The sequence below is a fragment of the Saccharopolyspora hordei genome (assembly GCF_013410345.1).
Taxonomy (GTDB): Bacteria; Actinomycetota; Actinomycetes; order Mycobacteriales; family Pseudonocardiaceae; genus Saccharopolyspora; species Saccharopolyspora hordei.
Window position 1 is genome coordinate 3,867,389 of the sequence record NZ_JACCFJ010000001.1, and the last position, 457,528, is coordinate 4,324,916.

417 protein-coding genes, 4 pseudogenes and 1 riboswitch (2 of these 422 cut by a window edge) are annotated in these 457,528 nt (G+C 72.9%); of the genes and pseudogenes, 187 read left to right on the top strand and 234 right to left on the bottom strand.

Annotated features, from left to right (window positions below):
• The 7 genes in view from HNR68_RS17730 to HNR68_RS17760 are tightly spaced (at most 20 nt apart) and all read left to right on the top strand, a layout consistent with a single transcriptional unit that may run on beyond the window.
• Positions 1-816: the 3' portion of a molybdopterin-dependent oxidoreductase gene (locus HNR68_RS17730; RefSeq protein WP_179722574.1), read on the top strand. 1,260 nt of this gene lie to the left of the window's left edge; the window shows 816 of its 2,076 coding nt (coding positions 1,261-2,076); its start codon lies off the left edge, out of view; its stop codon occupies positions 814-816.
• Positions 813-2,198 carry an FAD-dependent oxidoreductase gene (locus HNR68_RS17735; RefSeq protein ID WP_179722576.1) on the top strand — a complete coding sequence of 462 codons (1,386 nt, stop codon included), beginning with the start codon at positions 813-815 and terminating at the stop codon, positions 2,196-2,198. Before HNR68_RS17730 ends, HNR68_RS17735 begins: the two co-directional genes overlap by 4 nt.
• The gene (gene nirB / locus HNR68_RS17740; RefSeq protein WP_179722578.1) at positions 2,195-4,708 is read left to right on the top strand and encodes a nitrite reductase large subunit NirB; all 2,514 of its coding nucleotides are present in this window, start codon (positions 2,195-2,197) and stop codon (positions 4,706-4,708) included. Before HNR68_RS17735 ends, nirB begins: the two co-directional genes overlap by 4 nt.
• Complete coding sequence (gene nirD, locus HNR68_RS17745) at positions 4,705-5,031, top strand: nitrite reductase small subunit NirD (RefSeq protein WP_179722580.1); 327 nt, start codon at positions 4,705-4,707, stop codon at positions 5,029-5,031. The genes nirB and nirD overlap by 4 nt, the downstream gene beginning before the upstream one ends.
• On the top strand, positions 5,028-6,164 hold the full coding sequence (locus tag HNR68_RS17750) for a uroporphyrinogen-III synthase (protein WP_179722582.1): 1,137 nt from the start codon (positions 5,028-5,030) through the stop codon (positions 6,162-6,164). Before nirD ends, HNR68_RS17750 begins: the two co-directional genes overlap by 4 nt.
• The gene (locus HNR68_RS17755) at positions 6,161-6,886 is read left to right on the top strand and encodes a sirohydrochlorin chelatase (protein WP_179722585.1); all 726 of its coding nucleotides are present in this window, start codon (positions 6,161-6,163) and stop codon (positions 6,884-6,886) included. Before HNR68_RS17750 ends, HNR68_RS17755 begins: the two co-directional genes overlap by 4 nt.
• A gap of 20 nt (positions 6,887-6,906) precedes the next feature.
• On the top strand, positions 6,907-8,811 hold the full coding sequence (locus HNR68_RS17760) for a cation-translocating P-type ATPase (protein ID WP_343050216.1): 1,905 nt from the start codon (positions 6,907-6,909) through the stop codon (positions 8,809-8,811).
• Between the two features lie 54 nt (positions 8,812-8,865).
• Here HNR68_RS17760 and HNR68_RS17765 read toward each other — a convergent pair whose 3' ends face one another.
• On the bottom strand, positions 8,866-9,828 hold the full coding sequence (locus HNR68_RS17765; protein WP_179722587.1) for an EamA family transporter: 963 nt from the start codon (positions 9,826-9,828) through the stop codon (positions 8,866-8,868).
• 248 nt (positions 9,829-10,076) lie between these two features.
• On the opposite strand from HNR68_RS17765, the gene acnA reads away from it, so the two are divergent.
• The gene (gene acnA, locus HNR68_RS17770) at positions 10,077-12,893 is read left to right on the top strand and encodes an aconitate hydratase AcnA (protein ID WP_179722589.1); all 2,817 of its coding nucleotides are present in this window, start codon (positions 10,077-10,079) and stop codon (positions 12,891-12,893) included.
• 174 nt (positions 12,894-13,067) lie between these two features.
• Here acnA and htpG read toward each other — a convergent pair whose 3' ends face one another.
• From htpG to HNR68_RS17785, 3 genes are all read right to left on the bottom strand, one after another.
• The gene (htpG, locus tag HNR68_RS17775) at positions 13,068-14,978 is read right to left on the bottom strand and encodes a molecular chaperone HtpG (protein ID WP_179722591.1); all 1,911 of its coding nucleotides are present in this window, start codon (positions 14,976-14,978) and stop codon (positions 13,068-13,070) included.
• Positions 14,979-15,106: 128 nt separating this feature from the next.
• Positions 15,107-15,772, bottom strand: coding sequence for a class I SAM-dependent methyltransferase (locus HNR68_RS17780; RefSeq protein WP_380574947.1), 666 nt, complete (start codon positions 15,770-15,772; stop codon positions 15,107-15,109).
• Positions 15,773-16,070: 298 nt separating this feature from the next.
• Positions 16,071-16,220, bottom strand: coding sequence for a hypothetical protein (locus HNR68_RS17785; RefSeq protein ID WP_179716377.1), 150 nt, complete (start codon positions 16,218-16,220; stop codon positions 16,071-16,073).
• Positions 16,221-16,487: 267 nt separating this feature from the next.
• Here HNR68_RS17785 and HNR68_RS17790 point away from each other — a divergent pair, with 267 nt between their 5' ends.
• Positions 16,488-17,537 (top strand): FAD-dependent oxidoreductase, encoded by a 1,050-nt coding sequence (locus HNR68_RS17790; RefSeq protein ID WP_179722593.1) that lies wholly within the window; start codon positions 16,488-16,490, stop codon positions 17,535-17,537.
• 133 nt (positions 17,538-17,670) lie between these two features.
• Here HNR68_RS17790 and HNR68_RS17795 read toward each other — a convergent pair whose 3' ends face one another.
• Positions 17,671-18,474 (bottom strand): SAM-dependent methyltransferase, encoded by an 804-nt coding sequence (locus HNR68_RS17795; RefSeq protein WP_343050218.1) that lies wholly within the window; start codon positions 18,472-18,474, stop codon positions 17,671-17,673.
• 100 nt (positions 18,475-18,574) lie between these two features.
• Positions 18,575-19,786 carry a cytochrome P450 gene (locus tag HNR68_RS17800; RefSeq protein ID WP_179722595.1) on the bottom strand — a complete coding sequence of 404 codons (1,212 nt, stop codon included), beginning with the start codon at positions 19,784-19,786 and terminating at the stop codon, positions 18,575-18,577.
• A gap of 131 nt (positions 19,787-19,917) precedes the next feature.
• On the opposite strand from HNR68_RS17800, the gene HNR68_RS17805 reads away from it, so the two are divergent.
• Positions 19,918-20,574 carry a TetR/AcrR family transcriptional regulator gene (locus HNR68_RS17805; protein WP_179722597.1) on the top strand — a complete coding sequence of 219 codons (657 nt, stop codon included), beginning with the start codon at positions 19,918-19,920 and terminating at the stop codon, positions 20,572-20,574.
• Here the strand turns inward: HNR68_RS17805 and HNR68_RS17810 are convergent.
• The 6 genes from HNR68_RS17810 to HNR68_RS17835 form a co-directional block, all read right to left on the bottom strand.
• Positions 20,559-21,914 carry a uracil-xanthine permease family protein gene (locus HNR68_RS17810; RefSeq protein ID WP_179722598.1) on the bottom strand — a complete coding sequence of 452 codons (1,356 nt, stop codon included), beginning with the start codon at positions 21,912-21,914 and terminating at the stop codon, positions 20,559-20,561. The genes HNR68_RS17805 and HNR68_RS17810 overlap by 16 nt on opposite strands.
• A gap of 138 nt (positions 21,915-22,052) precedes the next feature.
• The gene (locus tag HNR68_RS17815; RefSeq protein WP_179722600.1) at positions 22,053-23,051 is read right to left on the bottom strand and encodes a TIGR03842 family LLM class F420-dependent oxidoreductase; all 999 of its coding nucleotides are present in this window, start codon (positions 23,049-23,051) and stop codon (positions 22,053-22,055) included.
• A 46-nt stretch (positions 23,052-23,097) separates the two neighbouring features.
• A complete protein-coding gene (gene hydA, locus HNR68_RS17820) occupies positions 23,098-24,498 on the bottom strand; it encodes a dihydropyrimidinase (protein ID WP_179722602.1) in 1,401 nt (466 codons plus the stop codon).
• Entirely contained in the window at positions 24,495-25,793 is a 1,299-nt protein-coding gene (locus tag HNR68_RS17825) for an aspartate aminotransferase family protein (RefSeq protein WP_179722603.1), read from the bottom strand. Before HNR68_RS17825 ends, hydA begins: the two co-directional genes overlap by 4 nt.
• A gap of 137 nt (positions 25,794-25,930) precedes the next feature.
• A complete protein-coding gene (locus tag HNR68_RS17830) occupies positions 25,931-26,773 on the bottom strand; it encodes a nitrilase-related carbon-nitrogen hydrolase (RefSeq protein WP_179722605.1) in 843 nt (280 codons plus the stop codon).
• Positions 26,774-27,040: 267 nt separating this feature from the next.
• The gene (locus HNR68_RS17835; RefSeq protein WP_179722607.1) at positions 27,041-28,150 is read right to left on the bottom strand and encodes an FAD-dependent oxidoreductase; all 1,110 of its coding nucleotides are present in this window, start codon (positions 28,148-28,150) and stop codon (positions 27,041-27,043) included.
• A gap of 117 nt (positions 28,151-28,267) precedes the next feature.
• Between HNR68_RS17835 and HNR68_RS17840 the strand changes: the two genes are divergently transcribed.
• A complete protein-coding gene (locus HNR68_RS17840) occupies positions 28,268-28,858 on the top strand; it encodes a TetR/AcrR family transcriptional regulator (RefSeq protein ID WP_179722609.1) in 591 nt (196 codons plus the stop codon).
• Positions 28,859-28,910: 52 nt separating this feature from the next.
• Here HNR68_RS17840 and HNR68_RS17845 read toward each other — a convergent pair whose 3' ends face one another.
• The 3 genes from HNR68_RS17845 to HNR68_RS17855 are packed head-to-tail and all read right to left on the bottom strand — an operon-like array spanning position 28,911 to position 32,220.
• Positions 28,911-30,392, bottom strand: a complete 1,482-nt coding sequence (locus tag HNR68_RS17845; RefSeq protein ID WP_179722611.1) for an amidase — start codon at positions 30,390-30,392, stop codon at positions 28,911-28,913.
• 40 nt (positions 30,393-30,432) lie between these two features.
• Entirely contained in the window at positions 30,433-31,830 is a 1,398-nt protein-coding gene (locus tag HNR68_RS17850) for an NAD(P)/FAD-dependent oxidoreductase (RefSeq protein ID WP_179722614.1), read from the bottom strand.
• Positions 31,831-31,836: 6 nt separating this feature from the next.
• Complete coding sequence (locus HNR68_RS17855; RefSeq protein WP_179722616.1) at positions 31,837-32,220, bottom strand: DUF5313 family protein; 384 nt, start codon at positions 32,218-32,220, stop codon at positions 31,837-31,839.
• A gap of 164 nt (positions 32,221-32,384) precedes the next feature.
• Between HNR68_RS17855 and HNR68_RS17860 the strand changes: the two genes are divergently transcribed.
• The 3 genes from HNR68_RS17860 (at position 32,385) to HNR68_RS17870 (ending at position 34,480) form a co-directional block, all read left to right on the top strand.
• Positions 32,385-32,567, top strand: a complete 183-nt coding sequence (locus HNR68_RS17860) for a hypothetical protein (RefSeq protein WP_218888344.1) — start codon at positions 32,385-32,387, stop codon at positions 32,565-32,567.
• 443 nt (positions 32,568-33,010) lie between these two features.
• Positions 33,011-33,625, top strand: a complete 615-nt coding sequence (locus HNR68_RS17865; RefSeq protein WP_179722620.1) for a hypothetical protein — start codon at positions 33,011-33,013, stop codon at positions 33,623-33,625.
• A gap of 54 nt (positions 33,626-33,679) precedes the next feature.
• Positions 33,680-34,480, top strand: coding sequence for an SDR family oxidoreductase (locus HNR68_RS17870; RefSeq protein WP_179722622.1), 801 nt, complete (start codon positions 33,680-33,682; stop codon positions 34,478-34,480).
• Between the two features lie 52 nt (positions 34,481-34,532).
• Here HNR68_RS17870 and HNR68_RS17875 read toward each other — a convergent pair whose 3' ends face one another.
• The gene (locus HNR68_RS17875) at positions 34,533-35,537 is read right to left on the bottom strand and encodes an NADP-dependent oxidoreductase (RefSeq protein WP_179722624.1); all 1,005 of its coding nucleotides are present in this window, start codon (positions 35,535-35,537) and stop codon (positions 34,533-34,535) included.
• A 113-nt stretch (positions 35,538-35,650) separates the two neighbouring features.
• On the opposite strand from HNR68_RS17875, the gene HNR68_RS17880 reads away from it, so the two are divergent.
• The gene (locus HNR68_RS17880; RefSeq protein WP_246330477.1) at positions 35,651-36,295 is read left to right on the top strand and encodes a TetR family transcriptional regulator; all 645 of its coding nucleotides are present in this window, start codon (positions 35,651-35,653) and stop codon (positions 36,293-36,295) included.
• A gap of 42 nt (positions 36,296-36,337) precedes the next feature.
• Positions 36,338-37,285, top strand: coding sequence for a threo-3-hydroxy-L-aspartate ammonia-lyase (locus HNR68_RS17885; RefSeq protein ID WP_343050471.1), 948 nt, complete (start codon positions 36,338-36,340; stop codon positions 37,283-37,285).
• A 3-nt stretch (positions 37,286-37,288) separates the two neighbouring features.
• Here the strand turns inward: HNR68_RS17885 and HNR68_RS17890 are convergent, their stop codons facing one another.
• From HNR68_RS17890 to HNR68_RS17905, 4 genes are all read right to left on the bottom strand, one after another.
• On the bottom strand, positions 37,289-38,674 hold the full coding sequence (locus tag HNR68_RS17890) for an amidase (protein ID WP_179722630.1): 1,386 nt from the start codon (positions 38,672-38,674) through the stop codon (positions 37,289-37,291).
• A 205-nt stretch (positions 38,675-38,879) separates the two neighbouring features.
• Complete coding sequence (locus tag HNR68_RS17895) at positions 38,880-39,959, bottom strand: VIT1/CCC1 transporter family protein (protein WP_179722632.1); 1,080 nt, start codon at positions 39,957-39,959, stop codon at positions 38,880-38,882.
• A 63-nt stretch (positions 39,960-40,022) separates the two neighbouring features.
• Positions 40,023-40,802, bottom strand: a complete 780-nt coding sequence (locus HNR68_RS17900) for an enoyl-CoA hydratase-related protein (RefSeq protein WP_179722634.1) — start codon at positions 40,800-40,802, stop codon at positions 40,023-40,025.
• An 89-nt stretch (positions 40,803-40,891) separates the two neighbouring features.
• A complete protein-coding gene (locus HNR68_RS17905; protein ID WP_179722636.1) occupies positions 40,892-41,842 on the bottom strand; it encodes a DUF1177 domain-containing protein in 951 nt (316 codons plus the stop codon).
• Between the two features lie 263 nt (positions 41,843-42,105).
• On the opposite strand from HNR68_RS17905, the gene HNR68_RS17910 reads away from it, so the two are divergent.
• The 3 genes from HNR68_RS17910 to HNR68_RS17920 all read left to right on the top strand — a co-directional run bounded on the left by HNR68_RS17910 (position 42,106) and on the right by HNR68_RS17920 (position 44,974).
• Positions 42,106-42,291, top strand: coding sequence for a hypothetical protein (locus HNR68_RS17910; RefSeq protein WP_179722638.1), 186 nt, complete (start codon positions 42,106-42,108; stop codon positions 42,289-42,291).
• Between the two features lie 555 nt (positions 42,292-42,846).
• Entirely contained in the window at positions 42,847-43,002 is a 156-nt protein-coding gene (locus tag HNR68_RS17915) for a hypothetical protein (protein ID WP_179722640.1), read from the top strand.
• Between the two features lie 85 nt (positions 43,003-43,087).
• A complete protein-coding gene (locus tag HNR68_RS17920; RefSeq protein ID WP_179722642.1) occupies positions 43,088-44,974 on the top strand; it encodes an ABC transporter transmembrane domain-containing protein in 1,887 nt (628 codons plus the stop codon).
• Here HNR68_RS17920 and HNR68_RS17925 read toward each other — a convergent pair whose 3' ends face one another.
• A complete protein-coding gene (locus HNR68_RS17925; RefSeq protein ID WP_179722644.1) occupies positions 44,975-46,174 on the bottom strand; it encodes an FAD-dependent monooxygenase in 1,200 nt (399 codons plus the stop codon).
• Positions 46,175-46,441: 267 nt separating this feature from the next.
• Here HNR68_RS17925 and qcrB point away from each other — a divergent pair, with 267 nt between their 5' ends.
• The 7 genes from qcrB (at position 46,442) to HNR68_RS17960 (ending at position 52,286) form a co-directional block, all read left to right on the top strand.
• A complete protein-coding gene (gene qcrB, locus HNR68_RS17930) occupies positions 46,442-48,103 on the top strand; it encodes a cytochrome bc1 complex cytochrome b subunit (RefSeq protein ID WP_179722646.1) in 1,662 nt (553 codons plus the stop codon).
• 23 nt (positions 48,104-48,126) lie between these two features.
• A complete protein-coding gene (locus HNR68_RS17935; protein WP_179722648.1) occupies positions 48,127-49,041 on the top strand; it encodes a ribonuclease Z in 915 nt (304 codons plus the stop codon).
• Between the two features lie 37 nt (positions 49,042-49,078).
• Positions 49,079-50,101 (top strand): GTP-binding protein, encoded by a 1,023-nt coding sequence (locus HNR68_RS17940; protein WP_179722650.1) that lies wholly within the window; start codon positions 49,079-49,081, stop codon positions 50,099-50,101.
• 76 nt (positions 50,102-50,177) lie between these two features.
• A complete protein-coding gene (locus tag HNR68_RS17945; protein ID WP_179722652.1) occupies positions 50,178-50,690 on the top strand; it encodes a mycothiol transferase in 513 nt (170 codons plus the stop codon).
• A gap of 45 nt (positions 50,691-50,735) precedes the next feature.
• Positions 50,736-51,221 (top strand): DnaJ family domain-containing protein, encoded by a 486-nt coding sequence (locus HNR68_RS17950; RefSeq protein WP_179722654.1) that lies wholly within the window; start codon positions 50,736-50,738, stop codon positions 51,219-51,221.
• Positions 51,222-51,421: 200 nt separating this feature from the next.
• Positions 51,422-51,958, top strand: a complete 537-nt coding sequence (locus HNR68_RS17955) for a winged helix-turn-helix domain-containing protein (protein ID WP_179722656.1) — start codon at positions 51,422-51,424, stop codon at positions 51,956-51,958.
• A gap of 46 nt (positions 51,959-52,004) precedes the next feature.
• Positions 52,005-52,286: a DUF6343 family protein gene (locus HNR68_RS17960; protein ID WP_179722658.1), complete on the top strand. Its 282-nt coding sequence runs from the start codon at positions 52,005-52,007 to the stop codon at positions 52,284-52,286.
• Here HNR68_RS17960 and HNR68_RS17965 read toward each other — a convergent pair.
• Genes HNR68_RS17965 through HNR68_RS18010 form a run of 10 tightly spaced genes read right to left on the bottom strand, consistent with a single transcriptional unit; the run spans position 52,283 to position 57,778 of the window.
• Positions 52,283-52,606: a gas vesicle protein K gene (locus tag HNR68_RS17965; protein WP_179722660.1), complete on the bottom strand. Its 324-nt coding sequence runs from the start codon at positions 52,604-52,606 to the stop codon at positions 52,283-52,285. The genes HNR68_RS17960 and HNR68_RS17965 overlap by 4 nt on opposite strands.
• Entirely contained in the window at positions 52,575-52,829 is a 255-nt protein-coding gene (locus HNR68_RS17970; protein ID WP_246330478.1) for a gas vesicle protein, read from the bottom strand. Before HNR68_RS17970 ends, HNR68_RS17965 begins: the two co-directional genes overlap by 32 nt.
• Positions 52,826-53,602, bottom strand: coding sequence for a GvpL/GvpF family gas vesicle protein (locus HNR68_RS17975; RefSeq protein WP_179722662.1), 777 nt, complete (start codon positions 53,600-53,602; stop codon positions 52,826-52,828). The genes HNR68_RS17970 and HNR68_RS17975 overlap by 4 nt, the downstream gene beginning before the upstream one ends.
• On the bottom strand, positions 53,595-54,044 hold the full coding sequence (locus tag HNR68_RS17980; protein WP_179722664.1) for a gas vesicle protein: 450 nt from the start codon (positions 54,042-54,044) through the stop codon (positions 53,595-53,597). Before HNR68_RS17980 ends, HNR68_RS17975 begins: the two co-directional genes overlap by 8 nt.
• A complete protein-coding gene (locus HNR68_RS27250) occupies positions 54,041-54,487 on the bottom strand; it encodes a gas vesicle protein GvpO (RefSeq protein WP_179722666.1) in 447 nt (148 codons plus the stop codon). The genes HNR68_RS17980 and HNR68_RS27250 overlap by 4 nt, the downstream gene beginning before the upstream one ends.
• Positions 54,488-54,493: 6 nt before the next feature.
• Positions 54,494-54,745, bottom strand: a complete 252-nt coding sequence (locus tag HNR68_RS17990) for a gas vesicle protein GvpG (RefSeq protein ID WP_179722668.1) — start codon at positions 54,743-54,745, stop codon at positions 54,494-54,496.
• A gap of 1 nt (position 54,746) precedes the next feature.
• Positions 54,747-55,538, bottom strand: coding sequence for a GvpL/GvpF family gas vesicle protein (locus HNR68_RS17995; protein WP_246330479.1), 792 nt, complete (start codon positions 55,536-55,538; stop codon positions 54,747-54,749).
• A complete protein-coding gene (gvpJ, locus tag HNR68_RS18000) occupies positions 55,535-55,951 on the bottom strand; it encodes a gas vesicle protein GvpJ (protein WP_179722670.1) in 417 nt (138 codons plus the stop codon). Before gvpJ ends, HNR68_RS17995 begins: the two co-directional genes overlap by 4 nt.
• Positions 55,952-55,955: 4 nt before the next feature.
• Entirely contained in the window at positions 55,956-57,095 is a 1,140-nt protein-coding gene (locus HNR68_RS18005) for an SRPBCC family protein (RefSeq protein WP_246330480.1), read from the bottom strand.
• Positions 57,096-57,115: 20 nt separating this feature from the next.
• Complete coding sequence (locus HNR68_RS18010; protein WP_246330481.1) at positions 57,116-57,778, bottom strand: hypothetical protein; 663 nt, start codon at positions 57,776-57,778, stop codon at positions 57,116-57,118.
• 298 nt (positions 57,779-58,076) lie between these two features.
• Here HNR68_RS18010 and HNR68_RS18015 point away from each other — a divergent pair, with 298 nt between their 5' ends.
• Together HNR68_RS18015 and HNR68_RS18020 are read left to right on the top strand one after the other, a co-directional pair.
• Positions 58,077-59,483 carry an RtcB family protein gene (locus HNR68_RS18015; protein ID WP_179722672.1) on the top strand — a complete coding sequence of 469 codons (1,407 nt, stop codon included), beginning with the start codon at positions 58,077-58,079 and terminating at the stop codon, positions 59,481-59,483.
• Positions 59,480-59,890, top strand: coding sequence for an archease (locus HNR68_RS18020; RefSeq protein WP_179722674.1), 411 nt, complete (start codon positions 59,480-59,482; stop codon positions 59,888-59,890). The genes HNR68_RS18015 and HNR68_RS18020 overlap by 4 nt, the downstream gene beginning before the upstream one ends.
• Here the strand turns inward: HNR68_RS18020 and HNR68_RS18025 are convergent, their stop codons facing one another.
• Together HNR68_RS18025 and HNR68_RS18030 are read right to left on the bottom strand one after the other, a co-directional pair.
• A complete protein-coding gene (locus HNR68_RS18025) occupies positions 59,891-60,694 on the bottom strand; it encodes an MBL fold metallo-hydrolase (RefSeq protein WP_179725190.1) in 804 nt (267 codons plus the stop codon).
• 117 nt (positions 60,695-60,811) lie between these two features.
• Complete coding sequence (locus HNR68_RS18030) at positions 60,812-61,258, bottom strand: universal stress protein (protein WP_179722676.1); 447 nt, start codon at positions 61,256-61,258, stop codon at positions 60,812-60,814.
• 165 nt (positions 61,259-61,423) lie between these two features.
• Between HNR68_RS18030 and HNR68_RS18035 the strand changes: the two genes are divergently transcribed.
• The 3 genes from HNR68_RS18035 (at position 61,424) to HNR68_RS18045 (ending at position 63,422) form a co-directional block, all read left to right on the top strand.
• On the top strand, positions 61,424-62,257 hold the full coding sequence (locus tag HNR68_RS18035; protein WP_179722678.1) for a universal stress protein: 834 nt from the start codon (positions 61,424-61,426) through the stop codon (positions 62,255-62,257).
• 111 nt (positions 62,258-62,368) lie between these two features.
• Complete coding sequence (locus HNR68_RS18040) at positions 62,369-62,590, top strand: DUF2277 domain-containing protein (protein WP_179722680.1); 222 nt, start codon at positions 62,369-62,371, stop codon at positions 62,588-62,590.
• A gap of 49 nt (positions 62,591-62,639) precedes the next feature.
• Complete coding sequence (locus tag HNR68_RS18045) at positions 62,640-63,422, top strand: alpha/beta fold hydrolase (RefSeq protein WP_179722682.1); 783 nt, start codon at positions 62,640-62,642, stop codon at positions 63,420-63,422.
• A gap of 77 nt (positions 63,423-63,499) precedes the next feature.
• Here HNR68_RS18045 and HNR68_RS18050 read toward each other — a convergent pair whose 3' ends face one another.
• From HNR68_RS18050 to HNR68_RS18060, 3 genes are read right to left on the bottom strand one after another with little or no spacing between them, the layout of a single operon-like run.
• Entirely contained in the window at positions 63,500-65,011 is a 1,512-nt protein-coding gene (locus HNR68_RS18050; RefSeq protein ID WP_179722684.1) for a tripartite tricarboxylate transporter permease, read from the bottom strand.
• A gap of 3 nt (positions 65,012-65,014) precedes the next feature.
• Positions 65,015-65,554: a tripartite tricarboxylate transporter TctB family protein gene (locus HNR68_RS18055; protein WP_179722686.1), complete on the bottom strand. Its 540-nt coding sequence runs from the start codon at positions 65,552-65,554 to the stop codon at positions 65,015-65,017.
• Positions 65,551-66,540 carry a Bug family tripartite tricarboxylate transporter substrate binding protein gene (locus tag HNR68_RS18060; RefSeq protein WP_179722688.1) on the bottom strand — a complete coding sequence of 330 codons (990 nt, stop codon included), beginning with the start codon at positions 66,538-66,540 and terminating at the stop codon, positions 65,551-65,553. The genes HNR68_RS18055 and HNR68_RS18060 overlap by 4 nt, the downstream gene beginning before the upstream one ends.
• Before the next feature lie 291 nt (positions 66,541-66,831).
• Between HNR68_RS18060 and tatA the strand changes: the two genes are divergently transcribed.
• On the top strand, positions 66,832-67,023 hold the full coding sequence (gene tatA, locus HNR68_RS18065; protein WP_179722690.1) for a Sec-independent protein translocase subunit TatA: 192 nt from the start codon (positions 66,832-66,834) through the stop codon (positions 67,021-67,023).
• A 4-nt stretch (positions 67,024-67,027) separates the two neighbouring features.
• On the opposite strand, the gene HNR68_RS18070 is transcribed toward tatA, so the two are convergent.
• Entirely contained in the window at positions 67,028-68,026 is a 999-nt protein-coding gene (locus HNR68_RS18070) for an ABC transporter substrate-binding protein (protein ID WP_179722692.1), read from the bottom strand.
• Between the two features lie 62 nt (positions 68,027-68,088).
• Here HNR68_RS18070 and HNR68_RS18075 point away from each other — a divergent pair, with 62 nt between their 5' ends.
• Positions 68,089-69,006 (top strand): siderophore-interacting protein, encoded by a 918-nt coding sequence (locus HNR68_RS18075; RefSeq protein WP_179722694.1) that lies wholly within the window; start codon positions 68,089-68,091, stop codon positions 69,004-69,006.
• Between the two features lie 113 nt (positions 69,007-69,119).
• Complete coding sequence (locus HNR68_RS18080; protein ID WP_179722696.1) at positions 69,120-70,100, top strand: sigma-70 family RNA polymerase sigma factor; 981 nt, start codon at positions 69,120-69,122, stop codon at positions 70,098-70,100.
• Here the strand turns inward: HNR68_RS18080 and HNR68_RS18085 are convergent.
• A complete protein-coding gene (locus tag HNR68_RS18085) occupies positions 70,097-70,885 on the bottom strand; it encodes an alpha/beta fold hydrolase (protein ID WP_179722698.1) in 789 nt (262 codons plus the stop codon). The genes HNR68_RS18080 and HNR68_RS18085 overlap by 4 nt on opposite strands.
• A 60-nt stretch (positions 70,886-70,945) precedes the next feature.
• Between HNR68_RS18085 and selD the strand changes: the two genes are divergently transcribed.
• The 4 genes from selD (at position 70,946) to HNR68_RS18105 (ending at position 75,915) form a co-directional block, all read left to right on the top strand.
• Positions 70,946-71,947, top strand: coding sequence for a selenide, water dikinase SelD (selD, locus tag HNR68_RS18090; RefSeq protein ID WP_179722700.1), 1,002 nt, complete (start codon positions 70,946-70,948; stop codon positions 71,945-71,947).
• Between the two features lie 236 nt (positions 71,948-72,183).
• Positions 72,184-73,344 carry an LLM class flavin-dependent oxidoreductase gene (locus HNR68_RS18095; RefSeq protein WP_179722702.1) on the top strand — a complete coding sequence of 387 codons (1,161 nt, stop codon included), beginning with the start codon at positions 72,184-72,186 and terminating at the stop codon, positions 73,342-73,344.
• Entirely contained in the window at positions 73,341-74,708 is a 1,368-nt protein-coding gene (locus HNR68_RS18100; protein ID WP_179722704.1) for an NtaA/DmoA family FMN-dependent monooxygenase, read from the top strand. The genes HNR68_RS18095 and HNR68_RS18100 overlap by 4 nt, the downstream gene beginning before the upstream one ends.
• A gap of 16 nt (positions 74,709-74,724) precedes the next feature.
• Positions 74,725-75,915 (top strand): MsnO8 family LLM class oxidoreductase, encoded by a 1,191-nt coding sequence (locus HNR68_RS18105; RefSeq protein ID WP_179722706.1) that lies wholly within the window; start codon positions 74,725-74,727, stop codon positions 75,913-75,915.
• Here the strand turns inward: HNR68_RS18105 and HNR68_RS18110 are convergent.
• Positions 75,844-76,350 (bottom strand): annotated as a pseudogene (locus HNR68_RS18110) (SDR family oxidoreductase); the annotation flags it as partial. The gene HNR68_RS18105 and the pseudogene HNR68_RS18110 sit on opposite strands and share 72 nt — an antisense overlap.
• Before the next feature lie 49 nt (positions 76,351-76,399).
• Between HNR68_RS18110 and HNR68_RS18115 the strand changes: the two are divergent.
• A complete protein-coding gene (locus HNR68_RS18115) occupies positions 76,400-77,626 on the top strand; it encodes an IS30 family transposase (RefSeq protein ID WP_425502848.1) in 1,227 nt (408 codons plus the stop codon).
• Between the two features lie 32 nt (positions 77,627-77,658).
• Here the strand turns inward: HNR68_RS18115 and HNR68_RS18120 are convergent.
• From HNR68_RS18120 to HNR68_RS18130, 3 genes and pseudogenes are all read right to left on the bottom strand, one after another.
• A pseudogene (locus HNR68_RS18120) lies at positions 77,659-77,898 on the bottom strand (SDR family oxidoreductase); the annotation flags it as partial.
• Between the two features lie 66 nt (positions 77,899-77,964).
• Positions 77,965-78,790: pseudogene (locus tag HNR68_RS18125) on the bottom strand (M14 family metallopeptidase); the annotation flags it as partial.
• 224 nt (positions 78,791-79,014) lie between these two features.
• Entirely contained in the window at positions 79,015-80,343 is a 1,329-nt protein-coding gene (locus HNR68_RS18130; protein WP_218888345.1) for a carboxypeptidase regulatory-like domain-containing protein, read from the bottom strand.
• 208 nt (positions 80,344-80,551) lie between these two features.
• On the opposite strand from HNR68_RS18130, the gene HNR68_RS18135 reads away from it, so the two are divergent.
• The 13 genes from HNR68_RS18135 (at position 80,552) to HNR68_RS18195 (ending at position 91,167) form a co-directional block, all read left to right on the top strand.
• Complete coding sequence (locus HNR68_RS18135; protein ID WP_179722710.1) at positions 80,552-81,154, top strand: TetR/AcrR family transcriptional regulator; 603 nt, start codon at positions 80,552-80,554, stop codon at positions 81,152-81,154.
• Between the two features lie 22 nt (positions 81,155-81,176).
• Positions 81,177-81,800 (top strand): NUDIX hydrolase, encoded by a 624-nt coding sequence (locus tag HNR68_RS18140; protein ID WP_179722712.1) that lies wholly within the window; start codon positions 81,177-81,179, stop codon positions 81,798-81,800.
• Positions 81,801-81,845: 45 nt separating this feature from the next.
• Positions 81,846-82,817, top strand: coding sequence for a DUF3048 domain-containing protein (locus HNR68_RS18145; RefSeq protein WP_179722714.1), 972 nt, complete (start codon positions 81,846-81,848; stop codon positions 82,815-82,817).
• Positions 82,814-83,902, top strand: coding sequence for a CapA family protein (locus HNR68_RS18150; RefSeq protein ID WP_179722716.1), 1,089 nt, complete (start codon positions 82,814-82,816; stop codon positions 83,900-83,902). The genes HNR68_RS18145 and HNR68_RS18150 overlap by 4 nt, the downstream gene beginning before the upstream one ends.
• Before the next feature lie 212 nt (positions 83,903-84,114).
• Positions 84,115-84,600, top strand: coding sequence for an NUDIX domain-containing protein (locus HNR68_RS18155; RefSeq protein ID WP_179722718.1), 486 nt, complete (start codon positions 84,115-84,117; stop codon positions 84,598-84,600).
• A 331-nt stretch (positions 84,601-84,931) separates the two neighbouring features.
• Positions 84,932-85,750, top strand: coding sequence for a CoA-transferase (locus tag HNR68_RS18160; RefSeq protein WP_179722720.1), 819 nt, complete (start codon positions 84,932-84,934; stop codon positions 85,748-85,750).
• Positions 85,747-86,514 (top strand): CoA-transferase subunit beta, encoded by a 768-nt coding sequence (locus HNR68_RS18165; protein WP_179722722.1) that lies wholly within the window; start codon positions 85,747-85,749, stop codon positions 86,512-86,514. Before HNR68_RS18160 ends, HNR68_RS18165 begins: the two co-directional genes overlap by 4 nt.
• A 35-nt stretch (positions 86,515-86,549) precedes the next feature.
• Entirely contained in the window at positions 86,550-87,302 is a 753-nt protein-coding gene (gene pcaH, locus HNR68_RS18170; RefSeq protein ID WP_179722724.1) for a protocatechuate 3,4-dioxygenase subunit beta, read from the top strand.
• Positions 87,302-87,874, top strand: coding sequence for a protocatechuate 3,4-dioxygenase subunit alpha (gene pcaG / locus HNR68_RS18175; RefSeq protein WP_179722726.1), 573 nt, complete (start codon positions 87,302-87,304; stop codon positions 87,872-87,874). The genes pcaH and pcaG overlap by 1 nt, the downstream gene beginning before the upstream one ends.
• Positions 87,846-89,204 carry a 3-carboxy-cis,cis-muconate cycloisomerase gene (gene pcaB, locus HNR68_RS18180; RefSeq protein ID WP_246330482.1) on the top strand — a complete coding sequence of 453 codons (1,359 nt, stop codon included), beginning with the start codon at positions 87,846-87,848 and terminating at the stop codon, positions 89,202-89,204. Before pcaG ends, pcaB begins: the two co-directional genes overlap by 29 nt.
• Positions 89,201-89,962, top strand: coding sequence for a 3-oxoadipate enol-lactonase (gene pcaD / locus HNR68_RS18185; RefSeq protein ID WP_179722728.1), 762 nt, complete (start codon positions 89,201-89,203; stop codon positions 89,960-89,962). The genes pcaB and pcaD overlap by 4 nt, the downstream gene beginning before the upstream one ends.
• Complete coding sequence (gene pcaC / locus HNR68_RS18190; RefSeq protein ID WP_179722730.1) at positions 89,962-90,351, top strand: 4-carboxymuconolactone decarboxylase; 390 nt, start codon at positions 89,962-89,964, stop codon at positions 90,349-90,351. Before pcaD ends, pcaC begins: the two co-directional genes overlap by 1 nt.
• Before the next feature lie 15 nt (positions 90,352-90,366).
• Entirely contained in the window at positions 90,367-91,167 is an 801-nt protein-coding gene (locus tag HNR68_RS18195; RefSeq protein WP_179722732.1) for an IclR family transcriptional regulator, read from the top strand.
• A 3-nt stretch (positions 91,168-91,170) separates the two neighbouring features.
• On the opposite strand, the gene HNR68_RS18200 is transcribed toward HNR68_RS18195, so the two are convergent.
• On the bottom strand, positions 91,171-91,908 hold the full coding sequence (locus HNR68_RS18200) for a FadR/GntR family transcriptional regulator (protein WP_179722734.1): 738 nt from the start codon (positions 91,906-91,908) through the stop codon (positions 91,171-91,173).
• 111 nt (positions 91,909-92,019) lie between these two features.
• Between HNR68_RS18200 and HNR68_RS18205 the strand changes: the two genes are divergently transcribed.
• The 6 genes from HNR68_RS18205 (at position 92,020) to HNR68_RS18230 (ending at position 98,048) form a co-directional block, all read left to right on the top strand.
• Entirely contained in the window at positions 92,020-93,648 is a 1,629-nt protein-coding gene (locus HNR68_RS18205; protein WP_179722736.1) for a lactate permease LctP family transporter, read from the top strand.
• 26 nt (positions 93,649-93,674) lie between these two features.
• On the top strand, positions 93,675-94,409 hold the full coding sequence (locus HNR68_RS18210) for a (Fe-S)-binding protein (protein ID WP_179725194.1): 735 nt from the start codon (positions 93,675-93,677) through the stop codon (positions 94,407-94,409).
• Positions 94,410-94,426: 17 nt separating this feature from the next.
• On the top strand, positions 94,427-95,857 hold the full coding sequence (locus HNR68_RS18215; RefSeq protein WP_218889393.1) for a LutB/LldF family L-lactate oxidation iron-sulfur protein: 1,431 nt from the start codon (positions 94,427-94,429) through the stop codon (positions 95,855-95,857).
• Positions 95,854-96,495 (top strand): LutC/YkgG family protein, encoded by a 642-nt coding sequence (locus HNR68_RS18220; protein ID WP_179722740.1) that lies wholly within the window; start codon positions 95,854-95,856, stop codon positions 96,493-96,495. Before HNR68_RS18215 ends, HNR68_RS18220 begins: the two co-directional genes overlap by 4 nt.
• Positions 96,496-96,555: 60 nt before the next feature.
• The gene (locus tag HNR68_RS18225) at positions 96,556-97,740 is read left to right on the top strand and encodes an acyl-CoA dehydrogenase family protein (RefSeq protein WP_246330483.1); all 1,185 of its coding nucleotides are present in this window, start codon (positions 96,556-96,558) and stop codon (positions 97,738-97,740) included.
• Between the two features lie 95 nt (positions 97,741-97,835).
• The gene (locus tag HNR68_RS18230; RefSeq protein ID WP_179722742.1) at positions 97,836-98,048 is read left to right on the top strand and encodes a hypothetical protein; all 213 of its coding nucleotides are present in this window, start codon (positions 97,836-97,838) and stop codon (positions 98,046-98,048) included.
• Between the two features lie 44 nt (positions 98,049-98,092).
• Here HNR68_RS18230 and HNR68_RS18235 read toward each other — a convergent pair whose 3' ends face one another.
• The 3 genes from HNR68_RS18235 to HNR68_RS18245 are packed head-to-tail and all read right to left on the bottom strand — an operon-like array spanning position 98,093 to position 100,859.
• The gene (locus tag HNR68_RS18235) at positions 98,093-98,662 is read right to left on the bottom strand and encodes a GNAT family N-acetyltransferase (RefSeq protein WP_179722744.1); all 570 of its coding nucleotides are present in this window, start codon (positions 98,660-98,662) and stop codon (positions 98,093-98,095) included.
• The gene (locus HNR68_RS18240) at positions 98,652-100,130 is read right to left on the bottom strand and encodes an APC family permease (RefSeq protein ID WP_179722746.1); all 1,479 of its coding nucleotides are present in this window, start codon (positions 100,128-100,130) and stop codon (positions 98,652-98,654) included. Before HNR68_RS18240 ends, HNR68_RS18235 begins: the two co-directional genes overlap by 11 nt.
• Positions 100,131-100,160: 30 nt before the next feature.
• Positions 100,161-100,859 (bottom strand): GPP34 family phosphoprotein, encoded by a 699-nt coding sequence (locus tag HNR68_RS18245; RefSeq protein WP_343050219.1) that lies wholly within the window; start codon positions 100,857-100,859, stop codon positions 100,161-100,163.
• Between the two features lie 278 nt (positions 100,860-101,137).
• On the opposite strand from HNR68_RS18245, the gene HNR68_RS18250 reads away from it, so the two are divergent.
• Entirely contained in the window at positions 101,138-103,015 is a 1,878-nt protein-coding gene (locus HNR68_RS18250) for an ABC transporter ATP-binding protein (protein ID WP_179722748.1), read from the top strand.
• Between the two features lie 7 nt (positions 103,016-103,022).
• On the opposite strand, the gene HNR68_RS18255 is transcribed toward HNR68_RS18250, so the two are convergent.
• On the bottom strand, positions 103,023-103,514 hold the full coding sequence (locus HNR68_RS18255) for a MarR family transcriptional regulator (RefSeq protein ID WP_179722750.1): 492 nt from the start codon (positions 103,512-103,514) through the stop codon (positions 103,023-103,025).
• Positions 103,515-103,572: 58 nt separating this feature from the next.
• A complete protein-coding gene (locus tag HNR68_RS18260; protein WP_179722752.1) occupies positions 103,573-104,562 on the bottom strand; it encodes a PHP domain-containing protein in 990 nt (329 codons plus the stop codon).
• A 124-nt stretch (positions 104,563-104,686) separates the two neighbouring features.
• Here HNR68_RS18260 and HNR68_RS18265 point away from each other — a divergent pair, with 124 nt between their 5' ends.
• Positions 104,687-105,754, top strand: coding sequence for a tartrate dehydrogenase (locus HNR68_RS18265; RefSeq protein ID WP_380574786.1), 1,068 nt, complete (start codon positions 104,687-104,689; stop codon positions 105,752-105,754).
• Between the two features lie 34 nt (positions 105,755-105,788).
• On the opposite strand, the gene HNR68_RS18270 is transcribed toward HNR68_RS18265, so the two are convergent.
• The 9 genes from HNR68_RS18270 to HNR68_RS18310 form a co-directional block, all read right to left on the bottom strand.
• A complete protein-coding gene (locus tag HNR68_RS18270) occupies positions 105,789-107,126 on the bottom strand; it encodes an amidase (RefSeq protein ID WP_179722756.1) in 1,338 nt (445 codons plus the stop codon).
• On the bottom strand, positions 107,050-108,825 hold the full coding sequence (cydC, locus tag HNR68_RS26900) for a thiol reductant ABC exporter subunit CydC (protein WP_179722758.1): 1,776 nt from the start codon (positions 108,823-108,825) through the stop codon (positions 107,050-107,052). The genes HNR68_RS18270 and cydC overlap by 77 nt, the downstream gene beginning before the upstream one ends.
• Entirely contained in the window at positions 108,822-110,411 is a 1,590-nt protein-coding gene (gene cydD, locus HNR68_RS18280) for a thiol reductant ABC exporter subunit CydD (RefSeq protein WP_218888347.1), read from the bottom strand. The genes cydC and cydD overlap by 4 nt, the downstream gene beginning before the upstream one ends.
• Positions 110,408-111,184, bottom strand: a complete 777-nt coding sequence (locus HNR68_RS18285) for a cytochrome d ubiquinol oxidase subunit II (RefSeq protein WP_179722762.1) — start codon at positions 111,182-111,184, stop codon at positions 110,408-110,410. Before HNR68_RS18285 ends, cydD begins: the two co-directional genes overlap by 4 nt.
• A gap of 10 nt (positions 111,185-111,194) precedes the next feature.
• Positions 111,195-112,451, bottom strand: coding sequence for a cytochrome ubiquinol oxidase subunit I (locus HNR68_RS18290; protein ID WP_179722763.1), 1,257 nt, complete (start codon positions 112,449-112,451; stop codon positions 111,195-111,197).
• A gap of 109 nt (positions 112,452-112,560) precedes the next feature.
• Positions 112,561-113,226: a response regulator gene (locus HNR68_RS18295; protein WP_179722765.1), complete on the bottom strand. Its 666-nt coding sequence runs from the start codon at positions 113,224-113,226 to the stop codon at positions 112,561-112,563.
• Positions 113,223-114,377, bottom strand: coding sequence for a sensor histidine kinase (locus tag HNR68_RS18300; RefSeq protein ID WP_179722767.1), 1,155 nt, complete (start codon positions 114,375-114,377; stop codon positions 113,223-113,225). Before HNR68_RS18300 ends, HNR68_RS18295 begins: the two co-directional genes overlap by 4 nt.
• A 25-nt stretch (positions 114,378-114,402) precedes the next feature.
• Complete coding sequence (locus HNR68_RS18305; RefSeq protein WP_179722769.1) at positions 114,403-115,356, bottom strand: S1C family serine protease; 954 nt, start codon at positions 115,354-115,356, stop codon at positions 114,403-114,405.
• 78 nt (positions 115,357-115,434) lie between these two features.
• A complete protein-coding gene (locus HNR68_RS18310; RefSeq protein ID WP_179722771.1) occupies positions 115,435-115,815 on the bottom strand; it encodes a hypothetical protein in 381 nt (126 codons plus the stop codon).
• Here HNR68_RS18310 and HNR68_RS18315 point away from each other — a divergent pair.
• Positions 115,798-116,103 (top strand): MFS transporter, encoded by a 306-nt coding sequence (locus tag HNR68_RS18315; RefSeq protein WP_179722773.1) that lies wholly within the window; start codon positions 115,798-115,800, stop codon positions 116,101-116,103. The genes HNR68_RS18310 and HNR68_RS18315 overlap by 18 nt on opposite strands.
• A 234-nt stretch (positions 116,104-116,337) precedes the next feature.
• Complete coding sequence (locus HNR68_RS18320; protein WP_179722775.1) at positions 116,338-116,631, top strand: hypothetical protein; 294 nt, start codon at positions 116,338-116,340, stop codon at positions 116,629-116,631.
• A gap of 551 nt (positions 116,632-117,182) precedes the next feature.
• On the opposite strand, the gene HNR68_RS18325 is transcribed toward HNR68_RS18320, so the two are convergent.
• Positions 117,183-118,070 carry an oxygenase MpaB family protein gene (locus HNR68_RS18325; protein ID WP_179722777.1) on the bottom strand — a complete coding sequence of 296 codons (888 nt, stop codon included), beginning with the start codon at positions 118,068-118,070 and terminating at the stop codon, positions 117,183-117,185.
• A 139-nt stretch (positions 118,071-118,209) separates the two neighbouring features.
• Positions 118,210-119,412 (bottom strand): dipeptidase, encoded by a 1,203-nt coding sequence (locus HNR68_RS18330; RefSeq protein WP_179722779.1) that lies wholly within the window; start codon positions 119,410-119,412, stop codon positions 118,210-118,212.
• Positions 119,413-119,515: 103 nt separating this feature from the next.
• Here HNR68_RS18330 and HNR68_RS18335 point away from each other — a divergent pair, with 103 nt between their 5' ends.
• Positions 119,516-119,722: a hypothetical protein gene (locus tag HNR68_RS18335; protein ID WP_179722781.1), complete on the top strand. Its 207-nt coding sequence runs from the start codon at positions 119,516-119,518 to the stop codon at positions 119,720-119,722.
• On the opposite strand, the gene HNR68_RS18340 is transcribed toward HNR68_RS18335, so the two are convergent.
• A complete protein-coding gene (locus HNR68_RS18340; protein WP_179725200.1) occupies positions 119,709-120,191 on the bottom strand; it encodes a transcriptional regulator, SarA/Rot family in 483 nt (160 codons plus the stop codon). The two genes, HNR68_RS18335 and HNR68_RS18340, sit on opposite strands and share 14 nt — an antisense overlap.
• Positions 120,192-120,296: 105 nt before the next feature.
• Here HNR68_RS18340 and HNR68_RS18345 point away from each other — a divergent pair, with 105 nt between their 5' ends.
• A complete protein-coding gene (locus tag HNR68_RS18345) occupies positions 120,297-120,701 on the top strand; it encodes a DUF5313 family protein (RefSeq protein ID WP_343050223.1) in 405 nt (134 codons plus the stop codon).
• Between the two features lie 83 nt (positions 120,702-120,784).
• Here HNR68_RS18345 and HNR68_RS18350 read toward each other — a convergent pair whose 3' ends face one another.
• The 6 genes from HNR68_RS18350 to HNR68_RS18375 form a co-directional block, all read right to left on the bottom strand.
• Positions 120,785-121,522 carry a dienelactone hydrolase family protein gene (locus HNR68_RS18350; RefSeq protein WP_179722783.1) on the bottom strand — a complete coding sequence of 246 codons (738 nt, stop codon included), beginning with the start codon at positions 121,520-121,522 and terminating at the stop codon, positions 120,785-120,787.
• 60 nt (positions 121,523-121,582) lie between these two features.
• A complete protein-coding gene (locus HNR68_RS18355) occupies positions 121,583-123,526 on the bottom strand; it encodes a glycoside hydrolase 5 family protein (protein WP_179722785.1) in 1,944 nt (647 codons plus the stop codon).
• A gap of 147 nt (positions 123,527-123,673) precedes the next feature.
• Complete coding sequence (locus tag HNR68_RS18360) at positions 123,674-124,513, bottom strand: carbohydrate ABC transporter permease (protein WP_179722787.1); 840 nt, start codon at positions 124,511-124,513, stop codon at positions 123,674-123,676.
• Positions 124,506-125,441 (bottom strand): carbohydrate ABC transporter permease, encoded by a 936-nt coding sequence (locus tag HNR68_RS18365; RefSeq protein WP_179722789.1) that lies wholly within the window; start codon positions 125,439-125,441, stop codon positions 124,506-124,508. The genes HNR68_RS18360 and HNR68_RS18365 overlap by 8 nt, the downstream gene beginning before the upstream one ends.
• Positions 125,438-126,748 carry an ABC transporter substrate-binding protein gene (locus tag HNR68_RS18370; protein ID WP_343050224.1) on the bottom strand — a complete coding sequence of 437 codons (1,311 nt, stop codon included), beginning with the start codon at positions 126,746-126,748 and terminating at the stop codon, positions 125,438-125,440. The genes HNR68_RS18365 and HNR68_RS18370 overlap by 4 nt, the downstream gene beginning before the upstream one ends.
• Positions 126,749-126,828: 80 nt before the next feature.
• A complete protein-coding gene (locus HNR68_RS18375; RefSeq protein WP_179722791.1) occupies positions 126,829-127,869 on the bottom strand; it encodes a substrate-binding domain-containing protein in 1,041 nt (346 codons plus the stop codon).
• A 376-nt stretch (positions 127,870-128,245) separates the two neighbouring features.
• On the opposite strand from HNR68_RS18375, the gene HNR68_RS18380 reads away from it, so the two are divergent.
• The gene (locus HNR68_RS18380; protein WP_343050225.1) at positions 128,246-130,156 is read left to right on the top strand and encodes a glycoside hydrolase family 84 protein; all 1,911 of its coding nucleotides are present in this window, start codon (positions 128,246-128,248) and stop codon (positions 130,154-130,156) included.
• 4 nt (positions 130,157-130,160) lie between these two features.
• Here HNR68_RS18380 and metX read toward each other — a convergent pair whose 3' ends face one another.
• The 3 genes from metX to HNR68_RS18395 all read right to left on the bottom strand — a co-directional run bounded on the left by metX (position 130,161) and on the right by HNR68_RS18395 (position 133,317).
• On the bottom strand, positions 130,161-131,306 hold the full coding sequence (gene metX / locus HNR68_RS18385; RefSeq protein WP_179722793.1) for a homoserine O-acetyltransferase MetX: 1,146 nt from the start codon (positions 131,304-131,306) through the stop codon (positions 130,161-130,163).
• A complete protein-coding gene (locus HNR68_RS18390; RefSeq protein WP_179722795.1) occupies positions 131,303-132,628 on the bottom strand; it encodes a bifunctional o-acetylhomoserine/o-acetylserine sulfhydrylase in 1,326 nt (441 codons plus the stop codon). Before HNR68_RS18390 ends, metX begins: the two co-directional genes overlap by 4 nt.
• A 314-nt stretch (positions 132,629-132,942) precedes the next feature.
• Positions 132,943-133,317, bottom strand: coding sequence for an MmcQ/YjbR family DNA-binding protein (locus tag HNR68_RS18395; protein WP_179722797.1), 375 nt, complete (start codon positions 133,315-133,317; stop codon positions 132,943-132,945).
• A gap of 452 nt (positions 133,318-133,769) precedes the next feature.
• On the opposite strand from HNR68_RS18395, the gene HNR68_RS18400 reads away from it, so the two are divergent.
• Positions 133,770-133,994: a hypothetical protein gene (locus tag HNR68_RS18400; RefSeq protein ID WP_179722799.1), complete on the top strand. Its 225-nt coding sequence runs from the start codon at positions 133,770-133,772 to the stop codon at positions 133,992-133,994.
• A gap of 148 nt (positions 133,995-134,142) precedes the next feature.
• Here HNR68_RS18400 and HNR68_RS18405 read toward each other — a convergent pair whose 3' ends face one another.
• The 5 genes from HNR68_RS18405 to egtA all read right to left on the bottom strand — a co-directional run bounded on the left by HNR68_RS18405 (position 134,143) and on the right by egtA (position 138,911).
• A complete protein-coding gene (locus tag HNR68_RS18405) occupies positions 134,143-134,481 on the bottom strand; it encodes a hypothetical protein (protein WP_179722801.1) in 339 nt (112 codons plus the stop codon).
• A 130-nt stretch (positions 134,482-134,611) separates the two neighbouring features.
• Entirely contained in the window at positions 134,612-135,583 is a 972-nt protein-coding gene (gene egtD, locus HNR68_RS18410) for an L-histidine N(alpha)-methyltransferase (RefSeq protein WP_179722803.1), read from the bottom strand.
• The gene (gene egtC, locus HNR68_RS18415; protein WP_179722805.1) at positions 135,583-136,335 is read right to left on the bottom strand and encodes an ergothioneine biosynthesis protein EgtC; all 753 of its coding nucleotides are present in this window, start codon (positions 136,333-136,335) and stop codon (positions 135,583-135,585) included. Before egtC ends, egtD begins: the two co-directional genes overlap by 1 nt.
• A 3-nt stretch (positions 136,336-136,338) precedes the next feature.
• Complete coding sequence (gene egtB, locus HNR68_RS18420; RefSeq protein WP_343050226.1) at positions 136,339-137,664, bottom strand: ergothioneine biosynthesis protein EgtB; 1,326 nt, start codon at positions 137,662-137,664, stop codon at positions 136,339-136,341.
• 14 nt (positions 137,665-137,678) lie between these two features.
• On the bottom strand, positions 137,679-138,911 hold the full coding sequence (gene egtA / locus HNR68_RS18425; RefSeq protein WP_179722807.1) for an ergothioneine biosynthesis glutamate--cysteine ligase EgtA: 1,233 nt from the start codon (positions 138,909-138,911) through the stop codon (positions 137,679-137,681).
• A 196-nt stretch (positions 138,912-139,107) separates the two neighbouring features.
• On the opposite strand from egtA, the gene HNR68_RS18430 reads away from it, so the two are divergent.
• Together HNR68_RS18430 and HNR68_RS18435 are read left to right on the top strand one after the other, a co-directional pair.
• On the top strand, positions 139,108-139,692 hold the full coding sequence (locus tag HNR68_RS18430; protein WP_179722809.1) for a TetR/AcrR family transcriptional regulator: 585 nt from the start codon (positions 139,108-139,110) through the stop codon (positions 139,690-139,692).
• A 145-nt stretch (positions 139,693-139,837) separates the two neighbouring features.
• On the top strand, positions 139,838-141,874 hold the full coding sequence (locus HNR68_RS18435; RefSeq protein ID WP_246330485.1) for an FUSC family protein: 2,037 nt from the start codon (positions 139,838-139,840) through the stop codon (positions 141,872-141,874).
• A gap of 79 nt (positions 141,875-141,953) precedes the next feature.
• Here HNR68_RS18435 and HNR68_RS18440 read toward each other — a convergent pair whose 3' ends face one another.
• Positions 141,954-143,429 (bottom strand): peptide MFS transporter, encoded by a 1,476-nt coding sequence (locus tag HNR68_RS18440; protein WP_343050227.1) that lies wholly within the window; start codon positions 143,427-143,429, stop codon positions 141,954-141,956.
• Positions 143,430-143,678: 249 nt separating this feature from the next.
• Here HNR68_RS18440 and HNR68_RS18445 point away from each other — a divergent pair, with 249 nt between their 5' ends.
• The 6 genes from HNR68_RS18445 to HNR68_RS18465 all read left to right on the top strand — a co-directional run bounded on the left by HNR68_RS18445 (position 143,679) and on the right by HNR68_RS18465 (position 149,295).
• Entirely contained in the window at positions 143,679-144,239 is a 561-nt protein-coding gene (locus tag HNR68_RS18445; protein WP_179722813.1) for a TIGR03086 family metal-binding protein, read from the top strand.
• A gap of 181 nt (positions 144,240-144,420) precedes the next feature.
• Positions 144,421-145,755: a hemolysin family protein gene (locus HNR68_RS18450; RefSeq protein ID WP_179722815.1), complete on the top strand. Its 1,335-nt coding sequence runs from the start codon at positions 144,421-144,423 to the stop codon at positions 145,753-145,755.
• Complete coding sequence (locus tag HNR68_RS18455) at positions 145,755-146,795, top strand: hemolysin family protein (RefSeq protein ID WP_179722817.1); 1,041 nt, start codon at positions 145,755-145,757, stop codon at positions 146,793-146,795. The genes HNR68_RS18450 and HNR68_RS18455 overlap by 1 nt, the downstream gene beginning before the upstream one ends.
• A gap of 68 nt (positions 146,796-146,863) precedes the next feature.
• Complete coding sequence (locus HNR68_RS26905; RefSeq protein ID WP_343050229.1) at positions 146,864-147,736, top strand: serine/threonine-protein kinase; 873 nt, start codon at positions 146,864-146,866, stop codon at positions 147,734-147,736.
• The gene (locus HNR68_RS26910) at positions 147,654-148,370 is read left to right on the top strand and encodes a carbohydrate-binding protein (RefSeq protein WP_246330486.1); all 717 of its coding nucleotides are present in this window, start codon (positions 147,654-147,656) and stop codon (positions 148,368-148,370) included. Before HNR68_RS26905 ends, HNR68_RS26910 begins: the two co-directional genes overlap by 83 nt.
• 22 nt (positions 148,371-148,392) lie before the next feature.
• Positions 148,393-149,295, top strand: a complete 903-nt coding sequence (locus tag HNR68_RS18465; protein ID WP_179722819.1) for a 3-methyladenine DNA glycosylase — start codon at positions 148,393-148,395, stop codon at positions 149,293-149,295.
• 10 nt (positions 149,296-149,305) lie between these two features.
• Here HNR68_RS18465 and HNR68_RS18470 read toward each other — a convergent pair whose 3' ends face one another.
• Positions 149,306-150,475, bottom strand: a complete 1,170-nt coding sequence (locus HNR68_RS18470) for a GDSL-type esterase/lipase family protein (protein ID WP_179725211.1) — start codon at positions 150,473-150,475, stop codon at positions 149,306-149,308.
• A 43-nt stretch (positions 150,476-150,518) separates the two neighbouring features.
• Positions 150,519-151,700, bottom strand: a complete 1,182-nt coding sequence (locus HNR68_RS18475) for a Bcr/CflA family multidrug efflux MFS transporter (protein ID WP_179722821.1) — start codon at positions 151,698-151,700, stop codon at positions 150,519-150,521.
• Positions 151,701-152,228: 528 nt separating this feature from the next.
• Here HNR68_RS18475 and HNR68_RS18480 point away from each other — a divergent pair.
• Positions 152,229-152,780, top strand: a complete 552-nt coding sequence (locus HNR68_RS18480; RefSeq protein WP_179722823.1) for a hypothetical protein — start codon at positions 152,229-152,231, stop codon at positions 152,778-152,780.
• A gap of 64 nt (positions 152,781-152,844) precedes the next feature.
• On the opposite strand, the gene HNR68_RS18485 is transcribed toward HNR68_RS18480, so the two are convergent.
• The 8 genes from HNR68_RS18485 to HNR68_RS18520 form a co-directional block, all read right to left on the bottom strand.
• On the bottom strand, positions 152,845-153,114 hold the full coding sequence (locus tag HNR68_RS18485) for a HesB/IscA family protein (RefSeq protein ID WP_179722825.1): 270 nt from the start codon (positions 153,112-153,114) through the stop codon (positions 152,845-152,847).
• Positions 153,115-153,234: 120 nt separating this feature from the next.
• Complete coding sequence (gene gcvP, locus HNR68_RS18490) at positions 153,235-156,120, bottom strand: aminomethyl-transferring glycine dehydrogenase (protein WP_179722827.1); 2,886 nt, start codon at positions 156,118-156,120, stop codon at positions 153,235-153,237.
• Positions 156,121-156,293: 173 nt separating this feature from the next.
• A riboswitch (glycine riboswitch) is annotated at positions 156,294-156,396 on the bottom strand.
• Positions 156,397-156,482: 86 nt separating this feature from the next.
• Positions 156,483-157,052: a MerR family transcriptional regulator gene (locus HNR68_RS18495; protein ID WP_179722828.1), complete on the bottom strand. Its 570-nt coding sequence runs from the start codon at positions 157,050-157,052 to the stop codon at positions 156,483-156,485.
• A 270-nt stretch (positions 157,053-157,322) separates the two neighbouring features.
• The gene (locus HNR68_RS18500) at positions 157,323-157,799 is read right to left on the bottom strand and encodes a bifunctional nuclease family protein (protein WP_179722830.1); all 477 of its coding nucleotides are present in this window, start codon (positions 157,797-157,799) and stop codon (positions 157,323-157,325) included.
• 399 nt (positions 157,800-158,198) lie between these two features.
• Positions 158,199-158,657 (bottom strand): glycogen accumulation regulator GarA, encoded by a 459-nt coding sequence (garA, locus tag HNR68_RS18505; RefSeq protein WP_179722832.1) that lies wholly within the window; start codon positions 158,655-158,657, stop codon positions 158,199-158,201.
• 132 nt (positions 158,658-158,789) lie between these two features.
• A complete protein-coding gene (gene gcvH / locus HNR68_RS18510; protein ID WP_179722834.1) occupies positions 158,790-159,173 on the bottom strand; it encodes a glycine cleavage system protein GcvH in 384 nt (127 codons plus the stop codon).
• 141 nt (positions 159,174-159,314) lie between these two features.
• Positions 159,315-160,007 (bottom strand): cardiolipin synthase ClsA, encoded by a 693-nt coding sequence (gene clsA / locus HNR68_RS18515; RefSeq protein ID WP_380574102.1) that lies wholly within the window; start codon positions 160,005-160,007, stop codon positions 159,315-159,317.
• A 163-nt stretch (positions 160,008-160,170) separates the two neighbouring features.
• Positions 160,171-160,407: a hypothetical protein gene (locus HNR68_RS18520; RefSeq protein ID WP_179722836.1), complete on the bottom strand. Its 237-nt coding sequence runs from the start codon at positions 160,405-160,407 to the stop codon at positions 160,171-160,173.
• A gap of 311 nt (positions 160,408-160,718) precedes the next feature.
• On the opposite strand from HNR68_RS18520, the gene HNR68_RS18525 reads away from it, so the two are divergent.
• Positions 160,719-162,599 carry a propionyl-CoA synthetase gene (locus HNR68_RS18525; protein WP_179722838.1) on the top strand — a complete coding sequence of 627 codons (1,881 nt, stop codon included), beginning with the start codon at positions 160,719-160,721 and terminating at the stop codon, positions 162,597-162,599.
• Between the two features lie 130 nt (positions 162,600-162,729).
• A complete protein-coding gene (locus HNR68_RS18530) occupies positions 162,730-164,307 on the top strand; it encodes a beta-N-acetylhexosaminidase (protein WP_179722840.1) in 1,578 nt (525 codons plus the stop codon).
• 215 nt (positions 164,308-164,522) lie between these two features.
• On the opposite strand, the gene HNR68_RS26915 is transcribed toward HNR68_RS18530, so the two are convergent.
• From HNR68_RS26915 to HNR68_RS18560, 7 genes are all read right to left on the bottom strand, one after another.
• Complete coding sequence (locus tag HNR68_RS26915; protein ID WP_246330487.1) at positions 164,523-164,759, bottom strand: phosphopantetheine-binding protein; 237 nt, start codon at positions 164,757-164,759, stop codon at positions 164,523-164,525.
• A 27-nt stretch (positions 164,760-164,786) separates the two neighbouring features.
• Positions 164,787-165,440, bottom strand: a complete 654-nt coding sequence (locus HNR68_RS18535; RefSeq protein ID WP_343050230.1) for an isochorismatase family protein — start codon at positions 165,438-165,440, stop codon at positions 164,787-164,789.
• Positions 165,441-165,477: 37 nt separating this feature from the next.
• Positions 165,478-167,103 (bottom strand): (2,3-dihydroxybenzoyl)adenylate synthase, encoded by a 1,626-nt coding sequence (locus tag HNR68_RS18540; RefSeq protein ID WP_179722842.1) that lies wholly within the window; start codon positions 167,101-167,103, stop codon positions 165,478-165,480.
• An 11-nt stretch (positions 167,104-167,114) separates the two neighbouring features.
• On the bottom strand, positions 167,115-168,359 hold the full coding sequence (gene dhbC / locus HNR68_RS18545) for an isochorismate synthase DhbC (protein WP_179722844.1): 1,245 nt from the start codon (positions 168,357-168,359) through the stop codon (positions 167,115-167,117).
• Positions 168,360-168,388: 29 nt separating this feature from the next.
• On the bottom strand, positions 168,389-169,165 hold the full coding sequence (locus tag HNR68_RS18550) for a 2,3-dihydro-2,3-dihydroxybenzoate dehydrogenase (protein ID WP_179722846.1): 777 nt from the start codon (positions 169,163-169,165) through the stop codon (positions 168,389-168,391).
• Between the two features lie 185 nt (positions 169,166-169,350).
• On the bottom strand, positions 169,351-170,682 hold the full coding sequence (locus HNR68_RS18555; RefSeq protein WP_179722848.1) for a carboxyl transferase domain-containing protein: 1,332 nt from the start codon (positions 170,680-170,682) through the stop codon (positions 169,351-169,353).
• Positions 170,675-172,126, bottom strand: a complete 1,452-nt coding sequence (locus HNR68_RS18560) for an acyl-CoA synthetase (protein WP_179722850.1) — start codon at positions 172,124-172,126, stop codon at positions 170,675-170,677. The genes HNR68_RS18555 and HNR68_RS18560 overlap by 8 nt, the downstream gene beginning before the upstream one ends.
• 136 nt (positions 172,127-172,262) lie before the next feature.
• On the opposite strand from HNR68_RS18560, the gene HNR68_RS18565 reads away from it, so the two are divergent.
• From HNR68_RS18565 to HNR68_RS18575, 3 genes are all read left to right on the top strand, one after another.
• Positions 172,263-172,988: an FCD domain-containing protein gene (locus HNR68_RS18565; protein WP_179722852.1), complete on the top strand. Its 726-nt coding sequence runs from the start codon at positions 172,263-172,265 to the stop codon at positions 172,986-172,988.
• A 136-nt stretch (positions 172,989-173,124) separates the two neighbouring features.
• A complete protein-coding gene (locus HNR68_RS18570; protein ID WP_179722854.1) occupies positions 173,125-173,610 on the top strand; it encodes a VTT domain-containing protein in 486 nt (161 codons plus the stop codon).
• A 194-nt stretch (positions 173,611-173,804) separates the two neighbouring features.
• Positions 173,805-175,244, top strand: a complete 1,440-nt coding sequence (locus tag HNR68_RS18575; RefSeq protein ID WP_179725215.1) for an APC family permease — start codon at positions 173,805-173,807, stop codon at positions 175,242-175,244.
• A 67-nt stretch (positions 175,245-175,311) separates the two neighbouring features.
• On the opposite strand, the gene HNR68_RS18580 is transcribed toward HNR68_RS18575, so the two are convergent.
• The 3 genes from HNR68_RS18580 to HNR68_RS18590 all read right to left on the bottom strand — a co-directional run bounded on the left by HNR68_RS18580 (position 175,312) and on the right by HNR68_RS18590 (position 177,963).
• Entirely contained in the window at positions 175,312-175,500 is a 189-nt protein-coding gene (locus HNR68_RS18580; protein ID WP_179722856.1) for a hypothetical protein, read from the bottom strand.
• Between the two features lie 324 nt (positions 175,501-175,824).
• The gene (locus HNR68_RS18585) at positions 175,825-176,451 is read right to left on the bottom strand and encodes a GyrI-like domain-containing protein (RefSeq protein WP_179722858.1); all 627 of its coding nucleotides are present in this window, start codon (positions 176,449-176,451) and stop codon (positions 175,825-175,827) included.
• 78 nt (positions 176,452-176,529) lie between these two features.
• A complete protein-coding gene (locus HNR68_RS18590) occupies positions 176,530-177,963 on the bottom strand; it encodes an MFS transporter (RefSeq protein ID WP_343050237.1) in 1,434 nt (477 codons plus the stop codon).
• Positions 177,964-178,185: 222 nt separating this feature from the next.
• Here HNR68_RS18590 and HNR68_RS18595 point away from each other — a divergent pair, with 222 nt between their 5' ends.
• The 4 genes from HNR68_RS18595 to HNR68_RS18610 all read left to right on the top strand — a co-directional run bounded on the left by HNR68_RS18595 (position 178,186) and on the right by HNR68_RS18610 (position 181,405).
• Entirely contained in the window at positions 178,186-179,046 is an 861-nt protein-coding gene (locus HNR68_RS18595; protein ID WP_179722859.1) for a TetR family transcriptional regulator C-terminal domain-containing protein, read from the top strand.
• A gap of 72 nt (positions 179,047-179,118) precedes the next feature.
• Positions 179,119-180,003 (top strand): beta-keto acid cleavage family enzyme, encoded by an 885-nt coding sequence (locus tag HNR68_RS18600; RefSeq protein WP_179722861.1) that lies wholly within the window; start codon positions 179,119-179,121, stop codon positions 180,001-180,003.
• Complete coding sequence (locus HNR68_RS18605; protein WP_179722863.1) at positions 180,000-180,968, top strand: 3-hydroxyacyl-CoA dehydrogenase NAD-binding domain-containing protein; 969 nt, start codon at positions 180,000-180,002, stop codon at positions 180,966-180,968. The genes HNR68_RS18600 and HNR68_RS18605 overlap by 4 nt, the downstream gene beginning before the upstream one ends.
• Complete coding sequence (locus HNR68_RS18610; protein ID WP_179722865.1) at positions 180,965-181,405, top strand: thioesterase family protein; 441 nt, start codon at positions 180,965-180,967, stop codon at positions 181,403-181,405. The genes HNR68_RS18605 and HNR68_RS18610 overlap by 4 nt, the downstream gene beginning before the upstream one ends.
• Before the next feature lie 44 nt (positions 181,406-181,449).
• Here HNR68_RS18610 and HNR68_RS18615 read toward each other — a convergent pair whose 3' ends face one another.
• Positions 181,450-182,310, bottom strand: coding sequence for a hypothetical protein (locus tag HNR68_RS18615; protein WP_179722867.1), 861 nt, complete (start codon positions 182,308-182,310; stop codon positions 181,450-181,452).
• Positions 182,311-182,559: 249 nt separating this feature from the next.
• Here HNR68_RS18615 and HNR68_RS18620 point away from each other — a divergent pair, with 249 nt between their 5' ends.
• Entirely contained in the window at positions 182,560-182,727 is a 168-nt protein-coding gene (locus HNR68_RS18620) for a hypothetical protein (protein WP_179722869.1), read from the top strand.
• A gap of 45 nt (positions 182,728-182,772) precedes the next feature.
• On the opposite strand, the gene HNR68_RS18625 is transcribed toward HNR68_RS18620, so the two are convergent.
• From HNR68_RS18625 to HNR68_RS18640, 4 genes are all read right to left on the bottom strand, one after another.
• The gene (locus HNR68_RS18625; RefSeq protein WP_179722871.1) at positions 182,773-184,158 is read right to left on the bottom strand and encodes an FAD-binding oxidoreductase; all 1,386 of its coding nucleotides are present in this window, start codon (positions 184,156-184,158) and stop codon (positions 182,773-182,775) included.
• A gap of 107 nt (positions 184,159-184,265) precedes the next feature.
• Complete coding sequence (locus HNR68_RS18630) at positions 184,266-185,201, bottom strand: NAD-dependent epimerase/dehydratase family protein (RefSeq protein ID WP_343050238.1); 936 nt, start codon at positions 185,199-185,201, stop codon at positions 184,266-184,268.
• A gap of 191 nt (positions 185,202-185,392) precedes the next feature.
• Positions 185,393-185,596, bottom strand: a complete 204-nt coding sequence (locus tag HNR68_RS18635) for a cold-shock protein (RefSeq protein WP_179722873.1) — start codon at positions 185,594-185,596, stop codon at positions 185,393-185,395.
• Positions 185,597-185,838: 242 nt separating this feature from the next.
• Positions 185,839-187,008: a Glu/Leu/Phe/Val family dehydrogenase gene (locus HNR68_RS18640; RefSeq protein ID WP_179725220.1), complete on the bottom strand. Its 1,170-nt coding sequence runs from the start codon at positions 187,006-187,008 to the stop codon at positions 185,839-185,841.
• 504 nt (positions 187,009-187,512) lie between these two features.
• Between HNR68_RS18640 and HNR68_RS18645 the strand changes: the two genes are divergently transcribed.
• Together HNR68_RS18645 and HNR68_RS18650 are read left to right on the top strand one after the other, a co-directional pair.
• Positions 187,513-188,328, top strand: a complete 816-nt coding sequence (locus tag HNR68_RS18645; RefSeq protein ID WP_179722875.1) for a hypothetical protein — start codon at positions 187,513-187,515, stop codon at positions 188,326-188,328.
• Between the two features lie 86 nt (positions 188,329-188,414).
• Positions 188,415-190,022, top strand: coding sequence for an amidohydrolase (locus HNR68_RS18650; RefSeq protein WP_179722877.1), 1,608 nt, complete (start codon positions 188,415-188,417; stop codon positions 190,020-190,022).
• A 149-nt stretch (positions 190,023-190,171) separates the two neighbouring features.
• Here the strand turns inward: HNR68_RS18650 and HNR68_RS18655 are convergent, their stop codons facing one another.
• Positions 190,172-191,392, bottom strand: a complete 1,221-nt coding sequence (locus tag HNR68_RS18655) for an amidohydrolase family protein (protein ID WP_179722879.1) — start codon at positions 191,390-191,392, stop codon at positions 190,172-190,174.
• 49 nt (positions 191,393-191,441) lie between these two features.
• On the bottom strand, positions 191,442-192,821 hold the full coding sequence (locus tag HNR68_RS18660; RefSeq protein WP_179722881.1) for an MFS transporter: 1,380 nt from the start codon (positions 192,819-192,821) through the stop codon (positions 191,442-191,444).
• Between the two features lie 125 nt (positions 192,822-192,946).
• Here HNR68_RS18660 and HNR68_RS18665 point away from each other — a divergent pair, with 125 nt between their 5' ends.
• Positions 192,947-193,831, top strand: a complete 885-nt coding sequence (locus tag HNR68_RS18665) for a MurR/RpiR family transcriptional regulator (RefSeq protein WP_179722883.1) — start codon at positions 192,947-192,949, stop codon at positions 193,829-193,831.
• A 27-nt stretch (positions 193,832-193,858) separates the two neighbouring features.
• On the opposite strand, the gene HNR68_RS18670 is transcribed toward HNR68_RS18665, so the two are convergent.
• Positions 193,859-194,500, bottom strand: coding sequence for a hypothetical protein (locus HNR68_RS18670; RefSeq protein ID WP_179722885.1), 642 nt, complete (start codon positions 194,498-194,500; stop codon positions 193,859-193,861).
• A 287-nt stretch (positions 194,501-194,787) separates the two neighbouring features.
• On the opposite strand from HNR68_RS18670, the gene HNR68_RS18675 reads away from it, so the two are divergent.
• Positions 194,788-195,177 carry a VOC family protein gene (locus HNR68_RS18675; RefSeq protein WP_179722887.1) on the top strand — a complete coding sequence of 130 codons (390 nt, stop codon included), beginning with the start codon at positions 194,788-194,790 and terminating at the stop codon, positions 195,175-195,177.
• A gap of 4 nt (positions 195,178-195,181) precedes the next feature.
• On the opposite strand, the gene HNR68_RS18680 is transcribed toward HNR68_RS18675, so the two are convergent.
• The 3 genes from HNR68_RS18680 to HNR68_RS18690 form a co-directional block, all read right to left on the bottom strand.
• Complete coding sequence (locus tag HNR68_RS18680) at positions 195,182-195,973, bottom strand: serine hydrolase (RefSeq protein WP_343050240.1); 792 nt, start codon at positions 195,971-195,973, stop codon at positions 195,182-195,184.
• A gap of 88 nt (positions 195,974-196,061) precedes the next feature.
• Complete coding sequence (locus HNR68_RS18685; protein WP_179722891.1) at positions 196,062-197,534, bottom strand: amino acid permease; 1,473 nt, start codon at positions 197,532-197,534, stop codon at positions 196,062-196,064.
• Positions 197,535-197,746: 212 nt separating this feature from the next.
• Positions 197,747-198,685, bottom strand: coding sequence for an ornithine cyclodeaminase family protein (locus tag HNR68_RS18690; RefSeq protein WP_246330488.1), 939 nt, complete (start codon positions 198,683-198,685; stop codon positions 197,747-197,749).
• A gap of 257 nt (positions 198,686-198,942) precedes the next feature.
• On the opposite strand from HNR68_RS18690, the gene HNR68_RS18695 reads away from it, so the two are divergent.
• From HNR68_RS18695 to HNR68_RS18715, 5 genes are all read left to right on the top strand, one after another.
• Complete coding sequence (locus HNR68_RS18695; protein WP_179722893.1) at positions 198,943-200,526, top strand: aldehyde dehydrogenase family protein; 1,584 nt, start codon at positions 198,943-198,945, stop codon at positions 200,524-200,526.
• Positions 200,523-201,671, top strand: coding sequence for an NAD(P)/FAD-dependent oxidoreductase (locus HNR68_RS18700; protein ID WP_179722895.1), 1,149 nt, complete (start codon positions 200,523-200,525; stop codon positions 201,669-201,671). Before HNR68_RS18695 ends, HNR68_RS18700 begins: the two co-directional genes overlap by 4 nt.
• A gap of 92 nt (positions 201,672-201,763) precedes the next feature.
• The gene (locus HNR68_RS18705) at positions 201,764-202,915 is read left to right on the top strand and encodes a Glu/Leu/Phe/Val dehydrogenase (protein WP_179722897.1); all 1,152 of its coding nucleotides are present in this window, start codon (positions 201,764-201,766) and stop codon (positions 202,913-202,915) included.
• A gap of 102 nt (positions 202,916-203,017) precedes the next feature.
• Complete coding sequence (locus HNR68_RS18710) at positions 203,018-203,953, top strand: LysR family transcriptional regulator (protein ID WP_179722899.1); 936 nt, start codon at positions 203,018-203,020, stop codon at positions 203,951-203,953.
• Between the two features lie 65 nt (positions 203,954-204,018).
• Positions 204,019-206,190 (top strand): thiamine pyrophosphate-dependent enzyme, encoded by a 2,172-nt coding sequence (locus HNR68_RS18715; RefSeq protein WP_179722901.1) that lies wholly within the window; start codon positions 204,019-204,021, stop codon positions 206,188-206,190.
• A 3-nt stretch (positions 206,191-206,193) separates the two neighbouring features.
• Here the strand turns inward: HNR68_RS18715 and HNR68_RS18720 are convergent, their stop codons facing one another.
• The 10 genes from HNR68_RS18720 to HNR68_RS18765 form a co-directional block, all read right to left on the bottom strand.
• Positions 206,194-207,588 carry an FAD-binding oxidoreductase gene (locus tag HNR68_RS18720; RefSeq protein ID WP_179722903.1) on the bottom strand — a complete coding sequence of 465 codons (1,395 nt, stop codon included), beginning with the start codon at positions 207,586-207,588 and terminating at the stop codon, positions 206,194-206,196.
• 110 nt (positions 207,589-207,698) lie between these two features.
• A complete protein-coding gene (locus tag HNR68_RS18725) occupies positions 207,699-208,679 on the bottom strand; it encodes a phosphatidylinositol-specific phospholipase C (RefSeq protein ID WP_179722905.1) in 981 nt (326 codons plus the stop codon).
• A gap of 62 nt (positions 208,680-208,741) precedes the next feature.
• The gene (locus tag HNR68_RS18730) at positions 208,742-210,175 is read right to left on the bottom strand and encodes a carboxylesterase/lipase family protein (protein WP_343050242.1); all 1,434 of its coding nucleotides are present in this window, start codon (positions 210,173-210,175) and stop codon (positions 208,742-208,744) included.
• 181 nt (positions 210,176-210,356) lie between these two features.
• A complete protein-coding gene (locus HNR68_RS18735) occupies positions 210,357-211,253 on the bottom strand; it encodes a methylenetetrahydrofolate reductase (RefSeq protein WP_179722909.1) in 897 nt (298 codons plus the stop codon).
• A gap of 168 nt (positions 211,254-211,421) precedes the next feature.
• Positions 211,422-212,879, bottom strand: a complete 1,458-nt coding sequence (gene ahcY, locus HNR68_RS18740) for an adenosylhomocysteinase (RefSeq protein WP_179725224.1) — start codon at positions 212,877-212,879, stop codon at positions 211,422-211,424.
• A 204-nt stretch (positions 212,880-213,083) separates the two neighbouring features.
• Positions 213,084-216,650 (bottom strand): methionine synthase, encoded by a 3,567-nt coding sequence (metH, locus tag HNR68_RS18745; RefSeq protein ID WP_179722911.1) that lies wholly within the window; start codon positions 216,648-216,650, stop codon positions 213,084-213,086.
• A 21-nt stretch (positions 216,651-216,671) separates the two neighbouring features.
• Entirely contained in the window at positions 216,672-217,646 is a 975-nt protein-coding gene (locus HNR68_RS18750; protein WP_179722913.1) for a PfkB family carbohydrate kinase, read from the bottom strand.
• A gap of 123 nt (positions 217,647-217,769) precedes the next feature.
• Positions 217,770-218,972: a methionine adenosyltransferase gene (gene metK / locus HNR68_RS18755; RefSeq protein WP_179722915.1), complete on the bottom strand. Its 1,203-nt coding sequence runs from the start codon at positions 218,970-218,972 to the stop codon at positions 217,770-217,772.
• Positions 218,973-219,068: 96 nt separating this feature from the next.
• Positions 219,069-220,772: a glycine/sarcosine N-methyltransferase gene (locus HNR68_RS18760; RefSeq protein WP_179722917.1), complete on the bottom strand. Its 1,704-nt coding sequence runs from the start codon at positions 220,770-220,772 to the stop codon at positions 219,069-219,071.
• Between the two features lie 664 nt (positions 220,773-221,436).
• A complete protein-coding gene (locus HNR68_RS18765) occupies positions 221,437-223,113 on the bottom strand; it encodes an AMP-binding protein (RefSeq protein WP_246331240.1) in 1,677 nt (558 codons plus the stop codon).
• Positions 223,114-223,363: 250 nt separating this feature from the next.
• On the opposite strand from HNR68_RS18765, the gene HNR68_RS18770 reads away from it, so the two are divergent.
• The 3 genes from HNR68_RS18770 to HNR68_RS18780 all read left to right on the top strand — a co-directional run bounded on the left by HNR68_RS18770 (position 223,364) and on the right by HNR68_RS18780 (position 227,185).
• On the top strand, positions 223,364-225,166 hold the full coding sequence (locus HNR68_RS18770; RefSeq protein WP_179722921.1) for a glycoside hydrolase family 2 protein: 1,803 nt from the start codon (positions 223,364-223,366) through the stop codon (positions 225,164-225,166).
• Between the two features lie 145 nt (positions 225,167-225,311).
• Positions 225,312-226,325 (top strand): aldose 1-epimerase family protein, encoded by a 1,014-nt coding sequence (locus HNR68_RS18775; protein ID WP_179722923.1) that lies wholly within the window; start codon positions 225,312-225,314, stop codon positions 226,323-226,325.
• A gap of 20 nt (positions 226,326-226,345) precedes the next feature.
• Positions 226,346-227,185 (top strand): alpha/beta fold hydrolase, encoded by an 840-nt coding sequence (locus tag HNR68_RS18780; RefSeq protein ID WP_179722925.1) that lies wholly within the window; start codon positions 226,346-226,348, stop codon positions 227,183-227,185.
• Between the two features lie 9 nt (positions 227,186-227,194).
• Here the strand turns inward: HNR68_RS18780 and HNR68_RS18785 are convergent, their stop codons facing one another.
• Positions 227,195-228,088, bottom strand: a complete 894-nt coding sequence (locus tag HNR68_RS18785; protein WP_343050244.1) for an alpha/beta hydrolase — start codon at positions 228,086-228,088, stop codon at positions 227,195-227,197.
• 133 nt (positions 228,089-228,221) lie between these two features.
• Between HNR68_RS18785 and HNR68_RS18790 the strand changes: the two genes are divergently transcribed.
• Entirely contained in the window at positions 228,222-229,766 is a 1,545-nt protein-coding gene (locus HNR68_RS18790; RefSeq protein WP_179722927.1) for an acetolactate synthase large subunit, read from the top strand.
• A 7-nt stretch (positions 229,767-229,773) separates the two neighbouring features.
• On the opposite strand, the gene HNR68_RS18795 is transcribed toward HNR68_RS18790, so the two are convergent.
• The 17 genes from HNR68_RS18795 to HNR68_RS18875 all read right to left on the bottom strand — a co-directional run bounded on the left by HNR68_RS18795 (position 229,774) and on the right by HNR68_RS18875 (position 247,126).
• Entirely contained in the window at positions 229,774-230,187 is a 414-nt protein-coding gene (locus HNR68_RS18795; protein ID WP_179722929.1) for a hypothetical protein, read from the bottom strand.
• A complete protein-coding gene (locus HNR68_RS18800; protein ID WP_179722931.1) occupies positions 230,184-230,474 on the bottom strand; it encodes a ferredoxin reductase domain-containing protein in 291 nt (96 codons plus the stop codon). Before HNR68_RS18800 ends, HNR68_RS18795 begins: the two co-directional genes overlap by 4 nt.
• A gap of 28 nt (positions 230,475-230,502) precedes the next feature.
• Positions 230,503-230,955, bottom strand: a complete 453-nt coding sequence (locus tag HNR68_RS18805; protein WP_343050245.1) for an RrF2 family transcriptional regulator — start codon at positions 230,953-230,955, stop codon at positions 230,503-230,505.
• Between the two features lie 119 nt (positions 230,956-231,074).
• Positions 231,075-231,719 carry a LuxR C-terminal-related transcriptional regulator gene (locus HNR68_RS18810; RefSeq protein ID WP_179722935.1) on the bottom strand — a complete coding sequence of 215 codons (645 nt, stop codon included), beginning with the start codon at positions 231,717-231,719 and terminating at the stop codon, positions 231,075-231,077.
• A gap of 5 nt (positions 231,720-231,724) precedes the next feature.
• Positions 231,725-232,303: a sensor histidine kinase gene (locus HNR68_RS18815; protein WP_179722937.1), complete on the bottom strand. Its 579-nt coding sequence runs from the start codon at positions 232,301-232,303 to the stop codon at positions 231,725-231,727.
• Between the two features lie 240 nt (positions 232,304-232,543).
• Positions 232,544-233,653: a glycosyltransferase gene (locus tag HNR68_RS18820; protein WP_179722939.1), complete on the bottom strand. Its 1,110-nt coding sequence runs from the start codon at positions 233,651-233,653 to the stop codon at positions 232,544-232,546.
• The gene (locus tag HNR68_RS18825; RefSeq protein ID WP_179722940.1) at positions 233,650-234,330 is read right to left on the bottom strand and encodes a LuxR C-terminal-related transcriptional regulator; all 681 of its coding nucleotides are present in this window, start codon (positions 234,328-234,330) and stop codon (positions 233,650-233,652) included. The genes HNR68_RS18820 and HNR68_RS18825 overlap by 4 nt, the downstream gene beginning before the upstream one ends.
• 67 nt (positions 234,331-234,397) lie before the next feature.
• On the bottom strand, positions 234,398-235,702 hold the full coding sequence (locus HNR68_RS18830) for a glycosyltransferase family 2 protein (protein WP_179722942.1): 1,305 nt from the start codon (positions 235,700-235,702) through the stop codon (positions 234,398-234,400).
• 24 nt (positions 235,703-235,726) lie between these two features.
• Positions 235,727-236,893, bottom strand: a complete 1,167-nt coding sequence (locus HNR68_RS18835) for a glycosyl hydrolase family 18 protein (protein WP_179722944.1) — start codon at positions 236,891-236,893, stop codon at positions 235,727-235,729.
• A gap of 11 nt (positions 236,894-236,904) precedes the next feature.
• Positions 236,905-237,879: an NAD-dependent epimerase/dehydratase family protein gene (locus HNR68_RS18840; protein ID WP_179722946.1), complete on the bottom strand. Its 975-nt coding sequence runs from the start codon at positions 237,877-237,879 to the stop codon at positions 236,905-236,907.
• The gene (locus tag HNR68_RS18845) at positions 237,879-238,991 is read right to left on the bottom strand and encodes a glycosyltransferase (protein WP_179722948.1); all 1,113 of its coding nucleotides are present in this window, start codon (positions 238,989-238,991) and stop codon (positions 237,879-237,881) included. Before HNR68_RS18845 ends, HNR68_RS18840 begins: the two co-directional genes overlap by 1 nt.
• A gap of 38 nt (positions 238,992-239,029) precedes the next feature.
• Positions 239,030-240,466 (bottom strand): sugar transferase, encoded by a 1,437-nt coding sequence (locus HNR68_RS18850; protein ID WP_179722950.1) that lies wholly within the window; start codon positions 240,464-240,466, stop codon positions 239,030-239,032.
• Entirely contained in the window at positions 240,463-241,686 is a 1,224-nt protein-coding gene (locus HNR68_RS18855; RefSeq protein WP_179722952.1) for an NAD(P)-binding domain-containing protein, read from the bottom strand. Before HNR68_RS18855 ends, HNR68_RS18850 begins: the two co-directional genes overlap by 4 nt.
• A gap of 61 nt (positions 241,687-241,747) precedes the next feature.
• Positions 241,748-243,019: a carboxylate--amine ligase gene (locus HNR68_RS18860; protein WP_179722954.1), complete on the bottom strand. Its 1,272-nt coding sequence runs from the start codon at positions 243,017-243,019 to the stop codon at positions 241,748-241,750.
• A gap of 10 nt (positions 243,020-243,029) precedes the next feature.
• On the bottom strand, positions 243,030-244,376 hold the full coding sequence (locus HNR68_RS18865; protein WP_179722963.1) for a nucleotide sugar dehydrogenase: 1,347 nt from the start codon (positions 244,374-244,376) through the stop codon (positions 243,030-243,032).
• An 87-nt stretch (positions 244,377-244,463) separates the two neighbouring features.
• Positions 244,464-245,270 (bottom strand): polysaccharide deacetylase family protein, encoded by an 807-nt coding sequence (locus HNR68_RS18870; protein WP_179722965.1) that lies wholly within the window; start codon positions 245,268-245,270, stop codon positions 244,464-244,466.
• Between the two features lie 131 nt (positions 245,271-245,401).
• On the bottom strand, positions 245,402-247,126 hold the full coding sequence (locus HNR68_RS18875) for an amidohydrolase (protein ID WP_179722967.1): 1,725 nt from the start codon (positions 247,124-247,126) through the stop codon (positions 245,402-245,404).
• Positions 247,127-247,661: 535 nt separating this feature from the next.
• On the opposite strand from HNR68_RS18875, the gene HNR68_RS18880 reads away from it, so the two are divergent.
• Positions 247,662-248,543, top strand: a complete 882-nt coding sequence (locus HNR68_RS18880; protein ID WP_179722969.1) for a helix-turn-helix domain-containing protein — start codon at positions 247,662-247,664, stop codon at positions 248,541-248,543.
• Positions 248,544-248,768, top strand: a complete 225-nt coding sequence (locus tag HNR68_RS18885; protein WP_343050246.1) for a DUF397 domain-containing protein — start codon at positions 248,544-248,546, stop codon at positions 248,766-248,768.
• A 77-nt stretch (positions 248,769-248,845) separates the two neighbouring features.
• On the opposite strand, the gene HNR68_RS18890 is transcribed toward HNR68_RS18885, so the two are convergent.
• Both HNR68_RS18890 and HNR68_RS18895 read right to left on the bottom strand, forming a co-directional pair.
• The gene (locus tag HNR68_RS18890; protein ID WP_179722971.1) at positions 248,846-249,907 is read right to left on the bottom strand and encodes a thiamine pyrophosphate-dependent enzyme; all 1,062 of its coding nucleotides are present in this window, start codon (positions 249,905-249,907) and stop codon (positions 248,846-248,848) included.
• Entirely contained in the window at positions 249,904-251,781 is a 1,878-nt protein-coding gene (locus HNR68_RS18895; RefSeq protein WP_179722973.1) for a 2-oxoacid:acceptor oxidoreductase subunit alpha, read from the bottom strand. Before HNR68_RS18895 ends, HNR68_RS18890 begins: the two co-directional genes overlap by 4 nt.
• 646 nt (positions 251,782-252,427) lie before the next feature.
• Here HNR68_RS18895 and HNR68_RS18900 point away from each other — a divergent pair.
• Entirely contained in the window at positions 252,428-253,795 is a 1,368-nt protein-coding gene (locus HNR68_RS18900; protein WP_343050247.1) for a dihydrolipoyl dehydrogenase family protein, read from the top strand.
• Positions 253,796-253,804: 9 nt separating this feature from the next.
• On the opposite strand, the gene HNR68_RS18905 is transcribed toward HNR68_RS18900, so the two are convergent.
• From HNR68_RS18905 to HNR68_RS18920, 4 genes are all read right to left on the bottom strand, one after another.
• Positions 253,805-255,034: a sensor domain-containing diguanylate cyclase gene (locus HNR68_RS18905; RefSeq protein ID WP_179722975.1), complete on the bottom strand. Its 1,230-nt coding sequence runs from the start codon at positions 255,032-255,034 to the stop codon at positions 253,805-253,807.
• 53 nt (positions 255,035-255,087) lie between these two features.
• Positions 255,088-256,359, bottom strand: coding sequence for an alpha/beta fold hydrolase (locus HNR68_RS18910; RefSeq protein ID WP_179722978.1), 1,272 nt, complete (start codon positions 256,357-256,359; stop codon positions 255,088-255,090).
• A gap of 111 nt (positions 256,360-256,470) precedes the next feature.
• Positions 256,471-257,535: a 2,5-dihydroxypyridine 5,6-dioxygenase NicX family protein gene (locus tag HNR68_RS18915; RefSeq protein WP_179722980.1), complete on the bottom strand. Its 1,065-nt coding sequence runs from the start codon at positions 257,533-257,535 to the stop codon at positions 256,471-256,473.
• 79 nt (positions 257,536-257,614) lie between these two features.
• Positions 257,615-259,228 carry an OPT/YSL family transporter gene (locus HNR68_RS18920; RefSeq protein ID WP_179722982.1) on the bottom strand — a complete coding sequence of 538 codons (1,614 nt, stop codon included), beginning with the start codon at positions 259,226-259,228 and terminating at the stop codon, positions 257,615-257,617.
• Between the two features lie 555 nt (positions 259,229-259,783).
• On the opposite strand from HNR68_RS18920, the gene HNR68_RS18925 reads away from it, so the two are divergent.
• The 7 genes from HNR68_RS18925 (at position 259,784) to HNR68_RS27470 (ending at position 267,537) form a co-directional block, all read left to right on the top strand.
• A complete protein-coding gene (locus HNR68_RS18925) occupies positions 259,784-260,437 on the top strand; it encodes a GntR family transcriptional regulator (protein ID WP_179722984.1) in 654 nt (217 codons plus the stop codon).
• Between the two features lie 188 nt (positions 260,438-260,625).
• Positions 260,626-261,408 carry an enoyl-CoA hydratase/isomerase family protein gene (locus tag HNR68_RS18930; RefSeq protein WP_179722986.1) on the top strand — a complete coding sequence of 261 codons (783 nt, stop codon included), beginning with the start codon at positions 260,626-260,628 and terminating at the stop codon, positions 261,406-261,408.
• The gene (locus HNR68_RS18935; protein WP_218888350.1) at positions 261,405-263,480 is read left to right on the top strand and encodes an acetate--CoA ligase family protein; all 2,076 of its coding nucleotides are present in this window, start codon (positions 261,405-261,407) and stop codon (positions 263,478-263,480) included. Before HNR68_RS18930 ends, HNR68_RS18935 begins: the two co-directional genes overlap by 4 nt.
• A 2-nt stretch (positions 263,481-263,482) precedes the next feature.
• Complete coding sequence (locus HNR68_RS18940) at positions 263,483-264,811, top strand: MFS transporter (RefSeq protein WP_179722988.1); 1,329 nt, start codon at positions 263,483-263,485, stop codon at positions 264,809-264,811.
• Positions 264,808-265,899 (top strand): acyl-CoA dehydrogenase family protein, encoded by a 1,092-nt coding sequence (locus HNR68_RS18945; protein ID WP_343050248.1) that lies wholly within the window; start codon positions 264,808-264,810, stop codon positions 265,897-265,899. Before HNR68_RS18940 ends, HNR68_RS18945 begins: the two co-directional genes overlap by 4 nt.
• The gene (locus HNR68_RS18950) at positions 265,896-266,852 is read left to right on the top strand and encodes an acyl-CoA dehydrogenase family protein (RefSeq protein WP_179722992.1); all 957 of its coding nucleotides are present in this window, start codon (positions 265,896-265,898) and stop codon (positions 266,850-266,852) included. Before HNR68_RS18945 ends, HNR68_RS18950 begins: the two co-directional genes overlap by 4 nt.
• A 67-nt stretch (positions 266,853-266,919) precedes the next feature.
• On the top strand, positions 266,920-267,537 hold the full coding sequence (locus tag HNR68_RS27470) for a TetR-type transcription factor C-terminal domain-containing protein (protein WP_179722993.1): 618 nt from the start codon (positions 266,920-266,922) through the stop codon (positions 267,535-267,537).
• Positions 267,538-267,545: 8 nt separating this feature from the next.
• Here HNR68_RS27470 and HNR68_RS18960 read toward each other — a convergent pair whose 3' ends face one another.
• From HNR68_RS18960 to HNR68_RS18975, 4 genes are read right to left on the bottom strand one after another with little or no spacing between them, the layout of a single operon-like run.
• Positions 267,546-269,321, bottom strand: coding sequence for an acyclic terpene utilization AtuA family protein (locus tag HNR68_RS18960; protein ID WP_179722995.1), 1,776 nt, complete (start codon positions 269,319-269,321; stop codon positions 267,546-267,548).
• A 32-nt stretch (positions 269,322-269,353) separates the two neighbouring features.
• Positions 269,354-270,382, bottom strand: a complete 1,029-nt coding sequence (locus HNR68_RS18965) for a phosphotransferase (protein WP_179722997.1) — start codon at positions 270,380-270,382, stop codon at positions 269,354-269,356.
• Between the two features lies 1 nt (position 270,383).
• Positions 270,384-272,054, bottom strand: coding sequence for a class I adenylate-forming enzyme family protein (locus tag HNR68_RS18970; RefSeq protein WP_179722999.1), 1,671 nt, complete (start codon positions 272,052-272,054; stop codon positions 270,384-270,386).
• Positions 272,055-272,068: 14 nt separating this feature from the next.
• The gene (locus HNR68_RS18975; protein ID WP_246330489.1) at positions 272,069-272,992 is read right to left on the bottom strand and encodes an SMP-30/gluconolactonase/LRE family protein; all 924 of its coding nucleotides are present in this window, start codon (positions 272,990-272,992) and stop codon (positions 272,069-272,071) included.
• A 206-nt stretch (positions 272,993-273,198) separates the two neighbouring features.
• On the opposite strand from HNR68_RS18975, the gene HNR68_RS18980 reads away from it, so the two are divergent.
• On the top strand, positions 273,199-274,020 hold the full coding sequence (locus tag HNR68_RS18980) for a crotonase/enoyl-CoA hydratase family protein (protein WP_179723001.1): 822 nt from the start codon (positions 273,199-273,201) through the stop codon (positions 274,018-274,020).
• Between the two features lie 50 nt (positions 274,021-274,070).
• On the opposite strand, the gene HNR68_RS18985 is transcribed toward HNR68_RS18980, so the two are convergent.
• Positions 274,071-274,961 carry a crotonase/enoyl-CoA hydratase family protein gene (locus HNR68_RS18985; protein WP_179723003.1) on the bottom strand — a complete coding sequence of 297 codons (891 nt, stop codon included), beginning with the start codon at positions 274,959-274,961 and terminating at the stop codon, positions 274,071-274,073.
• Positions 274,958-275,749, bottom strand: coding sequence for an enoyl-CoA hydratase/isomerase family protein (locus HNR68_RS18990; RefSeq protein ID WP_343050249.1), 792 nt, complete (start codon positions 275,747-275,749; stop codon positions 274,958-274,960). Before HNR68_RS18990 ends, HNR68_RS18985 begins: the two co-directional genes overlap by 4 nt.
• A gap of 110 nt (positions 275,750-275,859) precedes the next feature.
• On the opposite strand from HNR68_RS18990, the gene HNR68_RS18995 reads away from it, so the two are divergent.
• Complete coding sequence (locus HNR68_RS18995; RefSeq protein ID WP_179723005.1) at positions 275,860-276,552, top strand: histidine phosphatase family protein; 693 nt, start codon at positions 275,860-275,862, stop codon at positions 276,550-276,552.
• Positions 276,553-276,602: 50 nt separating this feature from the next.
• On the opposite strand, the gene HNR68_RS19000 is transcribed toward HNR68_RS18995, so the two are convergent.
• Genes HNR68_RS19000 through HNR68_RS19015 form a run of 4 tightly spaced genes read right to left on the bottom strand, consistent with a single transcriptional unit; the run spans position 276,603 to position 280,569 of the window.
• Complete coding sequence (locus HNR68_RS19000) at positions 276,603-277,568, bottom strand: LLM class F420-dependent oxidoreductase (protein ID WP_179723007.1); 966 nt, start codon at positions 277,566-277,568, stop codon at positions 276,603-276,605.
• 15 nt (positions 277,569-277,583) lie between these two features.
• Positions 277,584-279,119 carry an acyl-CoA synthetase gene (locus HNR68_RS19005; protein WP_179723009.1) on the bottom strand — a complete coding sequence of 512 codons (1,536 nt, stop codon included), beginning with the start codon at positions 279,117-279,119 and terminating at the stop codon, positions 277,584-277,586.
• 33 nt (positions 279,120-279,152) lie between these two features.
• Complete coding sequence (locus HNR68_RS19010; protein WP_179723011.1) at positions 279,153-279,800, bottom strand: PaaI family thioesterase; 648 nt, start codon at positions 279,798-279,800, stop codon at positions 279,153-279,155.
• A gap of 4 nt (positions 279,801-279,804) precedes the next feature.
• Entirely contained in the window at positions 279,805-280,569 is a 765-nt protein-coding gene (locus HNR68_RS19015) for a crotonase/enoyl-CoA hydratase family protein (protein ID WP_179723013.1), read from the bottom strand.
• A gap of 193 nt (positions 280,570-280,762) precedes the next feature.
• Between HNR68_RS19015 and HNR68_RS19020 the strand changes: the two genes are divergently transcribed.
• The gene (locus HNR68_RS19020; RefSeq protein ID WP_343050250.1) at positions 280,763-281,716 is read left to right on the top strand and encodes a LysR family transcriptional regulator; all 954 of its coding nucleotides are present in this window, start codon (positions 280,763-280,765) and stop codon (positions 281,714-281,716) included.
• Here the strand turns inward: HNR68_RS19020 and HNR68_RS19025 are convergent.
• The 12 genes from HNR68_RS19025 to HNR68_RS19080 form a co-directional block, all read right to left on the bottom strand.
• Positions 281,628-282,500 carry a LysR substrate-binding domain-containing protein gene (locus HNR68_RS19025; RefSeq protein WP_179723015.1) on the bottom strand — a complete coding sequence of 291 codons (873 nt, stop codon included), beginning with the start codon at positions 282,498-282,500 and terminating at the stop codon, positions 281,628-281,630. The two genes, HNR68_RS19020 and HNR68_RS19025, sit on opposite strands and share 89 nt — an antisense overlap.
• Before the next feature lie 19 nt (positions 282,501-282,519).
• Positions 282,520-283,665: an acyl-CoA dehydrogenase family protein gene (locus tag HNR68_RS19030; protein ID WP_179723017.1), complete on the bottom strand. Its 1,146-nt coding sequence runs from the start codon at positions 283,663-283,665 to the stop codon at positions 282,520-282,522.
• 41 nt (positions 283,666-283,706) lie between these two features.
• Positions 283,707-284,840 carry a thiolase family protein gene (locus HNR68_RS19035; RefSeq protein WP_179723019.1) on the bottom strand — a complete coding sequence of 378 codons (1,134 nt, stop codon included), beginning with the start codon at positions 284,838-284,840 and terminating at the stop codon, positions 283,707-283,709.
• Positions 284,841-285,139: 299 nt separating this feature from the next.
• Positions 285,140-286,462: an MFS transporter gene (locus HNR68_RS19040; protein WP_218888351.1), complete on the bottom strand. Its 1,323-nt coding sequence runs from the start codon at positions 286,460-286,462 to the stop codon at positions 285,140-285,142.
• 211 nt (positions 286,463-286,673) lie between these two features.
• Complete coding sequence (locus tag HNR68_RS19045) at positions 286,674-288,125, bottom strand: glutamate synthase subunit beta (RefSeq protein ID WP_179723021.1); 1,452 nt, start codon at positions 288,123-288,125, stop codon at positions 286,674-286,676.
• Positions 288,118-292,671 (bottom strand): glutamate synthase large subunit, encoded by a 4,554-nt coding sequence (gene gltB / locus HNR68_RS19050; protein WP_179723023.1) that lies wholly within the window; start codon positions 292,669-292,671, stop codon positions 288,118-288,120. The genes HNR68_RS19045 and gltB overlap by 8 nt, the downstream gene beginning before the upstream one ends.
• Positions 292,672-293,099: 428 nt before the next feature.
• Complete coding sequence (locus HNR68_RS19055; RefSeq protein WP_343050252.1) at positions 293,100-294,383, bottom strand: glycosyltransferase family 87 protein; 1,284 nt, start codon at positions 294,381-294,383, stop codon at positions 293,100-293,102.
• Positions 294,384-294,540: 157 nt separating this feature from the next.
• Positions 294,541-295,038 carry a MarR family transcriptional regulator gene (locus HNR68_RS19060; RefSeq protein WP_179723025.1) on the bottom strand — a complete coding sequence of 166 codons (498 nt, stop codon included), beginning with the start codon at positions 295,036-295,038 and terminating at the stop codon, positions 294,541-294,543.
• Positions 295,039-295,583: 545 nt separating this feature from the next.
• A complete protein-coding gene (locus HNR68_RS19065) occupies positions 295,584-296,015 on the bottom strand; it encodes a nitroreductase family deazaflavin-dependent oxidoreductase (RefSeq protein WP_179723027.1) in 432 nt (143 codons plus the stop codon).
• A 73-nt stretch (positions 296,016-296,088) separates the two neighbouring features.
• Complete coding sequence (locus HNR68_RS19070; protein WP_179723029.1) at positions 296,089-297,138, bottom strand: LacI family DNA-binding transcriptional regulator; 1,050 nt, start codon at positions 297,136-297,138, stop codon at positions 296,089-296,091.
• Positions 297,139-297,169: 31 nt separating this feature from the next.
• Entirely contained in the window at positions 297,170-297,505 is a 336-nt protein-coding gene (locus HNR68_RS19075) for a hypothetical protein (RefSeq protein ID WP_179723031.1), read from the bottom strand.
• Positions 297,506-297,515: 10 nt separating this feature from the next.
• A complete protein-coding gene (locus HNR68_RS19080; protein ID WP_179723033.1) occupies positions 297,516-298,472 on the bottom strand; it encodes a DUF6772 family protein in 957 nt (318 codons plus the stop codon).
• A 156-nt stretch (positions 298,473-298,628) separates the two neighbouring features.
• Here HNR68_RS19080 and HNR68_RS19085 point away from each other — a divergent pair, with 156 nt between their 5' ends.
• Both HNR68_RS19085 and HNR68_RS19090 read left to right on the top strand, forming a co-directional pair.
• The gene (locus tag HNR68_RS19085) at positions 298,629-299,933 is read left to right on the top strand and encodes an MFS transporter (protein WP_179723034.1); all 1,305 of its coding nucleotides are present in this window, start codon (positions 298,629-298,631) and stop codon (positions 299,931-299,933) included.
• Positions 299,934-299,978: 45 nt separating this feature from the next.
• The gene (locus tag HNR68_RS19090) at positions 299,979-301,157 is read left to right on the top strand and encodes a phospholipase D-like domain-containing protein (RefSeq protein WP_246330490.1); all 1,179 of its coding nucleotides are present in this window, start codon (positions 299,979-299,981) and stop codon (positions 301,155-301,157) included.
• Positions 301,158-301,212: 55 nt separating this feature from the next.
• On the opposite strand, the gene HNR68_RS19095 is transcribed toward HNR68_RS19090, so the two are convergent.
• Complete coding sequence (locus tag HNR68_RS19095; RefSeq protein ID WP_179723036.1) at positions 301,213-301,833, bottom strand: TetR family transcriptional regulator; 621 nt, start codon at positions 301,831-301,833, stop codon at positions 301,213-301,215.
• 261 nt (positions 301,834-302,094) lie between these two features.
• On the opposite strand from HNR68_RS19095, the gene HNR68_RS19100 reads away from it, so the two are divergent.
• From HNR68_RS19100 to HNR68_RS19115, 4 genes are read left to right on the top strand one after another with little or no spacing between them, the layout of a single operon-like run.
• Positions 302,095-303,627 (top strand): carboxyl transferase domain-containing protein, encoded by a 1,533-nt coding sequence (locus tag HNR68_RS19100; protein ID WP_179723038.1) that lies wholly within the window; start codon positions 302,095-302,097, stop codon positions 303,625-303,627.
• A gap of 5 nt (positions 303,628-303,632) precedes the next feature.
• On the top strand, positions 303,633-304,820 hold the full coding sequence (locus HNR68_RS19105) for a CaiB/BaiF CoA transferase family protein (RefSeq protein WP_179723040.1): 1,188 nt from the start codon (positions 303,633-303,635) through the stop codon (positions 304,818-304,820).
• Positions 304,817-306,148, top strand: coding sequence for an ATP-binding protein (locus HNR68_RS19110; protein WP_179723042.1), 1,332 nt, complete (start codon positions 304,817-304,819; stop codon positions 306,146-306,148). The genes HNR68_RS19105 and HNR68_RS19110 overlap by 4 nt, the downstream gene beginning before the upstream one ends.
• A complete protein-coding gene (locus tag HNR68_RS19115; RefSeq protein ID WP_179723044.1) occupies positions 306,148-306,363 on the top strand; it encodes a biotin/lipoyl-binding carrier protein in 216 nt (71 codons plus the stop codon). The genes HNR68_RS19110 and HNR68_RS19115 overlap by 1 nt, the downstream gene beginning before the upstream one ends.
• Positions 306,364-306,402: 39 nt before the next feature.
• Here HNR68_RS19115 and HNR68_RS19120 read toward each other — a convergent pair whose 3' ends face one another.
• From HNR68_RS19120 to HNR68_RS19145, 6 genes are read right to left on the bottom strand one after another with little or no spacing between them, the layout of a single operon-like run.
• Complete coding sequence (locus HNR68_RS19120; RefSeq protein ID WP_179723046.1) at positions 306,403-306,882, bottom strand: cupin domain-containing protein; 480 nt, start codon at positions 306,880-306,882, stop codon at positions 306,403-306,405.
• Entirely contained in the window at positions 306,879-307,916 is a 1,038-nt protein-coding gene (locus HNR68_RS19125; RefSeq protein WP_179723048.1) for an Rrf2 family transcriptional regulator, read from the bottom strand. The genes HNR68_RS19120 and HNR68_RS19125 overlap by 4 nt, the downstream gene beginning before the upstream one ends.
• A gap of 7 nt (positions 307,917-307,923) precedes the next feature.
• On the bottom strand, positions 307,924-308,889 hold the full coding sequence (locus HNR68_RS19130) for an ABC transporter substrate-binding protein (RefSeq protein ID WP_179723050.1): 966 nt from the start codon (positions 308,887-308,889) through the stop codon (positions 307,924-307,926).
• Positions 308,890-308,911: 22 nt separating this feature from the next.
• Positions 308,912-310,012, bottom strand: coding sequence for an LLM class flavin-dependent oxidoreductase (locus HNR68_RS19135; RefSeq protein WP_179723052.1), 1,101 nt, complete (start codon positions 310,010-310,012; stop codon positions 308,912-308,914).
• Positions 310,009-310,740: an ABC transporter ATP-binding protein gene (locus HNR68_RS19140; RefSeq protein WP_179723054.1), complete on the bottom strand. Its 732-nt coding sequence runs from the start codon at positions 310,738-310,740 to the stop codon at positions 310,009-310,011. The genes HNR68_RS19135 and HNR68_RS19140 overlap by 4 nt, the downstream gene beginning before the upstream one ends.
• Complete coding sequence (locus HNR68_RS19145; RefSeq protein ID WP_179723056.1) at positions 310,713-311,561, bottom strand: ABC transporter permease; 849 nt, start codon at positions 311,559-311,561, stop codon at positions 310,713-310,715. The genes HNR68_RS19140 and HNR68_RS19145 overlap by 28 nt, the downstream gene beginning before the upstream one ends.
• A gap of 364 nt (positions 311,562-311,925) precedes the next feature.
• On the opposite strand from HNR68_RS19145, the gene HNR68_RS19150 reads away from it, so the two are divergent.
• The 3 genes from HNR68_RS19150 (at position 311,926) to HNR68_RS19160 (ending at position 314,234) form a co-directional block, all read left to right on the top strand.
• Entirely contained in the window at positions 311,926-312,582 is a 657-nt protein-coding gene (locus HNR68_RS19150; protein ID WP_179723058.1) for a 4'-phosphopantetheinyl transferase family protein, read from the top strand.
• A 150-nt stretch (positions 312,583-312,732) separates the two neighbouring features.
• Positions 312,733-313,197 carry a MarR family winged helix-turn-helix transcriptional regulator gene (locus tag HNR68_RS19155; protein ID WP_343050254.1) on the top strand — a complete coding sequence of 155 codons (465 nt, stop codon included), beginning with the start codon at positions 312,733-312,735 and terminating at the stop codon, positions 313,195-313,197.
• A gap of 230 nt (positions 313,198-313,427) precedes the next feature.
• A complete protein-coding gene (locus tag HNR68_RS19160; RefSeq protein ID WP_179723062.1) occupies positions 313,428-314,234 on the top strand; it encodes an NAD-dependent epimerase/dehydratase family protein in 807 nt (268 codons plus the stop codon).
• A gap of 233 nt (positions 314,235-314,467) precedes the next feature.
• Here HNR68_RS19160 and HNR68_RS19165 read toward each other — a convergent pair whose 3' ends face one another.
• A complete protein-coding gene (locus HNR68_RS19165) occupies positions 314,468-315,628 on the bottom strand; it encodes an acyl-CoA dehydrogenase family protein (RefSeq protein ID WP_179723064.1) in 1,161 nt (386 codons plus the stop codon).
• 49 nt (positions 315,629-315,677) lie between these two features.
• Complete coding sequence (locus tag HNR68_RS19170) at positions 315,678-317,198, bottom strand: 3-hydroxyacyl-CoA dehydrogenase (RefSeq protein ID WP_179723066.1); 1,521 nt, start codon at positions 317,196-317,198, stop codon at positions 315,678-315,680.
• A 188-nt stretch (positions 317,199-317,386) separates the two neighbouring features.
• On the opposite strand from HNR68_RS19170, the gene HNR68_RS19175 reads away from it, so the two are divergent.
• A complete protein-coding gene (locus tag HNR68_RS19175) occupies positions 317,387-318,595 on the top strand; it encodes an acetyl-CoA C-acetyltransferase (protein ID WP_179723068.1) in 1,209 nt (402 codons plus the stop codon).
• 39 nt (positions 318,596-318,634) lie between these two features.
• Here HNR68_RS19175 and HNR68_RS19180 read toward each other — a convergent pair whose 3' ends face one another.
• From HNR68_RS19180 to HNR68_RS19200, 5 genes are all read right to left on the bottom strand, one after another.
• The gene (locus HNR68_RS19180) at positions 318,635-319,168 is read right to left on the bottom strand and encodes a COG4315 family predicted lipoprotein (protein WP_179723070.1); all 534 of its coding nucleotides are present in this window, start codon (positions 319,166-319,168) and stop codon (positions 318,635-318,637) included.
• 183 nt (positions 319,169-319,351) lie between these two features.
• On the bottom strand, positions 319,352-319,765 hold the full coding sequence (locus HNR68_RS19185; protein WP_218888354.1) for a VOC family protein: 414 nt from the start codon (positions 319,763-319,765) through the stop codon (positions 319,352-319,354).
• Complete coding sequence (locus tag HNR68_RS19190) at positions 319,732-320,019, bottom strand: ArsR/SmtB family transcription factor (RefSeq protein WP_343050256.1); 288 nt, start codon at positions 320,017-320,019, stop codon at positions 319,732-319,734. Before HNR68_RS19190 ends, HNR68_RS19185 begins: the two co-directional genes overlap by 34 nt.
• A 47-nt stretch (positions 320,020-320,066) precedes the next feature.
• Positions 320,067-321,074, bottom strand: coding sequence for a cation diffusion facilitator family transporter (locus tag HNR68_RS19195; protein ID WP_179723074.1), 1,008 nt, complete (start codon positions 321,072-321,074; stop codon positions 320,067-320,069).
• 250 nt (positions 321,075-321,324) lie between these two features.
• The gene (locus HNR68_RS19200) at positions 321,325-321,576 is read right to left on the bottom strand and encodes a helix-turn-helix domain-containing protein (protein ID WP_179723076.1); all 252 of its coding nucleotides are present in this window, start codon (positions 321,574-321,576) and stop codon (positions 321,325-321,327) included.
• Positions 321,577-322,614: 1,038 nt separating this feature from the next.
• On the opposite strand from HNR68_RS19200, the gene HNR68_RS19205 reads away from it, so the two are divergent.
• Positions 322,615-323,658 (top strand): family 2 encapsulin nanocompartment cargo protein polyprenyl transferase, encoded by a 1,044-nt coding sequence (locus tag HNR68_RS19205; protein ID WP_179723078.1) that lies wholly within the window; start codon positions 322,615-322,617, stop codon positions 323,656-323,658.
• Positions 323,659-323,682: 24 nt separating this feature from the next.
• On the opposite strand, the gene HNR68_RS19210 is transcribed toward HNR68_RS19205, so the two are convergent.
• Positions 323,683-325,197 carry a helicase HerA-like domain-containing protein gene (locus HNR68_RS19210; RefSeq protein ID WP_179725249.1) on the bottom strand — a complete coding sequence of 505 codons (1,515 nt, stop codon included), beginning with the start codon at positions 325,195-325,197 and terminating at the stop codon, positions 323,683-323,685.
• A gap of 233 nt (positions 325,198-325,430) precedes the next feature.
• Between HNR68_RS19210 and HNR68_RS19215 the strand changes: the two genes are divergently transcribed.
• The 5 genes from HNR68_RS19215 (at position 325,431) to HNR68_RS19235 (ending at position 329,404) form a co-directional block, all read left to right on the top strand.
• Positions 325,431-326,186: an SDR family NAD(P)-dependent oxidoreductase gene (locus HNR68_RS19215; RefSeq protein WP_179723080.1), complete on the top strand. Its 756-nt coding sequence runs from the start codon at positions 325,431-325,433 to the stop codon at positions 326,184-326,186.
• A gap of 83 nt (positions 326,187-326,269) precedes the next feature.
• Positions 326,270-327,094, top strand: a complete 825-nt coding sequence (gene larE, locus HNR68_RS19220; protein WP_179723083.1) for an ATP-dependent sacrificial sulfur transferase LarE — start codon at positions 326,270-326,272, stop codon at positions 327,092-327,094.
• Entirely contained in the window at positions 327,091-327,759 is a 669-nt protein-coding gene (gene larB / locus HNR68_RS19225; protein ID WP_179723092.1) for a nickel pincer cofactor biosynthesis protein LarB, read from the top strand. The genes larE and larB overlap by 4 nt, the downstream gene beginning before the upstream one ends.
• On the top strand, positions 327,756-328,898 hold the full coding sequence (gene larC / locus HNR68_RS19230; RefSeq protein ID WP_179723101.1) for a nickel pincer cofactor biosynthesis protein LarC: 1,143 nt from the start codon (positions 327,756-327,758) through the stop codon (positions 328,896-328,898). Before larB ends, larC begins: the two co-directional genes overlap by 4 nt.
• Positions 328,899-329,023: 125 nt before the next feature.
• Positions 329,024-329,404: a nuclear transport factor 2 family protein gene (locus HNR68_RS19235; RefSeq protein WP_179723103.1), complete on the top strand. Its 381-nt coding sequence runs from the start codon at positions 329,024-329,026 to the stop codon at positions 329,402-329,404.
• Here the strand turns inward: HNR68_RS19235 and HNR68_RS19240 are convergent.
• The 5 genes from HNR68_RS19240 to ligD form a co-directional block, all read right to left on the bottom strand.
• A complete protein-coding gene (locus HNR68_RS19240; RefSeq protein ID WP_179723105.1) occupies positions 329,389-331,533 on the bottom strand; it encodes a xanthine dehydrogenase family protein molybdopterin-binding subunit in 2,145 nt (714 codons plus the stop codon). The genes HNR68_RS19235 and HNR68_RS19240 overlap by 16 nt on opposite strands.
• Complete coding sequence (locus tag HNR68_RS19245) at positions 331,530-332,516, bottom strand: FAD binding domain-containing protein (RefSeq protein ID WP_179723107.1); 987 nt, start codon at positions 332,514-332,516, stop codon at positions 331,530-331,532. The genes HNR68_RS19240 and HNR68_RS19245 overlap by 4 nt, the downstream gene beginning before the upstream one ends.
• Positions 332,513-333,004: a 2Fe-2S iron-sulfur cluster-binding protein gene (locus tag HNR68_RS19250; RefSeq protein WP_179723109.1), complete on the bottom strand. Its 492-nt coding sequence runs from the start codon at positions 333,002-333,004 to the stop codon at positions 332,513-332,515. Before HNR68_RS19250 ends, HNR68_RS19245 begins: the two co-directional genes overlap by 4 nt.
• A 78-nt stretch (positions 333,005-333,082) precedes the next feature.
• Positions 333,083-333,295, bottom strand: coding sequence for a hypothetical protein (locus tag HNR68_RS19255; RefSeq protein ID WP_179723111.1), 213 nt, complete (start codon positions 333,293-333,295; stop codon positions 333,083-333,085).
• A 5-nt stretch (positions 333,296-333,300) separates the two neighbouring features.
• A complete protein-coding gene (gene ligD / locus HNR68_RS19260; RefSeq protein ID WP_179723113.1) occupies positions 333,301-334,173 on the bottom strand; it encodes a non-homologous end-joining DNA ligase in 873 nt (290 codons plus the stop codon).
• Between the two features lie 366 nt (positions 334,174-334,539).
• Between ligD and HNR68_RS19265 the strand changes: the two genes are divergently transcribed.
• The 3 genes from HNR68_RS19265 (at position 334,540) to HNR68_RS19275 (ending at position 337,296) form a co-directional block, all read left to right on the top strand.
• Positions 334,540-334,755 (top strand): hypothetical protein, encoded by a 216-nt coding sequence (locus HNR68_RS19265; protein WP_179723115.1) that lies wholly within the window; start codon positions 334,540-334,542, stop codon positions 334,753-334,755.
• A 79-nt stretch (positions 334,756-334,834) separates the two neighbouring features.
• Positions 334,835-336,319 carry a CoA transferase gene (locus tag HNR68_RS19270; RefSeq protein ID WP_179723117.1) on the top strand — a complete coding sequence of 495 codons (1,485 nt, stop codon included), beginning with the start codon at positions 334,835-334,837 and terminating at the stop codon, positions 336,317-336,319.
• 179 nt (positions 336,320-336,498) lie between these two features.
• Positions 336,499-337,296 carry an exodeoxyribonuclease III gene (locus tag HNR68_RS19275; RefSeq protein ID WP_179723119.1) on the top strand — a complete coding sequence of 266 codons (798 nt, stop codon included), beginning with the start codon at positions 336,499-336,501 and terminating at the stop codon, positions 337,294-337,296.
• Between the two features lie 25 nt (positions 337,297-337,321).
• Here the strand turns inward: HNR68_RS19275 and HNR68_RS19280 are convergent, their stop codons facing one another.
• Positions 337,322-337,822, bottom strand: coding sequence for an Lrp/AsnC family transcriptional regulator (locus HNR68_RS19280; protein WP_179723121.1), 501 nt, complete (start codon positions 337,820-337,822; stop codon positions 337,322-337,324).
• 104 nt (positions 337,823-337,926) lie between these two features.
• Here HNR68_RS19280 and pdhA point away from each other — a divergent pair, with 104 nt between their 5' ends.
• Genes pdhA through HNR68_RS19295 form a run of 3 tightly spaced genes read left to right on the top strand, consistent with a single transcriptional unit; the run spans position 337,927 to position 341,263 of the window.
• Positions 337,927-338,979, top strand: a complete 1,053-nt coding sequence (pdhA, locus tag HNR68_RS19285) for a pyruvate dehydrogenase (acetyl-transferring) E1 component subunit alpha (protein ID WP_380573444.1) — start codon at positions 337,927-337,929, stop codon at positions 338,977-338,979.
• Positions 338,979-339,998, top strand: a complete 1,020-nt coding sequence (locus tag HNR68_RS19290; RefSeq protein ID WP_179723123.1) for an alpha-ketoacid dehydrogenase subunit beta — start codon at positions 338,979-338,981, stop codon at positions 339,996-339,998. The genes pdhA and HNR68_RS19290 overlap by 1 nt, the downstream gene beginning before the upstream one ends.
• Positions 339,995-341,263: a dihydrolipoamide acetyltransferase family protein gene (locus tag HNR68_RS19295; protein WP_343050257.1), complete on the top strand. Its 1,269-nt coding sequence runs from the start codon at positions 339,995-339,997 to the stop codon at positions 341,261-341,263. Before HNR68_RS19290 ends, HNR68_RS19295 begins: the two co-directional genes overlap by 4 nt.
• A gap of 89 nt (positions 341,264-341,352) precedes the next feature.
• On the opposite strand, the gene HNR68_RS19300 is transcribed toward HNR68_RS19295, so the two are convergent.
• Complete coding sequence (locus tag HNR68_RS19300) at positions 341,353-342,012, bottom strand: hypothetical protein (protein WP_179723125.1); 660 nt, start codon at positions 342,010-342,012, stop codon at positions 341,353-341,355.
• Positions 342,013-342,178: 166 nt separating this feature from the next.
• Between HNR68_RS19300 and HNR68_RS19305 the strand changes: the two genes are divergently transcribed.
• Positions 342,179-342,838, top strand: coding sequence for an FCD domain-containing protein (locus HNR68_RS19305; RefSeq protein ID WP_179723127.1), 660 nt, complete (start codon positions 342,179-342,181; stop codon positions 342,836-342,838).
• 6 nt (positions 342,839-342,844) lie between these two features.
• On the opposite strand, the gene HNR68_RS19310 is transcribed toward HNR68_RS19305, so the two are convergent.
• Complete coding sequence (locus HNR68_RS19310) at positions 342,845-344,050, bottom strand: NsdA family TPR-like regulatory protein (protein WP_484592938.1); 1,206 nt, start codon at positions 344,048-344,050, stop codon at positions 342,845-342,847.
• On the opposite strand from HNR68_RS19310, the gene HNR68_RS19315 reads away from it, so the two are divergent.
• Both HNR68_RS19315 and HNR68_RS19320 read left to right on the top strand, forming a co-directional pair.
• Positions 344,020-345,474, top strand: coding sequence for an MFS transporter (locus HNR68_RS19315; protein ID WP_179723129.1), 1,455 nt, complete (start codon positions 344,020-344,022; stop codon positions 345,472-345,474). The genes HNR68_RS19310 and HNR68_RS19315 overlap by 31 nt on opposite strands.
• A gap of 10 nt (positions 345,475-345,484) precedes the next feature.
• Positions 345,485-346,072 carry a TetR/AcrR family transcriptional regulator gene (locus HNR68_RS19320; RefSeq protein WP_179723131.1) on the top strand — a complete coding sequence of 196 codons (588 nt, stop codon included), beginning with the start codon at positions 345,485-345,487 and terminating at the stop codon, positions 346,070-346,072.
• 100 nt (positions 346,073-346,172) lie between these two features.
• Here the strand turns inward: HNR68_RS19320 and ssuE are convergent, their stop codons facing one another.
• Complete coding sequence (ssuE, locus tag HNR68_RS19325) at positions 346,173-346,733, bottom strand: NADPH-dependent FMN reductase (protein WP_179723133.1); 561 nt, start codon at positions 346,731-346,733, stop codon at positions 346,173-346,175.
• A gap of 364 nt (positions 346,734-347,097) precedes the next feature.
• Between ssuE and HNR68_RS19330 the strand changes: the two genes are divergently transcribed.
• Both HNR68_RS19330 and HNR68_RS19335 read left to right on the top strand, forming a co-directional pair.
• On the top strand, positions 347,098-348,360 hold the full coding sequence (locus tag HNR68_RS19330) for an aminotransferase family protein (RefSeq protein WP_179723137.1): 1,263 nt from the start codon (positions 347,098-347,100) through the stop codon (positions 348,358-348,360).
• 512 nt (positions 348,361-348,872) lie between these two features.
• Positions 348,873-349,385 carry an ATP-binding protein gene (locus HNR68_RS19335; RefSeq protein WP_179725257.1) on the top strand — a complete coding sequence of 171 codons (513 nt, stop codon included), beginning with the start codon at positions 348,873-348,875 and terminating at the stop codon, positions 349,383-349,385.
• A gap of 110 nt (positions 349,386-349,495) precedes the next feature.
• Here HNR68_RS19335 and HNR68_RS19340 read toward each other — a convergent pair whose 3' ends face one another.
• Positions 349,496-350,722, bottom strand: a complete 1,227-nt coding sequence (locus tag HNR68_RS19340) for an IS30 family transposase (protein WP_425502848.1) — start codon at positions 350,720-350,722, stop codon at positions 349,496-349,498.
• 229 nt (positions 350,723-350,951) lie between these two features.
• On the opposite strand from HNR68_RS19340, the gene HNR68_RS19345 reads away from it, so the two are divergent.
• Positions 350,952-352,781, top strand: a complete 1,830-nt coding sequence (locus HNR68_RS19345; protein WP_179725259.1) for a transketolase — start codon at positions 350,952-350,954, stop codon at positions 352,779-352,781.
• A 58-nt stretch (positions 352,782-352,839) separates the two neighbouring features.
• Complete coding sequence (locus HNR68_RS19350; protein ID WP_179723138.1) at positions 352,840-353,034, top strand: DUF2795 domain-containing protein; 195 nt, start codon at positions 352,840-352,842, stop codon at positions 353,032-353,034.
• Between the two features lie 16 nt (positions 353,035-353,050).
• Here HNR68_RS19350 and HNR68_RS19355 read toward each other — a convergent pair whose 3' ends face one another.
• Positions 353,051-353,329, bottom strand: a complete 279-nt coding sequence (locus HNR68_RS19355; RefSeq protein WP_179723139.1) for a DUF3040 domain-containing protein — start codon at positions 353,327-353,329, stop codon at positions 353,051-353,053.
• Between the two features lie 452 nt (positions 353,330-353,781).
• Between HNR68_RS19355 and HNR68_RS19360 the strand changes: the two genes are divergently transcribed.
• The 6 genes from HNR68_RS19360 to HNR68_RS19385 all read left to right on the top strand — a co-directional run bounded on the left by HNR68_RS19360 (position 353,782) and on the right by HNR68_RS19385 (position 360,159).
• Entirely contained in the window at positions 353,782-354,732 is a 951-nt protein-coding gene (locus HNR68_RS19360; RefSeq protein WP_179723140.1) for a LysR family transcriptional regulator, read from the top strand.
• 110 nt (positions 354,733-354,842) lie between these two features.
• On the top strand, positions 354,843-355,865 hold the full coding sequence (locus HNR68_RS19365) for an MBL fold metallo-hydrolase (RefSeq protein ID WP_179723141.1): 1,023 nt from the start codon (positions 354,843-354,845) through the stop codon (positions 355,863-355,865).
• Between the two features lie 100 nt (positions 355,866-355,965).
• Positions 355,966-357,096: an amidohydrolase family protein gene (locus tag HNR68_RS19370; protein WP_179723142.1), complete on the top strand. Its 1,131-nt coding sequence runs from the start codon at positions 355,966-355,968 to the stop codon at positions 357,094-357,096.
• Positions 357,097-357,167: 71 nt separating this feature from the next.
• A complete protein-coding gene (locus HNR68_RS19375) occupies positions 357,168-357,866 on the top strand; it encodes a FadR/GntR family transcriptional regulator (RefSeq protein ID WP_179725261.1) in 699 nt (232 codons plus the stop codon).
• The gene (locus HNR68_RS19380; RefSeq protein WP_179723143.1) at positions 357,863-359,257 is read left to right on the top strand and encodes a four-carbon acid sugar kinase family protein; all 1,395 of its coding nucleotides are present in this window, start codon (positions 357,863-357,865) and stop codon (positions 359,255-359,257) included. Before HNR68_RS19375 ends, HNR68_RS19380 begins: the two co-directional genes overlap by 4 nt.
• 23 nt (positions 359,258-359,280) lie before the next feature.
• Positions 359,281-360,159 (top strand): NAD(P)-dependent oxidoreductase, encoded by an 879-nt coding sequence (locus HNR68_RS19385; protein ID WP_179723144.1) that lies wholly within the window; start codon positions 359,281-359,283, stop codon positions 360,157-360,159.
• Positions 360,160-360,162: 3 nt separating this feature from the next.
• Here the strand turns inward: HNR68_RS19385 and HNR68_RS19390 are convergent, their stop codons facing one another.
• Genes HNR68_RS19390 through HNR68_RS19405 form a run of 4 tightly spaced genes read right to left on the bottom strand, consistent with a single transcriptional unit; the run spans position 360,163 to position 364,082 of the window.
• Complete coding sequence (locus HNR68_RS19390; RefSeq protein ID WP_179723145.1) at positions 360,163-360,801, bottom strand: GTP-binding protein; 639 nt, start codon at positions 360,799-360,801, stop codon at positions 360,163-360,165.
• Positions 360,776-361,168 (bottom strand): DUF742 domain-containing protein, encoded by a 393-nt coding sequence (locus tag HNR68_RS19395; RefSeq protein WP_179723146.1) that lies wholly within the window; start codon positions 361,166-361,168, stop codon positions 360,776-360,778. The genes HNR68_RS19390 and HNR68_RS19395 overlap by 26 nt, the downstream gene beginning before the upstream one ends.
• Complete coding sequence (locus tag HNR68_RS19400) at positions 361,165-361,593, bottom strand: roadblock/LC7 domain-containing protein (RefSeq protein ID WP_179723147.1); 429 nt, start codon at positions 361,591-361,593, stop codon at positions 361,165-361,167. The genes HNR68_RS19395 and HNR68_RS19400 overlap by 4 nt, the downstream gene beginning before the upstream one ends.
• Positions 361,590-364,082, bottom strand: a complete 2,493-nt coding sequence (locus HNR68_RS19405) for a nitrate- and nitrite sensing domain-containing protein (RefSeq protein ID WP_179723148.1) — start codon at positions 364,080-364,082, stop codon at positions 361,590-361,592. The genes HNR68_RS19400 and HNR68_RS19405 overlap by 4 nt, the downstream gene beginning before the upstream one ends.
• A gap of 562 nt (positions 364,083-364,644) precedes the next feature.
• Between HNR68_RS19405 and HNR68_RS19410 the strand changes: the two genes are divergently transcribed.
• Positions 364,645-365,886 (top strand): styrene monooxygenase/indole monooxygenase family protein, encoded by a 1,242-nt coding sequence (locus HNR68_RS19410; protein ID WP_179723149.1) that lies wholly within the window; start codon positions 364,645-364,647, stop codon positions 365,884-365,886.
• Between the two features lie 324 nt (positions 365,887-366,210).
• Positions 366,211-368,034 carry a CocE/NonD family hydrolase gene (locus HNR68_RS19415; protein WP_179723150.1) on the top strand — a complete coding sequence of 608 codons (1,824 nt, stop codon included), beginning with the start codon at positions 366,211-366,213 and terminating at the stop codon, positions 368,032-368,034.
• A gap of 65 nt (positions 368,035-368,099) precedes the next feature.
• Here the strand turns inward: HNR68_RS19415 and HNR68_RS19420 are convergent, their stop codons facing one another.
• The 3 genes from HNR68_RS19420 to HNR68_RS19430 are packed head-to-tail and all read right to left on the bottom strand — an operon-like array spanning position 368,100 to position 369,936.
• Positions 368,100-368,507: an arsenate reductase/protein-tyrosine-phosphatase family protein gene (locus HNR68_RS19420; RefSeq protein WP_179723151.1), complete on the bottom strand. Its 408-nt coding sequence runs from the start codon at positions 368,505-368,507 to the stop codon at positions 368,100-368,102.
• Positions 368,508-368,509: 2 nt separating this feature from the next.
• The gene (gene arsB / locus HNR68_RS19425) at positions 368,510-369,586 is read right to left on the bottom strand and encodes an ACR3 family arsenite efflux transporter (RefSeq protein ID WP_179723152.1); all 1,077 of its coding nucleotides are present in this window, start codon (positions 369,584-369,586) and stop codon (positions 368,510-368,512) included.
• Complete coding sequence (locus HNR68_RS19430) at positions 369,583-369,936, bottom strand: ArsR/SmtB family transcription factor (RefSeq protein ID WP_179723153.1); 354 nt, start codon at positions 369,934-369,936, stop codon at positions 369,583-369,585. Before HNR68_RS19430 ends, arsB begins: the two co-directional genes overlap by 4 nt.
• Positions 369,937-370,018: 82 nt before the next feature.
• Between HNR68_RS19430 and HNR68_RS19435 the strand changes: the two genes are divergently transcribed.
• Positions 370,019-370,444: an ArsI/CadI family heavy metal resistance metalloenzyme gene (locus tag HNR68_RS19435; RefSeq protein ID WP_179723154.1), complete on the top strand. Its 426-nt coding sequence runs from the start codon at positions 370,019-370,021 to the stop codon at positions 370,442-370,444.
• Here the strand turns inward: HNR68_RS19435 and HNR68_RS19440 are convergent.
• The 7 genes from HNR68_RS19440 to HNR68_RS19470 all read right to left on the bottom strand — a co-directional run bounded on the left by HNR68_RS19440 (position 370,371) and on the right by HNR68_RS19470 (position 380,133).
• Positions 370,371-372,068: a DUF885 domain-containing protein gene (locus tag HNR68_RS19440; protein WP_179723155.1), complete on the bottom strand. Its 1,698-nt coding sequence runs from the start codon at positions 372,066-372,068 to the stop codon at positions 370,371-370,373. The genes HNR68_RS19435 and HNR68_RS19440 overlap by 74 nt on opposite strands.
• Positions 372,069-372,157: 89 nt before the next feature.
• Positions 372,158-373,921, bottom strand: coding sequence for an ATP-binding protein (locus tag HNR68_RS19445; RefSeq protein WP_179725262.1), 1,764 nt, complete (start codon positions 373,919-373,921; stop codon positions 372,158-372,160).
• Positions 373,922-373,985: 64 nt separating this feature from the next.
• Complete coding sequence (locus tag HNR68_RS19450; RefSeq protein WP_179723157.1) at positions 373,986-374,240, bottom strand: acyl-CoA carboxylase epsilon subunit; 255 nt, start codon at positions 374,238-374,240, stop codon at positions 373,986-373,988.
• A 22-nt stretch (positions 374,241-374,262) separates the two neighbouring features.
• Complete coding sequence (locus tag HNR68_RS19455; protein WP_179723159.1) at positions 374,263-375,900, bottom strand: acyl-CoA carboxylase subunit beta; 1,638 nt, start codon at positions 375,898-375,900, stop codon at positions 374,263-374,265.
• Between the two features lie 196 nt (positions 375,901-376,096).
• On the bottom strand, positions 376,097-377,293 hold the full coding sequence (locus tag HNR68_RS19460; protein ID WP_179723161.1) for a TetR/AcrR family transcriptional regulator: 1,197 nt from the start codon (positions 377,291-377,293) through the stop codon (positions 376,097-376,099).
• Between the two features lie 289 nt (positions 377,294-377,582).
• On the bottom strand, positions 377,583-378,959 hold the full coding sequence (locus tag HNR68_RS19465; RefSeq protein WP_179723163.1) for a type I glutamate--ammonia ligase: 1,377 nt from the start codon (positions 378,957-378,959) through the stop codon (positions 377,583-377,585).
• A gap of 73 nt (positions 378,960-379,032) precedes the next feature.
• Positions 379,033-380,133 (bottom strand): LLM class flavin-dependent oxidoreductase, encoded by a 1,101-nt coding sequence (locus HNR68_RS19470; protein ID WP_179723165.1) that lies wholly within the window; start codon positions 380,131-380,133, stop codon positions 379,033-379,035.
• A gap of 326 nt (positions 380,134-380,459) precedes the next feature.
• Between HNR68_RS19470 and recQ the strand changes: the two genes are divergently transcribed.
• Positions 380,460-382,307, top strand: coding sequence for a DNA helicase RecQ (recQ, locus tag HNR68_RS19475; RefSeq protein ID WP_179723167.1), 1,848 nt, complete (start codon positions 380,460-380,462; stop codon positions 382,305-382,307).
• Between the two features lie 35 nt (positions 382,308-382,342).
• Here recQ and HNR68_RS19480 read toward each other — a convergent pair whose 3' ends face one another.
• Both HNR68_RS19480 and HNR68_RS19485 read right to left on the bottom strand, forming a co-directional pair.
• Complete coding sequence (locus HNR68_RS19480; protein WP_179723169.1) at positions 382,343-382,840, bottom strand: XdhC family protein; 498 nt, start codon at positions 382,838-382,840, stop codon at positions 382,343-382,345.
• Between the two features lie 56 nt (positions 382,841-382,896).
• Positions 382,897-383,526: a class I SAM-dependent methyltransferase gene (locus tag HNR68_RS19485; protein WP_179723171.1), complete on the bottom strand. Its 630-nt coding sequence runs from the start codon at positions 383,524-383,526 to the stop codon at positions 382,897-382,899.
• Between the two features lie 198 nt (positions 383,527-383,724).
• On the opposite strand from HNR68_RS19485, the gene HNR68_RS19490 reads away from it, so the two are divergent.
• Positions 383,725-386,208 (top strand): ATP-dependent Clp protease ATP-binding subunit, encoded by a 2,484-nt coding sequence (locus tag HNR68_RS19490; protein ID WP_179723173.1) that lies wholly within the window; start codon positions 383,725-383,727, stop codon positions 386,206-386,208.
• A gap of 52 nt (positions 386,209-386,260) precedes the next feature.
• On the opposite strand, the gene HNR68_RS19495 is transcribed toward HNR68_RS19490, so the two are convergent.
• Positions 386,261-386,617 carry an arsenate reductase family protein gene (locus tag HNR68_RS19495; RefSeq protein ID WP_179723175.1) on the bottom strand — a complete coding sequence of 119 codons (357 nt, stop codon included), beginning with the start codon at positions 386,615-386,617 and terminating at the stop codon, positions 386,261-386,263.
• A 142-nt stretch (positions 386,618-386,759) separates the two neighbouring features.
• Here HNR68_RS19495 and HNR68_RS19500 point away from each other — a divergent pair, with 142 nt between their 5' ends.
• The 3 genes from HNR68_RS19500 (at position 386,760) to HNR68_RS19510 (ending at position 389,491) form a co-directional block, all read left to right on the top strand.
• Complete coding sequence (locus tag HNR68_RS19500) at positions 386,760-387,026, top strand: DUF3040 domain-containing protein (protein ID WP_179723177.1); 267 nt, start codon at positions 386,760-386,762, stop codon at positions 387,024-387,026.
• Between the two features lie 345 nt (positions 387,027-387,371).
• On the top strand, positions 387,372-388,376 hold the full coding sequence (locus tag HNR68_RS19505) for an ABC transporter substrate-binding protein (protein WP_343050260.1): 1,005 nt from the start codon (positions 387,372-387,374) through the stop codon (positions 388,374-388,376).
• A gap of 17 nt (positions 388,377-388,393) precedes the next feature.
• A complete protein-coding gene (locus HNR68_RS19510; protein WP_179723179.1) occupies positions 388,394-389,491 on the top strand; it encodes an LLM class flavin-dependent oxidoreductase in 1,098 nt (365 codons plus the stop codon).
• Positions 389,492-389,602: 111 nt separating this feature from the next.
• On the opposite strand, the gene HNR68_RS19515 is transcribed toward HNR68_RS19510, so the two are convergent.
• Both HNR68_RS19515 and HNR68_RS19520 read right to left on the bottom strand, forming a co-directional pair.
• Complete coding sequence (locus HNR68_RS19515; RefSeq protein WP_179723181.1) at positions 389,603-390,463, bottom strand: MauE/DoxX family redox-associated membrane protein; 861 nt, start codon at positions 390,461-390,463, stop codon at positions 389,603-389,605.
• Positions 390,460-392,379 carry an ABC transporter ATP-binding protein gene (locus HNR68_RS19520; protein WP_246330492.1) on the bottom strand — a complete coding sequence of 640 codons (1,920 nt, stop codon included), beginning with the start codon at positions 392,377-392,379 and terminating at the stop codon, positions 390,460-390,462. The genes HNR68_RS19515 and HNR68_RS19520 overlap by 4 nt, the downstream gene beginning before the upstream one ends.
• Before the next feature lie 255 nt (positions 392,380-392,634).
• Between HNR68_RS19520 and HNR68_RS19525 the strand changes: the two genes are divergently transcribed.
• Positions 392,635-392,805 (top strand): SflA family class IV lanthipeptide, encoded by a 171-nt coding sequence (locus HNR68_RS19525; protein ID WP_179723183.1) that lies wholly within the window; start codon positions 392,635-392,637, stop codon positions 392,803-392,805.
• Between the two features lie 76 nt (positions 392,806-392,881).
• A complete protein-coding gene (gene lanL / locus HNR68_RS19530) occupies positions 392,882-395,413 on the top strand; it encodes a class IV lanthionine synthetase LanL (protein ID WP_179723185.1) in 2,532 nt (843 codons plus the stop codon).
• On the opposite strand, the gene HNR68_RS19535 is transcribed toward lanL, so the two are convergent.
• From HNR68_RS19535 to HNR68_RS19545, 3 genes are all read right to left on the bottom strand, one after another.
• Positions 395,410-397,569: a glycoside hydrolase family 3 C-terminal domain-containing protein gene (locus HNR68_RS19535; protein WP_179723187.1), complete on the bottom strand. Its 2,160-nt coding sequence runs from the start codon at positions 397,567-397,569 to the stop codon at positions 395,410-395,412. The genes lanL and HNR68_RS19535 overlap by 4 nt on opposite strands.
• 98 nt (positions 397,570-397,667) lie before the next feature.
• On the bottom strand, positions 397,668-399,485 hold the full coding sequence (locus HNR68_RS19540) for a bifunctional sugar phosphate isomerase/epimerase/4-hydroxyphenylpyruvate dioxygenase family protein (RefSeq protein ID WP_179723189.1): 1,818 nt from the start codon (positions 399,483-399,485) through the stop codon (positions 397,668-397,670).
• Positions 399,472-400,353 (bottom strand): shikimate dehydrogenase, encoded by an 882-nt coding sequence (locus tag HNR68_RS19545; protein WP_179723191.1) that lies wholly within the window; start codon positions 400,351-400,353, stop codon positions 399,472-399,474. The genes HNR68_RS19540 and HNR68_RS19545 overlap by 14 nt, the downstream gene beginning before the upstream one ends.
• Before the next feature lie 112 nt (positions 400,354-400,465).
• On the opposite strand from HNR68_RS19545, the gene HNR68_RS19550 reads away from it, so the two are divergent.
• Positions 400,466-401,116, top strand: a complete 651-nt coding sequence (locus HNR68_RS19550) for a TetR family transcriptional regulator (RefSeq protein ID WP_179723193.1) — start codon at positions 400,466-400,468, stop codon at positions 401,114-401,116.
• 129 nt (positions 401,117-401,245) lie between these two features.
• Complete coding sequence (locus HNR68_RS19555; protein ID WP_179723195.1) at positions 401,246-402,580, top strand: MFS transporter; 1,335 nt, start codon at positions 401,246-401,248, stop codon at positions 402,578-402,580.
• Positions 402,581-403,309: 729 nt separating this feature from the next.
• Here HNR68_RS19555 and HNR68_RS19560 read toward each other — a convergent pair.
• The 10 genes from HNR68_RS19560 to HNR68_RS19605 all read right to left on the bottom strand — a co-directional run bounded on the left by HNR68_RS19560 (position 403,310) and on the right by HNR68_RS19605 (position 413,127).
• Positions 403,310-403,936 (bottom strand): response regulator, encoded by a 627-nt coding sequence (locus HNR68_RS19560; RefSeq protein ID WP_343050262.1) that lies wholly within the window; start codon positions 403,934-403,936, stop codon positions 403,310-403,312.
• A complete protein-coding gene (locus HNR68_RS19565) occupies positions 403,933-405,078 on the bottom strand; it encodes a GAF domain-containing protein (RefSeq protein ID WP_179723197.1) in 1,146 nt (381 codons plus the stop codon). Before HNR68_RS19565 ends, HNR68_RS19560 begins: the two co-directional genes overlap by 4 nt.
• A gap of 124 nt (positions 405,079-405,202) precedes the next feature.
• Positions 405,203-406,027 carry an ESX secretion-associated protein EspG gene (locus HNR68_RS19570; protein WP_179723199.1) on the bottom strand — a complete coding sequence of 275 codons (825 nt, stop codon included), beginning with the start codon at positions 406,025-406,027 and terminating at the stop codon, positions 405,203-405,205.
• Positions 406,028-406,084: 57 nt separating this feature from the next.
• Positions 406,085-407,608, bottom strand: a complete 1,524-nt coding sequence (locus tag HNR68_RS27260) for a PPE domain-containing protein (protein ID WP_179723201.1) — start codon at positions 407,606-407,608, stop codon at positions 406,085-406,087.
• 11 nt (positions 407,609-407,619) lie between these two features.
• The gene (locus tag HNR68_RS19580) at positions 407,620-408,138 is read right to left on the bottom strand and encodes a DUF3558 family protein (RefSeq protein ID WP_179723203.1); all 519 of its coding nucleotides are present in this window, start codon (positions 408,136-408,138) and stop codon (positions 407,620-407,622) included.
• On the bottom strand, positions 408,135-408,569 hold the full coding sequence (locus HNR68_RS19585; protein WP_246330493.1) for a hypothetical protein: 435 nt from the start codon (positions 408,567-408,569) through the stop codon (positions 408,135-408,137). Before HNR68_RS19585 ends, HNR68_RS19580 begins: the two co-directional genes overlap by 4 nt.
• A 331-nt stretch (positions 408,570-408,900) precedes the next feature.
• The gene (locus HNR68_RS19590; RefSeq protein WP_179723207.1) at positions 408,901-410,562 is read right to left on the bottom strand and encodes an FAD-binding dehydrogenase; all 1,662 of its coding nucleotides are present in this window, start codon (positions 410,560-410,562) and stop codon (positions 408,901-408,903) included.
• Complete coding sequence (locus HNR68_RS19595; protein WP_343050263.1) at positions 410,559-411,185, bottom strand: TetR/AcrR family transcriptional regulator; 627 nt, start codon at positions 411,183-411,185, stop codon at positions 410,559-410,561. The genes HNR68_RS19590 and HNR68_RS19595 overlap by 4 nt, the downstream gene beginning before the upstream one ends.
• Positions 411,186-411,271: 86 nt before the next feature.
• Entirely contained in the window at positions 411,272-411,622 is a 351-nt protein-coding gene (locus tag HNR68_RS19600; RefSeq protein ID WP_179723209.1) for a VOC family protein, read from the bottom strand.
• A gap of 242 nt (positions 411,623-411,864) precedes the next feature.
• Positions 411,865-413,127, bottom strand: coding sequence for a cytochrome P450 (locus HNR68_RS19605; protein WP_179723211.1), 1,263 nt, complete (start codon positions 413,125-413,127; stop codon positions 411,865-411,867).
• A gap of 284 nt (positions 413,128-413,411) precedes the next feature.
• Between HNR68_RS19605 and HNR68_RS19610 the strand changes: the two genes are divergently transcribed.
• Entirely contained in the window at positions 413,412-413,921 is a 510-nt protein-coding gene (locus HNR68_RS19610) for a MarR family winged helix-turn-helix transcriptional regulator (RefSeq protein WP_179723213.1), read from the top strand.
• Between the two features lie 375 nt (positions 413,922-414,296).
• On the opposite strand, the gene HNR68_RS19615 is transcribed toward HNR68_RS19610, so the two are convergent.
• Positions 414,297-415,313: an Lrp/AsnC ligand binding domain-containing protein gene (locus HNR68_RS19615; RefSeq protein WP_179723215.1), complete on the bottom strand. Its 1,017-nt coding sequence runs from the start codon at positions 415,311-415,313 to the stop codon at positions 414,297-414,299.
• Positions 415,314-415,491: 178 nt separating this feature from the next.
• On the opposite strand from HNR68_RS19615, the gene HNR68_RS19620 reads away from it, so the two are divergent.
• The 10 genes from HNR68_RS19620 to HNR68_RS19665 all read left to right on the top strand — a co-directional run bounded on the left by HNR68_RS19620 (position 415,492) and on the right by HNR68_RS19665 (position 429,152).
• The gene (locus HNR68_RS19620) at positions 415,492-417,000 is read left to right on the top strand and encodes an AbgT family transporter (protein WP_179725272.1); all 1,509 of its coding nucleotides are present in this window, start codon (positions 415,492-415,494) and stop codon (positions 416,998-417,000) included.
• A 63-nt stretch (positions 417,001-417,063) separates the two neighbouring features.
• Positions 417,064-418,209: a M20 family metallopeptidase gene (locus HNR68_RS19625; RefSeq protein WP_343050267.1), complete on the top strand. Its 1,146-nt coding sequence runs from the start codon at positions 417,064-417,066 to the stop codon at positions 418,207-418,209.
• Between the two features lie 429 nt (positions 418,210-418,638).
• A complete protein-coding gene (locus HNR68_RS19630; RefSeq protein ID WP_179723217.1) occupies positions 418,639-420,219 on the top strand; it encodes an FUSC family protein in 1,581 nt (526 codons plus the stop codon).
• 181 nt (positions 420,220-420,400) lie between these two features.
• The gene (locus HNR68_RS19635; RefSeq protein ID WP_179723219.1) at positions 420,401-421,432 is read left to right on the top strand and encodes a LacI family DNA-binding transcriptional regulator; all 1,032 of its coding nucleotides are present in this window, start codon (positions 420,401-420,403) and stop codon (positions 421,430-421,432) included.
• 56 nt (positions 421,433-421,488) lie between these two features.
• Complete coding sequence (locus HNR68_RS19640) at positions 421,489-422,373, top strand: carbohydrate ABC transporter permease (RefSeq protein WP_246330495.1); 885 nt, start codon at positions 421,489-421,491, stop codon at positions 422,371-422,373.
• A 3-nt stretch (positions 422,374-422,376) separates the two neighbouring features.
• Positions 422,377-423,204, top strand: a complete 828-nt coding sequence (locus tag HNR68_RS19645) for a carbohydrate ABC transporter permease (RefSeq protein ID WP_179723223.1) — start codon at positions 422,377-422,379, stop codon at positions 423,202-423,204.
• Positions 423,205-423,232: 28 nt separating this feature from the next.
• Positions 423,233-424,507, top strand: coding sequence for an ABC transporter substrate-binding protein (locus HNR68_RS19650; RefSeq protein WP_179723225.1), 1,275 nt, complete (start codon positions 423,233-423,235; stop codon positions 424,505-424,507).
• Positions 424,508-424,598: 91 nt separating this feature from the next.
• Entirely contained in the window at positions 424,599-425,789 is a 1,191-nt protein-coding gene (locus HNR68_RS19655) for an ADP-ribosylglycohydrolase family protein (RefSeq protein ID WP_179723227.1), read from the top strand.
• A complete protein-coding gene (locus HNR68_RS19660) occupies positions 425,786-427,126 on the top strand; it encodes an ADP-ribosylglycohydrolase family protein (RefSeq protein WP_179723229.1) in 1,341 nt (446 codons plus the stop codon). The genes HNR68_RS19655 and HNR68_RS19660 overlap by 4 nt, the downstream gene beginning before the upstream one ends.
• Before the next feature lie 58 nt (positions 427,127-427,184).
• Positions 427,185-429,152 (top strand): SUMF1/EgtB/PvdO family nonheme iron enzyme, encoded by a 1,968-nt coding sequence (locus HNR68_RS19665; protein WP_179723236.1) that lies wholly within the window; start codon positions 427,185-427,187, stop codon positions 429,150-429,152.
• Between the two features lie 8 nt (positions 429,153-429,160).
• On the opposite strand, the gene HNR68_RS19670 is transcribed toward HNR68_RS19665, so the two are convergent.
• The 4 genes from HNR68_RS19670 to HNR68_RS19685 all read right to left on the bottom strand — a co-directional run bounded on the left by HNR68_RS19670 (position 429,161) and on the right by HNR68_RS19685 (position 432,849).
• On the bottom strand, positions 429,161-429,409 hold the full coding sequence (locus HNR68_RS19670; protein ID WP_179723238.1) for a hypothetical protein: 249 nt from the start codon (positions 429,407-429,409) through the stop codon (positions 429,161-429,163).
• 14 nt (positions 429,410-429,423) lie between these two features.
• Positions 429,424-430,767 carry a TRAP transporter large permease subunit gene (locus tag HNR68_RS19675; RefSeq protein WP_218888359.1) on the bottom strand — a complete coding sequence of 448 codons (1,344 nt, stop codon included), beginning with the start codon at positions 430,765-430,767 and terminating at the stop codon, positions 429,424-429,426.
• A gap of 67 nt (positions 430,768-430,834) precedes the next feature.
• Positions 430,835-431,665, bottom strand: a complete 831-nt coding sequence (locus tag HNR68_RS19680) for an aldolase/citrate lyase family protein (RefSeq protein ID WP_179723240.1) — start codon at positions 431,663-431,665, stop codon at positions 430,835-430,837.
• The gene (locus HNR68_RS19685; RefSeq protein ID WP_179723242.1) at positions 431,662-432,849 is read right to left on the bottom strand and encodes a CaiB/BaiF CoA transferase family protein; all 1,188 of its coding nucleotides are present in this window, start codon (positions 432,847-432,849) and stop codon (positions 431,662-431,664) included. The genes HNR68_RS19680 and HNR68_RS19685 overlap by 4 nt, the downstream gene beginning before the upstream one ends.
• 133 nt (positions 432,850-432,982) lie before the next feature.
• Here HNR68_RS19685 and HNR68_RS19690 point away from each other — a divergent pair, with 133 nt between their 5' ends.
• Entirely contained in the window at positions 432,983-433,630 is a 648-nt protein-coding gene (locus HNR68_RS19690) for a GntR family transcriptional regulator (RefSeq protein ID WP_179723244.1), read from the top strand.
• A gap of 378 nt (positions 433,631-434,008) precedes the next feature.
• Here HNR68_RS19690 and HNR68_RS19695 read toward each other — a convergent pair whose 3' ends face one another.
• Positions 434,009-434,974, bottom strand: a complete 966-nt coding sequence (locus HNR68_RS19695) for an NAD(P)-dependent alcohol dehydrogenase (RefSeq protein WP_179723246.1) — start codon at positions 434,972-434,974, stop codon at positions 434,009-434,011.
• A 92-nt stretch (positions 434,975-435,066) separates the two neighbouring features.
• Here HNR68_RS19695 and HNR68_RS19700 point away from each other — a divergent pair, with 92 nt between their 5' ends.
• Positions 435,067-435,732: a TetR/AcrR family transcriptional regulator gene (locus HNR68_RS19700; protein WP_179723248.1), complete on the top strand. Its 666-nt coding sequence runs from the start codon at positions 435,067-435,069 to the stop codon at positions 435,730-435,732.
• Between the two features lie 6 nt (positions 435,733-435,738).
• Here the strand turns inward: HNR68_RS19700 and HNR68_RS19705 are convergent, their stop codons facing one another.
• A complete protein-coding gene (locus HNR68_RS19705; protein ID WP_179723250.1) occupies positions 435,739-436,716 on the bottom strand; it encodes a zinc-binding dehydrogenase in 978 nt (325 codons plus the stop codon).
• Positions 436,717-437,006: 290 nt separating this feature from the next.
• On the opposite strand from HNR68_RS19705, the gene HNR68_RS19710 reads away from it, so the two are divergent.
• The 6 genes from HNR68_RS19710 to HNR68_RS19735 are packed head-to-tail and all read left to right on the top strand — an operon-like array spanning position 437,007 to position 441,918.
• Complete coding sequence (locus HNR68_RS19710; RefSeq protein ID WP_179723252.1) at positions 437,007-437,972, top strand: phytoene/squalene synthase family protein; 966 nt, start codon at positions 437,007-437,009, stop codon at positions 437,970-437,972.
• Positions 437,972-438,307: a lycopene cyclase domain-containing protein gene (locus HNR68_RS19715; protein WP_179723254.1), complete on the top strand. Its 336-nt coding sequence runs from the start codon at positions 437,972-437,974 to the stop codon at positions 438,305-438,307. Before HNR68_RS19710 ends, HNR68_RS19715 begins: the two co-directional genes overlap by 1 nt.
• Entirely contained in the window at positions 438,304-438,615 is a 312-nt protein-coding gene (locus HNR68_RS19720) for a lycopene cyclase domain-containing protein (RefSeq protein ID WP_179723256.1), read from the top strand. The genes HNR68_RS19715 and HNR68_RS19720 overlap by 4 nt, the downstream gene beginning before the upstream one ends.
• Entirely contained in the window at positions 438,612-439,343 is a 732-nt protein-coding gene (locus HNR68_RS19725; RefSeq protein WP_179723257.1) for a class I SAM-dependent methyltransferase, read from the top strand. Before HNR68_RS19720 ends, HNR68_RS19725 begins: the two co-directional genes overlap by 4 nt.
• On the top strand, positions 439,340-440,899 hold the full coding sequence (locus HNR68_RS19730) for an FAD-dependent oxidoreductase (RefSeq protein ID WP_179723258.1): 1,560 nt from the start codon (positions 439,340-439,342) through the stop codon (positions 440,897-440,899). Before HNR68_RS19725 ends, HNR68_RS19730 begins: the two co-directional genes overlap by 4 nt.
• Positions 440,899-441,918, top strand: coding sequence for a DUF5914 domain-containing protein (locus HNR68_RS19735; RefSeq protein WP_179723259.1), 1,020 nt, complete (start codon positions 440,899-440,901; stop codon positions 441,916-441,918). The genes HNR68_RS19730 and HNR68_RS19735 overlap by 1 nt, the downstream gene beginning before the upstream one ends.
• Here the strand turns inward: HNR68_RS19735 and HNR68_RS19740 are convergent.
• Positions 441,915-442,454 carry a DUF2231 domain-containing protein gene (locus tag HNR68_RS19740; RefSeq protein ID WP_179723260.1) on the bottom strand — a complete coding sequence of 180 codons (540 nt, stop codon included), beginning with the start codon at positions 442,452-442,454 and terminating at the stop codon, positions 441,915-441,917. The two genes, HNR68_RS19735 and HNR68_RS19740, sit on opposite strands and share 4 nt — an antisense overlap.
• A 168-nt stretch (positions 442,455-442,622) precedes the next feature.
• Here HNR68_RS19740 and HNR68_RS19745 point away from each other — a divergent pair, with 168 nt between their 5' ends.
• Entirely contained in the window at positions 442,623-443,909 is a 1,287-nt protein-coding gene (locus tag HNR68_RS19745) for an ArgE/DapE family deacylase (RefSeq protein WP_179723261.1), read from the top strand.
• A gap of 3 nt (positions 443,910-443,912) precedes the next feature.
• Here the strand turns inward: HNR68_RS19745 and HNR68_RS19750 are convergent, their stop codons facing one another.
• On the bottom strand, positions 443,913-444,296 hold the full coding sequence (locus HNR68_RS19750) for a cupin domain-containing protein (protein ID WP_343050268.1): 384 nt from the start codon (positions 444,294-444,296) through the stop codon (positions 443,913-443,915).
• A gap of 52 nt (positions 444,297-444,348) precedes the next feature.
• On the opposite strand from HNR68_RS19750, the gene HNR68_RS19755 reads away from it, so the two are divergent.
• Both HNR68_RS19755 and HNR68_RS19760 read left to right on the top strand, forming a co-directional pair.
• Positions 444,349-445,314: a helix-turn-helix domain-containing protein gene (locus tag HNR68_RS19755; protein WP_179716379.1), complete on the top strand. Its 966-nt coding sequence runs from the start codon at positions 444,349-444,351 to the stop codon at positions 445,312-445,314.
• Between the two features lie 46 nt (positions 445,315-445,360).
• Positions 445,361-446,599: a helix-turn-helix domain-containing protein gene (locus HNR68_RS19760; protein WP_179723263.1), complete on the top strand. Its 1,239-nt coding sequence runs from the start codon at positions 445,361-445,363 to the stop codon at positions 446,597-446,599.
• 4 nt (positions 446,600-446,603) lie between these two features.
• On the opposite strand, the gene HNR68_RS19765 is transcribed toward HNR68_RS19760, so the two are convergent.
• The gene (locus tag HNR68_RS19765; protein ID WP_179723264.1) at positions 446,604-447,941 is read right to left on the bottom strand and encodes an MFS transporter; all 1,338 of its coding nucleotides are present in this window, start codon (positions 447,939-447,941) and stop codon (positions 446,604-446,606) included.
• 234 nt (positions 447,942-448,175) lie between these two features.
• Here HNR68_RS19765 and HNR68_RS19770 point away from each other — a divergent pair, with 234 nt between their 5' ends.
• On the top strand, positions 448,176-449,798 hold the full coding sequence (locus tag HNR68_RS19770; RefSeq protein ID WP_218888360.1) for a thiamine pyrophosphate-dependent enzyme: 1,623 nt from the start codon (positions 448,176-448,178) through the stop codon (positions 449,796-449,798).
• Between the two features lie 36 nt (positions 449,799-449,834).
• On the opposite strand, the gene HNR68_RS19775 is transcribed toward HNR68_RS19770, so the two are convergent.
• From HNR68_RS19775 to HNR68_RS27685, 3 genes and pseudogenes are all read right to left on the bottom strand, one after another.
• Entirely contained in the window at positions 449,835-450,809 is a 975-nt protein-coding gene (locus HNR68_RS19775) for a hypothetical protein (RefSeq protein WP_179723266.1), read from the bottom strand.
• A gap of 49 nt (positions 450,810-450,858) precedes the next feature.
• Positions 450,859-451,318, bottom strand: a pseudogene (locus tag HNR68_RS27680) (transposase).
• Positions 451,315-451,674, bottom strand: coding sequence for a transposase (locus HNR68_RS27685; RefSeq protein ID WP_029723004.1), 360 nt, complete (start codon positions 451,672-451,674; stop codon positions 451,315-451,317). The pseudogene HNR68_RS27680 and the gene HNR68_RS27685 overlap by 4 nt, the downstream one beginning before the upstream one ends.
• Before the next feature lie 130 nt (positions 451,675-451,804).
• On the opposite strand from HNR68_RS27685, the gene HNR68_RS27265 reads away from it, so the two are divergent.
• From HNR68_RS27265 to HNR68_RS26935, 3 genes are all read left to right on the top strand, one after another.
• Positions 451,805-452,044, top strand: coding sequence for an FAD-dependent oxidoreductase (locus HNR68_RS27265; RefSeq protein ID WP_343050475.1), 240 nt, complete (start codon positions 451,805-451,807; stop codon positions 452,042-452,044).
• 931 nt (positions 452,045-452,975) lie between these two features.
• Positions 452,976-453,710, top strand: coding sequence for an SDR family NAD(P)-dependent oxidoreductase (locus HNR68_RS19790; RefSeq protein WP_179723267.1), 735 nt, complete (start codon positions 452,976-452,978; stop codon positions 453,708-453,710).
• A 66-nt stretch (positions 453,711-453,776) separates the two neighbouring features.
• Positions 453,777-454,052 (top strand): hypothetical protein, encoded by a 276-nt coding sequence (locus HNR68_RS26935; protein WP_246330496.1) that lies wholly within the window; start codon positions 453,777-453,779, stop codon positions 454,050-454,052.
• 87 nt (positions 454,053-454,139) lie between these two features.
• On the opposite strand, the gene HNR68_RS19800 is transcribed toward HNR68_RS26935, so the two are convergent.
• Positions 454,140-454,856, bottom strand: coding sequence for a FadR/GntR family transcriptional regulator (locus tag HNR68_RS19800; RefSeq protein ID WP_246330497.1), 717 nt, complete (start codon positions 454,854-454,856; stop codon positions 454,140-454,142).
• Between the two features lie 233 nt (positions 454,857-455,089).
• On the opposite strand from HNR68_RS19800, the gene HNR68_RS19805 reads away from it, so the two are divergent.
• The 3 genes from HNR68_RS19805 to HNR68_RS19815 all read left to right on the top strand — a co-directional run.
• Positions 455,090-455,956, top strand: coding sequence for an HpcH/HpaI aldolase/citrate lyase family protein (locus HNR68_RS19805; RefSeq protein ID WP_179723270.1), 867 nt, complete (start codon positions 455,090-455,092; stop codon positions 455,954-455,956).
• 94 nt (positions 455,957-456,050) lie between these two features.
• Positions 456,051-457,448, top strand: a complete 1,398-nt coding sequence (locus HNR68_RS19810; protein WP_179723271.1) for an MFS transporter — start codon at positions 456,051-456,053, stop codon at positions 457,446-457,448.
• Between the two features lie 61 nt (positions 457,449-457,509).
• Positions 457,510-457,528, top strand: the start of a protein-coding gene (locus HNR68_RS19815) for a MaoC/PaaZ C-terminal domain-containing protein (protein ID WP_179723272.1). Its footprint extends 506 nt past the window's final position; the window shows 19 of its 525 coding nt (coding positions 1-19); the start codon lies at positions 457,510-457,512; the stop codon falls past the right edge of the window.

Consider the following 457,528-nt stretch of genomic DNA (forward strand, 5'->3'; position numbering starts at 1 on the left):
GCCGACTTCGTGCCGTCGGAGACCGCGCAGCTGGCGGACGTGGTGCTGCCGGTCACGCAGTGGGCCGAGGAGGACGGCACCATGACCAACCTCGAGGGCCGGGTGCTGCGGCGACGGCGGTTGCGGGTGCCGCCCGGGCACGCGCGCAGCGACCTCGAGGTCCTGCACGGCCTGGCGGTGCGGCTCGGCCAGCCCGGCCACCGCTTCCCCACCGGGCCGCGGGAGGTGTTCGACGAGCTGCGCCGGGCGTCGGCCGGCGGCCGGGCCGACTACGCCGGGATCAGCTACGAGCGGCTCGACGCCGGCGAGGCCCTGCACTGGCCCTGCCCGGACGCCGCGCACCCCGGCACGCCGCGGTTGTTCCTGGACTCCTTCGCGCACCCCGACGGGCGCGCCCGGTTCGCCCCGGTGGAGCACCGCGAGCCCGCCGAGGTCCCGCAGGGGGTGTTCCCGCTGACCGCCACCACCGGCCGCGTGCTGGCGCAGTACCAGTCCGGGGCGCAGACCAGGCGGGTCGACGAGCTCACCGCGGCCGCCTCCGAGGCGTTCGTCGAGATCCACCCGGACACCGCCGTCCGCGCCGGGCTCACCGACGGCGCGCTGGCCCGGGTGACCTCGCCGCGCGGGAGCGCGCTGGCGCGGGTGCGGGTGGTCGCCACCATGCGCACCGACACGGTGTTCCTGCCGTTCCACTTCCCCGGCGCGGGCCGGGCGAACCTGCTCACCGGCGACGCGCTCGACCCGCGCAGCCGGATGCCCGAGTTCAAGGTCAGCGCGGTGCGGGTCGAACCCGCGCGGGAGGAGGTGCCCCGGTGAAGCGCGTCGTCATCGTCGGCAACGGCCCCGCGGCTCACCGGCTGGTCGAGCGGCTGCGAGCGCGCGGCCACACCGGCCCCGTCGTGGTGCTGGGCGACGAACCGCGCCCGGCCTACAACCGGGTGCTGCTGGGGTCGGTGCTGTCGCGGGCGCTGCCCGCCGAGGCGCTGCGACTGCCCGACGTGGACGCCGAGGTCCGGCTGGGGGTCGCCGCCACTGGGATCGACCGCGACCGGCGGGTGGTGCGCACCAGCACCGGCGAGGAGGTCGGCTACGACGTCCTGGTGCTGGCCACCGGGTCCCGCGCGCGGCTTCCCGAGATCACCGGCCTGCCGGACGACCGCCTCCACCCGCTGCGCACGGTGGCCGACTGCGAGCGCATCGACGACGTCCCCGGCCCGGTGGCCGTGCTGGGCGGCGGGGTGCTCGGGGTGGAAGCGGCGCTGGCGCTGCTGGCGCGCGGCCGCGAGGTGGCGGTGGTGCACCCGCGACCGCACCCGATGGACCGCCAGCTGGACCCCACCGGCGGGCGGCTGCTGGCCGAACGGCTCACCGAGCTCGGCATCGCGCTGCACCAGGGGCGCAGCGCGGTCGCCCACCGGCCGGGGACGCTGGTGCTGGACGACGGCACGGAGGTCCCGGCGCAGCTGGTGGTCGCCTGCACCGGCGTGGTGCCGGAGACCGCGCTGGCGGAGCGGGCCGGGCTGCGGGTGCGGCGCGGGATCGTGGTCGACGACCGGCTGCGCACCAGCGACCCGCGCATCCACGCGATCGGCGACTGCGCCGAGCACCGCGGCCGCACGCCGGGGCTGGTCGCGCCCGCCTGGGAGCAGGCCGACGCCCTCGCCGGCCTGCTCTGCGGGGCCGACACCCGCTACCCCGGCGTCCGGACCGTCACCCGGCTCAAGGCGCGCGGCATCGAGCTGGTCTCGATCGGCGCACCGGACGACCTGGACAGCACCGACGCCGAGGTCGTCACGCTGTCCGACCCGGCGCGGGGCCGCTACGCGAAGGTCGCGCTGCGGGACGAGCGGATCGCCGGCGCGGTGCTGTTCGGGCTCCCGGAGGCCACCGCCTCGGTCACCCAGCTCTACGACGGCGACCGACCGCTGCCCGGTGACCGCCTCGCGCTGCTGCTGGGCACCCCGGCGGCCGTGCCCGGCGCACCGGTCGAGCTGCCGGACGACGCGGTGGTCTGCCGCTGCAACACCGTCACGAAGGAGTCCCTGCGCACCGCTTGGGAGGGCGGTGCCCGCTCGGTCCCCGAACTGGCCCGGGCAACGCGGGCAACCACGGGCTGCGGTGGCTGCGCCGACGACGTGGCGCGCCTCTGCGCGGCCCTGGCCGAGCGAACCGAACACCAGGAGGAGGGAGCGGCATGACCCGCACGCTCATCGTCATCGGCCACGGCATGGTCGGACACCGGTTGGTCGAGGCGGTCCGGCAGCGCGACGCGACCGACGCGTGGCGCGTCGTCGTGTTCGGCGAGGAACCCCGGCCCGCCTACGACCGGGTGGCGCTGTCGTCCTACTTGGACGGCAAGAGCGCCGAGGACCTGAGCCTGACCGGCCAGGACGTCTGGGACGACCCGATGGTCGAGCTGCGACTGGGCACCGCGGTGACCGGCGTCGACCGCGCCGCCCGCACGGTGTCCACAGCGGACGGTTCCGTGGTGGGCTACGACGCGCTGGTGCTGGCCACCGGGTCGCGGCCGTTCGTGCCGCCGGTGCCGGGCCGCGACCTCGACGGCTGCTTCGTCTACCGCACCATCGAGGACCTCGACGCCATCCGCGCCGCCGCCACCGAGGGCGCGCCGGGCGTGGTCATCGGCGGCGGGCTGCTCGGTCTGGAGGCGGCCGGGGCGCTGCGGCGGCTGGGGATGCGCACCCACGTCGTGGAGATGGCACCGCGGCTGATGCCGCTGCAGGTCGACGAGGGCGGCGGACAGGTGCTCGGCCGGCTGGTCACCGACCTCGGGCTGACCGTGCACTGCGGCGCGGCGATCGAATCCATCGACGGCGACGACCGGGTCCGCTCGATCGCGCTGGCCGACGGCACCGTCCTCGACGCCGAGCTGGTGGTGTTCTCCGCGGGCGTGCGGCCACGCGACGAGCTGGCCGAGGTCGCCGGGCTGGAGCGCGGCGAGCGCGGCGGGTTCCTGGTCGACGAGTTCTGCCGCACCAGCGACGAGCGCGTCTGGGCCGTCGGCGAGTGCGCCGCGGTGCAGGGGCGCTGCTACGGGCTGGTCGCCCCCGGCTACAGCATGGCCGAGGGGGTCGCCGAGCAGCTGCTCGAGCTCGGCGACGGCACCTTCCCCGGCGCCGACCTGTCCACCAAGCTCAAGCTGCTCGGCGTCGACGTGGCCAGCTTCGGTGACGCGCACGGCCAGACCCCGGGCGCGCTGGAGGTCGTCTACGCCAACAACGCGGCGGGCACCTACGCCAAGCTGGTGCTCAGCGACGACGCGCGGGTGCTGCTCGGCGGTGTCCTCGTCGGCGACGCCGGTGCGTACTCGGTGCTGCGGCCGCTGGTGGGCCGCGAGCTGCCCGCGCCGCCCGAGCAGCTGCTGCTGCCCGCCGGGTCCGGTGTGGACGCCGGGGCGCTGCCCGCCGACGCCACGGTGTGCTCCTGCAACAACGTGACCAAGCAGGACATCACCACCGCGATCACCGAGCAGCAGCTCACCGACGTGCCGGGGGTCAAGGCCTGCACGCGGGCCGGCACCAGCTGCGGTTCCTGCGTGCCGATGCTGAAGACGCTGCTCGGCGAGTGCGGGGTGGTCACCTCCACGGCGCTGTGCGAGCACTTCCCGCAGTCGCGCAGCGAGCTCTTCGAGATCGTGCGGGCCACCGGTACCCGCTCGTTCTCCGAGCTGATCGGCAAGCACGGCACCGGGCGCGGCTGCGACATCTGCAAGCCCGTCGTCGCCTCGATCCTGGCCAGCCTCGGCCACGGGCACGTCCTGGACGGCGAGCAGGCCGGGCTGCAGGACACCAACGACCGGTTCCTGGCCAACCTGCAGCGCAACGGCACCTACTCGGTGGTGCCCCGGGTGCCCGGCGGTGAGATCACCCCGGACAAGCTCATCGTGCTGGGCGAGGTGGCCAAGGAGTTCGGCCTCTACACCAAGATCACCGGCGGCCAGCGCATCGACCTGTTCGGCGCGCGGGTGGAGCAGCTGCCGCGGATCTGGCGGCGGCTGGTCGACGCCGGGTTCGAGTCGGGCCACGCCTACGGCAAGGCGCTGCGCACCGTGAAGTCCTGCGTCGGCAACGACTGGTGCCGCTACGGCGTGCAGGACTCGGTCAGCATGGCCATCCGCCTGGAGCTGCGCTACCGGGGGCTGCGGGCGCCGCACAAGGTCAAGGCCGGGGTGTCCGGGTGCGCCCGCGAGTGCGCCGAGGCGCGCGGCAAGGACTTCGGCGTGATCGCCACCGAGAAGGGCTGGAACCTCTACGTCGGCGGCAACGGCGGGTTCACCCCGCGGCACGCCGAGCTGCTGGCCGCCGACCTCGACGACGAGCGGCTGGTGCAGCTCATCGACCGGTTCCTGATGTTCTACGTGCGCACCGCGGACCGGCTGCAGCGCACCTCGGCGTGGCTGGAGTCGCTGGACGGCGGCCTGGACCACCTGCGCGAGGTCGTCGTCGAGGACTCGCTCGGCATCGCCGCGGAGCTGGAAGAGGCCATGCAGCGCCACGTCGACAGCTACACCGACGAGTGGGCCGGGGTGCTGGCCGACCCCGACAAGCTGGCCCGCTTCGTCTCCTTCGTCAACGCCCCCGAGGCACCGGACCCGACCATCCGCTTCGTCGAGGAGCGCGGCCAGATCCGGCCCGGCCCGGTGGCGCTGCCGATGCCCGCCTTCGCGACCCAGGAGGTGTCCTCGTGACCTGGCAACCGATCTGCGCGCTGGAGATGCTGCCGCCCGAGTACGGGGTGCCCGCGCTGGTCCAAGACCGGCCGGTGGCGGTGTTCCGGACCCACGACGACGAGCTGTACGCGGTGGGCAACGTCGACCCGTTCTGCGGGGCGGGCGTGATCAGCCGCGGCATCGTCGGCGACCGCGGCGGGGAACCCACCGTCGCCTCGCCGATGCTCAAGCAGGTCTTCTCGCTGCGCACCGGGCAGTGCCTGGACGACCCGTCGGCGCGGCTGCCGGTCTACCCGGTCCGCCGCCGCCCGGACGGCGTGGTGGAGGTCGCCCTCCCGTGACCGACGCACTCGCTGGGTACACCGTCGCGGTGACCGCGGCACGGCGGGCCGACGAGCTCGGGTCGCTGCTGGCCCACCGCGGCGCGCGGGTCGTGCACGGCCCGGCGCTGCGGATCCTGCCGCTGGCCGACGACGCCGAGCTGCACCGGGTCAGCCGCGGCTTCCTGGCGGAGCCGCCCGACGTGGTGGTGGCCACCACCGGCATCGGCTTCCGCGGCTGGGTCGACGCGGCCGACGGGTGGGGCATCAGCGCGGACCTGCTGGACGCGCTGCGCGGAGCCCAGCTGCTCGCGCGCGGGCCGAAGGCACGCGGGGCGGTGCGCGCCGCCGGGCTGCCCGACCCGTGGTCGCCCGAGTCGGAGTCCTCCGCGGAACTGCTGGAGCACCTGCTCGAGCGGGACCTGACCGGGGTCCGGGTCGCGGTGCAGCTGCACGGCCGGCCGCTGCCGGACTTCGTCGAGGCGCTGCGCTGCGCCGGCGCGGAGGTCGTCGAGGTGCCGGTCTACCGCTGGACCGCGCCCGCCGACGTCGGTGCCCTGGAGGACCTGCTGCGGTCGGTGTGCGCGCGGGAGGTCGACGCGGTGACCTTCACCAGCGCGCCCGCCGCGGTCGGCCTGCTGTCGCTGGCCGCGGAGCTGCGGTGCCGGGAAGAGCTGCTGGCGGCGCTGCGCGGTCCGGTGCTGGCCGCCTGCGTCGGGCCGGTGGCGCACGCGCCGCTGGCCGACCACGACGTGCCCGCGGTGGTGCCCCGGCGGTTCCGCCTCGGCGCGCTGGTGCACTCGCTGTGCGACGAACTGCCCCGCCGCGCCCCGGTCCTGCCGGTGGCCGGCCGGGAGCTGCAGGTGCGGGGGCACGCCGCGGTCGTGGACGGGGTGCTCAAGCCGCTCTCCCCGCAGGGCCGGACGCTGCTGGGCGTGCTGGCCGAGCGGCCGGGGCGGGTGGTGTCGCGGCGGGAGCTGGGCCAGGCGCTCCGCGGCGCCGGTGGCTCGGCGGACGAGCACGCGGTGGAGCAGGCGGTGGCCCGCCTGCGGGCGGCGCTGGGGGCTCCCGAGCTGGTGCAGACCGTGATCAAGCGCGGCTACCGGCTCCCGTTCGAACCGGTCGCCGACGCTCCCCGGTGCGCGCGGTCATGAGCCCGTCGCTGCTGCTGGTCGCGCACGGCACCCGCGACCCGGCCGGTCCCCGGGTCGTCGAGCGGCTCGCCGCCGCGACCGCCGACCGGCTCGACGTGCCGGTGCGCGTGGCCTACGTCGACGTCATCGGGCCGACCGTGGTCGAGGCGCTGCGCGGGCTCGACGGCCCGGTGGTCGCGGTGCCTGCGTTCCTGGCCGCCGGGTACCACGTGCGCACCGACCTCCCGGCGCAGGTCGCCGCCAGCGGGCGGCGGGACGTCGTGCTCGGCCGGTCCCTGGGGCCGGCGCCGCAGCTCGCCGCGGTGATGCTGGAGCGGTTGCGCGCCGCCGGGTGGCGGCCCGGTGCGCGGGTGGTGTTCGCCGCCGCCGGGTCCTCCGACGAGCGCGCGCTGGCCGACGTGCGCACGGCGGCCCGGCTGCTGGGCCTGCGCTGCGGGCAGCGGCTGGTCCCGAGCTACGTCAGCACCGCGCGCCCGGCCACCGCCGAGGTCTGCCGTCCCGGCGACGTCGTCGCGCCGTACCTACTGGCACCCGGGCTGTTCCACCGGCGGCTGGCGGGGCTGCCGGTGGCCGGGGTCGCGGACCCGATCGGCGACCACCCGGCCGTCGTGGAGCTGCTCGCCCGCCGCTACCAGGCCGCCTGGGCCGAGGCCGGCACCCGGGCGGGCCGCGTGGTTCCCCTGGGCACGGCCGGGTACCCCCACTGGGACGGGATCGCGTAGCGAGCTGCGCCGCAGCTGCCGTGGAGGGGGTCCACGACGTCCAGCACGACGAGTTCCAGCGCTGCGCACCGCACCCGCCGGCGGTCCGCGCGCAGGCCCCAGCGGTCGGGCCCGGAGATCACCAGGTCCTGCCGCAGTCCCTCGGTGCCGGCGGGCTGCTGCTGGTCGCCGACCTGCTGCGCGGCGTGCCGCTGGGCCGCACGGTCGCGCGGTCCGTGGGGCTGGCGGTGGCCGCCGTCCCGGAGGGCGTGCCGTTCGTCGCGACGCTCGCCGAGCTCGCCGAGCTCGCCGCGGCCCGCCGGCTCGCCCGGCGCGGGGTGCTGGTGCGCAGCCCGGCGACGGTGGAGGCGCTGGGCCGGGTCGACACGCTGTGCTTCGACAAGACCGGGACCCTCACCCAGGGCCGCATCGCGCTCAGCCGGGTCTCCGACGGCCGCACCTGCCGAGCCGTCCCGGACCTCGACGCCGACCTCCGCCAGGTCGTGGCCGCCGGGGTGCGGGCCACCCCGCGGCAGGACGACGCGCACCCGCTGCCCCACCTGACCGACCGCGCGGTGCTCGACGGGGCGCGCGCCGCGGGTGTCGAGGCCGACGGACCGGTGATCGCCGAGCTGCCCTTCGAGCCGTCGCGGGGCTTCCACGCGGTGCACACCGCCCGGCTGCTGTCGGTCAAGGGCGCCCCGGAGGTGGTGCTCGACCGCTGCACCCGCTGGCGGGCCGGCGGCGTGCTGGACGACGAGGCGCGGGCCGGGTTCGAGCGCGAGGTGGAGCGGCTGGCGGTGGGCGGCTACCGGCTGCTGGCGGTGGCCGAGCGGGCGGTGCCCGGGTCGTTCGCGCTCACCGAGTCCAGTGTGGACGACCTGGAGCTGGTCGGGCTGCTGTGCCTGTCCGACCCGGTGCACCCGGCCGCCACCGAGGCGGTCTCGGAGCTGAGCCGCTCCGGCGTCGACGTGGTCATGATCACCGGCGACCACCCCAGCACCGCCGAGGCGATCGCGGCCGAGCTCGGCGTGCTCAACGGCGGGCGGGTGCTCACCGGTGCGGAGCTGGACCGCTTCGACGACGAGCAGCTGGACGCCGCGCTGCCCGGCACCTCGGTGTTCGCACGGGTCAGCCCGGCGCAGAAGGCCCGCGCGGTGGGGCGGATGCGCGCGGGCGGCCGGGTGGTGGCGATGACCGGTGACGGCGCCAACGACGTCCCGGCGATCACCCTGGCGCAGGTGGGCATCGCGTTCGGTTCCCGCGCCACCCCAGCTGCGCGGGAGGCGGCCGACCTCGTCGTCACCGAGGACCGCATCGAGACGCTGACCGACGGCATCGTCAAGGGGCGCGGGACGTGGACGTCGGTGCGCGACGCGCTGTCGCTCCTGCTGGGCGGCAACCTGGGCGAGATCGGCCACGCGCTGGGCACCGGCCTGGTCAGCCCCACCGCCGGGCTCACCGCGCGCCAGCTGCTGGCGGTCAACCTGCTCACCGACGTCCTGCCGGCCATCGCGATCGCGGTGCGGCCGCCCCCGGACGCCACGCCGGCGAAGCTGCTGGCGGAAGGGCCGGAGGCCTCGCTCGGCGCGGCGCTGGCCCGCGACGTCCGCGCCCGCGCCGCGGCCACCGCGGGCGGCGCCGGGCTCGCGTGGCTGCTGGCCCGCCCGCTGTCCACCGCCGCGCAGGCCCGCACCACCGGTCTGGTCGCGCTCGTCGCGGCGCAGCTGGCACAGACCCTGGCGGTGCGGGGCCGGACCCCGCTGGTGCTCGCCGCGGGCGCGGGCTCGCTGGTGCTGCTCGCCGTCGTCGTGCAGGTGCCCGGCGTCAGCCGGTTCTTCGGCTCCAGCCCCCTGCTGCCGCACCAGTGGGGCATCGCGCTGGCCACCTCGCTCGCCGCGACGCTGGCGGTGCGGGGCTGGCAGTCCTGGGGCGGCACCACCTGACCTGCGCTGTCCCGGACGGGTTCACCTCGTCGCCACCCCGGGCTCGCCCCCGTCTCACCCGCGCGAGGACCCTGCGGAGACCCCGGCCAGTTCCGCGGCCTGCGTGGTCGCCGGGGCGGAGCGCTGGGCGGTGTAGGCGCCGGCGAGGATCAACGCACCGCCGAGCAGCTGGACCGGGCCGAGCGCCTCGGCCAGCAGCGCCCAGGCCAGCAGGGTGGCCACCACCGGTTCGAGGAACGCGACCGCGCCCGCCACCTGCGGCGACAGCCGGCGGACCGCCACGATGCCGGTCAGGTACGCCAGCACTGTGCTGACCACGACGATCCACGCCACGGCCACCAGCGCCGGCAGCGCGTGGCCGGCCAGCTCGACCTCGCCGAGCAGCAGCGTCCAGTCCCTCTCCCAGGGCTGCGCGACCGCGGTCACCACCGCCGCGCCGAGCAGCAGCCCGAACCCGGCGAGCGCGAGCGGGTCGACCTCGGGTCCGCTGTCGGACAGCAGGAAGTACGCCGCCTGGCAGCCGGCGGCGCCCAGCGCGAGCAGCAGGCCGACCGGGTCGAAGCTCAGTCCCGCCCACAGCTCCACGACGCACGCCAGGCCGACCACCGCGATCGCCACCCCGATGGCGGCCGAGGGGCTCACCGGGCGCCGGCGGACGAACCGGATCCAGCCCAGCACCAGCACCGGCCCGAGGAACTCGATGAGCAGCGCCACCCCGACCGGCACGCGGGCGATCGCCGCGAAGTAGCAGACCTGGACCCCGGCGATGGCGAACAGCCCGTACCCGACGAGGAGCTTGGGCGCCTTGCGCACGGCCGCGGCGTGCCGGAGCGCGAAGGGCAGCATGAGCAGCGCGCCGCCGACCAACCGCAGCCACGCCACGTCGAGCGAGCTGAACCCCGCGGCGATCAGCGGCTTGGCGAACGGCCCCGAGCCGCCGAAGCAGAACGCGGAGGCGATCGCGACGGCCACGCCCGCGGACTTGGTGCTGGTGGTCGGACTGCGCACGCCTCCCATCGAAGCACGCGCGTGGCGTCCGCCCGGCAAGCCGTTCCGGTACCGGCGTGCCACCCCGCGCCGAGCCGTGGGAAAAACGACGGTTTTGCACGGGCTGGCACACGCGGCCCCAACTTTGCCGACCCTCAGTTGAGCGCCATTGCAGGACAAGCGTACTGTTAAGGGTGACGTGAGAGCGGGTTCTGCGCGCATGCTCGGCCGACGTGCGCGAGACTCGCAATCGTTCCCGAACTTGCGCCCGTCGCGAGATGGAGTTGAACGTGACTGCACCTGCGAGCAAGGACAGCTTCGGCGCCCGCGGCACGCTGAACGTCGGCGACGCCTCCTACGAGGTGTTCCGGCTCAGCGCGGTCGACGGGGCGCAGCGGCTGCCCTACAGCCTCAAGATCCTCCTGGAGAACTTGCTGCGCACCGAGGACGGCGCGAACATCACCGCCGACCACGTGCGCGCGCTGGCCAACTGGGACGCCAAGGCCGAGCCGTCCACCGAGATCCAGTTCACCCCGGCGCGGGTGATCATGCAGGACTTCACCGGTGTGCCCTGCGTGGTCGACCTGGCCACCATGCGCGAGGCCGTCGCCGAGCTCGGCGGTGACACCTCCAAGGTCAACCCGCTGGCCCCGGCCGAGCTGGTCATCGACCACTCGGTGATCATCGACGTGTTCGGCAAGCCGGACGCCTTCGAGCGCAACGTCGAGTTCGAGTACGGCCGCAACAAGGAGCGCTACCAGTTCCTGCGCTGGGGCCAGGGCGCCTTCGACGAGTTCAAGGTCGTCCCGCCGGGCACCGGCATCGTGCACCAGGTCAACATCGAGCACCTGGCCCGCACCGTGATGGCCCGCAACGGCCAGGCCTACCCGGACAGCTGCGTCGGCACCGACTCGCACACCACCATGGTCAACGGCCTGGGCGTGCTGGGCTGGGGCGTCGGCGGCATCGAGGCCGAGGCCGCGATGCTCGGCCAGCCCGTGTCGATGCTCATCCCGCGCGTGGTCGGCTTCAAGCTGACCGGTGAGATCCCGGCCGGCGCCACCGCCACCGACGTGGTGCTCACGATCACCGAGATGCTGCGCAAGCACGGCGTGGTCGGCAAGTTCGTCGAGTTCTACGGCTCCGGTGTGGCCTCGGTGCCGCTGGCCAACCGCGCCACCATCGGCAACATGAGCCCGGAGTTCGGCTCCACCGCGGCGATCTTCCCGATCGACGACGAGACCATCCGCTACCTCAAGCTCACCGGCCGCCCGGCCGAGCAGGTCGCGCTGGTCGAGGCCTACGCCAAGGAGCAGGGCCTGTGGCACGACCCGAGCCACGAGCCGGAGTACTCCGAGTACCTCGAGCTGGACCTGTCCACCGTGGTCCCGTCCATCGCCGGCCCGAAGCGCCCGCAGGACCGCATCGAGCTGGCCGCGGCCAAGCAGGCGTTCCGCACCGCGCTGACCGACTACGTCAAGGTCGAGAACGCCGACGACGCCGCGCTGGACGAGGCCGGTGAGGAGTCCTTCCCGGCCAGCGACGCCCCGGCGGTGACCCACAGCGAGGCCCCGCCGAAGATCTTCTCGGCCGCCAACGGCGCCAACGGCCGCGTCTCCAAGCCGGTCAAGGTGTCCTCCGAGGAGCTCGGTGAGTTCGAGCTCGACCACGGTGCCGTGGTGATCGCCTCGATCACCTCCTGCACCAACACCTCCAACCCCTCGGTGATGCTGGGCGCGGCGCTGCTGGCCCGCAACGCCGTGGAGAAGGGCCTGACCCGCAAGCCGTGGGTCAAGACCTCGATGGCCCCCGGCTCGCAGGTCGTCACCGACTACTACGAGAAGGCCGGGCTCTGGCCGTACCTGGAGAAGCTGGGCTTCCACCTGGTCGGCTACGGCTGCACCACCTGCATCGGCAACTCCGGTCCGCTGCCGGAGGAGATCTCCGCCGCGGTGCAGGAGAACGACCTGTCGGTGGTCTCGGTGCTGTCGGGCAACCGGAACTTCGAGGGCCGGATCAACCCCGACGTCAAGATGAACTACCTGGCCTCGCCGCCGCTGGTCATCGCCTACGCGCTCGCGGGCTCGATGGACTTCGACTTCGAGAACGACCCGCTGGGCACCGACACCGAGGGCAAGCCGGTCTACCTGCGCGACATCTGGCCGTCGCCGCAGGAGGTCCAGAACGTCATCGACTCGGCGATCACCAACGAGATGTTCACCAAGTCCTACGAGGACGTCTTCAAGGGTGACGAGCGTTGGCAGTCGCTGCCCACCCCGGAGGGCGAGACCTTCGAGTGGGACCCGAACTCCACCTACGTGCGCAAGCCCCCGTACTTCGAGGGCATGGAGCTGGAGCCCAAGCCGGTCACCGACATCGAGGGCGCTCGCGTGCTGGCGCTGCTCGGTGACTCGGTCACCACCGACCACATCTCGCCGGCCGGTGCGATCAAGCCGGACTCGCCGGCGGGCCGGTACCTCACCGAGCACGGCATCGAGCGCAAGGACTTCAACTCCTACGGCTCCCGCCGCGGCAACCACGAGGTGATGATCCGGGGCACCTTCGCCAACATCCGGCTGCGCAACCTGCTGCTGGACGACGTGCAGGGTGGCTACACCCGGGACTTCACGCAGGAAGGCGGCCCGCAGACCTCCATCTACGACGCCGCGCAGAACTACGCCGCCAAGAACATCCCGCTGGTGGTGCTCGGCGGCAAGGAGTACGGCTCCGGTTCCTCGCGCGACTGGGCCGCGAAGGGCACCCGCCTGCTCGGGGTCCGCGCCGTCATCGCCGAGTCCTTCGAGCGCATCCACCGCTCGAACCTGATCGGCATGGGCGTCATCCCGCTGCAGTTCCCGGAGGGCCAGTCCGCGAAGTCGCTGGGCCTGGACGGCACGGAGACCTACGACATCGCGGGCATCACCAAGCTCAACGAGGGTGAGACCCCGCGGACCGTGAAGGTGACCGCGACCAAGGCCGACGGCTCCAAGGTCGAGTTCGACGCCACGGTCCGCATCGACACCCCCGGTGAGGCGGACTACTACCGCAACGGCGGCATCCTGCAGTACGTGCTGCGGAAGATGATCCGCTCCTGATCCCCTGCCCCATCCGGCAGGTGCAGTGACCGGGCCCGGTGCGCCACAAGCGCGCCGGGCCCGTCTGCGTCGGCCCGCTGGGTGAGTCCCGCGCCGCGGCGCTCCGGGATGGCGAACACCGCGGATCGCGACCGGGCCGTGCGCGCTCGCCGGACGCGCACGACCCGGCGGGGATCACAGCGTGCTCGCCAGGCGGTCGGCCAGCAGGCGGCTGAAGCGGGCCGGGTCGGCGACCTCGCCGCCCTCGGCGAGCAAGGCCATGCCGTGCAGCAGCTCGACCACCTCGGACAGCTCCGGGGCGTCGCCGCGTTCCGCGTGGGCCTTGCGCAGCCCCACCACCAGCGGGTGCGACGGGTTGAGCTCCAGGACCCGCTTGGTGCGCGGGACCTCGTGGCCCATCGCGCGGTAGACCTTCTCCATCGTCGGCGTCAGGTCCCCGGCCTCGCCCACCAGGCACGCCGGGGAGGTGGTCAGCCGGGAGGACAACCGCACCTGCCGGACCTGCTCGCCGAGCTCGCCGGTCATCCACTCCAGCAGCGCGGCGAACTCCTCCCGCTGCTCGTCCCGCTCGCCCTCGGCTTCCTCCGCCCCCTCCTCGGCGTCGAGGTCGACCTCGCCCCGGGCGATGGACTTCAGCGGCTTGCCGTCGAACTCCGGCACCGCGTCGACCCACATCTCGTCGATCGGGTCGGTGAGCACGAGCACCTCGTAGCCCTTGGCCCGGAACGCCTCCATGTGCGGCGAGCTCTCCACGACCTGCCGCGACGCGCCGGTCAGGTAGTAGATGTGGTTCTGCCCGTCCTTCATCCGCTCCACGTACTCGCGCAGCGTGGTCAGCTGCTCGGGGTCGTGGGTGGAGGCGAAGGAGGCGATGTCCAGCAGCGCGTCGCGGTTCTCCGGATCGCTGAGCAGGCCCTCCTTGACCGCTTGGCCGAACTCGGTCCAGAAGGTCCGGTAGCGGTCGGCGTCGTTGGCCCGCATGTCCTTCACCGCCGACAGCACCTTCTTGGTCAGGCGCCGCCGCATCAGGCTGATGTGGCGGTCCTGCTGGAGGATCTCCCGCGACACGTTCAGCGACAGGTCCTGGGCGTCCACGACACCCCTGACGAAGCGCAGGTAGTCGGGCAGCAGCGCCTCGCAGTCGTCCATGATGAACACGCGCTTGACGTAGAGGTGCACACCGCGGGTGCGCTCGCGCGCGAACAGGTCGGCGGGCGCGTGCGAGGGCAGGAACAGCAGCGCCTGGTACTCGAAGGTGCCCTCGGCCTTGACGTGGACGGTCTCCAGCGGGTCGCGCCAGTCGTGGCTGAGGTGCTTGTAGAACTCGCGGTACTCGTCCTCGCCGACCTCGTCCTTGCCGCGCGCCCAGAGCGCCTTCATCGAGTTGATGGTCTGGATCTCGCGCTTGGTCCCACCGTCGCCGTCCCGGGTCTCGACCTCCATCCGGATCGGCCAGGTGATGAAGTCGGAGTAGCGCTGCACGATATGGCGGATACGCCACTCGTCGGTGTAGTCGTGGAGGTGGTCCTCGGCGTCCTCGGGCTTGAGGCGCAGGGTCACCGACGTGCCCTGGGGAGCCTCCTCCACGGTCTCGATGGTGTAGGTGCCCTGCCCGGTGGAGCTCCACCGGGTCGCGGTGCTCTCCCCCGCGCGCCGGGTCACCAGCGTCACCTCGTCGGCGACCATGAAGGTGGAGTAGAAGCCGACGCCGAACTGCCCGATGAGCTCGTTGGCCGCCGCGTCGCTGGCTTCCTTGAGCTTGCGCAGCAGCTCGCCGGTGCCCGACTTGGCGATGGTGCCGATCAGCGACACGACGTCGTCGCGGGACATGCCGATGCCGTTGTCCCGCACGGTGAGCGTGCGCTGCTCGCGGTCGACCTCGATGGCGATGTGCAGATCGGAGGTGTCGACCTCGAGGTCCTTGTCGCGGAACGCCTCCAGCCGCAGCTTGTCCAGGGCGTCCGAGGCGTTGGCGATCAACTCGCGGAGGAAGACGTCCTTGTTCGAGTAGATCGAGTGCACCATCAGCTGCAGGAGCTGCTGGGCCTCGGCCTGGAACTCGAGGGTTTCCGCCTGCGTACTCACTTCAGCTGCTTCCCCTTTCGCTTCGGACCGCACTGCGGGCGCGGGTCGAGCGGCCGCGCACCACGATGATTATCGGCAGCGCGCGGCAGGGCCCGGCGGCACCGGGCACGGGGTGAGCTGCGGGGGCCTCAGCCGCGGCGGGGTCGCCGGCAGACGTAGATCCGGGCCGGCGGGACGTTGCGCCACACCGTGCGCGAGGTGAGGACCTCGTCGAAGGTCAGGTCCAGGCGGCGGCGGAACAGGCGGGCGCCGGACATGCCCAGGGCGTGCACGTAGGCGAAGGTCGTGAAGGCGCCGCCGGGCGCGAGCACCGCGCCGACCTGGTCCAGGATCGCCTGCTGCAGCTCGCCCGGGAAGATCGACCACGGCAGCCCGCTGACCACCGCGTCGACCCGCTCGATCCCGAGCCCGCTGAGCAGGTCGCCGAGCCGGGCCGCGTCGCCCTGGACGACCTCCAGCCACGGCAGCTCGGCGCGCAGGTACTCGACCATGCCGCCGTCCAGCTCGATGGCCACGTGCCGACCGCCCGACGGCAGGCGCTCGGCGATCGCGCCGCTGAGCGCCCCCGTCCCGGGCCCGAGCTCCACCACGACCGGCCTGCCGGAGGTCGGCACCACCGCGGCCATCTCGCGCGCCAGGCTCGGCGAGCTGGGCGCGACCGCGCCGACCTGGCCGGGCTTGCGGACAGCGCGTTCGATGAAGGCGCGGTAGCCGGCCAGCGTCGATCCGGCACCGGGCCGGGACGGCGAGACGGTGCCCCGCTGCCGACCGCGGGTCTGTTCGGCTGGAGTCACGGATGCCCTTCCCGAGTTGTGCTTCGGCCTCGCTCGCCCACCCTATCGGGCAGCGCGGCGCACGGGGGCATCACGTGTCGATCAGCGTGACCACGGTGCGCGACCGCGCGACCGCGGAGCGGAATGGGACCGTTTCGCGCAAAGGGCTGGAGAACCGCCGCGCCGAATCGCGGGAAAAGGATGTCGGGAAATGTGTAACGAAATCAGTTCCGCCGACGATCAGATGAATTCCACGACCGTCGGCTCAGGGGGTACGGGCTCGGACAGCACCGGCCGCCGAGCCCGCGCGCGCGTCTGCTCAGGCGATGCGCTCGGTCATCGGACCGACCTGGTCAACCGCCTGGTCAGGGGTGCCCGACTGGGGACGGCTCACCCACTTGACCAACGAGCCCGCCACCGTCAGCAGGACAACCGCCTCAGCCGCCAGGGCCACCCACACCGTTGCCACTTCCTTGCCTCCCTTCTGCGAACCGCCCCGTCTTCCGCACGCGCGCGCGAGAGCGCCCGACCACAACTGCAGCCAGGACGAACGGAAGAAGGTTTGGGGGAACCGTGCTTGCACCAACAATCGTAGGACTTCAGTCCCGGAATTTCGAAGGCACCCCGGGGTGTCGTGCGTCTCCCCCTAGTGGCCGTGTTCCAGTGCGGGCTCCCACGGTGGCACAGACCACTCGGCGGGCGGGAAGAAACCGGTCCGCGAGTCGTTCTGCTGGGTGTGCGGCGCATCGACGTGGTGGTGATCGGGGCCGGTCAGGCCGGCTTGAGCACTGCCCACCACCTGCAGCGGGCCGGTGTCGACCACGTCGTGCTCGACCGCGGGGCCGGGCCGGGCGGCGCCTGGCGGAACCGCTGGCCGTCCCTGCGGCTCGGCGGGGTGCACGGGATCCACCCGCTGCCGGGCAGCGCCCCGCCGGAGGCCGGTGACGCACGACCCGCCGCCGAGGTCGTCGCGGAGTACTTCGGGCGGTACGAGCGGGAGTTCGCGCTGCCGGTGCTGCGCCCGGTGCGGGTGGAGGCGGTCCGTGACGGCGGCGAGCGGCTGCTGGTGGAGAGCTCCGCCGGGACGTGGGCGGCGCGGGCGGTCGTCAACGCGACCGGCACGTGGGACAACCCGTTCTGGCCGCACTACCCCGGCCGGCACCTGTTCACCGGGCGCCAGCTGCACACCGCCGACTACCGCGGGCCGGCAGAGTTCCGCGGGCAGCGGGTGGTCGTGGTCGGCGGCGGGATCTCGGCGGTGGAGCACCTGCTGGAGATCTCCGAGGTCGCCACGACGACGTGGGTGACCCGGCGGCCGCCCCGCTTCACCGGGGCGGTGTTCGGCCCGCAGGACGGGCGCGCCGCGGTCGCCGAGGTCGAGCGCCGGGTCCGGGCGGGCCTGCCGCCGGGGAGCGTGGTGAGCGCGACCGGGCTGCCGGACAGCCCCGCGGTGGTCGCGGCGCGCGAGCGCGGGGTGCTCCGCAGGGTGCCGATGTTCCAGCGGATCACCGCCGACGGTGTCGCCTGGGCCGACGGCAGCGCGCAGCGCGCCGACGTGATCCTGTGGGCCACCGGGTTCCGGCCGGCGATCGCGCACCTCGCACCGCTGGGACTGCGCGGGCCGGGAGGCGGCATCCAGCTGGACGGCACCCGCGTGGTCGCCGAACCCCGGCTGCACCTGGTCGGGTACGGGCCGTCGGCGAGCACCCTCGGCGCCAACCGGGCGGGCCGGGCCGCGGCCCGCGAGGTGCGCGCCCTGCTCGAAGCTCAAGCGAGCCTCAAGTGATCCTCTCCAGGGGCGGAAGACCCTGTCCTCCGCGCGGACCGACCGGCACGCTGCGCGGTGGCGGTACGCCCACGCGGAGGCGGCGCCACCTCCAGGAGAGGGGGAGGTGGCGCCGCCTCGCACCGTGCGCCGGTCAGGGCTTGCGGGCCACCCCCGCCGGCCCGGCGACGCGGGGAGCGCCTTCCCACACCTCCCCCGGGTCGGGTCGCCACTGGAGCAGGTCCACCAGCCCCGGCTCGATCAGCTCCAGGTCGCCGAACATCTTCGCGACCTCGGCTCGGGACCGCATGAAGAACCCGCCGATGCGCTCGCTGTAGAGCGCGGAGGCCCGCCTGGTGGACTCGTCGACGTCGTCGCTGCCCGCGTGCGAGATCGCCACGTAGCTGCCCGGGCAGAGCGCGTCGGCGTAGCGCGCCACGATGCCCGCCGGGTCGTCGCTGTCCGGCACGAAGTGCAGCACGGCGAAGAACAGCACCGCGATCGGCGCGTCGAAGTCGAGCGTCGCCCGGACCTGCTCGTCGCCGAGCACCGCGTCCACGTCCCGGAAGTCGGCCCGGATCGCCACCGCCCGGTCGTTGTCGCGCAGCAGCGCCTGGCTGTGCGCGACCGCGACCAGGTCGTTGTCGACGTAGACGACGCGGCAGCTCGGGTCGACGCCCTGGGCGACCTCGTGCACGTTGCCGACGGTCGGGATCCCCGAGCCCAGGTCGAGGAACTGGCGCACCCCGGTCTCGGCGAGGTGGTGCACCACCCGGCGCAGGAACGAGCGGTTGGCCCGCAGCACCGCGGGCAGCGACGGCATCATCGCGGCCGCCTGCTCGGCCAGCTCCCGGTCCACCTGGAAGTTGTGCGACCCGCCCAGGTGCACGTCGTAGACGCGGGCGGAACTGGGCCGCTTGACGTCCACACCCCGGGCCCACCACGCTTGCGCGTCCACTGGCGCTCCTCCGGACTCGACGACGGTTCACCCCCCATGATCGACCATCGGCGGCGGTCCGTCACGGACTTCGCGAACGGAGGCCGACGGCCTCCGCCGCTCACCAGGTCACCGGCAGCTCGTAGAGGCCGAAGACGGTCGCCTCGCTCTTCACCGGCACCTCCGCGACCGGGACGGCCGGCCGCAGGTCCGGGATCCGGCGCACCAGGGTGTCGAAGACGATCTGCAGCTCCGCCCGCGCCAGGTTCTGGCCGAGGCACTGGTGCGGGCCGAAGCCGAAGGCCACGTGGTGGCGGGCGCCGCGGTCGATGTCCAGCTCGTCGGGCCGCTCGAACACCTCCGGGTCGTGGTTGGCCGCCGACACCAGCGCCATGACCCCCTCGCCTTCCCGGACCAGGACGCCGCCGAGCTCCACGTCCTCCAGCGCCACCCGCGAGGTCGCGCCCTCGACGATGCTGAAGTAGCGCAGCAGCTCCTCGATCGCGGGCAGCGTCTTGGCCGGGTCCGCGGCGATCGCCGCCCAGTGCTCGGGGTTCTCCAGCAGGGCGAGGGTGCCCAGGGAGATCATGTTCGCGGTCGTCTCGTGGCCGGCGAGGAGCAGCAGCACGGCCGTGCTGACCAGGGTTTCGTGGTCGGCCTCGCCGGCGTCGCGCTGCTTGCGGGCCTGCCGGCCGAGCAGGTCGTCGGGCAGCTCGCGCTCCTTCACCGACACCAGCTCGTCCAGGTAGGAGCGCAGCTCCCGGGACGCGCGCAGCCGCTCGTCGAACGGCGTGGAGCGGTGCACCAGCTTCGAGCTGCGGGTCTGGAAGAACTCGTGGTCGTCGTAGGGCACGCCGAGCAGTTCGCAGATCACCAGCGACGGCACCGGCAGCGCCAGCGCCGACACCAGGTCGACCGGGCGGGGACCGGCGAGCATCGCGTCGATGCAGTCGTCGACGATCTGCTGGATCCGCGGGCGCAGCGAGTCGATGCGCCGCACCGTGAACTCGCCGAGCACCGCGCGCCGGGCCCGGGTGTGCTCCGGCGGGTTCATCCCGATCAGCGACGGCGGCAGGCCCTGGAGCACGCTCTGCTGGTTCTCCGCCAGGCGCGGGAACCCGGGCGAGCGGCGGTCCGAGCTGAACCGGGGGTCGCTGAGCACCTGGCGGACCAGGTCGTGGCGGGTGACCAGCCACGCGGTGCTCCCGCCGGGGGTCTGGACCTGCACGACCGGCTGTTCCGCCCGGAGCTGGGCGTACTCCGGGTCGACGGAGAACGGGCAGGTCCGGGGCTTCGGGTAGGTGGTCGTCGCGCTGGCAGCCTGGTGGGCCATCGTCACTCCCTGGTCGCGGACACAAGCGGAAGGTTCGTCTCCCAGTTGTACCCAAGCGGAAGGAAGTCGTCCAGTTCCGGCGGACATGCGACAATTCGCCCGAACAGCTGCCGGGAGCACGAGCGAGGACCATGAGCACCGAGACCACGCCGCCCCTGCGGGCCGACGCGCGCCGCAACCGCGACCGGATCATCAACGCTGCTCGGACCGCGTTCGCCGAGCGGGGCCCCGAGGTGCCGATGGAGGAGATCGCGCGGTGCGCGGGTGTCGGCACCGGGACGCTCTACCGGCGCTTCCCCGACCGCGAGTCGCTGGTCCGGGCCGTCGGACTGGACTCCTTCGGCCGGGTGCTCGACGAGGTGCGGGAGATCGCCGACCGCGAGCCCGACCCGTGGCGCGCGCTCACCGAGTTCATGCTCACCGCCACGGACATCGGCGTCGTGATCCGGCTGTCGCTGCACTCCCCGCGCGCCCGGGCCGTCCTGGCCGGCGACCCGGAGCTCAACCGGGTCCGCGACGAACTGCTGTCCATCATGGACAGGCTGGTGCGGTCGGCGCAGGAGTCCGGCGCGCTGCGGGCGGACGTCGGCAGCGGCGACATCGCCATGGTCCTGTCGATCGTGATGCAGGGCGTGCGCAACGTCTCCGACGACGTCCGCCGCGACGCCCCGGCCCGCTACCTGACCCTCATCCTCGACGGGCTGCAGGCGAAGCCGGGGACACCGCTGCCCGGGCGACCGGTGGGGCCCGAGGACATCGCGCTGGCGAAGGACTACACCGAGGGCTGACCGCGCCGGCCCGGCACCAGCGCGCGCAGCACGTGGTAGCCGACCAGCGTCACCAGGGTGCCCAGGGCGATGCCGTTGAGGCTGAACTGCGGGGTGATCTCCAGCGAGACGCCCCCGATGCCCATCACCAGGCCGGCGGCCAGCGGCAGCAGGTTGACCGGGTCGCCGAAGTCCACCCGGTTCTCCACCCAGATCTTCGCGCCGAGCAGGCCGATCATGCCGTAGAGCACGACGGTGATGCCGCCGAGCACACCGCCCGGGGTCGCCGCGATCACCGCGCCGAACTTGGGGCACAGCCCGAACAGGACCGCCACCACCGCGGCGACCCAGTAGGCCGCGGTGGAGTACACGCGGGTGGCCGCCATGACGCCGATGTTCTCCGCGTAGGTGGTGGTGGGCGGGCCGCCCACCGCGGTGGACAGCGTGCTGGCGAAGCCGTCGGCGAAGATCGCGCGGCCCATGTGGGAGTCCAGCCGCGTGCCGGTCATCTCCTCGACCGCCTTGACGTGCCCGGCGTTCTCGGCGATCAGCGCGATCACCACCGGCAGCACCACGACCACCGCGGAGAGCTCGAAGGACGGCGCGTGCAACGCGGGCAGTCCGAACCAGGGCGCGTCGGCGACCGCGCTGAGGTCGACCCGCGGGTGCGTGCCGACCACCCCGTTGGCGTCCGGCGCGGTGATCGGGCCGAAGCCCAGGTCGAACAGCCAGGACAGGCCGTAGCCGACGACCAGGCCGAGGAACACCGCGATGCGCGACCAGAACCCGCGCAGCAGCGCGCTGCACCCGAGCACCACGAGCATGGTGATGAGCGCGATCCACTGGTCCTGCGGCCAGTAGGTGGAGGCCACCACCGGAGCGAGGTTGAACCCGATCAGCATCACCACGGCCCCGGAGACCGCGGGCGGCAGGACCCGGTGCACCACCTGTGCGCCGACGACGTGGATGAGCAGGCCGACGGCGGAGAGCACCAGGGCGCACACCAGCAGCGCGCCGGTCACCGTCGAGGTGTCCCCTCCCCCGGCGCGGACCACCGCCACCACGCCCACGAACGAGGCGCTGCTGCCGAGGTAGCTGGGGATCTTGCCCTGCACGATGAGCAGGAACAGGATCGTCGCGACCCCGGAGACCATGATCGCCAGGTTGGGGTCGAGCCCCATCAGCACCGGGAAGACGAACGTCGCCCCGAACATCGCGACCACGTGCTGCGCGCCGAGGCCGACGGTGCGCCCCCAGGACAGGCGTTCGTCCGGGGCGACCGCCTCCCCGGGCCGCGGGGTGCTGCCGTCACCGTGCACCCGCCAGCCGATGCCGAGCCTGGCGCCGAGTCCCTGCCGCATGGCGTGCCTTCCTGCTCCGCCCGCCGCGCGGGCCGGTGTCGTGTCGCGCGGAACTCTACAAAGCAGGGGCGGTGTGACCGGCGCCGCAACGCGATCGTCACCCGGTGTTCACCGGTGGTCGCGGACCGCAGCGCGGCCTCAGCGCAAGGCCGGGACGATCCGCTCGCCGTAGGCGTCCACAGTGGCGTCGATGGCGTCGTGCATGGCGTAGATCGCGAACTGGTCGACTCCCGCCTCGCGGAGCTCGTGCAGCTTGGCCACGTGCTGCTCGGGCGGCCCGAGCAGGCAGAACCGGTCCACGATCTCGTCGGGCACGAAGTCCGTGCTGCGGTTGCCTGCCCGGCCGTGGTGGGAGTAGTCGTAGCCCTGGCGGCCCTTGATGTAGTCGGTGAGCGCGGAGGGCACCGCTTCCGCGGAGTCGCCGTAGCGGGCGACCAGGTCGGCGACGTGGTTGCCGACCATGCCGCCGAACCAGCGGCACTGCTCGCGGGCGTGCGCGAGGTCGTCGCCGACGTAAGCCGGGGCGGCCACGCACACGGTGATCGACTCCGGGTCGCGGCCGGCGTCGCGGGCGGCCTGGCGCACGTGGTCGACCATCCAGCGCGTCAGGTACGGGTCGGCGAGCTGCAGGATGAACCCGTCCGCCTGGCGCCCCACCAGCTCCAGCGCCTTCGGGCCGTAGGCGCCCATCCAGACCGGCAGCTGCCCGTCGCGCACCCACGGCAGCCGCACCGCGGTGCCGTTCAGCTGCACCTCCCGCCCCTCGGCGAGGTCCTTGATGACCTGCATGGCGTGTTCCAGGTTGGCCAGCGTGGTCGGGTGCCCGCCGGTCACCCGCACCGCCGAGTCGCCGCGGCCGATGCCGCACACCGTGCGCGGCCCGAACATGTCGTTGAGCGTGGCGAAGGCGGAGGCGGTGACGGTCCAGTCCCGGGTGACCGGGTTGGTCACCATGGTGCCGACCCGCAGCCGCTCCGTGGCGGACAGGACCTGGCTGTGGATGACGAACGGTTCCTGCCACAGCACGCAGGAGTCGAACGTCCAGCCGTGGCTGAAGCCCAGCTCCTCGGCGCGACGCATCCGCTCCACCACCGACCAGGCCGGGGGATCGGTCTGCAGGACGAGCCCGAAGTCCATCGTGGACCCCTTTCGACGAGATCAGGTCGGGTTGCTCCGTCGCCGGTCAGGTCAGGTACTGGCAGGTGTCGCGACGCAGGAAGCGGCCGTGGCCGGCGCGCCCCAGGTAGGCGCCGTCGTCGACGATCACCTGGCCGCGGGACAGCACGGTGCGCACCGCGCCGGTGACCGTCCGGCCCTCGTAGGCGTTGTAGTCGACGTTCATGTGGTGGGTCTGCGCGGAGAGGACGTGCTCCCGGTGCGGGTCGTAGACCACGATGTCGGCGTCCGAGCCGGGCGCGATGGTGCCCTTGCGCGGGTGCAGGCCGAACATCCGCGCCGGGGTGGTGCAGGCCAGCTCGACCCACCGGCGGCGGCTGATGTGCCCGTCGACGACCGCCTGGTGCAGCAGGTCGACCCGGTTCTCCACGCCCGGGATCCCGTTGGGGATCTTGGAGAAGTCCCCGAGCCCCAGCTCCTTCTGGTCCTTGAAGCAGAACGGGCAGTGGTCGGTGGAGACCACCGACAGGTCGTTGGTGCGCAGCGCCCGCCACAGGTGGGCCTGGTGCGCGACGGGGCGCAGCGGGGTCGAGCAGACGTACTTGGCGCCCTCGAACTCCGGCCGGGCCAGGTCGTCGGCGCTGAGGAACAGGTACTGCGGGCAGGTCTCGCCGAAGACGGCGAGCCCGTCGTCGCGGGCCCGGGCGAGTTCGGCGACCGCTTCGCCGGCCGACACGTGCACCACGTACAGCGGCGCCCCGGCCACCCGGGCGAGCTGGATCGCCCGGTGGGTCGCCTCCGCCTCCAGCAGCGGGTGCCGCACCTGCCCGTGGTAGCGGGGGTCGGTGCGGCCCGCGGCCAGGGCCTGCTGCACCAGCACGTCGATGGCGATGCCGTTCTCGGCGTGCACCATCGTCAGCGCGCCGTTGTCCGCGGCCTGCTGCATGGCGCGCAGGATCTGCCCGTCGTCGCTGTAGAACACGCCGGGGTAGGCCATGAACATCTTGAAGCTGGTGATCCCCTCGGCGACCAGGGCGTCCACCTCCTTGAGCGCGTCGTCACCGACGTCGGAGAGGATCATGTGGAAGCCGTAGTCGACGGCGCACCGCCCGTCCGCCTCGGCGTGCCAGGCGTCCAGGCCCTCGCGCAGCGAGCCGCCCACCGGCTGGATCGCGAAGTCCACGATCGTGGTGGTGCCGCCCCACGCCGCCGCCCGGGTCCCGGTCTCGAAGGTGTCCGAGGCGTAGGTGCCGCCGAAGGGCATCTGCATGTGGGTGTGCCCGTCCACGGCGCCGGGGATGACGTAGTGGCCCGCGGCGTCGACGACGGTGTCGGCGCCGTCCACCCACTGCTCGGCGACCTCCGGCGCGGCGATCGCGGCGACCTGCTCGCCCTCGACGAGGACGTCCGCGCGGACCTCCTCGGTCGCGGTGATCACCAGGCCACCGCGGATGACCGTGCGGCTCATCGTGTCCCCACCTCCTCCAGTGCCGACAACAGGATCCGAGCGCCGTCGCGCGCCTCCTCCTCGGTGAGGCTCAGCGGGGGCGCGATGCGCAGCACGTTGCCGTCCAGCCCGCCCTTGCCGACGAGCAGACCGGCCGACTTGGTCGCCTCGAGCACCGCGGTGGCCAGCTCCGGGGCCGGGGACCCGTCGGGGCGCACCAGCTCGACGCCGAGCATCAGGCCCTTCCCGCGCACCTCCGCGACCGCGGGGACCCGGCCGACCGCGGCGTCGAGCTGCCCGCGCAGGACCGCGCCAACGCGCGCGGCGTTGCCCTGCAGGTCGTGCGCGACGAGGTGGTCGAGGTTGGCCAGCGCCCCGGCCGCGGTGATCGGGCTGCCGCCGAAGGTGGAGATCGAGTTGGCGCCGAGGCAGTTCATCACCTCGGCGCGGGCGATGACCCCACCGATGGACAGCCCGTTGCCGATGCCCTTGGCGAAGGTGACGACGTCCGGCGCACCGCAGGCGTCGTGCGCCTGCCAGCCCCAGAAGTGCTCGCCGGTGCGGCCCCACCCGGTCTGCACCTCGTCGCTGATCCAGAGGATGCCGCTGCGGTCGAGCACCTCCTTGAACCGCGCGAACAGCCCGTCGGGCGGCAGCGTGAACCCGCCGACGCCCTGGACCGGCTCGGCGATCAGGCACGCCACGGTGCCGTGCAGCTGGCCGAGCACGTCCTCCAGGTCGGCGACGCAGGCCTCGGTGAAGTCCTCGTCGGACAGGTCGGCCAGCGGGGTCCCGCGCCGCCGGCTGCCGTGCACGTAGGAGGTCTGCACCGGCGACAGGCTCGTCGGCGACCAGCCGCGGTTGCCGGTCACGGCCAGCGCCGAGAAGGAGCGACCGTGGTAGCTGTTGCGCAGCGCCAGCACCTGGTTGGAGCCGCGGTAGGTGGTGGCCAGCAGCAGCGCGGCGTCGTTGGCCTCGGTCCCGCTGGTCGTGAAGAACACCCGCGGGTCGTCGATGCCGGACAGCTCCGCGACGCGCTCGGCCAGCTCGACCATCGGGCGGTTGAGGTAGAGCGTCGAGGTGTGCAGGACCTTGCCGGCCTGCTCGCGGACCGCGGCGGTGACCTCCGGGAGGGCGTGCGCGGTCATCGTGGTGAGGATGCCGCCGAAGAAGTCCAGGTACCGGTTCCCCTCGGCGTCCCAGACGTACCGCCCCTCGCCGCGTTCGACGTCGATGGGCTCGTCGTAGTACAGCGCCAGCCACTCCGGCAGCACCGCGCGGTGCCGCTTGGCCAGCTCGGCGTGCGTGCTCGTCATCGTCTCCCCAATCGGCGGTGCTGACGGCGCACCGCGGTGCGGGTCTCCGTGCGCCGCTGCGCCGAGCTCGGCGGGCCCGGCCGGCGGTCAGGTGGTCATCGCGAGCGACTCCTCGCTCCCGCCGCGTGTCCCGGTGCTCACGGGGCGGTCAGCGGCTGGTAGGCGTCGGGGCGCCGGTCGCGGTAGAAGGCCCACTTCTGGCGGACCTCCTCGATCAGGTCGAAGTCCAGGTCGCGCACCACCAGCTCCTCGTCGGTGTCGCTGGCCGGGTCGCCGACGAACTGGCCGTAGGGGTCGACGAAGTAGCTGGTGCCGTAGAAGTCGTTGTCGCCGTACTCCTCCACGCCGACGCGGTTGATCGCCGCGATGAAGTACTCGTTGGCCACCGCCGCGGCGGGCTGCTCGAGCTTCCACAGGTAGGACGACAGCCCGCGGCTGGTCGCCGACGGGTTGTACACCAGCTGCGCCCCGGCCAGGCCGAGCGCCCGCCAGCCCTCCGGGAAGTGCCGGTCGTAGCAGATGTAGACGCCGATCCGGCCGACGGCGGTGTCGAACACCGGCCAGCCGAGGTTGCCGGGGCGGAAGTAGTACTTCTCCCAGAACCCCGGCAGGTGCGGCAGGTGGTGCTTGCGGTACTTGCCGAGGTAGGTGCCGTCGGCGTCGATCACCGCGGCGGTGTTGTAGTAGAAGCCCGGGCCGTCGACCTCGTAGAGCGGCACCACCAGCACCATGCCGGTCTCCCGCGCCAGCGCGCACATCCGCTGCACGGTGGGCCCGTCCGGGACCGGCTCGGCCCAGCGGTGGTGCTCGGCTTCCTGCACCTGGCAGAAGTACGGGGCGTTGAACACCTCCTGGAAGCCGATGACCTGCGCGCCCTGCGCGGCGGCGGCGCGGACGTGGGCCTCGTGCTGGTCGACCATCGACGCGGTGTCCCCGGTCCACTTCGCCTGGACCAGCGCGGCTCGAACGGTGTTGGACATGGTTGCGCTGCACCTCCGGTCGGTGGAGCAGGACGAGCCGATCGGCCCGCTCACCGACGGTATGGCCACCCATCGCCACGCGCAATGATCAACCGGTTACGCATTGTTCCCATTCAGCCGGGCGCCGACCGCGCCACGCCCCGGGCGTGGGCCGATGCCGCGGGTGCCCCGGTGCCCCGCCGCTCGAATTCCTACGAACAGGCGAAGCACCGGTGCGTCGTGCCGACGGCGGTCCACAGAGGTCGCACCGGGGACGGGTGAGCGCGGTCAGTCGGTGGAGAGCAGGTCCGCGGCGCGGCCTTCGAGCGCCCGGGCCATCTCGGTGGCGCGCGGGAACATGCTCCGCTCGTAGCAGCGGACCGCGTCGGCGACGGTGGGGGCGGTCGCGAGCGCGAGGGCGAGCTCGCCGGCGTCGAGCATGGCGAGGTTGACGCCGACGCCGAGCGGCGGCATCAGGTGGGCGGCGTCGCCGAGCAGCGTCACCGTCGGGTCGTGCGGCCAGGTGTGCGGGACGGGGAGCGCGAAGATCGGGCGGTCGACGTAGGCGCCGTCGTTGTCGGTGATCATCCGGAGCAGGCGCGGTGACCAGTGGCCGTACTCCTCCAGCAGCAGGGCGCGGATGCCGTCGGTGTCGTCCGCGCGCAGACCGCTGCGGCTCAGCCAGTCGACCGGGACCCGCCGGACGAGGTGGACGCGGAGGCGGCCCCCGCTGCCCCGCTGGGCGAACAGGGCGCGCTCGCCGTCGGCGGCGTGCGCGCTGCCCTGGCCGACGAGCGCGGCGATCTCGGGGTGCCGCTCGTCGACGTCGGAGAACCACGCCTCCAGAAGACTGATGCCGGTGTGCTCCGGGACGGCGCGGGACACTGCCGCGCGCACCCGGGAGAAGGCGCCGTCGGCGCCGATGACCAGGTCGGCCTCGGTGGTCGTGCCGTCGGCGAAGCGCAGCCGCCGCGGGCCGCCGGCGGGCCCGCTGATCGTGTCGAGCGCGTGTCCCCAGCGCACGGTGCCCGGCTGCAGGGAGTCCAGCAGCAGGTCGCGCAGCTGTCCGCGGTCGATCTCCGGCCGGAACAGCTCGTCGGGCTCGGGCAGGTGGTGGTCGGTGATGCGGCCGGTCACGTCCATCCGGCGCATCTCCTGCCCTTCCGGGCGGGCCAGGGCCAGGAACTCGTCGAGCAGACCGGCGGCCTTGAGGGCGACCTGCCCGCTGTCGGCGTGCAGGTCGAGGCTGCCGCCCTGGTCGCGCGCCTCCGGCCCGAGGTCGCGGTCGTGGACCGTGACCGCCAGGCCGTGCTGCTGGAGGACCCGCGCGCAGGTCAGCCCGGCGGGCCCGGCCCCGATGACGCTGATCCTGGCGCGGGTGGCTTCCGGAGGGTTCATCGCGGTGACCTTCCCATCGGTGAGAGCCCGGGCGGGCGCCCGAGCGAACGCGGAACGAGTATAAAAGTGAAACGAGTCAACTTTTCAACCGAGTTCACCGATGGTTACGATCGGCGCATGACCGAGCCCCCCGTCGGCCGCCGCGAGCGCAAGAAGGCGGCCACCCGGCGAGCGATCGCCGACGCCGCGCTGCGCCTGTTCCTGGAGCGCGGGTTCGAGCAGGTGAGCATCCGCGAGATCGCCGACGCGGCCGACGTGTCGACCACGACGGTGTTCAAGCACTTCCCGTGCAAGGAAGCGCTCGTCTTCGACCAGGACGAGGAACGGGAGGCGGCCCTGGTCGCCGCGGTGCGGCAGCGGCCCGCCGGGCAGAGCATCCCCGAGGCCCTCCGCCGGCACGTCCTCGACGCCTGGCTGCCGTTCGTCGAGCACCCGCAGCAGGCCGAGTTCACCGAGCTCGTGCACTCCACGCCGGCGCTGCGCGCCTACGCCGACCAGATGTGGACCCGGCACACCGACAGCCTCAGCGCCGCCATCGCCGCCGAGTGCGGCGTCGCGCACGACGACCTCGCGTGCGTCGCCCTGGCCCGGTTCGCGCTCCAGGTCCCCACGCTCGCCCACGGGCAGCGGGACCGCCGCGCCGCGGTCGAGACCCTCTTCGACCTGCTCGTCCACGGCTGGACTCCCCCGAGCCCCGCGAACGACTAGCACCGCGGGGCGGCCCGCGAGCGTGCCGGGCGCTCGCGGGCCGACCGGGGTGTCACAGCGGCGGTTCCAGGTGCGCCCAGGGGCGTTCGGCCTCCAGCTGGGCTGCCAGGGACAGCAGCGTCGGTTCGGCGCCGAGGCCGCCGACGAACTGCACGCCCAGCGGGAGCCCGTCCGGCGTCCGGTAGGTCGGCACGCTCATGGCCGGACGACCGGTGACGTTCGCCAGCTGGGTGAACGGCACCTTCTCCAGGTTCTTCAGCACCAGGTCGTTGACCGGCCGGGTGCGCGCCACCTTGCCCGCCAGCCCGACCGCGAGCAGCAGCTGCACCGCCTTCTGCAGGGCCGGGGGTGTGTCGAGCTCCCCGATCCGGCCCGGCGGGTGCGCCAGCGCCGGCGTCAGGAGGAGGTCGTAGCGGCTGTGGAAGTCGGCGAGCGCGCGGTTGTGGTCGTTCCAGCGGTCGAGCACCGCGACGTACTCGACGGCCTTCGTCTCCCGGCCCGCGGCCGCGAGCAACCGGGTGTCGAGCTCGAAGTCGTCCGGAGCCGCACCGAAGGCCCGCCGCGCGTCCTCCACCGCTCGGGCCAGCTGGACGAACCACACGGTGAGGAAGTCGCGGGACAGCTGGCGGCCGTCGATGTCCGGCTCGGCCTCCTCGACGTCGTGGCCCAGCCCGGCGAGCAGGGCGGCCGCGTCCTTGACCGCCGACACCGCGTGCGGGCTCACCGCGGATCCCAGTGGTGAGCGGCAGGTGAACCCGATCCGCAGCCTCCCCGGCTCACGGCGGGCGTGCTCGGCGTAGGGCAGCTCCGGGCGGGCCGCCAGGTAGGGCCCACCCGGGTCCGGGCGGGCGGTGAGCACGTCCAGCATCACGGCCGAGTCCCGCACCGTCCGGGAGATCACCCCGTCGGTGGCGCCGCCGTGCATCTGCTCGGCGCGGTCCGGCCCCGCAGGCACCAGACCGCGTCCCGGCTTCAGTCCGAACAGGCCGCAGCACGCCGCCGGGATGCGGATCGACCCGCCGCCGTCGCTGGCCCCGGCCACCGGCACGATCCCGGCGGCGACCGCGGCGGCGGAACCGCCGGACGAACCGCCGGGCGTGCGGTCGGTGTCCCACGGGTTGCGGGACGGGCCGTGGGCCACCGGTTCGGTGATCCCCTTGGCACCGAACTCCGGCGTGTTGGTCCGGCCGAAGATCACCAGCCCGGCGTCGAGCCACCGCTCGACGCTGGCGCTGTGCCGGGTCGCCACGGCTGTGCGCGTGGACCGGGACCCGCTGCCGGTGCGCACCCCGGCGTAGTCCTGGTGCAGGTCCTTGACCAGGAACGGCACGCCGGCCAGTGCCCCGGTCAGCGGCTGCGCCGCCCGCTCGCGCGCGATCCCGACCATCGGCCGCACGATCGCGTTGATCCGGTCGTTGACCTGCTCCGCCCGTTCGATCGCCGTCTCGAGCAGCTCCGGCGGCGCGACCTCACCGGTGCGCACGAGCTCGGCCAGGCCCACGGCGTCATGACGCCGGTACTCCGCGTAGTCCATTCGAACACGTTGGCACGCCGACGATGTCCGGGTGAACCCCTCAACTGCCCAGACCGACGCCGTGCCGGTCGAGGAAGGACAGCCAGCGGCCGCGGCGGCCGGCGTTCTGGTCGGCCCGGGCCAGTGCGCGGCGGGTCAGCTGGACCAGCGGCCAGCGCAGCGGCTCCGGTGGGAAGGGCAGCGGCGGACGGCGCACCAGCTCCAGGCGGGTCCGCTCGGTGTCCTCGCCCCACAGCAGGTCCAGCGCGGTGCGGGCGCCGAACCGGGACGCGGCGACGCCCAGACCGGTGTAGCCGACCGCGTAGGCGATGCGGCCGGTGCGGCCGATCAGCGGGGTGAACCGGGTCGTGGAGTCGATCGGGCCGCCCCAGCGGTGGGTGAACCGCACGCCCTCCAGCTGCGGGAAGGTGCGGAAGAAGCCGCGCGCCAGCTGGCGGTGCGACGCGTCGTGGCGGGCCAGCTCCGGGTCGGTGCGCCCGCCGAAGTAGTACACCGGCTCGTAGCCGCCCCACAGGACCCGGCCGTCCGGGGTCGGGCGGTAGTAGTGGAAGCGGTTGGCGCTGTCGGTGATGCCCTGGCGGTCCCGCCAGCCCAGCTCCGCCCACTGCCGGTCGGACAGCGGTTCGGTCACCAGCACGTAGTCCCAGACCGGCAGCACGCGGCGGCGGACGGTGCGCAGCGGGGCGCGGAACGCGTTGGTGCCCAGCAGGACCTCGCCGGCGCGCACCCGTGCGCGGGGCGTGCGCACCAGGACCTGCCCGCCGCGCTCGCGCAGTCCGCGCACCGGGCTGGCCTCGTGGACCCGCACGCCCAGGCGCTCCGCCGCGTCGGCCAGGCCCCAGGTCAACCGGGCGGGGTCGACCAGGCCCCCGGCGTCGGGCAACCGCAGTCCCGCCCGGTAGGTCGGCGATCCCACGTCCGCACGGATGCCCCCGGCGCCCAGGAAGCGGGCCGCCATCCCGTGCTCCCGGTGCAGCTCGGCCTCGTCGCTGAGCTCGGCGACCTCGTGCGGCTCGGTGGCCACGGCGGTCCTGCCGCACCACCGCAGGTCCGCGTCGATGCCGTGCTCCCGGACGAACTCGTCGATCTCGCGCAGGTTCTGCCGCCCGAGCTCGACCAGCCGCGGGAGCTCGGCGGGCCAGTGCAGCGCGCCGTGCACCAGGCCGTGCGTCAGGGACTCGGAGAGGAACCCGCCGTTGCGGCCGCTCCCGCCGTGCCCGAGGCGGTGCGCTTCGAGCAGCAGCACGTCGAGCTCGGGCCGCCGCCGCTTGGCCTCGACCGCCGCCCACAGCCCGGTGAACCCGCCGCCGACCACCACCAGGTCCGCCTCGTGCACCCCGGTCAGGGGGGCACGCGGTTCCGGCCGGTCGGCGCGGTCGGTCCAGAACACGGTCACCGCGGCGTCGGCCAACGCGACGTCGAGCTGCGCTGCGTCCATCCAGCGCTATCCCCACCAGGGGCGGTAGCCGGCACCGTGCTTGGCGACCCGTTGGACGTCCCGGCGGATCTCGCGGGTCTCGCGCGCCACGCCCGGCGGGAACCCGTGCTTGATCGCGCGGTGCTCGGCCGTCTCCCCCATGTAGCAGATCGAGTAGAACAAGCCCACCAGCAGCCCGAGCAGGATCGCGCTCAGCCGGACCTCCAGCGGGCCGGGCAGCAGCACCAGCAAGCAGAACGGCGCCAGCTGGGTCAGCGCGCGCAGGACGTGCCGCAGCACCCAGGTGCGGCAGGTGACGTCGTGCAGCACCCACTCGGCGCAGCGGTCCGGGAGCTTGCCGCCGAAGGCGTACCAGACCCATTGCGCGAGATTGGGTCGGTCGGTCGCCATGGTCTCCAGGCTAGCCTCCGCGGGGTCGTACCGGATCCGCTCATCGGCCGGTGCTGCTTTCGCAGTCGGATCCTAGGACGCCCCTCCGCGCCGACCGGCGACCGGTTCGCGCCCGTCGCGTCACACCGTGGCGACCGCTCGGTAACGGAACCGGCGGTGCGCCGATGTTCCTGGCAGAAGGGGTGAGTGCAGTGTTCGTGGTTGTCGTGGCGATGTTGTTGGTCGTGATCTTGGGTGCGGTGATGTTCACCGACGTGCTCGACGGGAAGGGTGCTGCGGACGACCGGTCGTTCAAGCACCTGGTGGCGGAGTTCATGCGAGGGGTCCGGACTCCCAGCCACCGCTGAACCGTCCGAAGTGGAGGAAGGCCCGGTCGCCGAGGCGGCCGGGCCTCCGTCGTCACAGGGGCCCCGCGGCGGTGAGGTCGGCGGCCAGCACCCGGGGGCCCACTGCGGGCAGTCCTCGGACCGGGCCACCGGCCGGCCGTGGAGCCGGCCGATCGGGGAGGCCGCGGCGGACGGTGCCGCCGAGCAGGTCCACGCGCTCCTCTGCGGCTCGGTGGCATCGGCCCGGAGACCGCCGTCCGAGCCCCTGACCAGTGACGATCTTGCCCCGGGACTGGAACCGGCGATCACCGGTCGCGTAGGGTGCAGCCGACCCGCTTCATCCATTCGAGTGAGGACGAGCGGACGATCGGACCGACCAGGTGAGGTGACAACCAGTGGGCAGTTCGTCGTTGCCTCGGACCCGCGGCCGGCACCGGCTCGTGCGGCCCCAGAGGTGGCGCCGTGTGACTCCCCCGCGCCTGCTCGGCTACGCCGTCGCGGTGTTCGTCACCGCGGTCGCGGTGGGCAGCGCGCACCACGGCACGGCGACGGATCCGGTCGCGAGCCCGCAGGGCCCCGCCCCGGCACCGGCCGCCCGGCTCCTGCCGCCGCAGGTGGCCCCGACCGTGCCGGACCTCTCCGAATCCGTCGCCGTCGTCGCACCGCCGCCCGCCCCGGAGACCACGGCCGCGCCTGCGGCCGCCGCCGAGCCGGAGCCGGTGCGCGCGACCGGGACCGCCGAGGCCGCGGCGCAGCCGACGGCCCCGCGCGCGGTGACCACGCCCCCGTCCGAGCCCGCCGAACAGCCGACGGAGTCGGTGCCCCCGGCGCAGGAACCGCCGACGGAGACGCAGCCGCCGACGGAGACGCAGCCGCCGACGGAGTCCGCGCCGCCCTCGGAAACCCCGCCGCCGTCGGAAATGCCGCCGCCGTCGGGAACGCGGCCCCCGTCGGAGACGGAGCCGCCCGAGGAGACCCCGCCGCCGTCGGAGCCGCCGACCGGGCCGGAGCGCCCGCGGCTGCTGCCGCCCCTCGGTGACGTCATCGAGGGCATCACCGGACCGCTGCTCGGCCGCTAGCCGTCGCGATCCTCGGCACCCGGTGGGACAGTCGCTCCCGAGGGGGTTGCCGCCATGGACGTCATCGCGATCACCGGTGGGACCGGGCACCTGGGGCGCGACCTGGTGCGCCGGCTCACGCCCGCGCACCAGGTCCGGGTGCTCTCCCGCCGTCCGGGCACCGATCCCGCGGTGGAGTGGGTGCCGGGTGACCTGAGCACCGGCGAGGGCGTGGCCGAGCTCGTCGCCGGGGCGACCACCGTGGTGCACGCGGCCACCCACTCCCCCGCGGCGCAGCGCGGGTACCTGCACCCGAAGGACTTCTGGCGCAGCCCGCCCGACGTGGACGTCGACGGCACCAGCCGGCTGCTGGAGGACGCGACCGCGGCCGAGGTGCAGCACTTCCTCTACGTGTCCGTCGTGGGCGTGGACCGCCCCGCGCTGCCCTACCTGCAGCTCAAGCACACCGCCGAGGAGCTGGTGAGCGTCTCCGAACTGCCGTGGTCGGTGGTGCGCGCCACCCAGTTCCACTGGTTGCTGGACCGGATGTTCAGCCGGGCCGCGCGGCTGCCGGTCCTGCCGCTGCCCGGGAAGCTGCCCACCCAGCCGGTGGACGCCGGGGACTTCGCGGAGTACCTCGTCGAGTGCGTCGACGACGGCCCCGGCGGCCGGCGGGAGGACTTCGGCGGGCCCGAGGTGCTCACCCTCGGCGACGCGGTGCGCACCTGGCAGGAGGCCCGCCACGAGCGGCAGAAGGTCATCGACGTGCCCGCACCGCACAAGCTGCGGCGCGTCGCCGAGGACCTGACCTGCCCGAGCGCGCGGCGCGGCCGCACCACGTGGGCGGACTGGCTGCGCAGCCACCCCGCCGAGTGAGCGTCCACCCCGGACCGCCGCAGCAGCGCGGTGCTGCGGCGGCCCCGGGAGGTCAGGCGATCTTCACCAGCATCTTGCCGGTGTTCTCGCCGCGGAGCATGCCCAGGAAGGCCTCCGGGGCGTTGCGCAGCCCCTCCACCACGGTCTCCCGGTAACGGATCTTGCCGTCGCGCAGGTAGCCGCCGACCTCGGTGAAGAACTGCTCCTTCAGGTGCGCGCGGTCGGAGACGATGAAGCCCTCCAGCCGCAGCCGCTTGGAAACGATCTTGAACAGGTTGCTCGGGCCGGGCTGTGGCTCGGCGTTGTTGTACTGCGAGATCATGCCGCACTCGGCGACCCGGCCGAAGTCGTTGAGCACGTCGATCGCCGCTTCCAGGTGCTCGCCGCCGACGTTGTCGAAGTAGACGTCGATGCCGTCCGGCGCGGCGGCGCGCAGCTGCTCGACGACCGGGCCGTCGTGGTAGTTGAAGGCCGCGTCGAAGCCGGCCTCCTCGGTGAGGAAGCGGACCTTCTCCGCCGACCCCGCGCTGCCGATCACCTTCGCCGCGCCGCGCAGCTTGGCGAGCTGCCCGACCAGCGAGCCGACCGCCCCCGCGGCCCCGGAGACGAACACGACGTCCCCTTCCTCCTGCTTCGCCACGTCGACCAGACCGACGTAGGCGGTCATGCCGGGCATGCCCAGCACGTAGAGGTAGGCGTTCAGCGGGGCCGCCTGCGGGTCGACCTTGACCGCGCGCGTGGCGTCGACGACCGCGTAGTCGCGCCAGCCGAGGTCGTGCAGCACGAAGTCGCCCGTGCTGATGCCCTCGGCCTCACCGGCGACGACCTCGCCCACCGCGCCGCCCTGCAGCGCCTTGCCGACCTCGAAGGGCGGCACGTAGGACTTGCCCGCGTTCATCCGGCCCCGCATGTAGGGGTCCACGCTCATCACGACGTTGCGCACCAGCAGCTGGCCGTCGCCGGGCTCCGGCGCGTCGACCTCGACGACGTCGAAGTTGTCCAGGGTCGGCCAGCCCTTCGGGCGGGACGCGAGGCGGATTTCCAGGCCCTTGCTCATCGGTTCTCCTCCACGGAACGGGATCGGCACCGACCCTACCGAAAGTGTCAGTGACTGCCAATTGTCGTTAGATGACTCATGTCTCCGGCTGCCGTGGTGGCAGAATGGTCGGCATGAGCGCCCCGACGGACCAGGGTGGCCTACGGGCCCGCAAGAAGCAGCGCACCCGCGCGGCGCTGATCGACGCGGGCCTCGACCTGTTCCTGGCCCACGGCTACGAGGCGACCACCATCGACGAGATCGCCGCCGCGGTGGAGGTCTCCCCGCGCACCTTCTTCCGCTACTTCGCGAGCAAGGAGGACATCGCGCTGGCCAAGGGCGCCGAGTTCGACGAGCTGATGCTGGACGCCCTGGCCGCGCGGCCCGCCGCCGAGCCCCCGCTGGACGCGCTGCGGCACGCGGTGCTCGAGATGCTCCGCGCCGCCGCCACCGACTCCGGTGTCCAGCGGTTCCTGAGCACCCAGCACCTCATCACCAAGACCCCCGCGCTGCTGGCCGGCAACCTGCGCCGAGCAGCGGGCACCGAGGAGCGGCTGACGGCCGAGATCGCCAAGCGGCAGCGCCTGGACCCCGCCGAGGACATGCGCCCCCGGGTGCTCGTCGGCGCGGTCTGCAGCGCGCTGCGCATCGGCCTGGAGGCCACCTGCGCCGACCCCAGCCGCGAGCTGGACCGGATGGTCGAGCTCGTGGCGCAGGCCATCGGGCTGGCCACCGCAGGCATCCCACAGCGCTGGGGCGAGGACCCGCACCGCTGGTGACCGCACCGGCGGGCGATCGAGGAGAGGAGCGCTGTGGGCACGATCGTGACCGTGGACGACGTCCGGGACGCCGCCGACCGGCTGGCGGGTGTCGCGCACCGGACGCCGGTGATCACCTCACGCACGCTGGACGAGCTGGTCGGCGCCGAGGTCTTCCTCAAGTGCGAGAACTTCCAGCGGATGGGGGCGTTCAAGTTCCGCGGCGCCTACAACGCGATCTCCCGGCTGAGCCCGGAGGAGCTCGGGCGCGGGGTCGTGGCGTACTCGTCCGGCAACCACGCGCAGGCCGTCGCGCTGGCCTGCCGGCTGCTCGGCACCAAGGCGGTGATCCTCATGCCCGAGGACGCCCCGGAGGCGAAGCTGGCCGCCACCCGCGGCTACGGCGCCGAGGTCATCACCTTCGACCGCTACACCCAGGACCGCGACCAGCTCGGCCGGCAGCTGGCCGCCGAGCGCGGGCTCACGCTGGTCCCGCCGTACGAGCACCCGCACATCATGGCCGGCCAGGGCACGGTGGCACTGGAGCTGCTGGAGGAGACCGGGCCGCTGGACGCGGTGGTGGCGCCGGTCGGTGGCGGCGGGCTGATGGCCGGGTGCTCGACGGTGGCCAAGGCGCTGCACCCCGGCATCCGGGTGGTCGGGGTCGAACCCGAGGCCGCCGACGACACCCGGCGGTCGCTCGCGGCGGGCGAGCGGGTGTCGGTCCCGGTGCCGCGCACCATCGCCGACGGGCTGGCCGTGGCCACCCCGGGCGAGCTGACCTTCTCGGTGAACCGGCGGCTGGTCGACGAGGTCGCGGTGGTCTCCGAGGACGACATCCGCACGGCGATGCGCCTGCTGTTCGAGCGGCTCAAGCTGGTGGTCGAGCCCAGCGGCGCCGTGGGCGTCGCCGCGCTGCTGGCCGGGCGGACCACCCCGCCGCCGCGGGTGGGCGTGGTGGTCTCCGGCGGCAACGTCGGCGTCGACCGCTTCGCCGAGCTGCTGGGCTGAGCGCTACGGCTGCGGCCACGGCCGCTGCGCTGGGCGCAGCCGCTCGTAGCACCGGGCCAGGCGGAGCACCCCGACGTCGTCGAAGCGACGGCCTGCGATCTGCAACCCGATCGGCAGGCCCTCCGGGGTCCAGCCGCAGTTGACCGACACCGCGGGCTGCCCGGACATGTTGTAGGGTAGCGTGAAGGCGATGTGCTCCATGCCGCGCAGCGGGTCGCCGGTCGGGTAGGCCTGGTCGGCCGGGAACGCGGGGATCGGCGCGACCGGGGACAGCACGTAGTCGAAGTCGCGGACCACCCGGTTGGCCGCCTTCGAGATCGCGTCCATCTGGCTGAAGCCGTGGAACACCTGCGCCGCCGTGGCGTCCCGCGCGCTGCCGGCCCACTGCGCGATGCCCGGCAGCACCCGCTCGCGCCGCTCCGCGGGCAGCGCCGAGATGTCGGTCCAGGACCGGAAGCGCCAGAACAGGTCCATGCCGTCGAGCATCTCGCGGGACAGGAACGGGTCGATCGGCTCCACCGACGCCCCGGCCGACTGCAGCGCCTGGGCCGCCGCGGCGACCGCGGCGGTGACCGCGGGCTCGACGGGCAGGCCCACCCGGTGGTCCAGCAGCAGGGCGATGCGCAGGCCGCGCGGCTCGCCGTCGAGCGCCTGCCAGTCGAGGTCGGCCGGCGGCAGCGCGGTGTGGTCGCGGGGGTCCGGGGCCGCCAGCACCGAGGCCAGCAGCGCGGTGTCGGTGACCGTGCGGGTCAGCGGCCCGACCACTCGCCCCGGGTAGGGCGGGTCCACCGGGATCCGGCCGAAGCTCGGCTTGAAGCCGACCACCCCGCACCACCCGGCGGGCAGCCGGACGGACCCACCGATGTCGGTGCCCACGTGCAGCGGCCCGTACCCGGCCGCGGCCGCCGCGCCCGCCCCGGCGCTCGACCCGCCCGGCGTGCGGTCGAGGTCCCACGGGTTCCGGGCCAGGCGGTGGAAGCTGGACACGCCCGAGGAGAGCATGCCGTAGTCGGGCATGGTCGTCTTGGCGAAGATCACCGCACCGCTCTCGCGCAGGCGGGCGGCCGCCGGCGCGTCCTCCCGCGCCGGGACGAGCTCGGTGGCCGCGGTGCCCAGTGGCACCGGGGTGCCCTTGGTGGCGATGTTCTCCTTCACCGTCACCGGCACGCCGTCCAGCGGACCGGCCGGTGCGCCGCTGCGCCAGCGCTGCTCGGCAGCCCGGGCCGCGGCACGCGCTCCGTCCGGGTCCAGCGCGTAGGTCGCGCACAGCTTCGGCTCGCAGTCCTCGACCCGGTCCAGCACGGCGTCGAGGGCCTCCATCGGCGAGGCCTCCCCCGCCCGGAAGGCCGCCACCAGGTCCACCGCCGAGAGGTCCGCCAACTCCGCCATACCGGTTCCTCCCTCGCTCGCGACCGCGAACCAGTCGAGTCTCGACGACCGGACGCCGCGGGAACAGTTGGCACAGTGCGCGCACTGGGCGGCAACACCGAGCAGATCGTCGGTTGACACTCCGCCAGGTGGGTGACACGCCAGTCCCCCTGACGGGGTGGTCCGTCCGGTGTGGACGCGCCCGGGACCGTCCACTGCGGACCGATCAGCTCACGGTCGCCCCGAAGGCCAGACCGAGCGCGTAGGTGACCGCGGACGCCCCCGCACCGATGCCCAGCTGGCGCAGCGCGCGGGGCAGCGGCGCGGCGCCGGAGAGCACCCCGACGGTCGCGCCGGTGAGCATCAGGGCGAGCCCCACCAGCACCACCGCCACCAGCACCGCCGGCCAGCCGGACATGCCGACCAGGAACGGCAGCACCGGCACCAGCGCGCCGGACGCGAAGAACACGAAGCTGGAGACCGCCGCCTTGATCCCGGTGCCGACGACCTCGTGGTCGTCGGCGGGCGACTCCGCCGGCGGCACCGGGGGCCGCGGGTCGCGCAGCAGGGCGTCGGCGCGGCGGTGCGCCTCCTCCTCCGACATGCCCCGGGCCCGGTAGACCAGCGCCAGCTCGTTGGCGTCGACGTCGAGGTAGGGCACCACGGCGCGCGCCTCCGGGTTCGGCGAGGCCGCGGCCAGCAGCTCCCGCTGGGAGCGCACCGAGATGTACTCCCCGGCGCCCATGGACAGCGCGCCCGCGAGCAGCCCGGCCAGGCCCGTCAGCAGCACCGTCTGCGGCGGCACGTTCCCGCCGATCACGCCCAGCACGAGCGCCAGGTTGCTCACCAGGCCGTCGTTGGCGCCGAACACCGCGGCGCGGAAGGTGCCGGACACGCGCGCCCGGCCGCGCGCGGCGAGCGCGCGCACCACCTCCTCGTGGATCCGCTCGTCCGCGGCCATCGCCGCGGAGGCGTCGCGGTCCGAGCGGTACGGCGAGCGGCTCTCGGCGCGCTGGGCCAGGGCGAGCACGAAGACCGAGCCGAAGCGGCGGGCCAGGAACACCAGCAGCCGCATCCGGAACTGGCCGCGGCGCTGCGGCCCGGCCTCGTCCCCGAGCAGCTCCTCCCAGTGCGCGGCGTGCCGCTCCTCGGCCTCGGCGAGGCCGAGCAGGATCTCGCGCTCCTCGCCGGTCCGGCGCGCGGCCAGCTCGCGGTAGACCGCGGCCTCCTCGCGCTCGTCGGCGAGGCGACGCCGCCACCGGCGCACCGCCCGCGGACCGGACTCCGGCGCGCTCCTCCTGCTCACGGCCCCAGCCTCCTCACGGGCACAGCCTCGCAGCCGATCACCCCGGGCACCAGTCGGCCGGGTCTACTCGCCGAAGGCCGGTCGGCGCTTCTCCAGGAAGGCGCGCATCTGCTCGCGCGCGTCCGCGGACTGCGAGGTCGCGGCCATCACCTCGGTGGCGATCGCGTAGGCGTCGGCCTCGGGCCGGTCCAGCTGGGCGTAGAGGGTCTGCTTGCCCACCGCCTTCGCCAGCCTGCTCCCCCGCGTGGCGCGCGCCAGCAGGTCGTCCACCGCGGCGTCCAGCTCGTCGTCGGGCACCACGCGGTTGACCAGGCCCCAGCGCTCGGCCGTGACCGCGTCGATCGGGTCTCCGGTGAGCGCCATCTCCATGAGCCGCTTGCGCCCGATCGACCGCGCCACCGGCACCGCCGGGGTGTGGCAGAACCAGCCGCCCTTGCCGCCGGGCAGCGCGAACGCGGCGGACTCGGCCGCCACCGCCAGGTCGCAGGAGGCGACCAGCTGGCACCCGGCGGCCATCGCCAGCGCGTGCACGCGGGCGACCACCACCTGCGGGACGGCGTGGATGGTGCGCATCAGCGACTCGCACAGCCGCAGCATCTCGCGCATCCCGGTCAGGTCCCGGTCGGCCATGTCGCCGAAGTCGTGGCCGGAGCTGAACACCGGCCCGGCCCCGGCCAGCACGATCCCGGTCGCCTTCGTCTCGCCGGCCTCCTCGAACGCGCGCTTGAGCTCCGCCAGGTGCGCCACCGACAGCGAGTTGCGCCGGTCCGGGCGGTTCATGGTGATGCGGACGGTCGCACCGTCCTGCTCGGTCAGCAGGTGCTCGTACTGCGGACTGCTCATCCTGCCCTCCCCGGGAGTTCGACCACGTGCACCGAGCCTCGCACGAGCGGAGCCGCCGGGTCACCGTCCGCGGCCCCGGGACACCGCGCTCACCACTCGGCGGGCAGGGCGCCCATCGTCTGCAGGTGGGCCATCGATCCGTAGCGCGCGACGAGGTGCTCGAACTCCGCCTGGTCGTGGAAGGTCAGCCGCCCGGCGCCGAACTCCTTGGCCACCTCGACGGCGTAGCGGGCGGCCGCGGCGATGTCGGGCTCGTGGCTGACCCCCGTGGCGCAGCCGGGCACCACGGTCGCCGCGACGATCGCCAGGCCGACCACGGGCGCGTCCGTGGCGGTCGCGGGCTGCATGATCGAGTTGAGGTGGTGCACGCCGTTGCCGTAGGGCGTGATGTCCTGCATAGTCACCGGGTAGGTCACCAGGGGTTCGCCGGTGACCTCCTCCAGCAGGGTGCCGAGCCGGTCGGACACGCGCAGCACCCAGCCCTGCTTGACCGTCGGCGACAGCGCCAGGCCCCGGTGGCTGATGAGCCGGTTGCCCTTGGTGGTGTCGATGGACAGCACGGCGTCCATGTCGGCGGTGATCTCGTGGGCGTTCATGGTGGCGATGTCCACCGGCGAGCCCATGAACGGCACCGGCTCGTGCGGCAGGGTGGGGGCGTGCGGGCACACGTGGGTGCTGAGCACGACGTCCCCCGGCAGCCGGTCGCCGCGGGCCCGCATGGTCAGCAGCTTGGCCGCGGCCGAGATCGCCGCCGCCGCACCGTCGCCGTCGGAGACGAAGCCGGTCGCCTCCGGGCGGGCGCCGATGCCGCCCAGCCGGCCCACCACGCCGAGCGTCGGGGCGTCACCGCCCGCGGTCCGGCCACGGGTGCCGGGCACCCGGACCTGGACGAAGTCGGTGGTGCCGCGGTCGCCGTGGACGGTCGTGCTGGTGGCCAGGCCGCGCTCGCCCGCGGCGGCGTCCAGGTGGGCGACCACGTCGGAGCCGGTGACCCGCGGCGAGTCGAGGAGGTCCACCACCTCCAGGACGAACTTGAGCATCCGCCGTTCCTCCTCGGGAGCACCGCACGGGAGGGGCTGCCCGGGCGGTGCGCCCGTGTTCGCTGGCCGCCGCCGGGGAGGGGCGGTCCACTCGTCGACCACGGTGCTCGACCGGATCCCGCCGGGCAAGGGCCATGCGGATGATCACACCGCCACCTCGGGCGCGACGCGCCGTGGCCGACGCTGGTGGGGTCCCGCAGGCGCCGCCGGGTAGGGTTTCCGCGTCACGGCGCGGGAGTGTCCGACGACGGGAGGGTGGTCTGATGAACCGCAGGCCGGTGATCGTGGTCGTGGTGCTGGTGGTCATCGTGTGCGGTTTCCTGCTCGTCCGCGATCCGGTGGGCGCCGCCACCGCCGTGCAGACGGCGTGGGACCTGCTCGTCACCGCGATCGGCACGGTGATCGAATCGCTGACGACGTTCTTCCAGCACCTGTTCCACCGCAGCTGAGCGCTTCGAGGAATTCCTCCACCGGCGGCCGTGCGCGACAATCACCAACAACGCGCGCGGCGCCGTTCCCACCGTTCTCCCCATTCCGGAGATCGGCAGGGACAGTTACCCGCTTTCGGCCGCGAGAAACGCGGAGAACACAAGACCAGGGACCAAGTACCTGGATTCGTGCACAACGCGTCAGCCCAGTGCCGCCGGGCGAAAAAAACCAGACGACGCAGTGCCCGAGTCAGCTTGTCCTGCACCACACAACGCTTTAGTGTGGGTGACGGTCACGTCGAGGAAAGCGAATGAACCGGCGCCGACTGCGACGCCGGGAACTGGGGAAGTCCGGTTCGCCCCGCGAAGTGACCCGACGCGAGGGGCAATTCCGGAACGGGCCGCGAACCTGAAAGCTCCCATCGGGCGGCAGTTCGATCCACGGGCCCAGATCGAAATCGTCCGGAACGGATCGCGGTTCTTGTCGTGTTCGAACCTCGCGTTGCGTGCAAGTGCACGCCGGGCAGCGCGACGGCCCGGTGTGCGACGTGCATCGACCGGGAGAGAGTGATCGGAATGCAGATCAAGGACACCTTCAAGAGCGGCTTCAACCGCAACCGCTGGGGCTGCGGCTGGGGCTGGGGCTCTGGCTGGGGCTGGGGCGGCCACTGGGGCTGGGGCCGCTGGGGCCACGGCTGGGGCTGGGGTCGCTGGGGCGGCTGGGGCTGCTGAGCGGCCTTGACGTTCCATCCCATCCGATTCGCGTAGCTCCCGCTCCCCGGAGCGGGAGCTACGCCTCTGTGCGGGGGTGAGGCGGGTGCCGGGGTTGGTCAACTGGCTGTTCCGGCCTGCGGAGCGGGACACCGAGGGCCTGGTCGAGCACGCACCGGTGATGCGGGTGCGGGCGGTCATCAAGCGGTTCTGGCCGGACGCCCGGCCGTTCCGCGGCTGGCTGCTGCTCAGCCTGGTGCTGGTGCTGGTGTCGCCGGTGCTGGACACCGCGGCGATCTGGCTGTTCAAGGTGCTCATCGACGAGGTGCTCACCCCGCGCAACTTCGCGGTGTTCCCGATGGTGGCGGCCGCCTACGCGCTGCTGACGCTGGCGTCCGGGGTGATCGACTTCTGCGGGCAGTACCTCGCGGTGTGGATCGGGGAGAACTTCCTGCACCAGATGCGCGTGCGGGTCTTCCGCCACCTGCACACCCTCTCGGTCGGCTTCTTCGACCGCAGGCGGATCGGCGACACGCTGTCCCGGCTCACCGGTGACGTGGGCGCCATCGAGGCCCTGGTGCTCTCCGGCGTCACCCAGACCTTCTCCTCGCTGGTCAAGATCCTGATGTTCGCCGGCGTGCTGTTCTACCTGGACTGGCAGCTGGCCCTGGTGTCGCTGGTCGCCGTGCCGCTGTTCTGGACGGTCGCCCGGTTCTTCGCCCGCCGGCTCAAGGCGGCCTCCCGCGAGGAGCGCGGGCGCAGCGGCTCGATCAGCACCGTCGCCGAGGAGAGCCTCGGCAACGCGCCGCTGATCCAGGCCTACGGCCGGGAGGCGGCCGAGGTCGAGCGCTTCGCCCGGCAGAGCCGCGGCAACATCGTCGCCGAGCTGGCCTCGGCCCGCATCGGGGCGCTGTTCGGCCCGCTCACCGACCTGCTGCAGGTCTTCGGCGTGCTGGCGATCGTCGGGGTCGGGATCCTGGAGCTGTCCGCCGGGCGGATCAGCCTCGGCGGGCTGCTGGCGTTCCTGGTCTACCTCTCCCAGCTCTACACCCCGGTGCAGAGCCTGGGGCAGCTGTCCAACACGGTGTTCTCCGCGGCGGCCAGCGCCGAACGCATCATCGAACTGCTCGACCAGAAGCCGATGGTGCAGAGCCCGCCGAACCCGGTGCCGCTGCGGCGGGTCACCGGCCGGATCGACGTCGACCGCGTCGACTTCCGCTACCCCGGCACCAGCCACGACGTCCTGCACAGCGTGAGCTTCTGCGCCCCGCCCGGCCAGACCACGGCGATCGTCGGCGCCAGCGGTGCGGGCAAGTCGACGCTGACCAAGCTGCTGCTGCGCTTCTACGACCCGACGCGGGGCCGCATCCTGCTGGACGGCGTCGACCTGCGGCAGCTGGACATCACCGAGCTGCGCGCCAACGTCGCGATCGTGCTCCAGGAGACGCTGCTGCTGGACGGCACCATCGCGGACAACATCCGGGCCGGTCGCCCGGACGCCGACGACCGGCAGCTCGTCGAGGCCGCCGAGGCCGCCGACGCCCACGAGTTCATCCAGGCCCTGCCCGAGGGCTACGACACCCGGGTCGGGCAGCGCGGCCGGTTGCTCTCCGGCGGCCAGCGGCAGCGCATCGCCATCGCCCGCGCGATGATCCGCGACGCGCCGATCCTGCTGCTCGACGAACCGACCACGAGCCTGGACGCCGACGCCACGCGCCGCATCCTCGCGCCGCTGCGCCGGTTGATGGCCGGGCGCACCACCATCGTGATCTCGCACAACCTGCTCACGGTCCGCGACGCCCAGCAGATCGTCTACCTGGAGCAGGGCCGGATCACCGAGGTGGGCACGCACGAGGACCTGCTCGCCAACGGCAACGGCTACGCCCACCTCTACCGGCTGCACCACCCGGAGCGCGGCCCGGTGGTGCCCGAACAGCAGCAGGCCGGGTCGGTTCCCCCGACCCGGCCCATCGACGGGCAGCTGCCGAACTGATCAGCGGGAGCGCCAGGGCTCGCCGCGGCGGCGGGCCCGGTACCACCGCTGCCCGGTCCCGGCCCACCGCAGCGCTCTGCGCACCAGCAGGTTCTGCTGGGCCAGGAACATCTGGTACTGCCAGGGCCGCTGGACGCCGTGGCGGCCAGCCATCGCGTAGCAGAACTCCACGGCACCGCGGTCGGTGTAGCGGTCGGCCCGCTCGAACCAGGCCATGCTGCTGCGCGCGGCGATCTGCGCCTCCCGCAGCGCCGCGTGACCCGCTTCGTCGAACTCCTTGACCGCGAGCGCCGTCTCCGGGTGGTCGTAGAGCTCCTGCGCGAGCACGATGGCGTCCATCATGGCCAGGCGGGTGCCGGACCCCAGCGTGAAGTGCGTGGTGTGCGCGGCGTCCCCGAGCAGCACGGCGTTGTCGTGGCGCCAGGTCTGGTTGAACACCTGGGTGAACCGCTGCCAGGTCGCCGGTTTCCCGCGCGACCTGCTGATCAGCGGACGGCCGCGCAGCGGCCTGGCGAAGACCTCCTCCAGCAGCCGCAGGGTCTCGGCGTGGCCGAGGCGGTCCAGGCCCAGTTCCCGCCACGTCGGTTCGGTGCACTCCACGATGAACGTGCTGACGCCCTCCGCGGAGGGGTAGGCGTGGAACCAGACCCAGCCGGCCGGCGTGGGCTCGAAGTCGAAGGTGAACTCCTTGAACACCCGCTCCGTGCCCAGCCAGATGTAGGGGTTCTTGCCGTGGTCCACGCGAGTGCCGAACTGGTCCTGGTAGCGCTGCCGGGTGCGGCTGTTGGCCCCGTCGGCGACCACCACCAGGTCGGCGTCGGCGAACTCGGCGAGGTCCTCGACCACGGTCTCGTACTGGATCCGCACGCCCAGCTCGGTGGCCCGGTCGGCCAGGACCTGCAGCAGCGGCGCACGGTTGACGCTGTAGCCGTAGCCACCGAGGTAGGCCTTGTCGGTGCCGCGCAGCGAGACGACCTGCTCCTGCCAGAGCGTGGACTCGGCGCGGATGCGGCGTGCGCTCTCCCGGTCGTTGCGGTAGAGCGTGTCCAGCAGGTCCTCCCAGTAGACGACGCCCCAGCCGTAGGTGGCTCCGGGAGGGTCCCGCTCGATCACGGTGATGTCGTGGCCGGCGTCGCGCAGCTTCGCCGAGATGGCGAAGTACAACCCCCCAGGCCCGGCCCCGATGCACACGATCTTCACAGCAGCACCTCCTGGACGACAGGCGGGCAGCTGCGCAGGCGGTCCAGGCGGACCGCCAATGTCCGCGTCAGAGTCGATACGAACCCCGTTGTACCCGGCACCCCGCAAGGTCGCACCCGGTGCCGCTGCCGAGCCCGCGCGAGCGCTGCTGTCACCCGGCCGAGGCAGTACTCTCGGACTCGCGCATCGTCGTTCCGCCCAGCCACGCGCGGGGGTTCGGCAGGGAGCGTTCCCCGTGTCGTCGGGGCGCGGCAGCCGGGAGTCGACATGAGCAGGCTGACTCAGCCCACGAAGTCCGAGAGCAAGGTCGCCGCCTCGCTGCGCCGCCAGGCCGAGGAGGTGGACCTGCGGTTCCGGCTGGCCTCCGGGATGCGGCGGCAGATCAGCAAGGTCTTCCCGTCGAACTGGTCGTTCCTGCTCGGCGAGATCGCGCTGTACAGCTTCATCCTGCTGCTGGTGACCGGGACCTACCTCGCCTGGTTCTTCGACCCGTCGATGACCGAGGTGGTCTACGACGGCAAGTTCACCAACATGCAGGGGATCTCCATGTCCCGGGCGTTCGAGAGCACCCTGGACATCTCGTTCGACGTCCGTGGCGGGCTGTTCACCCGGCAGTTGCACCACTGGGCCGCGCTGATCTTCATGGCCGCCATCGTGGTGCACATGCTGCGGATCTTCTTCACCGGCGCGTTCCGGCGTCCGCGCGAGGTGAACTGGTCGATCGGGATCCTGCTGTTCATCACCGGCATGTTCGAGGGCTTCGTCGGGTACTCGCTGCCCGACGACCTGCTGTCCGGCACGGGCGTGCGGATCGCCTCCGGGATCCTGCTGTCGATCCCGGTGATCGGCACCTGGTTGCAGTGGCTGCTGTTCGGCGCGGAGTTCCCGGGCGACGAGATCATCCCGCGCTTCTACATGATCCACATCTTCCTGTTGCCCGGCATCATCCTGGGGCTCATCGCGGTGCACCTGGCCATCGTCTGGTACCAGAAGCACACCCAGTACCCCGGTCGCGGCCGCACCGAGTCCAACGTGGAGGGTGTGCGGATCATGCCGTCGTTCGCGGTGAAGAGCAGCGGGTTGTTCTTCGTCGTCACCGGCGTGCTGGGCATCATGGCCGGCATCTTCCAGATCAACCCGGTGTGGAACCTGGGGCCGTACAACGCCGGCCAGGTCTCGGCGGCGTCGCAACCCGACTGGTACATGATCTGGACCGACGGGATGGGCCGGTTGTGGCCGCCGTGGGAGCTCTACCTCGGCCCGTACACCGTCCCCGCGGTGTTCTTCCCGCTCGTCGTGGGCCTCGCCCTGGTGTTCACCGTCGCCGCGCTCTACCCGCTGCTGGAGCGCAAGCTCAGCGGGGACGACGCCCACCACAACCTGCTGCAGCGGCCGCGGGACGCGCCGGTGCGCACCTCGCTGGGCGCGATGGCGCTGGCGTTCTTCCTGGTGGTGCTGGCCTCCGGGGCCAACGACATCATCGCGTACCAGTTCGACTTGTCGCTGAACATGACCACCTGGGCCGGCCGGCTCGGGGTGCTGCTCGCCCCGCCCATCGCCTACTACGTGACCTACCGGATCTGCCTGTGGTTGCAGCGGTCGGACCGCGAGGTGCTGGAGCACGGGGTGGAGACCGGCATCGTCAAGCGGCTGCCGCACGGCGAGTTCGTCGAGGTGCACCAACCGCTCGGGCCGGTGGACGAGCACGGTCACCCGGAACCGCTGCCCTACCAGGGCACGCCGGTGCCCAAGAAGATGAACCAGCTCGGCGCCGCCGGGCACTCGGTGCCGGGCAGCCTGCTGGTCCCGGACCCGAGGGAGGAGACCGAGGCGCTGGAGCAGGCGCGGCGGGAACAGGTGGAGCAGGAGCGGGAGGAGCGGTCCCGCGAGCCCGAGGTGCGCGCCCGCGCGCAGGAACCCGAGCGGTGATCGGGGTCGGATAGGCTCGGGGGGTGGCCAACCGGGAACTGGTGGTGCTCGGCACCGCGAGCCAAGTGCCCACCCGCACCCGCAACCACAACGGCTACCTGCTGCGGTGGGACGGGGTCGGGTTCCTGTTCGACCCCGGCGAGGGGACGCAGCGGCAGATGACCCACGCGGGCGTCAGCGCGCACGACGTCGACCACGTCTGCATCACCCACTTCCACGGCGACCACTGCCTCGGGCTGCCGGGCGTGCTGCAGCGGCTGTCGCTGGACCGCGTGCCGCGGCCGGTGCCGGTGCACTTCCCCGCCGCGGGCACCGACTTCTTCCGCCGGCTGCACCACGCCTCGGCCTTCGAGGAGGTCGCGGAGGTGCGGGAGCAGCCGGTCGAGCGCGCTGGCCCGGTGTGCACCGGGGCGTTCGGCACCCTGGAGGCGGTGCCGCTGGACCACCGGATCGAGACGTTCGGCTACCGGCTCGTGGAACCGGACGGGCGTCGGATGCTGCCCGAGCGGCTGGCTCGCGTGGGCGTGCGCGGCCCGGACGTCGGCCGCCTCCAGCGGGCCGGTTCGCTGCGGGTCGGCGACCGCACCGTGACCGTGGAGGAGGTCAGCGTGCACCGGCCCGGGCAGCGCTTCGCCTTCGTGATGGACACGCGGCTGTGCGACGGGGTGTTCGAGCTCGCCGACGGGGCCGACCTGCTGGTGATCGAGTCGACGTTCCTGGACCGGGACGCGCGGCTCGCCGACGCCTACGGCCACCTCACCGCGGCGCAGGCCGCGCGGGTCGCCGCCGAGTGCGGGGTGCGCTGCCTGGTGCTCACCCACTTCTCCCAGCGCTACCCCGACCCGCGGCTGTTCCACGACGAGGCGGCGGCGGTGTTCGACGGGCAGCTGGTGGTCGCCGACGACCTGGTGCGGGTGCCGGTGCCGCCGCGGCGGTGACTACGCTCCCAGGCGGCCAGCGATCGTCGGAGGAGGTGTGGTGCGGCGGACCGTCCCGGTGATCATCGTCGCCGGTTTCCTCGGCTCCGGGAAGACGAGCCTGCTCAACCACCTGCTGCGCGACCCGCAGGGGGCGCGGATCGGCGTGGTGGTCAACGACTTCGGCACGATCAACGTCGACGCGCTGAGCGTGGCCGGTCAGGTCGACTCGACGGTCTCGCTGGGCAACGGCTGCCTGTGCTGCGCCGTCGACGCCAGCGGCCTGGACGACCTGCTGGCGCAGCTGGCCCGCCCGAGCAGCGACATCGACGTGATCGTCATCGAGGCCAGCGGGCTGGCCGACCCGCGCGTCATGGTGCGGCTGCTGCTGAACAGCACCAACCCCCGGCTCAGCTACGGCGGGCTGGTGGAGGTGGTCGACGCCGCCGAGTTCGAGGCCACCCGGCAGCGCCACCCCGAGATCGACCAGCACCTGCGCTTCGCGGACCTGGTGCTGCTGAACAAGACCGACCGGGTCGCCGAGGACGAGCGCGACCGGCTGCTGGGGCTGGTGCGCGAGCTCGCCGGCGGCAGGCCGGTGCTGCCGACCGCGCACGGCCGGGTCGACCCGGCACTGCTGTTCGACCGCGAGGCCGTGCGGCAGCGGCGGGAGACCGTCCGGCAGCTGTCCTTCGACGACCTGCTCGCCGAGGACCGCTGCCACGAGCACCTGCACGCCGCGTACCAGAGCGTGGCGTTCACCGCGGACGAGCCGGTCGACCCGCGGGCGCTGATGCGGTTCCTGGACGACCGCCCGGCCGGGGTGTACCGGATGAAGGGGCAGCTCCACTTCGCGGTGCCCGGTCACGAGCAGAAGTTCACCCTGCACACCGTGGGCGCTTTCGTGCGCTTCCACCGCTCGCGCTGGGCCCGCGGCGAGCCGCGCCGCACCCAGCTGGTGGTGATCGGCTCCGGCCTGGACGCCGACCGCGTCCGCGCCGGGCTCGGCGCGTGCCTGGGCGTCCCGGACGCCGCCGACGAGCACAGCATGCTCGACGTGCTCAAGCACACCCGCTCCTGAACACCTGCCGGGTGCCGGTCACCGTCGTACGGTGGCGCGGACCGGTTCTCGCCCGCGTGGAGAGGGGTGTGCCCGAATGACCAGCGCTGATGTGCTCGCCGACGCGTTCGGCCGGATCCAGGAGGTGGTGCACGACGCCGTCGGCGGGCTGGACGCCGAGCAGCTGGCGGTCCGCCTCGACCCGGAGGCGAACTCGATCGCGTGGCTGGTCTGGCACCTGACCCGGGTGCAGGACGACCACGTCTCCGACGTCGCGGGCCTCGAGCAGGTGTGGACCGCGCAGGGCTGGGCCGACCGCTTCGGGTTGCCGTTCCCCGCCGGGGACATCGGCTACGGCCACGACTCCGAGGACGTCGCGGCGGTGCGCGTGGAGTCCGCCGACCTGCTCACCGGCTACCACGACGCGGTGCACGCCCAGACCCTCGAGTTCGTGCGGAGGCTGAGCGACGAGGACCTCGACCAGGTCGTCGACGAGTCGTGGCAACCCCCGGTGACGCTCGGTGTCCGACTGGTCAGCGTGATCGGCGACGACCTCCAGCACGCCGGGCAGGCGGCCTTCGTGCGCGGCATCGTCGAACGCGCCGACTAGCTCGGGAGGTGGCACCGCGGGGCCGGTGTGCGGGACGATCGGGGCATGTCCGAGCGGAAACCACCCGGTACCACCTTCGAGTCGTGGGTGGATCGGCAGATCCGCATGGCGCAGGAGCGCGGCGACTTCGACGACCTGCCCGGCGCGGGCAAGCCGTTGCCCGGCGCGGGCCAGCCCGTCGAGGAGCAGTGGTGGCTCAAGCAGCGCCTGCGCGAGGAGGGCCTGTCCGCCGAGGCGCTGCTGCCGACGTCGCTGCGGTTGCGCAAGGAGGTCGAGCGGCTGCCCGAGACCGTGCGCGACCTGCCCACCGAGCGGGACGTGCGGGAGACCGCCGCTGAGCTGAACCGCCGCATCGTCGAGCACCTGCGCAACCCGTGCGGACCTCAGGTGGCGGTCCGGCCGGTCGACGTCGACGAGCTGGTGGCCGGCTGGCGGTCCGCGCGCCGGCAGCGGGCAGCGCGGCCCGCTCCCGAGCCGGCGGACCCCGAACCGCCGCGCCGGCGCCGCTGGTGGCGCCGCTGGCGGCGGTGACCCCCGTCTCACTGTGTGAGCGGCTTTGACGCCGCCCCGCGGTGATGCTTTGATCCGATCATGGCACTGGGACCGCTGCTCGTGCAGCGCGCGCACATCGACCTGCTGTGGGTCGCGTCGGCGGCCTGTTCGCGCGGCTGAGCGATTCCGCGCACCCCTCCCCCGATCCGCATCGCGATGTGAGACGGAGACCTGTGCCCATGACACCGGAAGCTGCCCGGCCGCTGGCGGCGAACTCCTTCGAGACCCGGCCCCTGCAGGACGGCGCCGTGGTCGAGGTGACCGCTCGGTTCATCGTCACCCGCCAGGACTTGGCCGCGCTGGAGCGGGTCTTCACCCCGCACGTCACCAGATCGTCCACAGTGGACGAACGGACCGCCCTGGAGGTGCCGCGGCTGCGGTCGCTGCCCTCCCCGGCCGAGCCGGTGGAACCGAAGCTGCGGATCCAGGTCGCCGCCCGGCGCGTCCTGCGCGCTGACGGCACCCCCGTGGACCTGACCCGCCTGGAGTTCGACCTGCTGCTGCACCTGTGCGAGAACCCCGGCCGGGTGCACCGGCGCACCTCGCTGCTCACCGCGGTGTGGCGCTGCACCAGCCCGCCGAGCACCCGGACCGTGGACGTGCACGTCCGCCGGATCCGCCGCAAGCTCGGGCCCGACCTGGACCTGATCACCACGGTGCGCGGGGTCGGCTACCGGGTGGACCGGGCCGACGAGGTGCACATCGTCCGGGAGTAGTGACCGCGCGGGGCATGCCCGCGGGCCCGGTGGGTAGCCGAAGGGCATGCGCAAGCGGAGTCGCGAGGAGTACCAGCGGGGACTGCCCGGCTACCACGACCCGATGGCCGGGGTCGGCGGTGCGCCCTACGCGCGCAGCGCGCTGACCCTGCGGTTGTGGCTGGCCGGGTTCGGGCTGGTGTTCTGCGCCGTCGCGGCGGTGCTGCTGTTCGTGGCCGGGCCGGGAGAGCTGGCCTGGCTGGGCTGGGTGCTCGTGGTGCTGGCGGTGGTCGCCGCCGTGGACCTCGCGTGGGTCGCGCACCGCAAGCTCCGCGGCGAACCCGGCTAGTCGTCCCGGGGCAGCAGCGGGCCGAGCGGTCCGAGGTCCAGGTTGAGGTCGTCGGTGGTGAAGCCGAACCGGTCACGGAGCTCGCCCATGGCCTCCTCCAGCTTCATCAGCGCCAGCCCCAGGTCCTCGACCTGGTCGTCGTCGAGCGTGCCCTGGTCGACCCGGCGCAGCGCCTGGCGTTCCATGAGCTGCCGCAACAGCTCGACGATGGTCAGCACGAGCCGCACCAGGTCGCGCTGCACCGACTCGGCGTCCGTCTCGATGCGGTGCGGCAGTCCCCGCGACCGGTCAGCGCGGTGGTCGTCCGGTGGTCCAGTCATCTCCGGCCGGCTCCCCGTCGTCGATGTGCATCGTGGCCTGGTTGATCGAGGTGATGATGGCCCGCAGCGACACGCGCACCAGGTCGACGCCCGCCAGGGAGATGGTGATGTCGCCGGTGAGCACCACCCCGCCGGCGAGCAACCGGTCGAGCAGGTCGACGAGCGCGATCTCCCGGGCGTCCCGGACCGACCGCGGGCCGGCCTCCGTGACCACGCCGCTCATCGCCGCTCCTCGACGTCGACCACCGCGAAGGAGTACGGGGCCCACGGCCCGGTGAGCTCCACCCGCAGGGAGCTGTCGCGCACGGCCTCGTCGACCGCGGCCCGGAACTCCTCCGTCCGCGCGTCGTCCACCAGGTACGCGCCGTTCAACACCATCATGCCCTGGTAGCCCGCCAGGTCCTTGTTCTGCGGCGGGTGCACCCGCACCGCGTCGGCGATCGCGGCCAGCGCTTCGTGCACCTCACCCGCACGCTCCACGGCCTCGCCCTCCGCACGGGCACGGCCCTCCTTGCGCTTGCGGAGCTTGCCGAGGTAGGCCCGCCCCGGGCTCTCCGCCTGCGCGTCCTCGCCGGAGTCCTCGGCCCCCTCCGGAGCGCTGAGCTCGGCGTAGGCCTTGACGCCCCACTCCGTGCGGCCGGTGATCAGGTCGAGGACGCCGAGGAACTCCTCCGCCCGCTCCTGGAGGGCCGCCCGGACGCGGTCGTCGTCGTAGTAGACCGTGGCCAGCGCCAGCGGCGCGACCGTCGCGACGGCGGCGGCCGCGTCGACGACGCTGTTGTGCTCCCACACCGTCCGCTCCAGCCACCGCAGGTCCTCGAGGTGCTCGCGGAGCCCCTGCTCGCCGAACTCCTCGGCGCTGACCGTGCTGACCAGGGCGGCCAGCTCCCCGGCGGCGACCTTGCGCACCTCCGCGCCCGCGATGCCCTTCACCTCGGACGGCGGGGCGGCGTCGTGCCGCAGGATGGCGTAGACGTAGGACAGCGTCTCAGTCACGGTCCTCCTCCTCGGGGATGGGTCGAGGCGACAGCCGGCGCGGCTCCGCGGTGCGCTCGTCCGCGCCGGGGAGGGACTCGGCGTCCGAGGTCTCGCCTTCCAGCTCACGCACCCGGGATCGCAGCTGCCGGTTCTCCTCGGCCAGGTTCCGGCTGCCGGAGGACAGGGTCGGGTCGTGCTCCCACCAGTCGATCCCCATCTCGCGGGCGCGCTCCACCGAGGCGACCACGAGGCGGAGCTTGATGGTGAGCAGCTCGATGTCGAGCAGGTTCACCTGGATGTCGCCGACGATGACGATGCCCTTGTCCAGCACGCGCTCGAGGATGTCGGCGAGGTTGGCGCCCTCCTGCTGCCGCGCGGGGGGCGCCGAGCGCTGCTGGCCGTACCAGGCGGGCGCCCGCCCGGCACCGCCTCGGGAGTCGTCGCGGTCGTGGCCGGTCATCGTCCGTCGCCTCGCCCTCTGGCATAGCGGTCAACCCGGCGGTAGGAGAGCAGGTCACCGTCGTGGTCCAGTTCCGCCTGGTACACCGCGAGGATGTCCGCGGTGTCCGGGACCCGGCGGCTCTCCACGACCTCGACCCCCACCAGCCATCCCTCGTCCCCGCGCTCGATGGACGTCACTCCCTCGATCTGCCTGCCCGTCAGCTCGTACACGTGGCGGACCGCCAAGTGCGCCGCTTCGGCCGCCTTCAGCGATCGCCTCCTCTCCGCGGGAGCTCGCTCCCGCTCCGCACCGCTCGCTTCCGCCTGGGTGCGCTGCGGTGCGTCCGCACCGCGGCCGCCGGCCCGTTCCGCGGGCTGCTCCTCCGATCGCGGTGGCCTCCTGCCGCGCCGCTCCGCCGGTGGCTCGCGGCCCCGGGCACCATCGCTGCGCGGCGTGGCCATCGCCGATCACGCTTCCCCTGCGTCACGCCGCCGCTGCGCTTCGAAGAGCCGGGCGAGCAGGTGGTCGTGCAGGTCGTCCCGCTCCTGCTCGGTCAGCTCCCCGGCCTCGTAGGCGTCGTCGACGTCGGCCATCTGGCTCTGGATGATGGCCGGGTCGTAGTACTGCTTCTCCGCGTGCTGCTTGACCTGTTCGACCACCCACGCCGCACCGCGGACCGGGGCCAGCGGGAGCGTGAGCAGACCGGTGATGAGCCCCATGTCAGCTCTCCGGCATGAAGTCGTAGGGAGCGAGCGGACCGAGCAGTCGCAGGTTGATCCGCCCGGCCCACCGCTGTCCGAGGTCTTCCACGGCCTGCTCGAAGTCGCCCGTCACCTCGCGGCCGACGAGGAAGGCCACGTGCACGGCGTCGTCCTCGCCCGCGACGTCGTGCCGGTTGGAGGCGACGGCCACCGCTTCCAGCGCCCGGACCATCTCCTCCGCGTCGGCTTCGCGCTTCTGCACCACCGCGTTGTTGACCAGTTCTCCCAGCCGCATCCGCTCCGCGTAGCCCGCCTCCTCGGGCAGGCCGCGAACGGTCTCGCGCAGCTGCTGGATCTCCGGGTCCTCGGCCACGATCTCGCGGATGTGCGCGCTCTCGGCGTACTTGCCCCGGATCGTGAACTGCACCAGGCCAGCCAGCTCGGCGAGCATCTCCTCGAAGCGGTCGTGGTGCGGGGCCAGGAGCTCGTCCACGACGGCTTCCTTGGTCTTGAGCACGGACCCGAAGCGGATGGGGATCACGGTCGCGTCCGCTGCGAGGGTGTCGAGCACCTGTTGGTGCGCCATCAGGTCCTGGCGCTTGCCGAGCGGGCGGGCGAGCGGCAGTTCGCTGATCACGGCCGAGACGTTCCCGTGGGTGGCGAGCTCGACCTTCACGTCGTCGTCACCGACCGCGGGCAGGCCGTCCGGGAGCTCCTCCTGGTGGCCCAGGATCCCGTAGACGTAGAACCCGCGGTCCACCTGACCCTCGTCCGCGACCTGGTCACCTCGTACTGCGTTCGTGGACATCATTCACGCTCCCGACTGCGCGAGGACTCCCGTCTGCGGGCCGTCTGCTTCTCCCGCCGCTCCTCCGCCTCGTCGCGGAACTCGTCGAACTTGTCCTTGGCGGCGTCGATCATCCCCTTGGTCTTGCCCTCCGCACCGCTCTGCGTGGTGCCCTCCACCAGCTCCGTGAGGTCCTTGCCGCCCTTGGCTTCCAGGTCCAGCCGGTTGGTCGCCTCGGCGAACCTCAGGTAGGTGTCCACACTGGCCACGACGACGCGCGCGTCGATCGTGAGGATCTCGATGCCGACCAGGGAGACGCGCACGAACACGTCGATCACCAGGCCCTTGTCGAGGATCAGCTCCACCACGTCCGCGAGGCTGCCGCCTCCCTTCTGGACAGCCCCACCGCCACCTTGCTGCATGCCCGCGACGGTCATGCGATCACCTTCTCCGGCTCGCCGTCACGGGTTCACGGCGGCGCCGCCCGCGACTTCCCTCGACGTCGGGTTCCTCGTCCGCGTCGCTGTCCTCGTGGTCCTCCTCGCCGTACTCGTCCTCGTCCCCGTACTCGTCCTCGTCCCCGTACTCGTCTTCCTCGTAGCCCTCGTCCTCGCGGGGTTCCTCGTCGTACTCGCCGTGCTCCTCGTCGCCCTCGGCCTGGCCGCGCTCGTCCGCGTAGCCTTCCTCCTCGGCGCGGCCGCGCTGCTCCTCTTCCTCTTGCACGGCTTCTTCGTGGGTCCGGACGACCTCCCGGTCCCGGATCTCCCCGCGCCAGCCCTCGATCTGGTCCTGCTCCAAGATGGTCCGCGTCATCATGTGCCGCTTGATGTACTTGAAGTCCGCGCGGACCCGGCGCCCCTGCGCGCGCCACATGTACGCGGTCTTCTCGAAGAACCCCTGCGGGTAGTACTCGAGGACCAGCAGGACCCTGGTCATGTCGGGCGTGATCTCGTGGAACGTGACCGTCCCGTCCACCGTGCCCTTGGCGCCCTTGGAGGTCCAGACGATCCGCTCGTCCGGGACCTGCTCGACGATGGTGGCCTCCCAGCTGCGCTTGGACAGGAAGATCTGCGCCTGCCAGTTGAGCTTCTCGTCGGACTCCTGGTCCACGCTGAGGACCTTCTTGGTCATGCTCGGGAAGTCCTCGAACCGGGTCCACTGGTCGTACACGACGCGGCGCGGCAGACCGAAGTCGTTCTCCTCGATGATGTTGACGACCTTGGCCTTGCCCTTCTTGCCGCCCTTGCTACCGCCGCCGCCTCCACCGCCCATGCCCAGGGCCTCCTTGGTCTTCTCCTTCGCCCCTGCCAGGCCGGCCTTGAGCATCGATCCCATCGGAGAACCCCCCTTGGCCAGTTCCTTGCCCCCGGTCAACGCGGCCGCCAGGCCCGCGCCTCCGTTGCCCGCCGACTCCGTGAGCCGTTCGGTGATCTCCTCGGCCTTCTCGCTGAGGAGGCCCACCGCCCGTTCCCCGACCGCGGCCAGCAGGTCCTGCAGGCCCGCCTTGAGAGGTTCCAGCGGGAGTTCGCTCATCAACCCACCGGAACCGGTGGACCGGCCGGCTTCGGATCGTTCCGTCATGGTCATCACCCCAGCCACGCTCACGACTTCCTGGTGGACGAGGACCGGGGACCGGGCCTCGTCCGGCGCGGGTTCGCCGTCGACGACGAGCTCTTGCGCCGACCGGCCGCACGCCGGGGGGTCTCGGCCGGCTCCTGGTCCGCGTCCCTCGGCTGCGGCACGGACTCCCGCTCCGAGCTGCCGCGCCGCTCCTTCGCCCCCGTCCGGCGCGCGCTCGACGACCGCTCCGGCCGCCGTTGCTCAGCACGCTCCTCCTCGGCTTCGCCGCGCTCCTCCTCGGGCGCCTCCTCAGGTTCTTCCTCGGTCGACCGTCCCGCGAGACCGGAGGCGCGCTCGCCCAGACCGGACGCGCGCTCCCCCACGTCCTCGACGTGGGGAGTCCGCAGACCCGCAGCACGTTCGGTCAAGCTCTCACCGAGCGACTCGATCTTGTTGGTGGCAGCGGCGATCGCGGCGGACTTCGCCGCGTCCAGCAGGCGTTCCCGCGCCTCTCCCGTCAACTTCTTCACCTCGGGAGACGACGCGAGCAGCTCGCCCCCCTTGGTGAGCAGCTCCCTCGGGTTCGGCGTCAGGCGCTTGCCCGCCATCATCCCCGCGGCCGCGATGGCGAGCTTCATCTTCCGACTGCGCCCGAGGACGTAGCCGATCGCCACGGCCAAGGCGATGTGAGGTCCAGATCCCATGGTCAACCCCCTGCCGGTTGCTCCGGCGGGTCGCTCGCCCGCGACTCGACCACCGTCACGTCGCTGCGGCGATTGTCATAGTGCGAGGCTACCCGCTCGCCCGCGCCTCAACACCCGTTGACAGCGTGCCGGTCCACTTCGGGCAAAGATCTCCGGAAACCGTGATCACGTGGGGAAGTTCGGAGTTCGGGACCGCCCCAGCACGCGGGGTCCGGGACGTCGTGCGACCGGCCGCGCGGTCGGTCCCGGACCTCGGGCGGAGCGTGTCGGTCCGGGCGGTGCCGGGTACTGCCGGAGCGTGCAGCTCGTCGAGGAGACGCCGTACCGGTTCCGGATCGACCCGCGCGGTCCGATGCGGGTGCCCGGTGTGGTGTTCACGTCGCGGGCGCTGGCGACGGACGACGGCGCGCTGGAACAGGTCGCCAACGTCGCGACGCTGCCGGGCATCGTCCGCGCCTCCTACGCGATGCCCGACGTGCACTGGGGCTACGGCTTCCCGATCGGCGGGGTCGCCGCCACCGACGTGCGGGCCGGTGGCGTGGTGTCCCCGGGCGGGGTCGGGTTCGACATCTCGTGCGGGGTGCGGCTGCTCGCCGCCGACCTCGAGCGTTCGGACTTCCACCGCGTGGCCGAGCGGATCATGGACGGGCTCAGCCGGGAGACCCCGCGTGGCGCGGGCCGGGGCGCGGTGTGGCAGCTGCCGGGCGACGGCCTGCTGCGGTTGCTCACCGAGGGCGCCCGCTACGCGGTCGAGCGGGGCTGGGGCGGGCAGCGCGACCTCGACCGCTGTGAGGACGGCGGCGCGGTCCCCGACGCCGATCCCGACCGGGTCAGCACCCGTGCCCGGGACCGCGGGCTCGGCCAGGTCGGCAGTCTCGGGTCGGGCAACCACTTCCTGGAGGTGCAGGCCGTCGACGCGGTCTACGACGAGCGCACCGCCACCGCGTTCGGTCTGCACCTCGACCAGGTGTGCGTGATGATCCACTGTGGATCACGCGGGCTCGGGCACCAGATCTGCACCGACCACGTGCGGCGGATGGACGAGACCATGGCCGACCGCGGGATCACGGTGCCGGACCGCCAGCTGGCGTGCGCGCCCGCGGACTCCCCGGACGGACGCGCCTACCTGGCGGCGATGGCCGCGGCGGCGAACTACGCCCGTGCGAACCGCCACGTGCTCGGCGTCGCGGCCGGCGAGGTCCTGCGCGAGGTGACCGGGCGCGGTCTGGACCTGGTGTACGACACCTCGCACAACCTCGCCAGGATCGAGCAGCACGACGTCGACGGTGACCGCCGCACGCTGTGCGTGCACCGCAAGGGCGCCACCCGCGCGCTCCCGCCCGGGCACCCCGAGCTGCCGCCGGACCTGCGGGAGGTCGGGCAGCCCGTGCTCATCCCGGGGTCGATGGGCACCGCGTCCTACGTGCTGGCCGGGGTGCCCGAGGGGGACGCGTTCCACTCGACCTGCCACGGCGCCGGGCGCACGCGCAGCCGCCACCAGGCCGCGCGCACCACCGACGCGCGGCAGCTGCGGCGGGACCTGGAGCGCCACGGCGTCGTGGTGCGCGGGAACTCGGCGCGCGGCCTGGCCGAGGAGGCCCCGACCGCCTACAAGGACGTCGACGCCGTGGTGTCCGTGGCCGAGGGCGCCGGGCTGTGCCGCAAGGTCGCCCGGCTCGTGCCGCTGGGCGTGGTGAAGGGGTGAGCGGCGGGTTCGAGCACCTGCCGCACACCGCCGACATCCGGTTCCAGGCGTGGGGCGGCACCCGCGAGGAGTGCCTGGAGCAGGCCGCGCGGGCGCTGGTCGCCGCGTTCGCCGACGTCGCCGAGGACGCCCCGGCGCGCACCAGCGAGGTGGTGCTCGGCGGCGACGACGAGCAGGTGCTGCTGGCCGTGCTGGACGAGATCGTCTACCGGCTCGACGTCGAGGGCACCGTGCCGCGGGACGTCGGCGTCCGGACCACGTCCTCGGGGACCGTCCTCCGCCTGTCCGAAGTGGACGCCGACCGGGTGCGGTTCACCGGGGCCGCGCCGAAGGCGATCTCGCTGCACGGGTTCTCCTTCACCCACGACCAGCGCGGGTGGCGGTGCGAGATCACAGTGGACGTCTGATCACGGTTCGTCCCGGACGAAGCGGAGGTAGCGCTCGGCGGAGCGCTGCACGACGCGGTCCGCCCCGCTGAGGATCACCGCGTCCCACCACGCGCCGTAGAGCGCCTCGAAGCGGTACTGCGCGAGCGTGCGGGCGGCCCGCTCGACCACGCTGGGCCGCTCCGGGACGAGGTTCGGGTAGCTGTACATGAACGCCACGTGCGTGCGGTCCGGGATGACCTGCACGATGTCGCCGCTGAACAGCGCACCGTCCCCGCGGTCCCAGTGCAGCACCGTGCCGCCGGTGAAGTGCACCCCCAGGTTGATCAGCGTCAGGCCGGGCGCGAGCTGCGTCGAGGTGCCCTCCCACAGCTGGATCGCCGGGTCCGGGCGGCCGATCCACTGCGCGTCGCCGGCGTGCAGGTGCACCGGGGCGTCGAAGGCGTGGGCCCACTCCACCATCGTGGTGTAGTAGTGCGGGTGGCTGATCGCGATGCCGTCCAGCCCGCCGAGCTCGCCGATGGTCCGGACGATCTCGTCGTCGAGGTAGGCCACGCAGTCCCACAGGAAGTTGCCGGCCTCGGTGCGCAGCAGCAGGGCCCGCTGCCCGATCGCGAACCGCGGCTCGCAGCCGATGCCCAGCACCTCGCCCTGCTCCCGGATGAGCGCCGTGCGCTCACCGGAGCGCAGCTCCTCCAGGTCGGTCCACTGCTGCCCGTCGGCCGGCACGTACTGGCGCTCGTCCTCGCAGACCGGGCAGTCCGGTCGCGGGTGGGCGTACTGCGTGCCGCAGGTGGCGCAGATCGGCAGCGGAGTGGTGGGCATGGCGGGCGTCCTCTCCGTCGTCACGAGCCGCAGCGTAACGCCGTCGGGACGGCGTGCGGTGGGCTTCCCGTGGAGGAGCGCCCGCAGCCGCGGCGCCCGGGTCCGGCGCGCTCCGGCTCAGCGCGCGGCCGGGCGGACGACGACGACCGGGCAGCGCGCGTGGGTCACGCAGTGCTGGCTCACCGACCCCAGGAGCGCGCCGACGAACCCACCGTGGCCCCGGCTGCCCACCACGAGGAGGTCGGCGTCCCGGGCCCGCTCCAGCAGCGACCCCGCCGCCGGACCGCACACCGCGTCCTGGTGGACGGGAACGGACGTCGCCAGCTCCGCCGCGGTCTCCTCGACGACCCGCCGGAGCACCTGCTCCGCCCGCGTCCGCACCTCCTCGTCCGAGATCACCGGCGGCACGGGCGCGGCCTCGACGAGCACCGGCGGCGCCCACGCGATCAGCGCCGTGACGGTGCCCCCGCACCGTTCGGCGTAGCGCAGCGCCCACCGGAGCGCGTCCCGCGACCCCGGCGAGCCGTCCACCCCGACGACGATCCGCGGCTCGTCCTCGCTCATCTCCCCCACGCTCCGAACCTCGCCCACCGTCCGGTTACCCGCGCGGGCCCGAGCTCGCACCTCGCCGGGTCCCCTGTGGACACCACGGGCGGGCGCCCGCGGGTCGCGCGCCCGCGTCCGGGGTATCCGACGGACGTCGGCGACGAGCGCATGACGGAGGGCGCCATGGGGACACCGGAGCAGCCCGTCGTGGCCGCTGTGGACGGGTCGGAGGGTTCGGCGCGGGCCGCGCGCTGGGCGGCCGAGGAGGCCGGCCGGCGGCACGCGGGACTCCGGCTCGTGATCGTCAACGACGATCCGGTGCGAGCGGAGTTCGCGGAACGGGCGGTGGAGAAGGTCGCGGCGGCGTGCCGCACCCGGACACCGGAGGTCGAGGTCGGCACCGAGGTCGCCGACGGGCATCCCGTCGAGGAGCTGGTGCGCCGCAGCGCCCAGGCGCAGCTGCTGGTGCTCGGCGCTCGCGGGCTCGGCGGCTTCACCGAAGCACTGCTGGGCGGGGTGAGCACGACGGTGGCCACGCACGCGTCGTGCCCGGTGGTCGTCGTGCGCGAGAACGTCCCCACCACCGTGGGGCCGGTGGTCGTCGGGGTGGACGGCTCCCCGAGCAGCCAGCGGGCCCTGCTGTTCGCCCACGACGCGGCCGCCCGGTTGCACGCCGAGCTGGTCGTCGTGCAGGTCTGGCACGAGGTGGGGCTGCTCGCGGGCCTGCTCGCACCGCAGGACCGGGACCGCGTGCAGCAGGAGGTCGAGCGGTCGCTGGCGGAGCAGACCGCCACGGTGCGCGACCTGCGGCCGGAGGTCCGCACCCGCGAGGTGGTCGAGCGCGGCCACCCGGTGGCGGCGCTGATCGACGCCTCCCGCGACGCGCGGCTGCTCGTCGTGGGGCACCGAGGGGTCGGGGGCTTCGACGGGGTGTTCCTGGGCTCGGTGGCGGCCGGGGTGCTGCACCACGCCGTGTGCCCGGTGGCCGTGGTCCGCGACACCGGGGGGACGCGCTGACCGGTCCCGCCCGCGGGGCGCCGCGGCTAGCATGGCCGCGGCGGCCCCGGCCGTCGCGTCCACGGCCACCGAACCCCGGCAAGCGCCGGGAAGACCCGCTCGGGGGTGCTCATGTGCCGCAGCATCAAGACGCTCCGCCCGCCCTACGCCGAGGAGGTCACCGAGGGTGACGTGCGCGCGGCGGCGTTGCAGTACGTCCGCAAGGTCTCCGGCTTCCGGCAGCCCGCCGCGCACAACGCCGCGGCGTTCGAGCAGGCCGTCGACGAGGTCGAGCGCGCCACCGCGAAGCTGCTCGCGTCGTTGCAGGTGCGTGGCGGCCGGACCCGCACCTGACACCTCCACCGCCTCCCGCACCTGCCCCCGACCCTGGAGTTGATCGCCCTTGCAGACCGCGACGGCCGCGTTGCAGGACGTCCAGACGCACTACTGCGCCGGCGGGTCCGGACCGGCCGTGGTGTTCGTGCACGGCTTGGCCGAGGACCACCGCAGCTGGCGGCGCCAGCAGGAGGAGTTCACCGACCACCGCACCTACGCCTACGACGTCCGCGGCCACGGGTCGAGCACGCTCGGAGCCGCCGACGGCACCGTGGCGCAGCTGCGCGATGACCTGGTGGCGTTCCTGGCCGAGGTCTCCGGGCCCGCGGTGTGCGTCGGGTTCTCCCTGGGCGGCACCGTCGTGCTCTCCGCCGCTGCGCACCGCCCCGACCTGGTCACCGGGGTGGTCGTGCTCGGCACGTCCTCGGTGGTGGGCCGGCGGGCGGCCGAGGCCAACCGCGAGCGCGCGGCGGAGGCCGGCGATCCCACCGCGCTGCTCGACGCACTGCGCGCGGACACCCGGACGATGCTGCACAACCCTTCGGTGGACGTCGAGGAGGTGGTCGCGCGCCGGGCCGCGGCGGTCGGCGACGGCGCGGGCTACGCCAACGCGCTCACCGCGATGGCCGGGATCCACGACGACCCGCTGACGCCCGCGCTCGCGGCGATCACCTGCCCGGTCACCGTGATCGGCGCGGAGCACGACGCGCTCTGCCCGCGCAAGGCGGCCGACCTCCTCCTCGAAGGCCTTCCCCACGCGAGCTACGTGGAGATCCCGGACGCGGGCCACCTGATGAACGTCGACAACCCGGACGCCGTCACGGCCGCGCTGCGCACCGCGCTGGGCTGAACCGAGCGCCCGCCGGAACGCCGGGAGGGCGGCTGCGGACGAACCGCAACCGCCCTCCCGGACAGGCCGCCGACGGGTCAGGCGTCCACGCGCTCCGGCTCGGAGCGCCCCTTCGCGGGGCGGACCAGCTTCGCCCACAGCGGCCAGGTCAGCAGCACCGCGATCACCACGTAGACCGCGATGGCCAACGGCGAGTTCACCAGTCCGGTCAGCGACCCGTCGCTGATCTGCAACGCGCGCCGCATCTGCAGCTCGGCGGCCGGGCCGAGGATGACGCCGACGATCGCCGGGAGCACCGGCAACCCGTAGCGGCGCATCACGAACCCGATGACACCGATGAGGAACAGCAGCACCAGGTCCATCACCTCACCGCCGATGGCGTACGCGCCGACGCTGGCGAAGAACAGGATCCCGGCGTAGAGGTACGGGCGCGGGATCTGCAGCAGCTTGGCCCACACCGGCGCCAGCGGCAGGTTGATGACCAGCAGCAGCACCAGGCCGACGAACATGCTCGCGATGAGCGCCCACACCAGGTCGGCCTCGCGCTCGAACAGCAACGGCCCGGGCTGGATGCCGTACTGCTGGAACGCCGCCAGCATCACCGCGGCCACCGACGTGGTCGGCAGGCCCAGGGTGAGCATGGTGACCATCGTGCCCGCGGCGCTGGAGGTCGAGGTCGACTCGGGTCCGGCGACCCCCTCGATCGCGCCCGTGCCCCAGTCGCCCTTCTTCCGCGCGAGCTGCTTCTCCAGCGTGTAGGACAGGAACGTGGGCATTTCCGCACCGCCCGCGGGGATCGCGCCGAACGGGAACCCGATCAGCGGTCCGCGCAGCCACGGCTTCCACGCCCGCCTCAGGTCCTGCTTGCCCAGCCAAGGACGCCCGACCGACAGCGGCTTCTCCTGGGTGTGCCGCAGGTGCGCGGCGACCCACAGCGACTCGCCGACGGCGAACAGCCCGACCGCCACGACCACGATGTCGATGCCGTCGGCCAGCTGCAGCCAGCCGAAGGTCAACCGGGCCTGGCCGCTCATCTGGTCCAGCCCGACCAGCCCCATCGTCAGGCCGATCAGCAGCGAGGCGAACCCGCGGACCCGCGAGCTGCCCAGCACGGTCGCGGTCGCGGCGAAGGCGAGCACCATGAACGCGAAGTAGTCCGGCGCGCCGATGTTGACCGCGTAGCCCGCGATGACCGGCGCCAGCAGCACCAGCAGGACCAGGCCGACCAGGCCGCCGACGAAGTGGCCGATCGCCGCCGCGGCCAGGGCCTGCGAGCCGCGGCCCCGCTTGGCCATCTTGTTGCCTTCGATCGCCACCACCACCGCCGCGCTCTCGCCGGGGGTGTTGAGCAGGATCGAGGTCGTCGAGCCGCCGAACATGCCGCCGAAGTAGATGCCGGCGAACATGATGAACGCGCCGGTGGGGTCCAGCGCGTAGGTCACCGGCAGCAGCAGCGCCACCGCCATCGCCGGGCCGATGCCGGGCAGCACGCCCACCGCGGTGCCCAGCAGCACGCCGATCGCGGCGAACAGCAGGTGCTCCGGGGTCAGCGCGGTGCCGAAACCCGCCAGGAGGTTGGACAGGTCCATCGGTCAGATCACCCCCATCAGCGGGCCACCGGGCAGCGGGACGCCGAGCAGGTTGTTGAACGCCAGCCAGGTGAGCACCGCGACGACCGCCGAGACCAGCGGGTCGCGCACGAAGTTCCGGCTGCCCAGCGAGTAGGCCGCGCCCCAGAACAGGACCGCCGACGACGCCGGGAAGCCGATCACGTTGATCAGCGCCGCGTTGAGCAGGAAGAACCCGGACAGCAGCAACAGCGTCCGCCAGTCGGTCGGCGCCTCCAGGTCGACGTCCTCGCCGCCCTCGGCCTCACCGCGCCCGCCGCGCAGCACGTCGACGGCCAGCAGGACCGAGACCACGACCAGCAGCGTGCCCACGAGGAGCGGCACCGCGGTCGGGCCCACCGGGCCGCGCTGGGCGAAGTCGGTGGACATGGTCATCGCGTCCACCAGCACCAGCACGCCCACCGCGAGCAGCAGCACGCACAGGCCCAGCTCGGAGTGCGCCTTCCACCAGCTCTGGCGCGACGGTTCGGCCTCCGGGCGTTCGGTGTCCACAGCAGTGCTCATGCCACCCCCAGTTCCGCGAGGACCGAGGCCACCCGGTCGTTCTCCGACTCGAGGAAGGTCCCGAAGTCGTCACCGGTCTGGAACGCGTCCGACCAGCCGTTGACCCGCATCGCCTCGCGCCACTGCTCGGTGTCGTGCAGGCGGGTGAACAGCCCGATCAGCTTCTCCCGCTCGGTGTCGGTGAGCCCCGGGGGCGCGACGATGCCGCGCCAGTTGGTGAAGGTGACGTCCACCCCGGACTCCTGCAGGGTCGGGGCGTCGATGCCGGGCACCCGCTCGGGGCTGGTCACCGCCAGCGCCCGCAGCTCGCCCGCGGCGATCTGGTCGCGGGTCTCGCCGATCCCGGACACGCCGAAGGCGACCTTGCTGCCCAGCACCGAGGCCATCAGCTCGCCACCGCCGTCGAACGGCACGTAGTTGACGTCCTTGGCCGGCAGGCCGATCCCGCGCGCGGTCAGCATCGTCGCCAGGTGGTCCGGGCCGCCCGGCGAGGAACCGCCGCCCACCGGGACCGCTCCGGGGTTTGCCTTCCACGCCCCGACCAGGTCGCCGATCGTGCGGTACGGCGAGTCCTTGGCCACCACGATCACGTCGGCTTCCTCGGTCAGCTTCGCGATCGGCGTGGTGTCCTGCAGCGACACCGGCGAGTGGTTCGTGTACACCGAGCCCACCACGCCCAGCCCCATGGACATCACCAGCGCGCCGTTGCCCGACTCGCCGACCAGCCGGCCCAGGCCGACGGTGCCGCCGGCGCCGGGCAGGTTGAAGACCTCGGTCGGCCCGTTCAGCCCGGTGTCCTCGACGGCCTTCACCGCGGTGCGCGCGGTGATGTCGTACCCGCCGCCGGGGGTGTTGGGCACCATGACCCGCAGACCGCGGACCTGGGACCCCGCCGCGTCATCCCGCCCCGAGCCGAGCAGGGGCGGCACCAGGAGCACCAGCAGTGCTGCCCCCAGCACCGCCAGCGCGACTTGGATCTTGCGCATCATCACCTCACTGTGACCCCGATCTCGTACCGACCGGGTGGTAGGTGATCCTGCCCCCGCGCACCGCGCGCCGTCTCGCTTCCGGAACTGTCGGAAGTACTGGAACTTGTGTAACCGCGGGGGACCGCCCCGGCCGACTGGCGGCCGGGCCCACTCGCACCGCCTGGTCGCAGTCCGCGTACCGACGGTCGGGCGACGGTCGGTGACCGCACGGCGAGTAGGATCCGGGCGGCGCAACCAGGAGCCACCCGGTGCCGCACCCCGGTGGCGGAACAGCGAGGAGTGGAAGTCATGGGTTCGCTCAGTGCCTGGCACTGGCTGGTCGTGCTCATCGCGGCCGTGCTGCTGTTCGGCTCGTCGAAGCTGCCCCAGATGGCCCGCTCGCTGGGCCAGTCCGCCCGCGTGCTCAAGGCCGAGGTGCGCGGCATGAAGGCCGACGAGGAAGCGGCTGCGCGGCCCGCCGAGGGCGAGCCGCGCAGCTGACCGGTCAGGACCGGGCCAGGCCCGCCTCCAGCTGGTCGGCGAGCCTGCCCATGATCCGCGCGTAGCTGGCGTAGCTCATCGGCGCGACCGCGTCCCACTCGGCGAAGCGGTCCGCCGCGACCTCCGGACGCGCGGCGAAGACCGGGTTCTGCTTCATCTGCTCGGGCGTCATCGACGCCGACCGGGCGTCCCAGAGCAGGATGTCGGCCGGGTAGGCGCCGGCGTTCTCCCAGGACAGCCGCTCGAAGTAGCCGCCGCTCGCGGCGTCCGGGTTCCTCGGCGCGGTGATCGGCAGGCCCAGCTCGCGGACGTAGAAGTCCAGGTCGGGGTTGCGCTCGGGCACCACCACGAAGAACTCCTCCTTGGTGCCGCCCACGGCCAGGATCGACTTCCCCTCGCCGCGCATCCGGGCCCCGATGTCGCGCAGCCGCTGCGCGGCGGCGTGGAAGGCCGCTTCGTCGGCCTGCACCTGCGGCGAGTCGACGTCGGCGCCGAGCGCGCGGGCCAGCTCCTCGTACTTGCCGATCGCGTCGAGCAGCGAGAGACCGGACTGCTGCACGCCGACCGTCGGCACGATCCGCTTGACCGCCTCCTCCTGGTCCTGCACCAGGTGCCACAGACCGGGGTACTCCGCGTACTTGCCGCTGACCACCAGGTCGGGCGCCAGCCCGGCCAGGCGCTCCAGGTTGACCTCGCCGTACCCGGGACCGGTGACGTCGACGACCTGGCGCGGGTCGACGCTGCCGGCCTCGGGCTCGGTGGAACCGTCGTCGCGCACCAGCGGGCCGAACGTGCCCACGACCGGCACGCCGAAGTCCTCCAGGGCACCGGCCGCCGAGACCTGGGCGACGACCCGCTCCGGGCGGTGGTCGAGCTGCACGGTGACGCCGCGGTCGTCGGTCCAGGACCAGCCGCCGCCCTGCTCGGTCGGCGCGGGCGCACCGCAGCCCGCGAGGACGCCGACGGCGAGCAACCCGGCCGCGGCTCGGATGGTGTGACGCACTCCAACCTCCCTGTGCTTGTGAGGGTAGGCTAACCTAGCACGTGATCACGGGAGGTTCGTGGATGGCAGCGAGGCAGACCGAGCGGCCCGACTACCGGCTGTTCCCCGTCGAGGTCGCACGGGTCCGGCGGCTCGGCCCCAGTTTCGTCCGGGTCACCTTCACCGCCGAGTGCCTGCGCGGCTTCGGCGCCGGTGGTGACGACCAGCGGATCAAGCTGGTGCTGCCGCAGCCCGGGCGCACCCTCGCCGACTTCCCGGACGGCCCGGACTGGTACCGGCGCTGGCTGGCGCTGCCCGAGGAGGTCCGCCCCACGCTGCGCACCTACACGGTCCGCGCGTTCCGCCCCGACGGCTGCGAGCTCGACGTCGACTTCGTGCTGCACGGCACCGCGGACGGGCACGGCGGGCCCGCCTCCCGGTGGGCCGCCGCCGCCCGCCCCGGCCAGCGGATCGGGCTGCTCGGTCCGGACCGCCCGGGACGCGGGCGGATGTGGGGCTGCGAGTGGGCCCCGCCGGAGTCGGCCGACCACCTGGTGCTGGCTGGCGACGAGACCGCGGTGCCCGCCGTCGCGGCCATCGTCGAGAACCTGCCGCCGTCCGCCCGCGGTGTCGTCTGCCTCGAAGTGCCCGAGGAGGCCGACCGGCAGGACTGGCCGGTGCCCGCCGGGATCGAGGTGCGGTGGTTCCCCCGCGGCGCGGGCGCACCGCACGGCAAGCTGCTGGAGGAGGGCGTCGCCACCGCGCTCGCCGAGCTGCACCCGCGGTCCGCCCCCGGCAGCGCGGAGCTCGACGACATCGACGTGGACACCGAGACGCTGTGGGAGGTGCCCGCCGAGGGCACCGCGCCGAGCCGCCTCTACGGCTGGCTGGCCGGGGAGGCGGGGGTCATCAAGCGGTTGCGCCGCACGCTGGTCACCGACCACGGCATCCCCACGCAGTCCGTGGCGTTCATGGGCTACTGGCGCCAGGGCCGGAGCTGACCCGTCCCTGTCGGTGCCTCCCGCTACGGTCCCCGGCACGGGCGCGCCGGTGCCCCGGCACTCCCGGCTGCGTCGTCCTAGAGTCGCAGCAGGAGAGCAGGGAGGGGGACGCCATGGGCGGCACCATGGTCGTCGAGGACTTCGCCACCGCAGCTGATCCCTACCGGCGCGAGCTGCTGGCGCACTGCTACCGGATGCTCGGGTCGCACCACGACGCCGAGGACCTGGTGCAGGAGACCTACCTGCGCGCGTGGCGCGCCTACGACCGGTTCGAGGGCCGCTCGTCGCTGCGCACCTGGCTGTACAAGATCGCCACGACCGCGTGCCTGACCGCGCTGGAGAACCGCAAGCGCCGCCCGCTGCCGACCGGGCTCGGCGGCCCCAGCGAGATCCCCCGCGACGAGCTGGTGGAACGACCCGAGATCCCGTGGCTGGAGCCGGTCCCGGACTCCGCCGTCACCGACGACCCGTCCGATCCGGCGGTCATCGTCAGCGGCCGCGAGAGCACCCGGTTGGCGTTCATCGCCGCCCTCCAGCACCTGCCCGCCCGGCAGCGCGCGGTGCTGGTCCTGCGCGACGTGCTCGGGTGGAGGGCCTCCGAGGTCGCCGAGGTCATCGGCGTCAGCACGGCGGCGGTGAACAGCGTCCTGCAGCGCGCGCGGGCGCAGCTCGCCGAGGTCCGGCCCTCCGAGGACGACCCGCCCGCCCCGCTCACCGCAGGGCAGCGGCGGCTGCTGGAGCGCTACGTGGCGGCGTTCGAGGCGAAGGACGTCCCCGCCATCGTGCGGCTGTTCACCGCCGAGGCGGTCTGGGAGATGCCGCCGTTCACCACCTGGGTGCGCGGTCCGGAGCAGATCGGGCGGCTGGTGGAGCTGAAGTGCCCGGCCGGGCCGGGCGAGCTGCGGCTGCTGCCCGCGCGGGCCAACGGCCAGGTCGCCTTCGGCGTCTACCGGCTGGGGCCCGACGGGGTGTTCCGCCCGTTCCACCTGCAGGTGCTCGAGCTGCGCGGCGAGGCGGTGCAGCACACCGTCGCCTTCTTCGACGTCAGCGCCTTCCCCGCCTTCGGGCTGCCGGACACCCGCCCGCGCGACTAGTCGAGCGGGTGCTCGGCGAGGAAGCTGAGCACCGTGCTGGAGGCCTCCTCCCGGCGCTCCTCGAAGTAGGCGTGCCGGGCGCCGTCGAAGTAGTGCACCTCGGCGCCGGGGATGCGGTTGGCCAGGATCACCGCGTTGTCCACCGGGCTGAAGGCGTCGTCGGTGCCGTGCAGCACCAGCGTCGGCGCGGTGATCTGGTCCAGCACCGCCCAGCTGTCGTGGGCGTTGCTGGCGCGCAGGTGCCCGCGGCGGGCGTGGTCGGGCATCGGGCTGCCGAGGGTCACGTACGGCCCGGGGTGCTCGCGCACGTACTCCGGGGTGTACATGAGGTCGACGAGGACCTCGCGCACGGCGTCCTCCGACGGCTGCGTGAGCGCGCGGATGATCTCCGGGTCGGCGCGCAGCCCGTGCACGCCGCCGGCCGAGGTGCAGCCCAGGACCAGCGCGCCGATGCGGTCCGGGTAGTCGATCGCCAGCCACTGGGCGACCTTGCCGCCCATCGAGGTGCCGTAGACGTGCGCGCGGGCGATGCCGAGCTCGTCGAGGACGCAGACGACGTCGGTGGCGAAGCGGCGGACGCCGTACTCGGCGTCGACGGGCTTGTCGCTCTGCCCGGTGCCCAGGTAGTCGAGCACGATCACCTGGTGGTCGGCCTCGAAGTCGCCGCGCACGGTGTCCCACCAGTGGTGCGTGTTGGCCTGCCCGCTGAGCAGCACCAGCGGTTCCCCGCTCCCGTGCACCTCGTAGTAGATCTCGGCTTGGTCAGCAGTCTTGGCGAACGGCACACCACAATCCTAAGATCCGCGTCCGCTGTGGGAGACGCCCGGAGATGCTCCAATGTCGGTATGACGGACACGGAGCCGATCCGCCTGACCCAGTACGCGCACGGTGGCGGGTGCGCGTGCAAGATCCCGCCCGGTGAACTGGAATCCGTGCTCGGCGGGTTGGCGACCGACGTGGCCGACCCCCGGGCGCAGCTGCTGGTCGGCCTGGCCACCGGCGACGACGCGGCCGTGGTGCGCGCCGACGGCGGGCCCGGGATCGTGGCCACCACGGACTTCTTCACCCCGGTGGTGGACGACCCGTACGACTGGGGCCGCATCGCGGCGGCCAACGCCCTGTCCGACGTCTACGCGATGGGCGGCACCCCGGTGGTCGCGGTGAACCTGCTCGGCTGGCCCCGCGACGTCCTGCCGTTCGAGCTGGCCGCGGAGGTGTTGCGGGGCGGCTGCGAGGTCGCCGCGGCGGCCGGGTGCCACGTCGGCGGCGGGCACAGCATCGACGACCCCGAACCCAAGTACGGCCTGGCGGTGACCGGGCTGGTGGACCCGGACCGGTTGCTGCGCAACGACACCGCGCGGCCCGGGCAGCCGCTGTCGCTGACGAAACCGCTCGGCGTCGGCGTGCTCAACACCCGGCACAAGCGCACGGGAGAGCGCTTCCCGCAGGCGATCGAGGCGATGACGACGCTCAACCGGGACGCCGCCGCGGCAGCGCTGCGGGCGGGCGCGGTGTGCGCCACCGACGTCACCGGGTTCGGGTTGCTCGGGCACCTGTTCAAGATGATGCGCGCCTCCGGGACCTCCGCCGAGGTCGACGTCGCCGCGGTGCCCTACCTCGACGGGGCGCGGGAGGCGGTGCGCGCGGGGTTCGTCAGCGGCGGGACGCGGCGGAACCTGGACTGGGTGCGCCCGCACCTCGACCCCGGTCCGGCTCCGGAGGAGGACCAGCTGCTGCTCGCCGACGCGCAGACCTCCGGCGGTCTGCTGGTGGTGGGCGAGGTCCCCGGCGCTCCGGTGATCGGCCGGGTGCTGCCCGCCGGGGACGCGGTGGTCGCGCTGCGCTGAGGTCGCGCCCACATCGTGGGCAGCGGCGGGTTTCCGTTGACGCTGCGGTGATCCGGTCCTAGCGTTCCACTCATGGCGCATCCGGTGCAGCTGGTCACCAGGGACCACGTCGACCTCCTCCGGATCATCGCCGCCGCGTGTCCGCGGCGCTGACCTCGCGCACCCACCTCCCCTTCATCCACTGTGGACGAATCGTGTCCGCGGTGTCCCATGCCCGCAGGAAGGACGACCTGCACATGGCTCCACCCCACCTCCACCTGGCGGTCGCGCTCGACGGCGCGGGCTGGCACCCGGCAGCCTGGCGACGCCCGGACGCCCGCCCCGCCGACCTGTTCACCGCCCGCTACTGGGTCGACCTCGCGCAGGAAGCCGAACGCGGACTGCTCGACCTCATCACCTTCGAAGACGCCCTGGGACCGCAGTCCAGCCGCGACGACGGCCCCGACGACCGCACCGACCAGGTGCGCGGACGGCTGGACGCCAACCTCGTCGCCGCACGCGTGGCGCCGCTGACCGAGCGCGTCGGGCTGGTGCCGAGCGTCGTGGTCACGCACACCGAGCCGTTCCACGTCTCCAAGGCCATCGCCACCCTCGACCACATCAGCACCGGACGCGCCGGGTGGCAACCGCGGGTGTCCGCCCTCCCGAGCGAGGCGGCGCACTTCGGCCGCCGCGAGGTGCAGCCCGACGAACTGCTCGACGAGGCGGCCGACCACGTCGAGGTGGTGCGCCGGTTGTGGGACAGCTGGGAGGACGACGCGGAGATCCGCGACGTCGCCACCGGCCGGTTCATCGACCGCGACAAGCTGCACCACGTCGACTTCGCCGGGAAGTGGTTCTCCGTCAAGGGACCGTCCATCACGCCCCGCCCACCGCAGGGGCAACCGCTGGTCGCCGTGCTGGCCACCGACGCGGACGAGCACCGCTTCGCCGCCCAGGCCGCGGACCTCGTGTTCACCACGCCCCACGACGTCGAGCAGGCGCGACTGGTCGAGGCCCGCATCCGCGACGAGCAGGTGCTGGCCGGCCGCGCGCACGAGGACGTCCACGTCTTCGGTGACCTCGTGGTGCACCTCGGCGCGGACGCGGCCAGCCGCAAGGCGCAGCTGGACGAGCTCGACGGCGCCGAGCACGTCCCGGACGCCCCGGTGTTCACCGGGAGCGCCGCCGAACTCGCCGACCGGTTGCAGGTCCTGGCCACCGCGGGACTCTCGGGGTTCCGGTTGCGGCCGGGGGCGGTCCCGGAAGACCTCACCGCGATCACCCGGGACCTGGTGCCGGAACTGCAACGGCGCGGGCTGTTCCGCACCTCCTACGACACCGGGTCGCTGCGCGCGCGGTTCGGCCTGCCCCGACCGGCCAGCCGCTACGCCACCACAGCGGGAGGACGACCGTGACCAAGCAGATCCACCTCGCCGCGCACTTCCCCGGCGTCAACAACACCACCGTGTGGAGCGATCCCCGGTCGCAGAGCCAGATCGCGTTCTCCTCGTTCGTGCACCTGGCCCGCACCGCCGAGCGCGCCGGGTTCGACTTCCTGTTCCTGGCCGAGGGACTGCGGTTGCGCGAACAGGGCGGCAAGATCTACGACCTGGACGTGGTGGGCCGCCCGGACACCTTCACCGTGCTGGCCGCCTTGGCCGCCGTCACCGAGCACCTGGGGCTGGCCGGCACCATCAGCTCGACGTTCAACGAACCCTACGAGGTGGCGCGGCAGTTCGCCAGCCTCGACCACCTCTCCGGTGGCCGGGCCGCCTGGAACGTGGTGACCTCGTGGGACACCTTCACCGGGGAGAACTTCCGGCGCGGCGGCTTCCTGCCCGAGGAGCAGCGCTACGAGCGCGCCGAGCGGTTCCTGCGCACCGCGTGCGAGCTGTTCGACTCCTGGCGCGGCGACGAGGTCGTCACCGACAAGGAGACCGGCACGTTCCTCACCGACCCGCGCGCCGGGTCGTTCGCGCACCGGGACGCGCACTTCGACATCAGCGGCCGGTTCACCGTCCCCCGCAGCCCGCAGGGCCGACCGGTGATCTTCCAGGCCGGCGATTCCGACGCGGGCCGGGAGTTCGCCGCCTCCGCCGCCGACGCGATCTTCACCAGGCACGGGACCTTCCGCGCCGGCAAGGAGTTCTACGCCGACGTCAAGCGGCGGCTGCCCAAGCACGGGCGCTCCCGCGACGAGCTGCTGGTGTTCCCGGCGACGACCGTGGTGCTCGGGGACACCGACGCCGAAGCGCACGAGCACGCCGCGCACATCCGGCGCCAGCAGGTCAGCGGGCAGACCGCGGTCCGGTTCCTGGAGCAGGTCTGGAACCGCGACCTCAGCGACCTCGACCCGGACGGCCCGCTGCCGGAGTTCGACCCGGTCCCGGGCGAGAACACCATCGCGAAGGGGCGCGCCAGCACGCGACAGCACCGCGACCCGATCGCCGTCGCCCGCCAGTGGCGGGAGCTGGCCCAGGCCAAGGGGTTGTCGGTGCGGGAGCTGGTCATCGAGGTGACCGCCCGCCAGTCGTTCATCGGCACCCCGGAGACCGTGGCGGCGGAGATGGACCGGTTCGTGCAGGAGGACGCCTGCGACGGCTTCATCCTCGTCCCGCACCTCACCCCGGGCGGCCTCGACGACTTCGCCGAGACCGTGGTGCCGCTGCTGCAGGAGCGCGGCGTGCACCGCACCGAGTACACCGGCGGCACGCTGCGCGAGAACCTCGGTCTGCCGCCGCTGCCCGCCCCGCGGCACCGCGAGAGGACCGCGTCATGACCCGGAGGTCGCGCTGATGCCCACCCCGCTCTCGGTCCTCGACCTCGCACCGATCCCCTCGGGCGGGACGGCGTCGGACGCGCTGCGCAACACCCTGGACCTCGCGCGGCGCGCCGAGCAGCTCGGCTACCGGCGCTACTGGGTCGCCGAGCACCACCTCACGCCGGGCGTCGCCTCGGCGGCGCCTGCCGTGCTCATCGCGCTCATCTCCGGGGCCACCAGCCGGATCCGGGTCGGCTCGGCAGCCGTGCTGCTGGGCCACCACTCACCGCTGGTGGTGGCCGAGGAGTTCGGCACCATCGCCCACCTGCACCCGGGCCGGGTGGACCTGGGCCTGGGCCGGGTCGCCTCGAACCGCGCCGCCGACCTGGCGCGCCGCTTCGCCGAGGGCGTCGGCGCGCCGTCGCGGGTCGTCGACGGCCTGCTGGTCCCGGCGAAGCCGAAGGGCCTGGCCAGGTCGGAGGCGCAGCTGGCGCGCATCGCCGAGCAGCAGCGGCTGGTCGGCAGGCCGGTGGAGGGGCTGGACTACCGCACCCAGGTCGGCCAGGTCCTGCAGTACGTCACCGGCGGGCTCCGCGACAGCGCGGGCGAGCCGCTGCACGCCCAGCCGGCGGAGGGCGCGGACCTCGACGTCTGGGTGCTGGGCTCCAGCGCCGGGGAGAGCTCGGCGACCGCGGGAGCGCTGGGCCTGCCGTACGCGGCCAACTACCACGTCAGCCCGTCCACCGTGCTGGAGTCGGTGTCGTCCTACCGGGACGGTTTCACCGCCTCGACCCGGTTGGCGCGGCCGTACGTGGCGGTCTCGGCGGACGTGGTGGTCGCCGGCACCGACGAGGCGGCCCGCGAGCTGGCCGCCCCCCACGCGCGGTGGGTGCACAGCATCCGCGCCGGGGCGGGCGCGATCCCGTACCCCAGCCCGGCGGAGGCGGCCGCGTTCCCGTGGACCGACCAGGACCGGGAGCTGGTGGCCGACCGGGTGGCCACCCAGTTCGTGGGCGCGCCGGAGACGGTGGTGCGCGGGCTGGCGACGCTGCGCGACGTCACCGGGGCCGACGAGCTGGTGGTCACCACGATCACCCACGACCACGCCGACCGGGTGCGGTCCTACGAGCTGCTCGCCGAGGCCTGGCAGGCGTCAGCCGCGGCCGATGAAGGGCATGGCGGTGGCGGTGATGGTGAGGAACTGGACGTTCGCCGACAGCGGTAGCCCGGCCATGTAGAGCACGGCCTCGGCGACGTGCCGCGCGTCGAAGGTGGGTTCCGGGCGGACCGTGCCGTCCGCCTGGGCCGCGCCGGTGGCGATGCCCGCGGTCATCTCGGTGGCGGCGTTGCCGATGTCGATCTGCCCGCAGGCGATGTCGTACGGGCGGCCGTCCAGCGAGATCGACTTGGTCAGGCCGGTGATCGCGTGCTTGGTCGCGGTGTAGGCGACGCTGCGTGGCCGCGGGCTGTGCGCGGAGATCGAACCGTTGTTGATGATCCGCCCGCCCTGCGGGCGCTGCTCCTTCATGACGCGGAAGGCCTGCTGCGCGCAGAGGAACGAGCCGGTGAGGTTGACCTGCACGGCGGCCTGCCAGTCCGCGGGCGACAGCTCGCCGACGTCCCCGGCCGTGCCGAAGGTGCCCGCGTTGTTCACCAGCAGGCTCGGGTTCTAGCGGTGGTTGCAACGCCTGATTTGTTCAGGGGTTGCGGTGTTCGAGATCCGTCAGGACAGGTCGCCTCAGGGGTGTAAGAAGTTGCTTGCTGAGCGCGAGGTCTATTTTGATCTTGTGGCGCGGGGTGTGGGCACGGTTGAGGCATGCCGGATCGTGGGGGTCAGCCGCACGACCGGGTATCGGTGGCGATTCGGCCGACGGGCGGGGCGTGGGACCACGTGTTCTTGCGCCCCGCCGTCACCTCCGGCTCGTGCCCGGCCCGAGGTGTCGTCCCGGTTTTTGTCTCAGGACGAGCGGCTGGTGATCGCTGACCTGCGTCGGGCCGGCCTGGGTGTGCGGGCCATCGCAGGCGAGCTGGGGCGTGATCCTGGCACGATCAGCCGGGAGCTGCGGCGCAACAGTCATCCCGGTAGCGGTGACTACCGGCCCTATGCCGCTCAGGCTCGCGCCGAGGCGCGCCGCGCCCGGCCGAAGACCGGCAAGATCGCCGCCCATCCCGAATTGCGTGAACGGGTGCAGGGCATGCTCGACGACCGGTACAGCCCGGAGCAGATCAGCCATCGGCTGCGCCGGGACCATCCCGACCGCCCGGAGCTGCACGTGACCCACGAGACGATCTACCAGGCCCTTTATGTCCAAGGTCGCGGCGGACTGCGTCGTGAACTGGCCCGGGCGCTGCGCACCGGCCGTACGGTGCGCCGACCCCGCCGGACCACCGAGCAACGCCAGTCCCGCTTCACCGCACCGATGCTGATGATCAGCGACCGCCCGGCCGAGGTCGCGGACCGGGCCGTGCCCGGCCACTGGGAAGGTGACCTGATCCTCGGTGCCGGCGGGGCATCCGCGATCGGCACACTGGTCGAGCGCACCACCCGCTACGTGCTGCTGGTCCACCTGCCAGAACGACACGACGCCGAAACCGTCCGCGACGGCCTCATCACCACCATCCAGACACTGCCCACCCACCTGAAACGGTCCCTGACCTGGGACCAAGGCGCTGAGATGAGCCGCCACCACGAGTTCACCCTCGCCACCAACATCCCGGTCTACTTCTGCGACCCTCACTCGCCCTGGCAACGCGGCAGCAACGAAAACACCAACGGCCTGCTCCGCCAGTACTTCCCCAAAGGCAGCGACCTCTCTGTCCACACCCCCGACGACCTCGCCGCCGTCGCCGCCCAACTCAACCGCCGACCACGCAAAACGCTCGGCTGGGACACCCCAGCCGAGCGCCTGACTAAACTCCTGACCCAAACCAATTGATCAACCGCGTTGCAACGACCCCCCGAAACCGCCAGGTCGAGGCGGCCCCACTCGTCGCGCACGCGGTCGAACAGCGCGGCGACCGAGTCGGGGTCGCCGACGTCGGTGGGCACCGCGAGCGCGGTCGCGGCTCCCCGCGCGGTCTCCTGCAGCGGTTCGGGGCGTCGCCCGGCCAGCGCCACCCGGTAGCCGGCGTCGAGCAGCGCCCGTGCGATCTCCCGGCCCAGCCCGGAACCCGCACCGGTCACCACCGCGGTCCGCTCCTCGCCCATCTGCCCTCCCGTCGTGGATGTCGGCGGCCCGCCCATTGATACCTGAGCGGGCCGCCGGCGTCCGCGTCAGGCCCCGGCTTCGCGCAGCAGGACGTCCACCGCCGCGCCGTTGCGGGCGGTCTCGCGCTCGATCACCTCGTCCGGCGGGGAGAAGCCGTCGATGCCGCCGCTGGACGGGTACGTCTCGGCGGGGAACGACAGGATCTCGTGCTCGGCCCACATCCCGTCGTTGACGCTGCCGTCGGTGATGCACAGGTCGCTGGACTGCTGCGGGGTGCAGCCGTTGGTCTCGGCCATCTCGGTGCCGACCCGCACGAAGCGGTCGTGCTCCTGCTGCGTCATGCCCTCGGCGGGGTCGTCGTGGGTGCAGCCGTAGGGCCACAGCACGAGCTCGGAGAAGGTGTGGAAGTCGATGTGCGCGGTGATCTGCTGCCTGCCGTCGACCACCCGGGAGTCGGTGAACTCCGCCAGCGCCGTCGACTCCGGCGCGGAGAACGGCGCGCTGCCGCGGTAGGTCTCGGAGCCCGGGTCACCGCTGGAGCCGCCGCAGCAGCCCCACCAGTAATCCCAGTTGCGGTTGACGTCGGTGCCGGTGTCCTGCCGGTCCTTCCGCCAGCCCCGGTACTGCCCGGACTCCACGCCGAAGACGGAGCCGTCCGGGTTGACCACCGGCACGACCCAGATCTCGCGACTGTCGACCACCTCCCGGATGGCCGGGTCGGAGGCGTCGCCGTCGGTGAACCGGCCGATGGTGTGCAGGCACACCTCAGTGGTCAGGTGCTCCCGGGCGTGCTGGTTGCAGCGGAACAGCACCTCGGGCTCAACCTTCGTCCTGGGCGACGTCGCCGCTGATCTTCAGCACCGGGATGTCCCGGCCCCCGAAGGACTTCCCGCTTCGCCGCGGCTGCGGGCCGGCGGGTTCGCGCTGCAGCTCCGGCAGAACGCCACCGGGGCGCTCGACGCGCTCGACCGCGACCGGCACGACGGCCTTCGCGCCGGACGACCAAGGCTACCACGACTGCGACGAGGTCGACCAGGGACTCGACCAGGCCGTCGCCGACCACCCCGACACCTACCGCCGGAAGTGGGCGATCGCGAGGCCGCCGTCCGCCCGTCCTACCGCCGCGCCCGGGCGCGTTCTTCCCGCGCCAGCACGAAGTCGCACTCGTCGACCCGCCCGCTGCGCACCGACACCCGGTCCACCGCGGGCCGCATCCGAGGCGCCGACGCGACGACGGTGACGTACTGCCGCGGCAGGTCGTGCACCTCGTACCGCCCGTCGCTGCTGGTCAGCAGGTGCGCCAGCTGCATCCCGCCGGAGTCGGTCACGGTGACGACGGCCCCGGGCACCGGACGCCCGTCGGCGTCGCGGACCGTGCCGGTGAGCGTGTGGTGGTGCTTCGGCTTCGGCGCCTCCAGCACCGGGTCGACGACGACGTCGCTGTCGTCCTCGTGCTCGTAGGTCCCGGCGGTGGTCGCCGCCTCCGGGTCGTCGGCCTGCTTCCGCGAGGCCCGCACCTGGTTGAACACCACCAGCGCCACGCCGAGCGCGCACCACACGCACAACCCGAGGACGCCGGGCAGGGCACCCGCCCCGTCGAAGTACAGGACCCCGCGCATGGAGTCGACGGCCTGCCCGAGCGGCAGGAACCGGTGCAGCGACTGGAAGAACGGCGGCACCAGCTCCTTCGGGATGGCCCCGCTGCTGGACGGCATGCTCAGCAGCACGAAGAGCCCCATCGCCACCCCGGGGATGAACTGCTTGAAGTACGGCACCAGACCGAAGGTCACCCAGCCCACCGCCTGGGTGAGCAGGAACCCGATGAGCATGAGCACCGGCTGGTTGTGGATGACGTCCATGGACAGCGCGGCGACGTAGCACACGACCGAGTCGAACGCGCCCACACCGACGAGGGCCAGCAGCTTCTGCCGGGTGCTCAGCTCGGCCCGCAGCAGCATCATCACCGTGATGTAGGGCGGGATGTTCATCGCGAGCAAGCAGTAGAACAGCCCGGTGCCCATCACGTCGCCGGGCGCCGACGGGGCCAGGTCGGTCAGCACCAGCTGGTGCCCGGCCGCCGACGCGACCGGGGTGAACAGCTGCTGCAGCACCATCAGCAGCGCCGAGCCGTTCGCCTTGGCGTAGAACAGCTCGCCGTGCGCGGGGTCGTAGGCGGCGACGGCCTCGCGCTCGGTGATCGACTCCCGCGCCGCCTGGGCGTCCGGGACGGCGGTGACGTCGACGCCGCCGGGCAGCTGCTGCTCGAAGGCCGCCCCGAGCTGGTGCGCGGCCTGCTCCCCGACCACCGCGACCGGCATGTCGTGCGGTGCCGGGGCGTGGAACGGCAGCAGGTAGCAGACCATGAACCCGACGATGAAGAACATCGGGAACCACAGCGCCGATGCCAGGGTGCGCACCAGCGAGCTCGGTTGTGCCTCGGTCAAGGAACCTCCTCGCGAGCAGGACGGGAACGGGGCGCGACGTCGCGCGCGGTTCGCACCGTCCAGGGCCATCCGGACGGGAACCCTCCGGTTGATGTTAGCGAGGCTAACGTATTCCTTGCAGTCCGTGCAAAAATGCACGTGTGCAACGTCGATTCGTCGCCCGTGCCCGGTTCCGGGCCGGGCGGCCGGACGGGAACGGACGATCCGGATGAGCGAGGCCGCCACCGCGGAGACCTGCGGGCTGCGCGAGCGCAAGAAGCGCGCCACCCGGCAGGCGTTGCAGCGCGCCGCCGTCGGCCTGTTCCTGGAGCGCGGGGTCGAGGCGGTCACCGTCGAGGACATCTGCGCCCGCGCCGAGGTCTCCCCGCGCACGTTCTTCAACTACTTCACCGCCAAGGAAGAAGTGCTGGTGCCGTGGAGCGCCGAGGTCGTGGAGCGCACCGCCCAGCACGTCGTGGAGCAGCCGGCCGAGCGCCCGCCGCTGCAGGTGGCCCACACCGTGCTCGCCACCGCGATCGACACCGCCATGACCGCCCCGACCTGGCGCGACCAGGCACGGGTGCTGCGCGACCACCCCGAGCTGCTGCCCCGGGTCGTGGCCGCCTCGCGCGCGCTGGAGGCGGCGCTGGCCGAGGGGCTGGCGCGGCGCCTCGGTCGCGAGGACCTCTACGTGCGACTGCTGGCGAGCACCGCCATCACCGCGATGCGCACCGCCATCCAGTCCTGGCACCAGGCCGGCCCGGACGCCGACCCGCACGAGTTCCTGGACCGGGCGTTCGACCTGCTCGGCCGCGGCCTGCCGCCCTCCTGACCCGCCGACCGAGAGGACCGCGATGTCCGACCCGCTGCCCACCGACCCCGGAGAGGCCCGCCGCCGCGTCGCCGACCGGCTGGGCCGGTTCCCGGCCGTGGAGATCCCGCCGCAGGACCGCCGCCCGGCCTCGGTGGTGGTCGCGCTGGCCAGCGAGGACGGCACGCTCGGGGTCTGGGTGACCCGGCGGGCCGCCACGCTGCGCGCGCACGCGGGGCAGTTCGCGCTGCCCGGCGGCCGGGTGGACCCGGGCGAGGACGTGCGGAGCGCCGGGCTGCGCGAGCTGCGGGAGGAGCTGGGCGTGACCACCGCCGAGAGCGACGTGCTCGGGCGACTGGACGACTACGCGACCCGGTCCGGCTACGTGATCACGCCGATCGTGGTGTGGGTGGGCGAGGCACCCCGGCTGGCCCCGAACCCCGCCGAGGTGGCCGGGGTGGACCTGGTGCCGCTGGCCGACCTGGACGTCGAGCCGCGGTTCGTGCGGATCCCCGAGTCCGACCGGCCGGTGATCCAGCTGCCGCTGCTGGACACCCTCATCCACGCGCCCACCGCGGCCGTGCTGCACCAGTTCCGCGAGGTCGTGCTGCGCGACCGGCACACCAGGGTGGCGGACCTGGAGCAGCCGGTCTTCGCCTGGCGCTGAGCGACCGGCGTAGCCTGGGGACGAGTGGAGCCCAGGGAGCCTCTGATGCCGCGCGGACTGCTGCGCGCGTTGTTCGCCGCAGCCGTGGTCGTGCTCGCGGTGCTCGGTGGGGTTGCGTGCAGCCCGTCCGAGCCGCCGCGCGCGCCGGTCCCCCCGCGCGCCCCGCCGCCACCGGCGAGCGGTGCCGCAGGGGGCGGCGCTACCGCGACCGGCCCCCAGCCGGTGCTCGCCGTGAAGATCGACAACGTGCCGGACGCGCGGCCACCGGTCGGCATCGCCGCGGCGGACTTGGTCTACGTCGAGCCGGTCGAGGGCGGCTTCAGTCGGCTGCTGACCATCTTCGCCGGGGACCTGCCACCGCTGGTGGGGCCGGTGCGCAGCGCCCGCGAGACCGATGCCGAGCTGCTCCCCCAGTTCGGCCACCCGACCTTGGCCTACTCCGGTGCCGCACCCGAGCTGCTCCCGCGGATCGACGCGGCCCCGCTGACCGACGCCTCCGATTCCCACCAGCCCGCCGCCTACTCGCGCGACGGGGCGCGCCCGGTGCCGCACAACCTGTTCCTGCACCCGGCCGAGCTGCCGCCCGGCGCGGACTGGCCCGCGCAGAACCGGCCCGTCGTCGGGCCGACCCCGGCCGGTGGGACGCCGACCGACCACTACGAGGTCCGCTACCCCTCCGCCACCGTGGCGTTCCACTGGTCGCCGGAGCAGCAGCGCTGGCAGGTGTCGATGGACGGGGACCCGTACGCGGCGGTGGACACCGGCCGGCTCGGCACCTCGACCGTGGTGGTCCAGCGGGTGCGGGAGCGCGAGTCGGCCATCCGCGACACGAAGGGCAACCCGTCGCCGATCGCGGAGACCGTCGGCAGCGGCCCGGTCGAGGTGCTGCGCGACGGGCGTGCCTTCGAGGGCACCTGGTCCCGCCCGGCACCGGACGCCGCGGCGGCCTACACCGGCCCCTCGGGCGAGCCGCTGCCGGTCGGACCGGGTCAGGTGTGGATCGTCCTCGCGCCATGAAGCTGTTCCTGTGCGGCGACGTGATGCTGGGTCGCGGGGTGGACCAGATCCTGCCGCACCCCGGCGATCCTGAGCTCCGCGAGTCCCACGTGCGGGACGCGCGCCACTACGTCGCCGCCGCCGAGGCCCGCAACGGCCCGATCCGCAGCCCGGTGGGCCACGCCTGGCCGTGGGGCAGCGCGCTGCGCGTCGTCGAGGAGGCCGCGCCGGACGTGCGGGTGGTCAACCTCGAGACCAGCATCACGCACGACGGGCGCTTCGCCGCGGACAAGGGTGTGCACTACCGGATGAGCCCGTCCAACGTGGACTGCGTGCGCGCGGGACGGCCGGACGTGTGCACCCTGGCGAACAACCACGTGCTGGACTTCGGCCGCCGGGGCCTGGTCGACACGCTCGAGGCGCTGTCCGCCGCCGGGCTGCGGTGGGCGGGTGCCGGGCGCGACGCGGCCGAAGCGCACCGACCGGCGCTGGTGGAGACCCCGCGCGGGCGCGTCGCGGTGTTCGGCTGCGGGGCCGAGTCCAGCGGGATCCCGCCCAGCTGGGCGGCGACCGCGCACCGGCCGGGCGTGCGCTTCCTGCCGGACCTGTCCGACCGGTGCGCGGACGAGCTCGTCGCGGAGGTCCGCGAGCACACCCGGCCCGGCGACGTCGTGGTGGTCTCGGTGCACTGGGGCAGCAACTGGCAGTACCGCGTGCCCCCGGAGCAGGTCCGCTTCGCGCACCGGCTGGTCGACGGCGGGGTGCACGTGGTGCACGGCCACTCCTCGCACCACCCGCGACCGATCGAGGTCCACCACGGCCGGCTGGTGCTCTACGGGTGCGGCGACTTCATCGACGACTACGAGGGCATCCCCGGCTACGAGCGCTACCGTGACGACCTGCGCCTGCTGCACTTCGCCTCGCTGACGCCGACCGGCGAGCTGGCCGACCTGCGCATGGTCCCGATGCAGGCCCGACGCATGCGCCTGCACCCGGCCTCCCCCACCGACACCCGGTGGCTGCACGACACCCTCTCCCGGATCAGCGCCGGCTTCGGCACCGAGATCACCCTCACCAACGGCGACCTGCACGCCCACCACCGGTAGGTCGTGAGTGCGCAGACCGGCTGGAGGCGGCTCACGCACTCACGACCGGTCCCGGACAGCCCCGGCGGACCCGCAGTGAACTGAACCGGTTCCGGGTCGTGATCTGCGGTCTCGGCCCGGAACCCCCCGCGGTGAGCGCGCGGCGATACCGCCTTCCTGAGGTTCGCTCGGTTAAGGTGATCTTCCGCAGCGCCGTGGGGAGGGGTGCACCGATGCCCAAGTTCAGCTGGCACACCTGTGCCGTGCCCGAGGGCCTGCCGGTGCGGCAGGTGTACGGGTTCCTGTTCGTGACCGACGGGCGGGTGCTGCTGCGGGTGGACGGCAAGAAGCACACCCTGCCCGGTGGGCGTCCCGAGCCCGGCGAGGTCGAGTACCGCGACATCCTGCGGCGGGAGTCCATGGAAGAGGTCACCGTCGACATCGACGAGCCGCACTACCTGGGCTACCAGTGCGTCGACGACGGGATCTCGCCGTACGCGCAGGTGCGGATGGCCGCCGTCATCAGCAAGGTGCACCCGCCCGCACCGGACCCGGACAGCGGCCGCACCTACCGCCGCCTGCTGGTGCACCCGGGCAAGGTCGGCGACCTGCTGGCCTGGGGCGAGACCGGGTACCTGCAGGCGACCGCCGCCGCCGAAGCCGCGGTCGAGGTCTTCGGCTTGCCCTCCGACGGACTGCCCGACACCGGCGACCTCTGACGACCCCGCCCCCGGGACTGAGCGACTGATGCCGGACCGCGACGGCACCGCGCCGTTCGCGGCGACCCCGCGCGCCCACGACACCCGGCTCCCCGAGCGCGCACCGCGTCGACCACGGCCTGCACGCGGGCGCTGCAGCGCTCCGGCGTGCCCGCGACACGAGCTCGCCTGACGCTCCGAGCAGCCCCCACCAGACCCCGGGCACAAGAGCGCGCCCGCGGGCCTGGGCACGCTCCTCCGGCTCTCCCTTGACCACCTCCGGCACACCCGCATATCGTTCGCAGACAGCACAGCTGTTCACTATGCGCACAAGACACGAGGAGTGTTCGGGGTGGCACGCATCCTGCAGCTCGACGAGGCGATCGCGGAGCTCGTCCACGACGGCGACTCGATCGCCCTGGAGGGCTTCACCCACCTGATCCCGGTCGCCGCCGGGCACGAGATCATCCGGCAGGGGCGCAAGGACCTCACCCTGATCCGGATGACCCCCGACATCGTCTACGACCAGCTCATCGGCGCCGGGTGCGCGCGCAAGCTGGTCTTCTCCTGGGGCGGCAACCCGGGGGTCGGCTCGCTGCACCGGTTCCGCGACGCCATCCAGAACTCCTGGCCGGTCCCGCTGGAGATCGAGGAGCACAGCCACGCCGGGATGGCCAACCGCTACGCCGCCGGGGCCGCCGGGCTGCCGTTCGCGGTGCTGCGCGGCTACCGTGGCACCGACCTGCCCGCGCAGACCGACACGATCAAGCCGATCGAGTGCCCGTTCACCGGTGAGCAGCTCACCGCCGTGCCCGCGCTCAACCCGGACGTGGGCATCATCCACGCCCAGCAGGCCGACCGGGCGGGCAACGTGCAGATGTGGGGCATCACCGGCGTGCAGAAGGAGACCGTGCTCGCGTCGAAGCGCTCGCTGGTCACCGTCGAGGAGGTCGTCGACGAGCTGACCCCGCGCCCGGGCTCGGTGGTGCTGCCGCAGTGGGTGGTCACCGCGGTCGCCGAGGTCCCGGGAGGCGCGCGCCCGTCCTACGCACAGGGCTACTACGACCGCGACAACGCCTACTACCAGCAGTGGGACCCGATCAGCCGGGACCGCGGAAAGTTCGCGCAGTGGCTGGAGACCGAGGTGCAGCGGGAGAGGAGCGCTCGATGACCACCGAGTACACCGCGGACGAGATGATGACCGTCGGGGCGGCCCGCTCGCTGCGCGACGAGGCGGTCTGCTTCGTCGGCATCGGCCTGCCCAGCACCGCGGCCAACCTGGCGCGGCGCACGCACGCCCCCGGCCTGGTGCTGGTCTACGAGTCCGGCACGCTGGGCGCCAAGCCCGACCGGCTGCCGCTGTCCATCGGCGACGGCGTGCTGGCCGACACCGCCGACTCGGTGGTCAGCGTGCCGGAGATCTTCAACTACTGGTTGCAGCCCGGCCGCATCGACATCGGCTTCCTCGGTGGTGCGCAGGTCGACCGGTTCGGCAACATCAACACCACCGTGATCGGCGGCGACTACGCCAACCCGAAGGTCCGGCTGCCCGGCGCCGGCGGCGCTCCGGAGATCGCCGCGTCCTGCCGGGAGGTGCTCATCGTGATGCGGATGAGCCCGCGCAGCTTCGTCGACCGGCTCGACTTCGTCACCTCCCTCGGCTACGGCACCGGCAAGGGCGACCGGGAGGCGCTCGGCCTGCGCGGGCGGGGCCCGGTCAAGGTGATCACCGACCTGGGCGTGCTGGAACCCGACCCCGACACCTGCGAACTCACCCTCACCCAGCTCGCCCCGGGCGCGACGGTCGAGCAAGCCCGGGACGCCGTCGGGTGGCCGCTCGAGGTCGCCGACTCCCCCGGTGAGCTGGAGCCGCCGACCGAGACCGAACTGGCGGTGCTGAGGGAGCTGAAGGCCACCGTCGGAGGCGCGAAGTGAGCGGCCCCGGCCGCTCGGAGCACGAGGAGCTTGCCATGACCACGCACGAAACCCGGTCACCCTCAGGGCTGATCCTGCCCCGCTACCAGACCGACGAGCAGTCCCACCCGGCGCTGGACACCCCGGAGTACCGCTCGTCGGCGCTGCGCCACCCCAAGAAGCCGCTGCAGTACCTGCCGCAGTACCTCACCGAGGTCACCGGCCCGCTGCTGGGCCAGGACCGCTGCGGCGAGCACGACCACGACCTGACCGTCCAGCACGACGGCGAGCCGCTGGGCGAGCGGATCATCGTCAGCGGCCGGGTGCTGGACTCCGACGGCCGGCCGGTGCCCAACACGCTGGTGGAGATCTGGCAGGCCAACGCCGCGGGCCGCTACCGGCACCAGGGCGACCGGCACCCGGCGCCGCTGGACCCGAACTTCTCCGGCACCGGCCGGTGCATGACCGACTCCGAGGGCAACTACGAGTTCATCACCATCAAGCCCGGCGCCTACCCGTGGCGCAACCACGACAACGCCTGGCGCCCGGCGCACATCCACTTCTCGCTGTTCGGGCAGGCGTTCACCCAGCGGCTGATCACCCAGATGTACTTCCCGGGCGACCCGCTGTTCCACCAGGACCCGATCTTCAACTCGGTGCGCGACGAGAAGGCGCGCGAGCGCATGATCGCCCGCTTCGACCTCGACACCACGGTGCCGGAGTGGGCGTTGAGCTACAAGTGGGACATCGTGCTGCGCGGGCCGCAGGCCACCGTGTTCGAGGACGACGACGAGGAGGACGACGACTGATGGGCGCTCCCACTCCCCCGGCCACGACGCCGTCGCAGACCGTGGGGCCGTTCTTCGGCCTGCCGGGCGGGATCCTCTGGGACGACGGCCCGGAGGTCGTCGCCGAGGGCACCCCCGGATCGTTCGTGCTGCGCGGCCGGCTCCTCGACGGTGCCGGCGAGCCCGTCCCGGACGGCGTGGTCGAGATCTGGCAGGCCGACGAGCAGGGTCGCTTCGACCACCCCAACGACCCGCGCCCGGAGTCGGCCTCCTGGCAGGGCTTCGGCCGCTGCCCCACCAGCCCCGACGGCGAGTTCTGGTTCCGCACCGTCAAGCCCGGCCCGCTGCCCACCCCGACCGGGGAGGCCGAGGCGCCGCACATCGACGTGACGGTGCTGGCCCGCGGCATGCTCAACCGGGTGGTGACCCGCATCTACTTCCCGGACGAGGAACAGGCGAACGCGGCCGACCCAGTGCTGTCCGCAGTGGACCCCGAGCGGCGGCACACGCTGATCGCCACCCCGGAGCAGGAGGGCTACCGCTTCGACATCAGGATCCAGGGCGATGACGAAACCGTCTTCTTCGCGGTCTGACAGCCCGTTCGGGTCGATGTTCAGCACCCCGGAGGCCACCGAGCGGACCTCCGCCGCGGCGTGGGTGCAGGCGATGCTGGACTTCGAGTCGGCGCTGGCGGTCGCGCAGGCGGTGGCGGGCGTCGTCCCGCCCGCGGCCGCCCGGGAGATCGCCCGGCACTGCCGCGCCGAGCTGTTCGACGCCGACTCGATCGCCGAGCGCGCGGTGTCCTCGGCCACGCCGGTGATCGCGCTGGTGCGCGACCTCACCGCGCTGGTGGGCGAGGACGCGCGGCCGCACGTGCACCGCGGTGCCACCAGCCAGGACGTGGTGGACACCGCCGCGATGCTCATCGCGCGCGACGTGCTCGACCTGGTCCTGGCCGACCTGCGCGCGGCGGCCGATGAGTGCGCGCGGCTGGCTGAGGAGCACCGCGGCACCGTGATGATCGGCCGCTCGCTGCTGCAGCAGGCGCTGCCCACCACCTTCGGCAGCCGCTGCGCCACCTGGCTGACCTCGCTCGACGCGGCCACCACCGCGCTGGAGCGGATCCGCCACGAGCGGTTGGCCGTGCAGTTCGGCGGTGCGGCGGGCACGCTCGCCGCGCTCGGCGCCGACGGCGTCCGGGTGGTCCGGCTGCTCGCCGCCGAGCTCGGCTTGCCCGAACCGGTGGTGCCGTGGCACACCGACCGCACCCGCGTCGCCGAGCTGGCCGGGGCGCTCGGGACAGCCGCCGGAGCCCTCGGCAAGATCGCCCTGGACGTCGAGCTGCACGCGCAGACCGAGGTCGGCGAGCTCTCCGACGCCGAAGCCGGGGGCTCCTCGGCCATGCCGCACAAGCGGAACCCGGTGTCGGCCGTCCTGGTCACCGCCGCCGCCCGGCGCGCGCCCGGCCTGGTCGCGACGCTGCTGTCGGCGATGCCCCAGGAGCACGAACGCGCCGCCGGCGCCTGGCAGTCCGAGTGGGAGCCGCTGACCGAGCTGCTGCGCCTGGTCGCCGCGGCGGCCGCGCGGACCCGGCGGCTGCTCGCCGGGCTCCAGGTGCACCCGGAGCGGATGGCCGCCAACCTCGACCTGACCCGCGGGCTGGTGATGGCCGAGAGCGCCTCGGGAGCGCTGCTGGAGGCGCTCGGCCGCACCGAGGCACAGGACCTGGTCGCGCAGGTGTGCCGCCGCGCGGTGCAGCAGGGCACGACGCTGCGCGCCGAACTGCTGGCCGACGCGCGGGTCCGCCAGGTGCTGTCCGAGGAGCAGGTCATCGCGGCCACCGAACCGGGCGACTACCTCGGCTCCGCGCCCGCCTTCGTCGACCGAGCACTGACCGCACACGCCGAACTGGAGAAGCGGTGAACGTCCACTACGAACTGACCGGGCCCGACGGCGCCCCGGTCGTGGTGCTGTCCAACTCGCTGGGCACCGACCTGGCGCTGTGGGACGCGCAGGTCCCGGCACTGGCGCAGCAGTTCCAGGTGCTGCGCTACGACCAGCGCGGCCACGGGCGCACCCCGGGCCGACCCGGCCCCTACACCCTCGAGCAGCTCGGCCGCGACGTGCTCGCGCTGCTGGACACCCTGGGCGTCCGTCGGGCGCACTTCGCCGGGGTGTCGCTGGGCGGCATGACCGGCATGTGGCTGGCCGAGCACGCACCCGAGCGCATCGACCGGCTCGCGCTGATCTGCACCTCGGCCGCCCTCGGCCCAGCGTCGATGTGGCGGGACCGCGCCGCCCTGGTGCGCCAGCAGGGCACCGCGGCGATGGTCGAGCCGTCGCTGCCGAAGTGGTTCACCCCGCGGCTGGCCGAGCGGGAGGACGTCGTCGCGAAGTTCGGCGGCATGCTCACCGCCGCCGACGACGAGGGCTACGCGGGGTGCTGCGAGGCCATCGCGGAGATGGACCTGCTGGACGGGCTGGGCGGGATCAGCGCGCCGACGCTGGTCATCGCCGGTGCCGAGGACCCGGCCACGCCCCCGTCGCACGCCGAGCAGATCGTCGCCGGCGTCCCGGGCGCCCGCCTGGAGGTGCTGTCGCCCGCCGCGCACCTGGCCAACGCGGAGCAGCCCGAGGCGGTCAACCGGCTGCTGCTGGACCACTTCACGAGGAGCCTGTGATGTCCCTGGACGACGACACCCGCCGCGAGCAGGGGATGGGCGTGCGCCGGCAGGTGCTCGGCGACGAGCACGTGGACCGCGCGATCGCCCGCACCACCCCCTTCACCGAGGGCTTCCAGGACTTCATCACCCGCTACGCGTGGGGCGAGCTGTGGAGCGGCGACGGCGTGGACCGGCGCACCCGCAGCATGCTGACGCTGGCGATCCTGGCCGCGGTGGGCTGCGAGGAGGAGTTCGCCATGCACGTCAAGGCCGCGCGCCGCAACGGGGTCCCGCCGGAGCACATCCGCGAGGTGCTCATGCACGTGGCCGTCTACGCCGGGGTACCCCGCGCCAACCGCGCCTTCGCGATCGCCAATACGATCCTGGGTGACGAGCAGTCCGACTGAGCAGGAGAGATCGCCATGGAGCCGGTGTCCGACCCGAGCGGCGGCTACGTGCAGTCGCTGGCCCGCGGGCTCATGGTGATCCGCGCCTTCGACGAGTCGAACCCCGAGATGACGCTGTCCGAGGTCGCCCGCGCGACCGACCTGTCGCGCGCGGCGGCCCGGCGCTTCCTGCACACCCTGGTGCACCTCGGCTACGTGTGGACCGACGGCCGGGTGTTCGCGCTGACACCGCGGGTGCTGGAGCTGGGGTTCGCCTACCTGTCCAGCATCTCGCTGCCGGAGATCGCCCAGCCCTACCTGGAGCGGCTGGTCGCCGAGGTGCACGAGTCGGCGTCGGTGTCGGTGCTGGACGGCCCGGACATCGTCTACGTGGCCCGCGTGCCCACCTCGCGGATCATGACCGTGTCGATCAACATCGGCACCCGCTTCCCCGCCTACGCCACCTCGATGGGCCGGGTCCTGCTGGCCGACCTGCCGACGTCCGAGCTGGACGCCTACCTGTCCGACGTGGACCTGGAGCCGCTCGGACCGCACACCATCACCACCCCGGTGGAACTGCGGGAGGAGCTGGCGCGCATCCGCGAGCAGGGCTGGGCGCTGGTGGACCAGGAGCTGGAAGCGGGGCTGCGGTCGATCGCGGCACCGATCCGCGACCGGTCCGGCAAGGTGGTGGCGGCGGTGAACATCTCCTCGCACGCCTCCCGCACCAGCCCGGAGGACGCCCGCCGCGACCTGCTGCCCCCGCTGCTGGAGACGGCGCAGCGCATCGCCGCCGACCTGGCGGTGGCCCCGGCCTCCCGCGCGGTCTCGCGCTGAGCCTCAGTCGACGTCCTGGCGCCATGCGCTGCGGTAGAAGCTGCGGATGTGCCGCTCGACCTGGGCCTCGGCGTCCGCTGCGTCACCGGCGAGGAGGGCCTTGTGGATCTGCCGGTGGTCGTGGCGCAGGCCCTCGGCGATCGGGTACCACTCGTCGCCGAGCTCGTCGAAGGCGGCCAGCAGCGGCCGGCGCAGCGACTCCCGGATGGCGATCGTCATGTCCGCCACCAGCCGGTTGCCGCCGGCCTCGGCGATGGCGACGTGGAACCGGGTGTCGAGGTCGTTGAACCGCTCCCGGTCGCAGTCCGGCGCGTCCATCTCGTCCAGCAGCGCCCGCATCTCGTCGAGCTCCGCCTCGGTGGCGCGCTGCGCGGCGTTGCGCGCGCTCTCCCGCTCCAGCATGATCCGCGCCCGCACCACGTCGGCGATCGGGAAGTTCGCCAGCGCCACGTGCAGCCGGAGCAGCCGGTTCAGGGCCTGGCTGGGCAGCGCGGCGACCGTCGTGCCGGAGTCCGGGCCGGTGCCCACCGCCATCCGCAGCACGCCCTGGGCCTCCAGCGCGCGGAAGGCCTCGCGCACCGCCGCGCGGCTCACCCCGAGCATCTGCGCCAGGTCCCGCTCCGGCGGCAGCCGGTCCCCCACACCGAGCTGACCGCTGACGATCTGCTCCTCGACCCGATCGATGACCAGCTCGTAGGTGCGCGCTCGGGTGACCGGGCGCCAACCTGCGCGTTCGTCCATCCCGGAACCGGTCACCAAGCCCCCTTTACAAACCCCACGAGCGATCTCTATGGTACCGCCAGCTTTTGGTCTGACCAAACAAAGGTCAACGACACAGAGAGGTGTCGCCTCGTGTACCAGCCGCTCACCGCGCCCATCGCGGACAGCCTCGGCCTCTCGGCGCTGGTGGCCGCGATCCCGCTGCTCGTCGTGTTCGTGCTGCTCGGCGTCCTGCGCGTCAAGGCGCACTGGGCCGGGCTCTCCGGTCTCGCCGCCGCCCTGCTCATCGCCGTGCTCGGCTACGGGATGCCCACCGGGTACGCGCTGCTCTCCGCGGGGCAGGGCGCCGCGTTCGGCCTGCTGCCGATCGTGTGGATCGTCCTCACCGCGATCTGGCTCTACCAGCTGACCGTGCGCAGCGGTCGCTTCGAGGACCTGCGGGCCGCCTTCGCGCTGCTCTCCCCGGACCCGCGGATCCAGGCCATGGTCATCGCCTTCTGCTTCGGCGGCCTGCTCGAGGCCCTCGCCGGCTTCGGCGCCCCGGTCGCGATCACCGGCATGATGCTCGTGGCCATCGGCTTCCCGCCGCTGCGCGCCGCCGTGACGGTGCTGCTGGCCAAAACCGCCCCGGTCGCCTTCGGCGCGCTGAGCACGCCGATCATCGCCGCCGGCGAGCTCACCGGCATCCCCTACGAGCACATCGGCGCCGTCGTCGGGCGGCAGACCCCGCTCCTGGCGCTGCTGGTCCCGGTTCTGCTGGTGCTGGTGGTCGACGGCTGGCGCGGCGTGCGGCAGACCTGGCCCGCGGCGCTGGTCACCGGGCTGGCCTTCGCGCTCGCGCAGTTCGCCTGCGCCAACTACGTCTCGGTACCGCTGACCGACATCATCTCGGCGCTGGTGGGCGCGGTGGCGCTGCTCGTGCTGCTGCGGTTCTGGCAGCCCGCGGGCAGCGCCGAGGCGCGTGCCGAGCTCACCGGCGCCACCACCGACGACACCCGTGAGGCCCGGTTGAGCGCCGGCCGCATCCTCCTCTCGCTGTTCCCCTACCTGCTGGTCATCGCGGTGTTCTCGGTCGTCAAGCTGTGGGGCGCGGCCGAGGACGCGCTGGCCGCCACCGACGTCGAGATCCCCTGGCCCGGCCTGGACGGGCACCTGCTCACCGCGTCCGGCGAGCCGTCCGACAGCACGGTGTTCACGCTGAGCTGGCTGTCCACCCCCGGCAGCCTGCTGCTGCTGTGCGGTGTCGGGGTCGCGCTGGTCTACCGGATCAAGCCCGCGGAGGCGCTGGCCGAGTTCGGCCGCACCGTGGTGACGATGCGCTGGTCCGGCCTGACGATCATCAGCGTGCTGGCCCTGGCGTACGTCATGAACCAGTCCGGGCAGACCACCACGATCGGCACCGCCATCGCCGGCATCGGTCCCGCGTTCGCGTTCCTCTCCCCCGTGCTGGGGTGGCTCGGCGTCGCGATCACCGGCTCGGACACCAGCGCCAACGCCCTGTTCTCGAGCCTGCAGCAGGTTGCCGCCGAGAAGGTCGGCGTCGACCCGTCGCTGCTGGTCGCGGCCAACACCTCGGGCGGGGTCATGGGCAAGATGATCAGCCCGCAGAACCTGGCCATCGTGGCCACCGCGGTCGGCCTGGCCGGCGGCGAGGCCACGATCCTGCGCAGTGTGCTGAAGTGGAGCGTCGGACTGCTGCTCGTCCTGTGCGCACTGGTCTTCCTGCAGTCCAACGTCCTGTCGTGGATGCTCCCACGGTGAACCGGTACGAACGGGGTGATGTGGCGATGAGGGTGGCGCTGTTCGCGACCTGTCTCGGGGACACCATGTTCCCAGCGGCGCCGAAGGCGACCGTGCAGGTCCTGGAGCGGCTCGGCTGCGAGGTGGAGTTCCCCGCCGCGCAGACCTGTTGCGGGCAGATGCACACCAACACGGGGTACCGCAAGCAGGCGAAGTCGTCGGTGCGGACCTTCGTGGACGCCTTCGCCGACTACGACGCCGTCGTCGCCCCGTCCGGGTCCTGCGTGGCCTCGGTGCGCCACCAGCACGCCATGGTGGCCGACGGCGACCGCACGCTCAGCCGCGCGGTCGAGCGCATCGCCCCGCACGTGCACGAGCTGTCGGAGTTCCTGGTGGACGTGCTCGGGGTGACCGACGTCGGGGCCTACTTCCCGCACCGGGTCACCTACCACCCGACCTGCCACTCCGCCCGGCTGCTCCGGGTCGGCGACCGCCCGCTGCGGCTGCTGCGGGCGGTGCGCTCGCTGGAGCTGGTCGAGCTGCCCGCCGCCGAGCAGTGCTGCGGGTTCGGCGGCACGTTCGCGCTGAAGAACCCGGACGTGTCGGTGGCGATGGGCGCCGACAAGGCGCGGCACGTCCGGGAGACCGGTGCCGAGGTGCTCTGCGCCGGGGACAGCTCGTGCCTGATGCACATCGGCGGGTTGCTCTCCCGGCAGCGCTCCGGGGTCCGGGTGATGCACCTCGCCGAGATCCTGGCCGCCACGGAAGGAGCCGACCGGTGAGCAACACCTACCTGGGCATGCCCGCGTTCCCGCAGGCCGCCAAGCAGCAGCTGGCCAACGCGCAGCTGCGGCACAACCTCGCCGACGCGACCTCCACGATCCGCCGCAAGCGGGCGGACGTGGTCGGCGAGCTGGACGACTGGGCCCAGCTGCGCGAGGCCGGTGCCGCGATCAAGACCCACACCCTGTCCAACCTGGACACCTACCTGGAGCAGTTCGAGGCGGCGGTCACCGCCGCCGGCGGCACGGTGCACTGGGCGCGCGACGCCGAGGAGGCCAACCGCATCGTGGTGGACCTGGTGCGCGCCACCGGAGAACGCGAGGTGGTCAAGGTCAAGTCGATGGCCACCCAGGAGATCGAGCTCAACGACGCGCTCCGGGCGGCAGGCATCGACGCCTGGGAGACCGACCTGGCGGAGCTGATCGTCCAGCTCGGACACGACGCGCCCAGCCACATCCTGGTGCCCGCGATCCACCGCAACCGCGCGGAGATCAGGGACATCTTCCGGCGGGAGATGGGCGAGGTCGGCACCCCCGCCCCGGACGACCTCACCGACGATCCCGCCCGGCTGGCCGAGGCGGCCCGCCGCCACCTGCGGGAGAAGTTCCTGCGCGCCAAGGTCGCCGTCTCCGGCGCGAACTTCGCGGTCGCTGAGACCGGCACCCTGGTCGTGGTGGAGTCCGAGGGCAACGGCCGGATGTGCCTGACGCTGCCGGAGACGCTGATCAGCGTGGTCGGCATCGAGAAGCTGGTGCCGCGATGGGAGGACCTGGAGGTCTTCCTGCAGCTGCTGCCGCGGTCCAGCACCGGTGAGCGGATGAACCCCTACACCTCGACCTGGACCGGCGTGACGCCCGGCGACGGGCCGCAGTCGTTCCACGTGGTGCTGCTGGACAACGGGCGCACCAACGCCCTCGCCGACGAGGTCGGCCGCCAGGCGCTGCGCTGCATCCGCTGCTCGGCCTGCCTCAACGTGTGCCCGGTGTACGAGCGGACCGGCGGGCACGCCTACGGCTCGGTCTACCCCGGACCGATCGGGGCGGTGCTGACGCCCCAGCTGCGCGGGACCACGTCCGAAGTGGACAAGGCGCTGCCCTACGCCTCCTCGCTGTGCGGGGCCTGCTACGACGTGTGCCCGGTCGCGATCAACATCCCGGACCTGCTGGTGCACCTGCGCACCCGCGTGGTCGAGCAGGACCGCGGCTGGCGGTCCACGCCGGTGGACGTGCTGATGTCCCTGGCGTCCTGGGTGTTCGGGGACGCCAAGCGGCTGGCCGCCGCGCAGCGGGTGGCGTCGTGGAGCCGGAAGGTGATCGGGCGGAAGGGCACCATCGGCCGGCTGCCTCCGCCGCTGTCCCGGTGGACCGACGCGCGCGACGCGCCGGCCCCGGCCGAGGAGAGTTTCCGGACCTGGTGGGAGCGCAACCGAGGAGGAGGGGCGCGATGAGCGCGGGCAGTTCGGCGCGCGAGGTGGTCCTGGGCCGGGTGCGCTCGGCCCTCAGGGGCGCCGAGCGCACGTCCTGGGAGGACGTGCCGAGGCACTACCGGCGGCACCGGCCGGCTCCCGACGTCGTGGAGCTGTTCTGCGAGCGGGTCGCCGACTACCGGGCCACTGTGGACCGGGTCCCGGCCGACGGGGTGGGCGCGGCGGTCGTGGCCGCCGCGCGCCGCACTGGCGCGCGCCGGGTGCTCGCCCCGGCTGGGGTACCACAGCAGTGGTGCGAGCTGCTGCGCGCGGAGTTCGAGCTCGTGTCCGACGAGGACGGCATCGGCACGGCCGAGCTGGAGCAGGTCGACGCGGTGGTCACCACGGCCGTGGTGGGCATCGCGTCCACCGGCACGATCGTGCTCGACCACGGGCCCGGGCAGGGGCACCGGGCGGTGACCCTGGTCCCGGACGTGCACGTCTGCGTGGTCACCGAGTCGCAGGTCGCCGACGACGTCCCGGACGCGCTGCGGCGGCTCGACCCCGCGCGGCCGATGACCTTCATCAGCGGCCCGTCCGCGACCAGCGACATCGAGCTCAAGCGCGTCGAGGGCGTGCACGGGCCGCGCACCCTGCACGTCCTGGTCGTCCCCGACTGAGAAGCTCGATCAGCACACCTCCCGCCCGGCGAGCAGGCACACTGATCACCAGGAGGGGCGATGGTGGAGGTGCCGATGGTCGAGGCCCACGCGCCGGGGCCGGACGTCGTCGCGCGCGCGGCGGCGCTGCGCGACGAGCTGGCGTCACACCGCGACGAGGGCGAGCGGGAGCGTCGGCTGCCCGACGCCGCGGTCGCGGCGCTGGAGGGGGCGGGGTTGTTCCACGCGTGGGTGCCGCGCCGCTTCGGCGGCGCGGAGCTCAGCTTGCGCACGATGGTGGACGCCACCGTCGAGGTCACCAAGGGCGACGCCTCGGCCGGCTGGCTGGTCATGATCCTCGGCTGCGGCGACTGGCTGACCGGGCTGTTCCCGGACAAGGCGCAGCAAGAGGTCTTCGGCCCCGACCCGGACACCAAGGTCTGCCAGGTCCTCGCGCCGAAGGGCACCGCCCGGCGGGTCGAGGGCGGCTGGCTGGTCAGCGGGCGGTGGGCACCGGCCTCCGGCTGCCTGCACGCGGAGTGGGCGATGGTGGGCGTGTCGCTGCCGGCGGAGGGCGCCGCGTTCGTCCTGGTGCCGATGCGCGACCTGACCGTCGAGGACACCTGGTTCACCCTCGGCATGCGCGCGACCGGCAGCAACATGCTCGTCGGCGAGGACGTGTTCGTCCCGGACCACCGGGTGGTGCTGCGCGGTCCGGCGACGCGCGGGGAGTTCCCCACCACCGAGAACGACTCCCCGCGGTTCCGGGCCGCGCTGGTGCCCACGCTGGCCACCTTCCTCATCGCGCCGATGCTGGGGATGGCCGAGCGCGCGCTGGAGCACGTCGTCGGGCAGGCCGGCCGCCGGGGCATCGCGTTCACCAGCTACCAGCACCAGCTCGACTCGACCGGCTTCCAGGTGGCGGTGGCCGAGGCGGCCACCAAGGTGGACGTGGCGCGGCTGGTCGCGCACGGGTCGGCCGACGCCGTCGACGGGCACGCGCACGCCGGGACGCACCCGGGCCTGCTGGAGCGCGCCCGGCTCCGGCAGCGCTCCAGCCACGCCGTGCAGCAGTGCCGGGAGGCCGTCGACCTGCTGGTCAACGCCTACGGTGCCGCGGCCCTGTCGGAGCGGGACCCGCTGCACGCCGTGGTGCGCGACATCCAGACGGCGTCCCGGCACGCCCTCGCCCACCCGCCGTCCAACGCCGAGGTGTTCGGCCGCGCGCTGCTCGGCGTCGACCCGGGCATCACCGAGATGGTCTGACCTCCCCGCGCGCCACCCGATCAAGTGACCTGCGGAACCGCGGCCCGCCCGCACCGGTCGAAGTGGTGTCGATCACCATCGGGAGGGAGTTCTCGTTGCCAGACATCAGGGTTCGGTTGCGGGGCGGACCGCGGGACGGGGCCGAGATCACCGTGCCCGCGGACGGTTCGGGAAAACCGGTCCCGCGGATCACGCTCCCCGCGCGCGCCCGCAACGCCCACGCCGTGCCGCCCCAGCTGGCCTACGAACGCGGCCGGCGCGGCCCGGACGGCACGTGGGAGTTCCACTACGTCGGGGCCGAGACGTGACGCCCCGGCCCCGTCGCCTGGTCCCCGACCGTCGTCGGCGGGGATCAGGCGGCGGGGTCGCGCCACATCGGGTACATGGTGGGACCGTCGTGCGGCAGCACCATCGGGCTGCCGATGTCGCGGAACCCCAGGCGCAGGTACAGGTTCCGGCTGCGGGCGGTGCTGGCCTCCAAGTAGGACGGCAGGCCCTCGGCGTCCCACTTCCGCAGCGCCGCGCCCAGCTCGCGGCCACCGACCCCGGTGGACTGCACCGACGGGTCGACCGCGATCATCGCGAGGTACTGGTGCGGTTCCGCGGGGTGGTGCTCGGCGCAGAGCTCGCCGAACTCCCGGAAGCGCTCCACCCGCGGTCCGGCGAGCTCGGCCAGCCGCCGCTCGCCCGCCTCGTCGAGCAGGCTCGGCGGCCCGTCGCGACCGGACAGCCAGACCTGCACCGCGAGCCCGTCGGCGCCGACGATCACCTCGCCGAGCCGCTCCGCGCGCGGCACCACCATGCCGAACCACTCGCGGTACACCCGGTGGCGGTGCTCCCGGTCGGGCAGCAGCCAGCGGGCGAACTCGTCGTCGCCGAAGGCCCGCAGCAGGGTGCGGACGCGCACGTCGTCACCGGACACCGACCGTCTCCTTCCCCGGTTGCAGCTCCGTGGCCCGCGCTCCCAGGCCGATGCGCGCGTACGCCCAGGGCCGGACGCGCTTGAGGGCCGCTCCCCAGACCAGGCCGAGCACGAACACCGCGAGGAAGCCCAGCGGGATCGCCCAGGCCGCCGGATCGCCCTCCGCCACGCCGAGCACCGTGCCGAACGAGCTCACGGTCAGCAGCAGGACCACGGCCAGCACCGCCGCCGCGACCGCGGGCGCGACCACGGTCCGCCAGCGGCTGTGCCCGTGGTCGCGGTGGTGCAGGAAGTAGCCGACGACCGCCACCGAGGTCAGCAGCACCAGCGACAGCACCCCGAGCGCCCCGGCCGAGGCGCCCCAGAAGAACAGGTAGGTGATCGGGTCGATCCCGGTCACCGCCACCAGCGCCACCACGAGGAACGACACGACGGTGGTGGTCAGCGACCCCGCCGCGGGCGCGGCGGTGCGCGGGCTCGTGGTGCCCCACCAGCCCAGGCCGACGCCCTCACGCCCCAGCGCGAACAGGTAGCGGGAGCAGACGTGGTGGAACGACAGCATCGCGGCGAACAGGCTCGTGACGTACAGCGCCGACCCGATGGTCACCAGCACGCCCGGCAACCGCTGCCCGGCGAGCACGAAGAGCAGCTCGGTGGAGTGGGTCTGGGCCTGCTCCACGATGTGGTCCGGGCCGGTGGCCACGGTCATCGCCCAGGTCGACAGCGAGTAGAGGCCGCCGATGACCACCAGCGAGACGTAGGTCGCGTAGATGACGGTGCGCGGGTTCTTCGCCTCCTCGGCCAGGACCGTGGAGTTTTCGAAGCCGATGAACCCGGTGAAGGAGATCACCAGGAACACCCCGGCCGCCCCGGTCATCAGCTGCGCCGGGTTGAGCGTGTCGAACACCACGCCGACCGGGGACGGCTGGGAGACGAACGACGCGTCGAAGGTGAGGATGACCGCCACCTCGGCCAGCAGGAGCACGCCGAGCACCCGGCCGTTGACGTCGATGCGCAGCACGCCGAGGACCGCGACCACGGCCAGGCCGAGGCCGGAGAACACCCACCACGGCACGGTCGCGCCGCTGACCTGCCGCACGAAGTCGGCGGCCCCGACGCCGAGACCACCGGCGAGGCTGACCAGGATCAGCACGTAGGAGACCAGCGCGACCGCGCCGGCCCCGGTGCCGGTCGCCCGCCCCAGCCCCTTGGCGATGTAGGCGTAGAAGGCACCGGCGTTCTCCACGTGCCGCGACATCGTGACGTAGCCGATCGCGAACAGCCCGAGGACCACCGCGATCGCCAGGTAGCCGAGCGGGATGCCGGTCACCCCGGAGACCGCGAAACCGCTGACCGCTCCGCCACCGACGACCGTTTCCGGTGCCGCGGCGGCGACCGTGAAGAAGACGATCGACGTGACGCCCAGCCGAGCGCGGGCGAGAGCGGCGGACACTTTGGACGGTGGCAACTGCTCGCTCCTTCGCAGGTCGTGCGGTGGTCAGCGTCTCGGGGTGATGGCCGACTGACCGCGCGCGGCGGCGACCTCGGCGATGAGGTTGCGCAGCGGGCCCGGGATGCGCTTCTGCCAGGACTTCATCCGGAACTCCCCCTGCCGCGCGACGTTCTTGGCCAGCCGCACCTGGCGGACCACCCCGGTCTCCCGCGCCAGCAGCGCGCAGGTGATCTCGGCGAGCCGCTCCGGCACCGTGATCATGCCGTTGCCGGTGGCGGTCTCGGCACTGGTGAACAGCAGCTCCAACGTGGTTTCCGGGCTGGTCACGCTGGTGTCGGCCAACCGCCACGCGGCGGCCGCCCCGCCGCGCCAGCCGGCCGAGACCGGCACTTCGCGCAGCACGTCGATGATGACCAGCCGGGCGCGGACCTTCTCGGTGGCGGCCTGGCCCAGGTAGTCCAGCCAGGTGCGCAGGTCGTGGCCGGGCTCCTCGCGGATCTCCCGCAGGATCGCCCAGGACAGGAAGTCCGGGCAGCGTCCCCGTCCACTGGGCCGGACGCTGGGTGTGACCGCGATCTCCTCCTCGAGGATCAGCTCCGCCAGCAGGCCCGCGGCGCACCCCAGCGACACCAGCTCGCTGTCCACCCGGGGTGAGAGCCGCTGTCCCCCGGTGTGCGCTGCCAGGAAGAACCGATCCGCCACCCGCAGCGGGATGCGCGAGGCACCCAGCTCGGAAACCGTCACCGGCCACCCCCGGCCGACGTGCCGATCAACACCCAGTCGCTCCCATCCGAGCCGTTGCCGTACCCGAACCGATCACCCGCCGAGTTCGGAAAGTGCCCGAGACAGCGCACAGAGTAACGTACGCGAAGGTTTCTTCAAGTTCTGCTGCCGCGCGCCGCTGCGACGGCCGGGTGATCTCCGCTCGGGAAGCGGGGCGCGGCCGGGGGTGTTGACTTCGAGCGAGGACGAGGTCCGAGGATGACGACGTCCGTTCGGCGCACATCCGGAGGAGCGTGGACATGACGGTGACCTGGGAGACGATGCGCTCCTTCACCCGTGACGGATCGGTGACCCGGCAACGGCTCTCCCCCGGGCTGGCCCGGCGCATCGCGCGCTACGCCCGGCCGTACCTGCGCGACATCGTGCCGTTCCTGCTCCTGGTGGTGCTCGCCGCAGTCCTCGGCATCGTCAACCCGCTGCTGTTCAAGGCCATCATCGACGACGGGATCGTGCCGCGGGACGTCTCCGTGGTGGTCTGGCTGTCGGTCGCCGTCGCCGGGGTCGCGGTGCTGGACGCCGCGCTGTCGCTGCTGCAGCGCTGGTACTCCGCCCGCCTCGGCGAGGGGCTGATCTACGACCTGCGCGCGGAGGTCTTCGACCACGTGCAGCGGATGCCGATCGCGTTCTTCGTGCGCGCCCAGACCGGGGCCCTGGTCAGCCGGCTCAACAACGACGTCATCGGCGCCCAGCGGGCGCTGACCAGCACGCTGTCCTCGGTGGTGTCCAACGCGCTGAGCCTGGTGCTGGTGCTGGCCACCATGTTCACGCTGTCCTGGCAGATCACCCTCATCGCGCTGGCGCTGCTGCCGCTGTTCCTGCTGCCCGTGCGCTGGATCGGGCGGCGGCTGCAGCGGATCACCCGGGAGCAGATGACGGTCGACGCCGAGATGAGCTCGCTGATGACCGAGCGGTTCGGGGTGGCCGGGGCGATGCTGGCCAAGCTGTACGGCCGCGCCGACGAGGAGTCCGCGCGGTTCTCCGAGCGGGCCGCGCGGGTGCGCGACATGGGCGTGGTCTCGGCGATGTACAGCCGGGTCTTCTTCGTCGCGCTCACCCTGCTGGCCGCGCTGGCCACCGCGGTGGTGTACGGGCTGGGCGGCACCCTGGTGGTGACCGGCGCGTTCGAGCTCGGCACCCTGGTCGCGCTGGCCACGCTGCTCACCCGGCTCTACGGCCCGCTGACCGCGCTGTCCAACGTGCACGTGGACGTGATGACCGCGCTGGTCAGCTTCGACCGGGTCTTCGAGGTGCTGGACCTGCACCCGATGGTGCGGGAGGAGCCGGACGCCGCGGAGCTGCCCGCGGGCGCTGCCGACATCGAGTTCGACCACGTGTCGTTCCGCTACCCGGCCTCCAGCGAGGTGTCGCTGGCGTCACTGGAGTCGGTCGCCCGGCAGGACAACGCGCCCGCGCACCAGGTGCTGCACGACATCTCCTTCCGCGCCGAGCCGGGGCAGACCGTCGCGCTGGTCGGGCACTCGGGCGCGGGCAAGACGACCATCACCCACCTGGCCGGGCGGCTCTACGACGTCGACTCCGGCGCGGTGCGCATCGGGGGCGTCGACGTCCGGGACGTCACGCTGGCCTCGCTGTACCGCACCGTCGGCGTGGTCACCCAGGAAGCGCACATGTTCCACGACACGATCCGCGCCAACCTGGCCTTCGCCCGGCCCGACGCCACCGACGCCGAGCTCGTGGACGCGCTGCGCACCGCGCAGCTGGGCCACCTCCTGGAGGCGTTGCCGGAGGGGCTGGACACCGTGGTCGGCGACCGCGGCTACCGGCTCTCCGGCGGCGAGAAGCAGCGGCTGGCGATCGCGCAGCTGCTGCTCAAGGCGCCGCCGATCGTGGTGCTGGACGAGGCGACCGCGCACCTGGACTCGGAGTCCGAGGCGGCGGTGCAGGAAGCGCTGCGCACCGCGCTGTCCGGGCGGACCGCGCTGGTCATCGCGCACCGGCTGGCCACCATCCGCGAGGCGGACCGGATCCTGGTCATCTCCGACGGGCGCATCGCCGAGGAGGGCACGCACACCGAGCTGCTGGACCGCGACGGCCTTTACGCCGAGCTCTACCGGACCCAGTTCGCGCCGCAGCGCGACACCGAGCACGCCGCGTGAGCGACGCTCACTGCCGGCGGGGCGGGGCGGTGGTGAGCGTGCCCTCGGGGTCGAGGTGCGCCAGCATCGCGGTGCAGAGCTCGTCGAGCTGGCGCACCTGGTCCGGGGTGAGCCCGTCGAAGACCAGGTCGCGGACCTTCGCCACGTGGCCCGGGGCGCTGCGCACCACCTTCTCGTACCCGGCGTCGGTGAGCTCGGCGACGTTGCCCCGGCCGTCGCTGCTGGCCCGCTGCCTGCGCACCCAGCCCTGCTCCTCCAGCCGGGCCACCACGTGCGAGACCCGCGACGGCGAGGCGTTGGCCCGCGCGGCCAGGTCGCTCATCCGCAGCGCGCGGTCGGGGTCCTCGGAGAGCATCGCCAGCACCCAGTAGCCGAAGTGGGTCAGCCCGGCGTCCCGCTGCAGCTGCGCGTCGAGCGCGGCGGGGACGACCGTCAGCAGCGCGGCGAACTTGCGCCAGGCGCACTGCTCCTCGTCGCTGAGCCATCGGGGTTCGGTCACCGCCCCAGCATACGCCCGTTGCTTGAAGCTTCAGTCACCTTGGCTGATCAGGCCGCCGTCACCGGCGGGCCAGCAGCTCCTCGGCGGTGCGGGTGTTGACCACCTGCTCCGGCGTCACCCCGCACTCCTCGGCGCGGGCGCAGCCGTGCGCCAGCCAGTCCAGCTGGCCGGGAGCGTGCGCGTCGGAGTCGATGCTGAACAGGCAGCCGGTGTCGCGGGCCAGGCGGATCAGCTCGCGCGGCGGGTCCAGCCGGTCCGGCCGCGAGTTGATCTCGACGGCGACGCCGTGGTCCCGGCACGCCTGGAAGACCGCGGTCGCGTCGAACGTCGACTGCGGGCGCTTCTTCGCCCCGATCAGCCGGCCGGTGCAGTGCCCGAGCACGTCCACGTGCGGGTTGGCCACCGCCGCGCACAGCCGGCGGGTCATCTGCGCGGCGGGCATCCGCAGCTCGGAGTGCGCGCTGGCCACCACCACGTCGAGCTGCGCCAGCAGCTCCTCCTCCTGGTCCAGCGAGCCGTCCGCGAGGATGTCGACCTCGATGCCGGTGAGCACGCGGAACGGCGCGAGCCGCCGGTTGAGCTCGGCGACGACCTCCAGCTGCTCGCGCAGGCGCTGCGCTGACAGGCCGCGGGCCACCTTCAGCCGTGGCGAGTGGTCGGTGAGCGCCACCCACTCGTGGCCGAGGTCGCGGGCGGTGGTGGCCATCTCGACGACCGGGCTGCCGCCGTCGGACCAGTCCGAGTGGGTGTGGCAGTCGCCGCGCAGCGCGGCCCGCAGCTGCGCACCGTGCTCCGGGACGTCCGCTTCGGAGCGGAGCCGGGCCAGGTACTCGGGAGTGCGGCCCCGGTGCGCGGCGTCGATGACGGCCGCGGTGGTCCTCCCGATGCCGTCCAGCTCGGTCAGCCGCCCCGCGCGCACCCGTTCGTCGAGGTCGGGCAGCTCGTCGACGACCGCGGCGGCCCGCCGGAACGCCCGGACCCGGTAGGTCGGCGCACCGGCCCGCTCCAGCCAGAAGGCGATCTCGCGCAGCGCCCGTGCCGCATCCACGGGGTCCTTCGTAGTCGCTGCGGGCCCGCGGCGCCACCGCGATCGTCACCCGGGCCTTGGCCGCGGCCCGGGGCAGGGCGTTAGATGGCCAGCGGGAACGCGACCCCGAAGGATGAGGTGGAGAGTGCAGCAGTACGAACTCGCGGTGCTGCCCGGTGACGGGATCGGCAACGAGGTCATGCCCGAGGCGTTGCGCGTGCTCGACGTGGTCGGCGCGAAGCACGGCGTGCGGTTCGAGTACCGGCACTTCGACTGGAGCTGCGAGACCTACAAGCGCACCGGGGCGATGATGCCCGCCGACGGGCTGGCGCGGTTGCGCGACCACGACGCGATCCTGCTCGGCGCGGTGGGCTGGCCCGGCGTGCCCGACCACATCTCGCTGTGGGGGCTGCTGCTGCCCATCCGGCGCGAGTTCGACCAGTACGTCAACCTCCGCCCGGTGCGGCTGCTGCCGGGCGTGACGCCCCCGGTGCGGGACAAGCAGCCGGGCGACATCGACTTCTGGGTGGTCCGGGAGAACACCGAGGGCGAGTACTCCCAGCTGGGCGGCAGGCAGGGCGAGGGCACCCCGACGGAGATGGTGCTGCAGACCGCGGCCTTCACCCGGCGCGGCACCGACCGGATCATGCGCTACGCCTTCGAGCTGGCCCGCAAGCTGGGCAAGCCGCACGTGACCTCGGCGACCAAGTCCAACGGCATCTACCACTCGATGCCGTACTGGGACGAGCGGTTCGCCGCGATCGCCGCCGAGTACCCGGACGTCACCGTCGACCAGGACCACATCGACATCCTGTGCGCCCGGTTCGTGATGTCCCCGGAGCGCTTCGACGTGGTGGTGGCCAGCAACCTCTTCGGCGACATCCTCTCCGACCTGGGCCCGGGCGTGACCGGCACGATCGGGGTGGCGCCGTCGGGCAACATCAACCCCGAGCGCGAGTGCCCGTCGACGTTCGAGCCGGTGCACGGGTCGGCGCCGGACATCGCCGGGCGCGGCATCGCCAACCCGATCGGCCAGATCTGGTCGGCGGCGATGATGCTGGACCACCTCGGGCTCGCGGAGGCGGGTGCGGACGTGGTCGGCGCGATCGAGCGGGTGCTCGCCGACCCGTCGGCGCCGCGCACCCCGGACCTCGGTGGCCGGGCGACCACCGCGGACCTGGGCGGGGCGATCGCCGACGCGGTCAAGGGCTGAGGCGGCGGGGGCGCGGTGACCGCCGCGCCCCCGCTCAGCCGACGATCCGGTCGGCGACGGCCAGCAGGAGGTCCTCCCGGCCGGGTCGGCCGATGAGCTGGAGGCCGACCGGCAGCCCGCCGAGGTGTCCCGCGGGCACGGACACGGCGGGAACGCCCGCGAGGTTCCACGGTTTGGTCAGCGCGATGAGCGCGCCGCGGACGTTGGCGTCGGTCCCGGCCACGGTGACCTCGCGCCGGCCGAGTTCGGTGGCGACGACGCAGGTGGTCGGCATGGCCAGCAGGTCGACCTCGGACAGCAGCTCGTGGACCTCGCGCCGCCACCGGTCGCGGGCGGCCAGCGCGCGCACGTGCTGCCACCCGGCGGTCCGCCCGGCCTCGCGCAGCCGCTCCAGGACGTCGTCGGTGTACCGCTCCGGGTGCTCCGCGACGCGCTCGGCGTGGTTGGCGTAGGCCTCGCTGAACTGGATGCCGAGGAAACCCCGGTGCACGTCCTTCGGGTCCCGCAGGGCGATGTCGCGGACGGCGAGCCCGTCGACCTCCAGGGCGGCGCGGGCGGTCCGGGTGAGCTCCGGGTCCGTCGGGTGCAGCGACTCCGGCGCCACCCACCCGACGGTCGCGGTCTCCCCGGTCTCGCCGCTGGGCTCGGGGTCCAGCCCGGCCAGCACGCGGTAGGCGGCGCGGCAGTCCTGCGCGCTGCGGGCGAGCACCCCGACGTGGTCCAGCGACTGCGACAGCGGGAACACCCCGTCGGTCGGGACCGCGCCGAAGGCCGGTTTGAACCCCACCACGCCGCACAGCGCCGCCGGGATGCGCACCGAGCCCCCGGTGTCGGTGCCCAGCGCCAGCGGCACCATGCCGGCCGCGACCGCCGCACCGCTGCCGCCGCTGGACCCACCGGTGATCCGCGTGGGGTCGTGCGGGTTGCGGGACGGACCGCGGTGCGCGCTGTCCCCGGTGGGGCCGAAGGCGAACTCGTGCGTGGTGGTCTTGCCGACCAGCACCGCGCCGCCGGCGCGCAGCCGCCGCACGCACTCGGCGTCCGAAGTGGACACGTGGCCGGCGAAGTGCGCCGAGCCCATCTCGCAGGGCAGCCCGGCGACGTCGATGATGTCCTTGACCGCGACCGGGATCCCGTGCAGCGGCCCGCGGTCCGTCCCTCCCGCCAGCTCGGCGTCGGCCTTCTCCGCCGCCTGCAGCGCGCCGTCGCGGTCGACCGCGGTGAAGGCGTTCAGCCCGGCGTCGAACTCCTCGACGGCGCTCAACGCGGCTCGGGTGAGCGCGACGGCGCTGGTCTCACCGGCGCGCAGTCGCTGTGCGAGTTCGGTCGTCGTGCGGTCGTGGAAGAACCCCGCGGGGCTGTGCCGGGTCAACGTTCGCGCACCCCTCTCCCGGTGATCGCCGCGGCGCGGCTGTGCGATCATCCTGGGCTCGCACCGCGGGATCCGTCAACGCTTCCGCCTCCCACAGGTCCCGGAACGGTCCCGGCGTCGCGACGAGCGCGCGGTGCGGTCCGCGCTGCACGATCCGGCCCTCGTCCAGCACCACGACCTCGTCGAACCGCGGGAGGCAGGCCAGGCGGTGGGTCACCACGAGCGTGGTCCGCCCGGCCCGGGCGCGCAGGACGCGGGTGAGGACCTCGTCGGCCAGCCGGGGCTCCAGCGCTTCGGTCGGCTCGTCGAGCAGCAGCACGTCCGGGTCGGCCAGCAGCGCCCGCGCCAGCACCAGCCGTTGCCGCTGGCCGCCGGAGAGGGGCCGGCCGGCGGCGCCGACGGCGGTGTCGAGGCCCGCGGGCTGGCGGCGGACCCAGTCCAGCAGCCCGGCCTGCTCGAGGGCCCGCTCCAGGCGTGCCTCGTCGGCGTCAGGCGCGGCCAGCAGCAGGTTGTCGCGGACGGTGGCGCTGAAGACGTGCGCGTCCTGCGTCACCGCGCGGGTCTCCGGTCGGTCCACGCGCCCCGCGGTGGGAGTCACGAGGCCGGCCAGCACGTCGAGCAGGGTGCTCTTGCCCGCTCCGCTGGCACCGACGACGGCGACCGCCCGGCCCGGCTCGACGGTCAGGTCGACGCCGTCGAGCGCCGGCCGGTCGTAGCGCACCGAGACGTCGTGGAGCGCGAGGACGTCGGAGCCCGCGCGCGGCGGCGCGGGGACCGGGGCGGCCAGCAGCTCGGTGACCCGGCGCAGCGCCGGCAGCTGCTCGGTCCAGCGGCGCGCGGCGTCGGTCAGCGGCAGGACCGCCTCGAACGCCGCGAGCGCGAGGAAGCCCGCCACCGCAGCGCCCGTCTGCGCCTCCCCGGCGCGCAGCGCCGACCACGTCACCGCCGCGGCGGTGAGGCCCTGCACCGCGATGCCGCACGCCAGCAGCGCACGGGCGGTGCGGGCGGAGGCGTCGTCGCTGCGCCGCAGCCGTGCCGCGTGCTGCTCGGCGCGCGCCACCGCGGCGGGGAGCGCGCCGAACGCGGCGAGTTCCCGGGCGCCGTCCACGAGCTCGGCGGCGGCGACGGCCAGGTCGGCCCGGTCGGCCGCGGTCCGGTCCCGGCGGTGGGTCAGGGCTGCGCACGCCGGCAGCACCACCGCGGCGGCCAGCAGGCCCCCGGCCAGCACCGGCCCGGCGGCCGGGACCACCGCGGCGCAGGCGAGGGTCGACGCGGTGGCGACGACGAGCGCGATCGCGGCCGGGAACAGCCCGCGCAGCAGCAGCTCCTGCACGCTGTCGACGTCGGAGACCAAGCGGGACAAGGCGTCTCCGTCGCGCAGCGCCGGTCGTCCCGACCTCGCCCGGAACACCACCGGCCGCAGCTCCGCCACCACCCGCAGCGCGGCGTCGTGCCCGGCCAAGCGCTCCAGGTAGCGGAACGCGCCGCGGGCCAGCGCGCACGCGCGCACACCGACGATGGCGAGGCTCAACGCCGACAGCGCGGGCTGGTCCGCTGCGCGGGTGAGGAGCCAGGCCGCCAGCGCCATGAGCCCCACCGCGCACAGCTCGGCCAGCACCCCGGCGGACACCGCGGCCAGCAGCCGGGGCCAGCGGAACAGCGCCAGCAGCCTCCGCGTCCCGCCGCCCGTGGCGCTCATGCCGCCACCTCCACGGAACCGCTGCGCAGTCCGACGACGCGGTCCACCGCCCGCAGCAGCGCCGGTCGGTGCGCGACCACGATGGCGGTCCGCCCGCGCAGCACCTCGGCGGCCGAGGCGGTCAACGCCGCTTCGGAGTGCAGGTCCAGCCGCGCCGTCGGCTCGTCGAGCAGCACGACCGGTGCGTCCTTGAGGTAGGCGCGGGCGAGCGCGACGCGTTGCCGCTGCCCGGCGGAGAGCCCGGCACCGCGGTCGCCGAGCCGGGCCTGGTAGCCGCCGGGGCGCTGCTCGATGAACTCCGCGGCGTGCGCCGCGCGGGCCGCGCGCCGGACGTCGATCGTGGACGCCCCGGCCGCGCCGAGGCGGACGTTGTCCGCGATCGTCCCGGCGAACAGGTGCGGGTGCTGCGGCACCCACGCGACCTGGCGGCGCCAGTCCTCGAGGTCCACCTCCCGCAGGTCGACGCCGTCGACGAGCACCCGGCCGGACGTCGGCTCGACGAACCCGAGCAGCAGGTGCAGGACCGTGGACTTGCCCGCACCGCTGGGGCCCACCAGCGCGACCCGTTCCCCCGGGCGGACCACGAAGGACACGCGGTCCAGCACCGGCTCCTCCTGGCCCGGGAAGTGCACGGTGACGTCGTCGAAGCGGAGCTCGCCCGCGCGGGCCCGCCGCCTCCCGCCCGTCCCGGGGGCCGGGACGTCCAGGACCTCGAAGACCTGCTCGGCGGCCGCCATCCCCTCGGCGGCGGCGTGGAACCGGGTGCCCAGCGCCCGCAGCGGCAGCAGCGCCTCCGGCGTCAGCAGCAGCACCACCAGCGCCGTGGTCAGGTCCATCCCGCCGGCCAGCAGGCGCAGTCCCACCGGCACCGCGACCAGCGCGACCACCAGCGACGACACCAGCTCCAGCGCGAAGCCGGACAGGAAGGCCACCCGCAGCGCCCGCATCGTCGCCGACCGGTGCTCGTCGGCCATCCGCCCGATCACCGCTTCCTGGTGCTCGACGCGGCCGAACACGCGGAGCGTGCTCAACCCCGCCAGCACGTCCCGGAAGTGCCCGCCGAGCCGCTGCAGGTGCGCCCACTGCCGCGCGGTCACCTCCCGGGTCCGCATCCCGATCAGCGCCCCGAACAACGGGACGAGCGGAGCGGTCAGCACGACGACCAGCGCCGACGGCCAGTCGGCCAGCCCCAACCGCACGAGCACGACCGGCGGCACCAGCACCGCGAGCGCCACCTGCGGCACGACCCCGGTGATCGCCGGCACCAGGGCGTCGACGCCCTTGGTCACCAGCGTGCTGAACGCCCCGCTCGACCGCTGTGCCGCCGCGCGGGCGAACAGCGCGCTGCGCAGGTCCGCCGCGACGTCCGCCGCCGCGCGGTGCGCGACCGCCTCGCTGCACCACGCGGCGCCCGCCCGCAGCAGCACCGCACCGGCGAGCCACGGCAGGGGCCGGGCGTCGAGCAGCGCGATGGCGCGGGCGAGCAGGTCCGCCTGCACGACCACCAGCCCGGCCCGCACCAGCGCGAGCACCGCGAGCGCGGCCCGGGCTCGCCGCGGAACCCTGCTCAGCAGCCGCCGGTTCACAGGTACAGCGGCCCTTCCGCGCGTGCCCGGAAGACCCACCACACGCAGGCCTGGGCGGCGACCAGGACCGGGGTGAGCACCAGCGCCGCGGGCAGCAGCAGACCGAGCGTGCCCGGGTCGGCGGCGTGCTCGCGCAGCGGCAGCTGGAACCCGACGGCCAGGCACAACAACGCCATCGCACCGGAGGTGAGCGCCAGCCCCGGCCACTCGCCGAAGCGCCCGAACAGCGCGGCCGCGCGCTGGTGCAGCGTCCCGGCCAGCCGGAGCCGGGCGAAGGCGAGGCCGTGCACGGCGAACAGCGTCGCCACCGCGGCCGCGGCCGGCAGCGCTCCCGGACCCGTGGCCACCGCGTCGACCTGGCCCGCGAGCAGCCCGGCGAACATCCAGCCCCAGCTCAACGCCACGCCCCAGCTGCCCGCGGTGGTCGCCGCGTCGCACACCGCCCACCAGGCGCGCGCCTCCGCCCGCCCGCGCAGCCACAGGCCCATGTCGCGCACCACCCAGGAGGCCAGCAGCGCCACCACGGCGGGCAGCAGTCCGGTCAGCAACCGGCCTTCCAGCTCGGGGAACGCACCGACCAGGAACGCCGCGGTGGCCACCAGCCACACCTCGTTGCCGAGGAAGAACGGCGCGATGGAGGTGACCACCAGGTGGCGCTGGTGGGCGTCGCGTCCCAGTGCGGGCAGCAGCATGCCCACGCCGATGTCGGCTCCGCCCAGCAGGAAGTAGCCGAGGGCGAACACGCCCAGCACCGCGATCGCCAGCAGTTCCACGACTCGCTCCTCAGAAGGTGGGGGACAGCGGACGGGTCTCCTCGGGCATCCGGCCCAGCGCGACGGCACCTGGCCCGCGGAGCGCCTGGCGGAGCAGCAGCCACCAGTTCACCACCAGCAACAGTCCGAAGAGGACGGTGAAGACCAGCAGGGAGGTGCGCATGGCGGCCGCCGACACGTCGGAGACCGCGTCCTCGACGCGCAGCACCCCGTCGATCACCCACGGCTGGCGGCCCATCTCGCGGAACACCCATCCTGCGAGCATCGCGACGTAGGGCAGCGGCACCGCGGCCACCAACACCAGGTGCCACAACCGGAAACGCCGCACCACCGGGGTGATCAGCGCCAGCAGCGCGCTCGGGAGCAGCAGGTAGAGCAGCAGCGCGAAGGCCAGCAGCATCACGATCGCGCCCCCGCGGGTCCAGGCGTCCGGGGGCACGTAGTCACCGGGCCCGAAGCGGGCCGTCTGCGCCGCCTGCAACGCGGCGACCTCGGCGTCGTCCTGGCCGAAGACCGCCGCCTTCATCGGCTGGAGCTGGCTGAACTGGATCCCGCCGGCCACCACCGTCACGAACAGCGCGGGCAGCGCGGTGAGCACGCCGAGGCGCAGCGACGCGGTGAACAGCTTCACCTCGGGGGTCCGGCGGAACAGGTGCAGCGCGCTGACGCCCGCCACGAAGACCCCCGCGGTGACCAGGGATCCGCCCAGGACGTGCCAGAACGCGGTCGTCGCGGTGGGGTTGGTCAGCACCGCCCAGGCGTCGGTGAGCCGCAGCTGCCCGCCGGACCGCTCGAAACCCACCGGGTGCTGCAGGAACCCGTTGGACACCAGGATCCAGTACGCCGAGGCGTAGGCGGTGAGCACGACGACCCAGATCAGCCCCAGGTGCACCCAGCGGTTCAGCCGTCCCCAGCCGAAGATCCACAGTCCCAGGAACGTCGCCTCGACGACGAACGCGACCAGCGCCTCCATCGCCAGCGACGCGCCGATGACGTTCCCGGCGGCGTGCATCAGCCCGCTCCACGCCAGCCCGAACTGGAACTCCATCACCAGCCCGGTGACGATGCCCACCGCGTAGTTGATCACGTAGAGCTGGCCCCAGAACCGGGTCATCCGCTCGTGCACCGGGTTCCCGGTCAGCGTCGCCGCGGTCTGCACGCAGGCGACCAACGTCGCGAGCCCGATGGTGAGGGCGACGAACAGGAAGTGACCACCGGCGGTCAGCGCGAACTGCAGGCGCGCCAACTCGAGGGTGTCCGGATCCATGCCCACCAGCCTGGCGCCGCGGGGCGCGGCGGTCGTCGGGCTGCGGTGGGCACTTCGCGTACCCCGGCGGTCGTCCCCTAGGGGCGCTCCCCTACACCCGCAGTCGCGGTCACGCCATCCAGCCCGGGGTGATCAGCGCGGACTCGTAGGCCAGCACCACCAGTTGCGCCCGGTCGCGCACGCCGAGCTTGGTCATGATCCGGCTGACGTGGGTCTTGGCCGTCGCCGGGCTGAGCACCAGCCGCTGGGCGATCTCGTGGTTGGACAGACCGTGCGCCACCAGCACCAGCACCTCGCGCTCGCGGTCGGTGAGCGCGGCCAGCCGCGGGCTGGGCTCCGGCCGGTCGCTGCGCGCGGCGAACTCCGCGATGAGCCGCCGGGTGATCGACGGCGCCAGCAGCGCGTCCCCGCGCGCCACCACCCGGACCGCGTGGATCAGCTCGGTCGGCTCGGTGTCCTTGACCAGGAACCCGCTCGCCCCGGCGCGCAGCGCCGCGTAGACGTGGTCGTCCACGTCGAAGGTGGTCAGGATGACGACCTTGACCGCGGACAACCCCGGGTCGCCGCAGATCCGCCGGGTCGCCTCCAGCCCGTCCAGCTCCGGCATCCGGATGTCCATGAGCACGACGTCCGGCTGCAGCGCGGCGGCGCGGTGCACCGCCTCCGCGCCGTCGGCGGCCTCCCCCACCACCTCGACGTCGTCCTCACCCTCCAAGATGGACCGGAACCCAGCGCGCACCAGCGTCTGGTCGTCGGCCAGCAGCACCCGGATCACGGCACCTCCCGCAGCGGCAGGCGGGCCCGCACCTGGAAGCCGCCGCTCTCCCGCGGGCCGGCGGAGAACTCGCCGCCCAGCGCCCGAGCGCGCTCCTCCATGCCGCGGATCCCGTTGCCCCGACCGGCTTCGCGCCCCGGCGCGCCGGTCCCGTCGTCGTCGATCTGCACCCCCACATCGTGGCCGGTGTAGCTGATGCGCACGCACGCGGTGCGCGCCCCGGCGTGCCGGGTCACGTTGGTCAGCGCCTCCTGCACGATCCGGTACCCGGCGAGGTCCACCTCCGGCGGCAGCGGCCGGGCCTCGCCGTCGGTCTGGACGTGCACCGCCAGCCCGGTGGCGCGGGCCTGCGCGACGAGGTCGTCGACCCGGGCCAGCCCCGGCGCGGGGGCGGTGGGTGCCGCCTCGTCGACCTGGCGCAGCACGCCGATGGTGGCGCGCAGGTCCTGCAGCGCTTCCTTGCTGGCCTGCTTGATGGAGCTCAGCGCCGAGCGGGCCTGCGCGGGGTCGGCGTCGATCCGGTGCAGCGCGGCACCGGCCTGCACGTTGATGAGCGAGAGGTGGTGGCCGAGCACGTCGTGCAGCTCCCGCGCGATGCGCAGCCGCTCCTCCCCGGCGCGCGAGCGCGCTTCCTCCTCCTTCTCCCGCGCCACCGCCCGCATCCGTTGCTCCGCCTCGTTCAGGTAGGCGCGCCGGTTGCGCACGAGACCGCCGATGGCCACCGCCGCGACCAGCCAGCCGGCGAACAGGTAGAGCGAGGTGTCGTCCAGGTGCCGCTGCCCGCTGCCGACCTCGCCGTAGCCGACGAGCAGCATCGCCACCACCGCGAGCAGCACCGCGACGGCCGTGCGCCCCTCGGCCGCCACCGTGCACAGCGCCACTGCGAACGCCAGCAGCAGCGGACCGTCCGCCGCGCTGAGCGGGTAGTAGACGGCGCAGCCCAGCAGCGCCAGCAGCGCGACGGGAACCGGGAACCGCCGGCGCAGCACCAGCACCGCGCAGGTGCCGAGGACCACCAGCACGTCGAACGGGCGCAGGGCGTGCTGCTCGACCGCGGAGCTGAGCAGCACCGACAGCAGCACCGCGGCCGCGACCAGCACGGCCAGCGCCACGTCGACCGCAGCGCTGGGCAACCGCCGCAGAACCGTCATGCCGCCGAGGATAGGCGGCACCGGATCAGCGCGGGCTGTCCAGCAGCTCCTCGGGCTCGGTGATCACGTCCACCAGCGCCCCGTTGCGGGTCACCGTGATCTGCAGCGGGCGGCCGATGGCCTCGGCGAACATCAGCCGCTGCAGCCCCTGGGCGTCGCGCACCGGGGTGCCGCCCGCGGTGAGCACCAGGTCGCCGCGGTGCAGGCCGGCGCGCGCGGCCGGACTCCCGCGGACCACGTCCACCACGCGCAGCCCGGTCTGCTGCCCGGTGCGCTCGACCAGGTCGTCGGGCAGCGGCGCCGGGGTGGTCACCAGGCCCAGGTAGGCGCGGCGGACCCGGCCGTCGCGGACGAGCGTCGCGATGATGCGGCGGGTGGTGGCGTTGATCGGGATCGCCAGCCCGAGCCCCACCCCGGCGACCGCGGTGTTGATCCCCACCACCACGCCGCGCGCGTCGGCCAACGCGCCCCCGGAGTTGCCGGGGTTGAGCGCCGCGTCGGTCTGGATGACGTCCTCGATGATCCGGGCGGCCTGTCCGCTGCGCGCGGGCAACGACCGGCCGAGCCCGCTGACCACGCCCGCGGTGACCGACCCGGCCAAGCCGAGCGGGGTGCCGACCGCGACCACGAGCTGGCCGACCACCAACCGGTCGCTGTCGCCGAGCCGCACCGGGGGCGGCGTCTCCCCCACCGTGCGCACCACCGCCAGGTCGGACAGCGGGTCGGCGCCGACCACGGCGAACGGCGCGTCGGAGCCGTCGGCGAAGCGCGCGGTGCCGCCGTCGGAGCGGCCGACGACGTGCGCGTTGGTGAGCAGGTACCCGTCGTCGGTGAACACCACCGCCGAACCGGTCCCCTCGCCCCGCTCCCCCGTCGTCTGCAGGCTCGCCACGCTGGGCGTGAGCGTGCGGGCGACCTGGGCGACGGTGCGCGAGTAACCGTCCAGGGCGTCGAACGGGTCGTGCGGGTCCTCGACCATCACAGCCTCCCAGCGTCGCGTGCCTGCTCGAACGTCGCGGCACGACGCGGGATTCCTGGCGTTCGCCCTGGGCGTAGCTCACGGCCGGCGCACGGCGGTGACGGTGCCCAGCACGGCCACCGCCGCGAGCACGCCGAGCGCCAGCACCACGACCTGCGGGTCGTGCACCGGTCCGGCTCCGGCCGGCCCGGCCAGCACCGACCGCACGCCGAGGAACACCAGCACCACGGCCAGCCCGACCGAGGCGTCCGGCACGCGGGCGAGCAGGTCGGGCAGCAGCCCGAACACGTGGCGGACACCGACCAGCGCGAGCACGCCCGCCAGCAGGGACAGCGACGGGGAGCCGGTCGTGCCCCGCGTGGCCGAGGCGGACAGCACGGCGACCGCGAGCGCGGCGAGCACGGCGGGCGCCGGTGGCCAGCTGCGGGGGAAGCGAGCGGGGTGCTGTGCCTGGCGCACGCACCTGCCGCACCCGGCCTGCTCGTCGGCTACGCGGTGCTGGGCGGGACCGGCGCCCGGCTGGTCTACGCCGCGTGCACCTCGACCACGGGCACGTGGTTCCCGGAGCGCGCCGCGGCGCGGATCGGCTTCCTCACCGGCGCCTTCGCCTACGGTTCCGCGCCGCTGGTGCTGGCGCTGCTCGTCGCTCCGGTGGACCTCGTCGCGTTGGACGTCTTCGCGGTGGTGCTGTGCGCGGCGGTGCTCGGGTGCGGTCTGCTGCTGGCCGACCCGCCGCAGCACTGGTGACCGGCGCACGTGGCCCCGCGCCGGTGGGCGCTGACCCGGCCGGACCCGCCCGCCGCGCGGGAGTTCTCGGTGCTCGAGGGCGCTGCGCACGCCCACGCTGGTGATGGCCACGTGCTTGTCGTGCGCCGCGACCGTGTCGCTGTTCGACGCCGCGTTCCTCGCGCTGTTCGCGGGCGCGCCGGCCGCGGTGGTCTTCCTCGCCACCAACGGAGCGGGCCGGGCACGCTGCGGTGGGTGGTGGCGGTCCAGGCGGTCGGGCAGGTCGTGCTGCTGGTCGCGGTCGGGCATGGTTCCCCCGCGCTGCTGTTCCTCGGGGCCGCCGTGGCGGGGGTCGGTGGCGGTGCCTTCTACCCGCTGTTCGCGGCGTTGGCCCGCGCGTACTTCGGTGAGCAGAGCGTCGAGGTGCACGGGCTGGTCTACAGCGCGAAGGCGGTCAGCGGGGTGGCCGCGGTGCTCACCACGCGGCGGGGCTTCCCCGTCGCGCTGCTGGCGGCAGCCGCGCTGTCCCTGTTCGCCGCGGCCCTCTGAAGGGCGTTGCGCCGACCGGGACTGCCGAAGACGCTGCCCTCCCCCGACCGGCGAGCCGGTGCCGGCGGCGTGTAGCCGCTCGGCCGGTGGCCCGTCGTCGACAGTGGACGCTCACGGAGCTCCGCAGCGGTGCGAGCACGTCAGCGGATCCACTGCTGTAGAAGGGTTTTCGCGTTCGCGCCCGCATTGATCACCGGATCGTGCGACCGATGTTCGCTCGAAATCTTGTTCGAGCGCTGGGAAGATGTGTGGCATGGGATCGACGACCACCGCCACGCACGAACACCGCCTCCGCTACCCGACCGAGCACGGCGACCTCCACCGGCGTCACGCCCCGAGCCCACCCTGCACCGGACCGCGGAGCGGACCGCCCGGTCGCCGGCGCACCGACGCAGGCACGGGGCTGCCACGACCACCGTGATCCGCGCGCCCCACCAGGCAGGGCCGACGCCCCCCAGACGGCCCCGCACCGCGACCCGACACGTGACGCACCTTGACAACTCCACAGTGGACACGGCTCCGCGACCGCCCCGCTGGGCGCGACCGGTCGCTCAGGTCGCGGCCGGGCAGCCCCGGGCCTGCCGCCGGGCCCGGGACCGGTGGAAGGACTCCGGGCCGAGCTCGGCGATCCGGTAACCGTCGGGGTAGCTCCTCGGCTCCGGCACGGCGGGCCGGGAACCGGGTCGGACCGGACCGACCCGGACCAGCTGGGCCCGCAGCTTGAGCGCGGCCTCGGCGACCTTCCGCCCGAGGTCGGAGACCTGCGGGAACCCGAAGGCGGCCAGCAGGTGCGGCTCCATCAGGAACCGCGCGGCCCGGACCACGGCCGACGACAGCAGCGACGGGTACCAGCTGCCGAACAGCTCCAGCGTGGCGTCGGCGACGCGGCGACCACCCGGGTCGAAGGCGAAGCGCTCGCGCTCGTAGTCGTCGAGGAACCGCTCGAACTCGGCGTAGGTCTCGGGGATGCCGGAGAACCGCATCCCCGCTCCCATGCGGCGCATGGTGTTCGTCAGCGCCGCGACCTCGTGCGGGTGCAACCGGCGCCAGCCGAACCGCTCGATCCACCGCACCGGCGTCACCACGAACGTCGACAGGGTGTAGAGGTGGTCGTCGTTGCTGATCCGGTACCGGCCGTGGATGGCGTTGAGCTGGTCCAGCGCCTCCCGGCCCCGCTCGCTGCCGGTCCCCCAGTGGAAGATCTCGTACAAGATCACCACGGTGTCGTCGTAGCGCTTCTGCGGGCGTTCGGCGAACTCGCCGGTCCGGTCCAGCAGGCGACCGATGCTCGGCACCGCGTAGGTGCGGAAGAGCGCGAACTCCAGCGCCTTCGTGATGTCCCAGGGGAACTCGTGCTCGGCGAGCAGCCGGTAGATCTCCTCGCAGCCCCGCTCCGCGTCCAGGGCGAGGATCCGCGCCAAGCGGTCGAAACGCCTCATCGCTCACCTCGTCTCGGGCAGCGGGGACCCGGTGCCATGGACAGGGCCTACACCACCGGGGGGATCGACCAGCGGACCGACAGACCGTGTCGGCGGTGGAACACCTGGTCGGCACGCGCCCCACCGGCCGACCCGGGTGTCACCTCGCCGGCCCGTCCAACTGTTCGATCGTGGCGATCGACGGGCTCTCGGTGCGCTGCAGGTCGCGGGCCACGGCCTCCGCGTCCCGGAGCACCCGGACCGCGTTGCGCCAGGTCAGCTTGGCCAGGTCGGTCTCCGACCAGCCGCGGTCCAGCAGCTCGGCGACCAGGTTCGGGTAGCCCGCGACGTCCTCCAGCCCCTCCGGGGTGAAGGCGACGCCGTCGAAGTCGCCCCCGATGCCGATGTGGTCGATGCCCGCGACCTCGCGCATGTGGTCGAGGTGGTCCGCCACCGTCGCCACCGTCGCGGTCGGCCTCGGGTGTGCCTCCTCGTGGGCCTGCAGCACCGCTTTCGCCTCCGGCGCGCTGGACAGCGGGTCGAAGCCGCGGTCGCGGAGCGCCGCCTCGGCCCCGCGCGCCCACTCGACCGCCTCCGGCAGGACGAACTTGGGCACGAAGGTCGCCATCGCCACCCCGCCGTTGGCGGGCAGCGCGGCCAGCACGTCGTCCGGGACGTTGCGCGGGTGGTCGCAGACCGCCCGCGCGGAGGAGTGCGAGAAGATCACCGGGGCGCGGGTGGCCCGCAGCGCGTCGCGCATCGTGCTCGGCGCCACGTGCGACAGGTCCACCAGCATGCCCATCCGGTTCATCTCGCGCACCACCTCGACCCCGAAGGCGGTCAGGCCGTCCGCGGCCGGCTCGTCGGTCGCCGAGTCCGCCCACGGCACGTTGTCGTTGTGGGTGAGCGTCAGGTACCGGACACCCAGCCGGTGCAGCGCGCGCAGCGTCGCCAGCGAGCAGTTGATCGAGTGACCGCCCTCCGCCCCCAGCAGCGAAGCGATCCGGCCGTTCGCCCGGGCCGCCTCCACCTCGTCGGCGGTGCGCGCGAGCTGCAGCTCGTCCGGGTAGCGCGCGATGAGGGTGTGCACGCAGTCGACCTGCTCGAGGGTGGCGCTGACCGCGTCGTCCCCCTGGTGCTCGGTCGAGACGTACACCGACCAGAACTGGCCGCCGACCCCGCCGGCGCGCAACCGGGCCAGGTCGGTGTGCAACCGCGCGCTCTGGTCCTGCGCGATGTCGCAGCGCTCCAGGTCGTAGCCGACCTTCTCCCGCAGCGCCCACGGCAGGTCGTTGTGCCCGTCGAGCACCGGGTTCTCGGCGAGCAGCTTCCGGGCCCGTTCCACGGCGGCCGCGTCGGTCATCAGAACACCCCAATCGGCGAGATCAGCACCTGTCCGAGCATATCCGGCCACGTCAGGCGCTGATCGAATCGACGAATCCGGCCACCGGCCGCACCATCGGAGAATGGACGACATCCCCAGGCAGCAGGTCGGCAGCGACCTGCCCAGCGTGCTCGCCGAGTACGGCCACCTGGCAGCGCAGCTGCCGGGCGCCTCCCGACGGGGCGCCGAGGCGCTGCGCGCGCGCCTGGCCGAACTGGACGAGCTCATCGACCAGCACATCGCCCGCCTGTCCGAGACCCAGGAGTCCGACGAGATCAACCGGTCGTAGCGGACGCGCCCGGCCCGTCCAGTGCCCTCTTCGTCGCCGCGATGACCTGGCCGAGGGCGGTGTTCAACCGCTCCAGGTCGGCCAGCTCCATGCCCAGCAGCTCGACCACCCGGTAGGGGATCTTCTCGGCCTCCGCGCGCAGCGCGCGCCCGGCGTCGGTCAGGTCGACGGCCAGTTGGCGCTCGTCGGTGCGGCTGCGCGGGCGCACCACGTAGCCGATCGCCTCCAGCCGCTTGAGCAGCGGGGACAGCGTCGCCGCCTCGGCGTGCAGGGTCGCGCACAGGTCCTTCACCGACCGCGGCGACCGCTCCCACAGCGCGAGCATCACCAGGTACTGGGGGTGGGTCAGCCCCATCGGCGCGAGCAACGGCCGGTAGAGGGCGATGACGTTCCGCGACGCCACCGACAGCGCGAAGCACACCTGGCGGTCGAGGGCCAGCGGGTCCTCTCCCAGGTCCACCGCTCCCACCAGGACCACCCACCTCCTCGACAGCGAAGTACAGGCGTTAACAATTAGGGTACTAAGTGTTGTGCGGCGGTCGACGACGCGCCCCGAGAGAAAGGTGAGGTTGCTGTGACCGGCACCACGCCACCGCGCCCGAACCCGCTGCAGTGGATCTGGTACGCCTTCGGCGGGCGGCTCCCCGAGCGGTACCGCGAGTGGGTGCTGCACGACGTCACCTGCCGGACCTGGGCGCTGCGGCACGTCAGCCGCACGCTGGTGCAGCTCTCCCCCGGCCTGCTGTTCCTGCTGCTGCCCGGGCCGCTGTGGATCCGCGGCATGGCGGTGCTCGGCGGGTACATCCTGGGCGTCTGGTACTCGATCTCCTACATGGAGCACACCACCGAGTACCGGCTCCACAAGCACGGCTACCCGATCGGCGCGGGCAAGGCCACGCGGGAGGAGGCCAAGGCCGAGCAGCGCGCCGCCGCGGCCTCCCGCTACGAGGAGATCTACCGCGACTCCGGGGAGAGCTGACCGCCCCGGGGCCTGCGCCGTGGTGCGCCCTCCAGGGCGCGGCAGGACCCGGGCGCGGACCTCAGCCGTCCGGCCGAGCCGGGCTAGGACGTCGCCAGGTGCTCGGCGAAGAACGCCTCGATCCGCCGCCAGGCGTCGGCCGCGGCCTCCGGGTGCGGCCCCATGCCGGCGATCCGGGCCAGCGGCCGCAGCACCCGCGGTCCGGTCTCCGCGTCGTTGAGGAACGAGTGCCCCGCTTCCGGGTACTCCTTGACGTCGTGCGGCACGCCCGCCCGCTCCAGCGCCGCTTCGAGCTTCGCCGCGGCTCCCGTGAGCATGCGGTCGCGGCCACCGTAGCTGCCCACGACCGGGCAGGCCTCGGCCAGCGCGCGGTCGATGTCCTTCGGCAACTGCCCGTAGTTGGCCGAGGCCGCGTCAAACCTGCCCATCCCGGCGGCGACCAGGGCGAACGCGCCGCCCATGCAGAACCCGATGAGCCCGACCTTGCCGGTGCAGTCGGGCCGGTCCACCAGCGCGCCCCGCGCGGCTTCCAGGTCGGCGTAGGCGCGCCCGCGACCGGACAGCGCGGCGCGCATGGTGGGCACCAAGCAGCGCCGCGCACCACCGTCGGTGTAGAGGTCGGGCAGCAGTGCCAGGTACCCCGCCTCGGCGAGGCGTTCGGCCTGGCGCAGCATGACCTCGTCCACCCCGAAGGCCTCGTGGACGACCACGACGCCGGGCCACGGCCCGGAGCCCTCGGGGACCGCGAGGTGACCGATCAGTTCGCGGGAACCACCGAGGGCGCTGCTGCGTGCGGTGAGCTTGACCGGGGTGGTGGGCATGGACTACCTCCGCGTCGGGTGATCACGACCCGACCAGCATGCCCCATGCCCCAACCCGGCTCAGCTCGTGCGCAGCTCGACCACGCGCACGCCGTAGGCGGGCAGCACCACCTCGGCGAGCTCCTCGCCGGTGTGCAGGTCGTGCACCGCACGCCCCGGCGCGGTGGGGGTGACCGTGACCTCGTGGTCGTGCTGGCTGACCAGCCAGGCGAAGGTGCGCCCGTCCTCGTGCACCAGCGCGTCGGCGAACACCCGCGGGTCGTCGACGGTGACCAGCCGGTCGATCCCGGCGATGCGGGCCAGCGCCGAGTACAGGCGGTGGGTGTCCTCCGGGTTGACCCGCGCGGTGCGGGCCGCGAAGTGCTCGATCGGGTAGGTGCACAGGACCGCCTCCCCCTTGCCGGTCGGGTACCGGAGCAGGGCCGGGCGCCCGTGCGCGTCGGTGGCCACGACCTCGGCACCGCGCGGTCGCACCGGCAGGTAGGAGCGGCTGTGCTCGTTGCCGGCGACCGGGAAGCGCAGCACCTCGCCGGCGGCGATGTCACCGAAGTCCGCGGCGAAGGTCATCTCCACGACCTCGTCCACCACCTGGTCGACCACGCCGTAGGTGATCTGCTTCTCCACCCCGAACGTCTCGTCGAGGTACGGGATCCACGGCTGCCGGTGGTGGTCGACCTCGCCCGCGGTGTAGGACAGGTACAGCACCGCGCCGTCCGCGACCCGCTCGCGCAGCCGCTGCCAGGTGGGCCCCTGGATCTGCTTGACGCAGGGCAGCAGGTAGAGCGAGCAGTCGGGGTCGACGCCGTCACGTTCCCGGGTGAAGCCGACGGGCAGGTCCGCCTCGCGCGCCGCCACGTGCGCCTGCTCCAGGGAGGTGAAGATGAGCGGGCGGTCGTCGTCCTGGCTGAACGGGTAGCCCCGCTCCAGGTACTCGGTCACCACCAGCGCCGCCTGCGCGTCGGGCCGCTCGCAGCGGGCGAAGTCCACCGCGGACAGCGTGCGGGCGAACTCGTCGAGCTCGTGCAGCGGGGGCTTGGGGTTCCCGGCGCTGTCGGTGATGCCGAAGTGCATCTCGAACGGGTGGTGCGAGTACGGGCCCTGGGCGATCAGGTCGTCGTAGTCGGTGTTGTTCCAGGCGATCCACCCGGTGGCCCCGGCCAGCAGCGAGTTGTTCAGGGTCTGCCGGTAGTAGTGCGCGGCGTTCTCGGGCGAGACCTGGTCGCTGGACAGCCCGAACTCCTCCAGCACCACCGGTTTGCCCGCCACGGCGGACAGCTCGCAGAGGAACGCCGCCTTGAGGTGCTGGCGCACCGGGTCGCTGTCGATCCGGTACACGTGCGGTCCGACGAAGTCCACCAGGGCGCCGGTGTCGCGCACGGAGAAGCCGTTGTCGGAGCCGGTGACCTCGATGCCCCAGGCACCGTCGCCCAGCGACACCGGCTGGTGCCCGCCGCCGGCGCGCACCGCCTGCACCATGAGCTGCGCCCAGGCGGTGACCTGCTCGGTCGGAGCCTTCGGCTCGTGCCGCAGCCGGCCGTAGATCGGCATCTCGTTGCTGATCAGCCAGCCGGCGACCGCCGGGTGCGCGGCGAACCGCTCGGTCATGCGCTGCACGAACCAGGCCTGCCGGGACACCAGCCACACGTCGGCGTAGAGGTCGCGGCCGTCGCGCCAAGCCGGGTCCCAGTTGTCCCCGGACATGTGGCCGACGATGAAGGTCGGGATGGAGGTCATCCCGACCTCGTGGTGCGCGTCCAGGAAGTCGGCGAAGTGCTCGACCTTCTCCTCGTCGACGCGGTCCGGCTCGGGCATGAAGTCGGGCCAGTAGAAGAACGAGCGGGTCTGCCGCAGGCCGTGGTCGTGCAGCACCCGCAACTCGTCGCGCACCACCTGCGGGGAGTAGTTCCGCCACATCAGCGGCCCGCCGGTGCGGGACCAGAAGTTCGCCCCGAGCCAGACCTGCGGTTCCCCGTCGACCAGCACCTTGGCCGAGTTGCGTCGCATCGGATTCCTCTCGTCGCACCAGTGTTTCCAGGTCGGCCCGCGCACGGGTGCCGGTGGCCGGGCCACCGTTTCCGCGCCCCGTGCACGCCACTGCACCACGCCGGGGCGGTCCTCGCGCCAGGACGTCGCGCACGTCCTCCGGAGCGGTCACTTCACCGCACCGGCGGTGAGCCCCTGCGCCAGGTACCGCTGCATGAACAGGAAGCCGATCACCACCGGGATGCTGACCACCAGGGAGGCGGCCATGACCTCGTTCCAGTACACCGACGTCTGGGTGGAGTACTCCCGCAGGCCGACCGCGAGAGTCCGCGACCCCGAGTCGGTCATGATCGAGGCGAACAGCGTCTCCCCCCACGCGGTCATGAACGAGTAGATGGCCACCGCCGCGATGCCGGGGCGGGCGGCGGGCAGCACCACCCGCACCAGCGCGCGCACCGGGCCCGCACCGTCGATGAGCGCCGCCTCGTCGAGGTCGCGCGGGATGGAGTCGAAGTAACCGACCAGCATCCAGATGGAGAACGGCAGCGAGAACGTCAGGTAGGTGATGATCAGCCCGATCTGGCTGCCGTGCAGCGCGATCCCGGTCACCTGCCCGATCGTGGCGTAGAGCAGGTACAGCGGCAGCAGGAACAGGATGCCGGGGAACATCTGGGTGGACAGCACGACGATCCGGAAGGTGTCGCGTCCCCGGAACCGGTACCGGCTGATCGCGTAGGCGGCGAACACCGCGATCGCCACGGACAGCACCGCCGCACCGGTGGCCACCACGACGCTGTTGCGGAAGTAGGTCGCCAGCGACACGGTGGACCACATGTCCACGAACGGCTGGAGGGTGATCTCATCGGGGAACCACTCGAACCGGTCCTGGACGGCGGCGAGCGGTTTGATCGACGAGGTCACCATGACGTAGAGCGGGACCAGCACGAACAGCGCCAGGCCGGTCAGCCCGACCACTCGCAGGACCCGGAACCAGCGCGGCTCAGACATCCTTCACCTTCCGCGACGTGAACGCGAGGTACCCCGCGGTGACCAGCAGCAGGAACAGCAGCAGCAACGCGGACATCGCCGAGCCCAGGCCGAAGTTCCAGGTGAGGAACGAGCTGTTGTAGATGTGGATGGACAACAGGTTCGCCGCGCCCGGAACCGACTGGTCGAACAGCAGGTAGGGCACGTTGAAGTCGTTGAACGTCCACAGGAACAGCACCAGGACCAGCACCTGGTTCACCGGGCGCAGCATCGGCAACGTGATCGAGCGGAACTGCTGCCACGGCCCGGCCCCGTCCACTGTGGCCGATTCGTGCACGTCGGCCGGGATGGACTGCATGCCGGCCATCAGCGCCAGGAACGCGAAGGGCCACAGCCGCCACACCGCGGTGACCACCAGGCTGAGGAACGCGTTGTCACCCAGCAACCAGAACGTGCCGCCGCCGACACCGAGGTCGTCGAGGACGGTGTTCACCATCCCGTCACTGCGGTCCAGCATGAACTTCCAGATCAGCACCGCGGTGTAGACCGGCAGCGCGTAGGGCACCAGGAACAGCGCGCGCAGCAGTGCCCGGCCCGGGAAGGTCCGTTGCAGCAGCACGGCGGCGAACATGCCCAGCGCCCAGGACAGCGCCACGGTCAGCACCGCGAAGGCGCAGGTCACCAGGAAGGAGCGCAGCAGCTCGGCGCCGACCGCCCCGTTGAAGTCGATCGCGAACCGGTAGTTGTCCAGCCCGGCGAACGGCGCCTGCAGCCACGTGCGCAGGTGGAACTGCGTCAGCTCCAGCAGGCTCATCCACAGCCCGCCGAGCATCGGGACCAGGTGCACCAGCAGTTCGAAGAACAGCGCCGGAGCGAGCAGCAGGTACGGCAGCTTCCGGCTGTTGACCGTCCACCTGCGACGGCCGGCGCTCGTCGGTGTCGTGCTCATCCGCCGCTCCCCCGCATCTTCAGCTCGGCGTCCGCCAACGCCTCGAGCACGTCCGCGTCCCCGATCCGCCGACCGGTGGCGACCTCGGCGAACAGGTCGCGCATCGCCGCGCCCACGGTGGTCTCGAACTGCGCTTCGTTGGGGATCATGGGCACCGTCTCCGCCCCGGTGGCCAGCACGTCGCGGAACACCTGGTTCTTCGGCGTGTGGAACGCGGGGTGCCCGTAGGCGTCCTCGACGACCGGCAGCGTGCCGTACGCGTCGTTGAGGATCGCCTGCTCCTCGGCGCTGGTCAGGAACTTCACCAGCTCCAGGGCCTGCTCGCGGCGCGGGCTGTCGGCGAAGACCGCGATGTTCGACCCGGCGACGTGGCTGCGCACCGCACGGCCGCCGGGCGGCAACGGCTCCGGCACCGGCAGCGGGACGACGCCGTAGGCCTCGTCGGGCATGCCGTTCTCCTCCAGCGTCGGGATGACGCTGTTCTGCGCGACCAGCATCGCCGCCTTGCCGTTGGTGAAGTCGGCGGCGGCGCCGGAGGAGTTGCCCTCCTCGGCGGCGTCGGGACTCACCACGCCGTCCACACCCATCAGGTCGATGTACTGCCGCACCGCGGCCACGGCCTCCGGCGAGGTGAACGTGGCGGTGCCGTGCTCGTCGATGAGGTGGGTGCCGTGCTGGCGGCTGAACATGAACGCGAAGTGCGCGTTCTCGGTGTAGCTCGCCCCGGCGATCGTCAGTCCCCAGCGGTCGCGCGCCGGGTCGGTCAACCGCTTGGCGACGTCGACGAACTCCTGCCAGGTCCGCGGGGGCTCGACACCGGCTTCGGCGAACCGCTGCTTGTCGTAGAACAGCCCGTAGGACAACCCGTACAGCGGCAGCGAGGACGGCGGTCGGCCGGGCATCCCGGTGGAGCTCATGCTGCTGTCCAGGAAGCGGTCCCGGCCGCCGAAGCGTTCCATCATCGCGTCGTCGAAGTCGACGAAGGCGCCGGTCGCCTGCAGCGAGGCGGCCCAGGTGTTGCCGAGGTTGACCACGTCCGGGGCCACACCCGAGGTCGCCGCGCCGAGGATCCGGTTGAGCAGGTCGGACCAGCCGATGACCTCGACGTCGACCTCGATCCCGGTGCGTTGGGTGAACTTCTCCAGTTCCGCGCCGAGGATCCGCAGGTCCTGTTCCGCGCTCTTGCCCTGGTTGCTGGCCCAGTACGTGATGCGGTGGGGGTCCTCGGCCGGACGTGAGCATCCGGTGAGCATGGCGGTGAGCAGCGTCGCGATCAACGACACCGCCGCGAGTGAGCGTTTGTCCACGAAAACGACTCCTCGTGCTTCTCGGGCCCGTCGTTGGACCCGCCGCTCAAGCTAGGGACTTAACCGGTTAACCAGAAGAGTCAGTTCTCGCCGTTATCGTTTTGTTGACTTCCGGGGGCGGCGGTGCTGGCCCGCGAGACGAGGCGCCGAGGGGAGAGTTCCCGGTCCTCCACCGCGCCGGTCTCGACGAGTTCCAGCAGCATGAGCGCCGCGGTCGCGGCGTCCTGCGCCACCCCGTGCGCGAAGGCGGTCACCGCGGGCCGCACCACCCGGCACAGCATGGAGTCGTCCCACGCCACCACGGACAGGTCCGCAGGCACCCGGACCCCGAGGTCGTCGGCACTCGCCACGGCGGCCACCGCCATGACGTCGTTGTCGTAGACGATCGCGGTCGGCCGGTCGCGGGCGGCGAGCAGCTGCCGGGTGGCCCGCACCCCGCCTTCCTCGGTGTAGCCGCCGGAGGCCTGGCTGAGCACGACGCCGTCGAACTCCTCGGCCGCTTCGCGCAACGCCTCCTCCCGCCGCACCGTGTGCTGCAGGTCGCGCGGTCCTTGCACGTGCCCGATCCGCCGGTGCCCGAGCTGCGCGAGGTGCGCGAGCGCGGTCCGCGCGACGTCGTGCTCGTTGCCGCGCAGCACCGAACTGCCGGGCATCGGGTGCGCGATCCCGAAGTAGACCGTGGGCGTGCCCAGTTCGCGCAGCAGCCGCGGGCGCGGGTCGGAGACCCGCAGGTCGGTGACCACCACGCCGTCCACCCGGCGCTCCGCCCACCAGTGCTGGTAGGTGGCCAGTTCGGTCGCGGTGTCGGTGGCCAGCGCGAGCTGCAGCGAGACCCCGTGCTCGGACAGGGTCCGCTCCAGTCCGGCGACCATCTGCATGAAGAACGGCTCGGTGTGCAGCACCTCGGGCGAGCGCGCCAGCACGATGCCCACGCTGGCCGCCCGGTCGCTGGAGAGCGCACGCGCGGCGCTGCTGGCCCGCCACCCCATCTCGGCGGCGACCTCGAGGATCCGCTGCCGGGTCCGCGCGGACACCCCGCCGCGCCCGTTGAGCGCGTAGGACACGGCGGCCTTGGACACCCCGACCTCGCGGGCGATGTCGATGATCGTGGGCCGCTTCACGCCGGTCTCCTCCCCCGGCCACCTCGTCGGCAGCGCGGCACTTCCCGGCGCGCACGGGTCCCGAGCGGCGGCCTTGACCGACGCGATGATAACCACCCCGGTGACCGCAGAAGACCGGTCGACCGCCGGTGGCCGCGCGCCACCGACCAGCGGCCGAGGACACGCGCCCCTGCCACGAGGCCGGGGCAGCGGGTCGTCGTGGCCCGCCGGGAGAACCGCTCGGCGCGGCGGAGACCTGGTGCGTCGCACCGAAGTTGGACCATCCGGCGGATTGTCCAGACCAGTCCGGCCCAGGTTGGGTGGTGTTCCGCGAGTGTGTCGCATACGTCCACACTGGACGCTCGCGCGCGACGCCCGGAACCCTGGAGGAGGCGACGTGATCCGCTCCGTTCTCGGCCTGGCCAGCGCCGCGCTGCTCGCCGCCGGTGCGGCCGCACCGGCGACCGCTGCCCCGGAGGCGCCACCGCCCCAGATCACCCCGCAGCCGCAGCAGGTCGAGCAGCTCGGTGCCGACGTCCCCGTGCCGGAGCGGGTGGCCGTGGTGGTGGATCCCGAGGTCGACCGGCCGACCCGCGACCTGCTCGTCGCGGTGCTGCGCAGCGCCGGCGCGCAGCAGGTGGACGTCGTCGAAGCCGGTCAGCAGCCGGACGCCCCGCTCGCGGTGCGGGTCGGCGGCCTCGCCACCGAGGACGTCGCCCGCGGACTGCGCGACGCGGGCGTCGAGGTGCCGCCCGACCTGCCCGCCGAAGGCTACGCACTGGCCGTCCAGGACGGCTCGGTGGTGCTCGGCGGGGTCGACTCCGACGGGACCTACTACGCCGCGCAGACGCTGCGCCAACTGGTGCGCGGGCACGCGATCGCCGCTGCGGGGATCGTCGACCACCCGCTGATGCCGCTGCGCGGCGCGATCGAAGGCTTCTACGGCAGCCCCTGGACCCACCAGGAACGCCTGGACCAGCTCGCCTTCTACGGCGACGTCAAGCTCAACACCTATGTCTACGCGCCCAAGGACGACCCCTACCACCGGGAGCAGTGGCGTGACCCCTACCCGGCGGACAAGCTGGCCGAGCTCGGCGAGCTGGTCGAGCAGGGCACCGCGCACCACGTCAGGTTCACCTTCGCCCTCTCCCCCGGGCTGTCCATCTGCTACAGCAGCGAGCAGGACTGGCAGGCGCTGGTCGCGAAGCTGCAGGCGATGTACGACCTCGGGGTGCGCGCGTTCTCGCTGCCGCTGGACGACATCGACCACACCACGTGGAACTGCGCCGAGGACGAGGCGAAGTACGGCGCACCCTCCCCGGGTTCGGCGGGGCAGGCGCAGGTGGACCTGCTCAACCGGGTGCAGCGCGAGTTCATCGCCACCCACGAGGGCGCGAAGCCGCTGCAGACCGTGCCCACCGAGTACTCCGACACCGAGGACAGCCCGTACAAGAAGACCATCCGGGAGCAGCTCGCCCCGGCGGTGGTGATGATGTGGACCGGGGTCGGCGTGGTCCCGCCGGAGATCACCGTGCCGCAGGCCGAAGAGGCCGCCGCGGTGTGGGGCCGCAAGGTCTTCGTGTGGGACAACTACCCGGTCAACGACTACGACGCGACCGAGGGCCGGCTGCTGCTCGCGCCCTACGCCGAGCGGGAGCCCGGGTTGCACGACCAGCTGTCCGGGATCGTGCTCAACCCGATGAACCAGGCCTCGGCGAGCAAGGTCGCCGAGTTCGGCGCCGCCGACTTCACCTGGAACGACACCGCGTACGACCCGCAGCGGGCCTGGCAGGAGGCCGCCCGCTACCTCGCCGGCGGGGACCCGGCCACCACCGAGGCGCTGCTGGCGTTCTTCGACCTGGAGCACCTCGCCCCGACCTCGAACGGACAGGTGTGGCAACCGCAGGCGCCGGAGCTGGCACGGCGGCTCGACGAGTTCCGCGCGACGTGGGCCGACGACAAGGGCGCGGCGATCGCGGCGCTGCGGCCCTACGCGGAGCTGATCGCCGCTGCGCCCCAGCGGATCCGCGACGGGGTGGCCGATCCGGCGTTCGCCGCCGACGCCGCGCCGTGGCTGGACGCCACCGACCTGTGGGGCGCCGCGCTGCTGGCCAGCCTGGACGGCCTGCAGGCCCGGGCGGACGGCGACGAGGGCGCCGCCGAGCGGGAGTTCGCCGAGGCCGCCGACCTGGCGCGCCGGGCGGGCGAGATCCAGACGATCCCCGGCGAGACGCGGCCGCAGGGACCGGTGCGGGTCGGCGACGGCGTCCTCGACACCTTCATCGCCGACGCGCCTGGCCTGCGCTGAGGCCTCACCCGCGGTCGGCCAGCAGGTCGGTGACCAGCTGGCTGACCTGGTCGGTCTCGATCAGGAAGCCGTCGTGCCCGTGCGGCGAGGTGATGGTGGCGACCGGACCGGCTCCCGGGATCAGCTCGGCGAGCTGCCGCTGCTGCTCCAGCGGGAACAACCGGTCGCTGTCCACCCCGGCGACCCGGGTGCGGGCCGTGACCCGGCGCAGCGCGGCCGCCACCCCGCCCCGGCCGCGACCCACGTCGTGCCCCGACATGGCCTGTGCGAGCACCACGTAGCTGGCCGCGTCGAACCGGCGGGCGAGCTTGTCCGCGTGGTGGTCCAGGTAGGACTCGACCGCGTACCTGCCGCCGTACCAGGGGTGCTCGCCGTCCTGGTGCGCGGTGCCGAACCGCTGCTCCAGCTCGTGCGGGCTCCGGTAGGTGATGTGCGCGATCCGCCGCGCCACCCCCAGGCCCGCGTGCGGGCCGCGCCCGTCCGGCAGGTCGTGGTAGTGGCCGCCGAGCCAGTCCGGGTCGCTGCGGATCGCCTCGATCTGGGCCGCCGACCAGGCGATCTGCTCCGCGGAGGACACCGCGCAGCAGCACAGCAGCAGCGCGGCGGAGACCCGCTCCGGGTGTCCCGCCGCCCACTCCAGCGCCCGCATCCCGCCGAACGAGCCGCCCATCACCGCCGCCCAGCGCCGGATGCCGAGCGCGTCGGCGAGCCGCACCTCCGCCTGCACCGCGTCCCGCACCGTCACCGCTGGGAACCGCCCGCCCCACGGCCTGCCGTCGGGCGCGGTGCTCGCCGGGCCGGTGCTGCCCTGGCACCCGCCGAGGACGTTCGGGGCGACCACGAACCAGCGGTCGGTGTCCAGCGCCCGTCCGGGCCCGACGAGCCCGTCCCACCAGCCGGGGCTGGGGTGCCCCTCGTCCGCCGGGCCCGCCACGTGGCTGTCCCCGGTCAGGGCGTGCAGCACCAGCACGGCGTTGGACGCGTCCGCGTTGAGCTCGCCCCAGGTCTCGTAGGCCAGCTCGACCTGCGGGAGCACACCACCGGCTTCCAGCACCAGCGGTTCGGGCAGCCGGAACCAGCGCCGGCGACCGGCGGGGTTCCCCTCCCGCCACGCGCCGGTGGCGGGAGGGGAACCGTGCGTCCGGGTCATCGCTCCAGCTCGGCCTTTGCCGCTCGGAAACCGGCTTCGAGGTCGGCCTTGAGGTCCTCCACCGCCTCGATGCCCACCGACAGCCGCACCAGGCCGGGGGTCACGCCGGCCAGCCGCTGGTCGTGCTCGCTGAGCTGGCTGTGCGTGGTGCTCGCCGGGTGCGCGATGAGGCTGCGCACGTCACCGATGTTGACCAGGTGGCTGAACAGCTCCACGCCGTCGACGAACGCCCGCCCGGCGTCGACGCCCCCGCGCAGCTCGAAGGAGACGATCGCACCGGCCCCGCCCGGCAGGTACTTCTGCGCGAGCCCGTGCCACGGGCTGCTGGGAAGCCCCGCGTAGTGCACGGATTCGACCTCGTCGCGGGTGCTCAGCCACTCGGCGAGCTGCTGGGCGTTGCGCACGTGCCGCTCGATGCGCAGCGACAGCGTCTCCAGGCCCTGCAGCAGCAGGAAGGCGTTGAACGGCGAGATCGCCGGTCCGATGTCGCGCAGGCCCTGCACCCGCAGCTTCGCGGCGAACGCGCCGTGGCCCAGGGCCGGCCAGTACTGCAGACCGTGGTAGCTGGGGTCGGGCTCGACGAAGCCCGGGAACCGCTCGCTGTGCGCGCCGAAGTCGAAGGTCCCGCCGTCCACGACGATCCCGCCGATGGCGGTGCCGTGCCCGCCGAGGTACTTGGTGGCCGAGTGCACCACGATGTCGGCACCGTGCTCGATCGGCCGCAGCAGGTACGGGGTCGTCACCGTGTTGTCCACGACCAGCGGCACCCCGACCTCGTGCGCGAGGTCGGCGACGGCCCGCACGTCGAGCACGTTCGAGCGCGGGTTGCCCAGCGCTTCGCCGAAGAACAGCTTGGTGTTGGGCCGCACGGCCGCCCGCCACTGCTCGAGGTCGTCGGGGTCCTCGACGAAGCTGACCTCGATGCCGAGCTTCGGCAGCGTGTGGTGGAACAGGTTGTGCGTGCCGCCGTACAGCGACGAGCTGGACACCACGTGGTCACCGGCCTGCGCGAGGGTCAGCACGGTGAGCGTCTCGGCGGCCTGCCCGGAGGCCAGGGCCACCGCCGCCACGCCGCCTTCCAGCGCCGCCACCCGGTTCTCCAGCACCTCCTGGGTGGGGTTGTTGATCCGGGTGTAGATGTTGCCGGTCTCGCTGAGGTTGAACAGGTTGGCCGCGTGCTCGGTGTCCCGGAAGACGTAGGAGGTGGTCTGGTAGATCGGCACCGCCCGCGCCCCGGTGGTGGGGTCGGGCACGGCACCGGCGTGCACCTGGAGGGTGTCGAACGACCACGCGGAACGGTCGTTGGCAGCGTCAGCGCTCACAGCTTCTCTCTCCTGGAGTGGGTACGGTCGTGCGGTGCGACCACGCGCTCGCACCTGTGGCGGTGTGCCGCAGGTCGCGGGAACGTGCGGTCAGACCGCCACGGGGAGGTCACGGCCGCTGCGCTCCGCGCGCGGCAGAGGTGGATCAACACGCCGAGGCGGTCACACGCACGAGGTCGACGTGCCGACGGGCAACCAAACGGATCACGCTCCGCAGCGTAACGACACGCGTGCTCTGCGCAACCCTTCCCATGATTCGGGAACCGCGCGGTCGGCAGGTCGCCGCGACTGTCCGCAGTGGAGCGCCGGACGGTTCAGCCGCGTTCCCCGAGGGAGCGCCAGCGCAGCTTCTCCCGCTCGCGCTTGGGGAGTCCGGCGACGACCAGGTCGTAGGAGTCCTCGACCAGCTCGAGGACCAGCTCGTCCGGCACCGAACCGTCGAGCACGACGGTGTTCCAGTGCCGCTTGTTCAGGTGGTAGCCGGGGGTGATGGCCGGGTAGCTCAGGCGCAGCTGCACGGCCAGGTCCGGATCGCACTTGAGCGAGACCCGCAGCGGCTCGGCGTCCAGCCGGCTGATCGCGAAGATCCTCCCGCCGACCTTGAACACGCTGTTGTGCTCGTCGAACGGGAACTCCTCGCGCGCGCCGGTCAGCGCCAGGCACGCGGCCTTGAGCTCGTGCGGTGTCATGCCGAGAACCTAACCCGGACCACCGACACCGACGCGCCGGTGACCCGCGCGCGGGCGGGTGTAGCCTGGCCCCGCTGGCCGCGTGCCGAGGCACCTCCCCCCAGTGGCCGACGCACGCGGCCGGCTCTGACTGGGGGGCTCCTCGTGGCGATCACGCATCGTGCACCCGACCCCGCCGGTCGCTCCTCCCCGCGATGATCGACCGGCGCGATCAGCCCACCGCGTTGGGCCGAACGGGTCAACGTCGTCGGTCGCGCGTCACCGCCCCCGCACGAAGCAGTCCCAGCTGCGGAGGTGGGGAGGATGGGCCAACTCGGTCACCACGTGCGACCGGCCAGGCAGTGCCGGCCCGAGGCGCACCACGTGGACGCGCTGACCGCGACGCCGCGCCGGCGGTGGGTGGTCGCCGGGGCGGCTGCGCTGGTCCGCTCGCGCAGTCCGGAGCACACGTCATGAGCCGCACCGTGGCGGTCCGGTTCGCCTCCGGGGTCACCAGCGAATCCCGCCGCGAGGCGCACCTGGCGACCTGGCCGGGCACGGGCGTCCCGGCCACCTGGCTGACGTTCTGCGGGATGGAGATCCCCGCGCACCAGGCCGAGGTCTTCGACAGACCGGCCGGCATGCCGTGCATGCGGTGCCTGACCGACGCCACCCCCTCGATCACGGGAGGGCCCTGACGCTCCCGCCGCTCCCGGGATCGCCGACCGGCCCCGCACAGCGCGAGGGTCTGGACCCGGTGCACCACCAGACCCAGACCCTCGCCACTGGATTCCCGATCAAGGGTTCCCAGACCCCGTCATCCCGGGGTGCCCTCCGGCAGCCGCGTCAGTCCACGAACAGCACGGAGCGCACCAGCACCCCGGGCGGCGCGGTCTCCCCCGCCCGCAGGACGAAGTAGGCGTCCGAGGCACAATCCGCGTCCGCGAAGGCGACCGCCGTCTCGGTCGTCCCGTTGTGCACCCGGTACGCCGAGGCGTCCACCGCGTCCAGCAGGTCCAGCCGGTGGCAGACGCGCCCCTCCGGGTCGTGGAGCGCGGTCCGGAACACCTGGCCCTCGCGCTGGAACGAGTAGGCGAAGTCGCCCTCCGCGGCCAGCGCGGAACCCGGCAGGGACAGCAGCACGCCGACCGCACCGAGAGCGGCGGCAGTAGCGCGAAGACGCATGGATCGTCCTTTCACCAGGAGGATTGCGGCACGTGCAGGACAGATCCTCCGGCGCGCGGCACCCGCCGCCAGCCCGATCACCCTCCGGTGGGGTGGCCGAGCGCGAAGTTCACCGGTCAGCCGGACCCGTTCACCGCGCCACCGCCAGTGACACCGCGAAGTCGCCCGCGTCGTCGAGCCACCACTGCTGCAGCTCGAAACCGGCGGCGGCGAGCTCGTCGTCGACCCGCGCCCGCCGGAACTTCGCCGACACCTCGGTGCGGACCTCCTCGCCCTCGGCGAGCTCCGCGGTCAGCGCCAGCCCTGCCAACCGCACCCGCATCGGCCGCTCGGCGCGCAACCGCATCTCGATCCACTCCTGCTCGGCGTTCCACAGCGCCACGTGCTGGAACGCCTCGGGGACGAAGTCGGCCCCCAGCTCGCGGTTGAGCACGCGCAGCACGTTGCGGTTGAACTCCGCGGTCACCCCCAGCGCGTCGTCGTAGGCGCGGACCAGCCGATCCGGGTCCTTCACCAGGTCGGTGCCCAGCAGCAGCCACTCCCCGGGCCGCAGCGCCGCGCGGACCGAGGCGAAGAAGCCCGCCCGTTCCGCGGGCAGCAGGTTGCCGATGGTGCCGCCGAGGAACGCCACCAACCGGTCGGGACCCGCGTCGAGGGCGGCCATCCCGCTGGTGAAGTCGTCGACCACCCCGCGCACCAGCAGCTCCGGGTAGTCCAGTGCGATGGCGTCCACCGCCGCGCGCAACGCCGATCCGGAGACGTCCAGCGGCACGAACCGGCGCAGCGTCCCGTGCTTGTGCAACGCGTCGAGCAGCAACCGGGTCTTCTCCGACGACCCCGAGCCGAGCTCCACCAGGGTGGCCGCCCCGGTGGTCTCGGCGACGTCCATCGCGTGGCGCTGCAGGACCTGCTGCTCGGCCCGGGTCTGGTAGTACTCCGGCAAGGTGGTGATCCGCTCGAACAGCTCGCTGCCGGTCGCGTCGTAGAACCACTTGGGCGACAACCACTTCGGCCGCTCGGTCAGCCCCGCGCGGGCGTCGGCGCGCAGCTCGCGAGCCGCGTCCTCGTCGGTGAACCGCACGATCAGTTCCGGTTCGCTCATCACTCCCCCCTCTCGGCCAACGGCCGCACCTGGACGTCGTGGACGGACGCCACGACCACGCTCCGGTCTGGCACGGCGCGCCATCCCTCCCGCGCGCCGAACGGTTCGGACGCCACCGTCACCGCGGCGGGCTCCTGGCGCACCCACAACGAGTGCGTCCACGTGGTGGCCACCAGCCGTGCGCCGTCGCTGTAGAGCAGGTTCAGCCGCGATCCCGGGGCGGCGTCGGCCACCTCGCCCACCAGCTCCGGCACCGCCACCTCCGGGTCGGCCCCGGCCAGCAGCCGCTGCCGCAGCAGCGCCCACAGCAGCGCCGAGTCGGTCACCGCCTCCAGGGACAGCAGGTCGACCACGTCCAACCGGGCGGCCGGCTTGGCCACCGAGTCCGGCCAGCCGGCGACCCGCCCGTTGTGGCTGAACAGCCGGGTGCCGTCGGTGAACGGCGCGCACGCCTCGGCCACCACCGGCATGCCGACCGTCGCCGAGCGCACCGCGGCGACCACCGCACCGCTGTGCACCTCACGTGCGACGTCGCGGAAGGAGGTGTCGGTCCACATCGGAACGGCCGCCCGGTACCGGGCCGTGGTGCCGTCCGCGCGGTGCCAGCCGACGCCGAACCCGTCGGCGTTGACGGTGCCGCCGCCGCGCATGTCGGTGGGCGCCCACGTCTGCTCCAGCAGCGCGTGGTCGGGTTCCAGCAGCAGGTCGGCGAGCGCGACCTCCGGGCCCAGGTACCCCAGGTGTCGGCACATGGGTCAGCCGAGCTCCTCGGCCCGCGGGGTGCGGGCGCAGCGGAACCCGGCGAAGATCTGCCTGCGGATCGGGAAGTCCCAGTTGCGGAAGGTGCCCCGGCAGGCGGCCCGGTCGGTGCCGAACGAGCCCCCGCGCAGCACCTTGTACTCGGACCCGAAGAACACCTCCGAGTACTCGCGGTACGGGAAGGCCGCGAACCCCGGGTACGGCAGGAAGTCGCTGGAGGTCCACTCCCACACGTCGCCGATGAGCTGCCGGGCGCCGCAGGGCGCGGCACCTGCCCGGTAGGCCCCGGCGGGTGCCGGCTGCAGGTGCCGCTGGCCGAGGTTGGCGTGCTCCGGGCGCGGGTCGTCGTCGCCCCACGGGTAGCGGCGGGAGCGGCCGGTGGCCGGGTCGAAGCGGGCGGCCTTCTCCCACTCCTGCTCGGTGGGCAGCCGCTTGCCCGCCCACGCGGCGTAGGCCTCGGCCTCGAAGAAGCTGACGTGCACCACCGGTTCGGCTTCCGGCACCGGTTCGAGGTGGCCGAAGCGGCGGCGCAGCCACCGGTCCCCGTCGCGCTGCCAGAACCGGGGCGCCCGCAGGTCGGCGCGCTGGCGGTAGGCCCAGCCGGCCTCGCTCCACCAGCGCGGGTCGTCGTAGCCGCCGGCGTCGATGAACGCCAGGTACTGGCCGTTGGTGACCGGCGTGGTGTCCAGGTAGAAGTCGGCGACGTGCACCTGGTGCGCGGGGCGTTCGTTGTCCAGCGCCCAGGGTTCGGTGGAGGTGCCCATGGTGAAGGGGCCGCCGGGCACGAACACCTCGGGCGGCAGGACGTCGACGTCGGACGGGGGCGGCTCGGCGGCCAGCGCGGGCGGCCCCTTGCGCAGCTGGTGGGTGGCCAGCATCGTCTCGTCGTGCTGCTGCTCGTGCTGCACGATCATGCCGAAGGCAAAGCCCTGGTCGACCAGCCGACGCCCCTCCAGCGGGGTCCGCTCCAGCACGTCGAAGACCTTCTCGCGCACCGTGCCGACGTACTCGCGCGCCTCGGTCGGCCCGAGCAGCGGCAGCTGGGGACGGTCGGCGCGGGCGTGCTGGAAGGCGTCGTAGAGGTCGTCGATGTCCGGCCGGATCGCCTCGGCGCCACCGACGTCGCGCACCAGCCACAGCTCCTCCTGGCTGCCCACGTGCGCCAGGTCCCACACCAGCGGGGACATCAGCGGCGAGTGCTGCGTGACCAAGTCCTCGTCGTCGACGGCGTCGGTCAGCTCGGCGCTGCGCCGCCGGGTGCGCGCCAGCTCCGCCGCCACGTGCGCGCGCAGGTCGTCGTCGCTCAGCTCTGCCAGGTCCACCGCTACCTCCACGATCAACGATCACCGGCCGCGGCGATCCGCCGCGCCACGAAGTCGGCCAGCTGCCCGGACAGTCCTGGCGGGACGTCCGGGCCCTGGAGCAGTTGGCACGCCAGGTCGAAGACGGACACGGCGACCCGCGCCAAGGTCCGGTCGAGCAGACCGTGCCGCGCCGCCTGCACCCAGCGGCCGACCGCCGGGGCCGTCAGCGTCAGCACCTCGTCCACGACGGACTCCTCGCGGAACAGGGCGATCAGGGCCGCGGCGGGCAGCATCCAGCCGTCGCCTGGCTGCGCGTCGAGGTAGCGGACCTCGAAGTAGCCGCGCGGCCGGACCGGGGGGAACACGGTGGTCAAGTGGTAGTCGAGGTCGTCGCGGGTGGGCGGGTCCGGCAGCGCCCCGCCGATCCACTCCGCGAAGCTGACGCCGCTGGGCGCGGTCCAGTCGTCGCCGTCGCGCCGCAGGCACACCACGGGGGTGTCCAGCACGCGCCGGGCCCAGCTCGTGGCCGGGTCGGCGGTGATCGAGCTCGGCCGGGTGCGCGGCGGGTCGGTGCGCAGCAGGACCCGGCTGCGGGTGGACGCCCAGCCGGTGCGCGCACCGAACAGCTGCGGCGAGTTGGCGAAGGCCGCCAGCATGACCGGTCCGAGCGCGTGCAGGGCGGCCCAGCGGGCCGCCACCCGGTGCGACTCCCCCGCGTCCAGGCACACCTGCACCCCGGCGGTGCTGCACATCATCAACCGGCCGTCCAGGCCGATGCGGTCGAAGGCGGTCTCCATCGCCGCGTAGCGCGGCACGCGCAGGATCCGGCGGGGGTGCCGCCACGGGTCGGTGCCGTGCTCGCCGAGCACCAGGCCCTCGCGGTCCAGGCGGCGCGCGACGTGCGCGGCGTCCGCGGCCACCACGGTGAACAGCGAGCGCATGGACGTGGTGGGGCGGCTGGACACCTCGACCTGGCCGCCGGGTTCGACGGTGAGCACCGAGCCGTTCGGCAGCGGCCGGTGCGGGCTGTCGGGGACCAGGGAGCGGGGGGCGTGCTCGCCGAGCGCGGTGATCAGCGCCGCGGTGTCGATCGGTCGCGTGGGGTCGTCCCGGTGGTGCACGGTCCATTCGAGCTCGATGCCCATCAGCTCCGGAGGGCCGTGCTTGAAGCACACCGACGCCACGTACGCCTCGGCCTCCGCCCGGGTCCGGACGCGGGAGGTCGGGAAGTTCGCGGCAGCAGGATCGGTCGACACCGGCAACATGATCACCGCCCGTGATTGGCCGGTTACCGACGCTACCGCGCGCCCCCGATGGTCGCGACCCTTGTTCTCGCGCCCCGCAGCTGCTACCGGCGTGCGGGCTCCCGCGGTGCGGGCGGGACGTCCAGCAGGCGGGACGTGCGCAGCAAAACGTACGTACGGATTGCACTCCCCCGGTGCGACCTGGGACGATCAGAGCATGCCTCGGGTCAGCCAGGACCACCTCGACGCCCGGCGCCGTCAGATCCTCGACGGCTCCCGGTCGTGCTTCGCGCGCTACGGCTACGAAGGTGCCACCGTTCGCCGCTTGGAGGAAGCGACCGGGCTCTCCCGCGGTGCCATCTTCCACCACTTCAAGGACAAGGAGTCGCTGTTCCTCGCCCTCGCCGAGGACGACGCGACCCGGATGGCGGACGTGGTCGCCGAGCAGGGCCTGGTGCAGGTCATGCGCAACCTGCTCGACGCGTCGAGCTCCCCCGCCCTCGGCGCGGACTGGCTCGGCACCCGGCTCGAGGTGTCCCGCCGGCTGCGCACCGACGAGGAGTTCCGGCAGCGCTGGGCGCAGCGGTCCGAGCAGCTGACCGCCGCCACCCGGGCGCGCCTGCAGCGCCAGGCCGAGGCGGGCAACCTCCGCGACGACATCGACATCGACGTGCTCACCGCCTACCTGGAACTGGTGCTCGAGGGCCTGCTGTCGCACCTGGCGATGGGCCTGCCCGCCCAGCACCTGCGCCCGGTGCTGGACCTGGTCGAGGAGAGCGTCCGCCGCCACCGGCACTGCTGACGGCCCCCGCACGCCGGCGCGTTCGGAGGCGCACCCGCGCCCCGACGCGACGTACGATCGCAGCCTCCGATCGGCCGAGCGCGAAGGAGCCCGCGGGGGAATGTGGAGCGAGTGGTGGAATCGCTTCCTCGCCTCGGACCCGGCCATGCGCAGGCTGCGGACCGCGACGCGGGTCGTGCTCGCCGTCGCGCTCACCATCGCGGTCGTGGTGCCGGTGCTGTCCTGGTGGGGGCAGCCGCTGCCGCTGGCCCTGATCGGCGCCGTGGTGGCGATCAACTCCACGGTCGGGGTCAACGACCCGGAGCGGCGCCAGCAGCAGGTCACCACGCTGCTGACGCCGCTGCCGGTGACGGCCGCGCTGGTGCTGGCGGTGCTCACCGCGCGCTGGCCGCTGGTGAACACCGTGCTGTTCCTGGTCGTCATCTTCGCGGCGGTCTACGTGCGCCGCTTCGGTCCGCGGTACTACCCGCTGGGCATGGTCGCCTTCATGGGCTACTTCTTCACGATGTTCGTGCGCCCGCACCCGGACCAGCTGCCCGCGCTGTGCGTGGCGGCGGTGGCCGGGTCGCTGGCCGCGTTCACGTTGCGCTTCCTGGCGCTGCGCGACGACCCCGAAGGAGTGCTCGAACGCGGTCGCCGGACGTTGCACGCGCAGGTGCACGGCCTGCTGCACGCGGTGCGCGACGTCGCCGAGAACCCGGGTTCGGTGGCCCGGCGGCGCGAGCTGAACAACCGGTCGGTCCGGCTCAACGAGACCGCGCTGATGCTGGAGGGCTCCGTCGGACAGCTCACCTCCCTCGACGAACGCGGGCGCGAAGCCCTGCGGCAGCGCATCCTCGACGTCGAGCTCGCCGCCGAGAACCTGCTCACCCCGCTGCTGCGGCTGGTGGACCACCCCAGCGGGGGCGAGGTCGTGCCGCACGCCGTCGCCGGGCTGCTGGAGGTGCTGCGCGCCGATCCGCAGGAGCTGCGGGAGTCCGCGCGGCTGGTGGCCGAGCAGATCGAGCAGCAGGGGTCGGTGGCGGTCGCGATGGCGGTGCGGCGGCTGGGCACCTGCCTGACCGAGCTGACCGAGGCCACCAGCGAGTTCGACGAGGACCGCGCCGAACCGGAACCCGCCGCCGAGGACGAACCCGCCGCCGAGGAACCGGAGGAGGAGACCGGGCTGCAGCGCCCCGAGCTGCGGATGGCCGTCCAGGTGACTTGCGCGACCGCCCTGGCGATCATGCTCGGCCAGCTGGTCTCGCCGAACCGGTGGTACTGGGCGGTGATCACCGCGTTCGTCGTGTTCATCAGCACCAACAGCCGCGGCGAGCTGCTGGTGCGGGCGTGGCAGCGCACCGCGGGCACGGTGCTCGGCGTGGTGGCGGGCATCCTGGTCGCCGCGCAGATCTCCGGCAACCTGGCCGCCGAGCTGGCCATGATCCTGCTCTGCGTGTTCCTCGGCTTCTACTTCGCCGGGTTCTCCTACGCGCTCATGACGTTCTTCATCACCACGCTCCTGGGCGCGCTCTACGGGATGCTCGGCACCTTCGACGCCACCGTGCTGGAGACCCGGTTGTGGGAGACCGCGGTCGGGGCGTTCGCCGGGGTGGTGACCGCGGTGTTCGTGCTGCCCACCCGCACCCGCTCCCTGGTGCGCACCAACACCGAGGAGTTCCTGCGCGGGCTGCGGGACCTGCTGCGCGACACCGGCACCGAGCTCAGCGAGCGCGGGGAGGTCACCGGCCTGCAGGAGTCGGTGCGCGAGCTCGACGACAGCCTGCAGAAGGTCGTGCGCAGCGCCCGGCCGCTGACCTCCTACCGGTTGCGGTCGCGCCGCAACCAGGTGCAGCGGACGGTGACGGTGCTCAGCGGCTGCGCCTACTACGTGCGCAACCTGGCGGTGGCGCTGGCGGCGACCGCGGACATGGTCGACGAGGACACCCGCGGCCGGCTGGCCGAGCTGCTGCGGGCGCTGGCCGACGCGGTCGAGGCGGTGCGCAGCCGGGCGCAGGTCGGCTTCGAGGAGGCGATGGACGCGGCGCGCCACACCGTGGACTCGCTGCACGACATCGCCGAGTCGCTGACCGGTGGCCCGACGTCGCTGCACCGCACCATCCGCTGGCTGGACCGCACCTCCCAGGTCGTCGAGGACCTGGCCCGCGAGCTCGGCACCACCGGCGAGCAGCGCGCCGCCTGACCGCCCGGCGCTGAGCGAACGCTGAACGGCCGGGCCCCGCGCCGGGACCCGGCCGTTCAGCGCCGCTGCGAGCAGGGCGTCACAGGACGCCGTGCATGTAGCGCTTGATGCTCTTGGAGAAGACCAGGAGCAGCACGGCGCAGGCGATGGTGGCCACGCCGACGATGCCGAAGTAGACCTCCTGGTTGTCCACCGAGTAGGCCTTCACCAGCTGGGCGCCCAGGCCCTGGCCCATCGCCGGGGCCAGGAAGTACAGGCCCATCGTCTGCGAGGCGAAGACCTTCGGCGCCAGCTTGGTGCTGGCCGACAGCCCCACCGGGGAGAGCATCAGCTCACCCACGGTCATGATCACGAAGACCAGGGCCAGCATCAGCGGCAGGTGCTTGTCGCCGCCCGCGACGACCTTCGACAGCACGACCCACAGGAAGGCGGCACCGACGAAGAACACACCGCCGACGAACTTCTGCGGGGTGTTGGGCTGGCGGTTGCCCAGCTTCATCCACAGCGCGGCCATGACCGGCGCCAGGATGATGATCGTCAGCGAGTTGATGGACTGGAACCACGAGGCCGGGACCTCGAAGCCGAAGACGTCCAGCTGGGTGTCCGCCTCGGCCAGGTTCGCCAGGGTGTTCGGCTGCTGCTCGAACAGCAGGAAGAACAGCGCGGTGGCCAGGAACAGCGGGATGTAGGCGAGCAGCCGGTCGCGCTCGACCTTGGTGATCTGCTTGCTGGACAGCATCACCACGAAGTAGACGACCGGCAGCACCGCGGAGATCACGCTGATCACGTTGACCAGGCCCTCCAGACCCAGCACACCGCTCACCGTGAGGCCGCCGAGCACCACCACGAACGCCACGCCGATGCCGACCGCGCGGCCCAGCACCCGGCCCTTGTGCTCCGCGGGCAGCGGGTTCACCGGCCCGGCCCCGGCCGAGCCGAGGTACTTGCGCCCGTAGGTGTACTGCACCAGGCCGAGCGCCATGCCGACGGCGGCGGCACCGAAGCCCCAGTGCCAGCCGACGCGCTCACCGAGCGTGCCGGCGACCAGCGGCGCGAGGAAGCCACCGAGGTTGATGCCCATGTAGTAGATCGAGAAGCCGGCGTCGCGCCGGGTGTCCTCCTCGCTGTAGAGGCCGCCGACCAGGCCCGAGACGTTCGGCTTGAGCAGACCGGTGCCGATGACCAGCAGCACCAGGCCGAGCACCACGGTGGCCACGCCACCGGGCAGCGCCAGGCAGATGTGGCCGAACATGATGACCACGCCGCCGTAGAACACCGCCGACTGCGCACCCATGACCCGGTCGGCCAGCCAACCGCCGACGACGCCGGTCATGTACACCGAGGCGCCGTAGATGCCGACCACCGACAGGGCGGTCGATTCCGGGATGCCCAGGCCGCCCTCGGAGACCGCGGCGTACAGGTAGTAGGCCAGGATGGCCCGCATCCCGTAGTAGGAGAAGCGCTCCCACATCTCGGTGAAGAACAGCGTCGACAGGCCGCGGGGGTGTCCGAAGAACCCCTTCTGCGGTGCGTCCGCAACCGTGGAGGAACTCACGATCACGTCCTCTCGTTGACCAGGCGGCGGTGACCGCCTTCGTTGGACCGCGCGGTGGTATCCGCTCGAAGAAACTTTCGGCAGGTTACGACTCCTCGGAGTGGCTCAGACCACCGGGGCGAGAACCCGCCTCGGCGCGCACGACGCGATCGCGCTGACCGGGCCACACTGGACTCCCCGACCTGCGGGTCCACCGATCCTCGACGACGAGCCCGTGAGTCAGTTCACACGCGGACACCAGGAGGAATCATGCAGTTGCTGGCGGCCCACCGCACAGCGATGGCGGAGTTCGACGCACGGGTCCGGCGCATCGGGGCCACGCAGTGGGGCAACCCCACGCCGTGCACGGAGTGGGACGTCCGGGACCTGCTCGGCCACCTGGTCCGCGAGCAGCTGTGGGCGCCGTGGCTGCTCGACGGCGCCACCCTCGACGAGGTGGGGGACCGCTTCGACGGCGACGTGCTCGGCGACGACCCGGTCGGGGCGTGGGAGCGGGCCGCCGCCGCGGCGCGGCGGGCGTGGGACGCGCCGGGCGCCACCAGCGGTGAAGTGCACGTCACGGGCGGTGTCATCCCGGCCGAGGACTACGGCTGGCAGATGACCACGGACCTGGCGGTGCACGCCTGGGACCTGGCCCGCAGCATCGGCGCCGACGAGCGGCTGGACCCCGGCCTGGTGGCCGAGCTGCACGTCGTCCTGGCTCCGCAGGTGTCCGCCTGGCAGGGTCTGGGGATCTTCGCCGCGCCGCGCGAGGTGCCTGCGGACGCCGACGAGCAGACCAGGCTGCTGGCCCTCCTCGGCCGATCGTGATCGTGCTGTTCCCGTCGGGGTACGACTGAGGGCGGTACAATCGGACAAGTTCTTTCCCCTTACCGAGGAGTGACGGTTTCGTGCCTGGGGCACAATCCCCTGAAGGTGGTAGTACCAAGCCGGGCGACTGGCCCGGCGACGCGGATGTGGTGAGCGGCCACCGGCGGTGGGGTGGCCGGTGATGGATGTGGTGTGGGCCGTGGTCGGCCTGCTCTTCGTGGTCGTGTTGACGGTGGGGACGGGTCTGGCCGTCGCGGCCGAGTTCTCGCTGACGTCGTTGGAGCGCAGCACGGTCGACGCGCACGTGCGGTCGGTGGGCGACCGGCGTGCCCGGGCCGTGCAGGCGGCGCACCGGACCCTGTCGTTCCAGCTGTCCGGCGCCCAGGTGGCGATCACGCTGACGACGCTGGTCACGGGCTACGTGGCCGAGCCGTTGATCGGTGAGCTGCTGCGCCCGCTGCTGGTGTGGGCGGGCGTGCCCGACGCGGGAGCGGCGGCGGTGTCGCTGACGGTGGCGATGCTGCTGGCGACGGGGCTGTCGATGGTGTTCGGCGAGATGGTGCCGAAGAACCTGGCGATCGCGCGCCCGCTGCCCACCGCGCGGGCGGTGTCCGGCTACCACGCGGCGTTCTCGCGGGTGTTCCGGTGGCTGATCGATGCCCTGAACAACAGTGCGAACTGGGTGGTCCGCCGGTTCGGCGTGCAGCCGCAGGAGGAGCTGCGGTCGGCGCGGTCCCCGGAGGAGCTGGGCTCGATCGTGCGGTCCAGCGCCGAGCACGGCACGTTGGACGAGGCCACCGCGGTGCTGCTGGCCCGCTCCTTGCGGTTCGGGGAGCGCACCGCGGAGGAGCTGATGACCCCGCGGGTGCGGGTGGCGGCGCTGCAGGTCGGTGACAGCGTGGGCGAGCTGCTGGAGCTGGCCCGCCGCACCGGGTTCTCCCGGTTCCCCGTCCACGGCGGCGACCTCGACGACATCCACGGCGTCGTCCACGTCAAGCACGCCTTCACCGTGCCCGCCGACCGGCGCCACAGCACCGGGGTGGAGACGCTGGCACGGCCGGTGCCGACCGTGCCCGGCACCCTCTCCGGGGACGCGCTGCTGGAGACGCTGCGCGGCTCCGGCCTGCAGGTCGCGGTGGTGGTCGACGAGTACGGCGGCTCGGCGGGCATCGTGACCCTGGAGGACGTCGTCGAGGAGATCATCGGGGACGTCCGGGACGAGCACGACCGCCGGGAGGTGCCCGCGGTGCGCCGCAGCGGCGAGCGCACGTGGGTCATCTCCGGGCTGCTGCGGCCCGACGAGCTCGCCGAGGCCACCGGTTTCACCCTGCCCGACGGCGACTACGACACCGTCGCCGGCTACGTGCTGGCCCACCTCGGACGCATCCCCGAGGTCGGCGCCCGACTGCCCCTGGAGGACTGGGAGCTGACCGTGTCCCGCATGGACCGCCACCGCATCGCCGAACTGCGGCTGATGCACCAGCCCGAGCACGCCGAGACCACCGGAGCCGCGTGATGGGTGACGGGGTGGCGATCCTGCTGGGCGCGGTGTTGCTGCTGCTCAACGCCCTGTTCGTGGGAGCGGAGTTCTCGCTGCTGTCCTCGCGGCGGGACCGGCTGGAGGCACTGGCCGCCCAGGGCCTGGCCCGGGCCCGGGTGGTGATCCGGGCCAGCCAGCAGGGCTCGCTGATGCTGGCCTCGGCCCAGCTGGGCATCACCCTGTGCTCGCTCGGCCTGGGCCGCCTCGGCGAACCCGCCGTGGCCCACCAGCTCCAGGGACCGTTCAGCGCGCTGGGCGTGCCGGAGCCGGTGACGCACGCGGTGGCCTTCACCCTCGCGTTGGCGCTGGTGGTCGTGCTGCACGTGCTCGTCGGCGAGATGGTGCCGAAGAACCTGTCCCTGGCCGAGCCGGAACGCGTGGCGCTGTGGCTGGTGCCGCCGCTGGCGGCGTTCGTCACCCTCGCCCGGCCCTTCATCGCCCTGTTCAACGCGCTGGCCAACGCCGTCCTGCGGCTGCTGCGCGTGGAACCCAAGGACGAGCTGGAGACCGCCTACACCTCCGCGGAACTCGCCGAGCTCCTCGTCGAGTCCCGTCGCGAAGGGCTCATCGACCACTCCGAGCACCGCCGCCTGACCCAGGCGCTGTCCTCGGCGCAGCACACCGTCACCGACGTCATGGTGCCCACCGAGGAGCTCATCACCCTGCCCGCGCGCCCCACCCTCGGCGACGTCCAGCACGCCGTGGCCACCACCGGCTTCTCCCGCTTCCCCGTCCGGGGCCACGACGGCACCCTGCAGGGCTACCTGCACATCAAGGACGTCCTGGACCAGGCCGGTCAGGACCCCTCGACACCGATCGCGCCCGCCCTCATCCGGCGGCTGTCCACGGTCCCGGCCGACGCCCGGCTGGACCAGGCCCTGACCTCCCTGCAGCGCTCCGGCAGCCACCTCGCCACCGCCACCGACACCACCGGCGCCCCCGTCGGCGTCGTGGCCCTCGAGGACCTCGTCGAGGAGTACGTCGGCACCGTCCGGGACGGCACCCACGTGCGCTGACACCACCCGCGGTGAGCGATTGCCCCGTCCTCGCCACCCGATCGGGCGATGTGCGAGATGATCGGGTGGTGCCACGCCTCACGGACACCGCGCCCGAACGTCGACTGGTCGGAGCCCGCTACCGGCTGGACAGGGCCATCGGGACCGGCGCGATGGGGTGCGTGTGGGCGGGGACCGACGAGCTGCTGCGCCGCCCCGTCGCCGTCAAGGAGCTCCGGCTGCCGCCCGGCCTCACCCCGGAGCAGGCGGCGGACCTGCGCGAACGCGCACTGCGCGAGGCGCGGACGATGGCCGCGCTCAACCACCCGAACACGGTGCTGCTCTACGACGTCGCGCGGGAGGACGACCGGCCGTACGTCGTGATGGAGCTCGTGCGCGGGGTGAGCCTGTCCCGGCTGCTCAGCAAGCACGGTGCGCTGCCGCCCGAGGCGCTGGCCGTGGTCGCCGACGGCGTGGCGGCGGCGCTGCAGGCGGCGCACGAGGTGGGCATCGTGCACCGCGACGTCAAGCCCGGCAACGTGCTGCTCGGCGCCGACCGCCTGGTCAAGCTCGCCGACTTCGGCATCGCCCGCAGCGTCGCGGAGACCACCCTCACCCACTCCGGCGCGCTGGTCGGGACGCCCGCTTTCCTGGCGCCGGAGGTCGCGATGGGCGGTGAGCTCGACCCGAGCGCCGACCTGTGGAGCTTCGGCGCCCTGCTGTTCGCCGCGGCCGAGGGGCGGCTGCCCTACGAGAGCGCCGGTGACCCGCTGATCACCATCAGCTCGATCGTGCACGGCCCGGTGCCCGCGCACCGGCAGACGGGGCCGATCGGCGAGGTGATCAGCAGGGTTGATGGTCAAGGACCCGTCCCGCCGGATGCCGCTGCTGGAGGTCCGGCAGCGGGTGCACGACCTGGCGCGCCAGGCGGGGGCGCACCCGTTCGCGGACCACCTCCGTGACGTCGAGCCCGAACCGGCCACCTCCGCCGCACCGCCGTCCGGCCAGCCCACGGCCCAGGCACCCGCGGCGCCGGCGGCGAAGCGCCCCACCACCCGCGCCGCGGTGGTGCTCGGTGCGGCCGCGCTGCTCGCGGTGGGCGCCGCGACCGGCGGTTACCTGCTGGGACGGGCCGGTGGACCGGCCCCCGGGGCCTCCCCCACCCGAGGGACGCCCGCCCCGGCCGCCGCGGACGACCCCTTCCGAGCGCTGGAAGCCGAGCACGCGTCCGGTGGTGACGGGGTCGGCTCCGAGCCCGGCGCGGACGGGGTGGTCCAGTTCGTCGGCGGGATGGCGGACGGCACCTCGCTCACCTTCCCCGCTGCGGACTTCGGCTCCGCCACCGCCACCGAGGTCTCCGCCCGGCTGCGCGTCCTCACCAGCGACGCCCACGGCAAGATCGAGATTCGCCTGGGCGGTCCGTCCGGTGAGCTGGTCGCCAAGGTCCCGGTGACCCCGAAGGGCGGCGAGGACTGGAAGGAGGTGCCGGTCGAGCTGGTGCGCCCGGTGACCGGGCAGCACACCGTGCACCTGTCGGTCTTCGCCGACGAGTCCGCACCCGTCCTGGACCTGGACTGGGTGCGGTTCCACCGCTGATGCCGACTACCCTGGACGGGCGATGACCGTGCTGTCCGAAGACCAGTGGCGGGCCCGGCAGGCCGCCCACCGCGAACGCGTGGCCACCTGGACCCGACCGCACCGGCAGCGCCGCCACGAGCACCGCAAGCACCCGGTGCTCGACTTCCTGTTCACCTACTACTCGTTCCGCCCGGCGCGGCTGGAGCGCTGGCAGCCGGGAGTGGGCGTCGCACTGGCCGGGGGCGAGGAGTTCCTGGAGCGGCGCGGCTTCACCACGACCCCGGACGGCGTGGCGCTCGACCCCGCGGCGTTCACCGAGAAGCGCCGCAGCACCGCGGAGTTCGTGCTGGGGCTGCTCACCGCCACCGCGTCCCGCAAGGCCCGGCTGGGCTGCTTCGGGCTGCACGAGTGGGCCATGGTCTACCGCACCCAGCCCGCCGACCTGCGCCACGCCGGCTGGCCGCTGCGGCTCGGGCACGCGGGCACCGACGAGGTCGTGGAGTCGATGCAGGTGACCTGCACGCACTACGACGCGTTCCGGTTCTTCACCCCGCCCGCCCGGCCGCTCAACGCGTTCCAGCCCGAGCGCGCCGACCAGGTCCGCCTCGAGCAGCCGGGCTGCCTGCACGCGAACATGGACCTGTTCAAGTGGAGCTACAAGCTGGACCCGTTCGTGCCCGCCGAACTGGTCGCGGACTGCTTCGACCTGGCTGTGCGGGTGCGCGAGCTGGACATGCGGGCCAGCCCCTACGACCTGCGGGAACTCGGCTACGAGCCGGTCCCGGTCGAGACGCCCGAGGGGCGCGCCGAGTACGTCCGGCAGCAGCGGGCGTTCGCCGAGGAGGCCGCTGGCCTGCGCCAGCGGCTCATCGACACCTGCCGCGAGCTGCTCCGCTGGGCCGACGCCGGTTCCGCGGCTCCCACCGGGTCGGCCGCGCGCTGACGCCCCCGGCTCAGGGCGCGGCGAACGGGCCTCCGGGGCCGAAGACCCGCTCCGTGAAGCGCTCGGCGATCCGCTGGTGCGTGGCGGCGTCGGGGTGCAGCGCGTCGGGCAGCGGCAGCTCGGCGAAGTCCTCCTCGCCGTAGAGCTCGCGCCCGTCCAGGTGGTGCAGGTTCGGGTCGTCGGCCGCCCGCTGCGCGGTGATGCGGGCCAGCTCGTCGCGGATCACGGTGAGCGTGAGCTTGCCCGCGGCGCGCTCCGCCGGGTCGCCGGTGGCGCGGAACCGCACCACCCCGTCGTCGAACACGGGGGCGCCAGGGCCGGGGGTGTCCTCGTGGATCGGGCACAGGATCGGCGAGACCACCAGCAGCGGCGTGTCCGGGTGGCCCTCGCGGATGGTGTCGAGGAACCCGTGCACCGCCGGGCCGAACGCGCGCAACCGCATCAGGTCGGCGTTGACCACGTTGATGCCGAGCTTGACGCTGATCAGGTCCGCCGGGGTGTCGCGCAGGGCGCGCGCGGTGAACGGGTCGAGCAGCGCGCTGCCGCCCAGGCCGAGGTTGACCAGCTCCACGCCGCCCGCGGCGGCCGCCAGCGCGGGCCAGGTCGTGCTGGAGCTCTCGGCGTTCGAGCCGTGGCTGATCGAGCTGCCGTGGTGCAGCCACACCCGGCGGCCGTGGGGCGCGACGGGCTCGACCGGGGCGTCGGTGCGCAGCGCGACGAGCTCGGTGACCTCCCGGTACGGCAACCAGATCGCCACGTCCTTCGGCTCGGCGGCCAGCCCGGTGAACCGCACGGTCGCCACCGGCCCGGAGTCGGTGGTCCTGGTCCCGGTGGCCATGTCGATGGTCAGCACGTTGCCGCCGTCCGCGGTGGCCCGGTCCACCAGGCGCCCGTCGACGACGAGGTCGTAGGCGTCACCGGGCAGGGCCTGGGCGCCGCGGTAGACGGTCTTGGTCGGCAGCACGTCCAGCTCGATGGCCGTCGCCGCGGTCCGGAAGACGAGCCGCACCCCGGAGGGTTGGGCCTCCACCACGGCCAGCTGCCCGTCGGCGCACTGCGCGCGAGCTCGCGCGGGCAGCCGGTGCGGCAGCACGCCGTGCTCGGTGCGCTCCAGTTCCAGCGCCCCGCGCAGCAGGTCCTCGGTGATCGGCGTGGTGGTCCACGGCGCGGAGTCGTCCATGATCGTCACACTTCCACCTCTCTCCCCAGGACGCATCCGGTTTTCACCCCGCGCGGCGCGCCAGCAGCGCGAAGACGACGACGGCGGCCAGCGACAGCGAGCCGATGACCAGGCCCATCGGCAGGGCGGTGCCGGTGCCCGCCGAGCCGACCAGCGGGGCGGCCAGCGCCCCGGCCGAGAACTGCATCACACCCAGCAGCGCCGAGGCGCTCCCCGCGGTCTCCGGGTGCCCGGACAGCGCCAGCGCCGTGGCGTTCGGCGAGACCATGCCGACGCTGGCCACGACGAGGAACAGCGCGGGCAGCAGCCCGGCCAGTCCCGCCCCGAGCGCCGCGGACGCCGCCACCGCGACCCCACCGAGCGCGTTGCAGGTCAGGCCGACGGCCAGCAGGCGGCGGGGTCCGGCGCGCCCGACCAGCCGGGCGTTGAGCTGTCCGACCAGGACGATGCCCAGCGCGTTGGTCCCGAAGACCAGGCTGAAGGCCTGCGGTGACAGGCCGAAGACGTCCTGGAGCACGAACGACGAGCCCGAGATGTAGGCGAACATCGCGGAGAAGGCCAGCGCCGCCGACAGCGCGTGGCCGACGAACGCGCGATCGGCGAGCAGCGTGCGGAAGGTGCGCAGCGTGCCGCCCAGGTCCCCCGCTCGCCGGGCGGGCGGGGGCAGCGTCTCCGGCACGCCGAAGGCGGCCGCGGCCAGCAGCGCGGCCCCGATGACCGCGAGGGCCAGGAACACCCCGCGCCAGGACGTCACGGTCAGCAGCTGCCCGCCGAGGAGCGGCGCGAGGATCGGCGCCAGCCCGTTGACCAGCATGAGCAGCGAGAAGAACCGGGCCATCGCCGCGCCCGAGTACAGGTCGCGCACCACGGCCCGCGCGATGACGATCCCGGCGGCGCCGCCCAGTCCCTGCACCAGCCGCAGCCCGGCCAGCGCGGGCGCGGACGGGGCGGCCGCGCACAGCAGCGAGGCCAGCGCGAACACCACCAGGCCGACCAGCAGCGGACGTCGCCGGCCGAAGGTGTCCGAGAGCGGCCCGGCGAACAGCTGACCCACCGCGAGCCCGAGCGTGCAGCCGGTCAACGACAGCTGCACCTGCGCGGCGTCCGCGCCGAGCTCCGCGGCGATCTGCGGGAAGGCGGGCAGGTACATGTCGATGGCCAGCGGGCCGAACGCGGACAGCCCGCCCAGGATCAGCACGTACTTGGCCCGGTTCGGTGCAGACATCCCCCGCCTCGTTCGTTCGCCGCGCGAATGACCCTCGAGCACGGTATACGACACCGTGCACCGCGATGAGCCCGGTGGTCCTCACCGCCTGCCGGCCAGTGGTCCACATCGGACGATGGTCCACAGTGGAGTGCCGACGCACCGGACCGGTGTCGGGACCGTGCGTGGCCCGCTCACCCGCTCGGCGGCCGCGGCAGGGCGGAACACGTTGCTGCGCCTGGCGATCACGCACGGGGCTGGCCGCGTGCGTCCCGAGGGGGAACGCGGGAGACACGCGGCCAGCGGCCGCCATGGTACCCGTCGTGCGGGCGCTCGATCATCGCCGCTCACCCGGGCGCAGGAGGCCGGACCACCGGGTCGCGCGCCTCGGGCACCGGACCGACTCGACCGTCCTGCGGTCGCTCGCGCAGCGCGCGCCGGGCGCGTACGTCAGCGGGCGTAGCCGAGGTTCAGCGCCGCGACGGACGAGCGGACCCGCCGGTTCGGCCACGCTGCGACGAGACGAGCCGCACCGACGAGGAGGACCCGATGACGACCACGACCACGCGCCGGCTCAGCGCACGCGGACGCAAGGTGTACCTGGTCGTGCACCTGCTCGCGGCGGCGGCCTGGTTCGGCACCGACCTCGCCCTGGGCGTCCTGGTCGCCACGGCCGGGCTCACGAGCTCCCCGCAGACGGCCGGTGCCGCGCTGCAGGCCGCCGCGATCGTCGCCGTCTGGCCGATGCTCACCGCCAGCCTCGTGTGCCTGGCCTCCGGGGTGGTGCTCGGGCTGGGCACCAAGTACGGACTGCTGCGCTACTGGTGGGTGGTGGTCAAGTTCGCCATCAACCTGCTCTACGCGGTCCTCATCGTCGTCGCGCTGCGCCCGACCGTCGAACGGGCGGCCGACGCCGGCGCCCGACTGGTCGCCGGGGACGGTGCCGCGCTCGCCGCGACGCTGCTCCCGCCGGTGGTGGTCGGTCCGACCCTGCTGCTCACCGCCTACCTGCTGTCGGTGTTCAAGCCGTGGGGCCGCACCCGGCAGCCGAGGCGCGCCGCCGGCCGGCTGCAGGCGGCACCGAGCCGCTCGGCGAGCTGACACCGCACCGGAACGCAGGAGCGCCCCGGACCGCGGGGTCCGGGGCGCTCCTCGAGTCGTCGGTTCAGTCGCGGACGGCCAGCGCCAGGTCGCCGTTGGCGTCCCGCTCGGCGTCGAGCGTCTTGTCCCCGAGCAGCTCGGCGACCTGCGGCTCGAGGAACACCCGGACGCCGGACGCCTCGACCACCTGGTCGCCCGCCTGGGGCTGCTCGGCGATCGACGCCTGCAGTCCGTCGCCACCCGGTGCGATGCGCAGACCGGATCCTTCTTGAGAGTCACCCCCCACGAGGACGAGCTTGATGACCTCGGCGGCGCTCTCACTGATGGTGAGCATGGTGCTCAACTCCCTCTCGGAGCGGTCACAGGTAAGGGGCCACCGTGTCATCCCTCCGGCCCACGACGCAAACCGGGGCCCCACGCGCGTGTCGCAGGGCCCCGGTCGTGACGGGAGTCGTCAGGACTGGTAGGCCTCCAGCGGCGGGCAGGAGCAGACCAGGTTGCGGTCGCCCTGGGCGCCGTCGATGCGCCGCACCGCCGGCCACACCTTCGGCGCCGCCGTGCCCAGCGGGTAGACCGCCTCCTCGCGGGAGTAGGCGTGGTCCCAGTCCCGGACCAGGCAGGCCGCCGTGTGCGGCGCGCCGACCAGCGGGTTGTCGTCGGCGGGCCACTGCCCGGCGACCACCTTGTCGATCTCCGCGCGGATGGCGATCATGGCCTCGCAGAAGCGGTCGAGCTCGGCCAGGCTCTCGCTCTCGGTCGGCTCCACCATCAGCGTCCCGGCCACCGGGAACGACATGGTCGGCGCGTGGATGCCGTAGTCGGCCAGCCGCTTGGCCACGTCGTCGACGCTGATGCCGCTGGTCTTGCTGATCGGGCGCAGGTCCAGGATGCACTCGTGGGCGACGAACCCGCCCTTGCCGGTGTAGAGCACCGGGAAGTAGCTGTTGAGCCGCCGCGCCACGTAGTTGGCCGCCGCCACGGCGGTCAGCGTCGCGCGGCGCAGCCCGTCCGCGCCCATCATCCGCACGTAGGCCCACGAGATCGGCAGGATCGAGGCGCTGCCCCACGGGGCGGCGCTGATCGGCCCCACCCCGGTGTCCGGCCCGGCCGCGGGCTGCATCGGGTGGTTCGGCAGGAACGGCGCGAGGTGCTCGCGCACGCCGATCGGGCCGACGCCCGGACCGCCGCCGCCGTGCGGGATGCAGAAGGTCTTGTGCAGGTTCAGGTGCGAGACGTCGGACCCGAACTTGCCCATCCGGGCCAGGCCGATCAGCGCGTTGAGGTTCGCCCCGTCGACGTAGACCTGCCCGCCCGCGTCGTGCACCAGGCCGCACACCTCGCGCACCGTGTCCTCGTAGACGCCGTGCGTCGACGGGTAGGTGATCATGATGGCGGCGAGGTCGTCGGCGTGCTCGGCGACCAGCTCGCGCAGGTGGTCCAGCTGGATGTTGCCCTCGTCGTCGCAGCGCACCACGACCACGCGCATCCCGGCCATGACGGCGCTGGCGGCGTTGGTGCCGTGCGCGCTCGCCGGGATCAGGCACACGTTGCGGCCAGCCTGGCCGCGGCTGCGGTGGTAGGCGCGGATGGCCAGCAGGCCGGCGAACTCGCCCTGGCTGCCCGCGTTGGGCTGCAGGCTCACCGCGTCGTAGCCGGTGACCTCGGCCAGCCAGGTCTCCAGGTCCTTGACCAGCGACAACAGCCCCTCAGCATCCTGCGCGGGCGCGAACGGGTGCAGGTCGCCGAACTCCGGCCAGGTGATCGGCTCCATCTCGGCCGTCGCGTTGAGCTTCATGGTGCACGAGCCCAGCGGGATCATGCTGCGGTCCAGCGCGACGTCCTTGTCCGACAGCTGCCGCAGGTAGCGCAGCAGCGAGGTCTCCGAGTGGTGGGTGTGGAACACCGGGTGCGTCAGGTACTCGGAGGTGCGCAGCAGCGCCTCCGGCAGCGCGTCCGGGGTCTGCGCGTCCAGCTCGTCGACGTCCACGCCGTCGATGCCGAACGCCCGCCACACGGTCGCCAGGTGGGCGCGCGTGGTGGTCTCGTCGCAGCTGACGCCGACGTGGTCGGCGTCCACCCGGCGCAGGTTGATGCCGCCGCGGCGCGCGGCGGCCACGACCTCGTCGGCCCGGCCCGGCACCTTCGCGATGACCGTGTCGAAGAAGTCCCGGTGCAGCACCTCGACCCCGCCGCGCCGCAGCTGCTCGGCCAGCACGGCCGCCATCCGGTGCGTGCGGGTCGCGATCGCCCGCAGCCCGGCCGGGCCGTGGTAGACGGCGTACATCGAGGCCACCACGGCCAGCAGCACCTGCGCGGTGCAGATGTTGCTGGTGGCCTTCTCGCGGCGGATGTGCTGCTCGCGGGTCTGCAGCGCCAGCCGGTAGGCCTGGTTGCCGTCGGCGTCCACGCTCACCCCGACCAGCCGTCCGGGCAGCTGCCGCTCGAGGCCCTTGGCCACGGCCATGAACCCGGCGTGCGGGCCGCCGAAGCCCATCGGCACGCCGAAGCGCTGCGAGCTGCCGACCACCACGTCCGCACCGATCTCCCCCGGCGGGCGCAGCAGCGTCAGCGCCAGCAGGTCGGTCGCCACCACGGCCTTCGCGCCGCGCTCGTGCACCTCGGCGATGACCGCCTCGTGGTCGCGCACGGCGCCCGAGGCGCCCGGGTACGACAGCAGCGCACCGAAGAACTCGCCCTCGGGCAGGCCCTCGGACAGGTCGGCGACGACGACCTCGATGCCCAGCGGCTCGGCGCGGGTCTGGATGACCGCGATGGTCTGCGGCAGGGTGTCGGCGTCGACCAGGAACCGCGGCGACTTCGACTTCCCGGCGCGGCGCACCAGCGTCATGCCCTCGGCCGCGGCGGTCGCCTCGTCGAGCATCGACGCGTTGGCCACCGGGACGCCGGTCAGGTCGGCCACCATCGTCTGGAAGTTCAGCAGCGCCTCCAGCCGGCCCTGCGAGATCTCCGGCTGGTACGGCGTGTAGGCGGTGTACCAGGCCGGGTTCTCCAGCACGTTGCGCCGGATGACCGGCGGGGTCGTGGTGCCGTAGTACCCGAGCCCGATCATCTCGGTGTGCGGGGTGCAGCGGCGCGCGAGCTCGCGCAGCTCCGCCAGCGCCGCCGACTCGGTGGCCGGTTCGGGCAGGGACAGCCGCAGGTCGTCCTCCCGGATCGCGTCCGGCACGGCGCTGCGGCCCAGCTCCTCCAGCGAACCGACACCGATCACGTCGAGCATGTGGGCGAGCTCCGCCGGGGCCGGCCCGACGTGCCGGTCAGCGAACGGCGTTCCGTGCTCCAGGGCTGCCAGGGGGATGCGATCGTGCGTCACGTCGGACATCGCGAACCTCAATCATCGCGGCGAACAGGGGCAGCAGTGCAGCCTCGGCTGCCTTGCTCTCCCCCTCTGTCACTGCTCGCGAAGCGAACGCCTGAGAGCTTCGCCCGGGGACCGGGCTTGCACCGTCGGCGGGGCGGCACCACTGCCGTGGCACCCCCACTTTCCAGAGGCATCTCGCCCGTGCGGTCCGGGTGGCCTGAGAGGTTGTCGGGGAGGGTTGCTCCTTCGGCGCCGACCACGGCTGGGCGCCGGGCCGGACTCTCCCGCACGGGGTCGACGATGTGTCGCAGCCTACCCGATCAGACCGGGTCCGCGGACCGCCGATGCGACCTGGAGCACAGTCGGCGTGACCGGCCGACCGGTCAGCCGGTCTCGGCCTTCCGCTCCCGGCGACGGCGGGACAGCTCGTCCTCGGCCTTCACCATCTCGCCGCCGTCGGCCCGCTCGGCCGGGAACTCGTGGATGGTGCCGCTGATCTCGCGCATCGCACCGCTCACGGCGATGCCGAACACCCCCTGGCCACCCTGCAGCAGGTCGACCACCTCCTCGGCCGAGGTGCACTCGTAGACCGTCGTGCCGTCGCTGAACAGCGTCAGCTTGGCCAGGTCCTGCACGCCGCGGTTGCGCAGGTGCTCCACCGCGACCCGGATGTTGTGCAGCGACACCCCGGTGTCCAGCAGCCGCTTGACCACCTTGAGCACCAGGATGTCCTTGAACGAGTACAGCCGCTGCGAGCCGGAGCCGGCCGCCCCGCGGATGGACGGGCCGACCAGCTTGGTGCGCGCCCAGTAGTCCAACTGGCGGTAGGTGATGCCGGCGATCTGGCAGGCGGCCGGCCCGCGGTAGCCGACCAACTCGTCCGGCAGCGAGGCGTCTGGGAACAGCTCACCCTGCTCCACGGCAGCATCCCCGTTGGACGCTTCCTCGACCACGCCTGCCTCCCCTCGTCCGGCTTGTCGCCGACGACGATCACCAGCGCCCGACCGGTTCGGTCGGGGCCGCGAACCGCCCCGCCGACCGCGGTCCGGTAGCACCGACGCATCGGCAGTCACCCGCTGAATCACACCGGGGCGATTTCGCTCAACCCGACGGTATGCCTGCCTCGCGGGGAGGTCAACGCGACGCGCGGGCACCCGGACGAGCCGGCCCCCGCCTGCGGGCGCAGGCGGGGGCCGGTGCTGCTCCTACCGGTGCGCGGACCCTCAGGTGTCCGCGCCGCGGAAGTCCTCCGGGGAGACCGAGTCGAGGAACTCGCGGAACTTCTCGACCTCGTCCTCCTGCTCGTCCGGGATGATCAACCCGGCTTCGTCGAGCACCGACTCGTCGGCGTGGATCGGCACCCCGACGCGCAGCGCCAGGGCCACCGAGTCGCTCGGCCGCGCCGACACCCGGACGTCCCCGTCGAACACCAGCTCGGCGAAGAAGGTGCCTTCCTGCAGATCGGTGATCCGGACCTGCTCGAGGTCGCGACCCAGGGCGCCGATGACGTCCTTGAGCAGGTCGTGGGTCAGCGGTCGCTGCGGCCGCACGCCCTGCTGCTCGAGCGCGATGGCCGTCGCCTCCACCGAGCCGATCCAGATCGGCAGGTAGCGCTCGCCGTGCGCCTCGCGCAACAGCAGGATCGGCTGGTTGGCTGGTAGTTCCACTCGCACGCCGACGACGCGCATCTCGCTGCTCATCGTCACATCGCCTCCTCCAGCGCGCCGAAGCGTGGCATCCCCATCGAGGATCGCGCACCGGCGCTTTCGACGCTACCCGCGATACGGCGGCTACGCCCATCCCTCGGCGGCCCGACCGACCGCCGCTGCCACAGCTCTCCCGCCGGAACACCGACCCGGACGCTGGACCCGAACCGCTGGCTGCGCTCGTCGTAGAGCGGTACCAGCACGATACACCCGCCAGGGCCCCTGGCGGACCGCTGCGGAGGAAGCCGCTGGAACATCAGAACCGGTTGCGCTGCCGGGAGATTCCCGGACTCGGATGCCGCCGACCCCGGTCGCGCACGTACCGCGACGCGTCAGCGGGGCGGCGCCGGGATGGCGTCGCCCCGCTGACGGGTCGGAAGTCGGGGTCCGGGCTCAGCGCCCGCCTTCGACCGGCCCGGTCAGGAACACCAACCGGAACTTGCCGATCTGCACCTCGTCGCCGTTGGCCAGGACCGAGGTGTCCACCGGTTCCCGGTTGACGTAGGTGCCGTTGAGGCTGCCGACGTCGACGACCACGAAGTCGTTGCCCTCACGCCGGAACTCGGCGTGCCGACGGGAAACCGTGACGTCGTCGAGGAAGATGTCGCTGTCCGGGTGCCGACCCGCGCTGGTGGTCTCCCGGTCCAGCAAGAACCGCGAGCCCGCGTTCGGACCGCGCTTGACGACCAGCAATGCCGACCCAGCGGGCAGTGCATCGACCCCGGACGCGGCGGCGGGCTCCGGGGCCGGGCTCTCGGTGCTCTCCTGCTCCGAGAGGAAGGGCCTGAAGACCGAGGTGGTCTCCGGTGACTGCTCCGGCGGGACGTCGCCGAAGCCGCTGTTCTGGCTCACCTGAGCTCTCCTCCACGCGGATAGATCGTGCCAAGTATGTGCCCAACGTACCGTGCCTGGGCAGGCGTGGGACGCGGACCTCCCGACATTCTCCCCGGCAACCCCGACAGATCGACGATCTTGCCTGGTCGATCAGCTCTCGATCAGCTTCTGGTAGGCCTCGGCGTCGAGCAGGCCGGTCAGCTGCTCCGGGTCGGCCAGCTTGATCTCGACCATCCAGCCGCCGTCCAGCGGCTCCGAGTTGACCAGCTCGGGCTGGTCCTCCAGGCCCTCGTTGCGGGCGGTCACCTCACCGGTGACGGGCGCGTAGATGTCCGAGACGCTCTTGGTCGACTCGACCTCGCCCAGCGACTCCCCCTTGGAGACCTGCTGCCCCACCTCGGGCAGCTGCACGAAGACCACGTCTCCGAGCTGCTGCTGGGCGTACTCGGTGATCCCGACGCGCACGGTGTCCTCGCCGGTGCGCTGGACCCACTCGTGCTCTTCGGTGTACTTGATCTCGTCCGGGGCCGCCACGTGGTCCCGCCTTCCTCGTCCACTCGTCACTCTCAGGTCTCCGACCGCGCGTCGCCCGCGTGATCGGCTCGGCGAGCGTATGCATCGCGCGGTGCCGCCCGCAAGGCGACCCAGGTAACACCACCGGAGGTGCGGAACCGACTACGGCGTCCTGGCGCGCGCCCGGTGCACCGCGACCACCACCTGTCCCAGGTAGAGCACCCCGGCCCACAGGTACAGCGCGCCGCCCCAGCAGGTGAAGGCGTAGGCGACCGGGCGCACCACCTCGGACAGCGGGAAGTCTTCCTGCACCAGCAGCAACAGCGGGAACGCGTACATCAGGCAGAACGTCGCGGCCTTGCCGAGGTAGTGCACCTCGGGCGGCTCGTAGCCGTGCCAGCGCAGCACCGGCAGGCACAGCGTCAGCACCGCGTCCCGCAGCACGAGCGCGGCGGCGACCCACCAGGGCACCACGTCACGCAGCACGAAGGCCACCAGGGTGGCGACGATGTAGAGCCGGTCGGCGGCCGGGTCGAGCAGCTCGCCGAGGCGGCTGTACTGGTTCAGCCAGCGGGCGAGCTTGCCGTCGAGCCAGTCGGTGAGACCGCTGACCACCAGCACGAGCAGGGCCAGCACGTCGGCCCGGGGGCCGAGCAGCAGCCAGAGGAACAGGGGCACGCCCGCCAGGCGGAGCACGCTGAGCAGGTTCGGCAGTGTCCACCATGGATCGGCCCACACCCCGGCGGCGACTTCGCGGATCCGGGCCATGCCGGGGTCCGGGCGGTGTTCCGGTGAGTGACCGGGGTCGCCCCCGCTCGTGGTGTTCTCCGTGGTGCGCTCGGCGTCCTGCACCACGAGCCTCCCCTGATCGGTTGTGCGTGCTACCCCAGATGCACAGCTGCGCATCCCCTCGGGCTCAGGATCTCACATTCGGCGCACGGCACAGGGGGCGGCCGGGCCCCGCCGCGCGTGGTCGTCGATCGGGCCAGGTGCGCGGCGGAGCCCGGGGCGAGCGTGATCAGACGGGGGTGCGGCTCCAGCCGCGACGCCGGAGCTCGGCGTCGGTGAGGAACCGGGCCCGCCCGCGGTCGTCGACGCCGGCCCAGCGGGCGCCGGCGGAGCCCTCGAGCACGTAGGAATGGCCACCGCTCCACACCACGCTCCAGGGCGTGGTGGGGAGGTCGGCCGACGTGGTCGGGCTCGAGTCGACCTGGCTGGTGGATGCCTCGGCGGACTGGGCCGGTTCCGTGCTCATCGTTGCAGCACCTCCGTCTTCTGCTCCTGTTGTCGGGGAGGAGCACTCGTTCGTTAGCCCGATCGCAGGCGTCTGCCCGATTGTCACCACGCGTGCGCGCCGCGTCATGGCGAGCGCCCGCCGCAGCGCCCAGTGGACGCGATCCGTCGCCGAACTGCGTCCGGGCGATCCGCCGGGCACAACGCCCGGCCGAACTCCGGCGCACCGCTCACCGGGCGCCGAACGCGGTGCGTGACGGCCCTGGCGCACGGGGTGGCTGTGCGGTAGGACGTCAGGGCAACGAGCGCGGGACGTGCAGGAGGTTTGTGGTCATGGGTGCCTACGCCGAGGCCCACCGGAAGAGCTTGACCGACCCGGAGGGTTTCTGGCTCGACGCTGCGACGGCGATCGAGTGGGTGCGCGAGCCGACGCGCGCCGTGGACTCCGACGCCGCCCCGTTCTTCCGCTGGTTCCCCGACGGGCAGCTCAACACCTGCTTCAACGCGCTGGACCGGCACGTCCGCGACGGGCGCGGGGAGCAGACGGCGCTGATCTGGGACTCGGCGATGACCGGGCAGGTGGCTCGCTGGACCTACCGGGAGCTGCTGGAGGAGGTGGCGCTGTTCGCCGGGGCGCTGCGGGCGCAGGGCGTGGAGCGCGGCGACCGCGTGGTGATCTACCTGCCGATGGTCCCCGAGGCCGTGGTGGCGATGCTGGCCTGCGCCCGCATCGGCGCGGTGCACTCGGTGGTCTTCGGCGGCTTCGCGCCGAAGGAGCTGGCCGCGCGCATCGAGGACGCCCGGCCGACGGTGGTCGTCGCGGCGTCCTGCGGGCTGGAGCCGAACCGGGTCGTCGAGTACAAGCCGATCGTCGACGAGGCGCTGCGGATGACCGAGCACCAGCCGCGCCGGGTGATCGTGCTGCAGCGCGAGCAGGCGCGCGCCGAGCTCGGCGAGCGGGACGTGGACTGGGAGGAGGCGCTGGCGCAGGCCGAGCCGGCCGAGTGCGTGCCGGTCGCGGCGACCGACCCGCTGTACGTGCTGTACACGTCCGGCACCACGGGCCGCCCGAAGGGCGTGGTGCGGGACAACGGCGGGCACGCGGTGGCGCTGCGCTGGTCGATGGCCAACATCTACGACATCGGCCCGGGCGACGTGTTCTGGACGGCCTCCGACGTCGGATGGGTGGTGGGCCACTCCTACATCGTCTACGCGCCGCTGCTGACCGGGGCCACGACGGTGGTCTACGAGGGCAAGCCCGTCGGCACGCCGGACGCGGGCGCGTTCTGGCGGGTCATCTCCGACCACGGGGTCAAGGCGCTGTTCACCGCCCCGACCGCGTTCCGCGCGATCAAGCGGGTGGACCCGGACGCCGAGCTGCTCCGCAAGCACGACACCTCCAGCCTGCGGACGCTGTTCCTGGCCGGGGAGCGGCTGGACCCGGAGACCTACCACTGGGCGTGCGAGCACCTCGGCGTGCCGGTGATCGACCACTGGTGGCAGACCGAGACCGGCTGGCCGATCTGCGCGAACCTGCGCGGGCTGGAGCCGATGCCGGTCAAGCCCGGATCGCCGACGGTGCCGGTGCCCGGCTACGACGTGGTGGTGCTGGACCAGGCGGGCAACCCGCTGCCGCCGGGGCGGGACGGCGCGATCTGCATCCGGTTGCCGCTGCCGCCGGGCACGCTGCCCACGCTGTGGGGCGACGACGAGCGGTTCCGCGAGTCGTACCTGTCGCGCTACCCCGGCTACTACCTCACCGGCGACAACGGCTACGTCGACGAGGACGGGTACGTGTTCGTGATGGGCCGCACCGACGACGTGATCAACGTCGCGGGCCACCGGTTGTCCACCGGCTCGATGGAGGCGGTGCTGGCGGCGCACCCGGCGGTCGCCGAGTGCGCGGTGATCGGGGTCCGGGACTCGCTCAAGGGCCAGGTGCCGCGAGGGCTCGTGGTGCTCAAGTCCGGCGTCGAGGTCGATCCGGACCAGCTGCGCGCGGAGCTGGTCGCGGCGGTGCGCGAGCAGATCGGACCGGTGGCGGCGTTCCGCGAGGTGCTCGTCGTCGACGGGCTGCCCAAGACGCGCTCGGGGAAGATCCTGCGCAAGTCGATGCGCGAGATCGCCGACACCGGCGACACCACCGTGCCGTCGACGATCGAGGACCCGGCGGTCCTGGAGCGTCTGCGGCCGGCCCTGCGCGGCGAGGGCTGACGCGCGTCGCGGCGGCTCCCGGCACGTGCGCCGGGGGCCGCCGCGATGCGTCCGTTCGGAGGCTCCCCCGGCCGAAGTTGGTCTATACCTTTGTGTGCACCGCTTGCGCGACTCCGAGGAGCGAACGCACATGATCCCTCGACCAACGGTGCGCCGGGCCGCACTCGCCGTGGCGGCCGGTGCGCTGGTCGCCGGGGCCACCGTCCCGGCCACCGCCGCACCGGCCGTGGCGAACTCCACGATCGACAACGTCATCCCCGCGCCCGAATCGGTGCGACCGGACCCGGCGACGACCTTCGAGCTGACCGAGCAGACCTCGATCCGGGCGTCCGGTGACGCCGCCGGCGTCGGCGAGTACCTCGCCGAGGTCCTGCGCCCCGCCACCGGCTTCGCGCTGCCGGTCGACGGTGGCGAGCCCGACGGCGGTGACATCGCGCTGCAGCTCGACGACAGCACCGGGCTCAGCCCGTCCGGCTACCGGCTGCGGGTGACCGGCGAGACCGTCGACCTGCGCGCGGCCAGCGCCGAAGGGCTGTTCAACGGCGTGCAGACGCTGCGGCAGCTGCTGCCCGCCGCGATCGAGAGCCCCGCCCCGCAGCCCGGCCCGTGGCCGGTGCCCGGCGGCGAGATCACCGACCAGCCGCGGTTCGAGCACCGGGCCGCGATGCTCGACGTGGCGCGGCACTTCTTCTCCGTGGACGAGGTCAAGCGCTACATCGACCAGATCGCCCGGTACAAGATCAACCGGCTGCACCTGCACCTGTCCGACGACCAGGGCTGGCGCATCCAGATCGACAGCTGGCCGCGGCTGGCCGAGTACGGCGGCAGCACCGAGGTCGGTGGCGGCCCGGGCGGGTACTACACCAAGCAGGACTACGCCGAGATCGTCGAGCACGCCGCGTCGCGGCACGTCGTGGTGGTCCCGGAGATCGACATGCCGGGGCACACCAACGCCGCGCTGGCCTCCTACGCCGAGCTGAACTGCGACGGGGTCGCGCCACCGCTGTACACCGGCATCGAGGTCGGCTTCAGCTCGCTGTGCGTGGGCAAGGAGATCACCTACCGGTTCGTCGAGGACGTGATCCGGGAACTGGCCGAGATGACTCCCGGCCCGTACCTGCACATCGGCGGCGACGAGGCCGACTCGACCACCGACGAGGACTACCGGGCGTTCCTCTCCCGGGTGCTGCCGCTGGTCGAGAAGTACGGCAAGACCCCGGTCGGCTGGCACGACTACGGCAAGGCCGCCCCGCAGGGCGGAGCGGTGCTGCAGTACTGGGGCACCACCAACGCCGACCCGCTGCTGCCGGAGGCGGTGGCCCGCGGCAACAAGATCCTGGTGTCGCCGGCCAACAAGTCCTACTTGGACATGAAGTACGACGAGAACACCCCGCTGGGCCTGCAGTGGGCCGGGTTCATCGAGGTCGCCGACGCCTACGGCTGGGACCCGGGCAGCTACCTGCAGGACGTGCCGGAGGAGGCCGTCCTGGGCGTGGAAGCGCCGCTGTGGTCGGAGACCCTGGAGAACTCCGAGCACATCGAGTTCATGGCCTTCCCCCGGCTGCCGGCGATCGCCGAACTGGCCTGGTCCCCGGCGTCGGCCCACGACTGGGAGTCGTTCGCCCAGCGCCTGGCCACGCACGGACCCCGGCTGGCGGCCTCCGGCATCGACTTCTACCGGTCCCCGCAGGTCCCGTGGGAGGAGTGACCGACCAGGACCGATGACACCCGACGGACCGCGGCCACCGCAGCCGCGGTCCGTCGCACACCAGGCCCCCGACACCCCGACGACCGGTCCTCACCCCACCCGGAGCCCAGGATCCCCGCGGTGTCAGTGGAAACCAGACGCCTCACTGTTCCAGGTGGCGAGCCGCGGGTGCTCCGCGGGCGCCGCGTGAGGCGAGCCCCGAAGGGACGGAGGACTCAGCTCACCTTGGGTTCCAGGACCTCCCACCACTCCGCGAGGGTGGGTCGTTCGGCCAGGTCGGCGAAGGTGATCTCGACGCCCAGACGGCGCCACTTCTCCACCAGCGTCATGATCCGGACCGAGTCGAGGCCCCAGTCCATGAGGTTCTCCTCGTCGGTCAGCTCCGCCGGGTCCTCGTAGAGCAGCTCGGCGACCTGCTCCCGGACGTCCTCCAGCGTCAACTTCTGCGACATTCCCACGCACTCCCCTACGAAGATCTGTCAGGCCACTTCGGACTCGCGTGCCGCGAGGTCCTGCGCCAACCGCTCCGCGGTGTCGACCACCGCGCACCGCTTGGCCGCGTAGTCCAGCGCCATCCGGTGCTCCTCCAGCGAGAAGTCCGCGACGGCGTCGGCGACCAGGAACGCCTGCACCTCCTGCTGGAAGGCCTCGGCGGCGGTCATCAGGCACCCGATGTGCGCGTAGACGCCCGTGATGATCAGCTGGTCGCGTCCCCAGTCCCGCAGCATCTGCCGCAGGTCGGTGCGCTGGAAGGCGCTGTAGCGCCACTTGGTCAGCAGCACGTCCCCGTCGGCGGGCGCGAGCTCGTCGATGATGGCTTCCTGCGCCGGGTCGGCCACGCCCGGTCCCCACCACTCCAGTTGCAGGCCGCGCTGTTCGGGCGTCTGCCCACCGGGCTGCGCGCAGTACACCACCGGCACGCCCGAGGCGCGGGCGCGGTCGCGCAGCAGCCGGATGTTGGGCACCACCACGTCCAGCGGTTCGCCTTCCCTGGGGAAGGCGTTGACGAAGTGCCGTTCCATGTCGTGCACCAGCAGCACCGATCGGCTCGGCTCGGGCCGCCACGACACGCGGTTGTCCGGCAGCTCCTCCGGTGTCGGCACGCGGTAGGGCGGGATGGTCGGAAGCGCCACGGGCGAGCTCCTCCTGTGGTCGGTGGGGAGTGGACGGTCAGCGGCGTTCGAGCTCCGGGACCAGCTCCCGCTTGATCGCTTCCCGGAGGTCGCGCTTGCTGACCTTGCCGACGCCGGTCTGCGGGAACTGCTCGACGAACTCGACCCGGTCCGGCACCTTGTAGGCGGCCAGTCCCCGCTCGCGCACGAACTTGATCAGCTCGCGGGCCTTGGGCGGGGTGCCGCGCGGCACGACGAACGCGCAGCTGCGCTCGCCGAGGTAGTCGTCGGGCATGGAGACCACGGCCGCGTCGTGCACCGCCGGGTGGGCCAGCAGGTGGTTCTCCACCTCCTCCGCGGCGATCTTCTCGCCGCCGCGGTTGATCTGGTCCTTCGCCCGGCCCTCGACGACGAGGTTGCCCTCCTCGGTGAGCCGGACGACGTCACCGGTGCGGTAGAAGCCGTCCGGGGTGAAGGCCTTCGCGTTGTGCTCGGGAGCGCGGTAGTAGCCGCGGATGGTGTAGGGCCCGCGGGTGAGCAGGTGCCCGGTCTCGCCGGTGGGCACCGGGTTGTCCTCGTCGTCGACGACCAGCACCTCGTCGTCCGGCGAGATCGGCCGGCCCTGGGTGGTGAGGATGACCTCCTCGGGGTCGTCGAGGCGGGTGTAGTTCACCAGTCCCTCGGCCATGCCGAAGACCTGCTGGAGGGTGGCACCGAGCACGGGCTTGACCCGGCGCGCGACCTCCTCGCTGCACTTGGCGCCGCCGACCTGGAGCACCTCCAGGCTGGACAGGTCGTGCTCGGTGCCCGCCGCCGCGGCGTCCAGCCACACCAGTGCCAGCGGCGGCACCGCGGCGACCATCGTGACGCGCTCCCGCTCGATGAGCGGGAACACCTCGTCGGGGCTGGGGCGGCGGGCCAGCACCACGCGGCCACCGGCGTGCAGGACGCCGAAGGTGCCGGGTGAGCTCATCGGGAAGTTGTGCGCGATGGGCAGCGCCCCGAGGTAGACGGTGTCGGCCGTGACGCCGCAGATCTCGTTGCTGGCGCGGAAGGAGTAGATGTAGTCGTCGTGGGTGCGCGGGATCAGCTTGGGCACCCCGGTGCTGCCGCCGGACAGCTGCAGGAAGGCCAGGTCGCCGGGATCGGGACCGTCCAGCTCCACCGGGTCGGCGTCCACATCGGACAGGCTGCGGAAGTCGCCGGGCTCGCCGGCGATGAACACCCGCAGCTGCGGCAACGCGGCCACCACGTCGGCGGCCAGCCCCCGGTGGTCGAAGCCCGCCTCCACGTCGGTGGTGATGTAGGCGGCCGCTCCGCTGAACTCGCAGAAGTAGGAGATCTCGGTCCGCCGGTGCGACGGCAGCGCGAAGACCGGCACCGCGCCCAGCCGGAACAGCGCGAAGCACACGTCGAAGAACTCGGCGACGTTGGGCAGCTGCACGACGACGCGGTCGCCCTTGCCGATGCCCTCGGCACGCAGCCCGGCGGCGAGGCGGTCGGCGCGCACGTCGAGCTCGCGGTAGGTGACCCGGCGGTCGCCGTCCACCACGGCGACGCGGTCGGGGTGCTCGTCGGCGCGCTCGCGCAGCACCTGGCCGAAGGTGTAGCCGCGCCAGTAGCCCGCCGCGCGGTAGCGGTCGGCGAACTCCTGCGGCCAGGTCGGGTAGTCGGCAGTCGTCATCTCCGGTCCTCTCAGAAGGCCTGGTCCAGGCCCATGGCGGACAACGCGGTGCGGAACTTCGCGGAGGTCTCGGCGAGCTCGTCAGCGGGGTCCGAGCCGGCGACGATGCCCGCGCCGGCGAAGAGCCGCAGCGACTCGTCCTCGACGTCGGCGCAGCGGATGGCCACGACCCACTCCCCGTCCCCGGCGGCGTCGCACCACCCGACCATGCCCGCGTAGTAGCCGCGCTCGAAGGGCTCCGTCTCGGCGATGACCTCGCGCGCCCGCTGCACGGGGGTCCCGCACACCGCCGGGGTGGGGTGCAGCGCGTCGGCCAGCTCCAGCGAGGACGTCGCGGGATCGCGCAGCTCGCCGGTGATCTCGGTGGCCAGGTGCCACATGGCGGCGGTGCTGATCACCGACGGCTCGGGCACGTGGAGTTCCCCGCAGTACGGGCGCAGCGCCTCGGCCACCGCCTCCACCACCGCGGCGTGCTCGCGCCGGTCCTTGTCCGATGTGGACAGCTCGGCGGCCCGTCGCCGGTCCTCCACCGGGTCGGCGCTGCGCGGGCGGGACCCGGCCATCGGGTTGGAGCGCACCCGCGTGCCGTGCCGCGACACCAGCAGTTCCGGGCTGGCGCCGAGGAAGGTGCGCTGCAGCAGCGGTCGCGGACCGAAGCTGTCGCGCGTGCCGTCCTCGCCGCGCTTGGGCAGGTCCACCGCGAAGGTGTAGCTGGCCGGGTCCGCCAGGGCGAGGTTCTGCAGGACCGTGCGCACGTCGATGGGTTCGGCGGCGGTCAGCTCCAGCGACCGGGCCAGCACCACCTTGCTCAGCTCGCCGTCCTCCAGCCGCCGCAGGACGCGGCTCACGCCGCGCTCGTACTCCTGCGGCGCGGGCACCGGGCGGACCTCGCAGTCCAGCGCACCGCTGCGGGCGGTCCGCGGGACCACGACGTTCAGCGGTTCGGCGCGGAGCACGTCCTCGGGCAGCACCAGGTGCGCGGGCAGGCTGTCGCCGAACGGGACGGCACCGACGACCATCGGGTTGCGGTGGCCGAACTCCTCGGCGCTGGCGAAGAAGTCCGCCACCCGCCGCGGCAGGTCCTCCCGGGCGCACTGGGTCTTCGGCACCGTCGCGGCGACTCCGCGGGCCAGCAGCACGCCCCGCGGCGTGGAGAACAGGAACGACGAGCCCGCCTCGTAGGCCGCCAGCAACCGGGCCGCCGCGTCGTCCGCGACGAGGTCGATGCTGTCGATGTCGCTGTCGATCGTGGTCATGGCACCCTTCCGGAGTTCGCGGCAGGAGGTCAGGCGCGCAGCGTCGCGCCGCCGTCGACGTACAGGTCGTGCATGGTGATGTGCCCGGCCTGCTCGGAGGCCAGGAACACCACGGCGTCGGCGATGTCCGCCGCGGTGGCGAGCTTGCGCAGCGGGATGCCGACCTTGAAGGTCTCGGGGGACCCGGCGATGACCCGCTCGGCACCGTGCTCGTCGGTCCACATGCCGCGCTGCATGTCCGTGTCGGTGGAGCCGGGTGCGACGACGTTGCACCGGATGCCGTGCTCGGCCAGCTCCAGTCCGAGCGACTTGGTGAACAGGGTGGCAGCCGCCTTGGAGGCGGCGTAGGCGGCCATGCCGTGGCGGGGCACGCCGGCGGCGTTGGAGCTGACCGTGACGATGGAGCCGCGCTTGCGGGGGATCATGCGCTTGGAGACCGCGCGCGAGACGTGGAACACCCCGGTGGCGTTGACCGCGAAGGTCCGCTCCCAGTCCTCGTCGGTGATCTCCTGCACCGTGCCCACCTGGAGCACCCCGGCGACGTTGGCGAGCACGTCGACGGGGCCGAGCTCGGCCTCGACCCGCTCCACCACCTCGGTGACGGCTGCGGAGTCGGTCACGTCCGCCGGGTACGCGTGCACCCGCTCGCCCAGTCCCGCGGCGACCTGCTGCACCTTCTCGGCGTTGCGGTCCACTGCCGCGACCGTGGCGCCGAGCTCCGCGAACGCCTCGGTCACCGCGGCGCCGATGCCCTGGGCCGCACCTGTCACGATGGCGACCGTGCCGCCGAAACCCGTCCGGTTCATCCGCACCTTTCTGCAAACTCAGGCTAGCCTAACCTTCGTCAGGCGAGCCTGAGTTTAGAACACGGACGTGCCGCGATCGCCCCTCCATCGAGGTGGCATTGATCACCGACCGCATTCGTCGCTGGTCAGAGGTCGTGAGTGCAGGAACCGGCTGGAGCCGGTCTGCGCACTCACGACCCGTGCGGTCAGCGGGCGATGCCCTGGACGAAGCCCAGGTCGAGGAGGTCCTGGGGACGCAGGCGCAGGTGACCGGCGAGGTCGGGGACCTCCGCGGGGTCCCGCTTGAGGATGGCGGCGGCGGACTCCGGGGCGATCACGGCGAAGTAGCCGTCGGCGGTGATCCAGGTCCGCCCCGGCGCGGCGAGCGCCAGCGCGCCGCCGGAGCCGCCTTCGCCGATGACCAGGGTGGTGATCGGCACGCGGGCCTCGGCGACCGCGGTGAACAGCTCCGCGATCGCCGGGCCGACCCCACCGTGCTCGGCCGCCGCGTCGTTGCTCGCACCCGGGGTGTCCACCAGCGTCAGCACCGGGAGGCCCAGCTGGTCGGCGAGCCGGACGAGCCGGGCCGCGGTGCGGAACCCGGCCGGGGTGTTCGCGGTGCCGGTCTGCGCCGCGAACGCGACGGTGCGGCCCTCGTGCTCGCCGAAGCCGCAGAGCATGCCGGTGTCCCGGCCACCGGCCCGGTCCCCGCCGATCTCGAAGCGGGTGGCGAAGTAGGCGTCGAGGTAGACCGCCGCCCGCGGCCGGTCCGCGGCCCGCGCGCGCTGCACGGCCTCCCACCCGGTCGCCGGTGGCTCGCCGCCGGCCAGCGACGCCGGCACCGGGGCCGGGTCCGGCGACGTCCGCTGCGGGTGCAGCAGCCGGACCAGGTCGGCCAGCACCGCGGGCAGGTCGGCGTCGTCGACGATCCGGTCCACCTGGCCGTCGGCGAGCTTGCCCTCGGCGGTGAAGGCCTCCCCGGTGTCCCCGGGGCCGCGCACCCGGCTGCCGCCGAAGGCGACCGCCGCACCGGGCTCGGCGAGCACCACGTCCGCGCCGGCCGACAGCGCCGCCCACATGCCACCGGTCGTCGGGTTCCGCAGCACGGTGACGTGCGGGATCCCGTCCCGCCTGGCCAGCAGGCAGGCCCGGGCGATCTCCTGCAGCTGGCGGAGGGCGCAGATGCCCTCCTGCATCCGGCTGCCACCGGAGGCCACCAGCGAGACCACCGGGACCCGCAGCTCCCGAGCCCGGTCGAAGGCCGCCACGATGCGCGCCCCGGCCGCTTCCCCGACCGACCCGCCGAGGTAGCCGAAGTCGAACGCGACGAGCACCGCGGGCAGCTCCCCCACCTGGGCCCGACCGCACAGCACCGACTCCTCGGCCCCGCTGCGGCCGGCCGCGCGGGCGCGCTGGTCGTCGTAGCCCGGCCACCCCAGCGGGCCGTCGACCGAGTCCCGGACCGCCGGGGGCTCGAACTCCTCGAACCCCCGGCCGATCGCCTCGACCAGTGCGCGGGCCGCGCTGCGCTCAGGCATGCTGCAGGGCCTTCTTCTGCACCTTGCCCATCTCGTTGCGCGGCAGGGCGTCCAGGTAGCGCACCTCGCGCGGCCGCTTGTGCGGGGTGAGCAGCCGGGCCACGTGGTCGACGAGCTCCTGCTCGTCGACCTCCCTCCCGGGTGCCCGCACGACCCACGCCACGATCCGCTCGCCGAGGTCGGGATCGGGCTCACCGGTGACGGCGACCTCGGCGACCGCCGGGTGCTCCAGCAGGCAGTTCTCGATCTCGCCCGCGCCGATCTTGTAGCCGCCGCTCTTGATGATGTCGGTGGCCTTGCGCCCGACGATGCGGATGTAGCCGTCGGGAGCGCGGGTGGCCACGTCACCGGTGCGGAACCAGCCGTCGGTGAACGCCGCGGCGGTGGCGTCGGGCCGGTTGAGGTAGCCGCTGAACAGGTTGGAACCGCGGACCCAGATCTCGCCGACGGTCTCGTCGTCGCTGACGGTGATCTCCTCACCCTGCTCGTCGACCAGCTTGAGCTCGACCCCGGCGAACGGGCGCCCCACGTAACCGGGCCGGCGGTCGCCGTCGGCGCGCACCCCGCAGTTCATGATCGTCTCGCTCATGCCGTAGCGCTCGACGACCCGCTGCCCGGTGAGCCGCTCGATGCGCTCGTGCTCCACCGCGGGCAGCGCCGCCGAGCCGGACACCAGCAGCCGCGCCTGGCCCACCTTCTCGCCGATCGCCGGGTCGCGCTCGGCGTCCTCGGCCAACCGGTGGTACATCGTCGGCACGCCGAACATCATGGTCGCCGGTCCGGCCAGCTCCGCGGCGATCGCCGCGGAGGAGAACCTGCCCAGGTGGTGCACCGCACCGCCCAGCCGCACCGGACCGAGCGTGCCGAGGATCAGCCCGTGCACGTGGAACAGCGGCAGCGCGTGCACCAGCACGTCGCGCGCGGTCCACTCCCAGGCCTCGGCCAGCGCGTCGAGGTTGGCGCGGATCGCGCGGCGCGGCAGCACGACGCCCTTCGGCGGCCCGGTGGTGCCCGAGGTGTAGACGATCAGGGCCGGGGCCTCCTCGTCGGCCTCCGGGGGCAGCTCGCCGCCGCGGACGCTGAGGTCGACCTCGTGCACCGGGACGTCACCGAGGCCCTCCGGCGCCTGGAACCCGGGTGCGGCGAGCAGCAGCTCCGGCCGGCTGTCGCCGAGGATGTGCGCGAGCTCGCGCTCCCCCACCTTCGGGTTGATCGGCACCACCGCGACGCCCGCGCAGAGCCCGCCGATGACGGCCGCGCAGGTCTCCAGCTCGTTGGTCGCCCACACCGCGATGCGCTCGCGGCCCGCGACGCGCTCGGCGATCGCCGCGGCGACCTCGGCCAGCTCCTGGTAGTTCAGCGCCCGCGCGCCGAAGCGCAGCGCCTCCTGGTCATCCGGCTGCCGCAACTTCGGGAACAGCACCGGCCACCTCCGTCCGAGCATTGGTCAACTGGCTAGTCCACTCTTGCCCGCCGGCCGACGGGCGTCAAGCAACCGCGCCACGATCGGCTCAGCCACTTGACCTGGCCATTCCGGTGTTAGCCTGATCACCACCCCTTTCCCGACCTGGAGGAACCCGGTGTCCGACGCCCTGCGCCCGCTCGCCCGCCCGCGCCTGTACGAGCAGGTCGTGCAGCGGCTGCGCGAGCACGTCGCCGCCTCCGGGCTGCGCGCCGGCGACCGGCTGCCACCGGAGCGCAAGCTCGCCGAGCAGCTCGGCGTCAGCCGCGCCTCGGTCAAGCAAGCCATCGTGGTGCTCGAGGTGCAAGGGCTGGTCGAGGTCCGGCACGGCGGCGGCACCTACCTCCGCCGCGAGTCGCTGGACGTGGAGCCGGTCGACGAGCTGGTGGCGCGCAAGCGGCGGCTGCCCGACGTGCTGGATGCGCGCGAAGCGCTGGAGACCAAGCTCGCCGAGCTGGCCGCGCAGCGGCGCACCGGGGAGGACCTGGCCGAGATCGACGCGGCGCTGGCGGACATGCGCCGGGAGATCGCCGACGGCGAGCTCGGCAGCGAGGGCGACCGCCGGTTCCACGCCGCGATCACCGCCGCCGCGCACAGCTCCCTGCTCGCGGACTTCATGCGCACCATCGCCACCGAGATCGCCGAGAGCCGCCAGGAGTCGCTGCGCCAGCCGGGCCGCCCGGACAAGTCGCTGGCCCAGCACGAGCGCATCGCCGAGGCGATCCGGGCGGGCGACGCCCGGGCCGCGGTCACCGCGATGCGCCGCCACCTGCGCACGGTCAGCCGCGTGCGCCTGCTGTCCTGGGACCCCGACGCCCAGCCCGCGCGACCCGAGGAGGAGTGAGGCGCCTCCCGAGCCCGCCCCCACCCGATCGGGGTCGCGGGCGGGGCTGGGTAAGGTTGGTCGTCCCTGTTCCCAGTCGTCGTGGAGTGCGTGACGTGGTCGACCGCCCGGCTGCGCCTCGCGCGCGGGTGGTCCGATGATCGGGTGGTTGCTGGCCACCGCGGGCACCGCTGCGCTGGGCAGCTTCTTCCCGCTGGTCAACATCGAGCTCTACCTGATCGGTGCGGTGTCCACCGTGGACGGTGTGAGCTGGTGGGCGCTCGCGCTCGCCGCCGCGGCCGGTCAGGTCGCCGGCAAGACGCTGTTCTACCTCGCGGGCAGGGGCGGTTTCGCGCTCGGCGAGCGCTTGCTCGAGCGCGTGGAGGCCAAGCGGCGCGGCCGGTGGGCGGCCTGGCTCGAGAAGTTCCACCAGCGCACCGTGGAACGCCCCTGGTGGGGCCTGGGCGCGCTGTGCCTGACCGCGGTGCCCGGCATCCCGCCGTTCAGCCTGATGTGCGTGCTCTCCGGCGCGGCGGGTCTGCCGCTGCTCGGCTTCCTGGCCGCGAGCCTCGTCGGCCGCGCCGGGCACTTCCTCATCGTGGCCGGGGCCCCGGAACTGGTGCACCTCGCGCTGGGGTCGTGACGCTGCGCACCCAGCGCTGACGAGGGCGGAACGGGCGGTCGGTCCGGTCCGACCGCTTCGCCCGCATCACCCGCCGGTACCTCTCGAGCACCGAGAGCCACCTCCCGCATCGGGAGGATCACTCCCTGCTGCACCGGTCGCGCCAGGACGTCACCTCTGGCCTACTGTGCTTGCCCGTGAACGTCTTCCGAACGATGCCCGTCGAGGACATCCTCACCCGCGGTGAGCGCAGCGGACTGATCCGCAGGCTCACCGGCAAGGACCTGATCGGTTTCGGCATCGGCATCATCATCGGCACCGGCGTGTTCACGCTGGCCGGCATCGAGGCCAAGGACCACGCCGGCCCCGGTGTGGTGCTGTCCTTCGTCGTCGGCGGCATCGTGGCCGCGCTGGCGGCGCTGTGCTACGCCGAGCTCTCCTCCGCGGTGCCGACCGCCGGCAGCGCCTACACCTACGGCTACGCCACGCTCGGCGAGCTGTTCGCCTGGATCATCGGCTGGGACCTGCTGCTGGAGTTCGCCCTGGGCGCCGCGGTGGTCTCCCGCAGCTGGTCGGGCTACATCGCGAACCTGCTCGGCCTGCCCGCGGAGTGGTTCGGCGAGGACGCCACCGTCAACGTCGGCGCGATCTTGATCATCGCGGCCCTGACCGCCATCGCGGTGATCGGCATCCGCGAGTCGTCGTGGGTGACCAACGCGCTCGTGGTCGTCAAGGTCGCGGTGTGCGTGCTGGTGGTCGTCGCGGGCCTGTTCTTCTTCACCGGGGCCCACCTGGACCCGTTCATCCCGCCGTCGCAGCCGGCCGCGGAGAGCGCGACCGCGCTGGAGCAGCCGCTGGTGCAGGTGCTGCTCGGCATGGAGCAGTCGATGTACGGCATCGGCGGGGTGTTCACCGCGGCGGCGATCGTGTTCTTCGCCTACACCGGCTTCGAGGCGCTGGCCAACCTGGGTGAGGAGACCCGGCGGCCCAAGCGCGACCTGCCGGTCGGCCTGCTCGGCAGCCTCGTCGTCTGCACCCTGCTGTACGTGCTGGTCGCGATCGTGCTCACCGCGATGGTCGACTACCGGCAGATCGACGAGGGCGCCCCGCTGGCGGCGGCGTTCCAGTCGGTCGGCCAGCCGTGGGTGGCGGCGCTCATCTCGCTGGGCGCGGTGACCGGCCTGACGTCGGTGATGATGGTCGAGCTGGTCACCATCGGCCGGATCGGCTTCGCGATGAGCCGCGACGGCCTGCTGCCGCCCAAGCTCTCCCAGGTGCACCCGAAGTGGGGCACGCCGCACCGGATGACCATCGGCGGCGCGGTGGTGATCATGGTGCTGGCCGGGTTCGTCCCGATCTCCGAGCTGGCGGACATGGTGAGCATCGGCGCCCTGTCCGGCTTCGTGATCGTCTCGCTCGCGGTGCCGGTCCTGCGCCGCACCAAGCCGGACCTGCAGCGGCCGTTCCGGGTCCCGCTGTCGCCGTGGCTGCCGATCCTCAGCGCCGTGGCCTGCCTGTACCTGATGACGAACCTGGACGTCATCACCTGGCTCCGCTTCGCGGCCTGGCTGGTCATCGGCCTGCTGATCTACTTCTTCTACGGCTACCGCAACGCCCAGCTCGCCAAGGAGGCCCCGGACACCGCGCACGACTGACGACCGTCCGAGACGACAGCGGGGGGCACCCCCGCGCCGGCCCGGTGCGAGGTGCCCCCGCTGTCGTTCAGGCGGGGGTGGGGAGGTCGCGGATCGCCTGGGTGCCGAGCGCGATGAGGTCGGCGAGGTCCTGGCGGCCGACGGTGAGCACGTACTCGCTGCCGGGTCCACAGTGGAGGACCACGACGTCGTTGTGCCGGTCGAGCTCGTGGTGCACCGGCACCTCCTCCATCGAGACGGACGAGTCGATGAACACCCCGGCCCCCTCGTGTGCACCCGTGCTCCCGGCCTTCCTCAGTGGACGACCATGGTGACGCGATGGGACCGGGCGATCGCCGTGTGCGATCGTTCCCGGTCGGCGAAGCGCTGGGAATCTCCGGGGAGGAGGTCGGTCTGGGTGCGGCCGCGTTGGCGCTTCCGCGCCTGTGCGCCCACCGCGAGCGTGGTCTCGCGCCCTTCGCCGGAGACCCCGTGGAAGTCCAGGAGCTTGCCGAGGTCGTCCTGGCTGAGCGTGCCCTCTGACTCCCACCACGCTCCGTTCCTGAGCAGCCTGGGGCGCTGACCGCGGACACTCCCGCGGTCAGGCTCCTCCGGCGGTGACCGGTTGCCGGAGGATGGTGCGCCGCTTCTCCGGGGCGACCTTGCGGAAGTCGCTGAGGTAGACCTCGTGGTGCTTGCCGGTCAGGCGCAGCCCGTGGGCGGGGAGGAACTCCTCGTGCAGCTGCGCGAGCACCGCGGCCTCGTCGTCGAACGAACCGACGTGCAGGGTCTGCACGCACGTGCCCTCCCGCAACCGCTCGAAGCGGACCTCGTCGAGGCGCTCCGGCCGCTTGCCGGCGCCGACCCGCTCGACGGCTGCGGCGACCGTCGCGCCGTCGATCCAGTCGGGGACCATGAGCATCATCGTCCAGTCCCAGCGCGACTTGTCCCGGGCCGTCGTGAAGGCGTCCATGTCCTCGGCCCACCACAGGCCCTCCAGCGGCGGGACCACGTAGTCCCGGCCGAGCTCCTGCTTGCTGGCGAACTTGAGCGCGTAGGCCACCGGGTAGAGCGCTTCCACCGCTGCGGCGAAGGCGGGCGAGGTGTTGGGATCGCCGTGCCCGTCGACCATCAGGTACTGCATCTCGGGCACGTCCAGGACCTCGAACCGGCCGCGGCGCGCCCGGTAGGCGTCGAGGCTCCGCTTGAAGTCGATCTTGTCCGTCATCGGGCACTCCGGCTCGGTCGGCCAGCCACCGCCTCGGAGAGGCTCGGCGCCATCCTGCCTGAGGGGTGCGACACCCGCTCAGGCACGCGCGGTGCGCCGCGCGAGGACGACCTCGGCCAAGGCCACCACCAGGGCCGCGGCGACGAAGCCGACCGAGACGACCAGGCCGCTGCTGATCGCCGCGTCGAAGCCGCTGGTGCTCAGCACCGCGAAGAACAGCCCGGAGGCCGCCGCCGTGCCCACCGCCGAGCCGATGCGCTGGCCCGTCTGCTGGACACCGGCCGCGGTGCCGCCGTGGGCCGCGTCGATCTCGCTGAGGGTCACCGTCTGGTTCGGCGAGATGACCAGGCCGCTGCCGACGCCCGCCACCAGCAGCGGCGCCGCCGTCACCGCGCCCGCCATCGCGCCGGGGTGGGTGGCCAGCAGGAGATCCGTGGCCAGCAAGCCGAGCAGGGCCGCCAGCAGACCGATGATCACCAGGTGGCGGCCCAGCCGGTGCACGATCCGGCCGCCCAGCGCCGAGGACACCGCGGAACCGACCGCGAACGGCGTCAGCGCCAGCCCGGCCTGCAGCGCCGAGTACTCCAGGCCGCGCTGGAAGTACACCGCCAGCACGAAGAAGATGCTGGTGAACCCGGCGAAGTAGAGCAGGCCGAGGCTCGTGCCGAAGGAGTAGCTGCGGATGCGCAGCAGCCGCAGGTTCACCAGCGGGTGGTTCCCGCGCTCGCGGTACCAGTGCTCCCACGCGACGAACGCCGCCAGCAGCACGCCCGCGACCGCGAGCAGCCACCACGGGGTCCCGCCGCGCCCGCTCTCCTGCTCGACCAGCGGCAGCAGCAGGCACAGCAGGCCGCCGCCGAGCAGCAGCACCCCCACCAGGTCGAGGCTGCGGCGCGCCTCCCGCGTGCGGTCGCGCGGCAGGACGCGCCACCCGTAGAGGATCGCCGCCACACCGATCGGCAGGTTGACGAAGAACACCCAGCGCCAGCCGTGCTCCGCACCGGCCAGCTGGATGATCAGACCGCCGAGCAGCGGGCCGATCGCGGTGGAGATGCCCACCACGGCGCCGAACAGACCGAAGGCCTTCCCGCGCTCCCGGCCGTGGAACAGCTGCTGCATCAGGCCGAGCACCTGCGGGTTGAGCAGGCCGCCGGCCACGCCCTGCAGCAGCCGGGCCACCACCAACCACAGCGGGGTCAGCGCGAACCCGGCCAGCGCGCTGGCCGCGGTGAACGCCGCCAGCGCCAGCAGGAACATCCGGCTGCGGCCGCGGTCGTCGCCGAGGCGGCCGGCCGGCACCAGCACCAGGCCGAAGGTCAGCGCGTAACCGGACACCACCCAGGACAGCGCCGCGGCGGGCGCCTCCAGCCCGCGCTGGATCGACGGCAGCGCGACGTTGACGATGCTGACGTCCAGCAGGGTCATGAAGCCCGCGATGAGGCAGACGGCCAGCACCCGCCAGCGGGTGGCAGGTGGTTCCGTGGTGGGGGTCGTCGACTTGGTGGGGTCCACGGGTCCAGCTCAGCACGTCGTCCCGGGGCCCGCACCACCCGGGGCACCCGGGCGTTGCGACCGACTGACCCATCAATCACGCCACCCGCCCGAGCGACCCCGCACCGCTCCCCGTTCACGCACTTTGGCTAGGAACGTTGTGCGCAACCGCCGGACCGGTGACCGATCGCAACACGGTCAGTTCATTGCGATTCTCGCAATGGACTGTTAGCGTGCTGCCTCGTGGAGGACACGACGGCCGCGTTGCGCCAGCGGGTGCGCGAGGTGCTGCGCCAGTACCCCGGGAGCCAGCGCGCTTTCGCCGAGCAGATCGGCTTGGACCCCACCAAGCTGTCCAAGTCGCTGACCGGCACGCGGCGCTTCACCCCGGTCGAGCTCACCCGCATCGCCGAGCTCACCGGCGTCACGGTGAACTGGTTGATCAACGGCGGCGACGACGTCGAGACGGTCGCGGCCGCGCCGCGGCGCACGGCCCGCCCGGAGCGGGACCCGAGCGACCTCCGCGAGTCCAGCCGCTACCAGCAGATCCTCGACGCCGCCTGGCGCCTGATCGCCGAACGCGGCTACCACTCGGTGCGCGTGTCCGACGTGGCCAAGGAGTGCGGCACCAGCGCGGCGACCATCCACTACTACTTCCCCGGCCGCGACGACCTGCTCACCGAGACCCTGCGCTACTCGGTGCGGCAGGCCTTCGACCGGCAGGTCGCCGAGCTGCACGCCATCGACGACGCCCACGAGCGGCTGCTCCGGCTCGTCGAGCTGCAGCTGCCCACACCCGGCCTGCTGCGGCAGGAGTGGTCGATCTGGTTGCAGGTGTGGAACGAGAGCGCGCTCAACCCGGACCTGCAGGTGCTGCACAGCGACTCCTACACGCGCTGGCACGACACGATCGCCCGCACCATCCGGCAGGGCCAGGAGCAGGGCGTGTTCGTCGACACCGACGCCGAGGAGCTGACCGTCACGCTCACCGCGCTGATCGACGGCCTGGGCATCCAGGTGCTCGCCGGACGCCCCGGCCGGTCGGTGGAGCGCATGCGCAAGGTGCTGCGCGAGTTCGTCGAGCGCGAAGTCGTCCGGCACTGACATCCCCCAAGACCCACCTGGGCTCCGGACGGGTGCCCGGGCGCTGGAAGCTGCCCACGAGAGGAGAGCCCGATGGCCGACGAAGTCATCATCACCGCCGCGCTCACCGGCGCCGGTGACACCACACGCAAGAGCGAGTTCGTCCCGGTCACCCCGGAGCAGATCGCCAAGGACGCGGTCGAGGCCGCCGAGGCCGGGGCGGCCGTGGTGCACGTCCACGTCCGCAACGTCGAGACCGGCCAGGGCTCGCGGGACGTCGCGCTCTACCGCGAGGTCGTCGAGCGCATCAAGGAGACCGGCGTCGACGTGGTCATCAACCTCACCGCGGGCATGGGCGGCGACCTGGTCATCGACACCGAGGACCCGCTCAAGCCGGTGGACGGCACCGACCTGGTCAACGGCCTGGAGCGGCTGCCGCACGTCGAGGAGCTGCTGCCGGACATCTGCACGCTGGACTGCGGGTCGCTCAACTTCGGCGACGGCAGCCAGCTCTACATCTCCACCCCGGACATGCTGCGCGCCGGCGCCGAGCGGATCCAGGAGCTGGGCGTCAAGCCGGAGCTGGAGATCTTCGACACCGGCAACCTGTGGTTCGCCAAGCAGCTGCTCGCCGAGGGCCTGCTGGACGAGCCGCCGCTGTTCCAGCTGTGCACGGGCATCCCGTGGGGCGCGCCGCCGGACCCGGGCCTGCTGCAGGCGATGGTGAACATGCTGCCCGAGGGCGCGAACTGGGCGAGCTTCGCCCTCGGCCGCAACCAGCTGCGCTGGGTGGGCCTGACCGCCGCGCTCGGCGGGAACGTGCGTGTGGGCCTGGAGGACAACCTCTACCTGAGCAAGGGCGTCAAGGCCACCAACGCCCAGCTCGTCGAGCGCGCGGTGACCATCGTCGAGGGCATGGGCATGCGGGTCGCCACCCCGGACCAGGCCCGCGAGCAGTTGGGCCTGGTGAAGCGATGACGACCGAGAAGCACACCCCCTCCCCCGGCTCGGTGCGGCGGGTCGCCTGCGTCGGGGCCGGTGTCATCGGCGGCGGCTGGGTCGCGCACTTCCTGGCGCGCGGCTACCAGGTGACCGCGTGGGACCCGGCGCCCGACGCCGAGGCGAAGCTGCGGCGCCTGGTGGACGCCGCGTGGCCCGCGGTGACCGAACTGGGCCTGGCCGAGGGCGCCTCCCGCGACAACCTCGTCCTCGCCCCGACCCTGGCCGACGCGGTCGCCGACGCCGAGTTCGTGCAGGAGAGCGCGCCGGAGGACCTCGCGCTCAAGCGCGACCTGCTGGCCCGCATCGACGCGGCGACCCCGCCCGGCGTGGTGATCTCGTCCTCCACCTCCGGCTACGCCATGACCGAGATGCAGGTGGACTGCGCGCACCCGCAGCGGCTGGTCGTCGGGCACCCGTTCAACCCGCCGTACCTCATCCCGCTGGTCGAGGTGGTCGGCGGTGAGCGGACCGAGCCGTGGGCCGTGCGGTGGGCGAGCGAGTTCTTCGAGGTCGCCGGCAAGTCGGTGATCACCATGGACCGCGAGGTGCCGGGCTTCATCGCCAACCGCCTGCAGGAGGCGATCTGGCGCGAGGCGCTGCACATGGTCGCCAACGGCGAGGCCACCGTCGAGCAGATCGACGCCTCCATCACCGAGGGGCCGGGGCTGCGCTGGCCGATGTTCGGTCCGTGCCTGACCTTCCACCTCGCCGGTGGCGAGGGCGGCATGGCGCACATGCTGGACCACTTCGGCCCGTCGCTGAAGTCGCCCTGGACGCGGCTGGAGGCGCCCGAGCTCACCTCCGAGCTGCGCGATGCGATGGTGCGGGGCTGCGAGGAGGCGGCCGACGGCCGCAGCACCGCCGAGCTGGTCGCCGACCGCGACCGCGCGGTGATCGCCGTGATGCGGGCGGTCGACGAGGCGCGGAAGGGCAGGTCATGAGCGGGCTCGCCGCGTTCCACCAGCAGGTCCGTCCGGAGTGGATCGACTACAACGGGCACCTCAGCGAGGCCTACTACGTGCTGGTCTTCGGGTTCGCCACCGACGCGGTGATGGACCAGGTCGGTCTGGACGAGGCCTACCGCCGCAGCACGGGCTGCTCACTGTACACAGTGGAGGCCCACGTGCGGTACCTGCGCGAGGTGCGGCCGGACTCGGAGCTGGTGGTCACCAGCCGCGTGGTGGACACCGGGGCGAAGAAGCTGCGGCTGTGCCACGAGATGTCGGTGGCGGGCACCGTGGTGGCCACCGAGGAGGTCATGGCGCTGCACGTCGACCAGGCGCGGGGCGGCACGACGCCGTTCCCCGACGCGGTCGCGGCACGGCTGGCCGAGCTCGTGGAGCCGCTGCCGGACTACGCGGGCCGGTCGATCGGCTGAGCGGACCGGGTGGGCGGGAGCTCCGGTTCCCGCTCACCCGGCGGTCAGCCGCCGGTCCAGCACCCCGCGGCGACGACGACCAGACCGGCCACCGCCGACAGCACCGGGGCGCCGAACGACATCCCGCAGCGGATCGGCAGCGACGGTGCCGCGAAGAACACCAGGAACCAGCCCAGCGACGCGCTGACCGCGGTGATCCCCGGGCCGGCGTGCGCGACCGGCCCACGCCGCGCGACCAGCCTCGCCACCACCAGCACCGCGGCGGCCACCGCCGCGACCGGGAGCGCGGACCCGAGGTGCCCGAGGTTGTGGAGCAGGGCGGTGTCGTAGACGACGAGCACCAGCGCGCCCAACGCCGCCGTCGACACCGTGAACGCCACCAGGTCCGTCGCCGAGCCGGGCCGCTGCCGGTCACCGGCGCTCAACCGCGCCACCCACCACGGGGTCAGCAGGGCGGACGCGACGCACAGCGCGATGTCCTGGGCGGTGAAGGGGTTGAACAGGGACCACTCGACCAGGCAGAAGGTCGCCGTGTGCGCGATCGCGAGCGGCCACACCGCGACCCGGCGGAACACCTCGGCGCCGCACCAGCGGCACACCGTCAGGTAGGCCAGCACGACGAACGGCAGCTCCAGCAGCGCGGGCACCCGCAGCAGGCTCCACGACAGCAGCTCCGGCCGCGGCCACCGCTCCGCCAGCCACCGCAGCACCGGGTCGTCGACGGCGAGCGCGAACCAGCCGTCCGGCAGGAAGCGGGCGATGGCCGTCGGGTCGCCGTGCCACACCCGCAGCAGGTAGACCGGGCACAGCACCTGGTTGAGGTAGATCGCCGCGGTCACCACCAGCAGCCAGGTCCCGGGTGCCGCAGCGGAGTCGCGCGCCGCTCCCGCACCGGGCGGGTCCACCGCCAGCTGACCAGAGCGGAGGCTGCGGACAGGACGATCAGGGCACCGAGGGCGACGGCCACGGCAGGGCTTCCGGGTCCGGCGGGGACGCGTTCGAACCGCAGCCCAGCCGCCCGGCGCCGCGCGGCGGGCCGGAACGGCCAGGTCCGCCCGCGCACCGTGAGCAGGGCCGCCGCCGCTTGGGATGACCGGCCCGCCAGGAATGGCTACGGTGGCGAGTGATCCCACCGGCGACCGACTGGAGGACCGATGGACCCCGAGACCCCGGAAGCCGACGCCGCGGAACAGGCCCGCCAGGCCGAGGAGACCTTCGAGGAGGAGGAAGTGCTGGAGCCGGTCGAGGCGCCCTTCGACGCCGACCCGGCCGACCTCGTCGACCAGAACCGACCGGCTCCGCTCGACGACTCCTACGACTGACCGGCCGCGCGGGGGCCGGGGCGCGTGCCCCGGCCCCCGCGTCCGTCACGGCAGGTCGGGCAAGACCCGTCCGGGGTTGAGGATGCCGTGCGGGTCCAGCGCCGCCTTGATCGCGCGCTGGGTGCTCAACGCCGCCTCGTCCAGCTCCTCACCGAGCCAGCGCCGCTTGAGGTGGCCGACGCCGTGCTCGCCGGTGATCGTGCCGCCCAGCTCCAGGCCCAGCGCCATGATCGCGTCGAACGCCTGGTGCGCGCGGGCCGTCTCCGCCTCGTCGCCGGAGTCGAAGGCGACCACCGGGTGCATGTTGCCGTCGCCCGCGTGCCCGGCGCACAGCACCTGCACCTGGTACTGGTCGGCGATCCGCGCCAGGCCCTCGACGAGGTCCACCAGGCGCCGGCGGGGCACGCACACGTCGTCCACCATCACCGTCAGGCCCAGCTGCTCGTGGGCGTCGCCGACCAGGCGCCGCGCCGCCATCAGCAGCTCGCCCTCCGCCGGGTCGTCGGCGACGACCACCTCGGAGGCGCGGTGGGTGCGGGCCACCTCCTCGAACGCGGCCAGGTCGGCCGGCGCCGCGTCGCCCCGGTCGGACTGCACCAGCAGCATGCCTTCCATGCCGTCGGGGAAGCCCAGGTCGGCGATCTTCTGCACCGCGTTGACCGTGGGCCGGTCCATGAACTCCAGCACGGACGGCCGGTAGCCCTGCCCCAGGTAGCCGTCCACCGTGCGGGCGGCGTCGGCGATGGTCGGGAAGAACGCGACCGCGGTCAGCGGCTGCGCGGCGGCCGGGCGCAGCGCCACGGTGACCTCGGTGACCACGCCGAGCGTGCCCTCGGACCCGACGATGAGGTGCGTCAGGTCGTACCCCGCGACGCCCTTGGCGGTGCGGCGACCGGTGCGCATCACCCGGCCGTCGGCCAGCACGACCTCCAGGCCGCGGACGAAGTCCCCCGTCACGCCGTACTTCACGCAGCACATGCCGCCCGCGTTGGTGGCCACGTTGCCGCCGATCGTGGAGACGCTGCGCGAGCCCGGGTCCGGCGGGTAGAACAGCCCGTGCTCGGCGACCTTCGCCGCGAGCACGCCGTTGACCACACCCGGCTGGACGACCGCGACCTGCTCGGACACGTCGATGTCCAGGATCCGGTCCATCTTCTCCAGCGACAGTAGGACGCAGCCGTCCACCGCGTTGGCCGCCCCGGACAGCCCGGACCGGGCGCCCTGCGGCACCACCGGGACCCGGTTGCGGTGCGCCCACGCCAGGGTCGTGGCGACCTCGTCAGTGGACCGGGGGCGGACCAGCGCCGCAGGGGCCCCCGCTGGGCAGAAGCCGGCGCGGTCCCGGCTGTGGGCCTCGAGCACGTCGGCGTCGTCGAACACGCGGCCGTCGGGCAGCAACTCGCGCAGGGCGCGCACATCGGCGGTGGTCATCCGGTGAACTCTCCCGACCTGGTGAGAACGGTGTTGCCGGTAGAACCTAACCCGCCGAACGGCTCGTTCAAGCCCGCTGGTGGATGGACATCGTCACAACGCAGGGGTCAGCCCGGCCAGTGGCCGAAGAGCTCGGCGAAGCCCTCCCGCCAGCTCGGCCACTTCGGCCGCCAGCCCAGCGCCTCGCGGAGCCGGAAGTTCGTCGCCCCGCGCTGCTCGGTCAGCTGGTGCACGGTCAGCCAGTCCAGCTGGGCCCTGGCCTGCTCCAGGGTCAGCGACACCGGGTCGGGGCCGCCCGCCATCCGGGCGTAGGCGGGCAGCCACTCCGTGGCTTCCGCCGGCTCGTTGTCGACCACGTTGTAGGCGCCCGGTCCACCGCTGGTGAGCAGGTCGACCACCGCCCCGGCCGCGTCGTCGACGTGCGTGAACGAGGTCAGCCCGACCTCGTCGGAGACCACGGGCAGCTCGCTGCCGCGAACCCGGGCGTGCACCGACCCGCCGGGGGCGTACGGGGTGTCCGGGCCGTAGAGGGTGCCGTAGCGCAGCACGACGCCCTCGACCTCCGGACAGGTCAGCACCGCGTCCTCCACCGCGCCCTGGGCCCGGACGGCCTCGCCCCAGCAGCCGGGCGCGTCCGTCCACAGTGGTGACTCCTCGTCCAGCACCTCGTGGCCGCGCGGGCGGTAGGCGGCGGTCGTGCTCTGCACGATGACGCGCCGCGCGCCCGCGGCCGCGGCGGCGTCGACCAGGTTCTTCGAGGCCCGCTCGCGGGACCGGGCGGTGCGGCGCTGCCCGTCGGTGAGGTCGGTCCGGCAGATCCCGGGGGTCTGGTCCACCACCACGTCCGGGGCGACGCGGCACAGCTCCCGCCGGAGCCGGTCCCGGTCCTGCAGGTCGACGACGGCCACGTCGTCGCACGGACCGTCGAGCCGGTCCTTCCGCCGGACCAGCGCGGTCACGTGGTGACCTCGTTCCCGCAGCAGCGGCAACAGCGTTCGTCCGACCACGCCGGTCGCACCGGCGACGACCACACGCAGGGGCACTTCGACCTCGCACGGGGTTGAACGTCAGCGGCTCGACAGCCTACCCCGGTGAGATACACCGGGAAGAGTGAAAGAACGGGGCAGCAGAAGGCGGCAGTCCGGCACCGCGAACGGCCCGGTCCTGCCGCCGTGATCGAGGCGTCACCGGGTCCCCGGCGACGCGCGGTCGTGCCGGCACGGCACGACCCCCGTCAGATGCTGCGGATGCCCGCGGCCTGCGGGCCCTTCGGGCCCTGGGCGATCTCGAACTCCACGCGCTGGTTCTCCTCCAGCGTGCGGAAACCGGAAGCGTCAATGGCGGAGTAGTGGGCGAAGACGTCAGCGCCACCGCCGTCGGGCGTGATGAACCCGTAGCCCTTCTCCGCGTTGAACCACTTGACAGTACCGGTAGCCATTCCTCGTTCTCTCCTGATTCTGCTGGCCAGGGTCAACACTGCGCAGACCCGAGGTCGCCGAGCTGATCACCCGCGGCCGCTGTGGCACCGGAGCACCACGGCAACAAAAAAAGTGCCTGCGTTCTGGCAGGCACTTTTCCAGTACTGCTGGGACCAAAACTGCAACCACGGCAACGCTAGCACTCCGACTGCGGGTTGTCACACCGCGATCGCCGCATGTCAACGCCGCCGCGAGCGCCCGGCTACGGGATGCTCAGCAGGCCCTGCCCGCGGGCCTCCGCGGCGAGGTTCTGCTCGGTGCGCTCGTCCGCGAGCATCAGCGCCGCGGCCCGCGGGGTGATCCCCTCGGCGTCCCACGCCGCCAGCAGCGGCGGGATCTTCGCCAGCATCTCCTCCCGCAGCACCTGGAACGACCGCACCGGGTCGGCGTCCACCCGGCCCAGCAGCAGCCACCAGGCCCAGGCGACCGCGCCGGCGTTGGCCACGAAGTCCGGGATGACCGGGACGCCGCGCGTGGCCAGCAGTTCCTCGGCGTCGGCCGTCACCGGGGTGTTGGCCGCCTCCACGATGACCTTCGCGGCGATCCCCGGCACCTGCGCCGGGGTGATCGCGTAGGACACCGCCGCCGGGATGAGCACGTCGACCTCCGCGCTGAGCACGTCCTCGCGCGGCGAGCGCTGCACGTGCTCGGGCACCTGGGCGCGGTCGATCTCGCCGAACCGGTCGCGGGCGTCCAGCAGCGCCGGGACGTCCAGCCCGTCCGGGTCGTGCAGGGTCCCCGCGGCGTCGGCCATCGTCACGACCTTCAGCCCGGCCTCGTGCAGGTAGTGGGCCGCGCCGCCGCCCATCGTGCCGACGCCCTGCACCGCGACCGTGGTCGACTCGGGGTCCCAGCCCCGCGCGTGCACCACGCCCAGGCAGCTCTGCGCCACGCCGTACCCGCCGACCACGTCGCCGAGCAGCAGCCCGCCCGGCACCGGGGCGTTGAGCCCGGCGCGGACCCGGCGCAGCGTGCGCTCCGCGTCCGGGGCCCGGCGGATGGCGGCGTGGAAGGACTGGTGCAGGCCGAGCTCGGCGAACACCTCGTCGATCAGGTGCTGCGGCACCCCGAGGTCTTCGGCGGTCACCCAGTGCGCGTCCAGGTACGGCCGCATGGCCTGGACGAACCGGCGCAGCACGCCCCGGGCCTGCGGGTCCTTCGGGTCGCAGTCGATGCCGCCCTTCGCCCCGCCGACCGGCAGGTCGAACACAGCGGTCTTGCGCGCCATGCCGCGTGCCAGGTCCTCCACCTCCGACAGCGTGCACCCGGCGCGCATCCGGGTCCCGCCGGTGGCCAGGCCCGACACCAGGCTGTGCACCACCAGGTAACCGTTGCGGCCGGTCACCGGATCCGTCCAGATCACCCGCATCATCGGGTCGCGGTCGACGAGTGCCACGGGCCGAACTCCTTCCCAAGAACGCGTGGACCCGCACGGAAGACCCGTGCGGGGTTGTGCAAGGAGAGATCGCGCTGTCAGCGAGCCGCAGACCGCGGTGCTCGCCTCACTGCCGATCAGGTCGGTCAGTGATGTCGCAGCCAGAGAGAGGAAGAAGACAACCAACGAGCCGGGCGCGGGTTGCGGAACGACGTGCTTCGCATGGCCCACCTCCCGCATCACACCCGGTTGGCTCGAAGTTAAGGGCGGCCAGATCTGATTGTCAACAATCGTCTTGGCGGACAACGGTGACGTCATCGGAACGAGTGCGTGTCCCCGTGTTACGCGGGCCTGCGACCAGCACCGCGGGACCACATCACACGATCGGGGGGACCTCGGTTCTAAGCTTCGTGCGCGAGGGAAGAGGGTGCAGCGCAAGCCGCGCCGGAACTTGGACCAAACCACTCCCAAGATCACCGCGCGGCTGGAAGGATGCGAAGCATGAGCCAACCGGGACGACCCCAGGACCTGCCGGGATCGCTGGACGAGGCGACGCAGCAGCAGCTGATCCAGGAGATCGGACGGGTGATCGTGCGCGGGCTCCCCCCTGGTTGGCGGGAGGCCACCGTCGAGTACCGCGCCCTCGGCGACCACCAGGAGATGGTCGCGCAGCTCATCGCGCCCAACGGCACCGCCGTCCCGCTGGCCGCTCCCCCGGACGTCACCGAGCTGTTCGCGCGGCTGCGCCGAGGCATGTACCAGCCCGACCGCGGCACCTGGGTCAGCGCGCTGTACCGGCTGGAGCGCCCCGGCAGCTACACCGTCGACTTCAACGGCGACTACGAGCCGAACTGGCGCACCGCTCCCCCACCGGGCGCTGCCGCCGCCGAGCTCGAGCGCTTCCCGCGCCCGGCGTCGGCCACCCCGGCGTGGCTGTCGGCCGGCCCCTCGACGCCGCTGCGCACCGCGGAGGTCTTCGACGGCTCCGGGCGGCCGATCACCGAGCGCCCGGAGGTCGACCCGGCCGAGCGCGGGCAGGTCGTGGACTACCTGGAGAAGGCGCCGATCGTGCTGGCGGCGCGCAGCTACGACACCGACCGGCTCGACCCGGACCGCAGCCCGTCGGTGCCGATGACCTTCCACACCGACGGCAGCTGGGTGTGGCCCGGGGCGGTGGGCTACTACCTGCGCGAGCACGGGGTCGCCCCCGACCCCGACCTGGTGGCGCACATCCGCCGGCAGGGCTTCCGGGTGCCCGAGGTCTCCGAGCCGGTCCGGGAGCAGGCCGTCGCGCTGATCACCGGCGAGCAGCGCTGAGCCGGCTCCCCTGAGCACGTCGCGGAGGCGCGCGGGACGGCTGCGCCGGGCGGCCCGTGGGCGCCGCGACCTGGCACAATCCCGGCATGCGCGAGGTGGTGTTCGCCGGCGGCCCGGTGGCCACAATGGACGCCGCCCGGTCGTTCACCGACGCGGTCGCGGTGCGCGACGGGCGGATCGTCGCCGTCGGCCGTGAGGCGGTGCGGGAGCACTGGTCCGCCCGCACCGAGTTCGTCGACCTGCGCGGCCGGTCGTTGCTGCCCGGCTTCCACGACTCCCACGTGCACCCGGTCTACGGCGGGATCGAACGGCTCCGCTGCGACCTCAGCGACTGCGCGGACGCCGCGGAGTGCCTGCGCCGGATCGACCACCACCAGCGGGCCCACCCGGACGCGGCGTGGGTGCTCGGCGGCGGGTGGGACATGGGCCAGTTCCCCGGCGGCACGCCGACCCGGGAAGCGCTGGACGCGGTGACCGGCGACCGCCCGGCGTACCTGCTCAACCGCGACCACCACGGCGCCTGGGTGAACACCGCCGCGCTGCGGCTGGCCGGCGTCGACGAGCACACCCCCGATCCGCCGGACGGCCGGGTCGAGCGCGACGCCGACGGCCGCCCGTCCGGGACGCTGCACGAGGGCGCCACCCGGTTGCTCGAGCGGGTGCTGCCGGCGACCAGCGACGAGGAGTACCTCGCCGGGCTGCTGGAGGGTCAGCGGCACCTGCACTCCCGCGGCGTGACTTCCTGGCACGACGCGATCGTGGGGCCCTACCTCGGCTACGACGACACGCTGCCGATCTACCTGGAGGCCGACCGGCGGGGGCTGCTCACCGGCAAGGTGCGCGGGGCGCTGTGGTGGGACCGCGACCGCGGCCGGGAGCAGGTCGAGGAACTGCGGTACCGCCGGAAGCTAGCACGCGGGCACCGGTTCCGGGCCGAGACGGTGAAGATCATGCAGGACGGCGTGTGCGAGAACTGCACCGCCGCGCTGCTGCTGCCCTACCTCGGCAGCCGCGGCCGCGGACTGTCCTTCGTGGACGCTGAGGCGCTCGCCGAGGCGGTGCCGGACCTCGTCGACGCCGGTTTCCAGCTGCACTTCCACGCCGTCGGCGACCGGGCGGTGCGCGAGGCGCTGGACGCGCTCGCCGGTGCGCGCGAGCAGCAGGACCTGCGGCACCGGATCGCGCACGTGCAGGTGGTGCACCCCTCGGACGTCCCGCGGTTCCACGAGCTCGGCGTGGTGGCGGCGATCCAGCCGAGGTGGGCGGTCAACGACGCCGCGATGACCGAGCTGACCGTGCCGCGCCTCGGGCACCGCCGGGCCGGGTGGCAGTACCCGTTCCGCTCGCTGCACGCGGCCGGTGCGGTGCTGGCGGGCGGCAGCGACTGGCCGGTGTCCGAGGCCGACCCGCTGCTGGGCGTGCACGTGGCGGTCAACCGGCGCGAGCCGGGCACCGACGACCCGCCGTTCCTGCCCGAGCAGTCGCTGGACCTCGTCGACGCGCTCGCCGCCTACACCGCGGGCAGCGCCTGGGCCGACCACGCCGACCACGAGTCCGGGACCGTCGAGGTCGGCAAGGCCGCCGACCTGGTGGTGCTGGACCGCGACCCGTTCTCCGCACCAGCGCAGGAGATCTGGCGCTGCCAGGTGGACCTGACCATGGTCGACGGCACAGTGGTCCACGAGCGGCACTGACCCCGAGTCCGGCCTGCCCACGAGCGGTGCGGTCCCCGGCCGCGTCGTCCCGCGAGATCGGGTACCGCGTCTCGACGCCCTCGGGGCGCGATTCCCACCGCAGTCGCGCACCGGGGGCCGGTGCGGGGCGGGGGCGCTCGGGACCGGGCTCAGCCCGTGCCCCCGACCAGCTTCCCGCCCTGGACGACGTGGCGGATGTGGTGGGGGTCGGCGAGGGCGCCGATGTCGGCCAGGGGGTCCCCGTCGACGACGACCAGGTCGGCCAGCGCCCCTGGGCGGAGGGTGCCGATCTCGCCGGCCATGCCGAGCAGCTCGGCCGCGGTGCTGGTCGCCGCGCGGATGACGTCCAGCGGCTGCTGGACCTCGCTGCGGATCCGGAACTCCTCGTTCTGGTGGCGGTGCATGCCTCCGAGCAGGTCCGTGCCGTAGACGACCTTGACGCCGGCCCGGTGCGCCCGCTCCAGCGCGGCCAGCCCCGCGTCCAGCACCGCGTCGACCTTGCGCCAGCTGTCCTCCGGGAGCCCGAACTCGCGGCCCTCGGTCTTGAGCGCCCAGTAGGTCACCAGGGTCGGCACCAGGAACGCGTCGTGCTCGAGGAACTCGGGGAGGTTGGACTCGTCGAGGAGGTTGCCGTGCTCGATGGACCGGACACCCGCGCGCAGCGCCCGGCTCACCGCACGCGCCGTGTAGGCGTGCGCCGCCACGTAGCGGTGGGCGGCCTCGGCTTCCTCGACGACGGCGCGGAGCTCGTCCATCGAGTACTGGGTGGAGTCGATGCGGTCGGTCGGCGAGGCGACACCACCACCGGCCATCACCTTGATGTGGTGGGCGCCCGCGCGCAGCTCGTCACGGGCAGCCGCGCGCACCGCGTCCACCCCGTCGGCGATCCGGCCCAGCCCGGCGCAGCACTGGTGGTCGTCGTGCACCCGCACACCGCGCGGGCGGGTGTCACCGTGGCCGCCGGTCTGGCTCAACGCCTTGCCGCAGAACGCCAGCCGCGGCCCGCGGACCAGCCCCTCGGCCTGCGCGTCGGCCAGGCCGAAGTCGGCGCCCGAGGCGTCGCGGACCGTGGTGAAGCCGCGGTCGAGCATCTGCCCCATGATCCGCGCGGCGTGGGCGGTGACGTAGGACGGCGACCACGACGGCAGCGAACCGAGGTCGGCGGTGGCGGCCGTGACGTGCACGTGCGCGTCGATCAGCCCGGGCAGGACGGTGGCGCCCGCCAGGTCCACGATCCGCGCGCCCTCCGGCGCGGTGATCCCCGGGCCGGTCTCGACGATCCGGCCGTCCGCGCACAGCACGTCGCCGTCGACGTACTCGCCGGTCTCCACGTCGAGCAGCGCGCCGGAGCGCAGCACCAGGGCGGTCACGAGTCCTCCTGATCGGTTCGAGGGGCTGGGGTTTCCACGGTGGGCAGAGTCACCGGGCGGTCTGCTTCCGGGCGCTGGGCTCGGTCAGGTCCTCCAGGGACTTGCCCGCGGTGGACAGGCCGAACAGCAGGGTGCAGAGGACACCGACGGCGAGCACCGCGGTCGTCATGCCGAACACGCCCGCGAAACCGAGCGTCGCGGCGGACACGCCGATCACCGACGGGGCGATGATGCTGCCGACGCGGCCGAACGCGCTGGACAGCCCCGTCCCCGAAGCCCGGATCCAGGTCGGGAACACCTCCGGGGTGTAGGAGTACACCGCCGCGTAGGTGCCGTTGAGGAAGAACGACAGCACCGCCGCCGAGACGGTGATGAGCACCGGGTCGGTCATCTGCGACATCCAGAACGCGCTGGCCGCCGCACCCGCCAGGTACAGCGCGATGGTGTTCTTGCGGTCCAGCAACTCGCCCAGCCACGCCGCCGAGAAGTACCCGGGGACCTGCGCCAGGTAGATGATGATCGAGAACTCGAAGCTCTTGGTGACGGTGATGCCCTGCTGCACCAGCAGCGTCGGGATCCAGGTGAAGAACCCGTAGTAGGAGAAGGTGATCACGAACCAGATCAGCCAGGTGATCGCGGTGCGCCGCACCATCCGGCCGGTCCACAGGTACTTCAGCGCGGAGAACAGCCCGACCTTGCGCGCCTCGGCGGGGGCGGCCACCGCGGCCTCCGGCACCGGCGGCAACGGCTCCCCCGTCGCGTCCCGCACCTTGCGCTCCAGGTCGGTCACCACCTGCTCGGCTTCCGCTCCCCTGCCACAGGCGAGCAGGTAGCGCGGCGACTCCGGCAGCGACCGCCGCCACCACAGCAGCAGCACGATCGGCGCCGCGGTGATCACCTGCGCCCAGCGCCAGCCCTCGGGCAGCGGCTCCACCACGAACCGGCCCAGCAGCGCGGCCGCGACGAAGCCGAAGGAGAAGAACCCGGCCAGGGCGCCGACGAACCAGCCGCGCCGGGCGGCGGGGACGAACTCGGACAGGAACGGCGCGATGATCGCGCTCTCCGCGCCGGCACCGAACCCGGCGAGCACCCGGGCACCGAGGAAGACCTCGTAGTTCGGCGACATCGCACCGACCACCGAGAACAGCGCGTAGACGGCCAGCGCCCACATCATCACCGCGCGACGGCCGATGCGGTCGCCGAGCAGTCCGGCGCAGGTGGCGCCGAACAGGAAGCCGAAGGGGGTGGCCGAGCCGATGAGGCCGAGCTGCGCGTTGGTCAGCCCCCACTCGTCCTGCACGCTCGGCAGCAGGAACGCCACCACGGCGGAGTCCATCCCGTCGAAGGTGTAACCGAGGCCGCCGAGCAGCAACAGCAGGTAGTGCGGCCGGCTCAGCGGGAGCCGGTCCAGGCGAGCGAGCAGGGACACGGGGTGCCTCCAGGACGGTCACAGCACCGGACGAGGTGACCGGCAACATATAGTGCACTTGTCGCGAGGTGCAATACCTGTTGCGTTGCCGTCTCGTTGCGTGCGCTCCCGAGGAGAGGAACCCGATGACCACCGACCGCGCCGCCGAGGAACCCGACGGGTTCGAAGCCTGGCTGCGCAGTCGCGTCCCCGAGCGCGGTCTGCGCAGCAAGGGCGCGTCCGTGCTGGAAGTGCTGTTGACCCAACCCCGGCGGGTGTCCTACAGCTCTGCCGCCGAGGCCGCCGAGCTGGCCGGGGTCAACGTCGCGACGGTGAGCCGGACCGCGCAGGCGCTCGGCTTCAGCGGCTGGTCGGACCTGCAGCGGGAGCTGCGCGCGCGCTACCTGTCCTCGCTGAGCGCCCCGGAGGTGGCCGCCGCCCACCGCACCGAGGGCGATGTCGGCGCGGCGTCGTTGCGCCGGGACCTGGAGTCGCTGGCCGTGCTGACCCGGCGGCTCGACGAGCAGCAGCTGCGCACCATCGCCGAGGCGATCGCGCGCGCCCGGCGCGTGCTCATCGTCGCGCACGGCAGCTACGTCGCGGTCGGTTCCGCGCTGGGCCACAACGTGCGGTTGGCCGGGTACGACGCGACGGTGGTGCGCGACGACGCCGACCTGGCCAACGCGATGTCCCGGGTCGAACCGGGCGACGTGCTCGTGGCGATCAGCTTCTGGCGCCTCTACCAGAGCACGGTAACCGCCGCCGAGGAGGCGCACAGCCGCGGTGCGCGGGTCTTCGCGCTCACCGACGCCGCCAGCCCCGCCCTGGCCGCGGCGTCCGAGGAGGTCGTGCTCATCCCCGCCGAAGGCGTGGCGTTCTTCCCCTCCCTGGCACCGGGTCTCGCGGTCGCCCAAGCCATCGTCGCGCAGCTGTCCACGATGGACCCGGAGCGGACCCGCCGGTCCATCGAGGCCGCCGAGGCCCAGTGGTCGCGGTTCGGCCTGATGCACCGCCAGCCCCGCCGGGGCTGAACCCCGGCGGGGCTCGGCCCCCTCACCTCACTCGGCTCGCCGGACCTCGGCCATGGCGGCCCAGTGGGTGAGGTACTTGGCGGCTTCGGCGGCGAGCACCGCGTCGAGCTCGTCGCGGTTGGCGTTGCGGCGCAACCGGAACGCTCTCCCGCGCCGCACGTCCAGGACCATCGGCCTCGCACCGGGCAGCAGGCTCGGTGCGAGGTGCTCCAGCACGCGCAACGCCACGTTCGCCGAGTCCGACGCCAGCTCCGGCTCCTTGAGGTAGGGCAGGACGACCTCGGTGCGCCCGTCCCGGTAGCGCAGCGCCAGCGCACTGCGCCGAGAAACGGTGACCGACAGGCCCCCGACGTCGACGACGCCGGACTCCATCGGCACCCCGGTGGCCCTGACCTTCGCCCACCAGCGCCGGAAACCGTCGTGCAGCTGCTGGAAGTGCGGCTGCTGCACCGGACGCGCCTGCCGCACCGCCGCGGCCAGGACCTCCGGAGCGTCCGGCGAGCTCACCGCCCTCCGCAGCGCCGACCGGAACGGCGCGTAGAACGTCCACGCCATGCTCGTCTCGTCGACGTGGATCTCCCACTGGTCCCGCACGATGCCCGCGCAACCGCGCGGCGTGCTGCGCACGTAGTCCAGGAACGAGCTGAGACCGATCTGCACACCGTCCACGAGTACCCCTCCGCGACCGAGGGCAGCATCCGACGCCACCACGGACCGCGTGCCCGCACCACGACAGTCCACAGTGGTCCACATGCGCCCGAATCCCCTGCCCGACACCATGATCTTAGCACGTCAGAGGCCGTTTTAGAACACGCATTCGAGTGATCCGAGCGCCGAGGTACGTCCCCCGCTCGCGTCGTCCCGCGGGAAGTGCGCTGCCCGTCCGCGAGGACGGCGGCTACCGTGTGTCTCCTCAGCGAACCAGGCCGCCGCCTGCCGGACCGGGAGACCCCGACATGACCAGCAAGCTCACCGAGATCGCGGTCGACTGCGCCGATCCCGCCACCCTCGCCCGGTTCTGGTGCGCGGTCCTCGGCTACGAGGTGCAGGACGAGGAGGACGGTCTCGTCACCATCGGCTCGCCCGAGGTGCCCGAGGGCAAGCGCCGCCGCGGGCCGGTGCCACCGGCGCTGACCTTCGCGCGGGTCCCCGAGGGCAAGACCGTCAAGAACCGGCTCCACCTGGACGTCAACCCGGTCGACGGGGACCAGGACGCGGAGGTCCGCCGGCTGCTCGACCTCGGTGCCCGGCACGCCGACGTCGGCCAGACCGGCGAGGAGAGCTGGGTCTGCCTCGCCGACCCGGAGGGCAACGAGTTCTGCGTCCTCGCCGGCCGCTACCCGTGACCGGTCAGCCCAGGGCGTCGAACGCGCTGCGGCCGAGCGCGGCGATGGCGTCGCAGGCGGGGCCGCCCCGGTAGCCGTGGCACGAGCGCTCGTCGGTGAGCTCGTCGACCAGCACCGCGATCACCGCCTGCGGGCGGTCCACGCCGAGCAGGCCGACGTCGTGGCGCAGGCCGAGGAGCTCGCCCGTCTTGTTCCAGCAGCGCGCGCCCACCGGCAGCAGCGCGGGCAACCGGTCACGGACCTGCTGCTCGGCCAGCACGCCCAGCGCGTGCTCGGTGAGGCCCGGGGGCAGCGCCGCGCCGCGGGCCAGGCGGTCCAGCACGCGGGCTTGGTCGAGCGCGGTCGTCTCGTTGCGGCCGGGCTCGTGGTGGTGCATCAGCTTCCGCTCCACGCGGGTCCCGGTGCAGCCCAGGTTCGCCGCGCACTCGCGGATCGCGTCGAAGCCGACGGCGTCGATGACCGCGTTGGTCGCCGCGTTGTCGCTGATCACGACCATGAGCGTGATCAGGTCGCGCAGCGACAGCCGCTCGACGCTGCGCAGCTGCCGCAGCAGCCCGGCGCCGCCGACGCGTTCGGTGGGCAGCTGCCGCGGTGCGTCCAGCTCCAGCGTCCCGGCGTGCACCGCCCGCAGCGCGGTGACCATGATCAGCACCTTGATCGTGCTGGCGGCGGGCACCACCCGCTCGGCGCCGAGCACGACCGGCTCGCGCTCCGCCAGGTCCCAGGCGGCGAGGCCGACGCGCCCCGGCAGCTCCGTCCGCGCCACGTCCGCCCGGAACCGCTCCGCAAACCCCACAACCGCGCTCCCCTCCGGGTGAACCACTCCTGGGCGCCGCCCAACGTACTCGGGCGGCACGGGCCGGCGCGGCACCGCCGGCCGCCGGTCACCGGACGGGGTCGTCGAGGGACGCGAGGTCGACCGAACCGCCCGGCATCACCCGGCGGGTGTTGCGGTAGCTGTAGAGCGCGTAGACCAGCAGGCCGACCACCAGCCAGCCCGCGAAGCGCAACCAGGTCCCCGCGGCCAGGAACGACATCAACCACGCGGAGAACAGCACGCCGAGCACCGGCACGACCGGCATGCCCGGGCAGCGGAACCCGCGCGGCAGGTCGGGCTTGCGGTAGCGCAGCACCACGACCGCGGAGCACACGAGCACGAAGGCGAACAGCACGCCGATGTTGGTCAGCTCGGCGGCCTCCTGCACCGGCAGCAGGCCCGCGAGCGCGGCCGAGACGATGCCGAGGATCCACGTCGCCCGGTGCGGCACGCGGCGCACCGGGTGCAGCTCGCCGAACCACTTCGGCATCAACCCGTCGCGGCTGAGGGCGTACCACAACCGGGAGGCGCCCATCATGAACGAGAAGCTGACCGTGACGATGCCCAGGACCGCCCCGACGGCGATCACCACGCCGACACCGGACATCCCGACGGTGGCGAAGGCGCTGGAGAACCCGCTGGACGGGTCGACCTGGTCGTAGCGCACCATGCCGGTGAGCACGATGCAGGCCCCGACGTAGAGCACCATCGAGATGGCCAGCGACAGCATCATCGCCTTGGGCAGCAGCTTGCGCGCCTCGACGGACTCCTCCGCCGCGGTGGACAGCGCGTCGTAGCCGAACACCGCGAAGAACACCGTCGCCGCACCGGTGACCGCCCCACCCCAGCCGAACGGCGCGAACGGCGTGAGGTTGCCGGGGTCCACCTTGGACAGACCGACCACGACCACCAGCAGCACCACGGCGATCTTGACCACCGTGAGCACCACGTCGACCCGCGCCGAGGTCTTGGTGCCGCGGTTGAGCAGCCACGCCACGCCGAGGCAGATCAGCATCGCGATCAGGTCGACCCGGTGCCCCTCGCCGGTGCCCGGAGCGCCGAGCATCCACACCGGCAGGTGGATCCCCACCGACTCCAGCAGGAACCCCGCGTAGCCGGACATGCCGATGGACACCGTCGCGACGATCGCGGTGTACTCCAGCAGCAGGTCCCAGCCGATCACCCAGCCGACGACCTCGCCGAGCACCGCGGCGGCGTAGGTGTAGGACGAGCCGGCGCGCGGGACCATCCCGGCGAACTCGGCGTAGGCGAACGCCGCGCACAGCGACGCGGCCCCGGCGATGAGGAACGACACCAGCACGGCGGGTCCGGCCACGTCGCGGGCGACGGCACCGGCCAGGCTGAAGATCCCGGCGCCGATGATGGCGCCGACACCGATCATGGTGAGCTGCGGCAGCCCGAGCACGCGCAGCATCCGCCGCTCACCGTGTTCCTCGGGCTTCGGGACCGTGCGGCGGAAGATGCCGTTCGGTCCGGTCCCGAACAGCAATCCACCCGTCGCGGCAGTCTCTTCGCGCATGAGCACCTCCCCCGCCGGCTGCGCCCGACGGCGCACTGCGATGCGGGGATGCTCGTCCACGCGAGCCACCCGCGGAAGACGCCGCAGCCCACGAAAACCTTCCCCTGAGCCCCAGCGGGCCTTCAGCTACCGGACCGACCGGCGTCCCCGGAGGAGCGGCGCCAGTCCCGCCTGGGACCGGCGCCCTCCCCGGGTCCTGGCTCCCGGGCCGGTCAGAGGGTGCCCAGGATCGCGTGGGCTGCCGCGGCGTCTTGGACGCCCAAGCCCACGCTGTTGTAGAAGACGACCTCCGTCGCGTCGCGGCGGCCGGGGGCTGCGCCCACGAGGACGGCACCCAGGTCGCGCAGCTGCTCGCGGGTGAGGTCGCCGCGCTCCAGGGCTCCGGCGATCGGCCCCGCGTGCGCGGCGGCCGTCCCGACGTCGTCGACGACGACCGCCCCGGCGCGCCGGACCAGCTCGGCGTCCACTTCGCACCGGTGGTGCTCGAAGCTGCCCACGCTGATCACGGTCGCGCCCGCCGCCACTGCGGAGGTCGGCACGACCGGCTCCGCGCTCAGCGTGCACGCGGCGACCAGCGGGGCGTCACGCACCGCCTCCTCGGCGCTGGCCACGGCGCGCACCGGCAGCCCCAGCTCCGCCGCCAGCTCCGCTGCCGCCGCCTCGCGCCGCGCCGGGTCGCGGCTGAAGATCCGCACCTCGCGCAGCGGCCGCACGCGCACCATCGCGCGGACGTGGGCGCGCGCCTGCACGCCGGAGCCCAGGACCGCGAGCTCGTCGGCGCCGGGCAGGGCCAGGGCGTCCGCGGCGACGGCGCTGCCCGCCGCGGTGCGGACCTCGGTGAGGGCCGTGGCCTCCATCGTCGCCACGAGCTGCCCGGTCGTCGGGTCCATGACCAGGACGGTCGCCGAGACCGCCGGGAGCCCGCGCTCGGCGTTGCCGGGGTGGACCGAGACCAGCTTGCTCACCGCGCCGTGCCGCGGCGACAGACGGCTCAGGTACCCCAGGGTGGTGTCCTCACCGGTCCGGACGGCGACCTTGTCGGCCAGTTGCGCCTCGCCCCGGCCGAGCGACTCGAACGCCCGCCGCTGCGAGGCGATCGCGGTGTCCATGTCGAGTGCCGCGGCGACCTCGGCATCGCTCCACATCCTCATGCGCGGTCACGCTGCCACACGTCCGCCGACGGCGGTACCCGCGGCGCACACCGGGGCCTCACCCGCCCCACCCGTCCCTGCCTGGGCGGTGACGTCGACCATCAGCGCTGCTGTCGCTCAGCTGGAGGAGAAATCACTCTCCTGATCCTCCGCGAACGCCCGCCCGACGAACTACGGTGAGCCGTGCGACGAGGGTGGCGCGCAGCACACCGCGGCGCAACCGCTCCACATCGAGCCGTTCGAGCAGGAAGAGGTGCATGTCGGTGCAGTCGACGTTGAGCTCCGTGATCGGTCCGGAGGCCCCGGCACGGGTCGACGGCGGGGGCGAGTACCTCTCGCGGAACCCGGCGAACCTGGAGGACGTGGTCGCCCAGGTCTCGCTCGGGGGCCCCGACGTGCTGCCCGCGGCGACCGAGCAGGCCCGGCGCGCGCAGCGCGAGTGGGCGCAGGTGCCGGCACCCGTCCGCGGGCGCGTGGTGGCCGGGCTCGGCCGGCTGGTGGAGGCGAACAAGGAGTCGCTGGCGCGGCTGGTGACCCGCGAGATCGGCAAGCCCTACGCCGAGGCGCTGGGCGAGGTCCAGGAGATCATCGACACCTGCGACTTCTTCCTGGGCGAGGGTCGGCGGCTCTACGGGCAGACCGTGCCCTCGGAGATGCCGGACAAGCAGCTGTTCACCTTCCGCGTCCCGGTCGGTGTGGCGGTGGTGATCACCGCGGGCAACTTCCCCGTCGCGGTCCCCTCCTGGTACCTGGTGCCGGCACTGCTGTGCGGCAACGCCGTGGTGTGGAAGCCCGCCGAGTACGCCGCCGGTGCCGCGCGCGCCCTGGCCGAGCTGGCGTGGCGCGCCGGGGTGCCCAAGGGCGTGCTGAACCTGGTCTACGCCGACGGGGAGGCGACCTCCCGGGGACTGGAGACCGCGCTGGCGGCGGGCACCGTCGACAAGGTCGGCTTCACCGGCTCCAGCGCGGTGGGGTCGCAGATCGGCGCCCTGTGCGGCAAGTACCTGCAGAGCCCGTGCCTGGAGCTGGGCGGCAAGAACCCGATGGTCGTCGCCCCGGACGCCGAGCTGGACCTGGCGGTGGAGGGCGCGCTGTTCTCCGGGTGGGGCACCGCCGGGCAGCGGTGCACCTCGCTGGGCAACCTGATCGTGCACCGCGACGTGCACGACGAGTTCGTGCGGCGGCTCGACGCGGCGCTGCGCTCGGCGACCATCGGCGACCCGACCGGCGACGTGCTCTACGGCCCGCTGCTGGACCAGGAGTTCGCCGAGAACTTCGAGCGGATCCTCGGTGAGATCGGCGACCACCACACCGTGCTCGGGTCGGAGTCCGTCGGCCGGATCACCGACTCCGCGCCGCGCAAGGGCTTCCACGGCGACCCGTCGACCGGGCTGTACTACCACCCGGTGCTGCTGGACGGTCTCCGCCCGGACGACCACATCTTCCGCAACGAGACGTTCGGCCCGATCGTCGGCGTGACCACCTACGAGACGCTGGACGAGGCGATCGAGCTCGGCAACGCCCCGGGCTACGGGCTGTCCGCGGCCGTCTACACCACCGACCCGGCCACCGCGTTCCGGTTCCGCCAGGGCATCAGCGCGGGCATGGTCAGCGTGAACAACTCCACCTCCGGCGCCGAGGCGCACCTGCCGTTCGGCGGCAACGGCAAGTCCGGCAACGGCAGCCGCCAGTCCGGCATGTGGGTGCTCGACCAGTTCACCCGCTGGCAGTCGCTGAACTGGGACTTCTCCGGCAAGCTGCAGAAGGCCCAGATGGACGTGGACACCGTGGAGCCGGAGCTGGACTTCCGGCTGCCGCCCGAGTTCGGCGGTGCGCGATGACCCTGCCCGACCGGGCCGAGGTCGTCGTGATCGGCGGCGGGGTGGTGGGCGTGAGCACCGCCTTCCACCTCGCCGAGGCGGGCGTGGACGTGCTGCTGCTGGAGCGCGACGAGCTCGGCTCCGGCAGCACCTGCAAGGCCGCCGGCGGCGTGCGCGCCCAGTTCTCGGACCCGGTCAACATCGAGCTCGGGCAGCGCAGCCTGCGCGCGTTCGAGGACTTCGCCCGGCGGCCGGGCGGGGAGATCGACCTCAAGCAGCACGGCTACCTGTTCCTGCTGTCGGACCCCGCGGACGTCGAGGCGTTCGAGCAGGGCGTCCGGCTGCAGAACGAGTTCGGGGTGCCGAGCCGGATGCTCACCGTCGCCGAGGCGTGCGAGCTCTCCCCGTACGTGGAGCCCGACGGGCTGCTGGCGGCCGCCTTCTCCCCCACCGACGGGCACTGCACCCCGGAAGCCGTGGTGCAGGGGTACGCGCGGGCCGCCCGGGAGCACGGCGCGGTCATCCGGCGGCACTGCGCGGTCACCGGGATCGACGTCACCGGCGGCCAGATCACCGGGGTGCACACCGACCAGGGGTCGGTGGGGACGTCCACGGTGGTGTGCGCGGCGGGCGCGTGGTCGGCGGAGGTCGGCCGGTTCGCCGGGGTGGAGCTGCCGGTCCGGCCGCTGCGGCGGCAGATCCTGGTCACCGAACCGGTCCCGGACCTGCCGCCCCGGTTGCCCTTCACCATCGACTTCGCCACCAGCTTCTACTTCCACGACGAGGGTCCGGGCCTGCTCATCGGCATGTCCGACCCCGACGAGGAGTTCGGGTTCAACCTGCACACCGACGACCGCTGGCTCGGGCGGCTCGCCGACGCGGTGGCGCGCCGTGCTCCCCGGCTGGCCGAGGTCGGGGTGGCGCACGGCTGGGCCGGGCTCTACGAGGTCACGCCCGACCACAACGCCCTGGTCGGCGAGGCCGACGGGCTGAGCCGGTTCCTCTACGCCACCGGCTTCTCCGGGCACGGCTTCCTGCAGGGCCCCGCCATCGGCGAGGTCATGCGGGACCTGGTGCTGGGCCGTCGGCCGGTCGTCGACGTCTCGGCGCTGGACGTGCGCCGGTTCGCCACCGCCGACGTCCGCCCCGAGCACAACTGCGTGTAGCGGCCCCTGCTTCGCGGGCGGCGCTCGCCGCCGCCCGCGCGAGACACCGAACCCCCAGCGCTGCGTGCGCAGCCGACGAAGGAGCGCGAACCGTGCGTGATCTGTTGCAGGAGATCGACGAGTGGGGCCCGGAGAAGGTCGTGTGCGTCTCGGACGCGCGCACCGGGATGCGAGGCGTGCTGGTCATCGACAACACCGCCCGCGGCACCGGCAAGGGCGGCACCCGGATGAGCCCGACCGTCACCGTCCGCGAGATCGCCCGGCTGGCGCGGGTGATGACGTGGAAGTGGGCCGCGGTCGACCTGTTCCACGGCGGCGCCAAGGCGGGCATCTTCGCCGACCCCGAGTCCCCGGACAAGGAGCGGATCGTGCGCGCCTTCGCGCGGCGGCTGGCCGACCAGATCCCGGCCAGCTACGTCGCCGGGCTGGACATGGGCATGACCGAGCACGACGCGGCGATCATCCAGGACGAGCTCGGTGACCGCGGCGCGGCGGTCGGGGTGCCGGAGCCGCTGGGCGGGGTGCCCTACGACCAGCTGGGCGTGACCGGGCACGGTGTCGCCGAGGCCGTGGACGCCGCGCTGGCGCACCAGGGGCGCAGCGTCAAGGGCGCCCGGGTCGCCCTGCAGGGCTTCGGCGCGGTCGGTGCCGCAGCGGCCAAGCGGTTGCACGAGCTCGGCGCGCAGGTGGTCGCGCTGTCCACGATCGACGGCTCGGTGCACGACCCGGACGGCCTGGACGTGCCGGCCTGGCTGGACGCGCGCGCCGAGTTCGGGGACGCCTGCGTGGCGAAGGCCCCGCCGGCGCGGCGCCTCCCGCGCGGGGAGGAGCTGCTGGTGGACTGCGACGTGCTGGTCCCGGCCGCGGGGCAGGACGTCATCGACGCCGACGTGGCCGCGAAGGTCCGGGCCGGGCTCGTGGTGGAGGGGGCGAACCTGCCCACCACGCCGGAAGCGCGGGCGCTGCTGGCCGACCGGGACGTCACCGTGGTGCCGGACTTCATCGCCAACGCGGGCGGCGCGATCGCGGCCGGGTTCGCCATGGACGCGCGGCACTCCGCGTTCCGCCCGGAGCCGACGGCGATCCTCGACGCGGTCGCCGAGCGCACCCGCGGCAACACCGAGCTCGTGCTGGACGTCGCGCGCGAGCGCGGGACGCTCCCGCACGAAGCGGCGCTGGACCTGGCCAAGGAGCGGGTGCGCACCGCGATGCAGCTGCGCGGGCGCCTCCCCCAGCCCGCCTGACGCGCCGGTCGCCCTGACCAGGCGGAACCGCTCCGGGTGTTGCGCCCGAGCACTCCGGGGGCCGAACGTTGCTGGCGAAGCTCGAGAGTTGAAGGGGCCGGCATGCTGAACCCGATCCACCTGCGAACCCTCCAGGAATGCGTGCGCACCGGTTCGTTCGCCGAAGCGGGGCGGGTGCTCGGCTACACCGCCTCCGCCGTCTCGCAGCAGATGGTGCTGCTGGAGCGGGCCATCGGGTCGACGCTGTTCGAGCGCTCCGCCCGCAGCGCCCGCAGCACGGCGCTGGCCGTCCGGCTCGCCGACCGCAGCCGCGACGCGCTCGGCGCGCTGGACGCGCTGGAGCGCGAGGTGCGCGCGATGGTCGCCGGGGAGGAGGGCAGCCTGCGGCTGGCCAGCTTCGCCACCGCCAACGCGCGGGTGCTGCCGGACGTGCTGGCCGCGGTCGTCGCCCAGCGCCCGAACGCCGAGGTCCAGCTCGACGAGGGCGAGCCGGACGAGGTGCTCGGCGGGGTGCTGGACGGGACCGTGGACGCCGCGGTGGTCTTCGAGTACGACCTGGACCCCCGGCAGTGGCCGATCGAGCTGTGCGTGGAGGAGCTGATGGCCGAGCCGCTGCGGCTCGCGCTGCCCGAGACGCACCGGCTCGCCGACGCCACCGAGGTCGACCTGCAGGACCTCGCCGAGGACGCCTGGATCTGCACCCGGCAGGACACCGCGGGCGCCCGGTCCCTGGTGCGGCTGGCCGCCGCGGCCGGTTTCGTCCCCCGGATCACCTTCCGCAGCAACGACTACTCGGTGATCCGGGACCTGGTGGCGCGCGGGCTCGGGGTCGCCGTGCTGCCCGGGCTGGCGATCCCGGACCAGGCGGTGCGGGTCTGCCGCATCGCCGGGTGGCAGCCCTACCGGCGCGTGAAGGCGTTGTACCGCAAGCAGAACACCAACCCGCTGCTGCCGATCGCCTTGGAGTGCCTGGCCAAGTCCTGCGCCCAGGTCGCCAACGACTGGCACGGCGACGAACCGCAGCCGGAGGACGCGTGAGCGGCCCCGCGCCCGACCTGCCGACGTCGGAAACCACCACTCGCGAACCGCGGAGGGGCGAAGCCGTGAGCACCGAGCCCGTTGACGAGTTCTTCCACGACACCGTGGCCGGCTGGTCCGCCCGGCCGGCCACCGGCACGGACCTCGCCGAGGACCTGCTGGCGCTGTTCGACTCGCAGGCGGGCAGCAGGCACCTCGACCTGCAGGCGCGGGAGCTGGGCAAGCAGGGCAAGGGCTTCTACAGCATCGGCTCCTCCGGCCACGAGTCCAACGCCGCGGTCGCCGCCGCGCTGCGCCCGACCGACCCGGCGCTGCTGCACTACCGCTCCGGCGGTTTCTACCTGCACCGCGCCCGCCAGGTGCCCGGCCAGCACCCGCTGCGGGACGTGCTGCTCGGCGTCGTCGCCTCGGCGGACGAGCCGATCTCCGCGGGGCGGCACAAGGTGTTCGGCAACGCCGAGCTGGCCGTGATCCCGCAGACCTCGACCATCGCCTCCCACCTGCCGCGCGCCGTGGGGCTGGCCTTCTCGCTGGGCCGGGCCGCCAAGCTGGGCGTGGACAGCGGGTGGCCGCAGGACGCGGTCGTGGTGTGCAGCTTCGGCGACGCCTCGGCGAACCACTCCACCGCCACCGGCGCCGTCAACGCCGCCCTGCACTGCGCCTACCAGGGCCTGGAGATGCCGCTGCTGCTGGTGTGCGAGGACAACGGCATCGGGATCAGCGTGCGGACGCCGAAGGGCTGGATCGAGTCCGCCTACGGCAGCCGCCCCGGGCTGCGGTACGTCACCGCGGACGGCGCCGACCCGGTGCAGTGCCTGTCGGTGGCCCGGGAGGCCGCGGACTGGGTGCGCCGCCACCGGGCGCCGGTGTTCCTGCACCTGCGGACGGTGCGGTTGATGGGGCACGCCGGCTCGGACGTGGAGTCCGGCTACCGGTCGCGCGCCGACATCACCGCCGACTACCGGCGCGACCCGCTGCTGGGCACCGCGAAGGCCTTGGTGGACCACGGGGTCCTGCGCCCGGACGAGGTGCTGGCCCGCTACGAGGACAAGCGCGCCGAGGTCGCCCGCGTCGCCGAGGAGGCGCTGGGCCGCCGCAAGCTGGGCAGCGCCGCGGAGGTCATGGCGTCGATCCACCAGGACCGGCCGGAGGTGGTGGAGCGCCGTGCTCGCGAGGTCCTGTCGCGGGAGCACTTCGGCGACCAGCTCCCCGAGGACGAGGGCCCGCTGACGCTGGCGCAGGCGATCAACCGCTCCCTGGCCGAGGAACTGGGCCGCGACCCGGGCGTGGTCGTGTTCGGCGAGGACGTCTCCCGCAAGGGCGGCGTGTACGGGGTGACGCGCGGCCTGCGCAAGAAGTTCGGCGCCAGCAAGGTCTTCGACACGCTGCTGGACGAGCAGAGCATCCTCGGCACCGCGCTCGGCGCCGGGCTGGCCGGACTGCTGCCGATTCCCGAGATCCAGTACCTCGCCTACGTGCACAACGCGGCGGACCAGCTGCGCGGCGAGGGCAGCACGCTGAGCTTCTTCTCCAACGGCCAGTACCGGAACCCGATGGTCGTGCGCATCGCGGGCTACGGCTACCAGAAGGGGTTCGGCGGCCACTTCCACAACGACAACAGCATCGCGGCGCTGCGCGACCTGCCGGGCGTGGTGCTGGCGTCGCCGTCCCGCCCGGACGACGCCGCGGCGATGCTGCGCACCTGCGTGGCCGCCGCGCACGAGGACGGCCGGGTCTGCGTGTTCCTCGAACCCATCGCCCTCTACCACACCCGCGACCTGCACGAACCCGGCGACGGCGGCTGGCTGGCTCGGTACCCGGCGCCCGGCGAGCACCACGTCCCGATCGGCCGCGCGCGCCAGCACGGCGACGGCGCGGACCTGACCCTGGTCACCTTCGGCAACGGCGTCCCGATGAGCCTGCGCACGGCCAAGCGCCTGCGGGAGCGGGGCGTCCACGCCCGGGTGCTGGACCTGCGCTGGCTGGCCCCGCTGCCGGTCGACGACCTCCTGGCCGCGGCGGAGGCGACGGGCCGGGTGCTGGTGGTGGACGAGACCCGGCGCAGCGGCGGGGTCTCGGAAGCCGTGGTGACGGCCCTGGTCGACGGTGGCTTCACCGGTCCGGTCGCCCGCGTGACCAGCGAGGACAGCTTCATCCCGCTCGGCGCGGCCGCCTACCACGTGCTGCTGGACGAGGAGACGGTCGAGACCGCCGCGCTGAAGCTGGCCAACGCCTGAGGCTCAGGCGTCGGGGTCGCCGAAGACCTTGCCCGGGTTGAAGATCCCCGCCGGGTCGAGGGCGCTCTTGACCGCCCGGTGCATGTCGACCACGGTGGGGCTCAGCTCGGCGTGCAGGCCCTTGCGCTTGAGCAGACCCACGCCGTGCTCGCCCGTCACCGTGCCGCCCAGTGCGATGGCGTCGTCGACGATGTCGTCGAAGGCGCGCTGGGCCCGCTCGCGGGCGGCGTCGTCACCGGGCGGGGTGATGATCAGCGGGTGCAGGTTGCCGTCCCCGGCGTGGGCGATGTTGGCGATCTGGGTGTCGTGGCGCCGGGCGGAGGCCTCGATGCGGGACAGCATCTCCGGCACCGCCGCGCGCGGTACGCAGACGTCCTCGGTGAGCACCGGGCCGAGGCGTTCCAGCGCCGGGTAGGCCAGCCGCCGCGCTGCGAACAGGGCGTCGGCCTCGTGCTCGTCGGTGGAGCGGGCGCTCCAGGTGGCGCCGGCCTCGTCGAAGCAGCGCAGGAGCGTGTCGACCTCCTGCTCCCCCGCCGCGCCCGGGGTGTCCGAGCGGCCGAGCAGCAGCACGTTCGCCTCGGCGCTGAGCCCCATGTTCTTCCACTCGTCGACGGCGCGGAGGCAGTGCTGGTCGAGCAGTTCCAGCGCCGAGGGCACCACCCCGGCCGCCGCGACCGCCGCGACCGCTTCGCCCGCCTCGACCAGCGAGTCGAAGTAGCCGACCACGGTGCGCTCCGGGGCGCGCAGGCCCGGAAGCAGCTTGACGGTGATCTCGGTGATCACGCCCAGCGTGCCCTCCGAGCCCACGAAGAGGCCGCACAGGTCGTACCCCGCGACGCCCTTGGCGGTTCGGCGGCCGAGCCGGACCACCTCGCCGCTGCCGACGACGGCTTCCAGCCCGAGCACGTAGTCGCGGGTCACGCCGTACTTGACGCAGCACACGCCGCCGGCGTTGGTGGAGACGTTGCCGCCGATGGTCGACCACGGCGAGCTGGCCGGGTCGGGCGGGTACCAGGCACCGTGCTCGCGGCAGGCGGCGCGGAGGTCGTCGTTGACGACGCCGGGCTGCACCACGGCCAGCTGCTCGCGCGGGTTGATCTCCAGGACGCGGTCCATGTCCGCCAGCGAGACCAGCACGCAGCCGTCGACGGCGTTGGCCCCACCGGACAGCCCCGTGCCCGCACCGCGCGGCACCACCGGAACGCCCAGCTCAGCGCAGATGCGGACGGTGGTCACCACGTCCTGGGTGCTCCGCGCGCGCACCACGGCCAGCGGCTTGCCGTACGGGGCCCACTCGGCCTCGTCGTGGGCGAACCGCCCGGTCGAACCCGGGTCGGTGAGCAGCACCGGTTCCGGCAGTTCCGCACGCAGCGCCGCGAGCGCCTTCTCCCCGGACATGTCGTCCTCCGTCCCGTCGAAGCCGCCCCCACGTTAACCGGCGGCGACGAGCGGTGTTCCACCAGAGCGGTGAACTCACGCGCGGTGCGGGACCGTGCGCGGCGCGTGGGCTAGTCGTTGGTGCTGATGATGGCGCCGACCAGGTCCGGACCTGGGAAGTCCATCATGACCACCCCGGTGCGGGGCAGGTCGTGGGTCGTCAGGTGCTCCAGGGCGTAGTCGTTGACGCCGCGGAAGCCCGACGCCCCGCAGGCCACGGCGTTCGGGAAGGCCGCCGGGCTGGAGCCGCTGGTGAAGTTCAGGTACAGGTCGCGCTCGTCGGCCGCCACCGTCTCGTCGAGGTGGTCGCGGACCGCGGCCCACTTGTCGTCGATGTCGAACAGGGTCGGGACGGTGTACTCGTCCTGGACGCGCTCGCCCCAGGTGTCGTCGGCGAGCTGGCCGACGCCGCGCCCCTCGTGCAGGCCGCCGTGGGCTTCCTGCAGGGACAGCAGCACGACCTTGCCGCGCGACTCGCCGAGGGTGGGGACGTCGCCGCCCGCGGGGTCGAGCAGCAACCCGCCGTGGGGGTCGTTCTCCCGGTACCAGTCGAAGATCTGCGCCTCGTCGAGCCGGCTGTTCTCGTCGGTGCACGAGCCGACCTCACCGGTGCACTCGGCCTTCAGCCGCAGCAGCACGGTCTCGCCCGGGTGCGCCGCGAGGAACTCGCCGGCTTCCCGCAGCACGTCGGAGAAGTTCGCGTTCTGGTAGAAGGTGCCGTGGTGCAGGGTGAACCGGTCGTCGACGCGGCGCACCCGGACGTCGATCGCGCGGATCCCGGCTTCCAGCTGCACCGCGAGGGTCTCGGCGCTGTCACCGTGGTCCTCCTGCGTCTGCGTCAGCTCGCCGCCGTGCAGCGACAGGCTCTGGTGCGTGCCGGGGATCGACAGCTGCGCCAGGCTGACGTCGTCGGGCAGCCCGGCCATCCAGTCGGGGTTGGACGCCTCGGTGATGCCTTCGCAGTGCGGCGCGGCGGACGCCGTCCCCGGCACCACCGCGACCGCACACGCCAGCACGAGCGCAGCTGTCGCACGACCCGTTCTCCCGGTCATGCGGCACAGGATCACCGCCGAACCGCGCCCGCGGCACCGGATGGCGGGAACTCGCCACCGCGTCAGGCCCGGTGCTGCCAGATCTCCCGCGAGGCGGCGAGCGGGTCGGAGACCACGGTCGACGGCACGTCCCACACCCGCGCCCGCCGGTCGGCGGCCGAGTACTGCGGCCAGCCCGGATCACCGCTGGCGGCGAAGGAGATCCAGGACGCGCGCAGCTCCGCCGAGAGGGTCGCGAAGCTCTCCGGCACCGGGTCGCCGAGCATCATCGTGCCCAGGGCGTCGTCGTGGACGCCGAAGGTGAACGGCAGGTCCAGGCCGTGGCAGGCCCGCAGCGCGCCGTCCATGGCCGGAGTGCGCCAGGCGAACTCGTAGAGGTAGCTGCGGCCACCCGCCGAGGCCTGCGCTTCGGCGGTCCACAGCGACGGCATCCGGAACAGCTGGTCGCTGAGCAGCACCGCGTACAGCTCGTGGTCGGGTTCGTCGGGGTAAGCGGCCCGGTACTGCTCCACCACCGACGGGTCCAGCCGCAGGCCCTGCGCCAGCCCAGCCAGGTCGCGGGCCTCCCCGGGCAGCTGCAGGGTGAACAGGCGGGCTTCGTCGGTGTTGTAGCCGCAGATGAGGTCCACGTCCTTGCCGGATCCGCCGCGCAGCACCGCCCACGGCACGTCGTCGAGGACCTCGCCGTCGTGGACCACCGCGTACGGCGTGGAGTTCGTCCAGGCCGCGCGGTTGCGGCTCATCTCCGCCATCACCGCGGTCTGCGCGCCGTGCAGGGTCTCCGGCGGGACCGCTCCCAGCGCCTCCGCGGTCGGCGCGACCCCCAGCTCGCCGAGGATGAGCTCGCCGCACGTGCGGAACTCGTTCTCGGCGACGAACAGCGACCCGAGGCTCTGCGAGATGCCGCGGCGGAACAGCCCGTGCCGCGCCGAGCCGGCCACCAGCGTCACCACCGAGGTCGCACCGGCCGACTCGCCGAAGATCGTCACGTTCCCCGGGTCGCCGCCGAAGCGCGCGATGTTGTCCTGCACCCAGCGCAGCGCGGCCAGCTGGTCCAGGATCCCGCGGTTGTTCGGCGCGTCCTGCACCCAGCCGAAACCCTCGTAGCCCACGCGGTAGTTCACCGTCACGACGACGGCACCGCCCTGCGCCAGCGTCGACGCGTCGAAGCTGGCGCTGGTCCCGCCGAGGAAGGCGCCGCCGTGGATCCACACCAGCACCGGCAGCCCGCCGCCGAGGTCCGGCGTCCACACGTTCAGCGTCAGGGACTCGGTGCTGTCACCGGGGTTCCACGCCGACGGCAGGTCCGGCATGATGCCGGGCTGCGGCACGGACGCGCTGAACTCGAGCGCGTCCCGCACCCCCTCCCACGGCTCCGGGGCCTGCGGCGCCTGGAACCGCCTCGGCCCGTCCAGGGACGCCGCGTACGGGATGCCCTTGAACACGCTCACTCCGCCTGCCGCGGCGCCGCGCACCGCACCGCTCTCAGTCCGCACCACGAGATCCATGTCTCCATGCAACCAAATCCCGCCGGGTCGTGTGGTGCGATCGGCCTCCTGGCGGGGCGGCGGACCAGAGTCGTCCGAAGTGGACAGACGGGGGCTCTCCGCGCCTGGAGACGGAGAACCCCGCCGTCCGGCGGTCGGACCGGGACGGCGGGGTCGTCGACGCGGCTGGTCAGGCGGCGGACTTGAGCACGCCGTCGATCAGCCCGAGGTTGGCCAGCACCTCGCGGGTGGCCTTGGACCGGTTGAGGCTGTAGAAGTGCAGCGCCGGAACGCCCTCGGCGATCAGCTTCTCGCACAGCCGGGTGGTGATCTCCAGCCCGGCCTCGCGGAAGCCCGCCGGGTCGTCGCGCAGCGGGTCCAGCACCGCCGACACCTCGTCCGGGATGGTCATGTTGCTCAGCTGGGTGGTCATGCCCAGCACCTTCGGCGTGGTGATCGGCATGATCCCCGGCAGCAGCGGCTGGTGGCAGCCGTGCTGGGCCAGGCGGTCCCGCAGCCGCAGGAAGTGCTCCGGCTCCAGGAACATCTGCGCCACCGAGAAGTCCGCCCCGGCCCGCAGCTTGTTGACCATGTGCTTGGTGTCGGACTCCAGGTCGGGCGAGCGCGGGTGCATGTGCGGGAACGCCGCCACGCCCACGCAGAAGTCGCCGCACTCGCGCACCAGGCGGACCAGCTCGTCGGCGTAGGTGATGCCCTCCGGGTGCGGGATCCACTCGCCCATCGGGTCACCCGGCGGGTCGCCCCGGATCGCCAAGACGTTCTGGATGCCCTCGGCCGCGTACGAGCCGATGACGTGCCGCAGCTCGGCGATCGAGTGGTTGACCCCGGTCAGGTGCGCCATCGCGACCAGCGTGGTGTCACTGGCGATCCGGCCCGTGGTGCGCACCGTGCGGTCCCTGCTGGACCCGCCCGCGCCGTAGGTCACCGACACGTAGGCGGGGTCCAGCGGCTCCAGCTCCCGGATGGCCCGCCACAGCTGGCGTTCCTCCTCGTCGGTCTTCGGCGGGAAGAACTCCACCGAGAACACCGTCTTGCCGGGGCGCAGCCGGTCGATGACTTTGGTCATTCCTGGCCTCCCTCATTCCCAGCTTCGTCGTCACGCGGTCAGGCCGCCAGTGCTGCGCGGCGGCGCCGGGCCTCCCGGACGCGGTCCCGGTGGCGACCGGACGCCCTATCCCCGTCGGGATCGCGCACCGGCGCCGCCGCGCAGCACGAGTGCGACTGCAGCGTGGGATCAGTAGCGGTAGTGGTCCGGCTTGTAGGGGCCGTCCACGTCCACGCCGATGTAGGCGGCCTGCTCCTTGGTCAGACGGGTGAGCTTGACGCCGAGGGCGTCCAGGTGCAGGCGAGCGACCTTCTCGTCCAGGTGCTTCGGCAGCACGTAGACCTGCTTGTCGTACTCCTCGGACTTGGTGAACAGCTCGATCTGGGCGATCGTCTGGTTGGTGAAGGAGTTCGACATCACGAAGCTGGGGTGGCCGGTGGCGTTGCCCAGGTTCAGCAGGCGGCCCTCGGACAGCACGATGATCGAGTGCCCGTCCGGGAAGGTGTACTCGTGGACCTGCGGCTTGATCTCCTGCTTCTTGATGCCCGGGGTCTTCTCCAGGCCGGCCATGTCGATCTCGTTGTCGAAGTGGCCGATGTTGCCCACGATGGCGTTGTGCTTCATCCGCGCCATGTGCTCGGCGGTGATGATGTTGAAGTTGCCGGTCGTGGTGACGAAGATGTCGGCCGTCTCGACGACGTCTTCCAGGACCGTGACCTGGTAGCCGTCCATGGCCGCCTGCAGCGCGCAGATCGGGTCGATCTCGGTGACGATCACGCGGGCGCCCTGGCCGCGCAGCGACTCGGCGCAGCCCTTGCCGACGTCGCCGTAGCCGCAGACGACCGCGACCTTGCCGCCGATGAGCACGTCGGTGGCGCGGTTGATGCCGTCGACCAGCGAGTGGCGGCAGCCGTACTTGTTGTCGAACTTGGACTTGGTGACCGAGTCGTTGACGTTGATCGCCGGGAACAGCAGCTCACCGCTCTTGGCCAGCTCGTAGAGCCGGTGCACGCCGGTGGTGGTCTCCTCGGTGACGCCCTTGATCCCCTTGGCGATGTTGGTGAACCGCTTGTTGTCGGAGGCCAGGCTCTTGCGCAGCGTCTCCAGGATGACCTTGTACTCCTCCGGGTCGTCCTCGGACGGCTGCGGCACCGCGCCGGCGGTCTCGAACTCGACGCCCTTGTGCACCAGCAGGGTGGCGTCACCGCCGTCGTCGAGGATCATGTTCGGACCCTGGTCACCGAACTGGAACAGCTGGTCGGTGCACCACCAGTAGTCCTCCAGCGTCTCGCCCTTCCAGGCGAACACCGGGACGCCCTGCGGCGCCTCCGGGGTGCCGTTCGGGCCGACGACGACGGCCGCGGCCGCCTCGTCCTGGGTGGAGAAGATGTTGCAGGAGACCCAGCGGACCTCGGCGCCCAGCGCGACCAGGGTCTCGATCAGCACGGCGGTCTGCACGGTCATGTGCAGCGAGCCGGCGATCCGCGCGCCCTTCAACGGCTGGGAGGCCGCGTACTCCTCGCGGGTCGCCATCAGGCCCGGCATCTCGTGCTCGGCCAACCGGATCTGGTGCCGCCCGGCCTCGGCCAGCGCCAGGTCCTTGACGGCGAACTCCAGGCCGTTGACCTTCTGCAGCTTCGCGCTCATGGCTTCCTTTCTCATTTCCCGATCATGTCAGGTGTGTCGCGAACCGGTGTTCCGTGCAGCGTAGCGCCCTCGCGGGGCCACTGACCTGCACCGATCCGCGGTCGTCGTGGGCGCTGTGCCGGTCGTGGCGGGGTGGTCGGCCCGCGCAGCCCGCGGCCGGCCAGGCCGCGCCGGGGCCCGCTCACGCGAGCCGACCACCGCTGCTCACGTGTTGAAGTACTTCGCCTCGGGGTGGTGGGCGACGATGGCGTCGGTGGACTGCTCCGGGTGGAGCTGGAACTCCTCGGACAGGACCACGCCGATGCGCTCGGACCCCAGCAGGTCGACGATCTTGGCCCGGTCCTCGATGTCCGGGCACGCACCGTAGCCGAACGAGTACCGCGCACCGCGGTAGCCGAGCTTGAAGAACTCCCGCACGTCCTCGGGGTCCTCCTGGGCCACCGTGCCGCCGCCGGACCAGGCCAGCTCGCGGCGGATGCGGCGGTGCCAGTACTCGGCCAGCGCCTCGGTGAGCTGCACGCTCAGGCCGTGCACCTCCAGGTAGTCCCGGTAGGCGTTCTTGGCGAACAGCTCGTTGGCGTAGTCCGCGATCGGCTGCCCCATGGTGACCAGCTGCATCGGCAGCACGTCCACCTGGCCGCTCTGCTCGGCCTGCTCGCGCGACCGGAAGAAGTCGGCCAGGCACAGCCGCCGGTCGCGCTTCTGCCGCGGGAAGAAGAACCGGCAGCGCTCCGGCGCGTCCGGCTCGTCCTTGTCCAGCACGACCAGGTGGTTGCCCTCGCTCACGCAGGGGAAGTAGCCGTAGACCACCGCCGCGTGCTGCAGGATGCCCGCGGTGGACAGCTCGTCGATCCAGTGCCGCAGCCGCGGCCGGCCCTCGGTCTCGACCAGCTCCTCGTAGGACGGCCCCTCGCCCTTCTTGGCACCGCGCAGGCCCCACTGGCCGAAGAACGTGGCCCGCTCGTCCAGCAGCGCCAGGTAGTCGGCGACCGCGACGCCCTTGACCACCTTGGAGCCCCAGAACGGCGGGGTGGGCACCGGCACGTCGGCGGCCACGTCGGAGCGCGTGGTGTCGTCGTAGCCGGGTTCCTCGCCCTGCTGGGCCTTGCGCTTCTCGGCGATGCGCAGCGACCGCTCGCGGCGGGCCTTGCGCTCGGCCTTCTTGGCCTGCTCGGCGGCGTCCTCCTCGGGGGTCTCCCCGCGCTTGATGGCCATCAGCCGGTCCATCAGGTGCAGGCCCTCGAAGGCGTCCTTGGCGTAGCGGACGTCGCCCTCGTAGATCTCGTCCAGGTCGTGCTCGACGTAGGAGCGGGTCAGCGCCGCGCCACCCAGCATCACCGGGTACTTCTTGGCGAGCCCCCTGGAGTTCATCTCCTCCAGGTTCTCCTTCATGATCACAGTGGACTTCACCAGCAGCCCGGACATGCCGATGGCGTCGACCTGGTGTTCCTCCGCGGCTTCGAGGATCGCGTTGATCGGCTGCTTGATGCCGATGTTGATCACGTCGTAGCCGTTGTTGGAGACGATGATGTCGACCAGGTTCTTGCCGATGTCGTGCACATCGCCCTTGACCGTGGCCAGCAGCAGCTTGCCCTTGCCGCCGGACTCGTCCTTCTCCATGTGCGGTTCCAGGTAGGCCACCGCAGCCTTCATGACCTCGGCCGACTGCAGCACGAACGGCAGCTGCATCTGCCCGGAGCCGAACAGGTCACCGACGACCTTCATGCCGGCCAGCAGGTTCTCGTTGATGATCGCCAGCGGCGACTTCTCCCGCATCGCCGCGTCGAGGTCGGCCTCCAGGCCGTTGCGCTCGCCGTCGATGATCCGGCGCTCCAGCCGCTCCAGCAGCGGCAGCTTGGCCAGCTCCTCGGCGCGGGAGGCGCTGCTGGACTTCGCGGTCTGGCCCTCGAACAGCTGCATCAGCTTCTGCAGCGGGTCGTAGCCCTCACGGCGCCGGTCGTAGACCAGGTCCAGCGCGACCTCGCGCGCCTCCTCGTCGATCTTGCTCATCGGCAGGATCTTGGAGGCGTTGAGGATCGCGGTGTCCAGGCCCGCTTCCCGGCACTCGTGGAGGAACACCGAGTTGAGCACCTGCCGCGCCGCCGGGTTGAGGCCGAACGAGACGTTGGACAGGCCGAGCGTGGTCTGCACGTCCGGGTGGCGCTTCTTGAGCTCCCGGATCGCGTTGATCGTCTCGAGGGCGTCCCGGCGGACCTCTTCCTGACCGGTGGTGATCGGGAAGACCAGGCAGTCGATGATGATCGAGGACTTCTCCATGCCCCAGTTGGTGGTCATGTCCTCGATCAGCCGTTCGGCCACCCGCAGCTTCCACTCCGCGGTGCGGGCCTGGCCCTCCTCGTCGATGCAGGTCACCACGACGGTGGCGCCGTGCTCGACGGCCATCTGCATGACCCGCTCGTACCGGGAGCCCGGCCCGTTGCCGTCCTCCCAGTTGACCGAGTTGATCGCGCACCGGCCACCGAGGTGCTCCAGCCCGGCGCGGATCACGTCCGGCTCGGTGGAGTCCACCATGATCGGCAGCGTCGAGGCGGTGGCCAGCCGCGAGGCCAGCTCCGACATGTCGACGGTGCCGTCCCGGCCCACGTAGTCCACGCACAGGTCCAGCATGTGCGCGCCCTCGCGGGTCTGGGCCTTGGCGATCTCCACGCAGTCGTCGTAGCGGCCCTCCAGCATCGCCTCGCGGAACGCCTTGGAGCCGTTGGTGTTGGTCCGCTCGCCGATGTTGAGGATCGAGGCGTCCTGCTCGAACGGCACCGACTGGTACACCGACGACACCGACGGCACGTGCTCCGGCGTGCGCTGCGCGGGGGTGAGCCCGCGGACCGCTTCGGCCACCGCGCGCACGTGCTCGGTGGTGGTGCCGCAGCAGCCGCCGACCAGCCGGGCCCCGTACTCGGTGACGAAGCCGGCCAGCGCCTCGGCCAGCTCGTCAGGCTGCAGCGGGTACACCGCGCCGTTGGGGCCGAGCTCGGGCAGACCCGCGTTCGGCATCACCGACAGCGGGATGCGGGAGTTCTGCGCCAGCACGCGCAGGTGCTCGCTCATCTCCGCGGGACCGGTGGCGCAGTTCATGCCGATGAGGTCGATGCCCAGCGGCTCCAGCGCGGTCAGCGCCGCGCCGATCTCCGAGCCGACCAGCATGGTGCCGGTGGTCTCCACGGTGACCTGCGCGATGATCGGCACCCGCCGCCCGGCCTGCGCCATCGCGCGCTTGGCGGCGATGATCGCGGCCTTGGTCTGCAGCAGGTCCTGCGAGGTCTCCACCAGCACCACGTCGATGCCGCCGTCGAGCATGCCCAGGACCTGCTCGAAGTAGGCGTCACGCAGCGTCGCGTAGGGCGCGTGCCCCAGCGTCGGCAGCTTCGTGCCCGGTCCGACCGAGCCCAGCACGAACCGCGGGCGGTCCGGCGTGGAGTACTCGTCGGCGGCCTCGCGAGCCAGCGCCGACCCCTTCTCGGCGAGCTCCCGGATGCGGTCCGGGATGTCGTACTCGGAGAGGTTGGCCCAGTTCGCACCGAAGGTGTTGGTCTCGATCGCGTCCGAGCCCGCTTCCAGGTAGCCCCGGTAGATCGAGGACACCACGTCGGGTCGGGTGACGTTGAGGATCTCGTTGCAGCCCTCGAGGTTGGCGAAGTCGTCCAACGTCAGGTCGAAGGACTGCAGCGCGGTGCCCATGCCGCCGTCGGCGACGAGGACGCGCTCGTCTACGGCGGCCAGGAAACCGCTCGGATCGTTCTGCCGGTCTGCCATGCCGTGCCTACTCCCCGTCGCTCAGCGGAGCTTCGCCCCGACCTCACCCGCCGCGGCGTCGCCGTAGTGCTCGGCGAACCGGGCGAGGAACGACTCGCGCTCCACCTGGTACTCCTGGGGCCCGTCGGCCTCCAAGGAGACGGTGGCCAGTGTGCATCCCAGCTGCAGCGACCGCTCCAATCCCAGTTCGTGGGACAGCCCGGCCAGGAAACCGGCGCGCAGCGCGTCGCCGACACCGGTCGGGTCACCCTTCTGCTTCTCCTTCGGCGGGGTGACCTCCACGGTAGGTTGCGAGGTGGACTCCACCTGGACGCCCTTGGCACCCAGCGTGGTCACCCAGCTGCCGACCCGCTCGAGGACCTCGGCGTGGCTCCAGCCGGTGCTCTGCAGCAGCAGGCCGTGCTCGTACTCGTTGGTGAACAGGTACTCGGCCCCGTCGACCAGCTCGCGGATCGCGTCGCCGTCCATCCGGGCCAGCTGCTGGCCGGGGTCGGCGATGAACCGGTAGCCGCGGTCCCGGCACTCCTGGGTGTGCCGCAGCATCGCGTCCGGGTCGTTGGCGGAGATGACCACCAGGTCCAGCCCGCCGACCCGGTCGGCGACCGGCTTGAGCTCGATGTCCCGGGCCTCGGACATCGCGCCGGCGTAGAAGGAGGCGATCTGGTTGAAGTCGGTGTCGGTGGTGCACAGGAAGCGCGCGGTGTGCTTGGTCTCCGAGACGTGCACCGAGGCGGTGTCCACGCCGTGCCGCTCCAGCCAGGAGCGGTAGTCGTCGAAGTCGCGGCCGACGGCGCCGACCAGGATCGAGCTGACACCCAGCTGGCCGAGGCCGAAGGTGATGTTGGGCGCCACCCCGCCACGCCGCACCACCAGTTCGTCGACCAGGAACGACAGCGACACCTGTTCGAGGCGGTCGGCGACGAGCTGCTCGGTGAACCTACCGGGGTAGGTCATCAGATGGTCGGTGGCGATGGATCCGGTCACCGCAATCCGCACTGCACTACTCCTTTACCAGGGGGCGGGCCCGCCCCGAAGCTCCATTGGACGGCCGTCGGCACCGGACTGCGGGGCGCAGTCGCCCGCGCCCCGCAGTCCGCGCACCAGCTAGCTCCAGCGACCTCAGACGCCGGCGGCGCTCTTCAGCGCCTCGGCCCGGTCGGTCCGCTCCCACGGCAGGTCGACGTCGCTGCGTCCGAAGTGACCGTACGCTGCCGTCTGGGCGTAGATCGGGCGCAAGAGGTCCAGGTCACGCACGATGGCGGCCGGGCGCAGGTCGAAGACCTCGTTGATGGCCGCCTGGATCTTGACCGGGTCGACGTTCTCGGTGCCGAAGGTCTCCACGAACAGACCCACCGGGGCCGCCTTGCCGATCGCGTAGGCGACCTGCACCTCGATGCGGCTGGCCAGGCCCGCGGCGATGGCGTTCTTGGCCACCCAGCGCATCGCGTAGGCCGCGGAGCGGTCCACCTTCGACGGGTCCTTGCCGGAGAACGCACCGCCACCGTGGCGGGCCATGCCGCCGTAGGTGTCCACGATGATCTTCCGACCGGTCAGCCCGGCGTCACCCATCGGCCCACCGACCACGAACCGACCGGTCGGGTTGACGAGCAGACGCGTGTCCGAGGCGTCCAGCCCGACCCGCTCGATCTCGGGGTCGATGACCTTCTCCTTGATGTCGGCGGTCAGCATGCCCTCGAGGTCGATGTCCGCCGCGTGCTGGGTGGACAGCACCACCGTGTCGAGGCGGACCGCCTGGTCACCGGCGTACTCGATGGTCACCTGGGTCTTGCCGTCGGGCCGCAGGTACGGCAGCACGCCGTCCTTGCGGACCTTGGTCAGCCGACGCGACAGCCGGTGCGCCAGCGCGATCGGCAGCGGCATCAGCTCGTCGGTGTCCGTGCAGGCGTAGCCGAACATCAGGCCCTGGTCGCCCGCGCCCTGCTTGTTGATCTCGTCATCGGCGCCCTCGACGCGGGTCTCGTGCGCCGTGTCCACGCCCTGCGCGATGTCCGGGGACTGCGACCCGATCGCCACGTTCACACCGCAGGAAGCGCCGTCGAAGCCTTTCGCGGAGGAGTCGTAGCCGATCTCCAGGATCTTGTCCCGCACGATGGTCGGGATGTCCGCGTAGGCCTTGGTGGTGACCTCACCGGCCACGTGCACCTGCCCGGTGGTGACCATCGTCTCGACGGCCACGCGCGAACGCGGGTCCTGGGCCAACAACGCGTCCAGCACGGCGTCGCTGATCGCATCGCAGATCTTGTCCGGGTGTCCCTCGGTCACCGACTCACTGGTGAACAACCTGCGGTTGATCTCACTCACGACTGCTCCTCACCTCAACTGCTGCGGCTTGATCCTTGCGTACGGTAGTGACCTTCCGGGGCACCGGGTGTCGGTCGGCGCTCCGGCGGGGCCTGCTCAGGCACGGGCGTGGATGATGCCCCAGGCCAGGTTCCCCGCCTTACCACCGTCGACCCAGTTCTTCAGGCCTGTCTTCATCTTGGTGCGGTACTCGTCACTGATCTTGTCGGCGAGCTCGGCCTCGCGGCTCTCCAGCACCTCCAGCACGCGCCCGTAGTGGACGGGCAGGTGCTCGGTGAGGTCTTCGAACTCGAAGTTCTGCAACCCGAGCCGGGCGAGCTCGCGGCGGTAGAAGCCCGGCGAGCCCATCGTGTCCAGGTTGATCCGGGCCAGGATCGGGCCGAGGTCCTTCGTGCGGGCGCCGTCCGCGGCCATCGGGTCGGTGAAGATGAAGGAACCCCCGCCCTTGAGCACGCGGGTCACCTCCTCCAGCACCCGCTCCCGGTCACCGCTGTGCAGGATCGCATCCTGCGACCACACGATGTCGAAGGCGTTGTCCTGGAAGGGGATGTCCTCGAAGGAACCGTCCTTGACCTCGATCAGGTGGTCGAGGCCCTCAGCCCGGTTGAACTCGATGTTCCGGGCGTTCTCCACCTCGCTGAGGTTGAGGCAGGACACCTTGCAGCCGTAGGTCCGGGCCAGGTGGCGGGCAGCGCCGCCGTAGCCGGAGCCGATGTCGAGGATCCGGGTCTCCGGGGTGATCTCGACCTTGCTGGCCATGCGTTCCACGGTCCGGCGGGACGCCACGTCGATGTCCTCGTCCGGCGAGTTGTAGATGCCGACGTGGATGTCGTTGCCGCCCCAGACGTGGTAGTAGAAGTTGTCCGCGTCCTCGGAGTTGTAGTAGTCGCGGGCGGTGTGCACCGCGGCGGAGTAGACGTCGGAGAGCTCCTCGTCGGGCCGGTACTTCTTCTCCGCGACGTGGATGAAGAAGTCCGGTTCGTCGTCGTGGTAGGTCTCCTGGAAGTCGCCGTAGGTGTCGATCCGCTGGAACCCGACCTCGCGCATGAGCCGCCGCATGTAGTTCTTCCGCAGCGGGTACATGTTGAGGAAGAATTCAGACTTGTCCGGGAACGTGTACTTGAACCGGGCCAGCCCTTCGTCGACGTATTCCGGCTCCGCGGAGACGTCCTCGCCGGCGTAGTAGTAGGTGTGCTTCGACGAGAATCCGTTGTCCAGGATCGCGTCGTAATTCCGCTGGTCGATGATCAGGACGCCGTCGTGCTTGAGCATCGCGTAGAACTCGGCGAGCGCTTTCCGCCGGTCCCGTTCCGAGAACAGGTGCGTGAACGAGTTGCCCAGGCAGATGATCGCGTCGTACTCGCCGTGGACGTCACGATTCAGCCAGCGCCAATCCGCGTGCACCACGCGGAGGATGTGACCGCCGTAGGTCAGGCCGTTGCTGAAGGCCTTGGCCAGCATCTGCGGGCTGCCGTCGGCGCTGACCGCGTCGAACCCCTCCTCGAGCAGCCGCACCGAGTGGAAGCCGGTGCCGGTCGCCACGTCGAGCACCGATTTCACGCCGCGGGCCTTGAGCTGGTCGATGAAGAAGGAGCCTTCGCTCTCGTAGCGCTTCTTCCAGTCGATCAGCTCGTCCCACTTCTCCACGAAGCTGCCGACGTACTCGTGCGTGTAGTGGTCCGACTCGCGCACTTCCAACGGATTATCGCCGAACACCTGCTCCTCGCGCGCCACCAGGTCGGCGGTATCCGGAGTTCCGGAGCCTGCGCTGGAGTCCAGGTCGTCCACGCTCTTGGCCATGCTTCACTCCCACCACTCACGTTGGTCATGCGCCACCGCACAACTCGAGCACGCGAAAGAACCGCACCCGAGCTCGTCCGTGGCCGTGCCGGGTCGCCACTGCGAAATAAGGCAACACCTAGATCGGCGCGGGCAGCCGAGAAACGCTCAAGGCCGCGAAGCGCAACGCCGATCGCACTCGAACGGCACCCTTGCCGATCAGTGCTGACGCGGAATTCCCTGCGTCGTTGACCAACCTAGGCGAAGGAGATCTCAAAGCAAGCGTACGAACGTGTGACGCTAATCACCGGAATGCGATGATTGCGTGATTCGGAAAGTCACCCTGGGTGTATGAGTGCGCTACTACCAGCGCTATTTCAATGCGTTCGCACGGAGGGTAACGATTCGAGGCGTGCGATTCATCACCGCTCCGTGTACAATGCGCGCGCAATCCCGGATACCACAGGGAACCGGGAATTCGCAACCGCGTGATGCAGGAATGTGGGGATCGGGAGCGCCGCGCTGACCGCTGCTTTGCCTTCCCTGCCATTCCATCGCGACGCGGACCCCGGATGTTACGATACCTGGCCCCGCCGCGCGAGCCCTTTCGGCGAACTCGTCCGACTTCCTCCACGACGGGGGGCGGCGCGCATCCACCGCCACGCGCCGCCCCGCTGCCGCCGGCTCAGCCCTTGAGCTCGGGGAAGTCCTCCTCGCGGAACTCACCGGTCCGGCCGTCGCTGCCGGCCAGCTCGTCCTCGCGGTGCCGCAGCTCGACCCGGCGGATCTTGCCGGAGATCGTCTTCGGCAGCTCGGCGAACTCCAGTCGGCGCACCCGCTTGTAGGGCGCCAGGTGCTCGCGCGCGAACCGCAGGATCGACAGCGCGGTCTCCCGCGTCGGCTGGTGCTGCCCGGCGAGCACCACGTAGGCCTTCGGCACCGCCAGGCGGATCGGGTCCGGCGCCGGCACCACCGCCGCCTCCGCGACCGCCTCGTGCTCCAGCAGCGCGCTCTCCAGCTCGAACGGGGAGATCCGGTAGTCCGAGGCCTTGAACACGTCGTCGGTGCGGCCCACGTAGGTGATGTAGCCGTCCGCGTCGCGGGTGCCGACGTCACCGGTGTGGTAGTAACCGCCGCGGGTGACCTCGGCCGTGCGCTCGGTGTCGTCGGCGTAGCCGGTCATCAGCCCCACCGGGCGCGGTTGCAGCGCCAGGCAGATCTCCCCCTCTTCGGCGGGTTCGCCGGTGACCGGGTCGAGCAGCTCGACCTCGAACCCGGGCAGCGGCCGCCCCATCGAGCCGGGCCGCACCTCCTGCCCCGGCGTGTTGGCCACCTGCACGCTGGTCTCGGTCTGCCCGAAACCGTCCCGGATGGTCACGCCCCAGGCTCGCCGCACCTGCTCGATGATCTCCGGGTTCAGCGGTTCTCCAGCCCCGACCACTGTGGAGGGAGGCGTGTCCAGAGTGGTCAGGTCGGCCTGGATCAGCATCCGCCACACGGTCGGCGGGGCGCAGAAGCTGGTGACCCCGCACCGCTGCATCTGCTCCATCAGCGCGGTGGCGTCGAACCGCTCGTAGTTGTGGATGAACACCGTCGCCTCGGCGTTCCACGGCGCGAAGACGTTGCTCCAGGCGTGCTTGGCCCACCCCGGCGAGGAGATGTTGAGGTGCACGTCGCCCGGCTGCAACCCGATCCAGTACATCGTGGACAGGTGCCCGATCGGGTAGGAGGAGTGGGTGTGCTCCACCAGCTTCGGCAGCGCGGTGGTGCCGGAGGTGAAGTACAGCAGCATCGGGTCGTCGGCCCGGGTGGGACCGTCCGGGGTGAACTCCTCGGCGGCCTCGTGGCTGTCCGCATAGGACGTCCACCCGGGAACCGGCTCGCCGACCGCGATGCGGGTGTAGTCGCCGGGCACGTCGGCGAACTTCGCCGTGTCGCGCGACGTGGTCACCACGTGCCGGGCGCGTCCCCGGTCGATGCGGTCGCGCAGGTCGGCCGGCCCGAGCAGCGGCGTGGCGGGGATGATCACCGCACCCAGCTTCATCGCCGCCAAGATCGTCTCCCACAGCTCCACCTGGTTGCCGAGCATCAGCACCAGCCGGTCGCCGCGGGCCACGCCGAGGCCGCGCAACCAGTTCGCCACCTGGTTCGAGCGCCGCGTCATGGCGCGGAACGACACCGTGCGCTCGGAGCCGTCCGCCTCCACGATCCACAGCGCGGTGGCGTCCCGCCGCTCACCGATCGTGTCGAACCAGTCCAGCGCCCAGTTGAACTCGGCGGGACGCGGCCACTGGAACTCCCGTCGCGCGGTGTCGTAGTCCGTCCGGTGCCGCAGCAGGAAATCGCGCGCGGTCTGGAACATCTCGGTAGCACTGACTCGGGCTTCGGTCACGCCCTCACCCTCCTGACTCGGCATCGTTGCCGGAAAGCTGAAGCGGGCCAACAACGTAACCCCGGTGCACCCGGCAGATCCATGCCGCTGCTCCGATTTGCGGCCCCCCTTTCGGCCGCGTTGACTGTCCGTGCGCTCATGGTCATTGTTGTCGATTGATGGTGCTCCGTGTTGGATCAGGAGCCGCGGCCCGTCCGCGGCGGCAAGCCTGGAGGCAAACGTGTTGCTGCGCGCCCTGCTGCTCACCGCACTGCTGACCGCCTCCTCCGGTCTCCCCGCCGCGGAGGCCACCGCGGACCCGTGGCGGCCGAAACCACCGCCGCTGACCACCCCGTGGACCGACGAGGTCGGGCCGGACAACGCCCTGCCCGAGTACCCGCGGCCGCAGCTGACCCGGGACCGCTGGCTCAACCTCAACGGCCTGTGGGCCTACGGCGGCGGCAGCACGCCGCCGGAGCAGACCCCCGAGCAGATCCTGGTGCCCTACCCGCCGGAATCGGGCCTGTCCGGCATCCAGCGGCACGACGACCACATGCTCTACCGGCGCACGTTCGAGCTGCCCCCGGACTGGGCCGGTGAGCGGGTGCTGCTGCACTTCGGGGCGGTCGACCAGAAGGCCGAGGTGTCGGTCAACGGCCGCCCGGTGGCGGTGCACGAGGGCGGCTACACCGCGTTCAGCGCGGACATCACCGACGCGCTCACCCCCGGCGGCCCGCAGGAGATCGCGGTGTCCGTCGAGGACCGCAACGACGCGAACCCGTACCCGCTGGGCAAGCAGCGCAACGAACCGGGCGGGATCCTCTACACCGGAGCGTCCGGGATCTGGCAGACGGTGTGGCTCGAGCCGGTGCCGGAGGAGCACATCGCCAAGCTCGACATCACCCCGGACCTGACCGGTTTCGACCTCGTCGCGCACACCTCGGCGCCCGGCGACCAACCCGTCGAAGCCGTCGTGTCCGACCGGGACGGCCAGGAGGTCGCGCGGGCCCGCGGCCGGGCCGGCGAACCGCTGCGGCTCACGGTGTCCGACCCGCACCTGTGGACGCCGGACGACCCGTACCTCTACGACATCCAGGTGCGGCTGGTCGACTCCGGTGACGTGGTGGGCAGCTACGCCGGGCTGCGCACCGTCGGGCTGCTGCACGACGAGCAGGGCCGGCCGCGGCTGGCGCTCAACGGCCGGATCCTCTTCCAGCACGGGCCGCTGGACCAGGGCTACTGGCCGGACGGCATCTACACCGCGCCGACCGACGAAGCGCTGCGCTCCGACCTGGAGGTCACCAAGCGGCTGGGCTTCAACATGGTCCGCAAGCACGTCAAGGTCGAACCGGCCCGCTGGTACTACTGGGCCGACCGGCTGGGTCTGCTGGTGTGGCAGGACATGCCGTCGCTGCCGATCGACCTCGCCGACCCGCCGGGCAGCAACCCGCCGCCGAGCGAGGAGGCGCGCGCGAACTACCGCGCCGAGCTGACCGCCATGATCGACCAGCTCCGCAGCGTCACCTCGATCGTGGCGTGGGTGCCGTTCAACGAGGGCTGGGGCGAGTTCGAGACCCGCGAGATCGCGGACCTCACCCGGCGCACCGACCCCACCCGGCTGATCGACATCAACAGCGGCGTGAACTGCTGCTACTCGCTGCCCGACAGCGGCGCCGGCGACATCTACGACGACCACACCTACGTCGGGCCGGGCCGCCCGGAGGTGCGGGACCACCGCGCGGTCGTGGACGGCGAGTACGGCGGTCTCGGCCTCATCGAGGAGGGCCACCTGTGGCCGGGTGAGCCGGGCGCCTACGAGATGACCGACAGCCGGGAGGCGCTGACCCGCCGCTACCGCGAGGTCAGCGACGAGCTGGTGCGCATCATCGAGGCCAACGGGCTCTCCGCGGCGATCTACACCCAGACCACCGACGTGGAGAACGAGGTGAACGGCTTCCTCACCTACGACCGCCGCATCCTCAAGCCCGACGTGGCCGCGGTGCGCGCCGCCAACCTCGCGGCCATCGACGCGGGCACGCCCTGACGCCGACTGGCGCCCGCTGCCCCGGCGGGCCAGGCTGACCACCGATCACCCGGCGCGCCCTGCTCCCTCCCGCGCCGGCCACCCACCACCCGCCGTTCACCCGGGTACCGGTCGACCCCCGACCACCGGGACTGGAGGAACCACGATGCGACGCTTCAGCAGACGCGCAGCGCTCGTCACCGCGGCCGGCGCCACCACGGCCGCCGCCCTGGCCGCCCCGGCCGCGGCCCGGCCGCCCCAGAGCGCGCCGACCGCGAACGGCCGGTTGTACGAGATCCGGTCCGGACGGCAGCGCGCGGTGGTCGCCGGGGTGTCGGCGACGCTGCTGTCGTGGCAGGTCGACGGGACCGAGATGCTGCTGACCCACGACGCCGACGAGGTCGGCGAGGGCTACCAGGGCAAGACGATCCTGCCGTGGCCCAACCGCATCGACCACGGCCGCTACACCTTCGACGGCCAGGAGCTGCAGGTCCCGGTCAACGAGCCGGAGCGCGACGCGGCGCTGCACGGGCTGATGAGCTTCGTGGAGTGGCAGCCGGTCGAGCACCGCCGCGACCGGGTGGTGCTGGAGCACGTGCTGCCGCCGACCTACGGCTACCCGTTCCAGATGGCGTTCCGCATCGAGTTCGCCGTGGACGGCAGCGGGGTGCGCAGCACGCTGACCGCGACGAACGTCGGCCGCACCGCCGCCCCGTTCGGCACCGCCAACCACACCTACCTGGCCGCGGGCGGCGACCGCATCGACGACATCGTGCTCGAGCTGCCCGCCAGCACCCACTACCTGGTCAACGACCGGCTGATCCCGACCGGGAAGGCGCCGGTGGACGGCACCGAGTACGACTTCCGCCGGGCCCGGCCGATCGGCCCGACCCAGATGGACACCGCCTTCACCGACCTCAGCCGCGACGCCGACGGCGGCGCCGTGGTGCGCTTCGCCCGCCCGGACGGCGTCACCGCCGAGCTGTGGGTCGACCGCACGCACGGCTACCTGCAGGTCTACACCGACGACAGCCCGAGCACGGACCGCCCGACGCGGCAGGGCATCACCGTGGAACCGATGACCTGCGCGCCCAACGCGTTCGTCACCGGCGACGGCCTCGTCGTCCTGCGCCCGGGCGAGGCCCACACCGGCAGCTGGGGCTACCGGATCGCCGACTGACCACCAGTACAGTGATCGGCGTGGCCGAGCACACCCAGATCCCCACGCCAGCCGGAACGTTCGACGCGCTGACCGCCGGCCCGCAGGAGGGCCGCCCGGTCCTGCTGCTGCACGGGTTCCCGGAAGCCGCCGTGGAGTTCAGCGAGCAGCTCGCGGTGCTCGGCGGTGCCGAGTGCTTCGCGGTCGCGCCGGACCAGCGCGGCTACTCCCCCGGCGTGCGCCCGGAGCAGGTCAGCGACTACCGGATGTCGGAGCTGGTGGGCGACGTGCTGGCCATCGCCGAGCACTTCGGCTGGGAGCGCTTCGACCTGGTCGGGCACGACTGGGGCGGCGCGGTGGCCTGGGCGACCGCCGCCGCGCACCCCGACCGCGTGCGCACCCTGACCGCCGTGTCGACGCCGCACCTGGACGCCTTCGCCGACGCGCTGCGCAACGACGAGGACCAGGCCCAGCGCTCGGCGTACATGAAGGTCTTCCGCTCCTCCACCGCGGAGAAGACGCTGCTGGCCGACGGCGCCACGAAGCTCCGCCGGATCTACTACCCCGGCGTGCCGGACCACCACGTCGACGACTACGTGCAGCGGCTGACCGAGCCGGGCGCGCTCACCGCGGCGCTGAACTGGTACCGGGCGGCGCGCTTCGACAGCGACGAGATCGGCCCGGTCCGGGTGCCGACGCTGTACGTGTGGAGCACCGAGGACGTGGCGCTCGGCTCGACGGCGGCGCTGGCCACCGCCGAGCACGTCACCGGGCCCTACCGGTTCGAGATGCTGGAGGACGTCACGCACTGGGTGCCGGAGGAAGCGCCCGACAGCCTCAACCGGCTGCTCCTGGAGCACCTGCTGGCGCACCAGGACTGAGCGGCGCGCTCAGGGTTGCTGGTCGGGCAGCGAGCCGGCCAGGAACTCGACGAACTCCGTGCCGACCGCCTCGAACACCGCGCCCTCGTGACCGCCCGGCAGGTAGGACACCACCGGGGTGTTCGGGTAGCGCCGGACCAGCTCGTCGATGCCGTCCAGGAACGGGTCCGCGTCGCCGGTCCAGACCCCGACCGGCACGTCGCCGAGCTCGTCGAGGCGGTGCAGCGGGTCGACCGCCAGCCACTCGTCCTCGGTGGCGAAGGCTTCCTTCTCCCGCATGCCCTCCCAGCTGGTCTGCAGCGCCGGGGCCAGCTCGGCGACGGCGGCGACCGGATTGCCCGCCTGGTTGCGGTCCGCGGCGTAGGTCAGCGCGCCGAACCCGCCGGTGGAGATGCCCGCGACGGCGAACGGCAGGCCCTCCTCGTCGCCGAGGCCGCGTTCGGCCAGCCAGGCCGGCAGCTCCTCGGTGAGCATGGCCGCGAGGTCGCCGTTGGCCGAGCCGTCGTTCCAGTACGGGTTGTAGCCGCCGTCGACCACCACGAACCCGAACGCCGGGATCCGGCCCTCGTGGTAGAGCCGTTCCAGCGAGGCCAGCGTGTCGTACGGGATCGGCGTGGGGTCGATGCCGTCCCGGCCGTGCAGGTAGAGCACGACCGGCAGGTTCTCGGTGGACTCCAGCCCCGTCGGGTAGGCCAGGTAGAGCCGCGTGTCGGTGCCGCGGTGCGCGGAGTGCACCACTTCGGTGCGGATCTCCGGCATCGCCAGCCCGGACACCGCGGGGTCGGCGTCCACGGCCGGGGCCGGTGCGACGGGGGCCGCGGGCGGTGCGGCCGTGCACCCGGCGAGGGACACCGCGACGGTGGCTGCGGCGAACAGGCTTGCGGATCTCCGTGCGCGGGACACTCCACCTCCAACGTCCACGATGTCCGCGTCCACGTTACCGACCCGTAGATCCTTGCTGGGTGCTCGGGTGGCGGCGAGCATGTCTGCGAGATCCGCCGGCGCGAGCGGGTCCGGAGCGCTGAGGAGTGGGTACGTGAAGGGTTCCGAGAGCCTGTTGGCCACCGCGGTCGCCGCCGGCGTCCAGGTCTGCTTCGCCAACCCCGGCACCACCGAGATCCCGCTGGTCGAGGCGTTCGACCAGGTCCCGGGGCTGCGGCCGGTGCTGGCGCTGTCCGAGGGGGTGGTCACCGGGGCGGCCGACGGCCACGCCCGGATGACCGGCGCCCCGGCGCTGACGCTGCTGCACCTCGGTCCGGGCTTCGCCAACGGCATCGCCAACCTGCACAACGCGCGCCGCGCCCGCACGCCCGTGATCAACCTCATCGGCGAGCACGCCAGCTGGCACCAGGCCGCCGACGCGCCGCTGGCCAGCGACATCGAGTCGCTGGCGGCTCCGGTGTCGGGCTGGGTGGGCCGCACCACCTCCGCGGCGAACGCCGCCGCCGAGTTCGCCGCGGCGCACCGCGCCGCCCGGGAGCAGCGGCTGCCCGCCACGCTCATCGCCGCCGCCGACCACATGTGGAGCGACGGCGGCCGCCCCGCCGAGGTCGCGGCGGTGCCCGGGCCGCCCGCGGTGGACGACCAGCAGGTCGCCGCGATCGCCAAGCTGCTCACCCGCGGCCGCGGGCGGCCGGCCCTGCTGCTCGGCGACCGCGCGCTGGCGCCCGAGGCGGTCCGCACCGCGGCGCGCATCGCCGCCACCGTCGGCGGCGAGGTGTTCGCCGAGCGCACCCCCGCCCGCATCGACCGGGCCCCGGACGTCCCGGCGGTGCGCCCGATCCCCTACTTCCCGGAGGACGTCCTGCGCGTGCTGGACGGGTTCTCCGACCTGGTGCTGGTCGGTGCCCGCACCCCGGTGTCGTTCTTCGGCTACCAGGGCCTGCCGAGCTACCCGGTGCCCGACGGCGTGCAGGTGCACACCCTCGCCGACGTCGAGCAGGACGCGGTGGAGGCGCTGCGGGCCCTGGCGGAGGCGACGGGCAGCGCCGCCACCGAGGTCCCGCTCCCCGCACCGCCCGAGGTCTCGGTGCCGGACGGCGCGCTGACCGCGGCGGGGATCGCGGCGGCGATCGTGTCCACCCAGCCCGAGGGCGCGATCGTGGTCAACGAGGGCGTGTCCTCCGGCGCGGCGTACCCGGCGCTCGCCGCGGCCGCACCGGCGCACTCCGAGCTGACCAACACCGGCGGCGCGATCGGCATGGGGATCCCGGTGGCCACCGGTGCCGCGATCGCCTGCCCGGACCGGCCGGTCATCGGCTTCCAGGCGGACGGCAGCGCTGCCTACTCCCTCCAGGCGCTGTGGACGCAGGCGCGCGAGCAGCTGGACGTCACCACGGTGATCTGCGCCAACTCCCGCTACGCGATCCTGCGCGCGGAGCTGCGCCGCGCGGGGATCGACCAGCCGGGCCCGGCGGCCGCCGGCATGACCGACCTCACCGGTCCCGCGGTGGACTGGGTCGCGGCGGCGCAGGGCTTCGGCGTCCCCGCCACCCGGGCGACCACCGGCGCCGAACTGATCGACGCGCTCCGCCGGGCGCACGCCGAACCCGGTCCCCACCTCGTCGAGGCGGTGCTGTGAGCGGTCGCTAGGCCAGCAGCGCGACGCCGAGGACGACCAGCGCCGCGGCCTTGAGCACCTCGAGCGCGACGTACCACAGGTGCGCGGTGGAGCGCGGCCCGTCGTGCCCGGCGAGGACGGTGGCGGTGCGCCGCGCCAACCGGGGCCGCACCGCGACGAGCTGGAGGACCAGCAGCCCGATCGCCGCGGCGGCGGCCGCGAGGACGCCGCCGCCCGGGCGGGCGGCGACCAGGCCCACCACGACGACGACCGCCAGCACCGCTTCGGCGGTGTTGAGCGCGCGGAAGACCAGGCGGCCGATGGCCAGGCCGGTGCGCAGGTCGACGCCGGGCGCCCGGAACTTCAGCGGCGCTTCGAGGAACGAGATGGCCAGCACCATGCCCAGCCACAGCCAGGTCCCCGCGACGGCGAGCGCGCTCATGCGACCCCCAGCTCCCGGTCCGGTCCGGACACCTCGACGTGGTCCGCGGTCCACCCCCGGTCGAGGAGCCGGCGGTGCACCCGCGCCGCGACCGGCGGCGGCCCGCACACGTGGGCCTCTGCCCCGGCGGGCAGCGCGACGCCGTCGCGGTCGACCAGCCCGCGCCGCAGGTGGGCGGTGGGCTTCCGGCCGCCGGGGTCCTCGTGCCAGCGGTGCGGGGTCGCCCGCGGCAGCTCGGCGCGGACGGTGCCGGTCGAGGCGGGGGAGAGCACGGGGAACACCTCCATCGGACGGACGGCGTGCGGACGGTGCTGGTCAGCCCGGCGGGCCGGCGCCGAGGGTGAGCAGCAGGGTCCGGGTGGGCGGCGCGGTGACGTCGGCGATGGTGAGCGGGTCGAGCGCGGCGAAGAACGCCTCCTGCGCCTGGCGGAGCGCCGAGCGGAGCCGGCAGCCACCGCGCAGCGGGCACGGGGTGGCGCCGTCGCAGTCCACGACCTCGTCCGGGCCCTCCAGCGCGCGGACGACGTGGCCCACCGAGACCTCCCGCGCGCCCGGCGCGAGGCGCAGTCCACCCGCGCGGCCGCGCTGGGTCTCGACGAGCCCGAGCTCCTTCAGCGCGGTCACGACCTTCGCGGCGTGGGTGTAGCGGACGTGGAGCTGCTCGGCGAGCGCCTTGGTCGTCGTCTGGTCGCCCTCGTCGAGCACGGCCAGCCGCATCACGATCCGGAGCGCGAGGTCGGTGAACGCGGTGAGCTGCACAGCTCGCACGCTAACCTGTTCCGCATCTCAGATGCGGAATATCGTGAGCACTCTCGCACCGCCCCCGGCACGAAAGACCGCGAGTCCCCCCGGGTTCCGGCCCAGAGGGACTCGCGGACCCCCAGCTCTCAGCCCGCGACGAGCATCCGGTCGTCGTCGAGCAGTCCGTGGCGCATCGCGAAGGACGCCGCCTCCAGGCGGGAGTGCACCCCGAGCTTGGTCAGCACCGACTGCACGTGCGTGCGCACCGTCGTCGGCGCCACCCCCAGCTCCTTGGCCATGGCGGTGGTGTGCGCGCCGTCGACCAGCATCCGCAGGCACTGCCGCTCCCGGGCGGTCAGGTGCGAGGCCAGCCGCCGCGCGTCGGTGGTGCCCGCCAGGCGCGGCGCGCGGGACGCGGCCAGCTCGACGACCACCTCGCCGTCCAGCACGCCGCGGATGGCTGCGGCCAGCACCGCCAGGCCGCACATCTTGTTCACGTACCCCGCCGCGCCCTTGGCCAGCGCCGCGCGCATGCCCGCCACGTCCCCGTCGGCGGTGAGCACCAGCACCCGGGTGCCGCCGCCGACCAGCTCGCCGATCACGTCCAGGCCGTCGCCGTCGGCGAAGAAGCGGTCCAGCAGGCACAGGTCCGGCCGGTGCGCTCCGACCGCGGAGACCACCGCCGCGACCTTGTCGGCGGTGCCCACGACGCGGTGCCCGTGCTGCGGCAGGGTCGCGACGAGCGCGTCGATGAAGATCGCGTGGTCGTCACCGAGGACCAGGTCGGCCATCGCGGTCACCGCCCGCCCACCGCGTGCGGTGGGAACACCAGCCGCGCGCAGGTCCCGCCGCCCGGTGCCGGGTCGACGCGCAGCTCCGCCCCGCAGCGCCGGGCCAGCGCCCGCACGATGCCGAGCCCGAGCGAGGCCGCACCCCGCGGCCCGCGGCCGAACCCCGGCCCGTCGTCGGTGATCTCGACGCGCACCGCGCCCGCGACCTCGCGCACCGCCACCGCCACCCGACCGTCCGGACCCGCCGCGCGCACCGCGTTGTCCAGCAGGTTCGACACCATCCGCCACAGCGTCGTCTGGTCGGTCCGGAGGGTGACGTCGGTGCCCTCCTCCAGCACCACCTCGGCGGGGCCGCGCAGCGACGCGACCGCGACCAGCTGGGTGAGCAGCTCGCGCAGCGCGAACCCGCCCTCGCGGGGCTGGGCCCGCAGGTCGACCAGCTGCATGAGCCGGTCGAGCTCCATCTCCATCAGCTGCAGCCGGTGCAGCGCGTCGCCGTGCAGCGCCGGGTCGGCGCGCAGGCCGTCCGCGAGGTAGGACAGCGTCGCGAGACCGTGCCCCAGGTCGTGCAACAGGCTGCGCAACTCAGCGCCACCTCGCGAACTCCGCGGTCCGGGCGGCTCCTGCTCCCGGACCGTTCTGGTCATCGTGTGCACAGCGACTCCTCTCCCCCACAGCAGTCCGTGCTACCCGGCACATCGGCTCGTGCACACGGCGTGTTGCACCTGCTGCAGAGCGGGGAGTGCGACTACTCCACGTGCCGGGGGAAATCGGTCTCCCGGGCTGTGGTGCGGCCGACGCGCGTGACGCACCGCTACGGTGCGTCACTCCGCCCGGTACGCCTGGGCGAGGGCGTCGGCCAGCTGCCCGATCTCGTGACGGCCGGCCACCCGCTCGCGGGCCGCCGCCGCCAGGCGGGCGGCCCGGTCGGGGTGGTCCAGCAGGTGCGCCACCGCCCCGGCCAGCAGGTCGGGCCGGTGGGGAGGCACCAGCAGCCCGGTCTCGCCGGGGACCACGACGTCCCCCACCGCGTTCACCGCGGTGGCCACCACCGGCACGCCGCAGACCATCGCCTCCACGATCGCCAGCGGCAGCCCCTCGTACCGGCTGGGCAGGGCGAACACGTCCAGCGCGGGCAGCAGCCGGACCACGTCGTCGCGCTCCCCGGGCAGTACCGCGCGCACCCCCGCCGCGGCGGCCTGGGCGCGCACCCGCTCGGCCTCCTCGCCGTCGCCGACCCACACACCCACCACCTCGGGCCGGCGCAGGGCGGCCAGCGCGGCGATGAAGTGCTCCGGCGCCTTCTGGTAGGTCAGCCGGCCGACCGCGCCGACCACGACGTCGTCGGGCGCCAGCCCGAGCGCCCGGCGGGCGCGCCGGCGGGTCTCCTCGTCGCGCCGGGGCGCGGCGTGGTCGACGGCGACGCCGATGGTGCGGATGCGCTCGGGCGGCAGCAGGCGGCGCTGCACGGCCTCGACCGCGACACCGCCGCCCACGCACAGCGCGAGGTCGGTGATGCGCCCGAGGCGGCGTTCGACCGCGACGTAGGCGCGCCGCCGGTGGGCGGGCTGGAAGCGGTGGAAGCCGAAGCCGTGGAAGGTGTGCACGACCCGGCCGACCCGCGCCCGGCGGGCCGCGACCCGGCCGAGCGCGCCCGCCTTCGAGCAGTGCGTGTGCACCACGTCGAACCCCCGCAGCAGCGCGGTCAACCGGTGCAGCGCGAGCAGGTCGTGGGCCGGTGCGACGGGTCTGCGCAGCGCGGGCTCGACGACCGTCTCCAGCCCGGCCTCCTCGGCCTGGCGCAGCAGGCTGCCGGAGCCGGTGATGAGCGTGACCTCGTGGGCGTCCGGGTCCAGCGCCGCCGCCCCGCGCAGCGCCAGCGTGCCGGCACCGCCCGAGAGCCGGGTGATGACGGTGGCGACCCGCAGGCTCACCGCGCGAGGTCCGGTTGGTCGTCGGCGCGCATCCCGGCCTCGCGGGCCACGCTGACCGCTTCGAGCTGGCTGTGCACCTGGAGCTTGGCCAGGATGCTGCGGGTGTGCGTGCGGACGGTCTCGGCGGAGATCATCAGGTCCTCGGCGATCTGCGCGCCGCGCTTGCCGTTGACCATGCCGGTGAGCACGTCCCGCTCGCGGTCGCTGAGCACGGCCAGCGGACCGCTGCGCTGCCCGGCGCGCTCGGCGTCCTCCCGGAGTTCGCGCAGCACCGGGCCGAGCAGGTCGGGCGGGTACCAGCTCTGCCCGCGGCACACGCCCAGCAGCACCTCGGTGAGCTCGTCGAGGTTGCGCTCCTTGGGCACCCAGGCGGCCGCGCCCGCGCGGGCCGCCGCGACGGCCTGCTCGGGCGCGTGAGCGCCGGTCAGCACGACGATCGCAGCACCCGGCCGGGCGCTGCGCACCCGGGACACCAGGCGCCCGGTGCTCGGCCCGGCGGGTTCCACGTCGAGGGTGATCACGTCCGGCGCGGACCGTCTGACCACATCGGACAGTCGCGGGTCGCTGGTGGCGCAGTGCCCCACCACCCACAGGTCGGTCACGTCCGCGAGCCGGGCGCCGAGCGCCTCGGCGAGCATCGTGTGGTCGTCCACCATGAGCAGTCGCAGCACGTTCACCACCCCAGGATGGCCGCCCGGCGCCGCCGAGTCCTCGTCCACGCGCACGAGAACACCAGTCCGACGTTCACGGGCTCGCGTGGTCGGCCACGTGCCGGCCCGGGCTGCGCCAGCGGCCGGAGGACTTGGTCAGCCACGCGCCCGGGATCGCGTACAGCGCGATCGCCGCGTCCAGCACCCGCATCGGCAGGAACAGCAGTCCCACCAGCAGGTAGCGCGGTTGCCGGTGCACCAGCGCCACCACGCAGGTCAGCGCCAGGTCCGGCACCAGCACCCCGAACACCAGCGCGGACGGCGTGGCGAACCCGCTGACGAAGGCGTGCACGTCCCCGAAGAGGGGCGCGTGAACCAGCCCCGGCAGCAGCTCGGGCAGCAGCAGCACCAGGACCACGACCGGCAGCATCACCAGCAGCGTGCTGCTGGTGAGCATCTCCAGCAGCAGCAACGCCAGCATCGCGGTGAACAGGTTGCACCGCGGCGGGTGCAGCCGCACCGTCTGCCACAGGCCCAGCGCCCAGCGCTTGCACTGCTTGACGTAGTCGGTGAAGGTGCCCGGGTCCTGGGTGGCGGCCACCGCCGCCGGCGTGAAACCGACCTTGCCGAGCCGCTTCTGGTACACCTCGAACGTCATGTTGAAGTCCTCGATGACCAGACCCGGCGGGTTCACCTCGATGCGCGGCAGCACCTCGGTGCGGTACATGCTGGCGAAGCCGGGGACGATGTGGGTGGCGTTGACCCGCCGCCAGGTCTGCCCGAACTTCAGCAGGTACTGCGTCATCGTGTAGATCCGCTGCCGGTGGAACGCGACCAGCTTGCCGACCGGACCGAGCCCGCGGCCGCGCCAGGTGGTCTTGACGCACCCGGCGACGGCGACCACGTCGGGGTCGTCGAACAACCGCAGCGCCGCGTCGAAGTAGCCGGGCTGCACGTGGGTGTCGGCGTCCAGCAGCATCACCACCGGGTAGCGCTCGACGAGCTCGAACCGGCGGATCGCCTCCTGGATGGCACCGGCCTTGCCGACGTTGCGCGCGGTGCTGATCACCCGGACCCCGCACGCGCGGGCCAGTTCCACGGTGCGGTCGGTGGAACCGTCGGAGACCACGTGCACGTTCTCCACCGGCACCAGCGCGGTGATCGCCGCGATGCTGTCGACGATGACCGCTTCCTCGTTGTGCGCGGGCATGAGCACCGCGACGTCGTCGACGCTCAGCCGGTCGGTGTCGTCGAACCGGTCCCGGCCCACCACCGCGGCCCCCTGGCGGTCGCGCCAGCGCTGCGCGGTGCCCTCCAGCAGGCGCAGCAGGCCGATCGTGCCCCACAGCGCGAAGTTCGCGCCGAACACCGCGATCGCCAGCAGCCACCACGGAAGCATCCCACCCACCCCCGACCCGTCGGGTCACTTCTCCACCGGCAGGCTGTGCGCCAGCTCTGCCCAGGTGTCGGTGTCCTCGTAGCCGAACATCCACAGGTAGACCCCGCCGATGCCCGCGCCGCGCGCCGCCTCGAACTTCGCCTTGGAGCTGGCGGCGTTCTCGAACCACACCTCGTGCTCGCGGCCCTGCTCGTCGGTGTAGCGGAACCACGGCGACTGGGCGTGCGCGTCGTACTGCGGTCGCGCACCGTGCTCGGTGGCCAGCTGGAACGCCTTCAGCCACGTCACCCCGGTGCCCTCACCGCCGACGACCCAGTCGTAGCCGTAGAGCGGCACGCCGAGCACGATCCGCTCAGGCGGGACCTGGGTCTTGGCGTAGTCGAGGACGGAGCGGATCCAGCCGATCGGCGCGACCGCCCCGGGCGGCGAGGTGTTCCAGTGGAAGTCGTAGCCCATCAACCGGACCTGGTCGGCGGCCTTCCCGATCGCCGCGTAGTCCTGGGCCACGTTGCGCTCGTCGTACCCGGCGTCGGAGTCCTTGGCGAACACCGCCACCGACAGCGTCCTGCCCGCCGCGTCCAGCGCCGCGCCCAGCTCGGTGACGAAGTCGCTGAACACCTGCCGGTCGCCGGAGCGCAGGTTCTCGTAGTCGATGTCGATGCCCGCGTAGTCCTCCCGCTCGACCAGCTCGACGATCTCGGCGACGTGCCGGTGCCGCCGCACCGGGTCGTGCAGCACGGCGGCCACCGGCTCGTAGGCCCACTCGCCGTCGGTGATGTTGGCCAGCGACGGCACGATCGGGATCCCGGCCTGCCGCAGCTGCGCGATCCGGGCGCCGACCTCCGCGGTCTGCTCCGGCGGGAACTGCTCGAGCACCCGACCGTCCCGGGACAGCCCGTAGATCCACGGCGAGACCTCGTTGACCGAGCCGCGGTGCTCGACCACCACGTCGGTGCCGTGACCGAGGTTCCAGAACGGCAGCGAGGCGACCACCACGGGGCTGTGCGCCACCGGCCCGCCCCCGCGCGGCACCACCAGGAAGGCCACCACCAGCAGCGAGACCGCGACCAGCGAGAGCAGCCAGAGCGAACCGCCCAGGCTGCGGACGGTGCGGCCCCGGTGCGCCGCGCCCGGACCGCGCGGCGGCACCTCGGGCCGTTCGCACGTCGCCTCGGCGAGACGTCGTCGCATGTCGCCGCTCCTCACGCCGGGGCGGGCTCGGCGCCCCGCACCTGCTCGTCGATCACCGCGCGGATGATGTCGTCGAGGCTGCGCCGCGGCCGGAAGCCGATCAGCTCCCGCGCCAGGGAGCAGTCCGGCACCCGCCGCTGCATGTCCTCGTAGCCCGGGCCGTAGGCGTCCTCGTAGGACACCCGGACCGTGCCGCTCGACGACCCGGTGGCCGCGATGATCCGCGCCGCCAGGTCCTCGATGGACACCTGCTCGGTGCTGCCCAGGTTCACCGCCAGGCCCAGCGCGCGGTCCAGCTGCACCAGCCGCACCAGCGCGGGCACCACGTCGGCGACGTGGCAGAAGCAGCGGACCTGCCGCCCGGTGCCGAAGATCGTCAGCGGCCGGCCCTGCAACGCCTGGCCGACCAGCCGCGGGATGACCATGCCGTAGCGGCCGCTCTGCCGCGGCCCCACCGTGTTGAACAGCCGGACGATCACTGCCGCGAGCCCGCGTTCGTGCACGTAGCAGTGGGTGAGGCTCTCGTCGAGGGACTTGGCCTCGGCGTAGGTCCAGCGGGACTTCAGCGGCGAGCCGAGGACCCGGTCGTCGCCCTCGGACAACCCGATCTTGGTGTTCTTGCCGTAGACCTCGCTGGTGGAGGCGATGAGCGCCCGGGTGCCGTGCCGCAGCGCGGCGTCGAGCACGTTCTCGGTGCCGTGGACGTTGGTCAGCAGGCCGTGCAGGGTGCGCTCCTGGATGACGAACGCCCCGACGGCGGCGGCGAGGTGGAACACCACGTCCGCGCCCGCCATCACCTCGTCGACCAGCCCCGCGTCGAGCACCGAGCCCCGCACCAGCCGCAGCCGCGGGTGCTCGACCGGCAGGTTCTCCCGCCGCCCGGTGCTGAGGTCGTCCAGCCCGACGACCTGGTGGCCGTCGGCCAGCAGGTGCTCGACCAGGTGCGATCCGATGAAACCGGCGGCGCCGGTGACCAGTGCGCGCATCACGCCCTCCCCGCAGGCACGGCCGCCCGGCTGCGCTGCCACAGCCGGTCGTAGAGGTCGTCGATGCGGCTGGTGACCGCCTCGATGCCGTAGTGCGCGCGGATCGCCGGTTCGTCCGCGCGGGGCCGGGCGGCCATGAGCTCCGCGGCGATCTCGGCGCTCATCCGGTCGACGGTGCCCGGCACCTGGCGGGCCCGGTCGGTGCGGATGCCGACCAGCGCCGGGCAGGTGGTGTAGAGCACCGGCAGGCCGTTGCCGATCGCCTCCAGCACCGACAGGCCGAAGGTCTCCTGCTCGGAGGAAGCGACGAACAGGTCCAGCGCGGACAGCACCGCGGCCACGTCGTGCCGCTGCCCGGCGAAGACCACGTGCCCGGTCACCTCGTGGGCGCGGGCCACGGCCTCCAGCCGCTCCCGGTCCGGGCCGTCACCGACGACGAGCAGCGTGGTGCGCTCGCCCAGCAGCGGCGCCGCCGACTCGATGACCAGGTCGAACCGCTTGTTCGGGTCCAGCCGCCCGAGCACGCCCACCACGTGGGCGTCCGGGGCGATGCCGAGCTCCCGGCGGACCCGGACGCGGGCCTCGGGGTCGAACTCGACCCGGCTGAAGTCGACCCCGTTGGGGATCACGGTGATCTTGCGCGCCGGCATGCCCCACCTGCGCAGCCGCTCGGCGACGGTCTCGGAGACCGCGATGGTGGCGTCCGCGCACAGGTCGGTGCCCAGGTACAGCGCGCGCACGCCGAGCGTCATCCGCCGCCGTTCCAGGTGGGTCTCGCCGATCGAGTGCTCGGTGGAGACCACGACGCCCGTCCCGGCCAGCCGCGCCGCCACGCGCCCGTAGACGCAGGCCCGGTAGAGGTGGGTGTGCACCACGTCGTAGCCGCCGGCACGGATCAGCTCGCGCAGCTTCAGCACGGCGCTGACCTGCGTGTTGCGCGTCATGCCGAGATCGCGCACGCGGATGCCGTCACCCGCGATCATCGCGGCCACGTCGCCGGGGTTGTACAGCGTCACCACCTCGGCGTCGTGCCGGGTGTGCTGCAGCACCTGCCGCAGCTGCAACTCGGCTCCCCCGACGCCGAGCCCGGTGATCACGTGCAGGACCTTCATCCCGTCTTCCCCCCTGGTGTCGATGTGCTCCCGCGCCGTCACCCGCGCGCGGGAGTGGCGCCCCGCCTGGTCCGGCGGTGGGCCCCGATCGGTCGGCGCGGTCGCGCCGGGCGGCGGTGGCGCGCGCTCCTGCCCCCGAGCTCCCGGCGGAGGCAGGCCGTCACCGTCGCCCGGAGCACGACCGCGACCGTGCGGAGCACGATCACCGCGTCCCACCACGGTGACCGGTGCTCGATGTACTGGTTGTCGAAGTGCGCTCGCTCCGCGATGGAGGTGTCGCCGTGCAGGCCGTGCACCTGCGCCCACCCGGTCATCCCGCCGGGCACCCGGTGCCGGTCGGCGTAGTGCGCCTTCTCCCGCCCGAACCGCTCGGCGTAGTGCGGTCGTTCCGGGCGCGGCCCGACCAGCGACATGTCACCGCGCAGCACGTTGACCAGCTGCGGCAGCTCGTCCAGGTGCGTCCGGCGCAGCCACCTGCCGAGCCGCGTGCAGTCCCCGGTGGGCACCGCCCAGCCCTGCTCGGCACCCACCCGCAGCGTGCGCAGCTTGAGCACCTCGCTGGTCCGGCCCGGCCCGGTCACGCGCAGCTGCCGGAAGAACGCCGGTCCGGGGCTGTCCAGCCGCACCGCGACGGCGAGCGCCAGCAGCAGCGGCGCGGAGACCGCCAGCAGCAGTCCACCGAGGACGACGTCGAGGACGCGCGTGGCCCACGCCCCGGCCCGGCCGTGCCCGAGGCGGCGCAGCGGGACCAGCGGCACGCCCCACAGCTCGTCCAGCGCCGCGCGCGGCACCGCCGTGCCGAGCTCAGGCAGCCTCGGCACCACCCACACGTCGACGGGCAGCGGGCGGTGCGCCCGGACCGCTGCCACCACGGACGCTGCGGTGTCGTCGTCGGGGCAGAGGAGCACCCGCGTGCTGCCGTGCGCCGCCACGAGCTCGCCGAGCCGGTCCACTTCGGACGGATCGACCGGCCGCGGGCGCACCCCGAACTCCGGGTGCAGCTGGGCGCTCCTGGTGATCCGGGCGGCGAGCTCACCGCGCCCGACGACCAGCGTCGGCTCGTTGAGCACCCCGCGCCGGTAGCCGGCGCGCAGCGCCGCGCAGAGGGCCCCGCGGGCCAGCAGCAGCCCGCCGAAGGCGCACCCGGCCAGCACGACCAGCTCCCCGCCGGTGAGCCACGGCGCCAGTCCCACCAGCGGCAACCCGGCCGCCACCGCCAGCTGCGGGACCTGGTCGGACACGCGGGAGCAGATCCGCACCCGGTGCAGGCCCTGCACCGCCAGCAGCCCCAGCACCACCAGCGCGAACACCGCACCGAGCAGCCGGTCCGCGCCGGTGAGCAGCACGACCAGCGCCAGCGCCACCAGGTCGGCCACCGGGGTCAGCCGACCACCGGCCCGCCCGCGCACCCACGGGCGCACCTCGGGCGCGCTCGCCTCGAACGGCCGGACCGCGGCGGAGTCGGCGACGCTCATCCGACACCTCCGACGACCAGCGGTCTGGTCGCGGTCCGCTCGATCCGCTTGGTGATCCGCCGCACCGCGTAGTCGGCCCCGTAGACGAACCGCATGACCGGCCCGTGGCTGGGCGCCACGAGCGGCCCGGTGAAGTACAGCCCGGGCACCGAGGACTCGAAGTCCGCGTCCACCCGCGGGGTCCCACCGACCACGGCGATCGAGGACCGCAGCGCCCGGCCGACCATCGGCAGCCGGTTCAGCGCGGGCGGGTAGCCGGTGGCGCAGATGACGTGGTCGGCGGTGAACTCGCGCACCTGACCGCCCGCGCGCACACCCAGGCGCACCTGGTCCCCGGTGGCCTTGGCCCAGTCCAGCTGGTGCCCGACGTGCACCGGGAAGCAGCCCTCCACGCGCTCGCGCAACCACCAGCCGCCGGCCGGGCCGAGCGCGGTGCGTGCCCGGTTGATGCGCACCTGCTCGGGCAGGTGCCGGAACCACGCCGGGCGCTCGGAGTAGAACCAGGTGGACAACCCCGAGCCCAGGCCTGCTTCCGGTTCCCGCACCCTCTTCCACAGTGGGCGGTCGGGCAGCAGCGGGTAGCCGTTCCAGCTCAACCGGGGCCGGCGGGCCACCAGCCGCGCGTTCGCCCCGCTCTCGTGCAGCAGCGCCGCGGTCTCCAGCGCCGACTGCCCGGCGCCGATCACGATGACGTCCTGGCCGTGGAAACCGCTGAGGTCGTGGTGCGCGGAGCTGTGCGTGCACAGCTCCGCCGGCAGTTCCGCCAGCACCTCGGGGATCCGCGGGAAGTGCTCGACGCCGACGGCGACCACCACCTGGCGGGCCTCCACGGTCTGCCCGTCGTCGAGGGTCAGCGCGAACCACCCGGGCCGCTGCGCGATGTCGGTGACCAGCTTCTCCTCGACCTCCAGGCCGCGGGCCTGCTGGAACCACTCGCCGTAGTCCACGAAGTCGTGCAGCGGCACCGGGGTCCCGTAGTCGGCGTAGCGCCTCCCGGTCTCCAGGCAGAAGTTGCGCAGCGTGAGCGCACCGTCCGGATCGGACAGGTTGGAGGCGAATCCCTGCGACTTGAGGAACATGCCGCGCGGCATGTGCGACCGCCACAGGTTCATCGGCACCCCGAACTGCCGGTGCGACACCCCGGCGCGACGCAGGTGCGCGGCCAGCGAGAGGCCGTACGGACCGGCGCCGACGACCGCCACGTCCACCAGAGAGTCCATGATCACTCCTCGAAACGTCGTTGCGGACCGCGGATCCGGCGCCCACCGCAGGCGTCTGCGGTCACCACCGCCCCAGCCGTCCGCTCTCGTGGTTGCGGCCGACGGCGTAGCGCGGTTCGGCCAGTTCCGGGTGCCGCGTGCGACGCCGCCACGGGCGGGCCACCGCGCGGCACACCATCCAGGCGCACATCAGGGCGAACGGCACCAGGTCGTCACGGGCGAACCAGGCCCGCTCGTGCACCCGGCGCACCGAGCGCACCCAGGACCGCAGCTCGAGCTCGCCGCGCGTCCAGTACCGCAGCGCCGCGAGCGGGTCGTAGTTCTCCACCTGGAACCGGCGTCCCACCTCCGGCTCGCCGACCGGCACCCGCTGCCCGGTGAGGTCCAGGTAGGCCGCCAGCGCCACGTCCATGCCGGCGCTGTCCCGGAACAACCGGAACTGGGCGCCCAGCCGCGGGTTGAAGTCGAGCAGCTTGTACTGCTGGTCGCGCTCGTCCCACCGGAAGTCCAGGTCGACGATGCCGGTGTAGGACAGCTTCTCCAACAGCGCCGTGCACGAGCGCAGCAGCGACTCGTTCTCCACGCAGCGGCCCAGGCTGGTCAGCCCGGCGTGCGCCGGGTAGGAGCGCTCCTTGACCCCGGTGAACGCCGGGCGGCACACCGCGTCCGCGTCGCAGTAGCCGTGGAAGAACCAGTCGTAGCCGGGCCCGCCGGGCAGGTGCTCCTGCAGCAGCAGACCGGCACGCCCGGAGCGCTGGTAGAGCGCGGCGAGCTCGCCCTCGCTGCCGACGATCGTGGTGCTGCGCACCCGGCGATCGGTCGGCTGCCAAGGCGTGGCGAGCTTGGCCACCAGCGGGTACCCGACCCGGTCGGCGAACTCCAGCGCCTCGTCCCAGGCACCGACCAGCTGGGTCTGGGCGCACGGCACGCCCAGCCGACGGCACAGCTCGTGCAGCGTGTCCTTGCCGGCCAGCTGCCGCGGCAGGTCGTGCGGTGGCTGGGAGAAATGGAACCACATGCGCAGCGGGTCGCCGTGCTCGGCGAGGAAGATCGCCGCCGCGTCGTCGGTGGGGATCAGCACCGCGGTGCGCCCGATCCGCTGCGCCAGCTGCATCAACCCGTACCGGATCTCCTCGGCGTCCTCGGGGTCCGGGCTCCACAGCCACCGGCCGTGCACGTACCGGGAATGCGCCGCGGGCGCGAGGGAGTCCTCGTGCACCGCGTACACCGGGACCCCGACGCGACCGAGGCTGCGGATCACCCCCAGACCACCGTGGTGCAGCACGTTGGGGTCGAGCTTGAACACCACGGCCGGCGTGCTCGTGTCGAACATCGGCAGCACCTCACACCACGCGCCGGTGCGGCACGGCGTCGAACTGGTAGGTCGCGTCGAGCACGCGCGGGCAGTCCCGCGCCCAGCTGTAGTCGGCGCCCGGGTGCGCGGTGTGGATCACCGTGACGTCCCAGTCGCGGCCGTGCGGCTCGGGCTCGCTGGTCATCGGGGAGCCGTCGGGCAGCTCGATCTCCGGCAGCAGCGGGTCGTGGTAGCGCACGTCGACCCCCAAGCGCCGCAGCCCGGCCAGGATCGGCAGCGCCGGGGACTCCCGCAGGTCCCGCACGCCCGCCTTGTAGCTCACCCCGGCCACCAGCACGCGTGCCTCGGCGGGGTCGACGCCGGCCTCGCCGAGCAGCTCCACCACGCGCTGCACCACGCGCCCCGGTCGCCGGTCGATGGCGCGCATCGCCTCCTCGATCAGCGGGGAGGACAGCCCGCGCCGACCCAGCTGCCACAGCAGGTAGTGCGGGTCGCAGGGGATGCAGTGCCCGCCGACGCCCGGACCGGGGAAGCTGCCCAGGAACCCGTACGGCTTGGTGCCCGCCGCCAGCGTGACCTCGATCGGGTCCAGCTCCAGCTCCGCGCAGGCGTCGGCGATCTCGTTGGCCAGCGCCAGGTTCACCGCGCGGAAGATGTTCTCGTAGAGCTTGGTCAGCTCCGCGGCCTCCGGCGAGCTCACCAGGTAGACCTGGTCGGTCATCCGCCGCACCACCTCGGCCGCGCGCTGCGCGCAGCGCTGGGTGGCGCCGCCGACGACGCGCGGGGTGCGGCGCTGCACGTGGTCGAGGTTGCCCGGGTCGATGCGCTCCGGGCTGAACGCCACGTGCACGTCCTCGCCGACCCGCAGCCCCCGCTCGCGCAGCGGCTCGACCAGCAGCTCCCGGGTGGTGCCCACGTAGGTCGTGGAGGTCAGCACGATCACCTGGTCGCGGCGGGCGTGCTCCACCGCGGTGCGGCAGGCCGCGCGCAGCGCCGCCAGGTCCGGGACCCGCGCGGCGTCCACCGGGGTCGGCACGCACACGATGACCGCGTCCGCTCCCGCCAGCGCGGCCGGGTCGCTGGTCAGCTCGATCCCGCCGCCGGCCAGCGCCGACGCCAGGGCGCTGCGCTCCTGCTCGGGCAGGTCCACCTCGCCCGCCTTGATCTCGCGGAGCCGTTCCTCGCTGATGTCGAAGCCGATGACCCGCGTCGTCGCGTCGTGCAACGCGCAGGCGGTGGGCAGCCCGACGTAGCCGAGGCCGACCACCGCGGCCGTCTCGGTGCGCTGCGGTGCGGCCGGTTCGAAGGTGATCAGCCGGTCGGTCAGCAGCCGTTCCCGACCGTTGATCGCCAGCGACAGCGGATGTCCGCTCACGGTTCCTCCCCCAGTTCGCCGTGCTCGCTGCGGAAAACCGTCGCATCCGGACGCCGCCGAGGGTCTCCCACACCGTGGTGAGCGCGGTTACCGAAACTTGAGGACGCTCCCGGTTGCGCTCCTCACGGCAGGCGCGCGGCGCACCTGGCGGGCCGTGAGCGCACCAGTCAGCCGGTGCCGCAGGTGCTTGGCGTGCAAGCGCAGGGTGCCGTCCCGGTCACCGATGTAGGTGCGCGGCAGCGCGTGCAACCCGGACACCTCCGAGCGCCAGATGGCGCAGCCGTACTCGTAGCCCGCCGCCGCCACGGTGTCCACCACCCGCTGGTCGACGTCGCCGTACGGGTAGCAGAACCCGGTGACGTCCTGACCGGTGATCTCGCGCAGCAGCTCCCGGCTCTCGACCACCTCGGGCACCAGCTCGTCATCGTCCAAGTAGGACATGTGCTGGTGCAGCAGTCCGTGCGAGCCGACCTCCACACCGGACTCGGCGACCTCCCGGACCTCCACGGCTGTCATCAGCCGCTTGCGCGGCCCCTCGGGGTCCCACTCGTTGTCGCCGCCGATCCGGCCGGCGATGACGAACACGGTGGCGGTGAACCCGTACCGCCGCAGGGCGGGCAACGCGTTGCGCGCGAAGTCGGCGTAGCCGTCGTCGAAGGTGAGCCCGACCAGTCCGCAGGCCTCCCCGGCCCAGTGGGCCAGCAGCAGCTCGCGCATCGACACCCCGCGCAGCCCGGTGTCGCGCATCCACCGCAGCTGCTGGTCGAAGCGGCGCGGGTCGACGGTCACCAGGTACGGGTCGCGCTCGTGGACCGCGATCGAGTGGTACATGAGCACGTACGGGAACGGGCGTCCGGTGTCGCGCCAGGCCCGCTCGCTCACGGTCTGCGTCATGGCGGCCGCCCTCCTCGGCAACGGGTCCGGCACGGGCACGGGTTCACCCGACCGGTGAGCCGAGAGTAGGCGGCGATCAACCGCCCGCAGATCCGGTCGCCGGGGTACGCGGCCTACCGCATCGGCACGGACTACAGGTCCCCGTACTCGCCGACGCGGCGCCCCGCGACCCAGGTCTGCAGCGCGCGGGTCTGCCACCGCGCGCGCCCGGGCGGCGGGTCCAGCGGGTCCTGGTCGAGGAGGACGAAGTCGGCCCACTTCCCCGGTTCCAAGCTGCCGAGCACCTTCTCCTGGTGCGCGGCGAACGCGGCGTCGAGGGTGAACGAGCGCAGCGCCTCGTGCGGGGTCATCGCCTGTTGCGGGTACCAGCCGCCGACCGGCTTGCCCTCCCGGTCGGTGCGGGTGATGGCGGCGTGCAGCCCGTCGAAGGGGTTCTCCGAGGACACCGGGAAGTCGGAGCCCGAGGCGATGGTGATGTCCTGGTCCAGCAGGGTCCGCCACGCGTAGGCGCCGGCGATGCGCTCCGGCCCGACGCGGTCCTCCGCCATGTTCATGTCGTCGGTGGCGTGCACCGGTTGCATCGAGGCGATGATCCCGTGCGCCCGCAGCCGCGGGATGTCCTCCAACGACAGGACTTGCGCGTGCTCGACGCGGTGGCGCAGGTCGCTGCCGACCTCGGCGAGGGCGGCCTCGTAGGCGTCGAGCACCATCCGGTTCCCGGCGTCGCCGATGGCGTGCGTGGCGACCTGGAAGCCGTCCCGCATCACCTGGGTCACCCGGTTGCGCAGCTCGGTGGCGTCCAGCTGCGGCAGCCCGGCGTTCCCGGGGTCGTCGGAGTAGGGCTGGAGCATCGCGGCGCCGTGGGAGCCGAGCGCCCCGTCGATGTAGAGCTTGACGGTGCGGACGCGCAGCATGTCGTCGGCGAAGGAGTCGCCGCGCGCCTGCGCGCCGAGCTCGCGGTAGGCGTCGTAGGAGAGGAACGAGTTGGTGCGGATGGTCAGCTCGCCGGACGCGGCCAGCTGGTGCAGCACCGCGAGCTCGGCGGCGCTGGTGCCCGCGTCGCTGACCGAGGTCAGGCCGACCTCGTTGAGCTTGCGCTGCGCGGCGAGGAAGTTCTGCTTGAGGTCCTCGGTGGTCGGCTTCGGCAGGTGGCCCTCGACGAGGTCGGTCGCGGCGTCGACGAAGGCCCCGGTCGGCGTGCCGTCGGGACCGCGCACGACGTTCCCACCGGGCGGGGTCGGGGTGTCGCGGGTGATGCCGATCTGCCGCAGCGCGGCGGTGTTGGCCACCCCGGCGTGCCCGTCGACCCGGACCAGCCACACCGGCCGGTCCGGCACCACGGCGTCCAGGTCCGCCGCCGTCGGCAACCGGCCGAGGCCCCAGACCACGTCGTTCCAGCCGCGGCCGAGGACCCACGGCCGGTCCGGGTGCTGCGCGGCGAAGTCCCGGAGCGCGCGCATCGCCTCGTCCAGCGACCGGGTGCCGCTGAGGTCGAGCTGCGAGAGGGTGGCTCCGAGCTGCCCGAAGTGCCCGTGCGCGTCGTGCAGCCCGGGGACGAGCACCCGCCCCCGGCCGTCGATGCGCTGGGCTCCCCCGGCGTTGCCGACGTCCAGACCGCCGACGCGCCCGTCCGCCTCGACCAGCAGGCTGGAGAACTCCAGCGGCCCGTCGGAGGTCATGGTCAGGCCGCGCACGTTGTCGATGAGCAGTCGGCCGCCCGGCCCCGTGGGGGTGGGCTCACCGCCGGAGCACCCCGCGGTGACCGCCATCCCGGCGGTGGCCAAGCCGACCAGCTTGAGGAACTGCGCCCGGGAGATGCGGGGCTGCGGGGAACGCCGACAACAGACCTGGCACATCGCCGACCTCCTGGGTGATCACCTGCGGAGAACGTAGGCGCACGTCACCCCCCAGTCAATGAAGCGCACAGAAGCCGCCAGACCTCGAAGCCCAACCCCTCCTCGACCTCCTGCCCCGGGTCGTGAGTGCGAAGACCGGTTCCAGGCGGTCTCAGCACTCACGACCTCGAGGCACCCCACCCCAGCGCTACCCCTGAGCCGCGGCGCGGAGTTCGCGGAGCGCCGCCTGCCCCTGCGAGACGAGCCGTTCGAGGGCCCTGCTCGCTGAACACGATGTCCATCCCGTCGAGCTGCCCACCGATGCGGAACTCCACCTCGTCACCGAAGACGGCGTACTCCATCGAGCAGTCCTCGATCCTGACCCACGCAGCGACCTGGCACCCGCTCATACCGACCTTCCTCCTCGCACTGCCATCGCACGATTACTGTGGGTACCCACACCAAGACGGTACGCAGTTGTAGGACGGTACAGAAGTAGGCTCCTACAGAATGCCTCCAACGGATGATCGACGATGCACAGCGAAGGAGTCGGAACATGGGCGCCGGCCCCAGCAATCCCACCGCGTTGAAGCGCTGGCTCGTCTTCACGCTGCGGCGCCTTCGCGAGGAGAACGGGCTTTCCCGAGACGACGCGGCGCGCGCGATCAGGGCGAGCGTGAAGGTGGTCGAGCACTACGAGGTGGGCCGACGTCTTCCGAGCCCACTCGCGCTGGAAAAACTCCTCGAGCTGTACGGAGTACCAGAACGGACCGACTTCTACCTCGACCTGTTGTCCCGTGCCAAGAAGGGGCGCGACTGGTGGGCCCGCTTCGACTTCGACACCGACGCCACCGCGCTGCCGAGTTGGTTCAAGCTCTTCCTCAGCCTGGAAGCGGAAGCAGCTCGAATCGAAGGTTGGGACGCGCAAGTCGTTCCGGGCCTCTTCCAGACTGAGCAGTACGCCGAAGCCGTCATTCGAGCAGGATCCGATGACCTCGCCGATTCGGCCATCACACGGCAAGTCGCGCTCCGGGCTGCACGTCGCCAGCAGACCCTGGAACGCTCCGGGACTCCCGTCAAGGTCTGGCGCGTCATCCACGAGAACGCACTGCGCCTCCCAGTCGGCGGCGACCAGGTCCTACGAGATCAACTGGAGTTCCTACTACGTCTGCTGGAGCGCCCCAGCATCACCGTGCAGGTTCTCCCGACTGCCGCTGGAGCACACCCAGGCATCGCGGGGAGCTTCAGCTTCTTGTCATTCGATCCTGAGTTGGAAGATCCTGGACTGGTGCACGTCGATACCCACGTTCGAAGCATCTACTACGAACGGCCGGAAGACCTGGTGACCTATCGAACGGCGTTGCGGCGACTCACTGCACTGGCCATGCCGCCGGAAGAAACTCCCACCACCATTGCGAAGATCCTGAAGGAGCTGTGAGTGAACAACGAGGATGTGCCACCTGCCCACGTGTTCACCACCCGATGGAAGAAGGCTGCTCGCTCGCAAGGCGAGAACGCATGCGTTGAAGTGGCGTCGGCGCCTGGTCTGACCGGGGTCCGGGACTCCAAGCAGGGCGGGCGGGGGCCGGTCCTCGCGTTCGAGCGCGAGACGTGGGAGGCCTTTCTCGGTCAGCTGAAGGCCGGGCTCTTCGACGCACGGTGAACGCAAGCGCAGCCCCACGCGAGAGGGGCGCCTCCCACCGCACCGCCGGTGGGAGGCGCCCCTCTCGCCTCACGACCTCAGATGGTCCAGGTGTCGTTGCCGCGGAGCAGTTGCTGCAGGTCCGCCGGCTTGGACTGCTTGGCCTCCGCGACCTGGTCACGGGCCAGGTCGTCGTAGGTGGGCCGCTGGACCGACCGGAAGATGCCCGTCACCGCCGGGTCGAGGTCCTGGCCGCCGAGGCGGGACAGGGCGAAGGCGTAGGACGGGTCCTCGCGGTGGACGTCGTGCACCACCACGTCCTCGTCATCCACTTCGGACAGCTTGGCCACGCGGAAGCCGTCCCGGCCGGCCACGACGCCGTAGCGCTCGTCCTCCGGACCGAAGGTGATCGGCTCGCCGTGCTTGAGCGGGACGATGCGGCGCTGCTTCTCGTCGTTGTCCTTGAGCACGTCGAACGCGCCGTCGTTGAAGATCGGGCAGTTCTGGTAGATCTCCACCAGCGCACTGCCGCGGTGCTCGGCCGCCGCCTTCAGCGTCTCGGTCACGTTCGCGCGGTCGGAGTCGATCACCCGCGCCACGAACGAGGCCTCCGCGCCCAGCGCCAGCGACACCGGGTTGAACGGGTGGTCCAGGGAGCCGACCGGCGTCGACTTGGTGACCTTGCCGACCTCGCTGGTCGGCGAGTACTGCCCCTTGGTCAGGCCGTAGATCCGGTTGTTGAACAGCAGGATCTTCAGGTTGACGTTGCGGCGGAGCGCGTGGATCAGGTGGTTGCCGCCGATGGACAGCGCGTCGCCGTCACCGGTCACCACCCACACCGACAGGTCCGGCCGGCTGGTCGCCAGCCCCGTGGCGATCGCCGGGGCGCGGCCGTGGATGGAGTGCATCCCGTAGGTGTTCATGTAGTACGGGAACCGGGACGAGCACCCGATGCCCGAGATGAACACGATGTTCTCACGCTTCAGGCCCAGCGACGGCAGGAAGCTCTGCACCGCGTTCAGCACGACGTAGTCGCCGCACCCCGGGCACCAGCGGACCTCCTGGTCCGACTTGAAGTCCTTGGCCTTCTGCGGTTCGTCCGTGGTCGGCACACCGGCCAACCCGCCCAGGCCCGGGATTCCCAGATCGGTGGTCGTCACGCGGACACCCCCTGCACCACGTCGGTGAGCACGTTCTGCAGCTCCTCAGCTCGGAACGGCAGTCCCGCCACCTTGGTGTAGGACTGCACGTCGACCAGGTAGCGGGCGCGCAGCAGCATCGCCAGCTGCCCCATGTTCATCTCCGGCACGAGCACCTTGTCGTAGCTGCGCAGCACCTCGCCGAGGTTGCCCGGCATCGGGTTCAGGTGGCGCAGGTGGGCCTGCGCGACCTGCATGCCCTGCGCGCGCACCCGGCGGCACGCGGCGCCGATCGGGCCGTAGGACGAGCCCCAGCCCAGCACCAGCACGCGGGCCTCGCCGGAGGGGTCGTCGACGGTGACGTCCGGGACCTCGATCCCGTCGACCTTCGCCTGGCGCAGCCGCACCATCTTGTCGTGGTTGTCCGGGTCGTAGGAGATGTTGCCCTTGCCGTCGGCCTTCTCCAGGCCGCCGACCCGGTGCTCCAACCCCGGCGTGCCCGGCACCGCCCAGTCGCGGGCCAGCGTCTCCGGGTCGCGCACGTAGGGCCAGAACTCGCCGGACCCGTCCGGCGCGTTGGGCTCGGTGGCGAACTCCACCCGCAGGTCGGGCAGGTGTTCGACGTCCGGGACCAGCCAGGGCTCCGAGCCGTTGGCGATCGCGCCGTCGGACAGCAGCAGCACCGGCGTCCGGTAGGTCAGCGCGATGCGCGCCGCGTCCAGCGCGGCGTCGAAGCAGTCCGCGGGCGAGCACGGCGCGACCACCGGCACCGGCGACTCACCGTTGCGGCCGTGCAGGGCCTGCAGCAGGTCGGCCTGCTCGGTCTTGGTCGGCAGGCCGGTGGAGGGGCCACCGCGCTGGATGTCGCACACCAGCAGCGGCAGCTCCAGCGCCACGGCCAGGCCGATGGTCTCCGACTTCAGCGCCAGGCCGGGGCCGGAGGTGGTCGTCACGCCCAGCGCGCCACCGAAGGAGGCGCCCAGCGCCGCACCGACACCGGCGATCTCGTCCTCGGCCTGGAAGGTGGTGACGCCGAAGTTCTTGTGCTTGGCCAGCTCGTGCAGCACGTCCGACGCGGGCGTGATCGGGTAGGTGCCCAGGAACACCGGCATGTCGCTGCAGTGCCCGGCCGCGACGATGCCGTACGCCAGCGCGGTGTTGCCGGTGATCTGCCGGTAGGTGCCGCTGGGCAGCTTGGCGGGCGCGACCTCGTAGGTCACCGCGAACGACTCGGTCGTCTCGCCGTAGTTCCAGCCCGCGCGGAAGGCCAGCACGTTGGCCTCGGCGATCTGCGGCTTCGTGGCGAACTTCTCGCGCAGGAACCGCTCGGTGCCCTCGGTGGGCCGGTGGTACATCCACGACAGCAGCCCGAGGGCGAACATGTTCTTGCAGCGCTCGGCGTCCTTCTTGCCCAGCCCGGTGCCCTCCAGAGCGCCCTGGGTCAGCGTCGCCATCGCCACCTTGTGCACCTGGTAGCGCTCCATGGCCGGGCTCTCCAGCGGGTCGCCCTCGTAGCCGACCTTGGACAGGTTGCGCTTGGTGAACTCGTCGGTGTTGACGATGAGGATGCCGCCGGGCGGCAGGTCGCCGATGTTCGCCTTGAGCGCCGCGGGGTTCATCGCGACCAGCACGTCCGGCCGGTCGCCCGGGGTGAGGATGTCGTAGTCGGCGAAGTGCAGCTGGAAGCTGGACACGCCGGGCAGCGTGCCGGCAGGAGCGCGGATCTCTGCCGGGAAGTTCGGCAGCGTCGCCAGGTCGTTGCCGAAGGCCGCGGCTTCGGAGGTGAACCGGTCACCAGTCAGCTGCATCCCGTCGCCGGAGTCCCCGGCGAACCGGATGACGACCCGGTTCAGTTTCTGGGCGCCGTTGGTCCGGTGCCCGTTCGCGGTGCTCAATTGATCCGTTCCCCTTCACCTGCAGGCAACGTCATCCCTGTGGCGAACGATACAGCCCCGGTGTACCGTTCGATCACGGCCAGGGGCGGCCCGAACGGCTTCTGCGCACGCTCCCGCACGCCTGCGCGCGGACGATCGAGCCCCCATCGACGATCGAGTTCCGCGTCGGTCCGCAGGTCGTGCCGCCTGCACCGGCGCACCCGCCGGGGCAGCCGCTGCGAAGGCGCAGGAGAGGATGTGACGTCGCCCATACTCGGGCAACCTGTCTCGCATCTTCTCACCATCCGGGAGAACCTTCGCCGGAACGGCCGGTGCACGTGACCTCCGCCGTTCACTTCCACCCTCCCACCCTACGCCTCGCGCGCTGGCCGCTGGGACGCGCGACCACTCCCTGGGACACCACCGGCGTGGTGCCCACCTCGCGCCGGTGCGCCGCTCGTGCGCGCCCGCGGCGACGCCCGCCTTGCCGAGGAGGACCGGCCGCCCGACCCCGGCCGTTCGCACCAGCACAGCGGAGCCTCGACCACGGTGCGAGTCCCCTGTGGACAGTCGATCGACGCGCCCCGGCACCGGCCGCCGTGGGCCGAGGTGCGCGGAGGGCTGCCCGGTGGTGCCCTAGAACGAGCAGCGCACGAGGGGGAACGGGGTGAGCGCAGTGGCCGAGGAGGTCGACGTCGTGGTCATCGGCATGGGGCCGGGCGGGGAGGACGTCGCGGCCCGGCTGGCCGGTGCGGGGCTCTCCGTGGTGGGGGTGGAGTCCCGACTGGTCGGCGGCGAGTGCCCGTACTACGCCTGCGTGCCCACCAAGATGATGGTCCGGGCGGCCGACGCCCTCGGCGAGGCCCGCCGGGTGCCCGCGCTCGCCGGCCAGGCCGAGGTGCGCGCGGACTGGACACCGGTGGCCGACCGGATCCGCGACGAGGCCACCACCGACTGGGACGACACGGCCGCGGTGCAGCGCTTCGAACGCACCGGCGGACGGCTGGTGCGCGGCACCGGGCGGATCACCGCACCCGGCGAGGTGACCGTGGGCGACCAGGTGTTCCGCGCGCGGCGCGGCATCGTGCTCAACCCCGGCACCGAGCCCGCGGTGCCGCCCATCGACGGCCTCGCCGGGAGTCCGTTGTGGACCAACCGGGACGCGGTCCCGGTCCGCGAGGTGCCGGAGTCGCTGCTGGTCCTGGGCGGCGGGCCGGTCGGCCTGGAGTTCGCGCAGGTCTTCGCCCGGTTCGGCACCTCCGTCGCGGTCCTGGAAGCCGCGCCCCGGCTGCTCCCGGCCATGGAGCCGGAAGCCTCGGAGGTGATCACCGAAGCGCTGCTCGCCGAGGGCGTCCAGGTGCGCACCGGCGGGGGCGTGCAGCACGTCAAGCACGACGGCCAGTTCGAGGTGCAGCTGGCCGGCGGCGACCGGCTCACCGCCGAACACCTGCTGGTGGCCACCGGCCGCCGCACCGACCTGCAGGCGCTCGGCGTCAGCGCCGTCGGGCTGGACGACCAGGCGCGCACCATCCCGGTGGACGAGCGCATGCGGGCCGCCGACGGGGTCTGGGCGATCGGTGACGTGACCGGCCGCGGCGCCTTCACCCACACCTCGGTCTACCAGGCGCGCATCGCCGCGGCCGACATCCTCGGCCAGGACGGCGAGGTCGCCGACTACCGGGCCATGCCCGCCGTGGTGTTCACCGACCCCGAGGTCGCCACCGTGGGGCTCACCGAGTCCCGAGCACGGGACGCCGGCGTCGAGGTGAGCACCGGGACCACCCGGGTCCAGGAGTCCGCGCGGGGCTGGATCCACGGGGTGGGCGGCACCGGGGTGGTCAAGCTGGTCGCCGACGTCCGGCGCGGGGTGCTGGTCGGGGCCACGGTCGTCGCGCCCGGGGGCGGCGAGGTGCTGGGCGCGCTCGCGGTGGCGGTGCACGCGGAGGTCCCGATCACCCGGCTGCGCGAGATGATCTTCGCCTACCCGACCTTCCACCGCGCCATCGAGACCGCCCTCGGCGACCTCGACGTGTGAGCCCGCGGGTCAGCGGTCCGCACCGGTCTCCCGGCGGCGGCGCTTGCTGACGTACATGTCCCGGTCCGCCAGGTGCAGCAGCCGGTCCGGAGCGATCGACGGGTCCGAGGTCGCGACGTAGCCCACGCTGGCCCGCAGCGACAACCGCACCCCGCTGACCAGCACGTCGCTGTTCATGTGGTGCTCCACCCGGTCGCGCAGCGCCACCGCGGCCTCCTCATCGGGCAGCAGGCTGACCACCACGAACTCGTCGCCGCCGAGGCGCGCCACGGTGTCCCCGGCCCGCACCGCCAGCTGGATCTCCCGCGCCGCGGCGATGAGCAGCTGGTCGCCCACCGCGTGGCCGTAGCGGTCGTTGGTGGGCTTGAGCTGGTCGAGGTCGGCCAGCACCACGGCCAGCACCCCGTTGCCGCGGGCGAGCTGCCCGAGCCCGTGTTCCAGGCGGTCGGCGAGCAGGGCGCGGTTGGCCAGCCCGGTCAGCGGGTCGTGCAGCGCCAGGTGGGCCAGGTGGGAGTCGACCAGGCGCTGGTCGCCGACGTCCTCGTACTGGCTGAGCACGTACGCCGGCTCACCGTCCGCACCGGGCACCGTGGTCGCCCGGATCAGCATCCAGACCTGGTGGCCGTCCCGGTGCCGGTAGCGCTTCTCCACGTTCACCGAGTCGACCAGGCCGGAGCCCAGGTCCTCCAGCGCCCGGAAGCCCTGCTGCTGGTCGTCCTGGTAGGTGACGTCGGCGAAGGACATCGACAGCAGCTCCTCGCGCGTGTAGCCGAGCATCCCGCAGAGCGTGTCGTTCACCGCCGTCCACGACCCCTTGAGGTCCAGCAGCGCCATCCCGATCGGCGCGTTGGCGAAGCTGCGCTGCCACAGCAGCTCGGTCTCCCGCCGCTGGGTGATGTCCTGGATCTGGGACAGGAAGCAGATCGGCTCGCCGTCGGGGTCGCGGATGAACGCGCGGGCCACCAGCGCCCAGATCAGGCTCCCGTCGGAGCGGATGTAGCGCTTCTCCAGCGTCCTGTCCGACTCCACCGGCCCCTCTTCGTCGATGTCGTCCGGGTGGGTGAAGTCGCGGTAGTCGCGCCCCACGAGCTCCTCGCGCCGGTAGCCCAGCAACCGGCACAGGGCTCCGTTGACGTGCAGGTACCTGCCCTGCAAGTCGAGGATGGCCATCGCCGCGGCCGCTTGGTCGAAGACGCACCGCCACGGCACGTCGCCAGCGCTCGGCAGTGATGCGGACATGAGAACTGAACCATAGCGGCCTGGACGGCCCGATGCACCCACGCGCCGGTGCGTCAGGCGTCACCCCGGTTCATCGCCAGCAGGCGGTCCAGGACCGCGGGTGAAGCCTTCACACCGTCGTGCTCGTACTCGTTGGTCACCCACACCCGGGCGCCGCGGACCCGCTCGGCCGACTCCAGCGCGTGGTCCCGGTCGACGTACATGTCGTCGTGGTACACGGCAGCGGCCACCGGCACCTCGTTGCGGGCGAGCTGGTCGAGGTCGTACAGCGCCGGCCAGTCGTCCTTGGCGGCGAGCAGGTCAGCGGCCTCGCGGAGCGGCACCAGCGCCGGGTCCTGCTCGAACATCCACGGGTAGATCATCTCGCCGGTGAAGTTGACCCGCTCGGCGGTGGTCCAGTCGAACTCGGGGAACTCCGCGCGCACCCGGTGCGCCGACCACCGGGAGGCGGTGCCCTGGCAGTAGATCGACTCGTGCAGCACCGCGTAGAGCGGCCGCGGGGCGAAGGAGACCACCGCGTCCACCCCGCGCAGGAACGTGTCGGAGAGGGTGTCGCCGAGGAACGCCTCCTCCAGCAGGTAGTGCAGCGCGTCGAACTGCCCGGCCTGGCCGAGCTGGATGCCGAGCGTCTGGAACCGCTCCGGGGTCAGCCGCTCGCCGGTCGGCATGCGCACCTCGTGCTCGGCGAGGTGCTCGACCACCCGCCGCGCGATCTCGGCGTCGTGCGGGTAGCGGGCGAAGTAGGCGTCGTTCTTGCGCAGCGTGCGCGGGTAGGCGGCGCGGTAGACGTCGTCGGCGTGGCCGGTCAGCGTCGGGATGCCGCCGGTGATCAGCACCTGGCGCAGGCCCTGCGGCGCCAGCGAGAGGTAGGTCAGCGCGCAGAAGCCGCCGAAGCTCTGGCCCAGCACCGTCCACGGCTCGTCGCCGACCAGCTCGGCGCGGATGGCCTCGGCGTCGCGCACGATCGAGTCGGCGCGCAGGTGGCTGAGGTGCTCGGCCTGCTCCGCCGGGGACATCCCGGCCAGGCTCTGCCGGTTGGCCGGGGTGCTGCGCCCGGTGCCGCGCTGGTCGAGCAGCAGCACCCGGTGGTCCTGCAGCGCGCGGCCCAGCCACGCGCTGGTGCTCACCGGTCGTTCCGCCTTGCCGCCCGGCCCGCCCTGGAAGTAGACCAGCCACGGCAGCCGCTGGTCCTCCTTCCCCGGCGCGACCACCTCCCTGCCGAAGACCTCGATCTCCCCGGCGCCCGGGTCGTCGTGGCACAGCGGCACGCGGAACACGTGGTCCCGGGCCACCAGGCCCGGACGGCGGTAGGTGACGGACGGCATCGACGATCCTCCGATGTGGACTAGCGGCCTCCAGTCGCGGGGTACAGCATCCCAGTCCCGCCGCCCGGCGTGGGCCATCCGGCAGGAACCGGCCACGCGCCCTCGACGCGGTCAGTAGCCGGGGGCGCCGATCTCCTCGCAGATGCGGACGAGGTCCGGGTGCACGTAGCGGCCGTCGACCTCGATGGCCTCGCCGTCGAGGTGGATCGAGGGGCCGAGGACGCTGCCGTCGGTGTGCGCCGGGGCCACCCACGGCTCACCGCCGATCCAAGCGCCCTTGGTGCCGATGCCGAACTCCACGCACCCGAACACCCGCTCGTCCTCCACGATCCGGCCGGTGGGCACCAGCACGCCCGGGTTGAAGCCCAGCGACCAGTGCGCCACCCGGAACATGTTCGGGTCGCCGAAGGACTCCATCCAGCGGCGGAACACCTCGGCGTCGCGGCCACCGGTGATCTCGGTGACCACCCCGCGCTCCACCGAACACCGCACCGGCGAGCGCAACAGGCCGATCTCGGGGGGCGGCCACAGCGCGCCGTCGAAGACCAGCGTGCCGTTCTGGGTCTCCTCGACCGGGTTCCAGGAGATCTGGCCGGACAGCATCACGGTCTCGCCGGGGTGCTCGGCCGGCTTGCCGCGCAGGTTGATCGGGCGTCCCTGGTTGCGGCCGACCAGGTCGGTGCCGTTCGCCGCGGTGACGCGCACCTCGTCGGCCCGCTCCAGCAGGGCGACCAGCGCGCGGCCGAGCCGCATGACGCCCTCGAAGTCGGGCTTGCCGACGGTGTCGACCAGCATCGCCACGTCCATGCCGGTCAGGTTGGTGTACCGGGCGCCGTTGGCGATCGCGGTGCGGAAGGCCTCGCTGTGCATGACGTAGGCGACGCTGAACTCGATCCACACGTCGGCCCGGGCCACCGCACCCGCCACCGGTGGGGGCGGTTCCACCGCGGAGCCGGACCGGGTCTCGCACCAGACCACGGTCGGGGTCGCCCCGGCTGCGGCCACGGCCTGCGCGGTCAGCTCCACCACCCGCCGGTCGCTGGCGGTGTCGCCGGTGAGCACGACCTGCTCCCCCGGCTTGACGAGCATGACCTGCTCGACGAGCTTGCGCGCCGCGACGGCCGCCTCCCAGGACAGGTACTCGGGCCGGGACTCCACACGGCTGACCACTTCCACGGCTCCTCCTCCTCGACGTGCTCGCCCCGCGCGGCAGGGCGGCGTGCGCGGCGCGGTCGCCGCCCACGCTCGACACAGCTCACTCCGCTTCGAAGACCCGGCTGGTCGCGTGGAGGGCGTCGCCGGCGATGAGGCCCGCGCCGACCAGGTTCAGCTCCTCCTCCGCTCGGCCACCGCGCCACCTGCGGTACACGACGCGGACCAGCAGGGCGCCGAACACCAGCCAGCACGCCTGTGGAGTGCCCACCAGCAGACCCGTCGCCAGCAGCACGCCCATCTGCCTGCTGGGACCGCCGAGCAGCTGCACCAGCGCACCGGGGACCGCCCACAGCAGCAGCGTCACCACGAGGTGCGGGTCGGTCAGCCCGGCGTGGATGCTCGTCGCGTAGACCTTGGCGGTCGGCGGGACAAGCCCCTCGCCGAAGTACGACTGCCAGCACACCGCGACGGCCACCGTCGCGACCGCGAAACCGACCAGCGCGGCGAGGTACTGCTGGAACCGGCCGGAGCGCTCGAAGGCGTCGTAGGGGCGGTGCCCCCGGCGCAGCAGCCACCCGGCCTTGAGGTCGTAGCCCATGTCGGCGAACGCGGGGCCGGTGGCCGAGGTGTAGCCGACGAACAGCGCCACCGCCACCGGCGGCAGCCGGAGGAGCAGCGCCAGCACCAGGAAGATGAGCGTCACGGCGAAGGCGGGGAACCAGCCGGAGTGCATCGCCGCCAGGCCCACGATGATCTCGTGCACGATCGCGGCCAGCGCGGCCGCCAGCACCCACAGGACCAGTGCGGGCACCGACAGCTCGGCGAGCAGGCCGCCGGCCAGGGCGACCACGGCGGCGCCGAGCACGAACAACCCGTACCCCTCCAGCACGCCCCGGCGCAGGGCGCGCTCGTCGACCTGCGGCCGCTGGCTCGGGTCGGCCTCGCCGGTCCGCTCCGCCCCGCCGCCCCTCCTGCGGAACATCAGGTGCACGGCCTGCCCGAGCGCGACCAGCCCGGCGCCGATCATCACGCCGTGCGGGATGTAGAGGTCGCCGATGTCGACGCCGAACCAGTCCGGGCCGTACTGGCCGACCAGCAGGCCGAGGCCGAGCATCGCCAGCGCCCAGAGGTTGCCGAGGAACGCCACGCCCGCTGCGGAGACCGGCAGCGTGAACAGCGACCCGACGAACCCGACCGCGGCGCCGCCGGCCAGCACGGCGGCCCGCCGCCCGCCCTCGTCCCCGGCGATGATGGTGCCCGCCGCGGCGACCCCGGGCGGCCAGGCGGCCTGCGCGGGCAGCAGCCGCGAGTGGAACAGCCGGTAGAGCACGAAGGAGTCGGCGAACAGGCCGATCGCGACCCCGGCGAAGACCGGCCACACCAAGTCGGGACGCCCGAACGCGAAGAGCACCGCGATCGGCGCCAGCAGCGAGTTGGCGGCGGCGAAGGTCGAGCCGGACACCGCGCTCTGCACGAGGTTCTGCCGGTGCACCGAGCGCATGCCGCGCAGCGCGGCCACGTTGACCCGTCCGATGATCATCGCGATCAGCGCGCCGATCACCGAGGTGTTGGCCGAGATGCCCAGCGTGGTGATGAGGTGCAGGCCGATGATCGCACCGACCACGGACAGCGCGACGGTGACCACCAGGACGGTCGGCTCGAAGGCCCGCGGGTGCGCGTCCTCGGCACCCGTCCGGGGTTCGCTGACGGTCATGGACAGCCTTTCGAGGAGGGCTCAGCCGCCGCGCGGACCGAACTCGACGGGTCGGTGCGCAGCGGAGCGGACAGTCATCGATCCGGCTGGTGACGCGTTCGGCGGGGCCGACCGACGTCGCGGCCCCCACTGTCGCACCGGAGAGCCGCCGCAGCACGCGACGGTGCGGCCTCGGGACCGGTGCGGGCGCGGGCTCCCAGCGCGCCGGCGAGCGGTCAGCACCCCGCGGTGCCCGGCAGGCTCGCCGCACCGCGCTCGGTCGAAGGCGGCCAGCGCCTGCTCGGTGACGGGCCGCTCGGGCTCGGTGCCTCCGCGCGGGCCCGCGGCGCGCGTGAGCCGGCCCGCCACACCGGCCTCCGGTCGCCAAGGTCTGCCCAACGGTGCCGTTGCATGCGCACCGCGCCACGGTGCGCCCGGCCCGCGCCGTTGTCAATGCGACGAACGAGGGTCCGCGGCCCCGGCGCCCACGCAGGTCCACCGGACGCACCGGGGCGCGGCGACCACGGTGCGTTACCCTCTCGGTCACAGGCCGGGCAGAGCGTGGGGTGTGGAGTGATGGCGGGGACTTCGGTGGGGCGCGCCGTCGAGCAGATCCGGCAGATGATGCGCAGCCAGGAGCTGCTGCCCGGGCAGCCGCTGCGGCAGGAGGCGCTCGCTGAACGCCTGGGCGTGAGCCGGGTCCCGGTGCGCGAGGCGCTGAAGGCCCTGGAGGCCGAGGGCGTGGTCCGCCACCAGCCGAACGTCGGCTACACCGTGGCCCGCCTGTCTGCCGAGGAGCTGCGACAGGCCTACCTGATGCGCGGCGCGCTGGAGTCGCTGGTGCTGCGGGAGCTGCCGCGGCTGAGCACGGCGCAGGTCATCGAGCTGAGCGAGCTCAACGACCAGATCGCGCAGGCGGCCGAGGAGGTCGACGTGCTGCGGATGACCGAGCTCAACCACGACTTCCACTTCGTCATCTTCCGTGCCTCGGGGCTGCAGCTGATCGTCGACGAGATCGAGCGGATCTGGAAGATGACCGAGGCGTACCGCTCGGTGTACCTCTACGACGACGCGGCGCGGCGCCGGATCGTCCGCGAGCACCGGCAGCTGATCGGCGCCCTGCGCCGCGGCCAGACGGAGAAGGCCGTCACGATCATGGACTCGCACCGCGACGCGACCCCGGCGCAGCTCGCCCCCACCCTCGGCGCAGGCCTCCCCCTCCCGGGCTGACGTCCTCGCGCACCTCGTCAGATCTCGCGCTGCGGCCGGTCCCCCACACACCGATCCCCCTGCCGCGGGCCGTGGTTGCGCCGATCGGGTCACCCACCGCTCGATCGCCGGATTGCATTCAATTTTGTATGGACTCCGGGGTGACGCCGTGCCAGACTCGGGCGGTCGCCGAGCTCGGAGGGACGGACATGGCAGACCTCGAGTACCAGGTCAGCGACGGGATCGGGACGATCCTGCTCAACCGCCCGCACCGCAAGAACGCCTTCACCCTGGAGATGATCGACCAGTGGGCGGCCGCCATCCGCTCCGCGCGGTTCGACCCCGAGGTCCGGGTGCTGGTGCTCACCGGCGCCGGCGACGCGTTCTGCTCGGGCGTCGACCTGGACGACTTCACCGCGGGCGAGAAGTCCGTGCTGGACCACAAGACCGTGCTCACCGAGCGCATCCACCAGGTCGCGCTGGCGCTGGAGGACTTCGACAAACCGGTCCTCGCCGCGGTCAACGGCGTCGCGGTCGGCGCGGGCATGGACATGGCGCTGATGTGCGACATCCGGTTCGTCGGCGAGTCCGCACGGCTGTCCGAGGGCTACGTCAAGGTCGGGCTGGTGCCCGGCGACGGCGGCTGCTACTTCCTGCCGCGACTGGTCGGCACGGCCAAGGCGCTGGAACTGCTGTGGACCGGTGACTTCGTGGACGCCGCCACCGCCGTGGAGCTCGGCATCGCCAGCCGCTGCTACCCCGACGACGAGCTGCTGGACCAGACCTACGCCTTCGCGCGGCGCCTCGCCGACGGCCCGCCCGTGGCGATCCGGGCGATCAAGCGGACCGTGTACCAGTCGGCGCGCACCGACCTGCGGACCTCGCTGGACCTGATCTCCTCGCACATGGCGGTCGTGCAGTCCACTGAGGACTCCGCGGAGGCGATGCGGGCCTTCAAGGAGAAGCGCGCCCCGAAGTTCCGGGGCCGGTGAGCGCCGTGGACGGGTTGCTGGACCCGCGGGCGGTGGCGGTCGTCGGGGCCTCCGAACGATCGGCGATGGCCGGCCGGCTGACCCACTACCTGCGCGACTTCGCCGGACCGGTCTACCCGGTCAACCCGAACCACCGGCAGGTGCACGGCCTGCCCTGCTACCCGTCGCTGTCGGAGCTGCCCGGTCCGGTGGACCTGGTGCTCGTGCTCGTCCCGGCCGCGCGGGTGCTGTCGGTGGTCGAGGAGGCCGGACGCGCGGGCGCGACCTGCGCGGTGGTGCTGTCCTCGGGGTTCGCCGAGGTCGGCGACGAGGGCCGTGCCCTGCAGGAGCAGCTCGTCGAGGTGGCCCGCCGGTACGGGCTGCGGGTCATCGGCCCGAACTGCCAGGGGCTGCTCTACCGGCCCACCGGCCTGGTCGCCACGTTCACCGCCGCCGCGGCGGGGCCGCAGCACCCGGACTCCGGCATCGCCTACGTCGGGCAGAGCGGCGCGCTGGGCGGCAGCTTCCTCGGCGGGGCCGCGGACCGCGGGATCGGGCTCACCGCCTGGGTCAGCGTCGGCAACCAGGCCGACCTCACCGCGACCGACGCGGCCGAACTGCTGGTCGCCGACCCCCACGTGCGGGTGCTCGCCTGCTACCTGGAGGAGCTGCCGGACGGGGACCGCTGGCAGCGGCTGACCGAGCGGGCCGCCTCGGCCGGCAAGCACGTCGCGGTGCTGCGCTCCGGCCGGTCCGCCGCGGGTGAGCGCGCCGTCGCCTCGCACACCGGTGCGCTGGTCCGGGCGGGCACCGCCTTCGACCTGCTGACCCGCGAAGCCGGCGCGGTCGAGGTCGACGACCTCGACGAGCTGCTCGACGCGGCGGTGGCGCTGACCGGCGACTCCCGGCCGCGCGGCCACCGCATCGGCGTGATCACCAGCTCCGGCGGGGCGGGCGGCCTGGTGGCCGACCAGGCCGGCGCGGTCGGGCTGGAGCTGCCGGAGCTGGACGCCGCGACGCAGGAGGCGCTGGCCCCGCTCATCCCGGCGTTCGGCAGCGCGGTGAACCCGGTGGACGTCACCGCGCAAGTCATCGACGACGCCGGCCAGTTCGGCGCGGTGTGCGAGGCGGTCGCCGACTCCGACCAGGTGGACGCGGTGCTGGTGGTGCTCACCACGATCGGCGGCGCGGCGGCGGTGGAGGTCGCCGAGTCGATCCTGCGGGCCGCCAAGCGCAGCACCACACCGTTCGCGGTGGCGTGGATGTACTCCCGCGAGCAGGTCGCCGAGGCCAGCGCGCTGTTGCGCCGCAGCGGGATCCCCGTGCTGGACACGACCACCGCCGCGCTGCGCCTGCTCGCGCACCTGGTACCGCGGGGAGGCCGTCGGGCCGAGCCGGCGGCACCGCGCGGCCTGGCGCGGTTGCTGGACCGGCCGGCGCTCACCGAGGCCGCGGGCGCGCCGCTCCTCGACGCGGTCGGGATCGCCCGGCCGCGCGGGCAGGTGGTCACCGACCCCGCCGAGGCCGTGGCGGTCGCCCGCGAGATCGGCGACCACGTCGTGCTCAAGGTCCAGTCCCCCGACCTCACGCACAAGAGCGACGTCGGCGGTGTCGTCGTCGGCGTTCCCGCCGACCGCGCGGACGGCGCCACCCGCGACCTGCTCGACACCGTCGCGGCGAACGCACCGCACGCGCGCGTCGAGGGCGTGCTGGTCCAGGAAGTCGTCCCGCCCGGCGTCGAGCTGCTGCTCGGCGTGCAGGGCAGCGAGCACGGCTACCCGCCGGTGGTGACGGTCGGCATGGGCGGCACCGCGACCGAGCTCTACCGGGACGTGGTGTCGGCGCTGGCCCCGCTCGACACCGACCAGGCGCTCGCCCTGCTGCGGCGCTTGCGCGGGTGGCCGCTGCTGGACGGGTTCCGCGGCCGGCCCCGCGGTGACGTGGCGGCAGCGGCCGCGGCGATCGCGGCGGTCTCCCAGGCCGCCGTCGAGCTCGGCGACGGTCTCGCCGAGATCGAGGTCAACCCGCTCGTGGTGCACGCGACCGGAGCGGTCGCCACCGACCTCGTCGTGACCAGCCATCCCCGGAGGTGACCATGAGCGGGTCAACGGAGCCCCGCCGCCCCACCCACGTCCGCGCCGTCCTCAGCGGCGCCATCGGCAACACCGTCGAGTGGTACGACTGGTTCGTCTACGCCAACTTCGCGCTGTACTTCGCCGGGCGGTTCTTCCCGGAGGGCGACGCGACCGCGCAGCTGATGAACACCGCCGCGGTGTTCGCCGTGGGCTTCCTGGCCCGCCCGCTGGGCGGCTGGGTGCTGGGGCGCATCGCCGACCGCCGGGGCCGCAAGTTCGGCCTGACGCTGTCGGTGACCATGATGTCGATCAGCGCGCTGCTCATCGCGATCGCCCCGGACCACGAGCAGGCCGGGTACCTCGGTGCGGTGCTGCTGCTCCTCGCGCGCATCATGCAGGGGCTCAGCGTCGGCGGCGAGTACGCGGCCAGCGCCGCCTACCTCACCGAGGTGTCGCGGCGCGGCAGGCGCGGGCTGGGGTCGAGCTTCCAGTACGTGTCGGTCACCATCGGCCAGCTGCTCGGGCTGGTCGTGCTCATGGTGCTGCAGTCCACCCTCACCGAGCAGCAGCTGACCGCGTGGGGCTGGCGGATCCCGTTCGTCATCGGGGCGATCGCCGCACTTGTCGTGTTCTACCTGCGCCGCCGGATGCACGAGACCGCGGCCTACGCCGAGGAGGAGCGCCACGACTCCGAGCAGCGGCGCGGCACGCTGCGCGAGGTGTGGCGGCACCGCCGCGCCGCCGGGCTGGTGTTCGCGCTGACCCTGGGCGGCAGCGTCGCCTTCTACACCTACACCACGTACCTGACGAAGTACCTGGCGAACTCGGTGGGGTTGAGCAAGTCCGACGCCGCGCTCGTCATGTTCCTCGCGCTGTGCCTGTTCACCGTGCTGCTGCCGATCGGCGGGGCGATCTCGGACAAGGTCGGCCGGCGTCCGGTGCTCGTCTTCTTCGGCGTCGGCACCACGCTGGGCACCTACCCGATCATGACGGCGATGCAGCGGTGGCCCGGGTTCGGCGTCGCGCTGGCGCTCACCGCGCTGGCGCTGACGATCGTGGCCGGGTACTCGTCGGTGAACGCGTGCGTGAAGGCCGAGCTGTTCCCCACCGGCATCCGCACCGTCGGGGTCGCGATCCCGTACGCGCTGGCGCAAGCCCTGTTCGGCGGGACCGCGGAGTACGTCGCGCTGGCGTTCCGCGACGCCGGTGTCGAGCACTGGTTCTTCTTCTACGTCTCGGCCTGCGGCCTGGTGTCGCTGCTGACCTACCTGCTGATGCCGGAGACGAGGACAGCGGCGCTGAGCCGCGCCGAGCAGCCGAGCGTTCCCGGGAAGGAGTCCGCGTGGTGAACTCGTCGTTGGACGGACTGCGCCGCGAGGTGCGCGAGCTGTGCCGCGCGTGGCGCGAGGCGGGCCGCTACCGGCCGCGGCCGGACGCCTGGTTGCGGTCGTTCGACCTGGCCTTCAGCAAGGAGCTCGCCGAGCGCGGCTGGTTGGGCATGACCTGGCCGCGGTCGGTGGGCGGTGGTGAGCGGTCGAACCTGGCCCGCCTGGTGCTCACCGAGGAACTGCTGCGCGCCGGCGCCCCCGTGGCCGCGCACTGGATCGGCGACCGGCAGATCGGGCCGGCGGTCCTGCGGTACGGCTCCGAGCGGTTGCAGCAGGAGGTCCTGCCCGGCATCGCCGCCGCGGAGCACGTCTTCTGCCTCGGCATGAGCGAACCCGACGCGGGCTCGGACCTCGCGGCGGTGCGCACCACCGCGACCCGCGTGCCGGGAGGCTGGCGGATCGACGGCCGCAAGATCTGGACCAGCCACGCGCACCGCGCCACGCACGCCTACCTGCTGGCACGCAGCGAGAAGTCGGAGGTCAAGCACGCGGGGCTGACCGAGTTCGTGCTGGACATGGACTCGCCCGGCGTGTCGGTGTCACCGATCGTGGACATGGCCGGCTCGCACCACTTCAACGAGGTGGTGTTCGAGAACGTCTTCGTCCCGGAGCACCGGGTGATCGGCACGGTCGGTGACGGCTGGAAGCAGGTCACCGAGCAGCTGTCCTACGAGCGCGGCGGACCGGAGCGGGTGCTGTCGACCTACCCGGTGCTGGCCGAACTGCTGGAGGTCGCCGACGACGGGCTGCTGGAGGAGGTCGGCGAGCTGGTCGCGCGGTTGGGCACGCTGCGCGCGCTGTGCGTGCGGGTCGCCGAGGCGATGGACGCCGGCGAGGCCCCGGTCCAGGCGGCCGCCACCCTGAAGTACCTCGGCACCGCGTTCGAGCGCGACGTCCTCGAATGCGCGCGGCGGGCAACCGGATCCGGGGTGGTCGACCCGGGGAGCGCGCTGGGCGAGGCCATCCTCGCCTCGCCGGGGTTCGGCATCCGGGGCGGCTCCTCCGAAGTGCTGCTGTCCATCCTCGCCAAGCAGGAGGCCCGGCGATGAGCACGGAGAACTCGCTGATCACCCGCGTCGCCGCGGACGTGCTGTCGGGCGTCGACCCGGAAGCACCCGCGGACGCGCTGCACCCGGTGTGGCCGACGCTGGTGGAACTGGGCTGGCCGCAGGTCGGCGTGCCCGAGGAACGCGGCGGCGCGGGCGGGAGCCTGCACGACCTCGTCGAGCTGGTGGCGGCCACGGCGGCGAGCGGCGTGAGCGTGCCGTTGCTGGAGGTGGCGGTGTCGCGCTGGGTGCTCGGCGCGGAGCTGGCGGACGCTCCCCTGGTCGTCACCACCACCGGCCTGGAGGCGGTGCCGTGGGCGCGCCACGCCAGCCACGTCCTGGTGCGACCGGAGCGGGAACCCGCCTTCCTGGCCGAGCGCGGCGCCCTCGAGGTGGTGCCCGGCGAGAACCTGGCGGGCGAACCCCGCGACGCGGTGCGGGTGACCGGAGCGACCACTGCCCTGCCCGACGCCCCGTCGCACGAGGAGGTGCTAGCGCGCGCGGCGTTGCTCAAGGCGGCAGCACTGCTCGGTGCGGCGCGCGGCGCGTACCGGCACACGCGCGAACACGTCACGCAGCGCGAGCAGTTCGGCCGGCCGCTCGTCGCGCTCAAGCCCGTGGCCTCGTCGCTGGCGGAGATGCGCGTGCACCTCGTGGCCACCGAGGCCGCCGTCGCGCGCGCCGCGCGCGGGCACGAGGAGGACCCCGACCGGGCGCTGGCCGCCACGGCTGCGGCGAAGGTGACCGCGGCGCGCACCGCGACCAGCGTCGCGCGCGCGGCGCACCAGCTGCACGGGGCGATGGGAGTGACGCGGGAGCACCCGCTGCACCACGTCACCCGGAAGTTGTGGGCGTGGCGGGACGAATCCGGCACCGAGCGGAGCTGGTCGGCCCGTCTCGGGCGAGCTGCGCTCACCGGCGGCGAAGCCGCGCTCTGGGACCACCTCACCGCCTGACGGCCGGGAGCGCGCAGCGGCGCCGGAGCACTGATGCGCGCTCCCGAGCGAGTCGTATTCTGGGTGCGTGACGACGGCATCGGACTCCTCGTCCCACACCGGCCCGGCGATCCCGCGCGGCCAGGGCGGCGACGCGCTCTCCGTTGCGGCGCGGGAGATCTTCGCCGAGCGGGGCTACCACGGCGCGTCCATCCGGGACATCGCCAGGCGGGCCGGGTTGAGCCTGTCCGCGCTGTACTACTGGCACTCCAGCAAGCAGGAGCTGTTCGCCGGTCTGCTGGAGGACAGCGTCGACGACTACGTGCGCACCTGCGGTGCGGCGCTGCGCGACTGCGCCGACGACCCGGCCGAGCGGCTGCGCGCGCTCGTGCGCGCCACCGTGGACTACCGGGTGCGGCGGCGGGTGGAGAGCACCATCGCCGCCCGGGACGCCGACAACCTGGACCCGGTGCACGCGCAACGGCTCGCCGAGCTGCGCAGGTCGGCGACGCAGCTGTTCGACGACATCATCGAAGACGGGGTGCGGCGCGGGACGTTCCGCTGCGAACACCCCGCCGAGGCGCGGCGGGCGATCCAGGCCGCGTGCAACGCCATCCCGCAGTGGTACGACCCGGACGGGGACGTCGACCCGGCCGAGCTGGCCGACCGCTACGTCACCATCGCGCTGCGCATCGTCGGCGCCTGAAGCGGCCGTCAGCCGTGCGCGGCCGGTCCGCGTTCCAGCAGCTCCACCGGGACGTCGACGTGCCGGGCGCGGAGGAACTCGCCGACCGCCTTGCCGATCGGGTCCACCCGCAGGTTGCTCGAACCACCGGTGCCCAGCAGTCCGCGCAGGACGAAGTGCACCGCCCGCAGGTGCGGGAACTCGTGCCGGACGATGTCGAGGTCCTTCGCCTCGGGCATCAGCCGCCGCAGCTCCTCGGTGCTGAGCAGGCTGCGCAGCCACGGCCACGCCTTCGGGTCGGCCACCCACAGGCCGACGTTGCTGTTGCCGCCCTTGTCACCGCTGCGCGCGTGCACGAGGCGGCCGAGCGGGACGCGGCGGGTCTCGCCGAGCGCCACCGGCGCCGGTTCCGGGTGCGTGGGCTGGCTCGGCTGCTCGGTGGCCGGTGGCGGGTCGACCGCGATCCGGGTGCCGTCGTCGAGCACCACCTCGTGCGGCACCGCGTCGATCGCCAGCAGCGACGGCCAGTAGTCGATGCGCGGTTTCGGCGAGCTGGACTGGCGCGCCGCGTTGTCGGTGAAGAAGCCGGGGATGCTCGACAGGAACAGCTCGCCGATGCCCTCGGACAGCCGTGCCAGCGGCTCCCGCTCGGCGGCGGTGGCCATGATGCGCACTTGGACGGTGGCGTCCCACTGGCGGTCCGGGTCCTCGGCGGCCGTGCCGAGCGCAGTCACGTCGAGCTCGGCGTCCACCCCCTCCAGCAGCGCCTCGGCCTGGGCGCGGACGAGCGCGACCTTCTCGTCGACGTCCAGGCCGGTGGCGTAGACGCTGACGACGATCTGGTGGCCGATCGGGGCGAACATCGCGACCTTGGTCGACGGGGGCGGCGGGGAGCCGGTGGCGCCGGAGATCTCCACGCGGTCCGGTGCGAGCTGGCGCAGCCGCACGGTGTCCAGGTGCGCGGTGACGTCCGGGTTGAGGTAGCGCGGGCCCTGGATCTCGTACACCAGCTGGGCGGTCACGGTGTCCACTGTGACCGTTCCGCCGTCACCGGGGTGCTTGGTGATGACCGTGGTGCCGTCGGCGTCGATCTCGGCGACCGGGAAGCCGGGGCGGACCATCCCCGGCACCTGGGTGAAGCCGGAGAAGTTCCCGCCGACCGCGTGCGGCCCGCACTCGATGACGTGCCCGGCGACCACCGCGGCGGCGAGCCGGTCCCAGTCGTCGGGGCGCCAGTCGTGCCACCACGCGGCCGGGCCCGCGGTGAGCGAGGCGTCGGTGACCCGCCCGCACACCACCACGTCCGCGCCGGCGCGCAGGGCCGCGGCGATCCCCCACCCGCCGAGGTAGGCGTTGGCCGCGATGGGCCGGTGCCCCCAGTCGGCCAGCGGCGCACCGCTGTCCATGCTGCGCATCTCGTGCCCCGCGGCCAGCAGGTCATCCACTGTGGACAGGATGTTGTCGCCCTCCACGTGCGCGACCCGCAGCGGCGCGCCGTTCTCGGTGACCATCGCGCGCACCGCCGCGGCCAGCCCCGCCGGGTTGAACCCGCCGGCGTTGACCACCACCTTGGTGCCGCGTTCGGCCAGCGCTCCCAGGTGCGGTCGGAGCTGGTCGAGGAAGTACTCGACGTAGCCCTTGGACGGGTCCGTGCGGTGCCGGGCCGCCAGCATGGCGAGGGTGAACTCGGCCAGGTAGTCGCCGATCAGCACGTCGCAGGGCGCGCCGGCCATCGCCTCGTCCAGGGCGCTGCGCCGGTCGCCCAAGTAGCCGGAGAACCCGCCGATCCGGATGGCCCGCGTCATTGGTCTCGCCTCCACGTCGTGTCGTCGCCGCCTCACACCAGCCCGAGCTCTCGCACCGCGTCCCACGCCAGCTGCGCCTGGCGGAGCTCCTCCGCCGCGCGCGCCTCGGCGTCGTAGCCGTCGTCGCCCATCACCCCGGCCAGGTAGCGGGCGCGCACCCCGGCGGTGATGCAGCAGGACCGCCAGCGCTGGAAGGCCACGTAGTACGAGAGGCGCGAGACGTCGCGGCCGGTCAGCTCGGCGTAGCGCGCGACGACCTCGTCGCGGCCGGGGAACCCGGGTTCGGCGGTGGGACCGTGGGCGACGCCAGGGACATCGTCCCCCGGTTCGACCCACGACGCCACCAGCCAGCCGAGGTCGGCCAGCGGGTCGCCCAGGGTGGCCAGCTCCCAGTCGAAGACGGCCAGCACCTCGCCGTCGGGCGCGAACGACAGGTTGCCCGGCCGGAAGTCACCGTGCACGATCCCGGTACTCTGCTCGGGGACCCCGGCCACCAGCGCGTCGTGCACCGCGTCCAGCAGCTCCAGGTCGGGCGCGCCGGACTGGTGCACCTGCCGCTGCCACCGGCTCAGCTGCCGCTGCAGGTAGCCGTCGCGGCGGGCGACACCGCCGAGCCCCACCGCGTCCGGGTCGATGGTGTGCAGCGCCGCCAGGCACTCCACCGTCGCCATCCCGGCCCGCCGTCGGGCCTCCAGCGAGAAGGGCGCCGCCGCGGCCCCGTCGCCGAGCACCGTGCCGTCGACGAAGCCCATCACGTAGAACTCGGCGCCGGTCACCGAGGTGTCCGAGCAGTACGCCAACGGCTCGGGAACCGGCACCGCGGTGCCGTGCAGGGCGGAGAGGAACCGCCACTCGCGGCTCATGTCGTGCGCGGTGCTGAGCACCCCGCCGGTGGGTGGCCGGCGCAGCGCGCGCACCACGCCGTCGGCGTCGGTGACCCGGTAGGTCAGGTTGGACCGGCCGCCGGAGACCAGCGAGAAGGTCACCGGCGGGCGCAGGCCCGGCACGTTGTCGCGCAACCAGCGCTCGGTGGGGCCCGGTTCGATGCCGCGCAGCTCCACGTCACACCCCCTGCGCGCCGAGGCGCTCGCGCAGCCGGCGCTTGAGCACCTTGCCGGTCGGGGTGCGCGGCAGCGGGTCGTCGCGCACGACCACGTGGGCCGGGACCTTGAACGCCGCCAGCCGTGCCGCGACGTGCTGCTGCAGCTCGGTGGTCTCGACCGGCTCCCGCAGGTTCACCACGGCCGCCACCTCCTCGCCCAGCGTCGGGTGCGGCAGGCCGATGACCGCGCAGTCGGCCACCGCGGGGTGCTCGAACAACGCCGCCTCGACCTCCGCGCAGTAGACGTTCTCGCCGCCGCGGATCACCACGTCCTTGAGCCGGTCCACCACGTGCACCCAGCCGTCCACGACGTACCCGAGGTCGCCGGTGCGGAACCAGCCGTCGACGAACGCCTCCGCGGTGGCCTCCGGGTTGTTCCAGTAACCGCGCACGATGTTCGGCCCGCGGAACCACAGTTCGCCGATCTCGCCGTCGGGCAGGTCGTCACCGGTCGCCGGGTCCACGACGCGCAGGTCCGCCCCCGGCACGCACCGGCCGACGCTGTCGGGGTGGGCCAGGTAGTCACCGCCCGCGTTCATGACCACCGCCGAGGTCGTCTCGGTCAGGCCGTAGCCGTTGCCCGGTGCCACTCCGCCCGTGCCCAGTCGGCCGATGCGCTCGACGAGGTCGGGCGGGATCGGCGCCCCGCCCATGTTGACGCCGTCCAGCCGGCTCGCCTCGTCGACGTTCTCGACGAGGTCGCGCATCACCGTCGGCACCCCGGCCGCGGTGGTCAGGTCCGCCTCGACGATCAGCCGCGCCGCGGCCTCCCGGTCCCACCGGTACAGGGTGGCCAGCTTCGCCCCGACGAGCGTCGCGAAGCACAGCGAGTTGATCCCGGCGATGTGGAACAGCGGGAAGGTCAGCAGCACACCGGGTTGCGGCGCGCTCGGGTCGCCCAGGGGCGGGAACACCCCGCCGTTGGCCAGCGCGGCCTGGACCCGCCTGCCGACCACCGTGTTGAGCAGGTTCGTGCAGTGGTTTCGGTGCGTGCCGACCGCGCCCTTGGGGCGTCCGGTGGTGCCGGAGGTGTACAGGATCGTCGCGTCGTCGTCGGGACCGATGGTCACGTCCGGCAGCTCGGCCTGCTCCGGCAGCGACGCCACCAGCTCCGACCACGCCCGCACGCCCGGCCCGGGTTCGCCGCCGCGGACCTCCACGACCGGCACGTCGCGGTCGAGCCGCGCGGTCCGCTCGGCGTCGGCGAACACCAGCGCCGCCCCGGAGTCGGTCATCCCGTAGCGGAGTTCGGCGTCGGTCCACCAGGCGTTGAGCGGCACCGCGACCAGGCCCGCGGCCTGGATCGCCCAGAAGACGACCGCCCACTCCGGGAAGTTGCGCATCGCGATGGCGACCCGGTCGCCCTGGGTCAGCCCGTACTCCTCCCGCAGGCACCGCGCCAGCCCGGCCACCAGCCGGAAGTGCTCGGCGTAGCTGCACCGGAAGTCCTCGTAGACCAGGAACTCCCGGTCACCGTGACCGCGGCTGAACAGCACCACGTCGCGCAGCGTCGCCGGTCCACCGGTGTAGACGCGCATCGGGATGCCGCCGACCTCCTGCTCGGCGATCTCGAACTCCCCACCGGGGCCGGTGAGTTCGGCGAGCAACCGCTCCCGCAGGTCCTCCGCCATCACGCCCTCCTCGTTCAGTGCCGCGCGTGGTTGAGCTCGAGGCCGGGGCAGTGCCACTCCACCGCGTAGAGGATCCCCCAGCCGGACGAGGTGATGTAGGCGGTGCGCAGGTCCGGGCCGCCGAAGCAGATGTTGGTGACGTGCGGGTCGTGCCGGGGCGGTTTGACGACGTCCTTGAGCTCGCCGTCCGGGGAGATCACGCTGATGCCGCCGGTGACCAGCGTCGCCACGCACACGTTGCCCTCGGAGTCCACCGCCAGCGAGTCCAGCAGCTGGTAGCCGGGGAAGCCGTGCAGCAGCGCCGCACCGGCCGGTCCGTTCCCGGTGCGGCGCAACCGCCCCGGGCCCTCGACGTCCCAGTACCAGACCCGCCCGGTGCTGGTCTCCGCGACGTAGACCCGCGATCCGTCCGGGGACAGCCCGACCCCGTTGGCGTCGGCCAGCGGGTAGGCGATCTCCTCGATCCGGCTGCCGTCGGGGGTGGCGTAGTACAGCCCGCCGCGGTCGACCTCGCGGGGCCGCCGCTTGCCCAGGTCGGTGAAGTAGAAGCCGCCGTGGGCGTCGAAGACGATGTCGTTGGGCCCGCGCAGCCCGTGCCCGTCGACCTCGGTGTAGAGGTCGGTGACGGTGCCGTCCAGCGTGACGCGCTGGATCCGGCCGCCGATGTAGTCCGCCGGCTGCTCGCCCGGCACGTCGCGGCCGCGGACCTCCCACCACTCGAAACCGCCGTTGTTGCAGACGTAGACCGCACCGTCCGGGCCGATCGCCGCCCCGTTCGGACCACCACCGCACTCGGCGACGACCGAGACCGAGCCGTCGGGGGCGACCCGGGACAGGGTGCCGCGCTTGATCTCCACCAGCAGCACGGAACCGTCCGGCATCGCCACCGGACCTTCCGGGAACTGCAGCCCCGAGGCGATCTGCCGCATCTCGGTCATGGTGCTCCTTCCCGGGTCGCCGACCCGATCCGTCCACTGAGGAATTGCGAGACTCGCGGGAAGATCCGTGCACGCGTGCCGGTGACATTAGGCGCGTCCGCGCGAGGAGCACAAGAGGACGATCGGGGACGTTCTTGACGTCGCGCTGAAAACCGCCATAGCGTGCGGGAAAGTCCGTCGCGCACCACGCCTTCCCGGGAGGACCCGTGACCACTTCGCCCGACCAGCGCGTCAGCTGCACCACCACCGACGGCGTGGCGGACGTGCGGTTGAGCCGGCCGGACAAGCTCAACGCGCTGGACCAGGCGATGTTCGACGCGCTGGTGGCCACCGGGCTGCGGTTGCGCGAGGAGCGCGGGGTGCGCGCCGTGGTGCTCTCCGGCGAGGGCCGGGCGTTCTGCGCGGGGCTGGACTTCGCCAGCTTCCAGCAGATGGCCGACGGCGGCCGGTCCTTCGAGCGGCGCCCGGCGACCACCGAACCGGTCGGCCCGGCCAAGGCCCGCGGCCAGCAGGCGGCGTACGTGTGGGCGACGATCCCGGTCCCGGTGATCGCCGCGGTGCACGGGGTGGCGTTCGGTGGCGGCCTCCAGGTCGCGCTGGGCGCGGACATCCGGTTGGTGGCGCCCGACGCGCAGCTGTCCGTGATGGAGATCAAGTGGGGCCTGGTGCCGGACATGACCGGCACCCAGCTGCTGCCGGAGCTGGTGGGCCGCGACGTCGCCAAGGAGCTGACCTTCACCGGACGCGTCGTCAGCGGCACCGAGGCCGCCGAGCTCGGCCTGGCCACCCGCGTCGAGCCGGACCCGCGGGCCGCGGCGCTGGAGCTGGCCCGCGAGATCGCGAGCAAGAGCCCGGAGGCGGTCCGGCACTCCAAGCGCCTGCTCGACATGGCGGGCCGCGCCGGCCTCGCCGAGGGCTTCGACGCCGAGCAGGAGGCGATCGGGTCCCTCATCGGCAGCCCCAACCAGACCGAAGCGGTCAAGGCCAACCTGGAGCGCCGCGACCCGCGCTTCACCGACCCCGCCTGACGCGCCGCGCGCGCTCGGCGGGGACCGGTGCGCGGTGCCCCGGACCGCGATCACGGCTGCCCGGCGGGACGTTCGGGCCAGTGCGGGAGGAAGTCCGGGTAGTCGGTGCTGACCTTCATCGGGAACTCCGCCGGTCGCTTGGCGAGGAACGACTCGACCCCTTCGGCGGCGTCCGGGGCGGCACCGAGGTGGTGGATCGCCTGGGAGTCCAGGCGGTGCGCCTCCCACGGCGAGTCCGCGCTGAGCATCCCCCACAGCAGCTGCCGGGACACCGCCACCGAGACCGCCGAGGTGTTCTCGGCGATCTCCCGGGCGATCCCGCGCGCCGCGGGCAGCAGCTCGTCGTCCGGGACCACCCGGGACACCAGGCGGCCGGACAGCGCCTCGCGCGCGTCGAACACCCGCCCGGTGGCCACCCACTCCATCGCCTGCGAGATGCCGACCACGCGCGGCAGGAACCACGTCGACGCCGCCTCCGGGAGGAGTCCCCGGCGGGCGAAGACGAACCCGAACCGCGCCGACTCGGCGGCCAGCCGGATGTCCGCGGGCAGCGTCATCGTCACGCCGACCCCGACCGCCGGGCCGTTGAACGCCACGATCACCGGCTTGCGCGACTCGGCGATGCGCAGCGCCACCGTTCCGCCGCCGTCGCGCGGCACCCCGTCGATCTCCCCGGCCGACCAACGGGCGGCCGCGCGCTCGCCGTCCGCCGCGGCGTTGAAGGTGTCCGCGCCCGCGCTCAGGTCGGCCCCGGCGCAGAACCCGCGCCCGGCACCGGTGAGGACGACCGCGCGGACCTCGTCGTCGGCGTCCGCGGCGTCGAACGCGTCGATGAGCTCGTCGCGCATCACGTGGGTGAAGGCGTTGAGCTTCTCCGGCCGGTGCAGGGTGATCGTCGCGGTGCGGTCGGCGACCTCGTAGCGGATCTGCTCGTGGCTCATCGCACCATCCACTCCCCGGTGAACTCGGGTTCGGTCTTGTCCACGAACGCCTTCCGCGCGGCCGGCGCGTCGGTGGCGAAGTTGATGGTCTGCGCGCGGGCCTCGTTCTCCAGCGCCTCCCGCAGGCTCTGGTGGCTGCCCGCGTGCAGCACCTGCTTGTTCTGCGCCAGCGCGACCGGCGGGCCCTGCGCGAGGCGCTCGGCGAGGTCGGTGACGAAGCCGTCGATCTCGTCGTCCTCCCGCACCCAGGTGACCGCGCCGATCTCGCGCGCCTCCTCGGCGCCGATGATGTCGCCGAGCAGCGCCAGGCGCTTGGCCTGCTGCATGCCCACGATCCGCGGCAGCAGCCAGGACCCGCCGAAGTCCAGCGACAGCCCGCGCTTGGCGAAGATCTGCGAGAACCGCGCGTCGGGCGTGCACACCACGAAGTCGCACCCCAGGGCCAGGTTCCACCCGGCGCCGACCGCCACCCCGCGCACCTTGGCCACCGACGGCTTCGGCAGCTCGTGCAGGGCGAGCACGATGTCGTTGATGCCGTGCATCCGCAGCAGCGGGTGCTGCGTGCCGCGGTCGCTGCTCAGGTCCGCGCCCGCGCAGAAGTCGCCACCGGCGCCGGTGATCACCACGCAGCGCACGTCGTCGTCCGCCGCGGCCCGGGTGATCGCCTCGTGCAGCCCGCGCCAGGCGGCCGTGTCCACCGCGTTCTTGCGCTCCGGCCTGTTGATCGTGATCGTCAGCACGGACCCGTCCTGGGTCACCAGGACCTCGCCACCGTCCACTGTGTTCACCACCGCTCCAGCAAGGGGTGCGGCGCACCGCACCTCGGGGACGACTTGAAAACGACTGCGTGCGCTGGGAAGGTCCTGGTGGACCCGAAACGCGAGGAGAGCGAGCCAGCATGTCCGACGTGGAGTACCGGCAGTCCCGGTTCTCGGTCCCGGCCGGGGCCGCCGACATCCTGTTGGTCCGGCACGGCGAATCGGCCCCGGCACGGCCCGACCGCCCCTTCCCGCTCGTCGACGGGCAGGGAGACCCGGACCTGGCGCCGGAGGGCCGGGAGCACGCCGAGCGCGTCGCGCAGCGGCTGGCCGACGCCGGTCTGCACGCCCTCTACGTGACCACGCTGCGCCGGACCGCGCAGACGGCGGCACCGCTGGCCGCCCGCCTCGGCCTGACCCCGCGGGTCGAGCCCGACCTGCGCGAGGTGCACCTCGGCGAGTGGGAAGGCGGCCTGTTCCGCCAGAAGGTGGCCGCCGGCGACCCGGTCGTGCAGCGCATGCACGCCGAGCAGCGCTGGGACGTCATCCCCGGGGCCGAGTCCACCGAGGCGCTGAGCGCGCGCGTGCGCGGCGCGATCGAGCGCCTGGCCGCGGCGCACCCGGACCAGCGGATCGCGGTGTTCACCCACGGCGGCGTCATCGGCCAGGTGATGGCGCTGGCCACCGGGTCCCGGCCGCTGGCGTTCCTGGGCGCCGACAACGGGTCCATCTCCCGCATCGTGGTGACCCGAGACCGCTGGATCGTCCGCGCCTTCAACGACACCGCTCACCTGCAGGACGACCTCTCGGGCCGGGCCGCGGCGCTGACCTGACGCTCCCGCGAGGTCCACGGCGCGGCACCGGCGTGGCATCGGCGGCCTCCTCATCCTGGCTGTTCCAGGCCCATCGCGCGGACCGCGTCCACCGGGTTCCCCGGCGACAGCAGCGCGATGGCCGGGGTGGTGACGCCGTTGTCGACGTACTGCTGGACGCGTTCCCGGCAATGCTCGGCCGGTCCGTGCACCACGAGGTCGTCGACCACGCGGTCCGGGATCGCCGCCAGCGCCGCCTTGCGGTCACCGGCGTCCCACGCCTGCCACATCGGCGTGAGCTCCTCGCGGCCGAGCCACTCGTGGAACGCCCGGTACACCGGCACGTTCAGGTAGGCCGCGATCTGCCGCCGGGCGATGGCGCGCGCGGTGTCGGCGTCGGTGTCGGGCATGACGAAGATCCGCGCCACGACCTCCTTGCCCGCACCGCCCTGGTGCACGTGCGGCACCACGGTGCGCACGTCCTCCGGGGACAGCCAGTTGATGATCGCGCCGTCGCCCTCCCGGCCTGCCAACCGCAGCATCCCCGGCCGCAGGGCCGCGACCAGCAGCGGTGGCGCCGGGTCGGGGACCACCGCCGCCTTGAAGCCCCGGACCTGGAAGGTGTCGTAGGTCTCGGTGACCTTCTCGCCGGTCAGCGCCTTGCGCAGGAACCGGAGCGTGTCGCGCACCCGCTTGTAGGGCTCGTCGAACGGGATGCCGTTCCAGCGCTCCACGATCACGTTGGAGGAGGTGCCGATGCCGAGCGCGAACCGGCCCGGGGCCGCCGCGGCCAACGTCGCCGCGCTCATGGCCAGCGTCGCCGGCCCGCGGGTGTAGACCGGCACGATGGCGGTGCCCAGCCGCAGTTGCGGGGCCCACGCGCTGGCCAGCGCCAGCGGCGTGAAGGCGTCGGCGGCGCCGGCCTCCGACGACCACACGTCCGTGAAGCCCAGGTCCGGCAGTTCGGCGACCAGCTCGCGCTGCTCGGCCATCGGCACGTCCTGGAACGGCACCGTGATGCCCCACCGTCGTTGCACTGGCTGTCCTCCTGGTCACGCGCGCGCGTAGCGCGCCTTGAGCTTTCCCTTGACGAGCTTGCCGGTCGGGGTGCGCGGCAGCTCGTCGGCGAAGTCCACGCTGCGCGGGACCTTGTAGTGCGCGACGCGCTGCCGGGCGTAGTCGAGGATCTCCCGCTCCAGCTCGGGACCGGGCTGCACACCGGGGGCCGGTTGCACGACGGCCTTGACCGACTCCCCCATCTCCTCGTCGGGCACCCCGAACACCGCGACGTCGAGGATCGCCGGGTGCAGCACCAGCACGTCCTCGACCTCCTGCGGGTAGATGTTCACCCCGCCGGAGATGATCATGAAGGCCTTGCGGTCGGTGAGGAACAGGAAGCCGTCCTCGTCCAGGTAGCCCAGGTCGCCGACGGTGGCCCAGTTCTCGTGCTCGGGGTGCATGGCCGACCGGGTCTTCTCCGGGTCACCCAGGTACTCGAAGCCGATCTCGTCCCGTCCGAAGTAGACGGTGCCGACCTCGCCGCGAGGCAGCTCCCGGCCGTCCTCGTCGCAGACGTGCACCTCGCCCAGCACCGAGCGCCCGACCGAGCCCGGTTTCTCCAGCCACTGCGCGGAATCGATCATCGTCATGCCGATCCCCTCGGTGGCCGCGTAGTACTCCTGCAGGATCGGCCCCCACCACTCGATCATCGCGCGCTTGACCTCCACCGGGCACGGCGCGGCAGCGTGCACCGCCACCCGGTGGCTGGAGAGGTCGTAGCGCTGCCGGACCTCCTCGTCCAGCTTGAGCATCCGGACGAACATGGTCGGGACCCACTGGCTGTGCGTGATGCGGTGGCGCTCGATCGCGCGCAGCGCGCCCTCCGGGTCGAACTTCTCCATCATGACCACGGTGCCGCCGATCGCCTGCACCGACGCGCAGTACCGCAGCGGTGCGGCGTGGTACACCGGCGCCGGGGAGAGGTAGACGGTGTCCTCGTCGAAGCCGAACACGCCGCGCAGCAGCTCGACGAGCAGGTTGCCGGGCTCGTGCACCTCGCGGTCGGGCAGCGCGGGCTTGATCCCCTTGGGGCGCCCCGTGGTCCCGGAGGAGTAGAGCAGGTCCGCGCCGCACGGCTGGGAGGCCGGCACCTCCACCGACGCGGTGGCCAGTGCCTGCTCGTAGTCGTCGTAGCCCGCCACGGAACCGCCGTGGGCCAGCCGCAGCCCGACACCGGGGACCTCGCCGGTGACCGCTTCGGCGAGCTCGCCCAGCCGGGCGGACACCACCAGCGCGCTGGCTCCCGAGTCGTTGACGATGTAGGCGACCTCAGCGGGTTGCAGGTGGCTGTTGACCGCGCACAGGTACATGCCGGAGCGCAGGGCGGCCCAGTACACCTCGAAGGCTTCCGGGGTGTTGTCGCTGAGCAGCGCGACCACGTCGCCCCGGCCGAGCCCGGCGGCGCGCAGCAGGTTCGCCAGCCGCAGGGACCGTTCGTCCAGTTCGCGGTAGGTCAGGGAGCGGCCGGAACCGGCCATGACCAGAGCAGGTTTGTCGGGGTGGGTCGCGGCGTGGACTCCTGGGTACATGCGGCTCCTCCTTGAACCATCGGCACCCGCTGCTCACCTCACGAGGCGCTCCAGACCCCCGAACAGCCGCGCGGCCTGCTCGGCGTTGGGCACCACGAAGACACCTCGGGCCTCCACCAGCACCGTGTCCGGGTCCTCCTCGGTGCTGATCGTGGCGAACGCCTCGGTCCACCGGCCGTCGACGCGCTCCACCTGGCCGACGATGCGCAGCGGTGTCAGCAGCGGCACCGGCCGTCGGTACCGCAGGTCGAGCTTCACCGTCATGCCGGCCTTGCCGCGCGTCGCGTGGACGTGGCCGAGGATCTGGTCGAGCAGCAGCGCGCTGATGCCGCCGTGCCCGTAGCTGGGCGGCCCCTCGTAGGCCAGGCCGAGCGTGCAGCGGCCGATCGCCGTGCCGTCGACGACCTCGACCCGCATCGGCGGGGCGATCGGGTTGCCCGGGCCGACGGCCGGGCTGTAGGTCCGGCTGCCGCGCCCGCCGCCGTCGACGGTGGCCGGTTCCCCGCGCGTCCGGCGGGCCGCGGCCAGCGGCGGGACCAGGGCGCGGACCTGCTCGGCGACCTCGGTCAGCGTCGCGGTGTCGACCTCGGTCGTCACCGCGGCGTCGGTCAGTTCGCGCAGCGCGGCACCGAGCTCCCGCGCGGCCCGGCGGCGCTCCGCCAGGTCGTCCTCCGCGGCCATCCGGTCACTCACCCCGCCAGACCGGCTTGCGCTTCTCGGCGAACGCCTTCGCGCCCTCCTGGGCGTCGGCGGAGGTGAACACCGGCGCGGCGATCTCGGCCTGCTGGGCGAACGCTTCGGCGTCGGTCCACCGCACGGCGCCGGAGACGATCTGCTTGGTGGCCCGGACCGCCAGTGGGCCGTTGGCGGCGACCCGCGCGGCCAGCTCCCGCGCGCCGGCCAGCGCCTCGCCCGGCTCGGTGAGCTCGTTGACCAGCCCGTGCGCGTGGGCGACCTCGGCGGTGAGCGGATCGCCGGTCAGCGCCACCTGCATCGCCAGCTGGTAGGGCAACGTCTTGGGCAGCCGCAGCAGGCCGCCGGCCGCGGCGACCAGCCCGCGCTTGACCTCCGGCAGCCCGAACTTGGCCTCCCGCGAGGCCACGATGAGGTCGCAGCTGAGCGCGAGCTCGCAGCCGCCGGCCAGCGCCCACCCCTCGACGGCGGCGAGCAGCGGTTTCGACGGTGGCCGCTCGGTGACGCCACCGAAGCCGCGCCCCGGGATGGAGGGGCGTTCGCCGCGGGTGAAGGCCTTGAGGTCCATGCCCGCGCAGAAGGTGCCTCCCGCTCCGGTGAGGATGCCGATGACGGCGTCGGAGCGACCTTCGAGCTCGTCGATGGCGGCAGCCAGTCCCTCTGCGACCGTGCGGTCCACCGCGTTGCGGGCCTCGGGCCGGTTGATCGTGATGACGGCGACGCCGTCGGCGACCTCGGTCAGGACGCTGTCAGCCACGCTGCTTCTCCTCCGGTCTCGCGCCAGGGCGGCCCCAGTATCGCCCGCTCCCGGGTCCAGGTCCAGACCGACCGGACGGTATGAACCAGACGGAAGATCGCACGCACCCATAGCCGAGACCAATGGGGCCTGGACTCCCCGGGGCTCGCGCCGAGGTGTACCGCCCGCGGGCCCGCCTCCGTATCCTTCCCGAGTGGACCTGCGGATGGTGGAGTACTTCCTGGCGGTGATCGACCACGGCAGCGTCACCAAGGCCGCGCAGGCCCTCTACATCGCCCAGCCGTCGCTGTCGCAGGCGATCCGGAGCCTGGAGCGGCAGCTCGGGGTGCAGCTGTTCCACCGCACCGGTCGCCAGCTCGTGCTCACCCCCGACGGCGAGGCGTTCGTGGGGCCCGCGCGGCGGATCCTCCGCGACGTCGAACGCGCCCGCAGCGCCGCGCAGGACGTGCGCGAGCTGGGCAGCGGACAGCTGGACATCGCGGCGCTGCCGACGCTGGCCGCGCACCCGCTGCCCGAGCTGGCGGGCGAGTTCCACCGGCGCCACCCCGGCGTGGTGCTCAACATCATCGACCCCGGCGGGTCGACGCGGGTGGTCGACGAGGTGCGGCGCGGGCGCGCCGAGCTCGGGCTGACCAAGCTCCTGCCGCGCAGCACCGGTCCCCGCGGGTCGTCGCTGCTCACCCGTGAGCTGGACACCCAGGAGATCGTGCTGGTCCTCCCGCCGGAGCTGGCCGAGCAGCTGCCCGACCCGGTGCCGCTGTCCGCGGTCGCGGGCGTCCCGCTGGTCCTGGAGTTCACCGACAGCCGCACCCTGGTCGACGACGTGCTCGACACCTCGACGCTGACCGTCGCGGTGGAGTCGGCCAACCGGCAGGCGATCTGGGACCTGGTGGCGCACGGCGCGGGTGCCACGTTCCTGCCCCGCGACCTGGCCGAACGCGAGCTGCCCGGCACGGTCCTGCGGTCCACCACCCCGGAACTGCGGCACAGCGTCGGCTTCGTGCACCGGCCGGGGCCGCTGTCGCCCGCGGCCGAGGCGTTCCTCGACGTCGCCGGGGTCAGCGCGGCGTCCGGGCCATCCGCAGCAGCGCCCGCCCCGCCGGGGACAGCACCGCCGGGTCGTAGAGCACCCCGTACGGGAGGGTGATCGGCGGGTCGACGGCGCGCACGATCGCCCCGCGCGCGGCGGCCTGCTCGGCCATCGGCCGGGACAGCACCGTGCCGCCCACCCCGGCCAGCACCAGCGGCAGCATCGACTCGCGGTGCTGCACGACCGCCGACGGCCGGGTCCGCTTGCGGGCCGCGCTGAGCGCCCGCTCGATGGCCGTGCGCCCGGTGCTCTTGGGCACGATCACCAGCGGCAGGTCCGGCAGCTCGGCCAGCGGCAGCGGGTCCTTCTCCGGGACGTCCGTGCCCGGCGGGAACACCAGCCAGAACTCGTGGCTGCCCAGCTCCTCCACCTCCAGGTCCGGGGCGGGTGCCGGGAGGATGGTGAACACGATCTCGCAGTGCCCCTCGCGGATCAGCGCGGCACCGCCCTCCTCGTCGCGCAGCTCGGCCAACCGCAGCGAGACGTTCGGGTAGCGCTGCCGGAACCGGCCGACCAGCTGCGCCACCGGGTGCACCGCCAGCGCGGCGGCCACGTGGATGTCCAGCCGGCCGCGCGGCAGCCCGGCCGCGTCGACCAGGGCTCCCTCGGCCGCCACGACGTCGCGCAGGATCTGCCGGGCCGGGCCGACGAAGGCCCGCCCGGCCGAGGTCAGCACCATGCCGCGCCCGATGCGGTGGAACAGCTCGACGCCGAGCTCCCGCTCCAGACCGCGGATGGCTTGCGAGACGGTGGGCTGCGCCAGTCGCAGCGCGCTCGCCGCGGCGTTGATGCCCTTGTGATCGACGACCGCCAGGAAGTACTCGACCTGGTGCAGCTCCACCCCGGCAGCGTAACCCGCGTCAGAGGCCGAGGTCCTTCGCGATGATCGTCTTCATCACTTCGGTGGTGCCGCCGAAGATGCGGGTGACCCGCGCGTCGGCGTACATCCGGGCGATCGGGTACTCCAGCACGTAGCCGTAGCCCCCGTGCAGCTGCAGGCAGCGATCGACCACTCTGGACTGCAGCTCGGTGCAGTAGACCTTGACCTTGGCGGCGTCGGCGGCGGTCAGCTCCCCCGCCTCGTGCTCGTCCAGCGCGCGGTCCAACACCGCCCGCCCGGCCTCGATCTCCACGGCGCACCCGGCCAGCTCGAACTTGCTGTTCTGGAAGCTGCCCACCGGCTTGCCGAAGACCGTGCGCTCCCGCACGTAGTCCAGCGTCGTGCGCAGCGCCGCTTCCGCCGCGGCCTGGCCGGACACCGCGATGCCCAGCCGCTCCTGCGGCAGGTTCGCCCCCAGGTACTCGAAGGCGCGCCCCTCCTCGCCGAGCAGGTTCGCGGCCGGGACGCGGACGTCGTCGAAGAACAGCTCCGCGGTGTCCTGCGCCTTGAGCCCGAGCTTCTCCAGGTTGCGGCCCCGGCTGAACCCGGGCATGCCGCGCTCCACGACCAGCAGCGACAACCCGTCCCGGCGGTCCTCGCCCTTCCCGGTGCGGGCCACCACGATGACCAGGTCCGCGTTGTGGCCCCCGGTGATGAACGTCTTGGCGCCGTTGAGCATGTAGTGGTCGCCCTCGCGGGTGGCGGTGGTCGCCATCCCCGCCAGGTCCGACCCGGTGCCGGGCTCGGTCATGGCGATGGCGCTCATCAGCTCCCCGCTGGCCAGCCCCGGCAGCCAGCGCCGCCGCTGCTCCTCGTCGCAGAGCGAGACGAAGTAGGGCACGACCACGTCGGTGTGCACCTTGAGGCCGCCCAGCGACACCCCGGCGCGGGCGGTCTCCTCGGTGATGACGGCGTTGAACTTGAAGCTGGTCGTCCCGCCCCCGCCGTACTCCTCGGGCACCTGCAGCCCGAGCATGCCGACCTCACCGGCCTTGTGGAACAGCTCGCGGGGCACCAGCCCGGCCTTCTCCCAGTCGGCGAAGTGCGGCACGACCTCCTTGGCCAGGAACTCCCGGACCACCTCGCGGAACGCCTCGTGTTCCGCCCCGTACGCGGTGCTGCGCATCCGCCTCTCCTCTCCGATGCCTCGTGCCCGGTGGCGGTCCGTCAGAGCAGTTCGAGGATGGTGGCGTTGGCCATGCCGCCGCCCTCGCACATCGTCTGCAGCCCGTAGCGGATCCCGTTGGCGCGCATGTGGTGCACCAGGCGGGTCATCAGGACCGCGCCGGACCCGCCCAGCGGGTGGCCGACCGCGATCGCCCCGCCCAGCGGGTTGAGCCGCGCCGGGTCCGCCCCGGTCTCGGCCAACCAGGCCAGCGGCACCGGCGCGAAGGCCTCGTTGACCTCGAACGCGCCGATGTCGTCGATGGTGAGCCCGGCCTTGCGCAGCGCCTTGTGCGTGGCCGGCCACGGCGCGGACAACATCATCACCGGGTCGTCCCCGGCCAGCACCGCCGTGTGCACCCGCGCGATCGGCCGCAGCCCGCGTTCGCGGGCGACGTCACTGGTGGTGATGAGCAGCGCGCCGCTGCCGTCGGAGATCTGGGAGGCGTTGCCCGCGGTGATCACGCCGTTCTCGCGGAACACCGTCTTGAGCTTGCCCAGCGACTCCAGGGTGCCGCCACGCCGCACGCCCTCGTCGGCGCGCAGCTCCGGCATGTCGACCAGCTGGTCGTCCAGCGCACCGGAGTCGATGGCCGCGGCGGCCCGCGCGTGCGAGGCCAGCGAGTACTCGTCGAGCTGCTGGCGGGAGAAGCCCCACTTCTCGGCCACCATCTCCGCCCCGATGCCCTGGTTGAAGCCGGGGACCCCGTAGCGGTCCAGCACCGAGTCGGGCCACACCTTCTCCGCGTCCCCGCGGGCGGAGCCCATCGGCACCCGGCTCATCGACTCCACCCCGCCGGCCACCGCGATGTCGTAGTGGCCCGCGATGACGCCCGCGGCGGCCGCGTGCACCGCCTGCTGGCTGGAGCCGCACTGCCGGTCCACCGAGGTGGCGGGCACCGATTCCGGCCACCCGGCCGCCAGCACGGAGGTGCGCGCGATGTTGCCCGCCTGCTCCCCCGCCTGGCTCACGCACCCCCACACCACGTCGTCGACGTCGGCCGGTTCGACCCCGACGCGCTCCACCAGGGCGTTGAGCACCCGCGCGGACAGGTCCGCCGGGTGGATCCCGGACAGCGCACCGCCCCGCTTGCCGACCGGGGTGCGCACGGCGTCGACGATGACTGCGTCCCTCATGTGCTTCTCCTGTCTGGGATCGGCGGGCCTGGTTCGAATGAACCACTCGACACCGGTCGCGGACAAAGATCGGGTCCGGAACGTTCGGATAGGCCCCGCCTATGCACCCGCTGCGGCCGGTTCACCGCCGGGTCGGGGCGGTGCGACGCGGAGTGGGAGCGGCGGACGCCCGTGCTGCTCCGCGTGACCGCCGGGTCGGTCGACGCGGAGCGCCGACCAGCTGCTTCCGCAGCGTCGAACACGTCCGTCCACATCGGACACCCGCGACCGCACGGAAGCAGTCCGATGCAGACCGGCCATCACCGCTCGGCCGCGTCGCCGAGGACCTTGTGGGCGTCGCGGTCCGGGTGGACCAGCAGGGCCATCACGATCCCGCCGACGACCACGGTCAACCCGAACAGCTGGAACGCCTGCGCGTACCCGGCGCCGGGCGTCGGCGCCACGTCCACCAGAGCACCGGTCAGCGCCGGCGCGAACAGCCCGGACAGCGTCTGCAGGGCGAGGAAGAGCCCGAGCGCACCGGGCTGCTGACGGGTGGGGCTGATCTGCGACACCACCGCGTTCATCACCGGCAGCGACACCACCATGAACCCGTAGGCCACCACCACGACGGCGACCGACGCCCACGCCCCGCCCACGTAGGGCAGGACCGCCAGCAGACCACCGCCGACCAGCAGTGAGATCGCGGGCAGCAGGCCGCGCTGCACCCGGGCGCTGGAGCCGCGCGAGATCATCCGGTCGGTCAGCCACCCCGCCCCGACCATGGCGATCATGCCGGTGATGCTGGGCAACCCGAACATGGCGCCCGCCTGCACCCGGCTGAACCCGAGCCCGACCTCGAAGTAGGACGGCAGCCACGTCAGGACCACCGACACCATCCCGTAGACCATGAAGGTGCCGAACGCGCCGCCGAGGAAGCTGCGGCTGAGCGCGATCGAGCGGAACGGCACGCGGACCCCACCGCCGCCGGAGCGCTGCGCGGCGGCACCCCGCGGTGTCGCGTACGGCCCTTCCCGACCGATCAGCAGCCAGGCCAGGCACCAGACCACGCCGACCAGCGCCAGCGTCACGAACGCCGCTCGCCAGCCCCAGGTCACCACGATGAGCGTCAGCACCGGCGCCACCGCGATCTTGGCGATCGAGGCGCCGGAGGACAGCCACGCCGACGGCAGGCTGCGCTTCTCCTTCGGGAACCACTCGAAGGCCCCGGCGTTGGCCATCGCGGTCGCCGGTCCTTCGGCCGCCCCGAGGGCGATGCGGCTGATGAGCAGCGCGGCTCCGGTCGCCGACAGCAGCACCGGGACCTGCGTCACCGACCACAGCACGGCGAGCCCGAGCAGCACCCACTTGGTCTTGACCCGGTTGGCCAGGAAACCGACCGCCACGCCGCTGATGCTGTAGAGGAAGAAGAACGCGCTGCCGATGAAGCCGATCTCGGCGCTGCTGAGCCCGAGCTCGGCCTTGATCGGCTGGGCGACGATGCCCAGCACCGCCTTGTCCGCCCAGTTCACGATCATGAACAAGACCAGCAGCCCGGTGATGGTCCAGGCCATCACCGGCCGGAACACCGGCTCCTGCGTCGCGGGGGCGGACACCGTGCGGTCCAGGTCACCAGCGGTCATGCGGACCGTCCCTTCGTCGCCGATGGCCGGTGCGGCGCTGCTGCCCGCCGGCTTCGGGCAATTGAACGAGACCGTCACCACACGGTCAAAGACCCCGAACTGAACACACGAATAGGCGCCCACTATGGACCCCCACCGCGAGCCCCGGGCACACGAACGCGTGAAGGGCACCTCCCGCCAACCGGGTCGGCGGGAGGTGCCCTTCACCTGCTCATGCGATGGGGCGGTCGGTGGGGGCGATGGGGGCGGGCAGGACGGCCCGGTTCGCCAGGTAGGCGTCCACCCCGGCCGCTGCCGAGCGGCCTTCGGCGATCGCCCAGACGATCAGGGACTGCCCGCGGCCCATGTCACCCGCGACGAAGACCCCGTCGACCGAGGTCATGAAGTTCTCGTCGCGGGCGACGTTGCCGCGCGCGTCGAGCTCCACGCCCAGGTCGGTGAGGAGGCCTTCGCGTTCCGGGCCGACGAAGCCCATGGCCAGCAGCACCAGCTGGGCCGGGATCTCCCGCTCGGTGCCCGGGACCGGCTCGAAGCCCGAGTCCGTGCGGGTGACCTCGACCAGGCGCAGGGCCCGGACGTGGCCGTTGTCGTCACCGAGCATCTCCTGCGTGCTCACCGAGTACAGGCGCTCACCGCCCTCCTCGTGCGCCGAGGAGACCCGGTAGACCATCGGGTACGTCGGCCACGGCTGGGACTCCGGCCGCGAGGTGGGCGGCATCGGCATGATCTCCAGCTGCGTCACCGACGCCGCGCCCTGCCGGTGCGCGGTGCCCACGCAGTCCGCACCGGTGTCACCACCGCCGATGACCACCACGTGCTTGCCCTCGGCGTGGATCGGCGACCGGTCGAGGTCGCCCTCCTGCACCTTGTTCGCCAGCGGCAGGTACTCCATCGCCTGGTGCACACCGGCCAGCTCGCGCCCCGGCACCGGCAGGTCGCGGGCCTTCGTCGAGCCGCCCGCGAGGACCACCGCGTCGTAGTCCGCGCGCAGCTGCTCCGCCGTGACGTCCACGCCGACGTTCACGCCGGTGCGGAACTCCGTGCCCTCGGCCCGCATCTGCCCGAGCCGGCGGTCCAGCCGCCACTTCTCCATCTTGAACTCGGGGATGCCGTAGCGCAGCAGTCCGCCGACGCGGTCGGCCCGCTCGTAGACCACCACGCTGTGGCCCACGCGGGTCAGCTGCTGAGCAGCCGCGAGCCCGGACGGCCCCGACCCGATCACCGCGACCTTCTTGCCGGTGCGGGTGCGCGGCATCTGCGGCTCCACCAACCCGGTGTCCCACGCCTTGTCGATGATGCTGATCTCGACCTGCTTGATGCTCACCGGGTCGGAGTTGATGCCGACCACGCACGCCGCCTCGCACGGAGCGGGGCACAACGTCCCGGTGAACTCCGGGAAGTTGTTGGTGGCGTGCAGTCGCTCGACCGCCTCCCGCCAGTCGTCCCGCCAGACCAGGTCGTTCCACTCCGGGATCAGGTTGCCGAGCGGACAGCCCTGGTGGCAGAACGGGATGCCGCAGTCCATGCAGCGACCGGCCTGCTTCTGCAGCTTCGACTGCTCGAACTCCAGGTAGACCTCGCGCCAGTCCTTGATGCGCACGTCCACCGGGCGACGCTGCGGCGTCTCCCGCGGCGTCGTCATGAACCCCCTGGGATCAGCCATGAGCAGCCTCCATGATCGCCTCGTTGACGTCGCGACCGTCGCGTTCCGCTGCGCTGCGCGCCGCGAGCACCCGCTTGAAGTCGCGCGGCATGACCTTGCCGAAGCGCTCCACCGAGGTGTCCCAGTCGGCCAGCAGCTCGCGGGCCACCGCCGACTCGGTCTGCTCGTAGTGGCGGCGGATCCGGTCGTGCAGGAACTCGCGGTCCTCGTCGTCCAGCGGGTCGAGGTCCACCATCTCGTGGTTGACCCGCTTCGGGTCGAGGTCCAGCAGGTAGGCGGTGCCGCCGGACATGCCGGCCGCGAAGTTGCGCCCGGTGCGGCCGAGGATGACCACGCGGCCCCCGGTCATGTACTCGCAGCCGTGGTCGCCGACGCCCTCCACGACCGCGACCGCACCGGAGTTGCGCACCGCGAACCGCTCGCCGACCACACCGCGCACGTACATCTCACCGCTGGTCGCGCCGTAGAGCAGCACGTTGCCCGCGATGATGTTCTGCTCGGCGGCGAACGGCGCCTCCGGGGCCGGGCGCACGACGATCCGCCCACCGGACAGGCCCTTGCCGACGTAGTCGTTGGCGTCACCCAGCAACCGCAGGGTGATGCCGCGCGGCACGAACGCGCCGAAGGACTGCCCGGCCGAGCCGGTGAACGTCACGTCGATGGTGTCGTCCGGCAGTCCCTCGCCGCCCCACTGCCGGGTCAGCTCGGAGCCGAGCATGGTGCCGACGGTGCGGTTGACGTTGCGCACCGGCATGTCCAGCCGGACCGGCCGGCCTTCCTTGAGCGCGCCCTCGCACAGCTGGATGAGCGTGTTGTCCAGCGCCTTGTCCAGCCCGTGGTCCTGCTCGACGACCTGGCGCCGCGCAGCGCCCTCGGGCAGTTCCGGCACGTGCGTGATGGGCGAGAGGTCCAGGCCCTGGGTCTTCCAGTGCCGCACCGCCTCAGAGGTGTCCAGCAGGTCGGCGTGGCCGATGGCCTCGTCGAGGCTGCGGAAACCCAGCTGTGCCAGGTACTCCCGGACCTCCTGCGCGATGAACTCGAAGAAGTTCACCAGGTACTCGGCCTTGCCGCTGAACTTCTCGCGCAGCGCCGGGTTCTGCGTGGCCACGCCCACCGGGCAGGTGTCGAGGTGGCAGACCCGCATCATGATGCAGCCGGAGACCACCAGCGGCGCGGTGGCGAAACCGTACTCCTCGGCGCCCAGCAGGGCCGCGATCATCACGTCGCGCCCGGTCTTGAGCTGCCCGTCGGTCTGCACGACGATCCGGTCGCGCAGGTCGTTGGCCAGCAGCGTCTGCTGCGTCTCGGCCAGCCCGAGCTCCCAGGGACCACCGGCGTGCTTGATCGACGACAGCGGCGAGGCACCGGTCCCGCCGTCGTGGCCGGAGATGAGCACCACGTCCGCGTGCGCCTTGGACACACCGGCCGCGACCGTGCCGACGCCCACTTCGGACACCAGCTTGACGTGGATCCGCGCCCGGGGGTTGGCGTTCTTGAGGTCGTGGATCAGCTGCGCCAGGTCCTCGATCGAGTAGATGTCGTGGTGCGGCGGCGGCGAGATCAGCCCCACGCCCGGCGTGGAGTGCCGGGTCTTGGCCACCCACGGGTACACCTTGTGGCCGGGCAGCTGGCCACCTTCACCGGGCTTGGCGCCCTGCGCCATCTTGATCTGGATGTCGTCGGAGTTGACCAGGTACTCGCTGGTCACGCCGAACCGGCCGGAGGCGACCTGCTTGATCGCCGAGCGCCGCGAATCGCCGTTGGCGTCCGGGGTGAACCGCTCGGAGTCCTCGCCGCCCTCACCGGTGTTGGACTTGCCGCCCAACCGGTTCATCGCGATCGCCAGCACCTCGTGCATCTCCTGCGAGATCGAGCCGTAGGAGATGGCGCCGGTGGCGAACCGCTTGACGATCGACGACACCGGTTCGACCTCCTCGATCGGAACCGGCTTGCGCACGCCCTCGCGGAACTTGAACAACCCGCGCAGGGTCATCAGTTCCCGGGACTGGTCGTCGACTGCCTTGGTGTACTCCTTGAACACCTCGTAGCGACCGCTGCGGGTGGAGTGCTGGAGCTTGAACACCGTCTGCGGGTTGAACAGGTGCGGCTCGCCCTCGCGCCGCCACTGGTACTCGCCGCCGACCTGCAGCGTGCGGTGCGGCGCCTGCACCCCGTCGGACGGGTAGGCGCGGCGGTGCCGCTGCGCGACCTCCTCGGCCAGCACGTCGAACCCGACGCCGCCCAGGCGCGAGGTGGTGCCGGTGAAGCACTGCTCGATGACCTCCTCACCGAGCCCGATCGCCTCGAAGATCTGCGCCCCGGTGTAGGAGGCCACAGTGGACACACCCATCTTGGACATCGTCTTGCGGACGCCCTTGCCCAGCGCCTTGATGAGGTTGTCGGTGGCCTTCTCGGCGTCCACGTCGCGGATCGCGCCGGAGCGCACCAGGTCCTCGACGGTGGCCATCGCCACGTAGGGGTTGACCGCGGCGGCGCCGTAACCGATGAGGAGGGCGACGTGGTGCACCTCGCGGACGTCACCGGCCTCGACGATGAGCCCGACCTGGGTGCGCTTCTTCTCCCGCACCAGGTGGTGGTGCACCGCACCGGTCGCCAGCAGCGACGGGATCGGCGCGTGCTGGGCGTCCGCGGCGCGGTCGGAGAGCACCAGCACGTGCGCCCCGTCGGCGACCGCGGCCGAGACCTCCTCGCAGATCTCCTCCAGCCGGTGGCGCAGCGCTTCGCCGCCACCCGCGACGCGGTAGGTCATCGACACCACCGCGGGCTTGAGACCCGGCCGGTCACCGTCGTCGTTGAGGTGCACGATCTTGGCGAGCTGGTCGTTGTCCAGCACCGGGAACGGCAGCGCGAGGTTGCGGCACGCCGCCGGGTCGTGGTCCAGGAGGTTGTGCTCCGGCCCCACGTGGGTGCCCAGCGAGGTGACCAGCTCTTCCCGGATCGCGTCCAGCGGCGGGTTGGTGACCTGCGCGAACAGCTGCGTGAAGTAGTCGAACAGCTGCCGCGGGCGCTCGGAGAACGCGGCGAAGGGCACGTCGTTGCCCATCGAGCCGATGGGTTCGGCACCGGTGGTGGCCATCGGCTTGAGCAGCACGCCCAGCTCTTCCTGCGTGTAGCCGAAGACCTGCTGCCGCTGCACCAGCGAGTCGTGCGAGGGCAGCTCGCGGTCGCGGTCGGGCAGGTCCTCCAGGCGCACCACGCCCGCGTCCAGCCACTCCTGGTACGGGTGCTCGGCGGCGAGCCGGCCCTTGATCTCGTCGTCGTCGATGATGCGGCCGGCCTCGGTGTCGACCAGGAACATGCGGCCCGGCTGCAGGCGGCCCTTGCGGACGACCTTGTCCGCGTCGACCTCCAGCACGCCGACCTCGCTGGCCAGCACCACCAGCCCGTCCTCGGTCACCCAGTAACGGCCCGGGCGCAGACCGTTGCGGTCGAGCACCGCGCCGATCTGCGTGCCGTCGGTGAAGGCCACCAGCGCCGGGCCGTCCCACGGTTCCATCAGGTAGTTGTGGAACTCGTAGAACGCGCGGCGGGCCGGGTCCATCTCGGCGTGGTTCTCCCACGCCTCCGGGATCATCATCAGCACCGCGTGCGGCAGCGACCGGCCGCCCAGGTGCAGCAGCTCCAGCACCTCGTCGAAGGTCGCCGAGTCGCTGGCGTCCGGGCTGGCGATCGGGAACAGGCGCTTGAGGTCACCGGGGATCAGGTCGGTGGCCAGCATGCTCTCGCGGGCCCGCATCCAGTTGCGGTTGCCCTTGACCGTGTTGATCTCGCCGTTGTGCGCGATGTACCGGTAGGGGTGCGCCAGCGGCCACGACGGGAAGGTGTTCGTGGAGAACCGGCTGTGCACCAGGCCGATCGCGCTGGCGAAGCGCTCGTCGAGCAGGTCCGGGTAGAACTCCCCGAGCTGGGCCTCGGTGAGCATGCCCTTGTACACGATGGTCCGCGCCGACAGGCTGGGGAAGTACACGTCGGCTTCGTGCTCGGCCCGCTTGCGGACGCAGAACGCGCGCCGCTCCAGCTGCAGCGCCGTCTCGTCGGCACCGCCACCGAGGAAGAGCTGGCGGAAGCTCGGCATCGTCTCGCGCGCCGCGGTCCCGGCGCGGTCGGGCGCGACCGGCAGGTCACGCCACCCGAGCAACGTCAGGCCTTCCTCGGCCACGATCCGCTCGATGACCTCCACTGCCCGCGCCGCGTCGTCGGGGTCGGCGGGCAGGAACGCGGTGCCCACCGCGTAACGACCGCGGTCGGGCAGCTCGAAGGGCACTGCGGCGCGGAAGAACTCGTCCGGGACCTGGGTGAGCAGCCCGACCCCGTCGCCGGTCTCCGGGTCCGCGCCCTTGGCACCGCGGTGCTCCAGGTTGCGCAGGGCCACCAGGGCCTTCTCGACCAGCTCGTGGCTCCGCCGACCCTGCAGGTCGGCCACGAAGGCGACACCGCAGGCGTCGTGTTCGTAGGCCGGGTCGTAGAGACCGTCGGCCGCGGCGCTGCGTCGCTCCTCGCTTCTTGCATGGTGGGAAAGGGGCATCGTACCTCCCGTCGTCAGGCCGCGACCCACAGCAGGGCATGACTCACCCGCGGCGGAGCCGCAAGAACCTTTGGGGGCACTGACAAAAGGATGCGCCGTTGCACTCTTGGTCAGTTCGGGGGACTCTACAGAGAGAGCGCCCCGGAAAGCTACCGCTAGGTAACGCGAAATTTCGCGAAAGTTGCGCGACTCCCAAGGACCGGGACACCGTCGTCACCATCCCTGCGAGCTCGGGGGATTGTGCACCACTGCACCGTCCATACGCGACTGTCCGACGCAGCGAGTGGCGATCTTCACGATCCCCGCGCAGCAACGGGTTCCGCCGATCGGCGGCGCGGGAATCGATTCAGCAGCGCGCGTTCCCGGTCGCTCACCAGGCGGGTTTCACCCGAACGTCACAGATCCGCAGCAGCGGGCGACGGGCCTTCTCAGCGCCGTCCGGGCCGGACCTGCTCCGCGAGGAACGCCGACGGCACCTGCGGGACCGCGTGGCTCCGGACGAAGTGGCCGAGCAGCGCGACCAGCAGCAGGCCCAGCAGCAGGTACGGGTTGCCGACGACGTGCTGGACCGCGGACCACGGGGGACCGGCCGGCATCCACTTGAACGCGGCGGCCAGCACGGTCACCCCGGTCAGCGCGAGGACCGCGCACCAACCGCGACTGCGCAACCGCAGCGCGTAACCGGCCATCACCAGCAGTGCGGGGGCGCACCACACCCAGTGGTCCGACCACGAGGTCGGCGACACCAGCAGCGCGAGCAGACCGTTGGCCACCACGGCCAGGGCCGGTTCCACCCGGCGGACCGCGTGGGCCACCACGGCCACGCACGCCAGCGACAGCACCAGCCAGAGCCCGTTCTCCACCCACGGGGCCAGCTCGAGGCGGGCCAGGCCGCCCATGATCGACTGGTTGGTGTGGAAGGGTGAACCGCTCACCCCGTGGGCCGGGCCCTTGCCGAACCAGTAGTCCACCGCGGCCTGGTAGTTCAGCGCGAAGCCCACCAAGGTGCCCAGGACGGCGGTCACCGCCGCGGTCACCGCCGCGCGGAACTCCTTGCGGAACACCAGGTACACCAGGAACGCGGCCGGGGTGAGCTTGATCGCCGCGGCGATGCCGATCAGCAGCCCGCGCGGCCAGCGGGGGTGCAGCGCGAGGCAGTCGACGGCGACCAGCCCCATCAGCGCGATGTTGATCTGACCGAGCCCGAACGAGGCGTAGACCGGTTCCAGGAACAGCGTCGCGGGCAGCAGCGCCATCGCCACCGCGAACGCGCCGCGCCGTCCGACCACCGGCCACAGGTGCCGCGTCACCAGGTACAGCGCGGTGCCGATGGCGGCCAGGTCGACCAGGTAGAGCGCGGCGAGCCCGGCGACGAACGGCAGCAGCGCGAACGGCAGCAGCGGCAGCAGCGCGAACGGCGGGTACACCCACGGCAGGACGCGCCCGATGCTCACCGTCGGGGCGGTGTTCATGATGTCGCCGCCGGCCAGCCAGGTGTGCACCGCCCAGCGGTAGACCTGGTAGTCGATCGCCGAGCCGCTGTCCAACCCCGCCCGCCGCATGACGAGCAGCAGGACGAAGGACACGACCAGCAGCGGCACCGAGGCGACGACGATGTCGCGGGACCGCCGCAGCACGAAGTCGCGCAAGCGGTGCGAGAGCTCTCCGAGGTCGAGCGCAGGATGGCCGGATCCGAACTGCACCGTGGCCACGCTGTTTCCTCTCGCTCGGGCGACCGCCGTCGATCACCGGATCGTGATCGGTCGATCACGCCGCGTACGCCCGGTCGCGGAACCGTCCCTTGAAGAACCGGAAAACTCTAACCCACCGTCGTGGCGTCCCCGTGCACGGCTCGCCGGGACCCTCCGCTCATCGAACGACTCCGTCGAGTGGCCGCAACAGCTTGGCCAGCAGGGCGCCCAGCTGCTCCCGCTCACCGGCCTCCAGCGGCGCCAGCAGCTGCCGCTCGCGCTCCAGCTGCTCCGGGAAGAGCCGGTCGATCAGCTCGCGGCCGCGCTCGGTGAGCCGCACGTCGACCTCGCGGCGGTCGCGCTGGTTCGCGGTGCGGCTGATCAGGCCCTCGGACTCCAGCCGGGCGAGGCGCTTGGTGGTGGCGGCCCCGGAGGACAGCGTCTCCCGGGTGAGCTGGCTGGGGCGCAGTCCGCCGCCTGCCCGCCGCAGCGCGCTGAGCACCTCGAACTCCATCCGCGACAGCCCGCTCTCGGCGAACGCCGCGTCGTCGCGCTGGTTGGTCAGCGCGCCGAGCCGTCGCACCCGGCCGACCACGTCGATCGGGGACACGTCGAGGTCCGGCCGCTGCTCGCGCCATTGCGCGCAGATCCGTCCGACCGCGTCGTCCAAGGTCACTCCTCCACGAGCAGAGCACGAAGACTACTTCACTGGTGAATTCTCTGCCGGACCACGCCGGCCCCGAGCGCCTGCCGGACGGAACGTCCTCCACGGGATGAGCGTGGTCGGCGCCGACGGCGGACCACCGCGCCGTTCGGCGCGCTGACGGCGACCGAGCGCCGGGAACGGCTCCGCGCACGCGGCGCAGGCGTCCCGTCGTGCTGCCGGTCGGATCGCGCTGGGCGCGCGTGCTCGGCTCGCATCGCGCGGGTACGGGGCGGGAGCGTGGTCACGGCAACGATGATCGCCACCCCACCGGCCACCCCCGCACCGGGGGCCCGCTTCGCAGCGACGACGCGCCCGCACGGTACCGCTGGGGCGTCAACCGGCCCGGCCGGGGCGTTCACGGCCGGGGCTCCAGGAGGGAGCGCGGGGAGCTCGTGACCGGGCGACGGGGCGGGAGCTGCGGACGCCGCGCTCGGGGAGGGCGGTGGGGACGCGGTGGTGTGCGGGGGCGTCCCCACCGCCGGGGACTCAGTGGCGTTCGAGGACGAACGCGGGACTCACTTCGGTTCGAGGACGAGGACCGGGATGCGGCGCTCGGTCTTCTGCTGGTACTCGGCGTAGGGCGGGAAGGCCGCGACCGCGCGCTCCCACCACTCCGCGCGTTCGGCGCCGTCGACCTCACGCGCGACGAAGGTCTTCGTCTCGGTGCCGTCCTGCAGGCGGATCTCGGGGTGCGCCTTGATGTTGTGGTACCAGGTCGGGTGCTCGGGCGCTCCGCCCTTGGACGCCACGACCGCGTAGCGACCGCCGTGCTCCACCCGCATCACCGGGGTGTAGCGCAGCTTGCCGGTCTTCGCGCCGCGCAGCGTCATCAGCACGATCGGACGTCCCTGGATCTCGACGCCCTCGGTGGTCCCGGTCTCGAGGATCTTCTTGGTCTGCTCCTGCACCCAGTCCGCGGGACTGAGCTCAACCTTCTCGTCTGGCATGTCCACCGAGAACACGTGCCCGGCCGCCGGCATTCCGGGAGCACCGCACCTCGCCCCGATCGGACGACCCCGATCACGCGGAGACCGGTCGGCGGGTGGAGTCGCGCTCCACGAGCTCGGGGCGGAACAGCAGCGTCCGGCGCGGTCCCGCCGGGTCGGCGATGCGCTCGAGCAGGTGGTCCACCGCGGTGGCGCCCACGTCCTCGGCGGGCAGCCGGAGCGTGGTCAGCGCCGGGTCCAGGTACGCCGCGAACGGGTGGTCGCCGTAGCCCACGACCTGCACGTCGTCCGGGACCGCGAGACCGCGCTCCCGCAGCGCCTTGAGGATGCCGAGCGCGAAGTGGTCGTTGCCCGCGACCACGAGGTCCGGGTGGTTCTGCTCGGTGATGAGGTTCGCCGCCATCTGGTAGGCGTCGTCCGGACGCCACGGCCGGCTCGCGCCCGCCGTGCGCCGCGTCTGCACCTTGAGCACCAGCGACTTCCGCTGGTCGATCCCACCGGCCTCGAGCGCGCGCCGGAACCCGGCGATGCGCGCCTCGGTGGTGCTGATCCGCAGGTCCTCCTCGAACAGCCACGCGCGGTCGATCCCCGCGGCGACGCGCTCGACCGCCTCGGCGACACCGGCCTCGGCGTCGATGCCCACGAAGTCGAAGCCGAACTCCGGCAGGTCCCGGCTGACGAAGACCACCGGGATCTTCGCGGCCGCCAGCCGGGACCAGCTGTCGCCGTCGCGCTGCACCGGGATCGCGATGACCCCGTCGACGCCGTAGGTCAGCAGCTGCTCGACCGCCTCCCCCTCGTTCGCCTCCGACTCCTCGGTGACCAGCAGCAGCACCGAGTAGCCGGACCGGCGGCAGCGCTGCTCCACGGCCGAGATCAGCGCGGCGTAGAACGGGTTGGAGGGGTTGGTGATGACCAGCCCGACCACCATCGTGCGGCCGGACACCAGGGACCGGGCGTGGCTGTTGGGGACGTACCCGAGGCGGGCGGCGACGCTCCGGACGGTGCTGCGGGTCCGTTCGCTCACCTGGTTCTTGCCCGCGAGGGCGCGCGACACCGTGTTGACCGACAGACCCACCTCGTCGGCAACGTCCTGCAGCGTCACGCGACGCGACCGAGCCATGTCCTCCCCAACACCCGAGGTTCCTCGCTGATCAGCTCTTGCCGACCAGGTAGATCCGCACCGTCGCGGCCGGCTCCTGGCCGACGACCCGACAGCTTAGTCGCAGCCACTGGCCGAACCCGGTGACCAGCCAGCTGGTGACGCCGACCGAGTCCACCCGGTGCTCGACGCCGTCGAGGTCGCACCAGTGCAGGCCGTCCGGCGAGATCTGCGTGGTGAAGCGCAGCTCCGTCCCGTCCCCGCCGACCTCCAGGGCGTGCACGAAGAACCGCGCTTCGCCGGCCCACGGCAGTTCGTAGGGCTCCGTGGTGAACGACTCGCGCACCTTCGCCTTGCGTTCCAGGACAGCCGTCGTCGTCGATCGCATCGTGAGCATGTCACCAGTCCACCGAGATCAGGACCGAGTCCAGGAACAGGAAGTTCCGGACGTCGGCGTGGGTCCGCACGGAGAAGTAGAAGTTGAGCAGGTTGTCCAGCGTCCGGTACCGGTCCGGGTACACCGGGACCGGGACGTCGCGCATGTCCATGACCTGGTCGTTGACCTGCAGCTCGACGTTCTTCCGGGCGTCGGTGTCGATCAGCCAGCGCAGGTAGTGCCAGTTGATCTTGGTGGGCACTTCGTTGACGCACAGCTCGGTGGGCTCGCCGAAGGTGCGCCAGTCCTCGGGGTTGGGCGCGGTGAAGTCGCTGGCGTAGGGCAGTGAGAACTTGCCCTCGAAGTGGTCCCGCGGCGTCGGCTCCGGCACCACGGGGTACATCCACTGCCGCGTCATCTCGTTGTCCATGTTGGTGTTCTGGTACCGGGCGACGTTGTGGTACCGGATCCCGCCGTCGGAGCAGATGTCGGTGGCGACGGTGAAGCAGCCGAACTCCGCTTCCGACGGGTGGTTGTTGCCGTCCCAGCTCACCGCCCGCCCCGACTGCCGCGGCGGCCCCACGTTCGCCTCCGGCTTGAACGCGAAGTGGGTCTCGATCTGCACCAGTCCCCGCCCGGCCATCGTCAGCCGGCGGATGGCGACCGCGGTGTGCCCCTTGTGCGGACGGGTGGCGAGCTTGAGCGCGTAGGCGCCGCTGAGGGTGCCGTGCGTGCCCACGTCGAAGAACGAGCAGGACGACAGCTGCGGCGGCCGGAAGTCCCACATGTGGTCGTCGACCGTGTCGAGGTCACCGGTGCCGTCGTAGTTGCCGAGCAGCTCGGTCCACCCGTGCGTGGGCGAGTCGAAGGTGTCGTGGCAGAGGACGCGCGGCAGCGGGTTGAACTTGGACAGCTCCACGTCGTACCCGGGGGGACTCGGGTGCTGAGCGCCCTCCCGCCGAACCGGGGCGGTGGTCATCAGATCTCCATCTCGTGTCGAGTCGAAGACAGGAACGTGAACGTTCATGTCGACGAAACCGAGGCTAGCCCCTTGTTCCGCAGCAAGTCCAGACGTAATCTCGTCGACCACCATGAACGTTCACGGCGTTCTTGCTCTCCCACGTGAGGTCTCCCGATGGCACCCAGGACCAGCCGAGCCACGGTCGCGTCGACGATCGGCACCGCTCTGGAGTGGTACGACTTCTCCCTCTACGGGACGGCTGCCGCTCTCGTCTTCCCGACCGTGTTCTTCCCCGCGGGGGACGGTTTCGCCGCCACGCTGTCCTCGCTGGCGACCTTCGCGGTCGGCTTCCTCGCGCGCCCGGTCGGCGGCGTGCTCATCGGCATCATGGGCGACCGCCTCGGCCGCCGGACCATGCTGTTCCTGACGCTGGTGCTGATGGCGATCTCCTCCACGCTGATCGGCCTGCTGCCCGGCTACGCGACCCTCGGCGTGGCCGCGCCCGTGCTGCTCGTCGTCCTGCGCGTGCTGCAGGGCATCGGCGCGGGCGGCGAGTACGCCGGGGCGATGCTCATGTCGGCCGAGCACGCCGAGCCCCGTTCGCGCGGCCTCAACGCCAGCGCGCCGACGCTCGGCAACGCGGTCGGGGCGCTCATCGCCACGGGCGTCTTCGGACTGACCGCCGCGGTGGTGCCCGAGGAGCAGTTCCTCTCCGTCGGCTGGCGGATCCCCTTCCTGATCAGCTGCTTGGTCGGGGCCGCCGGCGTGCTCATCCGGCTGAAGGTCTCGGACAGCCCGGAGTTCCACGAGGCCACGGAGGACGACGGCGTCTCGCGGACACCGCTGCGCGACCTGCTGGCGACCTCCCGCCGCGGGATCGCCGCGGGCATGCTCATCAGCGTCGCGCCGAACGTCATCAGCTACGTGCCGTCGGTGTACGCGCTGACCTACCTGGCCGAGAACGTCGGCGCCCCGGCGTGGATCGGGCTGACCGGGGTCGTCATCGCCAACCTGGTCAAGCTGGTGAGCGTGCCCACCGCGGGGTGGCTGTGCGACCGGTTCGGGCGGCGTCCGGTGATGATGACCGGCTCGATCGCCGCCGCGGTGATGTTCTACCCGTTCTTCGTCCTGCTCGACACCGGTACCCCGGTGCTGGTGTGGGCGGCCTTCGTCCTCGTGTTCACCCTCTGCAACGACCTCACCCTGGCGTCCCAGGCGACGATGCTGTCCGAGCTGTTCGACGTGCGCCACCGCTACACCGGTGTGACCTTCAGCCGCGAGATCGTCGGCGCGGTGGTCGGCGGCTGCCTGCCGTTCGTCGCGGCGCAGCTGAGCGAGTGGACCGCCGGCTACTGGAGCATCGTCGTGGTGTGCGCGGCGCTCTGCCTGCTGTCCACAGCGGGCGCTCTGCTGGTCTCGGAGCCGGAACACCTGCGCACGCGGCGTGCCGCGGTGACCACCGGCTCCCGCTCTCGGTGACCGTCCCGGGCGAGAGCCGCCCGGCCACTCACGAAGGAGTACCCGTTGCGCATCAGGATGCTGTGCCTTTCCACCGCGTTGGCCGTGGCGGCCGTCAGCGGCGCCTGGACGGCGGCCACGGCTGCCGCTCCGCAGGCGCCGGCCACTGTGGACGACCCGTTGCGGGCGTGCTCGAACGCCGGCGAGGAACCGGTGGAGACCGGCGCGGTCTTCAACGAACCCGGGGTCGGGGACCCGGCCGCGATCATGAGCCGGCTCTGCTCGCTCATCAAGCAGGCGCCCGCGGGGTCGCAGGTCAAGATCGCGCACTTCGTGGTGAGCGGTGACGCGGGAGCCGACTTCGCCGAGGTGCTCGGGGAAGCGCACCAGCGCGGCGTCGAGGTGCAGGTGGTGCTCGACGGCTGGCAGGCCGACACCCCGGCGGCGCAGGCCATCCAGGAGGAGCTCGGCACCGACGAGACGCAGTCCTCCTGGCTGCACGTGTGCAGCAACGAATCCCCGGAGGGCAACACCTCGTCCTGCCTGGGCACCAAGGGCAACCACAACAAGATCGCGCTGTTCTCCGAGACCGGCGGGCAGCAGGGCGTGGTCATGCAGTCCTCGGCGAACCTCACCGACGTCAACTCGACGACCTACTGGAACAACGCCGTGGTGCTGCGCGACAACCCGGACCTCTACGCCGCCTACGACCAGTACTTCACCGAACTCGCCGCGGAGGAGCGCACTCCGGCCACCGAGGGGACCATCCACACCGACATGCCCGGCGGCGCGGTCGACGTGTACTTCTCCCCGGTCGCCGAGGGCGACCCCGTCGTCGACCAGCTCGCGGACGTCAGCTGCACGTCGGACAGCCGGGTCGAGGTGGGGATGTCCGAGATCGACGACACCCGGCTGGCGGTCCTGGAGCAGTTGGTCCGGCTGTCCGACGAGGGGTGCGCGGTCCGGATCGTCCACGGCAGCATCGAGCCCGAGGGCGAGGCGCTGCTCGACGCCACCCCCGCCATCGAGGCGAGGGTGCTCCAGGGCTCGGACCTGCCCGGCACGGTCCACTCGAAGTTCGCCGTGGTCGACCACGGCGGCGAGGGCTGGGTGACCACCGGCAGCCAGAACTGGAACGACACGTCGCTGCGCCGCAACGACGAAGCCACCCTCACGCTGCACCAGCCCGCCGTGGTGGCGGCCTACTCCGCCGCCTTCGAGCGGATGTTCACCGCCGCCGGCTGAGCCCGCGGGCAGCTCCGGACGTCCGCACGGACCTCCGGGGCTGCCCGGTCCGCGGTCAGGCCAGCGCGCCGCGGGCCCAGAACGCCGTCAGCTCCCGGCTCACCTCGGTGATGTCGCGGTCCGGGTAGCGGCGCAGGACGAAGCGCGTGTAGGCGTAGTGCTCGGTCATGCCGCCGAGGAAGGCCGCGCTGAGCTCCGGGTCCAGGTCGGGCCGGAGGACGCCCCGCTCGATGCCCCGGCGGGCCATCCGGATGATCCGGTCGTGGAAGCCGCGACGGCTCTCCGCCTGCATCGCCTCGATCTCCGGGTCCGTCTGGGCGGTCTCGTGCAGGACGCGGAACAGGTCCGCGTTGTCGGCGTAGTAGCGGAAGTAGCGCTCGGTGGTGATCACCACCGACTCGACCGCGTCGGCCGGGTTCCACTTCGCCCGCGACTGCTCGAACAGGCCCTGCAACAGCCCGGTCAGCAGCTCGACCAACGCCTCGCGCTTGTCCGCGTAGTAGCGGTAGAACGCGCCGCTGGACATCCCCGCCTCGGCCGCGATGTCGGCCACCCGCGAGGCGGCGAAGCCGGACCGGCCGAAGACCGTGCGCGCAGCACGCAGCAGCGCCTCCTTCGACCCACGCCCCTTCGGCGTCTTCGGGCTGGCTACCGGTTGCAGCCGTTCCACGGCCACCGCGTCCTCCTGGTGACTCGATGCAGAGGTGCGCCAACCTAGCGCATTCCCGGGAACTGATGTTGACGTCAGTTTCACATCCTGCTTAGAGTGCCCGCCGTCACACCCGCTCGCAGGTGGCGGTGCGCGGGCTCGCGATCACCGCCGCCGCACTGGCCTCCGACCCCCACCTCGGCTCCCGGGACCACCGCACGCACGACCGCGGGGACTCGCGACGAGCCGGCTCCGCACCCGTCCCGATGTGACCACAGTGGAGGGACAGTGTCCTGGAAACCGGAAATCGACGAACTCCGGCGGCGCGAGGAGCTCGCGCGGCGCATGGGCGGACCGGAGAAGGTCGAGCGGCAGCACGACCACGGCAAGCTCACCGTGCGGGAACGCATCGACGCACTGCTGGACCCGGGCAGTTTCCACGAGATCGGCGCGATCGCCGGGAAGTTCCGGCCTGACGGCACCTTCCAGCCCGCCAACTTCGTGTTCGGCCGCGGTCGGCTGGACGACCGGCCGGTGGTGGTCGGCGGTGACGACTTCACGGTGCGCGGTGGCGCCTCGGACGCCTCGATCCGGGAGAAGCAGATCATGGCCGAGCAGCTGGCCCACGAACTGCGGGTCCCGCTGGTGCGGCTGGTCGACGGCACCGGGGGCGGTGGCTCGATCCGCTCGCTGGAGGAGATCGGGCGCACCTACGTCCCGGCCAACCCCGGCTGGGAGTGGGTGGTGGCGAACCTGGGCACCGTCCCGGTGGTGGCGCTCGCGCTGGGATCGGTGGCCGGGCTCGGCGCCGCGCGGGTGGCCGCCGCGCACTACTCGATGATGGTGCGCGGCACCTCGCAGGTCTTCGCCGCCGGACCGCCGCTCGTGGCACGGCTGGGCCAGGAGGTCACCAAGGACGAGCTGGGCGGCAGCGACGTCCACGGCCGCAACGGCGTGGTGTTCGACGTGGTCGACTCGGAAGCGGAGGCCTTCGCCCGCACCCGCCGCTTCCTGTCCTACCTGCCGCAGTCGGTGCACCAGCTCCCGCCGCACGTCGAGACCTCCGACCCGCCGGACCGCCGCGAGGACTGGCTCATCGAGGCGATCCCGCGCGACCGCCGCCGCGCCTACCGGATCCGCCCGATCATCGAGGCGGTGGTCGACCAGGGGTCGTTCCTGGAACTGGGCCGGGGGTTCGGGCGGTCCGCGGTGACCGGGCTGGCCCGGCTGGGCGGTTGGCCGGTGGCCGTGCTGGCCGGCGACCCGATGGTCTACGGCGGCGGCATGACCGCCGACTCCAGCCGCAAGACCGAGTGGTTCGTGGACCTCGCCGAGACCTTCCACCTGCCGGTGGTGCACCTGGTGGACCAGCCCGGGTTCGTGATCGGTGTGGAGGCCGAGCGGGCCGGCACGATGCGCTTCGGCGTGCGCGCGCTCAACGCCGTCTACCAGGCGAAGGTGCCGTGGGCGTCGGTGGTCCTGCGCCGGGTGTTCGGCGTCGCGGGCGCCGCGCACACCAACGCCGCGCGGGCGCAGTACCGCTACGCCTGGCCGTCCGCCGACTGGGGTTCGCTGCCCATCGAGGGCGGCATCGAGGCCGCCTACCGGGCCGACCTGGACGCCGCCGAGGACCGGGAGGCGCTGCTGGCGGAGATCACGGCGAAGATGAACGCGCTCCGCTCCCCCTTCCGCACCGCCGAGGCGTTCGGCATCGAGGAGATCATCGACCCCCGCGACACCCGGCCGCTGCTGTGCGAGTTCGCCGAGCTCGCCGCGCCGCTGCGCGCCGCGGGCCCGACCAGCTGGCACTTCCGGGGGTGAGCGCGATGACCAGTGCCCTGAGCGGGGTGCGCGTGCTGGAGATCGCGCACTACATCGCCGGACCGCAGTGCTGCCAGATCCTGGCCGACCACGGCGCCGAGGTGGTCAAGGTCGAGCCGCCGACCGGTGACATGGGCCGCCAGGCCCACCCGGTCCACGACGGCGACAGCCTCTACTTCGCGGCGAACAACCGGACCAAGCGCAGCATCGTGCTCGACCTGCGCACCGAGGCAGGCAAGGAGGTGCTGCACGACCTCGTCGGGTGGGCCGACGTCCTGGTCACCAACTACGCCAACGGCGTGCCCGACAGGCTCGGGTTCGGCTTCGAGGAGGTGCACCGCACCAACCCGCGCACCGTGGTGGTGCACGTGACCGGTTTCGGGCACACCGGGCCGTACTCGTCGTGGGTGGCCTACGACGGCATCATCCAGGCGATGAGCGGCCTGGCCGACATGACCGGCGAGCCGGACGGCGCACCGACCATCGCCGGGCCGTTCGTCGCCGACGGCATCACGGGCATGCAGGCCGCGATGGCGGCGGTGCTGGGGCTGCTCGCCCGGGAGCGCACCGGGCGGGGACAGCTCATCGACGTGGGCATGCTGGACTCGGTGTTCCCGCTGCTGGCGCACCACGTCTCGGTCGCGGCGGCCGGTGCCGGGCAGCCCCGCCGGTGGGGCTCGTCGCTGCCGACGAACTACTCCGGCCTCTACCCGACCGCGGACGGCTGGGTCTACCTCGCGCCGATCACGCTGCGGATGTGGGAGTCCTTCAGCGCCCGGCTCGGTCACCCGGAGTGGGCCGAGCACGAGCGGACCGAGCCGGGGTGGCGGGTGCGGGAGCGTGAGCGGATCGACGCCGTCGTCCTCCCCTGGACCCGGGCGCGCAGCAAGGCCGAGATCGTGGCCGTGCTGCAGGCCGACGGCGTGGTGTGCGGACCGGTGCACTCGGTGGCCGACCTGGTGTCGGACCCGCAGGTCCGACAGCGGGGCCTCGCGGTGCGGCTCCCGCTGCGCGACGGCCGGAGCGCGACGGTGCCGGGCCCGGCGCTGCGGCTGACCGGCACACCGGCGCGGGAACCGCAGCGCCCGCCGCAGCTCGGCGAGCACACCGACGAGGTGCTGCGGCAGCTCGGCTACTCGCCGGAGCGGATCGAAGCTCTGCACCGCAGCCACGTCACCGGGAGCGCCTCGTGATCCCCAGCCTGCTGGTGGCGAACCGGGGTGAGATCGCCCGGCGCATCATCCGCACGGCCCGCCGACTCGGGGTGCGCACCATCGCGGTCCACTCCGACGTGGACGCCGACCTGCCGTACGTCGCCGAAGCGGACGTGGCGGTCGCGTTGGGCTCCCCGCGCGACTTCGGCTCGATCGACGCCCTCCTCGCGGTCGCGCTCGGCACCGGCGCCGCCGCGGTGCACCCGGGTTGCGGTTTCCGCTCCGAGGACGCCGAGTTCGCGCGGCGCTGCGCGGCCGCGGGACTGGTGTGGGTGGGCCCGCCACCCGAGGCCATGGAGCTGCTGGCCGACAAGGTGGCGGCGCGGCAGCACGTGGCCGCCGCGGGGGTGCCGGTGCTGCCGGGCACCTCCGGACTGGCGTCGGTGGACGAGGCCGTGGAAGCCGGGGCGAGGCTCGGTCCCCCGCTGGTGGTCAAGGCGGTGTCCGGCGGTGGCGGCATCGGGATGGGCGTCGCCCACGACGCGGGGTCGCTGCGGCGCGCCGCGCGGACCGCGCTCTCCCGCGGCGGCGCCTTCGGCGACGCGCGGATCCTGCTGGAGCGCTACCTGCCGCGCGCCCGGCACGTCGAGGTGCAGGTGGTGGGGATGCCCGACGGCACGGTGCGCACCTTCGGCGAACGGGACTGCTCGGTGCAGCGCCGCCACCAGAAGGTCGTCGAGGAGTGCCCCTCCCCCGCGGTCGACGCGGCGTTGCGCGCGCGGCTGTGCGCGGCGGCGGCGCGGGCCGTCGGCAGCGTCGGCTACCGCGGCGCCGGGACGGTGGAGTTCCTGCTCGACCCGGCCACCGGGGAGTTCCACTTCCTGGAGGTCAACGCCCGGTTGCAGGTCGAGCACCCGATCACCGAGCAGGTGCACGGCGTCGACCTGGTCGAGCTCCAGCTGCGCATCGCCTCCGGCGAGGAGGTCCCGGACGACGTCCCGGCGCCGCGCGGGCACGCGGTCGAACTGCGGGTCTGCGCCGAGGACCCGCAGCGGTTCCTGCCCCGGCCGGGCCGGATCACCGAGTGGGTCGAACCGGCCGGCGTCCGGGTGGACGCCGGGTACGCGGCGGGCACGGTGGTGAGCCCGCACTTCGACCCGCTGCTGGCCAAGGTCGTCGCGCACGGCGCCGACCGCGCGGAGGCGCTCGCCCGCGCGCGCCGGGCCGCGGCGGAGTTCGTCGTGCGCGGGCCGCAGTGCAACCTGCCGTTCCTGCGGGAGCTGCTCGACTCCCCGGAGTTCACCTCCGGCGACTACGACACCGGGGTGGTGGAGCGGATCACCGCCCGGCGCGGGAAGGAGAGCTGATGGAGATCAGGTCCGAGATGGTGGCCAACGTGTGGAAGGTCCTGGTCACCGAAGGCGCGGTCGTCGGGCCCGACGACGAGCTGGCCGTGCTGGAGTCGATGAAGATGGAGATCCCGGTGGTCAGCGGGACCAGCGGGGTGGTCACCCGGATCGCGGTGGCCGAGGGCGACGCGGTCTCCGAGGGCGACCTGATCGCCGAAGTGGACCCGCAGTAGCGGCCGCCGTGCCAGGTGACGCGGCGGCCGCACCACGGGTCAGCCCTCCGGGTCGAGGGGGTAGAGCTCCGGGAGGTTGACCACGATCGCCTCCTGCGTGCTGCGGGCGATCACCACCACCGCCGGGTCGTTCGGGTCCGGGTTCTCCTCCCGGTGCGGGACGTAGGGCGGGACGAAGATGTAGTCGCCCGGTTCGGTCTTGATGCGGACCTCCTCGGTGCCGTCGTGGAAGACGAACTCCGGGTGGCCGCTGACCACGTGGATCGCCGTCTCCGACTCCCCGTGGTGGTGGTTCGCCGAGGCCGTCGACGGGGCCACGTGGGTCTCGCCCATCCAGATCCGCTCCGAGCCGACCAGGTCGCCGCTGATCGCGGCGAGCCGTCGCATGCCCTCGGTCTGCGCGGTGTTCTTGTCCAGGTCAGCGGCCCGCACGTGGTGCAGCCGGGTGCGCAGCGCGGCTCGCTGCGCCTCGGGCACCGACGTCGACAGGTCCGGGTGGAATGCGTCGTGCTGGGTCATCCGCGTCCTTCCTCAGTCCCACGGTCACCGACCACCGGCACCCGGCCGAGGAAGTCGGCCACCTGCCGGTCCAGTTCCCGCCACAGGGCGGCGTCGGGTGAGCCGTTGTGCACCGAGACAACCGCACCGTCCACCGCGCGCACAACCTCGCCCACCGTGATCTCCCCCGCCGCACGGGCCAGCCAGTAGCCACCGTCGCAGCCGCGCTGGCTGGCGACGAGCCCGGCCCGGCGCAGCGCGATCATCAGGTTGACCAGCGAGTTCAGCGGGATCCGCTGGTTGCGGGCGATGACCGCGCAGGTGACCGGTCCTTCGGCGCCGGCCAGCTCGCGCAGCGCGCGCAGCGAGTAGTCCACCCGGGCCGAGACCTGGACCGGGGCGGACCGGCGCGGCTTGGCCACCTCCGGCAGCACCACCGCGCCCTTGCCGATCTCCTCGCAGAACAGCACGATCCGGGCGGCCGCGCTGCGGTGGTGCTGGTCGTTGAGCACGTCGTGCACCCCGTCCTCGAACACCGCCAGCGAGCCCTGCGGGAGGCGGGCGGCGAGCGCGGCCACCGGGGCGACCGGCGCGACGCTGTCGGCGTCGCCGTGCAGCAGCACCGGCACCTCGGGCAGCCGCTCCGGTGGTGCCGGAGCGGCGGTCAGCTGCCCCCACTGGAAGTCGGGGTCGTTCTCCAACCGCTCCCGGTGCACCGGGCAGGAGGTGCGCACGCCGATCTCCGCGGCCCGGTCGGCGGGCCGCTCGCCGCCGGCCAGCGGCGTGCCCGCCAGCACCAGCCCGTCCACCTCGATCTCCAGGGCGAGCTGCCAGGCCCGCAGCGCCCCGGTGTCGGTGCCCACCAGGAACCGGGCCGCGCCCGGCTCGAACCACCCGCCGGGGTCGCTGCCCGGTTCCGGCACCACCACGGTGTAGCCGTCGGCCGCGAGCCGGCGGCCGAACCGCTCGTAGAGGGCCGGTGTCTCGCCCCGGCCCGGCAGCACCGCGAGGGTGCCGCGGTTGGCCCCCTGCGGGGTCCACGTCCTCGTGGTCATCGGCGCCTCACCCCGCCCGGTACAGGTCGCGCTCGCACGCCGCGGCCACGTCGACCGGTTCGCGCAGCACGCCCGCCTGGAGGTAGCGGTCCGCGACGGCCTGCAGGTCGGCGACGACGTCGTCGGTCAGCGGCCGCGTCTCCTGCTTGGTGCGGGTCAGCACCTTCTCGGCCACCGGCGGGTCCAGCGAGGTGAGGTCCTCGTAGACGCGCTGGTACTCGGCGGGGTGCTCGTCGCTCCACCGCCACGCCACCGCGAACCGGCGCAGCGCGTCGGCCAGCGCCTCGCGCTTGAGCGGATCGGCCGCCGAGGTGGCCGACACCGAGAGGATCCCGTTGCGACCGTTGATGCCCTGCCCGTCGCGGATCACCCGCGCCCCGGCCTGCTCGGCGATCGCCAGGTACGGGTCGAAGGTGGCCCAGGCGTCGACGTGCCCGGCGCTGAACCCCGCCTGCGCGTCGGTGGGCAGGCTGAAGGTCAGGTTCACGTCCTCCGGTGTGAGCCCGGCTTCCTCCAGCGCACCGAGCGCGGTCAGGTGCGAGACGGCTCCGGGCGCGGTGGACACCACGAGGTGCTTGCCGCGCAGGTCCGCCAGGGTGCGGACCGGCGAGCCCGGCGGCACGACGATCGCCGTGGAGCTCGGCGAGGCGGCGGTCGCCAGCGCCGGGCGGGCGGGCACGCCGCCGGCGATGGCCTGCACGGTGGGTGCGTCGGCCGCGGTCGCGGTGTCCACGTCCCCGGACCGCATCGCTTCGAAGAGCGGTGCGGCGCCTTGGAAGTTGGCCCACCTGATGCGGTAGGGCGCGTCGTCGAAGGCTCCCGAGGCCTCCACCCGGGCGCGCAGGCCACCGGCCTGGTCGCCGAGCACGAGGGTGACGTCCGAGAGCGAGTCCTCGGCGTCGCCCCCGGAGCAGCCGGTCACCGCGAGCAGCGCGGCGGCCAGCACCGCGAGCCATGCTCTGGTCTTCCGCATCCCTGTCGCTCTCCAGTCCGGGTCAGGCCGCTGCGCGGTTGGCGAGTTCCTGGCGCACCAGCGGGATCAGCTCGCGCCCGTAGTCCACCGCGTCGTCGTACGGGTCGTAGCCGCGGATGAGCAGCGTCGTGACGCCGATGTCGACGTAGTCGAGCAGTGCCGCCGCGACGGTCTCCGGGGTGCCCACCAGCGCGGTGGAGTTGCCCGCCGCGTTCGTCGCGGCCGCCGTCGGTGTCCACAGTGCACGGTCGTGCAGCTCTCCGGCCGCCGCGGCGGCGAGCAGCCGCTGCGACCCGACGCTGGCCACCTCCTGGCCGGGGTTGAGCGTCTTCGGGCCGGTGAACGAGGCGAGGCCACCGCGGGCCGCCTCGATCCGGTCCAGGATGCGGTGCGCCCGCTCCCAGGCCTGCTCCTCGGTGGCCCCGAGGATCGGCCGGAAGGACACGCTGATGCGCGGCGGCTCGGTGCGGCCCGCCGCCTCGGCCGCAGCCCGGACCGAGGCGATCTGCTCGGCGGTCTGCGCCAGCGGTTCGCCCCACAGCGCGAAGACGTCGGCGTGCTTGCCGCCCACCCGGTAGGCCGCCTCGGAGGAGCCGCCGAAGTACAGCGGGATCCGGGGCTGCTGCGCCGGTTTCACCGTCGCGTGGTAGTCCTCGAACCGGTAGTGCGTCCCCTCGTGGGACACCGGCCCTTCCGCGGTCCACACCCGGCGCAGGACGTCCAGGTACTCGTCGGTGCGCGCGTAGCGCTCCTCCTTGGACAGGTAGTCGCCCTCGCGCCGCTGGTCGGCGTCGTTGCCTCCGGTGATGATGTGCACCGCGATGCGGCCGCCGGTGAGCTGGTCGGCGGTGGCGAAGGTGCGGGCGGCCAGGGTCGGCGCCACGAAGCCCGGCCGGTGCGCCACCAGGAAGCCCAGCCGTTCGGTGTGCGCGGCGGCGTAGGCGGCCAGCTGCGTGCCCTCCGGGCTGCTGGAGCCGTAGCCGATGAGCACGCGGTCGAACCCGGCCGACTCGTGCGCCTGGGCGAACTCGCGCAGGAACACCGGGTCGACCGGTGGCCCGTCGGCGGCGTGGACCTCGGAGACGTGCTGCGCCCCGATCATCCCGATGAACTCGACCGTCATCGCCCCTCCCCTTCCCCGACACCGAGCCAGGACAGCAGTTCCGCGCGCAGGGCCACGAAGGCCGGGTCCGTCACGTCGCGCGGGCGGTCCAGGTCGAGCACCTGGTCGTAGCCGATCCGCCCGTCGCGCATCACGAGCACGCGGTCGGCCAGCAGCAGGGCCTCCTCGACGTCGTGCGTGACGAGCAGGACCGCGCAGCCGTGCCGCCGCCACAGCTCACCGACCAACCGCTGCGCCTTGATCCGGGTGAGCGCGTCGAGCGCGGAGAACGGTTCGTCGAGCAGCAGCAGGTCCGGTTCGCGCACCAGGGCGCGGGCCAGCGACACCCGCTGGGCTTCGCCACCGGAGAGCACCTTCGGCCACACGTCGACCCGGTGGCCGAGCCCGACCTCCTCCAGGGCCGCGACCGCCCGCTCCTTGTCGGGACGGCCGGGCAGGCCGAGGACCACGTTGCGCCACACGCGCTTCCACGGCATCAGCCGCGGCCTCTGGAACGCCACCGCCCGCCGTTGCGCGACCTGCACGTCCCCGCTGACCTCCTGGTCGAGGTCGGCCAGGATGCGCAGCAGCGTGCTCTTGCCGCAGCCGCTGGGCCCGAGCAGCGCCACGAACTGGCCCGGCTCGATCTCCAGGTCGAGCTCGTCGAGCACCGTGCGGTCGCCGAAGCTCTTGCTGAGGCCGCGCACCGCGGCCGGTCCCACTACGCTCCCGTGAACGCCGGTCGCCATGCCAGCACGATCCTTTCCAGCAGTCGGACGATGGAGTCGGCGACGAGGCCGAGCAGTGCGTAGAGCACGAGGCAGACCACGATCACGTCGGTCTGGAAGAACTCGCGGGCCATGTTCATCTCGTAGCCGATGCCCGCGGTGGCGTTGATGGTCTCGCCGAACACCAGGGCCAGCCACGCCGACCCGAGCGAGTAGCGCAGCCCGACCAGGGCGTTGGGCATCGCGGCGGGCAGGATGACGTGCCGGACCTGCGCGAACCAGCCCAGGCCGAGGGTCTTGGCGGCCTCCACCAGCGAGGCGTCGACGTTGCGGATGCCGCCGTAGACGTTCATGTAGAGCGGGAAGGTCACGGCCAGCGCGATCAGCACGATCTTGGGCTGCTCGCCGATGCCGAACCAGATGATCAGCAGCGGGATGAGGCCGATCACCGGTACCGTGCGCAGCATCTGCATCGGGGCGTCGATGAGGTCCTCACCGCGCCGGAACAGGCCGGACAGCGTCGCCAGCACCACGGCGGCGAGCACGCCGATCGCCAGGCCGGCGGCGACCCGCTGCACCGAGGCGACGATCGCCTCCTGCAGCCGGCCCTCGCCCCACATCTCCACCGCGGTCTCGGCGACCGTCGCGGGCGCGGCGAGGGTGTCGTCGCTGAGCACACCGGTGCTGCTCAGCACCTGCCAGAGGACGAGCAGGGCGATCGGGCTGACGAGCTTGAAGACCCAGCGCGGGACCCGGCTCTCGCGCCGGGCCGTGCGGGTGCGCACGGTCGTGACGGCGATCGGATCTCGCGCGGGTGCGAGTTCGTCGGTGGACGTGGTCATCTGCACTCTCCGCAGGACACGAGGGCATGAGGGCATGACGCGGCCGAGGTGGGCCACGTGGGCAGCACCCGTCGGCGCGTGCGGGGAGGCACGCGCACGGGGCACGGGGTGGAGGGGGAACGCGCGTGGACCAGGCGCGTGGTGAGAGAGGAGGGACCGCTACCGGCGACAGAGGGCCGAGGACACGCGCACGAGGTCGACGTAACCTCGTGTCGTCAGGGACACCGTCCGGATCATGCCGGTGACCGTAGCCGGGACGCACCGGGCGTGCAAACCAACTCCACAGATTGGGATTCGCGATGTCGCACGGGGTTCCCGGGGCCGCCTGCCGCGGCGCTCGGGCGGGGCGGGCAGGTGACCGCGCATGATCGAACGGCTGCTGCCGGCCGAGGTCAGCTGCGTCGAGACCTTCACCGACCCTCCCGGCGTCGAGCTGTTCCCGGAGGAGGAGGCGGTCATCGCACGCGCGGTGGACAAGCGCCGCCGGGAGTTCACGACCGGCCGCTGGTGCGCCCGCCAGGCCCTGGCCCGCCTGGGCGTCGCCCCGACCCCGCTGGTGACCGGGGAGCGCGGAGCGCCGCGGTGGCCCGCGGGGACCGTCGGCACCATCACGCACTGCGCGGGCTACCGGGCCGCCGCGGTCGCCCACGCCGAGAAGGTGGCGTCGCTCGGGGTCGACGCGGAACCGCACGCACCCCTTCCCGACGGCGTCCTCGACGCGGTGTCGTTGCCCGCCGAACGCGCCCACCTGGCCGAGCTGTCCGCGACCCGCACGGAGCACCACTGGGACCGGATCCTGTTCTGCTGCAAGGAATCGGTCTACAAGACCTGGTTCCCGGTCACGCGCGAGTGGCTGGGGTTCGAGGACGCGCGGATCGAGATCGCCCCGGACGGCACCTTCACCGCCCAGCTCCGCAAGGAGGGCGTGGACCAGGCGGGCCACCCGCTGACGTCGTTCACCGGCGGCTGGCTGGTCGACCGCGACCTCATCGTCACCGCCATCGCCCTCCCCGCGCGCTGAGCCGCGGACGGCCGCACAGGGCGCTCCGGCAGGGCGAGCGATACCATGCGAGCGGCCGGGTTGAGATCAACATCCCTTCACGGAAAGATGCTTCCGCTCGAAGCTTTCGGGGTAGACTGCTCGGAGCAACACCCGTCGCGAGGAGCAGCAGTGAGCACCACCAGCCCCGACCCCCACACCGACGACGACGAGATCATCACCTGGTGGGGTCTGGTCATCGAGGGCTACCACGCCACCCAGGCCAGGCTGGTCGCAGCGGTCGCCGACGAGTACGACCTCGCGCCCGCCTCCTTCGACATCCTGCTGCGCCTGGTGCGCTCCCCCGAGCACCGGATGCCGATGACCAAGCTCGCGCACGAGGCCGCGCTGAGCAGCGGGGGCTTCACCAAGGTCGCCGACCGGATGGCCAAGGCGGGGCTGATCCGCCGCGAGCCGTGCGAGACCGACCGCCGCGTCACCTACGCGGTGCTCACCGACCACGGCCTGGACATCGCCCGGCGCTCCCGCAAGACCGCCGCCGAGGTCCTCCGCAAGCACGTCCTCGAACCGCTGGGCGAGGCGGACTCGGCCGCACTGGCCGCGGCGATGCGCACCCTCCGCGAAGCCAACAGCTGACCGGCATCCACAGTGGACTCGACGGTGGCCGGTCCCCGCGCGCATCACCCGTGTGCACGTTCCTGAACAGGTGTCACGTGCTTGACAGCGTTCACGTGGAACCCTGGTTCCGACGCCGAGTGCGACGCGCTACCGCGTCCACCGACCGGGGGTTCGCTCAGGTCTGGCGGCGGGAGCGAACACCCCCACCACGGACTACCGTGGGCGGAGTGGACCCCACGGGAGGACCGATGCCGCCGCGACGCATCCTCATCACCGGTGCCGCCGGGAAGATCGGTGTGGTGCTGCGCTCCCGCCTGGCCCGGCCGGACCGCGTCCTGCGCCTGCTCGACCTCCATCCGCCCGCTCCGGCCGAACCCGGCGAGCGGGTCGAGCTGCGCACCGCGGAGATCACCGATCCCGAGGCGGTGCGCGAGGCCTGCGAGGGCGTCGACGCGGTCATCCACCTCGCCGGGCACAGCCGGGAGCACACCTGGCAGGACATCCTGTCGACCAATGTGGACGGAACGCGGAACCTGCTGGAGGGAGTGCGCGCGGCCGGTGTGCCGCGGGTGGTGCTCGCCTCCAGCAACCACGCCGCCGGCTTCCTCCCGGTCGCCGAGGCGGGCGAGGAGGGCTTCGCCGACGAGGCACCGCCCCGCCCGGACACCTACTACGGGTTCAGCAAGGTGGCGCTGGAGGCGCTGGGCAGCCTCTACCACTCGCGGTACGGCATCGACGTGGTCTGCCTGCGGATCGGGGCGTGCGCACCGCGCCCGCACGACGAGCGGGACCTGTCGATCTGGCTGTCCCCGGACGACGCCGGACGGCTGTTCGAGGCTTGCCTGACCACCCCTTCCCCCGGTTACCGCGTGGTGTGGGGGGTCTCCCGCAACACCCGGCGTCTGCTGTCGCCCGCCGGGGGCGAGCAGATCGGCTACCACCCGCAGGACGACGCGGAGGACCACGCCGCGGAGGTGGTGCCGAACCGGCCCGGCCTCGAACGGGACCACCTGGGCGCCTCGTTCACCACCCTCCCGCTCGGCGAACCCGGCTGAGCCGCGCGGCCGGGGCCGCCGAGCGGGAGGCCGCCCGACCGTCCACAACGGACTCCCCAACGGAGGGGATCCCGCGCTGCCTCGGGTCGCCCGGGTCGAGCACGTGCCAGTCGGATCGCCTGCATCCCGCGTTCGGTGGCCTCCTCGACGCAGCTGCACCGGTGCCCCGTCGCTGCCGCACGACGTCCTCCCGCCCACGGGCGGGACTCGTGCTGGCGGGGCGCGGTCGGCCGTCAGGAGAGCGCGTCGACGCCGGTGAGGGACCGGCCGATGATGAGCTTCTGCACCTGGCTGGTGCCTTCGTAGAGGGTGAGGACGCGGGCGTCACGGAGGTACTTGCCGACCGGGTACTCGTCGATGAAGCCGTACCCGCCGAAGACCTGCAGCGCGTTGTTCGCCACCCGGACCGCGGTCTCGCTCGCGTGCAGCTTCGCCATCGACGACGCCGTGGTCAGCTCTTGTCGCGACACCCCGCGGTCGGCCAGCGCCGCGGCGCGCAAGGTCAGCAGCCGCGCCGCCTCGACCTCCACGGCCGAGTCCGCGAGCAGCTCCTGCACCAGCTGCCGGGAGGCGATCGGCGTGCCGAACTGCACGCGCTCCCCCGCGTAGCGGGTCGCCGCGGTCAGCGCCGCCTGCGCCACCCCGACCGCGCCGGCCGCGACCGAGATCCGGCCCTTGGTCAGCGCGCCGAGCGCGATGCCCAGCCCCTTGCCGACCTCGCCGAGCCGGGCCGAGTCCGGCACCCGCACCTCGTCGAGCACCAGCTCCGCGGTGGCCTGGCCGCGCAGGCCCAGCTTGCCGTGCACGGGGTTGGCGGTGAAGCCGGGCGAGTCGGTGGGCACCAGGAACGCCGTGATGCCCCGCCCGCCGTCGTCGCTGGTGCGCGCGAACAGCAGGGCGACCTCGGCCCAGGTGCCGTTGGTGATGAACATCTTCTGCCCGGTGATCACCCAGTCGTCGCCGTCGCGCCGGGCGCGGGTGGTCAACGACGCCGGGTCCGACCCGGCGTCGGGTTCGGTCAGCGCGAAGCAGCCGAGCGCCTCGCCGCTGGTCAGCGCGGGCAACCAGCGCTGCTTCTGCTCCTCCGTGCCCCAGGTGGCGATCGACTTGCTCACCAGCCCCAGCGACACCGAGACGATGCCGCGCACCGAGGAGTCGCCGCGCCCGAGCTCCTCGACGACCACCGCGTAGCTGACCATGTCGGCCTCGACCCCGCCGTGGGCCTCGGGCAGCGTGAGCCCGAGGAACCCGAGCTCGCCGAGCTTGCGCACGATCGCCAGGTCGACCTCCTCGCGGCGGTCCCACTCGCGCGCGTGCGGCACGATCTCGGCGTCGACGAACTGCGCCGCCATCTCCTTGAAGGCGGTCTGCGTGTCGGTCAGTTCGGGGTTCACGGTGTTCCTCGTGCTCTCGTGTGCGTCCTCGCCCGTCGGGGAGGACCGCTCAGGCGTACAGGTCGCGCGGGCTGGTGCCGGTCTCGGTGAGCTCCAGCCCCAGCTCGGCGCGCTCGACCAGCCACCGGCTGGGCCGGTAGCGCGGATCGCCGGTCGCCGAGTGCAGGGCGCGCAAGATGGTGAGCACCCGGCGCGGGCCGACGTGCTGGCCCCACTCCAGCGGGCCGCGCGGGTAGCCCAGCGCGATGCGCACCGCGGTGTCGATGTCGGCCGGGCTGGCCAGGTGCTGCTCGGCGATGAAGCAGCTGGTGTTGACGATCGCGGCGAGGATCCGCTGCGCCACCGAGCCGGGGCTGTCGCGCACCACCGTCACCTTGCGCCCGGTCGCGGCCAGCGCCGCCCACGCCGACCGCGCGAACGCCACGTCGCAGGCCGGGTGGACCGCCAGCACGGCGCGGGTCGCGGTGCTGAGCGGGTCGACACCGCACGCCCGGGCGACCGGCAGACCGGCCGACCGCGCCGCGCTGGCCGCGCTGTGCCCGTACGGCGTGACCAGCACGACCGCGTCCGCGGAGGGCTCCGGGCCGCGCTCGACCTGCACGCCGGCGCCCGCCAGCTCCGCGAGCAGCTCGGCGTCGTCCGACCAGACCGGGTGCGCCACCGACTCCGGCGCCTGCGGTTCCGGGTCCTCCTGCTCGGCACCGTCGGCGTAGGTGTAGAAGCCCTCCCCCGTCTTGCGGCCGAGCAGCCCGGCCTCCAGGCGGGTGCGGGTGATCGGCGACGGGCGCAGCCGCGGGTCGCCGTAGTAGCCGCGCCAGATGCTCTCCATCGCCGGGTGCGTGACGTCCAGCCCGGTCAGGTCCATCAGCTCGAACGGGCCCATCCGCAGGCCCAGCACGTCACGGCAGACGCGGTCGATGTCGGCGGTCCCGGCCACGTCCTCGGCCAGGACCTGCAGCGCCTCGGTGACCAGCCCGCGTCCGGCGTGGTTGACCAGGAAGCCCGGGGTGTCGGTGGCGCGCACCGGGGTGTGGCCGAGGCGCCGCACCAGCGCCACCAGCGCGTCGGGGACCCACGCCGCGGTCCGGGCCCCGGGGATCACCTCGACCAGCCGCATCAGCGGCACCGGGTTGAAGAAGTGCAGTCCGGCGAGCCTGCTCGGGTCGGCCAGCGCGGTGGCGATGGAGGTCACCTGCAGCGAGCTGGTGTTGGTGGCGAACACGGTGCTGGTCGGGCAGACCTCCTCCAGCTCGGCGAACAGCTCGCGCTTGGTGTCCAGGTCCTCGCGCACCGCCTCGACCACCAGGTCGGCCTCGGTGGGCGCCAGCGGGCCGTCCACCGGGCGCAGCCGGTCCCGCGCGGCCGCGGCCTCCTCGGTGGTCATCCTGCCCTTGCCGGCCAGCTTGTCGAACATCCGGCCGATGTGGTCGACCGCCTCGGCGACGGCCTCGGGGCGGGCGTCGGCGAGCTCGACGGTCAGGCCCGCTGCCGCCGCGATCTGTGCGATGCCGCGCCCCATCACGCCGGTGCCGATCACCCGGACCACGTTGACCCGCTCCGCCCACTGCATGGTCGACCTCCCGGAAGCTTGCCTCCGACGCAGCCTCGCACGGCCACGCCAAGAGCGTCCAATACTGGATTGCCCTGTCAGCGATATCAGATCGAACACAATCATCGCGTGTTCCGGGCCGTGGCCGCGCTGTGCTACGAACGAAACGGCGGCGGACCCGTCGCCAGGGCGGAACCGAAGGAGCAAGCATGCGCGAAGCGGTGATCTGCGAACCGCTGCGGACCCCGATCGGCCGGTTCGGTGGGGTGTTCAAGACCGTTCCCGCGGTCGACCTGGCCTCGACGGTGATCAAGGGACTGCTGGAGCGCACCGGGCTGGACGGCGGGGTGATCGACGAGGTGATCCTCGGCCACGGCTACCCCACCTCGGACGCCCCGGCGATCGGACGGGTCGCCGCGCTCGACGCGGGACTGCCCATCGAGGTCGGCGGCACGCAGGTGGACCGCCGCTGCGGGTCCGGGCTGCAAGCGGTCCTCGACGCCGCGATGCAGGTGCAGACCGGGGTCAGCGACGTGGTGCTGGCCGGTGGCGCGGAGAGCATGAGCAACGCGCCGTTCTACACCACCGAGGCCCGGTGGGGCATCCGCGGCAGCGGGCTGGAGCTGCACGACTCGCTGGCCCGCGGCCGGGTCACCGCCGGTGGCGCGAACCACCCGGTCCCCGGCGGGATGCTGGAGACGGCCGAGAACCTGCGCCGCGAGTACCAGGTCTCGCGCACCGAGCAGGACGAGCTGGCGGTGCGCTCGCAGCAGCGCGCGGGGGCGGCCCAGAGCGCCGGGCTGTTCGCCGAGGAGATCGTTCCGGTGACGGTGCGGTCCCGCAAGGGCGACACCGTGGTCGAGGTCGACGAGCACCCCCGCCCGGAGACCACGATGGACACCCTGGCGGCGCTGAAGCCCGTCCTCATCAAGTCGGACCCGGAAGCGACGGTCACCGCGGGCAACGCCAGCGGGCAGAACGACGCGGCGGCGGTCTGCGTGGTGACCACGCCGGAGCGCGCCGCCGAACTGGGCCTGCGGCCGCTGGTGCGCCTGGTGTCGTGGGCGCGCGCCGGGGTGCCGCCGCGCACCATGGGCATCGGCCCGGTCCCGGCGACGGCGAAGGCGTTGCAGCGCGCCGGGATCAGCCTCGCGGACGTGGACCTGATCGAGCTCAACGAGGCGTTCGCGGCGCAGGTGCTGGCCTGCACGCGGGAGTGGGAGTTCAAGCCCGCCGACTTCGACCGCCTCAACGTCAACGGTTCCGGGATCTCGCTGGGCCACCCGATCGGCGCCACCGGCGCCCGGATCCTCGCGACGCTGTCGCGCGAGATGCACCGCCGCGACGCGCGCTACGGCCTGGAGACCATGTGCATCGGCGGCGGGCAGGGCCTCGCCGCGGTCTTCGAACGCGTCTGACGGGCGCCGGGGCACCCCCGGGTGCCCCCGGCTCCGCGGTCATCCGCCGGTCGGGAGGGGTTCGCCCGCGGGCGACACGGCGTACCAGTAGCCGCCGCTGGAGAGCACCCCGTGGCCGTTGGCCTGGCCCGGCACGTCGTCGCCGACGTAGTAGTAGAGCGGGTGTCCGTTGTAGACGACCTGGGTCGCGCCGTCCGGCCGCACCACGGTGCCGAGCAGGTCCGGGGCCACGTCCGGACCCGCCGCGGGCGGGTCCGTCGTGGTCAGCGGTGGCCAGTCCTCCGCGCAGGCGTCGAGGCACCGGGGCTGCCCGTCGCGGTCCTCCTCGAACAGGTACACCGACCGGCCGTCCGGCCCGGCGAGCACGGACCCCAGGCCCGCCACCGGCTGCGCCCGGACCATGATCGCCCCGCCGGTCACGGGCGGCGCCGTCACCGGTGGTGGCGGGGTGCCGACCCCGCTGCCCGCGGGTTCCTCACCACCGGGCACGCAGGCGCCGGTCAGGAACAGCGCACACCCGACCAGCCCGATGCTCCGCGGTGCCCCCACGCGGTCTCGGACGGAGCGGAGCATCGTGGCCTCCCTGCGACCCGGTGTCCTCGGACGGTGCGCGGCCCCCAGACCGGCGGAACCGCCGGACCACCGCGCGTGCGCCGACCGCGCCCCCTCGGGCGCCCAGCGCTGCACAACGCACCCACGATGCCCCGGCACCCGGTGGACCGGGAAGGGCCGATGGTCCCTCCGGCGGACACCCCGTCACATCTGGACGATCTGGATGAGGTTGCCGCAGGTGTCGTCGAAGACCGCGGTGGTCACCTCACCCATCTCGACCGGTTCCTGGGTGAACCGCACGCCCCGCGAAGAGAGCCGCTCGAACTCCGCGCGCACGTCGTCGACCTGGAACGACGCGGCCGGGATGCCGTCGGCGACCAGGGCCTCCTTGTACGGCTTCACCGCGGGGTGCGCGTCCGGCTCCAGGAGCAGCTCGACGCCGTCCGGGGCGTGCGGCGACACCACGGTCAGCCAGCTGTGCTCCCCCAGCGGGACGTCGCGCTTGGCCTGGAAGCCGAGCACGTCGGTGTAGAACTGCAGCGCCTTGCGCTGGTCGTCGACGAGGACGCTGGTCACGTAGATCTTCACGGCTTCTCCTCCGGTTCTGGCGCGAGCCATCGGTCGGTGAGGTGGCGCAGCGGTCCGGTGTTCAGGTGGTGGAACTTGTAGCGACCGTCCCTCCGGGTCTCGACCAGACCCGCCTGCGCGAGCACGTCGATGTGCTGCGAGATGGCCTGCCGGGACGACCCCAACCCGTGCTTGCCGGCCAGGCGGCCGCAGATCTCGAACAGCGTCTGGCCGTCGCGGTCGGCCAGCTCGTCGAGGATCGCCCGCCGGGTGGGGTCCGCGAGCGCTTTGAACACGTCACTCACGGACACCACAATAGGCAAGTGGATGCTTGCCTGTCACGTCGGCTCGCTCACCGGTGGTGCGCGACCAGCTCGTGCGCCTCCTGGGGACCCGCCGGGTGGGCGTGCACGATCGCGCCGCCCAGCCTCGGCAGCGCGTGCCAGAGCCGGTGCTCGGCGTCGTGCGCGATGCGGTGCGCCCGGACGAGGCTGAGGTCCGCGTCGACCTCCAGCTCGGCCTCGACGCGCAGCGCGTGCCCGACCCAGCGCAGGCGCAGGTCCCCGACGCCCCGCACGCCGGGCGTGGCGGCCAGCGCGCGCTCGGCCTGCCCGACGAGCTCGGGGTCGACGGCGTCGAGCACCCGCGCGAACACCACCGCGGCGGACCCGCACAGCACCGCGAGGATCGCGCCGGTGATGAGCAGGCCGACGACCGGATCGGCCCACCACCACCCCAGCGCAGCACCGGCGACCGAGCCGAGCACGGCGAGGCTGGTGAAGCCGTCGGCCCGCGCGTGCAGCCCGTCGGCCACCAGCGCGGCCGAACCGATCTCCCGCCCGACCCGGATGCGGTAGCGCGCGACGAGCTCGTTGCCGGCGAAGCCGAGCAATCCCGCCGCGGCCACCCAGCCCAGGTGCTCGACCCGCTGCGGGGAGACCAGCCGCTCCACCGCCTCCCAGGCCGCCAGCGCGGCCGACGCCGCGATCACGGCGAGGACGACCAGCCCGGCCAGGTCCTCAGCGCGACCGAACCCGTAGGTGAACCGGCGCGTCGCCGCGCGCCGGGCCAGCAGGAAGGCGGCGGCGATCGGGACCGCGGTCAGCGCGTCCGCGACGTTGTGCAGCGTGTCGCCGAGCAGCGCGACGGACCCGGTGAACGCCACCAGGACGGCCTGCCCGGCCGCCGTGGCGGCCAGGCCGCAGAAGGAGATCCACAGCGCGCGCAAGCCCTTCCGACTGGTCTCCAGGGCCCGGTCCACGGTGTCGGCGGTGTCGTGGTGGTGCGGCACGACCGCGTGCCGCAACCTCGCCCACCGGTGACCGTGGCCGTGGCCGTGCCCCGTCCGCTTCCGCCACACCTGGACTCCTCGGGTTCGGCGACACCCGGACCGTAGACCGCGGCCCCGGCGTGCGACAACGTCGCTACAGCGAGGCCCTCGCACGTGCACCCCGACCGGGAGTCCACAGTGGATCTTCCGACCGGCTCGCCCGTCGGGCCGCGGCTCCCGGACGACGCGCTGGGTGCCGACCCCGGCGGGGAGCTCGGCGCGATGCCACTCACCGGGTGCCCCACGCCGACCACCAGCGGCGTCGAGCACCGCGCGAGCGCTACTCCGCGGTGCGCAGGACCTCCGACCTCGAGGGCACGGGTTCGTGCACCAGCAGGTCCCCGACTTGGCACCCCAGCGCGGAGCAGATGATGTCGAGATCGGACAGCTTGAGACTGGCCGGGGTCTTCGACCACAAACCGGACATCTTCCCGGCCGAGACGACCAGACCGTGCTCGGCGAGCAGTCGTTGCAGTTCGGCGGCCTTCCAGATCCCTCGCTGGGCCGCGACCAACCGCAGGTTCCACTTCACGACGACATCGCCTCCCACTCGATCGGCACAGACCGCGTGCCGCGTGCGCTCACGCTCGCCCGCCTCCTGGTGCACTGGAGCGGGCGCTGCGGCCCGCTCGACACGATTTCAGACCTGATGAGGAAAACACCGCGAACGGCGCGGTTCCTCTGCGGCCCGAACAGTACTCCGAATTGGACGGAGCACAGATAGTCCGATGCGTGGAATCTGCGAACGTGCTTCAGATCGCCCGAGTGGAGCAACATCGTCGAGGAATATTCCGTCATCACCAGAACGGCCTAGCGCTTGTAGGTGGGCCGCCGCCGAACCGCTCGACATTTCCGCCGGAACGTGATTACGGAGCGTTTTCACCGGGACGCGGACCCGAAGACCGGAAATCCGTCCCACACCCTCGATTCGCCCGCGATGAGCAGCTCTTTCGGGTGACTGTACGGCCGAGATCAGCGGTGATAACGTCGCCGTCGGCAGCGACGAGACGACGACCCCGCGGTCGAAGCGCCATTCCATTCCCGCTCATTCCGCATTGCGTCGAACCATTCCCACGACAATTCCGCTGCCGAAACCCAGTGACCGAGATGATTGGTGGTGTTCCAGCATGACTGCGTCCGGACCCCTCGGCCCCGTGGCACCGCGGCCGAGCACGAGCACAGCGGCGGCCCGACACCTGCCGACCACGCGCACCCCCGGCGAGGCGCACCCGGGCTCCGTCCCGCAGGGCTGCCCGCACGTCCGCGCCGGTGGTGATCGACCCACCCGCGAGCCGGTCCCGCGCAAGCCCAGACGCGCTCCGATCCCGTTGTCGCACAACGACTTCCGAGATCCGGGCCACGCGAGCGGGCCGCAGCGGCCGGGTGCGAGGGGGTCGGCGAGCCCGTGGTGACCCCACACCCACCGACCGGTGCCCCGCACGCCCCCGGCGTGCCCGGGCCCGTCGAGAACCGGGGGACGGCGGCCGTGGTGAGCGCACTCCCGACCCCCAGCTCCTCACGGCGGACCCGCAGGTCCGCCACCGGCCCCACCGCACGAAAGGGTCATCGGATGACCACCATGCAGCAGGAAGCCCGCCGAGCGGGCACTGCCCACGAAGCCCTCACCCGCAGCCGCACCATGGTCGAACCCGCGCTCCGGGCGGCGGTCGACCGGCTGCCCACCCGGATGCAGCAGGTCGCCGGGTACCACTTCGGGTGGTGGGACGAGCGCGGCAACCCGGTGCGCGCCGACCGCGGCAAGGCCCTGCGCCCGGCGATGGTGCTGCTGGCCGCCAGCGCCGTCGGCGGTGACCCCGCGGTGGCGGTCCCCGCGGCCGTCGCCGTGGAGCTGGTGCACAACTTCTCGCTGCTGCACGACGACGTGATGGACGGGGACGTCACCCGGCGGCACCGGCCCACGGCGTGGACGGTGTTCGGCAGCGGGCCGGCGATCCTGGCCGGTGACGCGCTGCTGTCGCTGGCCGCCGACGTGCTCGCGGCGTGCCACCACCCCGAGGCCCCCGACGCCGTGCGGACGCTGAACACCACGGTCCTCAACCTGGTCAACGGCCAGGTCGCCGACCTGGCGTTCGAGGACCGCCGCAGCGTGGACCTGGCCGAGTGCGAGCGGATGGCCCGCGACAAGTCCGGGGCGCTGCTGGGGTGCGCGTGCGCGCTCGGCGCCGTGTTCGGCGGCGGCCGGGCCGAGCAGGTCGCGCGGCTGCGCAGCTTCGGGGAGCGGATCGGGCTGGCGTTCCAGCACGTCGACGACCTGCTGGGCATCTGGGGCGACCCGGCGATCACCGGCAAACCGGTGTTCTCCGACCTGCGCACCCGCAAGAAGACCCTGCCGGTGGTCGCCGCGCTGACCTCCGGCACGCCGGCCGGGCAGCGGTTGGCCGCCGTCTACCTCAACGACCAGCCGATGTCGGGCAGCGACCTGGCCCAGGCCGCCGAGTTGATCATCTTCGCCGGCGGGCGCAGCTGGAGCCAGGACCAGACCGACCAGCTGCTCGCCTCCGCGCTGGTCGACCTCGGCCGGGCCGACCTCGCACCCCGCGCCGCCGAGCAGCTCAGCGCCCTGGCCCACCTGATGACCCACCGCGACCACTGACCGACCGCCCCGCGGGGGCCGCGGTCACCGGCGGCGGCGGTTGCCGAACAGGCCCCGGGTGATCTCCCGCCCGAGGGCGCTGGCCGCGGAGCGGACGAACGAGCGGACCGCCGGGTTCTCCATCGCCTGCTGGACCAGGCCAGGGCGTTCCGTGGCCGCGGCCGGTTCCTCCCGCACCGGTGCGGCGACCTTGGCCGCGAGCCGTTCGTAGGCCGATTCCCGGTCGACGCTCTCCCGGTACCGCTCCCACAGCGGGGAGGAGGCCGCGTTCTCCCGCACGGCCTCCTCCCCGATCGCTCCCATCAGCGACCGCGGGGCGCGCAGCCGGGTCCAGGCGACCGGGGTCGGGGCACCGGCCTCGGACAGCACCGTCACGATCGCCTCACCGGTGCCCAGCGAGGTCAGCGCCTCGTCGAGCCGGTAGTGCTCGGTGGTCGGGAACGTCTTCACCGTGCGGCTCAACGCCTCCTGGTCGTCCGGGGTGAAGGCGCGGATCGCGTGCTGGACGCGGGCGCCGAGCTGGGACAGCACCGTGCCGGGCAGGTCGGTGGGCAGTTGCGTGCAGAAGAAGATGCCGACGCCCTTGGAGCGGATGAGCTTCACGGTCTGCTCGATGCGCTGCAGGAACGCCTTGGAGGCGTCGGAGAACAGCAGGTGCGCCTCGTCGAAGGAGAACACCAGCTTCGGGCGGTCGAGGTCGCCCGCCTCGGGCAGCTCCTCGAACAGCTCGGCCAGCAGCCACATGAGGAAGGTGGAGAACAGCACCGGGTCGGACTGCACGTCGTCCAGCTCCAGCAGGTTGACCACGCCCCTGCCGTCGACCTGGCGCATCAGGTCGGCGACCGCGAGCTCCGGTTCGCCGAAGAACTCCTCGCCACCGCGGGCCTCCAGGTTGGACAGCGCGCGCAGGATCACGCCCGCGGTGGCCGGCGAGACCCCGCCGACGCCCTGGAGCTCCGCCGCGCCCTCGTCGCTGGTGAGGAACTGGATCACCGCGCGCAGGTCCTTGAGGTCCAGCAGCGCCAGGCCGCGCTGGTCCGCCCAGTGGAAGATCAGGCCCAGCGTCGACTCCTGCGTCGGGTTCAGCCCCAGCACCTTGGCCAGCAGCAGGGGCCCGAAGCTGGTCACCGTCGCGCGGACCGGCACACCGCGGCCGCGAGTGCCCAGCGACCAGAACTGCACCGGGTAGCCGGTGGCTCGCCACGCGTCACCGACCTCGGCGGCGCGCTCGGCCACCTGGTCCGCGCGGCCCGGCTCGACCATCCCGGAGAGGTCGCCCTTGACGTCGGCGAGCAGCACCGGCACCCCGGCGTCGGAGAGCTGCTCGGCGAGCAGCTGCAGCGTCTTGGTCTTGCCGGTCCCGGTCGCCCCGGACACCAGCCCGTGCCGGTTCACCGTGGCCAGCGGGATGCGCACCGCTGCCCCGGCGTCGGGCACCCCGTCCACGACCACGGCCCCGAGCTCGAGGGCCGCTCCCCCGGTCGCGTAGCCCGAGGCGATCTGCCGCGCCACGTCGTCCGCCACCACGTCCTCCCGCACGCCGTTGCCGTCCTGGTTCGAGCATGCGGCCCGGGCCTCCGGCACGCCCCGGTCGACCACCCGGACGAGTGAGGAGCGCGACGGCGTCTACCTCGCCGGACAGCGGCCGTCAACCCTGGTCCGCAGGGCCGGACGCTCCCTTGACAGCGTGGTCCACTGCACGCCTAGAGTGCAGTCGGACGGTCGCGTCAGGTGTCGAACCGGTCCACTGTGGAGCACCAGGAGGCAGCCCGTTGCACGAGGTTCGCACGGCCATCGTCACCGGCGCGGGATCCGGCATCGGGTTCGCCACCGCCGTCGCGCTCGCCCGCGAGGGTTACCGGATCGTGGCCGTCGACGTCGCCGCCGACGGGACCGAGCGGGCCGCGGCGGCGGTCGCCGAGGCCGGTTCCGAGGCGCTGCCTGCCGCGCTGGACGTGCGCGACGCGGAGGCCTTCGAGGCCGCCGTGGACCGCGCCGAGCAGCACTTCGGCGGGCCCCCGCAGCTGCTGGCCAACATCGCCGGGATCGGGGTCGCCGCGCCGCTGACCGAGACCAGCCGCGCCGACTGGGACGCGGTGATCGGCGTGAACCTGACCGCGCTGTTCGAGACCTGCCGCATCGTGCTGCCCCGGATGGTGGCGGCCGGCGGCGGATGCATCGTCAACGTCGCCTCGGTCGCCGGGGTGGTCGGCGTGCGCAACCGGGCCGCCTACTGCGCCTCCAAGGCCGGGGTCATCGGGCTCACCCGCTCCATCGCCGTCGACTACGCCGACCGCGGCATCCGGGCCAACGCGATCTGCCCCGGCACCGTCGCCAGCGAGTGGATCGGCAAGATCCTGGCCGACGCGCCGGACCCGGCCGCCGCGCGCAAGGCGATGGAGGAGCGCCAGCTGGACGGCCGGATGGGCACCCCCGCGGAGGTCGCGGAGGGCATCGTCTACCTGGCCGGGGCGCGCTTCGCCAACGGCAGCGCCTTCGTCCTGGACGGCGGCATGACCGCCATCTGAGCGCGTCCCCCGCCCGCGGCGGTGGGATCGTGCAGTCCCGGGACGACGGCAGGACCCTGTTCGGCACTGGAAGGAGCAAGCCCGTGAGCGCGTCCGAACTCGACCGGCTCCGGCAGCGGATCAGCGAGGAGGACGGCCTGGTCGTGGCGTTCTCCGGCGGGGTCGACTCGGCCCTGCTGGCGGCCGTGGCGCACGAGGTGCTCGGGTCGCGGATGCTGGCCGTCACCGCCGTCTCGCCCAGCCTTGCCAGCGCGGAGCGCCGCCAGGCCAAGGAGTTCGCCCGGGACCGCGGCTTCGCGCACGTCGAGGTCTGCACCGACGAGGCCGAGCGGCCCGAGTACGCGGCCAACGACGGCAACCGCTGCTTCCACTGCAAGTCGGCCCTGTTCGACGCGGTCGAACCGCTGGCGGCGGCGATGGGCGCCCGCATCGCGCTGGGCACCAACCTCGACGACCTCGGCGACCACCGCCCGGGCCAACGGGCCGCCGCGCAGCGCGGCGCCATCGCACCCATGGTGGACGCCGGGCTGACCAAGGAGGCGGTCCGCCGGGTGAGCCGCGAGCTCGGCCTGGCCACCGCCGACAAGCCCGCCGCCGCCTGCCTGGCGTCCCGCGTCGCCTACGGCGACCCGGTGACCCCGGAGGTGCTCGCGCGGGTCGAACGCGCCGAGGACGCCGTGCACGCGCTGGGCTTCGAGGTCTGCCGGGTGCGCGCGCACGGCCACGGCACCGTCGCCCGGCTGGAGCTCCCGGAGGCCGACTTCGACCGCGCCGCCGCCCGGCGCGGCGAGCTGGACCGGGCGGTGCGCGAGGCCGGGTTCCAGTTCTGCGCCCTCGACCTCGGCGGGTTCCGCAGTGGACGGATGAACGCCCTGCTGCCGCTGCTACCGGTGCGGACCGCGTCATGAGCGGTTTCACCGACCTCGGGTACGCGCGGGTGGACACCGACCGGGAGGTCCGCCAGGGCCTGCCGGAGGTGGTCTACGCGCCCGGCAAGCGGCCGGAGGAGATCACCGGCATCGTCACCGAGCTGCTCGCCCGCAGCACCGGGCCGGTCCTGGTGACCCGGGTGGAGGCCGACGTCGCCGCGCAGGTCGACGTGCCCGGCGGCAGCTACGACGAGACCGCGCGCGTGCTGGTGTGGCGGCCCGCGCCGCCCGGCTCGTTCCGGGTGTGCCTCGCCACCGCGGGCACCGCGGACTGGCCCGTCGCCGCCGAGGCCGAAGCGGTGTGCACCGCGATCGGGCTGACCGTCGACGTCGTGCGCGACGTCGGGGTGGCCGGCCTGCACCGGCTGCTGGCCGTCCGCGAACAGCTGGAGCGGGCCGACGCGGTGATCGTGGTGGCCGGGATGGAGGGCGCGCTGGCCAGCGCGGTCGGCGGCCTGGTGGAGTGCCCGGTGATCGCGGTGCCCACCTCGACCGGCTACGGCGCCGCGCTGGAGGGCGTGACGGCCCTGCTGGCGATGCTGACCTCGTGCGCGGCCGGCTTGACAGTGGTCAACATCGACTCCGGCTTCAGCGCGGCGATGGCCGCGCACCGGCTGGCCCGCACCACGGCGAGGCGCCGGTGATCCTCTGGTTGAACCCGGTCACCGGGGTCTCCGGTGACATGCTGCTGGGAGCGCTGCTCGGGTTGGGTGCCCCGCTGGACGAGGTGCGCGCGGCGGTCGAGTCGACCGGGCTGCCGGGGTGGCGGTTGCGCGCCGAGCGGGTCCAGGTCGACGGCATCGCGGCGACCCGGGCCGTGGTCGAGGTCGAGGACACGAGCACCGAACGGCACGCCGCGGAGCTGCTGGACCGCGTGCGGCAGGCGCGGCCGGAACCGGTCGCGGACCTGGCCGCGGCGGCCGTGCGGGCCATCGCCGAGGTGGAGGGCGCGCTGCACGACCGGCACCCCGACGAGGTGCACCTGCACGAGATCGGCGGGCTGGACACCGTGGTCGACACGGTCGGGGTGGCCGCCGCGCTGCACGCGCTGGGCGTCACCGCGGTGCACTCGGCTCCGCTGGCGCTGGGCAGCGGCACGGTCCGCTGCGCGCACGGCGTGCTCCCGGCGCCCGCCCCGGCGACGTCCCGGCTGCTGCGCGGTGCGGCGGTCGTCGGCACCGACCTCCCCGGCGAGACGGTGACACCGACCGGCGCCGCGCTGCTGGCAGCCGCCGGGACCGCCTACGTCCCGCCGCCGGCGATGGTGGTGCGGGAGACCGCCCACGGTGCGGGCACCCGCCGCTTCCCGCAGCGGCCCAACGTGCTCTCGGCGACCCTCGGTGAGCCGCTGACCGCCGAGCCCGCCGAACCGATGGTGGTCCTGGAGTGCAATGTGGACGACGTGACCGGCGAGCTGCTCGGCCACGTCCTCGACCGCGCGTTGCGCGCCGGTGCGGCCGACGCCTGGACCACCCCGTCCACGACGAAGAAGTCGCGGCCCGCCCACGTGCTGCACGTGCTGTGCCACCCGCACCAGGAAGCGAGGCTGGCCGAGCTCGTGCTGGCCGAGACCGGCAGCCTCGGCGTCCGCAGCCAGCCGGTCACCCGCCGCGCGCTGCCCCGGCGCACCACGACGGTCACCGTCGAGGGCCACGAGATCCGGATCAAGCACGGGCCGTGGCACGCGAAGCCGGAGCACGACGACGTGGCGGCCGCGGCCGAGGCGCTCGGCCTGCCGCTGCGGACCGTCGCGGCCCGGGCGCTCCGCGAGCTCCACTCCTGACCGGCGGCCCCGCCACCTGGTCAGCCGGGCCGCGCGCGCCGCTCGTCGAGCAGCGGGTGGTGGTCGCCCCGGCCGGGGCGGGCCGACGAGCGCGCGCGGGCCCGCCGTGCCACACTCCCCGGGCCATGGACTGGCGACGAGCGATGGCGTGGGTCGACAGGTACGAGCGGGCGTGGCGCACCCCGGGCGTCGACGTCCTCGCCGAGCTGTTCACCCCGGACGCCACCTACCAGCAGGCCCCGTACCGGCAACCGGTCGTCGGGCTGCCTGCCCTCGCGCGGATGTGGGAAGCCGAGCGCACCGGGCCGGACGAGCGGTTCGCGATGACCGCCGCCCCGGTGGCGCTCGAGGGCGACACCGCGGTCGTCCGCGTCGAGGTCCGCTACGGCGACCCGGTGACCCAGGAGTACCGCGACCTGTGGGTCGTCCGGTTCGCCGCGGACGGCCGGTGCCGGGCCTTCGAGGAGTGGCCCTTCTGGCCCGGCGGGGACTACCGCCCGGGCTGAGCGCCCCACCCCCTGCGCGGGGCCGGCACCTGCAGCTCCGGGGTCAGGAAGCGGTCCAGCGTCAGCGGCAGGTCCCGGACCCGGACACCGGTGGCGTGGTGCGCCGCGTTGGCGATCGCCGCCGCCGTGCCGACGATGCCGAGCTCGCCGATCCCCTTGGTGCCCATCGGGTTCACGTACGGGTCGTGCTCCTCGACGAAGCGCACCTCGATCTCGCCGACGTCGGCGTTGGTGGCGATGTGGTACTCGGCGAAGTCGTGGTTGACCACGTGGCCGTAGCGCGGGTCGACCACGCTGTGCTCGTGCAGCGCCATGGACAGCCCCATGGTCATCCCGCCGAGCAGCTGCGAGCGGGCCGTCTTGGGGTTGACGATCCGGCCGGCCGCGAAGACCCCCACCATCCGCGGGACCCGCACCTCCCCGGTGTCGGCGTGCACCCGGACCTCGACGAACTGGGCGCCGAAGCTGTGCATCGCCAGCTGCCCGGCGTAGGGGTTGTCCGGCAGCGCGCCCGTGACCTCCACGCCTTCGTCCGGGACCGCCTCGCCCTCGGGCAGCTGGTCGCGCAACCGGCGGGCCGCGTCCACGATCGCCGAGCCCCAGCAGGTGATCCCGGTCGAGCCCCCGGCGCCGGAGGCGTAGGGCAGGTCGGTGTCGCCGATGCTGAGCTGCACGCGGGAGATGTCCACGTCCAGCGCGTCCGCGGCGATCTGGGTCAGCGCCGTCCACGCACCGGTGCCGATGTCGGCCGCGCCGAGGAGCACCCGGTACCGGCCGTCCGGCCGGGCCTGGATGGTGGCGTGCGTGCCGGGCATGGTGAGCACCGGGTAGGTCGAGGCCGCGACCCCGGTGCCGACCAGCCACCGGCCGTCGTGGGTGGACCGCGGCCGGGGGTCGCGCTGCGCCCAGCCGAAGCGCTCCGCGCCCTCGCGCAGGCAGGCGACCAGGTTCCGGCTGGAGAACGGGCGCCCGGTGTCCGGGTCGGTGTCGGGTTCGTTGCGGATGCGGAACTCCACCGGGTCCAGCCCGCAGGCGATGGCCATCTCGTCCATCGCCACCTCCAGGCCGAACATGCCGGGGCACTCGCCCGGCGCCCGCATCCACGACGGCACCGGCACGTCGAGCTCGGCGACCCGGTGGGTGGTGCGGCGGTTCGGCGCGGCGTACATGGTGCGGGTGGGCACCGCGGTCTGCTCGACGAACTCCTTGATCCGGGAGGTCTGCGACACCGCGTCGTGGCTGATCGCGGTGAGGTGGCCGGAGGGGTCGGCGCCCAGCCGGACGCGCTGCAGGGTGCCGGTGCGGTAGCCGACGACGGTGAACATCTGCTGCCTGGTCAGCACCAGCTTCACCGGCCGCGGCGCGACCTGCCGCGCGGCCATCGCCGCCAGGACCACGTGCGCGTGCGGCAGCCCCTTGCAGCCGAAGCCGCCTCCGGTGTGCGGGCACACCACGTGGATGCGTTCCCGGTCCAGTCCGAAGATCGTCGCGATGCTGTCCCGCACCCAGTGCACGCCCTGCGTGGAGTCGTAGAGGGTGAGGTCGCCGTCGGTCCAGACCGCGATGGTGGCGTGCGGTTCCAGCGGGTTGTTGTGCTCCTGCGGCGTGGTGTAGACCTCGTCGAGCGTCACGGCGGCGCTGGTCAGCGCGGCGTCCACGTCGCCCTCGGAGGTGTCGGTCTGGAACCCGCCGTTGACCAGCTCGGGCCTGACCAGGTCGGGCCGGGCCGGGTGCAGGTCGACGTCGTGCTCCCGCTGCTCGTAGTCGACGTGCACCAGGTGCGCCGCCCGCCGCGCGGCCTCAGGGCTCTCGGCGAGCACCGCGCCGATGATCTGGTCGCGGAAGGCGACCTCCGGGGTCTGCAGGATGGTCAGCTCGGCGTCCTGCTCTGGGACCAGGTGCGGGGCGTTGAGGTGTGTGAGCACCCCGGCCACCCCGGGTTCGGCCATCGCCTCGGAGGTGTCGATGCCGGTGATCCGGCCCAGCGGGATCTCCGCCTGCAGCAGGTGGGCGTGCAGCGGCCGGTCGACCGGGTGCTCCGCCGCGTACAACGCTGTGCCGCGGACCTTCTCCGCGCCTTCGAGGCGGTCCACCGGGGCGCCGATGGCCCTGGTCGTCGTCGCGGTCATCGTGGCACCCCCGAGAGGTCGGACAGCACGCCGACGATCAGGTTGCGCGCCAGCGGGACCTTGAACTGGTTGCCGGGCAGCGGTTGCGCCGCGGCGAGCTCGGCGTCGGCGGCCTGGCGGAACGCCTCCTCGGTCGGCTCGGCGCCGCGCAAGGCGGCCTCGGCCTCGGTGGCCCGCCAGGGCTTGTGCGCGACCCCGCCCAGCGCCAGCCGGACGTCGCGCAGCACGCCATCGGCGAGGTCGACCGCAGCGGCCACCGACACCAGCGCGAACGCGAAGGACGCGCGGTCGCGCACCTTGCGGTAGCGGGACCTGGTGGAGGGGCCGAGCAGCGGGACGTCGATCGAGGTGATGAGCTCGCCGTGCTCCAGGACGGTGTCCCGCTGCGGTTCGTCGCCGGGCAGCCGGTGCAGGTCCACCAGCGGGATCGCCCGCGGCCCGGACGGGCCCTCGGTGTTCACCACGGCGTCGAGGGCGGCCAGCGCCACCGCCATGTCCGAGGGGTGGGTGGCGATGCACGCGCTGGACGCGCCGAGGACGGCGTGCTCGCGCTGGAACCCCTCACGTGCGGCACAGCCGGTGCTGGGTTCGCGCTTGTTGCAGGCCGCGGTGACGTCCTGGAAGTACGGGCACCGGGTGCGCTGCAGGAGGTTGCCACCGGTCGTGGCGAGGTTGCGCAGCTGCCCCGACGCGCCGGCCAGGACCGCCTGCGACAGCACCGGGAACCGCTGCCGGACCACCTCGTTCGCGGCCAGCGCGCTGTTGGTGACCGCCGCGCCGATCCGCACGGAGTCCGGGTGCTCCTCGACCCGGTCCGAGGTCAACTGCCGGACGTCGACCAGCAGGTCCGGCACCTCGACCTCGAGCTTCATCAGGTCGACCAGGTTGGTGCCACCGGCCAGGTACTCGGCGCCGGGCCGGTCGGCGAGCGTGCTCACCGCGCTCGCGACGTCCGGGACGTGCTGGTACTGGAACGGTCTCATCGCCGCACGACCTCCACGATGGCTGGGACCACGTTGGCGTAGGCGCCGCAGCGGCACAGGTTCCCGCTCATGCGCTCGCGCACTTCATCGGACAGGTCGGCGGACTCCGGGGTGACCGCGCTGGGCTCTCCGTCGTGCATCTCCTGCACCATGCCCACCGCCGACACCACCTGCCCCGGCGTGCAGTAGCCGCACTGGAAGGCGTCGTGCTCGATGAACGCGCGCTGGACGGGGTGCAGCTGCCCGTTGCCCAGTCCGTCCGCCGTGCGCAGGTCCGCGCCGTCGAAGGCCACCGCCAGCATCAGGCAGCTGTTGACCCGCCGGCCGTCGAGCAGCAGCGTGCACGCGCCGCACTGCCCGTGGTCGCACCCCTTCTTCGGGCCGGTGATGCCGAGCCGCTCCCGCAGCGCGTCGAGCACCGTGGTGCGGGTGTCGACGGTGAGCCGGTGTTCCACGCCGTCCACGACGAGGGTGATCTCGGTGTCCATTGCCCCTCCCCTCAAGGCCTGTCCACCAGGCCCGGCAAGGCCTGTCCACCAGGCCTACCCCCGTCGTGGGAGGCGCATTCACGGGTCCTCGTCGGGGCGCTCCTGGGCCAGCCGCTCGTCGTGGGTGTCGCCCTCCCGCTCGTCGCGCGGGGTGGGGCGCTTCTCGGTGGCCTGGGTCCAGCCCTCCGGCGGTTCCACGCCGAGCTCGACCGGGTCGCGGCCGAACTCGTCCTCGTCCACGCTCTCGGCCCCGGCCTCCAGGGTCTCGGGCTCTTCCGGTTGTTCGGACATCCTGCTCACCTCCGGTGCGAGCTGCCCAGATCCGCCCACGGATCGTCCTTCTGCGCCAGCCTGCGCGCCATGTTCGCCAAGCCGTAGGACTGCGGTCCCACGCGACCGAGCTCGGCGAGGTCGATCGGCGTCGCGGCCGGGGCGCCGGGCCGGGCGCGCAGCGAGTAGGGCGCGATCATGGTCTGGCCGTAGCCGTTGCGGTTGGTGTCCAGGAAGATCCGGTCGCCGCGCTTGTCCTTGCGCTGCTCGACGGTGAGCCGGTCCGGGTCGTCGCGCACCGCCGCCTCGGCCAGTTCGCGCAGCTCGGCCCGGACCTCGTCGAACTCGCGATCACCGCGCAGCGGCGCGGCGACGTGGAAGCCCCGGCCCCCGGTGGCCTGCACGTGCGGGTCCAGGCCCGCGTCGCGGAACCGGTCGCACGTCCGGCGGGTCACCGCGCGCAGCTCGTCCAGCCCGGTCCCGTCCGGCGGGTCCAGGTCGAGCACCACCAGCACCGGCCGCTCCGGGTCTTCCACAGTAGACAGTCCGATGTGGAACTCCAGGCACGCCTGCCCGGCCAGGTAGAGCAGCGTCGCCTCGTCGTCCAGCACGACGTGGTGCACCACCCCGCGGTCACCGCGCTGCGGCACCCCCACCACCCGGACCCAGTCCGGGAAGTGGTCCGAGGCCTCCTTCTGGAAGAACCCGCTGCCGTCGATGCCGTCCGGGAACCTCCGCATCGTCAGCGGTTTCCCGCGGGCGTGCGCGACCAGGGGCCCGGCGACCGAGCGGTAGTAGTCGACCACGTCCTGCTTGCGGTAGCCCTCCTCCGGGTAGAGCACCTTGTCCGGTTTGGACAGTTCGAACCGGTGCCCCTGCACCTCCAGCTGCGCGCTCATCGCGGGTCACCGCAGCCGGTCGGTCGTCCGGCCTCCGCCGCGTTCGGGGTCGCCGTCCTCGGCGAGCGGCCCCCGGCGACCGCCCACGACGTGCGCGCTCCGGCGACCTCCCACCGGGAGGGGTCGTGCCGCCGGTCGCTCGACCACCGCTGACCGTGCTCGCTCGGGTGCGTTCCCGTTCCGTCCTCGACCATGCCCACCACCTACCCCGCGTGGTCGCTCGCTAACCGGGAGCGACCGAACAACCGCGCGAGGCCGCGCGGACGAACATCAAGTTGAGACGATCGGGTGAAACCGGGAACCAACGGGCGGCGGGTTTGTTCCTATGGGGCGAGAAGTGCACCGAGGTCAGGGAGAAGAGCACCCATGCAGCAGCACGTGCACGCCGAGCTGATCGGCGGCCCGGAGGACGGCCGGTCGTTCATCCTCCCCGCACCGGATGCGGACCAACCGCTCGGCCAGCTCACCTTCCCGTCCTCGCGGGACGACGAGCTGCCGTACGCGCGCTACGACCGGTGCGACCGCCGCGCGGACGGTGTGTGGCGCTACCAGTACGCCGGGGAGGTGGCCGTCCGGTCGTGACCGCGAGCGGAGCGGGCGGTGGGACGACTCGCCGGGCCGCTCCATCGGCACGGGACCGTCGACGCGCACTGGAGGCACCATGTCGTTGACCGAGCGGATCACCCCAGCACTGGCCGCGCCCGCGACCGACGACGCGTTCGACCCGCTCGCCGAGCTCACCGACGTGCTCGCCGGGGTCGGCCTGAGCCCGTCCGACTCGGGCGGGCGGATCACCTTCCGCGGTGCCGACCCGGTGGTGCCCAGCACGCTGCGCCTCGGTGGTGCCGCCGCCATCGCGCTGGCTGCGAAGTCGGTGGCGATGGCGGCGATCTGGCAGCTGCGCGGCGGAGCCGGCCAGGACGTCGAGGTGGACCTGCGCCGCGCCCCGCACCGGCTGTGCCCGTTCTACGACCGCACGTGGGAGCTGCTCAACGGCCATCCCCCCGCCACCGCGGCCAACGCCAGCAACGCGCTCGGCTTCGCCTTCTACCGCACCGCCGACGACCGCTGGGTGATGCCGCTCAACCCGTACCCGAAGCTCAAGGTCGCCGCGCAGAAGCTGCTCGGCGTCCCGGAGGACGCCGAGGCGGTCGCCGGGGCCGTCGCCGCGTGGCGGGGCCGCGACCTGGAGGACGCGGGGGCCGAGGCGGGCGTGGTCATGCCGATGCTGCGCACCCCGGAGGAGCTGTTCGCCGAACCCCACTACCAGGAGTCGCTGGTCCACCAGCCGCTTGTCGAGATCACCAAGATCGGCGACAGCGACCCCGAGCCGTTCCGACCGGGCGGCACCCTGCCGCTGGACGGCGTCCGGGCGCTCGGCATGGGGCACGTGATCGCCGGGGCGGGCGCCGGGCGGGCGCTGGCGCTGCACGGAGCCGACGTGCTCAACCTGTGGCGCCCCACCGAGCTGGAGCACGACACCACCTACGTCACCGCCAACGTCGGCGTGCGGTCCTCCACAGTGGACCCGCGGCGCGGTGACGGACCACAGCTCGTCCGGCGGCTGCTCGCCGACGCCGACGTCTTCTACGCCAACCGCCGCCCCGGGTACCTGGAGCGGATCGGCCTGTCGCCGGAGCAGGCCGCCGAGGTGCGCCCGGGCATCGTGCACGTGACGGCCTCGTTCGCCGGCCGCACCGGGCCCTGGGCCGGACGGGTCGGCTTCGACCAGTCCGCGGGCGCCGTCGTGGGCATGATGGGCCTCGAGGGCGACGGCGAGACGCCGCAGCTGCCGCCGATCCTGGTGGTCAACGACTACATCGTGTCCTGGCTGCTGGCCCTCGGCGCCGCCCAGGCGCTCGTCCGCCGCGCCACCGAGGGCGGCAGCTACCGCGTGCACGTCTCGCTGACCCGTGCCGCGCTGTGGATCCTGGGCATGGGCGTCTTCGACCGCGACTACGCGCACGAGGTGGCGGGCACCGGCGAGGAGCACGCCTACCTCGACCCGGAGACCTTCACCGCGGACACCCCGCTCGGCCACTACCAGGGCGTCACCGACCAGGTGCGGATGACCGAGACCCCCGGCGCCTACCGCCACGTCCTCGTCCCCCGCGGCTCCTCCCGCCCGGAGTGGCTCCCCCGCTAGCCCCCGCACACCCCTGGTGACGCAACTCCAAGGGAAGCCAGGCGTCCGCTCCCCCTCGGATCCGCGTCCCCCAACAGCGGTGAGGGGATCCTGCTCCCATCGCTCCACCTCGCTACCGGCATCGCCGCGCCGGACGAGGGGGGAACGACTCCACCGGAGGTGTGTGGGAGGGTTCCGGCGTGCGGATCGCGAGCTGGAACGTCAACTCCGTCCAGGCCCGGTTGCCGAAGCTGCTCGACTGGCTGGGCACCGCCGAGCCGGACGTGCTGTGCCTGCAGGAGCTCAAGTGCTCCGCGGACGCCTTCCCCCGCGACGAGGTCGGCGAGCTGGGCTACGAGGTCGCCGCGCACGGCACCGGGCGCTGGAACGGGGTCGCGGTGCTGTCCAAGGTCGGCGTCGACGACGTGCGTCGCGGGCTGCTCGACGAACCCGGCTACCTCGCCGACGGGGCGATGTTCGAGGCGAAGGAGCCGCGCGCGATCGGCGCCACCTGCGGTGGTGTCCGCGTGTGGTCGGTGTACGTGCCCAACGGCCGCGAGGTCGGACACCCGCACTACACCTACAAGCTCCGCTGGCTGGCCGCCCTGCGCGCGACCGTCGCCGAGGAGCTGGCCGACCTGCCGTTCGCCGTGCTGGGCGACTTCAACATCGCCCCGACCGACGCCGACGTCTGGGACATCGCCCAGTTCGCCGGCTGCACGCACGTCACCGCCGAGGAGCGCCAGGCGCTGACCGCGCTCACCGAGGTCGGCTTGACCGAGGTCCGCCCGCGCGCCCTGAAGCACGACGTGCCCTTCACCTACTGGGACTACCGGGCGCTGCGCTTCCCGAACAACCAGGGCATGCGCATCGACCTGGTCTTCGGCGACGAGCGGTTCACCAGCGCGGTCACCGACGCCCACGTCGACCGCAACGCCCGCAAGGGCAAGGGCACCTCCGACCACGCCCCGGTGGTCGTCGACCTCGACCTCCCGTGACCGGGCACCCGGCGCCGTGACCGGATCAGCGGTGCTCGGGCTCGAACTCGTCGAAGATCAGCCAGGTGTGGCAGGTGCGCACGCCCGGCAGCGACTGGATGTGGTCGAACACCAGGGTCCGCAGCGACACGTTGTCCTCGGTGCGCACCCGCACCACGATGTCGAACTCCCCCGCCACCAGCGCCACGTGCTCGACGGAGTCGATCTCGGCGAGCCGGCGGGACACCTCGCGCCAGGTGTCCTGCTCGATGGACAGGGCGATGAGCGCCGCCGTGCCGAGCCCGGCCTTGGTGGGCTCGACGTGGGCGTGGAACCCGGTGATCACCCCGCAGCGCAGCAGCCGGTCCACCCTGCTGTGCGCGTTGGTCCGCGAGATGTTGACCCGCTCGGCCAGGGTGCGGATGGACATCCGGCCGTCGCGGACCAGCTCGTCGACGATGCGCGCGTCGATGTCGTCCAGCGCCGGAGCCGTTCGTCCAGCCCGGCCGCGCCGGATGCCGCCTTCCTCGGACGGATGGTCGATCATCCTGTGCTCCCGAAGCCGTTCGTTCCGATTGTTCGCCGATGGCTTGTATCACATGACGCCACTGGCTCACGATCTCATGCCAGTCGTCCAAGGAGGTGTCGGCCGTGGAATGGCTTCCGTCGAGCACTCCGGTGGGGCTGCTGGAGCAGCCCGACGCGCGCTACCCGGTCCCGGAGCCGCCGCGCCTGCTGGCCGCCTACCGGGCGATGGTGGTGGGCCGCCGGTTCGACGCGCAGGCCACCACCCTGACCAAGCAGGGCCGGCTGGCGGTGTACCCGTCCTCGCGCGGCCAGGAGGCCTGCCAGGTCGGCGCGGCGCTGAGCATCGGTGCGCAGGACTGGCTGTTCCCGACCTACCGCGACTCGGTGGCGCTGGTGACCCGCGGGATCGACCCGGTGGAGGTGCTGACGCTGCTGCGCGGTGACTGGCACTGCGGCTACGACGTGCCGAGCACCCGCACCGCGCCGCAGTGCACGCCGCTGGCCACCCAGACCCTGCACGCGGTGGGCCTGGCGCACGGGGAGGCCCGCAAGGGCAGCGGCGCGGTGGCGCTGGTGCTGATCGGTGACGGCGCCACGAGCGAAGGCGACTTCCACGAGGCGCTGAACTTCGCCGCGGTGTTCCGGGCCCCGGTGGTGTTCCTGGTGCAGAACAACGGCTACGCGATCAGCGTGCCGCTGGCCAAGCAGTCGGCCGCGCCGTCCCTGGCGCACAAGGGGATCGGTTACGGCGTGCGCAGCGAGCAGGTGGACGGCAACGACGCGGCGGCGGTGCTGTCGGTGCTGGACACCGCCGTGGCGCACGCCCGCTCCGGCGCCGGGCCCTTCCTGGTGGAGGCGCACACCTACCGGATGGAGGCGCACACCAACGCCGACGACGCCGGGCGGTACCGCTCGGCCGAGGAGGTCGAGCGCTGGCGGCAGCGCGACCCGATCGACCGGTTGGAGCGCCACCTGCGCGCCGCCGGGCACCTCGACGACGCCGCCGTGGAACGGATCGGCGCCGAGGCCGAGGAGTTCGCCGCGCAGGTCCGCGAACGCGTGCAGGACGAGCCCAGCACGGACCCGGAGGAGCTCTTCCGCCACGTCTACGCCGAGCCGACCCCGCAGCTGCGCGAGCAGCTCGCCGAGCTCCGAGCCGAACAGGAGGCGTTGTGATGGCACCGACCAGCATGGCCCAGGCGCTCAACGCAGCGCTGCGCGACGCCCTCGCCGAGGACGAGCGGGTGGTGGTCTTCGGTGAGGACGTCGGCAAGCTCGGCGGGGTCTTCCGGATCACCGACGGCCTGCAGGACACCTTCGGCGAGGACCGCTGCTTCGACACGCCCCTGGCCGAGTCCGGCATCGCCGGGTTCGCCGTGGGCATGGCCATGGCCGGGTACCGCCCGGTGGTGGAGATGCAGTTCGACGCCTTCGCCTTCCCCGCCTTCGAGCAGGTCGTCTCGCACGTGGCCAAGATGCGCAACCGCACGCGCGGGTCGGTCCCGCTGCCGATCGTGATCCGGGTGCCGTACGCGGGCGGGATCGGCGGCGTGGAGCACCACTGCGACTCCAGCGAGGCCTACTACGCGCACACCCCCGGGTTGAAGGTCGTCTCCCCGGCGACCCCGGCGGACGCGTACTCGTTGCTGCGCGCGGCGATCGCCGACCCGGACCCGGTCGTGTTCCTGGAGCCGAAGAAGCTCTACTGGTCCAAGGAGGACGTCGCGCTGCCGGTGCGCACCGAGCCGATCGGCCGCGCCGTGGTCCGCCGGCCGGGCCGCGACGCCACGCTCATCGCCTACGGCCCCGGTGTCCCGCTGGCCCTGGAGTCCGCGGAGGCCGCCACCGAGGAGGGCTGGGACGTGCAGGTGGTCGACGTGCGCAGCCTGGTCCCGTTCGACGACGAGACGGTGACCGCCGCGGTGCGCGAGACCGGCCGGTGCGTGGTCGTGCAGGAGGCGCAGGGGTTCGCCGGGGTGGGCGCGGAGATCGCGGCGCGCGTGCAGGAGCGCTGCTTCCACTCGCTGGCCGCGCCGGTGCTGCGCGTCTCCGGCTTCGACATCCCGTACCCGCCGCCGAAGCTGGAGCACGTCCACCTGCCCGACGTCGACCGGGTGCTCGACGCGCTCGCCCGGTTGCAGTGGGACGACCAGCCGGACCTGAAGTGGATCGGACCTCGGGAGGGAGCGGCGTGAGCACCGACGTGGCACACCCGCGCGCCGCGGACGCGGCCCGGCCGACGTCGCGCGTGTTCACCTTGCCCGACCTGGGCGAGGGGCTGACCGAGGCGGAGATCGTCCGCTGGCACGTCGCGGTCGGTGACCGCGTGGCGGCCGACCAGGTGGTGGTCGAGGTGGAGACCGCCAAGGCCGTGGTGGACGTGCCCTGTCCGCACGCCGGGGTGGTCGAGGCGCTGCACGGGCAGCCGGGCGACGTGGTCGAGGTGGGCGCCCCGCTGACCACCATCGCCGGCGCGGACGCCCCGCACGAGCAGCACCGCACCGAGGAGCGGGCCGGGTCGGGCAACGTGCTCGTCGGCTACGGGACCGGGAGCGCGACGCGCCGGCGGCGCACCCGGGCCCGGCCGGGGCCCGTCGCGCCGCGGGCCGGCGGTGGTGGGGTCCCGCGCGTGCTGTCGCCGATCGTGCGGCGGTTGGCCAAGCAGCACGGCGTCGACCTGTCCACTGTGGAAGGTTCGGGGCCGGGCGGGGTGATCCTGCGCCGCGACGTGGAAGCGGCCCGGGAGTCCGCGCCGGTCCACGAGCTCCCGTCGCGGTCCGGCGAGGTCCGCACCCCGCTGCGCGGGCTGCGCGGCGCGGTGGCCGACAAGCTCACCCGCAGCCGCCGCGAGATCCCGGACGCCAGCACGTGGGTGGACGTGGACGCTTCCCGCCTGCTGGAGGCCCGCGAGGCGCTGCGGGAGCGCGGCATCGGCCTGCTGGCGCTGCTCGCGCGGTTCTGCGTCGCCGGGCTGCGGCGGTTCCCGGAGCTCAACGCGTCGGTGGACACCGAGCGCGGCGAGATCGTCCAGCACGGCCAGGTCAACCTGGGCTTCGCCGCCCAGACCCCGCGCGGACTGGTGGTCCCGGTGGTGCGCGACGCGCACGAGATGACCACCGCGCAGCTCGCCGAGGCGATCGCGCACCGCACCGAGCGAGCCCGCGCCGGCGACCTGGCGCCGCAGCACCTCACCGGCGGCACCTTCACGCTGAACAACTACGGGGTGTTCGGTGTGGACGGTTCGACGCCGATCATCAACCACCCGGAGGCGGCGATCCTCGGCGTCGGCCGCATCACCGACAAGCCGTGGGCCTTCCAGGGCGAGCTGGCGCTGCGCAAGGTCACCCAGCTGTCCCTGACCTTCGACCACCGGGTCTGCGACGGGGGGACGGCGGGCGGTTTCCTCCGCTACGTCGCCGACTGCGTCGAGGACCCGGTCACCGCGCTCGCCGACCTGTGAGGCGGCAGTGGTGGGCGAGGACCCCCTGCTCGCCCACCACTGCCCGGCAGCGCCGAGCTCACGACCCCCACCGTGAGCTCGGCGCGGGCTCAGGCGCCCTCGGCGCTGGTGGCGTGGTCGTAGTAGCCGAGGACCCCCGTGGCACCGTGGAGCGCGAAGCCCGCTTCCGGCGTGCGGGGTTCGCCGGCCGCCTCGATGACGCCGCGGAGCGTCACGTTGACCAGGTCGTCCAAGGCGCGCCACCGGGCGGCCGGGCTCTCGTCGTCCTGGGCCCGGTCGGCGAAGTCCGCTTCGCAGCGCTCGATCCCCTCGCGGAGCCGGCGGACCAGTTCCGTGAAGGTCCCGCGCCCGCGGCGGGGCGCCAGGTCGTCGGCGTGGGACGCCAGGAGCCCGGCCATGTAGGTGATGTCCTCGACGTGGTTGCCGAGCCACTTGCGGCGGCGGTAGATGTCGCCGAGCTCCGGCCAGCGCTTGCGCGCCGCCTGCCGGGTGCGCCCGGTGACCGCGCTCAGGTCGGCCAGGCTCGCGCCCAGCCACACCGACTCCTCGGCCGCCTCGGCGGTCTGCCGCATCGCCGCTTCCGCCACCCGCTCCTCGGCGTCCAGCGCGGCCCGGAACCTGCTCAGCGCGCGCAGTCGCCGCTCCTGCTCGTCGCCGACGTCGCTGGCCTTGGGCCCCGGGTCGAGCACCTCGACCGGTGTCGCGTCGGCCAGCTGCCGCACCAACCGGTCCACATCGTCGCCTGCCATCGCTCGACCCTCCCTGTGTGAACTTGAGGTTCACAGTACAGGTGTGAACCTGAGGTTCACAACCTTTTTCGCGACGATCCTCCCGCACGGCGTCTGATCACCAGCGCTGCCGCACCGCCCCGCGGGTGACCTAGGGTGGTGCGGCAGCCAGCGACGAGGAGGAGCCGTGCCGGTCACCGGAGACCACGCCACGCGAGCGCGCGTCCCGCTGCGCGAGCGGGTGCGGCAGGAGTTGCAGTCCCGCATCGTCGACGGCCGGTTGCTGCCCGGGGACCGGATCTTCGAGCAGGACCTGGCCGCTGAGCTCGGCGTCTCCCGCGTCCCGGTGCGCGAGGCGATCCGGATGCTGCAGAGCGAGGGCTTCGTCGACGTCCCGCCCGGCCGGCGCGGCGTGTTCGTCCGCGGGCTGGACCGCCGCCAGGCGCAGGAGCTGTTCGAGGTCCGGGAAGCGCTGGAGGTCCACGCCGCGCGGCTGGCGGCCGAGCGGGCCGAGTCCGGGGACGTCGCGGCGCTGGCCGACCTGGCCGAGCAGGCGCGCCGGGCGTTCGAGGCGGGCGAGATCGAGGCGATGTCCGACGCCAACGCCGCGTTCCACGACACGCTCGTGCAGCTGAGCGGCAACGAGCTGCTCGCGACGATGCTGGAGCCGCTGCACGGCCGGCTCGCCTACCTGTTCCGGATGAACCTGGAACCCGACCGGGTCTGCCGGGAGCACGAGGAGCTCCAGGCGGCGATCAGCGCCGGCGACGCCGACCGGGCCGCCGCCGTCGCCAAGCAGCACGTGCTCTCCAGCCGCCGGATGGTGCTGGAACGCATGCTCCCCTGACCGCGGTCAGGACGTCCGGCGCACCAGGGCCACGAGCGTGTCGTCCAGGGAGGACGGGGCACCGCCCCGACGTGCCGCGCTCGCGGCCGCACGGATCCGCAGCGCAGCGCGCCCCGAGCCGACGTGCTCCGCGAGCCGGTGCAGTGCCAGCGCGGCGTGCTCCGCGTCGCGCCAGTCGCGGAGGCCGACCAGCGCGTCCAGCAGGAACGCGCCGCCGATGAACCGGGCCCACCGGTAGCGCTCCGCGGTGGCCCCGACCGCCGCGGCGTAGCGCTCCACGGCCCGCGCGGGTTCGCCGACCGCGCGCCACACCTCGCCCTCGTGCACCGCGAGCTCCCGGTCGGTGACCCACCAGGACCACTCCGGGTCCGTCCGGTGCACACCGTCGGACAGGTCCGACCGGGCGCGCGCCAGCACCGCGAACGCGCGGTCGTCGCCCAGGGCGGCGGCGGCCCGCGCGCGGCGCAGGCCGGCCAGGGCGCGAAGCCGGGGCGAGAGCGGGCGCGTCTCCATCAGCTCGACCGCGTCCAGGGCCGCGCGCGGCCGTCCCGTCTCGTGGGCCTGCAGCGCGGTGTTGCCCAGGACGAACAGCTCCATGCCGCGGTCCCCGGCCAGGCGGGCCAGGCGCAGCGCCTGCCGGTTCAGGCCACGAGCGGCGTCGAACCGCGCGGAGTCGAACGCCAGCCAGCCGGCCACCTCGCCGAGCTCGGCGGTGACCGCGAGCAGGTCGCGCTCGACGGAGGGGGCGTACCGGCCCGCTGCCAGCAGGGCCGTCGTGGCGCGGAACACGCGCGCGGCCAGCGGCGCGATCGCCCTCCCCCCGTGCTGCGCGTCCAGTCCGACGAGCCGGGAGACGACCCGCCGCAGCCGGTCCACGTCCTCGCTGCCGAGCGGCTCCGCGCCGAGGACGGGCGGGACGACCAGCCCCCCGAGGGCGTGCTCCTGCTCCCAGCCCTGCCCGGGGTCCGCCATGCCACCACCTCCCGCACCCGCGCCCGGACCAGCTTCGCACGAGACCGCCGCGCCACGCCGCAAACAGCTCTCCACAGTGGACCATCGAGCAGCGGAACGCCCTGCGCCGGCGGGCATTTCACCCCTCGGGAAACCCCTTGCGGCCCGGGGTGAACACGTGTTTACTTGCTTGCTGCAACCAAGTTCACACCTGAGCAGCGAGGAGCCCGATGAGCAGCCCCACGGCCTCGTCCCCCGCATCGCAGCGACGGTCCAAGACCGTCATCGGCGTGCTCGCCTCCTGCGGGATCGCGGTGTCGCTGATGCAGACCCTGGTCGTACCGCTGCTGCCCGAGTTCCCCCGCTTGCTGCGCACCACGCCCGCCAACGCGGCCTGGCTGGTCACCGCGACCCTGGTGGCGGGCGCGGTGTGCGCCCCGGTGCTCGGGCGGCTCGGTGACATGTACGGCAAGCGGCGGATGCTGCTCGTCTCACTGGCCGCCATGGCGGTGGGCAGCGCCATCGGCGCGGTCAGCGACGACTTCGCCGCGGTGCTGGTCGGCCGGGTGCTGCAAGGGGCGGCGATCGGCGTGGTCCCGCTGGGCATCAGCATCATGCGCGACGAGCTGCCCGAGGAGCGGATCACCTCCGGCGTGGCGCTGATGAGCGCGACGCTGGGCATCGGCGGTGCGGTCGGTCTGCCGGTGACCGGGCTGGTCGCCGAGAACCTGAACTGGCACTGGTTGTTCGCCGGTGCCGCCGCGTTCAGCGTCGTCGAGTTCGCCCTGGTGCGGCTGGTGGTGCCGGAGTCGTCGCTGCGCAGCGGCGGGCGGTTCGACCTCGTCGGCGCGCTGGGTCTCTCGGCCGCGCTGACCTGCCTGCTGCTGGCGATCTCCAAGGGCAACGACTGGGGCTGGACCAGCCCGGTGGTGCTCGGCCTGCTGCTGGCGGCCGCCGTGCTGTTCACCGTGTGGGGCACCTACGAGCTGCGCACCACCTCCCCGCTGGTGGACCTGCGGGTCTCGGCGCGCCCCGCGGTGCTGCTGACCAACATCGCCTCCGTGCTGGTCGGGCTGGCGATGTTCGCCGGGTTCATGGTCGGCGCGCAGATCCTGCAGGCCCCGGTGGCCACCGGCTACGGCTTCGGGATGTCGCTGGTGGTCAGCGGACTGGTGCTGCTGCCGATCGGCGGCGCCATGGGGGTGTTCTCCCCGCTGTCGGCCCGCATCTCGCGCCGGCACGGCCCGCGCACCACGCTGGTCCTCGGTGGGGCGGTGCTGACCGCCGGCAACCTCGCCGGGTCGGTGCTGCACGACCCGCTGCCACTGGTGGTGCTCAGCCTGACGGTCGTGGCGATCGGCGGTGCGCTGGCCTACGGGGCGCTGCCGACGCTCATCATGCGCGCCGTGCCGCCGGCGGAGACCGCCGCCGCGAACAGCCTGAACACCCTGGCCCGCTCGATCGGCACGTCCAGCTGCAGCGCCGTCGTGGTGGCCCTGACCACGGCCTCGGTGGTGCGGGTGCACGGGGTGGAGTACCCGTCGGTGACGGCGTACTCGTGGGTCTTCCTGGTCGCCGGCTCGGCGGCGCTCGTCGCCGCGCTGATCGCCGTCGCCACCCCGAGCGCACGTCGGTACGCGCCCGTGACCACTCGGGTGGCGACCGCGGGTGGGCGGTCGCGCTAGCCTGAACGGCATGCCCAGCACGGCACCCGCCACGACGGTCGGCGAAGACCAGCGGCGCGACGCGTGCGCGACGCGCGAGGCGATCCTGCGCACGGCCCGGCGCCGCTTCTCCTGCTGCGGCTACGCCGACGTGACGCTGCGCGACATCGCGGCCGACGCCGAGGTGAGCGCCGCGCTGGTGGTGAAGTACTTCGGCAGCAAGGAGAACCTGTTCGCCGAGGCCTCGGGCTTCGAGCAGGACGCCGAACGGCTGCTGGACTGCGAGCTGCCCCGGCTCGGCGAGCACCTGGTCCGCACCCTGCTGGACTACCACGAGCGCACCCAGGGCGACCCGCTGGTGCGCGCGGTGTTCACCTCGTCGCGCCCAGCGGGCGCCCGGTTCCGCGACAACTTCGAACGCCAGCTGGTCTCCCGCCTGGCCGACCGGCTGCCCGGCCCGGACGCCCTGCTGCGCGCGGAACTGGTGTGCAGCCACCTGATGGGGCTCGGCGCGTCCCGGCTGGTGCTGCGCACGAAGGCGATCAGCGCGGAACCGAAGGAGCACCTGGTCGCCATCACCGCCCCGCTCATCCAGCGCTGGCTCGACGGCCCGCTGTGACCCGGCCTCGGGCATCGAGCGCTCCGGGACCAGCCCCTCCGGGACTGCGCTGACCACGACGCGGGGTGCCGGCCGGACCGGCACCCCGCGTCGTCGCGTCTCAGGCCGAGCGGCCGAGGACGGTGTTGTGCGGCACCCCGTCGAGGGCCTTGGCGAACTGCTCGATGACGTCGGCCAGCGGCCCACCGCTGTCCGGGTGCACGCTGACCTCGTCGTCGACCACGGTGACGTGCTTGTCGAGCAGGAAGAAGCTCTGCACCACGTGCCGGGCGCCCAGCGAGTGCACCACCGGACGCAGCGCGTAGTCGATCGCCAGCACGTGGGCGATGGTCCCGCCGGTGGCCAGCGGCAGCACCGCCTTGCCCGCGAACCCGAACTGCGGCAGCAGGTCCAAGAACGACTTGAGCAGGCCCGAGTAGCTCGCCTTGTAGGTCGGGGTGGCCAGCACGATGCCGTCGGCCGCGTCGACCGCGGCGAGGGCGTCGGCGATGGCCGGGGCCCGGGTGTCGGCGCCGAGCAGCGCGTCCGCCGGCAGCGTCCGGACGCGGAGGTGGTCGACGCGGCGGCCGGCCGCGGTGAGGCGCTGGGCGATGTGGTCGCCGATCCGCTCGGTCTTCGAGGTGCGCGAGGGGCTGCCGGAGATCACCAGGACGTCGGACATGCGTGCTCCCAGGGTCGTTCCTTCCACGGTGGACCGTCTGCGCGGCCCGCTCAGCGGACGCGCGCGAGGCGGGGCCGACACGCCTGGGCGCAGACGCGCCGGAAGTCGACGTGCCGACGCCGGGTGAGCACCGGGAACATCACCCGGCCATCGTCAGCGGCGCGCCGAGGGCGTGTCAACGCTTCCCAGCACCCGGGAGCCGCACCGCCGGTGACCACAGTGGACAGATGCCGGAGCGGACACGGAGGGTGATCGCGCAAGTGTCGGTTCTGGCGAACGTGCGCGTCGATCTTCGGCGTTTTGGCACTGGCCTACCGGCCCGTCGGCAGCGAAGCTGGGGGCGCGACACCGAAGGAGGAACCACATGTCGACAGCACCGCGCGAGACCGCGCTGTGGCACCCGTTCGCGGACATGTTCGAGGTCAAGTCGAGCCAGTTCTGCGTCACCCGCGCCGAGGGCGTCTGGGTCTACGACCAGGACGGACGCCGCTACCTCGACGGCACCGCGAGCCTGTGGTACGCGAACGCGGGGCACGGCCGCACCGAGATCGTCGAGGCGGCGGCCGCGCAGATGCGCAGGCTGGAGTCCTACTTCGTGTTCAACGACTTCACCAACCCGCCGGCCGAGGAGCTGGCCGACCGGCTCGCCCAGCTGGCGCCGGTGGACGGCGCCAAGGTCTTCCTCACCACCGGCGGCGGGGAGTCGATCGACACCGCGGCCAAGCTGGCCCGCCAGTACTGGACCCAGCTCGGCCAGCCGCAGCGCACGCACATCATCAGCCGCGGCAACGCCTACCACGGCACCAACGGCCTGGGCACCAGCATCGGCGGCATCGAGGTCAACCGGAGCGGCTTCGGCGACCTCGTGCCCGAGACCACCCGCGTGGCGCACGACGACGCCGAGGCCCTGCGGGAGGCCATCGAGCGCATCGGGCCGGACCGGGTGGCCGCGTTCTTCGCCGAGCCGGTGATGGGCGCCGGCGGCCTGTACCCGCCGCCGCCCGGCTACCTGGAGGCCGTGGCCAAGCTCTGCGCCGAGCACGGGATCCTGTTCGTGGCCGACTCGGTGATCTGCGGGTTCGGCCGGGTCGGCAGCTGGTTCGGCGTCGAGCGGTGGGGCCTGCAGCCCGACATGATCACCTTCGCCAAGGGCGTGACCAGCGGATACCTCCCGCTGGGCGGCGTGGTGGTGTCCCAGCGGGTCGCCGAGCCGTTCTGGCAGCAGCCCGGGCGCGTGTTCCGGCACGGCGCGACCTACTCCGGGCACCCCACGGTCGCCGCCGCGGCGCTGGCCAACCTCGACATCCTGGAGCGGGAGAAGCTGCTGCAGCGGGCCGACGAGCTGGAGCGCCCGCTGCACGAGGCCCTGCTCGCGCTCGCCGACCACCCCGCGGTGGGCGAGGTGCGCGGCGGCGTCGGGCTGCTGGGCGCGGTCGAGCTGGCCCCGGAGGTGCTGGCCGCCGACGCGGGGGCCGTCGCCCGCGTGCAGAAGGCGGTCCGCGAGCGCGGGGTCATCGTGCGTCCGCTGGGCAAGGCGCTGGCCGTCTCGCCGCCGCTGATCATCGAGGACGCGGAGATCGAATTGCTCGGCTCGGCGCTCCGGGAGGGGTTTGACACCATCGCGTGACCACGGCGGGGTGAATGCGACGTGATCGCATTCACCCCGCGCCGACTCCATTCCCCTCCGCGCATTCACTGGGCGGATATCGGTCGCTCATCCGGATGGAATATTCCCGTTGCGGAACCGATACGTTCCGATCTGTACCAGACTCGATCCGTCACGTACGTTCCTGCGTGGAAGCGTTGCCGCAGCCGCCGGTGGAGCCAGCCCGCACCGCCAGCCGTGGTACCGAAAGGCGTTGTGCTGCTCAAACGTTCTCAACCGCATCGTCCACAGCAGACCGCCGAGGGGTGTCCGCCATGCACCGTGTCACGTGAGGCCCGGAACCGCGGCACCGGCCGGGCAGCCGGAACCGCGCGGCGCAGAGCTCGCCAGATGAATGACAGATCCCCGGAACCGGCCCCGGTGAAAGGTGGCGGAGGAGGACCGCCCCTGTGCACGGGCCGCCCGAACGAGTTGGCAAAATAAAGCTTCCGGGTGACGACGCGCAGCGGACGCGGATGGAGGACGACAGCCAGGTGAACACCCAAACCGCCCAAGTCGACGACCTGCGACTCATCGCACTTCCCAGCGCGGTCAACTGCGCCGAGATGTTCGTCCGCTTCACCCTCACCGAGTGGTCGCTCACCGACCTGATCGACGAGACCACCCAGCTGACCACCGCCCTGGTCACCGCGGCCGTGGACAACGCGAACCAGGACTCCGCGGGCTTCATCACGGTGCGCCTGCGGCTCAGCGGCGACAGCCTGGTCTGCGAGGTCGAGGACGAGCAGGCCTCCGTCCCGCCGGCCCTGGCCCCCGGCTTCGCCGGCGGCCGCTGCGGCTCGACCACCCTGCGCGGCGGCGGCAGCCTCGTGTGGTGCGAGGTGCCGCTCCCGGGCGGGGTCTCGGCGGACGCCGTACCGCTCCCCCGCCGCTCCAAGACCAGGCGCAGCCCGATGGCCGAGCACCCGGCGGAGGAGACGGCCGAGATCGATCCAGAGGTCGTCAAGCGGCTGCTCTCCGGCCTCAGCAACGCGGACCTGGGCTGATCGGAGCCCCAGGCTCCCCCGCGCGGCGGCGCCGGTCAGGAGAACGGACCGAGGTGAAGGGCACCTTTCGCCGACCCGGCGGTTTCGGGGGGTCGTTGCAACGCGGTTGATCAATTGGTTTGGGTCAGGAGTTTAGTCAGGCGCTCGGCTGGGGTGTCCCAGCCGAGCGTTTTGCGTGGTCGGCGGTTGAGTTGGGCGGCGACGGCGGCGAGGTCGTCGGGGGTGTGGACAGAGAGGTCGCTGCCTTTGGGGAAGTACTGGCGGAGCAGGCCGTTGGTGTTTTCGTTGCTGCCGCGTTGCCAGGGCGAGTGAGGGTCGCAGAAGTAGACCGGGATGTTGGTGGCGAGGGTGAACTCGTGGTGGCGGCTCATCTCAGCGCCTTGGTCCCAGGTCAGGGACCGTTTCAGGTGGGTGGGCAGTGTCTGGATGGTGGTGATGAGGCCGTCGCGGACGGTTTCGGCGTCGTGTCGTTCTGGCAGGTGGACCAGCAGCACGTAGCGGGTGGTGCGCTCGACCAGTGTGCCGATCGCGGATGCCCCGCCGGCACCGAGGATCAGGTCACCTTCCCAGTGGCCGGGCACGGCCCGGTCCGCGACCTCGGCCGGGCGGTCGCTGATCATCAGCATCGGTGCGGTGAAGCGGGACTGGCGTTGCTCGGTGGTCCGGCGGGGTCGGCGCACCGTACGGCCGGTGCGCAGCGCCCGGGCCAGTTCACGACGCAGTCCGCCGCGACCTTGGACATAAAGGGCCTGGTAGATCGTCTCGTGGGTCACGTGCAGCTCCGGGCGGTCGGGATGGTCCCGGCGCAGCCGATGGCTGATCTGCTCCGGGCTGTACCGGTCGTCGAGCATGCCCTGCACCCGTTCACGCAATTCGGGATGGGCGGCGATCTTGCCGGTCTTCGGCCGGGCGCGGCGCGCCTCGGCGCGAGCCTGAGCGGCATAGGGCCGGTAGTCACCGCTACCGGGATGACTGTTGCGCCGCAGCTCCCGGCTGATCGTGCCAGGATCACGCCCCAGCTCGCCTGCGATGGCCCGCACACCCAGGCCGGCCCGACGCAGGTCAGCGATCACCAGCCGCTCGTCCTGAGACAAAAACCGGGACGACACCTCGGGCCGGGCACGAGCCGGAGGTGACGGCGGGGCGCAAGAACACGTGGTCCCACGCCCCGCCCGTCGGCCGAATCGCCACCGATACCCGGTCGTGCGGCTGACCCCCACGATCCGGCATGCCTCAACCGTGCCCACACCCCGCGCCACAAGATCAAAATAGACCTCGCGCTCAGCAAGCAACTTCTTACACCCCTGAGGCGACCTGTCCTGACGGATCTCGAACACCGCAACCCCTGAACAAATCAGGCGTTGCAACCACCGCTAGAACCCGAGCCCGGTTGGTGAAGGGTGCCCTTCACCTCGGTGACGGGCGGTTCACCGCACTGCGCGCGGACGCGGTCCTCGCCGCTGGGCGCCGGAGCGACGGCTCCCGGTGTGCACGGGCGGTGACCGGCGGTGCCGACGGCCTGGTCCGGGCGTTTCGCGGAGCGCCAGGGTGGGCACTTGGTGGGGCATGGACCACCTGACCTTCCGCTTCGAACTGGCGCAGCAGCTGCGGGTGGACTCCGTGCGGTGCAGCAGCGCTGCCGGGTCCGGGCACCCCACCTCCTCCATGTCGGCCGCCGACCTGATGGCCGCCCTGCTCGACGGCCACCTGCGGCTCGACTTCGACCACCCGGACGACCCGCACAACGACCACCTGATCTTCTCCAAGGGGCACGCGTCACCGCTGCTGTACTCGTGCCTGAAGGCCGTCGGGGCGATCGACGACGCCGAGCTGATGACCTTCCGCCAGTTCGGCAGCCGGGTGGAGGGGCACCCGACCCCGGTGCTGCCCTGGGTGGACGTGGCCACCGGGTCGCTCGGCCAAGGGCTGCCGATCGGCGTCGGCCTGGCGCTGGCCGCGCAGCGACTGGACCGCCTGCCCTACCGGGTGTGGGTGCTGTGCGGCGACAGCGAGATGGCCGAGGGCTCGGTCTGGGAGGCCCTCGAGCACGCCGGGAACGAACAGCTGGACAACCTGATCGCGCTGGTCGACGTCAACCGGCTCGGCCAGACCGGGGAGACCATGCACGGCTGGGACCTCGGCGCCTACGCCGCCCGCGCGCGGGCGGCCGGCTGGCGGGTGCTGGAGATCGACGGCCACGACGCGGAGCAGATCGAGACCGCGCTGAAGGACGCCGAGGACGGCGACGGCCGGCCGGTCGCGGTGCTGGCGGCGACCAAGAAGGGCCGGGGCGTCGCCGAGGTCGAGGACAAGCCCGGCTTCCACGGCAAGGCGCTGGTGCACCCGGACGAAGCGATCCGCGAGCTCGGCGGGCCCCGCGACCTGCGGGTCACCCCGGCGAAGCCGGACGTCCAGGCCGAGCCGCACGTCTTCCAGGTGCGCGGCGGCGGGCTGCCCGCCTTCGAACCGGGCGCCGAGGTCGCCACCCGCAAGGCCTACGGCGAGGCGCTGCGCGCGCTCGGCGACCGCCGCGGGGACGTGGTGGCGCTCGACGGCGAGGTCTCCAACTCCACGCACTCCGAGATGTTCCGCGAGGCCCACCCGGACCGCTTCTTCGAGATGTACATCGCCGAGCAGCAGATGGTGGCCGCTGCGGTGGGCATGCAGGTGCGCGGGTGGCGGCCGTACGCGTCGACCTTCGCCGCCTTCCTCACCCGCGCCTACGACTTCATCCGGATGGCCGCGGTGAGCCGAGCGAACCTCTGCCTGATGGGCTCGCACGCCGGGGTCGCGATCGGTGAGGACGGGCCGTCGCAGATGGCGCTGGAGGACCTGGCCGCGCTGCGCGCGGTGCACAGCAGCACCGTGCTCTACCCGTGCGACGCGAACCAGACCGTGCAGCTGGCCGCGGCGATGGCGGACCGCCCCGGGATCAACTACCTGCGCACCAGCCGCGGCGCCACCCCGGTGATCTACGGACCGGACGAGGAGTTCCCGATCGGCGGTTCCCGCGTGGTGCGCGACGGCGACGACGTCACGCTGGTCGGGGCCGGGATCACCCTGCACGAAGCCCTGCGCGCGGCGCAGGTCCTCGAACCGGAGGGCATCACCGCCCGGGTGATCGACCTGTACTCGATCAAGCCGGTGGACGCCGAGACGCTGCGCCGCGCCGCGGCGGAGACCAGCGGCCTGGTCACGGCGGAGGACCACTGGCCGGAGGGCGGGCTCGGCGAGACCGTGCTCAGCGCGCTGGCCGGCGTCGGAGCGCCGGTGCGCCTGCTGGCGGTGCGGACCATGCCCGGCTCGGGGACACCTGCCGAGCTGCTCGGCCAAGCGGGCATCGACGCCGCCTCCATCGCGGCGGAAGCCAGGGAGCTGGTCAAGGCCCGCAGGTGATGCCGGGGTTCCCGCGCCTCCCGTCCGGGTAGCCGGGGGTCAGCTCCCGGAGGCCGTCATGTCGTCCGCACCCGATCGCGCAGATCTGCTCAGGTACCTGTGCCACGTCCGGTTCCCCGCCACCAAGCAGGAGATCCACCGGCAGTGCGTGGCGCTGGGCACGCCGGCGCCGTGCCTGGAGCGGCTGCGGACCCTGCCCGAGGGCACCTACGTCGAAGCCGACACGGTGCTGCAGGCGCTGCCGCCGCTGTGACGGTGCGGGGGTGGGGTCAGGTCCGTCCGTGTCGCCTGTCCCGCCACCAGGCGGCGCCCGCGCCCCCGACGGCGGCCGCGAAGAGCGTCACCGAGCTCAGCACCAGCCCGCTCACCATGCACAGCACCGCCAGCAACGCGACGAGCGCGCACACCAGGTACACGAGGAACCGGCGCAGGGTGGTCCAGTTCCGGCGCCCGTCGAACCGCTCGAACTTCTCCGCCAGCCGAGGATCGCCGGACACCAGCGCCGATTCGATCTCGGCCAACCTGTCCCGCTCGTGCCTGCTCAACATGACGAGCTCCTAGCGACGTTCCTTTCGACCCCAAAGAGGTACCCGCGCCCCATCTGACTGATGCCCCCGAAGGGCCCATACAGATTGGCATGAGCAGGTGCACCACCCCACGCGGCGACCGGGTGAATTTCGATCACGGAGCGCGATCAACAACAGCTACCGCCCGTCACCACCCCAGTCCTGGCGACGCGGCCGGGCCGCCTGCCGTCCACCCACGCGCCGGGCCGCGGTCGGTGGTCCGCGGTTCGCCGACTCCCACGGCCCCTCGTCAGCGGTCGGCGTCGTGGGTGAAGCCCGGCGTGGTGGGCTGAGCGGTGGCGTGCGGGCGCGGGGAGCTCGACCGCGGCAACCCGCACAGGGGTCGGAGGATCGCGCGCGCCGCTCCCGTTGTCGCGAAAACCGTTGCGCAGTGCGGCGATCCGGGATCGCGGGACGCGATGTACCGTCCTGCCATGGGGATCGAGATCCGGCAGCTCCGGATGGTCTGCGCGATCGCGGAGCGCGGGAGCATCACGCGTGCCGCGGCGGATCTGGAGCTCACCCAACCCGCGCTGAGCAAACAGCTGCAGGGGATCGAGGAGCTGCTCGGCGGCACGCTGTTCGTGCGCAGCCGGACCGGTGTCGTGCCGACGGAGCTCGGACGGCGGACCGTGGACCGCGCGCGGATCGTGCTGTCCGAAGTGGACTCGCTCTTCGGGACGCCCGGCCGGCCGCTGCCGTCGACCGAACCGCTGCACCTCGGGTGCGCCGACCTGGCGTGCGTGCCGAGCGTCGCGGACCGGGTGCAGGACGACCGGCTGGGCCGCGCGGTGGTGCTGCACGTCGAGCCCTCCGCCGCCGCGCTGGCGGACGCGTTGGCACAGGGCCGGTTCGACGCCGGCCTGCTGGCCACCACCGAGGGCGACGAGGTCCCGCTGGGACGCGCGGTCACCAGCCGCGTCCTCGTGCCACGCTTCCCGTGGTTCGTCGCGCTCGCCGCCGACCACTGGGCCGCAGGACGAGAACACGTGCGACTGGCCGAGCTCGGCGAGGAGTCGTGGATCGGTCCGCCCGGCGCGGTCTCGGCGGAGGTGTTCCGCGCCGCGTGCCTGAAAGCCGGGTTCGACCCGCGGATCCGGTTCCGGGCACCCAGCGGCGGGGCGTGGGAGCTCGTCACCCGCGGCCACGGCATCCGGCTGGTCGAGCCGACCGCCACCGCGCCGGCGGGGGCCGTCGTGCGGCCGCTGGCCGGGGACCCGCTGACCGCGCGGCTCGCGGTGGCCTGGCGGCCGGACCGGCTGACCGCGGCGCAGGCCGACCTGCTCCACCACGCCCTCGCCCAGGCCCACCTGGCGCACGTCGCGGACAACCCCGCGTTCCTCCGCTGGTGGCAGTCCCACCCCGAGGTGCACCCCGTCCGCTGACCCGCTCCGAGGCGGGGACCGACGTGGCGCAAGGCACACTGACCGGTCGGTATGTCTGTGGTAGGTCTACTGGGACGCCTCCGAACGGGGGCGGGCTCGGAGGTGCGGTCATGGGCGACTCACGGCACGAGTGGATGCGACCGGGCGCGTACGAGGTGGCCCCGGGCGTGCACCGGATCCCGCTGCCCCTGCCCAACGACGGCCTCCGCGCGGTCAACGTCTACGCGATCACCGACGGCGACGCGCTCACCCTCATCGACGGCGGTTGGGCCCTGGACGCGGCCCGGGAGCAGCTCAACGCCGGACTGCGGCAGATCGGCGCCGGGCTCGGCGACATCCGGCGGTTCCTGGTCACCCACGCGCACCGCGACCACTACACGCAGGCGGTGGCCCTGCGCCGGGAGTACGGCTCCCGGGTGCTGCTCGGCGAGGGCGAGCAGCCCACGCTGGAGAAGTTGATGCATCCCAGCCACGTGTCGCTGGAGAAGCAGGTCGAGATGCTCGCCGCCTGCGGGGCGGGACCGGTGCGCGACGCGGTGATCGCCGCCCGCGGCGGGAAGAGCCGCACCACCGGCTGGGAAGAACCGGACGAGTGGATCACCAGCTCCACCGACGTCAGCCTGGCCGACCGCCCGTTGCGCGCGCTGCCCACCCCCGGCCACACCCGCGGCCACGTGGTGTTCATCGACGACGCGAGCTCGCTGCTGTTCGCCGGGGACCACGTGCTGCCGCACATCACCCCGTCCATCGGCTTCGAGCAGGCCCCCAGCGAGCTGCCGCTGCGCGAGTACCTGGCCTCGCTGCGGCTGGTCCGGTCCTTGCCGGACATGCGGTTGCTCCCCGCGCACGGCCCGGTCACCGAGAGCGCGCACCAGCGGATCGACGAGCTGCTGGACCACCACGACCGGCGGCTGGCGGACACGGCGCGGACCGTCGAGCGCGGCGCCACCACCGCCTACGAAGCCGCCCGCGCCCTCACCTGGACCCGCCGCGAGCGCAAGCTCGACGACCTCGACCCCTACAACCAGATGCTGGCGGTCCTGGAGACCGCGGCCCACCTCGACGTGCTGGTCCTGCAGTCGAAGCTCCGCGCGGAGACCGTCGACGGCGTCACGCACTACGCACCGGCCTGAGCCGCCGGTCTCCCCGCCGGGCCTCGGGCATCCTGGTCAGGACGCGCGACGCGCCGCGGTCGCCGAGGACGGCCCCGCGTCGTGCGGTGCGGGAGGGGCGATGGCGGACGACGAGCTCGCGGCGGCGGTGGACGAGCTGCCGCTGGTGGACCACCACGTGCACGGCGCCCTGGTCGGCGAGGTCGACCGGGCCGGGCTGGAGGCGCTGCTCACCGAGTCCGACCGGCCGGTCCCGGCGTGGATGACGCAGTTCGACTCGCAGCTGGGCTTCGCCGTCCGCCGCTGGTGCGCGCCGGTGCTCGACCTCCCGCCGCACGCCGACGCCGCGGACTACGTCGCGCGGCGCGCAGAACTGGGCGTCGCCGAGGTCACCCGCCGGCTGCTGGCGGCCAGCGGGGTCGAGCACTTCCTGGTCGACGCCGGGTACGGCGGTGAGGTGCTGCTCTCCCCCGCCGAGATGGCGGCGGTGTCCGGCGCGCGGGTGGACGAGGTCGTGCGCCTGGAGACGGTGCTGGAGGACCTCGCGCGCAGCGGCGTGGGCGCTGCCGAAATCCCCGCCCGCTTCCCGGAAGCGCTCGCGGAGCGCACGGTCGACGCGGTGGGGCTCAAGAGCGTGGTGGCCTACCGGTTCGGCTTCGACTTCGACCCGGAACGCCCGTCCGAGGCCGAGGTCGTCTCCGCCGCCGACCGGTGGCTCCGCACGGGCGGCCGGGTGGAAGACCCCGTGCTGCTGCGGTTCCTGCTGTGGTCCGGGGTCGACCGCGGGCTGCCGCTGCAGCTGCACGCCGGCTACGGCGATCCCGACGTCGAGCTGCACCGCTGCGACCCGCTGCTGCTCACCCGGTTCATCAAGCTCGTCGAACCGCGCGGCGTGGACCTCGTGCTGCTGCACTGCTACCCCTACCACCGCAACGCCGGGTACCTGGCGCAGGTGTTCCCGCACGTGCACTTCGACGTGGGGCTCGCGGTCAACCACACCGGGGCGCGCTCGGCCGCGGTGGTGGCCGAGTCCCTGGAACTCGCGCCGTTCGCGAAGGTGCTGTTCTCCTCCGACGCGTGCGGACCGCCGGAGCTGCACCACCTCGGCGCGCTGCTGTGGCGGCGCGGGATGCGCGCCGCGCTGGGCGAGCGGGTGGCCGCGGGCGATTGGTCCACCCCGGACGCGGTCCGGGTGGCGCGGATGGTCGGCCGCGACAACGCCCGCCGCCTCTACCGCCTCGAACGCTGGTGATCAAGTGTTGACCCGGCGGGGCCGGGCGCATAACGTCCGCGGACGTCTGACGTCTGATGGGATGGGTGCGGATGTCGTTGCCGGACGATCTCGCCGAGCAGCTGCTCGGTGCGATCATCGAGGGGACCTACCCGCCGGGCGCCGCGCTGCCCACGGAAGCCGAGCTCGCCGAGCAGTTCTCGGTCAGCCGCCTGACCGTCCGGGAAGCGGTGAAGGTGCTGCGGGCGCAGAACGTGGTGCGCGTCCAGCGGGGTCGCGGCACCTACGTCAACCCGCCCGCGCAGTGGACCGCGCTGGACCCGATGATCCGCGCCGCGACCCGCGCGGGACGGGTGGTGTCGGAGAGCCTGATCGAGGCCCGGCGGCTGCTGGAGGTGGGCGCCGCCGAGCTCGCCGCGACCAAGCGCACCGAGGACCACCTGGCGCAGCTGCGCGAGCAGCTCCAGGACATGCGCACCGCGGACGAGACCGGCGACGTGGAGCTGTTCGTCTCCGCCGACATCGCCTTCCACGACACGGTCATGCAGGCCACCGGCAACGCCTTCATCCCGCTGATGTTCGAGCCCTTCGGCCGGCTGCTGGTGGAGGGACGCCGGGAGACCTCGGCGGTCGGCGCGATCCGGACCAACGCCATCGCCGAGCACGGCAAGGTGCTGCGCGCGCTGGAGTCCGGCGACCCGAACCGCGCCCGGCGCGCGATGAGCGACCACCTCGCGCAGACCGCCGACGACCTGCGCACCCACGTCACCGACGAGCGGGAGGCCCGATGACCTCGGTGGAGGAGCTGCTGGCGGGCCTGCCCCCGGTCCGCCCGGTCGACCCGGGCGAGGTCACCGGCGGCGGGCACCTGGTCGTGCTGGACGACGACCCGACCGGCACCCAGACCGTCGCCGACGTGCCGGTGCTGACCAGCTGGTCGGTGGACGACCTGCGCTGGGGGCTGCGGCACCCGTCCCGCGCCTGCTTCGTGCTCACCAACACCCGCAGCCTCGCCGCCGCCGACGCGACGGCCCGCAACCGCGAGGTGCTCGACGCGCTGGTGGTCGCAGCGGAGGCCGAGGGCGTGGAGCCCGTGGTGGCCAGCCGCAGCGATTCCACGCTGCGCGGCCACTTCCCGGTCGAGACCGACGCACTGGCCGACGACCTGGCGCGGCACGGCCGTCCGGTCGACGGCGTCGTGATCGTGCCTGCGTTCCCGGACGCCGGCCGCATCACCGTCGACTCGGTGCACTGGGCCCGCACGGCCGCCGGGATGGTGCCCGCCGGCGAGACCGAGTTCGCCCGCGACGCGACCTTCGGGTACCGCAGCTCGGACCTGCGGGAGTGGGTCGAGGAGAAGACCGGCGGCCGCACGGCCGCGGCCGACGTCCTGGCGATCACCGTGGCCGACCTGCGCAGCGGCGGCCCGCAGCACGTCGCCGAGCTGCTGAGCGGGGTGCGCGACCGGCAGCCGGTGGTGGTGGACGCCGCGTGCGACGACGACCTGCGGGTGCTCGCGTCGGCGCTGCTGCAGGCGGAATCGCGCGGGACGCGGCTGCTGTACCGGATCGGGCCGGCGTTCGTCCGCGCCCGCATCGGCCAGGCCGCCAGTCCCCCGCTGGACGCGGCGGCGCTGCGCGCCTACGGCTCCGGGCACGGGCTGATCGCGGTGGGCTCGCACGTCGGGCTGACCACCGCGCAGCTCGCCGGGCTGCGCGAGCTGGGCGGGGTCGAGGAGTTCGAGCTGGACGTGCCGACGTTGCTGGACCCGGCCTCGCGCGACGACCACGTCGCCGAGGTCAGCGCCCGCGCGGCCGAGGCGATGCGCCGCTGCGACGCGGTGGTCCGCACCAGCCGCACGCTGGTCACCGGGGCCGACGCCGACGAGAGCCTGGCCATCGCGCGGACGGTGTCCGCGGCGCTGGTCGACGCCGTGGCCGCGACCGTGCGGCGGCACCAGCCCGCGTTCGTCGTCGCCAAGGGCGGCATCACCTCCAGCGACATCGCCACCGAGGCCCTGGGCATCCGCCGCGCGATCACGCGGGGGACGCTGCTGCCCGGCATCGTGTCGCTGTGGGAGCCGGTCGCCGGCGGGGCCGCCGGCACGCCCTACGTCGTCTTCCCCGGCAACGTCGGTGACGAGCACGCGCTCGCCCGCGTCGTCGGTTCCCTCCGGTCATGAGAGTCCACTGTGGAGGTGTCTGGATGTCTTCGCCGCGGGTTTCGGTGATCGGGCTCGGCGCGATGGGGTTGCCGATGGCCGGCCACCTCGCCGCCGCGTTCCCGGTGACCGCGTTCGACGTCGACGCCGACCGGCGCGCGGCCGCCGTGGAGCGGGGTGCTGCGGAGGCCGCGAGCCCGGCCGCGGCCGCCGCGGACGCCGACGTGCTGCTGCTGGCCGTCCGCGACCAGCAGCAGGTCGAGGCGGCGCTGTTCGGGCCCGACGGTGCCGCGTCGACGCTGCCCGAGGGCGCGGCGGTGGTGCTGACCAGCACGGTCGGCCCGCAGGCAGCGCGGGACACGGCCGCCCGGCTCCCGCACCACCGGCTGGTCGACGCGCCGGTCAGCGGCGGTCCCACCCGCGCCGGGGCCGGTGACCTGCTCATCGTCGTCGGCGCGGACGACGAGGCCCTCGAGATCGCCAGGCCGGTGCTGGACCGGCTCTCGTCCACGTGCACCGTGATCGGCCCCCGCCCTGGCGACGGCCAGGCGCTCAAGGCGATCAACCAGCTGCTGGCCGGGGTGCACATCGCCGCGGCGGCCGAAGCGGTGGCGCTGGCCCGCGGCATCGGGCTCGACCCGGCGCTGGTGGTGGAGACGCTCAGCCGGGGCGCGGCGAGCTCGTTCATGCTCTCCGACCGCGGTCCGCGCATGGTCGAGGCCTACGGCGACGGAGCGGAGGTGCGGTCCCGGCTGGACATCTTCGTCAAGGACATGGGGATCGTCGGTGAGCTGGCCCGCGAGACCGGTGTCCCGACACCGCTGGCCGCAGCCGCGCACCAGCTCTACCTGCTGGGCGAGCGGGCCGGACTGGCGGCCGAGGACGACTCGGCCGTCGTCACCGTCCTCTCGCCCCAGCGCTGAGCGTCACTCGCCGATCGCGTTCGCGATCGCGTTCTCGTCGTAGCCGGCCCGCTCCAGGTGCGTCCGCATGATGTGCTCCTGCAGCGTGATCAGGACGTCCTTGCACGACTCGGGTTCCAGCGCCGAGCAGTCGTCGATGATCGGGACCTCCTCGCCGAGCTGCAGCGCCGCGCGGAGCTCCTCGGCGGGGTAGTAGTCCGAGTCCGGGAAGCGGTTCACCGCCACGATGAACGGGATCTGCCTGCGCTCGAAGAAGTCGATCGCCGCCCAGCTGGTCTCGAACCGCCGGGTGTCGATGAGCACCACCGCGCCCCACGTGCCGACCGCGAGGTCGTTCCACATGTACCAGAACCGGCTCTGCCCGGGCGTCCCGAACAGGTACAGCACGAGGTCCGGGGCGATGGTGATGCGGCCGAAGTCCAGCGCGACCGTGGTGGTCCGCTTCCCCTCGACGCCGGAGATGTCGTCGATGCCCTCACCGGCCTCCGACAACATCTCCTCGGTCCGCAGCGGGTCGATCTCGCTGACCGAGCTGACCAAGGACGTCTTCCCGGTGCCGAACCCGCCGGCGACCAGGATCTTGACCGAGGTCGGCTTCGTCTTGCCGCCAGAGGGTTCAGACACGGAGCTCTCGAAGCCCATTCAGCACTCTTTTCATCGTGGTCACGTCCGGATCGTCCGCGCGGGCCGGCTTGCTGAACTCCAGCAGTTCCCGGTCGATCAGCTCGCTGGCGAGGACCTTGGTCACCGCCAGCGGGATGTCGAGCATCGCTGACAGTTCCGCGATCGCGACACCGACCGACCCGCGGCCGGCGGTGCCGTGCCGGACGTGGCACAGCTCGAGGATCTGCATCTGCTCGGGGCTGAGCTCTCCCGGCATGATGTCGGTCCGCACGGTCCACACCAGCGTGCTCATGCTCAGCTCGCTGGTGCGTCGGCTGGTCCGCCCCCGGCGCATGGAGAAGGGCCGGACCAGCCGGCTGTCCAACGCGTCATCGGAACCTGTCATGGCAAGGAGATCTGCCCGGGCGCCGTCCCGTGCCGCGGTGCTGCCACCATGAACTCACCGACCTGCTCGACGAGCAGGTTCGCGTGGTAGGCGACGTCACCGATGTCCGCGTCAGCCGCGCTGACCAGGGCCAGCAGGCTGCCGTCGGACACACCGACGAGGAACAGCATCGCGTGCTCCCACTCGATGACGGACTGCCGCTGCGCTCCGGCGCGCAGCTGGTGCCCCAGTCCCCGAGCGATGGACGCGATCCCGCTCGCCCCGGCCGAGAGCTGGTCGCGGACGCCGTGCTCGTCGCGGGAGTGGGCCAGTTCCAGCCCGTCCGCGCTGACCAGGACGGCGGAGAGCACGTCGCCCTTCATCTTGCTGACCAGCCTGTCGAGCATCCCGTTCAACTCGATCCGCGTGGTCTCTGAGATGGTCACTTCTGGTTCTCTCCATTCGAGTTCGCCCTGCGCCGGCCCGCGTACGCACCGCGGAGGCGCTCAGCGGCCTCCCGTGCGGTGCGGCCGGCGGGCCGGGGCTGCTCGCTCGCGGCGGCCGGGCTCGGTGCTTCCTCGCGCAGGTTGCGGTCCAAGCTCGCTTGCGGGACCCGCGTCGGCAACGGCCGCCGACGTCCCGTACCCGCGCTCGGGGCCTCCGGCCTGCTCGGCGAGGCCGGGGCAGCGCCGCCAGCCGGGGCAGCGCCGCCGTCGGACCCCAGCAGGTCCCCGCTGAACCGCTCCACGCCCGGTGCCCTCCTCTTCACGGTTTGACCGCTGTCGCCGTTGTGCTGGGCACGGTGCTGCCCGACCGCCGGCTGCTGGCCGGTGTCCGCCCGCCCACCGGGGACCGGACGGCGCGGCAACCGCGCCTTCCCGTTGCTGCCCTGCCCGGACTTCGGGCGGCGGCGCGCGATGGCCGGCGGTGCGTCCGCGGTGGGCAGCTGCCGGTGCTTGGCGGTGTCCGGGGCCTCGTCGCCCCGGTCGATGATCTTGCCAGGGATGGCGACGGTGGCCCGGATGCCACCCAGGTACATCTGCGCCAGCTCGACCTTGATGCCGTGCTTGGCCGCCAGCAGCGTGACCACGAAGTGGCCCTTGCGGTCGCTGTTGCGCAGCGCCAGCAGGTCGAAACCGGACTTCCCGGCGAACAGGTCGTTGGCGGCCGTCACGTCCTTCTCGGACATGCCGATGCCCTGGTCCTCGATGACCACCAGCACGCCGTTGACCCACTTCTGGCCCTGCACCCGGACCACCGAGCTGGAGAACTGCGTGGCGTTGTCGATCAGCTCCGCCAGCAGGTGCATCACGTCGGCCACCGCGCCCGGCACGATCGCGACCTTCGGGATGTTCTCGTAGTGCACCCGCGCGTAGTGCTCGGTCTCGTCACCGGCCGCGCGGACGACCTGCGGCAGCGCGACCGGCTTGGTCCAGCCGCGGCCGGGCTCCTCACCACCGAGGATGAGCACGTTCTCGTTGTGCCGGCGGATGCGGGTGAGCTCCTGGTCGAGTTCGAAGACCAGGTCCAGCACCTCGTCCGGCAGGTTCTCGTGCTCCACCAGCTTGTCGATGGCGTTGACGCCGTTGCGGATCGGCACCTTGGTCCGCCGCGCCATGCCGACCAGGACCGCCTTCATGCCCTCCTGCAGCTCGGCGTGCTTGATGCTGGACTGCAGCGCGATCTTCACGACGCGGTCGAAGGAGCGCTTGACCTCGGCGATCTCGTCCGAACCGTAGTCCTGCCGCACCAGCGCCGAGTCGTCGTCGGGGATCTCGCCCCGGCCGATGCGCTCGAAGGCGTTCGGCAGCAGGACGTTGGAGACCTCCTCCATGTCCTCGCGCAGGTACTCGAACCGCCGGTTGAGCGCGGTCGCGTTGCGCCGGGACTGGCGGATCGCGGCGACCACGGCGGCGATGGCGATGACGGTGACCGCGGCGACGACCACCATGTTGCGGACGCCCTGGTTCCAGCCCGCCGTGGAGGCGTGGTCGGCCTGCACGATGGTGAGCCCGTTGAGGTCCTGCGCCATCTCGCGGGCGAGGTCCTGCCACTCCTGCAGGCTCACCGGCGGCACCTCACCGGGGGCCCAAGGCCCGTGCGCCACCAGCTGGTTCTCGATCTCGGTCAGCCGGCGCCAGTGGTCCGTGGAGACCGTCTGCTCGACCTGCGCCCGCACGTGCGGCGGGATCACCGACGCCGGGTTCTCCACGAGGTCGTGGTAGACGTTGACCAGCCGCGTGAACCTGGCGTACTCGACGGGGTCGAGCGCCCCGGTGGACAGCGCGGTGGACATCAGCGACGCCGCGCGGGACTGCAGGTCGGCGGCCTGGAAGAACTCCGTGGCCTGGATGCCGCCCTGGCTGACCTGCGAGTCCGGGAAGATGCGCGCCTGGGTGTCGAACACGGCGCTGCCAGCGTCGGTGATCGCGTTGTAGGCGGCGAAGACCTCGTCCCGGCCCAGCTGCCGCCCGTCGACGCGGGCGCGCAGCACGTTCAGCTCCGAGGTGCGCTCGAGCAGCCGCTCCAGGCGCTCCTTGATCGGCTCCGCGGGCGGCGCGATCTGGAGGATCCACTCCGCGTCCGCCGCCCGTTCGACCTCGGACAGCAGCCGGTCCGTGCGAGCGCGCTGCTCGTCCAGCGCTCGCCGGTCGGTGCCCGGGGACACCAGGTACTGCAGGCTCAGCGTGCGCTCGGCGGAGGCTTCACCGAGGAACCGCACCGCGGGGATGGACACCTCCTGCACCCCGGAGGTGACCAGCACCATGCCGATCGCGGTGGGGATGGTCAGCGCTGCGGCGACCAGGCACCCCAGCAGCAGCGCGGTCGCCGGCCACAACCACACACCGCGCAGGCGGCGCTTGAGACTGATGTCGCTGGCCCGCCCCTCCACCGGGTGCCGGGAGTCCGATCCGCGGCGCAGCGACCCCAGCACTGCCCGCGGACCCTTGCGCTCTCGGGAGACGTGGGGGTGCGGATCGTTGTCCGGCGCGTCGTTTTCCGTTTTCACAATGCTCCGTATGGTGAGTTCGCACCCGCTTGCCGGGCAGGGAAGTTGAGGCCGTGCGGCGGGCCCCGCCATGTCCGGGCGCGCCGACGTCGCGACGAGTGGTCGCCCCGCGCGCGCCGCAGGTGGAGGAGTGTGCGCGTCCGGCAGGTGCTCGACCTCCGTCGCCACTCCTCCGCGCATGTGCGAGCGGCATCACCGACCGCAAAGCGCGGCGAGCTTAACACGCGACGATCATGGGGCGGAAACGTCCTTCGCATCCCGCGCGATTGGGAAAACTGGGAACGAACTGGGGCCCCGGTCGTGCTGCGGCGACCCCACGGGACGACCGAGCGCCCCGGAAGACCGCGCGTGGCACGGCGCTCCCTGCGCCTTGATCATCTCTCGACCTCGGCGCCGAACCGCTGCGCTAGGGTCTGTGGCCACCTCGGGTGCGGAACCGCGCCCGGATGCAGCACGCGTTCGTCATGCACAGAAGGGATTACGGCCCATGCGGAAAGTCCTCGTCGTCGGAGCGGGTCAGGCAGGCCTGCAGTTGGCGTTGGGTCTGCGACAGCACTCCTACGAGGTGACCCTGGCGTCCGCACGCACGCCGGCCGAGATCCGTGAGGGCCGCGTGATGTCGACGCAGTGCATGTTCGACACCGCGCTGGCCCACGAGCGCGAACTCGGCTTGAACCTGTGGGACGACGTGGCACCCACCGTCGACGGGATCGGGGTGTCGCTGGCCGGTCCGGACGGCAGCCGCGTCTTCGACTTCCTCGGCGCCCTCGGCGGTCCCGGGCAGGCGGTCGACCAGCGCATCAAGATGCCCACCTGGATCGAGCTGTTCGAGAAGAAGGGCGGTGAGGTCGTCTACGAGCAGCACACGCCGGAGACGCTGGACGCGGTGGCCTCGCGCTACGACCTCGTCGTCGTGGCCGCCGGTCGCGGTCCGCTGGCGGAGCTGTTCCCGGTGGACGCCGACCGCACCACGTTCGACGGCCCGCAACGCGCCCTGGCAGTGGCCTATGTGGACGGTCTGCACCGGCGTCCCGAGCACCCCGACCGGGACGGCGTCTTCTTCAACGTGATCCCCGGCGTCGGCGAGATCTTCAGCATCCCCGGCTACACCTTCAGCGGCCCCTGCTACATGCCGATCTTCGAGGGCATCCCCGGCGGGCCCCTGGACTGCTGGTCGGACAAGCCGGGCCCGGAGGAGCAGTGGCAGCGCATGCTGGAGCTGCTGCGCCAGTTCGTGCCGTGGGAGTACGAGCGCTTCAAGGACGCCAAGCTCACCGACGACCGCGCCACCCTCACCGGCAGCGTCAAGCCCGTCGTGCGCCGCCCGGTCGCGCAGCTGCCGTCGGGGACCCCGGTGCTGGGGATGGGCGACGCCGTGGCGGCCAACGACCCGATCACCGGCCAGGGCGCCAACAACGCGAGCAAGTGCGCCAAGTCCTACCTCGACAGCATCCTGGAGCGCGGCGCGGAGCCGTTCGACGCGGAGTGGATGCAGCAGGCGTTCGAGCGCTACTGGGAGCACGCCCAGACCGTGCACGCGTGGACGAACGCGATGCTCATGCCGCCGACCGAGCACGTCCTGCAGGTCTTCGGCGCCGCCGGCTCGCACCAGCCCGTCGCGGACCTGGTGGCGAGCAGCTTCTCCGCACCCAGCGCCGAATCCCTCAAGTGGTACTTCGACGCCGCGGAGGCCCAGGCCGCGCTGGGCCGACTGGTCGGCCAGGGCTGACCCACGGTTGCGGGCCCGCAGCGGGCGGGCCCGCAACCCCGTTCACCGGCAGCGCGGCGTTCCGCTGGGTGACGGCAACTCCCACGTCGCGCTCGCCGGCCTGTCACCGGCCACGGTCGGACAGGTGGTGGCCGTGCTCGCGATTCGAGGGCCGAGGCGGTCCTCGGACCGGTCCCGCCTGTCCCCGTGCCCCAGCACCCGCCGCTGTGACGCCGTCGAACTGCCCGGGACGGGCGGACGCTTCCCCGCTCACGCGTAACGCCGTGACGGTCTGGTCGTTGATCTCCCCGTACGCACTGGGAGGTCTTCATGCGGCGCTGCTGGTTGGCACTGTTGCTCACCTTGGCGATGGTCTTCGCCGGACTCACCACTGCTCAGGCGCAGACAGGTTGGACGGCGCGCGGGGAGGAGTACCCCGAGGTCGTCACCGAAACCGACGTCCCGATCCCGATGTCCGACGGGACCGTGCTGCGCGGGGACGTCCAACGGCCCGCCGACGACGACGGGAAGCCCGTCGAGGGCCGGTTCCCCGTGCTGGTGACCATCACCGCCTACAACAAGTCCGTGCTCAACGGACCCGCGTCCGTCGCGTTCGGCGACTCGAGCTACTTCGTCAAGCGCGGGTACGTGCAGGTCACCGTCGACGCGCGCGGGACCGGCACCTCCGGCGGCTCGTGGGCGGCGTTCAGCGAGCGGGAGAACACCGACGCCGGGGAGGTCGTCGAGTGGGCCGCGTCCGCCGAACGGCCGTGGAGCAACGGCTCCGTCGGCATGCACGGCCCGTCGTACATGGGCATCAGCCAGCTGTTCGCCGCCGCGAACCGGCCTGCCGGGCTGAAGGCCATCTTCCCGCAGGTCCCGGCCGCCGACACCTACCGCGACGTGGTCGCCTCCGGTGGTGCGCTCGACGTCGGGTTCATCCCGCTGTGGCTGGGACTGGTCACCGCGACCGGCCTGCTGCCGCCCGCCTACGGCGTCACCGAACCCGACAACGCGCTGCAGATGTACCTCTCGCGGATCCAAGGCGCCACCGGGTTCACCGCGCCGATGCTGCTGTCCGCGACGCTGGGCCTGGACTCGGCCTTCGACGGCCCGTTCTACGCCGAGCGCTCGCCGATCAACGTCGTCGACCGCATCGACGTGCCGACCTTCCTCGTCGGCGGTGAGTACGACCTGTTCCAGCGCGGCACGCCGATGCTGTTCGACCGGCTTCGCGAACGTGGCGTGCCCACCAAGATGGTCTTCGGTCCGTGGGACCACCTGCAGGCCAGCGCCGGCTCCGGGTTCGAGGACGCCGGGTACGGCTCGTTGCAGGAGGTCCAGCTGCGCTGGTTCGACCACCACGTGCGCGGCCTGCCGGACCCGGAGCTGGACACCGACATCCCGCCGCTGACCTGGCACGAGATCGGCTCCGGTCAGTGGCACCAGGCGCAGGACTGGATCGACGAGCAGCGCGCCGAGAACTTCCAGCTCTCCGGCACCTCGCTGCCCGGCCTACCGGGGCAGCTGGTCACCGACGACGTCGAGCAGGGGCGGAGCAACGTCGCGCCCGTGCCGGTCGCCGGGCTGTGCACCCGGTCCGCCAACCAGTGGACCGCCGGGCTGCCCAACGCCATCGGGCTCGCGAAGCTGTGTGAGGACAACCGGCTGAACGACCTGTCCGGGGCGGTCTTCGAGACCGAGGAGCTGTCGGAACCGCTGCGGATCCGCGGCCCGATCAACGCGCACCTCAACGTCTCGACCCCCACTGGCAACGGGATGGTGTCGGTCTCGGTGTCGTCGGTGTCCCCGACCGGGGAGGTCAACCGGCTCACCGGCGGCTGGCAGGTCCTGTCGCACCGGGCGCTGGACGAGTCCCGCTCGCGCTACCTCGACGGGCAGCTGGTCCAGCCGCACCACCCGTTCACCAAGGAAGCGCAGGACCTGCTGCAGCCCGGTGAGGTCACCCCGGTCGACGTCGAGGTCTTCCCCACCGGAGCGGTCGTCCCGCCGGGTCACAAGCTCCGCATCGCGGTCCAGGCCTACGACGTCCCGCACCTGCTCCCGACGGTGCGGGACCTCCCGGCGGCCCTGTCGCCGGTGACCATCCACACCTCGGCGGAGAACCCCTCCTACGTCACGCTGCCCGCCATCCCCGCGAGCAGCTGAGGTCACCGTGCGCACTCCGCGGCGCCACCGCGCCGCGGAGTGCGCACGGACCGGTCCGCGGCGGGTCAACCGGTGCGCTCGAGTTCGGCCACCAGGTCGAGCACTCGGCGCTCGATGTCGTCGCGGATCTCCCGGACTTCGTCGACCCCCTTGCCCGCCGGGTCGGTGAGGTCCCAGTCCAGGTAGCGCTTCCCCGGGAAGACCGGGCAGCTGTCACCGCAGCCCATGGTGACCACCACGTCGGCCGCTTCGACCGTGTCGGTGGTGAGCTTCGTGGGGACCTCGCGCGACAGGTCGAGTCCCAGTTCCGCCATCACCGTCACGACTGCGGGGTTGACCGTCTCGGCAGGAGCGGACCCGGCCGAGCGCACGGCCACCCGACCTCCAGCGTGGTGCTGGAGGAGGGCAGCGGCCATCTGGGAGCGTCCGGCGTTGTGGACGCAGACGAAGAGGACTTCGGGCGTGGCGGGCACGGTCACTCCGGGGTTCTCCCGAGTTCGGTGTCGGACGTGGTGAACCAGCGGCGGGCCGCCAGCGAGACGTAGACCAGCGCGAGGAGCACCGGGACCTCGATGAGCGGCCCGACGACGCCGGCCAGGGCCTGCCCGCTGGTGACGCCGAAGGTCGCGATGGCCACCGCGATGGCGAGCTCGAAGTTGTTGCCCGCCGCCGTGAACGCCAGCGTCGCCGACCGCTCGTAGGACAGCCCGGTCATCTTCCCCACCGCGAAGGATCCCGCCCACATCACCGCGAAGTAGGCCAGCAGCGGGACGGCGATGCGGACGACGTCCACCGGCCGACTGGTGATCTGGTCGCCCTGCAGGGCGAAGAGGACCACGATGGTGAACAGCAGCCCGTAGAGCGCGAACGGGCCGATCCTGGGCAGGAAGCGGGTCTCGTACCAGCTCCGTCCCCGACCGCGTTCGCCCAGTGCGCGGGTCAGGTACCCGGCCACCAGCGGCACGCCGAGGAAGACCAGGACGGACCCGGCGATCTGCCACGCCGAGACTTCCAGTCCCACCTGCTGCAAGCCGAGCCAACCCGGCAGCACGGAGAGGTAGAACCAGCCCAGACCGGCGAACGCGACCACCTGGAACACGGAGTTCAGCGCCACCAGCACGGCGGCGGCCTCGCGGTCACCGCAGGCCAGGTCGTTCCACACCACCACCATCGCGATGCACCGCGCCAGTCCCACGATGACCAGCCCGGTGCGGTACTCGGGCAGGTCCGGCAGGAACACCCACGCCAGCGCGAACATCACGGCCGGGCCGATGACCCAGTTGAGCAGCAGCGACGTGACCAGCAACCGCCGGTCTCCGGTGACGGTGCCCAGCCGGTCGTAGCGCACCTTGGCCAGCACCGGGTACATCATCACCAGCAGCCCGAGCGCGATCGGCAGCGAGATGCCCCCGACCTGCACCGAGTCCAGCGCCGGGCCCAGACCGGGCACCCACCGCCCGGCCAGCAGGCCGGCCACCATCGCCGCGCCGATCCACACCGGCAGCAGACGGTCCAACGTGGACAACCGCGCCGCCGCGCCGTCCCGGGTCATGCGGTCGTCCCGTCGGCGGGCACGAGCACGGCGGAAACCGCGCGCAGGGTCTCCGGACGGACCCGGTAGTAGATCCACGTGCCGCGCCGCTCCCCCTCGACGACCCCGGCCTCCCGCAGGACCTTGAGGTGGTGCGAGATCGTCGGACCGGACAGGTCGAAGGCCCCGGTCAGGTCGCACACGCAGGCTTCACCGCCCGCGTGCGAGGCGATCAGGGACAGCAGGCGCAAGCGCACCGGCTCGCCGATCGCCTTGAACACCCGGGCCAGCTGCGTCGCCCGCTCCTCGGTCAACGGCTCCCGCATGAGCGGCGAGCAGCACAGCTCGACCTCCGCACTCTGCTTCGACATGTCTCTAACTTGACACATGTCGAAACAAGGCACAAGCTGACTCCGTCCGTGTTTCGACATCCATCTAGACAGGGGGATCCCGATGTCACGCGTCCAGCTCGCCCTCCGGGTCGGTGACCTGGAAGGATCGATCGCCTTCTACACCAAGCTCCTCGGTGCCGAGCCGACCAAGCGCCGCCCCGGTTACGCGAACTTCGCCGTCGCGGAGCCACCGCTGAAGCTCGTCCTGCTCGAGGGCGAGCCCGACCAGGACACGGTCCTGGACCACCTCGGCATCGAGGTCGAAGACACCGCGACCGTCGACGCGGCCACCGAGCGGCTGTCCACCCTGGGGCTGTTCACCCAGGTCGAGAAGGACACCACGTGTTGCTACGCCCGCCAGGACAAGGTGTGGGTGCACGGCCCGGGCCGCGAACCCTGGGAGGTCTACGTGGTCAAGGCCGATTCCGCGATTGCGGGCACTGCACCGGAGCTGCGCACCGAACCGGGTGCGAGCTGCTGCGGCTGATCAGCGCCAGCCAGTCCTCGACGACCTCGGCCAGGACGGTCATCGGCAGCGGTCCGCTGGTGAGCACGAGGTCGTGGAAGGCCGCGAGGTCGAACGCCGTGCCGAGCGCGCGCTCGGCACGGGCCCGCAACCGCTGGATCTCCAAGCGCCCCACCGCGTACGACAGCGCCTGGCCCGGCCACTCGGCGTAGCGGTCCACCTCGACACCGGCGTCCACTTCGGACAGCAGGGTGTGGTCGAGCAGGAACTCGACCGCTCGCCGCCGGGTCCAGCCACGGGCGTGCAGCCCCGTGTCGACCACCAGCCTGGCGGCGCGCAGGGAGTCTTCCGCGAGCATGCCCAGGCGCGCGAGGTCACCGGAGTACAGCCCCATCTCGTCGGCCAGCCGCTCGGCGTACAGCGCCCACCCCTCGACGTGGGCGTTGACGTCGGCGAGACGGCGCAGCATCGGCAGCTCCTCGACCTCCTGCGCGAGCGCCAGCTGGACGTGGTGGCCCGGGACGGCTTCGTGGAACGCCACCGCCTCCGCGGTGAACCGCTCGCGCTCCTCGGCGCGGTGGGTGTTGGCGAAGAAGGTCCCCGGCCGGGAGCCGTCCAGCGCGGGCCGGCTGTAGTAGGCCGACACGCTGGGGGCCTCGTCGTCGGGCACGGGCTCCACCGCGCACCGTCCCGCCGGGACCCGCGCGAACCAGCCCGGCGCCGCCCGCTCCGCCCGCTCGACGGTCTCGCGCGCCGTGCTCAGCACGTCTGCCGCGCTCCGCCACCGCAGCGTCGGGTCGGTGCGCAGCCGCTGCCGCACCTCGGTCGCGGTCGCGGCACCGAACACCCGCGACCCGATCTCGACGTACTCGGCGTCCAGCTCGCCGAGGAGGTCCCACCCCGTGCGGTGCAGCTCCTCCGGCGTGCGGTCGGTCGTCGTGTGCACGCGCACCAGCGACTCGTACACCGCCCCGCCGTCCGGCAACCAGCACAGGCCCGACTGCTCGTCCGGTCTCCCGCGCGGCACCAGCTCGGTGGCGACCACCTCGCGGTAGCGGGCGAACGCCGGGCGCACCACGTCGGCCAGGAGCCGTTCGCGCTCAGCGACGCGCGTTCCGGTCAACGCGGGTGCGCGCAGTGGATCGGGTCCCGCGAGGTACCGGTCGAGGTTCGCCACGGCGGCCCGCCCGGCCCGGGCCAGCGGGAGCCGTCCCGCCGCCACACCGGTCCGGTGCCGCTCGGCCGCGGTGGCGAGGTGCGCTGGGACCGCGGCCAACCTGTCCAGGTGGGCGCGCTCGCCGTCCACCCCGTCCGGCCGCGCCTGCGGGAGGTGGTGCAGCAGCGTCCCCGCGGGCGAGGTCAGCGGGAACGCGAGCGTGTGCTCCACCAGCCGGGCGTCCACCCGCGCCACCAGCGCCGCCGCCTGCTGCACCACGACAGCGCGCGTCACGTCGTCCTGGCCGTCGAGCGCGGTGGCCCGCCGTGCGATGTCCTCGGCCGCGGACCGGCGGGCCAGCCCGCCGGCCTCGCTGAGGTCGGGCAGCTCGTGGTCGTGGCCGTGGACGCCCACCGCGGTCGCGGCGAACGGGTCCTCCCGGTGCAGCAGGGCGAGCAGCTCGTCTGCGAGTCGGTGCACCGTCGTCATGCGGGTCTTCGTACTCGCCGCACGTCCGGCTGTCACCTGAATTCCCAGCGTCCGGTCCCGCCCGCACCGCCAGCGGGGCCGGACCGCGCTCAGTCCTTGATCTCGCAGAGGGTGGTGCCCTGGGAGACCGAGTCGCCCGGTTGCGCCGAGAGGCCCGTGACCGTGCCCGACTTGTGGGCCGTCACCGGGTTCTCCATCTTCATCGCTTCCAGCACCGCGATCTGCTCGCCGGCCTCCACCTGCTGGCCGTCGGTGACGGAGACCTTGACGATGGTGCCCTGCATCGGCGCCGTCACCGCGTCACCGGAGACCGCCGACCCGGCCTTGCCGGAGGAGCGCTTGCGCGGCTTGGCTTTCGCCGCCGGGGCGGCGCCGGAGACCGCCAGCTCGGCAGGCAGGGTCACCTCCAGGCGCCGACCGCCGACCTCGACGGTGATGGTCTGGCGCTGCTGCGGCTCGGCGACCTCCGCCGCGTCGGTGAACGGCTCGATGGTGCCGTCGAACTCGGTCTCGATCCAGCGGGTGTGCACGGTGAAGCCGTCGGTGCCGACGAACGCCGGGTCCCGCACGATCAGCCGGTGGAACGGCAGGACCGTGGCCATGCCCTCGACGACCATCTCGTCCAGGACGCGCCGCGAGCGCTCCAGCGCCTGCTGGCGGTCCGCGCCGGTCACGATCACCTTCGCCAGCAGCGAGTCGAACTGCCCGCCGATCACGCTGCCGGTCTCCACGCCCGAGTCCACCCGCACGCCCGGGCCCTGCGGCGCGACGAAGCGGGTCACGGTGCCCGGCGCGGGCAGGAAGTTCCGGCCCGCGTCCTCGCCGTTGATGCGGAACTCGATGGAGTGGCCGCGCGGCTGCGGGTCCTCGGTGATCTCCAGCCGCTCCCCCGCGGCGATGCGGAACTGCTGGCGCACCAGGTCGATGCCGGTGGTCTCCTCCGACACCGGGTGCTCCACCTGCAGCCGGGTGTTGACCTCCAGGAACGAGATGGTCCCGTCCAGCCCGACCAGGAACTCCACGGTGCCCGCGCCGTGGTAGCCGGCCTCGGCGCAGATGCCGCGGGCCGCCTCGTGGATGGTGCGGCGCTGCTCGTCGGTGAGGAACGGCGCCGGGGCCTCCTCGACCAGCTTCTGGTGCCGGCGCTGCAGCGAGCAGTCGCGGGTGCCGACGACGACCACGTTGCCGTGCTGGTCGGCCAGCACCTGGGCCTCCACGTGCCGCGGGCGGTCCAGGTAGCGCTCCACGAAGCACTCACCGCGCCCGAACGCGGTCTCCGCCTCGCGCACCGCCGAGGCGTACAGCTCGGGGATCTCCTCGAGGGACCGGGCGACCTTCAGCCCGCGCCCGCCACCGCCGAACGCGGCCTTGATGGCCACCGGCAGGCCGTGCTCCTCGGCGAAGGCCACCACCTCGTCGGCACCGGACACCGGGTCCTTGGTGCCGGGCACCAGCGGCGCCCCGGCCCGGGTGGCGATGTGCCGGGCGGTGACCTTGTCACCGAGGTCGCGGATCGCCTGCGGCGACGGGCCGATCCAGACCAGGCCCGCGTCCAGCACCGCCTGGGCGAAGTCGGCGTTCTCCGACAGGAACCCGTAACCCGGGTGCACCGCGTCGGCCTCGGAGCGCTTGGCCACGTCGATGATCTTGTCGATGTTCAGGTACGACTCGCCGGGCGTCGAGCCACCCAGCGCGAAGGCCTCGTCGGCCATCCGCACGAACTGCGCGTCGGCGTCCGGTTCGGCGTACACGGCGACCGAGGCGATGCCCTCGTCCTTGCACGCGCGGATCACCCGCACCGCGATCTCACCGCGGTTGGCGACCAGGACCTTGCTGATCGGCGTCACGTCCACAGTGGTCAACTCCTCAACTCCCGGCGCGACGCCGGACGGCTGGCGGACAACTCGTCTGGGCACCTCAGCCCGGCAGCGCCGACGCGCGCCAGGCGTGCGGACCGGGGCGCAACGGCCGCCGGCCCGCCGGGTGGCGGACCGCCGCGACCGGGTCGCCCCACAGCGACATCGGCTCCTCCCGCGGCTCGGCCGCGCCGGACTGGGCCGCGGCCAACCCGGTCAGCGCCGCGGTCAGCGCGGCGATCTCGACCTCGTCGGGGTCGCCGCGCACGATGCGCAGCACCGGCCGTTCCGGCGCCGCGTCCGCGTCGTGGCTCATCACGCACCTCCTCCGGCGGGCGTCACAGCGGGATGTTGCCGTGCTTCTTGGCGGGCAGGCTCTCCCGCTTGTCGCGCAGCATCCGCAGCGACCGCGCCACGTACCCGCGGGTGAACGACGGCGGGATGACCGAGTCGACGTAGCCGCGCTCCGCGGCGACGTACGGGTTGCACAGGGTGTCCTCGTACTCCTGCTGCAACTGCGCGCGCACCGCTTCGACGTCCTCGCCGTTCTCCTGCGCCTCGGCCAGTCGCCGCCGGTAGAGGATGTTCACCGCGCCCTGCGCGCCCATCACCGCGATCTGCGCCGTCGGCCAGGCCAGGTTGATGTCCGCGCCCAGGTGCTTGGAGCCCATCACGTCGTAGGCACCGCCGTAGGCCTTGCGCGTGATCACGGTGACCAGCGGGACGGTCGCCTCGGCGTAGGCGTAGAGCAGCTTCGCCCCGCGGCGGATGATGCCGTTCCACTCCTGGTCGGTGCCCGGCAGGAAGCCCGGCACGTCCACGAAGGTCAGCACCGGGATGTTGAAGGCGTCGCAGGTCCGCACGAAGCGCGCCGCCTTCTCGCTGGCGTCGATGTCCAGGGTGCCGGCGAGCTGGGTGGGCTGGTTGGCCACCACGCCCACCGCGCGGCCCTCGACGCGCCCGAAGCCGGTGATGATGTTCGGCGCGAACAGCGCCCCGACCTCCAGGAAGTCCTCGTCGTCCACGACGTGGGTGATGACCTGGTGCATGTCGTAGGGCTGGTTCGGCGAGTCCGGCACCAGCACGTCCAGCTCGCGGTCGAAGTCGGTGATCGAGTCCGCGATCGCGCCCTCGGGGACCTCGGCGTCGAAGGCCGGGGGCTCGGAGAGGTTGTTGCTCGGCAGGAACGACAGCAGTTCCTTGACGTAGGCGATGGCGTCGTCCTCGTCGGAGGCCAGGTAGTGCGCGTTGCCCGAGCGGGAGTTGTGCGTGCGGGCGCCGCCGAGGTCCTCGAAGGTGACGTCCTCACCGGTCACCGTCTTGATCACGTCCGGACCGGTGATGAACATGTGCGAGGTCTGGTCGACCATCACGGTGAAGTCGGTGATCGCCGGCGAGTACACCGCGCCGCCCGCGCACGGGCCCATGATGAGCGAGATCTGCGGGATCACGCCGGAGGCGTGGGTGTTGCGCTTGAAGATCTCCGCGTAGAGGCCCAGGGCCGCCACACCCTCCTGGATCCGCGCGCCGCCGGAGTCGTTGATGCCGATCAGCGGGCAGCCGGTCTTCAGCGCCAGGTCCATGACCTTGACGATCTTCTCGCCGAAGACCTCGCCCAGCGACCCGCCGAAGACGGTGAAGTCCTGGGAGAACACGCACACCTTGCGGCCGTCGACGGTGCCGTAGCCGGTCACCACGCCGTCGCCGTAGGGGCGGTTGGCGTCCAGCCCGAAGTTGGTGGAGCGGTGCCGGGCGTGCTCGTCGAGCTCCACGAACGAGCCCGGGTCCAGCAGCATGTCGATGCGTTCACGGGCGGTGTGCTTGCCCTTGGCGTGCTGCTTGGCCACCGCGCGCTCCGAGCCGGCGTGCACCGCCTCGTCGTTGCGCCGGTACAGGTCCGCCAGCTTGCCCGCGGTCGTGTGGATGTCCGGCACGTCCACCGGTGGCTGACCGACCGGCTCCGTCGCGCTGCTCATGCAACCAACCCGTCCTCGTTACCTGCTCGACCCCAGTATCCGCGCCCGCCGCGGTCTCGGCGGGGGCAGCACTGGCCCTCGCGGAGGTTAGTTCGGCCGCCGTGCCGAAGTCAACGCGGAAGTGATGTGCGAGTAGCTCCCAGCACACTACGACTGGCTGCGAACTCGCCGAGTAAGTGAACGGCCGATAGCCGCCTCATCGGCCGAGCGGGCGATCGCCGACCGGGGTGTCCAGCATCAGCGCCGTGCCGACCCGCAGCAGCGCGTCCACGTCGCGGACCGCGCCGGTGCGCGCCATGTCGTTGGCCACCGTCAGGGCCGCCTGCACCAGGATCCGGGAGCGCACCTGGTCCAGCTCGGGCCGGGCCTCGCACAGCAGGCCGACCCACTCGGCGACGTAGGCGTGCTGGGTCTGCCGAGCCCGGTGCCGCTCCGCGTCCGGCAGGTGGTTGACCTCGCTGACCAGGATGTCGATGAAGCGCCCGTGGTCGAACGCGAAAGTGATGTAGGAGCGCAGCAGCTCGCGCAGCGCGTCGTCCGCGGCCGGGGTGCCGGCCAGGGTGCGTTCCAGCTCCACCTCCAGCCACGCGTTGCCGCGGGTGATCACGGTGCTGAGCAGCTCCTGCTTGCTGGCGAAGTAGTTGTAGAGGCTGGGGCCAGCGATCCCGGCCGCCGCGCCCACGTCCTCCGTGGTGACCTTGGTGTAGCCGGCGTCGGAGAACAGCCGTGTCGCCGCTGCCAGCAGCAACCGCCGCCGGGAGGCGCGGCCGGCGAACAGCGCGGCCCGCTGCTCGGAGTCGCCGCGGTGCTCGGCGAACCGGTGCGGGGGCTGGGTGGCGATGACCACCACCATGGCCCGCAGCAGGTGTTCGAACTCGCGTCGCGGCAGGTCCACCTGGTGGTAGGAGGGGCTGGTCAGCGCGCTGAACATGCACCAGGCGCGGAACCGGGCGTCCTGCCCGGTCAGCTCGGGCCGGAAGGCGCGGGCCAGCTCGGCCAGGCCGCTGGCGACCTCGCGCAGCTCCTGGCGCAGCGCGTCGCGCTGCTCCTCGGGCAGCTGCCGGGCCTCGCGCTGCCAGAGCACGCCCAGCTGGCGGTGCTCCAGGGCGGCGGCGGCGAGCCGGTCCACCGCCTGGTCCAGGTCGGAGACGTCGGCGGTGATCTCGACGAAGGGGCGCAGCTCGTCGAGCACCACCCGGGTGAGCAGCTGCTGCTTGCCGGCGAAGTGCCGGTACAGCGCCGAGGAGCCGACCCCGACGGCCTCGGCGATGTCGCTCATGCCCACCCGCGCGTAGCCCTGCCGGTAGAACAGGTCCGCGGCAGCGGCGGTGATCAGCGCCCGCCGGTTGCGCGGACGCGTGCCGCGGGCGGGCGGGTCGGTCACCTCAGGCATCGCGTCCATCCCTTCACCAGCGGACTCGAGCATACTGGCGCACGGTCCGCACCCGTGCCAGAGCGGGATGGCCAACACCACCCGGAACGGCCCGCCGCGGGACCGGCCCGATCGCCCGCGGTCGGCACCCCGAAGCCCCCACAGGGCTCCTGGTGACCATCCACACCGGACGGTTCCGGCCGGTGCGACCACGCCCGGACTGTCTGGTGTGGACGACGAGGTCCCGGTTCCCCCGGCGACTCCCGGACCACGACCGCGCCGTCAGCGCGCCGGACGGCACGCCCGCCGGTCACCAGCGCCAGCGGGTCGCTGCCGCGATCTCGGCCGGCTCGGCGTCGGCGAAGCGCTCGGCCTCGGCGCGGCGGACGGTGAGCACGGCGTCGTGCAGTTCCGGGCCCATCACCTCCGCCAGCACCGTCGAGTCCGCCAAGGCGTCGGCGGCCTCCGCCGCGCTCGTGGGCAGGCGGCGGATCCCGGCGGCGGCCCGGCGGTCCTCGGACAGCGCGACCGGATCGCCGGTGACCTCCGCGGGCAGCGCGAGCCCCTCGCGCACCCCGGCCAGCCCGGCCGCGACCACCGCGCCGACCGCCAGGTAGGGGTTCGCGGTGGCGTCGAAGCACTTGACCTCGGCGTTGGCGGCCCACTGCTCGGTGCCGACCGTGCCGGTGACCAACCGCAGCGCGGCCTCCCGCGCCTCGCGCCCCCACACCTGCCACACCCCGGCCCAGCGGGACGGCTCCAGCCGCAGGAAGCTCGCCGGACTGCCCGCGCCGATCGCCAGCAGCGCGGGCAGTTCCCGCAGCACACCGGCCAGGAACGCCTCCCCCGCCGGGCGCAGCCCGTGCGGCCCGCCGCCCCCGGCGAACAGGTTGCCGTCCGCGTCGTGCACCGACAGGTGCAGGTGCCCGCCGGAACCGGCGCCTCCCGGCACCAGGCAGGGGGCGAAGCTGGCCCGCCACCCGTGCCGCCGCGACACCGCCCGCACGGTGTGCCGCACCAGCACCGCGTCGTCGGCCGCGGTCACCGGGTCGGCCGCGGCCACCGAGAGCTCGACCTGGCCGAGCGCGTACTCCGGGTGGAACTGCTGGACCGCCAGCCCCTGCTCGCGCAGCGCCCCGACGAGCTCGCGCGCGTAGTCGGCGGTGGCCTCCAGCCGCACCTGGCCGTAGGCGGGACCGTCGAAGGCCGGGACGAAGTCCTCGGTGTCGGGCCGCCCCAGCGCCCACTCGTGCTCGAACGCCGCGGAGACCCGCAGGCCCGCCTCGGCGGCGGACTCGACCTGCCGGACGGCGAACGCCCGCTGGCAGGCGACGAACCGGTCGCCGTCCTGGGTGAACTTGTCGGCGGGCGCCCAGGCCCACCCCGGCATCGCGGCCAACCGCACCAGTCGCCCCAGGTCCGGCACCAGGCGCAGGTCGCCGTCCGGGCCGCCCAGGTAGCGGCCGGGCACCATCACGTCGTCGAAGGTGAACGTCTCGAAGCAAGGCGAGATGCCCACCCCGAACCGCGCCGCCGCGGACAGCCGCTCCACCGGCACGGCCTTGACCCGCACGGTCCCCGCGTTGTCCACAGCGGACAGCTCGACCAGTTCCACGCCCGCGGCCCGCAGCGCCGCGACGACCTCGGCCACTCCGACCGGCTCGGACACCGGGACCCGATCACCCACCCCGCCACCGTAGCGCCGCCACGGCGCGATTTCCCGCGGAAGCGCGCAGCTCCCCCGGACGGCGGCACCGGGCTCAGCCCGCCGCCCCCTCGGAGTCGCGCTCCCCCTGGGCGGCCCGCAGCGAGGCGTGCGTCGGGGCCTGCGGGACGTGGCTGGGCCGCAGCGCCTCGAACTCCCGGCGCAGCACCGGGACGACCTCCTCGCCGAGGATGTCCAACTGCTCCAGCACGGTCTTCAGCGGCAGCCCGGCGTGGTCCATGAGGAACAGCTGGCGCTGGTAGTCGCCGACGTACTCGCGGAAGCTCAGCGTCCGGTCGATGACCTGCTGCGGGCTGCCGACGGTGAGCGGCGTCTGCTCGCTGAACTCCTCCAGCGACGGCCCGCCGCCGTAGACCGGCGCGTGGTCGAAGTACGGCCGGAACTCGCGCACCGCGTCCTGGGAGTTCTTGCGCATGAACACCTGCCCGCCCAGGCCGACGATCGCCTGGTCCGCCGAGCCGTGCCCGTGGTGCTCGAAGCGGCGCCGGTACAGCTCGACCATCCGCTGGGTGTGCTCCTTGGGCCAGAAGATGTTGTTGTGGAAGAACCCGTCGCCGTAGTAGGCGGCCTGCTCGGCGATCTCGGGGCTGCGGATGGACCCGTGCCAGACGAACGGCGGCACGCCGTCCAGCGGGCGCGGCGTGGCGGTGAAGCCCCGCAGCGGCGTGCGGAACCTGCCCTCCCAGTCCACCACGTCCTCCCGCCACAACCGGTGCAGCAGGTGGTAGTTCTCGATCGCCAGCGGGATGCCCTGGCGGATGTCCTGGCCGAACCACGGGTACACCGGCGCGGTGTTGCCGCGCCCCAGCATGAGGTCCACCCGGCCGTCGGCCAGGTGCTGCAGCATCGCGAAGTCCTCGGCGATCTTGACCGGGTCGTTGGTGGTGATCAGCGTGGTCGCGGTGGACAGGACCAGCCGCTCGGTGCGCGCGGCGATGTAGCCGAGCATGGTCGTCGGCGAGGACGGCACGAACGGCGGGTTGTGGTGCTCCCCGGTGGCGAAGACGTCCAGCCCGACCTCCTCGGCCTTGAGCGCGATCCGCACCATGGCCTTGATCCGCTCGGCCTCGGTGGGCGTGCGGCCGTTGGTCGGGTCGGGGGTGACGTCGCCGACCGTGAAGATCCCGAACTGCATGCCAGCTCCCTCGCAGGCCCGATCGCGCCGTTCTGGTGCGCCGTTCAACCACTTCCTCGAACGATTCTTCCTCACGAGGAATTCCGGGTGCCAGCCCGCCCCCGCGGGTCGCGCGTCACGGCCTCCCCACCGACGCACACGGCCTCCCCACCGACGCGCGCGGGCGTGTCGACACCGGCGGGGCGGGCGCCGTCGTCCCGTCCGAGTACGATCCCGTCCGTCCGAGGCACTCGGCCCCGAGGACGCCTCGACCGCCGCGCACCCGGCGGTCCAGGCCGGCACTGGGGCTCCGCCACGCCCGACGACCCCAGGAGACACCGCCCGAGATGCGCTCCGTGGCTCCCCCGGAACACCGCAGCGATGCGCAGCACGTCCTGCAGCGGGTGTTCGGCTACGACTCCTTCCGCGGTCACCAGCAGGAGATCGTCGAGCACGTCATCGGCGGCGGCGACGCGCTGGTGCTGATGCCGACCGGCGGGGGCAAGTCGCTGTGCTACCAGGTCCCGGCGCTGGTGCGCCCGGGAGTGGGGGTGGTCGTCTCCCCGCTCATCGCGCTGATGCAGGACCAGGTGGACGCGCTCAACGAGCTCGGGGTGCGCGCCGGGTTCCTCAACTCCACCCAGTCCTCCGAGCAGCGCCGCAGCACCGAGCAGGCCTTCCTCGCCGGGGAGCTCGACCTGCTCTACCTGGCGCCGGAGCGGCTGAGCCTGGACTCGACGCTGGAGCTGCTCGACCGCGGCGAGGTCGCGCTGTTCGCCATCGACGAGGCCCACTGCGTGGCGCAGTGGGGGCACGACTTCCGCCCCGACTACCTGAACCTGTCGGTGCTGCACCAGCGCTGGCCCTCGGTGCCGCGCATCGCGCTGACCGCCACCGCCACCCCGGCGACCCGCCGCGAGATCGCCACCCGGCTGGAGCTGACCGAGGCCCGGCACTTCGTGTCCGACTTCGACCGGCCGAACATCCAGTACCGGATCGTGCCCAAGAGCGACCCGCGCAAGCAGCTGCTGTCGTTCCTGCGCACCGAGCACCCGGGGGACGCCGGGATCGTCTACCGGCTCTCCCGCGCCGAGGTGGAGCGCACCGCCGAGTTCCTGGTCGCCAACGGCATCGAGGCGCTGCCCTACCACGCCGGGCTGGACAAGGAGGTGCGCGCCCGGCACCAGGCGCGGTTCCTCCGCGAGGACGGCCTGGTGATGGTGGCCACCATCGCGTTCGGGATGGGCATCGACAAGCCCGACGTGCGCTTCGTCGCGCACCTCGACCTGCCGAAGTCGGTCGAGGGCTACTACCAGGAGACCGGGCGCGCGGGCCGCGACGGGCTGCCCTCCACCGCGTGGATGGCCTACGGCCTGCAGGACGTGGTGCAGCAGCGCAAGCTCATCGACCTCTCCGAGGGCGACGAGGCGCACCGCCGCACGCTGTCCCGGCACCTGGACTCGATGCTGGCGCTGTGCGAGACGGTGGAGTGCCGCCGCGCCCAGCTGCTCGCCTACTTCGGGCAGGAGGCGTCGGGCCCGTGCCAGAACTGCGACACCTGCCTGTCGCCGCCGGAGTCCTGGGACGGCACGATCGCCGCGCAGAAGCTGCTGTCGACCGTGGTGCGGCTCGATCGCGAGCGCAACCAGCGGTTCGGCGCCGGGCAGGTCATCGACATCCTGCGCGGCAAGCGGACGCCGAAGGTCGAGCAGTTCCGGCACGACTCGCTGAGCGTGTTCGGCGTCGGCGCCGACCTGAGCGACGCCGAGTGGCGCGGCGTGGTCCGCCAGCTGCTGGCCCAGCGCCTGCTCTCCGTCGAGGGCGACTACGGCACGCTGGTGCTCACCGAGGCCAGTGCCGAGGTGCTGCGCCGGGAGAACCCCCGCCAGGTCCTGCTGCGCACCGAGCCCAAGCGCGTCGCGTCGACGCCCCGCACCAGGACCGCCGGGACGGAGGCGCCGGAGATGCCGGCCGAGGCCGAACCGGTCTTCCAGAAGCTGCGCGCCTGGCGGCTGGCCACCGCGCGCGAGGAGGGCAAGGCGCCGTTCATCATCTTCCACGACGCGACGCTGCGGCAGATCGCCACGGTCCGGCCGACCACCCTCGACGAGCTCGGCGGCATCAGCGGCGTCGGTGAGCAGAAGCTGGCCAAGTACGGCCAGGCGGTCCTCGACGCCCTCGCCGCGGAGGACTGAGCGGGGCGGCGAGCGCCTGCTCACCGCCCGGCCCGTCAGAACTCGAAGCCGCCGGGCTTGCCGTTGCGGTCGGCCACCAGCCCGGCCAGGGTCGCGATCGCGATCTCCACCGGGGTGCGGGAGCCGATGTTCAGGCCGATCGGGCGGTGCACCCGCGCGATCTGCTCGTCCGGGACGCCGAGCTCCCGCAGCGCCGCGACGTGGGGGCCGGGGTGGCGCGGGTTGCCCATCACGCCCACCCAGCGGACGTCGCGCGCGAGCACGTCCCGCAGCACCGGGCCGAGCTCCGCGCGGTGGTGGTCGGTCACCACGACGTCCGCGTCCGGCCCCAGCTCCGGGACCTCGGACGCCGCCCCGGCCGCGGCGGCCCGCTCCGGGTCCGGATCGACCAGCACCGCTCGGAAACCCAGGTCCCGGCCGTACCGCAGCAGGTGCTCCGCCACCGGGGAGGCGAACACCGCGACCAGCGTGCGGCTCTCCGAGTCCACCGGCACTTCGCCGTGCGCCACCGCGCACGCACCATCCTCGGTCATGCGCCGAGTGTGCCAGCCGCGGTCGGCCGGGACCACCCCCAGGTCCACTGTGGACGTCAGAGCCGGGTGGCGCGCGCCAGCCACGCCGGGACGTCCAGCACCGCACCGTCGTCCACGCCCAAGCCGACGGCCTGCTCCCCGCGCGCGACGCCCCGGTAGCGGTCCTGCCGGACCTCCTCCAGTCGCCAGCCCGGGACGTCGAAGGCCTCCCGGACCACCGACTCCGCGATGCGCGGGCCGAGGCCGGGCTCGACGTCGGAGAGCGCCAGGACGTGCACGGTCGCGCCCGGTCGGCACACCCCGTGCAGGCTGCGCACGTAGCGCTCCCGGTCCTCGGGACCGAAGACGTGGAACAGCGCGCTGTCCACCACCGTGTCGTACGGGCCGCCCTCCAGCGCGAGCGCGTCGGCCACCTCGAACCGCGCGGTCACGCCGCGGCCGGCCGCGTTCGCCTGGGCCCGCTCGACGGCCGGGACGGAGAAGTCCACCCCGAGCACGTCGTAGCCGAGCTCGGCCAGCAAGATCGTGTGCTCCCCGGTGCCGCAGCCCGGGTCGAGCACCCTCCCGCTGATCCCGCCGGCCCGCTCCAGCTCGACGACCGCGGGCTGCGGCTCGCCGATCACCCAGGGGGCGGTGCCCGCCTGGTACGCCTCGTCGAACACCGTCCGCTCCACCGAAGTCCCCATGTCAGCACCTCTCCTCGGGCTCGCCGTCGGGTCCAGCGTCGACCCTCGAGCGCACTGGAGGTCCACCCCCGACCCGAGGAGCCGACGTGATGTGCGCCACTCGCACGGAATTGTTCCGACGGGGCTGACGTTGGTTGACAACGGAAGACTCAAGGAGATGGCGGCGGCAGCCAGCAACACCGTCGCGAGGAGGTTGGCATGGCGATGTTCTTCGGACCGGCCGGCGGCCCGTTCGACGAGTACTTCGCGCGCTTCTTCGGGGCCGATGACGCCGCGTCCGGTGCCCGGCGGATCGACATCTCGCAGCTGCTCACCGAGCAGGCCCAGCAGCTGGTCACCGCGGCCGCGCAGTTCGCGCGCAAGCGCGGGCAGACCGACCTGGACGCGTTGCACCTGCTGTGGGCGGCCGCGCACGAGAAGCCCACGCGCGAGCACCTGGAGCAGGTCGGCGTCGACCCCGAGACCTTCGCGGCGGAGGTCGAGGCGCACCTGCCCGCCGCCGGTGAACCCGCCGGCGAGCGCTCGGTGACGCTGACGCTGGCTGCGCGCACGGTGCTGGCCGACGCGCACCGCGTCGCCCGCGCGTTCGGCTCCACCTACATCAGCCCGCTGCACGTGCTGCTGGCGATGTCGGCGAGCCCGGAGTCCGAGACCGGGCGGCTGCTCGGCTCGGCCGGCGCCGGCCCCGAGGCGCTGCGCGCCGCGAGCCAGCGCCCGCGCGCCGAGCAGGAGCGGCCGCGCAAGGACAGCAGCACCCCCACCCTCGACCAGTACGGCCGCGACCTGACCGCGCGGGCCCGGGAGGGCGAGCTCGACCCGGTGATCGGCCGCGACACCGAGATCGAGCAGACCGTGGAAGTCCTGTCCCGGCGCACCAAGAACAACCCGGTGCTGGTCGGTGAGGCCGGTGTCGGCAAGACCGCGATCGCCGAGGGGCTGGCCCAGCGCATCGCCGCGGGCGAGGTGCCGCAGGTGCTCCGCGACAAGCGGGTGGTGCAGCTGGACCTGTCCAGCATGCTGGCCGGCACCCGCTACCGCGGTGACTTCGAGGAACGGATGACCAAGGTCATCGACGAGATCTCCGAGCACCGAGACGAGCTCGTCGTGTTCATCGACGAGGTGCACACGGTGGTCGGCGCCGGCAGCGCCGAGGGCGCGATGGACGCGGGCAACATGCTCAAGCCGCGCCTGGCCCGCGGTGAGCTGCACGTGATCGGGGCGACCACGCTCGACGAGTACCGCAAGCACATCGAGAAGGACCCCGCGCTGGAGCGCCGGTTCCAGCCGGTCCAGGTGCCCGAGCCGAGCGTGTCGGACACCGTGCGGATCCTGCAGGGCCTGCAGCAGCGCTACGAGCAGCACCACCAGGTCCGCTACACCGAGGACGCGGTGCACGCCGCGGCCCGGCTGTCCCACCAGTACGTCAACGACCGGTTCCTGCCGGACAAGGCGATCGACCTGATCGACCAGGCCGGTGCGCGCAAGCGGCTGTCCTCGCCGGTCCAGGACACGGCCGAGCTGCGCCGCCGCATCGAGCGGCTGGAGGAGCTCAAGGACCAGGCGGTGGCCGAGGAGGACTACGAGCGCGCCACGGCGCTGCGCGACGAGGTCAACCAGGCCCGTGCTCGGCTCACCGAAGCCGAGTCCACCGGGGCGCTGGAGGTCACCGCCGAGGACGTCGCCGAGGTCGTGGCCCGGGCCACCGGGATCCCGGTCAGCCGGTTGACCGCCGCCGAGAAGGAGCGGCTGCAGAACCTCGAGCAGGAGCTGCACCGGCGCGTGGTGGGCCAGGACGACGCGGTGCGCGCGCTGGCCCGCGCGGTCCGGCGCTCCCGCAGCGGGCTCGGCGACCCGAACCGCCCGGTGGGCAGCTTCCTGTTCCTCGGCCCGACCGGGGTCGGCAAGACCGAGCTGGCCAAGGCGCTGGCCGAATCGCTGTTCGGCGACGAGCAGCGGATGGTCCGGCTGGACATGAGCGAGTTCCAGGAACGGCACACCGCCAGCCGCTTGGTCGGCGCCCCGCCCGGGTACGTCGGCCACGGCGAGTCCGGTGAGCTGACCGAGGCCGTGCGGCGGAACCCGTACTCGGTGGTGCTGCTCGACGAGGTCGAGAAGGCGCACCCGGACGTGTTCAACACGCTGCTGCAGGTCCTCGACGACGGCCGGCTGACCGACGGCCAGGGTCGCACCGTGGACTTCACCAACACGGTGCTGATCATGACCAGCAACCTGGGGTCGGAGATCGTCTCCAACCCCGGCGGCAAGATCGGCTTCACCGCCGACGACGCCGACCCGGCGCTGGACGAGCGGATCATGCCGCGGTTGCGGGAGGCCTTCCGGCCGGAGTTCCTCAACCGCATCACCGAGATCGTGGTGTTCAAGCGGCTGGACGGCGAGCAGCTGCACACCGTCACCCGGATGCTGCTGGAGCACACGGTCCGGCGGCTGGGCGAGCTGGGCATCGACGTCGAGTTCGACCAGGCGGCAGTGGCCTGGATCTCCGAGCGGGGCTACCAGCCCGAGTTCGGCGCCCGGCCGCTGCGGCGAGCGATCGAGCGCGAGGTCGAGGACCGGATCAGCGACCTGATCCTGGACGGCCGGCTCTCCGAGGGCTCGCGGCTGTCGGTGTCCGCCGCCGACGGCGAGCTGACCCTCCGGGTCCGCGAGCCGGTCTCGGCCTGACCCGAGCAGCGAGCGGGGCGGGTGCCGGACGCACCCGCCCCGCTCCCGCGCGTCAGGGCAGCACCGACCGCACCGCCTCCGGCGTCCGCGCCACCACCGTCGTCCCGTCGTCGGCGGTGATGATCGGACGCTGGATGAGCGCGGGGTGCTCGACCATCACCGCGATCCACCGGTCCCGGTGCGCCGGGTCCTTCGGCCACGAGCCGATCCCGAGCTCCGCGGCCACCGGCTCCCCGGTGCGCGCGACGTCCCACGGCTCCAGCCCCAGCCGGTCGAGCACCTCGCCCAGCTCCGCGGCCGTCGGCGGGTCGTCCAGGTAGCGGCGGACGGTGTACTCCACCCCCGCCTCGTCCAACGTCGACAGCGCCGACCGGCACTTCGAACACGCCGGGTTGACCCAGATCTCCATCCTCGCTCCCCACGCGCGGCGAACCGACGCACCGATCTTGCCAGCGCCGCTCTCCGGGCCGATGGACCCTTCCGCCTGCCCTTCACAGCCGCCACGATCGTTGCAATACTTGTTCAAGGAGGCTTCTTCCGTGGAGGTGGCCATGCTTCCCAGGGACGAACGTCGCCGCCTGAAGGAGATCGAGAACCAGCTCATCGGCGACGACCCCAAGCTGGCCCGCCGACTGACCGAGACCAGCGCGCTGCGTCGGTTGTGGCTCCAGCTCTCGCCGCGGATGCTGCTGGTCCTGGTGGCGTCCGTCCTGGCCGTGATGTGCCTGTTCCTCGGCGAGGGCAGCGCCATGTTCTTCTCGGCGGCCGTGGCCATCATCGCGTTCACCTCGCAGAAGTGGCGGATCCGCTTGGAATGAGGCCGTCGCACCCCCGGCCGCCGACGCGAGATCGGCGGCCGCTTCCCGATCTCTGGGAGGATCGGCCGCACCGTTGACGCTGGCGCGCGCGGACTGCGAGCATCTGCGGCGTGACCGGACGCTTCGCGTTGACCTGGCGCTTGCACGTCGATCTGCGACGGCAGGCCAGCTCCGCATGTCGTCGCCGGTGACGTCTTCTCGGACCCACCGCCGGTGATCCCTGCGCGCTGATCATCGGCGCCTTCTCTTCGAACCGCCTCGCGGCACCCCTGCCTGCGGGCGTGGTCCTCGTTCGCTTCCCGCGATCTCCCCTGCCCGCTTCTCGTGAATCGGAGCGTGTCGACCGTGCGTCGTCGTGATTTCCTGACCGTGCTCGCCGTGTCCTCGACCGGGTTACTCGCCGCCTGCAGCGGTGGCCGTGCCGATCCCGAGCAGGCACCCGTCCCGCCACCGGTCCCGCCGGAGCAGCTCTCCTCGGTGACGCTGCGCGTCGGTGACCAGAAGGGCAACTCCCGGTCGTTGCTGCACTCGGCGGGTCTGGACGACTTCCCCTACACCGTCCAGTGGGCCACCTTCCCGTCCGGGCCACCGCTGCTGGAGGCGGTGTCGGCGGAGGCGGTGGACATCGGCGGCGTCGGCAACACTCCCCCGCTGTTCGCCGCGGCGGCCGGGGCCGGGATCCGCGTGGTCGCCGCCTCGAAGGGCAACGTCGCCAGCGACGTCCTGCTGGTGCGCGGGAACTCCCCGCTGCAGCGGGTCGACGAGCTGCGCGGCCGCGCGATCGCGGTGGCCAAGGGAAGTTCCGCCCACGGGCAGGTCCTGCTGACGCTGCGCGGGGCCGGCCTCACCCTGGACGACGTCGAACTGGTGTTCCTGCAGCCGTCCGACGCCCTGGGCGCGTTCCAGCAGGGCGCGGTGGACGCGTGGGCCATCTGGGACCCCTACTTCTCCCAGGTGCAGCTCGAGGCCGACGTGCGCGTGCTGGCCGACGGGACCGGCACGGCCAACGGGTACAGCTTCCAGGTCGCCAGCCCCGCCGCGCTGGCCGACGCGGGCCGCAACTCCGCCATCGCCGACTACCTGGTGCGGCTGGCCCGGGCGCTGCGGTTCGCCCACGACAACCCCGAGGCACGCGCCCAGGCCTGGGCCGAGGACACCGGGCTCTCCGTCGAGGTGACCCGGCGCGCCACCGCGCTCGGGCCGGACCTGCCCGTGCCGCTCGACGCCGAGGTGATCCGCTCCGAGCAGGAGCTCGCCGACGCGTTCGTGGCCGCCGAGGAGATCCCCCGCCGGTTCAAGTTCGCCGAGTTCGTCGACACCCGCTTCGCCGAGCAGCTCGCCGCCGCCTGAGCAGACTGGAGCAGATCATGGCCGTGACCACCCACTGGTTCCTGCCCACCCACGGGGACGGTCGGTCCATCGTGGACCGTCCACACGTGACACCGCAGGGCGCGAACACGCCGCGCCGACCGGACATCGACTACCTGGCGCAGGTCGCGCAAGCCGCCGAGCACCTCGGGTTCACCGGGATGCTCACCCCCACCGGCAGCTGGTGCCAGGACGCGTGGATCACCACCGCCGCGCTGCTGGCCCGCACCCAGCGGATCAAGTTCCTGGTCGCGTTCCGGCCCGGTTCGCTGACCCCCACGCTGGCCGCCCAGCTCGCCGCCACCTACCAGCGGGTGTCCGGTGGGCGGCTGCTGCTCAACATCGTCACCGGCGGTGAGTCCACCGAGCAGCGGCGCTACGGCGACTGGCTGGACCACGACCAGCGCTACGAGCGCACCGACGAGTTCCTCGCCGTGCTGCGCGGGATCTTCGAGGGTGAGCCGTTCGACTTCGACGGCACGCACTACCAGGTCCGCGGCGCGACCGCGTTCGAGGCACCGGACCCGGCACCGCCGCTGTACTTCGGCGGCTCCTCGGAGGCCGCGCTGCCGGTGGCCGCACGGCGCGCCGACGTGCACCTCACCTGGGGCGAACCGCCGGACGCGGTGGCGCGCAAGGTCAAGGTGCTGCGCGAGCTGGCCGCCGAGGAGGGGCGCACCCTGCGGTTCGGCCTCCGCGCGCACGTCATCACCCGCGACACCAGCGAGGACGCCTGGGCCACCGCGCAGCGGTTCGTCGAGCAGATGGACCCCGCCGACGTCGCCGCCTCGCAGGCCAAGCTCGCGAGGTCCGAGGCGACCGGGCAGCAGAACATGGTCGCCCTGCACGGCGGGGTGCTGCCCACCGACGCCCGGCAGCTCGAGGTGCACCCCGGCCTGTGGGCCGGGGTGGGGCTGCTGCGCGGCGGGGCCGGCACCGCGTTCGTCGGCAGCCACCGCGAGGTCGCCGACCTGATCGAGGAGTACCACTCGGTCGGCATCGAGGAGTTCGTGCTCTCCGGGTACCCGCACCTGGAGGAGGCGTACTGGTTCGGCGAAGGGGTGCACCCCGAGCTCGCCCGCCGCGGCCTCCGCTGACCCCACGACGCCGCGTGCCGCCACCGCACCCCCGGCCGGTGGCGGCACGCGGCGAGCCAGTTCCACGGAGGACCGGACGGACCGTCCACTCAGGACGCGTCGGCCCGGGGATCACACCCCGGCCGCGTCGAGCAGACGCGCCACCTGCTCCGGTCGGTTCGCGCCGCCGTGCGCCAGCACCGCACCGGAGCCGTCGGTGACCACCACGTAGGGCGGCCCCGGGACGCCGTTGGCGTCGAACACGTCCGGTCCGGTCACCACCGGCAGGTCGACGCCGTGCTCGGCGAGGTGCTCCCGCACCGCGACCTGGTCCGCGGAGCTCACCAGCACCACCGGCACCCGGTCGGCGGTCGCCCGGAACTCCGGCAGCATCGCCCGGCAGGCCCCGCACAGCGGCGAGACGAAGGCGAACAGGACGCGGTCCCCGCTCCCGGCGAAGGCCGAGACGTCGGTGCCGATCTCGAACCGGCTCCCCAGCACCGGCCCCGACGGCGTCCCGTCCCGGCGGGACACCAGCGCGGCCACGCCGAAGACCACCACGACCAGCAGCGCGGCCACGAGCAGCTGCCCCGGCTCGAACGGCGTGCCCGCGCCGAACCCCGCGACCACCGCCAGCACCAGCAGCAGCGCCGTGCGGGTCAGCGAACCCGTGCCGACCTCCTCCTGCGCGCCGAAGCAGCCGCAGGCGACCCGCGTCCCGCGGCGCAGCACGACACCCATGCCGGTCAGGAACGCGCTGAACAGCACCACCGCGAGCACCGCCCCCCACAGCCGCACCGGAGGCGGCACCAGCAGCACCGCGCTCACCAGCTCGGCGCCCGCGACGGCACGCGCCGCGGCCGGGACCCACCCGCTCGGCAGGACCTGGTAACCGGCCACCGCCTCGGCGAACCGGTCGAGGTCGCGCAGCTTCCCGAGCGCGGCGACGGCCAGCACCCCGGCCACCGCCAGAGCCGCGGCGGCGGCCGTCATGCCGAGCTCGGCTCTCGGTAGGCCGCCGCCTGCAGCTCGTAGAGCTCGGCGTAGCGACCGCCGGCCAGCTGCAGTTCGGCGTGCGTGCCCTGCTCCACGACGCGACCGCGGTCCAGCACGTAGATCCGGTCCGCGTAGCGGACGCTGGAGAGCCGGTGCGAGATCAGCACCACGGTCCGGCCCGCGGCGTGCCGGCGGATCCGCTCGAACAACGCGTGCTCGGCACGCGGGTCCAGCGCCGAGGTCGGCTCGTCGAAGACCATCACGTCCGCGTCCCGGTAGAAGGCGCGGGCGATCGCGATGCGCTGCCACTGCCCGCCGGAGAGGTCGTGCCCACCGCGGAACCGGCGGTCCAGCAGCGTCTCGTAGCCGTGCTCGAGCCGGGCGAGCACCGCGTCCGCCCCGGACGCGCGCGCGGCCTCGTCCATCCGCTCGTCGTCGCGCGGCCGCCCCATCGTGATGTTCTGCGCCGCCGTGAGCGGCCACCGGGTGTGGTCCTGGGCGATCACCGAGATGCGTTCGCGCAGCGCGTCACCGGAGACCTCGGCGAGGTCGACGCCGTTCCAGCGGACCGCGCCGGAGTCCGGCCGGTACAGCCCGGCGAGCAGCTTGGCCAGCGTCGTCTTGCCCGACCCGTTCTCCCCCACCAGCGCCACGACCTCGCCGCGCTCGACCGCCACGCTCACCCCGTCGAGCGCGGGCGTCTCCGCGCCCGGGTAGGTGAAGCGCACCGAGTCGGCTTCGAGCCGGTGGAACGGCGCGAGCTCCCCGCTGCGCTCGGGCGGCACGAACCGTTCGGCCAGCGCGCAGAACTCCAGGTAGTCCCCGAAGTACAGCCCGGCCTCGTAGAGCTTGTTCACCGATTGCATCAGGCTGGTCAGCGAGGACTGGCTGGCCCGGATGGTCAGCACCGCGGTGCCCACCACCGCCAGCGGCACGACCCCGAACGCCAGCATCAGCCCGAGCGTCGCGTACACGACGGCGAGCGCGACACCGCCGAGCAGGTCGCCGGTCATCCGCGTGGTGGCCCGCTGCCAGGCGACGTCGAGCTCCACCCGCTGCTCGTGGTCGGCGACGCGGTCGTACTCGTCGAGCAGGAACCGGCGCAGCGTGAAGGCGCGCACCTCCGCGGCCGGCGGTCGCTCGGCCATCAGGTCGGACAGCAGGAACTTGCGCCGCCGCGCGGTGGAGACCCGGCGGAAGGCCGCGTAGCGCATCCGCGCCGACCGCAGCGCGGCCCAGCCGTCCGGCACCGCCGTCACCAGCAGCAGCGGCATCAGCGCGGGGTGCAGCACGCCCAGGGTGATCGCCGCGGAGAGCACGCCGATCACTCCGGTGAGCACGTTGACGGTCATCTCCACGACCGTCGCCGAGTCGGGCACGCCGTTGTCGCGCGCCCGCTGCATGGAGTTGTGGAACTCCTCGTCGTCGAACGCGGTCAGCTCGACCCGCGTGGTCAACCGGAACAGCCGCGTCTCGGCCAACCGCTCGACCTGCGGCTTCAGCCGTTCCTGGGCCCAGGTCGCCACCGCCAGCATCCCGGCGCGCAGCCCGGCGGCCGCGGCCACCACCAGCAGCGCCGGGATCGCCGCACGCACCCGGTCCGCGGTCGCCCCGGCGGCGAACAGCGACTCCAGCACGTCGTTGGTGGCGAGCAGCCCGAACGCGGTGAACAGGCCCGCCAGCACGTTGAGCCCCAACGTGGCCGCGGTGTCCGCGCGACTGGCCTGCCACGCGACCCCGACGGCGTCGCGGGCCAGCGTCGGCAGTCGCCGCGCGATGGCCCCCAGCCCCGCGGAGAGCAGCTCCGCGTCGTGCGCCTGCCAGTACGGCACGACGAGGTCGTCCGCCTCGACCGCGGTGCGGCGCCGCCACGTCATCCGCGTCGCCTGGTTCCCGGACAGGTTGCCAGGCAACGGATCCTCCCCATCACGGTCGAGAAGCTAGTCCACACCGAGCGAATTCCGCAAACACGCGTTGTTGGTCCGTTCGGCCCTAGGTTGTCGATCCCGGGTGTGCTGACAATCCCAGAGGTTGCACTGGGGAGCCGACCGCGCGGTGGGGGAGCGCGGATCTTCGCGAAAACGTTGGTGTGGCGGCACATCCGCCGCCACCTCCGGCAACCCCCGGAACGTCCCGCCAGACCGGCGGACGAGAGAGGAGAGACGATCATGCCCACCCAGCTCCTGGAACCGCGCGACGCGGGAACCGTTGAGATCGAAGACGTTTCGGTCGACTTCGAGGTCGACCTCAAGGAGGTCCTGCACGGGCCGCAGGCGTGCGTGAACACCTGCAAGCGGACCGTGTGCAGCAGCTGGCCCTGCTGTCCGTCCATCGTCTGACGGGACTCGCCCACGTCGGTGGGGACGTCCACCGGGCGTCCCCACCGCGTCCCGACGACCCGAACCGGGGGAACGGATGACCAGCACGACGACGGACCTGCAGGACCGGTTGACCCGCACCGCCACGGCCGCGGGCCGGGAGGTGGCGGTCGACGAGACCTGGGTGAGCGTGCGCTGCCCCGGTGCCGCGGTGCCCGACCAGGGCTGGAAGCTGCACGTCTCGGCACGCCCGGGCACGCTCGACGAGACCGTCGACACCGTCCTTCCGCTGCTGCTGGCGCACGACTGCGACTTCAAGGTGGCGCGCTCCCCGGAAGGGCTGCGGGAGCTCAACTCCGGTGACGTCGACCCGGCCACCGTGGGCAAGGCGATGACCGTCTACCCGCCGCAGGACCAGGTGGTGCGGCTGGGCCACCTGCTGGCCGAGGCGCTGGTCGGCAAGACCGGTCCGCGGATCACCAGCGATCGCCGCGTCCGCCCGGATTCCCCGGTGTACTACCGCTACGCGCCGTTCCGCCCGCAGTACCGGGTGGACGACAACGGTGACTTCGAACTGGTGGTGCACGGCCCGGACGGCACCGCGCTGCCCGGCGCGGCCGGACTCGAGTTCAGCTGTCCACCGTGGGCCACCGATCCGTTCCGCCCCTCCTCGGGCGGGGGCGGCACCGCCACCGTGCTCGGCGGTCGCTACCGGTTGACCTCCGGGGTGGTGCGCGGACCGCGCGGCAACGTGTACCGCGCCATCGACCCCGACGGCCGGCCGGTGGTGGTCAAGGAGGCCCGCGCCCACGTCGGGGAGAACGTCCACGGGATCGACCTGCGGATGCAGCTGCGCAACGAGCGGCGCGTGCTGCAGGCGCTGGACGGGGTCGACGGGGTGCCCGGGCTGGTCGACCACTTCCGGCACGGCGAGGACGAGTACCTCGTCACCACCGACGTCGGCACCCTCGACCTCAACCGCTACGTCGGCGAACGGACCCGGTTCTTCGACGACGCCGAGGGCCCCGAGCAGGACCTGGGCGTGCTGGCCAGGCGGCTGGCCGACGTGCTCGCCGCGGTGCACGAGCGCGGCGTGGTGGTGCGCGACCTCTCGCCGAAGAACGTGGTGCTCGACGACGAGGGCCGCTGCACGCTCATCGACTTCGGCAACAGCTACTTCGACGGGTTCCAGCTGCACGGGTGGACGCGCGGCTACAGCGTCCCCGACCAGCACACCGACCGGCAGGCCGAGCCCGCCGACGACTACTTCTCGCTGGGCGCGACGCTGTTCTTCGCCGCCACCGGGATCAACCCGATCGGCGTCGACCCCGACCCGGTGCGCAACCTGGAGCGCACCCTGCTCTGCCTGGAACTGCTGCACCCGGACCCGACCGGCGTGCGCGCGCTGATCCCCGGGCTGCTCAGCCTGGACCCGGCCGAGCGCACCGCGGCGTTCGCGGACCTGCGCGCCGGCCGCACCACCCGCCGCGGCCACCGGCCGACGGCGCCGCGGCTCACCCCCGAGCTGCTCGAGTCGGTGCTGGCGCACACCGTCGAGACCTGCGTGGCCGCAGCGCGCGCGATGGCGGCCGACGAGCAGCGGGGAGCGGAGCCGCCCAAGACCAACGTCTACAGCGGTTCGGCCGGTCTCGGCCTGGAGCTGCTGCACCACGCCGACGGCGTCGAGGCCGGGATCGAGCTGGCCCGCTGGACGATCGCGGCGATCCCGCCGGCGCGGCTGCCCGCCGCGCTGCACTTCGGTCGGACCGGCACCGAGGTCTTCCTCGCCGCGGCCCGCCAGCTCGCCGCGGACCTGCCGCGGACCGCGCCGATCACCCTCGGCGAGGACGAGCGCGCCGACCACATCCACGGCGTGGCCGGCATCGGTGCGGGCCACCTGGTCCTGCACGACCTGGAACCGGACCGCGGGCACCTCGCGGTGGCCGACGAGTGCGCCCGGCGGCTGCTCACCGGCCAGGTCCGGGAGTCCGAGGACTCGGTGCCCGCGGACCCGCAGACCGGGGTGGCGCTGGAGGCCGGTTTCGCCCACGGCGAGGCGGGGATCGCGCACTTCCTGCTGTGCTACCACCAGCGCACCGGCGACCCGGCGGCCGAGGAGGCCGCCGCGAAGCGGTTCGCGGCGCTGGCCGAGCAGGCGACGGAGCTGGTCGGGACCATGCGGCGCCGCCCGGCGCGGGCGATGGCGGCGTCCTGGTGCCAGGGGATGTCCGGCATCTCCTCGGCGCTGCTCGCGGCCGCCCTGCACTGGGACGACGACCGCTACCTGGCGCTGGCGAAGGACGGCGCACGCGCGTGCCTCGGGCTGGCCCCGCAGGCGTGGGTGGTCTCGCAGTGCTGCGGCCTGGCCGGGATCGGCGAGGCGCTCGTCGACCTGGCGATCGCCACCGGGGACGAGGAGTTCTGGCGCGGCGCCGAGGAGATCGCGGTGCACGTGCTCGTGCGCAGCGGCGGCGACCACGCGGCACCGGTGTTCCCGGACAACTCGCTGGAGACCTCCAGCGCCCCGTGGGCGACCGGGACCTCCGGTGTGCTGTCCTTCCTCCGCCGCCTGCACCGGCGCGAGGGCAGCCGCCTGTGGACTCCCGGCTGGCGCCTGACGACGGCCTAGACCTGCAGCTCCGCGGTGAGGCGGATGTCGCGGGAGGACTCACCGACGGCCACCGCCACCGTCCCCGGCGCCACGCGCCAGGAGTGCGTCGTCTCGTCCCAGTAGGACAGGTCCCGCTCGGTGAGCTCGAAGAGCACCTCCGCCGTCTCCCCCGGCTCCAGGGAGACCTTGCGGAAGCCCCTGAGCTGCTTCGGGGGTTGGCGGACCTGCGCGCTCGGCGACGGCACACCGAGGTAGAGCTGCGGCACCGCGAAGCCCGGGCGGCTGCCGGTGTTGGTGATCGAGGCGCGCACGGTCCGGCCGTGCACGCGCAGGTCCCGGTAGGCGAACGTGGTGTAGGACAGGCCGTGCCCGAACGGGAAGGCGGGCTCGATGCCGGCTTCGTCGTAGTGCCGGTACCCGACGAACACGCCCTCGGAGTAGTGCACCCGCTCGGCCACACCCGGGTAGCGCTCCGGGTCGCCCGCGGTCGGCAGGTCGTCCTCGCGGGCCGGGAACGTGACCGGGAGCCGGCCGCCGGGATCGACGTCGCCGAACAGCACGCGCGCCAGCGCGGTGCCCGCGTTCGCGCCCGGGTACCACGCTTCCAGCAGGGCGCGGACGCGGTCCCGCCACGGGGTGAGCACCGGTCCGCCGGTCTCCAGCACCACGACCGTGTTCGGGTTGGCCGCCACCACCGCCTCGACCACCGCGTCCTGGTCGACCAGCGGGTTGCCCACGTCCAGCGGCGGGAACGACGCCAGGCCCGCGTCGACGTCCAGGCCGGGCTTGTCCAGGAACTCCGACTGCAGGTCGGCGGCGAACACGATCGCCACGTCGGCGTCGCGCGCGAACTCCGCCGCCGCACGCGGGTCACCGCCCGGGTGGTGGTCCACCGTGACGTCCGGGCCCACCCGCTGCTCGATGCCCTGGCGCGGCGTGACGACCTCGAACGGCGTGACCGACGACGAACCACCGCCCTGCACGAACCGGTCCGCCGCGTCCCCGACGACCGCGATCCGCCCGCCTCGCAGCGCCTCGGCGTCCAGCGGCAGCAGCCCGTCGTTGACCAGCAGCGTCGTCCCGCTCTCGGCCACCCGCGCGGCCAGCGCGAAGTGCGCGTCCCGGTCGATCAGCGAGTCGTCCGCCGGGAACGGCGGGCGGTCGAACACCCCGTGGGCGAACATGGTCCGCAGGATGCGGTGCGCGTGGTCGTCGACGTCGGCCGTGCTGGCCGAACCCGCCGCCAGCGCCGCCGAGATCGCCGCCGGCGAGTACACCAGCGCGGGCCAGGGCTCGAAGTCCAGGCCGTTGGACAGCGAGGCCCCCGTGCGCCTGGTCGCGCCGTAGTCGGCGATGGTGTAGCCGCGGAAGCCCCACTCCCCCTTGAGCACATCGTTGAGCAGCCACTGGTTCTCGCACGCGTGCTGTCCGTTGACCTTGTTGTAGGCACCCATCACCGCGCCGACCCCGGCCTCGCGCACCGCGGCCTCGAACGGCGGCAGGTAGACCTCCCGCAGGGTCCGCTGGTCGACGACCGCGTCGTAGGTCATCCGCGAACCGGTGACCGCGAGCACGCCTTCCTGGTTGTAGGCGGCGAAGTGCTTGACGCAGACGATGAGCCCTTCCTCGTGCGCCCCGTGGATCCACGGCACCGACAGCCTGGTCGTCAGGTACGGGTCCTCGCCGAAGCCCTCGAAGGTGCGGCCGGCCAGCGGGACCCGGGCGATGTCCACCGTCGGCCCGAAGACCACGTCGTTGCCCTTGCACTTGATCTCGTTGGCGACCGCGGCCCCGTACCGGAACGCCAGCTCCCGGTCGAACCCGGCGGCCAGCGCGATGGTCGCGGGCATGGCGGTGCCCTCGCCCTGCCGCGCACCGATCGGGCCGTCGCCGTAGTGGACCGGCGGCACACCGAGCCGCTCGATGCCGTGCCCGGTCCCGGTGTGGCCGTCCGGACCACCGATCGCGCCGAGGAGTTCGTCCCCGCCCAGCAAGGAGACCTTCTCCTGCAGCGTCATCTCGCGCAGCAGCAGCGCGGCGCGCTCGTCCGGCGGCAGTCCCGGGTCGCACCAGGGGCGCTCCCCGCAGCGCCCCGGTGCGGCCGCCGCGGGGCGACCGGCGGCCAGCAGCAGCGCTGACGTGGACAGGAACGTACGACGGCTGAACACGACCACGAACTCCTCCCGCAGGTCCGCTCCAGTCTGCGCGAGCGAACAGCCGTGGTCATCGGCTGGACGGCCGACGGCGCGGTGCTCCGAGCGGGAGGGCGCGGTCAGCCGTTCGCCAGGCGCCGCCGTCGGTGGGCGGCCATCCGGACCGGCGCGTTGGGCACGCCGTAGCCGGAGTACCCGCCGATGCGCTGGACGAGCTCGAAGAAGATGCGGGACCCGAACACCTCGGTGCACAGGTGCAGGTACTCGCCGTGCTCGTCGCGGTCGTAGAGCACCGAGCCGGCGCGCAGCTCCGCCAGGAGCTCCGGGTCGAGGCCCAGCCGCGCGTCGAGGTCGTCGTAGTAGTTGTCCGGGACGGTCAGCACCGGCGCACCGCGCTCGCGCAGCGCGCGCGCCGCAGCCAGCACGTCCTCGCAGGCGAAGGCGATGTGCTGCGGGTCGCGGACCGCGGGCGCCCACTCACCCCGGCGGACCAGGGTGCCGGTCAGCGCCATCCGCACCGTGCCCGACGGGTTGCACACCGCCCGGCTGCGCACCATCCCGAACGGCGCCGCGTACTCGGTGACCGGCTCCGGCTCCAGCCCGAGGACCGAGCGGTAGAACAGCGCTGCCTCGTCGAAGTGGTCGAACGGCTGGGTCAGCGCCACGTGGTCGATGCCGGTGATGCCGAGCGGGCCCGGCGCGTCCCCCGCGTCCACCGCGTGGAAGTCCGACAGCCAGCTGCCGGCGTCGCAGAAGAACACCTCCGTGCCGTCCGGTGCCTCCACCGACGCCAGGTCGGCTTCCTCCGGCCCGCGGGTGCGTGGGAGAACCGGGGCGCCCATCGCGTCCGCGCGCCGTGCGGAGCGGCGCGGTTCCTCGCTCTGCACCGCCAGCGCGCCGATCGCCGCGGAGTCCGGTGTGGACGATGCCGTGTGGAGCAGCACGCGGGTGCCGGCCTGTTCCCACAGCTGCACCGGTTTGCTGCGGTGCTCCCCGGTGCGCGCGAAGCCCAGCGCGGTCAGCGCGTCCGCCACCCGCGCGCCGGCGACCTCGTCCACGGTGAGCTCGGCGAACGCGTGCCCCGCGAGCTGCGGCGCCGGGTCGGCCACCGGGAACCCCAGCTGCTCCTCCAGCAGCCGCAGCGAGCGCATCGCGTCGACCGCGGCGGGGTGCGGGTCGGCTTGGCGGAAGACGTCGTTGAACACCTCCAGCGACAGCGGACCCGCGTAGCCGGTGGAGAGCACGTTGCCGACGAAGGTGGGCAGGTCGAACGAGCCCTGCCCGGGGAACAGCCGGTGGTGGCGGCTCCACTGCAGCACGTCCATGTCCAGCTGCGGCGCGTCGGCCAGCTGCAGGAAGAACAGCTTCTCGCCGGGGATCGTGCGGATCAGGGCCGGGTCGCCGCCCCGCGACAGCACGTGGAAGCTGTCCAGGCACAGGCCCAGCGCCGGGTGGTCCGCGCGGCGCACGATGCGCCAGGAGTGCTCGTAGGTGTTGACGAACCGACCCCACGCCAGCGCCTCGTAGGCCACCCGCATGCCGCGGGCCGCGGCGCGGTCGGCCAGCGCGCGCAGCTGGTCGGCGGCGAGCTCGTCGTCGTCGACCGCGTCCGGGGAGACCGTCGAGCACACCAGCACCAGGTCGACGCCCAGCTGCTCCATCACGTCGAACTTCCGCTCCGCGCGGCGCAGGTTCGCCCGCAGCACGTCCGGAGGGACCGCCTCGAAGTCGCGGAACGGCTGGTAGAGGTCGATGGTCAGCCCCAGGTCGGCACACCGCTGCCGGATCTCGGCGGGCGAGGCGGCGGAGGCGATCAGGTCGTTCTCGAACAGCTCAACGCCGTCGAACCCCGCGGCAGCGGCGGCGGCCAGCTTGTCCTCGAGGGTGCCGGACAGGCACACGGTGGCGATCACCCGGCGAGGCTCAACTGTGGACATGCACACCTCCGGCGAGGTCGGCGAAGTGGCGCAGCATGCGGTCGGCGTCCGGCTCGACGCCGGTGAACAGGCGGAACGAGTCGACGGCCTGGAACACGGCCATCCCGCCGCCGTCGAGCACCCGGCAGCCGCGGGCGCGGGCGGTGCGGACCAGCTCGGTCTCCAGCGGCCGGTAGACCACGTCGGCCACCCACAGCTCGGGGCGCAGCAGCTCGGCGGGCACCGGCGTCCCGGGGTGCGCGGCCATCCCGACCGGGGTGGCGTGCACGAACCCGTCCGCCCAGGCCAGCGCGTCGGGCACGGTGTCCAGCGGCGCGGCCTCGACCCGGTCGGCGCCGAAGCGCTCCCGCAGCGACGCCGCCAACCGCTCCGCGCGCTCCGGCACCGCGTCGAGCACCCGGAGCACGCCGGTGCCCAGGGTCAGCAGCGCGTGCGCCACGGCCGACCCGGCCCCGCCCGCCCCGAGCAGCACCACGCGGTCCACCGGGGCGTCCGGCAGGCCGCGGCTGAAGCTGCGGGCGAACCCGGACCAGTCCGTGTTGTGCCCGACCGCGCGGCCCCCGGTGAGCACGACCGTGTTGACCGCGCCGAGCGCGACCGCGTCCGGGGAGAGCTCGTCGAGGTGCTCGACGACCAGTTGCTTGCACGGGTGCGTGATGTTGAGGCCGTCGTAGCCGGCAGTGCGGGCCGCGGCCAGCAGTTCGCCGATGGCGTCAGCGGGCTTGCCCAGCACGTCCAGGTCCCACCTGCGGTAGAGGTAGCGCAGGCCGAGCTCGTCGGCCTCCCGCTCGTGCAGGGGCGGGCTCAACGACGGCCCGATGCCCGATCCGACGAGCCCGATGAGGTAGCTGTCCTGGGTGTGCACCATCCCGCCTCACGTCAATGAACGAACCAGCTAGTTCATAGTAGGGCGGAAGCGGCGATCGCGGAAGGGCGCTCGACTACAGTGAGCGCAAACGCCGATCCGCACGAGGAGCGCCGTGGCAGCACCGACGTCCGACCCCTCCGAGGCCCGGCAGCGCGACGCCGAGCGCACGCGCGCGGAGATCCTCGAGGTCGCCACCCTGGAGTTCGCCGACAAGGGCTACGCGGGCGCCCGGGTCGACGAGATCGCCGCGCGCACCAGCACCACGAAGCGGATGATCTACTACTACTTCGGCGGCAAGGAGCAGCTCTACCTCGCCGCCCTGGAGAACGCCTACTCGGTGATCCGCGACATGGAGCGCGAGGTCGACGTCGAGGGGCTGGACCCGGTCGAGGCGATCCGCCGGCTGGCCGAGCTGACCTTCGACCACCACGAGTCGCACCCGAACTTCCTGCGCCTGGTCAGCATCGAGAACATCCACCGCGCCGAGCACCTGGCCAAGTCGGACCTGCTCCCCCGGCTGGCCGACCCGGCGCTGGGCGTGCTGGACCGCATCCTGGAGCGCGGCCGGGCCGCGGGCCTGTTCCGCGAGGACGTCGACGCGCTGGACGTGCACATGGTGATCAGCTCGTTCTGCGTCTTCCGCACCGCCAACCGCTACACGTTCCAGGCGATCTTCCAGCGCGACATGCTCGACCCGGCGCGCCGCGAGCACTACCGCCGGATGCTCGGCGACCTGGTGATCAACTTCCTCACCGCTCGCTGACCACACGTGGGGATCGGGTCCGCCGCAGGTCTTGACAGGCGCACCGGCACACCGCAGCCTTTGGGACTAACTAGATGGTTCATACATCGCCGGTCGCAGCGGCGGTGCACGGACACTTGGAGCCTCGACGTGAGCCCCCACCCCTCCGCCCAGCGCGGCGCACCACGCAAGGCCGCCCTCGCCGCGTGGATCGGCAGCGCCCTGGAGTACTACGACTTCTTCATCTACGGCACCGCCGCCGCGCTGGTGTTCAACAAGATCTTCTTCCCCGAGTCCTCCCCCGCCCTCGGCACCCTGCTCGCGCTGGCCACCTTCGGCGTCGGCTACCTCGCCCGGCCGATCGGCGCGTTCGTGCTGGGCCACATCGGCGACGTCTTCGGCCGCAAGCGCGTCCTGGTCGCCACGGTGCTGCTGATGGGCGTGGCGACCGTGCTGGTCGGCTGCCTGCCGACCTACCAGCAGATCGGGGTCGCCGCACCGGCGCTGCTGGTCGCGCTGCGGCTGCTGCAGGGCTTCTCCGCGGCGGGCGAGCAGGCCGGCGCCAACTCGATGTCGCTGGAGCACGCGCCACCGGACCAGCGCGCCTACTACACCAGCTTCACGCTCAGCGGCACCCAGGCCGGGCAGATCCTGGCGACCGCGGTCTTCCTGCCGGTCGCCGCGCTGCCCGAGGAGCACCTGATGTCCTGGGGCTGGCGGGTGCCGTTCTGGCTCAGCGCGGTCGTGGTGGTCGTCGGCCTGGTGATCCGCCGCAACCTCGACGAGACCCCGGTGTTCGAGCGGGAGGTCGCCGCGGGTGGGACCACGCGCGCGAAGACGCCGATCGCGCCGCTGTTCCGCGACCACTGGGCCGACGTGCTGCGCGTCGTCGTGGCCTCGGTGATCGCGGCGGTGAGCACCATCTTCACCGTCTACGCGCTGAGCTACGCGGTGAACACCGTCGGCCTGGAGCGGACGCCGATCCTGTGGGTCGGGGTGCTGGCCAACCTCGTCGCCCTGGTCGCGATCCCGCTGTGGGCCCGCCTGGCCGACCGGATCGGCCGCAAGCCGGTGTTCATCGGCGGGTCGCTGGGCTGCGCGGTGCTGACCGCCGCGTACCTCTGGTCGCTGTCGATCGGCCACTACCCGCTCATCTTCCTGACCGGGATCCTGGTGTTCGGCGTCGTCTACAGCGCGACGAACGGGATCTGGCCCGCCTTCTACGGCGAGATGTTCCCGGCCCGCGTCCGGCTGTCCGGCATGGCGATCGGCACCCAGATCGGGTTCGCGATCGCCGGTTTCTCCCCGAGCATCGCCGAGGCCATCGGTGGCGGCCGGGACGGCTGGGTGAACGTCGCGCTGTTCACCGCGGGCCTGTGCGTGCTCAACGCGCTCGCGGTGGCCACCGGCCGGGAGACCTACCGGGTGCCGACCGCGGAACTGGGGCTGAAGCGGCGCGGCGAGCCGGACACCGTGACCGCCTGACCCGGGGTTCTCGTCCACCGTGGACGACTTGTGTCCCACGTGGACGCTCGCACGGACGAAGTGGAGCGGCCCGGCGCAGTGTTCGCGCCGGGCCGCTCTCGCGTCGTGGTCGTGAGTGCGCGAACCGGCTGGGGGCGGCTCGCGCACTCACGACCCGGTGCACCCGCCCCGCCGGCCCCTCCTGATCCAGCCGACTGCGCTCGCCGCCAGCGCCCACGCGATCACGGTCTCCACCAGCAGCCACGCCCACATGACGGCCTCCTCACCACGTCCACCGGGTTCACCAGCCATCGTGCGGGAGTGGCCGGTCACCGACCAGTGGCCTGGAGGACAGCATCCGCAAGGATCGGGCCACCGCTCGGGCGAGCCCGCCGCTCGCCCCGCTGCGCCGCGCGCTCGGCCGCTGCGGGCGGGCGACCGCGACGGAGCCCGGGCGCCGTTGCGCAGGCCCCGCGGTGCGCGTTCACTGCGTGGCCACGGCGAGGAGGAGCAGACCGACCGCGATCACGCCGACGACGATGATGAGCACCAGGTTCGATGTCTTGTTCATGCCCCAAGCCTCTCCACCGCGATCACCGCGCGAGCACCGCGCAGCACACCGCGCAGCCCCCTGACCTGCGAGAACTCCTCGCCGCGCGGGAGCGCGAGCGGGCCGTTGAGATGTAGCTCGCACAGCTGTCCCCCTCAGATGAGGGTGCCGCGGGCCGACGGCTCCGGCCCCGGGCCGGCTCAGAGCAGTCCGGACTTGGCGGCCTTGGTGATGAGCTCGATCCTGTTGCGCGCGTTGAGCTTTCGCATCGCGTTGCGGAGGTAGCCGGTGACCGTGTGGCGGGTCAGGCCGAGCTGCTCGGCGATCTCCGGGTTCGTGCGCCCCGCCGCCGCGTGGCGCACCACGTCGTACTCGCGCTGGGTCAGGCCGGTCTCGTGGAGGCGGGAGCGCATCCTCGGCGCCGCCCGGTCGTCCACCCGCGGGTCGAAGATCGCGATCCCGTTCGCCGCCTGGCGCACCGCCGAGACCAGGTCCGTGGCACCCGCGTCCTTGAGGATGCAGCCGTCGACCCCGGCGTCCAGGGTGGCGCGCAGCGCCGCGTGGTCGCGGTAGGCGGTGAAGACCACGATGCGGGCGCCGGGAGCGGCCCGACGCAGCGGTTCGACCAGTTCGCTGGCCACCGCGTCCGGGAAGCGGAGGTCGAGCAGGACCACCTGCGGACTGGTCCGGGCGACCAGGCGCACCGCCGACTCCGCGTCCGTGGCGCCGCCGACCACCCGGATCGCCGGGTCGTCGCGGAGCAGCAGGCGCACGCCGTCGAGGACGACCGGGTGGTCGTCGACGACCACGACGCGGATCTCGCTCACGGCAGCGGCATCCAGATCCGCACCGTCACGCCACCGTCCTCGTTGGACACCACCGACAGGGTGCCGCCGACCTCGGCCAGCCGGTCCGCGGTGGTGCGCAGGCCGATGCCCTTGCCCTCCGACTCGGACCAGCCGTGTCCGTCGTCGGCCACCGAGATCGCCACACCACCGTCCACGGCGATCGTGCTGACCAGCACCGAGCGCGCGTCGGCGTGCTTCTCCACGTTGAGCAGCGCCTCGCGGACCGCTGCGAGGAGCACTCGCGTCCGGGCAGCGCCGCAGTCCGGGACCTCCCCGACCTCGACCGCCTGCGCGGAGGTCCCGGTCCGTCGCTCGAACGACGCGCACGCCCGCGACAGGGCCGCGGCCAGGCCGCCGGACGGCTCGTCGTGGTCGAGGGCGTGCACCGAGTCGCGGAACACCGACGCCGCCTCCGCCAGCTGCTCCTCCAGCGAGGCCAGGCGGTTGAGCAGCTCGGCGCCCTCGGACCGGCTGTGCGTGCGCAGGTCGCGCAGCTCCGCGCCGATGCGGAACAGGCGCGCACCGACCGAGTCGTGCAGCTCGGCAGCGATCCGGCGGCGCTCCGCGGCGGCGGCCCGCTCCCGCTGGCGCCGCGCCGCCGACGCGGTCTCCAGCGCCAGACCGCCGCTGTGGGCGAGGTTGACCGCGGCGTCGAGCTGCCTGCCGCCGAAGTGCGAGACCTCGCGCATCGCCGCGTAGACCACGCCCCGCACCCGGCCGCCGCGGACCATCGGCACCGCGAGCATCGTCTTGATCCCGTCCGCTGAGATCGGGACGTCGAAGTCGTGGGTGATCAGCTCCGAGGAGCAGTAGTCGGCCACCCACACCGGCCGGCGCTCGGCGACGGCCAGCCCGCCCAAGCCCAGCCCCATGGCCACGTGCAGGTCGTGCAGCCCGGTCGCCCAGGTGCCGTCCCACTGGCGCAGCACCAGGACCTCGCCGGGCTCGACCGGACCGGCCAGGCCGATGTGCGCACCGGTCTCCTCGCGGATCCGCCGCGCCAGGCCGCGCAGCGCGGCCGTGTCGTCGAGCAGGTGGAGGACCTGGGAGTGCTCGTCGAGCAGCTGCTCGAACCGCTGCCCGTGCTCGGCCGCGCGTTCCGCACGATGTCGCTGCGCCACCTGGCCCCCCGCCGAACCGTGTTCTTCCAGCGGCCGGATGGTACCCGGCGCGGCCGGTCCGGCAGGATCCACAGTGCGCTGTGAGCGACCGCACACCCGGCGGAGTGCACCGGTTGCGGGGCTCTCAGCCGCCGCGGACGGAGGCGACCAGCTGGTCGACCTTGGTGGCGATCGCGCGCGCGTCGGCCGGAGCGAGCACGCAGAGCGGCTCGCCGGTCGAGCCCCGTTCGCGGTGGTCGAGGTACCGGCCGTCGGGCTCGGCGTTGTCGAACCAGCGCACCACCTCGGACCGCCGGACGCGGCCGTGCCGGTCGCGCAGGTTCGCCGCCAGCTGCCCGCCGCGCACGTGCTCGGCCCGCCCGATCTCCTCGTAGGCCTGCACCAGCCGGTCACCGCTGCTGCCGCGTGACTGCGTGACCTGCTGCATCATGCTGTCCGGCGGGTCGTCGGCCTGCTCCTGCGTGCGGAAGGAGCTCACCGGCACGCGCACCGCGCCGCGGTTGCCGGGCGGGGCCGGCGGGAACGTCGGCAGCAGGACCTGGGACAGCGGCACCTGGTCGTGCACCTCGACGGTGAGCGGACCGCCGTACCGCTCGGTCTCGCCCGGGCGCTGCACGCCGAGCACGACGCGCTGGCCCTCGGTGATCGCGGCGACCGCGCGCCAGGCGTGGTCGCTGCCGAAGTCCGGGAACCACAGCGAATCCACCCACAAGAACGGCTTGGTGAGCACCCGGAGCGCCTGCACCAGCCCCGGATCCACCTCGTCGTCGACGAGGATGCCCAGCTCCTCCATGGTGGGTGCCTCGCGCTGGGCGACCTCACCGAGCTGCTGGAGGGTTCGCCCGTAGGCCTGGCCCTCCAGCGGCAGCACCAGGTCGTCGAGGTCGAGGTACCGCCGCACCAGGTACAGGTGCAGCGGGTGCAGCTGCCAGCGGGCGACGAGGGCCACGAAATCCTCCCCCAGGATGAGACGGGTCAACCGAGGTCCGCCGTCGACGGCGGACCGTCACTCGCCGAAGACCGGCGGCGCGGTCTTGGGCATGTCCTCGAGCCAGACGTCGTCCTGCTCCTCGAGCCAGCTCGGACGGTCGTGCTCCTGGTCCTCGCCGCCGCCCTTCCCGCGCTGCCCCGCACCCGCGGCTCCGGCGCCCATGCCACCCCGCGCGGCACCCGCACCGGCCGCCCCGGCCACGCCACCACCGGCCCCGCCGGCCCCGGTCGCGCCACCCGCACCGAGCCCGCCGGTACCGGGGCGACCACCGGCCCCGAGCGCACCGGCACCACCGCCTGCCCCGAGCCGACCGGCGCCCATGCCGCCGGCACCACCGGCCTTGCCGAGTCCTCCTGCGCCACCGGCGCCTCCGGCACCGCCCGGCCTGGTGGCGCCCATGCCGGGCCCCGGCACGATCCCGACGCCACCCGGGTCACCGGTCCCGCCGCGTCCCGGCAGGTTCGGCACGCTCGGCGCGCCCCCGGTCGGGCCGCCGCCCTGGCCGCCCGGTGCCCAAGCGGATCCCGTCTCGGCGGGACTGGTGGGCCGCGGGCTGGGACCACCACCACCGACCACGCTGCCCTCGGAACCGCCCGGGGACACGCTCGACGGCGAGACGCTGCTCGGCTGCCGCACCTGCGGCGGCTCGACCGGCGGCGGAGGAGGTGGCGGTGGGGGCGGCGGCGGGGTGACCGGCTTGCCCGCGAGGTCCCGGAACGCCGGGACGGAGCTGTCCACGTTGGTGTACGTGGGCGTCAGCACCCGTCCCATGGTTTCCTGCGCGGCCCGCTCGGCTTCCTGCCGCTCCCTCATCTGCGCCAGCGCGTCGACGCCGCCGATGGCGGGGTTGGCGATGCCCAAGGCCACGGTCCGCCCGACGTGGTGTCCCTCGGGCTCCGGCACCATGAGCTTGGCCTGCTCAGCAGCGGCCCCGGCTTCCTCGACCTTGTTCCCGGTGGCCTGGAACGCGTCCGCGCTGTCCGCCATCCAGCGCACCAACGGCTCGGCGGTCTTGTTGGCCTCCTCAGCCGCATCACCTTCCCAGCCGCCCCGGATGGCGGACCCGGCGTCCTGTTCCAGTTCCGGGCCCAACTCGCGCAGTTCTTCGGCGATCTCCTGCCAGGTCCTGGCCGTTTCAACTGCCTCGCGCTGGCTCAGCGAACGCTGGTTGATGTCGTAGATCTCCTGGTGCCCGTAGGCCTGCCAGTTCTCCCGCTGGGTGATCGAAGGAGGGTCGAAGTCCATCCCGGCGATCAGCGCGCGGTTCTCCCGCTCGAGCTCTTCGCGGAGTCGCGCGTTCTCCTCCTGGATCCGCTTCGCCGCCTCCTGGCGGGCGTTCTCCGCCCGGGAGTCGTAGCCGAACAGGTCCGCACCCAGGTCGTAGGCCTGACCGACGCCCTCGACGACGGTGTTGGTGACGTCCTTGGCGCCTTCCACGACGGTGTTGGTGACCTTCTTGGCGCCGTCGACAACAGCGTCCGTGGCGCTGCTGACGGTGTTCTTCAGTCCGTTGGCGAAGTCCGAGAACCCGAACCCCATCGTGCCCCCAGCTATCTCGGCATGCGAGGCGCTATGGCCTCAGCGATCTTCTGAGATTCCGCGCACTCGTCGAGCCCTTGGTCCCGCGATTCGCTGACATCGACGATGATCGAACCACCGCCGGCGTTGAACAGGGTCGAGCAGATCCGTGCCTGCGTGGCGCTCTTGTCGATCGCGCTCGCCGCCGCGCGCCCGTCCACCGTGAGCTCGTCGAACTTGGCCCAGTTGTCCTGCTGCCCGTAGGCCTCGACCGTCTTCTCCTGGTTCTTGTAGACGATGACGGCCGTGCGCTCGCCGTTGTAGTAGCAACCGGGCTCGGAGGAGATCCCCTTCTCCGGAGACCCCGGGCCCTCCAGCCCGAAGGCACCGAGCTCGTCCTCGGTGAGGATCCCGCACGGGTCGAGCTGCGCGAGCCCCTGCCCCTTCAGTTCAGGGTCGGGTGTCTGCCCCGCCGAACCGCCGCAACCGGCTGCGGCGAGCAGAGCTCCACCGGCGCACACAGTGACAAGAGCTCGAGACAAGGACTTCACGCTTGGCTACCTTTCTGCATGTCTTCGCCGATCTGTTCGTCGGTCGCAACATAGTCCTTCGCTGCTTCGCGGAACAGATCTGCTTTTCGCCGCAGTTCGTCGCTCAGCATCTTGAGCAGATCAGCAGCACCGTTGGTCCCGTTGGCCGCCTTCAGGGTGAACTTGCCGGCCAGCTCCTGCGAAGAGCCGTACTCGCCGAGTCCTTGCACACGCCCCATCCGGCTCGCCCGCAGGCTGAGGCGTTCCACCTGGTCGGCCTTCTTCTCGTAGACCTGCGCGGCCTTGTTGGCAGCACCAGGGTTCATCCTCAGCTTGCCGGACGAGATCTGCTGCCCGAGCTTGGCGTTGTCCTGCTTGATCTCCTCCAGTGCCGCTCCGGCTCGGACGAAGCCCATGGCCTCCGCGACACCGTCGAAGATGCTGCCCGACATTCGCGAGTCCGCCATCCCCAGCCCCCAGAGTTCGGTCCTAAGAACGCACCGACCGAGGCAAAGTTAGCGACACAGGCGATTCGAATGGGGAAAACCACGGAGATTAATCAATTCAGAGACGATTTAGCACCCGTTCAGGCGGCATCGGACCACCATCGGTCCACAGGAAGAAGATCATCTGCGACGAGCGCGCATTCTTCTCCGACGCCGCCCCAAGCCCCGGAGATCCTGTCTCCTCACTTCGCAGTGGAAAGGTGACGGGCACCTCTCACCGAACCCGGGTTGGCGAGAGGTGCCCTCCACCTCGCGACGCCCCTGGCGGGGAGCGCCGCTACAGGTTCCGGGCGAGGGCTCGGCCGGCTGCGCGGCCGGAGAAGATGCAGCCGCCGAGGAAGGTGCCCTCCAGGGCGTTGTAGCCGTGCACGCCACCGCCACCGAACCCGGCGACCTCCCCCGCCGCGTACAGGCCGGGCAGCGGGGTCCCGTCCGAGCCGATCACCTGCGAGTCGAGGTTGGTCTGCACCCCACCCAGGGTCTTGCGGGTCAGCACGTTGAGCCGCACCGCGATGAGCGGCCCGTGCGCCGGGTCGAGGATGCGGTGCGGCTTGGCCACCCGCGACACCTTGTCGGCCAGGTAGCGGCGCGCGTTGGCCACCGCCATCAGCTGGAAGTCCTTGGTGTGCTTGTGCTCGACCTCGCGGTCCCGCGCCACGATCTGCCGCTCGATCTCGTCGTGGTCGAGCTTCGGACCGCGGGCGATCTCGTTCATGCCCGCCACGAGCTCGCGGAGGTCGTCCGCGACGACGAAGTCCACCCCCTTGTTCTTGAACGCGTCGACCGGGCCCGGCGCGTCCTTGCTGAGGCGGGTGGCGAGGGTCTGCTTGAGGTCCTTGGCGGTGATCTCCGGGTTCTGCTCGGAACCGGAGAGGCTGAACTCCTTGGCCAGGATCGACTGGGTGAGCACCAGCCACGAGTAGTCGTACCCGGTGGACAGGATCTCCTTCATCGTCCGGTTGGTGTCGAAACCGGGGAAGCACGGCGCGGGCAGCCGCTTGCCGGTGGCGTCGAACCACAGCGAGGACGGGCCCGCCAGGATCCGGATCGCGTGGTCGGGCCAGATCGGGTCCCAGTTGTGGATGCCTTCGGTGTAGTGCCACATCCGGTCCCGGTTGACGATGCGCCCGCCCGCGGACTCGGTGATGGCGATCATCCGCCCGTCCACGTGCGCGGGCACCCCCGAGATCATCGTCTCCGGGCACGGCCCGAGCCGGTCCACCGGCCAGTTCGCCCGGATCAGCTCGTGGTTGTGCCCGATCCCGCCGGACGCGACGACGACGGCCTTGGCGCGCAGCTCGAACTCGCCCACCGCCTCGCGCGAGGACGCCACGCCGCGGGCGGCGTCGGACGGTTCCAGGACGGTGCCGCGCACTCCCACGACCGCGCCGTCCTCGACGACGAGCTCGTCGACCTGGTGGCGGAACCGGAACTCGACCAGTCCCCGCTCCTCCGCCGCGAGCACCGGTTCGGCGAAGACCCGGACCACCTCGGGCCCGGTGCCCCAGGTGAGGTGGAAGCGCGGCACCGAGTTGCCGTGCCCGCCGGCCACCCCGCCCCCGCGCTCGGCCCAGCCGACCAGCGGGGTGAGCCGCAGCCCGAGGTCGCGCAGGTACTGGCGCTTCTCGGTGGCGGCGAAGCGCACGTAGGCGCGGGCCCACTGCCGCCCCCAGTGGTCTTCGTCCTCGCGGTCGAAACCGGCCGACCCCAGCCAGTCCTGCAGCGCCAGCTCGTAGGAGTCGCGCACACCCAACCGCCGCTGCTCCGGGCTGTCGACCAGGAACAACCCGCCGAGCGACCAGAACGCCTGCCCGCCCAGGTTGGCGCGGTTCTCCTGCTCGACGACGACCACCCGACGCCCGGCCTTGGTCAGCTCGTGGGTCGCGACCAGGCCCGCCAGGCCGGCGCCGACCACGATGACGTCAGGTTCGGTGTTCACGGTTGATCCCTGCCTTCCTCGCTGTAGGCCAGCACGACCCGCTCGAACAGATCGACCCGGCGCTGCCGGACCACGGGGTCGTCGGGTTCCATCAGGCACTGCACGGCGGTCCCGTCGTGCACTGCGACCAGCGCCTGCCCGAGCGCGACCGGGTCCGGCACCCGCCGCCCGATCCGGTTGAGCAGGGCCTCGACCCCGGGGACGATCGCCGCCGCGATGGCCTCTTCCCGGGCCACCACGACCCGGCGCAGCGCGGGGTTGCGCAGCGCGTGCGCGCTGAACTCGGCGGTCACCCGGTACCAGTCGTCGTCCAGCGGTACGGCCTCGAGCAGCCGCTCGACGGCGGTCCGCACGTCGTCGACACCGGCGGTCCGAGCCGCCTCGAGGGCCGCTTCGACCTGTTCGAGCATCCGCCGCGAGTGCTGTTCCCACATCGCGAGGAACAGCTCCTCCAGCGACGCGAAGTTGGAGTAGAACGCGCCGCGCGTGTACCCCGCCCGGTCGCAGACCTGCTCGATCGTCGACCGGCCGAAACCCTCGGCGGCGAAGACGACCCGCGCGGCGTCGAGCAACCGCTGCCGCGTCTGCCCGCGCCGCTTGGTCACCCGCCGCTGCGCAGCCACCACTGACGACCTCCGCCTGGATCGGATGCACGAGCGTATCGGATGCACCGACGCATCGGAAGGGCGCGGACGACGCGCTCGGGCGGTCAGGGCAGGTGGGCGAGCACGTTGATCACCGTGCCGGTGGGGTCTTCGACGAAGAAGCGCCGGACGCCCCAGGGCTCGTCCCGCAGCGGACGGACGACGCGCAGCCCGCGGCGCACGGCCTCGGCGTGTGCCGCGTCCACGGCCTCCGGTTCGCCGACGTCGACCCCGAACCGCGGCTCGGGGTCCTCCGAGCCCGGCGGGAGGACGATGATCTGGGCGGAGGGCGAGTCCGGCGCACGCAGGCAGAGCACGGGGTCTTCCATCGCGACCTCGAACCCGAGCACGTCGACGTAGAAGCTCCGCGCGGCGGACGCGTCGCCGGTGAGGTAGGGGATGATCCTGCTGACCACCACCCCATCCTCCCCGCTGCGCTCCCCTGTCGCCTTGCACGGATGGAAGGCCTGGCGAACGCACCCGACCGACGCCTGCTGCCTCCACGACGGAGAGGGCGTCCGCTCTCGACGACCCGCGGTGGCGGCGGGGCCGGCCGCCTCCCGCGCCACGACCGCGGCCCAGCGCTCGAGCAGCACCGAGGTCCGGCGGCGCGGCAGTGCGGGGGTGTCGCCGCACCGCCGCGTCGCTCAGGCACGCGTCACTTGACGTAGACGGGCAGAGAGTCCAGGCCGTAGACGATCGACGCCTTGCGGAACTCCAGTTCCGAGGCGGGCACCGCCAGCCGGATGTCCGGGAACCGGCGCACCAGGGCCGGGTAGGCCGCGCGCAGCTCCATGCGGGCCAGCTCGGCCCCGATGCAGCGGTGCAGCCCGTGGCCGAAGGCCAAGTGCGAGGTCGGTGCGCGGTCGGGGTCGAAGCGCTCCACGTCCTCCCCGAGCGCGGCGTCCCGGTCCGCGCCGCTCAGCGAGCACAGCACGACGTCGCCCTCCGCGATCCGGGTGCCGCCGATCTCCACGTCCTCGCGGGCGAAGCGGGGGAACGCCACCTGCACGACGGTGAGGTAGCGCAGCAGCTCCTCGACCAGGCCGGGCACCACCTCGTCGTCGTCGCGGACCCGCTCCAGCAGGGGGCGGTCCTGCAGCAGCACCAGCGCGCCCAGCGCGAGCATGCTGGCCGTGGTCTCGAAGCCGCCGGTGAGCACCCCGTCGGCGAGCTCGGCCAGCTCCCGGTCGCTGACCTCGTCACCGTGGTCGCGGATCAGCGCGCCCAGCAGGCCGTCGCCCGGTTCCTCGCGCTGCTTGCGCACGACACCGTGCAGGTACTCCAGCGACTGCGACATCGCGCCCAGCGACGACCCCACGCCCTCGAAGACGTCGAACCGCGTCACGCTGAGCTTCTGGAACTCCGCCCGGTCGCCGTAGGGCACACCGAGCAGCTCGCTGATCACCAGCGAGGGGATCGGCACCGCGAACTCGGTCACCAGGTCCACCGGCTGGTCGGCGGCGGCCATCGCGTCGAGCTGCTGCTCCACGATCGCCTCGATCTCCGGGGTCAGCCGGGCCAGCCGCCGCATGGTGAACTCCGGCGTGAGCAGCTTGCGCAACCGGGTGTGCGCCGGGGGATCGGTGAACCCGAGACCGCCGGGGTTGTCCTCCGCCGTGACGCCCGCCTGGCCGACCAGGTTGGTGAAGTCGTTGCTGAACCTCTTGGCGTCGCCCAGCACCGCCTTCGCCTCGTCGTACCCGGTGACCAGCCAGACGTTGAGGGACACCGGCAGCGGGAGGCGGGTGACCGGCTCCCGCTCGCGGGTCTCGCCGAGCGCCGGGACCGGGTCGAGCCCGGTCCGCTGCAACGGCATGAGCGCGGCCGCCGGGAGGACGGAGCTCAGCCCCTTCCGGCGTGCTCGCGCGAGGTACAAGCGAGTCAAGAGCCCGGTGATCCTGGCCCGAACGCGTCCCACTGTCCAAAACCCCCGTCGAGCTTGGCGTTCCGTGTCGACCGCCGCGGGTTCCCGGGCGGAGCGACGGCTCCGTCCCGCATCGTTGATCGACGCGGCGGCCCGCAACTCTACCGTGCCCTGAGCAAGTGTTGCCAAGTGCAAGAGTCGGTCCTCGGACCGAGTCCACTTCGCACCACCGGCGCGGAACCCCCCGGCACCGGCGCCCGCTGCCACTCGCAGAACCTACACCCGGACGCGTTCGCGGGGTGTCGTTCACGAGGATTTCGATGCGGTAGAACAGGCACATGGCCCGAGCGAAGCCCTGCAGCGATCCGGCTCCCGACGACGTGGACGCGGTCACCGACGCCGTGCTGACGGCGTCGCGACTGCTGGTCGCCGTGTCGGCGCGTTCCCTCGCCGCGGTCGAGAACTCGTTGACGCTGCCGCAGTTCCGGTTGCTGGTGGTGCTGTTCCACGCGGGCCCGCTCAAGCTGGCCGCGCTGGCCGAGACGCTCGGGGTCAACCCGTCCACCGTGACCCGCATGATCGACCGCCTCGTCGGCACCGAGCTGGTCGACCGGCGGCCGAACCCGGCTTCGCGCCGGGAGAACGTGGTGGCGCTGACGCAGAACGGCGTCGACGTGGTGGCGGAGGTCACGGCGCGGCGCCGGTCGGAGATCGCGCGGATCGTGAAGCGGATGCCGGCGGCCGCGCGCCGCGGGCTGGTCGGCGCGCTGGCCGCCTTCGCCGAGGCCGGCGGGGAGCTGCCGGGCGTCGGCCCGGCCTGCCGCACGATCAGCGCGCAGTGGGTCTAGGGGCCGGGGAAGTCACCGCCGGTCGAGGTGACCGCGATCACCTCGACCGTTCGGCCGAGCGCACGGCGTCGAAGCCCGTCCGGTCGACCGATCCCGGGGAGCCGATGGGTCGTGGTGCGCAGCAGGGCTGCCGCCGCACACTCACTGGCATGGACCACACGACTCCCACCCCGACGCACCGCGTTCCCCGCGATGCCACGCCACCACCCGCGGCCGGGCCGACCCCGTCCGAAGTGGACGCGACCGCGACCGCTCGGCAGAGGCGGTCGGACGGGCCTCCTCGGTGTCTCCGCGCGGACGTCCCGGCACGAGGACCGGTTCCCGCTCCGGGACGTGCCGTCACCGGAGCGACCGCGGCCTGGCCGGCGCCACGGTTCACCCCGCGCCCAGCGGGAGATTCGCCTCTCCCAGGCGGGTTCCCGTGCGGGTGATCCAGTAGCGGCGCAGCACGTCCAGGACGACCGACACCTCCACCGACCGGATGCCGGGCAGGGCCGCCAGGTCGCCGGACAGGAACTCGGCGAGGTGCTCCTCGCCGCGGAACACGCCCTGGTGGATCACGGTCGCGTTGCCGGCGACCATCGAGACGTAGCGGGCGGACGGGTGCCGCCCGAGCGCGAGCCCGACCGCCTCGGTCGAGCCGGGCTCGGTGGACAGCGACAACGTCACCTCCAGGTGGAAGCCCAGCAGCGCGGGCTCCACCTCCACCCGCGGGCGGACGACCTGCCGCTCCAGGAGCCCGGTGATCAGCCGGTGCGCGGTGGACTGGCTCACGCCCAGCGCCCGGGACAGCTCGCTCGACGTCAGCCGCGCATCGGCGTGCAGCAGCCGGGCCGCCTCCCGCTCCTGGCCGGAAAGCGGTTGCGGGGCTTCGGGATCCCGGTGCTCGATGCGGTGCGGCGCGAGGAGCGAGCGCTGGGCGTCGTCGAGCCGGTCCAAGCGCCAGGCCTCCGCGCGACCGAAGGGCTTGAGCACCAGGTCGGACTGCGTCGACACCACCCCCGGCACCGAGGGGATGCGGTGCGTGAGCAGGTCCTTGACCGTGTCGCGCCGCAACGGGCGGACGGTGCAGTACACGTCCGCGCGGCCGGTGGTCATCGCGACGTACTGGGCCTCGGGGAACTCGGCCAGCCGGCGGGCGACGTCCTGCAACCGCCCGGGCTCGGTGGTGATCCAGACGTGCCGCGGGTGGTGCTCGGAGATCAGCGCCCAGTCCAGCGCCCCGATCACCCGCAGCAGCCGCTCGGCGTGCAGCCGCTGCAACCGGCGGCCCACCGTGCTGGGCGAGCTGCCCACCGCCTCGGCGAGCGTGTTGATCGGTGCGCGCGGCGCCTCCTGCAACGCGGACACCAGGTCCAGGTCCAGGTCGTCGAGCTCGTAGTCACCCTCCACGGCGAGTGATACTACACCCACGCTGAGCACGGATACCGGGTAGAAACGTCACAGCAACGTTCATCGTTGACAAATCATGTCACGGGCGTCTTGAATGCTCGCCATCGGTCGAGGCCGGCCGATCTGATCTCGAGGAGCTCGGTTGACCAACACGGAGAACGCGCCGCCCACCCGGTCGATGTCGCTGCTGCTGGGCTTCTTGCGCGGTGTCGAACGCTTCGGCAACAAGCTGCCCCACCCGTTCTGGCTGTTCACGATCATGGCCGTGCTGGTGGTGGCGCTCAGCGCGGTGCTCAGCGCGCTCGGCGTCTCCGCGGTGTCCCCCGTGGACGGCGAGACGATCCAGGTCACGAGCCTGCTCACCGCCGACGGCGTGGCCACCATCATCGGTGACGCGGTGGACAACTTCGCGCAGTTCCCGCCGCTGGCGCTGATCATCGTGGTGATGCTGGGCGTCTCGGTGGCCGAGCAGAGCGGCCTGCTCAACGCGATGCTGCGCGGCAGCGTCACCCGCGTCCCGGCGAAGTACCTGACGTTCGTCGTCGCGTTGACCGGCATCAGCGGCAGCGTCGCCTCCGACGCCGCCTACGTGGTGCTGATCCCGCTGGGCGCGCTGGTGTTCAAGGCGGTCGGCCGCAGCCCGATCCTGGGCCTGGTGGTCGCCTTCGGGTCGATCTCGGCCGGCTACAACGCCTCGCTGCTGCTCACCCCGACCGACGCGATCCTGGCCGGGCTGACCACCTCGGCCGCGCACTTCATCGACCCGGGCTACGTGGTGACGCCGCTGGCCAACTACTTCTTCTCGATCTGCTCGGCGATCGTCCTGGCGGTGGTGATCACGCTGGTCACCGAGTTCGTGCTCACCAAGCGCACCGAGGGCATGGTCGCCGACGGTGACGGCCCGGACGAACAGCTCGGCGAGATGGAGCTCAGCCCGGCCGAGCGGCGCGGCCTGCGCAACGCCGGCCTGGCGCTGCTCGTCGTGGTGGCACTGCTGGTGGTCGCGCTCGCCCCGGCCGGCTCGCCGTTCCGCGGCGAGGACGGCGGCATCCTCAACTCGCCGGTCATCACCGGCATCGCGTACCTGCTCGGCGTGGTGTTCGCGCTGACCGGCGCGGTGTTCGGTCGCACCACCGGCAGCCTCGCCCGCGCCCGGGAGCTCCCCGCTGCGATGGCCAAGGGCGTCGTCGACCTGGCACCGGTGGTGGTGCTGTTCTTCGCCGCCAGCCAGTTCCTGGCCTTCTTCAAGTGGACCCACATCGGGGAGGTCCTGGCCATCCACGGCGCGGCGCTGCTGCAGTCGGCCGGCGTGCACCCGCTGGTGCTGTTCCTCGGTCTGATCGTCCTGGTCACCTGCATCAACCTGGTGATCACCAGCGGTTCGGCGCAGTGGGCACTGGTCGGCCCGGTCGTGGTGCCGATGCTGATGCTGCTCGACGTGTCACCCGAGACGACGCAGGCGGTCTACCGGATCGGGGACTCGGCGACCAACCTGATCAGCCCGATGAGCCCGTACTTCGCGATGGCCCTGGGGATGCTGCAGCGCTACCGCAAGGACGCCGGGATCGGCACCTTGATGTCGATGACGCTGCCGATCTCCTTCGTGGTGCTGGTCAGCTGGACGCTGCTGTTCATGGCCTGGTGGGGGCTCGGCATCCCGCTCGGCCCGGGCGCTCCGGTGCGCTGACCGGCACTGCCCACAACGCGCCCCGTGCGCGACAACACTGTGTGACGACCTGAGAGGTGACTCGTGACGACGAAGCTGGTGGCGCGGGCGGAGCAGGAGCTCCCCGGAGTGCTCGCGGACCTCCGTCGGTTGGTGGAGCACGAAACGCCCAGCAGCGACAAGCAGGCGCTGGACGCCGGGCTGGACGACATCGAGCGGTGGCTCACCGAACGCCTCGGCGAGCCGGCTGCCCGGCAGCGCCACGACAACGGCGCGCGCGGCGACGTCCTCGACGTCACCTACCCCGGGACCGCCGAGGGGACGGTCCTGCTGCTGTGCCACTACGACACGGTGTGGCCGGTGGGCACGCTCGCGGACTGGCCCTTCACCGTCGACGGTGACCGCATCACCGCCCCCGGATGCCTGGACATGAAGCTCGGCCTCGTGCACGGCGTGTGGGCCTTGCGCCTGCTGCGCGAGCTCGACGTCCCGCACCCGTCGGTGCGGTTCCTGCTCAACGGCGACGAGGAGATCGGCAGCCTCGCGTCGCGCCCGTACATCGAGCAGGCGTGCACGGAGGCGACCGCCACGCTCGTGCTGGAACCCAGCCGCGAGGGCAAGGCCAAGGTCCGCCGCAAGGGCCTGGGCCTGTTCGACCTGACGGTGCACGGCGTCGAGTCGCACGCGGGGCTCGACCCCACGGCGGGCGCCAGCGCCATCCACGCGATCGCCGAGCTGGTCCCGCGGATCACCGCCCTGGCGGCGCCGGAGCGCGGCACCACGATCAACGTCGGCCGGATCAGCGGCGGCACCGGCCGCAACGTGGTGGCCGGCCGGGCGACCTGCGAGATCGACATCCGCATCCAGGACCCGGCCGAGATGGACCGCATCGACGCCGGGTTCCGCGCGCTGTCGGTGGCCGACGAGCGCATCCGGGTGGAGCTCACCGGCAGCTGGAACCGCCCGCCGATGAACCCCAACGCGCTGTCGGAGAAGCTGTTCGAGCACGCCCAGGCGGCCGCGCAGGAGCACGGCCGGGTCCTGGAGGGCACCTCGGTGGGCGGCGTGAGCGACGCGAACTTCGTGTCCGCGCTCGGCAAGCCGGTCCTCGACGGCCTCGGCGCGGTCGGGGCCGGCCCGCACTCCCGCGACGAGCACGTGGTCCCGAGCGAGTCCCCCGGCCAGATCGCCACCCTCGCCACCCTGATCAGCAGGCTCCGCGACTTCTGAGCGCACACCGCAGCAGCGCAGCGCCCGTCCGGCACCGATCCGGGCGGGCGCTGTCGTGCGGGCGGTCTGCCAGTGCCGGGCAAGGCTGTCGCCCCGACGGGCGTGGGCGGTCCGCCGCCCGCTGGTGCGCAGCACCACGGAGTCGCAGGCGCTCGTTCCGCTCGGAGCAGCCCCGGACGTCTCGATGTCCACAGTGGACACACTACTGCGCGGGTGGTCGACGCGGCACGGCACTCCCGCGGACCGCGCCGCGGGGTGGGCGAACACCGACAGACCGTCCACGACGGACACCAGCACGAGGGCACGACCCCCGGGTGCGAGCGGCGTCACAGCCGCGGGGTGTTCCGCACCACCGACCGACCGAGGCCGGCTGTTCGGTTCCTCTCACCAGTATTTCACTAGTGAAACACCCCGACTAGCATCTGCCGAGTGCCGCTCTCCGTGCTGACGCGAAACCTCCGGGACACCTTCCGCCTCCGCCTCGGCGGCCCCCTGCTCTGGCCCGCTGGACGCACCCTGCTGTCCCTGGCCCTCCCGCTGGGGGTGCTGCTGGCCGCGGAGCGGATGGACCTGCTGCCCGGCGCCGTGTTCGGCTCGCTGACCAGCGTGCACTGCCGCACCGAGCCGCACCCGAAGCAGCCGCGCACGCTGGGCGTGGTGGCGGTCGGGATGGCGGCGTCGGTCACCGTCGGCGTGCTCATCGCCGCGTTCGCCGGCGGACCGTGGCACGAACCGCTGGCGATGCTGGCCACCGCCCTGGTCGGCGCGATCGGCACGGTCGCCTCCACCGCCGTGAAGACCGGGCCGCCCGGCGGGCTGATCTTCGCGTTCGCCACCGGCGCCTGCTCGCACCTGCCGCTGCACCCCGCCGACGTCCCGACGCACGTGCTCACCGTCGTGCTGTCGAGCGCGTTCGCGTGGACGGTGACCGTCACCGGCACCGCCGTGCTGGGACTCCGGCCGCACCGGCGCGTGGTGGCCGCGGCCCTCGACGCCACCGCCGCCGCGCTCGACGACCGCGCGGACCTCGCGCTGCGGCACCGCGCCGCGGTCGCGGTGGCGAACGCCTGGGACAGCGTCGCCTTCCTCGGCCGCCGCGACTCCCCGCAGCACCGCGACCTGGTGCACGCCGTCCAGGTCTGCGAGGAGCTGCTGGCTCCCGACGGTCCGCGGGTGGAGCCCGCCGAGGTCCGCTTCGCCGCGGCGAGGCTCCGCGCCGGGCGCTCCTCCACGGTGCCGCGCGAGGAGGGCGCCGCGGACCCGGTCCCGCCGACCCGGGTGTCGCGCTGGTGGACCATCCGCGACCTGATCCGCGCCGCGCTCCGGCCGCACCGGGTGCAGTCCTGGCTGCTGCCGTACGCGGCGCGCGTCGGCCTCGCCGCGCTGCTCGCCGGCGCGGCCGCGAACCTCCTCGGCATCCCGCAGGCGTACTGGGCGGCGGTGTCGGCGGTGTCGATCCTGCAGGCGACCAGCCTCGCGACCTCGGTGCCCCGGCTGCTGCAACGCGTCTCCGGCACCGTCGTCGGCGTGCTCGTCGCGGTGGCCGTGCTGCACGCCGATCCGTCGCTGTGGGTGCTGGTCCTGCTGCTGGCGGCACTGCAGTGGGGCGCGGAGATGACCGTCACCGTCAACTACGCCTTCGGCCTGGCCTTCGCCACGCCGGTGGCGCTGCTGGTCAGCGCGATCTCCGCGCCCACCGACCCGGACGTGCTGGGGTGGAACCGGTTCTGGGCGACGTTGCTGGGCGCCGCGATCGCCGTCGCCGTGGCCTGGGCGCTGCCGAACCGGGCGTGGCTGTCCCGCGTGCACACCGCGCTGGAGCGGGTGCGGGCGTTGAGCGCCGCCCGCCCGGTGCCGCGCGAAGAGCTGCGCTCGGCCCTGGTCGAGCTGCACGAGGCCCACGACGTCGCCGCAGGCGAGGTGCCCCCGTCCCGGCTCCCCACCGAGGAGCTGCGGGAGGTGTCCCAGCACGCCTACGCGCTGCTCGACACCGCCCCGCTGCGCCGCTGACCCCGTGGCTCCCGCGCCGCGGTGCGCAGCTGACCCCGCGGCACCGGGGTGATTGACAACTCACTCCTCCGGGTGACAACATCCCCGGCAATCCTGAAATCGTTTCCAGTCTCCGCCCGGCGCGACACTGGAAACGTTTCCGGTCCCGGCCGGCACCCGGCCGCTGAGCACGGAGGAGACGATGACGTCGACACGGGCCACGCTGCAACAGGTGGCCGAGCGCGCGGGGGTGTCACTGGCCTCCACCTCCCGCGCCCTCCACGGGAGCGGGGCGAGCAAGGCGATGGTCGAGCGCGTCCGCGCGGCCGCGGCCGAACTCGGCTACAGCGTGGACGCCATCGGGCGTTCGCTGCGGATGGGCAAGACCTTCCAGATCGCCTTCGCGGTCGCCGACATCGGCAACCCGGTCTACGTGGAGATGATGCGCGGCATCCACGAGGTGCTCGCCCCGCACGGCTACCGGGTCGTGGTCATGACGACCGGCGACACCGCGGCCTCCACGGCCGACCTGGTGCGCAGCCTGAGCGGCGGGTTCGTCGACGGGATGATCCTGATCCCGCTGCGCACGGACGACGAGCTGATCGAGGAGATCCGGCGGGCCCCGGTGCCGATGGTGGTCATCGGGCGCGCGTTGAGCGAACACGGGATCAGCTCGGTGTCCGTCGACTCCGGGGCGGGCATCGCCGAGGCGGTCCGGCACGTCCACGCCCTCGGGCGCCGCCGCATCGGCTTCCTCAACGGCCCGCTCGACACGACGCCGGGCGCCTCCCGCCAGCGCGGGTTCGACGCGGTGGTCGGTGCCGAGGGCTTCTCGGCCGAGCGGGTGCAGGTCGAGATCGCCGACGACTTCACCGTCGCCGCCGGGTTCGAGGCGGGCCGACGGCTGCTCGCCGGGTCGTCCTCGCCGAGCGACCGCCTCGACGCGGTCGTCGCCGCCAACGACCTGCTGGCCATCGGGGTGCTCCGCGCGGCCCGCGAGCTGGGGCTGGCCACCCCGCAGGACCTGGCGGTGACCGGCATGGACGACACCGAGCTGGGCCAGGTGTACCTGCCCCGCCTGACGAGCGTCTCCCTCGGCTCCGCGGAGCGGGGACGCACGGCGGCGCGGCTCGTGCTGGAGCTGGCCGACGACCCGGACACACCGGCGCAGCAGGTCGCCTTCGAGCCCGAGCTGATCGTCCGCGAGTCCACCGTGGATGGCGGTGGACGATGAGCACGGCCACCGCGGGGGTCCGTCCCGCGACCGCTCTCCCACGCACGAAGGGCGCGATGGCCCGGTCCCGGCGCCGCGAGGCGGTCGCGCTGGTGATGCCCTCGCTCGTCCCGATCCTGGTGCTGTCCGTGGCGCCGCTGGTGATCGGCATCGCGCTCGCCTTCACCGACGCCCGGCTGGTGCGCAGGCCCGACTACGACTTCGCCGGGCTGGAGAACTTCCTCGACCTGGCCGACAACGCGCTGTTCTGGGACTCGCTGCGGATCGGTCTCACCTGGACGGTGAGCGTCACCGTGCTCCAGCTCGCCGCCGCGATGGGCCTGGCGCTGCTGCTCAACTCCGGCATGCGCCTGCAGGGCCTGACCCGCGTGCTGGCCCTGGTGCCGTGGGCCATGCCGCCGGTGGTCGTGGCGATCATGTGGCAGATGATCTACTCGGCCAACAGCGGCCCGCTCAACGCGCTGCTGGGCAGCCTGGGACTGCCCGGTGACACCAACTGGCTCGGCGACTTCTCCACCGCGCTGCCCGCCGTGGTCCTGGTCGGCGTCTGGGTGGGGATGCCGCAGACGACGGTCACCCTGCTGGCCGGGTTGCAGCAGGTCCCGCCGGAGCTGCACGAGGCCGCGGCCGTGGACGGTGCGCGCGCCTGGCGCCGGTTCACCGCGGTCACCTGGCCGAGCCTGCGCCCGATCGTCGCCTCGATCACGTCGCTGAACTTCATCTGGAACTTCAACTCGTTCGCCCTGGTCTACGTGCTCACCGAAGGCGGGCCCGGCGGCCGGACGATGGTGCCGGTGCTGTTCGTCTACCTGGAGGCGTTCAAGAACCGCGAGATCGGCACCGCCGCCGCGATGGGGCTGGTGCTCGTCATCGTCATCGTCGCCGTGCTCGCCCTGTACCTGCGCTCGCAGTTCCGGCACGACACCGAGAGAGGTCGGTGAGCCATGCGTTCCCTCGTCCGCCCCGCGCAGTACCTGGCGCTCGCGGTCTACCTGGTGTTCCTCGGCTTCCCGCTGGTGTGGCTCGTCTCCGCCTCGGTGAAGTCCTCCGGCGAGCTCAACTCGCTGTCGGTGAGCCTGCTGCCGCAGGAGTGGCACTGGGACAACTACGCGCAGGCGCTGGAACGGCAGGGGATCGTCCGGTCCGCGTTCAACAGCCTCGTGGTGGCGCTGCTGTCGACGGCGCTGGTGATCGTGATCGCGCTGCCCGCGTCCTACGTGCTCGCCCGCGTCAAGGGCAAGGTCCGGATGGCGGGCGTGGCGTGGATCCTGGTCAGCCAGGTGTTCCCGGTCGTGCTCATCATCCTGCCGCTGTTCCTGGTCCTGCGCACGCTCCGGCTGACCGACAGCCTCGTCGGGCTGACGCTGGTGCACATGACCTACATGCTGCCGTTCGCCCTGTGGATGCTGCAGGGCTACGTGGCGGCGGTGCCGGTCGAGCTGGAGGAGGCCGGGGCGGTGGACGGCGCGGGCCGGCTGACCGTGCTGCGGTCGATCGTGTTCCCGCTGCTGACGCCCGGCATCATCGCGACCGCGATGTTCAGCTTCGTGTCGTCCTGGAACGAGTTCTTCTTCGCGCTGGTCCTGCTGCAGTCGCCGGAGAACTACACGTTGCCGATCACGCTGAAGATGTTCATCGGCGGCGAGGGCAAGGTCGCGCTCGGACCGCTCGCCGCGGGCGCGGTCCTCGCCGCGATCCCCAGCATCGTCTTCTTCTCCCTCCTGCGGCGCAAGCTCACCAGCGGCCTGATGGCCGGCGCGGTGAAGAGATGAGTCCAGCGCAACGATCGAAAGGGCGACGATGAGGTCACCACGCGCGTGGAAAGGGATCTGCCTGCTGCTCACCGGCGCGCTGCTCGCCGGGTGCGGCGGCAGCGGCGACGACGGCTCCGGCCCGGTCACGCTCACCTTCCAGTCCTTGTCCGACCAGCCGGCCGCGATCGCAGCCACCAACGCGATCGTCGACTCCTGGAACGAGACCCACCCGGACGTCCAGGTCGACGTGGTGCCGGCGGGCTGGGACGGCATCTACGACAAGCTCATCACCCAGTTCAACGCCGGCAGCGCCCCGGACATCGTGCACTACGAGGCCGCCGGCATCGCCCAGTTCGCGGCGGACGGCTACCTCGCCGACCTCACGCCCCACATGTCGCCGCAGACGCGCGAGGACATCCCGCCGGGCGTGCTCGACTCGGTCACGGTCGACGGGAAGGTCGTCGCCTACCCGACCGAGCTGCAGACGTACGTGGTGTTCGCCAACAAGGCCCTGCTGGACCGGGCGGGCGTGCCCGTCCCGACCGGGCCGACGATGTCGTGGACCCAGCTGCGCGAGATCGCCCGGGCCGCCACGAAGGACGGCGTGCACGGCCTGAGCTGGGGGTTGTCGAGCCCGACCTCGACGTTCGTGGCGATGGCGCCCGCGTTCGGCGGGCAGTACTTCCGCGGGCGTGGTGAGGACGCCGAGCTGAGCATCGGCCCGGGCGAGATGGCGCTGCCGGAACTGGTCCGCGCGATGGCCTACGAGGACCGCTCGATCCTCCCGGTGACGCTGACCCAGTCCGGGTCGAAGGCGCTGGCTCCCTTCTACGCGGGGCAGGTCGCGATGACCGTGCAGGGCTCGTACCAGGCGGCGAACATCGCGAAGGACGCCCCCGAGGGCTTCGAGTGGATCGCGCTGCCGCCGCTGGCCGGGTCGGTGGGGCCCGCCCAGGCGGCGAACCCGCAGACGCTGTCGGTGAACGCCGACTCCGAGCACGTCGCGGAGGCGGCCGAGTTCCTGGAGTACTTCACCAGCACGGAGAACCTGGTGAAGCTCAACGCCGCCGACGCGCTCATCCCGGCGACGACGTCGGCGCGGGAGGCGCTGGCGGAGGAGCTCGGCACCCAGAACGGCTGGGACGTGATCCTGGCCTCCGGCGAGCACGTGACCTCGGCGCCGTACCTGTTCGTCAGCAAGTACGCGCAGTGGAAGGACACCGTCGCCACGCCCGCCTACCAACGCTTCCTCGCCGGGGAGATCGACGCCGACGGCCTGGCGCGGGAGCTGCGGGACGGCTGGCAGAGCACCAACGACTAGCGGGCGGGGCCGCCCGCGCCACGCGTGTCCACAGAGGACTCGGTGTCCGGCGGTCGGACCGCACCGGACGAACAGAAGGGAACGCAGTCCAGTGACCTGGATCGAGGACCGCTCGGTGGCCGTGCTCACCGGTGCGGCGGTGGGGGACGCGCTCGGGGGCGCCACCGAGGGGTGGACGCCCGAGCAGATCGAACAGCGGCACGGCGGCCGGGTGACCGGGATCGTCGGCCCCTGGTACCCGGACTGGCGGACCGCCCGCCCGATCTCCCCGTACCACAAGGGAGACGGGCACATCACCGACGACACGCTCATGACGCGGGCGCTGGTCGAGGTGTACGCGAAGCGCCGCGCGCACCTCGACGCCTACGCCGTGGCCGAGGACCTGGTGCCGCTGATGATCGGGGAGCCCCGCTGGGTGCCCGAGCTGGAGTCCACCGCGCTGCTGCTGCAGCGGGTCTTCCTCGCGGAGAAGTGGATCGTCACCAGGCTGCACTACGGCCACGTGGACCCCCGCGAGGCGGGCGTGGGCAACATCGTCAACTGCGGCGCGGCGATGTACATCGCACCGGTCGGGATCGCCAACGCCGGCGACCCGCGCGGCGCGTACGCCGAGGCGATCGACATCACCGGCGCGCACCAGTCCAGCTACGGCCGGGAGGCGGCCGGGGTGCTGGCCGCGATGGTCGCGGCCGCGATCGCGCCGGGAGCGGGGCTCGACGAGGTGGTGCGCGCGGCGCTCGACGTGGCGCACGACGGGACCGCCGCGGCGCTGCGCGCGGTCGTCGACGCGTTCGACGGCTGGGACTCCCCGCCCAGCGACGACGAGGAGGAGCGCGCGCTGGCCCGCCGCATCCGGGAGCTCGTGGCGCCGTTCGACTCGGTCGGACCCGAGTACCGGCAGATGTCGCTCGACGCCCGCCGTCCGTCGCGCACGAAGTCGATCGAGGAGCTGCCCGCCGCGCTCGGGTTCGTGCTGGGCCACCGGGGCGACTACTGCGGTGCGGTGCTCGCCGCCGTCAACTACGGCCGGGACGCCGACTCGATCGCCGCCATGGCGGGCGCGGTCTGCGCCGGGCTGGGCGGGGCCGACGCGGTGCCGGCGGAGTGGGTCGACGCGGTGGGCGAGGCCAGCCGCATGGACCTGCGCGAGACCGGCCGCCTGATGGCCGCGGCCGCGACCGACATCCTGCGCGCGGACCGGCAGCGGGCCCGCGCGCGGCTGGCCGAGCTGGACGCGCTCGAGGTGCCCCGGGACGACGAGACGGTCGAGGGGCGGGCATGAGGCTGACCTGGGCGCGTCCCGAGGACCTGCTCCCGCACGAGCTCGTCCAGTCCACTGTGGAGGGCAAGGACGTCACCGCGGTGCGCCGGCGGTGGGTCGCCGCCGGCGGTGACCCGGAACCCGCGGTCAGCGGCGCCGGTCCGCACCCGGCACCGCCGGAGCTGCGCGCGCTGGCGCGAACGCTGCTCGACGAGCTCGACGCGCTGCCCGCCGCGCCCGCGCCGGAGGAGCCGGACGAGTGGGAGGCGATCGTCGCGACGCTCCCACCGGCGCCGGACCTGCCGCGCCGGGACCGGGCCCGCGCGCTCGGGGCGTGGACCGGGCGCGCGGCCGGGTGCCTGCTCGGCAAACCCGTCGAGAAGGTCCCGCGCGAGGGCATCGAGGAGATCCTGCGCGCCACGGGACGCTGGCCGCTGGACCGGTACTTCACCGCGGTCGGCCTGCCCGAGGACGTCGCGGCGCGCTGGCCGTGGAACCGGCGCTCCGCCCCCACCTCGCTGGAGGAGAACATCAGCGGGATGCCGGAGGACGACGACCTCAACTACCCGATGCTCGCGCTCACGCTGCTGGAACGGCACGGGCGCGGTTTCTCCACCGAGGACGTCGCGCAGCTGTGGCTGGAGGACCTGCCCGCGGGACGGGTGTTCACCGCCGAGCGCGCCGCCTACCGCAACCTGCTCGACGCCCGGCCCGTGCCCGAGACGGCCACCCACCACAACCCGTTCCGCGAGTGGATCGGCGCGCTCATCCGCACCGACGTGTTCGGCTGGGTCAGCCCCGGGGACGTGCGCGCCGCCGCGCGGATGGCGTGGACCGACGCCCGGCTCAGCCACACGCGCAACGGGATCTACGGCGCGATGTGGGCGGCGGCGCTGGCGTCCGCGGCCATGGTGTGCGACAGCGTCGACGAGGTCCTGGACGCGGCCGACACCGTGGTCCCGCCGCGCAGTCGGCTCGCCCGTGCCGTGCGCGTCGGACGGGACGCGGCCGCCCTCGGCGACGTGCGCAGCGGTCTCGACCGCCTGCACGCCGAGTACGGCGACCTGCACTGGGTGCACGTGCTCAACAACGCCGCGGTCATCGCGCACGCGCTCGCCAGCGGGGGCGGTGAGTTCGGCCCGAGCGTGTCGATCGCGGTCACCGCGGGCTGGGACACCGACTCCGCCGCGGCGACCGTCGGCGGTGTCGTCGGGGCCCTGCACGGGGTGGACGGCATCGGCGAGCGGTGGACCGCGCCGCTGGAGGACCGCATCGCGACCTCGCTGCCCGGCGGGCCGCGGCGCATCTCCGACCTCGCCGCGCGCACCCGGGCCCTCACCGCCGAGGAGGCCCGGTGACCGCCCGCGCCGGCGGGGACCGGCCCGCCGCCGACCACGCCCCGACTGGAGAGGCACGATGACCTACGCGTTCGACCCGCTCGTCCCCCGCCCGATCGACCGCCCCACCGAGGTGCCGCTGGACGGGGACCTCACGCCCGAGCGGTCCCGCGCGCTGGACGAGGCGAAGATCTTCGCGGCCCCGGACGACCCGGCGGACCGGCCCGCGTGGCGCCGGCGCCTGCACGCCTGGCGCGAGGACGCCCGGAGGCGCCACGCGTACTCCGGCGCCGTCTACGACCGCCCGGAGGCGGCCTGGGCGGCGCGCTGCCACACGGTCGCCCAGGTGTGGCTGTGGGACGAGCTGCTGTACTCGTTCGACGAACACCGCTTCACGCCCGACCGCTTCCTCACCGACGCGCGCGAGCGGTTCGGCGGCCTGGACGCGGTGGTGCTGTGGCACGCCTACCCGGTGATCGGGATCGACGACCGCAACCAGTGGGACTTCTACCGCGACGTCCCCGGCCTCGCCGACCTGGTCGCGGACCTGCACGAGGCCGGGCTGCGCGTGTTCGTCGACTACAACCCCTGGGACGTGGGCACCCGGCGGACCGGGGACGACATCGCCGAGCTCGCGGCCCTCGTCGCCGAGCTCGGCGCGGACGGCGTCTTCCTCGACACGCTGAAGAAGGCCGAGCCCGAGCTGGTCACGCAGCTGGAACGCGCGCGTCCCGGGATCGTGCTGGAGGGCGAGTCCAAGCTGCCGGTCGAGCGCATCGAGGACCACGCGAGCTCGTGGGCGCAGTTCTTCGCCGACTCGCCGGTGCCGGGCGTGCTGCGGGCGCACTGGTACGAGCGCCGCCACATGCAGCACCACGTGCGCCGCTGGCACCGGGACCACACCGAGGAGCTGCAGTCGGCGTGGCTCAACGGCGTGGGCGTCATGGTGTGGGAAGTGGTCTTCGGCGTGTGGGTCGGCTGGTCGCGCCGGGACGCCGCGACCGTGCGCCGCATGGTCACCGTGCAACGCGCGGTGGGCGACCTGCTGCTCGAGGGCACGTGGACCCCGCTGGCCGAGCTGGCACCGGGAGCGGAGGCCGCCGGCGTCCACGCGTCGCGCTGGAAGCTCGGCGACTGGACACTGTGGACGGTGGTGAACCGCCGCGAGGAGGACTACGCCGGTCCGGTCGTCGACGGACCGGTCATCGACCTGTTCGGCGACGGCGTGGTGCCCGCTCGCGGCATCGCGGCGCTGCTGCGCGTCGCACCGGGCGCCCCGGAACCCACGTGGCTGCCCGGGCTCCAGGCGGCCCTGCGGGAGATGCCGCACGACCCGGACCCGCGCTTCCCGCACCGGCTCGCCGTGCGCACGCAGCCACCGGCGACGACCGGTGAGCCCGATCCGGACGCCGTCGTCGTCCCGGCCGGGCCGTACGTGCTGACCGTGCGCTACCGCGCCCGCGAGACCGGGATGTACCAGGGCGCGCCGTACGTGGACGAGTGGAAGCCGCTGCCGCCGCGCCTGCACGACGCGCGGACGCTGCAGCGCGACGGCGAGCTCGCCACCCCCGTCGCCGTCGCCGCCAGCGAGGTCACCAACCGCGAGTTCGCGGAGTTCCTCGACGCGACCGGGTACCGGCCGGCCGAACCGAACCGCTTCCTCGCCCACTGGTCCGGCGGACGGCCGGTGCCCGGGACCGAGGACCACCCGGTGACGTTCGTCGACCTCGACGACGCCCGCGCCTACTGCGCGTGGCGCGGCGGGCGGCTGCCCACGGAGGACGAGTGGCAGCTCGCCGGCGAGACCGGACGGCTGCGGCGCGGTGAACCAGCGGTGTGGAACTGGACCGAGAGCGAGCACTCCGACGGGCGGACCCGGTTCGTCATGCTCAAGGGCGGCTGCGACCACCGGGCCGACGGCGCCGACTGGTACTTCGACGGCGGCCGCCGAGGGCCGGAGCACAGCGCCAAGCTGCTGCTGCCCGGGCTCGGCCTCGCCCGCGGGGCCACCGTCGGCTTCCGGTGCGCGTGGGACGTGCGGTCCTGACCGGCAGCTCAGTCCTCGCCGGTGCTCTCCCAGCGGAACACGTAGGACATCGCGAAGCCGAGCAGGCCGGTGGCGCCGGCGACGACGGTCATCGCCGTCCCCAGCCCGTCCGCGGCACCGGAGACCAGCGCGGGGTCCGCGGTGAGCACGCCGACGGCCTGGGCGCCGACGACCGCGACGCCGAGCAGCAGGAAGACGGCCAGGCCGACCTTGAACAGCACCAGCAGGACCCGCCGGAGCGGTGGAGTGCGAGTCATCGTCAGATCCCTTCCTAGACGGGCAGCGGGAGCACGCCGGTGGCGATGAGCACGCCGATGACCAGCGTCGGCACCACGAACCACGTGAGGAGGCGGAGGAACGTGCGCGCGGGGTCGACACCGGCGATCCCGCTGGCGATGTAGATGGGCGCCGCGCCGGGCGGTGACGCGCCCTCGGTGGAGGCGAAGACGAGGACCACCGTCGCCGCCGCGGCCGGGGCGACGCCGGCGCTGGTCAGGGCGCTGAACGCGACCCCGCCGACCGCCGCGATGGTGGCGGTGGCGGTCAGCGGCGCGGCGATGACCACGATGAGCACGCCCACCAGCGCGGCCATCACCCAGACCGGGGCGTCGATGCCGGCCGTGATCGCCGTCAGCTGGTCGACCAGGCCGAGCTCGCCGAGGCTGCCCGCAGCGGCGAAGGCGAACAGCAGGGTCGCGCCGATGACCGCGTACCGCGGCGCCATGTCACCGAGCACGTCGCTCCAGCCGCGCAGCGTGCGCGGCAGCCGCTTCCACCCGACCAGCACCGTGGCGAGGATGGTCAGCACCGGGATCCACACCACGATGCTGATGTCGTCCGCCGCCTCGCCGAGCCGGGACTCCAGGAACCGCGCACCGACGTCGAGCGTCATGACCACCGGGACCGCGATGCCGAGGTACACCAGCAGCGAGCTCGCGCCCTCCCGCAGCGCCACGCGCACCGGCGCGATCTCCGACCGGTCCATCGCCTCCACCCGGTACCGGCGCGTCCAGAGGAACACGACCACGAACCGGTGCAGCACCGTCCACAGTCCACCGACGAAGGCGGCGACGAACAGCTCGTCGGCGGTGAGCACCGGCGCGACCGCGGCGGAACCGAGCAGCAGGAACATCGAGGAGCTGGGCGGGATCGAGATGCCGAGCCCGGCGTTGCCGGCCACCAGCGAGGCGGCCACGTCCGGTCGCCAGCGGGACCGGACCATCCACGGGATGGTGACCGAACCGACCGACGCGGCGATGCCCGAGCCCGACCCGGCGGGACCGCCGAGCAGCGCCGCGGTCGCGGTCGACACGTACGCCGATCCGCCGCGCAACCGGCCGAACACCGAGTTCAGCAGGGCGACCTGCCGGTCGATGAGCCCGAGCCGCGTCATCAGGTAGCCCATGAGGACGAAGGCCATGGCGGCGAAGACGACTTCCTCGGACAGCGCGTCGCTCAGCCCGGCCCAGGCCAGGCCCAGCGCGTCGGTGCCGCCGAAGAGGCAGACCACCGCGAACCCGACGAGCATCGCCTCACCGATGCTGCGCTTGAGCACCACGTTCCAGACGACGATCACAGCGATGTAGCACAGCAGTGCCCAGACGGCCAAGCCCACGACGAGATCTCCCTTGATCTTCAGGCTCCGGGTTCGGTTGTCGGCGGTCTGCCGAGGACGCGCTGCCTCAGCCGACCTCGTCGGCCAGCGCGAGCACGCGGCGCGCCCTGGCGACGACGGGAGCGTCGACGAAGCGCCCGTCCGGCAGGACGAGCGCGCCGACACCGTCCACCCCGGCCTGTTCCGCGGCGTCGACCACCGCGCGGGCACGGGTGATCTCGGCCTCGGTGGGCCGGAAAGCACGGCGGATCACCGGGACCTGCGCCGGGTGGATGGCGGTCCGGCCGAACATGCCGAGGTCGCGACCGCGCCGGCAGGACTCCACCAGCCCCGCCTCGTCGCGCACGTCGGGGAACACCGACATGGGGACCGGCCCGATCCCGGCCGCCGCCGCGGCGAGCACGGCCTGCAGCCGCAGGTGGTCCAGGGCCGCCTCGCCGAGGGACAGCTCGGCCACGAGGTCCTGCTCCCCCAACGCGATCCCCGCGGTGCGCGGGTGCGCGGCGATGGCGTGCGCGTGGGCGATGCCGCGCGCGGACTCCAGCAGCGCGAAGGCGGGCACCGGCCGGTCGCCGAAGACCTCGTCGAGCAGGTCCAGGTCGGTCGGTGACTCCACCTTCGGCAGCCGCACCGCGTCCAGGCCCGGCGCGCCGGCGAGGGCGGCCAGGTCCTCGCGGCCGCGCGCGGTCGCCAGGTCGTTGATCCGCACGTGCCACCGCGGTCCGCCGCGGGGCTGCGCCAGGTGGGCCACGACGTTCTCCCGCGCCTGGTCCTTGCGGCTGGCGTCGACGGCGTCCTCCAGGTCGACGATCACCACGTCGGCCCCGCTGGCGGCGGCTCTCGCGAAGCGGTCCGGCCGGTCGCCGGGGACGTAGAGCCAGCTGACCGGGGTGGTCACGCGACCACCCCCGCGCGGCGCAGCTCGGCGATCTCCTCGGCGTCGTGCCCGGCTTCGCGCAGCACCTCGTCGGTGTGCCGCCCCAGCGGCGGGCCGGGCCACCGCACCGCGCCGGGGGTGTCGGAGAGCCGGAACAGCACGTTCTGCAGGGTCACGGTGCCGAGCTCCTCGTCGGGCAGGTCGACGAAGGTGCCCAGCGCGGCGTACTGCGGGTCCTCCGCGATGTCGGAGACGTCGTAGACCGGCGCGATCGCGGCCTGCGCTTCGGTGAACGCGGCGATCACCTCCTCGGCGTCGCGCTCGGCGATCCAACTGGCCACCGCCTCGTCGAGCTCGTCGACGTGCGCCACCCGTCCGGCCCCGGTGGCGAACCACGGTTCGGCGGCCAGGTCGGGCCGCCCGACCAGGGTCATGACGCGTTCCGCGATGGACTGCGCGCTGGTGGAGATCGCCAGCCAGCGGCCGTCGCGGGTGCGGTAGGTGTTGCGCGGGGCGTTGCTGTGCGAGCGGTTGCCGGTGCGCTGCGGGACCACGCCGAGTGCCTTGTAGGCGGTCATCTGCGGGCCGAGCAGGGCCAGGATCGGCTCGATGATCGCCATGTCGATGACCTGGCCGCGCCCGGTGCGCTCACGGGCCTGCACCGCGACCATGATCGCGTAGGCCATGGCGAGGCCGGCGATGCCGTCGGCGAGCGCCAGCGGGGGCAGCACTGGCGGCCCGTCGGGCTCGCCGGTGCTGGCGGCGAACCCGCTCATCGCCTCGGCGAGGGTGCCGAAGCCAGGGCGCTGGGCCATCGGGCCGAACTGCCCGAACCCGGTCATGCGGGCCACGACGAGCCGCGGGTTGATCGCCATCAGGTCCTCGGGCGCGAGGTCCCACCGCTCGAGCGTGCCGGGGCGGAAGTTCTCGACCAGCACGTCGGAGGACTCGACCAGCCGCCGCAGCACCGCCTGGCCTTCGGGCCGGGACAGGTCGACGGCAGCGGCGCGCTTGTTCCGCGACAGGGTCTTCCACCAGAGCCCCACCCCGTCCTTCGCGGCACCGTGGCCGCGGGCGGGGTCCCCGCGCCGCGGGTGCTCGATCTTGATCACGTCGGCGCCGAAGTCCCCCAGCAGCATCGCCGCGGACGGGCCGGCGAACAAGGTGGCGGCGTCGATCACTCGGAGCCCGCTCAGACTGGTCATGGCCGGATAACTTATAAGATGTAAGTTGTAAGTCAAGGGTCCGGCGGTTCCTCGGCCACGCGGGCGGTGCGGGATACTCGTGCGCAGACCGACGAGCCGAAGGACGGGAATGCCAGGACCGAACCGCCCCCCGATGAGCAAGGCGGACTACGTCTACAGCGTTCTGCTGGAGGAGATCCGCAGCGCCCAGATCCCCGGCGGCACCCAGCTCAAGGCCGCCCCGCTGGCGAAGCGGCTGGGCGTGTCGGTCACACCGGTCCGGGAAGCCCTGCGGCGCTTGGAGAACGACCGGCTGGTCAGCTACCAGAGCCACCACGGCGCGACCGTGGTCGACCTCGGCGACGACGCGCTGTTCGAGTACTACAACGTCCGCGCGGTGGTCGAGGGGCTCGGCGCCCGGCTGGCCGCCGACCGGATCAGCCCGCAGCAGCTGGCCCGGCTGCGCGAGCAGCACGAGGCGATGGTCCGCGACGCCGCCGCGGGCCACCGCGAGCGGCTCGGCGAGCAGAGCCAGGAGCTGCACCTGGCGATCGCCGACATCGGCGGTCCGGCGTTCCTCGGCCGGCACGCCCGCGCGGTCCGCAACAGCTACCCGGTGCCCTCCGACGCCTCGCTCTGGCTCGACGCGGAGTACACCCGGCGCCAGCTCGACGCGCACGCGGAGATCCTCGACGCGCTCGAGGCGGGCGACGGCGCGACCGCGGAGCGGATCATGGTCGACCACGTCCGCGCAGCCGGCGACCACCGCCTCAGCCAGCGGACCACCGACCAACCCGCCTGACCCCCACAGCGGCGCGGGGACCACGCAAGGACCGACCGCCCGCCACACTGGACTGCGGCACGGCACTCCGATCGTGTCGGGGTGAAGGGCACCTCCCGCCAAACCGGTTGGTGGAAGGTGCCCTTCACCCCGTTCCGCCGGGGGCACGCGACCCTCGTCGCGCGGTGCGGGTCCCTCCCCCCCCCCGCGGCCGCGCGCGGCGCCGGGACTGACGCGACTCCGGTGGGAGTCGGCCGTCTGATCCCCGTTGCAGTTGCGGGACGTGTCAGGCGGAACTGACCACTCACCCGCCACCAGCAGCGGCGCCAGTTCCGGGCGGAACCGACGTGCCCTCGGTCGTGGCTCCCGAGGGAGCGAGCTGAGCGGTCCGCGTCGGGCTCACGCCACCCTGATCACGTGCTTGCCCTGGACACCGCCGTGCTCCAGCGCGCGGTGCGCCGCCGCGGCCTCCTCCAGCGGGAAGACCGTGTCCACCGCGGGAGCCAGGCGGCCCTCGACCACGTGGCGGGCGAGGTCGTCGAGGTCGGCCCGCGTGGGGTTGCCGCTGAAGAAGCGCACCCGGCCGCGCCCGTGGACCGTGCTGGCCGCGATGGAGGCGAGCGACGAGACGGGCCGCGCCAGGTCGAAGGCGATGGTGGTCATGCGCCCGCCGGGACGCAGCAGGCGCCGGAACGCGAGCAGGTCGGTCCCCGCGGTGTCCACGACCACGTCGAAGCGGCCCAGGTCCGCCGGCCGCGTGGTCCGGTGGTCGAAGACCTCGTGCGCGCCGAGACCGCGGACGAAGTCGTGGTTGGCGGCGCGGGCCAGGGCCGTCACCTCGGCGCCGCGGGACCGTCCGAGCTGGACGGCGGCGTTGCCGACGCCGCCCGCCGCGCCCCGGACGAGCAACCGCTCCCCCGGGCGCAGCCGGGTCTTGTCCCGCAGGGCGGTGATCGCCGTCGTGGCCACCGGCAGCGCGGCGGCCTCCACCAGGTCGAGGCCGTCGGGCACCCTGCCGACCCGCTGGGCGGGCACGGCCACGTACTCGGCCGCGCTGCCGAGACCGGAGGAGCGCCCCACGACTCCCCACACGCGCTCGCCGGCCACCAGGTCCGTGACCCCGGTCCCCAGCGCGGCGACCTCGCCGGTGAAGTCCAAGCCGACGCGCTTGGGGAACCCCCGGCCGCTGAGGAGGCGGAGACGACCGGAACGCACCGCCAGTTCACCGCCGTTGACGCTGACCGCGCGCACGCGCACGAGGACCTCGCCGGGGCCCGGCTCGGGTCGTGGCACGCGGCCCACGTAGAGCACGTCCGGGCCGCCGTAGCGGTCGTAGAGCACTGCCTGCATCGTGCGGTCGTCCATCGTCCTGCCCTCTCCGCCGGGGTCGTACCGGGCCGACCGTAGGCTCGGAAACGGACGCGACCGTCCGCTTCCAGCCGAAGTGAGAGACACCGATGGCCGAACCCTCTCGGATCCCAGCCCGCGACGGGGTGCGGGCGGACGCCCGCCGCAACCGGGAACGCATCCTCACCGCCGCCCGCGCGGTGTTCGCGGAACGCGGGATCGACGCCCCGATGGCGACCGTGGCCCGGCGGGCCGGGGTCGGCGTGGCGACGCTGTACCGGCACTTCCCGACCCGCGACGCCCTGGTGCGGGGCGCGTACGCGCACCAGGTGGAGACGTGCTCGCGGGCGCTCACCGACGCGCTGGCCGATCCTGACCCGTGGCGGGGCTTCCGGCACCTGGTGGAGACGGTCTGCGCCCTGCACCGGGAGGAACGCGGGTTCCCCGCGGCCTTCCTCGCCGCCTTCCCGGAGAGCACGTCGGAGCACGGGCACCGAGCCGAGCAGGACCTCAAGGCGTTGGTGCGCAGGGCCCAGGCGGCGGGCGCGCTGCGGCCCGACTTCCACCCGTCCGACATCGCCGTGGTCCTGCTGGCGCACTGCGGTCTGGTGGCGGCCCTGCCGGACGACGCGGCCGCGTCCCGGCGCCTGGTGGCCTACCTGCTCCAGTCGTTCCGCGCCGACGCCGCCACCGCACCGCTGCCGCTGCCGAGCGGGCTGACGCTGCCCGGTCTCCTGACCGCGGTCGGCGATCCCGGGCGCCGGCCCCCGGCCTGACGCGCGTCAGGGCAGGACGACGATCCGCCCACCGGTCCGGCCGGCCTCCTGCCTGCGGTGGGCCTCGGCGGCCTCCGCCAGGGGCAGCCGCGCCCCGACGCGGGGCCGCAGCGTGCCGTCGGCCAACCGCGCGTTGATGGTCCTCGCCGCCTCCGCGAGCTCGCTGACCGTGGCCCTGCTGATCACGAAGCCGTGGACGCTGATGTCGTGGGTGTAGAAGTGCCGGGCGGGCAGGTCGACGGTCGGGCGGGCGGTGGCGGTGAGCACGACCCGAGCCCCGGGGGCGAGCAGCGGCGCGATCGCGGCGAGGTCGTGGTGGCCGGAGGTGTCCCAGTAGACGTCCGCGCCGTGCGGCACGGCGTCGCGGAGCCGGTCGACGTGGTCGGGGGCGTGGTGGTCGACCACGGCGCGGGCCCCGCTGGACCGGCACCACGCGGCGTCCCGCTCGGACGCGGTGGCGACGACGTGCGCACCGGCCGCGGCGGCGAGCTGGACCACCGCGCTGCCGACACCGCCCGCGCCGCCGGCGACGACGACCGTGTCCGCGGGACCGAGGCGCGCCTCGCGGAACAGCCCCAGGCAGGCCGTGCCCGCGGGGTGCAGCACCGCGACCGCCTCGGTGGCGTCCACGCCGTCCGGCAGGTGGTACAGCCGGCCGGCGGCCACCACGACGTCCTGGGCGAAGGAGCCCTGCCGCCCGTCGTGCCCGAGGCTGTTGCACCACACGCGGTCCCCGGGGCGGAACCCGGCGGCGCCGGGGCCCGCGGCGGTGACGGTGCCCACCAGGTCCCGGCCGATGATGAACGGGAACGGCGTCGGGGTCGGGTACCAGCCGGAGCGCACGAGCGTGTCGACCCGGTTCACCGCCAACGCCTCCGTGCGCACCAGCACGTCGGTGGGCCCGAGGTCCGGCACCGGCAGCGGCCCGACCTCGATGCGCTCCGGCGGCCCCAGCTCGGTGACGTAGGCGGCCAGCGTCTCCACGGCGTCCCCTCCTCCGCTCCCCGGTCCCGCCTGGCACCGACACCCTCCACCACCGCGACCTCGACCGCCAGGTGCCGTGGTGTCCACCGTCCGTGGCTGTCCCGCGCTCGCTGCGGTGCGGGCCTCGGCGGGCTGGCTTAGGGTTCGGGCGAGACGCGCTCGGCAGGGGGGAAGGGGATGCGGGCGGTGGAGGATCCTGCGGACAGAGCCCCCACGACGGGAGCCGGACCGGCTCGCGAGACCGTTCCCCCACGAGCGTCCGGTCCCCTCGACGTACCGGCAGCGGTGCGATGAGCAGCGCCCTGGACGCCGCCGGGATCACCGACCCGCGCCTGCGGGCGGCGTACCTGCTCTGCCGCCGGATCAACGCCCGGCACGGCAAGACCTACTACCTCGCGACCCGGTTGCTCGCGCCCTGCCAGCGCCCGGCGGTGCACGCGCTCTACGGCTTCGCCCGCTGGGCCGACGACGTCGTCGACCACGCCGGCGGGCACCCCGACGAGCGGGCGGCGCGGCTGGACGCCGTGTCCCGGGAGCTGTTCGCCGGCCTGGACCGCGGCCACAGCGACCACCCGGTCATCGCCGCCGTCCTCGACACCGCGCGGCGCTACGGCATCCGCCGGTCCCTGTTCGAGGACTTCCTGCGGTCCATGCGCATGGACCTCACGGTGACCGAGTACCCCGACCGGCGGGCGCTCGACGTCTACGTCCGCGGCTCGGCGGAGGCGATCGGCCTGGAGATGCTGCCGGTGCTGGGCACCGTGTGCGACGAGGAGGACGCCGCGCCCCACGCGGCCGCGCTGGGCAAGGCCTTCCAGCTCACCAACTTCCTGCGCGACGTCGCCGAGGACCTCGACCTCGGTCGCGTCTACCTGCCCGCCGACGAGCTCGCCGCGTTCGGCGTGGACCGCGACCTGCTGCTCTGGTGCCGGCAGCACGGGCGCACCGATCCCCGGGTCCGAGCCGCCCTGGCGGACCAGCACGCGACCACCCGGGCGATCTACCGCTTCGCCCGCGACGGCATCCCGCTGCTGCACCCGCTGTCGCGGCCCTGCATCGGCACCGCACTGGTGCTGTACTCGGAGATCCTGGACCAGATCGAAGCATCCGACTTCGCGGTGTTCGCGCACCGGGCCAGGGTCGGCCACCTCCGCCGCGCGCGGGTCGCCACGGCCGGCCTGGTGCAGGTGCTGCGGCTGCGCAGCAGGGCGCGGGGTGCGCGGCACCTCCCCGCTGCGACTCGGAGGTGGGCGTGATGGAGCGGTTCGAGTACCTGCTCGTGCTCGCCGGGTGCCTGGCGATCACCGCCCCGCTGGAGTTCCTCGGCGCGCGGGTCTACCGGCGGCCCGCCCGGCTGGCGCGTGCGGTGCTGCCGGTGGCCCTGGTGTTCGTCGTCTGGGACGTGCTCGCCATCGCGGCGCAGGTGTGGAGCTACGACCCGCAGTACCTCACGGGTGTCCGGTTGCCGTTCGCGCTGCCGTTGGAGGAGCTGCTGTTCTTCCTGGTGGTGCCGGTGTGCGGGCTGCTGACCTACTGCTGCGTGCAGGCGATGCTGGCGCGCCGGCGTCCGCGGAAGGAGGCCGGGCGGTGACCGGCCTCGGCTACACGGTCCCGGCCGTCCTCGCGGTCGTCGCGGTGTGCTGGTGGGAGCTGAAGGTGCTGCGCACCGGCTTGTTCGACAAGCCCGCGTACTGGGTCTCGATGGTGATCGTGCTGGCCTTCCAGGTCCCCGTGGACGGCTGGCTGACCAAGCTCACCGCGCCCATCGTGCGGTACGCGCCGGAACACATCAGCGGGCTCCGGTTCCCGTGGGACATCCCGGTGGAGGACTTCCTGTTCGGGTTCGCGCTCGTCACCGCCGTCCTGCTGCTGTGGGAACGCCGGGAGGGGTCGGCATGAGGATCGGGCGGGACGGACTGGCGCGCGAGGCGGTGCCGGACGCGTTCGACACGGGCGCGGCCGCCTACGACCGGCTCGTCGGCGCCAACCCCGGCTACCACGCCCACCTGCGGCTGTCGGCCCACCGGATGCGCCTGCCGGACGGCGGTCGGGGCCTGCGGCTGCTGGACGTCGGCTGCGGCACCGGCGCCTCCACCGCGGCACTGCTGGACGTCGCGCCGCACGCGGAGATCATCGGGGTCGACCCGTCACCGGAGATGCTGGCGCAGGCCCGGGCGAAGCCCTGGCCCGCGTCGGTGGAGTTCGTCCACGCCCGCATCGAGGACGCGCCCGCCGCGGGGGTGTCCGGGCCGTTCGACGGGATCTTCGCCGCCTACGCGATCCGCAACCTCGCCGACCCGGACCGGGGACTGCGGCTGCTGCGGAGCCTGCTGCGCCCCGGTGCGCCGTTCGCCGCGCACGAGTACTCGGTCCGCGACTCGGTGGTGGCCACGGCCGTCTGGCACGCGGTGTGCTGGTCGATCATCATCCCGGCCGGGACGGTGCTGACCGGCAGCAGCGCGCTCTACCGCCACCTGTGGCGCAGCGTCACCAGCTTCGACGGTGCGGCGAGGTTCCGGCAGCGGCTGGTGGACGCCGGGTTCACCGACGTGCGCAGCGCGACGATGACCGGGTGGCAGCGCGGGGTGGTGCACACCTTCGTGGCGACGACCCGGGGGGACGGGTGAACGCCACCGGCCCCCGTGACCCGCGCGCGGTCCGGCACCTCGCGCCGCGGGGCGCCGCGCACGCCGACCTGCTCCAGCGGCGTCCCCGCGCCGTCGTGGCGGGCGCGGGGATCGCGGGCCTGACCGCGGCGACCGGACTCGCCGAACGCGGGGTCGAGGTCACCGTCGTCGAACGCGAGGAGCACCTCGGCGGCCGGGTGGGCGCGTGGACCGAACGCGCGGTGGACGGCACCGCGCTGTCGATGAGCCGCGGCTTCCACGCCTTCTTCCGGCAGTACTACAACCTCCGCGCGCTGCTGCGCCGCGCCGATCCCGCGCTGGCCCGGCTGCGCCCGGTGGAGGACTACCCGCTGCTGGACGCCCACGGCCGCCGCGACACCTTCCGCGGGCTGCCGCGCACGCCACCGTGGAACGCGCTGTTCTTCGCCTTGCGCAGCCCCACCTTCCGGTTGCCGGACCTGCTGCGGCTCGACCCGCGCGCGGCCGCTCCCCTCGGCTCGGTGTCCGTGCCGGAGGTCTACGAGGAGCTCGACCACGTCGACGCCGAGACGCTGGTGCGGCGCATCGGCTTCCCGCCGTCGGCGCGGCACCTGGCGTTCGAGGTGTTCTCCCGCAGCTTCTTCGCCCCACCGCGCGAGATGTCCGCCGCCGAGCTCGCCACGATGTTCCACCTCTACTTCCTGGGGTCGACCGAGGGCCTGGTGTTCGACGTCCCGGACGCGGCGTTCGACACCGCGCTGTGGGAGCCGCTGCGGGCGCACCTCGAGCAGCGGGGCGTGCGGTTCCGCACCGGCGTCGAGGTCACCGGCGTCGACCGCGCGGACGGCGGGTTCCGCGTGCGCACCGGGGACGGCGAGGCACTGCCCGCCGACGGCGTGGTGCTGGCCCTGGACGTGGCGGGCCTGCGCTCGGTCGTCACCGCGTCCCCCGAGCTGCACGACCGGGAGTGGCGCGAGCGGGTGCTGGGGCTGCGCACCGCACCGCCGTTCCTGGTGCACCGCCTGTGGCTGGACCGTCCCGTCGCACCGGACCGGCCCCCGTTCCTCGCGACCAGCGGTCGTCCACCGCTGGACAACATCAGCGTGCTCAACCGCTACGAGCGCGAGGCCCGCGCGTGGGCCGCCCGCCACCGGGGCGCCGTCGTGGAACTGCACGCCTACGCCGCGGGGTCCGGCGACGACGGGGCGGACCGGGTCCGGGAGCTGCGCAGCCGTCTCCTCGCCCGGATGCACGAGGTCTACCCGGAGACCGCCCGCGCGCGGACCGTCGCGGAGTCCTCGCAGTGGCGGCAGGACTGCCCCCTGCCCGGGCTCGGCGACTTCTCCCGGCGTCCCCGGGTGCGCACCCCGTTCGACGGGCTGGTCCTGTGCGGCGACGCGATCCGCATCGACCTGCCGGTCGCCCTGATGGAACGAGCTGCGGCCACCGGCTGGCACGCCGCCAACCGGCTGCTCGCCCGGTGGGGCCTCGCCGGTCACGAGCTCACGACCGTGCCCACGCGCGGCCGGCACGCGCTGCTGCGCGCCTGGGCCGCATCGAGGAAGGTGATGAGGTGATGACCGAGAGCTGGCTGCGCCGGTACTGGCCGCGCACCTGGCCGCTGCAACCGATCCCCCGCACGCCGTGGGCGCGGCAGGAGCCGACGTACCGCGACGCCCGCCCGGACCTGATCCACTCCGCTCTCAAGCGCGCGCAGGCCCGGCCCTCCGGGAACTGGTACGCCTTCGCCGCCAGCCGGGACGTCCGCTCCGACCGGCCGCACGGGTGCACCGTGGCCGGGACCGAGCTGGTGGCCTGGCGCGACGAAGGGGGCAAGCTCCTCGTCGGTCCTGGCGCCTGTCCGCACCTGGGCGCCCCGCTGGCGCAGGGGCGGGTGTCCGACGGCGCCCTGCTCTGCCGCTGGCACGGTCTGCGCCTGTCCGAGACCAGCGACTGCGGCTGGCGGGTCCTGCCCAGCCACGACGACGGCGTCCTGGCGTGGGTGCGGCTGGACCGGGCGGGTGGCGAGACGCCCACCGCTCTCCCCCACCTGCCGGAACGTCCCGAGCTGGACACGAGCGTCCACTCGGTCGCCACCCTCGTCGGGACCTGCGAACCCCGGGACGTCATCGCGAACCGGCTCGACCCCTGGCACGGCGCCTGGTTCCACCCGTACTCGTTCACCCGGCTGCGGGTGCTGCAGACCCCGCGGGAGGACGACGACCGGTTCGTCGTGGCGGTGACCTTCGTCGTCGCGCCGGGGATCGGCGTCCCCGTGCACGCGGAGTTCACCTGCCCCGAGCCGCGCACGATCGTCATGCGGATCATCGACGGCGAAGGCGTGGGCAGCGTCGTGGAAACGCACGCCACCCCGCTCGGTACCGGCGACGACGGCAAGCCGCGGACGGCGGTCGTGGAAGCCGTCATCGCGCGGTCGGAGCGCCCGGGCTTCGCCGTGGCCAGGGCGGCCGCGCCGCTCCTCCGGCCGACCATGCGCCGGGCAGCCGCCCGGCTGTGGCGGGACGACCTGGCCTACGCGGAACGCCGTTACCGGTTGCGCGCGCGGCGCGAGGCCCGGGCGCACCTGCGCCACTAGGTCCAGTCGTCGCGCTCCTCGGGGCGCTGCCACCGGTAGACGCCCGCGCCCTGCGCGTAGGAGAGGTGGCCGCCGAGCGCGCCGCCGACGGCGATGGTGAGCGTGCCCAGCGCCGAGCAGACCAGCGTGGCGCGGGCGCCGGGCGGGTAGCGCAGCGAGGCGGCGAAGAAGGCGGCCGAGAGCACGTTGGCCGCGGCGTGCAGCGCACCCACCCGCCGCTGCACGTCGTCGAGGTGGGCGAAGTCGGCCAGGCCCGCGGCGACCGCCGGCGGCACGGCCAGCAGGCCGATCGTGGTCAAGCACCGCGCGGCGCGGGGCTGGCCGACGCCCAGCTCCAGCACGGGCGCGCAGACCAGCGCTCCGATGGGCACGGTGACGAGCAGCGGGTGCGTCGGGTGCCCGAGCCACGAGCCGCCGAGCACCCGGTCCAGGCGCGTACCGCTGATCCTGCGCCGGATGGCGCGCGCCACGGCGTTGGCCGGTCGCTCCACCCACCGGACGGACTCTGCTGCGTGCAACAGCGCGCTCGGTGTCATGGCACTCCACGTACCCGGGTGATCTCGCCGCCATGCCTGGGCGAGTCGCCGTTGTGGATGTGCACACCGGTGGTGGTGGCAAGTCTGTGCGGTGCTCTCTTGTCCCGCCCCCGTCGTGGCGCGACTGTGGTCCCCGGTTCACCCGCGACGAGACGGAGGACGGCCCGCATGCTCGATCCCGAGATCGCCCAGCGCATCACCAAGGCGGTGGACGAGCAGTTCGACGACCAGCTCGCGTGGACCGCCGAGCTGGTCCGCCGCCCGAGCCTGCGCACCGGCGAGGCCGACGCGCAGGACCTCGTCCAGGCCACGCTGTCCGAGATGGGCCTGGAGATCGACCGCTGGGTCATCGACTCGCCGGAACTGCGGGCGCACGAGGGCTACGGCCCGACGACGGTGGACCCGTCGACCCTGGAGAACGTCGTCGGCACGTGGCACCCGCCGGTGGAACGGGGGCGGTCGCTCATCCTCAACGGGCACGTCGACGTCGTCCCGACCGGCCCGGAGGAGTACTGGAGCCGCTCGCCGTGGGACGCCCGGATCGTCGACGGCTGGATGTACGGCCGGGGCAGCGGCGACATGAAGGCCGGCATCGGCGCCAACGTGTTCGCGCTCCGCGCGCTCACCGCCGCGGGCCTGCGGCCGACCGGGCGGATCCACGTGGAGTCGGTCGTCGAGGAGGAGTGCACCGGCAACGGTTCGCTCGCCGCGCTGCTGCGCGGCTACACGGCCGACGCCTGTGTGATCCCGGAGCCGGAGGACGACAAGCTCGTCCGGGCCAACGTCGGCGTGCTGTGGTTCGACGTGACCGTCCGCGGCGTCCCCACCCACCTGCGGGTGATGAGCAGCGGGCAGAACGCCATCGACGCGGCCTACCAGGTGATGGGCGACCTGCGCCGCCTCGAGGCGGAGTGGAACCGGCGCAAGGACGAGCACCGGTACTTCGCCGACACCGAGCACCCGATCAACTTCGGCTTCGGGGTGATCCAGGGCGGCGAGTGGCCCTCCAGCGTGCCGGCGCGGTGCACGTTCACGGTCCGCGCGGCGCTGTACCCGGGGACGTCGGCGGCGGAGGCGTGGGCGGAGATCCAGCGGACCCTGGAGGAGTCGGCTGCGTCGCTCGGCCTGCCGGACGCCGTGGTGGCCACCCCGTCCGGCTTCTTCGCCGAGGGCTACGTGCTGGAGGAGGGTTCCGACGCCGAGGCGGTGCTCGCCCGCTCGCACGAGCGGGTGTTCGGCAGCGAGCTGGAGTCGTTCACCACGCCCGGCTACCTCGACGGTCGCGTGTTCACCCTCTACGGCGGCATGCCCTGCCTGGTGTACGGCCCGGTGTCGGAGGCGATCCACGGCATCGACGAGCGCGTGGACGTCGAGTCCGTCCGGCGGATCACGACGTCCATCGCGCTGTTCGTCGCCGAGTGGTGCGGGGTGGAACCCGTCGAGGACGCGTGGTGAGCGTCAGACCTCGATCCCCGTCGTCGAGGTGATGTGGTCAGGGACCTCTCCGGCGTAGTCGCCGGTGCTGAGGGTCCCGGCCGACTCGATCAGCAGCACGCTCGCGCCCCCAGGCGACTCCGGGCAGTGCTCGACCCCGCGGGGGACGACGAAGACGTCGTGGCGCTCCAGGTGCACCGTGGTCTCGGTCCCGCGCTCCCGCAGGTGGATGTCGAGGCTGCCGTCGAGGACGAGGAACAGCTCGTCAGTGTCCGGGTGGGCGTGCCAGACGAAGCTGCCCTCGACCTTGGCCAGCCGGACGTCGTGGTCGTTGACCCGGGCGAGGACCCGCGGGCTCCAGCGCTCCTGGAAGGACGCCAGGACGGTGTCGATGTTCGTGGTCGTCACGCTGTCGATCGTGGGGCTTGCGCCTCGCCTCGAACAGTGCGAGGAATGGCACGTGCCGCAACTTTCCTCGCACCTGCACTCCGTCGTCGCGCTGGTCGACGACGGGTCGAACCCGTTCGAGCTGGCGTGCCTGACCGAAGTCCTCGGCATCGACCGGCCCGAGGTCGGTGGGCTGCTCTACGACTTCCGGATGTGCGCCCGGGAGGCGGAGGTGCCGATGCGGCAGGAGTTCTTCGCGATGACCGGGATCGCCGGCCTGTCCGCCCTCGACCACGCGGACACGGTGATCGTGCCCAACCGCCCCGACACGGTCACGCCACACCACCCCGACGTGCTCGACGCGATCGCGCGGGCCCACCAGCGCGGAGCGCGGTTGATCGGGATGTGCAGCGGGGCCTTCACCCTCGCCGAAGCGGGCGTGCTGGACGGACGCCGCGCCACCGTGCACTGGCAGTGGGCCGAGGAGTTCCGGGCCCGGTACCCGCGCGTGCACGTCGACGACGGCGTCCTCTTCGTCGACGACGGCGACATCCTCACCTCGGCAGGCAGCGCCGCGGCCCTCGACCTCGCGCTCCACGTGGTGCGCCGGGACCACGGCGCCGAGATCGGGGCGGCCGTCGCGCGCCGGCTCGTGTTCCCCGGCCACCGACCCGGTGGACAGCGGCAGTTCATCGAACGTCCTCTCCCCGCGGAGGCGGAGAGCCCGTTCGCGGCGGCGCTGTGCTGGGCCGAGCAGCACGCGACCGAGCCCATCACGGTCGCCGACATCGCCGCCCGGGCCGCGATGAGTCCCGCGACGCTGCACCGGCGCTTCCGCAGCGAGCTGGGGTGCACCCCGAACCAGTGGCTCACCGCGGTCCGCGTCGAGCACGCGCGCCGGCTCCTCGAACAGACCGACCTCGCCGTCGACCAGGTCGCGCACCGCAGCGGCCTCGGGACGGCCGCCAACCTCCGCGCCCGCCTCGCCCGGCACACGGGCCTGACGCCGACCGCCTACCGCCGCGCCTTCCGGGCGTAGCACGCTGTTTCCCCGCCGCGGTTCCCGCGGACCGTAGGATGTGCACATGCACAGCAGCGAGGGGCTGGCCGGCGCTGCGCCCGATGCCCGCTGGAACGCGCTCCTGACCCGCTTGCGCGGCGACTCCGACGCCCTGTTCCAGGCCTTCCTGGAACAGGTCCGGCAGATCCCGCCGTACGCGCGCGGTCTCGTCCCCACCGAGCGGATGGAGGAGGACGCGGCCCGCACGTTCGACTACCTGCTGCGCCGGATCGCCGGAGCCCCGGTGCCGAAGCGGCTGTCCGCGGTCGGGACGGAGATCGGCCGGGACCGGGCCCACCGCGGCGTCCCGCTCAACGACCTGCTCACCGCGGTGCGGCTGAACTTCCGGATCGTCTGGGACGCGCTGCGCGCGCAGTCCGACCCGTCCGACGGGCCGCTGCTGGTCGAGCGGGTCGACCGGGTGTGGGCGGCGGTGGAGGAGCACGCGCTGCAGGTCCAGGTCGCCTACCAGGACGAGGGTGCGCTCATCGCCCGGGAGCGCCAGGGCGAGCGGTCGATGCTGGTCGCGGCGTTGCTCGGGCAGCTCGACGGCCCGGACGAGCCGCCGGGTGAGCCGGACCCGGACGCCGTCGCCCGGGTGGCCCGGGCGCTCGCCGTCGACGTCGACGACGACCTGCTGGTGGTGGTCGCCCCGGCCGCCGCCGGTTCCCAGCTGCGGCGGGCCGCGGACGCGCTCGCCGCGCAGGGCCGGCCGGTCCACGTCCAGGCGCTGGCCCGGCACGCGGTGCTGCTGGCCCGGTGGACGGGAGCACCGGAGGACGGCCCCGCCGGGATCCGCGCGCTGCGCGCGGGTCTCGGCGGGGTGCTGGACTCGGTGCCGTGCGTGCTCGGGCCGCTCGCGCACGGCGTGGCGAAGGTCCCGGCGAGCGCGCGGACCGCGCTGCGGGTCGTCGACGCCCTCCCGGACCTGGCGGGCCCCGTCGACCCCTACGGCGCGTGGCTGCCGGTGGTCGCGGCCGAGCTCTCCCGGACGGGGATCGGGCGGGAGCTGGTGACGTCGGTGCTCGGCGAGCTGGTCACGCTGCACCCCGTCGAGCGGGACCGCCTGCTGGAGACCCTCCGGGCGTGGGCGCGCACCGGCTCGGTCACCGAAGTCGCGCGGCCGCTCTGCTGCCACCGCAACACGGTGCTCAACCGGCTGCGCCGCGTCAGCGAGCTGACCGGACGGGACGTGACCGTGCCGGACCAGGCGACGGTGGTGCTGCTCGCCCTGGCGTGCTGGGAGGCCCTGGAGCGCCCGTGACCCGTCAGTCGGCCGGCGCCCGGACCTCCGCGGTGGTCACCGCGTCCCGGCCCGCGGACAGCCGCGGCGCGAGGAACCCGCACCCGGCGGTGACCAGGGAGATCCCGACCAGCAGCAGGGTCGGCAGCACCGAGCTGCCGCCGCCGAGCGCGAGCAGCGCGGTCGCCGCCAGCGGCACGAACCCGCTGACCACACCGGCGATGTTCGCGGAGAGGGCGACGCCGCTGTAGCGCAGGTGCGGCGGGAACAGCTCGGTCAGCAGCGCCCCGGAGACGGCGTAGGGGACCGACAGCAGGGCGGTCGCCAGGGTCACGCCGACGACGACCGCGACCACCGCGGTGGTGTCGATCAGCCAGAACGCGGGGAACGCCACCAGCGCCGCGCCGAGCGCCCCGCCGACGGTGACCCGGGCGGCACCGTGGCGCTCGGCCAGCCGACCGCCCAGGACCAGCACGACGATCTCCACCGCGGCGGCGACCAGCGTCGCGGCGAGCAGCACCGAGCGCGGCATGCCGAGCGTGGTGGTGCCGTAGCTGATCACGAACGTGGTGATGAGGTAGAAGCCGCCGACCCCGAGGAACGCGGTGCCGGCGCCGACGAGCAGCTGCGGCCACGCGGTGGCGAAGACCTGCAGGACCGGGGACGAAGCGCGTTCGTCTTCCTCGAGAAGCTTCTCGAACAGCGGGGACTCCTCGACGCGGCGGCGCAGCCACAGCGCGATGGCCAGCAGCGGGAACGCCGCGAGGAACGGAACCCGCCAGCCCCACGAGTCGAACGACTCCGGCGGCAGGGCCGACACCGCCAGGAACGCCCCGGACGACAGCAAGGTGCCGACCGGAGAGCCGATCTGCGGCATCGCGGCGTAGCGGCCGCGCCGCTCCGGCGGGGCGTGCTCCACGGCGAGGGTGACCGCACCGCCCCACTCCCCACCGACGGCGACGCCCTGCAGCAGCCGGAACAGCGTGAGCAGGACCGGCGCGGCGACGCCGATCGTGGCGTAGCCCGGCAGCAGGCCGATGAGCGCGGTGACCAGCCCGATCATGGTCACCGTGACGATGAGGCAGCGCTTGCGGCCGATCCGGTCCCCGAGGTGGCCGAAGATGACCGCACCGAGCGGACGCGCGGCGAACCCCACGGCGAACGAGGCGAACGCCGCCAGCGTGGCCACCAGCGCGTCGTCGGTGGCGAAGTAGAGCCGGTTGAACACCAGCGACGCGGCGGTGCCGTACAGGAAGAAGTCGTACCACTCCAGCGCGGTGCCCACGAACGCCCCGAACGCCACCTTCCTGGCTTCGGCGTCGGTCACCGCCGCGGCCCCGGCGGGGCCGGACCTCTCGCTCATCGCTTCTCCTCGGTCCGGATGTGTGGTGCAGTGCGGACAGCATTCAGACGAGACCGGTCTCGCGTAACTGCACGGTGCACAGACTTGCCCTGATTTCGGTGGGCATCTGCACAACGCCGGTGGCTCGTTGGGGATCTGCACAACGACCGCGCCGGTTCTCGTGGCGAGCGCTGCTTCTCCACCGGCCCGGCGACTGCTGGGATGGGGCCCGCCACGTCCAGAGGGAGGGATGTCGTGCCGAACGCGAGCCCGTGCAGCGCCGGTCACCTGGTCGTCCGCCAACTCGAGCGTTCCGGGGTCGAGCGCGTCTACTGCGTGCCCGGGGAGAGCTACCTCGACGTCCTCGACGGCCTGCACGACTCGACCATCGACACGGTGGTGTGCCGGCACGAGGGCGGCGCGGGCTTCATGGCCGTGGCCGAGGGCCGGCTCACCGGCCGCCCCGGCGTGGTGATGGTGACCCGCGGCCCGGGCGCGGCGAACGCCGCGATCGCGGTGCACACCGCCTGGCAGGACGCGACACCGCTGGTGCTGTTCGTGGGGCTGGTCCCCGCCGAGCAGCGCTACCGCGAGGCGTTCCAGGAGTTCGACCCGAACGCCTGGTTCGGCAGCACCGCCAAGCGCGTGCTGGTGCTCGACGACCCCGCTTCGGCTGCGGGTGTCGTCGCGGAGGCCGTGCACGTGGCGGCGTCCGGCAGGCCGGGACCGGTCGTCGTCGGGCTGCCGGAGACGACGCTGACTGAACCGACCGACGGGGTCACCCTGCCGCCGCGGGCACCGGCCCGACCGGCCCCGTCACCCGCCGACCTCGACGCGGTCGCCGCGTTGCTGCGCGACGCGCAGGCCCCGGTCGTGATCGCGGGCGGCGAGGGCTGGACCGAGCAGGCCGCCCGCGACCTCGCCGCGTGGGCCGAGGCCGCCGCGCTGCCCGTGCTCACCGACTTCCGCGCCCACGACGCGATCGACCACCGCAGCCCCTGCTACGCCGGCTCGCTCGGGTACGGCCGTTCCCCGTCCGCGGCCGCGGTGCTGCGCGACAGCGACCTGCAGGTCTGGATCGGCTGCCCGCGCGGCGACGTCGCCACCGACTCCTACACGCTCGGCGCGGAGGTCGCGTCGGTGTACGTGGGCCCGGACCCGAACGCCCACGGCCACCACGGCCGACTGGACGCGACCGTGCTCGCGACCCCGGAGAACTTCGTGGCCGCCGCCCGGCACGCGCTGCTGCGCCCGCACGCCGACCCGGCCCCGATGCGCGCGGCCCACGAGGCGCACCGCACCTGGGCGCAGCCCAGAGCGGACGGCGGCCGCGGTGTCGACCTGGGCATCGCGTTCGAGGTGCTGCGCCGCACGCTGGAGGACGACCCGGTCGTCACCTTCGGCGCGGGCAACCACGCGATCTGGGCGCAGCGCTACCTGCCCGCGCACCGCCCCGGCTCGCTGCTCGCACCGCGCAACGGCGCGATGGGCTTCGGCGTCCCCGCCGCCGTGGCCGCCGCCCTGGTGCGACCCGGACGACGGGTCCTGTCGATCGCCGGCGACGGCTGCTTCCTCATGAACGGCCAGGAACTCGCCACCGCGGTCGACCGGCAGCTGCCCGTGCTGGTGCTCATCGTCGACAACGGCTGCTACGGCACCATCCGCGGCCACCAGGAGGCCCGCTACCCGGGCCGCCCGAGCGGCACCGGCCTCACCAACCCGGACTTCGCCGCCCTGGCCCGCGCCTACGGCGCCTTCGGCACCACCGTCACCGACACCTCGGAGTTCGAGGTCGCGCTGCACGAGGCCCTCGCCACCCCCGGCCCCGCCGTCCTCCACCTGCACACCGACCCCGACACCCGAGGGCCCAGGGCCTGAGCGGAAGAGCCGGCTGGCCGTGGCCCCCGTGGGCCGCTAGCCCGCTGCCTCGTCGTCCTCGTCCTCGTCCTCCGGATCTTCGGATTCGTCCAGCGCTTGCTGGAGGTCCTTGGACGTGGGCTTCGCGTGCGGATCACGATCGATCCACCCTTTGCCCTCGGCTGCGATCCCTTCCAGGATGTGCAAGGCATGGGTGAAGCCGGCCGCTTCGAGGTTCAGTCTGGAGAACGAAGTCGAGTACTCTTCTGTTGCTTGCTGCCCCGGCGGGTCCACGACGCGGATTTCCCTGGTCGGCCCGTTCGTCAAGGTCAGTTGCAAAGTGTGGTTGGAATGCCCTGCCCTCACGACGTGGACCGAGGACACCGCGTCGAAGCGAAAGTTGTTCCGCTGCTGGCCGTGGAAGGCCGCGCGTTCGAAGTCGAGCTCCGTGCTGACTTCGCGCACGCCGTCCTGCGTGATCAGGAACAGGCGGACGTCGTACTTCGAGTACCGCCACGGGCCGCCCCGCACCCGCGCCCGCTTGTACTCGCTGGCTGGTGTCAGGAGGAACGCGTGGGCGATGATGTCACGCCACGCCAGCTGGTAGTGCCGAAGGGCATCGTCGAGCACCAAGGTCTTGTCGCAGTCGAGCCAAGCTTCCATCTCCCGCTCTTCAGGACGGGTGGTTTCCAGCTTCTCCTTCCAGCGCTCGCGGGCCTCTGTTCGAGCTTGCAAGGCTTTCTCGTGCTCGAGGAGCTCCTCGGCGTATCGGCGACGTTCACTGCTGATGCGTGACCACTGCAGGATTGCTGCTCGTCCGCTCACAGCGGCCACGGTCACGGACAACGCTGTGAGGACCAAGTCCGCTTGAACAGCAGCATCGAGCACGCTCACCACCGCGGAAGCAGCCACGATCAGCGAGAGGATGCACCACACCTTCACGGACAGCGGCGTCCGGTACTGGTCGCGGTAGGACCACAAGGTCCCGTCTTCCCAACGTCGGCGCGTGTTGCTGACGAGGTGCCGGATCAACCAATTGACCTGGTCGATCTGAACGCGGGACTCGCGGTAAGAGCGTGTCTCACTTGGCTTGTTTGAGCTTCTTGAAGCAGGTCAGTGCGGCGGCGAGGGCGAGGAAGCCTTTGAAGGCATCGGCGCGGCGTTCGTAGCGGATGGTCAGGCGTCGGTAACCGGCCAGCCAGGCGATGCTGCGTTCGACGACCCAGCGGTGGCGGCCCAGTTTCTGGCTGGTCTCGATGCCGATGCGAGCCAGGCGGGGCGACAATTCCCCGTCGCTGCAACCAGACTCGGCGTTCGGCACTGTTGTATGCCTTGTCGCCGTGCAGCTTGCCGGGCTTGCGGCGGCGAGGTCCGCGGCGGGACCGGATCGCGGGGATGGCGTTGACCAAGGGCTTGACAGCGAACCCGTCCGGGGTGTTGGCCGCGGAAATGCCGGTGGCCAGGGGCAGTCCGCCCCGGTCGGTGAGCACATGCAGCTTCGAGCCCGGCTTGCCTCGGTCGACCGGATTCGGTCCGGTCATAGCGCCCCCCTTTTCGCCCGCACCGCGGCGGCATCCACCACGGCCCGGGACCAGTCGATCAGCCCTTGACTGCCCAGCTCGTCGAGCACCCCCCGGTGGATCCGGGCCCACAATCCGGCCTCGGTCCATCGCAGAAACCATCGATGCGCGGTGGGCACTTTCACCCCGAACGACGGCGGTAACCACCGCCAGGCACACCCGCTGGTGAGCACATACACGATCGCGGTGAACACCTTGCGTGCATCCGCCGGTGCCCGCCCACCACCCTGCGGGCGCTCTCCAGCCTGTGGAATCAGCGGCTCGACCAGCTCCCAGAGCTCGTCGGGAACCAACCGCTGTGACAACGCATCAACCACAGACGATGATCTTGCCCTGAACACCGATCAAGATCCAAACGAGACACGCTCTTAAGGCGGTTTTGAGCAGGAAGGCCCGAGCGCCCGACCACCAGGGAGCGCCAGAGTGATTGAAGATGCTGACGTCGTCGTGGGCGGCGGTATCGCCGGGCTGATCACGGCCCGCGAGCTCAGCCGACGTCAACCGCGGGTCGTCGTCCTCGAAGCCAGGGACCGGCTGGGTGGTCGGGTGTGGATCGACGACTCGGTCGGGTCCTCGAGATCGGCGGCACCTGGCTGCACTGGGTGCAGCCGCATGCGTGGGCCGAGGTCACCCGGTACGGGCTCGAGGTCACCCGCGGACCGCGCCCGGAGGAGGCCTACTGGCTGACCGGCGAGGAAGTCCGCAGGGGAACGCTCGACGGGTTCATGGAGCTCATCGACCCCAGCATGCAGCGCCTGCTGGAGGAGACGATGCGCTGGATCTCCCGACCTGGCAAACCGGCCTCTGAACCCGACCGCAACGCGCTGCTGCGGTCCCCACCACTGGCCAGCTGCGGCGTCGAACCGAACCGCCCCGCCGGCCGAAGCTCAGCCTGGCGGGGCGGTCCGCGCCACCGCGCCCAGCAGCGGGCAGCGCGCGGTGGCCCAGTCGCAAGGGCGACGACGAGCACAGTCGACGCCCTGGCAGGGCGTTCATCAATTGGACACTGTGTGCACTCTGCACTCGCAGGCGTCGTCGGCACTTCTGGGTGCCACGGTGGCGCGCCTGCACTCCGATTATTCCGCAGGCACAGGAGAGCTGGACGAGGTTGTGCGGATCGCAATGGAGCGGATGGCCGAACGCTACCCACGCTTGCACGTGAAGGTGGTGGCCGACCGGCGGAGGCCGACATCCAGACGTGCGCAAGGCCCGGGAGAGCATCAGCGGCTCGGGCATGCGGCGCGCGGAGGGAACTGCGGCGGGTGCCGGTCTGGCGGCCAGCTTCGGCATGAAGGTGACGCGGATCGGCGTACTACACCCCATGTGCGCCTTTCGCAGTCTCTGCGCCGCGAGGCACGTGCTGCGCACGTGCGACGATCGCTGAGGCGGAGGTGTGATCGCCGCTTCATGCGTGTATCTGGGCGCCACGATCCGATTTGAACTCCCGGAAGGATCTAGACCGCAACCTGTTGCATCGAGGTCCACTACAACCCGAAGGCCGGCTTTTGAAGCGAGGTCGGCCACATCTCCTTGCCCACGGGCCTCGGCCTGGGCTGGTCCTGGACAACCATGTCTTCGGCGATCCCGCAGCCAGCTTCTGACCTCTTTGGAGACCTCCATGAGATTCTCCGGCAGTACCGCACTGGTGACAGGTGCGGCAGGCGGCATCGGAGAAGCCATTGTGACGCAACTTCGAGCCGAGGGTGCCCGCGTCGCCGTCGCCGCCCGCGACGTCAGCGGCATCGAGGCTGAGGCTCACCTACCCGGTGATCTTCTCGACCCGGCCTACGCCGACGGCCTCGCGCAGGCAGCACGCGACGCACTGGGCGGGCTTGACATTCTCGTCAACAACGCGGGGGTCATAACCCGTGGCCCGGTGACGGAGGCATCGGACGCGGACTGGTCCCGGTCTGTCGGCGTGAATGTGGAAGCGCCCTTCCGTATCTGCCGGTCTGCGATACCGCTCATGGCCGAAACCGGCGGCGGCGCCATCGTCAACGTCTCGTCCTGCTGGGGAGGCAAGGCGCCGGGGCCGAACCACGCCCTCTACTGCATGACCAAAGCAGCCCTCTCCTCACTCACGCAGTGCATGGGTATAGACCACGCGCACCAGGGCATCCGTGTGAACGCCGTCTGCCCGAACGAGGTCAACACGCCGATGCTGCGCTCCGGCTTCGCCAAGCGCGGCTTCGACCCCGACACCGCGGTGTCCGAGCTAGGGCGGACCGTTCCCGCAGGTCGAATCGCCGAACCGGAAGACATTGCCGATGTCGTACTGTTCCTCGCCTCGGACGCAGCACGCTACATGTGCGGCACGCTCGTCGAGGTCAATGGCGGGAAACCGGTGTCATGACGCAGTTCCAGGATGTTCCTCCTGGGCTCACTGGGCCATTGTGGACAAGTTGCCGGCTTACTGCGGATGAGCAAACCGGCGCCCTGCCGACAGAAACCGTCACCGCCGCCGTCGTTGATCGCCCGGCAGCTGATGGAACTGGACCGGGAGACCAAAGACCTCGACAAACAGCTCACCGAACGTTTCGGCGGCCACCCGCACGCGCCCAGCCGTCAGTTGCGTTTCGCGACCGTGCTGGCGCCCGCTGCCGCGGCCAGAGCGGGGGATCGACACCAGCAGGTCATCGCGAGGATGTTCTGCGATGATCCGCGCGGTGCGGGCTACCTCGGAATCGCCGCTTGACACACGCGCAACAGTTCCCCCTGGCTCAGTTCACCACGATCGAGGGCGGCGACGAAGTCGGCTGAGGCTGAACGCACCCTGCGCACCTCAGTCCTCTTCTTGATCCTTCCAGGTTTCGCCGTAAAGCTCGCGGAGGCCCAGCAGGTGGCTGCGCATGGCGTCTTCGGCTCGCTCGGCTTCCCCGTTGGCGATGTGCTCGGCGATGGCGATGTGGCAGGCATCGACGTTCTGCCACTGCTCCTGGGCGACGGCGGCCCGGTCCAGCCTGGTACGCAGCACATCGCTGACCGGCTGCCCCATCATCGTGAACATCAGATTCCCGGTAGCCATGAGGATCATCGTGTGAAAATCCATGTGCGTGACGAATCCGCTGGGATCGCGTGAATCGCGCGGTGCTGCAGCCGTGGCACGCAGGGCATCAGCGGTGTCCCGATCGGCTCTCTGGGCGGCTAGTCGGGCTGCTGCTGGTTCGAGCAGTAGACGGGCTTCGAGCAAGTCACCGATTCCCAGCTGCGGCGTCGCGACCAGGACGCCCAGCAAACCCCCGAGATCGTCGACCAGCTGGGAGGGGTCCGGCGCGACTACGAAGGAGCCACCTCGTACGCCGCGCCTGGTTTCTATCAGGTGCTGGCTGGCCAGAACACGCAGTGCTTCCCGGACTGTTGAGCGGCTGGCGCCGAACATCCCGGTCAGCTCGGACTCCGCGGGTAGCCGGGCGCCAGGTTTCAACAGACCGCACATGATCTGGGAGCGGAGCTCGTCGGCAACCTGCCGGTAGGCGGGCCGAACCCGCTGTACCTGCAAATGCGCCCTCGGGGGCGTCGTCTGCGAGGGCGATGATCCTGAATCGCCCGACCGCTCTACCGGTGAGGTCGCTGGTCGCGCGGCGGTCCCGCGACGACTCGCGTTCGAGCTCATCTGATCACGCCTCCGAGGTGGTCTACGTGAGCCGCGGCTCAGCCGCGACCCTGCAACAGGGCCCATCCTATCGCGAACGAGGCTAGCGACACCGCATCGTATGTGAAAAGGTCAGACGTATGGTCGAAGAGTCTCCTGAGTTCTTGGTCGGTGCGCGAACGCTGCTGTTCGTCCCAGGTGATCGTCCGGATCGCTTCGCCAAGGCTGTTGCCTCCGGCGCTGATGCCGTGGTCCTGGACCTGGAGGATGCGGTCCCACCTCAGGCCAAACGCGATGCGCGAGCTGCGGTTTCCCGGTGGTTGGCTGCTGAGCCTCCCAACGTGGCGGTGCGGATCAATCCGCCGGGAACCGCGTGGTACTCCGACGATGTCGCCGCAGTCGCCGAATGCGGCGTGCCGGTCATGCTGCCCAAGGCTCAAGATCCATCGGAGGTTGCGGCCCTGGTGGGTGAGCTTGGTCCTCTCGCTCGGGTCATTCCGCTGATCGAGACTGCGGCCGGGCTGCATCGGGCTGTTGAAGTCTGCAGTGTGCCCGGGGTAGTGCGACCGGCCTTCGGCAGCGTTGACCTGGCCGCCGAGCTGGGGGTTGACGCCGGTGATTCGGAAGCCTTGCGGTATGCGCGTTCCGCCCTGGCTGTGGCGGCGCGAGCTGCGGGGTCCGCTGCGCCAATCGACGGAGTCACCACGGCCTTGCGGGACGAATCCGTGCTGCTGGCGGATTGCGCGCACGCGCTCTCGCTCGGCTACACGGCGAAGATGTGCGTCCACCCTGCGCAGGTGGCTCCGGTGGCCATGGCTCTGGCGCCGACCAGCGACGAGATCGACTGGGCCCGAGCCGTCTTGGCGGCTGCGGATGGTAGTGGGGTAGCCGTGCTCGACGGGAAGCTGATCGACCGGCCGGTGGTGCTGCGAGCGCGATCGGTGCTTCTGCGGAGCGGAGCAGATTTCGTTCGCGAGCCTATTGATCTCAAAACGTCTGACGATTAGCCTCTCGGCTTGTGGTCGGAGCCACCCGGCCATCCCGCGCACGGCTGCGCGAGGACTTCATGAGCGCGCACCGTCGCGCGCCGAGGAGGACGTCATGGCGCCAACCCCGTTCACGCCACCTGGCCCTGAGGTTGGTTCGGCGGCCTGCGAGGCCGAACGCGCCGACTTGGCAGCCCGCCTCGACCGGATTCCCATCGTTACGCCGCAGCATCGTCGCTGGGCGTGGCTGCTGGGTGCACTCTTCGTGTTCGACTTGGTGGACCTGAACACGTTCGCCTACGTCGCCCCGGCATTGCGCGCCGAGTGGGACTTGTCCATCGCGGATGTCGGGGCGATCACCTCGGCAGGCTTCGTCGGGATGTTCGTGGGGGCGATCGTGGGTGGTCGCCTCTCCGACCGGATCGGTCGACGTCCTGTTCTGATCGGCGCCACGTTCTTCTACTCGCTGTTCTCGCTGCTGAGCGCATTCGCGGTCGGGCCGTGGTCACTGGGCGCGCTGCGAGTGCTCACTGGTTTCGGACTGCAAGCGATGACCGGAGTGCTGCTGGTGTGGGTGAGCGAGATGTTCCCGCCCACCAAACGCGGGCGCTATCAAGCCTTGTTGCTGGCGACCGGTCTCGCCGGGGTGCCACTCGCGGCGTGGGTGGCCCGACTCGTCGTGCCATTGGGGCCTGGTTCGTGGCGCTGGATCTTCGTGCTCGGGTCCCTGGGTGCGATCGGTGGTGTCGTGGCTGTGCGGATCTTGCCGGAATCGGTCCGCTGGCGAGCTGCCCACGGCCTAGTAGGTGGTGAGGCAGACCTGGTCGCGCGGCTGGAGGAGCAAGCGGAGCGGCAAATCGCTCGTCCGCTGCCGGAACCGGTTCCGGCAGCGCCGGTCGTTTCCGGCAAGCTCTCCGAGCTGATGTCCGGCGCTACCTTGCGCAAAACCGTGGTAGCTGCTCTTGCCTGCGTCTTCCTGATCTTGTCCTTCTACGGTTTCAGCTCGTGGGTACCGACGTTGCTCGTCGAGCGCGGGTACACCACCGCGCAGAGCCTGACCTTCTCGTCGATTCTGGCAATCGCAGCGGTGCCCGGCGCACTGCTGGCCGCGCCGATCATCGACCGGTTCGAACGGAAGATCGTGATCTTCGGGCTGGAAGTGGCGGTAGCAGTGTTCCTGCTGCTGTTCGGTCTGATCCCGCATGCTGTGGCGATCATCGTGTGCGGGTTCGGCGCGGCGCTGCTCATGCAAACCGGTGTTGCGGCGCTGTACACCTACATCGCCGAGGTGTTCCCGTTACACCTGCGGGGCCTCGGATCCGGTATCGCGAACGGGTCGGGCCGGCTGGCCGGGGTCCTCGGAGGGGTGCTCGTGGCCGGACTGTACTCGGGGCTCGGGCTGACAGCTGTCTACATCTACCTCGCCGGCGCAGCGTTGGCGATGGGCCTGGTGATGCTGCTGTTCGGCGAGCGGACCACCCAGCGTCGTCTGGAGGACGTCGAACGCGGCTGACCAGATCTCGCCGCACTTTGAAGCGCGGCTCGCATCTGACATCGGAGGAGTGTGAAGTGCAGTGGCGGTAAAAGCAGGCT

Bases quoted from the DNA above. Each gene is read 5' to 3' on its own strand.
- nirB (WP_179722578.1), top strand. From the start codon at position 2,195: ATGACCCGCACGCTCATCGTCATCGGCCACGGCATGGTCGGACACCGG.
- HNR68_RS17755 (WP_179722585.1), top strand. From the start codon at position 6,161: ATGAGCCCGTCGCTGCTGCTGGTCGCGCACGGCACCCGCGACCCGGCC.
- HNR68_RS17765 (WP_179722587.1), bottom strand. From the start codon at position 9,828: ATGGGAGGCGTGCGCAGTCCGACCACCAGCACCAAGTCCGCGGGCGTG.
- acnA (WP_179722589.1), top strand. From the start codon at position 10,077: ATGGAGTTGAACGTGACTGCACCTGCGAGCAAGGACAGCTTCGGCGCC.
- HNR68_RS17800 (WP_179722595.1), bottom strand. From the start codon at position 19,786: ATGGCCCACCAGGCTGCCAGCGCGACGACCACCTACCCGAAGCCCCGG.
- HNR68_RS17805 (WP_179722597.1), top strand. From the start codon at position 19,918: ATGAGCACCGAGACCACGCCGCCCCTGCGGGCCGACGCGCGCCGCAAC.
- HNR68_RS17810 (WP_179722598.1), bottom strand. From the start codon at position 21,914: ATGCGGCAGGGACTCGGCGCCAGGCTCGGCATCGGCTGGCGGGTGCAC.
- HNR68_RS17815 (WP_179722600.1), bottom strand. From the start codon at position 23,051: ATGGACTTCGGGCTCGTCCTGCAGACCGATCCCCCGGCCTGGTCGGTG.
- hydA (WP_179722602.1), bottom strand. From the start codon at position 24,498: ATGAGCCGCACGGTCATCCGCGGTGGCCTGGTGATCACCGCGACCGAG.
- HNR68_RS17825 (WP_179722603.1), bottom strand. From the start codon at position 25,793: ATGACGAGCACGCACGCCGAGCTGGCCAAGCGGCACCGCGCGGTGCTG.
- HNR68_RS17830 (WP_179722605.1), bottom strand. From the start codon at position 26,773: ATGTCCAACACCGTTCGAGCCGCGCTGGTCCAGGCGAAGTGGACCGGG.
- HNR68_RS17835 (WP_179722607.1), bottom strand. From the start codon at position 28,150: ATGAACCCTCCGGAAGCCACCCGCGCCAGGATCAGCGTCATCGGGGCC.
- HNR68_RS17840 (WP_179722609.1), top strand. From the start codon at position 28,268: ATGACCGAGCCCCCCGTCGGCCGCCGCGAGCGCAAGAAGGCGGCCACC.
- HNR68_RS17845 (WP_179722611.1), bottom strand. From the start codon at position 30,392: ATGGACTACGCGGAGTACCGGCGTCATGACGCCGTGGGCCTGGCCGAG.
- HNR68_RS17850 (WP_179722614.1), bottom strand. From the start codon at position 31,830: ATGGACGCAGCGCAGCTCGACGTCGCGTTGGCCGACGCCGCGGTGACC.
- HNR68_RS17855 (WP_179722616.1), bottom strand. From the start codon at position 32,220: ATGGCGACCGACCGACCCAATCTCGCGCAATGGGTCTGGTACGCCTTC.
- HNR68_RS17860 (WP_218888344.1), top strand. From the start codon at position 32,385: ATGTTCCTGGCAGAAGGGGTGAGTGCAGTGTTCGTGGTTGTCGTGGCG.
- HNR68_RS17870 (WP_179722622.1), top strand. From the start codon at position 33,680: ATGGACGTCATCGCGATCACCGGTGGGACCGGGCACCTGGGGCGCGAC.
- HNR68_RS17875 (WP_179722624.1), bottom strand. From the start codon at position 35,537: ATGAGCAAGGGCCTGGAAATCCGCCTCGCGTCCCGCCCGAAGGGCTGG.
- HNR68_RS17880 (WP_246330477.1), top strand. From the start codon at position 35,651: ATGAGCGCCCCGACGGACCAGGGTGGCCTACGGGCCCGCAAGAAGCAG.
- HNR68_RS17890 (WP_179722630.1), bottom strand. From the start codon at position 38,674: ATGGCGGAGTTGGCGGACCTCTCGGCGGTGGACCTGGTGGCGGCCTTC.
- HNR68_RS17900 (WP_179722634.1), bottom strand. From the start codon at position 40,802: ATGAGCAGTCCGCAGTACGAGCACCTGCTGACCGAGCAGGACGGTGCG.
- HNR68_RS17905 (WP_179722636.1), bottom strand. From the start codon at position 41,842: ATGCTCAAGTTCGTCCTGGAGGTGGTGGACCTCCTCGACTCGCCGCGG.
- HNR68_RS17910 (WP_179722638.1), top strand. From the start codon at position 42,106: ATGAACCGCAGGCCGGTGATCGTGGTCGTGGTGCTGGTGGTCATCGTG.
- HNR68_RS17915 (WP_179722640.1), top strand. From the start codon at position 42,847: ATGCAGATCAAGGACACCTTCAAGAGCGGCTTCAACCGCAACCGCTGG.
- qcrB (WP_179722646.1), top strand. From the start codon at position 46,442: ATGAGCAGGCTGACTCAGCCCACGAAGTCCGAGAGCAAGGTCGCCGCC.
- HNR68_RS17945 (WP_179722652.1), top strand. From the start codon at position 50,178: ATGACCAGCGCTGATGTGCTCGCCGACGCGTTCGGCCGGATCCAGGAG.
- HNR68_RS17950 (WP_179722654.1), top strand. From the start codon at position 50,736: ATGTCCGAGCGGAAACCACCCGGTACCACCTTCGAGTCGTGGGTGGAT.
- HNR68_RS17955 (WP_179722656.1), top strand. From the start codon at position 51,422: ATGACACCGGAAGCTGCCCGGCCGCTGGCGGCGAACTCCTTCGAGACC.
- HNR68_RS17960 (WP_179722658.1), top strand. From the start codon at position 52,005: ATGCGCAAGCGGAGTCGCGAGGAGTACCAGCGGGGACTGCCCGGCTAC.
- HNR68_RS17965 (WP_179722660.1), bottom strand. From the start codon at position 52,606: ATGACTGGACCACCGGACGACCACCGCGCTGACCGGTCGCGGGGACTG.
- HNR68_RS17970 (WP_246330478.1), bottom strand. From the start codon at position 52,829: ATGAGCGGCGTGGTCACGGAGGCCGGCCCGCGGTCGGTCCGGGACGCC.
- HNR68_RS17980 (WP_179722664.1), bottom strand. From the start codon at position 54,044: ATGACCGGCCACGACCGCGACGACTCCCGAGGCGGTGCCGGGCGGGCG.
- HNR68_RS27250 (WP_179722666.1), bottom strand. From the start codon at position 54,487: ATGGCCACGCCGCGCAGCGATGGTGCCCGGGGCCGCGAGCCACCGGCG.
- HNR68_RS17990 (WP_179722668.1), bottom strand. From the start codon at position 54,745: ATGGGGCTCATCACCGGTCTGCTCACGCTCCCGCTGGCCCCGGTCCGC.
- HNR68_RS17995 (WP_246330479.1), bottom strand. From the start codon at position 55,538: ATGATGTCCACGAACGCAGTACGAGGTGACCAGGTCGCGGACGAGGGT.
- gvpJ (WP_179722670.1), bottom strand. From the start codon at position 55,951: ATGACCGTCGCGGGCATGCAGCAAGGTGGCGGTGGGGCTGTCCAGAAG.
- HNR68_RS18005 (WP_246330480.1), bottom strand. From the start codon at position 57,095: ATGACGGAACGATCCGAAGCCGGCCGGTCCACCGGTTCCGGTGGGTTG.
- HNR68_RS18010 (WP_246330481.1), bottom strand. From the start codon at position 57,778: ATGGGATCTGGACCTCACATCGCCTTGGCCGTGGCGATCGGCTACGTC.
- HNR68_RS18025 (WP_179725190.1), bottom strand. From the start codon at position 60,694: ATGCCCACCACTCCGCTGCCGATCTGCGCCACCTGCGGCACGCAGTAC.
- HNR68_RS18030 (WP_179722676.1), bottom strand. From the start codon at position 61,258: ATGAGCGAGGACGAGCCGCGGATCGTCGTCGGGGTGGACGGCTCGCCG.
- HNR68_RS18035 (WP_179722678.1), top strand. From the start codon at position 61,424: ATGGGGACACCGGAGCAGCCCGTCGTGGCCGCTGTGGACGGGTCGGAG.
- HNR68_RS18040 (WP_179722680.1), top strand. From the start codon at position 62,369: ATGTGCCGCAGCATCAAGACGCTCCGCCCGCCCTACGCCGAGGAGGTC.
- HNR68_RS18050 (WP_179722684.1), bottom strand. From the start codon at position 65,011: ATGGACCTGTCCAACCTCCTGGCGGGTTTCGGCACCGCGCTGACCCCG.
- HNR68_RS18055 (WP_179722686.1), bottom strand. From the start codon at position 65,554: ATGAGCACTGCTGTGGACACCGAACGCCCGGAGGCCGAACCGTCGCGC.
- HNR68_RS18060 (WP_179722688.1), bottom strand. From the start codon at position 66,540: ATGCGCAAGATCCAAGTCGCGCTGGCGGTGCTGGGGGCAGCACTGCTG.
- tatA (WP_179722690.1), top strand. From the start codon at position 66,832: ATGGGTTCGCTCAGTGCCTGGCACTGGCTGGTCGTGCTCATCGCGGCC.
- HNR68_RS18075 (WP_179722694.1), top strand. From the start codon at position 68,089: ATGGCAGCGAGGCAGACCGAGCGGCCCGACTACCGGCTGTTCCCCGTC.
- HNR68_RS18080 (WP_179722696.1), top strand. From the start codon at position 69,120: ATGGGCGGCACCATGGTCGTCGAGGACTTCGCCACCGCAGCTGATCCC.
- selD (WP_179722700.1), top strand. From the start codon at position 70,946: ATGACGGACACGGAGCCGATCCGCCTGACCCAGTACGCGCACGGTGGC.
- HNR68_RS18095 (WP_179722702.1), top strand. From the start codon at position 72,184: ATGGCTCCACCCCACCTCCACCTGGCGGTCGCGCTCGACGGCGCGGGC.
- HNR68_RS18105 (WP_179722706.1), top strand. From the start codon at position 74,725: ATGCCCACCCCGCTCTCGGTCCTCGACCTCGCACCGATCCCCTCGGGC.
- HNR68_RS18135 (WP_179722710.1), top strand. From the start codon at position 80,552: ATGAGCGAGGCCGCCACCGCGGAGACCTGCGGGCTGCGCGAGCGCAAG.
- HNR68_RS18140 (WP_179722712.1), top strand. From the start codon at position 81,177: ATGTCCGACCCGCTGCCCACCGACCCCGGAGAGGCCCGCCGCCGCGTC.
- HNR68_RS18145 (WP_179722714.1), top strand. From the start codon at position 81,846: ATGCCGCGCGGACTGCTGCGCGCGTTGTTCGCCGCAGCCGTGGTCGTG.
- HNR68_RS18150 (WP_179722716.1), top strand. From the start codon at position 82,814: ATGAAGCTGTTCCTGTGCGGCGACGTGATGCTGGGTCGCGGGGTGGAC.
- HNR68_RS18155 (WP_179722718.1), top strand. From the start codon at position 84,115: ATGCCCAAGTTCAGCTGGCACACCTGTGCCGTGCCCGAGGGCCTGCCG.
- HNR68_RS18165 (WP_179722722.1), top strand. From the start codon at position 85,747: ATGACCACCGAGTACACCGCGGACGAGATGATGACCGTCGGGGCGGCC.
- pcaH (WP_179722724.1), top strand. From the start codon at position 86,550: ATGACCACGCACGAAACCCGGTCACCCTCAGGGCTGATCCTGCCCCGC.
- pcaG (WP_179722726.1), top strand. From the start codon at position 87,302: ATGGGCGCTCCCACTCCCCCGGCCACGACGCCGTCGCAGACCGTGGGG.
- pcaB (WP_246330482.1), top strand. From the start codon at position 87,846: ATGACGAAACCGTCTTCTTCGCGGTCTGACAGCCCGTTCGGGTCGATG.
- pcaC (WP_179722730.1), top strand. From the start codon at position 89,962: ATGTCCCTGGACGACGACACCCGCCGCGAGCAGGGGATGGGCGTGCGC.
- HNR68_RS18195 (WP_179722732.1), top strand. From the start codon at position 90,367: ATGGAGCCGGTGTCCGACCCGAGCGGCGGCTACGTGCAGTCGCTGGCC.
- HNR68_RS18200 (WP_179722734.1), bottom strand. From the start codon at position 91,908: ATGGACGAACGCGCAGGTTGGCGCCCGGTCACCCGAGCGCGCACCTAC.
- HNR68_RS18210 (WP_179725194.1), top strand. From the start codon at position 93,675: ATGAGGGTGGCGCTGTTCGCGACCTGTCTCGGGGACACCATGTTCCCA.
- HNR68_RS18215 (WP_218889393.1), top strand. From the start codon at position 94,427: ATGCCCGCGTTCCCGCAGGCCGCCAAGCAGCAGCTGGCCAACGCGCAG.
- HNR68_RS18220 (WP_179722740.1), top strand. From the start codon at position 95,854: ATGAGCGCGGGCAGTTCGGCGCGCGAGGTGGTCCTGGGCCGGGTGCGC.
- HNR68_RS18225 (WP_246330483.1), top strand. From the start codon at position 96,556: ATGGTGGAGGTGCCGATGGTCGAGGCCCACGCGCCGGGGCCGGACGTC.
- HNR68_RS18250 (WP_179722748.1), top strand. From the start codon at position 101,138: ATGACGGTGACCTGGGAGACGATGCGCTCCTTCACCCGTGACGGATCG.
- cydC (WP_179722758.1), bottom strand. From the start codon at position 108,825: ATGAGCGCCACGGGCGGCGGGACGCGGAGGCTGCTGGCGCTGTTCCGC.
- HNR68_RS18290 (WP_179722763.1), bottom strand. From the start codon at position 112,451: ATGGATCCGGACACCCTCGAGTTGGCGCGCCTGCAGTTCGCGCTGACC.
- HNR68_RS18300 (WP_179722767.1), bottom strand. From the start codon at position 114,377: ATGACGGTTCTGCGGCGGTTGCCCAGCGCTGCGGTCGACGTGGCGCTG.
- HNR68_RS18305 (WP_179722769.1), bottom strand. From the start codon at position 115,356: ATGGTCGAGGACCCGCACGACCCGTTCGACGCCCTGGACGGTTACTCG.
- HNR68_RS18325 (WP_179722777.1), bottom strand. From the start codon at position 118,070: ATGAGGCGTTTCGACCGCTTGGCGCGGATCCTCGCCCTGGACGCGGAG.
- HNR68_RS18330 (WP_179722779.1), bottom strand. From the start codon at position 119,412: ATGACCGACGCGGCCGCCGTGGAACGGGCCCGGAAGCTGCTCGCCGAG.
- HNR68_RS18335 (WP_179722781.1), top strand. From the start codon at position 119,516: ATGGACGACATCCCCAGGCAGCAGGTCGGCAGCGACCTGCCCAGCGTG.
- HNR68_RS18350 (WP_179722783.1), bottom strand. From the start codon at position 121,522: ATGCCCACCACCCCGGTCAAGCTCACCGCACGCAGCAGCGCCCTCGGT.
- HNR68_RS18355 (WP_179722785.1), bottom strand. From the start codon at position 123,526: ATGCGACGCAACTCGGCCAAGGTGCTGGTCGACGGGGAACCGCAGGTC.
- HNR68_RS18360 (WP_179722787.1), bottom strand. From the start codon at position 124,513: ATGTCTGAGCCGCGCTGGTTCCGGGTCCTGCGAGTGGTCGGGCTGACC.
- HNR68_RS18365 (WP_179722789.1), bottom strand. From the start codon at position 125,441: ATGAGCACGACACCGACGAGCGCCGGCCGTCGCAGGTGGACGGTCAAC.
- metX (WP_179722793.1), bottom strand. From the start codon at position 131,306: ATGACCCGGACGCACGGTTCCCCTCCCGCCACCGGCGCGTGGCGGGAG.
- HNR68_RS18395 (WP_179722797.1), bottom strand. From the start codon at position 133,317: ATGACACCGCACGAGCTCAAGGCCGCGTGCCTGGCGCTGACCGGCGCG.
- HNR68_RS18400 (WP_179722799.1), top strand. From the start codon at position 133,770: ATGAGCCGCACCGTGGCGGTCCGGTTCGCCTCCGGGGTCACCAGCGAA.
- HNR68_RS18405 (WP_179722801.1), bottom strand. From the start codon at position 134,481: ATGCGTCTTCGCGCTACTGCCGCCGCTCTCGGTGCGGTCGGCGTGCTG.
- egtD (WP_179722803.1), bottom strand. From the start codon at position 135,583: ATGAGCGAACCGGAACTGATCGTGCGGTTCACCGACGAGGACGCGGCT.
- egtC (WP_179722805.1), bottom strand. From the start codon at position 136,335: ATGTGCCGACACCTGGGGTACCTGGGCCCGGAGGTCGCGCTCGCCGAC.
- egtA (WP_179722807.1), bottom strand. From the start codon at position 138,911: ATGTTGCCGGTGTCGACCGATCCTGCTGCCGCGAACTTCCCGACCTCC.
- HNR68_RS18430 (WP_179722809.1), top strand. From the start codon at position 139,108: ATGCCTCGGGTCAGCCAGGACCACCTCGACGCCCGGCGCCGTCAGATC.
- HNR68_RS18435 (WP_246330485.1), top strand. From the start codon at position 139,838: ATGCGCAGGCTGCGGACCGCGACGCGGGTCGTGCTCGCCGTCGCGCTC.
- HNR68_RS18445 (WP_179722813.1), top strand. From the start codon at position 143,679: ATGCAGTTGCTGGCGGCCCACCGCACAGCGATGGCGGAGTTCGACGCA.
- HNR68_RS18450 (WP_179722815.1), top strand. From the start codon at position 144,421: ATGGATGTGGTGTGGGCCGTGGTCGGCCTGCTCTTCGTGGTCGTGTTG.
- HNR68_RS18455 (WP_179722817.1), top strand. From the start codon at position 145,755: ATGGGTGACGGGGTGGCGATCCTGCTGGGCGCGGTGTTGCTGCTGCTC.
- HNR68_RS26910 (WP_246330486.1), top strand. From the start codon at position 147,654: ATGCCGCTGCTGGAGGTCCGGCAGCGGGTGCACGACCTGGCGCGCCAG.
- HNR68_RS18465 (WP_179722819.1), top strand. From the start codon at position 148,393: ATGACCGTGCTGTCCGAAGACCAGTGGCGGGCCCGGCAGGCCGCCCAC.
- HNR68_RS18470 (WP_179725211.1), bottom strand. From the start codon at position 150,475: ATGGACGACTCCGCGCCGTGGACCACCACGCCGATCACCGAGGACCTG.
- HNR68_RS18475 (WP_179722821.1), bottom strand. From the start codon at position 151,700: ATGTCTGCACCGAACCGGGCCAAGTACGTGCTGATCCTGGGCGGGCTG.
- HNR68_RS18480 (WP_179722823.1), top strand. From the start codon at position 152,229: ATGACGACCACGACCACGCGCCGGCTCAGCGCACGCGGACGCAAGGTG.
- HNR68_RS18485 (WP_179722825.1), bottom strand. From the start codon at position 153,114: ATGCTCACCATCAGTGAGAGCGCCGCCGAGGTCATCAAGCTCGTCCTC.
- gcvP (WP_179722827.1), bottom strand. From the start codon at position 156,120: ATGTCCGACGTGACGCACGATCGCATCCCCCTGGCAGCCCTGGAGCAC.
- HNR68_RS18500 (WP_179722830.1), bottom strand. From the start codon at position 157,799: ATGAGCAGCGAGATGCGCGTCGTCGGCGTGCGAGTGGAACTACCAGCC.
- HNR68_RS18520 (WP_179722836.1), bottom strand. From the start codon at position 160,407: ATGAGCACGGAACCGGCCCAGTCCGCCGAGGCATCCACCAGCCAGGTC.
- HNR68_RS18525 (WP_179722838.1), top strand. From the start codon at position 160,719: ATGGGTGCCTACGCCGAGGCCCACCGGAAGAGCTTGACCGACCCGGAG.
- HNR68_RS18530 (WP_179722840.1), top strand. From the start codon at position 162,730: ATGATCCCTCGACCAACGGTGCGCCGGGCCGCACTCGCCGTGGCGGCC.
- HNR68_RS26915 (WP_246330487.1), bottom strand. From the start codon at position 164,759: ATGTCGCAGAAGTTGACGCTGGAGGACGTCCGGGAGCAGGTCGCCGAG.
- HNR68_RS18540 (WP_179722842.1), bottom strand. From the start codon at position 167,103: ATGACGACTGCCGACTACCCGACCTGGCCGCAGGAGTTCGCCGACCGC.
- dhbC (WP_179722844.1), bottom strand. From the start codon at position 168,359: ATGACCACGATCGACAGCGACATCGACAGCATCGACCTCGTCGCGGAC.
- HNR68_RS18550 (WP_179722846.1), bottom strand. From the start codon at position 169,165: ATGAACCGGACGGGTTTCGGCGGCACGGTCGCCATCGTGACAGGTGCG.
- HNR68_RS18555 (WP_179722848.1), bottom strand. From the start codon at position 170,682: ATGCCTGAGCGCAGCGCGGCCCGCGCACTGGTCGAGGCGATCGGCCGG.
- HNR68_RS18560 (WP_179722850.1), bottom strand. From the start codon at position 172,126: ATGCTCGGACGGAGGTGGCCGGTGCTGTTCCCGAAGTTGCGGCAGCCG.
- HNR68_RS18570 (WP_179722854.1), top strand. From the start codon at position 173,125: ATGATCGGGTGGTTGCTGGCCACCGCGGGCACCGCTGCGCTGGGCAGC.
- HNR68_RS18575 (WP_179725215.1), top strand. From the start codon at position 173,805: ATGCCCGTCGAGGACATCCTCACCCGCGGTGAGCGCAGCGGACTGATC.
- HNR68_RS18585 (WP_179722858.1), bottom strand. From the start codon at position 176,451: ATGACGGACAAGATCGACTTCAAGCGGAGCCTCGACGCCTACCGGGCG.
- HNR68_RS18600 (WP_179722861.1), top strand. From the start codon at position 179,119: ATGGCCGACGAAGTCATCATCACCGCCGCGCTCACCGGCGCCGGTGAC.
- HNR68_RS18605 (WP_179722863.1), top strand. From the start codon at position 180,000: ATGACGACCGAGAAGCACACCCCCTCCCCCGGCTCGGTGCGGCGGGTC.
- HNR68_RS18610 (WP_179722865.1), top strand. From the start codon at position 180,965: ATGAGCGGGCTCGCCGCGTTCCACCAGCAGGTCCGTCCGGAGTGGATC.
- HNR68_RS18620 (WP_179722869.1), top strand. From the start codon at position 182,560: ATGGACCCCGAGACCCCGGAAGCCGACGCCGCGGAACAGGCCCGCCAG.
- HNR68_RS18625 (WP_179722871.1), bottom strand. From the start codon at position 184,158: ATGACCACCGCCGATGTGCGCGCCCTGCGCGAGTTGCTGCCCGACGGC.
- HNR68_RS18635 (WP_179722873.1), bottom strand. From the start codon at position 185,596: ATGGCTACCGGTACTGTCAAGTGGTTCAACGCGGAGAAGGGCTACGGG.
- HNR68_RS18640 (WP_179725220.1), bottom strand. From the start codon at position 187,008: ATGATGCGGGTGATCTGGACGGATCCGGTGACCGGCCGCAACGGTTAC.
- HNR68_RS18645 (WP_179722875.1), top strand. From the start codon at position 187,513: ATGAGCCAACCGGGACGACCCCAGGACCTGCCGGGATCGCTGGACGAG.
- HNR68_RS18650 (WP_179722877.1), top strand. From the start codon at position 188,415: ATGCGCGAGGTGGTGTTCGCCGGCGGCCCGGTGGCCACAATGGACGCC.
- HNR68_RS18665 (WP_179722883.1), top strand. From the start codon at position 192,947: ATGACCACCGACCGCGCCGCCGAGGAACCCGACGGGTTCGAAGCCTGG.
- HNR68_RS18675 (WP_179722887.1), top strand. From the start codon at position 194,788: ATGACCAGCAAGCTCACCGAGATCGCGGTCGACTGCGCCGATCCCGCC.
- HNR68_RS18685 (WP_179722891.1), bottom strand. From the start codon at position 197,534: ATGCGCGAAGAGACTGCCGCGACGGGTGGATTGCTGTTCGGGACCGGA.
- HNR68_RS18690 (WP_246330488.1), bottom strand. From the start codon at position 198,685: ATGAGGATGTGGAGCGATGCCGAGGTCGCCGCGGCACTCGACATGGAC.
- HNR68_RS18695 (WP_179722893.1), top strand. From the start codon at position 198,943: ATGTCGGTGCAGTCGACGTTGAGCTCCGTGATCGGTCCGGAGGCCCCG.
- HNR68_RS18700 (WP_179722895.1), top strand. From the start codon at position 200,523: ATGACCCTGCCCGACCGGGCCGAGGTCGTCGTGATCGGCGGCGGGGTG.
- HNR68_RS18710 (WP_179722899.1), top strand. From the start codon at position 203,018: ATGCTGAACCCGATCCACCTGCGAACCCTCCAGGAATGCGTGCGCACC.
- HNR68_RS18720 (WP_179722903.1), bottom strand. From the start codon at position 207,588: ATGTCCGGGGAGAAGGCGCTCGCGGCGCTGCGTGCGGAACTGCCGGAA.
- HNR68_RS18725 (WP_179722905.1), bottom strand. From the start codon at position 208,679: ATGACCGGGAGAACGGGTCGTGCGACAGCTGCGCTCGTGCTGGCGTGT.
- HNR68_RS18735 (WP_179722909.1), bottom strand. From the start codon at position 211,253: ATGACCAAAGTCATCGACCGGCTGCGCCCCGGCAAGACGGTGTTCTCG.
- ahcY (WP_179725224.1), bottom strand. From the start codon at position 212,879: ATGAGCGCGAAGCTGCAGAAGGTCAACGGCCTGGAGTTCGCCGTCAAG.
- metH (WP_179722911.1), bottom strand. From the start codon at position 216,650: ATGGCAGACCGGCAGAACGATCCGAGCGGTTTCCTGGCCGCCGTAGAC.
- HNR68_RS18760 (WP_179722917.1), bottom strand. From the start codon at position 220,772: ATGGCCAAGAGCGTGGACGACCTGGACTCCAGCGCAGGCTCCGGAACT.
- HNR68_RS18765 (WP_246331240.1), bottom strand. From the start codon at position 223,113: ATGTTCCAGACCGCGCGCGATTTCCTGCTGCGGCACCGGACGGACTAC.
- HNR68_RS18775 (WP_179722923.1), top strand. From the start codon at position 225,312: ATGCGACGCTTCAGCAGACGCGCAGCGCTCGTCACCGCGGCCGGCGCC.
- HNR68_RS18795 (WP_179722929.1), bottom strand. From the start codon at position 230,187: ATGAGCGCGCTCGCCGTCGCGGGGACCTGGCTGTGGCTGGGCATGGTG.
- HNR68_RS18800 (WP_179722931.1), bottom strand. From the start codon at position 230,474: ATGGAGGTGTTCCCCGTGCTCTCCCCCGCCTCGACCGGCACCGTCCGC.
- HNR68_RS18810 (WP_179722935.1), bottom strand. From the start codon at position 231,719: ATGGCCGACCTGGTCCTCGGTGACGACCACGCGATCTTCATCGACGCG.
- HNR68_RS18830 (WP_179722942.1), bottom strand. From the start codon at position 235,702: ATGCTTCCGTGGTGGCTGCTGGCGATCGCGGTGTTCGGCGCGAACTTC.
- HNR68_RS18835 (WP_179722944.1), bottom strand. From the start codon at position 236,893: ATGCGACGACGTCTCGCCGAGGCGACGTGCGAACGGCCCGAGGTGCCG.
- HNR68_RS18840 (WP_179722946.1), bottom strand. From the start codon at position 237,879: ATGCGCGCACTGGTCACCGGCGCCGCCGGTTTCATCGGATCGCACCTG.
- HNR68_RS18845 (WP_179722948.1), bottom strand. From the start codon at position 238,991: ATGAAGGTCCTGCACGTGATCACCGGGCTCGGCGTCGGGGGAGCCGAG.
- HNR68_RS18850 (WP_179722950.1), bottom strand. From the start codon at position 240,466: ATGAGCGTCGCCGACTCCGCCGCGGTCCGGCCGTTCGAGGCGAGCGCG.
- HNR68_RS18855 (WP_179722952.1), bottom strand. From the start codon at position 241,686: ATGGACTCTCTGGTGGACGTGGCGGTCGTCGGCGCCGGTCCGTACGGC.
- HNR68_RS18860 (WP_179722954.1), bottom strand. From the start codon at position 243,019: ATGTTCGACACGAGCACGCCGGCCGTGGTGTTCAAGCTCGACCCCAAC.
- HNR68_RS18870 (WP_179722965.1), bottom strand. From the start codon at position 245,270: ATGACGCAGACCGTGAGCGAGCGGGCCTGGCGCGACACCGGACGCCCG.
- HNR68_RS18875 (WP_179722967.1), bottom strand. From the start codon at position 247,126: ATGTGCCAGGTCTGTTGTCGGCGTTCCCCGCAGCCCCGCATCTCCCGG.
- HNR68_RS18880 (WP_179722969.1), top strand. From the start codon at position 247,662: ATGGGCGCCGGCCCCAGCAATCCCACCGCGTTGAAGCGCTGGCTCGTC.
- HNR68_RS18905 (WP_179722975.1), bottom strand. From the start codon at position 255,034: ATGTCCGCATCACTGCCGAGCGCTGGCGACGTGCCGTGGCGGTGCGTC.
- HNR68_RS18910 (WP_179722978.1), bottom strand. From the start codon at position 256,359: ATGCCGTCCGTCACCTACCGCCGTCCGGGCCTGGTGGCCCGGGACCAC.
- HNR68_RS18920 (WP_179722982.1), bottom strand. From the start codon at position 259,228: ATGACCGTCAGCGAACCCCGGACGGGTGCCGAGGACGCGCACCCGCGG.
- HNR68_RS18925 (WP_179722984.1), top strand. From the start codon at position 259,784: ATGGCGGGGACTTCGGTGGGGCGCGCCGTCGAGCAGATCCGGCAGATG.
- HNR68_RS18930 (WP_179722986.1), top strand. From the start codon at position 260,626: ATGGCAGACCTCGAGTACCAGGTCAGCGACGGGATCGGGACGATCCTG.
- HNR68_RS18940 (WP_179722988.1), top strand. From the start codon at position 263,483: ATGAGCGGGTCAACGGAGCCCCGCCGCCCCACCCACGTCCGCGCCGTC.
- HNR68_RS18950 (WP_179722992.1), top strand. From the start codon at position 265,896: ATGAGCACGGAGAACTCGCTGATCACCCGCGTCGCCGCGGACGTGCTG.
- HNR68_RS18960 (WP_179722995.1), bottom strand. From the start codon at position 269,321: ATGACGCGGGCCATCCGGATCGGCGGGTTCTCCGGCTACTTGGGCGAC.
- HNR68_RS18970 (WP_179722999.1), bottom strand. From the start codon at position 272,054: ATGGCGGAGGACCTGCGGGAGCGGTTGCTCGCCGAACTCACCGGCCCC.
- HNR68_RS18975 (WP_246330489.1), bottom strand. From the start codon at position 272,992: ATGACCGAGATGCGGCAGATCGCCTCGGGGCTGCAGTTCCCGGAAGGT.
- HNR68_RS18985 (WP_179723003.1), bottom strand. From the start codon at position 274,961: ATGAGCCACGAGCAGATCCGCTACGAGGTCGCCGACCGCACCGCGACG.
- HNR68_RS18995 (WP_179723005.1), top strand. From the start codon at position 275,860: ATGTCCGACGTGGAGTACCGGCAGTCCCGGTTCTCGGTCCCGGCCGGG.
- HNR68_RS19005 (WP_179723009.1), bottom strand. From the start codon at position 279,119: ATGTACCCAGGAGTCCACGCCGCGACCCACCCCGACAAACCTGCTCTG.
- HNR68_RS19010 (WP_179723011.1), bottom strand. From the start codon at position 279,800: ATGGCCGCGGAGGACGACCTGGCGGAGCGCCGCCGGGCCGCGCGGGAG.
- HNR68_RS19030 (WP_179723017.1), bottom strand. From the start codon at position 283,665: ATGCGCAGCACCGCGTACGGGGCGGAACACGAGGCGTTCCGCGAGGTG.
- HNR68_RS19035 (WP_179723019.1), bottom strand. From the start codon at position 284,840: ATGAGGGACGCAGTCATCGTCGACGCCGTGCGCACCCCGGTCGGCAAG.
- HNR68_RS19040 (WP_218888351.1), bottom strand. From the start codon at position 286,462: ATGACCGCTGGTGACCTGGACCGCACGGTGTCCGCCCCCGCGACGCAG.
- HNR68_RS19045 (WP_179723021.1), bottom strand. From the start codon at position 288,125: ATGGCTGATCCCAGGGGGTTCATGACGACGCCGCGGGAGACGCCGCAG.
- gltB (WP_179723023.1), bottom strand. From the start codon at position 292,671: ATGCCCCTTTCCCACCATGCAAGAAGCGAGGAGCGACGCAGCGCCGCG.
- HNR68_RS19065 (WP_179723027.1), bottom strand. From the start codon at position 296,015: ATGCCAGACGAGAAGGTTGAGCTCAGTCCCGCGGACTGGGTGCAGGAG.
- HNR68_RS19070 (WP_179723029.1), bottom strand. From the start codon at position 297,138: ATGGCTCGGTCGCGTCGCGTGACGCTGCAGGACGTTGCCGACGAGGTG.
- HNR68_RS19075 (WP_179723031.1), bottom strand. From the start codon at position 297,505: ATGCGATCGACGACGACGGCTGTCCTGGAACGCAAGGCGAAGGTGCGC.
- HNR68_RS19080 (WP_179723033.1), bottom strand. From the start codon at position 298,472: ATGACCACCGCCCCGGTTCGGCGGGAGGGCGCTCAGCACCCGAGTCCC.
- HNR68_RS19085 (WP_179723034.1), top strand. From the start codon at position 298,629: ATGGCACCCAGGACCAGCCGAGCCACGGTCGCGTCGACGATCGGCACC.
- HNR68_RS19105 (WP_179723040.1), top strand. From the start codon at position 303,633: ATGACCAGTGCCCTGAGCGGGGTGCGCGTGCTGGAGATCGCGCACTAC.
- HNR68_RS19115 (WP_179723044.1), top strand. From the start codon at position 306,148: ATGGAGATCAGGTCCGAGATGGTGGCCAACGTGTGGAAGGTCCTGGTC.
- HNR68_RS19120 (WP_179723046.1), bottom strand. From the start codon at position 306,882: ATGACCCAGCACGACGCATTCCACCCGGACCTGTCGACGTCGGTGCCC.
- HNR68_RS19125 (WP_179723048.1), bottom strand. From the start codon at position 307,916: ATGACCACGAGGACGTGGACCCCGCAGGGGGCCAACCGCGGCACCCTC.
- HNR68_RS19130 (WP_179723050.1), bottom strand. From the start codon at position 308,889: ATGCGGAAGACCAGAGCATGGCTCGCGGTGCTGGCCGCCGCGCTGCTC.
- HNR68_RS19135 (WP_179723052.1), bottom strand. From the start codon at position 310,012: ATGACGGTCGAGTTCATCGGGATGATCGGGGCGCAGCACGTCTCCGAG.
- HNR68_RS19140 (WP_179723054.1), bottom strand. From the start codon at position 310,740: ATGGCGACCGGCGTTCACGGGAGCGTAGTGGGACCGGCCGCGGTGCGC.
- HNR68_RS19145 (WP_179723056.1), bottom strand. From the start codon at position 311,561: ATGACCACGTCCACCGACGAACTCGCACCCGCGCGAGATCCGATCGCC.
- HNR68_RS19150 (WP_179723058.1), top strand. From the start codon at position 311,926: ATGATCGAACGGCTGCTGCCGGCCGAGGTCAGCTGCGTCGAGACCTTC.
- HNR68_RS19160 (WP_179723062.1), top strand. From the start codon at position 313,428: ATGCCGCCGCGACGCATCCTCATCACCGGTGCCGCCGGGAAGATCGGT.
- HNR68_RS19170 (WP_179723066.1), bottom strand. From the start codon at position 317,198: ATGCAGTGGGCGGAGCGGGTCAACGTGGTCCGGGTGATCGGCACCGGC.
- HNR68_RS19175 (WP_179723068.1), top strand. From the start codon at position 317,387: ATGCGCGAAGCGGTGATCTGCGAACCGCTGCGGACCCCGATCGGCCGG.
- HNR68_RS19180 (WP_179723070.1), bottom strand. From the start codon at position 319,168: ATGCTCCGCTCCGTCCGAGACCGCGTGGGGGCACCGCGGAGCATCGGG.
- HNR68_RS19185 (WP_218888354.1), bottom strand. From the start codon at position 319,765: ATGGCTCGCGCCAGAACCGGAGGAGAAGCCGTGAAGATCTACGTGACC.
- HNR68_RS19205 (WP_179723078.1), top strand. From the start codon at position 322,615: ATGACCACCATGCAGCAGGAAGCCCGCCGAGCGGGCACTGCCCACGAA.
- larB (WP_179723092.1), top strand. From the start codon at position 327,091: ATGAGCGGTTTCACCGACCTCGGGTACGCGCGGGTGGACACCGACCGG.
- HNR68_RS19235 (WP_179723103.1), top strand. From the start codon at position 329,024: ATGGACTGGCGACGAGCGATGGCGTGGGTCGACAGGTACGAGCGGGCG.
- HNR68_RS19240 (WP_179723105.1), bottom strand. From the start codon at position 331,533: ATGACCGCGACGACGACCAGGGCCATCGGCGCCCCGGTGGACCGCCTC.
- HNR68_RS19245 (WP_179723107.1), bottom strand. From the start codon at position 332,516: ATGAGACCGTTCCAGTACCAGCACGTCCCGGACGTCGCGAGCGCGGTG.
- HNR68_RS19250 (WP_179723109.1), bottom strand. From the start codon at position 333,004: ATGGACACCGAGATCACCCTCGTCGTGGACGGCGTGGAACACCGGCTC.
- HNR68_RS19255 (WP_179723111.1), bottom strand. From the start codon at position 333,295: ATGTCCGAACAACCGGAAGAGCCCGAGACCCTGGAGGCCGGGGCCGAG.
- ligD (WP_179723113.1), bottom strand. From the start codon at position 334,173: ATGAGCGCGCAGCTGGAGGTGCAGGGGCACCGGTTCGAACTGTCCAAA.
- HNR68_RS19265 (WP_179723115.1), top strand. From the start codon at position 334,540: ATGCAGCAGCACGTGCACGCCGAGCTGATCGGCGGCCCGGAGGACGGC.
- HNR68_RS19270 (WP_179723117.1), top strand. From the start codon at position 334,835: ATGTCGTTGACCGAGCGGATCACCCCAGCACTGGCCGCGCCCGCGACC.
- HNR68_RS19280 (WP_179723121.1), bottom strand. From the start codon at position 337,822: ATGATCGACCATCCGTCCGAGGAAGGCGGCATCCGGCGCGGCCGGGCT.
- HNR68_RS19290 (WP_179723123.1), top strand. From the start codon at position 338,979: ATGGCACCGACCAGCATGGCCCAGGCGCTCAACGCAGCGCTGCGCGAC.
- HNR68_RS19300 (WP_179723125.1), bottom strand. From the start codon at position 342,012: ATGGCAGGCGACGATGTGGACCGGTTGGTGCGGCAGCTGGCCGACGCG.
- HNR68_RS19315 (WP_179723129.1), top strand. From the start codon at position 344,020: ATGAGCAGCCCCACGGCCTCGTCCCCCGCATCGCAGCGACGGTCCAAG.
- HNR68_RS19310 (WP_484592938.1), bottom strand. From the start codon at position 344,050: ATGCGGGGGACGAGGCCGTGGGGCTGCTCATCGGGCTCCTCGCTGCTC.
- HNR68_RS19320 (WP_179723131.1), top strand. From the start codon at position 345,485: ATGCCCAGCACGGCACCCGCCACGACGGTCGGCGAAGACCAGCGGCGC.
- ssuE (WP_179723133.1), bottom strand. From the start codon at position 346,733: ATGTCCGACGTCCTGGTGATCTCCGGCAGCCCCTCGCGCACCTCGAAG.
- HNR68_RS19330 (WP_179723137.1), top strand. From the start codon at position 347,098: ATGTCGACAGCACCGCGCGAGACCGCGCTGTGGCACCCGTTCGCGGAC.
- HNR68_RS19345 (WP_179725259.1), top strand. From the start codon at position 350,952: ATGGACCACCTGACCTTCCGCTTCGAACTGGCGCAGCAGCTGCGGGTG.
- HNR68_RS19350 (WP_179723138.1), top strand. From the start codon at position 352,840: ATGTCGTCCGCACCCGATCGCGCAGATCTGCTCAGGTACCTGTGCCAC.
- HNR68_RS19355 (WP_179723139.1), bottom strand. From the start codon at position 353,329: ATGTTGAGCAGGCACGAGCGGGACAGGTTGGCCGAGATCGAATCGGCG.
- HNR68_RS19360 (WP_179723140.1), top strand. From the start codon at position 353,782: ATGGGGATCGAGATCCGGCAGCTCCGGATGGTCTGCGCGATCGCGGAG.
- HNR68_RS19365 (WP_179723141.1), top strand. From the start codon at position 354,843: ATGGGCGACTCACGGCACGAGTGGATGCGACCGGGCGCGTACGAGGTG.
- HNR68_RS19370 (WP_179723142.1), top strand. From the start codon at position 355,966: ATGGCGGACGACGAGCTCGCGGCGGCGGTGGACGAGCTGCCGCTGGTG.
- HNR68_RS19375 (WP_179725261.1), top strand. From the start codon at position 357,168: ATGTCGTTGCCGGACGATCTCGCCGAGCAGCTGCTCGGTGCGATCATC.
- HNR68_RS19380 (WP_179723143.1), top strand. From the start codon at position 357,863: ATGACCTCGGTGGAGGAGCTGCTGGCGGGCCTGCCCCCGGTCCGCCCG.
- HNR68_RS19385 (WP_179723144.1), top strand. From the start codon at position 359,281: ATGTCTTCGCCGCGGGTTTCGGTGATCGGGCTCGGCGCGATGGGGTTG.
- HNR68_RS19390 (WP_179723145.1), bottom strand. From the start codon at position 360,801: ATGGGCTTCGAGAGCTCCGTGTCTGAACCCTCTGGCGGCAAGACGAAG.
- HNR68_RS19395 (WP_179723146.1), bottom strand. From the start codon at position 361,168: ATGACAGGTTCCGATGACGCGTTGGACAGCCGGCTGGTCCGGCCCTTC.
- HNR68_RS19410 (WP_179723149.1), top strand. From the start codon at position 364,645: ATGCGGAAAGTCCTCGTCGTCGGAGCGGGTCAGGCAGGCCTGCAGTTG.
- arsB (WP_179723152.1), bottom strand. From the start codon at position 369,586: ATGACCCGGGACGGCGCGGCGGCGCGGTTGTCCACGTTGGACCGTCTG.
- HNR68_RS19430 (WP_179723153.1), bottom strand. From the start codon at position 369,936: ATGTCGAAGCAGAGTGCGGAGGTCGAGCTGTGCTGCTCGCCGCTCATG.
- HNR68_RS19435 (WP_179723154.1), top strand. From the start codon at position 370,019: ATGTCACGCGTCCAGCTCGCCCTCCGGGTCGGTGACCTGGAAGGATCG.
- HNR68_RS19440 (WP_179723155.1), bottom strand. From the start codon at position 372,068: ATGACGACGGTGCACCGACTCGCAGACGAGCTGCTCGCCCTGCTGCAC.
- HNR68_RS19450 (WP_179723157.1), bottom strand. From the start codon at position 374,240: ATGAGCCACGACGCGGACGCGGCGCCGGAACGGCCGGTGCTGCGCATC.
- HNR68_RS19455 (WP_179723159.1), bottom strand. From the start codon at position 375,900: ATGAGCAGCGCGACGGAGCCGGTCGGTCAGCCACCGGTGGACGTGCCG.
- HNR68_RS19460 (WP_179723161.1), bottom strand. From the start codon at position 377,293: ATGCCTGAGGTGACCGACCCGCCCGCCCGCGGCACGCGTCCGCGCAAC.
- HNR68_RS19470 (WP_179723165.1), bottom strand. From the start codon at position 380,133: ATGCAGTTCGGGATCTTCACGGTCGGCGACGTCACCCCCGACCCGACC.
- recQ (WP_179723167.1), top strand. From the start codon at position 380,460: ATGCGCTCCGTGGCTCCCCCGGAACACCGCAGCGATGCGCAGCACGTC.
- HNR68_RS19480 (WP_179723169.1), bottom strand. From the start codon at position 382,840: ATGACCGAGGATGGTGCGTGCGCGGTGGCGCACGGCGAAGTGCCGGTG.
- HNR68_RS19485 (WP_179723171.1), bottom strand. From the start codon at position 383,526: ATGGGGACTTCGGTGGAGCGGACGGTGTTCGACGAGGCGTACCAGGCG.
- HNR68_RS19490 (WP_179723173.1), top strand. From the start codon at position 383,725: ATGGCGATGTTCTTCGGACCGGCCGGCGGCCCGTTCGACGAGTACTTC.
- HNR68_RS19495 (WP_179723175.1), bottom strand. From the start codon at position 386,617: ATGGAGATCTGGGTCAACCCGGCGTGTTCGAAGTGCCGGTCGGCGCTG.
- HNR68_RS19500 (WP_179723177.1), top strand. From the start codon at position 386,760: ATGCTTCCCAGGGACGAACGTCGCCGCCTGAAGGAGATCGAGAACCAG.
- HNR68_RS19510 (WP_179723179.1), top strand. From the start codon at position 388,394: ATGGCCGTGACCACCCACTGGTTCCTGCCCACCCACGGGGACGGTCGG.
- HNR68_RS19515 (WP_179723181.1), bottom strand. From the start codon at position 390,463: ATGACGGCCGCCGCCGCGGCTCTGGCGGTGGCCGGGGTGCTGGCCGTC.
- HNR68_RS19525 (WP_179723183.1), top strand. From the start codon at position 392,635: ATGCCCACCCAGCTCCTGGAACCGCGCGACGCGGGAACCGTTGAGATC.
- lanL (WP_179723185.1), top strand. From the start codon at position 392,882: ATGACCAGCACGACGACGGACCTGCAGGACCGGTTGACCCGCACCGCC.
- HNR68_RS19540 (WP_179723189.1), bottom strand. From the start codon at position 399,485: ATGTCCACAGTTGAGCCTCGCCGGGTGATCGCCACCGTGTGCCTGTCC.
- HNR68_RS19545 (WP_179723191.1), bottom strand. From the start codon at position 400,353: ATGGTGCACACCCAGGACAGCTACCTCATCGGGCTCGTCGGATCGGGC.
- HNR68_RS27260 (WP_179723201.1), bottom strand. From the start codon at position 407,608: ATGGGGTTCGGGTTCTCGGACTTCGCCAACGGACTGAAGAACACCGTC.
- HNR68_RS19585 (WP_246330493.1), bottom strand. From the start codon at position 408,569: ATGTCGGGCAGCATCTTCGACGGTGTCGCGGAGGCCATGGGCTTCGTC.
- HNR68_RS19610 (WP_179723213.1), top strand. From the start codon at position 413,412: ATGGCCCGAGCGAAGCCCTGCAGCGATCCGGCTCCCGACGACGTGGAC.
- HNR68_RS19620 (WP_179725272.1), top strand. From the start codon at position 415,492: ATGTCGCTGCTGCTGGGCTTCTTGCGCGGTGTCGAACGCTTCGGCAAC.
- HNR68_RS19635 (WP_179723219.1), top strand. From the start codon at position 420,401: ATGACGTCGACACGGGCCACGCTGCAACAGGTGGCCGAGCGCGCGGGG.
- HNR68_RS19640 (WP_246330495.1), top strand. From the start codon at position 421,489: ATGGCCCGGTCCCGGCGCCGCGAGGCGGTCGCGCTGGTGATGCCCTCG.
- HNR68_RS19645 (WP_179723223.1), top strand. From the start codon at position 422,377: ATGCGTTCCCTCGTCCGCCCCGCGCAGTACCTGGCGCTCGCGGTCTAC.
- HNR68_RS19650 (WP_179723225.1), top strand. From the start codon at position 423,233: ATGAGGTCACCACGCGCGTGGAAAGGGATCTGCCTGCTGCTCACCGGC.
- HNR68_RS19660 (WP_179723229.1), top strand. From the start codon at position 425,786: ATGAGGCTGACCTGGGCGCGTCCCGAGGACCTGCTCCCGCACGAGCTC.
- HNR68_RS19665 (WP_179723236.1), top strand. From the start codon at position 427,185: ATGACCTACGCGTTCGACCCGCTCGTCCCCCGCCCGATCGACCGCCCC.
- HNR68_RS19670 (WP_179723238.1), bottom strand. From the start codon at position 429,409: ATGACTCGCACTCCACCGCTCCGGCGGGTCCTGCTGGTGCTGTTCAAG.
- HNR68_RS19685 (WP_179723242.1), bottom strand. From the start codon at position 432,849: ATGACCAGTCTGAGCGGGCTCCGAGTGATCGACGCCGCCACCTTGTTC.
- HNR68_RS19690 (WP_179723244.1), top strand. From the start codon at position 432,983: ATGAGCAAGGCGGACTACGTCTACAGCGTTCTGCTGGAGGAGATCCGC.
- HNR68_RS19695 (WP_179723246.1), bottom strand. From the start codon at position 434,974: ATGGACGACCGCACGATGCAGGCAGTGCTCTACGACCGCTACGGCGGC.
- HNR68_RS19700 (WP_179723248.1), top strand. From the start codon at position 435,067: ATGGCCGAACCCTCTCGGATCCCAGCCCGCGACGGGGTGCGGGCGGAC.
- HNR68_RS19710 (WP_179723252.1), top strand. From the start codon at position 437,007: ATGAGCAGCGCCCTGGACGCCGCCGGGATCACCGACCCGCGCCTGCGG.
- HNR68_RS19715 (WP_179723254.1), top strand. From the start codon at position 437,972: ATGGAGCGGTTCGAGTACCTGCTCGTGCTCGCCGGGTGCCTGGCGATC.
- HNR68_RS19725 (WP_179723257.1), top strand. From the start codon at position 438,612: ATGAGGATCGGGCGGGACGGACTGGCGCGCGAGGCGGTGCCGGACGCG.
- HNR68_RS19735 (WP_179723259.1), top strand. From the start codon at position 440,899: ATGACCGAGAGCTGGCTGCGCCGGTACTGGCCGCGCACCTGGCCGCTG.
- HNR68_RS19740 (WP_179723260.1), bottom strand. From the start codon at position 442,454: ATGACACCGAGCGCGCTGTTGCACGCAGCAGAGTCCGTCCGGTGGGTG.
- HNR68_RS19745 (WP_179723261.1), top strand. From the start codon at position 442,623: ATGCTCGATCCCGAGATCGCCCAGCGCATCACCAAGGCGGTGGACGAG.
- HNR68_RS19760 (WP_179723263.1), top strand. From the start codon at position 445,361: ATGCACAGCAGCGAGGGGCTGGCCGGCGCTGCGCCCGATGCCCGCTGG.
- HNR68_RS19765 (WP_179723264.1), bottom strand. From the start codon at position 447,941: ATGAGCGAGAGGTCCGGCCCCGCCGGGGCCGCGGCGGTGACCGACGCC.
- HNR68_RS19790 (WP_179723267.1), top strand. From the start codon at position 452,976: ATGAGATTCTCCGGCAGTACCGCACTGGTGACAGGTGCGGCAGGCGGC.
- HNR68_RS26935 (WP_246330496.1), top strand. From the start codon at position 453,777: ATGAGCAAACCGGCGCCCTGCCGACAGAAACCGTCACCGCCGCCGTCG.
- HNR68_RS19805 (WP_179723270.1), top strand. From the start codon at position 455,090: ATGGTCGAAGAGTCTCCTGAGTTCTTGGTCGGTGCGCGAACGCTGCTG.
- HNR68_RS19810 (WP_179723271.1), top strand. From the start codon at position 456,051: ATGGCGCCAACCCCGTTCACGCCACCTGGCCCTGAGGTTGGTTCGGCG.